Consider the following 377,178-nt stretch of genomic DNA (forward strand, 5'->3'; position numbering starts at 1 on the left):
ATGGTGGCGTGGCCTCTCAGGAAAACTGGCTGAACCTGCCGACCATCACGTTTACGGGCGTGGATGGTGATGGTGACGAAGTGAGCGTGGGCTTGGCTGCGCGCATCCAGGACGACGTGCCCGAAGTGGTCGTCAATGCGCCCACGGCACCCATCATTCCGGCCTTCTCGCTGACCTACCACGGTGGCGAGGCGGGCCACAACAACAGCATTGGCTTCTATGTGAAGAATGCCGACGGTACGCCGAAGGCAGGCGCCGTGCTGTTTGATGGCGTGCGTGACGCCACCTCCGCCGATGGCGCGGCAGGCACCTTGACGGTAGGGGGCATGGCATACACAGTGGCTTTGATCCCTGGCGGCAAGGGTTACACCGTTCGGTTGCCGGAGGGTGTTGCGCCTGATGACATTGGCTTCTTCTTGGTGCCCAACGGCGGGGCTGCCGACGCACGGTTTGATCTGACGCCTGTGTCCTTCGATAAGGTGGAAGGGGCCTGGGCGGCAAAGGTGGGCAACACGGTTCTCAATGGCGATCTCGATGGCGCCGGCGGCAGCCGCATCTACTTCTCTGACAACGCGCTCAACAACGACGGCCAGTCGCACGTTCAAAACACGCCTTCTGGTGTGTGGAGTGGTGTGGGCAACTTCAACTGGGAAGACCTGAAGATCACGTCCGGCTCGTCCGACAAGGACTACGAGGACGTCAACCTGACGCTGAACTGGTCTGGCGTGCCCTTGCTGGTATCTGACGCTGGCACGGCCGGTAATGCCAAGAGCATCGACAAAGACAACGATGATGATGAAACCAAGCTCAGCAGCCGTTTTAAAGTGAGTTACGGCGCCGACGGCGCTGCCACCACGAACCCGCTGACCTACGGCTTCAAGTTCACCTCGGGTGCTGTAACCATCTTGAAGGACACGGTCACCCAAGAAAACGTTCGCCTGATCGCCGGGCCAGATGGTTCCGTGCTCGGTGTGATTGGCTCGGTTAACGCCCCGACGCCGGTGTTCTCGTTGTCGGTTGACGGCAGTGGCGTTCTCACGCTCACGCAAGAGCGTGCCGTGCTGCACGGCAGCAACAACCCGCACGAAATCATCAACCTGGGCGCGGGCGTGCTCAGCTTGGTGGCCACCGCCACCGATGGTGATGCCGACAAGACCAGCAACAGCTTCGACATCGGCCGCCAGCTGAACTTCCAGGACAGTGGCCCGGTGGCTGCAAACGACTTTGTCACTGTGGTGGCCACCGCCGCGGCGCCGACCTTTAACGTGTTGACGGGTGTGGGCACCACCGGCGGGGCTGGCAAAGACACACACGAAGGCATGGAAGACGGTGCGCAAGCCCAAGTGGTGTGGGTGCGCCAGGGCGACGACCGCAGTGGCGCAGTCACCGATTTCTTTGCCAGCGCTGCCGATTCCAGCGTGGGTGCCGCCGGCAGCTTGGGCTCGCTGACGCTGGAGCGCGACGGCGACGCCACCTACACCGTGGACACCAACAAGGCCAAGGTGCTGGGTCGCAACGAGTCGTTCAACGACCAGTTCAACTACCAGATGAAGGACGCCGACGGTGACACCGACGTGGCCAACATCCAGGTCACCGTCCAAGGTGTGAACGATCGTCCTGAATTCTTGACGGGCAACGACCAAACCACGACATTGAGCTTTGATCGCAACGGTGACGGTGACACCAACGACGCGGGCGAAAAGTCCCACGAGGCCCCCGCAAATGCGGACGGTTTGAGCTTCCTCGTGCATGAGGACAAGTTGCAGCAGCCCAAAGGCAATGCCGAGTCTGATGCACAAAAGATCAAAGACATCGGCACATTCGGCGTGGCCGACCCTGACGCCACCGATGCGGTGACCGTTGCCTTCAACACAGCGGTCAAGCCATTGGGCATCACGTCTGGCGGCAAAGAGGTGGTGTGGGTGTTTGATGGCAACAAGGCCACCGGCTACCAAGCCAGCAGCCCGGGTGTGGCTGATACCAACAAGCCGGTTGTGGTGGTCACCGTCAGTGGCAGCTACGTCAATGGTGAACGCAGCTTCACTGCCGAAGTCGAACTCAAAGGCGTGCTTGACCACAACGTGCAGGGCGACGCGGATTTCAAAGATCTAGGCTTCCAGCTGACGGCGAGCGACGGTGGCGTGGGTGCGTTGACCGATGCGCTGAGTTTGTCGGTGCGGGTGGAGGACGACGCACCGAAGGTCACGATCACCCAAAACGACTTTGCACCGCTGGTTCAGTCGGACAAGACCTTGAGCGGCCCAGCGGACACCGAGTCTGCGAGCGCGAAATTCACCGTCCAGTACGGTGCCGATGGGGCCAAGGCCGTTGACGGCACGGTTTACAGCTTCAAGCTCGCCAGCAATGGCGCCGACAGCGGTTTGGTGGACATGGGCACGCGCCAAGCGGTCAAGTTGTACACCAGGCCAGACGGTGTGGTGGAAGGCCGTGCGGGCAGCGAAACTGGTGCGGTGGTGTTTGCGCTCACCGTCAACAAGGCCACCGGCGAAGTGTCTCTGGATCAGCAGCGTGCCATCAAGCACGATGAGTCTGGTGCTGGAGACGAAATCAAGGCACTGGCTGCGAACCAGCTCAGCGTGGTGGCCACCGCCACCGACGGTGACGGCGACATTGTGTCGAATGAGTCTGACCTGGGCGGCAAGCTGCAGTTTGGCGACGATGGCCCCACCGCCAGCAACATCATCACGGCCGTGGGTGTGGCCAACACGTTCTACGCCAACGTCATGATCAGCCTGGACGTGTCGGGCAGCATGGCTTGGGACTCAGGTGTTGATAAACCTGGGAGGGGAACCGGAAACTACACGCGTCTTGAAGCCGCCGTTAAGGCGATTGAGCAGATGCTGGATGCGTACCAGGCCAAAGTGACCGGCCCCGGCGGCGTGGGTGCAGGCAACGGCGAGGTCCGTGTCAGCCTCTCAACGTTTGCCACCGACAGCGTGCAAAAGACCGACGGCTGGGTGACTGTCGACCAAGCCAAGGCCGCGTTGGCCAACCTCACCGCCAACGGCGCCACCAACTACGACGACGCCTTGCAGGAACTGCTGGATTCGTTCAACAACAATGACACCACCGCCACACCCGGTGCCACTTATGGCCAACCGTTGAACACGGTGGGTGTGCGCAATGTGTCGTACTTCCTCAGCGATGGTGAGCCAACCATCTCTAACGCAGATGGATCGAACAGTAACCCTGGAGATGAAACGAATACCTCGCGAGGCGATGGCATTGCGGCTGGCAACGCCCCGGGATTTGCCGTCAATGGCACATCTGAAGTCGGTGAAGCCGACTGGACCAAATTCCTCGGAGATAACAAGGTGATTTCGTATGCAGTTGGCATCGGCACGGGCGTAAGTGAAACGTATCTGAAGCCCATTGCCTACAACGGTGAAACGAAGGTGAACGACGATGCAGGCCTCGTCAAGGTCATAAGCGACATCGACGATCTTGCGTCCACCTTGGTGGGCACGACAAATTTGCCGCTCGCCGTGAACGGGTCGCTTGTCAGCAACGGCAACAGCTTTGGAGCGGACGGTGGCTATGTCAAATCGGTCACGATCGATGGCAGGGAGTACACCTTCAATGGCACCACGGTTGCTGGCGCCTTGGGTACTGGCCAGCCGGGCAGCGTTGACGGAACGAAGTTGAGCGTCCAAACCACCGATGGTGTTTTCCAGTTCGACATGAAGACTGGCGACTACAGCTTCATACCTGTGGCGTCGGCGCCGAGCGCCTCCAAGACGGTGGACTTTGTCTTGGCAGACAACGACGGCGACACAGCCGCCGCCACCTTCAAGGTGGTTTTGAGCAGCAACGGCGTGCTGACAGGCACCGAGGGCAACGACATCATCATCGGCAGCAACGCCAATGAAACCCTGAATGGTTTGGGCGGGAACGATGTGCTGTTGGGCGGAGGTGGCAATGACACCCTGAACGGTGGTGCTGGAAACGACACCCTGGACGGTGGTGCTGGTAACGACATCTTGAACGGTGGTGCTGGTAACGACACCCTGAACGGTGGTGCTGGTAACGACACCCTGAACGGTGGTGCTGGTAACGACACCCTGAACGGTGGTGCTGGTAACGACACCCTGAACGGTGGCGCCGGTAACGACACCCTGACTGGAGGGGATGATGCTGACCGCTTTGTGTGGTTGGGTGATGATGAAGGAACAGTTGCTGTGCCGGCGGTGGACTATGTGATGGACATGGACACCACCGGTGGCGATGCGGACACCTTGGATGTGGCCGATCTGCTGGAAAACCCATCAGCCAGTTTGGCCGGCTACTTGACGTCGACAGCCGTGGATGCGCCGAACCCGCCCGATACCGACACTGAAACAGACGATGTGCGGATTCAACTGGACCCGACCAGCGCCGGACCGGGGAATACGGTTGCCTCGGAGCAAGACATTTTTGTCTTGAATGCCACGATAGCCAACGTGACTCCCCGAATCGATTCGACGGATTGATTCGGACTCCGAGTGAGTGGTCGACAAGTTGTTGACCATCCAGAAGCCAGTGCTTGCGCACTGGCTTTTTTGTTGACCAGTCGACCGAAGGCGGCGTGCAGAAAGGTCGAGCCATGGAGCTTCGAAATGGGCTTGCAATCGTTTTCAATTGACTGCACCGCCGGCCAATAGTCGCTGAGGCTGGCTCCGGCCATGCTCTCTCCCTGTCATCCAAAACATCAGGGAGAAACCATGGCTCAAGTCATGACGGTTGTGTCCGTGACGGGCACGGCTTTTATTGTGGGCGCCGACGGCGCCATGCGCGCTGCCAAGCCGGGCGCCAAACTGGCTTTGGGCGAGACGTTGGTCACCTCGGCCAATGCGCGGGTGGAACTGACCGCCGAAGACGGCGCCACGCTGCCCGTTGGCCCACAAGCGCAGTTGAAGGTGGACGAGCAGTTGTTTGTCACCGCCGCACCCGCGTCGCAGCAGGCCGCGCTGGCCAGCGGCACCATCGACCGGGTCATCGACACCCTGGCGGGCGGTGGGGACCTCACGGAAGATCTGGAAGCTCCTGCTGCAGGTGCCGGCGGCGGCGCTGGCGATGACGGCAATGGCTTTGTGCGCTTGCTGCGCATTGTGGAGCCCGTGGACCCGCTCGCGTTTGACTTCGAAACCAGCCTCTCCGACTTGCCGCCCGATTATCAGGGGCGGCCCGGTCTGATCGAAGAATTGCCGATCACCGAGCCACCCGTCAATCCGCCCGAGCCACCGGCGCCACCCGCCCCTGCGCCGGGCCCCGCTCCTACACCCGCTCCTACACCTGCCCCGGCACCCAGTCCGGCACCAACGCCCGCGCCAGAGCCCCCACCTGCACCGCCAGCACCCACTCCAGCCCCGCCACCTGCAGTGGACTCGGTGAATCGGGTGTACGAGGCGGGCATGCCTCAGGGCACCAAGTCTGAAACCGACGATGAGATCGCCACCGGCACCCTCGCGATGCCTGCTGGCTGGACACCTGTGCCCATCACGGGCAGCACGCCCTACGGCACATACAGCATCAACGCGGACGGCACCTACACCTACACACTCACCACAGCCACCACCGATGTGGGCGGCGTGCCGGAAACCGATCCCATCAGTTACCAGATGACGGACGGTCAGGGCAATTTCGTCACCAACACCCTGACGATCACCATCATTGACGATGTGCCCATCGCCAAGGACGATGGGGTGCAGACGGTGACCGAGGATGGCGACATGCAGTCGGTGAGCGGCAATGTGCTGGACAACGATGTGTACGGCGCGGACGGTCAACACGCCACCACCGCATTCGCCTGGGGCGACAACACCGCCGCCGCAGCGGTGTTGGCGCAGTACGGCACCCTCACGCTGGGGCCGGATGGTAGCTACGTTTTTGTGCTCAACAACGGCAGTGCCGCCGTGCAGGCGCTCACAGCGAACGACCGCGTTGAACAAACGCTTACCTACACCATCCGCGATGCAGACGGGGACATGAGCACGGCCCAGGTCACCATTCGCATCCAGGGCCAAGACGACACCATGGGCCTGCAAGCGCCAGGGGTGACGGTGCACGAGAGCGGTCTGCGCAGCGTCACCGACACCAACAACAGCGAAACGGCCCAAGGCAGCATCACCTTGGAAAGCAGCAGCCCGCTGCAAAAGGTGGCAATTGGTGGCAAGGTGTTCACCTTGGCGCAGTTGCAAGACCTGGCCAGCCTCAGCCCTGCGGAGCGCAGTGTGGTCACCGCCAAGGGCACGCTCACGTTGACCGGCTTTGTGCCCGATGCCACCGGCGGTGGCAGCTTGCAGTACAGCTACGTGCTGGCCACCGCACAAAATCACACGCCGGGCGTGCCTCTGTTGGACGAATTTGAGGTGACCCTCCAAAGCGCGGCGGGCAATGCACAAACCACGTTGACCGTGGAGATCTTGGACGACGCGCCGTTTGCTCGCGACGACGCTGATCAGGTCACTGCCGGTGCTACCGGCTTGCTTGCGCGCAGCACCAACGGCAACGTCATCGACGGTGTGGGCACCACCAGTGCTTCCACGGGGGTGGACGTGGCGGGTGCCGACGGCGCTCTGCGTGTGGTGTCCAGCAACGGCCAAGACGTGGTGGGTCCGACCCAGATTGTCGGCGTTTACGGCACCTTGACGCTGTTGCCCAACGGCTTCTACACCTACACCGTCACCAACCCGGCTGCGGTCGATGGCATGTCTGACGTGTTCGAATACACCGTGTCGGATGCCGACGGCAGCACCGCCACCGCCACGCTGACCGTGTTCCTGGGCCGCGATGCCCTTGTGCCCCAGGTCACGGGCGACAGCGCGCAGGTGAGCGAGGCCGGTTTGGCAGTCGGCTCCCAGCCCACCTCCAACGTGCACGTGGCGGAGGGGCAGTTCACCGTCAAGGACAACGGCCAGGGTTTTGCTCTCACCGTGGCGGGTGTGCCGGTGGTTCTGAGCAGCGGTTTGCCGCAAACCATCAACGGGGGCCTGGGCACGCTGGAGATCATCGGCTACACGGTCACGGGCAGCGGCGCCGGCACCGAATACCTGATTGACTACCGCTACACCCTCACGCAAGCCACCGCTAACAACACCGCCCCAGTGCAAGAAGTGTTTGCCATTTCGGTGATTGACGGCACGGGCGATCCGAGCAACGTGGGCCAGATTGTGATTGACGTGCTGGATGACGCGCCCGTGGCCCGCCACGACACCGACACCGTGCCGGCCGACCGTGGCTTGGTGGCGCGTGGCAACGTGATCACTGGCGAAGGCACTAGCGAAGGCTTGGGCGGTGTTGGCGCCGACAGCATCAGCGCCGACGGCACACGTGTCTCGGGTGTGGTGCGGGTGGAAAACGGTGCGAGCGCCGTGCCGGGTGCTACGCTGAGTGGCCGCTACGGTCAATTGGTGCTGCAGCCAGACGGCAGCTACACCTACACCGTCACCAGCAACCACGGTGGTGACGCGGTCGGCAAGAAGGAGGTGTTCGAATACACCTTGACCGATGGCGACGGCACCGCGCGAAAAGCGACGCTCACCATCGAAATCGGCCCTTCCGTCCTTGTGCCCCGTGTGGAAGCCACGGGTGGTGAGGTGCACGAGTCCGACCTCAACCCACGCGGCACCGATGCCGGCTTGGTGACCGGTTCCACGCCGGAGGGTACCCGTGAGATCACAGAAGGCACCTTCAGGGTGGACATGTCGGGTGAAAACGGCTGGCGCAGCGTCACCATCAACGGTACAGCCGTGGCGGTGGGTGCGGTGATCGAAACCGCCCACGGGCGGCTGACCATCACCCAGTGGCCCACCTCGGGCGAAATTCGCAACGGCCGCTACACCTACGAGTTGCTCAAGCCGGCCGACCACAGCGCGGGTGAGGTGACCGACAGCTTCACGCTGCGCGCGGTGGACTTTTCGGGCGATGTCGGCGAGAAGACCTTTGAGATCCGCATCGTCGACGACGCGCCGGTGACGCACCCTGACGCCAACCAGACCTTGGGTTACCCCAAGCTGATCAGCACTGGTAACGTCATCTCAGCCGCGGTGGGCGAGCCAGACCGAGCCGGTGCCGATGGCGCCCTGCACGTGGTGCGTGTGTCCACGGCGGTTGGCGCTGGCAGCAGCGCGGACGTGAGCGGCGGTGTGGCCACCCTGCAAGGGCAATACGGCATGCTCACGCTGCTGGCCAACGGGCAATACGTGTATGAGGTGCGGCAGATGGTCACCGGCACCAGCCCTGTCAACGACACCTTCACCTACACCGTGCGTGATCGCGATGGCACTGAGAGTTCTACGCAACTGGTCATCACCATCGACCCGCTGGGCGGTGGCAGCGGCGGCAGCGAACCCGTGATTCTGTTCAACCCTGTGGAGGTGGACGAAGAAGGCCTCGACCCCGGCGGGTCCAGCGCAGGCAATGGCACACAAACCGTCAGTTCCAACTTCATCTTGCTGGGGTTTGGTGTGGGCACACCTACGCTGCAAATCGCGGGTCAGCCGGTGGACTTGGCCAACCTGGGCAGTGGCGTGGCCGTGCCAACGGCCAACGGCCTCATGACGATCACCGGTTGGGATGCGGCAACCGGGGTGGTGAGTTACACCTACACGCTCACCTCGCCACTGGATCACACGGCGGCCTCCGTGGACAACGTGTCCATCGTCGCCTCCAGTGCCAGCGACCCCAGCGTCAGCCAAAACGCCAGTTTGCCGGTGACGGTGCTGGACGACACACCCGTGGCCCGAGACGATGTGGACTCGGTGCAGGTGGGCGCGGCCAACCCGGCCACGGGCAACCTGCTGACCGGAGTGGATGCAGCAGGTGGTGACAGCAACACCACCGATGGCGTGGCCGATGCACCGGGCGCGGATGGCGTGCTGCGCGTGACCCAGGTCAACGGCGTGGCGGTGGCCACTAGCGGCGACACCGTGGTGGTGGGGCTGTACGGCACGCTGACCATCGGCGCGGATGGCCGTTACAGCTACCAGCCCACGGCAGCCAACAACGCGGGCAAACAGGATGTTTTCAGCTATACCGTGGCAGACGGCGACGGCTCCACCAGCACGGCCAAGTTGACCCTCAATTTGTTGCCCAACAACACGGTGCCTGTGGTCACGGTCACGCCGGGGCCCGATGGTTTGGTTTTCCAGGAAAGCCATTTGCCCATCGGATCCAACCCTGGGGGCACCGGCGAAAAGCTCACCGGCTTCACCGTCACGGTGCAGACGGGTGGGGTGCCACTGACCTCCATCACCAACCCCTACACGAGCGCGACACACCAGTTGAGTGCCATCAGCGGTGCCAGCAGCAGCAACCCCATCAGTTTTGCCAACGCCAACTACCGCATCACCTACACCAGTTATACGGTCAGTGGCGACACGGTGTCCTTCACCTACGACGTGGAGCGTTTGAGTCGTGTCGCCAACGTCAATGACGCAGACGTCACCTCTGTCCTGACCTGGCGTGCCACCAACACCCTTGGTGCGGTCAGCGCCGACAACGCGGCGCCAGCCCAGGTGAGGCATCAGTTTGTCGACGACCACCACACCGCCGTGGACGACACCTTCTCGGCGGTAGAGGGGGCCGGTTTGTTGGCCACCGGTTCGCTCATCACCAACGACCTCAAAGGCGCGGACGGTGCCATCACCGTGGTGGGCGCCGGCTTGGGCCCTGCAACGGGTGCGCCCACAGTGGGCGGTGTGGGGCTGGTGCTCAACGGCAACTACGGCACCCTGGTGGTGGCGGCCAATGGCAGCTACACGTACACCGGCGTGGCGCAATCGGTGCCCGTTGGCGCCACCGAAACCTTCCACTACACCATTGCCGACGCCGACGGCTCGCGCAGCAGCGCCACTGTGACCATACAGATCGAGCAAGACACGCGGGTGCCAGTGGTCACCATCGCCTCGTTTGGCCCAGTGTACGAGGCTGGCCTCACGCTGGCCGATGTGCTCAGCGGCGACTTCATCGGCTCCCAGGCGGGTGAGCTCGCTGTGCCCACACGCACCAGCGGCAGTTTCGCCATCCAGGGCAACGGCGAGGTGGTGACCTTGAAAATCGATGGCGTGCCCGTGGCCTTGACGCCGGTCAGCGTGGGCAGCAGTTATGGCGGCGACCACGGTGTCTTGTACATCACGGCCATTGCCATCAACGCCGCAGGCGAAGTGGTGGTCAGCTTCGACTACCAACTCAAGGACAACCGCGTGGGCACAGGAGGCGACAGCTTCAGTCTGAGCGTGACCGACGCCACGGGCGACACGGTCGTCCAACCGCTGGTGATTGACATCGTGGACGATGCCCCTGTGGCCCGCGACGACACCGACAGTGGTCTTGCCATCGAGGGTGCGCTGGTGCAGGGCAACCTCATCACGGGCGAGGGCACCAACGAAGGCCTTTGGGGCGCAGGTGCAGACGCGAGCGGTGCCGATGGTGCCGTGGTGGCGGGCTTGGCCGCTGGCGATACCTTGCCCGGTGTTGCGCCTGCGGGCAGTTACACCGTTGCGGGCGCTTTTGGTCAGCTCACCGTCTGGCCCAATGGCAGCTACAGCTACGAGGTGTCTGCGGCCGGCGCGTCAGGGGGCACTGACGTTTTCACTTACCTGCTGCAGGACGCCGATGGCAGTACCTCAACCGCCAAACTCACCATCGAACTGAGTGGCTCCGCAGGCCGCGCGCTGGGCACCTTGTTGCCCGAGGGCAATGCGCTGACAGCGCTGGACGTTTTGGCGCCAGAAAGCGTGTTGCCTTTGGATGCTGGGGCGCCCCAGGGCCCCGCACCGGAAGTGACCGAGCCCACGGCTGACGCCGCCCCGGTCGCACCGCACAGTGCCGATGTGCTGCACCTCAGCTTGGATTGGGACTTGCTGGCGGCAGATCCGCTCAAGCCGGGCAGCGCCGGCCCGTCGGACGGTTGACGCCAGCTGCCGCACCCACTGCCTCAAGCGGTGGGTGCGCGCAGGAGTGTGTCACTTCACCCCCGGCCCCGTGGCCCCATCAAAGCCCAGCTTGGCCAACAGTGGCAGGTCGTCGCGGTTTTCCACACCGAGGGCGATGACCACGATGCCCAGCGCGTGCGCCATGTTGCACAGGCCTTGCAGGAACTCCTGGTTGCCGGTGTTCTCCGCGATGCCGCGCACGTAGCTGGGGTGCACCTTGATGTAGTCCAGGCCCAGGGTGGAAAGTTTGTCGCTCTCGGCAAAGCGCTGGCCAAAGTACTCGATGCCGACGCGGCAACCCAGCTCCTTGAGGGTGCGGGCCAGTTCCTTGAAGGCGTCGAACTGGCGGAACACGCCGTACTCAGGCACCTCGAACAGCAGGCGTTTGCAGATCTCGGGGTAGCCTTGCAGCAGTTCGGTGAGTTGGTTGCGGAACTGGAAGTCGGCGATGGTTTCGGCCGACAGGTTGACCGCGATGTCGCCGCTGCGGGTGCTCAGGTGTTCGATGGCGAGCTTGACCACGTTGAGGTCGATGGGGGCCGTGAGGTTGAGGTTGGCCGCCATGGGCATGAAGTCGCCTGCCGACAGCAACGTGCCCGAGGCATCGGTTTGCAGCCGGATCACGCTTTCCTGGTGCAGGGCTGCGCCTTCGCTGCCACGCACCACCGGGTAGAAGGCCAGGCTCAGTTGGCCACCACGCACCGCTTCGGTCAGCAGCGTGCGCCACTGTTCGGCTGGCACCGACATGCGTGACTTCCCGTCTTCCACCACAAACATGCTGTTGGAGCCCTTGGCCTGCGCCTGCGCTAGCGCCTCATCGGCCCGCGTCAGCAGGTCGGCCAAGCTCTGGTCGCGGTGGTAACGCACGGCGGCGAGGTGGAACAGGTCGGTGAATTCGTTCTGCCACTTGGGCAGCCACTCTTTCATGAGGCGGTCGTGGATGTCTTTGGCCGCTTCGGTGGGTGACTCGAACGTGGGGCAGACCACCGCAAACTCGCCACCCTTGAGGCGGCCCGCGCGTTGACCACCACGCCCGTTGCCGGCGTTGTAGAGCACCTGGCCCAGGTCTTTCAGCAGCTCATCGGCTCGGCGGTGGCCCAGCTTGGCGTTGAGTTCGTTGAGGTAGACCAGCCGCACCATCACCAAGCTGCCGACCGAGCCAAAGGTTTCACCCGCAATGATCTCGCGCAGGTGCGACAAGAAGTACTCCCGGCTGGACAGGCCGGTCACCGCGTCGCGGTTGACCTTTTTGCGCAGGGTTTCCAGGCGCGCGGCCTCTTCGGCGAACATGGCTTTGAGGCGGCCCACCATGTCGTTCATGGCGCGCGTCACCGCACGCAGTTCGGGTGTGCGAGGCTCCTCCACCGTGGTGAAGCGGCGCTCGGCAATCGCCTGTGCCTGCCCCACCACATCGTTCAGCGGGCGGGTGATGAAACGGATGGCCAGGGTGCCCAACAAACCCGTGGCAGCGCTGCCAAACACAAACCAGGCGAGCAGCTCCAGGGTGCCTTCCCACAGGCTTTTGTAGACATACTGGTCGTGGCTGGCCAGGCTGATGGTGGCGAACTGCTTCCAGCCGTCTTGCACCATGGCCTGCCCCGGCTCCGCATGGATGGGAATGAGCCGGGCAAACCAGCTGGGCGCGCCTTCCAGCTTGCCTTCGTACACCTTCTCCACCAGGGTGTCACCGTTGGGCGCGGTCAGGCGGATGAAGCGGTAGTGGCCGGCGTCAAACTGCGCGGCCACCTGCAACTCCATCGTCACCGGGTCTTTGTCCATCTGCGTGAGTGACAGCGCCAGCGCGGTGGCGTTGTCGATGTTCTTCACCTGCAGCTGCTGTTCCAGGTAGTGCCGCGCAGAGAGCACGCTGACCACCAGGCTGCCGCCAAAAGCCACCGTCATCACCAGCGCGATGGCAATCCAGAGTTGTTTGATCAGTGACATGGTGGGCTCTCGGTGCGGGTCGGGTTGGATGCTGGGTGGGATGCGGGTGTGGCCATCACAGGCCCTCTTGTTTCATGCGCTCAAGCAGGTCGCGCCAGCGCGACAGGCGTGCCGTGGGGTCGCCCGATGAGGCGGCTTGACCGGCCACCCACAGGCCCTGCCCGTTGAAACTGAAAACGGGTGACAGGTCGGTGCGCGAAGAGGCGGGCCGTATGCTGCCGATCAGGTTGTCCAGAATCAGGGGTTCGGCCGTGGGCGTCTCAAAATAACCCAACACCATGTGGGCTTCGCTGCGCCCGCCGATGTTGGCACGCACATAAATCATGCGGATTTTTTCGGCCGGTACACCCACCATGAGCAAGCTCATGTACTTGGCGATGGCGAAGTCTTCGCAATCACCGGCGCCTTGGCCAAAGAACTCCAGTGGCGTGGCCCAGTAGTCGTTCTGTCGCCAGACCACGATGTCGTTTTCAAACAACACGCGGCGGTTGAAAAACGTGTTGACGGTGCTGAGCTTTTCTTGCTCACCCAGTGCGCGGCTGTCGTCCATCATCTTGCGCCACGCCACCACCTGATCCACCGCTCGCTGACCGTAGCGCTCCATGGCGATCTGCTGCGTCTTGTCGAGCTGGGGCTGCGCCAGCGTCAGGCCGCCGATCAACGCACCGATGGCGCACACCACGGCCAGCGCGGCTTTGGGCGGGCGCTGGAGGCGGTGAACGGCTGACCAAAGGCGTGTGGGCTGCATCAAGTGGCGTGCTGGGGTCAAAACGGCAGCGGGCGGGCGCCGAAGTTGACATTTGCGACTGTATGCCAAGCGAAATGCCGCCACAACCGCTTACAAAGAGCTACATTTCCCAAATGCAAAGTCTCTGAAAAAAATTTTTACACAGATTCCGAAATCACTTATAACGTTTTTCTTTGCAGGAAACGCTGGCACGTTGGCGTGCCTTTACAACCTTGGAGGATTTTCATGAACAGAACAACACTGACCGCCGTGTGCGCCGCTGTGCTGGCCGCCACTGGCGTGGTGGCACACGCTCAAACCCTGCCGGCCCCGCTGGTGGAAGCGGCGCGCAAGGCCGTTGTCAGCAACCCCGAAGTCCAGGCACGTTGGCATGCCCTGCTGGGCTCGGAGGCCGAGCGCAACGTGGCCAAGTCGGCCTACCTGCCTCAAATCGACCTGGATGCGGGTGTGGGCCGCGAGTGGCAGAAGCGTCCCGGTTCGTCGCAGATCGATTTCACCCACACCCGTGCGGGTGTGCAGCTCAACCAGATCCTGTTTGACGGCTTTTTCGCCCGCAACGAAGTGGCACGCCTGGGGCATGCCAAGCTGGTGCGCTACTACGAGCTGATCGACGCCTCGGAAACCGCCGCGCTGGAAGCCTTGCGCGCTTACGCCGACGTGGCGCGTTACAGCGAACTGGTGGAGCAGGCCAAGCAGAACTACATCGAGCACAAGCTCACCGCGCAGCAGTTGACCGAGCGCACCGACGCCGGCGTGACCCGCCGTGTGGACCTGGAGCAGGCCAATGGCCGTCTGGCCCTGGCCGAATCCAACCTGCTGACCGAAATTTCCAACCTGCACGATGTCAGCGCCCGTTACCTGCGCATCGTGGGTGAAAAGCCGGCTGCCACGCTGCCGCCGATTGCCGCCTCCGCCAAACTCGGTGGCCTGCCCGCCAGCGCCAGCGACGCCATGAAAAACGGCCTGGCCAGCAACCCGGCCCTGAACGCTGCCTACGAAAACGTGCTGGCCGCCAAGCTGGGCGTGGAAACCCGCAAGGCCGCCTACATGCCGCGCGTGGACTTCCGTGTGCGCCAGTCCTGGGACCGCAACCTCGATGGCGTCCAGGGCGGCTCGCGCGACGCCGCAGTGGAACTGCTGCTGAACTACAACCTGTACCGGGGCGGCGCCGACAAAGCCCGCGAGGTGCAGGCAGCCGAGTACCAGAACGAAGCGCGCAACCTGCAGGAAAAGGCCTGCCGCGACGCCCGTCAGACCCTGGCCATCGCGTACAACGACGTGGTCCGTTTGACCGAACAACTGGGTTACCTGGACCAGCACCGCCTTTCCACGGAAAAAGCCCGTGAGGCCTACCGCCAGCAGTTCGACATTGGCCAGCGCACGCTGCTGGACTTGCTGGACACGCAAAACGAGTACTTCGAAGCGGGCCGTGCCTACACCAACGCCTACTACAACCACTTCGTGGCTCAGGCGCGCACGCTGTCGGGCATGGGCAAACTGGTGCCTGCCCTCAACGTGGCCCGCCCCGACATGCCGACACCCAAGGACGTCGGGCAGGATCGCGATGGCATGGACCCGTCGGAACTGTGCCCCTTCGACACGCCTGACGTGTTGATGATCGACAAGACCAAGGCCGTGGCCGATGCGCCCCAGCGCGCGCGTCCGGCCCCTGCTCCGGCGAAGGCAGCGCCGGCCGCTGCTGCGGCGCCTGCGGCCCGCACGACCTTTGCCGCCGATGCGTTGTTCGACTTTGCGAAGTCCGACCTCAAGCCCGAAGGCAAAACCGGCCTCGACGCGCTGATCACCAAGATCAAAGGCGTGAACCTGGACGTGGCCATTGCGGTCGGGCACACCGACTCGGTGGGCTCTGATGCCTACAACCAAGCCTTGTCTCTGGCTCGGGCGGAATCGGTGAAGGCGTACCTGGTCAGCCAGGGCATCCCGGCCGCGCGCATCAAGACCGAAGGCAAGGGCGAGAGCCAGCCGGTGGCCGACAACGCCACTGCCGAAGGCCGTGCCAAGAACCGCCGTGTCGAAATCGACGTGGTGGTGGCGCCTGCCAAGAAGTGATGCACGTCAGCCCATGAAAAAACCGCGCCACGGCGCGGTTTTTTCATGGGTGTTCGAAAGCCTCAGACGCCGGCCGCGTGGGCCTGCTGGTCGGCGTGGTAACTGGAGCGCACCATGGCGCCCACGGCCGCGTGCGAGAAGCCCATCTCATACGCCTTTTCCTCGAACATCTTGAAGGTGTCCGGGTGCACGTAGCGGCGCACCGGCAGGTGGTGGCCACTGGGTGCCAGGTACTGGCCGATGGTCAGCATTTCAATGTTGTGCTCGCGCATGTCGCGCATCACGGCCAGGATTTCCTCGTCGGTTTCGCCAAGGCCCACCATCAGGCCACTTTTGGTGGGCACGTGGGGGAACAGGGCCTTGAACTTCTTGAGCAGGTTGAGGCTGAACTGGTAGTCGGAGCCGGGGCGAGCTTCCTTGTACAGGCGTGGCACGGTTTCCAGGTTGTGGTTCATGACGTCGGGCGGCGCGGCTTTCAGTATCTCCAGCGCTCGGTCGTCGCGGCCACGGAAGTCGGGCACCAGCACCTCGATCTGCGTGGTCGGAGACAGCTCGCGCGTCTGACGGATGCACTCCACGAAGTGGCCAGCGCCGCCATCGCGCAGGTCGTCGCGGTCCACGCTGGTGATGACCACGTACTTGAGCTTGAGCGAGGCGATGGTTTTGGCCAGGTTGGCGGGTTCGTTCACGTCCAGCGGGTCGGGTCGGCCGTGGCCCACATCGCAGAAGGGACAGCGGCGGGTGCACTTGTCGCCCATGATCATGAAGGTGGCCGTGCCCTTGCCAAAACACTCGCCGATGTTGGGGCAACTGGCTTCCTCGCACACCGTCACCAGCTTGTTGGCGCGCAAGATGTCCTTGATCTCGTAGAAGCGGGTGGTGGGGCTGCCGGCCTTGACGCGGATCCAGTCGGGCTTTTTCAGCACCTCGCCGCGCTCGACCTTGATGGGGATGCGCGAGACCTTGTCGGCCGATTTCTGCTTGGCCGTGGGGTCGTAGGCGGGCGTGGTGGGTGCGTTCATGGGTGTTCAGGGCGCCAGCAGCGCCCGCAGGTTCTGGCCCAACACGCCGGCAGCCGTCTGCCAGTCGGTTGGGACCCCGATTGTAGAAAGGTCCACCGTTTTCAAGCCCGCGTAGCCGCAGGGGTTGATGCGGCCGAAGGGTTCCAGGTCCATGGCCACGTTCAGGGCCAGGCCGTGGTAGGTCTTGTGGCGGCTGACTTTGATGCCCAGGGCGCTGATCTTGCCCAGGCCTCGGAAGGGGTCATGCGCCGGCTGCGGGTCGCGCAAGGCTGAATGGTCGAACGGGTCGGCCAGGCGCACGTAAATGCCGGGCGCACCGGCCACGCGGTGGCCGGTCACGCCAAAGTGCGCCAGGGTGCGGATCACCGCTTCTTCGAGCCGGTAGACGTACTCTTTGACGAAGTAGCCCGCGCGTTGCAGGTCGATCAATGGGTATGCCATCACCTGCCCGGGCCCGTGGTAAGTGACCTGGCCGCCCCGGTTGGTTTGCACCACGGGGATGTTGCCTGGCATGAGCAGGTGGTCGGCCTTGCCGGCGAGCCCCTGGGTGAAGACCGGCGGGTGCTCGCACAGCCACAACTCGTCTTCGGTCGCCTCGGTGCGCTCGGCCGTGAAGGCCTGCATGGCATCGAAGGTGGGCAGGTAGTCCACCTGGCCGAGCTGGCGCGTGATCACGTCACAAGACCACTTTGACCATGGGGTGTGAGGACAAGGTGCGGTACAGCTCGTCGAGCTGCTCGCGGCTGGTCACGCGCACGGTGATGGTCAGGCCCAGGTAGTTGCCGCCTTTGCTGGGGCGCTTTTCCATGGTGGCCGGGTCGAAGCCGGGGTCGAAGCCTTGTGCCACGATGGCGATGGCTTCGGCAAAACCGTCCACGTATGCGCCCATCACCTTGATGGGGAAATCGCTCGGGTACTCGATCAGCGACTGCTCGGGCGGAATGTCTCTCATGGCCTCATATCCTGGGTCAAACCGATTGTTCCGCCTTGGCTTGCTGGTAGCCGGCCAGCAGGCGCGCGTACACCGGGCCGGGTTTGCCGTTGCCCACCGGCTGGCCGTCCAGTCGGGTGATGGGCAGCACCTCTTTGGTGGCCGAGGACAAGAGCAGCTCGTCGGCGGCCAGCACCTCGGCGCGCGTGATGGGGCGCAATTCGAAGGGGATGCCCTGCGCGGCGCAGATTTCTTCCAGCAGGCCAAAGCGGATGCCTTCGAGCACCAGCTGGTTCTTGGGTGGGCCCATCAGCACGCCGTTCTTGACCACCCAGACGTTGCTGGCCGCCGCTTCGCTCAGGAAGTCACCGCGGAACATCACGGTTTCCAGTGCGCCCTCGTCGGCGCTGATCTGACGCGCGAACACCGCGCCCAGCAGGCTGGTGCTCTTGATGTGGGCCTTCTGCCAGCGGAAGTCGTCGGCCGTCACGCAGGCCACGCCTTCGGTGCGTTGTGCTTCGGTGGGTGGCTTCATGGTGCTGCACATCACAAAAACGGTGGGTGCGACGCCTTCGACCATCACGTGGTCGCGCACGGCCACACCACGTGTGATCTGGATGTAGATGATCTGGTCCACCGCGCCGGTGCGCGCCGCGTGGTCGGTCAGCAGTTGGCGGGCGATGGCCAGCCATTGCTCACGCGACAGTGGGTTGCCCATGCGCAACTCGGCCAGCGAGCGGTCCAGGCGGGCCAGGTGCTGTTCCAGGCGGAAGATGCGACCGCCATAGGCCGGCAGCACCTCGTAGACGCCGTCGCCAAAAATGAAACCGCGGTCGAGGACGCTGATCTTGGCGTCTTGCAGCGAACTGAATTCGCCGTTGAGGTAGCACAGGTTGTCGGGCAAGGAGGCGGGGGATGCGTTGTTCATGAACCGAATTATCCCGCCGCCGGCCGATGCCGCTGAGGCGGTGGCGAGCGGCTTGACGAATCCATGGGGTTTCTACGTATAATCGGCGGCTTTGCTGGCCTGGCTCACTGCGGGGCCGCGCCCGTAACCTCGCTGTAATTCAAGATGGCAACAATTGAAGACCCAGCAACAAGGGGTGCTGGCAAGCTGCAAAAGCCCATGCCTTCAACGGCATTCGAAGAAGCAGATGAGGCCGAGCAAGACGATTTCAAGCCGCTGACGCGCGAAGAGGCGCAGCAGTGGCGGCAACGGCAGCCACACACTTCGGTGTGGGCTGTGTTGGGGTGGCAGGTGGTGTTGGCTGTGTTGGCGGCGTGTGTCGCGGCAGTGCTGACCCGCAGCCAGCCGGTGGTGGTCTCGTTGTTGTACGGGGCGGCTGCCGTGGTGGTGCCCACGGGCCTGATGGCCTGGGGCTTGACCAAAGGTGCGCTGTCAAAGCGCGCGGCCGGTGGGGCGCAGGCTTCGCTGGCGGGTTTTTTTGTGTGGGAAGGTGCCAAGCTGCTGCTGGCCATCGCCTTGCTGGCGTTGGCCCCCAGGCTGGTGGCCGACCTGAACTGGCTTGCCCTGGTGGCGGGCCTTGTGGTGGTTCTCAAGGCGTACTGGCTGGAGCTCTGGTTCCGGGCGCGACGCCTCAAACAAAACTGTGAATTGGGTTAACTGATATGGCAGCTGAAGGAATGACGGGGCCCACCCCAGGCGAGTACATCCGCCACCACTTGGTCCACCTGACCAACCAGAAGCAAGGTTTTATCGTTGACTTTTCGGTCATCAACCTGGATTCGGTGATCGTTAGTTCGGTGCTGGGTGCGCTGGTCTGTTTTGTTCTGTGGCGTGCTGCGCGCGCTGCCACGGCTGGTGTGCCGGGCCGTTTTCAGGCGGCCGTTGAAATGCTGGTCGAGATGGTGGACTCCCAAGCCAAGGGTGTGATCCACAACGCCGAGAGCCGCAAGCTGGTGGCTCCCATGGCGCTGACCGTGTTCTGCTGGATTTTTGCCATGAACTTCATGGACATGCTGCCGGTTGATGCGCTGCCTGCGCTGTGGCATGTGGCCGGCCCTGCCATGGGTTACCCCGACTACCTGCGCGTCGTGCCCACCGCTGACCTGTCCACCACGCTGGGTCTGTCGATCTCGGTGTTGCTGCTCTGCCTGTTCTACAACATCAAGATCAAGGGCTTTGGCGGCTGGACGCACGAGTTGGTGACCGCTCCGTTTGGTACCTCCAAGAATCCTGTTTGGGCACTGCTGCTGGGCGTGACCAACTTCCTGATGCAAATGATCGAGTTCGTGGCGAAGACGGTTTCGCACGGCATGCGGTTGTTTGGCAACATGTTCGCGGGTGAGCTGGTGTTCATGCTGATTGCGCTGCTGGGCGGTTTCGCCACGCTGTCGCTCACAGGTGGGCTCCTCTTCGTCGGACGCCTGATCGCTGGCACGGTGTGGACCTTGTTCCACATCCTGGTCATCACCTTGCAAGCGTTCATTTTCATGATGTTGGCCCTGATTTATCTGGGTCAGGCACATGATGCGCACTGAAGACGCGCTTCAACCTCGCGTACTGTGTTTCGTTCCGTTCTTGTTTTTGTTTCTTAACTTTTATCCATCCTAAGGAGTCATCATGGAAAACGTTCTGGGTCTCGTCGCTCTGGCTTGCGGTCTGATTGTTGGTCTGGGCGCCATCGGCGCTTCCATCGGCATCGCGCTGATGGGCGGCAAATTCCTCGAGTCCTCGGCCCGTCAGCCTGAGCTGATGAACGACCTGCAAACCAAGATGTTCATTCTGGCCGGTCTGATCGACGCCGCCTTCCTGATCGGTGTGGCCATCGCCCTGTTGTTCGCCTTCGCCAACCCCTTCCAGCTGGCTTAATGGGTTTGCTGCGCTGCGTGGCCGACCGTCGTCCCGCCTGAGCGGGTCACGTCGCCGCGCCGCAGCAATGGCGTCAACACTCTTGTCCATCGACAGAAAGGCGTTGCGATGAATATCAATGCAACCCTGTTTGCGCAAGCCATCGTTTTTGCGATCCTGGTGTGGTTCACGATGAAGTTCGTGTGGCCCCCCATCGCCAAAGCGCTGGACGAACGCGCGCAGAAGATTTCCGAAGGCTTGGCCGCTTCCGAGAAGGCCAAGTCCGAACTGGCTGTGGCCAACAAGCGTGTGGAAGAAGAGTTGAGCAAGTCGCGCAACGAATCCGCCACCCGTCTGGCCGATGCCGAGCGCCGTGCCCAGGCTGTCATTGAAGAAGCCAAGGCCCGTGCCACCGAAGAGGCCGCCAAGATTGTGGCCGCTGCCCGCCAGGAAGCCGACCAGCAAATCGTGAAAGCGCGTGAAGCGCTGCGCGAAGAGGTGGCAGGTCTGGCCGTCAAGGGTGCCGAGCAAATCCTCAAGCGCGAAGTCAACGCCGGCGTCCACGCCGAGTTGCTGGGCCGCCTGAAGACCGAGCTCTGATCCGCGCAACGCCAGGAAACACGACCATGGCCGAACTCGCCACCATTGCTCGCCCTTACGCCGAAGCGCTTTTTCAAGCCGCCAAGGCAGACACCGCCACCGCTGCGGGCTGGCTCGACGAGCTGGCCGCCATTGCCGCCAACGAACAGCTGCGCCAGTACGCCGACAACCCCAAGGTGACGGCCCAACAGGTGCTGGAGCTGTTTGTGGGTGTGGCCAAGCAGTCGCTGCCCGACATGGCACGCAATTTCTTGCAGACCGTCATCGACAACGGCCGGGTGGCCGTGCTGCCCGAAATCGCCAGCCAATTCCACGCCCTGAAGAACGCCCAGGCCGGCACCGCTGACGCGGTCGTCTACAGCGCCTTCGAGATCGACAGCGCTGCACTGGCCGATCTGGCCCAGGTGCTGGAAAAGCGCTTTGCCCGGCCGCTCAACCTGAGCGTGCAGCTGCAGCCCGATCTGATTGGCGGCATCCGCGTGGTGGTGGGTGACGAGGTGCTGGACACCTCCGTCAAAGCCCGTCTTGAACAAATGAAAGTGGCCTTGTCGGCCTGATGTCGGCTCCCGCCGCGAAGCGTCGCGCCTGAGCATCACAACCCTTACGAAAGAAGGAAAGAGCCATGCAACTCAATCCCGCTGAGATTTCTGAACTGATCAAGTCGCGCATCCAAGGTCTGGGCGCTGCGAGCGACGTGCGCAACCAGGGCACCGTGGTGTCCGTGACCGACGGCATCGTGCGCGTGCACGGCCTGTCGGACGTGATGCAGGGCGAGATGCTTGAATTCCCGGCCAACAAGGAGGGCGTGCCCTCGTTTGGTCTGGCGTTGAACCTGGAGCGTGACTCCGTGGGCGCCGTGATTCTGGGTGAATACGAGCACATCTCTGAAGGCGATACCGTCAAGTGCACGGGCCGCATCCTGGAAGTGCCCGTGGGTCCCGAGCTGGTCGGCCGCGTGGTGAACGCCTTGGGCCAGCCCATCGACGGCAAAGGCCCGGTCAACGCCAAGATGACCGACGTGATCGAGAAGGTTGCGCCCGGCGTGATCGCTCGCAAATCGGTCGACCAGCCTGTGCAGACCGGCCTGAAGTCCATCGACTCCATGGTGCCCGTGGGCCGTGGCCAGCGCGAACTGATCATTGGCGACCGCCAGACCGGCAAGACCGCTGTGGCCATCGACGCCATCATCAACCAGAAGGGTCAGAACATGACCTGCGTTTACGTCGCGATTGGCCAGAAGGCCTCGTCGATTAAGAACGTGGTGCGTGCCCTGGAGCAAGCTGGCGCGATGGAATACACCATCGTTGTGGCCGCGTCTGCCTCCGAATCTGCTGCCATGCAGTACCTGTCGGCCTACTCCGGCTGCACCATGGGCGAGTACTTCCGCGACCGCGGCGAAGACGCCCTGATCGTGTACGACGACCTGTCCAAGCAGGCTGTGGCTTACCGCCAAGTGTCGCTGCTGCTGCGCCGTCCGCCAGGCCGCGAAGCCTACCCTGGCGACGTGTTCTACCTGCACAGCCGCCTGCTGGAACGTGCCGCCCGCGTGAACGCCGACTATGTCGAAGCCTTCACCAAAGGCGCCGTCAAAGGCAAGACCGGCTCGCTGACGGCGCTGCCCATCATCGAAACGCAAGCTGGCGACGTGTCCGCTTTCGTGCCGACCAACGTGATCTCCATCACCGACGGCCAGATCTTCTTGGAAACCAGCCTGTTCAACGCCGGTATCCGCCCCGCCATCAACGCCGGTATTTCGGTGTCGCGTGTGGGTGGTGCGGCTCAGACCGACCTGATCAAGAAGCAGTCCGGTGGTATCCGTACCGACTTGGCCCAGTACCGTGAACTGGCCGCTTTTGCGCAGTTCGCTTCCGACCTGGACGAGGCCACCCGCAAGCAGCTGGACCGCGGTGCCCGCGTGACCGAACTGCTCAAGCAGGCCCAGTACAGCCCGTTGTCCATTCCGCTGATGGCTGCGACCCTGTTCGCCGTGAACAAGGGTTACCTCGATGACATCGACGTCAAGAAGGTGCTGCCTTTCGAAGCCGGTCTGCACGCTTTCCTGAAGGACAAGCACGCTGCCCTGCTGCAAAAGATGGAAGCTGGCAAGGCGCTGGACAAGGACAAAGAAGCCGAAGCCCAACTGGCAGCCGCCATCGCCGACTTCAAGAAAACCGGCACGTACTGAACCGGCCCATTGACCCTTTAAGGAGCAGCAATGGCAGCAGGCAAGGAAATACGCGGCAAGATCAAATCGGTGGAAAACACCAAGAAGATCACCAAGGCCATGGAAATGGTGGCCGCGTCCAAAATGCGCAAGGCGCAGGACCGCATGCGTGCGGCCCGGCCCTACGCGGAAAAAGTGCGCCAGATCGCCGGCAACCTCAGCCGTGCGAACCCGGAGTACGTCCACCCCTTCATGGTGAAGAACGACGCCAAGACCGTCGGCTACATCGTGGTGACCACGGACAAGGGCTTGTGTGGTGGCTTGAACACCAACATCCTGCGCGCCGTGACCGGTCAGCTCAAGGACCTGCAGTCGCAGGGCCAGAGCGCCGAGGTCGTGGCCATCGGCAACAAGGGCCTGGGCTTCATGAACCGTGTGGGCGCCAAGGTGGTGTCGCACGTGACCGGCCTGGGCGACACGCCGCATCTGGACAAGCTCATCGGCCCCGTCAAGGTGCTCTTGGACGCGTACACCGAGGGCCGCATCAGCGCGGTTCACGTGTGCTACACCAAGTTCATCAACACGATGAAGCAGGAGTCGGTGATCGAGCAGTTGCTGCCCCTCAGTGCCCAGAGCCTGCAGGACAACAGCAACAAGGGCCACGACTGGGACTACATCTACGAACCCGATGCCCCGGCCGTGATCGATGACCTGCTGCTGCGCTATGTCGAAGCACAGGTCTACCAGGCCGTTGCCGAGAACATGGCGTCCGAGCAGTCGGCACGCATGGTGGCCATGAAGGCCGCCACCGACAACGCAGGCAGCGTCATCAGCGAACTCAAGCTGGTTTACAACAAAACCCGTCAGGCAGCGATCACGAAAGAACTTTCGGAAATCGTGGCCGGTGCGGCGGCAGTTTAATTTTTTGGAGCAAAACATGGCTCAAGTACAAGGCAAGATTGTTCAGTGCATCGGCGCCGTGGTGGACGTGGAATTCCCGCGTGACCAGATGCCCCGCGTTTACGACGCGCTGAAGATGGAAGGTTCCGCCCTGACGCTGGAAGTCCAGCAACAGCTGGGCGACGGCGTGGTGCGCACCATCGCGCTGGGCTCCTCTGACGGCCTGCGCCGTGGCATGCTGGTGACCAACACCCACGCCAACATCACCGTGCCCGTGGGCAAGGCCACCCTGGGCCGCATCATGGACGTGTTGGGTTCGCCCATCGACGAACGTGGCCCAGTCGACCAGACCCTGACCGCTCCCATCCACCGCAAGGCTCCCGCTTACGACGAGCTGTCGCCTTCGCAGGAACTGCTGGAAACCGGCATCAAGGTGATCGACCTCGTGTGCCCCTTCGCCAAGGGCGGTAAGGTGGGCCTGTTCGGTGGCGCCGGTGTGGGCAAGACCGTGAACATGATGGAACTCATCAACAACATCGCCAAGGCCCACAGCGGTCTGTCGGTGTTTGCTGGTGTGGGCGAGCGCACCCGCGAGGGCAACGACTTCTACCACGAGATGGCCGACTCCGGCGTGGTGAACCTCGAAAACCTGAGCGAGTCCAAAGTGGCCATGGTCTACGGCCAGATGAACGAGCCGCCGGGCAACCGTCTGCGCGTGGCCTTGACCGGTCTGACCATCGCCGAGTCCTTCCGTGACGAAGGCAAGGACGTGCTGTTCTTCGTGGACAACATCTACCGCTACACCCTGGCCGGTACCGAAGTGTCCGCGCTGCTGGGCCGCATGCCTTCCGCCGTGGGCTACCAGCCCACCCTGGCCGAAGAAATGGGCCGCCTGCAAGAGCGCATCACCTCCACCAAGGTCGGCTCGATCACCTCCATCCAGGCCGTGTACGTGCCAGCGGATGACTTGACCGACCCGTCGCCTGCCACCACCTTCGCCCACTTGGATTCCACCGTGGTGCTGTCGCGTGACATCGCTTCGCTGGGTATCTACCCCGCTGTGGACCCGCTGGACTCCACCAGCCGCCAGCTGGATCCGCTGGTGGTGGGCCAGGAGCACTACGAAACCGCCCGTGCCGTGCAAGGCACGCTGCAGCGCTACAAAGAACTGCGCGACATCATTGCCATTCTGGGCATGGACGAACTGGCGCCTGAGGACAAGCTGGCCGTGGCCCGCGCCCGCAAGATCCAGCGTTTCCTGTCGCAGCCCTTCCATGTGGCGGAGGTTTTCACCGGCTCGCCTGGCAAGTACGTGCCGCTGTCGGAAACCATCCGTGGTTTCAAGATGATCACCGCTGGCGAGTGCGATCACCTGCCCGAGCAGGCGTTCTACATGGTCGGCACCATCGACGAAGCCTTCGAAAAGGCCAAAAAGGTGGCGTAAAGCGGCGCCCCGGGGCGTCTGGCATTGTTGCCCTGCTCGCCGTACCTCAGTGCGGCTGTGCGCGGCGCCTAGCCAGCCCCCCCGCTGCTTGCTTTCCACTCACCTTTTAAACTGGAGTAACTATGAGCACCATCCAAGTCGATGTGGTGAGCGCCGAAGCCTCGATCTTCAGCGGCCAGGCCAAGTTTGTGGCCCTGCCCGGTGAAGCAGGCGAACTGGGCATCCTGCCCGGCCACGTGCCGCTGATCACCCGCATCAAGCCCGGTGCCGTGCGCATCGAAAAGGCCGACGGCGATGAAGAGTTCGTGTTCGTCGCCGGTGGCATCCTTGAAGTGCAACCGCACCACATCACGGTGTTGAGCGACACGGCCATCCGTGGTCATGACCTCGACGAAGCCAAGGCCAACGAAGCGCGTAAATCTGCCGAAGAGGCGCTTAAGAACGCCAAGAGCGACATCGATCTGGCCAAAGCACAGTCGGAGTTGGCCGTCATGGCGGCTCAGATCGCCGCGCTGCGCAAGTTTCGTCAGAAGAAGTGAGCGTTTGACGCAGAACCGAAAAAACCGGCCATGAGCCGGTTTTTTTGTGGCCACAACGCCTCAGACCCGCACGATGGTGTTGCTGAGTTGGTTGGCGCCACGTCCACGCGCAGCAGCGTCGGTGGGCTCGGGGAAGTGGGTGGCCAGCAGTGATGTCACTTCGGCCATGGCGGTGCCCAGGCCTTGCTCGAAATCACCGGCTTTGAGTTGACCCGTCAGTTGCGCCACCAGCTTGTCCCAGTGCGAGGCGGGCACTTGGCGCGCCAGGCCGCGGTCGGCCACCACCTCGATGTGGCGCTCCGCCAGCAGCAGGTAGATCATCACGCCGTTGTTGTGTTCGGTGTCCCACACCCGCAGCCGGCCAAACCAGCTCATGGCGCGTTGCCGCATGGCCTGTTGCAGTGTCAAGTCGGGGGCCAGCCGCCAGAGGTAGCTCAGGGGCAAGGCCGCCTCCACCACCACGCGCACCTCGCCGGTATGCCGTGCCTCACTGAGCGCCACCTGTTGTTCAAGGCGAGCGGCCATATCGTCTGGGACCACCCGCAGCGTGTCGCGCTGGTCGCGCCAGCGGTGTTTGAGCATGAGAAGAAAACGGTTCATGCCGGGTTCCGAGTTGTGCACATCACCAGTCGCCCGAGGCGCCACCGCCGCCAAAGTCACCGCCACCGCCCGAGCTGAAACCACCGCCACCGCTGCCGCCGCCACCACCCCAACTGCCGCCACCTGACGGGCCTGCGTGCCAGCCGCCGTTGCGTCCACGGCCCGCGCCTGACGACGGCAGCGAAGGCAGCGAAGGCAGCAGTTGCAGGAACAGGGTTGCCACGGCCGCCACCATGCCAGCAGCCGCTGCCAACCACCACGCCTGGCTCAACCACCAGGCCAAGGCGCCGGCCCCCAGACCGGCCAGCAGCGCGCCCATGGGGGCGCCGAACACACGCCTCAACACAGATGCAGCGACCGGACCGCCGAAGAACAACAGCAACAGCCACTCTTCCAGGCCCAAGCCCAGGTCCGCACTGCTGTCCGCTGTTGGGTCGGGTGCGGGCAAGGCCTCACCGGCGATGACGGCAGACAGGCGGTCGATGCCAGCGTGCAGCCCAGCGGCGTAATCGCCTCGGTGGAAGGCGGGCGTCACCCCTTCGTCGATGATGCGTTTGGCCAGCAAATCGGGCAAGGCACCTTCCAGTGTCTTGGCCGGGGCGATGCGCAGGCGTCGGTCGTTTTTGGCGACAACAAACAAAATGCCGTCACCCACGCCGCGGCGCCCGAGTTTCCAGGCATCGCCCAGGCGCTGGGTGTAATCGGCGATGTCTTCGGGCGCGGTGGTGGGTACCAGCACCACCACCACTTGTGCGCCGCGTGTCTGCTCCAGCTGGGCCAGTTTGGCGGTCAAGGCGGCCTGTGTGGCGCCGTCCAGTGTGCCCGTCTGGTCGATGACACGACCGCTCAAGGGCGGCAGCGGCAAGCCCGCTTGCGCGCCGGCCAGCCCCAGGCTGCCCAGCCACAGCAGTGCGCCGGCCACCCAAGGCCACCACAGCCTCATGGCTTGTTGAAGTCCACCTTGGGCGGGGCCGAAATGGCGGCCTCGTCGGCCACCGTGAAGCCCGGTTTGACGCTGTAGCCGAACACCATGGCCGTGAGGTTGGTGGGGAAGCTGCGCGCGAGCACGTTGTATTCCTGCGTGGCGGCGATGAAGCGGTTGCGTGCCACGGTGATGCGGTTTTCCGTCCCTTCAAGCTGCACCCGCAAATCGGCAAAAGCGGCGTTGGCCTTGAGGCTCGGGTACTGCTCGGCCACCACCAGCAGGCGACTCAGCGCACTGCCCATGTTGGCCTGCGCGGCCTGGAAGTTCTTCATCGCCTCGGGGTTGTTCACCATCTCGGGTGTCATCTGGATGGCGGTGGCCTTGGCGCGGGCTTCGATGACCTTGGTCAGCGTCTCCTGCTCGAAGCTGGCCTCGCCCTTGACGGTGGCGACGATGTTGGGAATGAGGTCGGCGCGCCGCTGGTACTGGTTGAGGACCTCGGCCCAGGCCGATTTGGCGCTTTCATCCAGGCGCTGGAAATCGTTGTAGCCACAGCCCACGAGGCTGCTGGCGAGCAGCAGCGCGGCAAGATAGCGCCAGAGCGCACCCGTTGTAGAACGCATTCAATCCTCCTCAGACCGGTGTGGTTGCGCGACTATACCGCTGAGGTGCACGGCACAGCCTGCAAAATAGCCCCATGCGCAAACCCAAACTCCCACCCGGTACACCCGATGACATCGAGCAGGCCTTTTACGAGGCCTTGCAACTCGGCGACATCGACCGCCTGATGGCCTGCTGGGCCGACGAAGAAGACATTGTGTGTGTGCACCCGGGCGGCCCGCGTTTGGTGGGCAGCGCCGCCATCCGCGCCGCGTTTGAGGCCATGTTTTCAGGTGGCAGCATCCGTGCCTACCCCGAGCAGGTGCTGCGCCTCACGGCCCATGGCTGCAGCGTGCACAACGTGGTGGAGCGTGTCGAACTGCTCAGCGACGACGGTCTGCGTCGCGCCTACGTGATGGCCACCAACGTGTACGTCAAAACCGCCCAGGGGTGGCGTCTGGCCACCCACCACGCCAGCCCCGGCCAGTTGGACGCGCCCGCCGACGTGGGCAGCGGCCCGGCCGTGTTGCACTGACCCCATGAACGGGCCCCACAGCCACACCCTGGCTCACGCCCCTTGGCGCGCACCTCGTGCTCTGCCGCAGCCGCCGGGCGCAGCGCCCTGGTGGCTGCCCGGCGGGCACGCCCAGACCATCTGGGCTGCCCTGTTCGCGCGCCGGTTTGTGGGCAGCGCGCCGGTGTACCGGCGCGAGCGCTGGACGACCCCCGATGCCGACTTCGTGGACGTGGACCATGCCACCCATGTGGTGGCCGACTCAGCGCCCGTGTTGGTGTTGTTTCACGGCCTGGAGGGCTCGTCGCGCAGCCACTATGCGGAAGCCTTTGCCGATGTGGCACATGAACACGGCCTGGCTTACGTGGTGCCCCACTTCAGAGGCTGCTCGGGCGAGCTCAACCTGGCGCCACGCGCCTACCACTCGGGCGACCACGCAGAGATCGACTGGATGTTGCGCCGCTTGCGCGCGCAATACGTCGGCCGCCCTCTGCTTGCGGTGGGGGTGTCTCTGGGCGGCAATGCGTTGATGCGATGGGCGGCCGAGCATGGTGCGGCCGCTGGCGACGTGGCCGATGCGGTCGCCGCCGTGTGTTCGCCCATCGATCTGGCGGCCGGCGGTCATGCCATCGGGCGCGGGTTCAACCGGCAGGTGTACACCCGCATGTTTCTGCGCTCCATGGTGCCCAAGGCGCTGGCCAAGCTGGCCCAGCACCCGGGCCTGTTCGACCGCGACAAGCTGCTGGCGGCGCGCGACCTGTACGCCTTCGACAATGTGTTCACCGCACCGCTGCACGGTTTTCGCAACACCGAAGACTACTGGCGACGCGCCTCCGCGCAACCGCTGCTGCCGCAGGTGCGCGTGCCAGCGCTGGTGCTCAACGCCCGAAACGACCCCTTTGTGCCGGCCAGCTCCCTCCCCGCCGCCCAGGACGTGGGACCATGTGTGACGCTGTGGCAGCCGCCGCAGGGCGGGCATGTGGGCTTTCCTGCCTCGTTGCCCCCTTGGGGTGTTCCGGGTCACGTGCGTGCCATGCCCGAGGCGGTCACCCATTGGCTGCTGTCGCAGCTGTCAGGAGCTTCCCATGGATGAGATGGTCAAGGCCGCGCTGGCCAAATGGCCCAACGTGCCCGATTGCTATGGCTGGTTGGGCCTGGACAGCCGGGGCCAGTGGTTCATGCGCGACGACCGTGCTCAGGCCTGCGGGTCGTTTGCCGGCCTCGGGGCCAACGAGGCCAGCAAGGGCTCGCTGTTGCGGCACGACAAGCTGATCGACTTCATCGGCCGCAACTACGAGGCAGACACACACGGACGGTGGTTTTTCCAGAACGGCCCGCAGCGCGTTTACGTGGAGCTGGAACAGGCGCCTTGGGTCTGGCGCGTGGACGACGCGGGCACAGTCCAATCGCACACCGGGCGTGCGGCCGTCATCCAGGCGGTGTTTGTGGATGAAGCGGGGCATGTGCTGCTGGACACCGACCTGGGACTGGGGTTGGTGCACACGCAGGACGTCGGGCGGGTGGCCGAGCTGATCGAGCGTGGCCAATGGCCCGAGCCGACCGAACTGGCCTCGGCCACACTGCCCAGCCGCTTCGGTTTTGTGCTCAGTCCAGCTGAGGCCAAGCAGGCCACTTGAAACGAAAAAAAGCCGCTCGTGGAGAGCGGCTTTTTCAGTGCGCGTGGCGCGTGTTCACTTGACGCTGGCGAGCATGAATTCGACTGCGGCTTTGATGTCCGCGTCGGAGGCGCTGGAGCCACCGCGTGGGGGCATGGCATTTTTGCCTTTGATGACGGAGGCAGTCAGGCCGTCCACACCGGCACCCAGGCGTGCGGACCAGCCGGCCTTGTCGCCCAGTTTGGGGGCGCCCGCCACACCGGCTGCGTGGCAAACGGCGCAGGCTTGTTTGTAGAGCGCTTCGCCACCGGCGGCGGCCACGGGGGTCGCAGCGGCTGGTGCTGCTGCGGGCGCGGCGGGGCTTGCGGCAGCCACCGGGGCAGCAGCTGGGGCTTCGGCCGCAGGGGCAGCACCAGCGGCGGGCTGGGGCACGTCGAACTTGGCACCGCCCGCGTTGGCCATGTGCACCACGGCGCGGCCAATTTCCACGTCGTTGAAGTCGCCACCACCTTGTGCACCCATGGCGCCCTTGCCCTTGAGGGCCGAGGTCAGCAGGGCTTCGTAGCCGGTCTTGATGCGGGCACCCCACGCGGCCGCGTCGCCCAGCTTGGGGGCGCCAGCCAAACCAGCGTCGTGGCAAGCCGCGCACTGCGCCTTGTACACCTCTTCGCCGGCGCGCAGCGGGCGGTTGGCATCACGCAACTCCACCGAGCCCACGGGCTGGATGCGTTGTGCGGTGGCCAAGGCCTGGTCGCTGGCACCAGCGGCGGGCTTGTTGCCCGAGGTCACGTAGTACACAAGGCCGATGATGATGAACACCGGCAGCACAAATGAGAAGAAGGACGTCCACAGCAGTTGCTGGGGCGTCTTGATGGGGCCGGTGTGGGAATCGTGCGCGTTGTCGCTCATGGCGTCCTCAGTGGGGCTCAAGGGGAATGGGGGTCGCGTGGCCGAGGCCTGTTGCACCGCGGCCCAAGCGTGAGGGTGTCACGCGATGGAGGCGTGTCGGGACCGGCCGCGATTATAGCCAAGGGCCTTGCCCCCTTGAGCCACCGGGTGCGGCTTGCGTCAGACCCGGCCGCTGTGCTGTGAGAGAATACGGGCGCTTTACAGCACCGTGCGGCTGTAGCTCAGTGGATAGAGTATCGGCCTCCGAAGCCTGTCGTCATTGCAGCCGCGTGCGAGAATGTGAGTGTTGGTTCCAGTTGAAAATGTGCGGCTGTAGCTCAGTGGATAGAGTATCGGCCTCCGAAGCCGAGGGTCGTGGGTTCGATCCCCGCCAGCCGCACCAAACCTAGTGACGCACGAAAGTAGACGCTCACATACTGACTACTTGGCCTTGCGAGGCAATCGTCGTCGATGGGGTTGATCAGGGCACAACGACAAAACAGACCTGTCGTCACGCGATGTTCCCCGAAATCGGCCTGTGCCTTGTGTGTGCCCAGGCTGTGCCCCAGGGTCGAGGTGACAGTCCAAAACCACGAGCCAAACGACGACAAGTCCCTGTGCCAAACAAAAGGCATCGATTTGAAATCCAGTACTGAAAACAAGGCGACAGAGCGAATGCTGTCCCGCCTTCACGGGTGGCTGGATGGTTTCAGTGGCGAGCGGATCGTGGTATCCCTGCAACTGGCCGCAGTTTCAACACTGGGCTGAATCGGCACTTCAGCTTGCCAACTCCAAGACAGACGATTTCACGATGAACTCATTGACCAACGCCCTGAAGTCAGAAATCGCCCGCGTGGCCCGCAAAGAGCTCAAGGACGAACTGCTGGCGTTGAGGAAAACCACCACGGCGCAACGCGCCGAGATCGCAGCACTCAAGCGGGAATTCAAGGCCTTGCGTGCCCTGCTCAAGGCCAACGAAAAAGCGGTCAAGGCCGTCAAACCGACGGCCCTCACGCCAGCGCCCAAAGCCGCCACCACCGAGCGAAAAAAGCCCGGCCGAAAAGTCAGCTTCAGTGCCGAGGCCTTGGCAGCCCAACGTGCCCATTTGGGCCTCACACAGGCCCAAATGGCGCAGTTGCTGGAGGCCTCGGCCTTGTCGGTTTACAAGTGGGAGTCGGGCAAGGTGCAGCCACGGGCCGCACAGCTCGAACGCATCCTGGCGCTGCGCAAGCTGGGCAAACGCGAAGCGGCTGCGCGGCTGGCTCCGGTGTGAGCCTGAAAGACCGCCACCTGCCCAAATCTTGGGCAAACTGCCTACAAGGCCCAGGGCATGCGGGCTGCGGCCGAATGGCCATGGGTTATCCACACACTTCTTCCCCTGTTTGTGGGGATTCTTGATCACCGATTCACGGCCTGAAGAACAGAGAGCACATGCGCCATTCATTGACGACACAGCGCAGACACACCGAGCGGCCCAAACCGGCAGCAGCTCCAACGACGCCGTTGGGCGACAACCGGTTTCAGGAACTGATTCGGGGCGCCAGCGCGTTTTTTGCGCAGGCTGAGCGAGATGTGGTGGCCGAGAAGGCGGCCGCTATCGTGGAAATCCAGGACCTCATGGCCGAATACGGATTGACGGTGGCCGATCTCGAAGACTGAGCGATGGGTGCGGTGAGTCGCAAGGACTGAGCCAATGGATGGGTCGATTCTTTGAAGGCTCGGGCGTTGTCGGGCCCCAAAAACGCCCGTACGCCGAGGTGATCTCTCCTCGCCGTTTTGACTGGGCGAAGCCCAAAGCGCGATGGCCAACTGCGATGCGCTTGTCAGCGTGGTTGACATGATCACGAGATGCGGGACCTTGCTGGCATGTGGTGGATTAGACTGCCCCAGGCCCTTGTGCAAGTGTTTTGTCCATCTCGCCAATGAGCAACCAACAGACTGTTCTCGACCGAGAGCTTTTCATTCAGGCGCTGCGCCACATGAGTGAAGAAGACCTTCGCTATCTCAATCGCATGGTCGTGGAGCGCCTGAACCTGCTCGCGCAGGCCCGCAGCACGGTTGCGCTGGCGCAATTTGCAGAGGGCGATCGGGTGCATTTCATCACCAGCGATGGCAGTGTCAAACAAGGTTTTGTCGTTCGATTGAACAAGAAAACCGCCAGCTTGCGCACCGACGACGGCCAGCACTGGAAGGTGTCACCCGCCCTGTTGCGCAAGGGTCTGCAGGCACAGAAGGCCGGTGACCACTCGTGACGTCTTTGAGCCAGCAACGCACGCAGAACTACATCAGCGCCCGCCACAACCATCCTGCGTGGATGTTGCTGGCCTCGCGCCGTGCGCCGCTGATGCTCAGCGGCCTGGAGGCCTTGTTTGAACACAGCCGGGACGGTGTGCCCATGGATGTGGCGGTATTGGCGCTGGCGGACTTGTTGGCGGCACACGCCAACCAGCCGGACTATGACATCGATGTGCAGGACATTGGACGGCAAGCGCGTGGCGAGTTGCGCGAGTGGATACGGCGCGGCCTGGTGGTCGAGCGCGAAGGCCGTGTGTTCGAGACCGATGCGCTGAAGACCGCGTTGGGTTTTGTGGCCCAACTCGATGGCCGCATGATGACCTCCACCGCGTCGCGCTTGGCGATCGTGCAACGCGAGATCGACCGGTTGGCCGCCCAACTGGACCCGGACCCGCAGGCGCGGCAAGCCCACCTGCAGCGCCAGCTGGACGACTTGCAGCGCCAGATGCAGCAGGTGCAGGACGGACAGATCGAGGTCTTGTCTGAGGACCAGGCTGTCGAGGGTGTGCGCGAGGTCTATGCGTTGGCCATCAGCCTGCGGGCCGATTTTCGGCGCGTGGAGGACTCGTGGCGCGAGGCGGACCGCAGCTTGCGTCAGGCCATCATCGGCGAGCATTTGCACCGTGGGCAGGTGATGGACCGGCTGCTGGATGGGCACGCCCATTTGCTCAACACGCAAGAGGGGCGCGTGTTCGACAACTTTCACCAGCAGTTGAGCCGGCAGGACGAGCTGGACGCGATGCGCCAGCGCATCCAGCGGATTCTTTCGCATCCTGCGGCGACCAAGGCCTTGGACGATTTGCAGCACAGCGCCTTGCGGCTGCTGGTGATGCAGTTGATCAAGGAGGCCAAGGTCGTTCAAGCGGTGCGCGCGCGCAGCGAACGCGAGGTCAGCCAGTTCATGAAAAGCGGGCAGGCGGCAGAAAACCACCGCGTGGGCCAGCTCATCAACGACGTGTTGCAGCAGGCCGCCCTCATCGACTGGGATCGGCAGGCGGTGCGCCGCGCGCCTTCGCCGCTGCCGCCGCTGGGTGTGGCCCTGGGTGCCCAGGTGCCGCTGATCGAACGGTTGCGCATCAAGTCGCTGGACGAAGGCGCGCCAAGCGAGTTGCTGCTCACCGCGCAGCACACCAGCCTGGCCGATCTGGAGGCCGAATTCTGGCTCGCCTTCGACGGTCTGGACCGCGATGCACTGTTGTCGCAAACGCTGCGGTTGCTGCAAGAGGCGGACCATCCACTGACCCTGTCGGAGCTGGCGGCGCGGCTCCCGCCGGGCGCACACGATCTGGAAACACTGGCGTTGTGGCTGGGCATGGCACGCGAGGCTGGCGTGGCGCCACAGGGCGAGCCCGAGCACATCGACACCGAGGATGGGGAAGGGCGGCGCTGGCGTTTAACCGTGCCGCACCTGCCGCTGGACGGTGACGTGTTGGCCGACGTGGTTTGGGACGCATGATGGCCACACACAAACAACCGTTGACCGACATGCCCACACCACACCCACCACGCGACCTGTTCGACCGCCTGGCGGCCGAGGCCCAGGCCACACCCCCCTGGCCGCCAGCGCAGGCCGGGCCGCCGGCGGAGGGTGGATCGGCCCCGACCGATGATGCGTCGAGCAGGGCCGAACGCACACCGCTGGACCTGCGCCGCGCGGTGCAGGAACTGCTCAAACACGGCTGGCTGGAGCAGGCCAGCAAACCGCGCCTGTACCGCACCGTCAGCCACCAGACCGAACAGGTCAATCGGCTGCTGGAGCCACTCGACCTGGAGGTGGCGCTGGACGAGGTGCGTGGGCTGGCCTTTGTGCGGGTGGTGGCCGACTATTCGGCCGATGGCGACAGCAACAGCACCGACGAGGACGCCGACGGCTGGTCGCATCCGCTGGTGTTCCGGCAACGGCTCACGCTGGAGCAATCCTTGCTGGTGGCCATTTTGCGGCGCGAGTTCATCCAGCAGGAGCAAGAGGGTGGCTTGGGTGTGGCCGTGCGCTTGGCGGTGGACGATGTGTTGCCTCAGCTCGATGTGTTCATTGCCCGCAGCGGCAGCGATACCCAGGATCACAAACGTTTGATGCAACTGCTCGACAACCTGCGCAAACACGGCGTGGTGTCGGAGGTCGATGCGCAGGACCGTTTTTTGATCCGCCCGATGATTGTTCACCTGGCCAATCCCGAGAACCTGCAGGCCTTGCTGCTGCACCTGCGAGCACTGGCCCACCCGGCCAACGGCACGGACCAGGTTGCGGCAGACGCACACACCGACAACCCGACACCGACGGAGGCGGACTGACCCATGGACCGACTGGCCGATGGCATGCCTGGCGTGGGCGCCGCTGCCCACCCCAGCTATTGCTTGCAGGAACTGCACCTCTACAACTGGGGGGCGTTTCAGGGCTGGCACATGGCCAGCATCGACCCGCACAACACCGCCATCATTGGCCCCACCGGCAGTGGCAAAACCACGGTGATCGACGCCCTGATGACGCTGTTGTGTGCCAACCCCAAATACAACCTGGCGTCCACCGGCGGCCACGAAAGCGACCGCGACCTGGTGTCCTATGTGCGCGGCGTCAGTGGCCCCGGCACCGAAGGCAGCAGCGATCACATCAGCCGCAACGGCAAAACCGTGACCGGCCTGGCCGCCCGCATGGTGGGCGAGGCCGGGCAACAGGTCTGGCTGGGTGCGGTGCTCTGGTTTGACGGCAGCAGTTCGGCGGTGGCCGACCTCCAGCGGCGCTGGTTGTTTGCCGAGAACACCGACCAGTCGCTCAACGGCTGGCTGGAAGAGCACCACCGGGGCGGCGCACGCGCTTTGACCCAGCTGGGCAAAAACACCGAAGGCCTGAGCGTGCACACCAGCAAGTCGGCCTACTTGGCCAAGTTGCAAAGCCATTTTGAGGTCGGCGCCAACGCCTTCACGCTGCTCAACCGCGCGGCCGGGCTCAAGCAACTCAACAGCATCGACGAGATTTTTCGCGAACTGGTGCTCGACGACCACGCCGCGTTTGACCACGCCCTCCAGGTGGCCGATGGCTTTGAGGAGCTGACCAGCATCCACAACGACCTGGAGCTGGCGAACCGCCAGTTCGCCACCCTGTTGCCCCTGCGCGAACTGGATCACCGGCATAGGCAACAAAGCACCCAGTTGGCGGCCTTGGAAGGTGTGGCCACCGCCTTGCCGCAGTGGTTTGCCCAGCAGGGCGTGGCACTGTGGCAGGCGCGCGTCGAACAGGTGCGTGGCCGTTTGACCGAGCTGGACCACGAGGTGGACGCCGCCAACGCCGCCATCCAAGTGGCCGAGCAGGAGGAACAGACACGTCTGCAGGTGTACCTACAGGCCGGTGGCAGCGGCATCGAAGATTTGCAACGTCACATCGAAGACGTGGGGCGGGAAGTTGGGCGGCGACAACAGAACGAGCGCGACTACCGCGCGCTGCTGCACAACCTGGCGCTGACCCCGCCCGAGCGCTTGAGCGCGGCCAGCGTGCTTGCGCAGCAGGCGCAGGCCACACAGATGTGCGAGGACATTGCACGGCAAATGGCCGACCACCAAGCCGAACTGGAAGCCGCGATTGCCGATGCCCACAACGCGCAGCAAGACCACCAGCGTGTGATGGATGAACTGGCGCTGACCCGCAAGCGCCCGGGCTCCAACATCCCACCCGCGTTGCAGAAGTTTCGCGCCGACCTGGCCGAGCAACTGGGCCAAGCGGTCGAGGGCTTGCCCTTTGTGGCCGAGCTGGTGGAGGTGCAAAAACACCAGCAGCATTGGCGTGGTGCCATCGAGCGCGCGTTGGGCAGCCAGCGCCTGCGCGTGCTGGTGGCGCCTGAGCACATGCGCGACGCGCTGTGGTGGGTGAACCAGCGGCACAACCAGGTGCACGTGCGGCTGCTGGAGGCGCGCCCACCCGTGGCCACGCCCCGGTTCTGGGACGACGGTTTCTGCGCCAAGCTCAACATCAAAACCCATGCCCACGAGGGCGCGTTGCGCCAGTTGCTCGCCGATCTGGACCGCCACTGTGTCGACAGCCCCGAGGCCTTGCAACACACACCACACGCCATGACACAGCAGGGCCTGATGTCGGGCAAGGCCCAGCATTTCGACAAGCAGGACCAAAAGCGCCTGCAGGACGACTGGATGACCGGCTTCGACAACCGCGATCGCCTGGCCATGTTGGAGCGCGATTTGCAAGAAGCCGGCGAGCGTTTGAGCCGTTGCCAGGACCAGAAGGACACGGCGCTCAAGCGCCAGCGCGACTGGACGGCGGCCAGGCATCTGTGGCAACTCTTGGGGCAGGTGCAGTTCGAGGCCATCGACGTGGCCAGCGTGCAAGCGGAACACGCGGCCCTGCAGCAGCGCTTGCAGGCCTTGTTGAACCCGCAGTCCGACACCGCCCGTGCCCAGGCCGCGTGGGAGCTGGCCAGAACGCACACACATGAATGCCGCCAAACGCACGTCGCGTGGATGGGGCAACACGCGGTGGCCGTGGCCGATGAAAAACGTGCCCAGGCCCAGCAGCAGCGGTACGCCCAACGTCTGACACAAACGGACGCCCTGCCGCCATCGATGGAGGCCCATTTCGCGGTCCACCTGCCGCTTGCCTGTGACACCCTGGACGACAGCGAGCGCCCGGCCAGCCAGGCTTTGCAGCAGCGCTTGTTGGCCGACAAAGAGCGGTTGGCCGGTCTGACCACCACCATCACCAAACAAATGACCCGGGCCCGGCAGGACGACCGGGGCGCGCTGGCCGAGGTGGCCGACGAACTCGATGCCATGCCGGTGTTTCTGGCCCGGCTGCGTGTGTTGGAGGAAGAAGACCTGCCGGCAAAACGCCAGGCCTTCCAGGCCTATCTGAACGAATCGTCGGAGCAAGGTGTCAATGGCCTGTTCAGCGGCATCCACGCCCAGGTCATCGACATCCGCGAGCGCATCGACGCGCTCAACCGCACGCTGATGAAGGTGGACTTTCAGCCGGGCCGACACCTGCAGTTGCAGTCGCAGGACGTGGTTTACCCCGTGCTCAAAACCCTCAACGGCCTGCTGAGCGAATTGCGTTCCGCCCGCTTGCGCGAGGACGGCGGCGAGAGCCACTACCGGGTGCTCCGGGACATCGTGCAACTGCTGCGCGAGCACGCCACCAACCGCCGCACCAAACCCGCGCAGGCCTTGTTCGATCCCCGCTACCGCCTGCAATTTGCCGTGGCGGTGCACGACCGCGCCAGCGGGCAGGTGCTGGAGCGGCGCACCGGCTCCCAGGGTGGCAGCGGCGGCGAAAAAGAAATCATCGCCAGCTACGTGCTCACCGCCTCGCTCAGTTACGCGTTGTGTCCTGCCGGCCGCACACGCCCGGTGTTTGCCAGCGTCGTGCTCGACGAGGCCTTCTCCAAAAGTTCGCAGGCCGTGGCAGGCCGCATCATCGAAGCCCTGCGCGAATTTGGCCTGCATGCCTTGTTTGTGACGCCCAACAAAGAACTGCGCCTGCTGCGCAACCACACCCGTTCGGCCGTGGTGGTGCACCGCAAAGGCAGCCATGCCACCCTGACCTCGCTGGCCTGGGAGGAGTTGGACCGCGCCCGACAGACGTTTGTGCCGACACGTTTGCCACATGAAATCGCCTGAGCAACTGGCCGCCCACCTGACCCGCCAGTGGCACAACGCCCATTGGCGCGAGCAGCGTCTGCTGGGTGGCGACAACGCCTGGCCCGTGGTCTTGCCCATCGGGTTGCCACCACCGGCCCTGTTCACCGACTTCAGACCTGAGCTGCGCCAACACCTGGCCGCCTGGCAGGCTGTGGACACCCGGCGTGTGGGCGAGGTGGTGTGGGAAGAGAAAAAATACCGCAGCGGCGCCAGCCCGGTGCGTGTGCCCCGCCAGTGGGTGCTGCGCCAGCCGTCCGACTGGGTGGCGGCCGCAGGCGACGCCACCGTGCGCCGGGACTACCAGCGCTTGCTGGCCGTGTTGGCCGAGGTTGACCGCGTGTTCTGGCGCTTGTTGGTGCGCCGGTTGGCGCTCTGGCAGGCGTGGCCGCCTGAGCAGGTGGTCACCGTGGCCCAGGTGGCGATGCAACTGTCACCCGGCTGTGCCAGCGGGCAGCCCTTGCGCAGCTTGGCGTTGGCCGGCACCGACAGCAAGTTTTTCGAGCGCCACGAAACCTTGCTCAAAGCCCTGCTGGACGAACGTTTTGACGGCGAAGCCAGCCGCCAGGGCCTGGCCACTTTTCTGGATGCGCTGGACGAGCGCGACCATTGGCTGCTGGTGGCGCCGTTGGCGCCGGGGGTGTTGCCCTTTGCGCGCTTGCGCTTGGCGGCGGGCGACCTCCAGCACACGCCGCTGCCCGTGCCACACATTCTGGTGGTGGAAAACGAGCAGTCGCTGCACCAGTTGCCCCAACCTTTGCCAGACACCGTGGCCATCCTGGGTGCTGGTCTTGACCTTGAATGGCTGAGCGCCGACTGGTTGCGCGACAAGGACGTGGCCTACTGGGGCGACATGGACACCTGGGGCCTGGTCATGCTGGGGCGCGCCAGACGCCATCTGCCGCAGGTGCGGCGGTTGCTGATGGACCGCGCCACCTTCGACGCCCACGCGGGCCTGGCGGTGCTGGAGTCGGTAGGCGCGCCCGCTGCGCCCCACACCCTGCACGCAGACGAGATCGATTTCTACCGCTTCCTCAGCGCAACGCCCCGGGGCCGGCTGGAGCAGGAGTTTCTGCCGCCAGCCCTGGTTCGGCAGGCACTGGCGGATTGGCTGGGTGCGGCGCGGGTGCCCGCGCCGGCGCCTGCCACCCAAAAAACACCGGGTACACCTTCGCCACCACCGGCCCGTTGAAGTCCCAGGCCAGGCACTGGCCCAGGTGGGCGGGGGGGTGACCGTTGACGGCGGGGGCGAAGGACGCGGTCTGGGTCTGGAAGGCGGCGGTGGCGAGGTTGAACAACAGCTCGCGCAAGTGGGTGCAGCCCTGGATGCCACCGAGGTGGCGCTGGATGGTCTGGCGCCAGCCACGGCCGATGACCTCGCCCACCATGCGCTGCAAGGGCGCCATGGCCTGTGGGCAGGGACCGTGGGGGTAGGCGTCCATGGCCACGGCCACGTCGCGGATGACCATGCTTTCGTCGATGCTGACGCGCAGCAGCATGTGGTGCACGGGCTGGCCGGGCTCCCAGCGGCCTTCGCCTTCGATTTCAAAGCCGTGGGGTTTGCTGTCGTGCAATTCGCCTTCGATGTCCCACAGGCCATCGTCGCGGCGGAAGCCTCGGTATTCGACGCGGCGGGTGTGCATCAGGGTGCGGGGTTGGGGGGCGGGCAAAGGCAAGGCGCGAGCTCCATCGGTCAAAGGGGATGGCGCATTTTCCGGCATCGCGGGCGCTGGGGTGGCACACTGGACACATCCCGTCTGCCACGCGATGCCATGACACACGATCATCCCCATTCCCATGATCACGACACCTCACACACCCACCACCCGGCCTGGAAACACGATGGTGTGCGTGTGGTGCCCGGCAACCAGCTGGATGGCAATGTGCCGTCCACGCCGGGCATGGACCGCAAGGCGGCGATCAACTTTGCCCGTGTGGGCGCGCAGAAGCTGTGGGCCGGCACGGTCACCATCCACCCCGACGCCAAAACCGGTGCCCACCACCACGGCCCGCTGGAGAGTGTGATCTACGTGGTGCGTGGCCGCGCGCGCATGCGCTGGGGGGAGCACCTGGAGTTCACCGCCGAGGCCGGGCCGGGCGATTTCATCTACGTGCCGCCGTATGTGCCGCACCAGGAGATCAATGCCAGCGCCACCGAGGTGCTCGAATGTGTGCTGTGCCGCAGCGACGGCCAGGCCGTGGCGGTGAACCTGGACATCGAGCCGGTGGAAAAACCCGAGCAGGTGCTGTGGGTGGACCCCACGCACCCGACCGGCGGCGTGTGAGCAGCGGCGGCTGAGCGCCGCCCCCTCACGCGCGGCGTCTCAGACCGGCCGGCCTTGTTGCGCCAGCAACCAGACCGGCGCGTCCTGCAGGGCCACGGGGCGCAGGAAGCGGTCGATGGCGGCGTCGCCCACCGAGGTGGTCATGGGTTGCGTGCTGGAGGGCCAGGGGCCGCCGTGTTGTTGGGCCGCGGTCACGGCCACGCCCGTGGGCACGCCGGCAAACAGCACCCGACCGGCGATGGCCATGGCGCCGCGCACCAAGGCGCGGGTGTCGGTCGAGTCGGTCTCGGCGCCCCAGAGGGTGACGGTCAGGCTGCCGCCCACCGCATGCAGCACCTGCAGCACTTGCGCCACCGAGTCGGCCCAGACGATCACGCTGGACGGACCGAACACTTCCTCGCGCAGGGCGTCCTTGGCGATGAAATCGGCCGCCTCGACCTGGGCCAGGAAGGGGCGCGGCGCTTCGGCGTTGCCGGCTTCGCGCAGCAGGGGCTGTGCGCCCGCGTGCACCAGGTGCTCGACGCCGGCATCAAACGCTTGGCGCATGCCGGGCGTCAGCATGGCGTGGGGGTTTTGTGCGGCCAGCGCGGTGTGCAACTGGGCCACGAAGGCTTCGCTCTCAGCGCCCTTGATCAACACGATCACGCCGGGGCTGGTGCAAAACTGCCCACAACCCAGCGCGATGGAGCCGGCCAGCGTGGCCGCCAGTTCAGCACCCTTGGTCGCCAGCAAGGCCGGCAGGGCCACCACGGGGTTGATGGAGCCCAGCTCGCCGTAGAACGGGATGGGCCGGGGGCGGGCGCTGGCTTCTGCCTGCAGGGCCGCACCACCGCGCGTGGAGCCGGTGAAGGCGCCAGCCGCAATGGCGGGGTGGCGCACCAGGCGCACACCCACATCGGCGCCGCCACCCTGGATGAGGCCCACCAGGCCGGCGGGCAAACCCTGTGCGGCCAACACCTGCTGCACCAGCCCGAACACGCGGTTGGACAAATGCAGGTGGCCGCTGTGGGCCTTGACCACCACCGGGCAACCGGCGGCCAGGGCCGAGGCGGTGTCACCGCCCAGCACCGAAAAGGCGAAGGGGAAGTTGCTGGCCGAGAACATGGCCACCGGGCCCAGCGGCACGCACTGGCGCACCATGGCGGGGTGGCCCACGGGCGGCGCGCCGGGCACGGCCGGGTCGTCGGTGAAGGCAAAGGCCACGCCGCGTTCGGCCATGTCGGCAAAACGGCGCAGCTGGAAGGCGGTGCGGTCCAGTTCGCCGTTCAGGCGCACTGGGCCCAGGGCGGTTTCGTCGTCGGCCAAGGCCACCAGGCCTTCGCGGTCGGACTCCAGGGCGGCGGCCAGGCCGCGCAGCAGGGTGGCGCGTTGTTCGCCACTGCTGGCGGCCCAGGCGGCAAAGGCGTCGCCAGCGGCGGTGGCGGCGGCGTCCACCTGCTCGGGGGTGGTGGCGGGCAGCGGTGCGCCCAGGGCTTCGCCCGTGCGGGCGCGGAAGGATTGCAGTGTTTTCATGCGGGTAGGGGAAGGAGTGAAGGGGTCAGCCTTGCGCGACGGGGTGGTCAGCCAGTCGCTCGAAGGCTTGTACGAGGGCCGAGTGGTCCATGTCGGCCAGGCCCTGAGCGGCGCAGGCTTGCATCATTTGCGCGGCGTTGGCGGTTTGGGGCAGGGCCACGCCCAGTTCGCGTGCGCCTTGCAGGGCCAGGTTCAGGTCCTTCTGGTGCAGCTTGATGCGGAAGCCCGGGTTGAAGGTGCGCTTGATCATGCGTTCGCCATGCACCTCCAGGATGCGGCTGGCGGCAAACCCGCCCATCAGCGCCTGGCGCACCTTGGCCGGGTCGGCGCCGGCCTTGCTGGCGAACACCAGCGCTTCGCTGACGGCGGCGATGTTGAGCGCCACGATGATCTGGTTGGCCACCTTGGTGGTCTGGCCGTCGCCGTTGCCACCCACCAGGGTGATGTTTTTGCCCATCAGTTCCAGCAGGGGCTTCACCTGTTCGAAGGTGGCTTCGCTGCCGCCGACCATGATGGTCAGGCTGGCGGCCTTGGCCCCGACCTCGCCACCCGACACCGGGGCGTCGAGGTACTCGCAGCCCAGCGCGTTGATGCGTTTGGCGAAGCGCTGGGTTTCCATGGGTGAGATGGAGCTCATGTCCACCACCACCTTGCCGGCGCTGAGGCCGTGGGCCACGCCGGCTTCGCCGAACAACACGGTCTCCACATCGGGGGTGTCGGGCAGCATGAGGAACACGATGTCGGCCGCGCGCGCCACATCGGCGCTGGTGGCGCACACGGTGGCGCCCGACAAGGCGGCGGGCACCTGGCTGCGGGTGCGCACAAACAGGGTGTGGCCGGCGGCGAGCAGGTGGCCGGCCATGGGCGCACCCATGATGCCCAGGCCAATGAATCCGATCTTCATGAACAAACTCCTTGCAAAGAATGGGGTGAAAGGTGAGGTGTCGGCTCAGTAGCCGCTGCCCGAGGCCGTGGGCTGGGCGCCGCGCATGTCGCGCACCACCTGCTGGGCGCCGGCGGCCAGCAGCCGGGCATCGGAGCTGACGGTGACGAACTGGAAGCCCATGGCGATGCGCTTGAGTGCCGCAGCGGTGCTGCCGTTGTGTATGCCGGCCACCAGGCCATGTGCCTTGGCGCGCGCGAGGATGTGGGCAATGGCATCGGCGGCGGGAGGGTCCACGTCGTCGAAGGTGGGCGTGCAGCCCAAGGACAGCGACAGGTCGGAGGGGCCGATGTAGACCGCGTCCAGCCCGGGCACCGACAGGATGTCTTCCAGGTTGTTCAGCGCCTGCGCGGTTTCGATCATGGCGAAGGTGACGATGGTGTCGTTGGCGTGCTGCGCGTAGTCGGCGCCGCCGTAAAGGTTGGCGCGCACCGGGCCAAAGCTGCGCACCCCGCGCGGCGCGTAGTGGGTCCAGGCCACCAGCTTCTCGGCGTCTTCGCGGGTGTTGACCATGGGGCAGATGACGCCGTAGGCACCGGCGTCCAGCGCCTTCATGAGGACGCCCGGCGCCAGCCAGGGCACCCGCACCACCGGCACGGTGTTGGTGGTGGAGATGGCCTGCAACATGGGCAACAGCGCGCCTTCATCCACGAGGCCGTGCTGCATGTCGATGGTCAGCGTGTCCCAGCCCTGGTGGGCCATGGTTTCGGCCGAGAAGCTGTTCGGAATGGCCAGCCAGCCATTCACGGCCGCCCCTCCGGATTGCCACAACGAACGCAGGCGATTGGGTCTCATGGTCGGTGTCTCCCCGGGATGGGTGATGTGGTTAGTTATAAGACATCGTACCACTGTGTCCGAGGTGGGTGCAAGTTTTTGTCGCGTTCACCTACCCGCCACGCATGCAGCAGCCCAACCGGGGATGCCACCGATCTGGCTCTGCCAGTCGGCTGGCATCGCCCCCTGGGGGGTGACGCCGAAGGCGGCGCGGGGGGGCATCCGTCAATCCAGCTCGTACACCGACACCCGCGCACCAGCGGCCAACACATTGAGCTGGCAGATCTCGCGGGTGGTCTTGGCGCGGTTGAGGGCGCCGCCCCGGCCGGTGAGTCTGCGGAAAATGGCTTTGATCGTCATGGAAACCTCACTCGTGAAAACGTGGGTGGCCGCCTCAGCGGCCCATTTGCCGGAACATGCCCACCACCACGCCGACCACCTCCAGCGACTCGCGCGCCAGGATGTCGGGGTAGTCGGGATGGGCAGGTTTGAGCACCCAACCCCCTTGACCGGGCAAGGGGTGCAGGTACTTCACGGTCATTTCGTTGTCCACCAGCGCCACCACCATGTCGCCGGGTTTGGTGGGGCGGTTGCGTTCCACCACCACCATGTCGCCGTCCAGCAGGCCGGCGTCGCGCATCGATTCACCGCGCACGCGGCACAACACCGTGCGTTCCGGGTGGCGGATCAGGTAGTCCTCGATACCCACCATCTCCTGTCCAGCGCTCTGGTCCTCCATCTGGGGCAGGCCGGCGCGCACCTTGCCCAGCACCGGCAGCGCAAAAAAGTCGCGGGTGGGGGCGATGCGGCCTTCCACACGCTCCAGAAACCCGGCGTCCACCAGCCGCCCCACCACTTTGAACACCCCACCCGCCGAGGCCAGGCCCAGCACATCGGCAAGTTTGGCCATGGAGGGGAACGCCTTGTGCTCGCGCCAATACATGCGCAAGGCGTCGAGGTGTTTGTGGTCCGACATCGAGACAAGCAAGTGAATGAATGTTCACGATGGTAAACGAAGCATTCTGAGATTGTCAATAATCTCAACAATGTGGGGCTTCTCCGGTGGTAGGCTGTGTTTTTGCCCGGGAGAGGCCGTGGATGTTCGGTAAAACCACCATCAAATTTCAGCAGTGGATCGTGCTCTCAGCCAGCGCACTGGTGTTGCTGCTGGCTTTGGTGTTCTTGGGCACGGTGTTTGGCAAGTTCCGCGAAACCGCGCAGCGTGGCGCCACCGACCGTTTCGAGCTGATCACCCAAGGCATTGCCGAGCACCTGCAACTGAGTCTGGACGCACACGCCAGGCGCGCCAGCGCGCTGGCCGCGGCCGACGTGTCCGATGTGCTGGCCCGCCAAGCTGGGCCAGTGGCGTCCATGGTCGCGGTACTGAAAAAGTCGGTTCGCGAAAACCCCGGTGTCTACGGCGAATACCTGGGCCTGTCAAACGGCGACTTTCTGCAGGCCATCGGCGTGCGTGGGCACGCGGCCACGCTGCAGGCTTTGGACGCACCCGCTGGCACCGAGTTGGCGGTGCGGGTCATCCAGGCCGACGCCACGGGTACACGCCACGAGCACTGGTGGTTTCTCGACCGAGCGGACCAGACCCTGGGCGAGCGCCGGGTGGCGGCGCGCTACACCCCGCTGGACCGTCCCTGGTACCAGGGCGCCTTGCGCGCCTCCCAAGCCTCGGTGACCGCGCCCTACGTGTTTGCCTCCACCGAGCGCGAGGGGCTGACCATTTCGGCCGCCTTGCCACGTGGCCAGGGCGCCTATGGGGTGGACATCAGCCTCGACAGCCTCCCGGGTGTGTTGGCGGGCTATGCCATCAGCGACAACGCCTTTCTCGGCGTGGTGGACGAAGCGGGGCGGCTGCTGGCCGCGCACGCCAAGGGTTCTTCACGGCTGGCCCAAAACGACCTTCGGCTGCCGCCGTTGGCCGAAACCGGCAGCCCCAAAGCGGCGGCCGTGTCCGGCCTGATGGGCGATCTGCCACCCGACCGCGCGCAGTTCGTGGACCTCGCGGGCGAGCCCCACCTGATGGTGCTGCGCCGGTTGCAGGTGGCCGGCAGCAGCCGCTACCAGGTGGTGTCGTGGGCACCTGTGACCGACTACACCGCGCCGGTGGACCAGGCGCGGCGCGACGTGTTGCTGGTCACCAGCCTGCTGCTGCTGGTGCTGGTGCCCATCGCCCTGGTGGGCACCCGTGGCATCGCGCGTTCGCTCGGGCGCATGGCGCAGAACTCCGAACGACTGCGCGCCATGGACTTTTCGGCCGAACCGACCGAAGAGCACTCCTACCTGTACGAGATCAACGCGCTGGGCGAGGCACAGACCGTGATGCACCGCTCGGTCAAGGAGCGCACGGCGGCGCTGGAGCTGGCGCAGGCCAAGCTCTCGCGCATCGTGGAAACCGGCATTGAGCTGGGTCGCCAACAAGACCGTGCGGCCCTGTTGCACTCGGCGCTGTTCGGGGCGCGTGAAATTGCGCATTGCCAGGCCGCCACCCTGTTCCTCAAGACCGAACGCAACACCTTGCGGTTTGCGCTGCGCACCAGCGACGACGCGTTGCCCTCGACCGAGCTGGCGCTCTACGACATCAACGGCCACCCGGACCACCGCTACGTGGCCACCCACGTGGTGCTCACCGGCGAGACGGTGGTCATCGACGACATCTACAGCGAAACCCGCTTCGATGTCAGCGGCACCAAACGGTTCAGCGAGTCGTCCGGCATGCGGGTCGTCTCCACCCTCAGCGTGCCGCTCAAGGCGCGCGAAGGCCAGGTGCTGGGCTTGGTCCAGCTCATGAACGCGCTGGACCCCAAAACCGGCGAGGTCATCCCTTTCGAGCCGGACATCGTCAGCTTCGTCGAGGCCCTGGCGGCGCAGGCGGCGGTGGCACTCGAAAACCAGAACCTTTTTGGCGCCCAGAAAGCCCTGCTCGACGCCATGATCCAGATCCTGGCCGGCGCCATCGACACCAAAAGCCCTTACACCGGCGGGCATTGCGAGCGGGTGCCCCAGCTGGCCTTCATGCTGGCGCGCGAGGCCAGCGACATGAAAGAAGGCCCCCTGGCCGACTTCGCCTTCCACACCGAAGAGGAGTGGCGCGAGTTCCGCATCGGCGCGTGGCTGCACGACTGCGGCAAGGTCACCACACCCGAGTTTGTGGTGGACAAGGCCACCAAGCTGGAGACCATCTGCAACCGCATCCATGAGATACGCACGCGCTTCGAGGTGCTGCTGCGCGACGCCCGCATCGAATGCCTGGAGGCCACGCTGGCCGACCCCACGCAGGCCGACGCGGCCCAACGCGGGTTCGAGGCGCGGCAGGCCCAACTGCTGTCGGACTTTGCTTTTGTGGCCGAATGCAACCTGGGCAGCGAATTCATGGCCCCCGACAAGGTGGAGCGGCTGCGCACCATCGCCCAGGCCACCTGGATGCGCCACTTCGACGACCGCCTGGGCCTGGCCCACGACGAGCTGGCGCGCCACGAACGTGAACCGGCGCAAGCCCTGCCCGCACAAGAATTCTTGTTGGCCGACAAGGCACATCACCTGTTCGAGCGCCCACCCACGGCCGCACTCGACAGCCGCTACGGATTCACCCTCAAGGTGCCCGAACACCTCTACAACCACGGCGAGGTCTACAACCTGTCCATCGCGCGCGGCACGCTGACCGAAGAAGAGCGTTTCAAGATCAACGAGCACATCATCCAGACCATCGTGATGCTGGAGAACATGCCGTTGCCCTACAACCTCAAGCGCGTGCCCGAATACGCGGGCACCCACCACGAAACCTTGATTGGCACCGGCTACCCGCGCCGCCTGACCGAAAAAGAACTGTCGGTGCCCTCGCGCATCATGGCCATTGCCGACGTGTTCGAGGCCCTCACCGCGCGCGACCGGCCCTACAAAAAGGCCAAAACCCTGTCCGAGTCGGTGCGCATCCTCTACGGCTTCAAGCGCCGCCGCCACATCGATCCGGTGCTGTTCGACCTCTTCCTCACCTCCGGCATCTACCTGCGCTACGCCCAGCAGTACCTGCTGCCCGAGCAGATCGACCACGTGGACATCGCGCAGTACCTTGGGCCGGTGCCGGCGGCCTCTGCAGACAACGGGAGCGTGACATGAGCCCATTGACCTTGCGCGACATCCGCGCGCGCGCCGTCATCGTGCCGCTGGCGCGGCCCATACGCACCGCGTCCGGCGCCATCGAAGCCTCGCCCCTGGTGTTGCTGGACGTGTTGACCGAAGAAGGCGTCACCGGCCGCGCCTACCTGTTTGCCTACACGCCGCTCATGCTCAAGCCGCTCATGGCCCTGGTGGAACAGGTCACGCCTGTGCTCAAAGGCCAGCCGATGGTGCCGCTGGCCTTGCAGCAGCGGCTGGAGAAAACCTTCCGCCTGCTCGGTTTGCAAGGCCTGCTGGGCATGCTGGTGTCGTCGCTGGACATGGCCTTCTGGGATGCGCTGGGGCAGGCCGTCGGCCAGCCCGTGGTGCGCCTGCTGGGCGGCGAGCCACGGCCCGTGCGCGCCTACGACAGCTGGGGCTTGATCGACCCGGCGCGCGACGCCGCCGCGCTGGAAGCCTCGGTGGCCCAGGGTTTCACCGCCATCAAGTTCAAGCTCGGTGGCGGCAGCCTGGCGCACGACCTCGCCACCGTGCGTGCCGTGCGCACCATCGTGGGTGAAGGGGTGGCGCTGATGGTGGACTACAACCAGAGCCTGGAGCCGGTCGAAGCCGTGCGCCGCGTGCGGGCGCTGGAAGCCTTTGATCTGGCGTGGGTGGAAGAACCCGTGGCGGCCGAAGACCTGGCGGGCCACGCCCGCGTGCGCGCGGCCACCTCGCTGCCCATCCAGACCGGCGAGAACTGGTGGTTTCCGCGCGCCGCCGAACAGGCCCTGAGTGCCGGCGCTTGCGACCGCATGATGCCCGACCTCATGAAGATCGGCGGCATCACCGGCTGGCTCAGCGTCATCGGCCTGGCGCGCGCCGCGTCCATGCCGGTGTCCAGCCACTTGTTCATCGAGGCCAGCGCCCACGTGCTGGCCGTCACGCCCACCTGCGATTGGCTGGAGTTCATGGACTTCGGCGCACCCGTGTTGCAAGAACCCTGTGTGCCCGTGAACGGTGCGGTCACCGCACGCGGCCCGGGGCTGGGCATGGCCTGGAACGAGGACGTGGTGGCGCGTTGCCTGGTGGCGTGAAGCCCGATCAGGCCGCCAGCCGGCCGGCGCGGAAATCGCCCAAGGCCTGGTAGATCTCCTGCTGCGTGTTCATCACAAAAGGGCCGTACTGCACGATGGGCTCGTTCAGCGGGCGCCCTGCGATGAGCAACACACGGGCGGCTTCGGCCGCTTCGATCACCACCCCGTCGGCCTCCGGCGTGTTCGCCAAAATCGCCAAACGCTGTGTGGGCACGGTCTGGCCGCCGATGTCCACCGCCCCCCGGTACACGTACACAAACGCGTTGTGGCCGACCGGCAGCGCCTGTTCGAAGCGTGCGCCTGCCGGCAGGTGCAGGTCCAGGTACAGCGGCTGGGTGATGTCGCGTGTCACCGCGCCCGCCACGCCATGGCTGTCGCCGGCGATCACGGTCACGTCCACGCCCTGTTCCGCACGCAGTCGGGGCAGTTCGGCGGACTGGAAGTCGCGGTACCAGGGCGGGTTCATCTTCTCGCTGCTGTGTTGGTTGAGCCACAGCTGGAAGCCTTCCATCACGCCCGATTCCTGTTGCGGGATTTCGGAGTGAATCACGCCCCGGCCGGCCGTCATCCATTGCACGCCACCGTTTTGCAGCAGGCCTTCGTGGCCGGCACTGTCACGGTGCAGCATGCGCCCCGCGATCATGTAGGTGATGGTCTCGAAACCCCGGTGCGGGTGGTCGGGAAAGCCGGCGATGTAGTCGTCCGGCTGGTCGCTGCCAAAGGCGTCCAGCATCAGGAAAGGGTCGAGCCGGCGCTGCAGGTTCTGTGTCAACACGCGGTTGAGCTTGACGCCCGCGCCGTCCGAGGTGGCCTGGCCGGCCACCAGGCGCTCCACCGTGCGGGACTGGGTGATCTGCTTGTGTTCGGTGTGTGTGCTCACGTGAATCTCCTGACGAAGGCTGCAAAACCCAGGGCACCCGTGGGTCCGGCTTTGCCGGCCCACCGGGTGCGCCCCCTGGGGGGTGACGCGAAGCGGCGCAAGGGGGTACTTACGCCCGCCGTGCATCCATGCTCCAACCAGCAGCGCCGTGCGCGGCCAGCACCAGCAAGCCACCGGTCACCGCGATGTTCTTGAAGAACATCAGCTGCTGCACAAAAGCCTGATCTGCAGGCACGGCCCAGTAGGCGTGGAAGAAGAAGCTGGCCACCAGCGTGAAGCCGGCCAGGGCCAAGGCAGCCAAGCGGGTGCCAAAGCCGAACAGCAGCGCCAGGCCACCGCCGATTTCCACCACCGCCGCCAGCGCGGCCGCCACGCTGGGCAGGGGCAAGCCCACCGAACTGATGTAGCCCACGGTGCCGGCAAAGCCGGTGAGTTTGGCTATGCCGGCGGGCAGGAACAGCGCCACCAGCAGCAGGCGGCCGGCAAGGTCCAGGGCGTTGAGAGAGGTCTTGTTCATGATCGTTTCCTTCAAAGTGGGGTTGGGATGGGTGTACTTTAGGTTGGATCAATTGGCTTGGAAATGCCTTTGAATGGATATGATTGTTGCCATGATGGAACAATCAGGGCGTGATGCGCTCGACCCCAACGACCTGCTCATCTTTGCCAGCGTGGCCGATCTGGGCAGCTTCAGCCGCGCAGCCGAGCGCATGGGGCTGCCCAAGTCCACCGTTTCACGGCGGCTGGCGGCGCTGGAGCAGCGCCTGGGCGAGCGCCTGTTGCTGCGTACCACGCGGCGTCAAACCCTGACCGAGTTCGGCCGCGAACTGCTGGACCATGCGCGCCAGGTGGCGCTGGAGGTGGAGGCCGTGGCCGCTTTGAGCGAACGCCGCCAGGCCGCGCCCAGCGGTCGGCTGCGTGTGTCCATGCCCAGCGACTTCGCCAACCTCGTGCTGGCCGAGCCGTTGGCCGCATTTGTGGCGATGCACCCGGGCATCCAGCTTGAGCTGGACCTGTCGGCGCGCCGGGTGGATTTGTTGGGCGAGGGCTTCGATCTGGCCTTGCGCATCGGCGCCTTGTCGGACGATGGCCTGCTGGCCGCGCGCCGCTTGACGGTGTTGTCGTCCGGCCTGTACGCCTCACCCCAGTACCTGGCCGAGTTCGGCCAGCCGGCCGCGCCCGACGACCTGGCCCGGCACAGCGCCGTGCGCTTGCTGGCGGGCCATGGTGAGCCCTTGCCATGGACCTTGAGTTGTGGCGAACAACAGTGGCAAGGCCTGCCGCCGGGGCGCATCAACGCGAATGCACCCGAGCTGCTGATGCGGCTGGCGCGGGCCGGTGCCGGCATCGCGGCCGTGCCGGACCACATCGCCCAGCCCGACGTGCATCAGGGCCTGTTGCGGCGTGTGTTGCCTGAGTGGTGTTTGCCTCCGGTGACGGTGTCGGCGGTGTTCCCGGGGCGCAAGCTCATGCCCGCCAAAACGCGGGCTTTCATCGAGATGCTGCAGGCGGCACTGGGCGGCATGCCCAGCGCTGCCTGAGGCGCTTACAGCGGGTTGGCCAAGGCCTTGGAGATGGCTGCGATGTGCGCCGCCGTGGGCTTCATCGGCTTCATCTCGTCTTCTTCGGCGGTGGCGTTCTCGTGCGCCTGGATGGCGTTGACCATCTGGTACAGGTCGTCCCAGATGATGGTCTTGCCCGGTGGGCACATGTCGCGCAGCGTGCCAAACCAGTAGTATCCGTCGGTGCCACCAAACAGCTGGTCGATGCCGGCGGCGTCGCCACTTTTGAGGCCTTGGGCGGCGAGGAGCTGGTTGAGCTTGTGGTGCGAGACGGAGTAGTGCATGGGGGTTCAAGAAGCGTTGGGGCGGCGATTTTACCGGGCCGGGTGGCCTCTACAATCCAGCCCCTTTTGCCGTCCCCATTTGCCATGAACATCGTCGTCAGCGAAGAACTCAAGGCCTACATCGACCCCCTGACCCCCGAAGAACACGAAGCGCTGGAGCGCAGCCTGCTGGCCGAGGGCTGCCGCGACGCGCTGGTGTTGTGGGGCGACCTGCTGGTGGATGGGCACAACCGTTATGGCATCTGCCAGAAACACGGCCTGCCCTTCAACACCGTGCAGAACCCGCGCTTCCAGTCGATGGAGGACGTGCACCTGTGGATGATCGACCAGCACCTGGGCCGGCGCAGCGTGTCGGATTTTCAGCGCGGTGTGCTGGCGCTGCGCAAGCGCGAAATCGTGGCCGAGCGGCGGCGCCAGTTTCTGGCCGAGCCACCGACCGAGGCCGCGCTGGAAGCGGCGGCAGAGCGCACGCCGCAACCCGAGCCCGCACCCTTGAAAAGCCGCGAAGACATCGCACGCGCCGCGCGCCTGAGCAGCAGCCAGGTGGTGCAGATCGAAAAAATCCAGAAGCAGGCCGCGCCCGAGGTGGTGGAGGCGGTGAAGTCCGGCACCCTGTCTTTGAGCGCCGCAGCCGCCGTGGCCAGCCTGCCCGAGCCGGAGCAAAAGGCCGCCGCAGAAGGCGGCCCCGAGGCCTTGAAGCGGGCCGCCAAAACCGTGCGCGAGGCCAAACGCAAGCCACGCGACACCGCGCTCGGTGAAGCCGCCGAGACCGCTGAGGCACCTGCGGGCGCGCCGCCGGATATGGCGGCGCTGATGCAGCAAGTGCAGCAGCTCACCGCCGAGAACCAGGCGCTGCGCGCCGAGCGCGACGCCTTGCTGGCGCGTTTGGCTGCGACGGCCTGATTAGGGCCTGTTCACACTATTTTTCCGAGTGCGAACGGGGTGACAACAGCGCCAATCTAGACGCGCGACGACGGCCAGACTGGGCGTCTGGCCTAGGAGTGCAACGACGAGTGGCGCTGTTGTCACCCCGTTCCCTCCGGGTTGCGGCCAAAAAGGCCATGCGCGGCGTTGCGAAGCCTTGCCGGGGGCATACCCCGGCGGCGTTTCGCGCCTTGCGCATGGCCTTTTTGACTCGCAACGCATCTCGGAAAAATAGTGTGAACAGGCCCTAGCGCAACAAGGCCTTGGCCGCGTCGATGCGCAGTGCCAGCGCAACGGCCGGATCGCGCATCACGCCGAGCAGGAACTGGCGCACTTCATCGTCCGAGGCGCGCGGTGCCGGGGCGGTGGCAGCCACAGTTGCTGCGTGTACCACGGGCTCTGCCCTCAAAGCGCGCAGGTCTTGGGCAGGGATGGGCGAGAGCCGCCCCAGCAGCTCCGCCTGCGCGTCTTCACCGGGCGGCAGGTCCAGCCAGGGCGTGTCGGCGAACACCGCCGCGAGATCGGAGGTCACGAAGGCCGACCACGCATCGGCCGCCACCTGCCGGGGCGTGGGGGGCGGGTGGCCGGCGATCCGCCGCAGGCGCTCGGGGGCGATGTCGCCCAGGTAAAGTTGGCACAGGCGGCCCAGCAGGCTGTGCGCCTCGGCGAGCGGCAGGGGTTGGGCCAGCGAGAACCACAGCTGGTAGCCGTCCACCCCGTTGACCGCGATGGCCGGTGCGGGCCAGCCCAGGTCGGCCTGGACGCCCTGCCACACCTGCGCCAGGCGCGGCCAGTCAGCGGGGCGGGCCAGTTCCAGCACCACCGCGCGCACGGCGGTGTCGCCTTCACCGGGCGGCGTGCCGTACAGGCGTTCGATTTCGCTTTGCAGCCGGCTCATGGGTTCAGGCGGCGAAGGCTGGGCGCTGCGCCAGCAGGGCGCGCCAGCGTTGCACGTGTGGGTGGCGTTCGTCGGGTTTGATCTTCACCACGCGCGCGAAGTCCACCGCCACCGCGGCGGTGATGTCGGCGATGCTGAAGCGCTCGGTGGCCACGTACTCGCGCTGGGCCAGGCGGTCGTTGAGCACCACCAGAAACTGGGCCACGCGGGCCAGGCCACGCTGCGCCAGCTCGGGAATCTGAGGGTAGTTCACCGGCCCTGGCAGGGCACGGCCGGCCATTGCGGGCGAGCTGTTGCGCAAGGCCTCGGCAATGGCCATCAGCCCTTCAAATTCGGCCCGCCAGTGCCAACTGGCGATCTCGGCCTTTTCCAGCGGCGTGGTGCCCATCAGCGGTGGCTCGGGGAAACGCGCCTCCAGGTAAGCGGCAATGCCCGCGTTGTCGGTCAGCACCACACCTTCGTCGGTGCGCAGCGCTGGCACCGTGCACTGCGGGTTGACGGCGCGGTAGGCCTCGCTCATTTGCTCGCCTTGCCGCAGGTCGATCATCACGGTCTCATGTGGCACGTTTTTTTCGGCCAGCAGGAGGCGCGTGCGGCGGGGGCTGGGCGCGGTGACGCAGTCGTAGAAGGTGATCATGTGGGCGCCTGCAGTTTGTCTTGGGTGCGGGTGTCGAAGTCGCTGGCATCGTGGCGTTCGTGCAGCTGCGTGTTCAGCGGCCCGGTCACGCGGTTGACCATGCGGCCGCGCTTGGCCGCCGGGCGCTGCGCGATCTCGTTGGCCCAGCGCAGCACGTGGGTGTATGCGTGCACCTGCAAAAACTCGCCCGCTTCGTACAACTGGCCCTTGGCCAGTAGGCCGTACCAGGGCCAGGTGGCCATGTCGGCGATGCTGTAGTCGTCACCGGCCAGGTAGCGGTGCTCGGCCAGGTGGCGGTCGAGCACGTCCATCTGGCGTTTGACTTCCATGGCGTAGCGGTCGATGGCGTATTCGATCTTGATGGGGGCGTAGGCGTAGAAATGGCCAAAGCCGCCACCCAGAAATGGCGCACTGCCCATCTGCCAGAACAGCCACGACAGGCAGGCCGCGCGGGCCGGGCCGTCGGACGGGATGAAGGCGCCGAACTTCTCGGCCAGGTACATCAGGATGGCGCCCGACTCGAACACACGCTGCGGTGTGGGGCCGCTGTGGTCCACCAGCGCCGGGATCTTGGAGTTGGGGTTGGCGGCCACGAAGCCGCTGCCAAACTGCTCGCCATCGCGGATGCGGATCAGCCAGGCGTCGTACTCCGCGCCCTGGTGACCGGCCGCCAGCAATTCCTCCAGCATCACCGTCACCTTCACGCCGTTGGGGGTGCCCAGCGAGTACAGCTGCAGCGGGTGTTTGCCCACCGGCAGCTCTTTCTCAAACGTGGCGCCTGCGGTGGGGCGGTTGATGTTGGCAAACTGGCCGCCGCTGGCGGCAGGCGGCGTCCAGACGCGGGGTGGGGTGTAGGGGGTGCTGGTGCTCATGCGGTCATTGTTCAACACTTTGACCGTGCCCGCCTTCCCCGGCCCGCAATCCCCACCGCCCAGCGCTGGGCTTGGGCGGTGATTGCCTCAGCGGCTTGACGGAAAGCTGAACACCGCACCCTCGCGCACACCGGCCGAGGGCCAACGCTGCGTGATGGTCTTGCGCTTGGTGTAGAAGCGCACGGCGTCGGGGCCGTAGGCGTGCAGGTCGCCAAACAGGCTGCGCTTCCAGCCGCCAAACGAGTGGTAGGCCACGGGCACCGGCAGCGGCACGTTCACCCCCACCATGCCCACCTGGATGTGGTCGGTGAAGAAGCGCGCGGCCTCGCCGTCGCGGGTGAAGATGCAGGTGCCGTTGCCGTACTCGTGCGCGTCGATCAGGTCCATCGCTTCCTGCAGCGTCTGCACGCGCACCACGCCCAGCACGGGGCCAAAAATTTCTTCCTGGTAAATGCGCATGCCGGGCTTGACTTGGTCAAACAGGCAGGGGCCGAGGAAGTAACCGGCTTCATGGCCGGGCACCTTCAGCGTGCGGCCATCCACCACCAGCGTGGCGCCCTCATCCACGCCTTGGTCCACGTAGCCGCGCACCTTTTCGAAATGCGCTTGGGTCACCAGCGGGCCCATGTCGCAGCTGGCTTCGGTGCCGGGCCCCACCTTCATCTTGGCGATCTCGGCGGTCAGGCCGGCGATCACCGCGTCGGCCGTCGCGTCACCCACCGCCACCACCAGCGGGATGGCCATGCAGCGTTCGCCACACGAGCCGTAGGCCGCGCCCATCAGCGCGCTCACCGCGTTGCCGATGTCGGCATCGGGCATCACCACCGCGTGGTTTTTGGCGCCACCCAGGGCCTGCACACGTTTGCCGTGTTGGCAACCGGTGGCGTAGATGTACTCGGCAATCGGTGTGCTGCCGACAAAACTCACGGCCTTCACGCGCGGGTCGGTCAGCAGCACATCCACCGCTTCCTTGTCGCCGTTCACCACGTTGAGCACGCCCGGCGGCAGGCCGGCCTGCAGCGCCAGTTCGGCGATGTAGAGCGCGCTGCTGGGGTCGCGCTCGCTGGGCTTGAGCACAAAGGTGTTGCCACAGGCCACGGCCATGGGCCACATCCACAGCGGCACCATGGCCGGGAAGTTGAAGGGCGTGATGCCGGCGGTGACGCCCAGCGCCTGGTGTTCGCTCCACGAGTCGATGCCAGGGCCGACGTTGCGGCTGTGTTCGCCCTTGAGCAGTTCGGTCACGTAGCTGGCGTATTCCACGTTTTCGATGCCACGCTGCAGTTCGCCCAGGCTGTCGGCCAGCACCTTGCCGTGTTCGGCGGTGATGAGCGCGCAGATGGCGTCGGCGTGTTGTTCCAGCAGCACCTTGAACTGGCTCATCACGCGCGCACGCTTGAGCGGTGGCGTGTTGCGCCAGGCCGGAAATGCCGCCTGGGCCGAAGCGATGGCCGCATCGACGGTGAGCGCGTCGGCCAACTGCACCTGGCCGCTGACGGAGCCGGTGGCGGGGTTGTAGACGGGCTGGGTGCGGGTGCCGCCATCGGTGCGGCGGCCGTTGATCAAATGGGGAATGGGGTGGCTCATGTTCAGGGGATTCAGGCGGTCAGGTTCAGGGTGTCGCCCAGGGCGCTCACCAAACGGTCGATTTCAGCGGGCGTGCTGATGAAGGGCGGCGCGAGCTGGATGGTGTCGCCGCCGTAGCGCACGTAGAAACCTTTGGCGTACATGGCCATGGCGATGTCGTAAGGGCGCTTGGCGGGCTCGCCGGACAGTGGGCTGATGGTGATGCCGGCGGCCAGGCCGTAGTTGCGGATGTCCGCCACATGCTTTGCGCCGCGCAGGCCGTGCACCGCGTTCTCGAAGTAGGGCGCCAGTTCGCGCACGCGTTCGATGGCGTTGTCGCTGGCCAGCAGGTCCATGGACGCGACGCCAGCGGCGCAGGCCACCGGGTGGGCCGAGTAGGTGTAGCCGTGGGGGAACTCCAGCATGTAGTCGGGGCCGCCCTGTGCCATGAAGGTGTCGTAAATCTCTTGTTTGGCCACCACGCCACCCAGCGGCTGTGCGCCGTTGGTGACCTGCTTGGCGAAGTTGAGCAGGTCGGGCGTGACGCCGAAGGCTTCGGCGCCGGTCCACGCGCCCGAGCGCCCGAAGCCGCTGATGACCTCGTCAAAAATCAGCAGGATGTTGTGTGCGGTGCAGATTTCGCGCAGACGCTGCAGGTAGCCCACGGGCGGGATGACCACACCGGCCGAGCCCGAGAAGGGCTCGACGATGACGGCCGCGATGTTGGAGGCGTCGTGCAGGGCGATCAGGTCCAGCAGGTGGTCGGCCAGTTCCGCGCCGGTGGGGGGCATGCCCTTGTAAAAGCTGCCCAGGGGCGGTTGGGTGTGGGGCAGGTGGTCGGCTTCAACGCCTTGGCCGAACAGCTTGCGGTTGGCCACGATGCCGCCCACCGAGATGCCGCCGAAGTTGACGCCGTGGTAGCCCTTGACGCGGCCGATCAGGCGGGTTTTGCTGGCTTGACCCTTGGCGCGCCAGTAGGCGCGGGCCATCTTGAGCGAGGTGTCGGCCGACTCCGAACCCGAGCCGGTGAAGAACACGCGGTTGAGGCCAGCCGGCATGCGCTCCACAATTTTGTTGGCCAGCTCGAAGGACAGCGGGTGGCCGAACTGGAAGGCGGGGCAATAGTCCAGCGTGGCCACCTGCCGGCTCACCGCTTCGGTGATTTCTTTGCGGCCGTGACCCAGGCCACTGCACCACAGGCCCGACAGGCCGTCGAAGATCTGGCGGCCGTCGTGGCTGGTGAAGTAGGCACCTTGGGCGGCCACGATGAGGCGCGGATCGGCCTTGAACTGGCGGTTGCCGGTGTAGGGCATCCAGTGGGCGGCGAGCCACTCGGCATCGGTGCGCATGGCGGGGTTCAGGCGCTGGCTGTCGGTCATGTCCATGGAAGGCTCCGGTTGGGGGATGGTGCGATTCTGGGCACCCGTGTTAGTCTTGAAAATGACAACTTATCTCAGCTTGGTTGAAGTTTTATGCAAGTGAAAACCGTGGCGCCCAACGCGCACAAGTTGGGGCAACTCAGCGATGCCGACCTGCGCTTGCTGCGCGTCTTCAAGGCCGTGGTGGACTGCGGCGGCATGGCGTCGGCCGAGCTGGAGCTGAACCTGGCCATGTCGACCATCAGCCGACATGTGAAAGACCTGGAAACGCGCCTGGGCCTGGTCTTGTGTCGGCGTGGCCGCGCCGGGTTTGCGCTCACGCCCGAGGGCGAGCAGATCTACGCCGCCACCGAGCAGTTGTTGGCCGCGACAGACGCTTTCCGCAGCAGCCTGCACGACGTGCACCGGCGGCTGGGCGGCGACCTGCACGTGGCGGTGTTCGAAAAAACCGTCAGCAACCCGCAGGCCCACATCGCGCAGGCGGTGGCGGCGTTTCGCCAGCAGGCGCCGCAGGTCACGCTGCACATGCACGTGGGCACCATCGCCATGATCGAGCGCGGTGTCATCGACGGCCAGTACCACCTGGGCATCATTCCCGAACACCGGCGCTCGGACAGCCTGAGCTACGACCCGTTGTTTGACGAGACCATGTATTTGTACGCCGGCCAAGGGCACCCGTGGTTTGGTGACGCCACTGGCCGCCACGGCTGGGCCGATCTGCGCCGCCAGGACCTTGCCGCGCTGGGTTACCACTCGCCCAACATGGCGCTCACGCACGAGCGCCGGCTGGAGCGCGCCGCCACCGCCAGCGACCAGGAGGCCGTGGCCACGTTGGTGTTGTCAGGTGCTTACGTGGGCTTCTTGCCCGACCACTACGCGCAGGTCTTTGTGGCTGCGGGTCGCATGCGTGCCGTGGCACCGCGCACGCTGTTTTACCGCTGCAGCTTTGCCAGCATCTGCCGGCGGGCGCCTGCGCCCTTGCGGGTGGCCAACACCTTCCGGCAGGCCTTGTTGCAAGCCCACCGTTGAAGACCCTGTTTCACCAGCGCAGGGGGCTGGCCCAGCCCACAAAGGGCTTGGGCAGGGGCGGTGCGTAGTCGCCGTGTTTGCTGGTGCGCAGGCCCAGGCCCACCAGCGCCTCGGCAAATTTCGCCGCCACCGCCACCCCGTCGATCACCGGCACACCCAGGCGTTGGCTCAGCGTGGCGCACAGCGGCGCCATGCCGGCGCAGCCCAGCACGATGGCGCCGCTGCGGTCGCGTGCCAGCGCTTCTCGGGCGGCGTCTTCAATCTGCTGCAGCGTCTCAACGCCACAGCCCTCCAGGTCCAGCACCGGGATGTCGGTGCCGTGCACGCCCCGGCAGTGCTGGTCGGCGCCGTATCGCTGCAACAGGCGCTCGGCCATGATGCAGGTGCGCGTCATGGTGGTGATCACCGAAAAGCCAGTGGCCAACATGCCGGCCGCGTGAAAGGCCGGTTCCGCGATGCCCAACACAGGCGCGTCGGTGGCTTCGCGTGCAGCCTCCAGGCCGGGGTCGCCAAAACAGGCGATCACCACCGCGTCGGGCCGCCACGCTGCCGCCAGCCGCACCTGTTCCGCCACGCCGGCCGCGGCAAAGGCCTCGTCGTAATGCGACTCGATGGACACCGGCCCGAAACTGGGCTGCACCGCCACGATTTCGGTGCCGGGCGATGCCACCGCGCGCGCCGCTTCGGCGATGGCGTCGGTCATCGCCTGGGTGGTGTTGGGGTTGATCAGCAACAGCTTCATGGGGTGGGTTTTTTTCGAGTGGTGGTGGAGGGCAAGGGTTTTGCACGTGCCGTGCCAGCACTCTTTTTGGTGGCCACGGGCCGGCGGGTGGCTTCGGTGTCCAGAATCAGGCGACCCTGGATGCGGCCCTTCATGCGCTTGACGCTGGCCGCCGCATCGCGCATGTGCTCGCTCATCAGGCGGCGCACCTCGTCGGCGTCGCGCGCGCGGGCCGCGTTCAGGATGTCGCGGTGGAAGTCGGCGTTGACTTCGCCAAAGCGCCGGTGCTCCGACAAGGGCGTGCGGTTGCCGTAGACGATCAGCTCGCGAATCATCTCGTTGATGATCTCGCAGGTGAAGCGCAGAAAGGGGTTGGGGCTGGCGGCGGCCAGGATGTCGTGGAAATGCACGTCCTCGCGCCGCTGGCTCAGGAGGTCTTCCGCGCTTTGGGTGGGGTCGCAGCAGCTGATGCTGTGCTCCAGCGCGTGGAAGTGTTCTTCGGTCAGGTGGGGCACGGCACTCGCTGCCAGTTCCGGCTCCAGCATCTGGCGCACGGTGTAGATGTGGTCGATCGTCACGTCCTGGAAGAACAGGTAGTTCTGCATGAACTGCAGGGTGCGGTTGAGTGGCACCTCGGCGATGGTGCCGCCGCCACTGGGGCCGGTGGAAATCTTCACCAGCCCTTGCACCTCCAGCGACTTCAGCGCCTCGCGGATGGTGCCCTTGCTCACCTCGAACTGCTGCTGCAACTCGATTTCGCGCGGCAGCTTGTCGCCCGGGTTGAGGTTGCGCTCGGTGATCAGGCGTTTGATTTCCTCGGCCACCAGATCGGACCGCTTGAGTTGTTTGATGCCCCGCTGTTCGGGCATGGTCCTTGCCATGTACGCCTCGACTTTCTTGGTTCCTGTGCCGCCATTGTCAGCGCTTCACCGCCTTGGTGCGCTCCGCACCGCAACGGCGTGGCGCCTGCACCAAGCTAGGGTTTGCACTGAAAAGTTTAATCCTATTTATACGTATAAATGCAATAAATAGACCCGTTGAAAGTTGGCACGCTGTCTGCTTACGGGTTGGTGCCGAGTGTGTTTCGTGACCCGTTGCCTGCACACATGCAAGCGTTCTGCCCTCCCCACTTCAATGGAGTCTGTTCATGAGCAAGTTGTCCCCGTTGTCCCGTTTTGCCCCCAAGGCCTTGCCGCTTGCGCTGGGCGCTGGCGTGTTGTCGCTGGCCACCGCCCAAGGCGCGATGGCGCAGGAAAAGGTGCTGCGCATCGCCATGACGGCGGCCGACATCCCGCGCACCCTGGGTCAGCCTGACCAGGGTTTCGAGGGCAACCGTTTCACCGGTATCCCCATGTTTGATGCGTTGACCCACTTCGACCTGTCCAAGGCCGATGCGCCCAGCGTGCTGATCCAGGGCCTGGCCACCTCGTGGGCGGTGGACGCCAAGGACAAGACCAAGTGGGTGTTCAAGCTGCGCCCGGGGGTCAAGTTCCATGACGGGTCCGACTTCAACGCGGATGCCGTGGTGTGGAACGTGCAAAAGGTGTTGGACAAAGACGCGGTGCATTTCGACGCCAGCCAGGTGGGTGTGACCGCCTCGCGCATGCCCACGCTGCGCACCGCCCGCAAGATCGACAACCTCACGGTGGAGCTGACCACGAGCGAGCCCGATGCCTTCCTGCCGCTGAATCTGACCAACCTGTTCATGGCCTCGCCGGCACACTGGCAGAAGAAGTTCGAGGCCGCCGCCGGCGCCACCCCGGCCGACAAGGCCAAGGCCGCCTGGACCGCCTTTGCCGCCGATGCGTCTGGCACCGGCCCGTTCAAGATGGCGCGTTTTGTGCCGCGCGAACGCCTGGAGCTGGTGGCCAACAAAACCTACTGGGACCCCAAACGCACCACCAAGGTCGACCGCGTGGTGCTGGTGCCCATGCCTGAAGCCAATGCCCGCACGGCCGCGCTGCTGTCGGGCCAGGTGGACTGGATCGAGGCGCCCGCGCCCGATGCCATGCCACAAATCACCAGCCGCGGCTTCAAGATCTACAGCAACGCACAGCCCCATGTGTGGCCCTGGCAGCTGTCGTTTGCCGAGGGCTCGCCCTGGCTGGACAAACGTGTGCGCCACGCCGCCAACCTGTGTGTGGACCGCGAGGGCATGAAAACCATGTTGGGCGGCATGATGGCCGTGCCCAAGGGCACCGTGCCGCCGGGCCACCCGTGGTGGGGCAACCCCAAGTTCGACATCAAATACGACGTGAAGGCCGCGCAGGCCCTCATGACGCAGGCCGGCCACAGCGCGGCCAAGCCGCTCAAGGTCAAGGTGCAGATCTCGGCGTCCGGCTCGGGCCAGATGCAGCCGCTGCCCATGAACGAGTTTGTGCAGCAATCGCTCAAGCAGTGTTTCTTCGATGTCGAGTTCGACGTCATCGAGTGGAACACCCTGTTCACCAACTGGCGCCGTGGCGCCAAGGACCCGACCGCCAACGGTGCGCACGCCATCAACGTGAGCTACGCGGCCATGGACCCCTTCTTTGGGCTGGTGCGCTTCACCAGCACCAAGACCTTCCCGCCGGTGTCCAACAACTGGGGCCATTTCGGCAACGCCGAGTTCGACAAGCTGATCGCCGACGCGCGCAACAACTTCGACGACAAGGCGCGTGACGAGGCGCTGGCCAAGCTGCACGCCCGCATCGTGGAAGAGGCGCCGTTTGTGTGGATCGCGCACGACGTGGGGCCGCGTGCCATGAGCGCCAAGGTCAAGGGCGTGGTGCAGCCGCGCAGTTGGTTCATCGACCTCGCGCCGGTCTCCGTCGACTGACCCTGGCCTCGAACTGGCTTCTGTGCGGCGCCTCGGCAACGGGGCGCCGCCGGCCTGGTTTTTTTGTCTGAATCTGGAGCCGGTCCATGATTGGATTTCTGTTGCGCCGTCTGGTCTACACCCTGCCCATCATGCTGGGTGTGGCCTTGGTGTGTTTTGCCCTGGTGCACCTCTCGCCTGGCGATCCACTGGTGTCCATCCTGCCGCCCGATGCGTCGCAGGAGCTGCAGGAGCAGCTCATCGAGCTCTACGGTTTCAACCGCTCCTACCCCGAGCAGTTTGCAAGCTGGGTGTGGCGTGCCTTGCAGGGAGACCTGGGCACCTCCATCGCGTCCGGCCGTGCGGTGGCGGAGGAGGTGCTGCGCGCCGTGGGCAACACGCTGCGCCTGGCGGTGCTGGCCACACTCATCGGTTTTGTGATGGGGTGTCTGTTCGGTTTTGTGGCCGGCTATTTTCAGAACTCCTGGCTCGACAAAGCCGCGTCCCTCACCTCGGTGCTCGGCGTGAGCGTGCCGCACTACTGGCTGGGCATGGTGCTGGTCATCGTGTTCTCGTCCATCCTCATGTGGTTGCCCCCGGGCGGTGCCGGCCCCGGCGGCTCGGGTGACTGGGTGTGGGACTGGGAACATTTCAAACACATGATCCTGCCGGCGGTGACCATGAGCGTGATCCCCATGGGCATCATCGCGCGCACCGTGCGGGCCCTGGTGGCCGACATCCTGGCGCAGGAGTTCATCGTGGGCCTGCGCGCCAAGGGGCTCACCGATCTGGGCGTGTTCCAACACGTGGTCAAGAACGCCGCACCCACCGCGCTCGCGGTGATGGGCCTGCAGCTGGGCTACCTGCTGGGCGGCTCCATCCTGATCGAGACCGTGTTCTCTTGGCCGGGCACCGGCTTCCTGCTCAACGCCGCCATCTTTCAGCGCGACCTGCCGCTGTTGCAGGGGACCATCCTGGTGTTGGCCATGTTCTTCGTGGTGCTCAACCTGGTGGTGGACGTGATCCAGACCCTGCTGGACCCGCGCATCGCTCGCGCCTGATCCCTCATCTGGAAAGACAGACATGATGCAAATTGCCGTCGATGCCAGCAAGGTGCCGGCCGTCACGTTCGAGCGTTCGCCCGGCTACTGGCAGACCGTGGGCCGGCGTTTCCTCAAAGACAAGGTGGCCGTGGGCGCTGCCGTGGTCGTGTTGTTGCTGCTGTTGCTGGCGGTGTTCGGCTCGCTGCTCACGCCCAGCGACCCCTACGCCTCGTCCATGCTCAAGCGTCTCAAGCCCATTGGCTTCGAAGGCCATCCGCTGGGCACCGACGAACTCGGGCGCGACATGCTCTCGCGTCTGATGGTGGGCGCGCGCCTGTCGCTGTTCATGGGCATCACGCCCGTCATCTGCGCCTTTGTGCTGGGCTCGCTCATCGGCATCACCGCCGGCTACGCGGGGGGCCGCGTCAACAGCGTCATGATGCGCACCATCGACGTGTTCTACGCCTTTCCCTCGGTGCTGCTGGCCATTGCACTGTCGGGCGCGCTGGGCGCGGGCATCACCAACTCGCTGATCTCGTTGACCATCGTGTTCATCCCGCCCATCGCCCGGGTGGCCGAAAGCGTGACCACACAAATCCGTGGGCGCGATTTCGTGGACGCCGCGCGCGCCTCGGGCGCCAACGCCTTCACCATCGTGCGGGTGCACGTGCTGGGCAACGTGCTGGGGCCCATCTTCGTGTACGCCACCAGCCTGATTGCGGTCAGCATGATCCTGGCCTCGGGTCTGAGCTTTCTGGGCCTGGGCGTGAAACCGCCCGAGCCCGAATGGGGTCTGATGCTCAACACCCTGCGCACCGCCATCTACGTGCAGCCCTGGGTGGCCGCCTTGCCGGGCGCCATGATCTTCATCACCTCCATCACCTTCAACCTCCTGGCCGACGGTTTGCGCGCGGCCATGGAAATCAAACAGTGAGGGCCACCACCATGCCTTTGACCAACGTGGATGTGGGCGGCCCCAAACAGCCCTTGCTCAGCGTGCGCGGCCTGACCAAACACTTCCCGCTCAAGAAGGACGTGCTGGGCCGTGGCGGTGGTGTGGTGCGCGCCGTCGATGGCATCGATTTCGACGTGCTCAAGGGCGAAACCCTGGGCGTGGTGGGCGAGTCGGGTTGTGGCAAGTCCACCACCGCGCGCCTGCTCATGCAACTCATCGCGCCCGATCGCGGTGAGATCGTGTTCGATGGTCAGACCGTGGGCGGCGCGGCCCTGCCGCTCAAGCAGTTCCGGCGCCAGACACAAATGGTGTTCCAGGACAGCTACGCTTCGCTCAACCCGCGCCTGACCATGGAAGACTCCATCGCCTTTGCGCCCCAGGTGCACGGCGTGCCGCGCCGCGAGGCGGTGGAACGCGCCCGCGACCTGCTGGCCCGCGTGGGCCTGGAGCCACGCCGCTTTGCCGAGCGTTATCCGCACGAGTTGTCGGGCGGTCAGCGTCAGCGGGTCAACATCGCCCGCGCGCTGGCCTTGCAGTCGCGCCTCATCATCCTGGACGAAGCGGTGTCCGCGCTCGACAAATCGGTCGAGGCGCAGGTGCTCAACCTCTTGCTCGACCTCAAGGACGAGTTTGGCCTGACCTACGTTTTCATCAGCCACGACCTCAACGTGGTGCGCTACATGAGCGACCGCGTGATGGTGATGTACCTGGGCCAGGTGGCCGAGATTGGCGACAGCGAGACCCTGTTCGACCACCCGGCCCACCCCTACACCCAGGCGCTGCTGTCGTCCATCCCGTCCATGGACCCGGACCACCGCACCGAAACCCCGCCGCTGGCCGGCGACCCACCCAACCCCATCAACCCGCCCTCGGGTTGCCGCTTCCACACCCGCTGCGCCAGCGCCGAACCGATGTGCTCGCAGCGCATGCCCAGCTTGGCGCCGGCCGCGCATGGCCAGATCGTGTCGTGCTGGAAACACGTGGCGGGCAGCGGCCACACCGCCGCACCCGTTGGCGAAGCGCTGAAGGAGGCCGCATGAACACGCCCCAGGAACGTCCTTTTGTGGACGTGCGCAATCTGCGCATCACCTTCACCGGTGGCAAGAAGCCGGTCGAGGCCGTCAACGGCGTGGACCTGAAGGTCAAGCGCGGCGAGGTGGTGGCGCTGATCGGTGAGTCCGGTTCCGGCAAAAGTGTCACCCTGCGCAGCCTGCTGCGCCTGCACCCGGCCGCACGCACCCGCATCGAGGGTGAGATGCGCGTGGGCGATCAGGATGTGCTCCAGCTCAGCACCCGTGAGCTGGCCGACTACCGGGGCAAGGTCGCCTCCATGATCTTCCAGGAGCCACTGCTCGCGCTCGACCCGGTGTACTCGGTCGGCGCGCAGATTGTCGAGTCCATCCGCCGGCACGAGAAGGTGAGCGCCGCCGAGGCCCAGCAGCGCGCGCTGCAATTGTTCGAGCGCGTGCGCATTCCCAGCCCCGAGCGGCGCTTGCAGGCCTACCCACATGAGATGTCGGGCGGCATGCGCCAGCGCGCCATGATCGCGCTGGCCCTGGCCAACCGGCCCCAGCTGCTGCTGGCCGACGAGCCCACCACCGCGCTGGACGCGACGGTGCAGATCCAGATCCTGCTGCTGCTGCGCGAGCTGCAGCGCGAGCTGGGCCTGTCGGTCATCTTCGTCACCCACGACATCGGTGCCGCCGTGGAGGTGGCCGACCGCATCGCCGTGATGTACGCCGGGCGCATCGTTGAAGAGGGCCCGGCCGCCACCCTGTTGCGCGCGCCCCGCCATCCCTACACCCTGGCGCTGCTCAAGAGCCGCGCCGATGGTGCGCTGGCCAAGGGCACGCGCCTGGAAACCATTTCGGGCTCGCCGCCCGACCTCACCGCCTTGCCTCAGGGCTGTGCTTTTGCGGCGCGCTGCAAGATGGCGCAGCCCGCCTGCGAGGCCAGCCGCCCCGACGTCACCTGGCTGGAGGCCGGCCACAGCGTGCGTTGCCTGCGCGTGGCCGACACCCTGGTCCCGTCCCCGGTTTGAAAGACACCCCCGCCATGTTCGAAGCCCACACCGACGTCTTGCACGACCCCGCCCACGCCTTCATGCCTTACCCCAAGGCACCGGTGCCCCACGCAGGCACCGGACCCTTGGCGGGGCTGAGCTTTGGCGTCAAAGACCTGTTCCACGTGGTGGGTTACCCCACCAGCGGCGGGCAGCCCTTGCTGCTGGCCCTGTCGGGGATTCAGACCCGGACCGCGCCCACCGTGCAGCGCCTGCTCGATGCCGGCGCGCGTTTTGCCGGCAAGACGCTCACCGACGAGCTGGCGTTCTCCATGAATGGTCAGAACGCCCACTTCGGCTCGCCCATCAACGGCGCCGCGCCCGACCGCATCGCCGGGGGGTCTTCTTGTGGGTCGGCCTCGGCCGTGTCCAACGGGCTGTGCGACGTTGCGCTGGGCACCGACACCGGTGGCTCGGTGCGCGCGCCGGCCAGCCACTGCGGGCTGGTGGGCCTGCGCCCCACCCATGGCCGTGTGAGCCTGGAAGGCGCGCTCGACTTGGCGCCCAGCCAGGACACCTGCGGCTGGTTCACCCGCGACGTGCCCACCTTCGCACGCGTGGCCGACGTGCTGCTGGGCGAAGACGCCACGCCCCTGCCCGACGTGGTGCGGTTGCTGGCGCCCACCGACCTGTGGGCCTTGCCCACGCCTGCAGCGCTCAAAGCCTACAAGCCCGCACGTGCGCAGGTGGACGCGGCTTTGGGCAAGGCGCGTGCGGCCAAGGTGGTGCTGGATGACCTGGACGCCATGTACTGGAACTTCCGCTACATCCAGGGCTTCGAGTCGTGGAAGGTGGACGGTGCTTTCATCCGCCGCTTCGCGCCCCCGCTGGGGCCGGGCGTGTCGCAACGTTTTGCCTGGGCGCGTGAGGTGAGCGACCAGCAAGTGGCGCAGGCCCGCGCCTTCCGCGACCGCTTCCGCGCCCACTTGGCGCAGCTGCTGGGCCGCGACGGCGTGCTGGTGTTGCCCACCATGCCCGACATCGCGCCCTTGGTGAACGAGCCCGAAGCCGCGTTGGAGGACTACCGCAACCGCGCCATCCGCCTGTTGTGTGTGGCGGGGCTGTCGGGTTTTCCGCAGCTGTCGCTGCCGCTGGCCGGGCGCAGCGGTGCGCCGCTGGGCCTCTCCTTGTTGGGGCCCGCCGGCAGCGACCGCAGCCTGGTGCGCCTGGCCGAGCGCATCACCGCAGCGTGAGTCCGTCGCAGCGCAGCGTCACCGGGTCCGCCAGATGTTGCACCTCGCAGTCCACCGCAGCGCCTTGGCGTTCGAGCACCACAAAGTCGCCGTCGTCCAGCGCGATCAGCGGGTGGTGCCAGGTGTCGGCGTTCAAGGTGAAACCGTGGTGACCGGCCACCACAAAAGCGGCCAGTGTGGTCGGGTCGGGCGCGTGTTCGCCCAAAGCCACCAGCACGATGCACCGCGCCCCCTGCAGGGGCACAAAGCTTTGCGAACCCAGGCGGTGGCGTTCCAGCTCGTGCCACGGGCCTTGAGGCGCCTGCGCCTGCGCGCGAAACACCGCCAGCACCGGATGCCCTCCCTGGGCCTGCAAGTCCAACGCGCCGGGCACGTCCACCCGTTGGCTGCTGCCATGGTTGATGGGGCGGCGGGCGCCGTGTGCGCCCGAGATCACAAAGCCGTAGGGCGCAAAGGCCTCGGGGGTCAGGGGTTGAGGGTCAAGCGGCAACATCGTTTCATTCCTGCGCTGTCATGGCTTGCATTCTCCATGCCAGCGCGCCTGTTCAGTTGAAGGTTCACAAGGTTCAGCCATGGCACACACCACCGCCACCGTTTCCGATACCCAAGCCCTGCGCGTCAACGGCGAACGCCTGTGGCAATCGCTGATGGACTTGGCCCGCATCGGCGGCACCGAGAAGGGCGGCGTGTGCCGCCTCGCGCTCACCGACCTCGACCGCCAGGGCCGCGACCTGGTGGTGGGCTGGGCGCGCGCCGCCGGCATGTCCGTCACCGTGGACCAGATTGGCAACGTCTTCATGCGCCGCCCCGGGCGCAACCAGGCCTTGCCGCCCATCATGACCGGCAGCCACATCGACACCCAACCCACCGGCGGCAAGTTCGACGGCAACTACGGCGTGTTGGCCGGGCTGGAGGTGGTGCGCACCCTCAACGACCACGGCATCGAAACCGAAGCGCCCATCGAGGTGGCTTTCTGGACCAACGAGGAAGGTTCGCGTTTTGTGCCGGTGATGATGGGGTCGGGCGTGTTCGCAGGCGCCTTCAGCCTGGCGCACGCCTACGCCGCCACCGACAGCGAGGGCAAGACGGTGCGTGAGGAGTTGGCCCGCATCGGCTACATCGGCGACGAGGTGCCGGGGCAACACCCCATCGGCGCCTACTTCGAGGCCCACATCGAACAAGGCCCGGTGCTGGAAGACGCCGGCGTGACCATTGGCGTGGTGGAAGGTGTGCTGGGCATCCGCTGGTTCGATTGCACCGTGACCGGCATGGAGGCCCACGCCGGCCCCACACCCATGGCCTTGCGCAAGGACGCCATGCAGGTGGCCGCGCAACTCATGCAGGAGGTGGTGGCTTCGGCCCTGCGCCACGGCCCACACGGACGAGGCACCGTGGGCATGGTGCGCGTGTTTCCCAACAGCCGCAACGTCATCCCCGGACAGGTCACGTTCAGCATCGACGTGCGCAACGCCACCGATGCGCTGGTGGACCAGCAGGCCGACGAGGTCAAGGCGTTTGCTTCGCGGCTGAGCGCATCGACGGGCTTGCCCATCACCATCCAGCCGGTGTCCAGCTACCCGGCCCAGGTGTTCGATTCAGGCTGTGTGGCGGCCATCGGCGAGGCCGCGCGGCGGCTCGGCTATTCGCACATGCCAGCGGTGTCGGGCGCCGGGCACGACGCGGTGTACGCGGCGCGGCTGGCGCCCACCGGCATGATCTTCATCCCTTGCAAGGACGGTATCAGCCACAACGAAATCGAGGATGCCCAGCCGGCCCACATCACTGCCGGGGCCGATGTGCTGCTGCAGGTGATGCTGTTGCGCGCGCGGGCCACTGTCTGAGCGTTCAGTCCAGCGCGGCTTGCCGAACCGCGTGTTCCCAAGCGGCCATGCGTTCGGCGGCCCAGGCGCGGTCGCGCTGGGGTTCGAAGCGGCGTTCCACCTGCCAGCGTTGGGTCAGTTCGTCCGTGCCTTGGTACACCCCCGCGTGCAGTCCGGCCAGGTAGGCCGCACCCAGGGCGGTGGTCTCCACCACTTTGGGGCGCAGCACCGGGATGCCCAACACGTCGGCCTGGAACTGCATCAGCAGGTTGTTGACGCTGGCCCCGCCGTCCACCCGCAGCTCGCGCAGCGGCTGGGCGCCGGCGGCCTGGGCGTCGCGGTCCATGGCTTGCAGCAGCGCGGCACTCTGAAAGGCGATGCTTTCCAGCGATGCGCGCGCAATGTGCGCCAGCGTGCTGCCCCGCGTGAGCCCGGTGATGGCGCCGCGCGCATGGGGCTTCCAGTAGGGCGCACCCAGACCGGTGAAGGCGGGCACCACCACCACACCGTCGCTGTCGGGCACGCTCTCGGCCAGGGCCTGCACGGCGCCGCTGCTGTCGATGGCCTGCAGGCCGTCGCGCAGCCACTGCACCACCGCGCCGCCCACAAACACGCTGCCTTCGAGCGCGTAGGCCGGTGTGGTGTTGGTCTGCGCGGCGCTGGTGGTGAGCAGGCCGTTGGCCGAGCGCTGGAAACGGCTGCCGGTGTGCATCAGCAAGAAGCAGCCGGTGCCGTAGGTGTTTTTGGCCAGGCCCTCGCTGAAGCAGGCTTGGCCGAACAGCGCGCTTTGCTGGTCGCCCGCCACACCCCCAATCGGGATGGCGTGCCCCAGCCAGTCGGCATGCACCGCGCCGTAGTCGGCACTGGAAGCTTGGACCTGCGGCAACACCCCAGGCGGGATGTGGAGTGCGGCCAGCAGTTCGTCGTCCCACTGGTTGGTGTGCACATTGAACAGCAGGGTGCGCGACGCGTTGCTGACATCGGTGGCGTGTGTGGCGCCGCGTGTGAGCTGCCAGATCAGCCAGCTGTCGATGGTGCCAAAAGCCAGCTCGCCGGCTTCGGCCAGGGCGCGCGCGCCGGGCACGGTGTCGAGCAGCCAGCGCAGTTTGGTGCCCGAAAAATACGCGTCGATCACGAGGCCGGTTTTGGCCAACACGGCTTCGGCCAGGCCACGTTCGCGCAGCGCTGCACACAGGGGCTCGGTGCGCCGGTCTTGCCACACGATGGCGCGCGCCAGGGGCTGGCCGGTGCGGCGGTGCCACAGCACGGTGGTTTCGCGCTGGTTGGTGATGCCCACGGCGCGGATGTCGCGCGCGGTGATGCGGGCTTTTTGGAGTGCTTCGCGTGCGGTGGCCAGCTGGGTCTCCCAAATTTCCAGCGGGTCGTGTTCGACCCAACCGGGTTGGGGGAAGTGCTGGGTGAGTTCGCGCTGGGCCACGGCCACCACGCGGCCATCGGCGTCAAACACGATGCTGCGCGAACTGGAGGTGCCTTGATCGAGGGCAAGCAGGTAGGTCATGGGGTGTCTTGGGCGATGGTGCAGCGGATGCCTGCCGCTTCCAGCAGGCTGTCAAAAGGCGGGGCCGGCGGGGCGTCGGTGAAGAGGCGGTTGATCTGCGACAGGCGGGCCAGCTCCACCATGGCGGGGCGGCCAAATTTGCTGTGGTCTGCCGCGAGCCAGACCTCGCGCGCGTGGTCGATGATGGCCTGCGCCACCTTGACCTCGCGGTAGTCGTAGTCGCGCAGCGTGCCATCGGCTTCGATGCCGGAGATGCCGATGACGGCCAGGTCAACCTTGAACTGGCGGATGAAATCCACCGTGGCCTCGCCCACGATGCCCCGGTCGCGCGGGCGCACCACACCGCCGGTGACGATGACCTCGCACGAGGTGTTGCCGCTCAGAATGGCCGCCACGTTGAGGTTGTTGGTGATGACGCGCAGACCCTGGTGCTGCAAAAGCGCCTTGGCCACGGCCTCGGTGGTGGTGCCGATGTTGAGGATGAGCGAGCAGCCGTTGGGCACCTCGCGCGCGATGGCGGCGGCAATGCGCGCCTTGCCGGCCGCGTGCAGGTTTTCGCGCTGGGTGTGGGCGATGTTTTCGACGGTGGAGGTGGGCACGCGCACGCCGCCGTGAAAGCGCACGAGCAGCCCGGCATCGGCCAGGCCCTGCACATCGCGGCGCACGGTTTGTAACGTCACACCCAGCATCTCGGCCAGCGTTTCCACCGACAGGTCGCCGTGCTCACGCACCGCGTGCAGCAGCTTGATCTGGCGGGGGTTGGAGCGCATGCTGCGGTCTTTCATGGGGCTGTCATGGCGGCAGGCCAGTCTATATCGAAGCGAAACGCGGAAACATTCGGGTGAATACCGAGAATAACGAAAATAAACGAATCAATTAGAATATAAACGAAACACATCTATTGAGGCCACCATGTCGCCATCCGAACGCCCTGTGCCCACCGACCGCGCCGCGCTGCTGCAGCGCCTGAGCGAGGGCGGCCGCTTTGACGTGGCGGTGGTGGGCGGTGGCGCCACCGGCCTGGGTGTGGCGCTGGACGCGGCCTCGCGAGGCCTGCGTGTGGTGTTGCTGGAGGGGCAGGACTTTGCCAAGGGCACCTCGTCGCGCGCCACCAAGCTGCTGCACGGTGGCGTGCGCTACCTGGCGCAAGGCAATGTGGGCTTGGTGAAAGAGGCTTTGCACGAGCGCACCACCGTGCTGCGCAACGCGCCCCACCTGGCGCAGCCGTTGCCGTTTGTGATGCCTTCGTACAAGGCCTGGGAAACGCCGTTCTACGGCATTGGCCTCAAGATGTACGACGCGCTGGCGGGGCGTGCCGGCCTGGGCAGCACCGATTTTCTGGGCCGCGAAGCCACGCTGCGTGCCCTGCCCACCTTGCGCACTGAAGGCCTCAAGGGCGGTGTGCGTTATTGGGACGGCCAGTTCGACGATGCCCGCCTGGCCGTTGCGCTGGCCCGCACGGCGGCCACCTACGGCGCGCTGCTGGTCAACCACTGCCCGGTGACGGGCTTGTTGCACGAACAAGGCAAGCTGGCGGGTCTGCGCTGCGAGGACCGCGAGAGTGGCCGTGTGTTCGAGGTGCGTGCGCGCTGCGTGATCAACGCCACCGGCGTGTGGGTGGATGGCCTGCGCCAGCAAGACGGCGCCGCCCGCCAGGCGAATGTGCGCCCCATGGTGGCGCCGAGCCAGGGCGTGCACGTGGTGGTGGACCGCGATTTCCTGCCCAGCGACCACGCCCTCTTGGTGCCCAAAACGGCCGATGGTCGCGTGTTGTTTGCCGTGCCTTGGCTGGGCAAGCTGATCCTGGGCACCACCGACACACCGCGCACCGACCTGCCGCTGGAGCCCAACGCGTTTGCACACGAGGTCGATTTCATCCTGAACGAATCGGCGCGTTACCTGCGGCGCGCACCCACTGCCGCCGATGTGAAAAGCCATTGGGTGGGCCTGCGCCCGCTGGTCAAGCCCGACAGCAGCAGCGGCGAAAACACCCAGGGCATCAGCCGCGAACACACGGTGCTTGTGAGCGCCAGCGGCCTGGTCACCGTCACCGGCGGCAAATGGACGACGTACCGGGCGATGGCCGAGGACGTGCTCAAAAAGTGCCGCGATGCAGGCTTGCTGCCGGGCCTGGCCGATGGCCACACCGATCAGCTGGCCTTGGTGGGCGCAGCCGGCACCCCGGCCAACCAGCCGCCCGTGAGTGCACCGCCCGGTGCACACGGTTACGGCGGCGAACGCGACTTTGTGTGGTCCTTGCCGGGTGCCGATCACGATCTCGGCGGCGGGTTGACCGAAGCCATGGTGCGTTTTGCGGTGCGCTTCGAGTACGCGCGCACGGTGGAGGACGTGTTGGCGCGGCGTTCGCGGCTGTTGTTCCTTGACGCGGCTTTGGCGGCTTCGCTGGCCGATGAGGTGGGCGCCATCGTGGCGCAGGAGACGGGGCGCGATCCGCAGGTGGGGGCTTTTGTGGCGTTGGCTCGGCAGCATTTGGCTTTGCCTGGTTGATCTTCTCGCCCACGGGTGCGGGGTGCCTGGCTCCGCGACTGTCCTCCGCCGGCTGCGCCGGCTCCCCCTTTATGTCGCTGCGCCAGGCACCCCACACCCGTGGGCAACCCGTACGCAGGCGCGCCACCGTTGGCGCGCCAACATCGCTTCAGATCGGGGCGGTGGGGCGTTCTGCAGAGCGAGGTAAAGGAGGAGGGCGCGCAGCGCCCGGGGGACACGAGCGGCGCAGAGCGCCCTGCCGCCCCGATCCCGCCAATCAACCTGACGCAAGGTCGTCACGCCACCGCCGCCACAACCACACACACGCCCCCACCATCACCAGCGTGGCCACCACACGCAACAAGCCCGCCAGCCGCAGGTCAGACGCCAACAAGCCCCAGCGCGACAGGATTTCCGTCCAGTCGTGCTCGCCACCGCCCACCAGCGGCAACATCTGCGCCCGCGCGTCCGCCGCGTAACGCGCCACGTTGAGCAGGTTTTCGCCCAGCCACACCCACGCCACCGCCACACCCACCGCGTGCTCGCGGCGTTGGAAATGCCTGGCCAATGCCAGGGGAAACACGATTTGGAACAAGGTGCCGCCATAGACCATCAGCCGGTCGCTGAACAGGCCCACCAGCGGGTGGCCGGCTTCGTGCAAGGCCAGGTTGAAGCTGTCCAGCAGCGGCACCCAAGCTTGTTCGCTGAACGCGTGAAAACCCAGGCACACCGCCGCGAACGCGCAGACGCCCAACAGCGCGGCCCGCGAGACCGTGTGTGGCGTGGTGTCGGGATGGCGCCAAGAGGACATGGGCGCGACGATACCCGTTTGAGACCGACCCATCGCACAATTTCGGTTGTCCGCCTGGTCACTTGGAAGGTATTGCATGAAACCCCATGGTCTGCGCCGTCGCGCTCTGTTGCCTCTGCCTCTGCCTTTGCTGGGGCTGTGGTCTTGCGCCGGGGTTCCGGTGCCGCGCCGGGTGGATTTGCAAGGCCACCGGGGCGCGCGTGGCTTGGCGCCCGAGAACACGCTGGAAGGTCTCCAACTCGCGCTGGACCTGGGCGTGACCACCCTGGAGATCGACGTGCTGGCCAGCGCCGATGGGGTGCTGGTGCTCAGCCACGACCGCCAGCTCAACCCCGACATCACCCGCGACGCCAGCGGCCAATTTCTGCCGACGCGAGGTCCTGCCGTGAACAGCCTCACGGTCGCGCAATTGCACACCTACGACGTGGGGCGGCTGCGGCCGGGCTCGCGCTACGCCGCTGAGTTCGGCCAGCAGCGGCCACACGATGGTGCGCGCTTGCCCCGCTTGAGCGACGTGCTGGCCCTCGTCCGCGCGCACGGCGATGGGCGCGTGCGCCTCGCCATCGAGCTCAAGTCCAGCCCGCTGGCGCCCGCCCTTGCCCCCGCGCCCGAACCCTTTGCGGCCCAACTCTTGCAGGTGCTCGCCGACCACGGTCTGAGCGACCGCACCCAAATCCTGTCTTTCGACTGGCGCACGTTGCAAGCGGTCCAGCGCTTGCGCCCCGTCACGGACACGGTGTACCTCACGGCGCAGTTGCCGGGGCTGGACAACCTGCAGATTCGTTCCGGGCAGGACTCGCCCTGGACCGCCGGGTTCCAGCACCGCGCCCATGGCTCGGTGCCCCGCATGATCGCGGCCGCCGGTGGCAGCCACTGGTCGTGTTTCTGGCGCGACCTCGACGCGCCGCAGGTACACGAGGCCCAGGCCTTGGGCCTGCAGGTGCTGGCCTGGACCGTCAACCGCGCCGAGGACATGCGGCGTGTGCTCGATCTGGGCGTGGATGGTGTGGTGACCGACCGGCCCGACGTGGCCATGACCGTCTGGCGCGAGCGGGGGCTGGTGTGGTGAGTTGCGTTTTTGGAAATGGTTGCAAGCGCAACCAAATGCCGTTACAGTTCGCTTCGCCCAAGCGGCGCTGAACCGTCAGTGCCCTGTTCCAACACCCAAGGAGACCCCCATGCTGGTTCAACAAGTCCACCACGTGGCCTATCGCTGCAAAGACGCCAAGGAAACCGTCGAGTGGTATGAAAAGCACCTCGACATGAAGTTTGTGCTGGCCATCGCCGAAAACGAAGTGCCGTCCACCAAGGCGCCCGACCCGTACATGCACGTGTTCCTGGACGCCGGCAACGGCAACATCCTGGCCTTCTTCGAACTGCCCAGCCAGCCGCCCATGGACCGCGACCACAACACGCCGACGTGGGTTCAACACCTGGCGCTGAAGGTGGATTCGGTGGACACACTGCTGGCCACCAAGGCGCGCCTGGAGGCCGCCGGCATCGAGGTGGTGGGGCCAACCAACCACACCATCTTCAAGAGCATTTACTTCTTCGACCCCAACGGCCACCGCCTGGAGCTGGCCGCCGACACCGCCACCCCCGAGATGATGAGCGCGCTCGACAAGGTAAAGCGCGAGATGCTGGACGAGTGGAGTCGCACCAAGAAGGCGCCGGCCCATGCGGCCTGGATGCACGATGAATCGTTGGCGGTGCCACACTGAGGCGGGGGGATGAACTTGCTCAACGAAACCCACGATCCCGCGCTGCGCAGCTGGCTGGCCTCGGCCAACACATCCGGTTGCGATTTCCCCATCCAGAACCTGCCGTTTGCGGTGTTCCGTCGCCGTGGCAGCGCCGAGGCCTTTCGCGGCGGTGTGGCCATTGGTGACCAGATCGTCGATCTGGCCGCACTGGCGCAAACCGCCTTGCTTAGCGGCGACGCCCAACAAGCCGCCCAGGCCGGCAGCCAGCCCAAACTCAACGCGCTGATGGCTTTGGGCCCGACGGCCTGGAGCGCCCTGCGGCTGGCCCTGTCGCGCTTGTTGCGCGAAGGTGTTGCCCAGCAAGCCCAACTGCAAGCCTGCCTGGTGCCCCAGGCGGTGGCCGAACACGACGTGCCCGCGCAGATCGGCGATTACACCGACTTCTACACCTCGGTGCACCACGCGACCAACATCGGCAAACAGTTCCGTCCCGACAACCCGCTGCTGCCCAACTACAAATGGGTGCCCATCGGCTACCACGGCCGGGCGTCGAGCATCGGTGTGTCGGGCCAGGCCTTTGCCCGTCCGCGCGGTCAGGTCAAGGCGCCGGATGCCGACGTGCCCACGCTCAAGCCCAGCCAGCGCATGGACATCGAGCTGGAGCTGGGGGTGTTCATTGGCACCGGCAACGCCTTGGGCGATGCCGTGCCCATCACCGAGGCCGAGAGCCACGTGTTCGGCATCTGCCTGCTCAACGACTGGTCGGCGCGTGATCTGCAGGGGTGGGAGTACCAGCCGCTGGGCCCCTTCCTGGCCAAGAACTTCGCCTCCACCATCTCACCCTGGGTGGTGACGCTCGAAGCGCTGGCGCCGTACCGCGTGCCTTTCACCCGCCCGGCCGACGACCCGCAGCCGCTGCCCTACCTGGACAGCGAGGCCAACCGGGCCGGTGGTGCGTTCGACATCCAGTTGCAGGTGGGCCTACAAACCACCCGCATGCGCGAAGCCGGCGAGCAAGACGCGGCCATCAGCCGCACCAGTTACCGCCATGCCTACTGGACGTTGGCGCAGATGGTGACCCACCACACGGTCAACGGCTGCAACCTGCAGCCGGGCGATTTGTTGGGCACGGGCACTTTGTCCGGCCCCACGCTGGACCAGGCCGGTGCGCTCATCGAGCTGACCCAGGGTGGCAAAAACCCCGTGGCCTTGCCCAACGGCGAAACCCGCACCTTCTTGCAAGATGGCGACGCGGTGGTGCTGCGCGGCTGGTGCGAACAGCCCGGTGCCGCACGTGTGGGGTTTGGCGAGTGCTGGGGCACGGTGCTGCCGACGCGTTGAGCACAGGCTTCTCCGCATAATGGCGTGAAGGGCCCAGCATGGGCCCAGGGAACGCCAGATGAACGAACAACAGGCCAGGGCGGTGTTGCTGGTCAAGGCGGTGGAAACCGCCGCGACGGCCGACACCTGCCTGAGCCCGGTCCAGCGCGATGCCGCCACGGCCGCTGCGCTGGCGGCCGCGCCACAACCCGCCTCCGAAGCACGCCGCCTCGCGTGGACCGAGGCCTTCATCGTCCGTCGGGCCGAGCGCCTGCTGGCCGATGCGCTGGTGCGCCAGCCGCGCCTGAGCGCGCTGCAGGGCGATGCCTGGCTGATGACGCTGCTGCGCTGGGGCCTGCCACCGCTGGGCTTGCTGGTCGGGCTGGTGGCCGAGTTCTGGGTGTCGCCCCAGGCCATCGATTTGCTTTCGCCCGCGCTCAGCCTGTTTGTGGGTTGGAACCTGCTGGTGTTGGTGGGCCTGGCGGTGTGGGCGGTGCGCGGTCTGTTTGTTCACACCAACCCTGCCAACCGATGGGGCTTGGTGCTGGCCAAGCTGGCCTGGCCTCGCGCGTGGTCGCGCCCTTTGTGGGCCATGGCGCGCAGTTTCCAGCGCGACTGGATGCGCCTGGCCGGCCCGGCCACCAGCGCCCGCTTGGCGGGCACGTTGCACCTGTCGGCGGCGCTGTGTGCGGTGGGCATGGTGGCGGCCTTGTTGGCCAAGGGTTTGTTCACCGAATTCCGTGTGGGCTGGCAGAGCCAGTGGCTGAGCGCCGAACACATGCACTTGCTGTTTGCCACGGTGGGCCAGTGGCTGGGTGCGGCACCGATCTCGCTGGACGACATGGTGCGCCTGGAGCGTGGGGCGGGCGCTGTCAAGGCCGATGGCAGCATCTGGGCGGCGTGGTGGGGCCGCCTGTTGCTGCTGGGCGTGGCGGCGCCCCGGCTGGTGCTGGCGGGCCTGTCGTTCTGGCGCGCGCGCCGGGCGATGCAGCGTTTGCACCTCGATCTGTCCGACCCCTACTTCGTGCGCCTGTTGGCCGACCACGGTGGCCCCGCCACCACCGCCGTGGTGTTGCCCTACAGCCACCACCTCACGGCTTCGGGCGAGCGCGGTCTGGCGAAGGCGGTGCGCGAGCGTTTTGGCCCCTCGGCCACGCCCCAGTTGTTGCCTCCGGTGGCCTATGGCGATGCCGTGCCTGCCCTGCCACCCGCACCACGCGGGCAGCAGCGCCAGATCATCGTGCTGTTCGGCCTGGCCGCCACGCCGGAGCAGGAAACCCACGCTGGGTTGGTGCGCCAGGTGGCCGCCGCCGGTGCGGTGGAGGTGTGGCTGGACAGCAGCGCCTTCAGTGCCCACCTGGCACCGGGCGCGCGCGCCGCCCGCCTGGCCGAGCGCGAGGCCTTGTGGCGCGAGGTTTTGGGCACCGTGCCCGTGCGCGTTTGGTCGCTGGAGGCAGAACATGACCCTGCCTGAAATTCGCGTTGACGCGCGCATTGAAGCCGAGGCGGCAGCCTCACCGCAGGCCCACACCCTGGCCCTGTGCCTGGTGTCGCACACCAACGTGGGCAAGACCACGCTCACCCGCACCTTGTTGGGCGCCGACGTGGGCGAGGTGCGCGATGCCGCCCACGTGACCCAACACGCCGAAGCCCACACCCTGCTGCAGACCGAGGCCGGCGACCGCCTGGTGTGGTGGGACACGCCGGGGCTGGGCGATTCGGCGCGCCTGTACCGCCGCCTGAGCCAGTCGGGCAACCCGCTGGGCTGGTTTCTGTCGCAGGTGTGGGACCGTTGGACCGACCCGGCGTTTTTTCTGAGCCAACGCGCCATGCGCAGCGCACGCGATGACGCCGACGTGTTGCTCTACCTCGTCAACGCCAGCGAAGCGCCGCAGGACGCTGGTTACCTCGCGCACGAACTGAAGATCCTGGCCTGGATGGGCAAACCCGTGCTGGTGTTGCTGAACCAGCTCGGCCCGGCGGGCGATGCCGACCAGCAGGCCGCCGAGGTGGCGCGCTGGCAGCGGCACCTGGCCACGTTCGCGGTGGTGCGTGGTGTGTTGCCGCTGGACGCCTTCAGCCGATGCTGGGTGCAGGAGGAGGCGCTGTTCGAGGCCCTCGCGCCCTGCCTGCCCGACCATGTGCAAGCCAGCCACCAGCGGCTGCTGGACCGCTGGTGGCAAGCGCAGTTGCTGCGGTTTCAGGCGTCCATGGCCGCCATGGCGCCCGCCTTGCTGCGAGCCACCGAGGTGATGCGTGGCGCGCCCGACCAGGCCCAGGCGGCGTTGGCTCGGCATGTGGCCGGGTGCCAGCAAAGCTTCACGCGTGTGCTGCTCGACCAACACGGCCTGCATGGCGAGGCGGGGCGCCCCCACTGGCAGGCGCTGGCGCAGTCGCTGCTGCAGGTGCGGGTGCCCGTGAGCAAGGCACAGGCGGGTTGGCTGGGCGCCATTTCATCCGGCGCAGCCACCGGGCTGGGGGCCGACCTGATGGCGGGTGGCCTGTCCATGGGCGCGGGCGCCTTGATCGGTGCGCTCGCCGGGGCCGCTACCTTTGCGGGTGCCGCGCTGGCGGCCAACCGCCTGCGTGGGGTGGATGTGCCGGAGGCACGGTTGTCGGTGGAGGCTTGGCGCGAGCTGGTGGAGGTGGCCCTGTGCACCTACCTGGCCGTGGCGCACTTCGGGCGGGGTCGGGGTGCGTTTGTGGATGAGGGCGCGCCCGCGCTGTGGCAACAGGTGGTGGGCGGTCTGGTCGCCCAGCGTGCGGACGAACTGGCGGCGCTGTGGGCCGCGCCACAAGACCCGCAGGCATCACATCAACTGGCCGGCTTGCTGGAGGGTCTGGCGCTGCGCGCGCTCAAGCAGTTGTACCCGGCGATGGACCTGGGCCGGGCGCAGCGGGGGCTCGCGGCGTTGTCGCCGCCTGCATCGTGATGGCCTGAAACGGGCAGCGGGTCTCACACAGGCTGCAACCGGTGCAGCCCCCCACGTTGTGCAGCACCGAGGTCTTGGTGTGGTCCGGCATCGGCACCAGGCTCAGCACATGGGGCGGGCACACCGCGGCACACCAGCCACAACCGGTGCAGCGCGCCGGGTCGATGTGTGGCAAGGGCGGTGCCCGGCGTGGCTTCACGGCGTCACGGCGGTGGGGCCAGCCAGTCGAGCAGCCAAGCGTTGACGGCGGCGTGGGCTTCGAACTGCACCCAGTGCCCGGCGTCGGGCACCCAGTGCAGGTGCCGGAAGTGGGGTGCCAGCGCCAGGGCCTGGGCCACTTCCGCGTGTCGGTCCACAAAGAGCGCGTCGTTGGTCCCCCACAGGCCCCACAGCGGGCAGGCCAGGCGGGGCAGGGTGTGGCGCAGCACGTCGGTTTGCGAGAGCATGCGCCGCTTCATGCGGCGGTGTTCGCGTTTGAGGTTGTGGGCCTGCATGCGCAACACCAGGTCGGTGACGGACGCCGGGTGTTGCAGCATCAGCGCCAGCAGGTTGTGGCGCATCACGGCCTCGCGCGGCGCACCCTCGGGCAGGTGCGACCACATGCGCAGGTCCAGCGGCTGGGCGCGCTCGATGCCCAGCCCCGGTGCGCCCAGCAGCAGCAGGCGGCGCACGCGCGCTGGGTGCGCGGCGGCCCACAGGCTGGCCACCATGCCGCCGAACGAAAAGCCGATCAGGTCCACCGGCGTGGTGCCCAGCAGGGTGGCCAGGCCCTGTTCCAGCAGCGGCGGCATCACATCGGCGTCGTGGCCCTCGGGCGGCGGGCTGGAGTCGCCGAAGCCGGGCAGGTCGGGCACCCACACGCTGTGCCCGGCCTGGGCCAGGGCGTCGATGTTGCGCACCCAGTGGATCCAGCTGCCCGAGCCGCCGTGCAGCAAGACCACCGGTGCACCCTCGCCCCAGCGGTGCCAGACGAGCTGGCCGTCGCCGCAGGGGGTGTTCAGGCGCTGGGCGCGCTGTTGCTGGGCCAGCAGATCGGCCCAGGTGGTGGGGGTGGGTTCGGGCGGCAGCGTGACCATGCCGCCGATTCTAGAAACCCCCGGGCGGGCGGCTCAGGGGCGGCGCCCCTCAGCGTGCGGCGTTGGGAAAAAACAGCTGCTCACCGCCAATCTTGTAGCTGGCGATGGCGGCCTGGCCGGCGGGCGACACCACCCAGTCCACAAACTTCTTGCCGTCGGCGGTTTTCACGTGCGGGTGTTTGGCCGCACTGACCAGCATCACGCCGTACTGGTTGAACAGGCGCTTGTCGCCCTCGACCAACACGGTCAGGTCGGCGCGGTTCTTGAAGTTGAGCCAGGTGCCCCGGTCGGCCAGCACATAGGCGCCGGACGACGCGCCGATGTTGAGCGCCGGGCCCATGCCACAACCACATTCCTTGTAGCCGCTGCCCTTGGTGTTATCGGTGTCCGTCATTTTCCAGAAGCGCAACTCGGCTGCGTGGGTGCCGCTTTTGTCGCCGCGCGAGATGAAGGGCGCGTTGGCCGTGGCCACTTTTTTGAGGGCGGCCACGATGTCGCTGCCCTTGGTGGTGGCTGGGTCGGCCTTGGGGCCGATCAGCACAAAGTCGTTGTACATCACCTCAAAGCGGCGCTCGGCAAATCCGTCGGCCACAAACTTGTCTTCGGCTACCTTGTCGTGCACAAACAGCACGTCGGCGTCGCCACGGCGCGCCATGTCAATGGCTTGGCCGGTGCCCAGGGCCACCACCTTCACGTCGATGCCGCTGGCCTTCTTGAACTCGGGCAACAGGTGGCCGAACAGGCCGGATTGTTCGGTGGAGGTGGTGGACGCGACCACGATGGATTGCGCCTGCGCGGCCAGCGCCGCCAGGCCGAAACTGGCGGCAGCGAACAGGCGGGCGAGCGGGGCAAGGCGGGCAAAGGCGGGCATGGGGCAGGTCTCCGTTGGGGTGGCTCAAGGCCCGCGATGCTACCCATGGATGGCCCACCCCGCGCCTGGGGCTTGCGAGTTATGCAGCGTCCTGCATACCGTAGGCGATGGGCCGGTCCTCGAACTCGGTGTTGAGCACCACCGTGCTGGTGGTGCGCGCCACGCCCGGGATGGCCTTGATTTGGTAGAGCACGTCTTCGAGCGCGCGGGCGTGGGTGGTGCGAATTTTGGCCAAAAAGTCGTGTTCACCGGCCACGCTGTGCAGCTCCAGCACCTCGGGCATCTCGCGCAGGCGCGGCGCGATGTCGCGGCAGTGCACACCGCCGTCGTTGCGTATGGCCACGTAGGCGGTGAAGTGCTGGCCCACCTTGGCCGGGTCCACACGCAGGGCAAAGCGCTCGATCACGCCGCGCTCCAGCATCTTCTTCACCCGCTCGTGCACGGCGGCGGTGGACAGGCCCACCTCAGCGGCCACATCGGCGTAAGAACGTCGGCTGTCGGCGCTGAGCGCCGTAAGAATTCTGGCGTCCGTCGGGTCTATCTGTAAATTTGCTTGCATGGCCGCGCAATTTTGATCAAAATCCAGCCCATTGCCAGATTGCTGGAAATTATCCGGCCAAGAACGCCAAATGCCTATCGATTTCAAGATCGCTGCCCAAAACGGCCGCTTGCTGCCCCTGGTGGTGGCCCTGCTCATCGTCTACCTCGTCTGGGGCACCACCTACTACGCCTTGGGTGTGGCCATGGCGTCCATGCCGCCTTTGCTCATGAACGGCGCGCGCTTTGTGTCGGCGGGCGTGGTGATGCTGGCCATTGCCCGTGCCCAGGGCCTGCCCTGGCCCAGCGCTGCCCAGTGGCGGCACACCGCGCTGGTGGGCGGGCTGATGGCCTTTGGCGCCATGTCCATGGTGGTGCTGGCGCAAAAGCTGGGCATCGGCTCCGGGCTCATGGCCACCGTGGTCACCACCATGCCCATGTGGCTGGCGCTGTGGTCGCGCCTGGGGGGCGAACGTGTGCCGCTGACCAGCTGGCTGGGCCTGGCCTTGGGCGTGGCCGGGGCGGCGGTGCTGGCGCTGGAGGGCGATTTTTCGGCCACCTGGCTGGGCACCTTGTGTGCCTTTGGCGCGCCCCTGTGCTGGAGCCTGGGGTCCTACGCCTCGCGCAAGCTGTCGCAGCCGGCGCCGGCCATGGCCTCGGGCGCGCAGTGGTTGCTGGGTGGCCTGATGGGCCTGGCCGCCGCCTGGGCGCTGGAGCCGGCCACGGCCCGCTTCAGCCTCGATCAGGTCAGCACCGCGTCGTGGGCGGCGTGGTTGTACCTGGTGGTGATGGGCACGCTGGTCACACTGAACGCCTACCTGTGGCTGCTGCAAAACGCCACACCCGCTGTGGCGGGTAGCTACTCCTTCGTCAACCCGGCCGTGGCGCTGTGGGTGGGCGTGGCGCTGGGCGGCGAGGTGCTGACCGGCTGGGTCTACCTGGCCATGCCGCTGGTGCTGGCGGCGCTGGCCCTCATCTTGTACGGCGCGCCTTTGGTGGCCTGGGCATGGCGCATCGGATCGAGGGCAAAGGCCCTGGCGGTCTGAGCCCCGTCCCGCATCGCCTAGCATGTGGCGATGAACACCTCCTTTTTGTCCTGGGGCCGGCGCCTGGCGGGGGCTTGCCTTGTGCTGATGTTGGGGGCCTGCGCCAGCGCGCCCCAGGTCAGCCTGCCTTTGCGCTTCGCGTGGTTTGAAGGCCGGCAGATCGGCTACGTCAGCACCGATGCGTCGGACGCGGAGGCGGCCCGCGCCATGGGCATCAACCACGCACCGCGCCTAGCTGCCACGGTGCCGGCCGACAACACACCGCCGGGGTTTCGCCATGCGCTGGAGCGGGTCTATCACTTCACCGATGGTGCGCAGATCAACGTGTTTCCGTCGGTGCCCTCGCCGGTGGGGCCGGGCAGCACCGACCGCGCCTACAGCCCGCTGTGGCGCGTGGTGGAGGTGGCCTGGTTGCCAGGGTTCACGCGCCGCGCGCTCACGTCGGAGGAGGCGGTGCTGGACGCGGTGGAGCGTGGTGAGCTGAGCTTGCGCATGACGCGGGTCGTGGTCAATTGTGCGGTCGTGTCCGATGACAACGGTGGCCTGTTGCCGGGCGCGCGACTGATCCGCTGAGGCTCAGTCGTCCTCGTCGTGGCCAGGGTGGCGGTCGGTCCAGCCGCTGGCGGCCGGCCCGCTGAGGCCGATGGGCGCTTGTTGCCACTCCCACGCCCAATAGCCCAGCACCGCCACCAACAACAGGCCCGCCAGCCACACGTGGTTGCGTTTGGCGAAGTCGGGGCCGTTGCCTTCGATGCGGCCGGTCAGCATGGGCAGCGCCTGGTTCTTGCGGCGCAGCAGGCTCAGGCCCAGCAGCAGGGCCAGGTGGGCCAGCACGGTCCAGAGGAAGAACTCGCCCACGAACTCGTGCACTTCTTCCAGCCACTCGCCGCCCCATTCGTTGTAGGTGGCGTAGCCGCTCAGGGTGAGCGGCAGCACCAGGGCCATCAACAGCACCACGGCGCCGGCCATGGCCAGATTTTGCCCCTGCCGCCAGTTGACGTCCGCCAGCGGCGCCTGGCCTGCGGCGGGCTTGAACGAGCGCAGCCACTTGGGCAGGCCATTCACCTTGCGCCACAGCAGCGAGAGCCGCGCGTGTTGTGGCCCCACCAGCCCGTACAGCACCCGAAAGCCCAGCAGGCCGGCCAGCGTGTAGCCCAGGGTCACGTGCAGGAGCCGCCAGCGTTCGCCGTCGGCGGTGGCGTAGGCGCCCACAAAACACAGGGCAAACAGCCAGTGGAACATGCGGGTGGGGGCGTCGGTCACGCGGCGTGTGGCCAAAGGGGTGCTGCGTGTGGGTGCGGTGGAGGGGGCGGTGGTTTGCATGGTGTGGGCTCGCAAAAAATCAGTCGCGCCAGGCGCGCTGCTGTTGGGCGCTGAGACCGGCGGGCAAACGCAGCCGGTCGTCGTCGAAATCGCCTTGTTCGGCACCCGTGTGGCAGGCCGCGCACTGGGCGGGGCTTTTCACGCTGGGCAGCTTCCACACGGCGGGGTCCACCTGGCGGTGCTTGCGTTCAAACCACGGGGAGCGGGTGATGCGGTCTTCCGGCGGTTCGGTGCTGACACGCTTGTAGGTGCCGGCGTGGGTTTGCAGCCAGGTGCTCAGTTGCGTCACGGTGGCAGCGTCCAGGCTGGCGTCGGTGCCGTAGTGCTTGTCCAGACCGGTCATCACGCGGCGCCACGAAGCGGCGGGCAACATACCCGGCGGGTAGGCCACGTGGCAGGCCGCACATTCCTGGGTGTAGGCCTTGGGCACCTGGGCGGGCATGGCGCGGCCGCTGTCGGCGTGGGCGCTGAAGGTGGCCAGCAGCGCGGCTGCAAGGGCAAGGGTGTGTTTCATGGTTTCAGGCTCAAGAGGTAGGCCAACACGTCGGCTTTTTCGCCGGTGGTGCATTCGCGGCTCAGCACGTCCTTGCAGTTGCGGCGAAACCACTTGTCCACCTTGGCGGTGTCCGTGAAGGCCTCGCGGTTGAAGGCTGGCGCCAAAGGTGCGATGGGCTTGCCGGTGCTGGCGTGTTGGCCGCGCGTGGTGGGTGGGCTGTTGTGGCAGCTGCTGCACGACCACTCACCCCCGTGGCGGGTGTTGAACAGCTGCTGGCCGCGTGCGGCTTGGCCCGGTGTGCCGGCTTGGGCGCTCCAGCGTTCGAGCTGCTGGGTGGGGCTGGTGTCGCCAGCTTGCGCCGGGCTGGTGGTGCCCAGCACGCAGGCTGCGATGACGGCGCACAATGAAGCGATGGAATGTGTCATGGCCACGATGTTGCGACCCGCTCCCTGTACCTTTCCTGAAGCCGCTGTTCATGTGCGGTTCATCGTTGCAGGGCAACAATGCACGCTTCTCCTCTCTGTAGACCCGCGCGACGCGCCATGAAACACCTTGCTGTCTCGACGTTTGCCCTTGCCCTTTGGGTTTGCCTGTTTGCGGTGATGCCTGCCGCCGCGAGCGACCATGCCGACCACGACCGTGCCCGCGCGGCCCTGCAGGCCGGCGAAATCCTGCCCCTGACCACCGTGCTGCAGCGCGTGGCGGCTGAGCACCCCGGTCAGGTGCTGGAGGTGGAGCTGGAGCGCGACGCTGACCGCTGGACGTACGAGATCAAGCTGCTGCAGCCCAGCGGCGGCTTGCTCAAGCTGGAGGTGGACGCCGCCAATGCGCGTGTGCTCAAGGCGCGTTCGCGGCAACGGGAGGCGCGCTGATGCGGGTGCTGCTGGTTGAGGACGACGCCGCGCTGGCCACGCCGCTCAAGCAAACGCTGAGTGAAGCCGGCTATGCGGTGGACTGGGTGGACAACGGCCGCGATGCCTGGGCCCTGGGCGGCACGCAGCCCTTTGACGCGGTGGTGCTCGACCTGGGCCTGCCGCAGATGGACGGCCTGAGCGTGCTCAAGCGCTGGCGCAGCGAAGGCATGGCCGCACCCGTGCTCATCCTCACCGCACGCGACCAGTGGCACGAAAAGGTGGCCGGCATCGACGCCGGTGCCGACGATTACCTGACCAAACCTTTTCACACCGAGGAGTTGCTGGCCCGCGTGCGTGCGCTGATCCGCCGCGCCCAGGGGCTGGCCTCGCCCACGCTGGTGTGTGGTGCGTTGGCGCTGGACACGCGCAGCGGTCGCGTCACGCTGGAAGGCCACCCGATCAACCTCACCAGCCACGAGTACAAGGTGCTGGCCTACCTCATGCACCGGCCGGGCGCGGTGGTGTCGCGCGCCGAACTCACCGAACACATCTACGCCCAGGATTTCGACCGCGACTCCAACACCATCGAGGTGTTTGTGGGCCGCCTGCGCAAGAAGCTGCCGCCCGAGCTGATTGAAACCGTGCGCGGCCTGGGCTACCGGCTGGTGGCGCCAAGCGCATAGCCATGGCGCGCTGGCGGCTGCTCATGTCCTTGCGCTGGCGCCTGTTGGCGGGCACAGCCGTGGCGCTGGCCCTGGCCCTGGTGCTGGCCGGGCTGGCGCTCACCGCCCTGTTCCGGGCCGAGATCGACCGCCAGTTCGACGAGGGCCTGCGCCAGCAGCTCGACCAACTCACCGCCCTGGTGGAGTTCAACCCACAAGGGCAGATGGTGCTGGATGACACCGTCCTGGCCGACCCGCGCTGGCGCCGGCCCTATTCGGGCCTGTACTGGCAGGTGGACGGCGCGCAGGTGCGCGGCGTGCTGCGCTCGCGCTCGCTCTGGGACGCCACCCTGGACAACACCGCCGACGCGCTGCCCGATGGCAGCGTGCACCGGCATGACATCACCGGACCACAAGGCGCCGTGTTGCGCGTGGTGGAGCGCGCGGTCTACCCGGCCGGGCAGCCGGAGCAGGTGTGGCGGCTGCTGGTGGCCGCAGACCGCAGCGCCTCGGCCCAGGCCGTGACGCGTTTTGGCCGCGTGCTGGGCTTGTCGCTGGCTGTGTTGTGGGCCTTGCTGGTGGCGGCCGCCTGGGCGCAGGTGACGGTGGGCCTGGCGCCGCTGCGCGCCTTGCAGCAAGCGGTGTTGGCGCTGCGCGAAGGGCGCGCCGCGCGTATTGCCGCCGACACACCGACCGAGCTGCTGCCCCTGGTGCAGGGCTTCAACGCCGTGCTGGAGCGCATCGACGAGATGGTCGAACGCGCGCGCCAACAGGCGGGCAACCTGGCGCATGCGGTCAAGACCCCGCTGGCGGTGATGGCGCAGGCCGCGTCGCGCGATGGCACGCCGCTGGGCGCTGCGGTGCGCGAGCAGACCGAGGCCGCGCGCCGCCAGGTGGACTGGCACCTGGCGCGCGCCCGTGCCGCGGCCCACAAGGTGTTCGGCGCCGAGCAGGTGCCGTTGGCGCCGCTGGTGGCTGGGCTGTTGCGGGTGGTGCAGCGGGTCTACGCCGATCGTGGCCTGCGGGTGCGCGTTGAGGCCATCGACCCCGCCGCCCGTTGTGCCTGCGCCGAACCCGACCTGCAGGAAATGTTGGGCAACCTGCTGGAAAACGCATGCAAATGGGCCCGCGCTGAGGTGGTGGTGAGCGTGGTGTCGGCGCCGGGGGCTTGGTGCCTGCTGGTGGACGACGATGGACCCGGGGTGGCGCCGGCGCGACGCGATGTGGTGCTGGCCCGTGGCGTGCGGCTGGACGAAAGTGTGCCCGGCTCCGGCCTGGGCCTGCACATCGTGCAGGAGCTGGCCACGGCATACGGTGGTGCGCTGGCGCTGGCGCTGGATGAGGCCCCGTTGGGCGGTTTGCGTGTGCGCTTGACGCTGCCGGCCGCCGTGGCGCCGGCCTGAGTCGCTATGCTGTGGGCTCTACAACCATCACAGGGAAACACCATGGACTTGTTGAAATCGGTGCTCGGCGGCCTGGCGGCTGCGGCACAAGGCAATGCGGCTCAAACCCCGGCGGCAGGTGCCGGCCTGGACATGGGTCAACTGGCGGCATTGGCGCCGGTGCTCATGGAACTGCTGAGCGGCAAGGGCGGTGGTGCCGGTGGCCTGGGCGGTCTGGTCGCGCAGTTGAACCAGGCCGGTCTGGGTGACATCGTGCAGTCGTGGATCGGGCGCGGGCAAAACATGCCGGTGTCGGGCAACCAGCTCGAATCGGCCTTGGGCAGCGATGTGCTGGGGCAACTCGGCGGCCAACTGGGCATGAACGGCGGGCAACTCGGCGATCTGCTCGCGCAGGCGCTCCCGGGTCTGATCGACCGCATGACACCTGACGGCCAATTGCCGCAGGGCGGCGCGGGCCAAGGTCCCGATCTGGGCGCCTTGCTGGGCCAATTGCTGCGCTGAGCGCGTGGCCGCTCCGGCGGGGCCGTGGTTCCATCGGGCCACGGCCCCGCCGTCGCTTGCCTGTATGCTTTTCACCTTTGTTTGGACAGGCTGTTTCAGATGACCCCCACCCCCGTTCGCAAAGCTGTTTTCCCTGTGGCCGGCATGGGCACCCGCTTTTTGCCTGCCACCAAAGCCATGCCCAAAGAAATGCTGCCGGTGGTGGACAAGCCGCTGATCCAGTACGCGGTGGAAGAGGCCTACGCCGCCGGCATCCGCGAAATGATCTTCGTGACCGGCCGCCACAAGCGCGCCATCGACGACCACTTCGACATGGCCTACGAGCTGGAGCGCGAACTGGAGGACGCTGGCAAGGAGGCACTGCTGGAGCAGGTGCGTTCGGTCAAACCCGACGACATGGTGTGCATCGCCATCCGCCAGCCCAAGGCCCTGGGCCTGGGCCACGCGGTGTTGTGCGCGGAGCCGCTGGTGGCCGGCGAGCCCTTTGCCGTGCTGCTGGCCGACGACCTGATGGTGGGCACGCCGGCCGACGGCGCCGTGCTGAGCCAGATGGTGCGCCAGTTTGGCCAATTGGGCCGCTCCATCCTGGCGGTGCAGGAGGTGCCGCCCGAGCACACCCGCCGCTACGGCATCGTCGCCGGCGAGATGTTGGGCGAACGCCTGATGGACGTGCGCGAGATCGTTGAAAAACCCGCGCCCGAAGTCGCTCCGTCGCGCTGGGGCGTGGCCGGGCGCTACGTGCTCACGCCCGAGGTGTTCCAGCAGATCCGCGAACAGCCGCGTGGTGTGGGCGGCGAGATACAGCTCACCGATGGCATTGCCGGCCTGATGCGCAGCCAGAAGGTCTACGCCTTCCGCTACGAAGGCAAGCGCTACGACTGCGGCAGCAAGGAAGGTTTTCTGGAGGCCACGGTGGAGCTGGCCATGCAACGCCCCGAACTCGCGCCGGGCCTGCGCGAGACCATGCAGAAACTGCTGGCGACCTGATCAGGGCTGCCCGGCCGCCCACCCCACCAGGGCCTGCAGCGCGGGCCGCGCTGCGTGGGCGTTGGGGTGGTTGACGATGGCCACAAACACCAGCCGTTTGCCCTGTGTGCTGTGCACATAGCCGGCCAGCGCATTCACCTCGTTCAGGCTGCCTGTTTTCAGATGGGCCAGGCCCACCGCGTTCTGGCTGCGTCGCAGCGTGCCGTCGTGCCCGCTCAAGGGCAGGGATGCCATCAGTTCGGGCATGTGCCCGGTCGCATAGGCGGTGCGCAGCAAACGGCCCAGCGCCTGCGCCGTGGTGCGCGCCGTGCGGCTGAGGCCCGCGCCGTTGTCGATCTCGGGCACGGGCACAGCGGCGCCCACACGTTCGCGCCACCAGGTGGCCACACGCTGGCGGGCGCCATCGAAGGTGGCTGGGCCGTTGTTGGCGTTGTTGAGGGCCAGGCTCAGCAGCAGGTGTTGGGCCATCACGTTGTTGCTGAACTTGTTGACGTCGCGCACCACCTCGGGCAGCGGCACGGAGGGCCAGTTCAGTCGGGGCGCCAGGCCGGCGGGCACGGCGCCTTCGCGCACCTGGCCGTCCAGCTGGCCGTCCACGGCCAACCACATGCCCGCCACCGCGCGTTCGGCAAACCGCTCGGGCGCGGCGTAGGCCACGGGCCAACTGCGTTCGCCACAGGCGGCGGGGTAGGCGCCCGCCAGGCGGATGCGCAATGGGTCTGAGAAGTCGGCTTTGAGGCCGCCACGCCAGTCGCCACACCCCGCGCCGTTCGCGGCCAAAGGTACGCTGGTGGGCAGGGCCACGCCGCCCAGCGGGGGCTCCACCGCCACCTGCGCCACGCCGTTGGACGGGTCGGGTGTGAAGGTCATCACCACCGACTTGAAGTTGATCAGCAGCGCCTCGGGTGCGGCGTTGTAGGGGCGCAGCGGTTCGCCGTCGAAGGCGCCCGGGTCCACCGGGGGCAGCTGGAAGGCGCGTTTGTCCAGCACGATGTCGCCCGCGATGCGGCGAATGCCCAGCCCCTGTATGCGCCGCATCAGCAGCCACAGGCGTTCGGTCACCAGCTTGGGGTCACCGCCGCCCTGCAGGTACAGGTTGCCTTGCAGCACGCCGTCTTTCAACACCCCATCGGTGTAGACCGGGGTGGTCCAGGTGTGGCCGGGGCCCAGCAGGTCGAGCGCGGCGTAGGTGGTGACGAGTTTCATCACCGAGGCCGGGTTGACCGGCGCCTGCGCGCGGTGGGTGGCGTAGACCTGACCGCTGTCGCCGGCGTCCATGACCAGCACGGCCAGCGCCGAGGCGGGCACGCGGGCCTGGGCCAAAGCGGTGTTGACGGTGGCCGGCAAGGTTTCAGGCGCCAGGGGCACGGGTTGTGCCTGGGCCAAGAGCGCACCGCCCGCCAGCAGAACACACACAGAGAGTCGCCAACACAATGGGGAATAGCTTGCCATGGGCCCGATTATCCGAGCGCCACCGGGATAATCCCGCCCATGACGTTTTCCTTTCGCCGGCCCAGCCCGCGTGTGTTGGGCGTGGGCGCCGCGCTGGTCACGGTCCTGATGTGGACCGCCTTCATCGTGGTGGCCCGGGCCAGTGCCCACCGCTCCCTCACCCCGTTCGACATCGCTTTCATGCGTTTTGTGGGCGCGGGCGTGGTGCTGTTGCCTGTGGGGTGGTGTATGGTGCGGCGGGCGGCCGGGCGCGTGCCCTCGTGGCTGGGACTGTCGCCGCTGTCGGCGCGGCTCACGGTCACGGTCGGGCTGTTGGCCGGCATCGCTTACGCCTGCCTGGCCTACAGTGGTTTCTACTTTGCGCCGGCCACCCACGCCTCGGTGCTCATGCCCGGCACGCTGCCGCTGTTCACCACCCTGGTGGCCGCCTGGGTGCTGCGCGACCGCATCACACCCACGCGCGCCATTGGCCTGTTGCTGATCCTCAGTGGCGATCTGCTGGTGGGTGGTGCCAGCCTGTTGCAGGCTTTTGGCGGCGGCACGGTGTGGATGGGCGACCTGATGTTCATGGCCGCCGCGTTCTGCTGGGCCAATTACACCGTGGTGGCGCGCCGCCACGGCCTGGCGGCGGTGCCGGCCACGGTGGCCGTGTCGGTGTTTGCTTTGCTGGCGTTTGTGCCGGCGTACGCGTTGTTGGCGGCCACCGGTGTGGTGACCAGCCACCTGGCGCACGCGCCCTGGCAGGAGTTGGTGTTTCAGGGCCTGTTTCAGGGCGTGGGTTCGGTGGTGATTTCCGGCATCACCTTCACCCAGATGGTGCGGTACTTCGGGCCGGTGCGCTCCACGATGATCACCTCGCTGGTGCCGGGGTTGTCGGCCATGGGCGCCGTGTGGCTGCTGGGCGAGCCCCTGCACTGGAACCTGCTGGCGGGGCTGCTGCTGGTCACGGCGGGCATCGTGTTTGGCGTGCGGGCGGTGGCCACGCCGTTGGCCGGGGCCACGCGTGGCTGAAGCACAATTGGCCATGGCCAGCGTTTCCCGATTCCTAGTTTTTGACACCAGCACCGACAGCTTGTCGGTGGCCGTGGGCGCGGGCGGCCTTGACGCCGCGCCGCTGGCCCAATACAGCGGTGTGGGCGGTGCCCAAGCCTCGGCCACACTCATCCCCCAGATCCAGGCCTTGCTGGCCCACGCGGGGTGGCGCTTGGACGAACTGGACGCCATCGTGTTCGGGCGTGGCCCGGGGGCCTTCACTGGCGTGCGCACCGCGTGCGCCGTGGCCCAGGGCCTGGCTTTTGCCGCCCGCCCCGAGGGGGTGCCCGTGTTGCCGCTGGACACCCTGTGGGCTGTGGCCGAAGCCGCGCGTGCAGAGCTGGCCGCCACGGGACAGGCCATGCCCCACACCATCGCTGCGGTGCTCGACGCCCGCATGGACGAGGTCTATGTGGCCACCTACCGGCTGCAGGCCCAGGTGCTGACCGCGTGTGATGCCCCGCGCCTGTGCCGCCCCGAAGACCTGCACCTGGCCGTGCCGCCCACGGCGGGCACCGTGCTGGCGGGCAACGCGGCGGCGGCGTACGGCGAACGTTTTGACCCGACGCTGCGGGCCTTGCCTCACGTGTTTGCCTTGCCCTCGGCCATGGCTTTGCTGCGCCTGGCGCCCGAGGCGCTGGGCCGTGGCCTGGCCGTGACCGCCGCTGAGGCGCAACCCCTGTACGTGCGCGACAAGGTGGCCCAGACCACGGCCGAGCGCGAGGCCATCAAGCTGGCCCAGGCAGCGGGGGCTGCATGACGAGGCGCTTTGAATGGGTGCCTCTGAGCGCCGACGTTTTGCCCTTGGTGGTGGAGGTGGAAAAAACCGCCTACAGCCACCCCTGGACCGTCGGCCACTTCAAAGACACCCTGAACGTCGGCCACCACACCCAGGCGCTGTTGGGTGAAGCCTTGCCTGGTGATGTGGGCTTGCCCACGCTGGCCGACGGGCGTGTGTTGATCGGCTACCTGGTGGCCATGCAAATCCTGGACGAGGTGCACCTGCTCAACATCACCGTGGTGCCCGCCTTGCAGCGCCAGGGCTGGGGCCGCGTGCTGCTGGATGGCCTGGCCCTGTGGGCGCGAGCCCAGCAGGCCCAGTGGTTGTGGCTGGAGGTGCGCGCCAGCAATGCCCCCGCGCTGGCCGCCTACCGCCAGCGTGGGTTTGCCGAAGTGGGCCGCCGCCGCGACTACTACCCGCTGGACAAGCACCGGCGCGAAGACGCCATCGTGATGAGCCTTAACCTCAAGGTGACCGCATGAGCGAGACACCGCCCGTGTTGGCCCAAGGCCTGCAACTCGATGAGCGCCAGCGCGCCATGTTGGCCGAGATGGGCGTGCGCCTGTGGTGGCCCGAGCCTGAGGCGCCGGCCGCCCCCGCCCCCGTGCCTGCCCCTGCGCCCACCATCGCGCCACCCACGCCACGCCCCTCCGCTGCTGCACCCGCTGCCATTCCCACGGCCCCAGTGGTTCGCCCCACACCCGCACCCGTGGCGCCCAAACCCACTGTGCCCTTGGTGCCCTCCAGCCTGTCGCACCTGGACTGGCCCGCGCTGCAAGACAGCATGCGCGCCTGCACCGCCTGCCCCTTGAGCCAAGGCCGCTGCAACGTGGTGCCCGGTGTGGGCGATCACCAGCGCCCCGACTGGCTGGTGGTGGGCGAGGCCCCGGGCGAACAGGAAGACCGCCAGGGCGAGCCCTTCGTGGGTGCGGCCGGACAGCTGCTCGACAAGATGCTGTTTGCCATGGGCCTGGCACGTGGCGAGCGTGTCTACATCACCAACGTCATCAAGTGCCGTCCGCCGCACAACCGCAACCCCGAACCCGCCGAGGTGGCGCAGTGTTCGCCTTTCCTGCAGCGCCAGATCGAGCTGCTGCAACCACGCATCGTGCTGGCGGTGGGGCGCTTTGCGGCGCAAAGCGTGCTGGCGCTGGCCGGCGTGGACGAAGCGACCCGCAGCCAACCCCTGGGCAAGCTGCGTGGCCAGGTGTTCCGCCTGCCCACCGCGCAAGGCCCGGTGCCGGTGGTGGTGAGTTACCACCCCGCCTACCTGCTGCGCAGCCCGGCCGAAAAAGGCAAGGCCTGGGCCGACCTCTGCCTGGCGATGGCACAGCTGAAACCATCGACCTGAACGTCATTTCAGGCCCGTTTAAGCCGCGCCTCGTCCAATCGGTTTTGAGCAAGCCACCCGGCGTGCCAACTGACCGAAAGGACCTCTCATGCAACGTACCCTGATCGCCTCCGTCTTCATCGCTTTGGCCTCCACCGCCGCCCTTGCTGGCCCCGCTTGCAACGTGCCACAGACCCAGTGGATGAAGGAAGGTGACTTCAAGGCCAAGCTGGAACAGCAGGGCTACCAGATCAAGACCTTCAAGGTCAGCAAGGGCCAGTGTTACGAGATTTATGGTTTCGACAAAGCCGGCAAGAAGGTTGAGATCTACTTCGACCCGGCCACCGCCGCCGTGCTTGAACAGAAGTGAGCATGTCCACGCCGCTGGAGCGTCCCCGGGCCGTGACGGTGTGGGACCCGTTCGTGCGCCTGTTCCACTGGAGCCTGGTGGCCTGCGTGCTGCTCAACCAGTTCGTGCTGGAGGCGGGTGAAGCACCGCACCAGTGGGCGGGCTACATCGCCAGCGGGCTGGTGGTGGCGCGCATCCTGTGGGGGTTTGTGGGCACGCGCCATGCGCGCTTCACCGACTTCTTTCCCACGCCCACCCGGGTGCGGCGGCACCTGGCGGCTTTGCGCCAGGGGCAAGCCGGCGAGCACCTCGGCCACAACCCGCTGGGCGCGCTCATGATGCTGGCCTTGATGGCCCTGGTGCTGTCGCTGGGCGTCACCGGTTGGCTGCAGGGCACCGATGCCTTCTGGGGCGAAGAATGGCTGCAGGAAGTGCACGAGTGGCTGGCCAACGGCCTGCTGCTGGCGGCCGGTCTGCACGCGGCGGCGGCGGTGATGATGGGCCGCGTGGAGCGGGTGAACCTGGTGCGCGCCATGGTCACCGGCGTCAAGCGGTTTGAGTGAGGCGAACTTCCGTGGGGTCAATGCTCACCCAGCGAGACCCCGATTTCTCGCGCCGTGACCAGCAGCGGATCGTCCAGCGCGATGGTGCGCTGCTGGTTGGCCACCCGTGCCATGGGCACGCTGCGCAGATCGCCACCTTGCAAGGTCACCATCTCGCCAAAACGGCCTGCGGCCACCAGCTGCGCGGCGTGGTGGCCGTAGCGCGTGGCCAGCACCCGGTCAAAGGGGGTGGGCTGGCCGCCGCGCTGCACGTGGCCCAGCACGGTGGCGCGTACCTCGCTTTTGAGCAGGGATTGCAGTTGCTCGCGCAACACATGGGCCACCCCGCCCAGGCGCACCGGGTCAAAACTGCCTTCCACGCGGTGCTGCACCGTCAGGTCGGCTCCACGTGCCTTGGCGCCTTCACCGATGCAGATCACCGTGTAGCGTTGCTGGGCTTCGCGCTCCCGGCAGACGCGGGCCACGGCCTCGACCGTGTGGTCGATCTCGGGCAGCAGCACGATGTCGGCCGCCGCCGCCAGGCCGGCTTCGAGCGCGATCCAGCCGGCGTGCCGACCCATAGTCTCGACGATCATCACCCGGCTGTGGCTCATGGCAGTGGTCTCAATCCGCATGAGCCCATCGGTGGCCGTGGCCACGGCGGTGTCGAACCCGAAGCTGCGCTCGCAGCCCACGATGTCGTTGTCGATGGTCTTGGGCACACCCACGCTGCGCAGCCCCAGGTCCGCCAGGCCGTGCGCGATGGACATGGTGCCGTCGCCGCCAATCACCACGAGCCCGTCCAGCGCCAGGGCCCGCGCGTTGGCCAGCGTGCGCTCGGTGTCGGCCGGGCTGCGCAGCGGGTTGGCCTTGTTGCTCGTGCCCAGGATGGTGCCGCCCCGGTGCGCGATGCCGCTCACGCTGCGCCAGTCCAGCACGCGGGTGCGCGGGTTGGCGTCCATCAGACCCGAAAAGCCGTCTTCGATGCCGACAACTTCGGCCCCACATTGCCGGATGAGCGACTTGGTGACCGCCCGGATCACCGCATTGAGTCCGGGGCAGTCGCCGCCGCCGGTGAGCACGCCGATGCGCATCTTGTGTCTCCTATCGCGGCCACAAGGCCCACAGCTGCAGTGGCTGTTTCAAACCCGCCGCCTGCGCCAGCGCATCGTCGCCCCAGCCGGTGAAGTAGTCGGCGCGCACCGCGCCCACGATGGCGCTGCCGGTGTCTTGCGCCAGCACCAGCTTGTTGAAGCGTGCTGCCGGCCCTTGCGTGCTCATCCAGACCGGCGTGCCGTAGGGCACGCTACCCGGGTCCACCGCGATGGAGCGCCCGGGGGTGAGCGCCACGCCTTGTGCGCCACGCGGGCCGAACTGGGCATCGAGGTCGCTCAGCGCTTCCTCACGGAAGAACACATAGCGCGGGTTGCTCCACAGCAGCTCGTTCACGCGCTGCGGGTTGGCACGCACCCAGGCCTTGGTGGCGTCGGGCCAGGGTGTGATGGGCGCACCCTGCTGTTGCAGCCAGGTGTTGATGCTGCGGTAGGGCTGGCCGTTGGTGCCTGCAAAGGCCACACGCACGGTGCGCTCGGTGCGTCCGTCCTGCTGGATCAACAGCCGCCCCGAACCTTGGATGTGCAGCAACATCATGTCGATGGGGTCGGCCAGCCAGGCGATTTCCTGCCCGCGCAGGGCGGCCTGAGCCTGGGGCTGGGTGTCCATCTCCTGGCGGCTGAACCAGGCTTGGCCGTTGCGCATGCCGGCCGGCAGCTTGTGCAGTGGCCACGCGTATTCGGCGCTGGGCGTGCGGCTGGCCTTGAGCGTGGGTTCGTAGTAGCCGGTCAGCAGGCCGCTGGCGTTGCCGTCGCTGGCACTGATGCGGTAGGGCTGCAGCCGGCTTTCCATGAAAGCGCGCTGTTCCTCGGCGGTGGCAATCGACAGGCGCCGCACATCGGCACACAGCGCGCCCACCGTGGGTGCCGGGCGTTCGCAGCTGCGCAGCCAGGCGTTCCAGGCTTCGTGCAGGGCGTCGCTGCCCCAGCCCGGCAGCTCGCTCCAGCGCACCGGCACCCACTGGCTTTTGGCGCGGGTGATGGTGCCGGGCAAAGGCCCGTCGTCAACAGGCGCGCTGGGCGCGGGCGCTGGGGCCATGGGTGGGCTGGGCGGTCGTGGGGCTTCTGGTGGCAGGCGCGTGGCGCAGGCGCCCAGCGTTCCTACAATCGCCACCATCGCCCACCGAATCTGTGCCCAGGCACGCCCCGCTGTCATGACCTTGTTGTTGCTCGAAGCCTTGGGGGCTTTGCTGATTTTTGTGTTCATCGTCTGGTGGACCATGTTCTCGGGCCGCAAGAATGGCGAGCTGCCGCCCGAAGACGAGGACGAGCCCAAGCGCTGAGGTCAGTTCTCCACATCGCGCAGCATGTTGGCCAACTCGACGGCCGATTTCACGCCCATCTTGTCGAACACGCGTGAGCGGTGCACCTCCACCGTGCGCACGCTGATGCCCAGCTGATCGGCCACCAGCTTGTTGGGCAGGCCGGCCACCACACGTTGCATCACGTCGCGCTCGCGCTCGGTCAGGCTGGTCAGGCGGGCCTGGTGGTCGCGCCGCACCTGGCGCACGGCGATCGCGTCGGCCGAGACTTGCAGAGCCTGCTCGATGCGGTCCACCAGGGCGTTGTCGGAAAAGGGCTTCTCGCAAAAATCGAAGGCGCCGCGCTTGACCGCGTCCACCGCCGTGGGCACGTCGGCGTGGCCAGAGAGAAAAATCACGGGCAGGGTGCTGCGCCAGGGCTGGGTCAGCAGTTGCTCGAACAGCGTCAGGCCGCTCATGCCGGGCATGCGAACGTCGAGCAGCAGGCACACGGGGTCGGTGGGTTCGGTGTGCCAGCCCTGCGTTTCGGCCCAGAAGGCGTCGGCGCTGGCGTAGCACTCGCTGAGCAGGCGGCGGGTGCGCAGCAGCCAGGCCAGCGCGTCGCGCACGCTGGCATCGTCATCGACGATGAAGACTCGGGCGCGCAAGGGTGGGCTCATGGGGTTGCGATCATACGGCGGCCTTCACCGTCTGACATGGCCGCGCCGGTGGCGATGGGCAGCGTGAAGCGGAACACCGTGCCACGGGGTTCGGCCGGGCTGTGGTCCAGCGCACCGCCGTGTTGTTCGATCACGGTGCGGCACAGGCTCAGGCCCAGGCCCATGCCTTCGGGCTTGGTGGTGAAAAACGGGGTGAAAAGGCGGGCGGCGACCTCGCTGGACAGGCCTTCGCCGTGGTCGGTGACCCTGAACTCGACCCAGCGTTTGCCCGATGCGGTGGCCAGCGAAGCGCGCACCACTGACACGCTCAGGGTGAGGGTGCGCAGGCCGCTGCCAGTGGGCGGGTTGCCGGCAGGCATGGCCTGCATGCCGTTGCGCACGAGGTTGAGCAGCACCTGCTCGACCATGGTGCGGTCACACAACACCGGCGGGCAGTCGGGCTCCACCTGCTCGCTGATGCGGATGCCGGTTTTGCGCGCCTGCAGCTGGGCCAGTGGCAGGATGGCGTCGAGCAGCGCCTGGGGCGCCACCGGCTCGCGGACCTGCTCGCGTCGGCGCACCAGATCGGCCACACTTTTGACCACCCGGCCGGCGCGTTCGGCCTGTTCGACGATGCGCTGCATCGCCTGGCGCAGGTCGTCCGAGAGCTGGGGGTCGGGCGGCTGCGTGGGTTCGGCCGACATGAGGTTGAGCGCCCCCGTGGCGTAGCTCGACATGGCGGCCAGCGGCTGGTTGAGTTCGTGGCTCAGCAGCGATGCCATTTCGCCCACCATGGCCAGGCGGGCCGTGGCCTGCAGCCGCTCCTGGCTGGCGCGCGAGAGCTCTTCCACCCGGCGCTGTTCGCTCAAATCCAGCACCGCACTCATCCAGCCGGTTTGCTGGCTGAAGGCGTTGACCAGGGGGGCCTCGATGATGAGCACCGGGAAGCGGCTGCCGTCGGGGCGCATGAACACCGATTCGAAACCCTCGCGCGGGAAGGTCATCCCGGCCAGGCGCACCGCCTGCCGCTGGCGGTATTCGTCCACCAGTTCGGGGGGCCAGTAGGGGGCCGGCGCGCCGGTGCCCAGCAGTTGTTCTGCGCTCAAACCCACCATTTGGCAAAAAGCCGGGTTGACGTAGGTGATGCGCCCGTCCATGTCGCGTGCGCGCAGGCCGGTGACCAGGGAGTTTTCCATCGCGTTGCGGAACGCAAGCGCCTCGGCAAGTTCGCCTTCGGCGCGCATGCGGCGGCGCATGTCGCGCGCCAGCAGCAGCAGCACCGCCAGCAGCGCCATGGACAAGGCGCTGACCATGGCCGTGAGCACGTTGGGGAACAGCCGTGGCACATCGCGCGCGCTTTCCAGGCGCACCAGCATGGTCACGCCTGGGAGGTCGAGCAGGTGGTTGGCGTGCATGGTGCGTCGGCGTCCGGCCACGCTGCCGTACAGGCTCAGGCGCGTGCCGTCCACCTCGGTCAGTGCCACCGCCTTGCCGCGCAAGGTGTCTTTGCTGGTGAACTCGCTCAACATGCCTTGCAGCGCGTAGGTGGCCACAAAGTAGCCATCGGCCCGCGCCGCCACGAACAGCGGCACACACAACTCCATCAGTTCCAGCCCCAGGCCCTGCGGAATGGGCCAGAAGTAGCTTTGCGAGTACGAGGGTGTGTTGTTGCGCGCGGCGGCTGTGCAGGCCTGGCGCACATCGGCCAGGGACTGCTCGCGCGGCGCGATGTCAAACAGCGTGGGATGAAAACCGCTGTCGCGCGCGGCCAGCAGGCGCAGGTCGTTGCTGCGCCACTCCAGGCGCACCAGTTCGCGGTGTTGGGTCAGCAGCTCGGCGGCCATGGGCTCCCACGCGGCGGCGGTGGGGCGGGACGCGTGCAGCGACTGCAATGTCTGCAGGTTGCGGATCAGGCTGGTGCGGATGTCGCTGCCCAGGGTGGCGGCGTCCTGCTCCAGCGCTTCCAGACTGCGTGCTTCCTCGTATTCGCGCGCCAGGAACACGAGCGCGCCCAGCATCAGCGCCACCAGCAGGCACAACAAGGCCCACAGGCGCCAGCGCCGGGCCTGCCCAGGGCGCGGGTCGGGCGGTGGCTGACGCGGGTCCAGGCCGGGTTTCAAAGTTTGCGGTGTTCCAGGGCGGGCAGTTGCCGGCGCACCTGCTGCAGGCGCTCAAAGTCGAGCTCACACACCACCACGCCCGGCCCTTCGGCGTGTTGGCCCAGCACCTGGCCCCAAGGGTCGATCACCATGGTCTGTCCCCAGGTGCGGCGGCCGTTCTCATGCTGGCCTCCCTGGGCACTGGCGATCACGTAGGCCTGGTTCTCGATGGCGCGGGCGCGCAGCAGCAGCTCCCAGTGCGCCTGGCCGGTGGTGTGGGTGAAGGCGGAGGGCACCAGCAGGACGTCGGCTTGCAGCTGGCGGTACAGCTCGGGGAAGCGCAGGTCGTAGCAGACGCTCATGCCCACGCGCCAGTGTTGGCCGCTGCGGTCGGCCAGATCAAAGGTGGTGGGGGTGTCGCCCGCCTGCAGCACGGCCGCTTCGTCGTAGCGTTCGCGCCCGTTGTCGTAGCGAAACAAGTGGATCTTGTCGTAGCGCGCCACACACTGGCCCTTGGGGCTGAAGGCCAGCGAGCTGTTGGTGGCGTGTTGGGGGTCGTCGGTGGCCATGGGCAGGGTGCCGCCCACGATCCACAGGTTCAGTTCACGCGCGGTGTCCTGCAAAAAGGCCTGCACCGTGCCCAGGCCAGGCGTTTCGGCCAGCACCAGTTTGTCGCGGTCGCTGTGGCCCATGAAACAGAAGTATTCGGGCAACACGGCCAGCTCGGCACCCGCTTGTGCGGCCTGGTCCAGCAGGGCGTGTGCCTGTGCGAGGTTGTGGTCCAGGCTGATGCCCGAGACCATTTGAAGGGCGGCGGCTTTCATGGCGTGGTGTCTGGCGTGGTGGGCGTTTTATTGTGACGGAAGCGGCGGTCCGGCGGGTGGCTTGCGTTGCAGCCGCTCCACCTGCGGGTCGTCCCAGCGGCCGGTGATCTGAAATTCCTGTGTGGCCGCTTCCTGCAGCGGCTGGCGAAGCAGGAACTGCGCCAGAAAACTGCCCAGTCCCACCGCCGGGTTGATGGCAGTGGCCAGCAGCGATGCGGTGCCGGCGTTGAGCTCGGGCACCACCACCGCGTGGATGTCCTGCGTTTCGCGCGCGATGTCGGCCTGCCCTTCCAGCAACACGGCGGCGTTGATGCCTTTCATCTGCAGGTTGTTGGTGGTGGCCACGCCCTGGTCGATGCGGGCGTCGCCGCGCACGAAGTCGAAGGCAAAACCCTCGCTGAACACGTCCTTGAAGTCCAGCAGCAGCCGGCGCGGCAGCGCCTGCAGGCTGAGCACGCCCAGCAGCTTGGCCAAACCCGGCTCGGCCTTGAGGAACTGGCCGCGCTCGATGTCCAATTTCATCTGACCGGTCAGGCTGGGGTGGTCCAGCGTCAAGGGGGAGCCCAGCCAGCCCAGGGTGCCATCGAGCTGGCCTTTGCCGCCGCGCACCACACCCGACATGCCAAAGCGTTGCAACAGCTCGCCTGCATCGTTGACATCGAGCTTGAAGTTGAGCACGGTGCGCCGCTGCGCGCCCGTTGACGCTGCAGTGGCCACGCCGCCCACCGTGGCCCAGTTGCCGCTGCCTGTGAGCCGGGCTTCCGGCACGGCCAGCTCGATGCGGTTGAGTCGCCATTCGTTGCCACCATCGGTGTTGCGGTTGACCGCATCCAGCGCCAGCCGACCCAGTTCGCGCGAACCCAGCTCCAGCCGCTCCACCACCACGTCCAGCGCGGGCACGCTCTGGGGCTGTTGACGCAACAGCTCATCGACGTTTTGGGCCGTGCCGCGTTCGAGTTTGAGGTGTGACAGCCGCGCGAACACCTGCCCCCCGGCCTGGCCCTGCCCGGCGCGGTAGTCGATGCGTCCGGTCACCTCGTCAGCGGCCACCTGGGTGCGCCACAGGTTGCCTTCGCGCCGGGCTTGCGCACGCAGGGTGTGCAAGCTGCGTTGGGCCACGGTGAGGCGGTCCACCGACAAGACGATCTGGTTGGGCCAAAGGGTCTGGTCGGTGGTCCAAGCGGTGGTGCTGGTCGCGCTGGCGGGTGCCGAGCGCTCCAGCCAGCGGTCCCACGCGTCCACATCCAGCGACGGCAGGTTCACGTGTGCCACCACCCCGCTGGTGGGCAAGGGCACCGGGCCTGTGGCGCCCACCTGGATGGCGCCACGCAGCACGCGGCTGGCCGGGGCCGTCAGGTCGCGCTCCAGGCGCAGCGCCAGCAGGGGGGTGATGCTGCCGCCCAGCTCCAGCGCCACACGGTCTTGCGCGGCGCCGCCCGGGGCGTCGATGGGCGCGCTGGTGACACGCAAGGGCAGCGTGGTGGTGGCCGGTTTGTCCAGTGGCGCGGGCAAGGCCAGGGCCAGGCCCTGCAGGTTGCTGCTCAGGCTGAGGTCGGGCCGGCCCTGGCGGAACGCGAGTTGCACCTGGTAGGACGCGGTGCCGCTGGCCGAGGCGAGCACCGGTGCGAGGTCGACCAGTTCGCGCGCCTGGCGCAGGCCCTCGGCGCTGGCCACACCTTGCCCCTGGAAGCTGATGTCGGAACGCCCTTGCGGGCCGGGGCGCATGCCGCCGTCAAAACGCAGCTCGCCGCCGTACACGCGTGCCACCGCCTGCGGCACGCTGAAGCCTTTTTCGCTGAACTGCAACCGGCCCACGGTGCGTGCCAGCAGGGGGGTGCCAGGTGCGAACAACAGGTCGTTGCCGGGCAGGTTGAGCGTGCCCGCCACCTGGCTGGTGGCGATGGCGTTCAGGGGCAGCGCGAGTTGGAGCACCAGGTCTGCCTGACCCCCAAAGCGCGCTTGCGCCAGCGCCTGCCCCATGACATCGGACACCGGCGATTGGTTGACGTAGGCCAGCATGTCGGCCGCCGCGCCAGCCACCTGACCGTTCACGCTGACGGTGCCTAGGTGGGTGTAGTCGGCCAGTTCGGCCTGTGCGCCGTTCAGGCGCAGGCCAGGCAGCTGTGCAAAGCCACCTTTGACCTCACTCAGGCGCAGCCGGTGGCCCTCCATCTGGAAGCGGCCTTGCAGGCCGCGCAGGCCGGGCCAGATGGGGGCGCGTGTCCCGCTCACGAACGGGGGAACGTAGTCGAAATCGACCCCGGTGAGTTGGGCGCTGATGCGGAATTCGCCCTCGCTGGCACGCGCAAACGGAAAACGGTCCAGCGGCCCTTTGACCCGAAAGCGCACATCGTGGGCTTCGCCGCGTTGGATGGCCTCGCGCACGTAGCGGCGCGCGTCGGCCGAAATGCCGCGCGGCAGGTAGCGGTGCACCTGGGCGCCGTTGGCTCGGCTCAACTGGGCGTTCAGGTCCAGCACCCCGGGCAGCCGTGGCTGACGCGCCGTGCCGCGCCCGGTGTGCCAGTGCAGGTCCAGCTCGCCGGCGGCGTCGGCGTTGGCAAAGGTCAGCTGGGGAATGCGCAGGTCGAGCTGATCGCCGTCGAGGCGCCAGTTCAATTCGCCTTGCAGCTGGGCCAGGTCCACTCTGGGCTGATCGAACAGGCCGGGCCAGGTCAGGGCGCCCTGTTCGAGGGCCACCTTCAGTTGCCCCTGCTTGGGGCCGATGTCGAACGCCAGGTCACCGCCTGTGACGCCGGGGCGGGCCAGTTCGGTGGACGCATCGAAAGCCAGCGGGCCGGGCGCCACCGACAGCCCGGTGACCCGACCTTGTGCCCGCCATTCGGTGGGCACGGCGTCGCTGTGCAGCGGCCCTTGCCAGCGCAGGCGCAGTGGGCTCAGGTGCCCCTGCGGCTGGGCCTGTGCCAGTTCCTTGCGCCAGGCTTGGGGCAGCGGCAGGTGTTGTGCCACCTGGTGGATGGCGGCCAACTCCAGGCGATCGGCGTTGAATTCGCTTTCGGGCGGGCGGCCGCGGCTGGGCTGTGCATGGGTGAGCCGCACGTTGCCCACGGGCCAGGGGGTGCCGGACGGGGTCATGAGTTGCAGGTCGCGCGTGCCCACTTCCCATTGTTGGGGCTGCCAACTGGCGCTCACCCGCCCGCCCAAGGCAGGCAGGTCCAATGCGGGCAGCCGGGGGCCCAGTTGCAGGCGCACGCCGGTGAGCGCGGTGTCGGCCGTCAACGCGCTCAAGCGGCCGCGCTGGAGATCGGCCCACAGCCGCAGGGCGCCTGTGCCCTGGTGCACTTGCAGCAGCGGCGCTTCGGTCAGCACCACGTGGTCGCGCAGCCGTTGCAGGTCCACCCGCTCGAAGTCGGCGTAAACGGTGCCGCTCCAATGCTCCCAGTGGCGGCTCTGGGTCAGTGAGAAGGGTTGGCTGAAGTCGCCACGCAGGCTGAAGCGCTCGCCCCAGGCCGCGGGGGGCGTGGCGTCCACGCGCATCTGGTGGCGCCGGCCCGGGTTGCGCACCACCAAGTCCACGTCGGTCAGGTCCAAGGGGGGCAGGTCCAGGCGTTCGTCCTGCCAGCGGATCTGGCCACGCCGGATCACGAACTCGGTTTGCGAAAAAAACCAGTCGCCCAGGGCGTTGCTGTCTTGGGGGTTGGCGCTGGCGATGTCCAGGCCAGCCACGCGCCATTGGCCGTCGCGGGTGCGGCGCACGTCCAGGCTGGGGCTGTCGATCACCAGCTGCTCAAAACCCAGGCGCCACAGCGAACGCACGGACAGCGCCGTTTGCACCCGTGGCAGGTGCAGGGCTTCGCGGCCCTCGCGGTCGAACAGCCGCACGTCCACCAGTTCGATGGCGGGGATGGCGCCGCTGGCGGTGGCGCGGATGTCGCCCACGCGCACCGGCGTCCCCAAGGCCTGTGTGGCTGCGGCTTCCAGCTGAGGGCGCCATTCCCCGATTCGCGGCACAATCCAGCCGTGCAGGGCTCCCCAGCTCAGCGCAAACAGGCCCCAGCCCGCCAGCACCACCCACCACAGGGCGCGCGCGGTCCAGCTCAAGGCCTTCAGCGTGCGGGGGGGAGGAGGGGTCGAGTCATGTTTCATCACCAATTCAAATTATGACGGTCGGAGATCACGCCGGCGGCGCCCACGCCGCTTTCACCACGCCCGCGCGTGCCGATCATTCGCGTTTTGTGCAGCGCTTGCGCAGGCGCTATGCGGCCGAAGCGCATTTGCTGGACGCGGGCGCCCCCACCCGGGAGGCTCAGCTGGCCACGCTGGAGCGCTTGCTGGGCCGGGGGCTGGAACTGGGCGCTGCCTTGCGTGTGCTGCGCCAGCTGGTGATGGAGCGACTGGTGGTGCTGGACTGCGAGGAGGCGGTCGACCTGGCGGTGGTCACCCGCGCGGTGACCGACCTCGCCGAGATGGCGCTGGACCGCGCCTGCGCTCAGGCCGAGTCTGAACTGGACGGCCTCTACGGCGCGCCCATGCACCAGGCGCCGCCGGCCACGGCCGCTGCGCGTGCCCAGTTGTGGGTCATCGGCATGGGCAAGTTCGGCGCGCGCGAGCTCAACGTCTCCAGCGACATCGACCTCATCTACGTGTACGACCACGACGGCGAAACCGCCGGTAACGCACAGGGGCGTAACCGCATCAGCAACCACGAGTACTTTGGCAAAGCCGTCAAACGCATTTACCAACTGGTGGGCGATACGACGGAGCATGGCAACGTGTTCCGGGTCGATCTGGCTTTGCGACCCAACGGCAACTCTGGGCCGCCGGCGGTGTCGTTGGGTGCGTTGGAGGAATACTTCCTGGTGCAAGGCCGTGAGTGGGAGCGATTCGCCTGGCTCAAGAGCCGCGTGGTGGCGCCTCTGGCGGCCGTGCGCGACGGCTCGGCCAGCGCCTTGCGTGGTGTGGTGTTGCCGTTTGTGTTCAGGCGCTACCTCGACTACAGCGTGTTCGAGTCCCTGCGCACCCTGCACCGGCAGATCCGCGAACACGCGGCCAAACGCGCGGCCGGCAACCCGGGCCGCGCCAACGACGTCAAGCTCTCGCGCGGTGGCATCCGCGAAATCGAATTCACGGTGCAGTTGCTGCAAGTGGTGCGTGGCGGCCAGTTTCCCGAACTGCGCACCCGGCCCACACTGGACGCCATTGCCCGCCTGCAACGGGCCAGCCTCATGCCGGCCGAAACGGCGCAGGCGCTGACCGAGGCCTATGTGTTCCTGCGCCGGGTCGAGCACCGCATCCAGTACCTGGACGACCAGCAGACCCACCTGATGCCCGAGCGCGACGACGACCTCGCCTGGCTGGCACAGACGCTGGGTTTTCCCAACACCTGTGCCTTCTTGCACCAACTCGATGCGCACCGCGAGGCGGTGGCACAGGAGTTCGACACCCTGTTGGGCGGCCCCACCAAAAGCTGCAACGGCAAGGGCTGTGGTGCTGGGCGGGCCGAGGCGGGTGAGCTGCAGGCGGTGCTGCCCCAGCTGCCGCCCAAGCTGGCCGAACGGGTGGCCCAGTGGTGCGAACACCCGCGCGTGGCCGCGCTGCGCGAAGACACGCGGCAGCGTCTGGTGCGCCTGGTGCAGCGCACCGGCGCCTGGGTGGAAGAGGGCCGCGTGACCGAAGAAGCCGCCTTGCGACTGGTGGACTGGCTCGAAGCCCTGCTGCGCCGCGAGAGTTACCTGGCCTTGCTGCAGGAGCGCCCTTCTGTGCACGAGCGCCTGTTGCGCCTGCTGGGCGCGGCCAAATGGCCGGCGCGTTACCTGCAAAAACACCCCGGCGTGATCGACGAGCTGGCCAGCCGGCAACTGCTGAGCGACCGTTTCGACGGCGCCCAGTTCGAGGCCGAACTCGATGCGCGGCTGGACGCCTTGCGCAGCACAGGCGAAGACGACGAGGAGGCCTTGCTCAACCTGCTGCGCCGCGCCTGTCATGCCGAAGTCTTTCGGACCCTGGCGCGCGACGTGGAAGGTGTGCTCACGGTGGAAGACGTGGCCGACGACCTGAGCGCCCTGGCCGACGCCGTGTTGCGCACCACGGTGCGCTGGTGCTGGGCGCGGCTGAAAAACCGCCACCGCGACGCACCGCAGTTCGCCATCATTGCCTACGGCAAACTGGGTGGCAAAGAGTTGGGCTACGGCAGCGATCTGGACATTGTGTTTGTCTACGACGACGAACATGAGCGCGCGCCTGAGGTGTACGCCACCTTTGTGCGCAAACTCATCAACTGGCTCACCGTCAAGACCGGCGAGGGCGATTTGTACGAGATCGACACCGCGCTGCGCCCCAATGGCAATTCGGGTTTGTTGGTCACCAGCTTTGAGGCCTACGCCGACTACCAGCAGCAGCGCGGTAGCAACACCGCCTGGACCTGGGAGCACCAGGCCATCACCCGAGCAAGATGTGTGGTCGCCCCCACGCTCCCCGCTGCGCGTGGTTCGCTGCCCCCCGGTGGGGCTGCCCCGCCTTGGGGCGGCCCGGCGGCGGGGCGCATCGGTGGTGTGAATGAGCTGGCGGCGCGTTTCGACGCCGTTCGCGAAGCCGTCATCACCGCGCCGCGCGACGTGGCGGCGTTGGCCGACGAGATACGTGCGATGCGCGAGAAGGTGCGTGCCGCCCACCCGGTGCGCGGTGAGATGTTCGACGTCAAACACAGCCCGGGTGGCATGGTCGATGTCGAGTTTGTGGTGCAGTTTCTGGTGCTGGCCCATGCCGCGGCACACCCGGCCTTGCGGGCCAACCGAGGCAACATCGCCTTGTTGCTGATGGCCGAAGAGGCCGGCCTGTTGCCGGCTCGCATGGGCGAGACCGCTGCGGCGGCGTATCGGGTGTTGCGGCAGATGCAACACCGTGCCCGGCTGGACGAAGCGCCCACCCAGGTGGACCCTTCCGACGTCGCGGTGGAATCGACCGCTGTCCGTGCCTTGTGGCAACACGTGCTGGCCGGTCCATGACGCCGGGCCGCGACTGGCTGGTGCTGTGTGGCTTGCACGGCGTGGCCAGCATGCTGGGCTGGTGGGGACCGGAGCTGGTGTCGGGCCTGGTCTGGCGGGTGCAAGACTGGGACCAACGCCTGTGGACCATCTGGTCCACCGCCTGGGTGCATGTGAACACACCCCACCTCATTGCCAACCAGATGGCCCTCGGGCTGTTGACAGCGTTTTCATGGGTGGTGCGGCCCGACCGGGCCTGTGCCGTGGCCTGGTTTCTGGCGTGGCCCATCACCTACCTGGCCGTGGCCTGGTGGCCTCAGGTGGGCCACGTCACCGGTTTGGCCGGCCTGATGCACGCGGCGCTGGCGGTGGTGGCGGTGCACCTGTACCTGCAGCGCCTGCACGTGGCGCAGGCGCGGCGCTGGGGTTTGCTGCTGGGGGGGCTTTTGCTGGGCAAGCTGGCGCTGGAGCAGGCCTGGAGCCGGCCGGTGGTGTGGGACGGCGCCAACGACATGTCGGTGGTGCAGGCCGCGTGGTTCACGGGCACCGTGGCCGGCGCCGTTTTGGGTTTGTTGACGGCTTGGGGCGCGCGCGTGCTGGAACGCCAGCGCGCGCACTGAGTTTTTGTTCAGGCGGCGGGCGATCCGCCAGCCAAGGGCGCGCTGATTTCCTTGCGGAAGCGGTTGAGCTCCTGCACGCTTTTGAAGCTGCGGTCCATCAGCAGGCTCATGTTGTGCAGGATGCGGTCCACCACCTTGGTTTCCCACGCGGCGTCGAAGGCAATCTGCTTGTCCAGCCAATGTTCCAGCCACTCCGGGTTGGGCAACCGGCTCTGGATGGTGTCGCGCGGGAACAGGGTTTTGTTCACATGCAGGTTGGTCGGGTGCAGGGCTTGCGCGGTGCGCCGTGCGCTGGCCATGAGCACACCCACCTTGGCAAACGCGGCCCGTGCCTCGTTGCCGAATTTGCCAATGGCCCGTTTCATGTAGCGCAGGTAGGCGCCGCCGTGGCGGGCTTCGTCCTGGCTCAGCGTGGTGTAGATCTGCTTGATCACCGGCTCGGTGTGCCACTCGGCCGCACGGCGGTACCAGTGGTTCAGGCGAATTTCGCCGCAGAAGTGCAGCATCAGCGTTTCCAGCGCGGGCGCGGGGTCGAAGTCGAAACGGATTTCGTGCAGCTCTTCTTCGGTCGGGACCAGCTCCGGGCGGAAGCGGCGCAGGTACTCCATCAGCACCAGCGAGTGTTTTTGCTCTTCGAAAAACCAGATCGACATGAAGGCCGAGAAATCGGAGTCGTCGCGGTTGTCGCGCAGAAACATCTCGGTGGCCGGCAGCGCCGCCCACTCGGTGATGGCGTTCATCTTGATGGTCTGTGCCTGTTCGTCGCTCAGTTGACTGGCGTCGAATTGGTCCCAGGGAATGTCCTTGTCCATGTCCCAGCGGACGGATTCGAGTTGCTTGAAGAGTTCGGGGTACAGCATGAAGACCTCACATCGGTGCGGGCACCGGACAACCTGCGATTTTAGTGGCTGCACCCCAAAAACCCTTCAATAACCCGGTGCTGCCGGAAGGCCTTGCACGCGTGCCGATGTGTGCTGCCACCATCGGCCTTTTGTTGTGGGAGAACGCCATGTCCACTGTTTGTCCCCCTGTTTCCATGCGCCGAAGTCGGACCGTGCGGGCCTGGCTGCTGTTGGCTTGCTTGTTGGGCGGGGTCGCCCAGGCGCAGGCGCAAAACGCGCCACCGGCACAAGGTGCCGGCGTTTGCCCGCCTTTGTGGCAGCACACCGTGCCCCGTTTGCAGGACGAGAAGCCCCAAAACCTCTGCCAGTACGCCGGGCAGGTGGTGCTGGTGGTCAACACCGCGAGCTTCTGTGGCTTCACCGGTCAGTACGAAGGCCTGGAGGCGTTGTACCGCCGGTACCGTGCGCGGGGCCTGGTGGTGTTGGGTTTTCCGAGCAACGACTTTGGTCAGCAAGAGCCCGGCGCCAATGCCAGCATCGCCGACTTTTGCGAAAACACCTTTGGCGTGCAGTTCCCCATGTTCGTCAAGACCACGGTGGTGGGGCGTTCGGCGCATCCCCTGTACCGCGAACTGGCGCAGCGCACCGGCGAGTGGCCACGCTGGAATTTCCACAAGTACCTGGTGGCGCGCGACGGCGTGCAAGTCAAGGCCTACACCAGCGCGGTGGAGCCACATAACCCTTTATTTGTCAGGGATATTGAGCGAATGTTGTCGACAGCAAAGTGACCAAAAGGTCAGAATGTGACCAATCGGTAATTTTTTGCCTCAATGGTTCATTTTGAGGCGGTTGGTCACATTGGAGCGGCACATGGGCACACATCGCAGGAACTTCTGGGGCGCGAACGGGCTCAACCGCAACGAAACGGTTTTTGTACCGCGCAGTCGCCACCTCGGTGGCGCAATCCCGAGGCGCTTCTCCTCCTCCTCCATCCCTCCCTCCTTCGTTTCGGGGCGCTGCGCGGTACTTCTCTCTTCTGGCCAGGGGGTCTGAGCATGTACGCAGACCCCCGCCACCCCGCCACCCAGCCCACCGGCAAACAGCCCCGCGTTGCGGTGGTGGGCGCCGGCATCGCCGGCCTGGCGGCTGCGCACACCTTGCGGGGCCACGCGGCGGTCACGCTGTTTGAGGCCGGGGCCACCTTCGGCGGCCACGCGCACACGGTGGACATCACCCTGCCGACCGCTCACGGGCCTGTGACCCACGGTGTGGACACCGGCTTCCTGGTGCTCAACGAGCGCACCTACCCCAACTTGCTGAACCTGTTTGCCGAGCTGGGTGTGGACACCGCCTTGTCCGACATGTCGTTTTCGGTGCAGGCGCCGGGTTCGGGCGATCAGCCACCGCTGGAGTGGAGCGGCAGCAGCCTCGACACGGTGTTTGCGCAACGCGGCAACCTGCTCAAGCCGGCGTTTTTGCGCATGTTGGCCGACATCCTGCGCTTCAACCGCCTGTGCACCCGCCTGGCGGTCAGCCAGCAGGACCAAGCCCCCGATGGCCGCTTGTGGATGCCGCTGGCCGACTTCCTGAAGCGCGAGCGTTTCAGCGACGCTTTCTGTCACGACTACTTCTTGCCCATGATGGCCTGCATCTGGAGCTGCCCGGCCGAGCAGATGCTGCAATTCCCGGTGGCCACCATGGTGCGCTTCTGCCACAACCACGGCCTGCTGCAAGTCAGCGGCCGGCCGCAGTGGTTCACGGTGCGTGGCGGCTCGCGGGCGTACGTCAAGAAGATCATCGCCGGCCTGCCGGATGCCCGCCTGAACACCCCCGTGCGCGCCTTGCAGCGCGACGCCGAGGGTGTGCGTGTGGTTACCGACGGACGGGCCGAGCGCTTTGACCACCTGGTGTTGGCCTGCCACAGCGACCAGGCGCTGGCTTTGCTCGGCGAGGGCGCCACCCGCAACGAGCGCGCCTTGCTGGGCGCCATCCGCTACCAGCCCAACCGCGCCGTGTTGCACACCGACGCCTCGGTGCTGCCCACACGCCGCAAAGCCTGGGCGGCCTGGAACTACGAGCGTGCCGCCCGCCAACGCGACGAACACCCCCGCGTGTGCCTGCACTACCTGCTCAACAAGCTGCAGCCGCTGCCGTTTGAGCAGCCGGTGGTGGTGTCGCTCAACCCTTTGCGCGACATCGACCCCCAGCAGGTGCTGGGCGAATACGAATACGCGCACCCCGTGTTTGATCTGGCGGCGATGAAAGCCCAACAACGCATCGCCGAGCTGCAAGGCGTGTTGCACACCCACTTTGCCGGCGCCTGGTGTGGTTATGGCTTCCACGAAGACGGGCTCAAGGCCGGGCTGCAGGCGGCGGCGGGCATCCTGCGCGCCGTGGGCGCCACGCACAACACCAACGGGGTGCCCCGGTGAACCAGGCTTTGATCGGTTTTGGCCAGGTGCGCCACACCCGGTTGCGCCCGCGCCGCAACGCCTTCGCCTACCCCACCTACTTCCTCATGCTGCCGCTGCGCAGCCTACAGGCCAACGGCAGCGGGGCGCTGGCGCGCAATCGCCGGGCCGCCCTGGCTTTCCATGACGGCGACCATGGCGATGGCGGAACGGATTGCCTGGCTTGGTTTGACGCGACGCTGCGCGCCCACGGCATCGATGACGCCGATGGCGAGGTGTGGCTGCACACCTACCCGCGTGTGTTCGGCCACACGTTCAAGCCGGTGAGCTTTTGGTACGCCCACCGGGCCGACGGCAGCCTGCGCGCCGTGCTGGCCGAGGTCAACAACACCTTTGGCGAACGCCACTGCTACCTGCTGGACGCGCCCCGGTATGGCGTGCCGGTGACGGCCGACAAGGTCTTTCACGTGTCGCCGTTTTGCAGCGTGCAGGGCGAGTACCGCTTTGTGTTCATGCGCTGCAACCGCGAGGGCCGCGAGCACACGGTGGTGCGCATCGACCACAACGACCAGCCGCAGACCAGCCTGGGCCCGCTGATCCAGACCAGCGTGAGCGGCGAGCTGCTGCCGTTGGATGCACACACCACCCGCCGCGCGCTGTGGCGTCACCCCGCCATGACGCTGGGCGTGGTGGCCCGCATCCACTGGCAGGCGCTGCGCCTGTGGGCGCTCAAGCGCGCGCCGTTTTTCCGCAAACCCGAACCACCGCAGGCCTTGGTCACGCCAGGCCACGGTGCCGGTTGATCTTCGTTGCCTTCTCTTCCCGCCATGCCCATGCCCAACAGCACCACCGCCCCGTTTGCGCTGCCCGTCGGCGCGCCCGCCGCCGCCCGTGCCACCTTGCGTCTGCTGCAGCGCCTGCGCCACGGCCAACTCACGGTGCAATTGCCCGACGGCAGCTTCCAGCAGTTCGGCCAAGGCGGCGGCATCAGCGCCACGCTGCGCCTGCACAACTGGAAGGTGTGTGGCGCCGCGCTCAAGTCGGGCGACATCGGGTTTGCCGAGGGTTACATCGCCGGCGACTGGAGCACGCCGCAGCTGGCCGATCTCTTGCGCCTGTTCCTGCGCAACCGCAACGAGATCGAAGACGTGATCTACGGCACCTGGCTCGGCCGCCTGGCCTACCGCCTGCGCCACCTGCTCCACCGCAACACCAAAACCAACAGCAAGAAGAACATCCACGCCCACTACGACCTTGGCAATGCCTTTTACCGCCTGTGGCTGGACGAGACCATGAACTACTCGTCGGCCCTGTTTGAGCACTCGGGGCAGGACATGGTGAGCGCGCAATGGGCCAAGGTGCACCGCGCCTTGCGTTTGGCGCAGGTGAAACCGGGTGACCGGGTGCTGGAAATCGGGTGTGGCTGGGGGGCTTTGGCCGAAGCCGCCACCACCACCTTTGATGCGTCGGTGGTGGGGGTCACCTTGTCCACGGAACAGCTTGCCTGGGCCCAGGAACGCATGGCGCGGTTGGGCGCTGCGGCGCGCGCCGACCTGCGCTTGCAAGACTACCGCGACATCGATGACGGACCCTTCGACGCCATTTGCTCCATCGAGATGGTGGAGGCCGTGGGACGCGAGTACTGGCCCACTTACTTCCAGACCGTGGCCCGCCTGCTCAAACCGGGGGGTCGCGCCAACATCCAGAGCATCACCATCGCCGACGAACACTTCGATCGCTACATCCGCGGCACCGATTTCATCCAGCAGTACATCTTCCCGGGGGGCTGCCTGCCCAGCCCTTCGGCCTTCCGCGCTCAGGCCGAAGCTGCGGGTCTGGTGGTGGAAGACGCCTTTGCCTTTGGCCGCGACTACGCCGAAACCCTGCGCCAGTGGCGCGAGCGTTTCCTGCACGAAGAGCCGCGCGTGCGCGAGCTGGGTTTTGACGAACACTTCCTGCGTGTCTGGGAGTTCTACCTGGCCTACTGCGAGGCGGCCTTCGACGAAGGCAGCACCGACGTCATGCAGTTCACCCTCATCAAGCCGCACTGAGCCGCACCATGCTGCGCCGCCAACTCCTCATTGCTGTGCCTGCTGCTGTGTGCGTGGGCCTGGCGCGGGCCACCCATGCGGGTGCGCCCGGTCTGTTGCCCAGCGGCCGCCGTTTGGGCCAGGCGCGGCTGCGGTTTTTTGGCCTGTCGGTGTACGACGCGACCTTGTGGGCCGAGCCAGGTTTCGACGCCGTGCAGTTTGAGCGCCACCGTTTTGTGCTGGAGCTGCACTACCTGCGCACGCTGTACGGCAAGGCCATCGCCGAGCGTTCGCTGAAAGAAATGCGGGGCGTGGGCAGCGTGAGCGACGCGCAGGCCACGCGCTGGCTGGACGCCATGCTCAAACTCTTCCCCGACGTGAAAGACGGCGACCACATCGCCGGTTTGCATGTGCCCGGCGAGGGCGCGCGCTTCACCCTGAACGAGCGGCCGTTGGGCGACGTGTCGGACGCCGAGTTCGCGCGCCTGTTTTTTGGCATCTGGCTCTCGCCCGCCACGTCCGAGCCGCAGATGCGCACGCAGTTGCTGGCCCAGGCCGGCACCACGTCATGAACACGGCAGCCGCGAGCGGCGCCGCCTTGTTGGACCAACCCGGCGGCTGGACGCACGGTGTGCGCTATGGCCTGTTGGGATTGCCGCTGGCGTTTGCTGCCTTGCCGCTGTACGTGTTGTGGCCCAACCACTTTGCCCGCGAACACGGCGTGTCGCTCGCGGCCTTGGGTGCGGTGTTGCTGGGGGCGCGGCTGTTCGACGCCTTCATCGATCCGCTGATCGGTCGTTGGTGTGACGCGACTTTCCGGCGGTCCGTGGTCGGTGTGTTGTGGCTGGGCGCCCTGGCCAGTGCGGTGTTGGCACTGGGGTTTGTGGCGCTGTTTTTTCCGCCAGCGGCGCTGGGTGCCAGCGCTGCGTTGCTGGCCTGGGCGGTGGCCGGGCTGCTGCTCACCTACACCGCCTACAGCGTGGTGAGTGTGGCGCACCAGTCGTGGGGCGCCATGCTGGGCGGCACCGAAGCGCAGCGCGCCCGCGTGGTGGCTTGGCGCGAAGCGCTGGGTTTGGTGGGGGTGGTGTTGGCGGCGGTTTTGCCCAGCCTGGCCGGGCTGGGTGTTGCGGCCACCGTGTTTGCGCTGCTGCTGGCGGTGGGTTGCTGGGCCTGGAGCAGCGCACTGCGCCCCGTGCCCGACGCCGCTGCCCGCGCGGAACCGCTCGCCTCGGTGTGGGCGCCTTTGCGTCAACCCGCGTTTGCCCGGTTGCTGGGCGTGTTTTTGGTCAACGGCATCGCCAGTGCGGTGCCGGCCACGCTGGTGCTGTTTTTTGTGCAGGACCAGTTGCAGGCCCCTGCCGCAATGGAGCCGGCTTTTCTGGGCACCTATTTTTTGTGCGCCGCCGCGTCCATGCCCGTGTGGCTGCGGGTGGTGGCCCACATGGGCCTGGCGCGCGCCTGGCGTTTGGGCATGGGCCTGAGCGTGCTGGTGTTTGTGTGGGCGGCTTTTCTGGGGCCAGGCGATGCCTGGGCCTTTCTGGGCGTGTGTGCCCTGTCAGGTCTGGCGCTGGGCGCCGATCTGGCCGTGCCCGGCGCTCTGCTGGCCGGTTTGGTGGGCGACATGGGCGAACGCGGGCGTGGCGAAGGCCGCTACTTTGGCTGGTGGAATTTCGCCGCCAAACTCAACCTCGCGCTGGCGGCTGGCCTGGCGCTGCCGCTGCTGGGCTGGTGGGGCTATGCGCCCGGCCAGCGCGACGCGCAGGCGTTGACCGCCCTGACCTGGGCCTACTGCATCTTGCCCTGTGTGCTCAAGCTGGTCGCGGCCGCGGCCCTGCAGCACTTCATCATCCACAAGGAACCCCGATCATGAAACGACGTGTCGCCCTCAGCGCCGTGTTGCTGGCCGCCGCAGGCGGACTGGCCGCGTGTGCTGGCCCGCAGGTGAGCGATTACGCGGCTGACAAACCCGTGCTCGACCTGGCCACCTACTTCAACGGCACGCTCGACGCCTACGGCGTGTTCACCGACCGTTCGGGCAAGGTGGTGCGCCGCTTCACCGTGGTGATGGTGTGCACCTGGACCGGCAACGAAGGTGTGCTGGACGAAGACTTCACCTACTCGGACGGCGAAAAACAACGCCGCGTCTGGCGTTTGAAAAAGCGCCCCGACGGCCATTACACCGGCACCGCCGACGACGTGAAGGGCGAGGCCCAAGGCCAGGTGGCGGGCAACACCTTCCGCTGGGGCTACACCCTGAACCTGCCGGTGGACGGCAAGGTGTATGAGGTGCAGTTTGACGACTGGATGTACCTCATGGACGACCGCGTCATGCTCAACAAAGCGGTGATGAGCAAGTTCGGCTTCAAGCTCGGCGAGGTCACGCTGAGCTTCGTCAAGCGCGCGGGATGAGCGGCATGTGGCTGCGTCCCATCAACCCCCCGATGCGCGACTGGCATGGCAAGCGTGTGTGGGTGGTCGGCGCGTCTTCCGGCATCGGCGAGGCCACGGCGCGTGCGCTGCATGCGCGGGGCGCCCAAGTGGTGGTGTCGGCCCGCAACGTGCGGGCCCTGGATGCGTGGGTGGCCCAACATCCCGGCTCAGCCGCTGTGGCGCTGGACGTGACCGATGCGGCGGCTGTGGCCGATGCCGCGCGCACGTTGCTGCGCCAGGGCGGCATCGATCTCGTGATGTATTGCGCCGGCCACTACCGCGAAATGCGCGCCGACGCTTTTGATCTGGCCGAGATCCAGCGCCATTGGCGTGTGAATTTTGAAGGTGTGTTGTACGTGCTCGACGCCCTGCTGCCGGCGCTGCGCCGCCAAGGGCGAGGTCACATCAGCGTGGTCAGCAGCGTGGCCGGCTTCCGTGGCCTGCCCAAGTCGTTGGCCTATGGGCCGACCAAGGCCGCGCTCATCAACCTGGCCGAAACCCTGTACCTCGATCTGCGGCACGAAGGGGTGGGCGTGAGTGTGGTGAACCCGGGGTTTGTTGAAACGCCGCTGACCGCACACAACGACTTCCACATGCCGGGACTCATCACCCCCGACCAGGCGGCACATGCCATTGTGCGTGGCTGGGCGGCGGGGCATTTCGAGATCGACTTTCCCAAGCGCTTCACCTTCTGGATGCGCCTGCTGCGTCTGTTGCCCTCGCGCCCCTACTTTGCCGCCGTGGCGCGGTTCACCGGGCTATGAACCAGCCCTCCACCGACCCACGCCTGCAGCGCGTGGCCGATTTTTTCGAGACCTTGTCGCCCGACGTGCTCGACCAGTTGGGGCGGGTGTATGCGCCCACCGCCCGTTTCAAAGACCCGTTCAACGACGTGCAAGGCCTGCCCGAGATCCGCGCCATCTTCGAGCACATGTTTGTGTCGCTGCACGAGCCCCGTTTTGTCATCACCACCGGGATGGCGCAAGGCGATCAGGCCTTTGTGACTTGGGACTTCGTGTTCCGGTTCAAACGCTTCGACACCACCACGTTGCAAACCGTGCGGGGCGCCAGCCACCTGCGCTTCGCCCCCGACGGCCGCGTGGCCGAACACCGCGACTACTGGGACGCGGCCGAGGAGCTGTATGAAAAACTGCCCGTGGTGGGTGGTGTGATGCGCTGGCTCAAGCGCCGCGCGAACAGCTGACGCCGTTTTGCCGCCGGGCCACCCCGAGGCGGTTATTGCGGCGGCAGGGTATCGATGAAACTCTGGCGCTGGGCCAGCTTGTCGGCGAGCTTGGCCAGGTTGGGGTACGCCGCGCGCCAGCCCAGTTCGGGGAAGCGGAAGTCGAGGTAACCCAGGGCGCAGCCCACGGCGACGTCGGCCAGGCTCAGGTGGATGCCGTGGCAATAGGCTTTGTCGCCCAGGCCGTGGGCCATGGCCTTGAGCGCGCCGTGCACCTTTTGCATCTGGCGCTCGATCCACAGGCCGCTGCGCTGTTGCGCTTCGCGGTGCGGCCAGGTGGCTTCCAGGCGCGCCAGGATGGCGGCGTCCATCAGGCCGTCGGCCAGGGCTTCCCAGGTTTTGACTTCGGTGCGCTCGCGACCGGTGGTGGGGATGAGTTTGCCCACGGGCGAGAGGGTGTCGAGGTATTCAACGATGACACGCGAGTCGAAAATGGCCTCGGCGCCGTCCATCACCAGGCAGGGCACTTTGCCCAGCGGGTTGGCCTGGGCGATGGTGGTGTCGGCCGCCCACACGTCCTCCAGCACCAACTGGTAGTCCAGCTTCTTCTCCGCCATGACGACGCGCACTTTGCGCACGTAGGGGCTGGTGAGGGCGCCAATGAGTTTCATGTGAGGGGACAGGTGACGGTACGGGAAGGGCATTTTAGCCAGCGGCGCCTGCGCCATGCTGACGGTGTACCGATTCACCGGCTTCCCTACAATTCGGGGATGCAAGTTCCTTCCCAAACCGCCGCCGGCCTGTCGGCACTCACCGCCCTCTCCCCGCTCGACGGCCGTTACGCGCCCAAGCTGGCGGCCCTGCGCCCGTTCATGAGCGAGTTTGGCTACATGCACCGTCGGGTGCAGGTCGAGATCGCCTGGTTCATCGCGCTGTCTGACGCCGGCTTCAGCGAGTTCAAGCCGCTGTCGAGCGAGGCGCGTGCCCACCTGCTGGGCTTGGTGCAGCGCTTCGATGAGGCCGATGCGGCGGCGATCAAGGACATCGAAAAAACCACCAACCACGATGTGAAGGCGGTGGAGTACTGGATCAAGGCACGTTTTGCCGACGCCGCGCTGCCGGCTGCCCTCAAGGCCGAACTGGCGGCGGTGCAGGAGTTTGTGCACTTTGCCTGTACCAGCGAAGACATCAACAACACCAGCCACGCCTTGCAGCTCAAGGCCGGGCGCAACCAGGTGCTGCTGCCTGGCCTGGACGCGGTGATTGCCAAGCTGCGCGAGATGGCCCACGCCTTTGCCGACGTGCCCATGCTCAGCCGCACCCACGGCCAGACCGCCAGCCCCACCACCGTGGGCAAGGAGTTCGCCAACGTGGTGGTGCGGCTGAACAAGGTGCGTGCCGCCATCGCGGATGTGAAGCTGATGGGCAAGATGAACGGCGCCGTGGGCAACTACAACGCCCACCTGAGCGCCTGGCCCGAGTTCGACTGGGAAGCCTTCTCGCGCAATGTGGTGGAAACGCCCGAGCCGCAGGATGTGCCGGCCGGTGCTAGCTGGGGCCTGGGCCTGACCTTCCAGCCCTACAGCATCCAGATCGAGCCGCACGACTACATGGCCGAGCTGTTCGACGCCACCGCGCGCGCCAACACCATCCTGATCGACCTCTCGCGCGACATCTGGGGCTACGTGAGCCTGGGCTACTTCAAGCAAAAGCTCAAGGCCGGCGAGATTGGCTCCAGCACCATGCCACACAAGGTCAACCCCATCGACTTCGAGAACGCCGAAGGCAACCTGGGGCTGGCCAACGCGGTGCTCAAGCACCTGAGCGAAAAGCTCCCTATCAGCCGCTGGCAGCGCGACCTGACCGACTCCACCGTGCTGCGCAACATGGGTGTGGCGCTTGGGTACGCTGCGTTGGCCTACCAGTCGCTCATGACCGGTTTGAACAAGCTGGAGATCAACCTGGAAGCCTTGGCCGACGACCTCGATGCGTCATGGGAAGTGCTGGCCGAACCCATCCAGACCGTGATGCGCCGCTACGGCGTGCAGGGCGCCTACGAAAAGCTCAAGGAAGTCACGCGTGGCAAGACCGTGACCGCCGAGGCGCTGCACGGCCTCATCCGCAGCCTCGACATTCCAGAGGCCGAAAAACAACGCCTGCTGGCCATGACGCCAGGCAGTTACGTGGGCCAAGCCGCCGCGCTGGCCCGTCGGGTCTGAGGTCGGGCCGCATGCCGTTCCAAAAAGCCACCTTCCCAGGTGGCTTTTTTTGTATCTGTCACCCCATGCGGAATTGATAAATACATGACCTTGGGGTACAACCCAATGCAGGCAGCAAATCATCCTTTATGGCCGCCCACCTACCACCGACCACCGATGCGAACGACCAGGCCCTGACGGCGCGTCTGGTTCGGCACGCCGCGCAGGTCATGGTGGTGCTCGGTTTCCTGATCGCGCTGGTGCTGGGGCTGGAGAGCGGCACCAAAGCCGATCACGTCTGGCTGCACGTGCTGGTGGGCCTGGTGGGGTTGACCACACTGGCCCTGCTGCGTGGGGGCAGGCAGCGGGCCGCCGCCTACCTCATGGTGTGGGCGTTCTGGATTTTGGTGGCCCTGGTCACCGCGCGCAACGGCGGTGCGCGCGGTCCCAGCATGCTCAACTACCCCGTGCTGATTGTGTTTTCGGGGTGGATTCTGGGCTCGCTGGCGACCCGCTGGCTGGCGGTGGCCACGGGCGCCCTGTTTTTGGTGTTCGTCTGGGGCCATCCCAAGGGCTGGTTTCCTGATCCGTATTTTGGCAACCAGCTGTTGCACGCCACCTACCTGGGCGGCGTTTTGCTGGTCACCACAGCGGCCACCTTGTTGTCCCGCCGCGACTACCTCAAGCGCCTGGGCGAGGCACACCAGCTGGCCCGCGACCTGGAGGCGCGCGAAGTCGAACTGCGCAAGTTCTACCTCGCGGTCGAACAAAGTCCCATCTCCATCGCCATGGTCGATGCCGAACAGCGCCTGAACTACGTCAACGCCGCCTACGAACACATGGGTGGCTATCGGCGCGAGGCCTTGCTGGGTCAGCGCCCGCAGGCGCTGGGCATAGACAGCACGTTGGCCGATGAGGCGATACACACGGTGGTCAGGCGTGGCGACACCTGGGTGGGGGAGCGCATGTCGCGCCGGGCCGACGGCAGCGAATACCCGGCCTACACCATCGTCATGCCGATACGCCAGGCCGACGGGCGCATCAGCCACTACGCCACGCTGCGACAAGACCTGTCGGCCCAGAAAAGTGCGGAGCAGCGCATCCACCACCTGACCCATTTCGACAGCCTCACCGGCATGCCCAACCGCCGCCAGATGCTGGAGCGGTTGGCACTGGACTTTGCGCTCAACCTGCGCCACGGCCGCATGGCGGCGGTGATGGTGATCAACATCGACCGCTTTCAAAACGTCAACAACGCCCGCGGCCAGGAGGTGGGCGACCAGCTGTTGCGCGCCGTTGGACAACGCCTGCAAAGCCTGTTGCGCGCGGGGGACGGCATCGCCCACCTGTCTGCCGACGAGTTCGTGCTGCTGTTTCACGAACTGGGGGCCGATGCCGAGACCGCCAGCCGCCATGCCCTCACCGTGGCCGAAAAAATCCACTGCGCTTTCGCCAAGCCCTTTGTGTTGGCCGGCGAGGCCGATGCCGTGACCATCACCGCCAGCCTGGGCATCACCCTGTGTCCTCAAGGTCCGGAGGATGAGCCGGCGGAGGCCTTGCGTCGCGCCGACACCGCCCTGCGCCGGGCCAAAGCCGGGGGAGGGCGCCAGAGTGCCTTTTTCGACACCCAGATGGGCAGTGCCGTGCAACAGCGTTTCCAACTGGAGCGCGAGCTGCGGCATGCGGTGGTGGCGGATGAGTTGCGCCTGTTCCTGCAGTCGCAGGTCGATCTGGACGGGGAGGTGGTGGCCGCCGAGGCGTTGGTGCGCTGGCAGCACCCCACGCGTGGGCTGCTGCCGCCCGGGGTGTTCATTGCGCTGGCCGAAGAAAGCGACCTCATTGTGGCCCTGGGCGACTGGGTGCTGGGCCAGGCCTGCGTGTGCATGGCCGATGCCGTGCGGGAGGGCCGAGCGTTGCGCTTGTCCGTCAACGTCAGCCCACGCCAGTTCCGTGAAGCCGGTTTTGTGCCACGGGTGCAGCAGTTGTTGGCAGAACATGGCCTGCAAGCAGGTCTTCTGACGCTGGAGGTCACCGAGGGCTTGGTGGTGGACGATGTGGAGCTGGTGGCCGCCAAGATGCGCGCATTGGCCGATCTGGGGGTCCATTTTTCAGTGGACGACTTTGGCACGGGGTATTCCTCCCTGCGTTACCTCAAGCGCCTGCCCCTGCACGAACTCAAGATCGACAAAAGTTTTGTGCAGGACGCCCCACACAGCGCCGACGACGCCGCCCTGGTGGACACCATGCTGGCCGTGGCCGGCCACCTGGGCCTGAGCGTGGTGGCGGAGGGTGTGGAAACCCAGGCGCACGCCGATTTCCTGGCGTCACGCAACAGCCCGATGTTGCTGCAGGGCTACCTGCATGGCCGCCCCGAACCGGCTGCCGACTGGCTGGCCCGCTGGAAGGCCAGCCCATGACAGGTATGCTCGGCACATGGCTCTCAAGTCCACCATCTTCAAGGCGCATCTGCAGATCGCCGACATCGACCACGGCTACTACGCCGACCACGCGCTGACCCTGGCCCGCCACCCCAGCGAAACCGACGAACGCATGATGATTCGCCTGGCGGCGCTGGCGCTCAACGCCTGGCGCTTGCAGGCCGAGTGCAACGGCGACGGCACGCTGGCCTTCGGCGCCGGCTTGAGCGACCCGGACGATCCCGACATCTGGCTGCGCGACTTCACCGGCCGCACCCGCGTGTGGATCGAGGTGGGCCAGCCCGAAGACAAGCCCGTCCTCAAGGCCTGCAGCAAGGCCGACCGTGTGATCGTTTACGCCTTTGCCTCGTCGGCCGACATCTGGTGGCGCGGCATACAGACCAAACTCACTCGCACCGACAAGTTGGCGGTGTGGCGCGTGCCCACCGAGTCGTCGCAAGAGTTGGCGGGTTTGGCCGAGCGCAGCATGCAACTGCAAGCCACGGTGCTCGAAGGCGTGCTCACCCTGGGCAACGGCGAGCGCAGCGTGTCGCTGGAGTGTGTGCCCCTACTCGTCGGCGCCGACTGAGTTGGCTTCTGCCGCGCGTTCGGCGTAGGTGTTGAAGCGCCAGGCACTGGCTTCCAGCGTGATGCGGCGCCAGGTGGCGCGTTTTTCGCCGGGTGTCATGGCCGGCCAGTGCTGCACCTCGTCAAAGCTGCGGCCACAGCCCTTGCACACATCGTCACCCTGGCTGGTGGAGCAGATGGCGATGCAAGGTGTGTCGGGCGTGGTGTCGTACCAGGCTTTCCAGGCCGCATGCGCCTTGCGTGGCATGCTGTCCTCGTCGGCCTCGCTCTCGTGGTGGAACACCAGCAAGGCATAGACCTCGGCCAACGCCCGGATTTCGGGCGCCAGCGAAACACCGTCTGGCGAGGGCTTGCGCCCGCGCCAGAAGTTGATCGCTGCTTCGATGTCGGTGATGTGGATGCCGGCCATAGGGGGGCGGATGATAACCGGCTTGTCGGCCAGCGCCTTTAACGGGATGGGGCCGCCGCGCCGGGCCGCCCCAAGCAAGGCCCGCTCGCCCCTTGGGGGCCTGTTACCGGGCGTTCGGCGCGGTCTTCACGCTCCACAGCATGGTGATGGCCAGGATGCCGACCACCACACCCAGCGACACAGCCACTGGGATCTTGAAGACGTCGATCAGCATCATCTTGCTGCCGATGAAGACCAGGATGACGGCCAGGCCGTAGTTGAGCAGGTGGAACTTGCCGGCCACGGCCGCCAGCAGGAAGTACATGGCGCGCAGGCCCAGGATGGCGAACACGTTGCTGGTCAGCACGATGAACGGGTCTTGCGTGATGGCGAAGATGGCGGGGATGGAGTCGACCGCGAAGATCACGTCGGTGAGGGCCACCAGGGCAATCACCATCATCAGCGGGGTGGCGATTTTTTTGCCGTTTTCCACCGTCCAGAACTTCTCGCCGTCGTAGTGTTTGCTCACCGGCATCACGCGGCGCAAGAGGCGCAGAGCGGGGTTGTCGTCCAGCGTGCCTTCCTTGTCGGCGGCCCACCACATCTTGATGCCGGTGAGCACCAGAAAGCCACCGAAGACGTACAGGATCCAGTGGAACTGCGACAACAGCCAGCCGCCCACCAGGATCATGATGGTGCGCAACACGATGGCGCCGATGATGCCGATCATGAGCACCCGCTTCTGGAAGGCCGGCGGCACCGCGAAGTAGGTGAAGATCATCAGGAAGACAAAGATGTTGTCCACCGCGAGCGACTTCTCGATCAGGTAGCCGGTGAGAAATTCAAGCGACTTTTCGTTGGCCACCGCGACCGATCCGGTGGTGTCGCGCACGGCCCACCAGAACAGGCCGTTGAACACGAAACTCAGCGCCACCCAGAGGAGCGACCAGTTCAGCGCCTCTTTCATGCCCACCTCGTGGGCGCCCTGCTTTTTTAGGACGACAAAATCGACGAACAGGGAAGCGATGACGATCGCGACGAAAACAAGCCAAAGCCAGACCGGTGCTACGGTGCTCATAAAAAGACCTTCAATGGTTGAGTGTGGTGACACACCCAGAAGGTCTCGCGGGGGCTTCAGCGCAGCAATGTGGCTGTGTCCCTGGCGGATCCGGAGCGCGCCTTGCGGGCACGCACGTATTGACGGATGACGCCGCCTGCCGGCTCAGCCCAGGTTGGGCGGCTGCAGACTCGCTACTCCCCTTTCGGGTAGAGGCGATTCTGCCATGGCTCTGCTGTCAGGCACAAAGCCTGGTGATGCCGTGGGGTTTTTGTTGCGTTGCATCACGTCCGACGTCAACGACCGCCGCGTTGCTCGGCGGCGTCGCGTTCGATGTCGGTCTGCAGCCGCATGATCTCGCGCGTGCGCGCATCCAGGATGGACAGCTCGAAGTGGTCGGCCTGCGGTTGGCTGCGTGCCAGGTTTTGAGCGGACTTGAAGCGGTCAATGGCGCCGGGGTAGTCGAGCATGGCCACCTGGGCCTCGGCATCGGCGCGCACCGCGCGCAGGGCCTGGTTTTGTGCGCGGTACAACGTGGCCAGGGTTTGCCAGGCCAGCGCGTCGGTGGGGCGTTCGGTCACCCAGGTCAGCAGGCGTTCGCTGGCGCGGGCCATGGCGGCCGGTTGGCCACCAGCGCGTGCTGCCTGTGCCGCCATCAACAAGCCGGTGCGGGTGCCGCGTGTGGCCAGGCGGTCGGCCCAGGCGGGCAGCGGCTGGCCGCCGATGCGCTGGTCCGCCGGTGCTTGCAGCAGCACCTCCACCGCCAGTGCTTCTGCCACCGGCAGGGCGCTGGCGTCCAGGCCAGGTTGCTGGAGCAGGGCCTCGGTGGCGTTGATGGCGGTGTTCAGGTTGCGCTGCTTCAGGGCGGCCAGCGCGGTGGCGTAGTGGCGGGCAGCGCGTGTCGGGCCATCGCCGGTTGTTGCCGTGGCCTGGTGCTCGTCGGGCCGCACGCGCTGGCGGTCGGCGCCGGCCTCGGCCAGCACACGCGCACGGGCCGCCATGAGCGCGTGCATCCAGGCGTTGTGGGGCGAGGTGCTGTGGCCGTGGGGCTGGCCACGGTGGCTGGCGTGGTCGTGCATGGGCAGGCGGGCGCGCATGTCGGCCATGCGTTCGGTGGTCAGCGGGTGGCTGCGCAGGTAGGGAAAACCGCCGTCGTCGTTGAGCCGGGCCGACTGCTGCAGCCGCTCGAACATGGTCACAAAGCCCTGGCCCTCAAAACCGGCATCGCGCATGACACCAAAACCCACGCGGTCGGCTTCGCGCTCCATGTCGCGCGAAAAGTTGAGCTGGTTTTGCACCGCCAGCGCTTGCCCACCGGCAATGGCCGCGCCGCCGATATCGGCGTTGTTGGCCGCACTGGCCGCCAGAATGCCCAGCAGCATGCCGGCCAGCAACAGCGGGGCTTGCTGGGATTGTTTGTCGATGTTGCGGGCGATGTGGCGTTGTGTGACGTGGGTGAGTTCGTGCGCCAGCACCGAGGCCAGTTCGTCGGCGTTGGCCGTCATGGCGATCAGGCCCAGGTGCACGCCCAGGTTGCCGCCTGGCATGGCAAAGGCGTTCACCGTGTTGTCGCGCGAAATCATCAGGCGCCAGGCGAAGCGTTCGGCCATCTCGGGTGACAGTTCGCCGCGCCGTTGCGCCGCCTCGATCAGCGGGCGCCACAGCGAAGCCAGGTAGTCGCCCAGCACCGGGTCGTCGAGGTAGTCGGGGTCGCGGAAGATGGCGCGTGCCATGTGGTCGCCCAGCCGCCGTTCGGCACTCAGCGACATGGTTTGCCCGTCGCCCAGGTGGGGCAGGTTGGGCGTGTCGCGCGGCAGGCGGTTCACCTGTGCTTGCAGAGGGGCGATGGGCTGCAGGAGGAGCGCCGCAGCCAGGGGGATCAGGGCGGCGCGGCGCCGGCCTGCGAGGGACTTGAACATGCGCCGTATGATGCCGCGTTCCCGTAAAGGTTTCGTAAAAGCATGAGCCAGACTTCGTCACCCCTGACCCACTTCGATGCCCAGGGCCAAGCCCACATGGTGGACGTGGGCGCCAAAGCACACACCCGGCGCGTGGCTGTGGCGCAAGGCCGCATCACCATGCTGCCGGCCACGCTGGCGCTGGTGACCGCAGGCACCGCCAAGAAGGGCGACGTGCTGGGCATTGCGCGCATTGCCGGCATACAGGGCGCCAAACGCACCAGCGAACTCATTCCGCTGTGCCACCCGATTGCGCTCACCCGCGTGGCGGTGGACTTTGAGGTGCTGGCCGAACAGCACGCGGTGTTGTGCACCGCCACCGCCGAAACCGTGGGCCCCACCGGCGTGGAAATGGAGGCCCTCACCGCCGTGCAGGTGGCCCTGCTCACCATCTACGACATGTGCAAGGCGGCCGACAAGGGCATGGTGATGTCGGACGTGCGCTTGCTGGAGAAACACGGCGGCAAAAGCGGCAGTTTTGTGGCCACCTGAGGCCATAGGGTCCAGAATTCCTTCCAAAGGAGCGTCCCATGTTGCTTGACGAACTGCTTGCTCGCCGCCAGGAAATTCGGCAGCTGTGCCGCCGCCATGGCGTGCAGCGCGTGCGGGTGTTTGGTTCGGTGGCTCGGCGGGAGGAGCAGCTCGACAGCGATATCGATTTTCTGGTGGACTTGCCGCGTGGGTACGACTTGTTGTTGCAGCGTCTGCCGCTGGCCGATGGCCTGTCGGATTTGCTGGACCGTCGTGTGGAAGTGATTCCCGAACATGAACTCAGTCGACACATCCGCGCCCACGTAGAGCAAGAGGCGGTCGAGCTGTGAGCAAATCTTGGCAGCCCTACGCGCAACACATTCTTGATGCCGCCGATCGCATCCGAAACATCCAGCTGCGCGGCGATTTGACCACCGACCAGGTGCTGTACGACGCAAGCTTGCGCAACTTGCAGACCTTGTCGGAGGCCACGCAACAGTTGCCGATCGCAATGAAAGATCGGTATCCCGACATCCCATGGCGTTCGATCAGTGGGTTCAGGAACATTCTGGTGCACAACTACCTGGGCGACATCGATCCAGTGGCGGTCAAGCAAGTGATTGATCGTCACCTGCCATTGGTCGTGCAGGCTGTTCAGGCCATGTTGGGTCAGTTGCCTGATCACACCGATTGATGGCCCACCGCCGCCGCACGTGAACGAGAGTGTCCTATCTCCTTCGATGCTGGCCGTGCTGGCCACGGCCCTGGGCTGCGGCCTGCTGGTGGGCCTGGACCGCGAGCGGCGCAAGCTGCGTGGGCCGCGTCGGCCACTGGCGGGGCTGCGGACTTTTGCGCTGACCAGCGTCAGCGGTGCGGCGGCCATGTTGTCGGGGCAGCATGCGCTGGTGGCGGTGGGGGCGCTGTTGGTGGTGGGGCTGGCGGTGGTGGCCTACCTGCGCAACCGCACCGACGACCCCGGCGTCACCACCGAGGTGGCGCTGTTCCTTACCTACCTCATTGGCGTGTTGTGTGTGGTCAGCCTACCGCTGGCGGCTGGGCTGGCGGTGGTGCTCACGGCTCTGCTCACCGAGCGCGAGACCTTGCACCGCTTCGCCACCGAATGGCTGACGCCGGGTGAAATGCGCGACGGCATCATCTTGCTGACCGTGGTGCTGATCGGTCTGCCCTTGTTGCCCAACCGGCCACTTTGGGGGCCGGTGCTCAACCCTCAGGTGATTGGGCAGCTGCTGGCCCTGTTGCTGGCCCTGCAATCGCTGGCCCACCTGAGCCGGCGGCTGCTGGCGGCGCGGCAGGCGCTGGCGCTGTCGTCCTTGGCGTCGGGTTTTGTGTCCAGCACCGCCACCGTGGCCACGCTGGGCATGGCCGTGCGCGAAGGGCGTGGTCAGCCCGGGGCCATGGCCGGCGCCGCTTTGATCTCGTGTGTGGCCACCTTGTTGCAGCTGCTGCTGGTGACGGCCGCCGTGCAGGCGGCGTGGTTGCCGGTGTTGCTGTGGCCGTCGCTGGCCGGTGCCCTGGTGGCGCTGCTGTGGGGGGCTTGGTTGGTGCGCGGTGCCCAGCTGGCGCCTGCAGGCGATGCGCCAGCCGCTGGCGATGTGCGCATGTTCAGCCTGCGCGCCGCCGCACTGATTGCCGCGTTGCTGACCGGCATACAGGCGGCTGTCTACGGTCTGAGCCTGTGGCTGGGCCCCAAGGGCATGTTGGCTGGCACTTTGCTGGCGTCATTGGCCGAATTGCACAGCGCGGTGGCCGCTGTGATGGCGGCCACCTTGCCTGGCGATGGCCAGCACCCCGAAACCACCATTGCCCTGGCCCTGGTGGTGCACGCCGCCAGCAAATGTGTGAACGCCGGCCTGACCGGCGGTTGGCGCTACGCCCTGGCGCTGGCGCCGGGCATGCTGGTGCACACGGGGGTGGCGGTGGGGTGGCTGGTGTGGGGGCGGTGATCAGTAGCTGTACACCCCACGCCCCGTTTTGCGGCCCAGCCAGCCGGCTGCCACCATCTCTTTGAGCAGCGGCGCCGGGCGGTATTTGCTGTCGTTGTACTCGGCCATGTAAACGTTCATCACCGCCAGGCACACGTCCAGGCCAATCATGTCGGCCAGGGCCAGCGGGCCAATCGGCTGGTTGCAGCCCAGCTTCATGCCGGCATCAATGTCTTCCGGTGTGGCCAGGCCCTCGGCCAGCACAAAAAACGCCTCGTTGATCATGGGCACCAGGATGCGGTTGACCACAAAACCGGGTGCGTTTTTCACCGTGATCGGTGTTTTGCCCAGGGCTTCTGCCAGGGCCTTCACCGCATCGTGCGTGGCGTCGCTGGTTTGCAGGCCACGGATGATCTCCACCAGCGCCATCATGGGAACCGGGTTGAAAAAGTGCATGCCAATGAAGCGGTCGGCCCGCTGCGTGGTAGCGGCCAGCTTGGTGATGGAAATCGAGCTGGTGTTGGTGGCCACAATGGTGTTGGCCGGCAGCATGGTGTCGAGTTGCTGCAGGATCTTGACTTTCAGCGCTTCGTTTTCGGTGGCTGCCTCGATCACCAGTTGGGCACCTTTGAGGTCGTCGTAGCTGGTGCTGCCTTTGATGCGTGCCAGCGCCGCGTCCTTTTCGGCGGCGGTCAACTTGTCTTTCTTGATCAGTCGGTCCAGACTGCCCGACACGGTGGCAATGCCCTTTTGCACCGCCGCTTCGTTGATGTCGACCATCACGACGTGCAGGCCCGACGTGGCGCAAGCCTGCGCAATGCCGTTGCCCATGGTGCCGGCGCCGATGATGCCGATGGTTTGGATGGGTGTCACAGTGAGTTACCTTTACATAAAGGGGGGTGAATGACCAACAAAAATGGCCCCCAGTTTAGTGCGGCGCGTTGACTCAATTTTCTTCGAAGCGTGTGGATGGTTTCTGCCGGAGTTCGCGGCCCATCAGTAGCCCACCTCTTTCTGATGGCGCACCGCGAGGATGACGACCGCGTCCGGGCCAACGCGGTAGCGGGCCACATAGCCGCTGTCGCCGAAGTCGATGATCCACTCCCGGAATTCGTCCGGCATGTCCTCAATCGGGCGGCCAATGCCGGGCTGAAGTTCCAGCGCTTTGACGCCCTGGCGAATGGCCTTCACTGCCCTCTTGGCGGCGTCAGGGTTCTTGGGCGACCAAAAACGATAGAGGCGCTGCACATTGAGCAGCGCCAGAGGCGACCAGATCAGACGTGGCATGCAGGCGGTTCGGTGTCGTTGCCTTGTTCGAGTTGGGCAAGCCAGGCATCGGCCTCATCGGCGGTGACATGCAGCCCGGTGGTGCGGTACGCTTCCCAGGCCTTGAGCGTGTCCTGGCGGAACGCCTCCCGTTTTTCCTCGCGATCCACGTACTGGGTGATCGCCTCGCGCATCAGCCAATGCGGCGTGCGATGCCGCGCCTCGGCCAGGCGCTTCACGCGGGCCTTGGTTTCCTCGTCGATCTTGATCGCCACGGGGCGAACGGCAGCAGCGGTCATGGGGACTCCATGGGGGTATCTCGAAGTATCACCTTACCATGCTTGTGTCTGACCGGCAACGGCGGTGACGACCTACCCGAGGCCCACTTCGTACAAACACGAGTTTGCCCACCGGTGTGCCAGTTTTTCCCAGACACACATCCAGTTCAGTTTTCATGTTGCGGTGCCGTGCAACGATATCGACGGATGTCACGGGCCGGGCGCTGGCACGGCAGAGGCCGCGCGCTATAGTGCAGCATGGCCCAACTTGATGAAAGATTGTTAGACGTCAACCAGCATGGCGTCTTGCGCATACCGGCTGAAATCTGGTTGGCGCTGGTCTTTCTGGCCCGGCACTGGGTGTTGATGTTGCTGGTCACCGTCATCGCGCGACGCTCCAAAGAGGCCTATATTCTTTTTGGCTCGGATTTCAGCTGGATCGTCATTGCCATCGAAGTGCCCGCACTGCTCATGGCCGTGTTGTGTGTGCGCAGGGTGCCCCAAGCTGGCGGCTTGGTGCGCCGGCTCTGGCCACTGGCCCGCCACTTGGGTGCTGCCACCGCCGCCATGCACCTCATCTACGTGGCGTGGTACCTGTGGAATTCCAGCTACTGGCTGCCATGGCCTGAGTTGTTTCTGGCCAGTTGTGCGCTCATTGATCTGGTGATCATCACCAGCCTGTTTCGTTCGCCTCACCTCAAGCGGGTGTTTGCCGAATTCCCCGCGCCGCGCACCGAATCCCAAACGTCCACCCCCAGCGCAACATGATCCGCATCTTCATTGGCTACGACCCCCGCGAAACCGTTGCATGGCACGTGCTCACGCACAGCATCCTGGCGCGATCGAGCCAACCTGTGAGCTTTGTTCCGTTGGCGCTCAACAACTTGCAAGGGTTGATGTGGCGCGAGCGCAATCCGCTGCAAAGCACCGAGTTCTCTTTCTCGCGCTTTCTCACGCCATACCTCAGTGGCTATGAAGGCTGGTCGCTGTTCATGGATTGCGACATGCTCGTGCTGGACGACATCGCCAAGCTGTGGGCCCTGCGCGACGAGCGCTACGCCGTGATGTGCGTGCAGCACGACCACCAGCCCAACGAAACGGTCAAGTTCCTCAATCAGCCGCAAACTGCCTATGGCAAAAAGAACTGGAGCAGTGTGATGCTGTTCAACAACGCCCGTTGCAAGGCGCTAACGCCCGACTACGTCAACACCGCGAGCGGGTTGGAGTTGCACCAGTTCAAATGGCTGGACGATGACACCCTCATTGGCGAACTGCCCAAAGCCTGGAACCACTTGGTGGGCTACGAGCCGCACGCCGAAGGCATGAGCAATGTGCACTTCACGCTGGGGGGGCCGTACTTCAATGAGTTTGCAGAATGTGCCTACTCAACAGAGTGGGAGGAAGAGAAAGCGAGCACCCTGCGGGTGGATCAAAATTAATCCGTCCAGTCTCGTAGCGTTATATGGGCCCGGTGGTGTCAAGCAGCGATGCCATCAGGTCGGTCATTTTTTGTTTTTCAAAGGCCGCCGCCGCCGCCAGCCCGCATTCGCGCCAGCGGTCGTTAACCAAGGCCGCGTGCAGCCTCTCAAATAAATTATTTGATGTAATGATTTCTGTGTAATCTAAATAATTTGCCGGGTCGGTTTCGTTTTCTGAGAGAATGTGGCAGCTGTTGTTGGCCAGATAACAAATTCGAAATGAATTGACGTGGGTGTATCTGTCATCTTGTATGAGATTGAGCTGTACCTTGGCCCTGGCAATTCGATCATTTCTTAGAAAATAGGGGCAGCTGTGATCTGCAGTTCCACGAAGCCCGGCTTGAGTCAGACTGTCCAGTATGGTTTTTCTTCGCGGCGAGAGCATGCCAAAGAAATAGAAGTCCAGATCTTTGTTTGAGCGGTGCTCAATATCCCTTAGTTTTGGATGGTGGCCCCATCGAAGGAAGTGGGCTGAACATTCGTATTTTTCGTACTGGGGGATGTTGTCAAGAACCACATCCCATCTGGCAACGGCATCTTCCATAAATGGGAGATATGCGCCGAGGAAATCCACTTTTTGTGGATTGTAGTTCAACATGTCTTGATCAATAATTTCGGTGTTGATGTTGATGTAGCGGTAGCCGGAGCGCGCAATGGTTTGTAGGTTTTCCTTGGAAAGGAAGTAGGCGCCAATCACAAGGTTGACGCCATTTCGATCAAGTGCAGCAGGTGAAATATTCGCTTGGTGGCCCAAATCTTCCAGTGCGTATTTGAGGCATAGGATGAAATCCCTGCGCAGATGAAAGAGCCATTCTGGGCCCATGTAGCAAATGTTGAAGTTCATGGCCGATTGGTTGGGTTGGTCCGGATGGTGATTTGCGGTGGCTTGTGTGTACACCTGCCATTGCCACGGGTTTTGATCAAAACTGCCTAATGTCGCCGGGATTGAGTCGGGTGTTTTTGACTGGCGCCCTTCAGATGGTCCCGTTACTTGTTCAAGTGGACAACAATCGCCTCGGTGGCGAAGTCTGTGAATTTTTTGGTGTACCCGCGTTCTTTGAGCTCCCACTTCACATGGTTGGCCAGTTTTGCCTTCTTGATCCAACCCAGTTTATGGGTTGCTTGGAATTCAACCACCCGTTGGCACAGATCCTCCATGATGCGTGTGAGCCGACTGATAGATACCTGTTTTCCAGGGGTGTTGTCCAATTCCGGTGGGTACCGCTTGGCAAGATCATCGGCCAGTGAGCGCGCAACCGCTTTCAAGTCTGTAGCTTGGGCGGTTTTGAAGAATGAAAAAATTTTCATATAAAAAAGGGGGCGCAAGGCCCCCTGTTCAATGGCTCGGCACGTCGTTCAGCCGCGGCACGACGCGGGCATGTATTTCAACGGTGTGCCTGTGCACGACCAAACGGCGGTGGTGCCGTTCCACGAGGGAGTCATGACGACTGTCAATGCAGTCGTGCCAATTGCTGTTGTTCCTGCAATAGTAATTACTCCACTTGCAGAAACGGCTGCTGCTGCAACCAAATTGGTGAGCCCCATTTGAGCGGAGATTGCGTTCTGTGTATTCGCCGGAAGTGAGCAGTTATTCTGAAGTTGGCATGCCTCGGTAATGGCGGTTTTGGCTCCCGATGCCGCGAGTAGCAACTCGGTCGATCGGGCACGGATCGTGTAGTCTTGGTAGGCGGGCAGGGCCACGGCAGCCAAGATGCCGATGATGGCGACCACGATCATCAGTTCGATGAGCGTGAAACCTTGCTGGATGGATTTCATGGGTTTCCTTTGATCAAAGTTGAGGGCAAGTGCTGACGCTGTGCGCACAGCGCTCAGCGGATCAGTTTTTGCAAGAGTCATGCCACCCTAAAGCTCCGGCGTATACCCTCAAACGGGGACTTGATGCGGCGATTTTGACAAAATTTGTCACTTTACGTGACTAGAAGTGGGCGATATTCGTCCACCAAGCACAAGGCGGCTTGTGCCACCAGTGTTTCCCAGTCGTGGGGCTTGGGTTGCCGTAGCACTTGCACATGGGGGTACCAGGGCATGTTGCGGTTGGTCAAACCATAACGCCACTCAGGTACCGTGGGCGCCAGTACCCAGGTTTTTTGGCCAACAGCGCCAGCGTAATGAACGGTGGTGTTGCAGACCGTAAAAACGCCGTCCAGCGCAGCAATCAGCGCAGCAAACTCATCCAGATCGGCTATTGCGGACGACCAGTGAGTCAAAGTGATGCCTGCTTGTTGGGCCAGCGCCAGTTCTTCGCGCACATCACCGTATTGCAAGCTGACCCACTGAGAAGGCAGGGCGCAGGTCAACGGCTTCAAGAGCGATGGAGACAGTGTGCGTATCGCGCTACGGGTGGGTTCGGTGCCTCCGCGCCATGATGTGCCGAAATAAGGACCGGCCCCCAGGCGTTCGAGCCGACTCCGCCAGTGGCGCACCCGGGCGGAATCGGGTTTGAGGTAGGGCTGGCGAGGAAAGCTGTCTATGGTCCGTCGGAAATGCCTGGGGAGATCCCCAAGCGGCACGAAGCAGTCCACATTTTCAATGTCCCGCAACCATTCCAGTTTTGAATCTTGCCTCGATCCAATTACTTCGCATTCGGGAAAGGAGCGGGCCAGGGTCGGTGCTACGCGGCTGATTGCTTCCAGCACCACGCGAGCGGGCTTGCGTGCGAGCAGGTCGGGCAGGCACGAAGCGAACATCACTTGATCGCCTAGGCCTTGTTCAGCCAGCACGACAATGGTTTTGCCTTTCAAATCCTCGCCTTGCCATTCCGGCACGGGCAAAACACGGTAGTTGCTCAGCCCCAGCTGGCGGTGTCGATAGCCGTCCCACCCAGCGCCAAAATCCTCGGTCAACAAATGCATGGCTGCTTTCGCGAGTCGCAGTTGGCCTGTGTTACCGAGTAGGCCAATTTGCTCGTCAAAAATGGCTAGTGCTTCCTTTACCCGACCGGTGTACGACAGGCAAAGCGCATAGGCCGACTTGACACCCAGTCGCGACACCAAGTCTTTGGCTTCCAACTCATCGAAGCACGTAATAGCCTCCGCATAGTCGCAATTGTGGTTGTAGGCCAGGGCGAGCAGCGCCAAGTTGATGTCGGATGGCCACCGCGCCTGACATTCCTGCGCTATGGGAAGCGCTTCTGCAAATCGGCCCTGTTTCATCAAGGCGCTTCGCAAAGCCTGCAGTACATCCTGGTGGCGAGATCCCAACTCCAGCGCCCGCTTAAGGTGTCTCTCTGCACCAGGGTAGTCGGGACGTTCAAGCAGGGCGTTGCCCATGCCCTCGTGGGCCACGGCGCTGTCGGGATGGTGGATCAAAAATGCGTGCAGGACCGCCAGCCCGCTATCAGCGTCGCCTCTTCTGCGGTAGAGGCGATTAGCGAGTACCGCCAATTCGGCGTCATCAGCATGGTTCAACAGCAGGGTTTCTGTAGCTGAAATCACCTCGTCTGAACCGGGACCCCACGGGACAGAGGCGATGCGACGCCATTCGTCATGCCAGGGTTGTGGTGGCTGCGTGGGGTCGATCGCCAGGCCTTTGGGGCTCGTCCTGTCCTCTAGTGCGTCACCTGGGTCAGTGAGGCTGGGGTCGCCTGCTTGGACGGAGGGGGCGGTGTCGGTATTCAGTTGCGCCAGATTTTGCAGAGCCTGGTTGAACTCGGGGTCTAGCTTGAGCGCGTTGATAAAGCAGGCTCGGGCCTCAGTGTTGCGTCCTTTGGACAACAAGGCGATGCCCAGGTTGTTCCACGAGGCCTTGTCATTGGGTGCTTGGCGCAACGCGCGTTGCAGCGACTCTTCTGCCTGAGCAAAGTTGCCCAAGCAGATGTGACAGAGGCCAAGCTGGGCCAAGTATCGAGACTCCGTGGGTGCGGCGTTGCTGGCGAACAGCGCATGTTGAAACGCGCTTTCGTATTCGCCGCGCGAGTGCATCAGCAGCGACAGTCCATGATGTGCATCCGAGAAGCCTGGAGCCTGCTTCAGCACCTGGCTGTAGAACGCCTCAGCGGAGGCATCGTCATGGGTGCGAAAGGCGATTTCCGCCTTCAAACACATCTGCACTTGCTTGATGTCGGGCGTGTCGGGGTGCAGCGCCTCGCTCGCGTTTCGTGCTTTGTCGAAGTCACCCGCAGCGATCAAATCGCGGATTTCTGTTTCGGTCCAATGCCGAGGCGGCCGCGTGATGAGTTTGCCAAGCAGTTGCTTCAACATGGGGTGCACTTGGTTGTTGCGAGCGGAGCGTTCAAGTAGCGAAGGTCTGGCGCAGCGTTGTGAGTGGGGCCGTCCAGTCGCCTGGGCTTGTTTGGCGCAACAGCTTCAGTGAGGGATACCACGGCATACTCTCGCCCTCCGCGCCATAGCGCCAATTGGGGCTGAAGGGCGTCAACACCCAGCCGGGGCGCCCGATGGCGCCGGTGAGATGAGCTTGTGTGCTGCAAACGGTCACCACTGCATCCAGGGCGCAAGTGAGTGCGGCAACTTCGTCTTGATTTGCAAGCGTTTCTGGCCAGTGCGGCAGATCAATACCTTGTTGCGCGAGGTCTGCCACTTCTTGCGCGGCAGACTCGCCATACTGCAGGCTGAGCCATTGTGCTGGGCTGTTCCGCATGAGCGGTCCCAAACTGTCAAGTGACAAGGAGCGCTGCTCTCGGCCTGTCTGGGGCAAGCCCCCGCGCCATGCAACGCCGATCACCGGTCGGCGAAAGCGAGCAAGCCTCTCGCGCCATCGCGCAACGCGGGCACTGTCGGCCTGAAGGTAGCCGGCGTGTGGCACAAACTGGGTTGCATTTCGCCTGAAATACCGGGGCAGGCTCCCAATCGCGACCTGGCAATCGATGCGGGTGGCCAGTTGGTCTAGCCAATCCAAGTTGGCGGCCTGGGGGTCGCGGCCAACAACGGTGGCCTGCGGGAAAGAGCGCGCGAACAGTGGCGCCAGCCGTGTCGAGACCTCAATGACCACGTGGCCGGCGATTTGCAGTAAATCGGGCAGGCAATGGGCGAACATGATGGTGTCACCCAGCCCTTGTTCTGCGTGCACCAGCACTGTCCGGTCGGTGAGCTGCTCCCCTGTCCATTCGGGTTGTGGAAAGTGGCGCACTGGACTTTCGGCAATGTGTCTGCGGGCCTCGTGCAAGTCCCATCCTGTGTCAAAGCGTTTTTGCAACAGGTGCAGGTGCCCCATTTCAAGCCGGGCGTTGGGGTTCTCGCGCGTGAGTGCTAAGGCTGTTTTCAGTACGCCTTCTGCGTCGCTGAACTCGCGGCGGGCTGAGTACAGTGCGGCTTGAGTGACATAGATGTCAGGGTTCCCTGGATCGGTTTCGAGGGCTCGCTGGATGGCGTTCTGTGCTAGCTCAAGCGCCCCTGTATTCAGGTACAGCTCCGCGAGCAGCACCCAGTGGGCAGCATGGTGGCTGTGAAGTTCAGTTAACCTGATGGTGGCTTGAATGGATTGAGCCACGTTGCCTGTATGGCGACAAGCCAGCGCGAGGTTGTGGAGTGCCTCCGCGAAATCCGGCTTTATAGCCAGCGCCTTTTCAAAATGTTCAATTGCGTTCAACCAGGCGCCGCGATGGGTATCGACGAGCCCGAGGTTTAGCCAAGCGTGGGCGTTGTTCGCGTCCCGCTCTAGCGCCATCTGGAATCGGTTATGGGCTGCTTTGAGATTGCCGGAACCAAGCAGAGCCAGTCCCCAATGAACGAGGGTTTCGGTGCTGGCTCTATCGAGTTGATGGGCAATGCCGAGATGCTTGATTGCTTCGGCCCATCTGGTCGTTTGTATCAAGACCAGCCCGAGACCTTCGCGCGCCGGGGCGTGCTTGGGTGAAATGCCCAAGGCAGTGGCGAACGCTTTTTCAGCAGCGTAGGGCTGTTTGATGTGCAGGTAGGTATCCCCGAGCAGGGTCCATGCCTCTGCCGATTGTGGGTGTTGCTGGGCCCAGGCAGCAATTTCGATCAGCAACTTGATCAGTGTTTCGGGTGTTGATGTCTGGAGTTGCGCCCTCCATCCCGGAACTGGGTCTTCGGGGCGCGCTCGGTCTGACGCGACGCCAGGTAGGCTGAAATGCATCTTCGTCATGGACTCAGGCATATTGGTCGGGAGCAATCATCATATGAGGGCGCTCTTTGTTTTCGCGTCTTCAGTCCTCAAACAGCGAGAGCATAGGGTCGATGTCTGCGCTGTCGATCAGTAGATCGTTATGTAGCAGCATGTGCGAGCGGGGTCCTTGGCTGGGTGTTGAACGGCAGGCATAGAAACGCAGGCGGAGGTCGAGGCTTGCGCACATGTGTCTGAGCATCTGGCCGACGCCGCCATTGCCTTCGGCGTAATTGCGTGGCGCGATGCAAACGATTTGAGTGCCGGGCTCGCAAAAGGTCAGGTTGAACTTCGCCGAGCCGATGGGCATGAGGATTTTTGTGCAATTCCGGAAGAGTGACATGCTTTGATCGGGGCCGATCCGTTCTGGATGGACCACGTCAGCGAGCTTTCGACGGTGTAGCGCCTCCTGCAATGCGGCCTGCCCCAGTACCTTTCTCACCGTCACGTCTTCGCGGCCCACAAAAAGCACCTTGTTGGTCGGTTGGCGCTTCTGTGGCTGTTTGCTCAACTGTGCTCGCAACGCCAGCAGGCTGCCTACAGGCGCGGCGGGCTTTTGTGAGGTCAAGCTGTGCAGTCTCAGCTCCTTGAAACGGTAGAAGGCGTGTTTCTGCAGTGGCCAAACTTCAATCGGTTGGTCAATGTGTCCTGTGGCAGACAAGATGTGCATGGCTGGGTCGCATGGTCCCTTGCTGTCGGTCACCATCGGTATGTGAAGCTGGCCCGCCCGATTTGAGGCCAACATTCTGTCCAGGCAATCGGTGAAAAAGTGTCCCCAGTGTGAGCTGAAGCCCATCATCTGTGCAGACGGGAAAGGCGTATCAATGAACGGGCCGTTGGGAAGTTGGAGGCTGCCGCTCAAGTTGTTGCCGCCTCGCCCATCTTCGGCCCAAACGTGCTGATGACTAAAACCACCCGGAAGCATGTGGCCATCGAAGATGATGCCGAGGTTTGTGCCCCAGACAAGTGCTTGTGGAATCTTGAGTTGGAAGCTGGTGGTTGTGGAAAGCTTAAAACTAGGCAGGGTATGGGTGGCGCCTGTATGGTCTAGTACGTCGGCTGCTGGTATCTGGTGCGACTCTATGCAGGGTGGAGGTTCAGAGGGGATTGCCAGTAAACCAGCTTGCTTTGCAAACGAATAGAGTTGATCAGGGGGGATGACGCTAAGCTGCTGCATTCTGGCATTTTGCCCCCAAGGAGTTGTTGGCGTACGGCGCAAGCATCTTTCAGTAAGGTAATTGAATATATCTGGTATGGTCGTCAATTCCCGTTTTCCCTAGGTGCCTCGCCGGCTCCAACCGGCGCGCACCCATTGACAACCACCCGAGGAGTTGAGTTTCCATGGATCGTCGTTCCCTGATCAAGCACGCTGGCGTGGCCGGTGTGTTGTCCGCAGGCGTTGCCCCCGCCGTGCACGCCCAGGCCGCCGTGCGTTGGCGCATGGCGTCGAGTTTCCCCAAGTCGCTGCCCACCATTTTTGGTTCGGCCGAGAAGTTCTCCGAAACCGTCAAGGCCTTGTCGGGCGGTAAGTTCGAGGTGTCGGTGCACGCTGCGGGCGAGCTGGTGCCGGCCTTTGGCGTGGTGGACGCGGTGCAGAACGACACCCTGGAAATGGCGCAGACCGCACCCTATTACTTCACCGGTAAAGACCCGATTTTTGCCTTCGGATGCGCCGTGCCGTTTGGCCTGACCGCCCGCCACATGGACGCGTGGATGGAGCATGGCAACGGTCGCAAGCTCATGGACGAGTTCTACGCCAAGTTCAACATCATCTCGATGAGCGCGGGCAACACCGGCACGCAAATGGGCGGCTGGTACCGCAAGCAGATCAAGACCGTGGCCGACCTCAAGGGCCTGAAAATGCGCCTGGGCGGTGGCCTGTTCGGTGAAACCATGGCCAAGCTGGGCGTGGTGGCGCAAAACATGCCTGCCGGCGAGGTGTACCAGGCGCTGGAAAAAGGCACGCTGGACGCGACCGAGTTTGTGGGCCCCTTCGACGACGAGAAGTTGGGCTTCCACAAGGTGGCGCCTTTTTACTACTACCCCGGTTGGTGGGAAGGCGGTGCCGAGCTGGAGTTCTTCATCAGCAAGAAGGCATTTGCCGCGTTGTCGGCCGAGAACAAGGCCATCGTGCGTGCCGCTGGTGCCGTGGCCGCGCGCGACATGACCGCCAAGTACGACGCCGAAAACCCCTTGGCCCTCAAGCGCCTGGTGGGCGCCGGCACCAAGCTCATGCCTTTTGGCAAGGACGTGATGGAAGCCGGCTTCAAGGCCGCCAAGGAAGTGTTTGCCGCACACGAAGCCAAGTCGCCCGAGTTCAAGAAGATCCACCAGGATATGCGCGCCTTCCAGCGCGACCAGATCCTGTGGAGCCGCTTTTCCGAGTGGCGTTACGACAGCTTCATGACCACGGCCAAGGTCTGATGCTTGACTGGCTGGGCGCTTTGGGCGCTCAGCCGGCCTTTGTTTCAAGCTGTGCTGCGGTCGCCAGTGAGTGGCCGCATTTCAGCCTTCACCCGTTCGGCAAATTCGCCCTTCAGCTGCTGGGCTTCCACCAAATCCACCTTGAACGGCAGTTCGCTGGCCTCAAAGGCGTCGCTAAGTTGCGCCCGCTGATCCCAGGTCAGGTTGGGAGGCTCGGTCAGCAGGATGTCGAGGTCAGAGAACGGGCGCGCCCGTCCCGTGGCGCGCGAACCAAACACCCAGGCTTGTACCTGGGGCAGGTGACGGTGAAGGATGGCCTGGACCTCGGCCACTTGCGAGGCGGTGAGCTGCACCGCAGGTGTTGCTACGGTGGTCATGGCCTAGAGGCTGCTTCCAGGCTGCTGAGCAACGCATCGGCATCAGCGGCGAAATCGGCGCACGCCGACACCACCGCTTGTGCCTTGGTTTCGTCATAGGTGTGGCTGGTGCTGTTGCGCATTTCCCGCCAGCGGCGCCATGCCAGGGGGGCGCTCAACAGGCCGGCGTCAGCGCCCAGACGCAACAAATCGTTGAAGGGCAGATCGACAACCTGAGCTTCAGACAGCGCCCGTTCGATGAGCACGCGGCGCAGCGCCTTGATGGACAGCTCGTAGGTGAATTCGAACGATTGGATGACGGCACTCCGCAAGTGCGGCTTCAGGCCAGACTCGGCGGGCTCGGCGTTCCAATAGCGCAACGCATCGTGCAACAGCGCTAAGGCCTTGCGCAGCGGGGTCAGGTCGATGCGGATGGGTTCCATGCGGCCATTGTGCATGGCAAGGGTGCGTGGTGCCAAGGTGGGCGCATGCCGGGGCCCAATCCCCTAAAGTCGCTGTTTCACCCACAGGAACCCCCATGCCACGCACCATCCTCGACGAATCCGCCCTGCACCCCGCCATCCGCGCCAAGGTGGCTGGGCTTCATGCCGATCTGCTGGCCCAGGTGCAAACCGCCGTGGCCACACACCCGGTGGTGGTGCTGGGCATGGCGGGCAACCCGTTTGTGGGCAAGGCCCGCAAGCTCTTGCGCGATGCGGGCCTGGCGCACGAGTACATCGGCATCGGCAGCTACTTGTCGGAATGGCGGCGGCGCAATGCGCTCAAGATGTGGACCGGCTGGCCCACGTTTCCCATGGTGTTTGTGCGCGGCACGCTGGTGGGCGGTGCCGACGACCTCAAGCGCTTGATTGACTCGGGCGAACTACAAAAGCTGCTCGCCGCCTGAGGCCGTTTTTTGTGCGGCGGCGGCCCGCAGCTTGTCCTTCTTGCTGGGCCGTTTGCCCTTGATACCACCCCCGCCCGGCACGGGAGGCGGCGGCACTTCGGTGGGCTCGAAGCCGGGCAGCACCTCCAGCGGCAGGCTCAGGCCTTGGCGTTTTTCGATCAGCCGCCAGTGCGCCAACTGCGCGGCGGTGACGAAGCTGATGGCCAGCCCTTCGGCGCCAGCGCGCCCGGTGCGGCCAATGCGGTGCACGTGGTCTACCGCCGAGCGCGGCAGGTCGTAGTTCACCACCACGGGCATGTTTTCGATGTCGATGCCGCGCGCGGCCAGGTCGGTGGTCACCACCACGTCCCAGCGCTTTTCTTTGAACTCGCCCAGCACCTCTTGCCGCGCGCCTTGGCTCAGGCCGCCGTGGAAGGGCGTGGCGTACAGTTCGCCCCGGTTGAGCTTGCCCGCCACCACGGTGGCCGCGTGCTGCGTGGCCACAAACACCAGCACGCGTGGCCAGCCTTCGGTTTCAATGAGGTGGCGCAGCAGCTGCGTGCGGCGTGTGCTGTCCACCTGGATGGCGCGCTGTTGCACCATGGGGGCCTCGGCATCGTTGGCGGGCACGTCGATGCGCTGCGGCTGGTGCAGCAGGCCGTCGGCCAGCGCCTGCACACTGGTGGGGAAGGTGGCCGAAAAAAACAGGTTTTGTCGCCGTGCGGGCAGCAGGGCCAACACGCGTTGCAGCTCGTCGGCAAAGCCCAGGTCGAGCAGGCGGTCGGCTTCGTCCAGCACCAGGGTGCCCACATGGCCCAGGCGCAGGGCGTTGTGGGCCACCACATCCAGCAGGCGGCCGGGGGTGGCCACCACCACATCGGCGCCGCCGCGCAGCGCCATCAGTTGCGGGTTGATGGACACGCCGCCAAACAGCACCACCACCTTGGGGCGCCTGGGCAAATCCTGGGCCAGCGCGCGCAGCACCTCGCCCACCTGGGCGGCCAGCTCGCGTGTGGGCACCAACACCAGGGCGCGCACGCGGCGCGGCGAGGTGGGTGCTTGCTGCACAAAACCTTGGAGCAGCGGCAACACGTAGCTGGCGGTTTTGCCCGAGCCGGTCTGGGCGGTGGCCAACACGTCGGCACCGCTGAGCACCACCGGGATGGCCTGGGCCTGGATGGGCGTGGGGGCGGCAAAGCCCAGTCTTTCGGCGGCGCGGGCGAGGGCGGGCGCAAGGCCCAGGGCGAGAAATGGCATGGTGGCGGTGTGGGTGGGGGCGTGCAGTGTAGCGGCGCCCGGCCCAGGCAAGTCGTTTTGGGTCAGGCCGCCGTGCGGGCCGATACCTGCAGTGTGCCCCGGCGCACCCGCCAGTACAACCAGCCCGCAATGCTCAGGTTGAGCAGGTTCCAGGCGATGCCGTTGAGAAAAGCGGCGTGGTAGCTGCCGGTGAGGTCGAACACCCAGCCCGACATCCAGCCGCCCAGCGCCATGCCCACCAGCGTGGCCATGATGACGGCGCCCACGCGCGCGCCGGCTTCTTGCGGCGGAAAGTGTTCGCGCACGATGATGGCGTAGGAGGGCACGATGCCGCCCTGGAACAGCCCAAACAACCCAGAGATGACGTACAGCGGCACCAGTCCGTCAAACGGCAAAAACAGCAGCAGGGCCACGCCTTGCAAGGCCGAGCCCAAGAGCAGCGTGCGTATGCCACCAATGCGGTCGCAGATCAGGCCCGATACCAGCCGGCTGACGATGCCACAGGCCAGCATCAGCGACAACATCTCTGCGCCACGTGCCGCGCCGAACCCGAGGTCGGTGCAGTAGGCCACGATGTGCACCTGGGGCATGGACATGGCCACACAACAGGCCACGCCCGCCACACACAGCAGCGCCTGGGCGTGCGCCACCGGCAGGCCAAAGGGGCGGTCGGTGCTGATGGCGCGCAGGTCGCCACCGGCGGGCTGCACCACCACCAAAGGTGGGCGCTGACGCATGCGCCGTGCCAGCAGCAGCATGCCGCCGCCGCACAACAAGCCCATCAGCACGTAGGTGTGGCGCCAGCCAATCGTTTCGATGCCCCATTGCACCAACGGCGGCCACACGGTGCCGGCCAGGTAGTTGCCACTGGCGGCTACCGCCACCGCGATGCCGCGCCGCTTGTTCCACCACAGCGCGGTGTCGGCCAACAGCGGCGCAAAGGTGGACGAGCTGCCCAACATGCCCAGCAGCAGGCCGTGCGCCAGCCCAAAGGTCCAGATGCTGCCCGACAGTCCGGCCCACACAAAGCCGGCACACACCGCCACCGCCCCCACCTGCAGCACGGGGGTGATGCCGTGTTTGTCGGCCAGCTTGCCGGTCCACAGGCCGCCCAGGCCCAGGCAGATCATCATCAGGGTGTAGGGCAGGGCGGCGTCGCCCCGGCCCACGCCAAACTCCGCCTGCACCGCCGGCAGCACCACGGCCACCACGTACATGCCGCTGTTGCCCAGCGTCACCAGGCCCAGCACGGTGAGCAGGCGCAGCGCGGCCTGGCGCGAATCGATGAGGCTGGGGTCGGCGGGCTGGGTGCTGCTCATGGCGTCAGCTTAACGTGCTGCGCGGCTTTGCGCCGCAGCAGCACCTGCGCCAGCCAGGTGTGGCCGCTCACGCCCACAATGCCCAGCAGCACCAGGCCGGCGCCGGCCACAAAACGCGGCTCCAGCGGCTCGCCCAGCAGCCACACGCCAAAGCCGACGCCGAACAGCGGCGTCAAAAAGGAGAACACACCCAACTGCGCCGCCAGGTACTTTTTGAGCAGCCAGAACCACAGCAAAAAGCTGGCAAACGACACGATCACCGCCTGGAAGGCCAGGTTGCTCCAGGCCATGGCGGTGGGGCGTATGTCGGCCTGGCCCAGGGCGATGGCGGCGGGCAGCAGCAGCACGGCGGCCGCCACCAGTTGGTACAACAAGGTTTGTGTGGCCGGTGCCTGACCCAGCTTGCTGCTGCGCAGCACCACCGTGGTGGCGCCCCAGGCCATGCCGCCGAGCAGGCCCAGCGCGTCGCCCAGCAGCATGTTCGTGTTGACATGCTGCGTGCTCCCCGCATGACCGCTGAACGCCAGCACAAGGCCGCCAAACGCCACCGCAATGCCCAGCCACTGCAGCGGCCGCAGGCGTTCAGAAGGCAGTTTCCAGTGCAGGCCCAGGGCGGCAAACAGCGGCGCGGTGTAGAGGAACACCACCATGTGCGAGGCGCTGGTCAGCCGCATGCCCAAACCCACCAGCAGGTATTCCAGTGCAAACAGGCTGCCCACCACCACACCGGGCCAGAAGGTGCCGTCGCGCAGCGACATCCGTTCGCCCCGCCACACCATGACCGCGCCCACCAGCAGGGCCGCGATGCCCGAGCGCAGCGCCACCTGCATCAGCGGCGACATGTCGGGTGCGGTGGCCTTCATGGCCACCTGTTGCAGTCCCCACAACATGCAGAGCAGCAACATCAGGCCCATGGCCAGGGCATCAACGGGTTGGCGGGAGGTGGGCATGGCGCGATTGTGGGTTGTCCTTGCTGCGCGGAATAACGAGAATCGGACAAGCGATGGCGAACTTGCGCCATCGCGCACCCCATACGCCATGCCCGCCGCCCCTCGTCACCTGCGCCAGCCGCCCTTCAGCGACGCGTTGCCCGCGCCCATTTTTTTCCGCGCCACCTGGGTGCCGGCCGAAACGGCCTACCCGCAGCACCGCCACGCCTGGGGCGAATTCGTCTATTCCTTCAGCGGCGTGATGGAGGTGAAGCTGGCCGACCGCCACTACACCGCGCCACCGCCCTACGGCATCTGGTTGCCGCCGCAGGTGGAGCACACGGGCCTGAACCACCTGGAGGCCTGCCACTGCTCGCTCTACATCAGCGCCCCCTTGTGTGACCACATGCCACGCGATGCCTGTGTGCTGATCGCCAGCCCGCTGCTGCGTGCGCTGCTGGACCACCTGCGCCAGACGCCGTCCAACGGCCCACCCCCGCCGGAACACGAGCGCCTGCTGCAGGTGGTGGTGGACCAGTTGACCCAGGCGCCCCGCGCCGGCAGCTACCTGCCCAGCTCTGACGACCCCCTGCTGGCACCGGTGCTGTTGGCGCTGCAGGCCACCCCGGGCGACAACCGCAGCCTGGCCGAGTGGGCGCAGCTGGTGCACACCACCGAGCGCACTTTGGTGCGGCGCTGCCAGCGCGACCTGGGCATGGGCTTGCTGGAGTGGCGCCAGCGCCTGCGCATCGTCAAAGCCCTGCCCCGGCTGGAGGCGGGCGAGAAGATCGAGGCCATCGCGTTCGAACTCGGTTACGCCAGCGTGTCGGCCTTCATCGCCATGTTCCGCCGGCTCATGGGGGTCACGCCCGATGCGTTTCGCAAAGGCAGTGCCTTGGCCACGTCAGTCGCAACACACCCGGTTGCGGCCCTCTGACTTGGCGCGGTAGAGCGCTTTGTCGGCGCGGTGCACCGCTTCTTCCTCGTTTTTGTCGGTGCCCCGTGCTTCCGACACGCCCACGCTGACCGTGACCTCGCCCACCACCGGGAAGGCTTGTGTGGCCACGGCCTGGCGGATTTTTTCGCCCAGCGTGAGGGCGCCGGCCTGCGTGGTGTCGGGCAGCAGCACCAAAAATTCCTCGCCGCCGTAGCGTGCCACGAAGTCGGTGACGCGGGCGGCGCCTTGCAGCACACACGCCAGTTGGCGCAACACCTCGTCGCCCGTTTCGTGACCGTAGGTGTCGTTGATGCGTTTGAAGCGGTCGATGTCGATGAACAACACCGCATAGGGCTGGCCATGGCGTTTCATGCGCAGGAACTCCTGGCGCAGGCGCTCGTTGGTGGACAGCCGGTTGTTCAGCTGTGTCAACACGTCGGTGTGGCTCAGCCGCTGCAGCGCCTCGTTGGCGGTGGTCAGCGAGGCGGTGCGTGAGGCCACGGCCTCCTCAAGGTGGTGCACGTGTACCAGGCGCGCGTGCTCCAGCGCCAGCTCGGCTTCTTTGCGTGGTGTGATGTTGAGCACGCTGCCGCGCACCTCCACCAGCTGGCCCAGCGCATCGCGCACCGGTTCGCCTATGAGTTGCAGCCACAGCATGTGGCCGTCACTGCGCCGCGCGGGCACTTCCATCTCATAGGACGTGCTGCCGTTCAGCGCCGCCAGATGGGTTGCCTTGATGTCTGCCCAGGTGCTGGCGTCAAACACGGTGCCGCGCAGTTCCCGAAAGGCGCTCACGTCGCGGCCCAACATCTCGCGCACCGATGCGGACACCACCACGGTGGCAGACGCCGGCTGGTAGCGCCAGACGCCAAAACCGGCCAGGCGGTGGGTTTCATCCAGCTCGGCCGCACGTGCCGCCAATTGGCGGGCGGTCTGGTGCAACACGTCGCTCACCTCGGCGCTCTCATGCAGGTGCCCCGCGTGCTGGGGCCAGGCCGTGCCCTCGCGCAGGGCCAGCGCCTGTTGGCGCAGCGCCCGCAGCGAGTCGGCAATGCGGTTGGCCGCCATCCAGGCCAACAACAGCCCCAGCCCCAGCAGCGCCAGCATGACCAGGGCGAGGGCGCCCAGCTTGCGCTGCAGCGCGTGTTCCAGCGCGGCCTGGGTGATGCCGATGCCCACGCTCCAGCCGGTGGCCGCCGACCGGCTCCAAGCCGACACGGTGGGCACGCCTTCGCGCGTGGTGGTTTTCATCACCCCTTCGGGGCTGGCCAGGATGCGTGCGATGTACTCGGGTGTGCCCTTTTGCCCCACGTAGGTTTCCGCGCCGATGGTGCGTGCCGCGATGGTGCCGGTGGAATCGAAGATGGCCGCCAGCTGCTCGGTCGGAAACCGCTGTGCCGCCAGGATGCTGGCGAAGTCGGCCGGCAGCAGGCCCAGGCTCAGAATCTGGTGCACTTGGCCCTGGCGCCACACCGGCACGTCAATGCTGAGCACCGGTTTGCCGAGCACGCCGCCGGTGTACAGGGGCGAGATCGCTACCTTGCCGGTGGTCAATACCTGCTCGACCGATGACGGGTTGCCGTGGCGGGGCAAGGCCTCGCCCGGTGACTTCAGGGTGTTGAGCAATTGCTGCCCGTTCACGTCGCTGAGTACCACGTTCAGGCCCACCCCGGTGGCCGCCAGCACCTCGCGGGCGTGGGTGTGAAAGGCGGTCAGATCACCGGTCGCCAGGTGTTCGGAGGCGGCGAGCGACAGAGCGCTGGCGCGCGCTACAAGCAACTGGTTGTCCACCGCCCGCACCAGGGCGCGTGCGGTGGTGATCATGTCGTGCTCCAGTTGGGCCCGGCCTTCGCGGAGTTGCAGGGCAAACATCGCGCCCGTGCCCAGCATGCCGGGCACCAGGCAAGCCAACACCAGCCACAGCAGCACCGATCCAATGCGCCAACGGCGAACGGCCGCAGGTGCGGCCGTTGCAGGGGGTATGGGAGGTGTTGCGGGCATGGGGCCTACCGGTACGGGCCCCAGTATAGGCAAGGGCGCCCCGTTCGCCCTTGCTGCAGGTCAAGTGGCTGTCACTGCACCTGCTGGATACCAGCCAGCACCCAGCCGGCGTTGCCCTGGCGGGGCTTGGTCAGGTGCCAGACTTCGTCGAACGAGGTGGTCTGGGTGCTGTCCTCACGCAGCGTGCCGGTGAAGCGCACGCTCACCACGTAGCGCTGGTCGTCCTCGGCCACATCGGTCACGTCGGCTTCCACCGTCAGCACCTCGGTGGTCTGGGTGGCGCCAGCGCGCTCGCGCAGGTCCATCTGCAGTTCGGCAAACATTTCGGGCGTGGTGAAGCCGCGGATGTCGTCCAGGTTGCCGGCGTCGTTGGCGGCTTGCAGTCGGATGAACTGCACCTTGGCGTTGCGCACGAAGGCGGGCACGTCAAAGTCGGCCGGGATGCTGCGCGCGGGTTGTGCACCCAGGTTGGCACCGATCATGGAGCCGGTCGACGCCGAACCGCCCGCAGGCATGGCGGTGTCGAACGCGCGCGGGGCGGACGCACCGGGCTGGTTGCCCGCGCCCACGCCGGCGTAGGCCATGCCGTTCTGGCCACCCTGGGCGGCAGCGCGCTTGCGCATGATGAAGCCAATCACCGCGATGACGGCGAAGGCCAGCAGGCCCATCATCAGCATGGAGGCGAGTTCTTCGCCAAAGCCCAGGTGCGAAGCCAGGGCCGCAATGCCCAGACCCGCCGCGATGCCGGCCAGCGGGCCCATCCACGAACGCTTGGACGCGGCGGCGGCAGCGGTGGCGCCTGCGGCAGCACCCGCCGGGGCGGCAGCGGCAGCGGGCGTGCCCGGGGTTTGTGCCGGGGTGGCGGTGGGGGCCTTTTCGGTGGTGCCCTGGCGCTGCATGCCGGTGGACTTGCCGCCGCCAATGCGCTTGGCCTCGGCATCGCTCATGCCCACGGCCAGGCCCAGCGAGAGGACCAGGGCCAATGCGGAAAGGAATTTCATGGGGTCTCCTCAGATGGTGGTTGAAACAGGAGCAGGGTAGCGGAAGTGGGTTTGCGGAAAAACAAGATGATTACTGATCAATGTTCCTAAAAAACAGGATGAAATGGGGTTGAATCAAGTCGGGTAGGCTTGAGGGCACCATGACCCAACTTCCCGTGATCGACGCCTTGCTGCAGGCCCGCCGCAGCGCCACCCCCGCCGACGCCCTGCCGCTGGCGGCCAGTTTGTCCGAACCAGACCAGGCCTACGCCGTGCAGTTGGCCGTGATGGCACAACTCACCGGCCAGCCCGGCGTGCCCCGGCACTGGAAATCGGGCGGCCCCAGCCGCGACCTGCCCCTCACCCACGCCCCGCTGCCGCCCGATGGCGTGTGGACCAGCCCCGCCACGGCCGGCGACTGGCCCTTTCACCAGCGGGGCATTGAAATCGAAATCGCGCTGCGCCTTGGGGTGGCGGTGGACGCCGCGCAGGCGGCCAGCCTTCAGCCCGACGCGGTGGACCACCTGATCGACGCCATGGCCGTGTCCATCGAGGTGGTGGATTCGCGCTGGCAGCAGGCGTCGACCGCCGCGCCCTTGCTGCGGCTGGCCGATTTTCAATCGCACGGGGCGCTGGTGCTGGGCGACTGGGTGCCCTATGTTCGGCGCGACTGGGCGGCTCAGACCTGCAGGGTGACGGTGGGCACCCAGCCGCCATTGCAACGCCAGGGCAGCCATTCGCTGGGCGACCCGGCCTGGCTGTTGCCACAGTGGTTGCAACGTGCCTGCGCCCTCTATGGCGAGGTGCCGGCCGGTACCGTGGTCACCACCGGCACCTGGGTGGGCATCGTGCCGGCCCAGCGCGGCGACGCGGTGGTGGCGGTGTTTGATGGCATTGGCGAGGCCCGCGTGCGGCTCTGACGCCTGCAGCTGCGACGTGTCAGGCTGGCGTTTCCCAACGCCGCGTGACCGACCGCAACCCCCACAGCAGCGGCAGCACACCGGCGCCAACGGTCAGCGCGAGGCACAGGGTGGCCACATCGGGCAGGGCAAAGCCGAACAGCGTGCGCAATGCCGGCACGCCCAGCACCAGCGCCAGCATGGCCAGTGTGAGCAGCGCCGTCAGCAGCAAGGCGCGGTTGTGGCCACCGAAGGCGCCGCGCCAATGCGGCTGGCGCGTGCGGTTGGCCAGCACCAGGGCCAGGTTGGCCAACACCAGGGCCACAAACGCGGCGGCCCGGGCTTCGTCCACCGCCCAGGCGTGCCCGAGCAACACCCCATAGAAGCCGCCCACCCCCAGCAGCGCCACGCTGCCTTGCAGCAGGCTGGTGGCGATCAGCGCGGGCGCGAACAGCGGCGCGTCGGGCCGGCGCGGCGGTCGCAACATGAGGTCGTTTTCGGCTTCCTCGGCCTCGAACACGATGGAGCCCACCGGGTCGATCACGATTTCCAGGAAGGCGATGTGCATGGGCGTGAACAGCAGCGGCCAGCCCAGCACCAGGGGCACCAGTGTGAGGCCGGCGATGGGCACGTGCACGGCCAGCACAAAACGCATGGCCTTGCCCAGGTTGTCGAAAATGCGCCGGCCCAGGCGGATGGCCTGCACCAGTGTGCCGAAATTGTCGTCCAGCAGCACCAGCGAGGCCGATTCGCGCGCCACGTCGGTGCCGCGCCCGCCCATGGCAATGCCGATGTGGGCGGCGCGCAGCGAGGGCGCGTCGTTGACGCCATCGCCGGTCATGGCCACCACCTCGCCGTTGGCCTTGAGCGCCTCCACGATGCGCAGCTTGTGCTGTGGCGCCACCCGCGCAAACACCGCCGTCTGCGCCACCGCCTGGCGCAGGGCCGCGTCGTCCAGGGCCGCCACCTGGGCGCCCAGCAACAGGCCTTCGGTGCCGGTGATGCCCGCCTGCCGCGCAATGGCCTGGGCCGTGACCGGGTGGTCACCGGTGATCATCACCACGCGGATGCCGGCTTGTTGGCAGTCGCGCACCGCTTGGGGCACGTTGTCGCGCAGTGGGTCGGCCAGGGCCACCAGGCCCAGCGGCTGGAAGTCGAAGCCCTCGGGCGTGGCCGGCCAGTGGCCGGTGCCCCATTCGGCTCGTGCCACGCCCAGCACCCGCTGGCCTTGCGCCGCCAGCGCCTGCGCTTGAGCGAGCCAGAGGTCGGCTTGAGCGGGGGGCAGCCGGCACAACCGCGCCACGGTTTCGGGTGCGCCTTTGATGGCCACCGTGGTGTGGGGCGAACCCGGGGCTTGCCACACGTGGGTCATGGCCGGGCAGTCGGCGCTGAGGCCGTATTCGTGCACCAGCGTCCAGCCCTCGGGTGGGGCGGGCAGGTGCTGACTGCCCAGCGTGTGGAAGGCCCGCTCCATGGGGTCGAAGGGGTCGTTTTCGCTCGCCAGGATGCCGTGGCGCAGCAGGGCGTGGAAGGGCTCGGGCAGCGCGCCGTCGGTGGCGTCCCAGTGCTGAGGTCTGTCCTCGGACAGGCGCACGAGCCGTGCGATCGCCATGCGGTTGACGGTGAGCGTGCCGGTCTTGTCGGTGCACAACACCGTGGCCGAGCCCAGCGCCTCGATGGTGGAGGCGCGTCGCGTGAGCACGCGGTGGCTGGAGAGGCGGTACGCGCCCATGGCCATGAACACGGTCAGGATCAGCAGGAACTCCTGTGGCAGCATGGCCATGGCCATGGTGATGCCGGCCAGCGCCGCGCCCAACCAGTCGCCCAGGGCCCAGGCGTACAGCAAGCCCACCACCACACTCACCAACAGCCCCAACACCGAGAACCACCGCACCATGTGGCGTGTTTGCCGGTGCAGCGGCGTGGCCTCCACGGGCAGGGTGCCCAGCACCTTGCCGATGCGGCCGATGTCGCTGCGCACGCCGGTGGCGGTCACCTCGGCGCGGGCCTGGCCGGCCACCACCAGGGTGCCCGCGAACACCGTGCCGGCGGTGGCGCTGCCGGCCTGTTTGGCCACCGGCAGCGATTCGCCGCTGAGCAGGGATTCGTCCACCCGCAGGTCGTTGGACAGGATCAGCCGCGCGTCGGCGGGCACGCGGTCGCCCTCGGCCAGTTCGATGAGGTCGCCCACCACCAGCTCGGTGCCGGCCACGCGTTGCCGCTCGCCATCGCGCCACACCAGCGCGCGCGGGCTGGTCATGTCGTGCAAGGCCTCCAGCACGCGCTCGGTGCGGCGCTCCTGCACCAGCGTGATGCCAACGATGACCGCCAGGAACGCCAGCAACACCAGGGCCTCGGAGCGCTCGCCGAGCAGCAGGTAAATGCCCACGGCGGCGGCCAGCAACTGGAACATGGGTTCGCGCGCCACCTCCAGCGTGATGCGCCAGGTGGTGCGCTGCGGCGCGCGGGGCAGGGCGTTGGGGCCGTCGGTGCGCAGGCGTTCGGTGGCTTCGGTGCTGCTGAGGCCCGTGGGTGCCGGAGCCTGCGTTGGTGTGCTCGTGGGGTCGGTCATGTCTGCTTTGGTTGTGCCATGGCCTGGCAGGCGCGGCGGTAGGCCAGCAGCGTCTGTTCCGCGCGGCCCAGCACGCTGTCTGGTGGGTAGCTGCCGGCCTCGCGTGTGCCGCAGTCGGCGCCGGTCAGCAAGGCCAGGCCTTCGGCGGCCGTGTCGGCGGTGTGGATGTGGAAAGCGCCACGTGCCACGGCGACCACCACGCGTGCGTCCAGCATCAAGTGGCGGCGGTTGCGTGCCGGGATCAACACCCCTTGGTGCCCGGTCAGCCCAGCCCGTTCGCAGGCCTTGAACCAGCCCTCGATTTTTTCGTTGATACCGCCCACCGGCAGCACCTCGCCGTGTTGGTTGATGGCGCCCGTGATCGCGATGGCCTGGTCGATGGGCAGGTCCGAGAGGCTGGAGAGCAGCGCAAAAAACTCGGCACACGAGGCCGAGTCGCCCTCGACACCGCTGTACTCCTGCTCGAACACCACCGAGGCGTTGAGTGCCAGTGGGGCGATGTGCTCGAACAGCGATGCCAGGTGGCCATGCAGGATGAGCATGCCTTTGTCGTGGATGGGGCCGGAGAGCTTGACCTCGCGCTCGATGTTGACCAGGCCTTTGTCGCCAGCGTGGGTGCGGGCGCTCACCCGCACCGGGAAGCCAAAGGCGTGGTCACCCAGGTCGATCACCGTGAGGCCGTTGACCTGGCCCACAGTGTGGCCCTGCAGGCTCATGAGCCGGTCGCCGTCGGTGAGGGTGTCGAGCAGCCGTTCCTCCACCGCGTTGTGCCGGTGCACACGTGCCTGGCGGGCGGCGGCCACATCGCTGGCGTCCACCAGGTTGGCGCCGCGCTGGCGCGCCAGCATGGCGGCTTCCATGAGCAACACCTCGGTGTGGGCAAAGATGGCGCTCTGGCGGCGCTGGTCTTCGGCTTCGCGGTGGGCGTCTTCCAGCAGGGCCGCCACGGCTGCCGCGCTGAAGTGGGGCAAGCCCAGCCGGCGGCAGGTGTGGGCCACAAAAATGGCGGTGGCCTGGCGCGTGGCGGCTTCGGCGGCAAAGCTGTCGGCAAAGTCCACCTTGCAGCGGAAGCGGCGCGCGAATTCGGGGTCGCCTTCCTGCACCGCGTAGTAGTCCTCCACCGAGGCGATCAGCACCAGCTTGACGTCGGCGTCCACCGGCTCGGGCTCCAGCGACACGGTGGCCATGGGCGAAAAAATGGTGGTGGGCTCCTCGATCTGAAGCCGTCCGCTGCGCAAAAAGCGGCGCAGCTTCTCCCACACCGGTTCGTCGCTGAGCAGGTCGCGCAGGTGCAGCATCAAAAAGCCACCGTGGGCCTTGAGCAGGCTGCCGGCGCGGATGCGCGAAAAGTCGGTGCTCAGCACGTCTTCCTCGGCCTGGTACTCGATGCAGCCGAACAGCTGGCGGAACACCGGGTTGTCTTCCACCACCACCGGCGCGCCCTCACGGCCGTGGTTGTCCACCACCAGGTTGACGCGCAGGCGCGCCAGCACCTCGGCCAGTGCGGCCAGGCGCGTGGGCTCGTCATCTTCCATGGGCTGGAACAGCTCCAGGTTTTCCAGCACGTCGTGTTGCACCTGGTCGAGGTAGTGGCCCAGTTTCACGCTGTCCTTGATCTGCTTGCGCAGCTCGCTGCGCATGTCCTGCAGCTCGTGGTCCAGCATGGGCTTGATCATCTGGCGGCGCAGCGCGGCCAGGCCTTCGTTCATGACGCGCTCCATGGAGCGGTTGTTTTCCAGGAAGCGGCCAATGGCCTGCCGCAGTTCCTCTTCGGCGCGGTCGATTTCGCTGCGCTGCTCTTTGGGCAGCGCCAGGGCCTCGGCTTCGGTCAGCAAGGCGCCCTGGGCGTTGCGCAGCGAAAACACCATGTGGCCCTGATCGCGCATCAGACCAAAATGGCGCGCCTCGGCAAAGGCGCTGAGTTCGGCGTAGGCGTGCTCTTCCTGCGTTTTGTAGGCGCGCACCACACGCTCTTCCTCGGCCTTGAAGTCGGCCCCGGCCAGGCGCTTGGGGATGTCGGTCTGCAGTGTCTTGCTCAGGCGGGTCATGAGCTGGCGCAGCAGGCGCCCTTGCCCCGCGGGCATGCGCAAGGCGCGCGGGTGTTCGGGCGCGTCGAAGTTGTGCAGGTAGCACAGGTCGGGTGGCACCGGGCGCGTGGCCGCCACCGCCTCCATCATCTGTCGCATCAGGGTGGTGCGCCCGCTGCCCACATCGCCCAGCACAAACAGGTGGTAGTCGGGCAGGTCCATCTGCAGGCCAAAGCGGGCCGCCTGTTCGGCGCGCTCCTGGCCGATCCAGGGCAGGGGTTGATCGGCCAGGCCGCTGGTGTCGGCAAAACCCAGGGTCTCGGGCGCAATGCGCAGGCGCAGGTCGTTGGGGGCAAGTTGCTGCAGGCTCATGGGGCCATTGTGCGCCGCGCGGCGTCGAAGCCGTCGCTTGTCCGACAATGCCGCGATGACCCTGCGACTGCGCTGCAACGCTGCCTTTTTTGCTTTGTGCCTGTGCCTGGCTCCGGTGGCCTGGGCGGAATCGCCGCTGGCACCCATAGCCACGCTGGACGTGGCCCGCTACATGGGCACCTGGCACGAGGTGGCGCGTTACCCCAACGTGTTTCAGCGCCGCTGTGTGGCCGACACCAGCGCGCGTTACACCTTGCAAGCCAACGGCCGGGTGGAGGTGCTCAACCGTTGCCGCACGGCCGAGGGCGAGGTGATCGAGGCGCTGGGGGAAGCGCGCCAGTTGGGCGCTGCCGACTCGCCGCGGCTCAAGGTGCGTTTTGCGCCGGCCTGGTTGGGCTGGCTGCCGCTGGTGTGGGGCGATTACTGGGTCATCGACCTTGATGACGCGTACCAGCTCGTGGCGGTCAGCGAGCCGGGGCGCGATTACCTGTGGGTGCTCTCGCGCACGCCGCAGGTGGACGCTGCCGCCTACGAGGCGCTGTTGGGGCGCCTGGCCGCGCAGGGCTTTGATCTGAAGCGCCTGGAACGCTCGCCTTCCCGGTGAGTTCTGCCGCGCAGACGCCTAGCGGATGGCGGCGAAACGCTGTTCCATCTCGCGGCGCATGGTCTTGCGCAGTTCGGCGGCCGCGTGGCGGCGGCGCTCGTCGGGTGTGAAGGGCCGCAGCGGCGGCACGGCCTGGGGTTTGCCGCTGTCGTCCACCGCCACCATGGTGAAGAAGCAGCTGTTGACGTGCCGCGTTTCCTGCGTGCGGATGTTCTCGGCCAGCACCTTGATGCCAATTTCCATGGACGAGGTGCCGGTGTGGTTGACCGAGGCCAGGAAGGTGACGAGTTCGCCCACGTGGATAGGCTGGCGGAACACCACCTGGTCCACGCTGAGCGTGACCGAATAGGTGCCGGCGTAGCGGCTGGCGCAGGCGTAGGCCACCTGGTCGAGCAGCTTGAGCAGGCTGCCGCCGTGCACCTTGCCCGAAAAGTTGGCGGTGTCGGGGGTCATGAGCACCGTCATGCTCAGTTGGTGGGCGGGCAGTTCCATGGCGTGTGTCCTTCGCCGCCATTGTCGCCGTTGGCCGATGGGGCAGCGGGGTCGGAAACTACGGATGCAGGCTCCGTCAGGCCTCTTCGGCGGCCAACACACGCACCAGCATCTCGCGTTGTACCTGCACCGTGCGCAGGCCGGGCGTTTGCAGCACCCCTTCGCGCCGCAGGGCGCTGATCAGCCGGCTGGCGGTTTCCACCGACATGTCCAGCATGGCACCCATCTCATCGCGCGACGGCAGCCAGATCTCGCCCTGGGCGCTGGTGTAGTCGCACAGCTTGAGCAGCAGGCGCAACACGCGGCGGCGCGCCGGGCCGGTGGTCAGGTCCGTCACCCAGGTCTCGGCCGCGTCCAGCGCGTTTTGCCAGCGGCTCATGAGTTCGTGCAACAGGGCCGGTTCGCGCGCGCTCATCTCATGGAGCAAATGGCAGGGGATGCGGCACAGCTCGACCTCGGTGCAGGCCACCGCGTCGTCGCCGTGTGCCCGTTGCACCACGCTCTCCTGGCCAATCAGGTCGCCCGCGCCGGCCAGGCGCACGATGCGCCGGTCGCCACGTTCGGTGACGCGTTCGAAACGCACCACGCCGCTGCGCACGGTGTAGACCGCCGCGCCCTGTTCACCGCGCTGGTACACGGTGTCCCCAGGCGCCAGGGTCAGCGAGGCGATGTGGCTGTGGATCTGGTCCAGGCCGGCTTCGTCGAGGGCGCCGAACAAGGCCGAGCGCCGCACCTCGCACTGCGCACACACGCGGGCCTGCGGGTGGCTGTTGTCCTGCCGGTAAAGCGGGATGACCTGGGCGTGGGCGGGGCTCACTTCAGTGGCCCCTTGGCGGCGCCCGGCTTGACCATGGGCCAGCCACGCCGCGCCCATTCGCTCATGCCACCGTTGACGTACTGAACGTGGTGGTAGCCACGGTCTTTCAGCGCTTGCTGCACCGCACGCGAGCGGTTTTGGGTGTTGCAGATCAGCAGCACCGGGCGGCTGCTGTCTTTGGGGATTTCGTTCAGGCGCGCGGCCAGCTGACGCATGGGCAGCAGCTGCGCGCCGGCGGCCACGCCGGTGGCGTGTTCGTCGGGCTCGCGGATGTCGATCAGCGTCACCTTGCCGGCCTCAAAGGCAGCGCGGGCGGCCTCCAGCGACACAGCGGGCGCGCCCAGCGCCAGCGCCGGCCATGACACCGTCCACCCGCAGGTGGCCAGCCAAGTGAAAACGGAGCGGCGGGTGGGCATCATGGGCGGCTCAGGCGGAGGTGGGCACCATGGCCGCAGGCGTCGGCTCGGCCACCAGCAGGCTGCCGCGACGCAGGCCTTGCACCGTGCCCAGCACCAGGGCGGCGATGACGATGGAGGTGAGCGCCAGCACCACCACGCCGAGGTGGGCGAAGGCGGGGGCGGCGTTTTCCGACAGGCGCAGCGTGAGCGCCGTGAAGGCCGCCAGCGGAAAGGACAGACCCCAGAAGGCGATGGAGAAGGGCTGGGCCACCACCCGTTTGAACAGCGTGGCCGACCAGCACAGGAAAAACAGGCCCAGGCCCCACAAGGCCCAGCCCAGCAAGGGGGGCGCACCCAGCTGCAGCACGCCCAGGCCGATCACCGACGGCGGCGCGACGGTGATGAAGGTGGCCGCCAGCATGCGGTCGGGCCACAGGCCGATCTGCCCCAGGCGGACCGCCAGCAGCATGAGCGTGACCGGCCACAAGACCACGCCCACACCGAACTGGGCGGCCGACCATTCGGGTTGGCCCAGCGCCACACCGGCCAGGGGCGTGAGCACGTTGCCGACGATGGGGATGAACAGCACCGGCGTGATGCCGGCCCAGACAAAGCCGCCCTCGCGGTTGCCTTTGAGCCAGCGCGCCATCACCCACACGGTGACGGCAAACTGCGCCACCGCACCCAGCATCCACACCGCCAGCGCCAGCCGGGAGGGGCCGGTCAGGGTGGTGGCCACGGTGGCCAGCAGCACCACGGACGCGGGGATGGCCGCCACAAAGGCGTGTCGAATCGGATGGCGCAGGTCCTCCACCACCGCCTCGGGGTGGCGCTGCAGACGCAGCAGCGACAGGCCCCCCAGCACCACAAACACCGCCAGCGCGAGCGCACCCACCGCGAGCGCGATGGCGCCGGCCAGTTCGCCCAGGCTGGGCACCGCCCGCGACCAGGCCAGCGACAGACCACACAGCCCCATGGCGATGGCAAACCAGCCGGGCACGAGGAACTTGAGCGGGGTGGGCGAGGGGGTGGCGGTCATGGGCGAGGTTTCAGTGCGTTGAGAGGCTGGTGTCGTCGAGTGCGCCGGCCAGTTGCCGCAGGCGCAACTGGTCCAGCGCCACGGCGCTGCGCCATTGTGTCAGCGCCAGTTCGGCCGCGCTGGCGTCGCTTTCGGCGTTGAGCAGTTCCAGCGTGGTGCGGTGGCCCACCTGGCGGCCCAGGCGGGTGGCGTCCAGACGCGCCAGGCTGGCTTCGCGCGCCGCCAGCAGCGCGGCACCCCGAGCTTCTGCAGCTTGCAGGCGCAGCCACAAGGCGCGTGTCTGCTGGGCCACTTGCTGCTCGGCGCGGTCCAGCTCGGCCTGGGCTTGTTGCAGTTGACCGGCCAGCTCCAGGGCGCGGGCAGCGCGCTGCCCGCCGGTGTAGATCGGCACGTTGACTTGGATGCCCGCCATGTATTGCGTGCCACTCATGGCAGAACTGCCCAGCGCACCGGTGCCCGGCCCGCTGCCACTGAGGTGGTCGCGGCCGGCTTGGGCCACCAGGTCCACCGTGGTGCCCGCGCCGCGTTCGGCCTTGGCCAGTTCCTGCTGTGCATTGGCCACGGCCAGGGCCTGTTGGCGCAGTTGCGGGTTTTGCGCGCGGGCGCGTTCCAGCCAGGCCGCCAGGTCGCCGGCCAGCGTGGTTGCTGCGTTGGGCAGGGCCATGTCGGCCATCGCTGCGTCGTTCCAGCCGGTGCTGTCGGCCAGGGCGCGGCGCGCCACCTGTTGGTCGACTTCGGCGGCCAGCACCTGGGCACGCAGGGCTTCGGCGCGGGCGCGGGCTTCATGGCTGTCGGTGATGGGCTGGTCGCCGAGCTTGAAGCGGTCCTGTGCCTCCACCAGTGCCTTGTCCACCGACACCTGCTGCTGTTTGAGCAGTTGCAGGTGCGCCGCCGCCAGGGCGACGGCGTGGTAGCGCTCGGCGGTCTTGAGCATCAGTTGCTGCTCGGTGGCGGCCCATTGCAGATCACCGGCGTCGCCCGCGAGTGCGAGCTGGCGGGCTTGTGCCGTGCGCTCGGGGCTGTAGAGCGGCAGGCGTGCGCCCACGCTCCAGCGGTAGCCGGCGCCGGCGTCGACCGCGCTGCGGAAGGACGCGCCGTCCACCTGACCAAAGCCGGGCGCCGAGAAGCTGGCGCCACCCATGCGGTTGTCCGCGCCCATGAGGCCAGCGCTGGCGCTGGCACCCACGGTGGGGTTCCACAGCGCACGGGCTTGCTGGCGGCGTGCGTCGCCGGTCTGGCGCGCGGCCTGGGCCACGGCCATGTCGGGGTCGTGCTGGCGGGCGGCCTGCCAGGCGGCTTGCAGCGTGCCAGCGGTGGCCAGGCTGCCCCAGGCCATCAGCACCGCAGCGACAAGCGTTTTCATGCCCCGCGCTTCAGGCCGAGTTTGGCCAGGATGGACTCCATCAGGCACCACTTGGTGAGGCCGCTTTGCAGCAGGTTGACACCCACAAATGCGGTGAAGGCCAGGAACCACTGGTTCACGAAGATGGGGCTGCCGGGAATGCCCAGGGCCAGGGACAGCAGGATGAAGGCGCCTGCGACGACACGAACGGTTTGCCAGGTGGTCATGAGAGTGCTCCTAAAAAAGCGGTTGAAAAATCGAAGTCAGGCCAGGGCCGGTGCCGCGTGTTGCTTGCGGTAGGCCGCGTAGTACAGCGTGGGAATCACCACCAGGGTGAGCACGGTGGAGACGAAGATGCCGAAGATCAGCGAGATCGCCAGGCCGTTGAAAATCGGGTCGTCCAGGATGAAGAAGGCGCCGGCCATGGCGGCCAGGCCGGTCAGCATGATGGGCTGGGCGCGGGTGATGGCCGACTGCACGATGGCGGCCTTGAAGGGCACACCCTCGCGCACTTGCAGGTGGATGAAGTCCACGAGCAGGATGGAGTTGCGCACGATGATGCCGGCCAACGCGATCATCCCGATCATGCTGGTGGCGGTGTACTGCGCGCCCAGCAGCGCGTGGCCCGGCATCACGCCGATGATGGTCAGCGGGATGGGCGCCATGATGATCAGCGGCGTGAGGTAGCTGCCAAACTGCGCCACCACCAGCAGGTAGATCAGCACCAGGCCCACGGCGTAGGCGGCACCCATGTCGCGGAAGGTTTCATACGTCACCTGCCATTCGCCGTCCCACTTGAGGGCGTAGCCGCGCCAGGGGTCGGACGGCTGGCTGATGAAGAACTCCTCCAGCTGGCCGCCGTCGGGGGTCTGGATGGCGTTGATTTCGCTGCGCATCTGGAACATGCCGTACAGCGGGCTGTCGATCTGGCCGGCCATGTCGGCCACAACGAAGTTCACCGGCAGCAAGTCCTTGTGGTAGATCGGTTGCTCGCGTTCGCTGTCGCTCACGGTCACCAGTTCGCGGATGGGCACGGGCTGGCCCGAAGACGCGCGCACGCTCAGTTGCAGCAAGGCGTCGAGGTCGCCGTGGCGCTCGGGGGGCAACTGGATGTAGGCCGAGACGGGGTATTTGCTGCCCTCGTGCAGGTGGGTCACGGCTTCGCCGGTGAGGCCGGCGCGCAGCGTGCTCACGATGGCGGCCTGGGGCACGCCCAGCAAGCCGGCCTTGCGGCGGTCCACCACCAGCAGCTGGCGCGGCGCGCTGGCGATGCTGCTGTCGTCCACGTCCACCACGTTGGCGGTTTTTTCGAACACGGCGCGCACGGCTTTCGCCACCTCGCGTCGGCCGTCGGCCTCCGGGCCATAAATTTCGGCCACGATGGGCGAGAGCACGGGCGGGCCGGGCGGCACTTCCACCACCTTCACGTTGGCGCCAAAACGCGCACCGATTTTTTGCAGCGCAGGCCGCACGCGGGTGGCGATGGCGTGGCTCTGGTCTTTGCGCTGGGCCTTGTCCACCAAGTTGACCTGGATGTCGCCCACATGCCCACCGGCGCGCAGGTAGTACTGGCGCACCAGCCCGTTGAAGTTGATGGGCGCTGCGGTGCCGGCGTAGGTCTGGTAGTCGGTCACCTCGGGCTGCTGCGCCAGGTGGGCGCCCAGTTCGCGCAGCACGGCGGCGGTTTTTTCCACCGGTGTGCCCGCGGGCATGTCCACCACCACCTGGAACTCCGACTTGTTGTCGAAGGGCAGCATCTTGAGCAGCACCAGGCCGGAGGCGGGCAGCGCCACCGACAGGGCGATGAGCAAGGCCACACCCAGGCCCAGCAGCTTGCGGTTGCGGCCACCGCGCTGGTCGTCGAGCAGGGGCTGGAACACACGTTCGAACAGGGGCGCGAGCTTGGCGCTGATGCCGCTGTGGGTGGGGGGGCCATCCGCGTGTTCACCGCCCGGGTGGGCCTTCATCCACAGCCGCGCCAGCCAGGGCGTGACCACAAAGGCAATGGCCAGCGACAACAGCATGCCCATGCTGGCGTTGATGGGGATGGGGCTCATATAAGGGCCCATCAGGCCGCTCACGAAGGCCATGGGCAGCAGCGCGGCGATCACGGTCAGCGTGGCCAGGATGGTGGGGCCACCCACCTCGTCCACCGCGCCGGGGATGATCTCGGCCAGCGTTTTGCCGGGGAACAGCTGCTGGTGGCGGTGGATGTTTTCCACCACCACGATGGCGTCGTCCACCAGGATGCCGATGGAGAAGATGAGCGCAAACAGCGACACCCGGTTGAGCGTGAACCCCCAGGCCCAGGAGGCGAACAGCGTGACCGTGAGCGTGAGGATGACGGCCGCACCCACGATGGCGGCCTCGCGTTTGCCCAGGGCGATGAACACCAGCGCCACCACCGAGGCGGTGGCGAACAGCAGCTTCTTGATGAGTTGCTGCGCCTTGTCGTTGGCGGTGGCGCCGTAGTTGCGCGTTTCGGCCACCTGCACGTTGTCCGGGATGACGGTGTTGCGCAACGCGTCCACACGCTGCATCACCGCGTTGGCCACGTCGATGGCGTTTTCGCCCGGCTTTTTGGTGATGGCCAGCGTGACGGCCGTGTGTTCGGTGCCGCCTTGGGCTTGTGCCGTGCCGTGCCACACGTAGCTGCTGGCGGGCAGCGGGCCGTCGCTGACCTCGGCCACGTCTTTCAGGAACACCGGCTTGCCGCCGCGCACGCTCACCACCAGCTCGGCCACGTCACGCGCGTTGGCCAGGTAGGGGCCGGCTTCGATGGCCACGCTCTGGTTGGCGCCCAGCAGCTCGCCCACGGGCAGGCCCAGGTTGGCCGATTGCAGGGCCTGGCGCAACTCATGCACCGTCACACCCGTGCCGTTCATGCGCGCCGGGTCGATGGCCACCCGCACCACGCGGCCAGGGCCACCGATGGTCACCACCTCGCGGGTGCCGGGCACACGCTTGATCTCGGTCTCGATGCTGTGCGCCACACGTTCCAAGTCAAAGGCCGTGGTGTCGGCGTCCTGGCTGAAGAGCGTGAGGCTGACGATGGGCACGTCGTCGATGCCTTTGGGCTTGATGATGGGGTCGAGCACGCCCAGGTTGCGTGGCAGCCAATCGGCGTTGGCGCGTATGGTGTCGTGCAGGCGCACCAGGGCTTCGGTGCGCGGCACGCCCACCTCGAACTGCACCGTCAGCACCGCCAAACCGGGGTGCGACACCGACATGATGTGTTCCACGCCAGCGATCTGCGACAACACCTGTTCGCCCGGTGTGGCCACCATCGCCTCCACGTCGCGCACCGAAGCACCGGGGAAGGGCACGATGACGTTGGCCATGGTCACGTTGATTTGTGGCTCTTCTTCACGTGGCGTGACCAGCACCGCGAAGATGCCCAGCAGCAGTGCCACCAGCGCCAACAGCGGCGTGATCTGCGCGCTCTGGAACAGGCCGGCGATGCGGCCCGAGATGCCCATGCGTTCGGGGGTGTTCATGGTGTGTCCTCGGCTCAGCGGGCTGCTGCCGGCGTGGTGGCGCGGGCCGCGGCCTGCGCATCGGTGGCCACCGGTTCACCGGCGCTCACGCCGCTGAGCACTTCCACCTGTGTGCCGCTGGGTGCGCCCAGGCGCACCTGGCGCAGCCGTGCGGTGCCTTTGTCGTCCAGCACATAGACGCCGGTCATCTCGCCCCGGCGCACCAGGGCGCTGGCCGGCACCCACAGGCTGGGTTGGGGTGTGCCAACCCCTGGCTGCGCGGCCGGCAGCCACACCCGGGCGAACATGCCGGGCACGATGCCACGCAGGTTGTCGGGCAAAGACACCCGCAACTGGGCCGTGTGGGTGGCCGCATCCACCGTGGGCAGCAGTTGCACCTGGGTGGCCGCCTGCGGGCCGTTGAGCGTGGGCAGGCCGGGAATTTCGAAACGCACGCCCTGGGGGCTTTGGCCCAGGTCGTTCAGCAGGGTCTGGGGCACGGCGGCCGTCACGCGCAGCGCGCTGGGGTCGTGCAGGGTGATCAGCGGGCGGCCCGGCATGGCCATGTCGCCCAGCGTCACCGGCACCTCGCTCACCACGCCAGCGTAGGGCGCGTTGAGCACAAAAAAGCCCGACTGCGTTTGTGCCGCGCGAGTTTGTGCCTGCAGCGCGTTGACCTGCGCCTGGGCGGCGCGGTACTGGGCCTGTGCGCGGTCGAGCGCGCCCTGGCTGATGTAGTTCTTGGCAAACAGCTGCTGCTGGCGTTCGTATTCGGTGGCGGCCACGTTCAGCGAAGCCTGTGCGGCCTCGACCTGGGCGGCGCTGCCGGCCACGTTTTGCTGCGCTGCGCGGGCGTCGATGCGCAGCAATTCCTGCCCGGCCTTGACCGTGTCGCCCGCCTTGACGCGCAGCGTCACGATGGCCCCCGGCACCTGGGCCGACAACGTGGTCTGGCGCACCGCCTCGACCACGGCGTTGAGCGATACAGCGGCGCCAGCACCGCCCTGGGTGGTCACAGGGGTGGTGGCCAGGCCGTTGGACAGGACGGGGCCGGCGGCCAGCAGGCTGGCCAGGCCCAGCAGCAGCGACAGGGCGGTGGTGTGTGTGTACATGGGGTGCTCCGGGGACGGGTGGTCGCCAAAAAATCCGAACATCAATATTTAATTGATTGATTAATTGCGCAATGATACAATGAAACCCCAGCCGCTTGCAAGGCATTGAAAGCCACCCATGACCCCCACCCCCCCCACCCCCGAGTGCACGCCCGACATGGCGCACCTGCCGCCCGAGGCGATTGGTGAAGTGGCAACTTACTTTCAGGCCTTGTCAGAACCTACGCGCTTGCACATCCTCAACTGGTTGCGCCAGGGCGAACGCAACGTGGGCGAGCTGGCCCAGCTGTGTGGCTTCACCGCCGCCAACATCTCGCGCCACCTGGCGGTGCTGATGCAACAAGGCCTGGTGGCCCGCGAGGGGCGCGGCACCAGCGTGTACTACCGCATCGCCGACGAATCCGTCTATGCCTTGTGTGATCTGGTGTGTGGCAACATCGCGCGCCGCCTGGACCGCGCGGTGGCCAGCCGCAAGGCTTTCGGCGGCTGAGCGGGGCGCCGATCCCGCGCCACAATCGGGCCATGGCCCTCGACATCCACCTCACCGCCCTGGACGGCGCGCCGCTGCCGTCCGCCACCGTCATGTTGCTGCGCGATGCCCCGGCCGGGCTGGAGGTGCTGATGATGCGCCGCCACGGCGACTCGGCCGAGCTGGGCGGTGTCTACGTGTTCCCCGGTGGCAAGCTGGACCCGACCGATCTGGGCGCCGCCGCCCAGCACCTGGACCGCGAGGCCGAACACCTGCGGGCCGAGTTGGCCGAGCCCGACACACCCGTGGACACCGCTGTGGGCCTGTACCTCGCGGCGCTGCGCGAAACGCTGGAAGAGTGTGGCGTGTTGCCTGGGGCCCAGTTGGATGCGGCGGGTTTGGTCGCCATGCGCCACCGCCTGGCCGAAGGCCGATCGCTGATGGACGCCTTGGCCGCGCAGGGGCTGCGTGCCCCCACCGCCAGCCTGGTGCCCTGGTCGCGCTGGATCACACCGCGTCTGGCCTCGGTCACGCGCAAGCGTTTCGACACCCGTTTTTTTGTCGCCCGTGCGCCGGCCGATCAGGACGCACAACACGACGACCACGAGGCCACGGAGGCCGTCTGGCTGACGCCGCATGAGGCGCTGCAACGCTATTGGGACGGAGCGATTGACCTGGCGCCGCCGCAGATCATGAGCCTGTCGCAACTGGCCCGCCACACGCAGGTCGATGGCTTGCTGGAGGCCGCGCGTCAGGCGGGGCCAGCGCTGGTCCAGCCCGAACCCCACGACCACGAGGGTGTGCGCGTGATCTGTTACCCCGGCGACGTGCGCCACAGCGTGCGCGAGCCTGTATGGGACGGCCCCACACGGTTGCTGCATCGCAACGGGCGCTTTGAGCCCGAAGGTGGCCTGGCCGCCCTCTTGCCTTAGGCGCTGGCGGCGGCGGTTGTGCTGGCGCCCGCCGGTGGTTACATTGGGCGCAAGCTTTTCCCATGAGCAAACTGAAAAACGATCTGCGCGACGGCTCGGCCCTGGTGGTTGATGGCAACCCCGTGTCGCGTTCCATCCTGGTGTCGCAACTGCGTGACCTGGGGTTGCGCCAGGTCTTGCAGGCCTCGCGCATTGCCGATGCGCGTCGCCAGCTGGAATTTCGCAGCTTCGATGTGGTGATCTGCGAGCAGCATTTTCCCAACGACAACGTCACCGGCCAGGACCTGCTGGACGACCTGCGCCGCAGCGGCCTGCTCCCCTTTGCCACCATCTTCATCATGGCCACCGGCGAGGCCTCGTACGCCAAGGTGGCCGAGGCCGCCGAGTCGGCGCTGGATGCCTACCTGCTCAAACCCTACACCGCGGCCCAGCTGGATGCCCGCCTGCACCAGGCCCGGCGCCGCAAGGTGTCGCTGCAAGCCATCTTCGCGGCCGTCGAAAAACAGGCCTTCGAACAAGCGGCCGACCTGTGTCTGGAGCGTTTCGAGCAACGCGGCGAGTTCTGGCTCTACGCCGCGCGGGTGGGGGCGGAGCTGTTGTTGCGGTTGGAACGTTTTGCCGACGCCCAGAAGCTGTACGAGGCGGTGATCGCAGCCAAAACCCTGCCCTGGGCCCGCTTGGGGGTGGCGCGTGCGCAGATCGAAGCCGGCCAGGTGACACAGGCCGGCACCACGCTGGAGGGCCTGATCAACGCCGAGCCCGGCTACGCCGATGCCTACGATGTGATGGGCCGGGCGCAGATCGAGATGGGCCAATTCGAGAGCGCCATGGTGTCGTACAAGATGGCGGCCGACATGACGCCGGCGTCTATCGGGCGCTTGCAGCGCCTGGGGATGCTGGCCCACTACTGTGGCGACCCCAAGATGGCCGAGGAGATGCTCAGCCGTGCGGTGCGCCTGGGGCTGGACTCGAAGATGTTTGACGCGCAGTCGCTGGTGTTGCTGGCCTTCATGCGCCTGGCCAACAACGACAAAAAGGGCTTGCAACGTTGCCTGGACGACGCCCGCAACATGGCCGACCGCTTCGACAAGTCGGTGCGCCTGCGCCGGCTCACCCAAGTCATCGACATCCTGATGCAAATGCTGGAGCACCAGACCGCGCGGGTGCTGGAGTTGGTGCGCGCCATGATCGCCAGTGTGGGCGACGACAGCTTCGACTTCGAGGCCGCCTGCAACCTGCTCACCTTGCTGTCGCAGATGGCGCAGCGCGCCATCCAGCTCGACGAGGTGGACAGCGCGGTGCAACGCATCGGCCTGCGGTTTTGCACCTCCAAGGCGCTGACCGAACTGCTGGCCAAGGCGGCGGTGGCCCACCCGCCCTACGCCGAGCGGCTGGGCGACACCCTGACACAGGTGCTGCACATGATTGAAAAAGCCATGCGCCAGAGCCTGGCAGGCAACCCGCGTGCGGCGGTGCTGGAGTTGCGGGACGATGCCCTGAACACCCAGAACGCCAAGGTCATCGAGTCGGCCTGGGGTGTGCTCAAACGCTACGAGGCACGCATCGATGACGCGCCCGCGCTGGCCACCGAAATCCAGGCCTTGCGGGTGCGCTACGCCTCGTTTGCGTCGCGCCCGGTCATCGGTGACAAGAACCTGCGCCAGTCGGGCGGGGTGAGCCTGCGTGTGATGGACATCGCTGACAGCGAACCCGCGCCCGTGCCGTGACCCGACACGTCAGGTCGATTGACTACACTCGACCCGATCCCTCGTCCCCTCGTTTTGTCCATGCCCACATCGCCCGCACACGCCGATCTGCCCCCCGTGCACCAGGTCGCCATGACCCGTCCCCTGGCCTGGTTGGCGCTGGGCTGGCGCGACATGTGGCGTTGTGGTCCGCTCAGCCTGTTGCATGGCGTGGCGATGATGGGTTTTGGCGCCCTGATCGCGTGGTTCGCGCACGACCAGTTCTGGTGGCTGGCCGGTGCTTTCTCGGGTTTCATGGTGGTGGCGCCGGTGCTGGCCACCAGCCTGTACGGGCTGAGCCGTGCCATCGAACGGGGTGAACCGGCCGACCTGGCTTTGGTGCAGCGCACCTGGCTCAACTGGCAGCGCAGCCACCGCAACAAATGGGGCAACGATTACTGGTGTCTGGTGCAGTTTGGCAGCCTGCTAGGCGCATCTGCCACCGGCTGGGTGCTCACCTCGGCAGCGCTCATCACCTTGCTGGCGCCCGTGCCCATCCTCAGCCCGGTGGACTTTTTGCGCCACGTGGTGCTGGCCGATGGTGGCTGGCTGTTCGAGTTCTGGCTGGTGCTCGGCGGCGTCATGGCGGCGCCGATTTTTGCGTCCAGCGTGGTCGCCATCCCACTGTTGCTTGACCGCCGCGTGAGCCTGCGTGTGGCGGTATTGACGAGCTGGCGCTGTGTGACCGACAACCCGGTGTGCATGGCCGCCTGGGCCGCACTCATCATGTTGCTGGTGACGTTTGGCCTGGCCACGCTGCTGCTGGGCCTGGTGGTGGTGATGCCGGTGCTGGGCCACGCGAGCTGGCATGCCTACCGCGACCTGGTGGATGTGAGTGGCCTGCCCGAGCGCAACGCGCTCACCGACGTTGCGGAGGGCCGCTGATGTTCGGCTACACCGAAGCGGAGATCGCCGGGTTTGGCCTCACGTTCGGCGTGGGTGCCTTCATGCTCTACATGCTGTTCATCATCGGGCAGCTGGCATGGGAGTCCAAGGCGGGCAAGTTCGGCACCTTTGTGTTGTTCCTGGGCCTGGCCTTTGGCATGGTGGGTTTTGCCGCCAAGTTTGTCATCCAGTGGCTGCTGGAAAAATAACTCAAGCCTGCGGCAAGCCGTCCACAAACACCTTCAACTCGCCGGGTTCGAACGCGGCCCATTGTTCGTTGGTGGTCAGCGGCGTGGTCACCACCACGGCCGCCCGGTCGCCGGGTTGGTTGAGTTCGGCGAAGTTCACCGTCCAGTCGTGGTCCACCAGCGTGGCCTGTGCAAACGGGTGTTGGCGCACCAGGTAGTGCAGCTTGGTGGAGCAGTGGGCCCACAGCGCCTCGCCGTTGGACAACAAAAAATTGAAGGTGCCGAACTGGGCCACTTGGGGCACCAGCTCGCGCAGCGTGAGGGTGAGTTCGGCCACGCTGGGTGTGCCCGCGTGCGATTTGGCCAGCTCCTGCATCAGCCAGCAAAAAGCCCGTTCGCTGTCGGTGCTGCCCACGGGCAGGTAGTGGGTGTGCAGGCGCGGAAAGTAGTCCTTGAGGTCGCCGTTGTGGGCAAACACCCAGTGCCGGCCCCAGAGTTCACGCACAAAGGGGTGGGCGTTTTCCAGGCTCACCTCACCGACGGTGGCCTTGCGCACGTGGGCGATGATGTTTTTGCTCTTGAGCGGGTAGGTCTGCAGGAAGGCGGCCATGCGCGAGTTGGCCGCGCTTTCGTGGTCCACAAAGTGGCGCAGCCCACGCCCTTCAAAAAAGGCGATGCCCCAGCCGTCGGCGTGTTCGCCGGTGTTGCCGCCGCGCTGGCAGAAACCGGTGAAGCTGAAGCTGGCGTCGGTGGGGGTGGCGCAGTTGAGTCCGAGCAGTTGGCACATGGTTGTTATGTTGTCCCTGGGGTGTGTGGTGTGGTGGGGCGCAGTTTCCAGGCCGCCAGCATAGCGAGTGTGCACACACCCGCCAACATCAGGAACACCTCGTTGAAGGCGGCCAGCCGGTCGGCGCCGTGGGCGGTGTCGTGCAAGGCCACACCGTGGGCCGAGAGCCGCCATTGCAGCGCCACGCCACACAGGCTCACGCCCGCCGCGCCGCCCAGCATGCGCACAAAACTCACGGTGCTGGAGCCCTGCGAGATCGTGTCGTGGGGCATGCCACGCATGGCGCCCAGGTTGAGCGAAGGCAGGATGAAGCCCAGGCCAATGCGGCCGAGCACCGACCACGCGGTCATCCAGATCAGCGGGGTGTTTTCCTTGAGTGTCACCATCAGCGCGAAGGAGGCGGCCAGCAACAGCAACCCGCCGCTGACCAGCCGGTGCGCGGGCTGGTGGTCGGCCAGGTGGCCCACGGCGGGGATGGTCAGCGCCAACACGATGCCGGCCGGCAGCAGGATGGTGCCCACCAGCGCGGGGGCCAACTGGTGCCCCACCTGCATGTAGACCGGCAACAGGTAGGTGGAGCCGAACAGGGCCGCGCCGTAGGTGAGCGACACCAGGCAGCCCATGGCGAACTGGCGGTGCTGGAACAGCTTCAGGTCCATCAGCGGGCGCACGGCGCCCACGGTGTGGTTCCGCCCCAGCCGGCGCTGCCAGGCCAGGAAACCCAGCACCAGCGCGGCGGCTGCGCCCAGCAGCGGCAGGCTCTGGTGGCCACCCTTGTCGTTCAGCGCCACCAGCCCATTGAGCAGGCACACCGTGCCCAGCGTGGCCAGCAGCAGGCCCAGCCAGTCCAGGCGGGTGTTGTCCTGGCCGGCCGCCACACCGCCCGGCGCGCCCGTGGGCACATAGCGGCGGGCCAGCCACAGCGAGGCCAGGCAGAAGGGCACGACCATGAAGAAGATGGAACGCCAGCCAAAAAAGTCCACCAACAGGCCGCCCACGCTGGGGCCCAGCGCCGGTGCCAGCACCACCCCAGTGCCAAACAGCCCGCTGGCGCGGCCTTGCTCGTGGGGTGCGAAGGCGCGCAGGATGATGATGGCCGCGATGGGCTGCACCACGCCGGCGGCCAGGCCTTCGGCCACCCGCGCGATGAGAACCCAGGTGTAGTCGTTGGACAGGCCGCCCAGCAGGCCACCCGCCATCAACAGCCACATGCAGCCGGCGTACACGGCGCGGTAGCCAAAACGCGAGAGCAGCCAGGGCGTGGTCAGCATGGAAGCCGTCATGGCCGCCATGAAGCCAGAGGTGACCCATTGCGCGCGGTCTTGCCCGAGGGTGAAGTGGCGGCTCATGTCGGGGATGGCGACGTTCACGATGGTGGACGACATCACCGAGGCGATGGTGCCCACCATCACCGCCATCAATAGCAGCCAGCGGTAGCGCGGGCCGTGCTGGGCCTGCAAGGCGGCCAGCGAGCCGGGGTCGGCGGGCCCGCTCATCGGGGCGGCATGCCCGGACGCCAGTCCTGGGTGAGGCGGTCCACCCGGCGCTCTTGGTCGTGCAGGTCGTTGCGCAGGCGCTCGCGGCGGCGGTCCAGCTCGCGGATGGTCTGGCGCAGCCGCTGGCGTTCGCGGTCGTCGATGTCGCGTTGGCGCAGGCGGCGCTCGTGCTGGTCGATCTCATTGTTCACGCTGTCCATGGCCGAGCGGATGCGCGAGACCTCGTAGGCGGCCGCGTGCCATTGGCGGAAGTGGGCGTCGATGGCGGGTGGGCACACGCCCTGGTAGCCCTGGCCGGCGCGGCCAACGCGCAGGGCGTTGTCCAGCCTGCAGTAGTGTTGCAGGCCTTCGGAACGGCCCAGCCAGTAGCGGTCGGCGTTGGGGGTGATGCCGTGTTCGGCACAGGCCTTGCGGTGCTCGTCCAGCCGGCCCGTGCCATACCCGCGCTCGCCGTCGCTGCGGCCGATCTGCCGCCAGTCGGCGGCTTTGCATTCGTCGGCGTCCAGTGTGGCGCAGCTGGCCAGCAGCAGGCCACTTGCCAGCAGCGCGCACGCCACGCGCAGGGAGGGTGTGTTCAGAGCCATGTTCATTGCCTTTCAGCCGCCCGGCTGGGCCACAACACCGACGCGATGGACACCACCATCAGCGCCACGGCGGCCCAGTCCTGCCAGTGCAGCACCTCATTCAACCACCACGCGCCGCTGAACACGCCCAGCACGGGGATCAGCATCACGCTCAAGGTGGACGCCACCGGGGGCAGGCTGCGCGCCAGGTAAAACCAGGTGGCATGGGCAAAACCAAAAATCAGCACCGCGTTGTACACCACGGCCCAGGCGGTGGCGGTGGGGATGTGGCGCAGGTCGGCGTCTTCCAGGGCCCAAGCCAGCACCGAGACCACCACGGCGGTGAGTGCCGTCATCCAGAAAGACAGGGTCAAGGTGTTCACTTGGAGGGTGGTTTGTCGCAGCTGCTGCGTGCCCAATGCCCAGGTGGCGGCGGCAAACAGCGCCAGGCCCACACCCAGCGGGTTGCCGCTGAGGGTGGTGACCTCGTGCCACAAGAGCAACAGCACACCCAAGGCGGCTGCGCCCACGCCCAGCCAGCCGCGCCGGTTGACCACGTTGCCGAACAGCCAGGCGCCGATGAGGGCCGAGAAGATGGGCATGGTGTAGCCCAGGATGGCGGCCCGCCCGCTGGACAACATGCCCAGCGCGATGATCATGCAGGCGTGCCAGACGAACATGTTGGTGGTGGCCAGCTTGGCCAGTTCACGCCAGTGCGCGCCGCCCGGGCCTCGCGGCAGTGAAAACGGCACTTTGAGGCACACCAGCCCCAGGCCCAACACCGGCAGGCCCAGCCAGAGCGAGAGTGCGCGGAACGTCAGCGGTGGGAAGTCGGCGATGCCGCTTTTCATGACCGGCCAGTTCAGGCCCCAGCACACGGTCAGCAGCACCAGCAGGATGAGTTGTCGGGAGGAGAGTCGCGCCATCCAGCGACCTTAACAAATTCGGGCTCACGGGGCCGGCTACCTACAATACCGGGATGAACTTTACCGACATGCTGCGCGCCGCCGGGGCGCAAAACCAGTCGATGCTGTGTGTCGGGCTGGACCCGGAACCCAGCCGTTTTCCTGGGGCCTGGCGCGGAGACGCCCAGCGCATCTACGAATTCTGTGCTGCCATCGTGGACGCCACCGCCGACCTGGTGGTGGCCTTCAAGCCGCAGATCGCCTACTTTGCCGCCCACCGCGCCGAAGACCAGCTGGAACAGCTGATGGCCCACATGCGGGTGCGCGCACCCCAGGTGCCCATCATCCTGGACGCGAAGCGAGGTGACATCGGCAGCACTGCCGAACAGTACGCGCGCGAGGCTTTCGAGCGTTACGGCGCCGACGCCGTGACCCTGTCGCCCTTCATGGGTTGGGATTCGGTCAAGCCCTATCTGGAATACCCTGGCAAGGGCGCCTTCTTGTTGTGCCGCACCTCCAACCCTGGCGGCGACGACCTGCAGAACCAGCGCCTGGCCAGCGTGGACGGCCAGCCCCTGTTGTACGAACACGTGGCGCAGCTGGCGCAGGGCCCTTGGAACCTCAACGGCCAGTTGGGCCTGGTCGTGGGCGCCACCTACCCGGCCGAGATCGAACGCGTGCGCGCCATCGCGCCCACCGTGCCGCTGCTGATTCCCGGTGTGGGCGCCCAGGGTGGCGATGCGCTGGCCACGGTGCGTGCTGGCTGGCGGCCCGATGGCCCCATCATCGTGAACTCCTCGCGCGCCATCCTGTACGCGTCTTCGGGCGATGACTTTGCCGAGGCGGCGCGGCGCGAGGCCATGAAAACACGCGACGTTCTGCAGGCCGCTCGGCCCTGAGCCTCCCAGAGGGTGCCTTGTTTTCAGCGCCGGGCCGCCCCAAGCTGAAAACGCGCCCCCTTGGGGGGCAGCGACCCGCGCAGCGGCGGAGTGTGGGGGCATCAGGTCATTTGATGCAAACCGACCGCACCTGTTTCAGGTCGGTCAGGCCCATCAGCACCTTTTCCATGCCATCCATCTTGAGGGTGTGCATGCCGGTGGCCAGGGCGGCCGTCAGCAACTCGGCCACGCGGGCGCGCTCCTGCACCAGGCGCTTGACGGTGTCGTCGGCGATCAGCAGCTCGTGCAGGCCCACGCGGCCCTTGTAACCGCTGCCGTTGCAGCGCTCGCAGCCCACGGCGCGGTACATCTGCAGGCCTTGGGTCGGGGTGCCGTAGTCGGTCCGCCAGCGTTCCAGCAGGTGCCGTTCGGCGGTGGCCGGGTCGTCCCGCCACTCGGGCGTGTGGCGCAAATCCAGTGAAAACTCCCGCACGAAGTCGCGCAGCTCGGCCTCGTCCGGCACATAGGCCTGTTTGCACGAGCACAGGCGTTTGGCCAGGCGCTGCGCGAGGATGCCCAGCAGCGCATCGGCGAAGTTGAAGGGGTCCATGCCCATGTCCAGCAGGCGCACGATGGACTCTGGCGCTGAGTTGGTGTGCAGGGTGGAGAACACCAGGTGGCCGGTGAGCGAGGCCTCGATGCCCATGGACACGGTTTCCAGATCGCGCGATTCACCCACCATGATGATGTCGGGGTCGGCGCGCAGGAAGGCGCGCATCACCATCGCAAAGTCGATGCCGGCCTTTTTGTTGACCTGCACCTGGCGCAGGCCTTTCTGCGTGATTTCCACCGGGTCTTCGGCGGTCCAGATTTTGGTGGCGGGCGTGTTGAGGTGTTTGAGGATGGAGTGCAGCGTGGTGGTTTTGCCCGAGCCGGTGGGGCCACACACGTAGAACAGGCCGTAGGGCTTTTCAATGGTGGGGATCAGGCGCTCGCGGTTGTGGCGGGTCAGGCCCAACTGGTCCAGCGGGATGGGTTCACCCGCGCTGAGGATGCGCATGACCACATCCTCCACGCCGCCGGCCGAGGGCAGGGTGGCCACGCGCAGCTCGATGTCCAGCGGGCCAAAACGTTTGAACTTGATCTTGCCGTCCTGCGGCTTGCGGCGCTCGGAGATGTCGAGGTCGCACATGATTTTCAGGCGCGTGACCATGGCCGCACGGTACTGAGCGGGCACCTCGGTGTAGGGCATCAGCGTGCCGTCGATGCGGAAGCGGATGCCCGTCTTGGCCTTGCCGGGCAGGGGCTCGATGTGGATGTCCGAGGCGCCCTGGCGGTAGGCGTCCACGATGATTTTGTTGACGAACTTGACCAACTCGTTGTCGGCCGCTGCCGACACCGCGCTGTCGTCTTCTTCTGCCTCACCTTCGCCCACCGGCAGCATGTCGGCCAGCAGGTCGTCGATGGAGCCGCTGTTGTCGGCGCCGTAGATCTGGTCCAGCGTCTGCAGAAATTCGGTCTGTGTGGTGACCAGGTACTGGATGCGGCTGGCCTTGGGGAAAATCTGCGGCACCATGCGCGCGCTGCGTGTGGCCTCCGGGTCCAGGCACATCACGGCCAGGCCGTCGGGCCCGTCCTCCAGCGGCAGCCAGCGCTGGCCGATGACAAACTCGCGTTTGAGTGGCCCATGCAGGGCCTCCACACGCAAGCGGTTGGGCTGAAAACCCACGTAGGGCACACCAAAAAAACGCGACAAGGCCTGGCCCACATCGGCGCAGGCGATGCCGTGGGTCTGCTGCAGCACCTGCTCCACACTCTGACCGTGCTCGCGGGCGTGGCGCACCGCTTCACCCAGTTCGTCGGCCGTGATGCGCTCCATTTGCACCAAGTGGTCGTAACGCGTGGCCACAGGGTGGGCTTTGGACGTGTCGGTTGCCGCCAGCTCGCCAGAGGGCGGCGGTGCCGGGGTCGCTGGCGGCGCGTCGGCGGTGGGCCACACACGGCATTTGCGAAACGCGATGGCCAGGGTCTCGCAGAGTTGCTGGGCGCCCTCGACGTCCATGTTGCCAAAAGGCCGGTCGTCGCGGTTGTTGATGAGTTGCAGCACGCCGTGCAGTTCGCCATCGTCCTCGATGGGCAGCACCAGCATTTGTTTGCTGCGGTAGCCCGTGCGTTTGTCGACCGCGTGCAGGAAGTTCAGCTCGGGCGAAATGGCCTTGAGCTCGTCCGCGTCGTTGACGTCGGCGATGTTGAGTTTTTGCCGGTAGTGGGCCACAAAGCCGGCGATGCTGCGGGTGTTGATGGGTAGCTTGAGGTCGCTGCTGGTGTTCAACCCGGTCTTGACCCGCGACACGATGGATTGCCCGTCGGGGCTGACCGCGTACAGCGTGAGCCGGTCGGCATTGAACAGGCGGCAGATGTCCACGCTGGCGTCGATCATGATCTGTTCGAGCCGGTCGGCGTTGTGGATGCGGTTGCTGACCTGCTGCAGGTGGCGCAGGAACAGGGATTCCAGCGTGTGGGGTCGGGCGGTGCGGGCCATGTGTGTCTACAGCCGGAAAACCTGCCCGGCGGCCAGCCAGTGCAGCTCGTGGCGGTGGAGCAGATCCAGCGCCTCCACCTCTGCAAAGATGGCTTCGGTTTCCGCCGGTTTGGTGTGTGTGATGTAGATCGGGTAGCGCGCACCCGGTGGGTAGACGATGTGTTCCAGCTCTTGCGCCAGGCTGTGAGGCGCCAGGTGCAGGGCGCGTTTGGCCAGCTGCGCTTCGCGGTCGCTGAAGGCGGTTTCGATCACCAGCATGGCCACCGTCAGCTGGTTCACCCGCTGCCAGAAGGCGGGGTTGCGTTCGGTGTCGCCGCTGAACACCCAGTGCCCCCGTGTGCCTGCCACGGCGTAGCCCACGGCCGGCACGGTGTGCACGGCGGGCAGCACCTCCACCGCCTTGCCGCCCACGGTCAGCTGCTGGCCCACGTCCAGCGGCTCGAAGCGCACAAACGGCGCTTCGGGGCTGGGGATGACGGTGAAGTCCGGCCAGATGGTGTTGTTGAACACGTGGGCCTTGAGCGCCGCCAGTGTGGCGGGCAGGGCGTGCACCGTGAGCGCCTGCGAGCGCAGGCCGGCCACCGAGTCCAGCATCAGGGGCAGCGCGGCGATGTGGTCCAGGTGCGCGTGCGTCAGCAGCACATGGTCGATGCGGCGCAGCTCGTCCAGCGTCAAATCGCCCACACCGGTGCCGGCGTCCACCAGCACGTTGTCGTCGAGCAGGAAGGAGGTGGTGCGGCAATCTTTGCCAATGGCACCAGAGCAGCCCAGTACGCGTATGTGCATCAGGGGCAGACTTGTTAAAGGGTGGGTCGGGGCGGCGGCGTTCAGGGCTGCCGAAAGCACATGCGCGTGCCCGCCAGCTCAATCACATCGCCATCTTTGAGCATCACAGGCTCGTCGCCCACCGGGTGGCCGTTGAGCGTGGGGGCCACCTGGCCTTCGACCAAGGCCAGCGCGTGGCCGTGGTGGCGGCGCGTGATGGAGGCGACGGCCACCCCGGGTTTGCCCAAGGTGGTCACCACCTTGACCACGGGCACGGTGCGCCCGGCGGCCGGGCCGCTGAGCACCTCGATGGAGGCACTGGGCGGATCGCCCACCGGTGCGGGGCTGGCCGCAGGCGTTGCGGTGGGTGCCGCGATGGGTGCGGCCCCCGACAGTTCTTGTCCCTCGCCCACAAACCGGATTTTGTATTTGCCAATTTCCACCAGATCGCCATGGGCCAGGGCCTGGCGGCGGATGGCCTTGCCGTTGACGTAGGTGCCGTTGGTGCTGTTGAGGTCTTCGACCAGTGCCGTGTTGCCCTCCAGCACAAAGGCCGCGTGCTCGCCGCTGACGGCCAGGTTGTCGATCACCAGGTCGTTGTAGGGCCGGCGGCCCAGGGTCGTGCGCTCCTTGGTGAGCTGGACCTCCTTGATCACGACACCGTCAATCGAGACGATCATTTTCGGCATAAAGGCTCCAAGGGACTGACGTGGGCCCCGTGGCGGCCCATGCGCCTCAGCGCGTCCACCAGCGAGGCAACAGGCGTCTGGTGGGTGGACCGCCTGTCGCACGCACCAGAATGACCGAGATATTATCTCTGCCCCCCGCCGCGTTGGCCGCATCCACCAGTGTCTGGGCCAATTCCTCTTCGGGGCCGCCGTTTTTCAGCAACTGCGCCAGCGCGTCGTCGGGCAACATGTCGGACAGGCCGTCGGAGCACAACAGGTACAGGTCGCCGGGGGACACCACGTGTTCGCCCACGTCCAGCGCCACCTGGTCTTCGACCCCCAGCGCGCGTGTGACCAGGTTGCGGTACGGCACGTGTTGCGCGGCCTGTGGGGTCAGCAGGCCGGCGTCGAGCTGTTCTTGCAACAGCGAATGGTCGCGGGTGAGCTGACTGAGTTGTTCGTTGCGCCAGCGGTAGCAGCGCGAATCGCCCACATGCCCCACCAGCACCCGCGCGCCTGAGAACACGGCCACCACCAGTGTGGTGCCCATGCCGGTGAATTCGCTGTTGTCCAGCGATGCCTGGTGGATCGCCTGGTTGGCCCGCTCCACGCTCAAACGCATGGCGATGGCGGTCTCGCGTGCGCTGGCCTTCTCCTGGTGCGTGAGCAGCCACGTGCCCAGGGCGGTGGAGACCGTGCCGGTGGCCATGGCACTGGCCACCTCCCCGGCGTTGTAGCCGCCCATGCCGTCGGCCAGGACCGCCAGACCCAGCGACGCCTCGCAGGCCACGGCGTCTTCGTTGTTGGTGCGAAGTCGCCCCGTGTCCGATCGGCTGCTGAACTGGTACAGCATCATGGGCGGCGTGGCCGCGGGTTTCGCGCCAGCCGACGCATCAGTGCCCGTCGGTGTTGGCGGGCTTCTTTTTGCGCATCAGCATGCCGGCGGCCAAGACCAACAAGGCCCCCAGGATGCCTGCGCCGTAGTTCAGGCTGGACACCACGGTGGGCAGCGCACCCTCACGAACCGCAGCCACCAGGTAGTCGGCCGGCAGGTGCGGCAGCACAGCCGGGTCGGTCACGGCCATGGTGCCGGCGATCCAGCCCAGCAGCATGCCACCCAGCACGATGATCATGGGGAAACGCTCCATCAGCTTGATCACCAGCTGGCTGCCCCAGACGATGATGGGGATGGAGACCAGCAGGCCAAACACCACCAGCGGGATCTTGTGGTCGCCGCCAGCACTTTCGGCGGCGCCAGCGATGGCGATCACGTTGTCCACGCTCATCACCAGATCGGCCACGATCACGGTCTTGACGGCGGCCCAAAGCTTGTCGCTGGACTCGATGTTGCCGTGTTCGTCTTCATCGTCGGGCACCAGCAGTTTGATGCCAATCCACAGCAGCAGCACCGCACCCACCAGCTTGAGGTAGGGCACGGTCAGCAGCGCCAGCGCGAACACGATCAGGATCACACGCAAGCCGATGGCCCCCGCCGTGCCCCAGAGAATGCCCAGGCGGCGCTGCGCGGGCGGCAGCTTTCGGCAGGCCAGCGCGATCACCACCGCGTTGTCGCCACCCAGCAAGATGTCGATCATGATGATCTGGCCCACAGCGAGCCAGAACGTTGCTGTCATAAATTCTTCCATGCGCTGTCCTGCTGGTTGTCTGAGGCCGCCATCCCGGCCACGAAAAAAATCAAAAGCCGGATTGTCGCGCAGACAACCCGGCTTGGTCATTGTGGTTTCCCGCAGTCGCCCGACGGCGACCGCAGTGCCCCGGCACGCTGATTACAGCTGGGCCTTGAGCAGCTTGCCCAGTTCGGACGGGTTGCGGGTGATCACAAAGCCGCACTCTTCCATGATGGCCAGCTTGGCGTCGGCCGTGTCGGCACCACCGGAAATCAGCGCGCCAGCGTGGCCCATGCGCTTGCCCGGAGGGGCGGTCACACCAGCGATGAAGCCGACGATGGGCTTCTTCATGTTGGCCTTGCACCACATGGCGGCTTCGGCTTCGTCGGGACCACCGATCTCGCCGATCATGATGACGGCGTCGGTGTCCGGATCGTCGTTGAAGGCCTTCATCACGTCGATGTGCTTCAGACCGTTGATCGGGTCGCCACCGATGCCCACAGCGCTGGACTGGCCCAGGCCAACTTCGGTCAGCATGGCCACGGCTTCATACGTCAGCGTGCCCGAACGGGACACCACGCCGATGCGGCCCTTGCGGTGGATGTGGCCGGGCATGATGCCGATCTTGATCTCGTCGGGCGTGATCAGGCCGGGGCAGTTGGGGCCCAGCAGCAAGGTCTTCTTGCCACCGGCCGCTTCCTTGGCCTTCATCTTGTTGCGCACTTCCAGCATGTCCTTGACGGGAATGCCTTCGGTGATGCAAACGGCCAGGTCCAGGTCGGCTTCAACGGCTTCCCAGATGGCGGCGGCAGCGCCGGCGGGCGGCACGTAGATCACCGACACGGTGGCGCCGGTCTGCTGCGCGGCTTCCTTGACGGTCGAGTAGATGGGGATGTTGAAGATGGACTCGCCGGCTTTCTTCGGGTTCACGCCAGCCACAAAGCAGTTTTTGCCGTTGGCGTATTCCTGGCACTTCTCGGTGTGGAACTGGCCGGTTTTGCCCGTGATGCCCTGGGTGATGACCTTGGTGTCTTTGTTGATGTAGATCGACATGGTGTTTCTGCTCCGGGCTTATTTGACGGCGGCGACGATCTTGGTCGCGGCTTCGGCCATGGTGTCGGCCGCGATGATGGGCAGGCCGGATTCGGCCAGCATCTTCTTGCCCAGTTCTTCGTTGGTGCCCTTCATGCGAACGACCAGCGGCACGTTCAGGTTCACGGCCTTGCAGGCGGTGATGACGCCGGTGGCGATGGTGTCGCACTTCATGATGCCGCCGAAGATGTTGACCAGGATGCCCTCGACCTTGGGGTTCTTGAGCATGATCTTGAAGGCTTCGGTGACCTTCTCGGGGGTGGCGCCGCCGCCCACATCCAGGAAGTTGGCCGGCTCGCCGCCGAACAGCTTGATGGTGTCCATGGTGGCCATGGCCAGGCCGGCACCATTGACCAGGCAGCCGATGTTGCCGTCCAGGCTGATGTAGGCCAAGTCGAACTTGGAGGCTTCGATTTCAGCGGGGTCTTCTTCATCCAGATCGCGGAAGGCCACGATTTCGGGGTGGCGGAACAGCGCGTTGGCGTCGAAGTTGAACTTCGCGTCCAGGGCCATCAGGTTGCCCTTGGAGTCGCAGTTCAGGGGGTTGATTTCCACCAACGACGCGTCGGTGTCCATGTAGCACTTGTAGATCTTGGCGAAGATGTCCACCGCCTGGTCCACGGAAGCGCCGGTCAGGCCGATGGCGGCCGCGACCTTGCGCGACTGCGCTTCGGTGATGCCGGTCAGCGGGTCGATCATCTCGGTGACGATCTTCTCGGGCGTGGAATGGGCCACTTCCTCGATGTCCATGCCACCTTCGCTGGAAGCGATCAGGGCGACCTTCTGGGTGGCACGGTCGGTGACCAGCGACACGTACAGCTCGTTCTTGATGTCGGCACCGTCTTCGATGTAGAGGCGGCGGACCTTCTGGCCTTCGGGGCCGGTCTGGTGCGTGACCAGCTGCATGCCCAGAATGTCGCTGGCGCGGGCCTTGACATCATCGATCGACTTGGCCACCTTCACGCCACCACCCTTGCCACGGCCACCGGCGTGGATCTGGGCCTTGACCACCCACACGGGGCCGCCCAGTTTTTGTGCGGCTTCAATGGCTTCTTGCACCGTGAACGCCGGGATGCCGCGGGGCACAGGCACGCCGAATTGACGCAAGATTTCCTTGCCTTGGTACTCGTGAATCTTCATGAGGTCTCTTTCAGGAGAGGGGCTTCTGACCCGGCTGATGGATAGTCGGCCGGAAGCCCGGCCTTGGCGATCGCAACCGCGAACTGTATCATGGTGCAATGCATCAAAACGGGGCGTTCGTCGGCTCGTAATGCATAATTATTTAGATCATTCCTGAAACAGAACTGACGCCTTTGCCGGTGTCCAAGCGAGCCCCACATGCCTTCCGTGTTCATCGACGGCGAAGCCGGTACCACCGGTCTGCAAATCCGCGAACGTCTGGCGCACATGCCCCAGGTGCGCTTGCTGAGCATCGCCCCCGAGCGCCGCAAGGACCCCGAGGCCAAGCGCGCACTGATGGCCGAGGCCAACCTGGTCATCCTGTGCCTGCACGACGATGCGGCGCGCGAGTCGGTGGCCATGATCGATGCCCTGCCGGGCGCCAAGCCCAAAATCATCGACGCCTCCACCGCCCACCGTGTGGCGCCGGGCTGGGTGTACGGTTTTCCCGAACTCACGCGGGGGCACGCGCAGGCCGTGGCCCAGGCGGAGCGTGTGGCCAACCCCGGTTGTTACGCCACCGGCGCCATCGCGCTGATCCGCCCGCTGATCGACGCCGGCCTGATCGCCCCCGACACCCCCCTCAGCCTGCCTTCCGTGAGCGGCTACTCGGGCGGTGGCCGCACCATGATCGAGGCGTATGAAAAGGGCGAAGCGCCGGCCTACGAGGCTTACGCGCTCACGCTCAACCACAAGCACATTCCCGAAATCATGGCCTGCACCGGCCTTCAGCGCCGGCCGCTGTTCGTCCCTGCGGTGGGCAACTTCCCACAGGGCATGCTGGTGCAGATGCCGCTGCACCTGGACACCCTGCCTGGATCGCCCACGGCGGCCCAACTGTTTGATGCCCTGGCCGCGCACTACGCCGGCAGCGAGTGGGTGACGGTGGCGCCTGCCACCGAGTCGGGCAAGCTCGACGCGGTGGCCTTGAAGGACACCAACAAGATGGAGCTGCGTGTGTTCGGCAACGCCGCCCACGGCCACGCGGTGCTGATTGCCCGCCTGGACAACCTGGGCAAAGGTGCCAGCGGCGCGGCGGTGCAGAACCTCAAGCTGATGTTGGGCGTTTGACGCCCCCTTGCGTCCCGAACCCCACGGGTTCGGCCCGGGGCTCTGCCGCTTCGCGGGTCGCTGCCCCCCAAGGGGACTGACCTGCCTTGGGGCGGCCCGGCGGCAGGTCTGATCAGGCGTTTACCAGCCAGCCGTCCTCCCGCTGGGCGGCACCACTTTTCACCAGCTCGTCCACCATGGGCAGCAGCCAGTCGTCAAAGCTGGCCTGGCCCATGCGCTGCTGCAGGTTCACCAGGTAGGGTGTGCCCCGGGCCCAGGCTTCAAAGTCGCTCAACGGCAGGCGCTGCCATTCCAGCAGCTTGAACTTGATCAGCACCTTGGCCGCATGGCGAAGGTGTTTGTCGGGTGAGGTGGTGAATTGCTCCAGGCGTGTACGCGCCCGCGCCAGGGCGCCGGCCACGTCGGTGAACACCCGCCCATGGCCGGGGATCACGGTCAGCGGCGCCAGGCCCTCGATCAGGTCCAGTGTGGCGCCCACCTCGTGGAAGGCGTCTTCGCCTTCCAGCTCCGGAAACACCACACCGAAGCCGTTTTCCCACAGCGCGTCGGCCGAGATCAGCAGGCGGTGATCGGGCTGGAACAGCACCACCGAGTGCGGGTCGTGGCCGGGCGCCGCATGCACCTGCCAGGTCAGGTTGGCGAGCGTCAGCGTGGTGTCGGGCAGCAGCACCCCTTCGATGCGAAAACGCGGGCAGGTCTGGCCGGTCAGCACGTAGGTCAGGTGGTCGTCGTCCCAGGCGCGCACGGCGTGCGCCTGGCCCGGCGGGATCAGCGTTTGCAGGGCCGGGTAGGCGGCCTGCAGCGCGGCGTTGCCGCCACAGTGGTCGCTGTGCAGGTGGGTGTTGAGCAGGTGCGTCAATGGCTGGCTGCCCAGCGCGGCGCGCACCAGGGCCACGGTCTGGTCGGCGTGGGTGGCGTAGCCCGAGTCGATCAGGGCGTTGCCTTCCGGGCCTTGGAAGAGGATGTTGTTGGCCGACAGCCAGCCGCGTTCGAAGACGGTGACACCAGGGGGCAGGGCGATGGTCATGCGGTGTTTGTACCTGAAGCGGTGGATCGCCGCTGACGCTCAGGTGATCCGGGTGTCGCCCAACAGCGGTGCAAGCTGGCGTGCGGCCTGCGGGTCATCGAACAGCACGTCCATCCAGTGGGATTCGCGCTGTTCCACCGCCGCGAGAAAGCCGCTTGCGTCGCCCATGTGGCTGAAGGCCTCGAATCCGCGTTCCAGAAACGCGTGCAGGGCACCGAGGCCGCCAGCCTGTGCCGGGCCACGCATCATGCGCAGGGCCAGCCGCAGGCTTTTCATGCGGGTCAGGCGTTGCAACTCGTGCCCCATTTGCAGCACCACCCGCAATTGCTGCGTGCGCTGGGCACGTGTGCCGGTTTGGCGCCAGGCACCCACGTAGCGCGGCGCCGGACTCAGCTGCGGCGAAGCCTGCCAGTGCGCGCCCAAGGTCGCGTCGAGCTGTTCGGTCACGGCGTGCAGTTCGGCCATGTCCACCGCGAGTTGCGCCACCGCTTCGGGGAACAGGCGTTCGATGGCGCCCGCGATGCGGCCAAACTGCGCATCGCGTTGTGCAAAGTCGTGGTCGCCGTAGAGTTCGTTGAGAAAAAAGCGCGTGGCCGGACGGTGGCGTGGGTCCTGCAGCAGGTCGGCGTAGGTGGCTTCAAAGCGGCGGGCCTGCAGGACCTTGATTTCACGCACCGCCTGGGCGGTGGCGTCGTTGGTGCACGATGCGCGAAGGTGCGCCACCTGGTCCAGGTGCTGGCGAATGCGGTCGGCCGGTGAGTTCATACAAACCACGAGTCTATCTAGACAGCCCCACCTAAGGCCACGCCGGGTGGGCGTGTCATATTGCGGACCATGCAACGCAGAACATGGTTGAAGCTCGGGCTGGTGTCGACCGCCGGTCTGGCGCTGGTGGGTGGCGGGCTGGCACTGCGCGCCCCTGCCTGGACGCCCGAGGGCTTGAGTGCGTCGGGACGCGCGGTTTTTGGCGCGGTCGCGTCCACCGTGCTGGACGGCAGCCTGCCCGAAGATGCCGCGGCCCGGCAGGTGGCCGTGGACGCCTGGTTCAAGCGCCTCGATGACAGCATCGCTGCCCTGCCGCCCCACACCCAGGCTGAGCTGGCCCAATTGCTCAGCGTGTTGGCCAGTGCGCCCGGCCGCTGGGCTGTGGCTGGCTTGGGCACCGACTGGCCACACGCCAGCGTGGCGCAGGTGCGCGCGGCGTTGCAGGAGATGCGACACAGCCGCCTGGCCCTGCGCCAGCAGGCCTACCTGGCGCTGCGCGAGCTCACTTGTGCGGCGTATTTTGCCGACCCCGGCACCTGGATGGCGCTGGGCTATTCCGGCCCTTTGGACATTTGAACGTGGTGGGACGATGAGCCGACAACCCGATCTGTTTCGCGATGGCCTGGCCGCCGGCTGGAAGGTGCTTGGCGGCGAACTGGGCCCGGTGCCCGAGCAATTGCGGTGTGACGTTGTGATCGTGGGCAGCGGGGCGGGCGGGGGCATCAGCGCCGAATTGCTGGCACGCGCCGGTTTTGATGTCATCGTGCTCGAAGACGGACCGCTCAAGACCAGCCGCGATTTCCATCAGCGCGAAAGCGAGGCCTACCCCACGCTGTACCAAGAGGCCACTGCCCGCAAAACCGCCGACAAAGGCATCGGCATTCTGCAAGGCCGTTGTGTGGGCGGCTCCACCACGGTCAACTGGACCAGCTCCTTCCGCACGCCCGACGAGACCCTGGCCTTCTGGCGCGAGCACTACGGCCTGGCCGAGATGACGCCAGACGCCATGGCACCGTACTTTGAGCAGGCCGAGCGCCGCCTGAACATCGCCAACTGGCATGTGGCGCCCAACGAAAACAACGAGCTGTTGCGCCGGGGCGCCATCAAGCTGGGCGTGTCGTCCGGCGTGATCCGCCGCAACGTCAAAGGCTGCTGGAACCTGGGCTCCTGCGGCCTGGGCTGCCCGACCAACGCCAAACAGTCCATGCTGGTGACCACCTTGCCGGCGGCCTTGCAGCGTGGCGCACGTTTGCTGGTGCAGACCCGCGCCGAGCGCTTCGAGTGGCGCGATGGGCAGGTGGCGGCCCTGCACGCGCTGGCCTGGGGCAACAGCGCCAACGGCCAGGCGGCGGCGCGGCCGGTGCGCGTCATCGCCAAACACCACATCGTGGCAGGCGGTGGCATCAACTCGCCGGCCTTGCTGCTGCGCTCGCAGGCGCCCGATCCCCACGGTCTGCTGGGCAAGCGCACCTTTTTGCACCCGGTGGTGATGACGGCGGCGGTGATGCCCGAGATGGTGCAGGGCTGGAGCGGCGCTCCCCAGACCGTCTACTCCGACCACTTTTTGCACACCCAGGCCATCGACGGTCCCATGGGCTACAAGCTGGAGGTGCCGCCCATCCACCCGGTCATCATTGCCGCGTCCATGCCGGGTTTTGGCCCCGAGCTGGCGGACATGCTGCGCAAGCTGCCCCACACCCACGTGCAGCTCGCCTTGCTGCGCGACGGTTTTGCCGCCCAATCGCCCGGGGGCAACGTGCGGCTGCGCGCCGACGGCAGCCCCGAGGTGGACTACCCACTGAACGACTTTGTCATGGAGGGCGCGCGCCGCGCCCTGCTGAGCATGGCCGAGTTGCAGTTTGCGGCGGGTGCGTTGGAGGTGCTGCCGGTGCACGAGCTGGGCGGCCGCTACACCACCTGGGCGCAGGCGCGTGAGGCCTTGAAACAACTGCCGCTGGCGGCGCTGAGCACCCGTGTGGTGAGCGCCCACGTGATGGGCGGTTGCGCTTTTGCCGCAGACCCACAACGTGGCGTGGTGCGGCCCGATGGCCAGCATTGGCAAGTCGCCAACCTGTCGGTGCACGATGGCTCGCTGTTCCCCACCAGCATCGGTGCCAACCCGCAACTGTCCATCTACGGCCTGGTCAACCGCCTCACGCAAGGGCTGATTGCGCGCCTGGGTGGTCGGCCCGAGGCCCTCGCATGACGCAACAACATTCCGCCCTGGCCCGCTTGCAGCGCACCGGGATGCTGGCGGCCTGGGCGCTCGCGCTGCTGTGCCTGTGGTGGTGGCGCGAGCGCCCGCTCTTGGCCCTGGCTGTTGTGCTGGCGCTGATGTCGGTGCACGCTTGGGTGCTGGCGCTGGAATTTGTGCTGATGGCGTGGCAGAACCGCTGCGACCCGGCGCCCCGCGCAGGTTGGCGTGCCGTGCTGGGCGCGTGGTGGGTGGAGAGCCACATCGCCGTCTGGGTGTTTGCTTGGTTTCAGCCCTTTGCCTGGCGCCGCTGGCCCGACACGGCCTTCCCCAGCGCAGCCACCTCGGGCCAACGTGCGGTGGTGCTGGTGCATGGTTTTGTTTGCAACCGGGGCTTGTGGACGCCCTGGCTGCGCGAGTTGCGCCGGCGCGAGGTGCCTTACGCCACGGTGAACCTGGAGCCGGTGTTTGGCAGCATCGACGACTACGCGGTGCTGATTGAAGACGCCGTGGCACGCGCCACCGCCGCCACCGGCCAGCCGCCGCTGTTGGTGGGCCACAGCATGGGCGGGCTGGCGATCCGGGCTTGGCTGCGCGCCGCAGGTGCCGGCGCCGCGCAGCGCGTGCACCACATCGTCACCCTGGGCACGCCCCACCATGGCACCTGGTTGGCGCGTTTCAGCCACCTCACCAACGGCCGGCAGATGCAACCGGGCGGGCCGTGGCTGCGACAGTTGTTGACCGATGAAGCGGCGTCAGCCTACCCACAGTTCACCTGCTGGTATTCCAATGCCGACAACATCGTTTTTCCCGCCAGCACCGCCACCTTGCCTGGTGCCGACAACCGCCACATAGCGGGTGTGCCGCATGTGGCGATGGCGTTTCACCCCAAGGTGATGGCGGACACGCTCAAGTTGCTTTGAACGTCAGGCCTGGAGTACACCTCGGCGGACTTGGTCGAGCTCAATCGTCTCGAACAAGGCCTTGAAGTTGCCCTCGCCAAAACCTTCGTTGCCCTTGCGCTGGATGAACTCGAAGAAAATGGGGCCGAGTTGGTTTTCGCTGAAGATCTGCAGCAGCAGCTCGCCCGGCGCGCCGTCCACCAGGATGTTGCGCGCCTTGAGCGCTTCCAGGTCTTCGCCGTGGTTGGGGATGCGCTTGGGCAGCAACTCGTAGTAGGTCTCGCTGGTGTCCAGCAGCTTCACGCCGGCCATCTGCAGCGCGTCCACCGAGTCGTACAGGTTGCTGGAACTCAGCGCGATGTGCTGGATGCCTTCGCCGTGGTAGCGGTCCAGGTACTCCTGCACCTGGCCGGCTTTCTCCGTGCCTTCCTCGTTGATGGGGATGCGGATCTTGCCGCAGGGGCTGGTCATGGCCTTGCTCTTGATGCCGGTCTGCTGGCCTTCAAAGTCGAAGTAGCGCACCTCACGGAAGTTGAACAGGCGCTCGTAGAAGCCGGCCCATTCGGCCATGCGGCCCCGGTGCACGTTGTGCGTCAGGTGGTCGATCAACTGCAGGCCATGGCCCACGGGGTTGAGCGCGTCGGCCGCCGGCACGCCGGGCAGGGGGTAGAAGTCCACGTCGTAGAAACCGATGTTGCCGATGTCGCCAGGCTGGGCGCCGTTTTTGCCGCGCCAGCGGTCCACAAAGTAGATCAGCGAATCGCCAATGCCTTTGATGGCGGGGATGTTCAGTTCGCCCGGGCCAGCGTGGCCGGCGTAGCCCCAGGCGCCCAGGGACAGCGCGCGCTCGTAGGCGGCCTTGGCGTCTTGCACGCGGAAAGCGATGGCGCAGATGCTGGGGCCGTGCTGGCGCGCAAAACGCTGGGCAAAGCTGTCGGGTTCGGCGTTGAGGATGAAGTTGATCTCGCCCTGGCGGTACAGCGTCACGTTCTTGTGGCGGTGGCGGGCCACGGCGGTGAAACCCATGCGCTCGAACAGCGCACCCATGGCGACGGGATCGGGGGCGGCGTATTCGATGAATTCAAAACCGTCGGTGCCCATGGGGTTGTCCCAGGGGGCGTTGGATGCTTGAGCGCTCATGTCGGTCTCCGGTGGAATCGGTGAAATCAGAGGGGAGGGGGCAAAGACGCCACTGTAGGATCGCGTGCCTTCAGTTTTCCTGCGTTGTGTTGCGCACATTTTCTGAAAATTGCAGGAAAATTGCGTCACCATGGAAAACACCGCACTCGACAAGCTCGACCGGCTGATTTTGCGCAGCCTACAGGCCGATGGCCGGGCCACCTACGACCAGATCGGCGAAGCGGTCAACCTCTCGCCCAGCGCGGTGCTGCGCCGCGTCAAGCGATTGGAAGATAGCGGCGTGATTGACCGCTACGTCGCCCTGGTCAAGCCGGCCAAGGTGGGCCTGGGCCTGACGGCCTACCTCAATGTTCGGCTGGAAAAAAACACCGAAAGCCACAAGCGCAACCCCATGGACCTGTTCCGCGCCAGTGTGATGACCTGGCCCGAGGTGGTGGAATGTGCGGCCCTGACCGGCGAGATGGACTACCTGCTGCGCCTGGTGGTGGCCGACATGGCGCACTACAGCCGCTTCATCATGGACACCTTGCTCAAACACCCCAGCGTGCAAGACTGCAAGAGCAGTTTTGTGCTCGATCATGTGAAGGCGACGACGGCGGTGCCGGTGTAAAACCTTGCCGCCGGTCGGGTGACCCAAGGTGTTTGGGTTGATGTGTAAGGGAAAACCCTTACATTCGTGCCATGTTGGATCCATCTGCACTCATCAAGGCGTCTCTCGAGGCGGGGCGGGACCTGTTCCGTGCCACCACCCCCGACGAAGCCGCCGCAGCGCCCGCTGCTTCGCCAGCGCGCCGCACGGGGAGTGTGCCCATCCGCTCGCTGGGCCCCAGCCACCGCGAGCGCATCACCGAGCACCTGCTGGCGCTGGACGAGCGCGACCGCTACCTGCGCTTCGGGTACGCCGCCAACGACGCCCAGATCCGCCGCTACGCCGAGGGCCTGAGCTTCGACCGCGACGACATCTTCGGCATCTACAACCGCAAGCTCGAACTGCTGGCCATGGCCCACCTGGCGTTTTCGGTGGATCCGCAATTCAACACCTGTGCCGAATTTGGCGTGAGCGTGGCCAAAAAAGCGCGCGGTCGCGGCTACGGTGGGCGCCTGTTCGAGCGCGCCGTGGTGCACGCCCGCAACGAAGGCGTGTCGCAGCTGTTCATCCATGCTTTGAGCGAGAACACCGCCATGCTCAAGATCGCTCGCAAGGCCGGTGCGGTCATCGAGCGCGACGGCAGCGAAAGTGAGGCCCACCTGCGCTTGCCGGCGGCCGATTTCGAGTCGCGTGTGAGCGAGCTGGTGGACGAACAGCTGGCGCGCACCGACTACCACGTCAAGGCACAGGCGCGCCAGTTCTGGCAGTTTCTGGGCACCTTGCAAGACATCCGGCGGGGCGTGCAGCAAGCGCGCGAAAAAGCCGGCCCCTGAGGCGCTCCCGCAGCGCCGCCCGGCGGTGGTGGGCGCCTTGTCAGCTGCCTTGTCATGGGCTTGGGTTATTCTTGGCCCCATCACAACTACGCCGTCACACAGTGTCCGACCCCTATCCCAGTCCGGCGCCTCACCGCAGCGTGAGGCATGAAGACAAACGCGGATTTCTCCAGAAGCTGGCCGAGTTCATCCACCCGGGGCCCGACTCCAAGGATGAATTGATCGAAACCCTGGCCGACGCCGAGGACAACAACATCATCAACGCCGAGTCGCGCGTCATGCTCGAAGGCGTGATCCGCATGGCCGACATGACGGCCGGCGATGTGATGGTGGCGGCACCGCGCATGGATGTGCTGGACATCAACGCCGCTTTCGACGACCTGCTGCATGTGGTCATCGACACCGCGCACTCGCGCTTTCCTGTGTACGAGGGTGAGCGTGAAAACATCATCGGCATCCTGCTGGCCAAGGACCTGCTCAAACTGCAGCGCGCGCCCGAGCTCAACCTGCGCGCGCTCTTGCGCCCGGCCACTTTTGTGCCCGAAACCAAAGGTCTCAACGACCTGCTGCGCGAGTTTCGGGGCAACCGCAACCACCTGGCCATCGTCATCGACGAATTCGGCCGCGTGGCCGGCCTCATCACCATTGAGGACGTGCTGGAAGAAATCGTCGGCGAGATCGAAGACGAATTCGACATTGCCGCCGATGACGGCGACATCTTTGCCCTGGCCGACCGCACCTGGCGCGTCAGTGGCGACACCCCCATCGAACGCATGAACGAGTCGTTCGGGCTGCAGTTGCCCGAAGAAGACTTTGACACCATCGGCGGCATGATCGCCCACGCCATGGGCCACGTGCCCAAGCGCGGCGAGGTGCATGTGATGGCCGGCCTGCGTTTTGTGGTCATGCACACCAAAGGCGGCGCCGTGAAGTGGTTCAAGGTGGTGACCGAGACCGCTGAAGCCTGATGCGCGCGCGCGCGCCTCGTCCTCTCGTGTGGTGGGCACTGTGTGTGCTGGCGGGCCTGGCGCAGGCCGCGTCACTCGCCTGGCCGTGGCCCCCGCTGGACAGCCTCGGACTGCAAACCGGCCAACCCGCGGGCTGGTTGCAGGTGCTGGGCGTGGGTGCGTTGGTGCTCGCCTTGCGCAGCGCCCCGTCGGCGCGCGCGGCGTTTGGGCGTGCCTGGCTGGGCTCCACCGCCTGGTTGTGCGCCACCTTCTGGTGGCTGTTCATTTCCATGCACACCTATGGCGGCCTGGCCGCACCGCTGGCCGCGCTGGCGGTGCTGGCTTTGGCGGCGGCCCTGGCTTTGTACTACGCCTTGGCCGGCGGGCTGTGGTGGGGCTGGCGTCACGCGGGTGTGCTGGTGCAAGCCCTGGCTTTTGCGTCCTTGTGGACCTTGGCCGAGCTTGCCCGCGGGGTGCTGTTCACCGGTTTCCCCTGGGGGGCTGGCGGCTATGCCCACGTGGACACCCTGGCTGCCCTGGCGCCCTGGGTGGGGGTGTACGGCATGGGCGCGCTCGCGGCGGCCACCGCAGTGCTGTTGGTCAGCGCGCGTTGGCCGTGGTGGTTGCTGGTGGGCATTGTGGTGGCCGTGGTGTTGCCCCGGGTGCCACGCGACTGGGGCGAGCCGGCTGGCACGCTGCGGGTGCGGCTGCTGCAGGGCAACATCGCACAGGACGAAAAGTTCGCAGGCGACAGCGGTGTGCCCGAGGCACTTGCGTGGTACGGCGCCGAAATCCGCCGCGCCCTGACCGACCCCACGCCGCGCCTGGTGGTGGCGCCTGAAACCGCATGGCCGGTGTTGCCCCAACAGTTACCGGCCACCTACTGGCGCGACCTGTGGGCGCCCGGCGCGGCAAGTGCGTCGGCCGCATTGGCGGGCGTGCCGCTGGGCAGTTTTGAACTCGGCTACACCAACTCGGCCTGGGGCTGGACGCCTGAACATGCGGCCAAGGCCCTGGCAGCCGTGGGTACCGAGTCCGGCGAGGCGGGGGTTCCGCTGACGGCCCAGCAGGCCCTGTACCGCTACGACAAACACCACCTCGTGCCTTTTGGTGAGTTCATCCCGCCGCTGTTCCGCTGGTTCGTCGATCTGATGCACATCCCGCTGGGCGACTTCAACCGGGGTGGCCTGGCCCAGCTCACGCTGGACTGGGCCGGCCAACGCCTGGCGCCCAACATCTGCTACGAGGATTTGTTCGGCGAAGAGATCGCGGCCGGTTTTGCCGACCCGGCGCGCGCGCCCACCGTGCTGGTCAACCTCAGCAACATCGCCTGGTTCGGCGACAGCATCGCCATCGACCAGCACCTGCAGATCTCGCGCTTGCGCGCCCTGGAGCTGGCCCGGCCCATGCTGCGCGCCACCAACACCGGTGCCACCGCGGTCATCGACCACCAAGGCCGCGTGACCCACCAGTTGCCCCGCCTGACGCGGGGCGCGCTGGACGCCGAGGTGGCCGGGCGCGAGGGCCTCACGCCGTTTGCCCGCTGGGCGTCGCGCTGGGGTTTGTGGCCGGTGCTGTGGATCGCGGTGGCGCTGCCCCTGCTGCTGTGGCGACGGCGCAAGCTGGTCCCCAAACACGGCCGGTAAAATCAGCCGGTTTGCGCGGCTTGGCCGCGCTTGTCGGTTTCTGGCCCTTGTTTGGCTCACCCCCATGCTGACCTTCCAACAAATCATCCTCAAACTGCAGGCCTACTGGGACGCCCAGGGCTGCGCGCTGCTGCAACCCTACGACATGGAAGTGGGCGCCGGCACCAGCCACACCGCCACCTTCCTGCGCGCGCTCGGCCCCGAGCCCTGGAAGGCCGCCTACGTGCAGCCCAGCCGCCGCCCCAAGGACGGTCGCTACGGTGAGAACCCCAACCGCCTGCAGCACTACTACCAGTACCAGGTCGTGTTGAAGCCCGCGCCGGCCAACATCCTGGAGCTCTACCTCGGTTCGCTGGAAGCTCTGGGGTTCGACCTCAAGAAAAACGACATCCGCTTTGTGGAAGACGATTGGGAGAACCCCACGCTGGGCGCCTGGGGCCTGGGCTGGGAGGTCTGGCTCAACGGCATGGAAGTGACACAGTTCACCTACTTCCAGCAGGTGGGCGGCATCGACTGCAAGCCCATCACCGGCGAAATCACCTACGGCCTGGAGCGGCTGGCCATGTACCTGCAGGGCGTGGACAACGTCTACAACCTCAAGTGGACCGACACACTGAGCTACGGCGACGTGTACCACCAGAACGAGGTTGAGCAGTCCACCTACAACTTCGAGCACGCCGACGCCGACTTCCTGTTCACCGCCTTTGGCGCCCACGAGAAGCAGGCCAAACACCTGATGGAGCAGCAGCTTGCCTTGCCTGCTTACGAGCAGGTGCTCAAGTGCGCGCACAGCTTCAACCTGCTGGACGCGCGTGGCGCGATCAGCGTGACCGAACGCGCCGCCTACATTGGCCGCATCCGCAACCTCGCGCGCAGCGTGGCGCAAAGCTATTACGAGAGCCGCGAGCGCCTGGGCTTCCCCATGGCGCCGCGCGAGTGGGTCGAGTCGATGACGAAGAAGGCCGCCTGAAAGAAGCACAACCATGACGACCGAAAACCTTCTCGTTGAACTGTTTGTCGAAGAGCTGCCGCCCAAGGCGCTCAAGAAGCTGGGTGACGCCTTTGCCCATCAGCTGTTCGAGCAACTCAAAGCACAGGGCCTGACCAGTGCCGCGTCGGTGCTGACGGCGTTTGCTTCCCCGCGCCGCCTGGCCGCGCATGTGACAGCGGTGGCGACCCATGCGGCTGACAAGGCCGTGTCGCAAAAACTCATGCCCGTGGCCGTGGGCCTGGACGCGGCTGGCAACGCCACACCGGCCCTGCTCAAGAAGTTGGCCGCGCTGGGCGCCGACGCGTCGGCCGTGGCCGGCCTCAAGCGCGCGCCGGACGGCAAGGCCGAGGCCTTGTTCTACGACAGCACCGTCAAGGGGGCCACCTTGGCCGAAGGCTTGCAGAAGGCGCTGGACGAAGCCCTGGCCAAGCTGCCCATCCCCAAGGTCATGACCTACCAACTGGCCGATGGCTGGACCGATGTGAAGTTTGTGCGCCCGGCGCACAAGTTGGTGGCGCTGCACGGCGCCACGGTGGTGCCCGTGGCCACGCTGGGCCTGACGGCTGGCAATGCCACACACGGTCACCGTTTTGAAGCGGCGGTGGACCCGGTGGTCATCGGGCACGCCGACGCGTATGCCGAGACCCTGCGACGCGACGGCGCGGTCATTGCCTCCTTTGCCGAGCGCCGCGCCGAGATCGTGCGCCAACTCGCCGCTGCGGCGGCCCAGGTGGGCGGCGGCTGCCGGCCCATCGACGACGACGCGCTGCTGGACGAGGTGACTGCACTGGTCGAGCGCCCTAACGTGCTGACCTGCCAGTTTGAAACCGAATTCCTCGATGTGCCGCAGGAGTGCCTCATCCTCACGATGAAGGCCAACCAGAAGTACTTCCCGCTGCTCGATGCGCAGGGCAAGCTGACCAACCAGTTCCTGGTCGTCAGCAACATCAGCCCCACCGACGCCAGTGCGGTCATCCAGGGCAACGAACGTGTGGTGCGCCCGCGCCTGGCAGACGCCAAGTTCTTCTTCGACCAGGACCGCAAGAAGACGCTTGAATCGCGCGTGCCTGGCCTCGCCAAAGTGGTCTACCACAACAAGCTCGGCACCCAGGGCGAGCGCATGGAGCGCGTGTGCGCCATCGCCGAGACCATCGGCGTGCAGCTGGGGGGGCCGGATTTGGCCGCCAAGGCCTTGCTGGCCGCGCGCCTGGCCAAGGCCGATCTGCTGACCGACATGGTGGGCGAGTTCCCCGAGTTGCAGGGCATCATGGGCGGTTACTACGCGCGCCACGATGGTCTGGGCGACGAGGTGGCCACCGCCATCGAAGACCACTACAAGCCGCGTTTTGCCGGCGACGAACTGCCGCGCAACGCCGTGGGCGTGGTGGTGGCCCTGGCCGACAAGCTCGAAACCCTGGTAGGCATGTTCGGCATCGGCAACCTGCCCACCGGCGACAAGGATCCGTTTGCGCTGCGCCGCCACGCGCTGGGCGTGATCCGGATGCTGGTCGAGAAAAACCTGCCCTTGCAGCTCGACGCCTTGCTGCGCGGCGCCGCGCCGGCCTTTGGCGACAAGATCACCGACGCCTCCGCTGCGCTCGGCGACTTCATTTACGACCGCCTGGCCGGCGGCCTGCGCGAGCAGGGTGCGAGTGCGCAAGAGGTCGATGCCGTGTTGGCCCTGCGCCCGCAGCGCCTGGCCGATGTGGCCCAGCGCCTGGCGGCCGTGAAGGCGTTTGCCGCCTTGCCCGAAGCACCCGCGCTGGCTGCCGCCAACAAGCGGGTCGGCAACATCCTCAAGAAGGCCGAAGGCGAGGTCAGGGCGCAAGTCAACGATGCGCTGCTGGTGGAGGCGGCCGAAAAAGCCCTCAACGACACCCTCAAAACCGTCGTGCCCCAGGCCAATGCGGCTTTTGATGCGGGCGACCTGACCGCCAGCCTGCAGGCCTTGGCCGCGCTCAAGGCGCCGGTCGATGCGTTCTTCGACAGCGTGATGGTCAATGCCGACGACCCCGCCCTCAAGGCCAACCGCCTGGGCCTGCTGGCCACCTTGCACGCGGCCATGAACCGCGTCGCCGACCTCTCGCGCCTGGCCGCCTGAGCAAGACCATGGGCGGCACCGTCAAGCTCATCGTGCTGGACCGCGACGGATCGTTGGGCCAGATCAGTGAAGACTTTGTGCGCGCACCCGAGGACTGGGTGCCCCAGTCCGGCGCGCTCGAAGCGGTGGCCCGCCTCAACCAAGCGGGTTGGCGGGTGGTGGTGGCGTCCAACCAGTCGGGCCTGGGCAGGGGCTTGTTCGACATGGCCACACTCAACGCGGTGCACGCGCGCATGCACAAGCTGCTGGCCGGCGCGGGTGCGCGGGTCGATGCGGTGTTCGTGTGCCCCCATGCGCCCGAAGATGGCTGCAACTGCCGCAAACCCGAACCCGGTTTGTTGCAACAGATCGGTCAGCGTTACGGCGTGGCCCTGGCGGACATCCGTGCCGTGGGCGATTCGCTCAACGACGTGCGCGCCGCTGCGGCCGCCGGTTGCCAGCCCCACCTGCTGCTGTGTGGGCTGTTGAGCGCACACACCGGCCCCGACGCGCTGCCTTTGCCGCCGCTGCCCGATGGCACGGTGGTGCACGCCGACCTCGCGGCTTTTGCCGACTTTCTTTTGGCCACCGACAAGGTCTGACCCATGCCCTTTCTGCGTTCCGTGCTCCACATGCTGTGGATGGTCCTCACCGTGATTCCCTGGGGGCTGGCGGTGGTGGTGGCAGCGCCTTTTCTCAGCAGCACCCAGGTCTACTGGATGTGCGCTGGTTGGCTCAAGGTGGCGGTGCGTGGCGGCAACGTGATCCTGGGCATTCGCAACCAGGTGATCGGCTACGAGAACCTGCCGGTGGGCAGCACCGCGCCCGCCGTGTTGCTGCTCAAGCACCAGTCGACGTGGGAGACGTTTTGTATGCCCACGCTGATGCCCCACCCGCTGGCCTATGTGTTCAAGAAGGAGCTGCTGTACGTGCCCTTCTTTGGCTGGGCCATGGCCAAGATGGACATGATCCACATCGACCGCTCCAAACGCGCCCAGGCCTTCAACAAGGTGGTGGAGCAGGGCAAACGGCTGCTGGCGCAGGGCACCTGGGTCATCATGTTCCCCGAGGGCACGCGCATCGACCGTGGGCAGAAAGGGCAGTACAAAAGCGGCGGCACGCGCCTGGCCATCGAGACCGGCGCGCCCGTCATTCCCATCGCCGTCACCTCGGCCAAGTGCTGGCCGCGCAAGGCCTTCATCAAACGCCCTGGTGTGGTGGAGTTTTCCATCGGCAAACCCATTCCCAGCGAAGGGCGCAAACCCGATGAGCTGATGCGCGAGGTGGAGGACTGGATCGAAGCCGAAATGCGCCGCCTCGACCCCGAGGCCTACCGCTGAACAGCCGTTTGTTGTGAAACACGTCGAACAACTCAGCCTAGACCTGTTCGATGAGGCGCCTGTTGCCAAGGCGGCTTCCGCCACCCACTGGCAACACCCGCGTGCCAGTCGCCAACTGCAACTCGGTGCTTGCCTGGTGGCCTACGAATTCAAGCGCGGCAAACGCCGCACCATTGGCCTGAGCGTGGGGCCCGATGGCCTCAGCGTGAGCGCGCCGCGCTGGACGCCGTTGGCCGAGGTGGAGGCGCTGTTGCGCGACAAGACCCGTTGGGTGCTGGACAAGCTTCAGGCCGTGCGCGAGCGCCAGGCCCAGGCCGAACAGGCGCGCATCGAATGGCGCGACGGCGCGCGTTTCCCCTACCTGGGCGAGGACGTGGTCCTGTGCCTCGATCCCACCCAGGGTTTGCGCAGCGCTGGCGCCATGTTGGAGCACACACCCGAGGGCGCCCGGTTGCGCCTGGGCCTGCCCAAACAGGCCAGCGCCGACCAGATGCGTGACATGACACAGGCCTGGCTGATGCGCGAGGCACGGGCCCTGTTCACGCAGCGTCTGGACCACTTTGCCCCCAGCTTGGGGGTGCGCTGGACCAAGCTGCGCCTGTCCAGCGCCGGCACGCGCTGGGGCAGCGCCAGCGCCGACGGCAGCATCCGCCTGAACTGGCGGCTGATCCATTTCGGGCCGGCCGTCATCGACTACGTGGTGGCCCACGAGCTGAGCCACCTGCGGGAGATGAACCACAGCCCGCAGTTCTGGGACACCGTGGCCAGCGTGATGCCCGACTTTGAGGCCCGCCGCCAGGCCTTGCACAAGCTGCCGGTGCCCAAGTGGTGAGCCAAGTGGCGTGCTTGCGGGCTTTACGATAGCCCCATGCGATTGATCAAAGATATCAGCCTGTCCTCGGCGACAGCGGGTTTTGTGGCGGTGCTGGTGGGCTTCACCAGTTCCGTTGCCATCGTCTTCCAGGCCGCGCAGGCCTTTGGTGCCACGCCGGCACAAATCACCTCGTGGATGTGGGCGCTGGGTCTGGGCATGGGCCTCAGTTCGGCCGTGCCTTCGCTCATCCTGCGCCAGCCGGTGATGGTGGCCTGGAGCACGCCGGGCGCGGCGGTGCTGGCCACGGCCGGCCTGGCCGGGGGCTTTGCCATGGCCGAGGCCATTGGCGCCTTCATGGTGTGTGCCGCGCTCATCATTTTGGTGGGCGCCACCGGCTGGTTCGAACGGGTGATGAACCGCATTCCCATGGCGATTGCCGCTGCGCTGCTGGCTGGCGTGTTGGCGCGTTTTGGTTTGCAGGCGTTTGGGGCGGCACAAACGGCGCTTTCGCTGGTGGTGTTGATGCTGCTGGCCTACCTGGTCGGGCGGCGCCTGCTGCCGCGTTACGCGGTGGTCATCACCTTGGCCGTGGGCGTGCTGCACGCGGCCTTGAGCGGTGGCTTGCAGACCAGCGGGCTCACACTGGAGCTGGCGCGCCCGGTGTTCACCGCACCCGTGTTCAGCCTGCAGGCCATGGTCAGCCTCGCGCTGCCGCTGTTTGTCGTCACCATGGCCTCGCAGAATCTGCCCGGTGTGGCGGCCATACGCGCGGCCGGTTACACCATGCCCATTTCGCGCATCATCACCCTCACCGGGGTGGTCACCCTGGTGCTGGCCCCGTTTGGCGCCTTTGCGCTGAACCTGAGCGCCATCACCGCCGCCATCTGCATGGGCGAAGAGGCCCACCCCGACAAGGCCAAACGCTACACCGCCGCCGTGGCGTGCGGGCTGATCTACATCGGCATTGGCATCTTCGGTGCCACCTTCACCGCGCTGCTGTTGGCGTTTCCCAAAGAGCTGGTGATGGCGATTGCCGGCATTGCCTTGCTGGGCAGCATAGGCGGTGGCCTGCACACCGCGCTGGCCGACGACCGCCACCGCGAGGCCGCGCTCATCACCTTCCTGGTCACGCTCAGTGGCGTGGTGGTGGCGGGTATTGGGTCGGCCTTCTGGGGTGTGGTGGCCGGTGGGGTTGCTCTGTTTGTGCAACAGTACGGCACCCGGAAAGAATCACCATGAACATCCTCATCGTTGCCGACCCGCTTGAGTCCTTCAAGATCCACAAAGACACCACCTTCGTCATGATGCGCGAGCTGCAACGGCGTGGCCACGCCTTGGCCGCCTGCGAGCCGCAGCACATCCACTGGCGCAGCGGCGGTGTGGTCACCGCCAGCGTGCGGGCCGTGCGCCTGACCGGCGAGGCCAACGCCTGGTTCGAGGTCCAGTCCGAGCAGGCGTTGGCGCTCAAGGACTTCGACGCCATTCTGATGCGCAAGGACCCGCCCTTCGACAGCGAGTTCTTCTACGCCACCCATTTGCTGGAGCAGGCCGAGCGCGAAGGCGCGCGCGTGTTCAACAAGCCGCGGGCCTTGCGCGACCACCCCGAGAAGCTGGCGCTGATGGAATTCCCCGACTTCGCGCCGCCCACCCTGGTCACGCGCCGCGACGCCGACATCCGCGCCTTTCACGCCGAGCATGGCGACATCATCCTGAAGCCGCTGGATGGCATGGGTGGCACGGGCATCTTCCGCGTTAAGGCCGACGGCATGAACCTGGGCGCCATCATCGAAACCTTGAACCAGGGCGGCGCCACGAGCGTGATGGTGCAGCGCTACCTGCCCGAGATCGTGGACGGCGACAAGCGCCTGCTGGTCATCGGCGGCAAGCCCGTGCCCTACTGCCTGGCCCGCATCCCGCAGGGCAACGAGGTGCGTGGCAACCTGGCGGCTGGCGGCAAGGGCGTGGCGCGGCCCCTCACCGAACGCGACCGCGCCATCGGCGAGGCCTTGGGGCCCATCCTCGCCGCGCGTGGCCTGCTGTTGGTGGGCGTGGACGTGATTGGCGACAAAGTGACAGAAATCAACGTCACCAGCCCCACCTGTTTTCAGGAGATCCAGCAGCAGACCGGCTGCGACGTGGCGGCGCTGTTTGTGGACGCCTTGGAAGCCGCGCTCATGTAAGCGGCAAACGTCCCGGACGGTGCTAGACTGGTTTCGAAATATTTGTAACAGTCTTTGGCACCGTGAAAATCGATTCGCTGCACCTCGACCATGCCCAGGCCTTGCTGGCCCGGGCCGGTCAGCCGCTTGACGGGCCACAAGGCGGTGAAGACCCGGCTTACCTGCAGCGCCTGATCGACGCCTTGTGCGAGCTGTCGCTGCGCGATCCGTTGACGGGTTTGTCCAACCGCCGCCACTTTCTGGCGGCGCTTGATCAGGAGATCGACCGTGTCACCCGTGCCGGCGACATGGCCTTGCTGTTGTTGGTGGACATTGACCACTTCAAGCGCGTCAACGACACCCACGGGCACCCGGCGGGCGACCAGGTCATCCGGGCCGTGGCCCAGTGCCTGTCCGCCTGTGTGCGGCCCATGGACACGGTCTCGCGCTACGGCGGTGAGGAATTTGCCATCATCCTGCCCAGCTGCCAGTCGGTGTTTGGTGCCCAGGTGGCCGAGCGCATCCGCGAACGTGTGGCCGCCACCCCGTTGGTGCTTGAAGGCGGCGACACCCTGCATTTCACGGTGAGCATTGGCGGTGCTTACGCGCCGCAGTGGCTGCGCTTCACCGCTGCCGCCTGGATTGAGCGCGCCGATGAGCAGCTTTACCGCGCCAAGGCCGAAGGCCGCAACCGCGTCTGCCTGGAGCCACAAGCCGACAGCGTGGTCAGTGCCGAAGAAAAAAGTCTGCTGTTTGGCCTGTCGCCGGTGGACGAGACGACCGATAACGAAGGTGTGCCTTCCCTGGGGGCCGATTGAGGCCCGACAATGAGCCATTCCACATGACCAGCACACCCATCCAGACGCCCCACGCTGCCGCACACGCCGGCCTGCCCGCCTATTCCGGCAAGGGCTTGGTCATGGCCGTCACCAGCGGCAAAGGGGGCGTCGGCAAAACCTTTTTCTCGGCCAACCTGGCCGCTGCACTCACCCGCCGGGGCCACAAGGTGCTCGTGCTCGACGCCGACCTGGGGCTGGCCAACCTCGACGTGGTGCTCAACCTCTACCCCAAGATCACGTTGCACGACGTGTTCACCGGCAAAGCCACGCTGGACGACGCCATCCTGAAGGCGCCCGGCGGGTTTTCGGTGCTGCTGGCGGGCTCGGGCATGGTCGAGTACTCGCGGCTTACGCCCGAGGTGCGTGAGGACTTCATGAAGGTCATGCAGACCATCGTGCCCCGGTTTGACGTGGTGCTGCTCGACACCGGCGCCGGCATTTCCGACGTGGTGCTGTTTGCGGTGTCGCTGGCCTCCGAGGTGCTGATGGTGGCCACGCCCGAGCCGACCTCACTGACCGACGCCTACGCCACCATCAAGGTGCTGGCCATGCAGCAAGGGCGCCAGCAGGTGCGCCTGGTGGTCAACCAGGCCACGCGCCCGGGCGACGGCCGCAACATCACCGGCCAGTTGCAGCAGGTGCTCAACCGTTTCCTGTCCACGCAGAACGGCGCGGGCATGAAGCTGGTGCACATGGGTGATGTGCCTGCCGACCAGTCGGTCAAGGACGCCATCATGCGCCGACAACTGCTGCTGGTGCACGCGCCCGGCTGCCCGGCCGCCCTGGCGGTGGGCCAGATTGCCGGACGCCTGGAAGACGCTGTGCTCGGCCACACCTTGTCCTGACGGCCATGCAACCGACCAGCGACCCCACTGCCCCCGCTGCGGCGGCGGGGCTGGGCGACGAACAGGACAACGCGCAGCCGCTGGAAGGCGCCGGCACCCTGGCCGGGTTGTTGCGGCGCATGCGGCATCAGACCGACTTCCCGGCGATGTCGGAGTCCGTGGTGCGGGTGCAGGCGCTGGCCGGGTCGGAAACCGAAAGCCTCAACAGCCTGACCAACGAAATCCTCAAAGATGTTGCGCTGACACAGAAGCTGTTGCGCCTGGTCAACTCGGCCCAGTTTGCCCACACGGGTGGCGGCATCAGCACGGTCTCGCGCGCGGTCAGCCTGATCGGTTTTGCCGGCATCCGCAACCTGGCCATGAGCCTGCTGTTGCTCGAACACATGCAGGACAAGGCCCACGCGCAGCAACTGCGCACCGAGTTCCTGCGGTCTTTGCTGGCGGCATCGCTGGCCAGCGATTTGTGCCCCGTGGTGCGCGAAGGTGAAGAGGCCTTCATTGGCGCCCTGTTCCAGAACCTGGGGCGCATGTTGGCGGGGTTTTACCTGCCGGACGAAGCACGCCGGGTGCGCGAGGCCGTGGCGGCGGGCGAGTCCGAGGTGGCGGCAGCGCTCAAGGTGCTTCGCCTGGACTACGAGGCGCTGGGCCTGGGCGTGGCCCGCGCCTGGGGCTTGCCCGGGCCCATTCAACGCCTGATGAGCCGCCCGGCAGGCCGACCGCCGCTGCGCCTGCTGGCCGACAACGCCGACCGGCTGCGCTGGCTGGTGTTGGCGGCCAACGAAGCCGCCGATGTGGTGCTGGCACACGATGAAATCGCCTTGCCGCCCAAGCTGCAACGGCTGGCGCAGCAGTACGCCGCCAGCCTCGGGCTGGAGGCCGACCACGTGGTGCAAAGTGTGCACCTGGCCCGCGACCGCCTGGCACAGACAGCCGAGGCGCTGGGCATTGCCGTGTTGCCCCAATCGCCCGCCGCGCGTTTGGCCCGGCGCCTGCCGCCACCCCCCAGCGCGGTGACCGAGCCAGGGGCTGAGCCCCTGCACGGCGAAGACGCGCCCGACACCTTGAGCGGGCTGGCGCTCACGGCGTCGCCGCCAGCGCCCCAGGCCAGCACGGCCACGGCCGACGCCGTTGCGGTTGGGCTGCTGAGCACCGGCATACAGGAGGTGACGCAGGCGCTGGCCGATGGTGCCGCCCTCAACGATGTGCTGCGCATGGTGCTCGAAACCCTGTTCCGCGCGCTGGGCTGCCGGCGTGTGCTGTTGTGCCTGCGCGATGCCTCGGGCCAGCAGTTGCTGGGGCGCATGGGACTGGGTGAGGAGGCGACCGAGGTGGCTCGCCGCTTCAAGTTGCCGCTGCAGGGGGCGAACGACCTGTTTTCCTTGGTGTGCAACAAGGGCGTGGACACCCTGATCAGCGATGCCAGTGCGCCCAACGTGGCCCAGCGCCTGCCTGCGTGGTACCACGAGCAAATCGGGGCGCCGTGTTTTTTGTTGCTGCCCATGCAATTCAAGGGCGCGCCGCTCGGGCTGATTTACGCCGACACCAACACGGCCGGCGCCATCGTGTTGGGCGAACAGGCCTTGGCGCTGGTGAAAACCTTGCGCAACCAGGCCGTGATGGCGTTTCGGCAAACGCGCGTGGGCGGCTGAATCAGGGCCTGTCGCTGGCCTGCGGCCGCTGCTGGTGGCGTTTGACCTTGCCCAGCAGGCGGTGCAGTTGCTCCACCTCTCGCGGTTGCAGGCTTTCGAAGGCCTGCACGATCCAGGCCTCGTGTTGCTGGGCCATGGCCGAAAACATGCTGTGGCCCCGGGGCGTGAGGCGCACCCGCCAGGCGCGCCGGTCGCCCTCCACCTCCAGGCGCTCCACCAGGCCCTCGGTCACCAACTGGTCGGTGATGCCGGTGATGTTGCCACCCGTGACCATCAGCCGGCGCGACAACTCCTTCATCTTCAGGCCCTCGGGGTGGCGCTCCAGTTGCGCCATGAGATCGAAACGGGGCAGTGTGGTGTCGAAGCCTTCACGCAGACCGGTGCGCACCTGCTTCTCGATCAGTTGCGCGCAGGTCAACAGCCGCAGCCACAGCCGCAGTGCTTCCGGGTGTTCGCTGTGTGCGCGCGCTTCGAGGTCCAGGGTGTCTTCCATGGCGTGGCCGGGCCAGTCGTTCGTTGGGATGCCGATAGTTTAGGTTTGAAAAATTGTCGGTGATTGTGTTTGTGAATGTGTTGGGGTTTTCCCGCTGAAATCAGCGGGTGCCACAATGCTCGCATCACAGGCTTTGCAGGAGATTGTCATGCTCTACCGATTCAAGTCCCGGGCCACCAGCGATTTGGTGATGCTGGAGGCGTCGGGGCGGCGGGTGCTTGAAATTCTGGGCAAAGACCCCGCTGGGCCAGGCGTCATCACCGCCGCGCAGTTGGCCGCCGCGGTGGTGGCCCTGCAGGACGCGGTGCGTGCCGACGAGGCAGAGCGCGAACGCCTGGCGCGTGAAGCGCAGGCGCGCGATGAGGCCGTGCCCGAGCCGGCCGAACAGGTGACCCTGCGCATGCGCACGGCCCCGTTCATCGACATGCTGCAGCACGCGATGAACGAGGATGTGGACGTGGTCTGGGGTGTCTGACCGGCCGGTACGTCAATCCACCTTGGCGCCGGAGGCCTTGACCACACCGGCCCACTTGGTGATCTCGCTGTCGATCAGCCGCGCAAACTCCTGGGGCGTGTTGCCGCTCGGGATGGCGCCCTGCGACAGCAGGCGTTCCTTCACCGCTGGCAGGTTCAGCGCCTTGGCCACTTCCTGCTGCACACGGTTGACGATGTCCGGCGGTGTGCCGGCCGGTGCCAACAGGCCAAACCACGAGCTGGCTTCAAAGCCGTTCAGCTTGCCTGCTTCGGCCACGGTGGGCACGTCGGGCAGGGCGGCCGATCGCTGGCCGCTGGTGACGGCAAACGCTGTCAGTTTGCCCGCCTTGATGTGCGGCATGGCCGAGGGCAGGTTGTCGAACATCACGTCCATGGTGCCGGCCAACATGTCGCTGAGCGCCGGGCCCGAACCCCGGTAGGGGATGTGGGTCATGAAGATGCCGGTCTGGTTCTTGAACAGCTCACCCGCCAGGTGGATGGAGGTGCCGTTGCCGCTGCTGGCCATGTTCAGGCGGCCCGGGTTGGCCTTGGCGTGGCGGATGAAATCCGCCACGTTCTGGATGTTCAGCGCACGTGCCTTGTCGCTGTTCATCACCATCACGTTGGGCACACCGGCCACCAGCGTCACCGGCGCAAAGTCTTTTTGTGGGTCGTAGGGCAGCGATTTGTACAGCGCCCTGTTGATGCCGTGCGTGCCCACCGTGCCCATCAGAAAGGTGTAGCCATCTTTTTCTGCCTTGGCCACCAGCTCGGCGCCGATGTTGCCGCCTGCGCCGGCCCGGTTGTCCACCGTGAAGGGCTGGCCAAAGGCGCGGCTGAGTTCAGGCGCCAACGCGCGCGCCAGCAGATCGGTGGTGCCGCCGGGGGCAAACGGCACAACGATGCGCACCGGGCGTGTGGGCCAGTTGCTCTGGGCCCAGGCCTGAGGCAGGGCGCCCGCCAGGCCCAGCGCGGCGGCACCGGCCAGCAACTGGCGACGAGAAGGATGGATGGGGTTCATGTGCGTGTCTCCTGTTGTTGTGAGCAAAAAAGAAGCCACCCGGAGGTGGCTTGGTCCGGGAGACACCGCCGGGCCGGCTTTGCCGGACGGCTGGTGTCGCCCCTTGAGGGGGATGCGGCCACGCGCAGCGGGCAAGCGACGGGGTGGGGCCCGTTCAATCCGCGAATTGGCCGGCCGCGTCAATCACCGCCTTGAGCTTGGTGATCTCGGCGCCCACAAAGGCCTTGTGGCCTTCGGGGGTGACTCGTTTGTCGTTCACGACGATGGCGCCCAGGCCTTCCTGCTTCTTGATGAATTCGGGGTCCTTCAGGGCCACCTTGAGCGCATCGTTGAGCTTCTTGGCCACGTCGGCCGGCAAGCCCTTGGGGCCGTTGAGGCCGTGCCAGATGGTCAGGTTAAAGCCCTTCAAGCCCATCTCGGCCAGGCTGGGGTAGTCCTTGAGCAGCTTGTGGCCGCTCAGCGGCTTTTCGGTGGTGACGGCAAAGGCCTTGACACGCCCGCCTTCGATCTGGGCGGTGGTGTTGGTGGTCTGGTCGCACATCACATCCACCTGGCCGCCGACCAGGTTGGTCATGGCGGGTGCGGTGCCGCTGAACGGGATGGTGGTCATGGCCGTGTTCAGCTTGATGGCCGACTGCCACATCAGGCCACACAGGTGCGAGGCCGAGCCCAGGCCGGCGTGGGCCAGGTTGATCTTGCCCGAGTTGGCGCGGATGTAGTTTTCGAAGTCGCGGTAGGTGTTGGCCGGCAGTTTGGGGCTGCCAATCAGGGTCATGGGCACGTCGTTGATCATGCCCAGGTAGTCGAAGTCGTTCAGCGCGTTGAACTGCAGCTTGCGGTACAGGCCAGCGGTGGAGGCCATGCCGATGTGCCAGACCAGCAGGGTGTGGCCGTCGGGTTTGGCGCGGGCCACCTTCATGGCGCCGATGGTGCCACCGGCGCCGGCGGCGTTTTCCACCACCACGTTGCCGCCCAGGGGCTTGCGCAGGGCTTCGGCCAGGTCGCGGGCCACGCGGTCGGTGGGGCCGCCAGCCGCGAAAGGCACCACCAGCGTGACGGGTTTGTCGCCAGGAAAGGCTTGGGCCAGCGCGGCCGTGCTGGCCAGGGCAAGCACACTCAGGGTGAACAGGGATTTCATGGCGGTCTCCTAGGGGGTCGAAGTAAATGACAGCGGCCGATGCTACCCGCGTCTCAAGGGTGAGCCATCGCGGAAAGTACCTAGCCACTTTACCGTACTAACCCGACGTTGCAGCGGGGTCGGCATTGCCTCAGTTGTAGGTGCGCGCATCCTCAATGACCTTGCCGTCGTTGGGCAGGCTGCCGGGGGCGGCCAGCACAATGTCGCCACGCAGTTTGGTCACGTCGCGCAAGGCTTGGGCCAGACCATTGTGCAGTTCCTCGCTCAGTGAGGCCGCCTCCACCTGGAGGCACATCTGGTCGTTGGCCATTTCGCCGCTGACCACGAGCCGTGCTTTTTTCACCTCGGGGAAACGGCGGACCACCTCGGCCACCTGACCCGGGTGCACAAACATGCCCCGCACCTTGGTGGTCTGGTCGGCTCGGCCCATCCAGCCCTTGATGCGGGTGCCCGTGCGCCCGGTTGGGCAGGTGCCGGGCAAGATGGCCGAGAGGTCGCCGGTGCCGAATCGGATCAACGGGTAGCCCGGGTTGAGTGTGGTCACCACCAGCTCGCCCACCTCGCCTTCGGGCACCGGGTCGCCGGTGCCGGGGCGCACGATTTCGACGATCACGCCTTCTTCGAGCACCAGGCCCTCGCGCGCGGCGGTCTCATAGGCCACCAGGCCCAGATCGGCCGTGGCGTAGGTCTGGTAGACATCCACCCCTTGTGCCTTGAACCAGGCGGTCAGGCTGGGCGGGCAGGCCTCGCCACCGACCGAGGCCTTGGTGATGCTGAGTGTCTGGCCCGCCTCGGCGGCTTTTTCCAGCAGGATGCGCAGAAAACTCGGCGTGCCGGTGTAGGCGGTGGGCTTCAGCTCCTGGATGGCTTCGAGCTGCTGCTCGGTCTGCCCGGTGCCGGCCGGAAACACGGTGCAACCCAGGGCCAGCGCGCCGGCTTCCAGAATGAAGGCGCCAGGCGTCATGTGGTAGCTGAAGCTGTTGTGCACCAGCTCGCCCGAGCGGAAACCCGCCGCATACAGCGCGCGCGCGGTGCGCCAGTAGTCCTTGTTCGCGCCTTCAGGCTCGTAGATCGGGCCGGGGCTGGCGAAGATGCGGGTCATGGCCGGGCCACGCACCAGGGCGGAGAAGCCGCCGAACGCATCGCCCCCTGCGGCACGGGCCGCCTTCTGCCGCTCCAGCAATTCGTACTTGCGCGTGACTGGCAACCGGGCCAATGCCGCGCGGCTGTTCACATCCGCTGCGCTCACACCCGCGAGGATGCTGGCGAAGGCGGCGGTGTGTTGCTGCGCGTGGGCGATTTGCCGTGGCAATGCAGCCATCAGATCGGCTTCGCGGGCGGCCGGGTCACGGGTTTCAAGCGCGTCGTGGAAGTTGCTCATGGAAGAAACCAATTCGGGTTGAGTGGAGGGCATGGGGCAAGCGGCACCGTGGGTCCGGCTCTGCCGGCCCACCGGAGCCGCCCCCTTGAGGGGGGATGCGGCCACGCGCAGCGGGCAAGCGACGGGGGTGGGTCAAGCCAACCAGCGCTTGCGCCGCTTGTAGCTCTTGACGTCCTTGAAACTCTTGCGCTCGCCACCGCCCATGCCGAGGTAGAACTCTTTCACGTCCTCGTTGTTGCGCAGGTCGTCGGCCGCGCCGTCCATCACGATGCGCCCGCTTTCCATGATGTAGCCGTAGTCGGCATAACGCAGCGCCATGTTGGTGTTCTGCTCGGCGATCAGGAAGGTGACCTTTTCCTTCTGGTTGAGGTCCTTCACGATCTCGAACACCTCTTCCACGATCTGCGGCGCCAGGCCCATGGAGGGCTCATCGAGCAGCACCACACTGGGGTTGGCCATGATCGCGCGGCCAATCGCACACATCTGTTGTTCGCCACCCGAGGTGTAGGCAGCTTGGCTCGTGCGACGCGTCTTCAGGCGCGGGAAGTAGTTGTAGACCTTGTCCAGGTTGGCCGCGATCTCGCCCTTGTCCTTGCGGGTGTAGCTGCCGGTCAGCAGGTTTTCCTCGATGGTGAGGTGGGCAAAACAGTGCCGGCCTTCCATCACCTGCACCACACCGCGGTTGACCAGGTCGGCAGGTGTCAGGTTTTCAATGCGTTCACCGCGCAGCTCGATGCTGCCCTTGGTGACCTCGCCACGTTCGCCCTTGAGCAGGTTGGAGATCGCACGCAGCGTGGTGGTTTTGCCCGCGCCGTTGCCACCCAAGATGGCCGCGATTTTTCCTTCCGGCACATTCAAGGACACGCCCTTGAGCACCAGGATGACGTGGTTGTAGATGACCTCGATGCCGTTGACGTTGAGAACGATGTTCGGTGCGCTCATGTGAGAACCTTTTGCGTGTCGGTGACCAATCGAAAGCGCCGCCTCGACGCTTTCGGTTGGCGGCCCGCGAGGGCCACCTTTTTTACGTTCTCCCTCCCGCTGGGCGGGAGGGAGGGAGGGTGCACAACGGAGGGCAGGCACTGCCAGCCTGATCCGTCTGCGACGGATCAGGACTGGCAGTCGGCGGCCGCGCGGCGTGCCAGCTTCTTCTCGCCGGCGTATTTGTCGGCCGATGCCTTCACCATCGGGCGGATGATTTGTTCGTCCGCCTGCAGCCAGTCGGACGCCCAGACAAACTTGCTGCCATCCCAGGTGTGCACACGCGCCCAAGCCGACCCCATGTGGTCTTGGCAACTGGTGGACACCGGGCGCATCACGCCTTTGAAGCCCAGCGCATCGAGCTTGGCTTGCGTCAGGTTTAGGTTTTCATAGCCCCAGCGGGCCTGTTCGCCGGTGATGACCTTGCCTTTGCCAAAACGCTCCTGCGCCGCGCGGACACCCTCGACCGCCAACATGGCGCCAACAACACCACGCATGTACAGCACCGATCCGACTTCCTCCTTCGGTCCGGTGCCCTGGCCCTTGGCATGCACCTTCTCCAGGATTTCCTTGACCACCGGCGAGTTGAACTCGGCACCGTGCTGCATCATGACCGCGCTGTAGCCCTTGGCGCCTGCACCCACATCCTTCAGATCAGGTTCGGCGCCCGACCACCAGGTGCCAAACATCTTCTCGCGTGGGTAGCCGGTGGCCACCGCTTCCTTGATGGCCGTGGGCGTCATCACGCCCCAGGTCTGCAGGACGACGAAGTCCGGACGCTGCTGGCGCACCTGCAGCCAGATGGATTTTTGTTCCACGCCGGGCGCGGGGATGGGCAGCAGCTGCAGCGAGAAGCCATGCATCGCGGCGCGCTCCTGCATGATGGGCAGCAGTTCCTTGCCAAACGGACTGTCGTGGTAGCCGACGGCAATTTTTTTGCCCTTGAGCTTGTCCCAGCCGCCTTCTTTGTTGGCGATGTGCTGGAGCACGGTGTCCCCCGCCACCCAGTAGTGGCCGATCAGCGGGAAGTTCCATTTGAAGATACCGCCGTCCGCCGAATCGCTGCGGCCGTAGCCGGAGGTGATCATGGGGATCTTGTCGGTGGGGATTTTTTCTGTCAGCGCGAAAGTGATGCCGGTGGACAGGGGCTGGAACACCGTGGCGCCACCATGTTTGCCTTTCAGGCGTTCGTAGCACTCCACGCCGCGGTCGGTGGCGTAAGCTGTTTCGCACTCCTCAACCAGCGTCTTGACGCCGTTGATGCCCCCGCGCACGTTGACCAGCTTCATGTAGTCGTTGTGCCCGTTGGCCCAGGGCGTGGCGTTGGGCGCCACCGGGCCGGTGCGGCCCGACAGCACCGGGAAGAACTGGACCTTGTCTTGCGCCAGGGCGGCAGGGGCCAGCAGCGCGCCGGTCAGGCCCGCACAGACGATGGAGGCAGAGAGGGCAAGGGAGGAAAGTTTCATTTCATTTGTCTCCAAATAAGAACCAACACACGAGAATTTCAACAGGCCTTCAGCCGGGTGCTGTCGCGCAGCGGCAGCCGAGACATCAGTGCGGGAAGGGCCACAACCGCAACTTCTGTTTGCCAATGCTCCAGAGCTTGGCCAGGCCATGGGGTTCGACAATCAGGAACCACACGATCAGTGCGCCAAAGATCATGAATTCGGTGTGCGACACCGCCGCCGTGGAAATTTCGAGACCAACCAGAGAGCCGGCCCAGGGCATGAACTGGTTCAGAAAAATGGGCAGCACCACAATGAAGGCGGCACCAAAAAGGCTGCCCATGATGGAACCCATGCCGCCGATGATCACCATGAACAGCAACTGGAAGGAGCGGTCGATGGAGAAGGCTGCGGGCTCCCATGAACCCAGGTGCACAAACGCCCACAGACCGCCAGCGACGCCCACAATGAAAGAGCTGACCGCAAACGCGCTGAGCTTGGCGTACATGGGGCGGATGCCGATGACGGAGGCGGCCACGTCCATGTCGCGAATTGCCATCCACTCGCGGCCGATGGCCGAGCGCACCAGGTTTTTGGCCAGCAAGGCAAATACCACCAGGAAGCTCAGGCAGAAGAGGTACTTCTGCACGGGGGTCTGGATCGGCAGACCAAAAACCTCCAGCCCCGACACCGCCACGGAGCCCGATGTGCTGTTGTTGGTGAACCAGTTGATGCGGCTGAACGCCCAGTCACAGAAGAACTGTGCTGCCAGCGTGGCCACCGCCAGGTACAAACCTTTCACACGCAGGCTGGGGATGCCAAAAAAGATGCCCACCAGCGTGGCAAAGAAGCCGCCCGACAGCAGGGCCACGATCAGCGGCATGCCATCGATGCGGACGAAGGTGTTGTAGGCCATGTAGGCGCCCACCGCCATGAAGGCGCCCGAGCCCAACGAGATCTGCCCGCAGAAACCCACCAGGATGTTCACCCCTACGGCCGCCAGCGCCAGGATGAGGAAGGGGATGAAGATGGCGCGGAACAGGTACTCGTCGGCCAGCAGCGGCACACCGATGGCGGCGATGGCAATCAGGCCGAGGATGGCCCAGCGGTCCTGGGCGATCGGAAAAATCTGCTGATCGGCCGAGTAGGAGGTCTTGAACTGACCGTTTTCTCTGTAGAACATGTCTCAATTCCTCAAACAAACTTTTAGCTACGACACGCTTTGCTTAACTTTGCTGCGCAAAGTTAGTCTTCGCTGAAAGATCATTGATGTGGGTGTTTCACACCCGATCAATGATCTTTTCGCCAAACAAACCCTGGGGCCGGAACAGCAGGAAGACCAGTGCCAGCATGTAGGCAAACCAGATTTCGATGCCACCACCCACCAGCGGGCCGAGGTAGACCTCGGAGAGCTTTTCACCGACGCCGATGATCAGGCCGCCGATGATGGCGCCGGGCACCGAGGTGAGGCCGCCCAAAATGATCACGGGCAGGGCGCGCAGGGCCACGGTGGTGAGCGAGAACTGCACACCCAACTTGGAGCCCCAGATGATCCCGGCCACCAGGGCGGTGATGCCCGCCACACACCAGACAATGACCCAGATGCGGTTGAGGGGGATGCCGATGGACTGCGCTGCTTGGTGGTCGTCGGCCACCGCGCGCAGGGCGCGTCCGGTGCTGGTCTTCTGAAAGAACAGGGCCAGGACCGCCACCAAACAGGCTGCGACCAGTGCTGCGATGATGTCTTCCTGGCTGATGAGGATGCCGCCCTCGAAGGTGTTTTGCAGGAGAAAGACGGGCTCTTTGGGCATTCCCACGTTGATCTGATAGATCTCGCTGCCAAAGATGGTCTGGCCCAGGCCATCGAGAAAGTAGGTGATGCCAAGGGTGGCCATCAGCAGGGTCACACCCTCTTGATTGACCAGGTGGCGCAGCACCAGGCGTTCGATCGCCCAAGCCACCACAAACATGCAGGCGGCGGCCACGATGAAGGCCAACACGTTGGCCAGCAGCAAGCTCTCGAAGCCGAGCCACTGTGGAATCCATTCTGAGAAGCGGGCCATCGCCAGCGCCGCGAACAGCACCATGGCGCCTTGCGCAAAGTTGAACACGCCCGAGGCCTTGAAGATGAGCACAAAGCCCAGCGCCACCAGCGAATACAGCATGCCGGCCATCAGGCCGCCAAAGAGGGTTTCAAGAAAAAATGCCATGGCCGTTCTTTCAGTGTGAAGTGCCGAGGTAGGCGCTGATCACGTCCTCGTTGTTGCGCACCTCGTCGGGGGTGCCGTCGCCGATCTTCTTGCCGTAGTCCAGCACCACCACGCGGTCGCTGATGTCCATCACCACGCCCATGTCGTGTTCGATCAACACCACGGTGGTGCCGAATTCGTCGTTCACATCGAGCACAAAACGGCTCATGTCCTGCTTCTCTTCCACGTTCATGCCGGCCATGGGTTCGTCCAGCAGCAGCACCTGCGGCTCCATGGCCAGGGCGCGGCCCAGGTCCACCCGCTTTTGCAGGCCGTAGGGCAGTTGGCCCACAGGCGTTTTGCGGTAGGCCTGGATTTCGAGGAAGTCGATGATGTGTTCGACAAACTCGCGGTGTTTGACCTCTTCTTTTTCCGCGCCGCCGATGCCAAAGGGGTTGCGAAAAGCCTGGCTGAACAGGTTGCTTTTGATGCGCAGGTTGCGCCCGGTCATGATGTTGTCGATCACGCTCATGCCCTTGAACAGCGCCAGGTTCTGGAAGGTGCGCGCGATGCCCATCTCCGCCACCTGGCGGCTGTTCATGTGCTTGAAGGTCTGGCCCCGAAAGGTGATGGCACCTTGTTGTGGCTGGTACACGCCGTTGATGCAGTTGAGCATCGAGCTTTTACCGGCACCGTTGGGGCCGATGATGGCGCGGATCTCGTGCTCGCGCACGTTGAAGCTGATGTTGGTCAGCGCCTTGACGCCGCCAAAACTCAGGGAGATGTTGCTGACGTCGAGGATGACGTCGCCGATCTTTTTACTGCTCATGCTGCGGCCTTCACGGGGGCAAACGTTTTGGCATCGGAAATCTTCAGCGTGGCGCTGACCTTGCCGCTGCGGCCGTCTTCAAATTTGACGGCGGTTTCGATGTATTGCTCGGTCTTGTCGCCGTAGAGGGCGTCGACCAGCACGCCGTACTTGTCGCCGATGAAGCCTCGGCGGACTTTGTTGGTGCGGGTCAGTTCGCCATCGTCGGCGTCCAGCTCTTTGTGCAGCACGAGGAAGCGGCTGATCTGGCTGCCGGCCAGCAATTCGTCGCGGCTCAGGTCGGCGTTGACCTTTTCCACGCACTCGCGGATCAGTTCGTACACCTCGGGCTTCTGTGCCAGATCGGTGTAGCCGGCGTAGGGCAGGTTGCGGCGTTCGGCCCAGTTGCCCACGGCGTCGAAGTCGATGTTGATCATCACGCACACCTTCTCGCGTTTGTCGCCAAAGGCCACCACTTCTTTGATGTGCGAGAAGAACTTGAGCTTGTTCTCCACGTACTTGGGCGCAAACATGGCGCCGTCGTTGGGGCCGCCCATGATGCGACCCACGTCTTTCACGCGGTCGATGATCTTGAGGTGGCCCTCGGCGTCGATGAAGCCGGCGTCGCTGGTGTGGTACCAGCCGTCGGCGGTCAGCACCTCGGCCGTGGCCTCGGGGTTTTTGTAGTAGCCCTTGAGCAGGCCGGGCGACTTGACCAGGATTTCGCCGGTGTCGGAGAGTTTGATTTCCACGCCGTCGCAGGGCACGCCCACCGTGTCGGCGCGTGCCTGGTGGTCGGGCTGCAGGCACACAAACACGGCGGTTTCGGTGGAGCCGTAGAGCTGCTTGATGTTGATGCCGATGGAGCGGTAGAAGGTGAAGAGGTCGGGGCCGATGGCCTCGCCCGCCGTGTAGGCCACCCGCACCCGCGAAAAGCCCAGGGTGTTGCGCAGTGGGCCGTACACCAGCACATTGCCCAGGCTGTACAGCAAGCGGTCGGTGCCCGAGACGGGTTTGCCGTCCATCAGCGCCGGCCCCACTTTGCGCGCCACGTCCATGAAGTAGTGGAACATCTTGCGCTTGATGGTGCCCGCGTCTTCCATGCGGATCATCACGCTGGTGAGCAGGCCCTCAAACACCCGCGGTGGCGCGAAGTAGTAGGTGGGGCCCACTTCCTTGAGGTCGATGGTCACGGTGCCCGACGATTCGGGGCAGTTCACCACATAACCAGCAGCCAGCCACTGGGCGTAGCTGAAGATGTTCTGGCCGATCCAGGCTGGCGGCAGGTAGGCCAGCACCTCGTCGGTTTCGCTCAGCTTGTCGAACTGGGCGCCCACGTGCGCGCGGTTGAGCAGCGAGTCGTGGGTGTGCACCACCCCCTTGGGGTTGCCGGTGGTGCCGGAGGTGAAGAACATGGCGGCCACGTCCTCGGGCCGGGCCTTGTCCACCTCTTCCTGGAAGAAGCCCGGGTGCTGCTGTGCAAACACCTCGCCAGCGGCCACCAGTTCGGCGAGGCTGCCCAGGCCGTCTTCGACGTAATTGCGCAGGCCGCGCGGGTCGTCGTAGTAAATGTGGGCGAGCTGCGGGCAGCGGTCGCGGATTTCCAGCATCTTGTCGACCTGTTCCTGGTCTTCCACCACCGCAAAACGCACTTCGGCGTTGTTGATGGGGAACACACACTCGGCGCCCACGGCGTCCTGGTACAGCGGCACGGGAATGGCCCCCAGCGACTGTGCCGCCAGCATGGTGGCGTAGAGGCGCGGGCGGTTGGCGCCGATGACGACGAGGTGTTCGCCCCGGTGCAGGCCGGCCTGGTGCAGACCGCAGGCGATGTGCTTGACCAGTGCCACCATGTGCGACCAGCTCGTGGTCTGCCAGATGCCGTATTCCTTCTCGCGCATGGCCGGCGCGTCGGGCCGACGCGCCGCATGGGCCAGCAGCAGTTGGGGGAAGGTGCTCCGCATGTTGTCTCCTGTGGGGCGCGCGGTCAAACTCACAATGTCTGACGTTGGCGTGCCGCGAATGGTAGGCAAGCATTTGACGTTATGTTGTCAATGCGACGACAATTGAGGGTCTGCCCGCCTAGGACTTTCCCCTAGGGTGTGTGTCAGCTTCTGGACAGGAAAAGCCGATGAGCACGTCCGTTTCTCCCCTGCGTCAGCGCGCCCGATCGGCCACCCCGGACGAACTGGCCGAGATCCCCTGGCTGCGTCAGCTGGAGTCTGCTGAGCGCGCGCGTGCCGAGAGCGACATCGTGGTCTCGGAGGCCGTGCCGGGCGACTACATCTGCCGCGTGGGGCGCCCGGTCACCTACTGGTTTGGCCTCATCGATGGCCTGCTCAAGATGAGCAATGACGACTCGCAAGGGCCGGTCATCACCTTCACCGGTGTGGCACCCGGCGGCTGGTTTGGCGAGGGCACGGCGCTCAAGCGCGAGAAGTACCGCTACAACATCCAGGCCTTGCGCAAGAGCGTGGTCGCGGGTCTGCCGGTGGACAGCTTCCACTGGTTGCTGGACAACTCCATCGGCTTCAACCGCTTTGTCATGCGCCAGCTCAACGAGCGCCTGGGCCAGTTCATTGCGGCACGCGAGATCGACCGCATCAGCAACCCCGACGTGCGGGTGGCGCGCAGCCTGGCCGCGCTGTTCAACCCCGAGCTCTACCCCGGTGTGGGCCACATGCTGCGCATCACCCAGCAGGAGTTGGCGTATCTGGTGGGACTGTCGCGTCAGCGGGTCAACGAAGCCTTGTCCACCTTGCAGTCGCGCGGGGCCATACGCATCGAGTACGGCGGGGTGCGGGTGCTGGATTTGCCCGCTTTGCGTTCGGTGTTCAGTGCCCAAGAACAGGGCGTGCGTTGAGGCGTGTATTGCCGCCTGCGTCGGCCGCCATTGCGTGTACAGTTTCTTGACATTTCCACCAAGGAGTCGCCATGTTGTTGTTTGCACCTTCGCTGCCCCCGCATGCCCGACGCCTTTTGCCGGTGGTCGCGCTGGCCCTGAGCGCTTGTGGGTCCGTGTCGCTGGCGCCCTACGGCGCGGCCGACGAGCCCATGGGTGTGGCGGCCAAAGAGCTGGTCTGGGCGGTCACGGCCGAGCATGAACTGATCAAGTTCAACGCCGGCCAGCCGCAGCGTGTGCTGGAGCGCCGCCCCGTGACGGGCCTGGCGGCCGGCGATGCGCTCGTGGGCATCGACTTCCGCGTCGCGCGCGGTGTGTTGTACGCCTTGTCGGCCGGTGGCCGGCTCTACACCCTCAACACCGCCACCGGCGCGCTGTCGCCGGTGGGAACCGCGCCGGCCGCCGTGGCGCTGGCCGGTGGGCAGTGGGGGGTGGACTTCAACCCCGCCGCCGACCGCATCCGCGTGGTCAGCGCCAGCGGCCAGAACCTGCGCTTGCACCCCGACACGGGCGCTGTGGTGGACTTCGATCCCAACGCCGCCGGACTGCAAACCGATCCGGCCCTGGCCTACGCGGCCGGCGACACCCACGTGGGCAAATCCCCGCAGGTGACGGGTGCGGCCTACACCTACAACAAACGCGACGAGAAGCTGACCACCAACTACGCCATCGACCGTGCGCTGGGCGTGCTGGTCACCCAGGGCACCCGAGAGGGCGTGGCGCCTGCGGTCTCGCCCAACACGGGGCGGCTGTTCACCGTGGGCGCGCTGGGCCTGGGGGCATTGACCGACGTGGCCTTCGACATCGCCGACCTGAACAACAAGGCGCTGGCAGCGGTGCGCACGTCCCGCGATGCGCGCACCCGCTTGTACGAGGTGGACCTGTCCAGCGGCCGGGCCCGGCTGGTGGGTACCGTGGGGGCAGGCATGGCCCTGCGCGGTTTGGCGATCGAGCCGTGAGCGCGGGCACCTGGCGCCGCTGGTGCGCAGGGGCCTTGTTGGGCATGTGCGCCTGGGTGGGTGGGGTGTGGTCTGCCACCCTGCAGGTGACGGTGACCGACGACAAAGGCCGGCCCGTGCCCCAGGCGGTGGTGTTTCTGGAGTCGCCCGACGCGGCCCGGGCGACCAAGCCGATGTCCGGTGTGGAGATGGCGCAGAAAGACAAAAGTTTTGTGCCCGAGACCATGGTGGTCACACGGGGCACGGCGGTGCAGTTTCCCAACCGCGACACGGTGCGCCACCACGTGTATTCGTTTTCGCCTGCCAAACGGTTTGAACTCAAGCTTTACATCGGCACGCCGGCCAGCCCCGTGGTGTTCGACCAGGCCGGCGTGGTGGTGCTCGGGTGCAACATCCACGATGAAATGATTGGCTGGATGGCGGTGGTGGACACCCCCTATTTCGGCAGCACCGGCGCCAACGGGCGCGTGCAACTGAACGATGTGCCCGAAGGCAGCTACCGGCTGCGCGTGTGGCACAGCGGCCTGCCGGTGGGGGCGCCCGCACTTGACATGCCGCAACGCCTGGGCGCAGCGGCCGCGTCCGCCAGTGTCACCCTCAAGGGGCTGACACCATGAGGGATGCGGTCACATGACGCGTTGGCGCGCCTGGTTGCGCGACGCGCCCCTGTCCACCCGCACGGTGGCGGTCATGTTGGTGTTGTTGCTTTTGGTGCAGGCCGTGGCTTTCGGCATCGTGCGTGCCACCGTCAACGCGCAGGTGCGCAACGAGATGAGCGCCGACCTCCTGGTGGGCGAACGCGTGTGGCTGCGCCTGTTGGAGCAGAACGCCGAACGGCTGCGGCAGGCGTCTTCGGTGCTGGCGGCCGACTTCGGCTTTCGCGCGGCGGTGGGCACGGGCGATCAGCCCACCATACGCTCAGCCCTGGACAACAGCGGCGAACGCATCGGTGCGGCCGTCACCGTGCTGTTGGACCCCGGCTTGCAGTTGGTGGTGACGAGCGAGGCCGCCGAGGGGGGCATGGCCGCCAGCGCCTTGCAGCAGGTGGCTGCCGAACTCTCGCGCGACAGCCGGGGCAGCCGCATCGCCCGCGTCAACCGCGTGCCCTACCAGTTTGTGATGGTGCCCGTGCGGGCGCCCACCCTCATTGGCTGGGTGCTCATGGGCTTTCAGATCAACCAGGCCCTGGCCGACGATTTGTACCGTGTGTCGGGTGTGCACCTGGCGGTGTTCTCGGGCACCGACGACGCCCACCTCAGCCTGGTGGTGACCACGCTGGCGGGCCACGAGCCGGTGCTGACCGAGCTCGCGCTCACGCAGGCGGCAGACATCGGCATCGGCGGTGAAACCTTTGTGGCGCGGCACGCCACGCTGCCAACGCCCCGTGGCGTGGTGCGCAGCGTGTTGTTGCGCTCGGTGGCCGACGCGGTGGCGCCCTACACCCGTTTGCAGCTCATGCTGGCGCTGGTGACCGTGGCTGGGGTGGGCCTGTTTGCGGTGGGCAGCGGGCTGGCCATGCGCCGCGTCACCCAGCCACTGGCCGCACTGACGGCCGCCACCGCCGCGCTGGAGCGCGGCGACTACGCCGCCGACCTGGGCGACATGGCGCGTGGCGACGAAGTGGGGCAGCTCGCGCGCGGTTTTGCCCGCATGCGCGACAGCCTGGCCGAGCAGCGGCGCGAAATTTTGCAACTGGCCTACTGGGACCGCCTGACCGGCCTGCCCAACCGCGAACGGTTTCGGCAACAGTTGGTGCAGGCCATTGCCGACAGCCGCACCACCGCCAAACCCATGGCGGTCATCACGCTCAACGTGGACCGGTTCAAGCACGTCAATGACGTGTTGGGTTACGCCTTTGGCGACGAACTGCTCAAGGCCGTGGCCGAGCGCCTGAAGCAGCAGGTGTTCCGCGAGGGCGACATGGTGGCGCGCCTGGGCGGCGACGAGTTCGCCATCCTGCTCTCGCGCACCGACGCCGAGGGCGCGGTGCGGTTGACCGAGCGCATCACCAAGGCCTTCGAGGTGCCGTTGGCCTTTGACGAGCAGACCGTGGACCTGAGTGCCAGCATGGGCGTGGCCTGCTGGCCCGCCGACGCCGACGACCCCGACCTGTTGATGAGCCGCTCCGAAATCGCCATGCACGCCGCCAAAAGCAAGACCGCCGGCGTGTTGCTGTATTCGCCGTCGCTGGATTCGTCGAGCACCCAGACCCTGTCGCTGTTGACCGACTTGCGCCACGCCCTGCAGCACGGCGAGCTGCGGCTGTTCCTGCAGCCCAAGCTGGACGCCACCAGCCAGCAGGTGGTGGCCGCCGAGGCCCTGGTGCGCTGGCAGCATCCGCAGCGCGGGCTGGTGCCGCCCCTGCAGTTCATCCCCTTTGCCGAGCAGACCGGCTTTGTGCGCCAGCTCACCTTGTGGATGTTTGAGGAGGCGGCGCGCCAGTGGGCCTCGCTTCAGCTGCCAGGTCAACCGGTGCGGGTGGCCATCAACCTGTCCACCCGCGACCTGCTGGACCAGGATTTTCCGCAGCGCCTCGCGGGCATCCTCAAACAGCATGGGCTGGCCTCCAGCGGCTTTTGCCTGGAGATCACCGAAAGCGCCATCATGGACGACCCGCAGCGCGCCGAGGCCACGCTCAACCGCCTCGCGGCACAGGGCTTCAAGCTGTCCATCGACGACTTCGGCACCGGCTACTCCAGTCTGGCCTACCTCAAGCGCTTGCCGGTGAGCGAGCTCAAGATCGACAAATCCTTCGTGATGGGCATGGCAACCGATGAGAGCGACGCCAAGATCGTGCGCTCCACCATCGACCTGGCGCACAACCTGGGCCTGAGTGTGGTGGCCGAAGGGGTGGAGACCGCCGCCATCCTGGCGCAACTGCGCGCGCTGGGTTGTGACGAGGCCCAGGGCTACTTCATCAGCAAGCCGCTGCCGGCGGTGGAGTTCAATGCCTGGCGCACCCGCTGGGATACGCGGGCCCCCGGCGCATAATTCGCCGCCATGTCCGAACCCAAGCCCCCCAGCCCGCCCGAACGCAAGCGCCTGTCGCTGTCCAAACCCGCCGCCAAGGCGGCGCCACCCGCGCGGCGTGGCGGGGCAGCCGGGCGCCCATCGGACCGCCCCCCTGCTGGCCTGTACCCCGCACCTGCGCCCCGGCCCACCGGGGGCATCCGTTCCACCCTGCAGAGCCAGGCCCAGCAGCGGGCGCCTGCGCCGGTGTCCGCCACCCGCGAGGCCGGGCTGATCCGCCTCAACAAACGCATGGCCGACCTGGGCCTGTGTTCGCGCCGCGAGGCCGACGAATGGATCGCGCGCGGCTGGGTCAAGGTCAACGGCCAGCCCGCCGACATGGGCCAGCCTGTGGCGCCCGATTGCCAGGTCGAGGTGCTGCCGCAGGCGCAACATCAGCAGGAGGCGCGCGTCACCATCCTGCTGCACAAGCCCGTGGGCTATGTGAGCGGCTTGCCCGAAGACGGCCACGAGTCGGCCGCCGTGCTGATTTCGCCACGCAGCCACTGGGCGGACGACCGCAGCCCACGCCGCTTCGAGGCCTGGCACACACGTGGCCTGGCGCCGGCCGGCCGGCTCGACATCGACTCCACCGGTCTGTTGGTGATGACGCAGGACGGCCGCGTGGCGCGCACCCTCATTGGCGAGGACTCCGGTATCGAGAAGGAGTACCTGGTGCGGGTGCACTACATCGGTGACGGCCCCGACGCCCATCCCAACGCGCCCCTGGTGACGCAAAACGTGCAAGCCGCCTTGCCGCCAGCCCAGCTGGCGCGCCTGCGTCACGGCCTGAGCCTGGACGGCCAGCCGCTCAAACCCGCGCAGGTGGACTGGCAAAACCCCGAGCAGCTGCGGTTTGTGCTGACCGAGGGCAAGAAGCGCCAGATCCGGCGCATGTGTGAGCAAGTGGGCTTGCATGTGGTGGGTTTGAAGCGCATACGCATCGGCAAGGTGGTGCTGGGCAACCTGCCGGTGGGTCAGTGGCGCTATCTGGGGGCCACCGAACGTTTCTGAGTGTGTCTGAGCGCCGTACACTTTTCCCATGCCACACCCCGACGCCCCACCCCTGCCCGAGAACGAGGCCCAGCGCCTGCAGGCGCTGCGGCGTTACGACATCCTGGACACGCCCCCCGAGCAGGCCTTTGACGACCTGAGCATGTTGGCGCGCCTGGTGTGTGACACGCCCACGGCCCTGATCAACCTGATCGACGACGAGCGGCAATGGACCAAGTCGGCGGTGGGCGCGGAGGTGTCCGAACTGCCCCGCTCGTTGTCTTTGTGTGCCCACGCCATCCTCCAACCCGACGTGCTGATGGAAGTGCCCGACGCCCTGGCCGACCCCCGTTTTGCCCACAACCCCATGGTCACGCGCGAAGGGGGGCTGCGCTTTTACGCGGGCGTGCCCCTGGTCACCGCCGAAGGCCATGCGCTGGGTTCGCTGTGTGTGATCGACGTGCGCCCACGCCGCCTGGACGACGCGCAGCGCGAGGCCTTGCGCGCTCTGGGGCGCCAGGTGGTCACCCAGTTGGAGCTGCGCCGGCTGGCGCGCTGGTTCCAGACCCAGAGCACGGTGGATGAGCTGACCCAGGTGTGGAACCGGCGTGCCTTTGACCAGCGCCTGGCCGACGAATGGGCGCGCCATGGCCGCCGCACCGAGCCCCTGGGTCTGCTCATGATCGACGTGGACCACTTCAAGCGCTACAACGACGAGCTCGGGCACCCGGCCGGCGATCGGGTGCTGAGTGAGGTGGCCAGCGTGGTGGGCGATGCGCTGCGGGGCACCGACCACCTGTCGCGCTACGGGGGCGAGGAGTTTGTTGCCATCCTGCCGACCACCGGTGTCAACGGCGCCATGCCGGTGGCCCAGCGTGTGCGCCAGGCGGTGGAGCGCCATGCCTGGCAGCCCCGGGGCGTGACGGTGAGCGTGGGCCTGGCCAGCCTGGTGCCAGCCAAGGACGTGCCGGCCCAGCAACTGCTGGAACGCGCCGACCACGCCTTGCTGCTGGCCAAACGGCGCGGCCGCAACCGCGTCGAGGCCTTTGCCGGCTGGCAGCCGCTGTAGGCCCATTTTCCTGGGCGTTACAACCGGAAGCGCCCAGCTCGCCAGAGGAAAAATCAAAAAATTTCAAAACATCCGCTGTGTCTTTCCGACCTCTCCCCGGACGTTTTTTGTGATGGTAGAGTTCCTCGGCCCTGGGCCGGTCTGCGCCCAGACGACCGCATCCCCAGAGAGGGATGGCATGTATTCAATCAGGGAGAAAAAATGAAAACCAAATCGCGTTGGCCTGCACCACGCTGTGCAAGCTCTGTCGCCGTAAGCGCCGTGTTGTTGGCGCTGTTGGTGGGATGTGGAGGAGGAAGCGGCGGTGGTGAAGCGGGCGAGGGGGGCGGCGTCACGCCAAATCCCTCGACCGGACATGTGGTGGATGTGTCGCCCGAATCGGTCGATGCTTACTGGGGGCACACCTCGGCACTGCAGGCACAAGTGAAGCAGGCAGATGGCCAACTGCTGACTGGCGCCGGGGTCACGTGGTCAAGCACCAACGAGGCGGTGGCAACCGTCTCCCCGGCTGGTGTTGTGCAGCACAACACCCCTGGGGATGCGATGATCGCGGCCAAGTTCTCCGACGCAACGGGGACGGCGCTGATTCGCACGCTTGGTTTTGACGTGCAATCACTTCGCATCAGCGATCAGAGCAATTGCGCCTTGAGTCAGGACAAGAAAGATATCTGGTGTTGGGGCAATAGCCATCCTCTTTTCGACAACAGGCCAGAGCTGCAGGCTCTCAGCTACCCCAGTCCGACCAAAGTCAATAAAGGGGCCATTCCTGCCAATACCACCATTCTTCAGGTGGCGCCGGGATTTCGATTCAGTTGTGCTTTGAGCGATGCGGGTGTTTATTGCTGGGGCGACCCCGACCAATCCGAATGGGAACTGAGGTCTATGGGGACGGGATTGAAGGCACCTTTCCATTTGCCTCAAAAAGTGTTGGCGGGCGAACTGCCCTCCAATGCCCAAATTGCCTCCATCAAAGTAGGGGCTGGGCACCGGGCGTGTGCTTTGACAGCAAGTGGCCAGCTTTACTGCTGGGGCGACTCGGGTGCTTTGATGCGTCCGGAAAACCAGCAGCAAGAGCGGTATGGACCGCCCTGGCTTGTGAACAAAGGTGCTGCGGGCGCTTCAGCTATCTCAGACTTCGCCTTGGGCGTGAACAGAAGCTGCATCGTTGCAAATGGCCAAGTGTTTTGTACCGCCAACAGGCCTTCAGAAACCTTCAAAGCGGTGGATGCCAGCGAGGCACCTGCCAATGTGCGGTTCACCAAGATCAAATCCGAGAAAAACAATGGGGATTTCATGGGGGTGCTTGGAAGCGATGGCTGGTTGTATCAAAAGGGCAGCGGGTCTGGTCGTCGGTATGGTCGCGGGAGCGCGGAGTTTATTTCCGATGAAAACAGGCTGCTTCCTTTGTTTCGAGGGCAAATTCCCGCAGATGCCAAAATTGTTGACTTTGCGGTGGGCGGCGTTGCCGCAAGCAGTTGCGTGATCGCAGACAACGGCAAAGCGTACTGCTGGGGAAGCGGCCACCACGGCTCCCTGGGAGATGGCAACCTTGATGCGCATGAGTCGTTGACTCCAACCGAAGTCTTGCAAGGCGATGTGCCGAACGGTGTGAAGTTGATCGCCATTGAATGCGGAACCTATCACTGCACCGCCATGGGAAGCAATGGACTCCCCTATGCGTGGGGCTATGCAGAGAACGCCGCAACAGGGCGAACCACCAGTTCGGCCGTGCCGCGTTTGGTATCCAAGGTCGACCTTCGTTGACGCCGTGTATGGAAAGCGGGCATGCCCGCTTTCCTGCTCGCGGGGTAGGGGCCTTGAAAATGACGCATCGCCCCCCAACTGTCAGGCGCAAAAATTGCCCAGTTTCCGCAGCACCGGCCGGCGCTGCGGCAAGACAGACAGACACGTTACCTACCATGAGCAAACACACCCATTCCTTCCAGGCCGAAGTGGCCCAGCTGCTGCACCTCGTCACGCACTCGCTGTACTCCAACAAGGAAATTTTCCTGCGGGAGCTGGTGTCCAACGCCTCCGATGCCTGCGACAAGCTGCGCTTTGAAGCCCTGAACAACAGCAGCCTGTTTGAAGATGCGCCCAACCTGGAGGTGCGCGTTGCCTTCGACAAGGACGCCAAGACGCTGACCATCACCGACAACGGCATCGGCATGAGCGAGGGTGAGGCCATCGACCACCTGGGCACCATCGCCAAGAGCGGCACCAAGGACTTCATGAGCCGGTTGAGCGGCGACCAGAAGAAGGACGCGCAGCTGATCGGCCAGTTCGGCGTGGGCTTCTACTCCGGCTTCATCGTGGCCGACAAGATCACCGTCGAGTCGCGCCGCGCGGGCCTCAAGCCCGAAGAAGGTGTGCGCTGGGTCAGCGGCGGCACCGGCGACTTCGAAACCGAAACCATCACCCGCGCCGCGCGCGGCACCAGCGTCATCCTGCACCTGCGCGAGGATGCCACCGAATACCTGAGCCACTGGAAGCTCAAGCAGATCATTGGCAAGTACTCCGACCACATCAGCCTGCCCATCCTCATGCAGAAAGAGGAGTGGGACAAGGACAAGGGCGAGTACATCCAGAAAGACGAGTGGGAGGCGGTCAACTCCGCCAGCGCGCTCTGGACCCGCTCCAAGAAAGACATCAGCGACGAGCAGTACGCCGAGTTCTACAAGAACCTCAGCTACGACCAGGACGCCCCGCTGGCCTGGAGCCACAACCGCGTGGAAGGCAGCAGCGAATACACGCAGCTGCTCTACATCCCCGCCAAAGCGCCGCACGACCTGTGGAACCGCGACCGCAAGGCCGGCATCAAGCTTTATGTCAAGCGCGTGTTCATCATGGACGAGGCGGAGGCGCTGATGCCGGCTTACCTGCGCTGGGTCAAGGGCGTGGTGGACTCGGCCGACCTGCCGCTCAACGTGAGCCGCGAGCTGCTGCAGGAAAGCCGCGACGTGCGCGCCATCCGCGACGGCAACACCCGCCGCGTGTTGGCCATGCTGGAAGACCTGGCCAAGAAGGACAAACCGGCCGAGGCTGCCGAAGGCGCCGACGGCGTGACCGACGTGGTGTCGGAAGAGGACAAGGCGCAGGCTGGCAAGTACAGCCAGTTCTACGCCGAGTTCGGCTCGGTGCTCAAGGAAGGCCTGGGCGAGGACTTTGCCAACCGCGACAAGATCGCCAAGCTGCTGCGTTTTGCCAGCACCTCGTCGGATGCGGTGGCCGTGTCGCTGGCCGACTACAAGGCCCGCATGAAAGAAGGCCAGGCCGCCATTTACTACATCACCGCCGACAACCTGGCCGCGGCAAAACACAGCCCGCAGCTGGAGGTGTTCCGCAAGAAGGGCATCGAGGTGCTGCTGATGACCGACCGCGTGGACGAATGGGCGCTGTCGCACCTGCACGAGTTCGACGGCACGCCGCTGCAAAGCGTGGCCAAGGGTGCTGTTGATCTGGGCTCGCTGCTGGACGAGGAAGAAAAGAAGGCCGCCGAGGCCGCCGCCGAAACCTTCAAGCCGCTGCTCGACAAGCTCAAGGAGAGCCTCAAGGACAAGGCCAAGGACGTTCGCGTGACCACCCGCCTGGTGGACTCACCGGCTTGCCTGGTGGTGGAAGACGGCGACGTGTCCAACCAGCTCGCGCGCATGCTCAAGGCGGCCGGCCAGCAGGCGCCGCTGTCCAAGCCCATCCTGGAAGTGAACGCCGAACACGCGCTGGTGAAGAAGCTGGATGGCTCGGCCCACTTCGACGACCTGGCCCACATCCTGTTCGATCAGGCCCTGCTGGCCGAAGGCGGGCTGCCCGAAGACCCGGCTGCTTACGTCAAGCGCGTCAACGCGCTGCTGGTGTGACGGCGGGGCGGTAGAAGAACACCGCGTACTCAAACGGCACCTGGCGCGGAAAGCGCCAGCCCTGGCGGGCCACCCGCAGGGTGACGGGGTCGCTGGCCTGGCCTTGCTGTGTCAACCAAGCGCGCATGTCCGCCAGGCACGCCTCGGGGTCTTTGCTGTAACGGGTGGAGGGCACCATGGCGGTGCCCGCTTTGTCTTCGTCTTTGAGGGCTGGGCGCGGGGCTTGCAGGCGCCCCAGCGGGCACAACAACACGCCGCCCTGTGTGGCCCAGTCGGCATGGGGCGCCAGTGTGGCGGGCGACACATCGGGCAGGCCCGGCAGGGCGCGGATCTGGCGATCTGCATAGAAGGCAAGCAAGGCGTTGTCGGCCCAGGCGCCACCGCTCCAACCCAGCGGCACACCCGGCACCTCGCGCGCCCACAAAGCCAACACATCCTGCGCAGCCTGTTCGGACGGGCGGTAGTGGTCCGGGTGACCTTGTTGTGCGCGCTGCCAGCCGTGCGCCAGGCCCACGGCGACCACCAGCGCCAGCACAGGCCATGCGGCGCGATGCAGCCGCCGTTGCGCGTTCTTGCTGCCATCGGGCCCCGCGTCTTGTGACAGGTTGCGCAGCCACAGCAGACTGAAGGCGTAGCCGATGGGGATGGACCAGGGTGTGGACAGCTCCACCGCGCCCGCCAGCCCAAACAACAAGGTGATGCCGCCGGGCAGGACCGCCAGCCAGAACACGGCGTCGTCCCAGCCCGTGGGGCGCCAACTGACCCACAAGCCCCGCGCCAAGCCGCCCAGCCAGCGGCGCTGGGTGCGGGCCGGTTGCACGCTGGCAAACACCGCCACACAGGCCAGCCAGGCCAGGCCCCAGTACACCAACGGCGTCAGGCCAAACTTGAGCAAAGCCTCCCACGCGGTGTCGCCGTTGCCCTGGTCCATGGCATAGCCCAGGGTGGCAAAGTCGCTGGAGCGCAGCCACGCCAGGTGGGGCAGCAGGGCGATGGCAAACACGGCCAGCGCCAGCCACGGCCACGGGCTCAGCAGCCAGCGGCGGCCCTCTGCGCGGGTGAGCGCCACCACCAGAAAACCCACCAGAAACACGCCGCTGTAGTACTTGCTCAGAAAACAGGCCGCCGCCAGCAGGCCCAACGCGATGTGCCAAGCCCACCCCCGTGCGCCCCGGCTGTCCATGGCGGTGAGCAGGGCCACCGCCGTCCACGGCCACAGCGACAGCAGTTGGCTGTTGGCGTTGAACTTGGCCGCCAGCGTGGTGTAGGGCAGGGCCCAGAGCAGCAGCAGCAGCGCCGTGGGGGCCAGGTGTGCCAGTTGCAGGCGCCGCGCGAGCACCGCCACGCCCCACAGGCCCACCGCCACGTTGGTGTAGGCCAGCAGGCGGTAGGCCCAGTCGGCGGTGGGGAAGACCGCAAACCACACGCCCACCACCCAGGCAAAAAACGGTGGGTGCTTGAACGTGCCCCATTCAAAGGTTTGCGCCCAGGCAAAGTTCTCCAGCATGTCGTGGTAGCTGTCGAGGTTGCCTTGGGCCAGCGACTGCAGCAGCGTCCACACCAGCGCGTGCACCAACACCAGTCCCACGGTGTGAACCCGGGCGGAATGTTGTGTGGGTGCCCGGGCGTGCGGCGGGTGCAGGGGGGTGGCGGGCGTCATGTCTGGCGCGGATTTTAGGTTTTCTGGCAATTGACCGCGCCCATGCGTGGTTTCACCCCTTCGCGACAACACTCGGTGACAATCCCGTTTCCCCACAGGCGCTGGAACTTTGTCAAACGCCTGTTCTCAGACCGTGTGCCCATGACCGCCCGAACCCCCCGTTTCTTTGCCTTGGCCAGTGTCTTCTGCGCCGCTTCCGTGTTGGCTCAGCCTGGCCAGGCCGTGGTCCGCACCGACCAGGTGCGCGCCGAGTTGCTGGCCCACGCGCCCGAGGGCGTGGCGCCGGGCAAACCGCTGTGGCTGGGCCTGCAAATCCAGCACGCCAAAGACTGGCACACCTACTGGAAAAACCCCGGCGACTCCGGCCTGCCCACCACGGTGGAGTGGAAGCTGCCCGCTGGCGTGACGGCCGGCGACATTGCCTGGCCCACGCCCAAAAAATTCCCCATCGGCCACCTGGCCAACTACGGCTACGAGGGCACGGTGCTGCTGCCGGTGCCGCTCACGGTGTCGCCCGATTTCAAGGGCACTGAACTGAGCGTGCAGCTCGATGCCGCCTGGCTGGTGTGTCGCAAAGAGTGCATTCCGGAAGAGGGCAGCTTCACCCTGCGCCTGCCCGCAGGCGCGGCCACCGCGGCCCACGCCCGCGCGTTTGACGACGCCGCCAGCCGCGTGCCCCGTGCCCAGCCGGCCGGCGACAGCCACGTGGCGCCCAGCGACAAGGCCTTGGCGGTGCAGGTGGCTGGCCTGCCGCCCGACTGGGTCGGCCAGACGCTCGAGTTTTTCCCCGAAACCGCCGCCGTCATCGAACCCGGCGCGAAGTGGACCCAGCGCTGGGACGGCAACACCTGGCGGGCCGAGATCCCGCTGTCCAGCCAACGCGCCGAAAGCCCCGCCGTGATGCCCGTGGTGCTGGCCCGCACCGGCGACATGGCGCCCGGTGAAAACACCCTGGGCGGCCTGCGCCTGGAACTGCCCGCGCGTGGCACCTGGCCTGCGCTGGCGGCCTTGCCCGGCGACGGTGGTGTGTCGCCTGCGCTGCAAGCCGCACTCGACGCCAATGCCGCGCGGGCTGCGGCCGCGCCAGGCAGCGGCGGCGCCACGCTGAGCCTGGGGCTGGCCCTGCTGGGCGCACTGGTGGGTGGGCTGCTGCTCAACCTCATGCCCTGCGTGTTCCCGGTGCTGGCCATCAAGGTGCTGGCCTTTGCCCAGCACGCGGACGACCGGCGCGGCCACCGGTTGGCCGGTCTGGCCTACACGGCGGGTGTGGTGCTGTCCTTCGTGGCGCTGGGCGCCTTGCTGGTGGCGCTGCGCGCGGCGGGTGAACAGATCGGCTGGGGCTTTCAGTTGCAAAACCCGGCAGTGGTGGCGGTGCTGGCGCTGCTGTTCACCGTGATCGGCCTCAACTTGGCCGGGCTGTTCGAGTTCAAACAACTGGCGCCCGGCCCGCTGGCCGCGCTGCAACTGCGCCACCCGGCGGCCGACGCCTTCTTGACCGGTGTGCTGGCCGTGGCCGTGGCCTCGCCGTGCACCGCGCCCTTCATGGGCGCCTCGCTGGGCCTGGCCGTGGGCCTGCCCACCGCACAGGCGCTGGCCGTGTTTGCCGCCATGGGCCTGGGGCTGGCGCTGCCCTACCTCGCCGCCAGCCTTTGGCCGGCGGTGGCGCGTGCGCTGCCGCGCCCCGGCGCCTGGATGAACACCTTGCGCCAGTTCCTGGCCTTCCCCATGTTGGCCACGGTGGTGTGGCTGCTGTGGGTGCTGGGGCAACAAAGTGGCATCGACGGCGTGGCCGCCTTGCTGGCGGTGATGGTGATGTTGGCGCTGGTGTTGTGGGCCTGGGGGCGCCAGGGCCGCACCCGGCAGGTGCTGGGCGGCCTGTCGCTGGCCGGCCTGGCGGCGCTGAGCTGGGCGGTGGCGCCGCAGGTCACGCGCATCGCGCCGGCCGACAACCTCAGCGTTGAGGCGACGGGCGATTGGCAACCCTGGTCGCCCGCGCGCATGGCGCAGTGGCAGGCCGAAGGCAAACCGGTGTTTGTGGACTACACCGCCGCCTGGTGCGTGACCTGCCAGTTCAACAAAAAAACCGTGCTGGCCGACGCCGCCCTGCTCGACGACATGCGCGCACGTGGCCTGGTGTTGGCTCGCGCCGACTGGACCCGCCGCGACCCCGCCGTGACCCAGGCCCTCAGCGCCCTGGGCCGCAACGGCGTGCCGGTGTACGCCATTTACCGCCAGGGCGCCGCGCCGGTGGTGATGTCCGAGCTGTTGAGCGCGGCCGAAGTGCGCGCCGCGCTGGCCCGTTTGTGATTGCCAGTAACCCGCGTGGAAATAGACAGTCGTGGTATCCGCAGAACCACCAGCAGCAAAGAAATCAAAGGTCTGCCGATCACCAACGCCGTAGTGCAAATCCGCCGTTCAGCTCGCTACTCAAGACGCTCGCGCCTGACCTGTCACATAGTCGTATTCGGCTTCCTTCATTCCGCGCGGATATTGAAGTCTTTCACGATCTTTCCATATCGCTCATAGTCAGATGCAATGCGTTGGCTGAGCACGGAAGACTCTCCACCTGTGGGCTTCATTGCCAGCGTTTCCATGCGAGCTACGACGTCCGGCATTTTAAGGATTTCATTGGTATGCTGATTCAGTAGTTTCACGAGCTCAGTGGGCATGCCTTTGGGGCCGAGCAACGCTTGCCATCCCGCCACTTCTGCTCCTTTGTACCCCGACTCTGCCAAGGTAGGGACTTGTGGCAAAAACGGAGACCGTTGAGCATCCGCCACGGCCAGAGGGACCACCTGACCGGATTTGATGAAGTTCCTTATTGGGCCTAGGGTGGAGTACATCAGGGGAATATGGCCTCCCACCATGTCCGCGACAGCAGGCATACTGCCCTTGTAAGCAACTTGCTCGATCTTTATGTCGGCAGATTTGTCAAATAGCTCGGCCAAAATGTGCATTGGTGACCCGTACCCGGGACTGGCATACGCCTTTATCTTCCCCGCTTTCACCGCATTCACTACATCTTGGGCGTTGGTGACACCCGCAGAAGCGGACGCCACCATGAAGAGAGAAACAGGCCCGATGCCAATGATGGGAGTCAAATCCTGAACGGGGTCGTACTGGGTACTTGGCCCGGCTTTCATCACCAAAGGACTGATGACGAAGGTATCAGGGGCCAACAGCAAGGTGTGTCCATCGGGCGCGGCTTTGGCGACGTAAGCGGTGCCAATCATGCCGGCGGCACCAGTGCGATTTTCCACCACCACAGGGCGCCCCAAGCGGGTGGTGAGCTTGTCCGCAATCAGGCGCGCGATCACATCGGTGTCACCGCCGGCGGGATACGCAACAACGAGCGTGATGACTTTGCTCGGGTAGGCGGCCTGAGAATAGGCTGGAGAGAAGCTGGCTACTGCCGCGACGGATGTTGCACCCACAAGAAGCTTGCGGCGCGTTATGAGAGAATTTTTCATAGCGTTTTTGAGTCCTGGATGATTGAAATGTGTCGAAATTTGACACATCAGAAGACGTGGCGAAGTCCCACGTTGAATGCTTTGTTGCCACTCCCCTGCTCGGTACCATTGCCAACTCGATACCCACTGAGCCCGATTATCTTTGCAAACGACAGATACACATCCGTCCGCTTTGACAAGAAGTAGTTGTACCCCAGTGCAAACTGATTGGCACTTGCGTTAGCGGTGGGCTTGCCGTGCTTGTTGATATACGAAACCATTACCTTGCCACTTCCTAGCGGTGCCGAAGCCCCCCAAAAAAACGTCACGTGGATTTTCGTTGAGCTAACCAAACACACGAGATCCTTTGTTGAAAGCGAAATGTCACGCGTGATCCGCTGGCAATGCCAGGGGCTCTTCTCGACTGAGCCAGATCCGACTTTTTCATTTTCAAGAGGTGGAAACGTTGAATGGATGCCGAGACAAGAGTTGAGCGGGGCATGAGTTACTTGGCGGCAGCCACCTTTTCGTCTGTAATCAAGTGTTGTGTGATGTGAAAAAGACGACCGTGGAACAACGGCATGATTTCCGCAAATTTGGCCTTCAGTTCTTTTCGGATCGGAAAGGTGAACGCATGATTCATGGCGTCCACAGACTCGTAGACTGACTCGAACGTCATGTAAAGCAAAGGACCGTTGTCCTCGATGGACTGAGCGCGCATGATCCGTACCGACTTGATACCCGGAAACTGGGTGGTCAGCGGAACGATCTCGGTTTCAACAAACGCATCGAAGCGAGCTCGGTCCTCAGGTTTGACTTCGCCCTCCAAAATGGCGGTTCTAACGATCATGATGATTTCCTTTCGGTTGGGATAAATTTCTGGACTGAAATGGACACGAGTGCGGGTCGTGGGGTGCCTTTCAGAGGCCTAGACCGCCCAGGGATTTGCCACCGTCCACAAACAGCGTCTGTCCCGTGATGAAGCTGGTGCGTGGAGACGCGAAGAACGCAATGGAGTTGGCGATTTCTTCCGGTGCAGCGGGCCTACCTGCGGGCTCCAAGGCACTCGCCGCCGCATGCTGATCGGGCGACATAGCACGCGTCAGTCCCGTGTCGGTAAAACCTGGAGCAATCGAATTGACCGCGATCTTTTTTTGACGCAGTTCCATTGCCATGGCACGTGTCAGTCCAATCACGCCCGCTTTCGATGCAACATAGTGCGCAAATCCAGTCCCACCCAAAGCCGCGCGAGACGATACAGTGATCACGCGGCCACCCGGCTTCATGCGTCTCACGGCTTCCTGTGCGGGGATGAAAACGCCCAGCAAGTTCACTTCCAACACGGAGCGGAATTCGTCGTCCGTGATCTCATCAAATGGGTGGGATGGCCCGATACCTGCGGCACAGACCATCACGTCCACACGCGACTCGGAGTCCAAGATTGCCGAGATGGCTTTGCGATCGCACACGTCCGTAACGCAGCCCACCACACGCCCATCGAAAGCTGCTGCATCTTTCACGAGCTGCTCGACCGCCGCCGTGTTGCGGTCCATCGCGATGACACGGAAACCGTCTTCCGCAAGCCGCAGAACCGTGGCGCGCCCTATGCCAGATGCGCCCCCTGTGACAAAGGCAGTCTGTTGAATGTTCATGGAAACTCCTTGTTGAATTGCATTCGAATCGGCGTCAAACGGACGGACCCACCGTTACATCAAGACGACCAAGGGACTCGATCTCCGCTTCGATCCTGTCGCCAGGTTTCAAGAAAGTTTTGCTTGCCATGCCGACGCCGGCAGGCGTGCCCGTGAGTACCACGTCACCAGGCTCCAAAGTCATGATGTTGGACAGCGTCACCAGCTGCTCACGGATATCGAAAACCATGCCCGATGTGCTTGCGTGCTGCTTCACCTCGCCGTTGACGCTGAGCTTCATGGTCAGGCTTTGAGGGTCCTTGACAAATGTCGCGGGTACGATGCCTGGCCCGATAGGGCAGCATGTGTCTTGTGCTTTACCCGCCACCCAATCAAATTTGTAGAAAGCTTCCGGCGCCCGATTGAAGTCCCGCGCAGAGAGATCAATTGCGATGGTGTATGCCGCAATGGACTCCAGCGCGTTGTCCATCGTCAGGCGGTGGCTGCGCTTGCCGATCACGAGCGCCAACTCGATTTCCCAATCGAACATCTGGCTACCCAGCGGGTATTGAACCGACGCCCCAGGCCCGACGATGGTTGTCCGCGGTGGCTTCATGAAAAAGAACAGACGCTGCGACTCTTTGCGCGGGGTGGGATCGCCCATTTCAACAAGATGGTCGTAGTAGTTCGCACCCGCGCAGAGCACTTTGTCGGGATACAGGAGCGGCGCGATGACCTTGGCTTCTTCACTGGAAATGCCACCTGAAGGCTTGTTGCCGCACACATCGGCAAAGCGCTGCAGGGCGTCCAGATGCCCCCCCCAATTCCGGAGCAACGCCATCAGATCGCCAGGGAGACCGAAAGATGAATCGGCAGACTCCAGCGGAAAAAAGCGGTCGCCAATCTCGACGCAACCCAGCGCCTTACCGGCGCGTTCAATGGTGGCTAGTGTGTATTTCATCTAAAGATTCCTTGGTGGATTTTCGTTAATGAGATGAATTTTATAAAAATCATGAGAAAAAATAAATAGGGTAAACCCGCATATATGTGTGTTAAAATCATTTTCATGAATGCAAAGTTCACAGAGACGGTAAAAAAATCTGAAGCACGGAGCGACAAAACCGTCGCCGAGTCTGCGTACAAGTTGCTTCGCGCAGATCTATTGCGTGGGCAGTTCGAGCCAGCTACACGCCTTCGTTTGAACGAGTTGCAAGCTCGCTATGGACTGGGTTTGAGTCCAATCCGCGAGGCTTTACTTCTTTTGACGTCAGAAGGGCTTGTTGCCGCCGAAGGCCAACGCGGCTTCTCTGTTGCTCCGGTGTCACTAGCTGATCTCATAGACCTCACACGCATGCGCAGGCTTGTTGAGACCGTTGCACTTACAGAGTCCATTGAGCGGGGTGACGATGAATGGGAGGTCGGCGTCATGTCGGCGTTCCACAGGCTTTCGCGCACTCCGATGCCCAGCAGTGCGAACGACGTGGACGCCGTGATGAAATGGGAGGAGAAGCACCGTGCCTTTCACAACTCGCTCATTGCCGCGTGTGGTTCGCCGTGGTTGTTGCGTTTTCATACGCAGCTTGTGGATCACACCGAGCGCTATCGTCAGGCTAGGCTGTTTAGCCCTACAAGGAAACTGCTTGGCTCAGAAAACGAGCATCAGGCCATCATGACAGCAGTGCTAGCGCGTAACAAAGGAGAAGCTTGCCGCTTGGCGGAAGATCATATCCAGCGCACAGCAGACGCGGTCGGACAGTGGCTCGCGTCGGAGTCAATCGAATGATTTGCTAAGGAAGGTCTGCACAACACCCGCTAAAACGAGTCACCGGGCGTGACTTTTTAAATGCTGGCCTCGAAGTCAAAGCCGGCCAGGGCGCGGTGCAGTGGGAAGCGGGCGACCTTCATCTGGTGCGCGTCCGCGATCAGAGGCGGTGCGCTGGGTATGTTTCGACTGACGGGCTCAGGTGGCGGCCTGTTCCGCCGCCGCGAGTCCCAACACCTTTTTCACCGCGCGGCCGGTTTCCCGGTAGTGCCGCGCCAGCAGGCCGGCGGCCAGTCCCGCGTCGCGCGCCACGGCCGCGTCGAGCAACTGGCGGTGTTCCAGGGTCACGTCACGTTCCAGTTTCCAGGACCGTCGGTCGCGCAAACTGGGCTGGCGGTAGCGCTCGGTTTGCGCGTAGAGCTGGTCGGAGAGGTCGAGCAACCAGCGCGAGCCGCAGGCGGCGATCAGGCTGCGGTGGAACTGGTGGTGGTGCATTTCTAAATGCGCGTCGTCGGCCTGCACGTGGTCCAAGGCGTTCGCACCTCGGTCGTTGGGTGTCTGCGTCAGCGTCTTGAAAGCCGCGACCAGCCGGGCCTCCCAGACGTCATCCCCCTTGGCCAGCGAGCGGCGCAGTGCCTCGCAGTCGATGACGATGCGGGTTTCGATGGTGTCCCACATCTCCTCCTCGGAGAAGGGCGCGACCCGGAAGCCCCGCGAGGGGGTGGATGTCACCAGTTTTTCGCTGTGCAGGCGGTTCAGGGCCTCGCGCAGCGGCGAATAGCTCAGGCCGTAGCGTTCCTTGAGGTATTCGAGGCGCAGCGCCTGGCCGGAGGGAATGGCTCCCGAGATGATGTCGCGCCGCAGCAGGCGGTGAGCCTGCTCGGCCAGCGTGATGGCTTCGTAGAGCTCACTGCTGGCTTCCGCCGGGGACGCGGCCGCCTTGGCGACCTTGATGCGGGGCTTCATCGCGGTAACCGGGTATGGGTAAGGGGGAGTAAATCACGCCAGCACATGGCTTGAATCATAGAGGCAAGCTTCTCGGCGCGGTCGCCCCCGGCCATCAGTGCTTACCGCTGAGCAACGCGCCGAAGCCTGGCACGGTGGTGTCCAGACCCAGGCGCTTGAGCATGAGGTAGGTGGTGGCGACCGAGGAGGAGACGACGGGTAGGCCGGTGCGGTCCTCGATAGCCTGGATCGAGGGCAGCGAGGGCATCTGCACGCAGGCCGAGGCGACGATGGCGTCCACGCCGGCGGTCTTGAGTTTCTTGGTGATTTCGATGGGCGCGCGCGGGTCTTGGCGGCCGACCTCCAGGTTGTCAGGGATTTCCAGCGACAGGCTGTCCACCACCTCGATGCCTTCGTGCTCGATGTAGTCGATCACCAGGCGGGTCAGCGGCTTCATGTAGGGCGCGAGGAGGGAGACTTTCTTGGCGCCGATGGCGTGCAGCCCGTCCACCAGCGCGCCGGCGCTGGTGACCACGGGTGCGGGGCCGCCGTTGTCCACGGTGCGCTGGTGCAGGCGCTGTTCGGAGATGCGGTGGTAGCCCAGGCCCATGCTCATGATGGCCACCAGGCAGGCGTAGCCCAGGACGTCCACGCGGGCGTCGGAGAGTTCGAGCGCGCAGCGGTCGCTGTCGGCGTCCATGGCCGACAGTTCCTCCTTGGTCACCTTCTTCATGCGCATGCGGCTGGAGTGAAAGGTGAAGCGCTCGGGCGCGGTCAATTCGCGCGCGTGCAGGATGGCCGGAATTTCGGTTTCCATCGTGGTGTTGGAGGACGGCACGATCTGGCCGATGCGGCAGTGGCGCGGGGTGCTCATGCTTGGGGTTCCTGTGTGGGCTCGGGGGCGGCGTCGGTGTCGGGCAGGTCGTCGAAGCGCGCCGCTTGCAGCGGGCGTCGGTTGACGCGCAGATCGAACACGTCGAAGCGGTTGTAGTGGCCGGTGATGTCGTGCATCTGGCGCGGCTGTATGCAGCGCGAGAGGTCGATGTCGGCGTAGACGATGCCTTCCTCGTCGATCAGCGGCTGGCCGATCACGCGGCCGTCGGGGCCGAGGGCGCCGGAGAAGGCGCTGTTGCGCCGAGTGAGCAGCTCGCGCGCCCGGGGAAAGTCGGCCTCCAGCGCCTGGATGATCTCCTCGGACACGGTGGAGCACGAGACCAGGGTGAACAACTTGCCCTCGAAGCTGTGCGCGGCGGCGCGCACCTTGATGGCCTCGGCCATGTCGTAGTCGGGTGGCGCCACAGGCAGCGAGATGTAGCTCGCCACGTGGACCAGCTCGCCCTGGGCAAGCAGGGCGAAGCGTGCCAGGGTGTTGGTGTTCTCGCCGCAGGCCAGCGCGCCCAACGGGCCGATGGAGGTTTCGTGCACGCGCAGTGCCGAGGCGTCGCCCGGCGCCCAGGTCAGTTTCTCGGCCCAGGTGGGCACGAGCTTGCGGTGGCGACCCAGGATGCGACCGTCGTCGCCGATGGTGACCACGGTGTTGTAGACCGTGCCGATGCCGTGGCGGCTGCGCTCGTTGACGCCGACGACCACGTTGACGCGGTGGCGGGCGGCAGCAGCGGCGATCTTGCCGATCTCGGGGCCGGGCAGCTCGATCGCCGAGCGCACCAGTTTCTCGAACCAGGGGCTGCCTTCGATGGGGTTGCCTATCCAGCTCCAGTAGGGGTAGCCGGCCACGAACACCTCGGGGAAGGCGACCAGGCGCGCGCCGTTGCCGGCGGCCTCGCCGATCAGGCGCACCACCTTGTCCACGGTGGCATCGGTGTCGAGGAACACGGGGGCCGTCTGCACGGCCGCCGCCTTGAAGCGGGGAAGGTTTAGCATGCGATGGGTTCCTTTCTATGTATGTCTTGTCTCGACAGGTGCCGTGGCGGCGATGGCCTGCAGCACCGCCTCCACCAGCGCGCCTTGCGGCTGTGACAGGCTGCGGGCTATGTCGAAGTGGTTGTAGTCCGGCATGTGGACGGTCTGCAGGGCGTGGCCCGCGCGCTGCCAGCGCTGCGCGTAGTCGGCCGTCTGGCGTTGGAATTCCTCGGTCTCCAGCCCGCCGACCGAGGCGATCAGCCGCGTGTCGCTGCGGGTTGGGATCAGGCGCTCGGGCGAGTTCTCGGCGATCTCTTGCGGCGTGAAGCGCATCCACCCATTGATGTGGGTGTGCTGCAGAGGCTCTAGGTCGTACAGACCGCTGAGCGCCAGCGCGGCGCCGACCGGGTTGCCGGCCAGCCCCGCCGCCTGCGGCCAGCCCTCGGCCAGCAGCATGCCCACCAGGTGGCCACCGGCCGAGGAGCCGCCGACGTGGATGCGCTCGGCGCGCAGTCCGCGCGTGGCGCCGTGGCGAACCAGCCAGGCGGTGGCGGAGCGCACCTGGCGCACGATCTCACCGATCGCCACCTGAGGCGCCAGCGTGTAGTCCATCACGGCCACGGCGACGCCGCGCGCCACCAGGCCGCCGGCGGCGAAGGCGTTGTCGTGCCGCGAGCCGCCGCGCCAGTAGCCGCCGTGGACCCACAGGAACACGGGCCGGCCGGGGGCAGCGCCATAGAGGTCGAGCCGTTCGCCGCTGGGTTCGTCGTAGACCACGGTCTCGGGCGCGTGCAGCGCGCGCTGCACGCGCTCGCTCTCCTGCACGCTGGCCTGGTACTCGGCCTCGAAGGAGGGCACGCTGGCGCGGGCGTTGTACTGCCGGTCCAGCGTGGCTGGGTCCATGCCGCGGTAGCGCGGCGTTGATGGGGTGGTGGTGTCCATGGGGTTCGGGGTGGTCAGATGCCCAGGTAGCGGTGGGCGAGGTCCGACCGCGCGCGCAGTTCATCGGGCGTACCGGACCACACTACCCGACCCTTTTCGACGATGTGATGGCGGTCGAGCAGCGAGGCCATCTCGGTGAGGTTCTTGTCGATCACGATGATGGTCAGACCCTCTTGTTTGAGGCTGCGCAGGCAGTCCCAGATTTCGTGGCGTATCAGCGGCGCCAGCCCCTCGGTGGCCTCGTCGAGCACCAGCAGCAAAGGGTTGGTCATGAGCGCCCGCCCGATGGCCAGCATCTGCTGCTCGCCGCCCGAGAGCGTGCGCGCCGACTGCCGGCGGCGCTCACGCAGGCGCGGAAACAGCGTCAGCACGCGATCGAACGTCCAGCCCTTGGCGCTGCTGGGCCTGCGCGCCGTGGCCAGCAGGTTTTCCTCTACCGACAGCGAGCCGAACACGCGCCGGCCCTCGGGCACCAGGCCCACGCCCAGGCGTGCCACCGCGTGCGGCGCCAGCGTGGTCAGCAGGGTTCCTTGCAGCACGATGCGCCCGCCACGCGCCGGCAGCATGCCCATCAGCGTGCGTACCGTGGTGGTCTTGCCCATGCCATTGCGCCCGATCAGGGACACAGCCTGCCCTGCGCCGGCCTCGAAGTCCATGCCGAACAGCACCTGGCTGCCGCCATAGCCACCGGTGAGTGCTTCCACGGTCAGCATGCTTCTTCTCCCAGGTAGGCGGCACGCACCTCAGGGTGGCTGCGCACCTCGTCCGGTGTGCCGGTGAATATGGTCTTGCCGTAGACCAGCACCGTGATGCGATCGGCCAGCGCGAACACCGCGTCCATGTCGTGCTCCACCAGCAAGATGGTGTAGCGGCGCTTGAGGCCGTTGAGTAGCGCAGTCATGCGCGCCGACTCCTCGGCGCCCATGCCGGCCATGGGCTCGTCCAGCAGAAGCAGCCGGGGCGAGCGCGCCAGGGCGACGGCCAGCTCCAGTTGCCGCTTCTCGCCGTGGGCCAGATCACGCACGTGGATGCCGGCGCGATCGTCCAGGCCGACCTCACCGAGCCAGCGCGCGGCCGATGCCGTCAGGGTGGGGTCGTGGCGCGGGTTGGACCAGGCCTGGAAGGCGCGGCCGGTTGTCAGCAGCAGCGACAGGACCACGTTCTCCAGCACGGTGTAGTCGGGGCACAGCTCGGTGATCTGGAAAGAACGCGAGAGGCCCTTGCGTGCTCGCGCGAAGGCCGCCAGCGCTGTCACGTCTTCGCCGCCCAGGACGATGCTGCCGGCGTCGGGCTGCAGCTCGCCGCACAGTTGCGCGATCAACGTCGATTTGCCGGCACCGTTCGGGCCGATCAGGGCGTGAATCTCGCCTTTCTGTAGCGCCAGATCAACGCCATCGGTGGCCCGCACCGCGCCGAACGCCTTGCGCAGGCCGCGCACCTGCAGCAGGGGGGCTGCCGTGCTGCTCGCACTGTTCGTCTCATTGGCCATGTGAGCCTCCCAGCCAGTGGCCGAACAGGCCGTTGCGCCCGGCCAGTACCACCAGAACCAGTACCGGTCCCATCACCAGCATCCAGTGCTCGGTCCAGGCGGTGAGCGCCTGCTCCAGCCCCAGGAACACGGCGGCGCCGGCGATGGGGCCCAGCAAGGTGCCCGCGCCGCCGAGGATGACCATGGCCATCATCTCGCCGGACTTCGTCCAGGCAGCCATGTCGGGCGTGACCAGGCCCGCGTAGTTGGCCCACAGCACGCCGGCCAGTCCGGTACCCATGGCCGACAGCACGAAGGCCGACAGCCGGTAGGGCGTGGGAGCGGCGCCCAAGTTGATGGCGCGCCGCTCGCTTTGCCGCAGCGCTTGCAGCACCATGCCGAAGCGTGAGGCAACGATGCGCGAGCACAGCAGCGTCCAGATCGCCAGCAGCGCCAGGCAGACGTAGTAGAAGGTGATCGGCTGGTCCAGGTCGAGGCCGGGCAGCGCGTTGCGCTGGGACATCAGCAAGCCGTCGTCGCCGCCGTAGACCTGCAGCGACATCAACACGAAATACACCAGTTGGGCAAAGGCCAGCGTGATCATGATGAACTGCACACCACGCGTGCGCAGCGCCAGGTAGCCGACGGCGGCGCCGAGCATGCCGCAGCATGCCAGCGCTATGGGCCATACCACCAGCCCCTGCATGGAGCCGCCCCAGCCCAGCAGCGGCCCGGCTTCGAGCGCGTGGTGCGCGACGATGGCCACCACGTAGCCGCCGAGGCCGAAGAACATGGCGTGGCCGAAACTGACCATGGCGCCGTAGCCAAGGATCAGGTCCAGCGAAACGGCGGCTATGCCGTAAATCAGAAAGCGCGTGGCTAGGTTGACCGCGTAGGGCGTGTCCGCCAGGCCGGCGCCCAGGGGCAGCAGCGCCAGCAGGAGCAGGCCGCCCAGGCCGACCCAGGTGCGAAAGGATGTGTTGCGGGGCATGGGAAGCATGGGGGTTCAGGGTCGAGCTGGGAAAAGCCCTTGCGGCCGGACGATCAGGATCACCGCCATGAGCGCGTAGATGGAGGCCGAGGCCAGGCCGGCGGCCAGGGGCGTGGCGATCTGAGGGGCCAACATCCGGTCCAGCAGCGAGGGCAGGAAGGCCCGCCCCAGGCTGTCCACCATGCCCACCAGCAGCGCGCCGGCCATGGCGCCGCGCACCGAGCCGACGCCGCCGATGACGATCACCACGAAGGTGGTGATGAGCACGCGCTCGCCCATGCCGATTTCCACCGCCAGCAGCGGCGCGGCCATCACGCCGGCCAGGCCGCACAGCAGCGCGCCCAGGCCGAACACCAGCGTGTACAGCCGCCGGATGTCCACACCCAGGGCATCGACCATTTCGCGGTCGTCAGCGCCGGCGCGCACCAGCATGCCCACGCGCGTTCGGTTGACCAGGAACCACAGCCCCAGTGCGACCAGCGCGCCGATGCCGATGAAGGCCAGTCGCATCACCGGGTATTGCAGGCCCGGCGCCAGCGTCACCGCGCCCGACAGGATAGCCGGCGTGTCCACCAGCGGCGGGCGGCGGCCGAACAGCAGGCTGACGGCCTCGTTGGTGAACAGGATCAGGCCGAAGGTGGCCAGCACCTGGTAGAGGTGGTCGCGCTGGTACAGGTGCCGGATCACGGTGAACTCCACCAGCAGGCCGTAGCCGCCGGCACCCAGCAGTGCGGCCACGGTGGCGGCGGCAAAGGAGTTGGTTTTGCCCAGCGCGAAGGCCGCGCAGTAGGCGCCGACCATGTAGAACGAGCCGTGGGTCAGGTTGACGACGCCCATGATGCCGAAGATGAGCGTGAGGCCTGAGGCCAGCATAAACAGCATGGCCCCGAACTGCAGCCCGTTCAGGACCTGTTCGAGCAGCAGTGTCATGATGGCATCTTGCAGGCTTCGGCGTAGCTGTCGCGGTCGTCGCTGACGATCTTGCGCACGACCTTGGGCGCGAGTTCACCGCCAGCGGCCTTCTCGATACGCATCAGGTACAGGTCCTGGATCGGGTGCTGGTTGGTGTTGAGTGCGAACTTGCCGCGCAGCGAGCTGAAGTCGGCCTTGCGCAAAGCGGCGCGGAAGGCGGCGTTCTTGGTCAGGTCGCCATCGACGGCCTTGAGCCCCGAGGCGATCCACTGCGCGGTGTCGTAAGCCTGCATCGCGTAGTCGGTCGGGATGCGGTTGTAGGTGGTCTTGAAGTCCTGCACGAACTTCCTGGTGCCCGGGTTGTCCATGGCCACCGACCAGATGCCGGTGGTGTAGAAGCCCTCAGACGCTGTGCCGGTGGCGGTCAGCATGCGCGCGTCCATCGAGAAGCCCGGCATCAGCATGGGGATGGTCTTGCCCAGGCCGGCGTTGCCGTACTGCTTGGCGAAGTTGATGCCGGCGCCGCCGGGGTGGAATTGGTAGATCGCGTCCGGCGCAAGCGAGCGGATGCGCGCGATCTCGACCGAAAAGTCGGACTGATCGAGCTTGGTGTAGACCTCGGCCAGCACCTCACCCTTGAAGGTGCGCTTGAAGCCGGCCAGCGCATCGCGCCCTGCCTGGTAGTTAGGCGCCAGGATGGCCACGCGTTTGAAGCCCAGTTCGTTGGCTGCGATACCGCCGGCGGTGTGGTAGGCATCGTTCTGGTAGGAGGCGACGAAGTAGTTGGGGTCGCACTTCTCCCCGGCGAACACCGAGGGGCCGGGGTTGGTGCTGATGTAGGTGTAGCCCGCCTTGGTCACGCCGGGCACCACGGCGGCCAGTACGTTGGAGAAGTTCACGCCGGTGTACAGCCGTATGCCCGACTGCACCATGCGGTCGGCCGCCTGCTTGGCGCTGGCGGGCTTGAGGCCGTCGTCTTCGACCACGAGCTCGACCGGCACGCCGCCGAGCTTTCCACCGCCTTGCTTGACCGCCAGGTTGAAGCCGTCACGCAGGTCCTCGCCGATGTAGCCGGCGGGGGTGGACAGGGTGGTGATAAAACCGATCTTGACGGGGTCGGCGGCTGCGGCTGCGGCTGCGGCTGCGGCTGCCAGGGATGCCGTCGATGCGGCGACGCACAGTTTCCTGAACATGAAGTCTCCTCTTTGGTGAAATGGGGTGGGGAAGCGGCATGTCGCGCGGCCATGCCGGGGGAGGGCGCCGTCAGACGGCGACGACGGGATTGCGCAGCGTGCCGATGTGCTCGACCCAGGCCTCGACGACGTCGCCGGGCCATAGCCATTCCTGCGGCGTGCGGCCGGCGCCCACGCCCGATGGCGTGCCGGTGGCAATGACGTCGCCCGGCTCCAGCGTGATGCCGGCGCTGATGTCGGCGATCAGCGCCGGGATCTTGAACAGCAGGTGGCGGGTGTTGGAGTTCTGCTTCTCGACGCCATTGACTTTCAGGCCCAGGTTCAAGTCGTGCGGGTCGGCGATTTCGTCGGCGGTGACGATGACCGGGCCCATGGGTGCGTAGGTGTCCTGCCCCTTGGAGTAGATCCACTGGCCGGCGCGGCGGTTATCGCGCGCGCTGATGTCGTTGACCACGGTGTAGCCGAACACGTGCTCCATGGCCTGGGCCTCGCCCACGCGCCTGGCGCGCCGGCCCATGACCACCGCCAGCTCCACCTCCCAGTCCAGTTGCTGGGTGATGGCGCCGTTGTGCTCGATCGCGTCGCCGGGGCCGATCACCGTGGTCGGCGGCTTGGAGAAGATCACGGGCTGCTTGGGCAGGTCGCTGGAGGTGTCCAGCGTGCGGCTGGATTCCGCGACGTGCTCGACGTAGTTCAGGCCGATGCCGAAGAGGTTCTTGCGCGGGCGCGGGATGGGCGCGAGCAGCCTGACGTTGGCCAGCGGCAGACTGGTGTCCAGCGGCCAGCCGCCCTTGTGCTTGGCCAGTAGCGCGGTGGTGGTGGCCACCGCGTGTGGGCCCAGGTCGATGAAGGCCAGGATGTCGTCGGGAATCGCCTGGCCGGCGTGTGCGCCCAGGCGCTGCAGGTCGACCACGAGGTCGTCCACGATGGCGCCCAGACGGGCGGCGGTGCTCACGTTGGCGCGGTAGGTGACGAGGCGCATATCTGGTGGGTCTCCGGAAAAGGTGGATGAGTGGGGAAGGGGATTGGGGGGCTCAGGCCGGCGGCAGCACCGGCTGGTGCCCGCCGTTGTCGATCAGTGCCTCCTCGCGGTACAGGCCCAGTTTTTCCATCACCGGCAGGTCGTTGAAGCAGAACAGGCAGGCGTCCTCGGTCTGGGAAGCGTTGGCGTGCTCGTGCCAGGCCCAGGAGGGCACGCAGAAGATGTCGCGCTCCTGCCAGTCAAAGCGCAGGCCGTTGATGACAGAGTGGCCGCTGCCCTTGGCGACTTGGTAGAGGAAGCTGCCGGTGTGGCGGTGAGCCTTGCCGGCGAAGCCCGGGCGCAGCAGTTGCATGCTGGCGCCCGTGGTGGCCATGACGTGGCCGCCGCTGGCCGGGTTGGTGTAGTGCATCAGCGCGCCGTCGAAGGGGTTGTCCTCCCGCGCCTTGGACAGGCGCAGCAGGGCCTCGTAGGTCGGCGCCCACTGGTACTTGAACAGCGGCGAATAGGGCTTGTTCCAGTTCACGTTCTGCGGCCGCAAGCCGGCCGCGCCCCAGATGTCGGCGGCGTCATCGACAGGGTAGCCCACGGCCTGCTGCAGGTCCGGGTGTACGGCGTAGAAGCCCGCCTCCAGCGCGTTTACCAGCGGGATGTCCAGGCCGTCCTGCCAGATGCAGGGCAGGCCGTCGGCCTCCACGCCGTGTTCGTGCCAGGTGCCGTTGGGCGTGAGCACGAAGTCGTTGGTGCCCAGCGTCATCTTGTGGCCGTCCACGATGGTGTAGGCGCCGCGACCCTCCATGATGAAGCGCAGCGCCGAGGACGAGTGTGCGTGCGCCGAGGCCCGCTCGCCTGGGTGCATGACCTGCAGGCCCGAATACAGCCAGCCCACAGCCGCCGCCATCTCGCGCCGCCCGGGGTTGTCCAGGTAGATCACGCGCCGCCCGGCCTTCTCCGGAGTGACGAGCGCCACCGAGCGCAGCACATGCTCGCGCAGTTCGCGGTAGCGCCACAGCACGGGCACCGAGTCGGAGCGCGGCTGCCATGGTTCGATCTTGTTGGCCACGGTCCACAGCGCCCCGGTCTGCAGCCGTTCCAGCGCCTGGTAGTAGGCCACCAGCTCGGGGGTGTCCGCCACGTCGGCGCGGCCCGCCACGTGTTCCCGGTGGGTGTCGTAGGTTTTCTGTGTCATGGACAGTCCGGAGGTTGATGAATCGATTTTATTTTATAAAAGATTGAAATCGGGAATATAGGGAAAACTCTTATAAATCAGAGAAAAAATCAGAAATCGTCGGGTTTCGTTGTTGAGCATTTTATAAAATATAGCTTAATGCAGCACCAAAATGGACTTAGAAATGGGGCGCCCGCAGGTGCGGGACATATCCACCACCCATGAACGCGCCCTCCAAACCCCGCTTTCACCGGCTGCCCTTTTGTGCGCAAACACTACCAGGGCAACCTGCAGGCGCTGCAAAAAGAGTTCACCGCCAAGGGCGTGGTGTGGCTGGCCATCAACTCCACCGAAGACGCCAGCGCCGATTACAAAACCCCGCCCCAACTGGCGCGCTGGATGGCCGAGCAGAAGGCCGCACCCACCGCCGTGCTCATGGACGAAGAAGGCACCGTGGGCAAGGCCTACAACGCCCGCGTCACGCCGCACATGTACATCGTCAACGCGCAAGGCCGACTGGCCTATGCGGGCGCCATCGACAGCATCTCCTCGGCCCGCGTGAGCGACATCGACAAGGCCACCAACTTCGTGCGCCAGGGCTTGAACGAATTGTTGGCGGGCAAGCCCATCAGCGTGGCACAAAACCAGGCCTACGGCTGCAGCATCAAGTACAAGTCGGCAGTGGGTTGAGGGGGCTGTGGTGGCTGCGTACACTGCAGCCATGAGCGACATCCAGACCCTTCGCACCGTGCTGGCCGAGTGCCCCACCATCGCCGTGGTGGGGCTGTCACCGCAGTGGCACCGGCCCAGTTTCTTTGCGGCCAAGTACATGCAAAGCCACGGCTATCACATCGTGCCGGTCAACCCCGTGGTGGCGCGTGAGACCGGCGAGATTTTGGGTGAGCGCTGTTTTGCGAGTGTCACGGAAGCCGCTGCCGCGTTGGCCGCACAAGGCCGAAAAATCGACATGGTGGACTGCTTCCGCAAAAGCGAGGACATCCCACCCCTTGCCGACGAGGCCATCGCCATCGGCACCAAGTGCCTTTGGTTGCAGCTCGGCATCTTCAACGAAACGGCGGCGCAAAAGGCGCGCCACGCCGGCCTCACCGTCATCGAAGACCGCTGCGTCAAGATCGAACACGCCCGCCTGTTCGGCGGCCTGAATTGGGCCGGCGTCAACACCCGCGTCATCTCGGCCAAACGGCCCCACGTCCTTCCTTACTGACCCCATGGCCCAAGATCACAACCGCGACCGTGATTACGGTTTTGGCACCCGTGCCATCCACGCCGGTGCCATCCCCGACCCCGTCACCGGCGCGCGCGCCACACCCATCCACCAGACCACCAGCTTCGTGTTCGACAACGCCGAACACGCGTCCAGCCTGTTCAACCTGCAGACCTTTGGCAACGTCTACAGTCGCATCAGCAACCCCACGGTGGCGGTGCTGGAAGAGCGCGTGGCCAGCCTAGAAGGTGGGCGCGCCGCCCTGGCCTGCGCCAGCGGCATGGCCGCGCAAATGACGGCGCTGTTGGCCATCCTCAAGGCGGGCGACCACATCGTGGCCGCGTCCACCCTGTACGGCGGCAGCGTGGGTCAGCTGGGCCTGGGCTTTGAGCGGCTGGGCATACACACCACCTTTGTGGACCCGGCCGACCCCGACAACTTCCGCCGCGCCATGCGGCCCAATACCCGTGCGGTGTATGGCGAAACGCTGGGCAACCCGCTGGTCAACGTGTTCGACATCGAGGCCGTGGCCGCGGTGGCGCACGAACACGGCGTGCCGCTGGTGATCGACAACACCGTGGCCTCGCCCTACCTGTGCAACCCCTTTGCCTTCGGCGCCGACATCGTGGTCCACAGCGCCACCAAATACCTGGGCGGCCACGGCACCACCATGGCCGGTGTGGTGGTGGAGTCGGGCAAGTTCAACTGGGCCAACGGCAACTTTCCCGACCTGATCGAGCCCAGCCGCGCCTACCACGGCGTCAAGTTCTACGAGACCTTTGGCGACTTCGGCTACACCATGAAGGCGCGGCTGGAGGTCAACCGCACCTTCGGCGCCGTGCTCTCGCCGCTCAATGCTTGGCTCATCCTGCAAGGCATCGAGACGCTGCACCTGCGCATGTTGGCGCATTGCCGCAACGCGGTGCGCGTGGCCGAGTTCCTGCGCGAGCACCCGCTGGTGGCCTGGGTCAACTACCCCGGCCTGAGCGATTCACCGCACCACGCGCTGGCGAAAAAACAGTTCCGCGCCATCGACGGGGCGCCCGGCTGCTCGGGCATCCTCACCTTCGGCATCAAGGCCGACGACCCGGCCCGCGCGGGCGAACGTTTCATCGACGCCTGCGAGTTTCTGAGCCACCTGGCCAACATCGGCGACGCCAAAACCCTGGTCATACACCCCGCCTCCACCACCCACCGGCAGTTGAGCGAAGAGGAGTTGAAGAAGGCCGGCGTCGGGCCCGACATGGTGCGCCTGAGCGTGGGCATCGAGGACGTGGAGGACATCCTCTGGGACATCGATCAGGCACTGCGCAAAGCGGTGTGAGAGACCTGCTCAGTCGTGTTTGTCGAACACCTGGCGCAGGTAGGCCAGAAAGGTGTCGTCTTCGCAGAGGGTTTTGCCGGGGCTGTCGGCCAGTTTGGCCACGGGCTGGTCGTTGCAGCGCACCAGTTTCATGACGATGTGCAGCGGCTCGGGTCCCACGTCGTTGGTGAGGTTGGTGCCAATGCCAAAGCCGGTCTGCACGCGGTCGCCGAAGTGCTGGTACAGCGCAATGGCCTTGGGCATGTCCAGGCTGTCGGAGAAGGTCAGGCGTTTGCTGTGGGCGTCGATGCGCAGCTTGGCGTAGTGCGCCAACGCCTTTTCGCCCCAGACGAAGGGGTCGCCCGAATCGTGGCGCAGGCCGTCGAACAGCTTGGCGAAGTAGAGGTCGAAGTCGGCCAGGAAAGCGTCCATGCCCACCACATCGGTGAGGGCAATGCCGAGGTCGCCCCGGTACTCCTGCACCCAGGCCTCGAACGCGGCCTTCTGGAATTGCTTGAGCTGCACACCCACCGATTGGAAGGTTTGCAGGTACTCGTGCGCCATGGTGCCGATGGGCGCGAGGCCATGCTTTTGGGCCAGGTGCACGTTGGAGGTGCCACCGAAGTGTTCGGGCAGTTCGGCTTTGAGCGTGGCCACCACCTCGTCGTGCCACTCGCCACTGAAGCGCCGACGCAGGCCGAAGTCCGCCAGTGAGAAAGCGTGCCGTCGGGGGCTCTGTGCCAGCGCGTCGCGCAACAGCTGGATTTTGTCCTTCAGGCGCTGGCGGCCCACGCCCATGTCGGGCACCGCCATGCGGCGGAAGTACAGCTCGTTGACGATGGCCAGCACATAAATTTCAAACGGCAGCACATGGACCTGCGGGCCCTTGGCGGTGATGACCAGGTGTTCGCCTTCGGCACACGCCTCGATGAAGGGTCGGTGCAGCTGGAAGATGCGCAGAAACTGGACAAAGTCGGGTTTGATGTAGCGCAGCTGCGCCAGGTAGCTCAGCTCATCCGGGGCAAATCGCAGGCTGCACAACCAGTCCAACTGCTGGTTGACCTCGTCGGCCAGGGTGGCCAGCGCAAAGGTCGGCGGGTTGCGGCAGACAAAGCGGTACTCGGACTGGTTGGTGGGGAAACGGTGCAGCAGCGCCTGCCACATCGTGAACTTGTAGAGGTCGGTCTCCAGCAGGCTGTGGATGACGGGCTGGAAGGACGTGCTCATGGGTGTGCCCAAAAGAAAATGTGTCAACGCCCGTTGGACAACCTGAACACGGCCGTGCTGGCCCGCAAATTGGGCAGGACGCGCACCTCCTGCCCTTCGTGCAGGCCGAAGCTGTCTTCGATCTGCAGGCCGTTGCGCCGGGCCAGGACTTCAAAGTCGGCGTGCGTGCCGACGCGGATGTTGGGCGTGTCGTACCACTGGTAGGGCAGGCGCTTGGTCACGGGCATGCGGCCGCTGAGCACGCTCAGCCGGTTGGGCCAGTGGGCGAAGTTGGGGAAGGCGACGATGCCAATGCGGCCCACGCGCGCGGTTTCGCGCAGCATCACTTCGGCGTTGCGCAGGTGCTGCAGGGTGTCGATCTGCAGCACCACGTCGAAGCTGTTGTCGCCAAACATGGCCAGGCCTTCGTCGAGGTTGAACTGCAGCACGTTCACGCCGCGCTGCACACAGGCCAGCAGTTTGGTGTCGTCGATCTCTACACCGTAGCCGGTGCAGCCGCGTGTGGCCTGTAGGTGGGCCAGCAGGGCGCCGTCGCCACAGCCGAGGTCGAGCACACGCGAGCCGGGGGGCACCAGGCGGGCGATGGATGTCATGACGTTTTTGTCGCTCATAGGGCTGCCTCCCCCCACGCTCCGCCGCTTTGCGGGTCGCTGCCCCCCAAGGGGGCTGCCCCGCCTTGGGGCGGCCCGGCGGCGGGGCTCACCTCCGCGCCAATGCGGTCAAAGTAGGCCCGCACGGTGTTCAGGTAGCGCGGGTCGTCGAGCAAGAAGGCGTCGTGGCCGTGGGGCGCGTCGATTTCGGCGTAGCTCACGTCGCGCCGGTTGTCGAGCAAGGCTTTCACGATCTCGCGGCTGCGTGCGGGTGAAAAGCGCCAGTCGGTGGTGAAGCTCACCAGCAGGAAGCTGGCCGTGGCGCGTGCCAGCGCGGCGCTGAGCTGGCCGCCGTGCTCGCGCGCCGGATCGAAGTAGTCGAGCGCGCGGGTGATGAGCAAGTAGGTGTTGGCGTCGAAGTAGGTGCTGAACTTGTCGCCCTGGTGGCGCAGGTAACTTTCGATCTGGAACTCGATGTCTTGTGTGGTGTAGCGGTAGGCGGTGCGCTCTTCGGCGTCGGTGTCGTCATTGCCAGCAGCGTCCACGAGCGAACGCAATTTCCTCCCGAACTTCTCGTTCATCACGTCATCGCTGAGGTAGGTGATGTGCCCGATCATGCGAGCGATGCGCAGGCCACGCCGGGGCAGGGTGCCCTCGCGCAGGTAGTGGCCGCCGTGGAAGTCGGGGTCGGTCACGATGGCGCGGCGCGCCACTTCGTTGAAGGCGATGTTCTCGGCCGTGAGGTTGGGCGCGCTGGCCACCACCACCGCATGGCGCACGCGCTCGGGGTACTGCAGCGTCCAGCTCAAGGTTTGCATGCCGCCCAGGCTGCCCCCCATCACGGCGGCCAGTTGTTGGATGCCCAGTGCATCCAGCAAGCGGGCCTGGGCGTTGACCCAGTCTTCCACCGTGACGACCGGAAAATCTGCGCCCCAGGCCTGGCCGGTGGCAGGGTTGATGTGGGTGGGGCCGGTGCTGCCAAAACACGATCCCAGGTTGTTCACGCCGATGACGAAGAAGCGGTGGGTGTCCACCGGTTTGCCGGGGCCAATCATGTTGTCCCACCAGCCTTCGCTGCGCGCTTGGGGCTGGCCGTGTTCGTCCAGGTACACACCGGCCACGTGGTGGCTGGCGTTGAGCGCGTGGCAGATGAGGACGGCATTGGATTTGTCGGCATTCAGCGTGCCGTAGGTCTCGAACATCAGTTCGTAGGCCGGCAGCACCGCGCCGCTGCGCAGCGGCAGTGGCTGCTCAAAGCGCAGCGTCTGGGGCGTGGCAATCAGGCTCAAGCTCAATTCACCTTCGGGCGCAGGGCCCAAAACAAAAAACCCGGTGCCGCAAAGTGCGAGACCGGGGTCCCCTCTTTAGCGGCATTTTTAACGCGCCCGCAATTTGGAAGAAATCGGCGCAAGGCGGCTAGTATAAAAGAAGCACACACATTCAGGAGCATGTGGCCCATGGCTGAAATTTACGGTTTGGACGCTTACGCCCCGGCCGAGGTGGCGCGCCGGGTGCAGAGTGTGGGCGTCACCAAGGCCCGCCTGCCGGTGCACCAGACGCTGATGTTGGGCGTGCTGGCGGGCGCCTTCATTGGTCTGGGGTCGGTGTTTTTCACCCTGGTCAAGTCCGACGCCACGCTGGGTTTTGCCACTGCCCAGGTGCTGGGCGGTGTGGTGTTTGCGTTGGGCCTGCTGCTGGTGGTGGTGGCCGGGGCCGAGCTGTTCACCGGCAACAACCTGCTGGCCATGGCCTGGGCGGCGGGGCAGATCAGCACCCGCGAGGTGCTTCGCAACTGGGTGCTGGTGTGTCTGGCCAACTTCGTGGGGGCCGCCGGGCTGGCGGTGCTTGTCTACCTCAGTGGCCATTGGCAGATGAACGGGGGTGCCATTGGGCGCCAGGTGGTGGCCATCGCCCTGGCCAAGCAGGACTTGTCGCCCTGGACGGCGTTTTTCAGGGGCGTCTTGTGCAACGTGCTGGTGTGCCTGGCCGTGTGGATGGCCATGGCCGGGCGCAGCGTGGTGGACAAGGCGGTGGCCATCGTGCCGCCGGTGGCCGCGTTTGTGGCCGCTGGTTTCGAGCACAGCATCGCCAACATGTACTGGTTTCCGCTGGCCATGTTGTTGCAGGCAAGCGCCGATCCGGCGCCTGGTCAGGCTGCGGTCACGGTGTGGGGCATGTTGGCCAATTTGGGCCCCGTGATCGCGGGCAACCTCATGGGCGGCAGCGTGTTGGTGGCCCTGACCTACCAGGTGGTGTACCGCCGCACGTCGGCTGGCTGACGGCCCGTCGTTGCGGTTTCACAACGCAAAAAACCGGGTCTTCCCGGGGCAAACCCGAGTCGCAGCGACCCTCTGGGGCCGATCGTCTAAAAAAAAGGCCCAATTTCCTGGGCAACGCGCATAATTGTTAAGCACAGGTTTACCTGTGTGATCAGTGATCGGACAGTTTCGCGTGCTACAGCGTTTTATCGTGGGTGTGCTTTCGGGACTCCATCGCTTTTTTTCTCTTTGTGTTTCTTGAGGAGTCCCTTGATGGGCAACAAACTGTACGTTGGCAACCTGCCATACACCGTGCGCGACGAAGACCTGCAACAGGCATTCGGCGCTTTTGGCAATGTCAACAGCGCCAAGGTCATGATGGAGCGCGACACCGGCCGTTCCAAAGGCTTTGGTTTCGTGGAAATGGGCTCTGACGCTGAAGCGCAAAGCGCCATCAGCGGCATGAACGGCCAATCGCTGGGCGGTCGCAGCCTGGTGGTGAACGAAGCCCGTCCCATGGAAGCCCGTCCTCCCCGCACTGGCGGCGGCGGCTTCGGCGGCGGTCGCCGTGAAGGCGGTGGCGGCGGCTACGGTGGTGGTGGTGGCGGCGAAGGCGGCTTCCGCAGCCCCTACGGCGGCGGTGGCCGTCGTGAAGGTGGTGGCGGTGGTGGCTACGGCGGCGGCCGCGGCGGCTACTGAGCCCTCTGAACGGTGAAGCGCATACCGCTTCACCCACAAAAAACCCCGAAACCTGTTTGAGGTTGTCGGGGTTTTTTGTTGCCCGCTCGCTGCGGACGCCCGTCAACCGGGCGGCAATTCGCTGCGCCGCTTTTTTCGCCCGCGCCCGCTGAGCAAGCGGTCAAACAGCGGGTTCGGCAAAACCCGCAGCAGCTTGGCGGCCACCCCCATTTGCCACGGAATGACGCGGTAGCTCGTCTGCGCGGCGATGGCGGCAAAGGCGCGCTCGGCAAAGGCCTCGGGCGTCATCAGGAAGGGCATGGTGTAGGTGTTGTGTGCGGTCAAAGGTGTGGCCACGTAGCCCGGCACGATGGTGACCACCGCGACGCCGCTGCCGCGCAGCTCGCCGCGCAGACTTTCGCAATACGCCACCACCCCGGCTTTGCTGGCGCAGTAGGCGCCGTGGCCCGGCAGGCCTCGAATGGCCGCCACACTGGCCACGCCCACCAGGGTGCCACTGCCGCGTTGTTTCATGCCCGCCAAAAACGGGTGGAACGCGGCGGCCGTGCCCACGTTGTTGAGCGCCAGGGTGTGGGCCATCACGTCGAGGTCTTCGCGTTCGGTGGTGTCCATGCCAATGCTCTGGCCGGCGCTGGCCACCACCACGTCGGGCACGCCCATGTCGTTCAGGCAACGCCGGCCTGCGGCCACAGCGCTGTCGATGTTCGCCATGTCGGCCTCAAAGACGCGGCAGCGGTCGGGGCCCAGCCCTTGCGCGTTGGCCCAGTCCTGCATGGCATCAACCCGCCGTGCCACCAGGGCCAGGCGGTAGCCGGCCTGGGCGTAGCGCGCGGCCAGGGCCTGGCCGATGCCGCTGGAGGCGCCGGTGATGTAGAGCAGTGGGGCTGCCGCGTTCATGGCCGGGCCTGCAGTGTGGCCTGCACCCGGCCCTGCAACAACGCCACGCCGGTGGCCTCGCGGAAATCGAGTGTGTTGGCCCGGATCTGATCGCGGCCGCGCAACAGCACCACCGGTTGCTCGGACGTCACACGGCGCTCGCCGGTCAGCACCCGCAGATGCTCGCCGTTGAATTCCAGCCGCGGGCGGTTGGCGCCAGCAGCTTCACGCACCACCACGGCGTTGCCGCGCAGCACGTACTCGGTTTGGTCGGCGTTGCTGGTCACGCGGTCGGCGCGTGCGGTGGTCAGCGTGCTGCCGGGCGGCTGGGTGCGTATGCGGGCCTGGTCGATTTCGGTGCTGTCGGTGTCGGGGTAGTGGCGCGCCTCCGTACCCTTCACCTCCGACCGCAAACCGCCGTCGGGCGCGAAGCTGCGCACGGCAAAGCCGCGCATGAAGTAGTCGGGCTCGTGTTGGGGGGGCCGTTCGATGCTGGTCAACTCGGGTTCGGGTGTGGCGCGCAGCAGCCAGTACGAGCCCAGGGCCAGCAGGCCCATGAGCACCACCGGCAGATAGATGCTCAGGCGGTCCCAGCCACGGCGCAACTGGCGGCCCCAGGGCGCAGCGGCAACCGTGTTCATTGGGCCGCCTCGCCCAGCAGGCGGGCGTATTGGCCGCTGGCCACCAGCAGCAGGTCGCAGCACTCGCGCACCGCGCCTTGGCCGCCCGCAGCGCGGGTGATGTGGTGGGCCACGGCCAGCACTTCGGCCTGGGCGCCAGGGGGCACACAGGCCAAGGCACAGCGGCGCAGCATGGGCAGATCGGGCCAGTCGTCGCCCATGGCGGCCGCCTGGGTCCAGTCCAGTCCCAGTTCGGCCAGCAGGGCTTCGGCGGCGGGACGTTTGTCCTCCGTGCCAAAGCGCGCGTGCGTCACGCCCAGGGCTTTGAGGCGCAGGCGCAGGGCGGGCGAGTCGCGTCCGGTGATGACGGCCGGTGTGATGCCGACGCGTTGCAGCAGCTTGATGCCGTGGCCATCCAGCGTGTGGAAGCGCTTCATGGTTTCACCGTGTTCGGTGAAATACAGGCCACCATCGGTGAGCACGCCATCGACATCGAAAAACACCACTTTGACCGGCTGGGCGCGCAGCAGCAGTTCGGGCGGGAAGGTCAGATTGGGGGGCATCAGATCACCTTGGCGCGCATCAGGTCGTGGCTGTTGAGTGCGCCGCACAGTTTGCCGGCGGCATCCACCACCAGCACGCTGTTGATGCGGTGCTGCTCCATCAACTCGGCGGCGCTGGCGGCCAGGGCCTCGTCGCGCACGGTGCGCGGGTTCGCGTGCATCACCTCACGTGCCATGGCGCTGCGCAGGTCCACACCTTTTTCAATCAGACGGCGCAGGTCGCCGTCGGTAAAGATGCCCACGGGCACACCCGCTTCGTCCACCACGGCACCAGCGCCCAGGCCCTTGGCGCTGATTTCACGCATCAGGTCCATCAGGGTGGCGCTCAGGGGCACGCGCGGCACGGCGTCGCCGCTGCGCATCACGTCGCGCACGTGGGTCAGGAGTTTGCGCCCCAGCGCCCCGCCGGGGTGGGAGCGCGCAAAGTCGTTGGGGCGAAAACCCCGTGCGTCCAACAACGCCATGGCCAGTGCATCGCCCAGGGCCAGTTGGGCGGTGGTGCTGGCGGTGGGGGCCAGGTTGTGGGGGCAGGCTTCGCGGTCCACGCCGCTGTCGAGCACCACGTCGGCGTGGCGGCCCAGGCTGGAGCCGGGTTTACCCGTCATGGCCAGCAGCGGCACACCCATGCGTTTGATCAGGGGCAGCAGCACGGTGAGTTCTTCGCTTTCGCCACTGTTGCTGATGGCCAGCACCACGTCGCCGGGGGTCACCATGCCCAGGTCGCCGTGGCTGGCTTCGGCTGGGTGCACAAACATGGCGGGGGTGCCGGTGGAGGCCAGGGTGGCCGCGATCTTGCGGCCCACGTGGCCACTTTTGCCCATGCCCATCACCACCACCCGGCCCTGGCTGCCCAGCACCGTGGTGACCGCCAGCACAAAACCGTCGCCCAGGCGCTGACCCAGGGCCTGCACCGCCTGTGCCTCGATGTCCAATGCCTCGCGGGCCATGCTCAGCGCACGTTCAGGGTTGAAGCTTGAAGTGGGGCTTGTCATGGCGCCGATTATCGGCCAAGGGTCTCCGGGGCGGGGTGCGCCAGCCGTTACCATTCTTGCCATGACTGCCCTGGACCTGACGCTGCTGTACCTGCTTGCCGCTGTGGTGGGGGTGGTGCTGTGTCGTCAGCTCAAGTTGCCGCCTATCCTGGGTTACCTCGTGGTGGGGGTGGTCATCGGCCCCAATGCGCTCGCGCTGGCGCAGAACTCCAGCGGCATCCGCTACCTGGCCGAGTTCGGGGTGGTGTTCCTGATGTTCGTCATCGGCCTGGAGTTCAGCCTGCCCAAGTTGCGGGCCATGAAGCGGCATGTGTTTGGCCTGGGCTTGTCGCAGGTGGCGTTGACCTTGCTGCTGACCTCGGCGGGTTCGCTGGCCCTGGCCTGGCTGTTGCCACAGTGGTGGCAGATGGAGTGGCGCACCGCGTTGGCCCTGGGTGGTGTGATGGCCATGAGCAGCACCGCCATCGTCATCAAGCTGGTGGCCGAACGGCTGGAGCTCGAAAGCGAGCATGGCAAGCGGGTGGTGGGCATTCTGCTGTTCCAGGATCTGGCCGTGGTGCCCTTGCTGGTGCTCATTCCGGCGCTGGGTGCCGAACCCGAGCAGCTGTTTGCCTCGCTGGGGTGGGCCGTGCTCAAGGCGACCGCGTTGCTGGGGCTGTTGCTCACCGGCGGGCAAAAAATCATGCGCTGGTGGCTCACCTTGGTGGCGCGGCGCAAGAGCGAAGAGCTGTTCATGCTCAACCTCTTGCTCATCACCCTGGGGCTGGCCTGGCTGACGGAACACGCAGGCCTGTCGCTGGCGCTGGGCGCCTTCGTCGCGGGCATGCTCATCTCGGAAACCGAATACAAGCACCAGGTGGAGACCGACATCCGGCCATTTCACGATGTGCTGCTGGGCCTGTTTTTCATCACCATCGGCATGATGCTGGACTGGCGCATTCTGGTCGAGCGCTGGCCACTGGTGCTGCTCCTGCTGTCCTTGTCCATCGGCTTCAAGCTGGTGATGATCACCGGACTGGCGCGGCTGTTCGGCGCCTCGAACGGGGTGGCCTTGCGGGTCGGCCTGTACCTGGCGCAGGCGGGCGAGTTCGGGCTGGTGCTGCTGGCGCTGGCGGGCCAGCACAACCTGGTGCCGCCCGAGCTGTTCAACCCCATCCTGGCGTCCATGGTCTTGTCCATGTTGTTCACGCCTTTTGTCATCATGTACGCCAATCCCATCGTTACCCGGCTGGTGGGCAGCGACTGGCTGATGCAGTCGGTGCAGATGACCAGCATCGCGCGCAAGTCCATCAGCGCCGACAAACACGTCATCATCTGCGGCTATGGCCGTTGCGGGCAGAACCTGGCGCGTTTGCTGGAAGGCGAAGGCATTCCCTACATGGCGCTGGACCTCGACCCCGACCGCGTGCGCCAGGCCGCCGCTGCCGGCCAGAGTGTGGTGTTTGGTGACGCCTCCCGCCTGCAGGCCCTGATGGCTGCCGGCCTGCACCGCGCCAGCGCGGTGGTGGTGACCTACCTGGACACCCCCAGCGCCGTCAAAGTGTTGGCAAGTGCCCGAGAGCATGCGCCGCAGGTGCCGGTGGTGGTGCGCACGGTCGATGACCGCGATCTGGCCAAGCTGCAACAAGCCGGTGCCACCGAGGTGGTGCCCGAGGCCATCGAGGCCAGCCTGATGCTGGCCAGCCACGCCCTCGCCCTGGTGGGCGTGCCCATGCGGCGGGTGATCCGGGTGGTGCAGGAACAGCGCGACGCCCGTTATGGCCTGCTGCGTGGCTACTTTCACGGCGCCGACGACAGCGACAGCGACGATGTGGATCAGGAGCGCCTGACCACCGTGGCCTTGCCCCTGGCGGGCCGGATGCACGGCAAGTTGCTCAGTGCGCTGGCGCTGCACGCCACGGGCGTTCAGGTCATCAGCGTGCGACGCGCCAATGGCAAGCCGGCGGCTGTTGACGACACGCTGTTGCTGCAGGGCGGCGACACCCTGGTGCTGTCGGGCAAACCCACGGCGCTGGCGCTGGCCGAGTCGCAGTTGCTGGCCGGCTGACGGACGGATGCAAAAACCTGACCCACGGGTCAACTATTGAACTGGTTCGTTCAGTTCAGGGGCTGGGGCCGTTAATCTTCAAGCCGTTCGCCCCCCAACCCTTTGCTTCTGGAGACTTTCGACCATGGACAGACGACATTTTCTGGGCGCCGGCATCGCCGGTGCGACCGGGCTGACTTTCTCCTCCGTTTGGTCGCAGGCTGCGCCCAATTTTGGGGCGCCTACGCTGCCTGCCACTGGCTACAAGCGTTTGAAGGTGGGGGCCATGGAAGTCATCGCCCTCAACGACGGTGCCTTGCGCCGGCCGCTGGGCGAAGAGTTTGTGCGCAACGCGCCACTGGAACAGGTCAAGGCCATGCTGGCCTCGCAAAACCTGCCCACCGACTACGTGGACATTCCCTTCACGCCCTACCTCATCGTCAGCGGCAACACCAAGTTCCTCATCGACACGGGTTTCGCCGACAACGGCCCGCCCACCACCGGCCGCTTGACCGTCAACCTGGCGGCGGCCGGCTACAAACCCGAGGACATCGACCACGTCATCATCAGCCACTACCACGGTGATCACATCAACGGCCTGCGCAAGAAGGATGGTTCGGCCATGTTCCCCAAGGCCAAACTGCACGTGCCGGCGCCCGAACACGCTTTCTGGTTCGACGACACCAAGATGAATGCTGCGCCGCCAGCGGCCAAAGGCGCGTTTGAAAACGCTCGCCGGGTGATGGGCAGTTTTGCCGCCGACCAGATCGTGCGCTTCGAGCCTGGCGCCGAGCTGGCCCCCGGCATCCGTGCCGAGGCCGCGTTTGGCCACACGCCGGGCATGTGTGTGTTCCGCGTCAGCTCGCAGGACCAGCATTTTGTGTATGTGGCCGACGTGACCAACATCCCCTCGCTGTTTGCCCGCAGCCCCGACTGGGCCGTCGCCTTCGACATGGACGCCGAGATGGCGCGCCAGACGCGCCGTCGCGTGTTTGACATGTTGGTCAAAGACAAGACCACCATGGGCGGCTTCCACTTCCCCGCGCCCGCCATGGGCACCCTGGAAGCGGCGGGCAGTGGTTACCAATTCAAGCCGCTGGCCTGAAAAAACCCTTGCCTGCTTGAGCCCGGCCCGGTTTTGGTGCCGGGCTTTTTGTTGGCCGTCGGCCGCAGCGCGGCGCCGATAATGCCGCCATGGACACCTCCGCCTACCTCCGCTCCCACATCCGCACCGTGCCCGACTGGCCGGCCCCCGGCGTGCAGTTCCGCGACATCACGCCGCTGCTGCAGGACCCCAAGGTGTTCCGGGTGTTGATCGACACCTTTGTGCACCGCTACATGGATCCGGCCCTGCGCCCCGACGTGGTGGCGGGTCTGGACGCGCGCGGTTTCATCATCGGCTCGGTGCTGGCCTACGAGCTGGGCGTGGGCTTCGTGCCCATCCGAAAGAAAGGCAAGCTGCCGTTCACCACGGTGGAAGAAACCTACGAACTGGAATACGGCAGCGCCACGGTGGAACTGCACACCGACGCGGTAAAAGCCGGCGACCGCGTGTTGCTGATCGATGACCTGATCGCCACCGGTGGCACCATGATGGCGGGGCGCAAGCTGCTTGAAAAGTTGGGCGCCCAGGTCGTTGAGGGGGCTGCCATTGTCGACCTGCCCGAGCTGGGCGGCTCCCAGCGCCTGACGGACAGCGGCCTGTCGCTGTTCACCCTGGTGGACTTCGCCGGCCACTGAGGGCCAGGGCTTGAGCCTCAGTTCAGCTTGCCGTACTGCGTTTCGCTGAGGGCGCCAAACTCGGTCCCGGCGTGCCCCTCGGTGTTGATGGTGGGCTCGAAGTCCGGGGTGTCCGGCAAGGGCGCCAGGGCGGCGGGGCGTGTGGCACGTGAGGGGGGCGTTGGCGGCGTGCTGGCGCCCGCCTGACGCAAAGCGGCCTGCAAGGCCATCAGTTCGTCGTCAGACACCTGCTCCTCGTGGTGTGTCGCCTGGGCGTCCTTTGGTGCGGCGGCTGGGGTGGGCACAGAGGCGGGGTTGGGGCGCGCGGTGCGGGGGGGCGACAGGGCGGCGGCGGTCACGCCCGCCTCAACGTGGCCGCGCCAGTACACCGCCTTCACCTTGAAGCCTTGCTTGCGCTCCGTCAGCAGGAGCTGCAGCCCAGCCTCGAACTGTTTTTCGAACACCGGGTCGGCCCCCAGCGCTCCGGGTTGCCAGTCCACCATGACGATGAACTGCTCGCCCGCTGGGTCCAGCGTCAGCACCTTGAACTTGTAGTGGCTGCTGAGCACCCCCATGCGGATCATGTTCTCGCGCACCAGCGCGAACAGCTGCTCACGCCGGCCCGCCCGTTGCTGGCGCAAGCCACTGGCATGGGGGCCGGCGTTGCCAGTGCCTACCGCTTGGGGGCCGGCCGTGTTGGGCGGGGTACCGCCGGAAATCCAGCGCCGCAGGCGGTCGAGGGCAGAAGGGGATGACATCGGCCAAGTATCACAAAAGGGCAAGCCGGACGCCAGCGCCATTCGCCGGACGTGCTGGGCAGGCGGGGGCGGGCCGTTGCCGATATATGCTCGGGCCAGCATGTTGACCCCAACCTCTCCGCCTGCGACCTGGGCTGCCCGCGTGTTCGGCGCCTGGGTGTTGCAACTCTCCCCCGCCGCCCTGCGCGCCGATGTGCTGGCGGGGCTGCTGGGCACCGTGTTGGCGTTGCCTCAGGGCATTGCCTTTGCGACGCTCGCCGGCCTGCCCATCGAAATGGGCATTTATTCGGCCATCGTGCCCACCATCGTGGCGGCGTTGTTTGGCTCCAGCTGGCATGTGGTGTCTGGGCCCACCAACGCCTTGTCGCTGGCGCTGCTGAGCATGCTGGCGCCCCTGGCCCTGACCGGCAGCGCCGCCTTTGTGCAACTGGCATTGGCCGTGACCCTGCTGGTGGGGCTCATGCAGTGGCTGATCGGCGCGCTGCGCCTGGGTGCGCTGGCCAATTTCATTTCGCCCACGGCCTTGTTTGGCTTCACGGCCGGCGCGGCGCTGTTGATCGCGGTCTACGCGCTGGTCGATGCCCTGGGCCTGGACGCCGCCGGCGTGCGTGGTGCGCCAGCGGTGTTGTCGTTTGTGTTGACGCACCTGGGCGATGTGGGCTGGGCGGCGCCCACCGTGGCGGTGTGCACACTGGCATTGGCCTGGGGCTTGCGGTGGCGCTGGCCTCGTTCGCCCAGCATGTTGCTGGCGCTGGTGGCGGGCACGGTGCTGGCGGTGCTGCTGTCGCAGCAGACCACGCCGGGTGCGGCGGTGCTCAAGCAAGTGGGCGCCATGCCCTCCCCGTGGCCGCAGCCCAGCCTGCCCCAGCTCGACTGGGCGCGCCTGCCTGAACTGCTGAGCCTGGCGCTGGCCATGACCATCGTGGCGCTGGGGCAGACCATCTCCATTGCCAAGGCGGTGGCCGCGCGCAGCGGCCAGCGCATCGACGCCAACCGCGAGTTCATGGGCCAGGGCCTGGCCAACGTGGTGGGTTCGTTCTTCTCTTGTTATGTGTCGTGTGGCTCGCTCAACCGCTCGGTGCCCAACCTGCAGGCCGGCGCCCGCACGCCGCTGGCGGCGGTGTTTGCCGGGGTGTTCATGCTGGTGCTGGTCGGCGCGGTTTCAGGCTGGCTGGCGCGCATCCCCATGGCAGCCATCGCCGCCTTGCTGATGCTGGTGGCCTGGAGCTTGTTCGATGTGGCGCGTTGGCGCGAGTTGTGGCGCGTGAGCCGGCGCGATTTCTGGATTGCCGGCGCCACGCTGGTGGCCACCGTCACGCTGCGGCTGGAAATGGCCATTGTGCTGGGCACGCTGTTGTCGCTGATGGTGTTTTTGTACCGCACCTCCAAGCCGGCCATGCGCAGCATGGGGTTCGACACCTCCCCCGAACTGCCGACCGCGCAGCGGCCGTTTGTGGTGGTGGACAGCACCCCCGGCGCTTTGCCCGAGTGCCCGCAACTCAAGCTGTTGCGCATGGAAGGGGAGGTGTATTTTGGTGCGCTGCAGCACGTGGCCGACACCTTGCACGCGTTGCGGCAAGCCCCGGGCGCACCCCGTCACCTGCTGGTGATGTCCAAAAGCATGAACTTCATCGATCTGGCCGGGGCAGAGCTGTGGGCAGAAGAACTGAAGGCGCGCCGTGCCATGGGCGGTGATGTGTACTTCCACCGGCCACGGCCCGAGGTCATCGCCATCTGGCGGCGCACCGGGTTTGACCAGGCCTTGGGCGCAGACCACCTGTTTCCCGACAAGGGGGCCGCCATCGCGGCCATCGTGCCCCGGTTGGATGGTGATATTTGTGCGAAATGCGGCGCAAGAATTTTCAAAGAATGCAAAAGTCGCCCCAAGCTGGCCCACAATGGTGCCCTGTCTTGACAGAAACAAGGGCTTGCGAGAGGCTCAAGGCCTGAGTTTGGGGTCGAAGACGGTCGACTGACATTCACACCACGAGACGAGGAGTTCGCATGAACACACAAACACAGGGAATGGGCATGGCAGGCGCGCGTGGTCGGGCCAGCGCAGACGACGCGGGTGGCCACAAAGTCACTTCGGAGTACCTGACGTTCCGGCTGGGTGCCGAGGAGTACGGCATCGACATCCTGCGTGTGCAGGAAATCCGTTCCTACGAAGAGCCCACCCGCATCGCCAATTCGCCTCATTTCATCAAAGGCGTGGTCAACCTGCGCGGCGTTATCGTGCCGGTGGTGGATTTGCGCATCAAGCTCGGTTGTGAATCGGTCGAATACAACGGCTTCACCGTGGTCATCGTGCTCAACGTCAAAGGCCGGGTGGTCGGTGCGGTGGTCGATTCGGTGTCGGACGTGCTGGAGTTGGCCAAGGACCAGATCAACCAGGCGCCCGAGATGAGCACCACGGTGGACACCACCTTCATCACCGGCATTGCCAGCGTGGGCGAACGTATGCTCATCCTGATGGACATCGAGTCCCTGATGAGCAGCGCCGACATGGGGCTGATCGACAGCGCCATCGCCTGACGCCAGCGCATCTTGGCGCCGGTGACCGTGCGCCCGGTGCCACCACAAGCCGGCGCGGGTTGGGGCGTTCTTGCCTGCCCGCCTCTGAGGGAGACGACACATGGGTTTGATGACTTTGATGCGGCGATTTTCGATTCGCCTTCGCATGATTTCCGCCATTGGGGTGGTGCTGTGCCTGCTGCTGATGGTGGGGGGCGCCGGCGTGTGGGGCATGCAGCGCCTGCAGGACTTGAACCACGAGTTTTCCGAACATGTGTTCGCGGAAACCGTGGCGCTGACACAAATCCATGTCGCGTTGGGGCAGTTGCGTCGCTACGAGCGCGACATGATCGTCAACTACGAGAAGCCGGCGAACATCCAGAAAGCCAAAGCCGAGTGGGACACCGCGCGCCAGAAGCTGGACACACAGATCAAAGCCATGCTGGTGGGTGAAGAAGACGAGGACAACGCCAAGCTGCGCAAGATGTCCGAATTGCTGGCGGTGTATTACAAGGCCGTGGAGCCGGTGTCCAAAGCCCTGGCCAATGGCGACTACGACTCGGCCACCGTGGCCAACACCGTGCTGCGGGCCGCGCATTCCTCGTTCGAGCAGGTGGACGCGGTGATGGTGGAGCTGGAGGCCGTGCTCAACGACGAGGCCAAAGAGGTGGCGGAACACGGTGTGTCGGCCAGCACCCAGACCCTGCTGGTGTTTGGTGTGGCACTGGCGGTGGCCGCCTTGGTGGTCGTGCCCACCACCTTGGCCAACATGCACAGCATTTGTGCCCCCCTGGAGCAGGCACAGCGTTTTGCCCAGTCGGTGGCGGCCGGCGACCTGACCCAGCAGGCCGACCGCTCGGGGCAGGATGAGCTGACCGATTTGTTGGGCGCACTGGGCGACATGCAGGCGTCTATTGCCCGCATCGTGGGCGAAGTGCGCAGCGCCACCGACAGCCTGGGCACCGCCAGTGCCGAAATTGCCAGCGGCAACCTGGACCTGAGCCACCGCACCGAGCAGGCGGCGAGCAACCTGGAGGAAACCGCGTCCAGCATGGAAGAGCTCACCTCCAGCGTCGCGCAGTCGGCCGAGGCCGCGCGCCAGGCCAGCGACATGGCGACCGGCAACGCCACCGTGGCCGAGCAGGGCGGCCAGATGGTGGCACAGGTGGTCAGCACCATGGAAGAAATCCACACCAGCAGCCGCAAGATCAACGACATCATCGGGGTCATCGACGGCATCGCCTTCCAGACCAACATCCTGGCCTTGAACGCGGCGGTGGAAGCGGCACGCGCGGGTGAACAAGGCCGTGGTTTTGCGGTGGTGGCCGGCGAGGTGCGCACCCTGGCCCAACGCAGCGCCCAGGCCGCGCGCGAAATCAAGACCCTCATTGGCAACAGCGTGGACAAGGTCGAGGTGGGCACCGCCCAGGTGCACCAGGCCGGCACCACCATTGGCGACATCGTGGCCAACGCGCAGAAGATCTCCAGTTTCATCGGTGCGGTCACGGCATCGGCCAACGAGCAGTCCGAAGGCATCGCGCAGATCAACGCCGCCATCGCCCAGTTGGACCAGGGCACCCAGCAGAACGCCGCGCTGGTGGAGCAGAGTGCGGCCGCCGCCGACAGCCTGCGCGAGCAGGCACAGCGCCTGAGTGAGGTGGTGGCGGTGTTCCGCCTCAGGGCCTGAGAACTCCCAAGCCCCGCAAGGTGGGGCGCAACCAAAACGACACGAGACAAACGAGGGCACACCATGAAACTCGACAACATGAAAATTGCCGCCCGGCTGGGCCTGGGTTTTGGCATGGTGATGCTGCTGGCAGTACTGCTGGCCGGCATTGGCATTTACAGCATCCAGAGCACGCAGGCCAACCTGCAGCAGGCCAAACAACGAGCCCAGTTGGTGGGGGTGGCGCAGGAGTGGGTGGCCAGCACGCGCCTGAACATCAACCGCGCGCTGGCGCTGGCCAAGTCGCGTAACGATCCGGCGGTGGATGCGCACTTCTCCCCGCTGATCACCCAGACCACCCAACGCATCAACGAACTGCAGAAGACGTTGGAGGCGGCCCTGCCCCAAGGCGAAGGCAAGGCCTTGCTGGAAACCATTGGCAAGCGGCGCAGCGAATACGTGTCGCTGCGCGGTGGCTATTTCACTGCCCTCAAGAACGGCGACCCCAACGCCGACGCCATGCTCACCGAGAAGGTGTTGCCGGCCTCCGAAAGTTACCTGGCCGCCATGATGGAGCTGCTCAAATTCGGTGAGCGTGTGACCACCGCCTCTGACACGCAGTTGGCCGCAGGCCTCAAAAACGCCATGATTCTGCTGGCGACGATGGCCGCGCTGGCGGTGGTGTCGGGGCTGCTGTTCGCCTACCTGATCACCCGCAGCGTGACCCAGCCTGTCACGCGCGCCGTGGCGGTGACGCGCCAGATTGCGGGGGGTGACCTCACCGCGAGTGTGAGCACCGACCGCCGCGACGAGCTGGGGGACATGCTGCGCGCGCTGGGCGAGATGCGCGAGGCCTTGGTGCGTTCGGTGTCGCAGATTCGCCAAAGCGCCGACAGCATAGGCACGGCCAGCGCCGAAATTGCCAGTGGCAACCAGGACCTGAGCGGCCGCACCGAACAGGCCGCGAGCAACCTGGAGGAAACCGCCAGCAGCATGGAAGAGCTGACCGCCACCGTGCGCCAGAGCGCCGACGCCGCGCGCCAGGCCAACCAGTTGGCCAGCACCGCTGCCCAGGTGGCGCAAAAAGGCGGCGCCGTGGTGGGGCAGGTGGTCACCACCATGGACGACATCAGCCACAGCAGCAAAAAGATCGCCGACATCATTGGTGTCATCGACGGCATCGCCTTCCAGACCAATATCCTGGCGCTCAACGCGGCGGTGGAAGCGGCCCGCGCGGGCGAACAAGGCCGGGGTTTTGCGGTGGTGGCCGGCGAGGTGCGCAACCTGGCCCAGCGCAGCGCGCAGGCGGCCAAGGAAATCAAGGACCTGATCGGCACCAGCGTGCAAAAAGTGGGCGAAGGCAGCGCGCTGGTGCAGACGGCCGGCAGCACCATGCAGGAGATCGTGCAAAGCGTGCAGCGGGTCAGCGACATCATTGGCGAGATCACGGCCGCGTCCAGCGAGCAGAGCGATGGCATCGGCCAGATCAACGTGGCCGTCAACCAGCTCGATCAGATGACCCAGCAGAACGCGGCCTTGGTGGAGCAAAGCTCCGCCGCAGCCGAGAGCCTGCGCGAACAGGCCGCACGCCTGACCGAGGTGGTGACCAGCTTCAAGCTCAACGAAGGCGCGGCGCCCATGCTGGCCGCAGCGCGTGCGCCCGCACCCCGTGCGCCCAGCCCGCGCGCGCCAGCGCCTCGGCCGCCTGCCGCACCCAGCAAGCTGTCGCCACCCAAGGCGGCGGCACCGGCCAAGGGCATTGCGGCCCGCCCGGCCGCTGCTGCGGCACCGGCAGCAGCGCCTGCGGCGCCACTGCTGACCCGTCAAGCGCCGGTGCGCGCGGCCAAGCCGGCCTCGGGCGACGAGGGCGATTGGGAAACCTTCTGACCCAGCCGGTGACCAGGCTCCACCGGTCCGTACCACCGACATGAGGCCGCCGCCACCCGGACACCCCAGCGCATTGCCTTCGGAGGGCGCGCCGGTGTCGGGTGCTGCCCAGAGCGCTTTGGGCAATTTGCCCAGACGTTTCATGTACGGGTTGGGCAGGGGGCTGGATCAGATCAGCGAGATGGTGATGGTCACCGAATCGGGGCCTCACGAAGGTGGCGAAAGCCGCATTGTTTTTGTCAACCAGGCCTTTGTCCGCCACACCGGCTTCGCCATCGATGAGCTGGTGGGGCATTCGCCCAGGGTTTTGCACGGCGCGCGCACCGACCCCGACGCGGTGGCCCGCATCCGACGCGCCTTGGCGCAGCGCCAGGCGGTCCGGGTGGACATCACCTACCACACCCGCACGGGGCAGCCGTATTGTGTCGATGTCGAAGTGGTGCCCATCGCCGATGCGCGTGGGCAGGTGACCCACTTCCTCTCCTTGCACCGCGACATCACCGACCGGGTGGAAATCGACGCCGCGCTGCGCGACAGCGAAGAGCGTTTTCGTGGCCTGACCGAACTGTCGTCCGACTGGTACTGGGAAAGCGACGAAAACTTTCGTTTCACACGGTTCGACGGCAACCTGCCAGAGCGGTTTGTGCACGCCCGCAGCCTGGGCCGACGGCCTTGGGAACTGCCCGCTCTGAACATGGACGCTGCCGCTTGGGCGACGCACCGCGCCGATCTGGAAGCGCACCGGCCGTTTCGCAACCTGGAGGTGCAGCGGGTGCACGCCGACGGTGGCGGCGAGTGGGTGGCCATCAGCGGCGAGCCCATGTTCGACACCGAGGGGCACTTTCGCGGCTACCGAGGTGTGGGCTCGTACATCGGCGCGCGCAAACATGCGGAGGACGCGCTGCAAAAGGCCAACGAGTTGCTCCGCGTGGCGTTGGAAAACGTGCCGCTCGGGGTGGTCAAGGTGGACGCCGATGGCACGGTGAGCTTCTACAACCGCCGTTTTCTGGAGCTGTTGAAACTGCCCGAAGCCTTGATGCAGGCGCGGCCCACGGCGCTGCAGGTGCGGGCCTACCAGCAGCAGCGGGGCGACGTGACACCGCTGGAGCTCAGCGATGACCGCGTCATGCGCGAGTTGTGCGACCAGGGCCACAGCGCCACACGCGAGCATGTGTTTGTGCGCAAAACGCCCGACGGGCAAATCCTGCAGATCCACACCCGCATGCTGGACGGTGGCGGTTGGGTGCGCACCTACGCCGACCTCACCGAACACCTGAGTGCGCAGGAGGCCTTGCGTGAAAGCGAGGCCCGCTTTCGCAGCCTCACCCAGCTCTCCACCGACTGGTACTGGGAGCAGGACGAACAGTACCGCTACACCCGCATCGAAGGCCGTTCGGTTCAGCAGTGGTACCCCGAGGCCTACGAAGGCAAGACATTGTGGGAGCTGCCCAACCACAACCTGAGCGAAGCCGAGTGGGCAGCGTTTCGCGCCCTGCTGGAGCGGCGCGAGGAGTTTCGGCGTTTTGAGGTGTTGCGCCGCTGGCCGGACGGGCGCGACTACTGGATTGCCGTCAGTGGGGCGCCCATTTTTGACGCCAACGGGGTGTTCCGTGGCTACCGGGGCGTGGGGCGCGACATCACGAAACGCAAGGCCGCCGAACGCGACACGCTGGACCGCCTGGCTTTCAGCCAGCGGCTCACCCACAACGTGCCGGGCATGGTCTACCAGATGCGCATGGGGGCCGACGGCGGGTTCAGTTTCCCCTTCATCAGCGACGGCGCGCTGGAGGTGTTTGAACTCAGCTCGCGCCAGATTCAGGGCAATGCCAACGTGTTGTATGCCCGCATTCACCCGGACGACCGCGCCGTGGTGCGGGCCTCGGCACTGGCCTCCGCCGACGCACTCAGTGCGTGGGAGGTGGAGTACCGCGTGCTGCTGCCGGTGGCCGGCGAACGCTGGCACACCACACGGGGCCGCCCCGAACGCCAGACCGACGGGGCGGTGCTGTGGTATGGCTTCACCAACGACATCACCGAGCAGCGCCGCAGCCGCGATGCGATGAACCAGCTGCTGGCGCAGCAACAGGCCATTCTGCAGGCCATTCCCGACATCCTGATCGAGATGGACCGCGAGGGCCGCTACCTGTCCATCCATGCGCCGGACGAAAGCATGCTGGTGATGCCCGTGGCCGAGCAACTGAACCGCCATGTGAGCGAGGTGTTGCCGCCCGATGCCGCCCGGGTGGTGCTCGATGCACTCGCACAGGCCGCTGCGCACGAGGTGGTGGCTGCGCGCGAGTACGCGCTGGACATTCCCGGGCGAGGCCAGCATTGGTTCGAGCTGTCGGTCTCGCTCAAGGGCGGCCACGGGGCGCAAAGCAGCCCGGACGAGCGCTTCATCCTGCTGGCGCGCAACATCACCGAGCGGGTCACGACCGCGCGCCAACTGCGCGAAGCCAATGCGTTGCTGACTGGTCGCACCGACTTGCTGGAAGTCACGCTGTCCAGCCTGAGCCAAGGCGTGGTCATGTACGAGGCCAACGGGCGGGCGGTGTTCTACAACGAGCGCTTCTTGCAGATGATGGACTTGCCCGCGTCGCTCATGTCGCGGCAGCCCACGCTGGACGAGATCGTCGATTACCAGTTCGCCCAAGGGGCCTTCCCGGCGGGCATGAGCCGCAAGGATGTGTCCAGCGCTTACGGTTACACGGTGGGTGGGCGCTACCTGGTCACGCCGGGCCAGTACCTGCGTGAGGCGCCTGGCAACCGCGTGCTGGAGGTCAAGACCAGCACGCTGCCCTCGGGCGGCTGGGTGCGCACCTACGCCGACGTGACCGATTACGTGGCCACCCAACGGGCACTCAAGCAAAGCGAGGAGCGGCTCAACCTGGTGCTGCAAGGTTCAAACGACGGCGCCTGGGACTGGAACTTGGTGACCCGCGAGGTGTACTTCTCGCAGCGCTGGTGGGCCATGCTCGGCTACGAGACCGATGAGCTGCCGGCCACACCCAAACTCTGGCTGACCCTCACCCACCCGCTGGACAGCCTGCGCGTGAGCGCCGAGTTCGACGCCGTGCTGGCCGACAGCAGCACCAGCTTCGAGCTGGAGTTCCGCATGCTGCACAAGCAAGGCCACGAGATCACGGTGCTGGACCGTGGCTACGTGTCGCGCGACGAACAGGGCCGGGCCGTGCGCCTGGCCGGCACCCTGACCGACATCACCGCACGCAAGCAGCTTGAACTGCGGTTGGAGCGCAGCGAAGCCCGGCTGAGCGCCTTCTTCGAGGCCATTCCCGACAGCGTCTGGCTCAAGGACGCGGAAGGCCGCTACGTGCTGGCCAACCCGGTCAAGGCGCGCATGTACGGCCGCGCCGTTGACCAGATGCTGGGCAAGACGGAAGCGGAGCTGGTGCCGCCGGCGCAGGCCCAGGGTTACCGCGAAAGCGACGAGCGCGCGCTGCGCACGGGCGAATCGCTGGTGTACGAGGAGGAGGCGCTGATGGACGGTCAGCGCCGCGTGCTCGAAGTGGTCAAGCGCGCGGTGCACGACCACGGCGGGCAGGCGTTTGGTGTGCTGGGCGTGGCCCGTGACATCACCGAACGCAAGCTGGCCGAGGCCCAGATCGAGCGGCTGGCCTTCTACGATCCCCTCACCCACCTGTGCAACCGCCGCCTGTTTCAGGACCGGCTGGAGCAGGCCCAGGCGGCCAGCGTGCGCAACGGGCAATGGGCGGCGGTGTGTTTCATCGACCTCGACAACTTCAAGGACCTCAACGACACCCTGGGCCACGACACGGGTGACCAACTGTTGCAGCAGGTGGGGCAGCGCTTGCAGCAGGTGGTGCGCGAGGAAGACACCGTGGCGCGCCTGGGGGGCGACGAGTTTGTGGTGTTGTTTGAACAGCTGGGCACCGAAGCCGATGTGGCCGCGCTGTACGCCAACAACGTGGGTCAGAAAATCCTGAGCGCGCTCAACGAGCCCTACCGCCTTTCGGGCGCTTTGCACCACAACACGCCCAGCATCGGCCTGACGCTGTTTCGCGACCACGACGAACGTGTCGAAGACATCCTCAAGCGCGCCGATCTGGCGATGTACCAGTCCAAGTCGGCCGGGCGCAACACGGTGCGGTTTTTTGACCCCAACATGCAGGCCGTGGTGATGGCGCGCTCGGCCCTGGAGCGCGACCTGCGACAGGCGCTGGCCGAGGAGGCGCTGGCGCTGTTCTACCAGCCGGTGGTCAACACCGAGCGGCGGGTGACGGGCTATGAGGCGTTGGTGCGCTGGAAACACCCACAACGTGGCATGGTGTCCCCGGCCGAATTCATCCCGGTGGCCGAGCAGACCGGTTTGATCCTGCCCATCGGTGGCTGGGTGTTGCGCACCGCGTGCGAGCAACTCGCAGCCTGGTCACACGACCCGGACAAGCAGGGCCTCACACTGGCCGTCAACCTCAGCGCACGCCAACTGCGCCACGCCGAATTCGTGCCCGAGGTGCTGGGGCTGCTGGCGTCCACCGGGGCGCCGCCGCAGCGGCTCAAGCTCGAACTCACCGAAAGCCTGCTGCTGCACGACATCGAGGAAACCATCCTCAAAATGCAGCAGTTGGCCGAGCGCGGCATCTGTTTTGCGCTGGATGACTTCGGCACCGGCTATTCGTCACTGAGCTACCTCAAGCGCCTGCCGCTGTCACAGCTCAAGATCGATCAGAGTTTTGTGCGCGACCTGCTCACCGACCCGAACGACGCGGCCATCGCCCGCACCATTCTGCAACTGGCACAAAGCCTGGACCTGGACGTGGTGGCCGAAGGTGTGGAGACCGAGGGGCAGCGCCAGTTCCTGCAGCTCATGGGTTGCAAGGCCTTCCAAGGCTACCTGTTCGGACGGCCCGGGCCTTTGGAATAATGTCTTTTTGCGCCCTGTGCGCCCCGCCCTTTTTGGAGACCGCCATGAACGCACGTGTGCCCCTGTCCAGCGCCGACACCGATGCCTTGTTGTCCCACGTCAGCGACAGCTGGACGCAGCGCATCGTGCCCGAGCTCAAGTCCTACATCGAGATTCCGGCGAAGTCGCCGTCGTTTGATGCCGACTGGGCGGCCAACGGCCACCTCGAGCGTGTGTTGCAGCGCGCCGCCGACTGGGTGCGCGAGCAAAAGGTCGAAGGCTTGACGCTGGAGATCGTGCGGCTGAAAAACGCGCACGGCCAGGACCGCACGCCGGTGATGTTTTTCGAGTTGCCCGCCAGCGCCGGCAAGGATGGCACACCTGCTCCCACATCGGGCCAGTCGGTGCTGATGTACGGCCACCTGGATAAACAGCCCGAATTCAACGGCTGGCGCAGCGACCTGGGCCCCTGGACACCCAAGATCGATGACGGCAAGTTGTACGGCCGCGGCGGTGCCGACGACGGTTACGCGGTCTACGCCAGCATTGCCGCGGTGCAGGCCTTGAAGGCCCAGGGCGTGGCCCACCCGCGCATCGTGGGGCTGATTGAGACCTGTGAGGAAAGTGGTTCGCACGACCTGCTGCCTTACGTGGACGCGTTGCGCCCGCGCCTGGGTGACGTGGGCCTGGTGATCTGCCTGGACAGCGGCGCCGGCAACTACGACCAGCTGTGGCTCACCACCAGCCTGCGTGGCATGGCCAGCGGCGTGCTCAAGGTGCAGGTGCTGACCGAAGGCATCCACTCGGGTGATGCCTCGGGCCTGGTGCCGTCGAGCTTTCGCATCATGCGCCAGGTGCTGGACCGCCTGGAAGACAGCGCCACTGGCCGCCTGCTGCCCGACATTTTCCATTGCGAGGTGCCGGCCGAACGTGTGGAACAGGCCCGCGCCACCGCCGCCATCTTGGGCGAAGAGGTCTACAAACGGTTCCCCTGGGCGCACCACGACTGCGGCGGCTCCAGCGTGTTCGCCCTGCCCACCACCACCGATCCGGTGGAGGCGCTGCTCAACCGCACCTGGCGGCCCACGTTGTCGGTCACGGGGGCCGATGGCTTCCCCGAACTGAAAAACGCCGGCAATGTGCTGCGCCCCTACACCGCCTTCAAGCTCAGCCTGCGCCTGCCGCCGCTGGTGGATGCGCCCACGGCCGTGCAGCAGCTCAAGGCCTTGCTGGAAGACAACGCGCCCTACCAAGCGAAGGTGACCTTCGAGACCGAAGGTGGTGCCACCGGATGGAATGCCCCGGCCATCACGCCCTGGTTCGACCAGGCCTTGCGCGACGCCTCGCAGGCCGCCTATGGTGCCGGTTACGGCACCATCGGTCAGGGCGGAACCATTCCGCTGATGAACATGCTGAGCCAAGGTTTCCCCACTGCGCAGATGATGGTGTGTGGTGTGCTCGGCCCCAAGAGCAACGCCCACGGACCCAACGAGTTTTTGCACCTCGACTACGCGCGCCGCCTCACCGCCGCCGTGGCGCAGGTGATTGCCCGCATGCCCTGAGCGCCGGATGGTGTCCACCACCCAGGCCCCGTTTACCCTGCGGGACGGCGAAAACCTCGCGGTCTACGACTGGCCGCTGCACCCGGCCCAGCGGCCGCGCGCGGTGGTGCTCATCGTGCATGGCCTGGGAGAACACGCCTGGCGCTACGACCACGTGGCCCGGCGCCTCAATGCCTGGGGATTTCAGGTGCGGGCCTACGATCAGCGCGGTCACGGTGAATCGGGTGGCGCGCGGGGCGTGTTGCCCGCCGATCACGCGCTGTTGGCCGACCTGGCCGAGGTGGTGGACGACACGCGTGAGAACCTCTGCAACCCTTGGGCCTGCCCCATGGTGCTGCTGGGCCACAGCATGGGCGGGCTGGTGGCGGCGCGGTTTGTGGCCGAACGCCTGCGGCCGGTGGAAGGCCTGGTGTTGTCGTCTCCCGCGCTTGACCCGGGCCTCTCGGGTTGGCAAAAGGCGTTGATTGCGGTGCTGTACCGGCTGGCGCCCAACCTGGCGGTGGGCAATGGGCTGGATGCGACCCAGCTGTCCCACGATCCGGCGGTGGCACCGGCCTACCTGGCGGACCCGCGCAACCACGACCGCATCAGCGCCCGGCTGGCGCGCTTCATTGAGCGCGAAAGTGCGTTCACCGTGGCTGCCGCGCCGCGCTGGACCTTGCCCACGCTCCTGATGTACGCGGGCGCCGATGCCCTGGTGCATCCGCGTGGCAGCCGCCAATTTGCAGCGGCGGCGCCCCCCGAGGTGGTGCACAGCCGTTGCTTCGATGGGCTGTACCACGAGCTCTTCAACGAGCGCGATGCCGACCCGGTTTTCGAGACCCTTGAACACTGGCTGGACCAGGGTTTTTGAGCCGTGCACAATGGGTTCATGGTGTCCTCCAAGTTGCGGCTGTTGCATGCCTGTTTCGCGCTGGTTTGTGCCGGCGTGACCGGCCTGGCTGGCGCCGCGCCCGTCCTGGGCACGCAAGATCAGCCGCTGCGTCTGCTCTACCAGGAGCGCCCCCCTTACACCACCCTCAAGCCCGACACAACGGTGGAGGGCCTGGTGGCCACGCCGGTCCAGCAGGCGCTGGCGCGGGCGGGGATTGTGGCGCGCTGGGAGTTGACGCCCAGCCAGCGGCAGTTGCTGCTGGTGCAGTCCGGGCAGGAGCCCGTGTGTGCGCTGGGCTGGTTCCGGAATCCGGAACGCGAAAAACTCGGGCTGTTCAGCCGCCCGCTGTACCGCGATCTGCCCATGGGTGGGCTGGTGCGCACCGATGCGACCTTGGCCGATGGCCAGTCCTTGCAGGCCACGCTGGCCTCGCCGCAGTTCACCGTTTTGACGAAAGAGGGGTATTCGTACGGCGCTGACATCGACCGCTGGTTGACCCAGCTGCCTGGCAGGCGGGCCAGCACGGGCAGCGAGCCCTTGCAGCTGGTGCGCATGTTGTTGGCCAGGCGTGCCGACCTGTTGCTGGTGGCGCCCGAGGAAGGGCAGTTGCTGATTGGCCTCGCCGCATCCGACCAGCTGCGCCTGGTGCGTTTTTCCGACATTGGCCCCGGGCTGGATCGCCATCTGTACTGCAACTTCAGTGTGGGCACCGATCTGCTGCGCCGCATCGACCGTGAGCTGGAGCGCCTGGCGCCGCGCTGAGCCATGTCCGCGCCTGTGCCGCCACCAGACGATTCACCTGCCGCACCGCAGACGCCCGCTCCCTGGGGACGTCTTCAACAGTGGTGGGCCGGCCTGAGCCTGCGCGCCAGCCTGCTGTGGGTGCTGGGTGTGACCCTGGTCACCCCGGCCCTGTTGCTGCTGGTGGTGGGCCAGCGCATTGCCCAAACCCAGCAGCAGACCTTGTTGGCCGAGGCCATGCAGTCCGTCATGGTGGTCGGGTCGGCCTCGCTGGGCGACCCGATGTGGGCCATCGACACCCCCGCCATCGAGGCCGCCATGCGCCGCCTGCTCGACAACCCGGCGGTGGTGGGGGTCCGGGTGCGCGAGGAGCGGCCCGATGCACAGGCCATCGAGATGGGTTCGCCTACCATGTTGGCGCGCTTGCAGCGTGGTGAGGCGGTGGACGGTGTGGTGGTGCGGCGCGAGGAGATCTTCCGCGAGGGCCTGCTGCTCGGCTCGCTGCAGGTGTGGTTCGACACCCGCCTCCAGTCCCCGGCGGTGCGGCAGGGGCAATGGCAACTGGTGGCCCTGGTGCTGCTGCAAATGTGTGCTTCGTTGCTGGTGCTCAGCGTGTTCCTGACCCGCCGTGTGGCGCGGCCGGTCGAACGCCTCAAAGCGTTGGCCAGTGCCATGGTTGCACATGGCGCCGAACCTTCAGCCAGGACGGAGCGGCGCCGTCTGGACGAACTGGGGCAACTCGGTCGCCTCATGTTTGAGGTGCAGCAGCAGTTGCAGGACAGTTTTGGCGCGCTCGAAGAGAAAAATCGTCAGCTGCAGCACATGGCCTTGTACGACGCCCTCACCGGTCTGCCCAACCGCAACCTCTTCCGTGAGTTGGTGGAACATGACATCGGCCAGGCGCAGCGGGCTGGCGGGCGCTTTGGCTTGCTGTTCGTGGACCTGGACCGTTTCAAGACCATCAACGATGCGCTGGGACACGCCATGGGCGACCAGCTCTTGATCGAAGTGGCGCACCGCCTGCGCAGCACCTTGCGCGAGGCCGACGTGGCCTGCCGCCAGAGTGGCGACGAGTTCATGGTGCTGGCCCGTCAGGTGGTTGATTGGCAGGAGTTGGCCACACTGAGCGAACGCCTGCTGCAAGCATTGGCTCGGCCGGTGTTGTTGGGCAACACGCCGGCGCGGGTGTCGGGCAGCATAGGCATTGCCATGTTTCCGGACGACGCCAGCGACTTCGAAACCCTGGTCAAACACGCCGATGTGGCCATGTACCAGGCCAAGTCCCTGGGCCGAGCGCGCTACAGCTTTTTCCTGCCCGAATTCAACACCCGCCGCCAGGCCAGCGTGGCGCTGGAGCAGCAGCTCAGCGAGGCCATAGAGCGGCGCGAGTTTGTGTTGCACTACCAGCCGCAGGTGCACGCGCAGCACGGCCACATGGTCGGCTGCGAAGCCTTGCTGCGCTGGCGCCATCCCGCGCGGGGGTTGCTCGCGCCGGGTGAGTTCATCACCATGGCGGAAGAGTCGGGGTTGATCGCCGAGATGGGCCTGTGGGTGCGCGATGAAGCTTGCGCCCAGTTGGCGCGCTGGAAAGCCGAGGGCCTGCGTCCGGGCGTGATGGCCATCAACGTGTCGGCGCTGGAGTTTCGCGACCACCGCTTGGTGGACAGCCTGCGCGACGCCATGATGCGTCACGACATCGCGCCGCAGGAGGTGGAGGTGGAGCTGACCGAAAGCGCGCTCATGGCCGACAGCGACACCTCGCTGCGCATCATCGACCGGCTGGTGGAGCTGGGCGTGCGCCTGGCCATCGATGACTTTGGTACCGGTTACTCCAGCCTGGCCTACCTCAAGCGTTTGCGGCCGCATCAGCTCAAGATCGACCGCTCGTTTGTGCGCGACATCGCCACCGATGCCGACGACCGTGCGATCGTGAAAGGCGTGATCGGGCTGGCGAGCACCCTGGGCATGGATGTGACGGCTGAGGGTGTGGAAGACGAAGGCCAGCGCAGCTTTCTGTGCCAGGAGGGATGCACCTACCTGCAGGGCTATGGCATCGCGCGGCCCATGCCGGCGGAGGACGTGGCGCGGTGGATGCGGGAGCGGGTGGTTTCTCCGGTTTGAGTTGCGTTTGTGTTGGATCGGGGCGGTGGGGCGCTCTGCGACGCTCGTGTCCCCCGCCGGCTGCGCCGGCTGCTCCTTTACCTCGCTCTGCAGAACGCCCCACCACCCCGATCTGCAACGATGTGGTTGCGCCCACGTTGGTCTGCCAACACGGTGGTTGCCTGAGGGCATGGGGTGCCTGGCGCAGCGGCATAAAGGGGGAAAACCGGCGAAGCCGGTTTGGAGGACAGCCGCGGAGCCTGGTGCCCCATGTCCTCAGGCGTGAGCAGCAAGTGAAGCGCGAGCAGCCGATCAAACCGCCGCCCGCACCTCTCGCCGCCGCACCGAAGCCAGCCACAACAAGGCCACGCCCGTGAGTGCCACCGGCACCAGCGAGCCCAGGTTCAGCCACTGCCAGCCTTGTGTGGTGACCAGCGCCCCCGACGCAAACGAAGTGAAGGCCATGGTGGCGAACACGCAGAAATTGATGGCCGCTTGCGCACGGTCTTTTTCCTCCGGTCGGTAGGCGGTCATGGCCAGGGTGGTGCTGCCGGTGAACAGGAAATTCCAACCTACGCCCAGCAGAAACAGCGCGATCAGGAACTGGTGCAGGTCCACGCCCGACAACGCAATCGCAATACACAGCGCATTGAGCAGCACACCCACACCCATGATGGGCAGCGTGCCAAACCGTTTGATCAGGTGGCCGGTGAAAAAACCCGGCGCAAACATGCCGATCACATGCCACTCCAGCACCAGCGCCGCGTCTTTGAAGGCGTAGCCACACACCTGCATGGCCAAGGGCGTGGCCGCCATCAGCAGGTTCATCACGCCGTAGCCTAGGGCCGCGCCCACGGCGGCCACGATGAACACCGGCTGGCGCATGATCTCGCCCAGGGGGCGGCCCTGGTCTGCGCCGGCCACCTTGGGCGGCACGGGAGGGAATTCGATGACGGCCATCAGCCCCATTGACACGATGGCCACCACCGCCAGCGATAGGTAGGCGCCGGCAAACGGCACCGCCGTCAGGTCTTGGGTGCGACTGGCCAGGTTGGGGCCCACCACGGCGCCAATCAGGCCGCCGGCCATCACCAGCGACACCGCCTTTTCGCGAAAGCTGGCGCTGGCCAGCTCGGCGGCGGCAAAACGGTACAGCTGCCCATTGGCGCTGTAGTAGCCCGCGAACATGGTGCTGGCCACCAGCAGCCAGAATTGCGTGTGTGTGACGGCCCAGGCGCACAACAACGCAGAGGTGAAGGCCACCACCAGCCCGAGCTGGAACGACACCTTGCGTCCCCACTTCGCCTGCGTCTTGGCCACCAGCCCGGTGGAGATGGCGCCGCCCACCACATAGCCCATCACCGGCAGTGTGGCCATCCAGCCCAGAGGCGCCAGCGCCAGGCCCACCAGGCCGTTGATGGCGATGAAGACCACGTTGTTGGTCAGGAACAGGCCTTGGGCGGCGGCCAGCAGCCAGAGATTTTTATTCATAAGCTGTTGTTTATATCCGAGTCGCTGCGGCGACGCCGGTCGCCCTTGCGATGGGCGCTTTCGCCCCCATGTGCTGCGGCTTCTAGAATTGTCAAACCCTCCCCCTCAGAAGGCCACCCATGGTCCCCCACCTCGTCACCGCACTCACTGGCCCCATCAATGAGCTGGAGCAGCGCATCCTCGAATCCACGCCGGTGATCGAACGCTGGTTCCGCCTGGAGTGGATGGAGCACACGCCGCCGTTTTATTCGGCGGTGGACGTGCGCAACGCGGGCTTCAAGTTGGCGCCGGTGGACACCAACCTCTACCCCGGCGGCTGGAACCACCTCACGCCCGAGATGCTGCCACTGGCGGTGCAGGCCGCCATGGCCGCCATCGAAAAGATCTGTCCCGAGGCCAAAAACCTGCTGCTGGTGCCCGAGAACCGCCGCGATATCTCCTACCTGAGCAACCTCGCGCAACTGCAGCGGCTGTTCTACATGGCCGGCCTCAACGTGCGCCTGGGCTCGCTGTCCAACGACATCAAGGACCCCACCACCATCGAACTGCCGGGTGGCGACAAGGTGACGCTGGAGCCGTTGATCCGCAGCAAGCGCCGCCTGGGCCTGAAAAACTTCGACCCCTGCACCATCCTGCTCAACAACGACTTGCGCGCCGGCGTGCCGGGCATTCTGGAAGACCTGCACGAGCAGTACCTGCTGCCGCCGCTGCACGCGGGCTGGGCCACACGGCGCAAAAGCCAGCACTTCAAGGCCTACGAAGAGGTGTCCAAGCGCTTCGGCAAGCTGCTGGGCATGGACCCCTGGCTGATCAACCCGCTCTACAACCAGTGTGGCGAGGTGGATTTTGCACAAGGCACCGGCCTGGAGTGCCTGCGCAGCAACGTGGACGCGCTGCTGACCAAGGTGCGTCGCAAGTACAAGGAATACGGCATCAACGAGAAGCCGTTTGTGGTGGTCAAGGCCGATGACAGCCACCCCGGTTTTGGCCTGCTGTCGGTGCGCGACGTGAAAGACCTCGACGTGTTGGTGGCCAAGACCCAGAAGGCCATGGTGGCTGCCGGTGGGGCGACCGTGGCACCCGATGTGATCATCCAGGAAGGGGTGTTGACCCACGAGCGCATCAACGACGCGGTGGCCGAGCCGGTGGTCTACATGATGGACCGCTATGTGGTGGGCGGCTTCTACCGTGTGCACGCCGAGCGCGGCGAAGAGGAAAGCCTGAGCGCGCCGGGCGCCCGATTTGTGCCCCTGGCTTTCGAGAAAAGCGCCATCATGCCCCAGCCCGGTCAGAAGCCCGGCGCCAGCGCGCCCAACCGCTTCTACATGTACGGTGTGATCGGTCGCCTGGCCATGCTGGCGGCCAGCTACGAACTCGAAGCCACCGACCCGGACGCCGAGACCTACGACTGAAAGTTGTTGCAGCGCAACATGCGCGGTCACGCGGGTGTGGTTTAGACGCCATACCCGGTTGGCAGGGTGGGGCCGCAGGCGCAGAATCGGCCACCTTGCAACAGCGCGGCAGCGGCATTGAGCCGGCGCCGGTTTTTTGTGGCTGCATCCAAATCCTCACTCGCGGCGCTCACCCTGGGCGCCATCGGCGTGGTCTATGGCGACATCGGCACCAGCGTGCTGTACGCCGTCAAGGAGGTCTTCGGCTCGGGGCATGTGCCCTTCACCCACGACAACGTGTACGGGGTGTTGTCCATTGTGTTCTGGACGCTGACCGTCATCGTCTCGCTCAAGTACGTGGTGCTGGTGCTGCGGGCCGACAACGCGGGCGAGGGCGGCCTGATCGCCATGCTGGCGCTGGCCTCACAGGCCGTCAAAGACAAACCCGAACTTCGCCGCGTGCTGTTGGTCATCGGCATTTTCGGCACCTCGCTGTTTTATGGCGATGGTGTCATCACCCCCGCCATTTCGGTGCTGTCGGCGGTGGAGGGCCTGGAGGTCGTGTCGCCCGCCTTCCGGCAATACGTCGTGCCCATCACCCTGGTGGTGCTGTTTGTGCTGTTTGCGGTGCAAAAACGCGGCACCGGCGGCATCGGCAAATTTTTTGGCCCCATCACCCTGGTGTGGTTCTTCACCATCGCCGCGCTGGGGGTCTCGCACATCATCGGCCACCCCGAAATCCTGGGGGCGCTCAGCCCGCACCATGCCCTGCGTTTCATGTGGCAGCAGCCGGGCACCACGTTCATCATCCTGGGCGCGGTGGTGTTGTGTGTGACGGGTGGCGAGGCGCTGTACGCCGACATGGGGCACTTCGGCAAAAAGCCCATTCGGCTGGCTTGGTTTTCCGTGGTCATGCCCTGCCTGACGCTCAACTACTTTGGCCAGGGCGCCTTGTTGCTGGAAGACCCCGAGGCGGTCAAGAACCCCTTCTTCAACATGGCACCCGACTGGTTGTTGCTGCCCCTGGTGGGCCTGGCCACCATGGCCACCGTCATCGCGTCGCAGGCCCTGATTTCGGGGGCCTTCAGCGTCACCAAACAAGCCATTCAGATGGGCTACTTGCCGCGCCTGGGCATACAACACACCAGCGTGCGTGACACGGGTCAGATCTACATCCCCTTCGTCAACTGGGGACTGTTTGCCGCCATCGTGCTGGCCGTGGTCATGTTCAAGTCGTCCAGCAACTTGGCGGCGGCCTACGGCATCGCGGTCACGCTGGACATGCTGATCACCACCGTGCTGACCTTCTTTGTCATCCGCTACGGCTGGAAGTACCCGCTCTGGTTGTGCCTGGCCGCCACCGGCTGGTTTTTTGTGGTGGACATCCTGTTCTTCTCGTCCAACCTGCTCAAGCTGTTTGCCGGCGGCTGGTTCCCGCTTTTGATTGGCGGTGTGGTGTTCGCCCTGATGATGACCTGGAAACAAGGCCGCGCCTTGTTGACCGAGGCCCACATGGCCGAAGCCATCGACCTGTCGAGTTTCCTGGAGGCGGTGTTCGTGAGCCCGCCGCTGCGGGTGGCGGGCACGGCGGTGTTCTTGACCGCCGAGAAGGGGGCGGTGCCCAACGCTTTGCTGCACAACCTCAAGCACAACAAGGTGCTGCACGAGCAAAACCTGTTCGTGACCGTGCGCAACCACGAGGTGCCCTGGATTGGCCTGGACAAGCGGCTGGAGGTGGAGCCGCTGGGCCACGACTGCTGGCAGGTGGTGATCCACTACGGTTTCAAGAACGACCCCGACGTGCCCAAGGCCTTGCAGTTGCTGCGTGGCCGTGGCTGTGAGCTGGAGGCCATGACGACCAGCTACTTCCTGTCGCGCGACACGGTCATCCCCTCGCTGGGCAGTGGCATGGCGCCCTGGCGCGAAAAGCTGTTCGCGCAGATGCACCACAACGCGGGCGCGGCTGCCGACTTTTTGAATCTGCCCAGCAACGCCGTCATCGAGCTCGGCTCCAAAATCGAAATCTGACCTTCAGGCCTACGGTGGGGCATGGCGTTAAGATGCGCCACTTGACGTTAACGTAAACGTCAAAGTAAAACCCACCCATGGCCACGAACCCGACCTACACCATCAGCGACCTGGCGCGGGAGTTCGACCTCACGACCCGCGCGATTCGTTTCTACGAAGACATGGGCCTGCTGCAGCCGCAGCGCGGAGGCCCCGGCGGGCGCAACCGGGTGTATTCGTCGCGTGACCGCACCCGCCTCAAACTCACACTGCGCGCCAAGCGTCTGGGTTTTTCGCTCACCGAGGCCAAGGACATCATCGAGATGTACGACAGCCCGCGCGACACGGGGCCGCAGTTGCGCAAGTTTTTGCAGGTGTTGGCCGCGCACCGCCAGCAGATCGAAGACCAGCTGGCCGACTTGCAGGCCAACCTCGACGAAGTCAAGGTGCACGAAAAGGAGGCGCGTAGCCTCCTGGCCAAGGTTGAAAAGACGGAAAAAACCGAAAAGGCTTGAGCCGGGTGGTCAGCCCAGCAGGCCTTCGGCGCGCATCGCGGCCTGCACACCGGGGCGTGCGGCGACCCGGGCCGAGAAGGCCTGTATGTTCGTGTGGGCCGACAAATCCACACCCACACGCGGCGCCCAGGAACACACCACAAACAGGTAGCCGTCGGCCACGGTGAACTGTTCACCCATCAAAAACGACTTGTCTTCGAGTTGGCTGTTGACCCACTTCAAGCGGCCTTGCAGGCGTTCGGTGGTGGCGGCCTTCACCTCGGCGGGCGTGGCGGGGTTGAACAAGGGGCTGAAGCCACCCTTGTGCACTTCGGTGGCAATCAGGTTGAGCCAAGCCTGCAGCTGGTAGCGCGCCACGGTGCCGTTGGTGGGCGCCAGCTGTTTGGCGGGGGCCTGGTCGGCGATGAACTGCATGATGGCCGGACCTTCGGTCAGCTTGGTGCCGTCGTCCAGTTGCAGCAGCGGCACATAGCCCAGCGGGTTGATGGTGTAGTAATCGGTGCCGTCGGGCAGCTGGTGCGTTTTGGTGGGTGCCGGAATGCCTTCATAGGCCAAGCCGGCTTCTTCGATGGCGATGTGGCTGGCCAGGGAGCAGGCGCCGGGCGAGTAATAGAGCTTCATGTGCGAACGGTTCAAAGGTGAAAGTGACAGAACCGGCATCGTAGCCGGGCGGGCGTAACCCCGTGCGCCGACGGGCTTGTGGCAAACCCCAGTTGGCAGCCTGGGTTGGGCTGGGTCATAATTGACGTTTACGTAAACGTCAATTGCCAGTGCTTGCATGACCCAGCCCACCTTTGTGCCCGCCGTGCCCGAATTTGCCGACCGCGTCCGGGGCAGTTTTGCCCGCCAGGGCGCTATGGACACCCTGGGTGCGCGGCTGGAGGAAGTGGCGCCAGGGCGGGTGGTCATCGCCTTCGACTGGGCGCAAGGGCTGACACAGCAGCACGGCTTCATCCACGCCGGCCTGGTGTCCACCGCGCTCGATTCCGCTTGTGGCTACGCTGGCTTCAGCCTCATGCCGGCTGACGCGGCGGTGCTCACCATCGAGTTCAAGATCAACCTGCTGGCACCCGCCAAGGGTCAACATTTCCGTGCCGTCGGCACGGTGGTCAAACCAGGGCGCACCATCACCGTGTGCGAGGGGCACTTTTTCGCCATCGATGGCGGCCGTGAAAAACTGGCCGCCACCATGGGCTGCACCTTGATGGCCGTGACCGGCCGCGAGAACATCCAATCCTGATTGTCTGGAGACACAAACATGAACCTGCCTGGCCTGAATTTCCAACTCGGTGAAGACATCGATGCCTTGCGCGACGCGGTGCGCGACTTTGCCCAAGCCGAGATCGCCCCGCGCGCGGCCGAGATCGACCGCAACGACCAATTCCCCATGGACCTGTGGCCCAAGATGGGCGAGCTGGGTGTGCTGGGCATCACCGTGCCCGAGCAGTACGGCGGCGCCAACATGGGCTACCTGGCGCACATGATCGCCATGGAGGAAATCTCGCGCGCCTCGGCCAGCGTGGGCCTGAGCTATGGCGCGCACTCCAACCTGTGTGTCAACCAGATCAAGCGCAACGGCAACGACGCGCAAAAGCAGAAGTACCTGCCCAAGCTCATCAGCGGCGAACACGTGGGCGCGCTGGCCATGAGCGAGCCGGGCGCCGGCTCCGATGTCATCAGCATGAAGCTCAAGGCCGAAGACAAAGGCGGCTACTACCTGCTCAACGGCAGCAAGATGTGGATCACCAACGGCCCCGATGCCGACACCATGGTGGTCTATGCCAAGACAGAGCCCGAGATGGGCGCACGCGGCGTGACGGCCTTCATCGTCGAGAAGGGCATGAAGGGCTTTTTCACCGCCCAGAAGCTGGACAAGCTGGGCATGCGCGGCAGCCACACCGGCGAGATGGTGTTCCAGAACGTAGAGGTGCCGGCCGAAAACATCCTGGGCGGTCTCAACATGGGCGCCAAGGTGCTGATGAGTGGCCTGGACTACGAGCGCGCCGTGCTGGCCGCCGGTCCCATCGGCATCATGCAGGCCGTCATGGACAACGTGGTGCCCTACATCCATGACCGCAAGCAGTTCGGCCAGAGCATCGGTGAGTTCCAACTGGTGCAGGGCAAGGTCGCCGACATGTACACCGTGCTGCAGGCCGGTCGCGCCTTCTGCTACCAGATCGGCAAGAACCTGGACAGCCTGGGCGCTGAACACGTGCGCCAGGTGCGCAAGGACTGCGCCTCGGTCATCCTGTGGTGCGCCGAAGAGGCCACCAAGATGGCCGGCAACGGCATCCAGCTGTTCGGCGGCAACGGCTACATCAACGAATACCCGCTGGGCCGCCTGTGGCGCGATGCCAAGCTGTACGAGATCGGTGCGGGAACGAGCGAAATCCGCCGCATGCTGATCGGCCGCGAGCTGTTTGCCGAAACGATGTGATGTCTTCGAAACCCCCACGCTCCACCGCTGCGCGGGTCGCTGCCCCACCAAGGGGTTGTCCCGCCTTGGGACGGCCCGGCGGCGGAACGCGCCTCGGTAACATCGGCGCATGACCTCCTCCATCCAGACCCTCATCGACAACAACCGCCGCTGGGCGGCCGAGACCGAGCGCACCCGCCCGGGCTATTTCACCCAGCTCGCGCAGCAGCAAAGCCCCAAGTACCTGTGGATCGGTTGCTCCGACAGCCGCGTGCCGGCCAACCAGATCACCGGGCTGGAGCCGGGCGAGGTGTTCGTGCACCGCAACGTGGCCAATGTGGTGGTGCACTCCGACCTCAACGCGCTGTCGGTCATCCAGTTCGCGGTGGAGTACCTCAAGGTCGAACACATCCTGGTGGTGGGCCACTACGGCTGTGGCGGCGTGTTGGCCACGTTGCGTGGCATGCGCGTTGGCCTGGCGGACAACTGGTTGCGCCACGTCTACGACGTGAAAATGCGCCACCGCAAACGCCTGGACCACCTGCCCGAAGCGGTGCAGGAGGACGTGTTGTGCGAGATGAACGTCATCGAGCAGGTGGGCAATGTGGCCTGGACCAACGTGTTGCAGGACGCCTGGGCGCGTGGCCAGAATGTCACCGTGCACGGCTGGTGTTATGGCCTCAAAGACGGGCTGGTGAAAGACCTGGGTGTGAGCATGAGCCGCCCCGGCGAGGTGATGTCCACCTTCCGCAACGCCCTCAAACGTTACCCCAGGCAAGACGCCTGAGGGCGGTCCCGGCGATGTTCCCCCAGCGGCTGGACTCCACCGTCGCCTATGGCATCGCCCGGGCCATGATGGACGGGTTCAACCGCCATTACCGCCTGTTCCGCGCCGAATCCGCGCGTGCCAAACACCGCTTCGAAACCGCCGACTGGCACGCCCAGCAACGCGGCCAGCGCGAGCGCATCGAGTTCTACGACCTGCGCGTGAAGGAATGTGTGATGCGGCTGGAGAAGGAGTTCCAGGCCAGCCAGCAACCCATGGACGTGTGGCAGCAGGTCAAGCTGCATTACATCGGCCTGCTGGTCAACCACCTGCAGCCCGAGCTGGCCGAAACCTTCTTCAATTCGGTCACCACCAAAATCCTGCACCGCACCTACTTTCAGAACGATTTCATCTTCGTTCGGCCCGCGGTCAGCACCGAATACATCGAAGACGAGGCCGTCGGCACGCGGCCGACCTACCGCAGCTACTACCCCCGGCGCGACACCCTGGCGACCGAGCTGCAGCGCGTGGTGACCGACTTCGACTTGCACGTGCCCTTTGTGGACCTGGAGCGCGACATCGAGCGCGTCCACCAAGCCATGCTGCGCCACTTCGACCACGTCAAGCTGCGTTCCAACTTCCAGTTGCAGGTGCTGGCCAGCCTGTTCTTTCGCAACAAGGGCGCCTACGTGGTCGGCAAAATCATCAACGGCTTCCAGGAAGTGCCGTTTGCCTTGCCCATCGTGCACCAGCGCCGCGCCCAGCTGGTCATCGACGCCGCCTTGTTCGGTGAGGACGACCTGCAACTCCTGTTCAGTTTTGCGCGTGCCTATTTCATGGTGGACATGGCCGTGCCCAGCGCCTACGTGCAGTTCCTGCGCAGCCTCATGCCACGCAAACCGCGTGCCGAGTTCTACAACGCACTCGGCTTGGCCAAGCAGGGCAAGACGCTGTTCTACCGCGACTTCCTGCACCACATGCGCCACAGCTCCGACCGCCTGCGCATCGCGCCCGGCATCAAGGGCATGGTCATGCTGGTGTTCGATCTGCCCAGCTTTCCGTTTGTGTTCAAGGTCATCAAAGACCACTTCCCGCACCAGAAGGACACCACCCGCGAACAGGTGCGCGCCAAGTACCAGCTCGTCAAACAGCACGACCGCGTGGGCCGCATGGCCGACACGCTGGAGTTCTCGCTGGTGGCGTTTCCGCGTGATCGCTTCGAGGACGAACTGATCGAAGAGCTGCAGAGATTCGCGCCCAGCCAAGTCGAAATCTCCGACCGCGACGGCGACGGCCAGCTGGAGGTCATCCTCAAGCACTGCTACATCGAGCGGCGCATGATCCCGCTCAACCTCTACCTGCAAGAGGCTTTTGACACCGGGCTGGACAACCCGCGCGCGCACCAGCAAATGGCGCATGCCGTGATCGAGTATGGCAACGCCATCCGCGACCTGGTGTCGGCCAACATCTTCCCGGGCGACATGTTGTGGAAAAACTTTGGCATCACCCGCCAGGGCAAGGTGGTGTTTTACGACTACGACGAAATCGAATACCTGACCGACTGCAACTTCCGCCGCGTGCCACCGCCGCGCAATGAGGAGGACGAGCTGTCGGGCGAGGTCTGGTACGCGGTGGCGAAGAACGACGTGTTCCCCGAAACCTTCGCCCCCTTTTTGTTGGGCCACCCGGCGGTGCGCGAGGTGTTTTTGCAGCACCACGCCGAGCTGTTGGACGTGGTCTTCTGGCAGGCGCACAAAGACCACATCCTCGCTGGCCACATGCACGACGTGTTCCCTTACGAACAGGCCCGGCGCTTCCAGGCGCCCGTGCCCGCTGAATCGATTTGATCCTTCCCTTTGCTTCGTTTTTTCACAGGAGTTTTGCCATGTCCACAACCGATCCCATCGTCATCGTTGGCGCTGCCCGCACCCCCATGGGTGCTTTCCAGAGCGACTTCGCCTCGCTGGCCGCTCACGACCTCGGGGGTGTTGCCATCCGTGCCGCCGTGGAGCGTTCCGGCGTGGACAAGGCCTTGGTGGACGAGGTGCTGTTTGGCAACTGCTTGATGGCCGGCCAGGGCCAAGCGCCCGCGCGCCAGGCGCTGCTCAAGGGCGGGTTGCCGCTGTCGGCCGGCGCCGTTACCCTGTCCAAAATGTGTGGCTCGGGCATGAAGGCCACCATGTTGGCGCACGACATGCTACTGGCCGGCAGCGCCACCGTGATGGTGGCCGGCGGCATGGAGAGCATGACCAACGCGCCCTACCTGCTGCAAAAAGGCCGGGGTGGCTACCGCATGGGCCACGACAAAATTTTCGACCACATGATGCTCGACGGCCTGGAAGACGCCTACGAACCCGGCCGCAGCATGGGCACCTTCGGTGAGGACTGCGCTGCCAAGTACAGCTTCACCCGCGAACAGCAGGACGCCTTCGCCATTGCCTCGGTGACCCGTGCCAAGGCCGCCACCGAGAGTGGCGCTTTCGCCAAGGAAATCGCTTCCGTCACCGTGAAAGACCGCAGCGGCGAGCGCGTGGTGTCGGTCGACGAAGGCCCGGGCAAGGTCAAGCTCGACAAGATCCCATCGCTCAAGCCCGCCTTCAAGAAAGACGGCACCATCACCGCCGCCAGCAGCTCGTCCATCAACGACGGCGCCGCCGCCCTGGTGCTGATGCGCCAGAGCACGGCGCAGGCGCAAGGCCTCAAGCCGCTGGCCCGTATCGTGGCCCACACCACCCACGCGCAAGAGCCCAACTGGTTTGCCACCGCACCCGTGGGAGCCACCCAAAAGCTGCTGGCCAAAACCGGCTGGAGCGTGGCCGATGTGGACCTGTGGGAAATCAACGAAGCCTTTGCCGTGGTGCCCATGGCGCTGATGGCGGAGCTGAGCATTCCGCACGACAAGGTGAACGTGAACGGCGGCGCCTGCGCCCTGGGCCACCCCATCGGCGCCAGTGGCGCGCGCATCCTGGTCACGCTGCTGCACGCCTTGCAGGCACGTGGTGGCAAAAAAGGCGTGGCCACGTTGTGCATCGGCGGCGGCGAGGCCACGGCCATGGCGATCGAGCTGGTCTGATCTGAGCGAGGCTGGGCTGGCGTCTTGAGTGGAAATTGACTAAAATTCGTCGAAATTTCGTCTAATCAAATCCTATGGACCCCATCCTCTCCAACACCAGTGTGGGCATATCCGAGCTGCGCGAGGCGCCCGCGCGCGTGTTCGAGCGCGCGGGCGACGAAGCGCTGGTGGTGCTCAACCACAACAAGCCGGCCGGCTACATCGTCTCCACCGCCTGGATGCAGCGTGTGCTGGATCAGCTGGCCGACCGGGTGGTGAGCGACAAGGCCGTTGCGCGGCTGGGCGAACTCGATCGCGCCCGCCTGATCGACCCGTCCGACCTGTGAAATGCCGTACCAGTTGGCTATCCATCCCGACGCCGAGCGGGAGTGGGCGAAGTTGGACGAAAGCATCAAAACCCGTTTCCGCAAGAAGTTGTTGGGTGAGCGCCTGATTCGGCCACGCGTGACCAAGGATGCCTTGCATGGCGCGCCTGATCTGTACCGCATCAAGATCAGCACGCCTCAATACCGACTGGCCTACCACGTGAACGACACCGACCACATCGTCACTGTCCTCGCCATCAGCACCCGCAACGACGTCTACGCCTTGCTGCAAGGGCGCCTTTGAACAGCTGACCTTTCCCATGAACACTGTGCTTGTCATTGGCGCCTCGCGCGGCATCGGCCTGGAGCTGGTGCGTCAGTACCGCGAGGCAGGCGACCGCGTGATTGCCACTGCACGCGACGACGCGGGGCTGGCCACCTTGCGCAACCTGGGCGCCCAGGCGCTCAGGGTGGATGTGGCCGACCCGGCGAGTGTGAGCGGTTTTTCGTGGTTGCTGGATGGCGAGAAGTTGGACGTCGCTTGGTATGTGGCGGGCGTGGGTGATCGGGCCACCACAGCCTCGCCGCCCACGCGCGAAAAGTTCGACCAACTCATGCACACCAACGCCATGGGGCCGATGATGGTTCTGCCTCAAATCGCGCCCATGCTGGCTGAGCGTGCGGGCGTCTTTGCGGCCATCAGCAGTCACTTCGGCAGTTTCGCTCTCACCGAAACAGGCATGGCCGCTCTGTATCGCATGTCTAAAACTGCGCTCAACATGTACATCCGTTGCGCGCAGCACGACTTTCCAGAGGTCACCTGCCTGGCCCTGCATCCCGGGTGGGTGCAGACTGAGATGGGCGGGCCACAGGCGCCCACGTCGGTGGCGCAAAGCGTTGCCAGCCTGCGCAGCACCGTGACGCGTGCGCCCAGTACTCCCGCGTGGCGAGGCGCTTTCCTCAACCACGATGGCACCCCGTTGCCTTGGTAAACACATTCATTGAGACTCACACCATGTTGCTGACCCCCGACCAAGAAGCCATCCGCGACGCCGTGCGCGCCTTTGCACAAGCCGAGCTGTGGCCCCACGCCGCCAAGTGGGACAAGGAGCGCCACTTTCCCAAAGACGTGCACCAGGGCCTGGCCGAGTTGGGTGCCTACGGCATTTGCGTGCCCGAGGCGCTGGGCGGCGCCGGCTTGGACTACCTGACGCTGGCCCTGGTGCTGGAAGAAATTGCCGCCGGTGATGGCGGCACCAGCACGGCAATTTCCGTGACCAACTGCCCCGTCAACGCCATCCTCATGCGCTACGGCAATGCCGCGCAGCAAGCGCAATGGTTGCGCCCGCTGGCCGCCGGCCAGATGCTGGGCGCCTTCTGTCTGACTGAGCCCCACGTCGGATCGGACGCTTCGGCGCTGCGCACCACGGCCGTCAAACAGGGGGACGAATACGTCATCAACGGCGTCAAACAGTTCATCACCAGCGGCAAAAACGGCCACGTGGCGGTGGTGATTGCCGTGACCGACAAGGCCGCCGGCAAGAAGGGCATGAGTGCCTTCCTTGTGCCCACCAGCGCGCCGGGTTATGTGGTGGCGCGCCTGGAAGACAAGCTGGGCCAGCACAGCAGCGACACCGCGCAGATCAACTTCGACAACTGCCGCATCCCGGCCGAGAACCTGATCGGCGCCGAGGGCGAGGGCTACAAGATTGCCCTCTCCGCGCTCGAAGGCGGGCGCATCGGCATCGCCGCGCAGAGCGTGGGCATGGCCCGCAGCGCGCTGGAGGTGGCCATCGACTACGCCAAGCAGCGCGAGAGCTTCGGCCAGCCCATCTTCAACCACCAGGCCGTGGGTTTCCGCCTGGCCGATTGCGCCACGCAGCTCGAAGCCGCGCGCCAGTTGATCTGGCACGCCGCCGCCTTGCGTGACGCCGGCCGGCCCTGCCTGAAAGAGGCCGCCATGGCCAAACTGTTTGCCAGCGAAACCGCCGAACGTGTGTGTTCGGTGGCCATCCAGACCCTGGGTGGCTACGGCGTGGTGAACGACTTCCCGGTCGAGCGCATCTACCGCGATGTGCGCGTGTGCCAGATTTATGAGGGCACCAGCGACGTGCAAAAGATCATCATCCAGCGCGCGCTGTAAACGCTTCGCCGCTGGCGGGGCGGTAACATCCAGGCCATGAACATCATCATCCTGGGAGCCGGCAGGGTAGGGGAGAGCGTGGCCGAGAGCCTGGTGTCGGAGCAGAACGACATCACCGTGATCGACCACGACCCGGAGCGGCTGCGCCTGCTCGAAGAACGGCTGGACCTGCGCGGTGTGGTGGGCAACGGCATCCAGCCCTCGGTGCTGCGCGATGCGGGCGCCCAGGACGCCGACATGCTGATCGCTTGCGCGGCCGCCGATGAATCCAACCTGGTGGTCTGCAAGGTGGCACACGACGTGTTCAATGTGCCGACCACCATCGCCCGCCTGCGTTCGCCCGAGTTCGCCGAAGGCGACGAGCTGATGTCCAAGACCGGCTTTGCGGTGGACCACGTGATCTGCCCCGAAGAGTCGGTCACGCGTTACATCCACCAGCTCATCGACTACCCCGAGGCCTTGCAGGTGCTGGAGTTTGCCGACGGCCGCGCCTGCCTGATCGCAGTGCGTGCGGTGCACGGTGGCGCGCTGGTGGGCCACACCCTGGCCGACATCCGCGAACGCCTGCCCAACGTGGACATGCGGGTGGTGGCTATCTACCGCCAGGACGCCGAGGTGGACCCTGGCCCACAGACGCGCATCTTGGCCGGTGACGAGGTGTTTGTGCTGGCCGACAAGACCAAGATCCGCCAGGTGTTGGCCGCCATTCACCGCGCCGACCAGTCCGTGCGTCGCGTCATGATTGCCGGCGGCGGCAAGGTCGGTCTGCGGCTGGCGCGCAGCCTGGTGGGGCAGTGCCAGGTCAAGCTGATCGAGCGCGATCGCAAACGCTGCGACTACCTCGCCGGCCAGTTGCCCTCCAGCATGTTGGTGTTGCACGGCGACGGCACCGACGAAGACCTGCTGCAGGACGAACAGGTGGGCGAGATGGACCTGTTCCTGGCGCTGTCCAGCGACGACGAAGACAACATCCTGGCCGCCATGCTGGCCAAACGCCTGGGCGCCAACCGGGTGATCTCGCTGATCAACCGCCGCGCCTACGCCGACATGATGCAGGGCAGCACCATCGACATCGCCATCTCGCCGTCGCACACCGTCATCGGCGAGTTGCTCGCGCATTTGCGCCGGGGCGACGTGGCCCAGGTGCACAGCCTGCGCCGCGGGGCGGCCGAAGCGCTGGAGGGCATCGCACGCGGCGACGTCAAGACATCCAAGCTGGTGGGGCGCCGGGTGGAGGAAATCAAACTGCCTCAGGGCGCGCGCATCGGCTGCATCGTGCGTGGCGAGGGCAGCGATTCGCAGGTGCTGATGCCCCACCACGACACCCTGATCGAGGCCGATGACCACATCGTCATCTTCATCCCGCACAAACGCATGGTGCGCGAGGTGGAACGCCTGTTCCAGGTCAGTGCCACCTTCTTCTGAGCGGCGTTTCACCCATGTTTTTGCCCGTACTTGCCGTGATGGCGCGTGTCCAGGTCGCGTTTTCGGCGGCCTTTTTGGTGCCATTGGGCTGGGCCCGTTTCCATGACAGCGTGGCGGTGCAGTGGGTGTGGCTGGGCAGCTTTCTGCTGTCGCTTTTGTCGGGCCTGGTGCTATGGCAAGCCACGCGCCACCACCGGCGCGAGCTGATGGCACGCGATGGCTTTTTGCTGGTCAACCTGGTTTGGGTCGTGTTGCCCGCGTTTGCCGCCGTGCCGCTGATGTTCACTGTGCCCGACATCACCTGGACCAAGGCCTACTTTGAGGCCATGAGCGGACTGACCGCCACAGGGGCCACTGCGCTGGCCGGGCTGGACCAGTTGCCCGTGGCGGTCAACATCTGGCGCTGTTTTCTGCAGTTGATCGGTGGCCTGGGCATCATGCTGCTGGTGGTGGCGGTGTTGCCTTTGCTGGGCCTGGGTGGCGTGCAGCTCTACAAGGCCGAAACGCCCGGCCCCATGAAAGACACCAAGTTCACCCCCCGCATTGCCGAAACCGCGCGTGGGCTGTGGGGTGTGTACTTCGTGTTGTCCGGTCTGTGCATGCTGGCCTACCGCTGGGCCGGCATGAGCTGGCCCGACGCCTTCATGCACATGTGCACCACCATGGGGTTGGGCGGTTCCTCGTCACACGATGCCAGCTTTGGTCATTGGGATTCGCCGCTCATCGAAGCGGTGGCGGTGGTGTTCATGACCCTGGCGGGTATCAGCTTTTTGCGCTACTTCATGGTGTTGCGCACGCGCTCGTTGCGCCCCATCCTGGGCGACCGCGAGATCCGCACCTACCTTTTGGTGCTGCTGGCTTCCATCGCGTTGCTGACCCTGCTGCTCATGGCGCGCGGCGTGTACACCGACTTCCTGGCCGCCCTGCGGGCCAGCGCGTTCCATGTGGTGTCGGTGGCCACCACCACCGGCTACGCATCCACCGACTACGCGCAATGGCCGGCCTTCGCGCCCATCTGGCTGATTTTTCTGGGCTGTTTTGTGTCCTGTGCCGGCTCCACCGGCGGTGGCATCAAAATGGTTCGCATGGTGCTGCTGGTCAAACAGGCCCGGCGCGAGCTGGTGCGCATCATCCACCCCCGCGTGGTCAACCCCGTCACGCTCGGGCGCGGCGTGGTGCCGCCCACCGTGATGACCGCGGTGCTGGGCTTCATGCTCATTTACGGCGCCTGCACCATGGGCCTGACCATGCTGTTGCTGTTCTCAGGCCTGGACATCGTGACCGCCTTTTCCGCCGTGGTGGCCACGCTCAACAACATCGGCCCCGGTCTGGGCGACGTGGGACCTGCGGGTAACTTCAGTGGCCTGACCGCGTTTCAAACGTGGATTTGCACTTTCGCCATGCTCTTGGGCCGGTTGGAACTTTTGAGTGTGCTGGTGCTGTTCACCGGCCATTTCTGGAGAAAGTGAAGGAAACCCCCATGCCCATCACCAAAGGATTCCGCGCGCTGGTGGACGAAGCCACGGCGCAGATCACCACCTACACCGTGGCCGAGGTGGCCGAGCGGCTGACAAGCGGCGACGCCCGCCTGCAACTGGTGGACATCCGCGACGTGCGCGAACTGGAGCGCGAGGGCACGGCCCCCAGTGCCCTGCACGCGCCGCGTGGCATGCTCGAATTCTGGGTCGATCCCGATTCGCCGTATTTCAAGCCCGCGTTCGGCGATGAGAGCAAGGAGTTCGTGCTGTTTTGCGGTGCGGGTTGGCGCAGCGCCCTGGCCACCAAGGCCTTGCGCGACATGGGCATGACCAACGTGGCGCACATCGATGGGGGCTTTGGCGCCTGGGTCAAGGCCGGTGCACCGACCGAAACGCTGGAGCAGCACAAGGCGCGCACGGCCAGCCGCAAGACCGCCTCCTCGTGACGACCGTGGCCGATGCATGCCCTTGTGGCCGCCTGGATGCGCGCGGCCGACCGCTGCCCTACGCCGCCTGCTGTCAGCCCTGCCATGACGGCCAGCCCGCGCCCGATGCAGAAGCCCTGATGCGCTCACGTTACAGCGCCTTTGTGCGCCAGAACGCGGCCTACCTGCTCGCCACCTGGCACCCGACCACACGGCCTGCCACCTTGGATTTTGAGCCGGCACAACGTTGGTTGGGACTCGATGTTCGCGCACATCGGCGCACGGACGGGACCCACGCCGAGGTCGAATTCGTGGCGCGCTCGCGGGTGGCGGGCCGCGGCCAGCGCCTGCACGAACGCAGCCGCTTTGTGTGCGAGGCCGGACACTGGTTCTACGTGGACGGAGACATGTTGTGACCGCACCGCGTTTTGAGGCCGTGTTGTTCGACTGTGATGGCGTGCTGGTGGACAGCGAACCCATCGTCAACCGCGTGCTGTTGGGCATGTTGCAGGAGCTGGACTGGGTGGACACCCCGCTCACCCGCGAGGCCATCGACCACCACTTCACCGGCTGCACCATCCGCGACGTGATGACCGCCTGGGCGGCCGAGCGTGGCCACGCACTGCCGGCCGACTGGATGGAGCGCTTCCTGGAGCGCCGCAACGCGGCGCTTGCGGCCGAGTTGCTGGCGGTGGACGGCATACACGACACCGTGGCGGCATTGCATGCGGGACATCAGGGGCGCATCGCCTGTGCGTCGGGTGCCGACCGCTTCAAAGTGGAAATGCAGCTGCGACAGGTCGGCCTCCTGCGCTGGTTCGAAGGCCGCGTCTTCAGCGGCCACGAGATGCCGGCCTCCAAACCCGAACCCCACGTTTATCTGGCCGCCGCCGCGCATTTGGGGGTGGCGCCCGAACGTTGCCTGGTGATCGAAGACAGCGCCGTGGGCGCGCGCGCCGGCCTAGCCGCTGGGGCGACGGTGTGGGGCTACTGCCCGCAGGGGCACGGGCGGGCGTTTGCCGGGTTGCCGGTGCAGCAGGTGTTTTCACACATGGGCGCGTTGCCGGGCTTGCTCAAGGCTTGAGTGATTGGCGAAATTCGGCCGGTCCCAGGCCGGTCCAGGATCGGAAGGCGCGCGAAAAACTTTTTTCGTTGCGAAAGCCGGCCGCTTGCGCGACCTGTTTGATCGGGCGGTCGGTGCGCAGCAGCGCTTCGGTGGCCACCGTGCGGCGCACCTCGTCTTTCAGCGCCTGCAACGTGGCGCCTTCCTCTTTGAGCTGGCGGTGCAAGGTGCGCGCCGAAACGTGCAACAACTCGGCCAGGGCCTCGGCGCTGTGGCTGTGCTGCGGCTGGTGCTGCAGCGCCTGGCGCACACGCTCCACCAGCAAGCGGTCGCGGTGGTATTGGCGCACCGTCAAGGGCAGCGCGCGTTTAAGCATCTGGTTCATGGCCGCTTCGTCTCGGCGCAGGGCTTGTGCCAGGTAGCGGGCGTCAAAACACAGGCGGGCCGGACCGTCGTTGAAATGTGTCTCTCCACCAGGGAACAGCACGCGATAGACCTCGCCGTGGGCCGGCCGCGCAAACGGGAAGTGGGCCGACAACAGGGGCAGGCGCGAAGCGATGAACCAGCAGGCCAGGCCGTGGGCGTTGCGCAGCACCGACACCAGGCAGAACTCGCGCAGCGCGCCCAGGTCGCGCCGCTCTTCCAGCGCCAGGGTGGCCACGCCATCGGCTTCGGTCAGCGTCAGGGCGATGTCGTCGGTGAGCAGGCTGTGGTGGCGGCACCAGCGTTTCATGGCCCGGCCCAGGTTGGGTGCGCCCAGCGAGGCGCGCGCGAGCATGCCGTAGCTGCCCCAGGGCAGGCGGCGCGAGAACCAGCCCAGGGCCTCGTCGTCCAGCTCGCGCATCGCCGCCTCGGACAACCATTCCATCTGGCCGGCGGTGATGTGGGCGCCGTCTTGTTGCACCAGCGTTGGCGCAATCTGTGCTCGCGCCAACGCGCCGTCAGGCGACATTCCCCGCCGGTTGTAGGCCAGGCAAATGGCACGCACAAAGGCGATCGGTGTAGCGGCGGTTCCTTGGGAAAGTGGGTGGTCAGGTGATGGCACGATTTGCAACCTCCCTGTCCAGTGTAAACCCGGCTTTGTGCCTAAGCTGTGTGCCACTACATTGAGTGTCCGTGCGCCCGATCCCGGGCGCGGGCCGCTACCCATCGAGAGACTTTCCATGCCCCAGCTCGACACCCAACTCAACGTCCGTTCGGCCGAGTTCCAGGCCAATGCCCTGGCCATGCGCGCCGTGGTGGATGACCTCAAGGCTCAGGTGGCGCGCGTGGCGGCCGGTGGCGGCGAGGCCGCACGTGCCAAACACACGGCGCGCGGCAAGCTGCTGCCGCGCGACCGCGTGCAAATGCTGCTCGATCCCGGCACGCCCTTTCTGGAGCTGGCGCCGCTCGCCGCCCTGGGCATGTACAACGACGACGCGCCCTGCGCCGGCATCGTGGCCGGCATTGGCCGCGTGAGCGGCACCGACTGCCTGATCGTCTGCAACGACGCCACCGTCAAGGGCGGCACCTACTACCCCATGACGGTGAAAAAGCACCTGCGGGCGCAGGAGATCGCGCGTGAAAACCGCCTGCCCTGCATTTACCTGGTGGACTCGGGCGGCGCCAACCTGCCCAACCAGGACGAGGTCTTTCCCGACCGCGAGCACTTTGGCCGCATCTTCTACAACCAGGCCAACATGAGCGCGCAGGGCATCGCGCAGATCGCGGTGGTCATGGGCAGTTGCACCGCCGGTGGCGCCTACGTGCCCGCCATGAGCGACGAGACCATCATCGTCAAGAACCAGGGCACCATCTTCCTGGGCGGCCCGCCGCTGGTGAAGGCCGCCACTGGCGAGGTGGTGAGCGCCGAAGACCTGGGCGGCGGCGACGTGCACACCCGCCTGAGCGGTGTGGCCGACCACCTGGCACAGAACGACATGCACGCGCTGGCGCTGGCCCGCCAGATCGTGAAGAACCTCAACGTGGCCAAACGTCCCAACATCGCCATCCACGCGCCGGTGCCGCCGCGTTTCGCGGCCGAGGAGTTGTACGGTGTCATTCCCACCGACACCCGCAAGCCGTTTGATGTGCGCGAGATCATCGCCCGCATCGTGGACGACAGCGACTTCGACGAATTCAAGGCCCGTTTCGGCAGCACGCTGGTGTGCGGCTTCGCCCGCATCGAAGGCATTCCCGTGGGCATCATTGCCAACAACGGCATCCTGTTTTCCGAGTCGGCGCTCAAGGGTGCCCACTTCATCGAGCTGTGCTGCCAGCGCAAGATCCCGCTGGTCTTCTTGCAGAACATCACCGGCTTCATGGTCGGGCGCAAGTACGAAAACGAGGGCATTGCCCGCAACGGCGCCAAGCTGGTCACCGCCGTGGCCACGGCCGCTGTCCCGAAGTTCACCGTCATCATCGGCGGCAGCTTTGGCGCCGGCAACTACGGCATGTGTGGCCGCGCGTACAGCCCGCGTTTCCTGTGGATGTGGCCCAACGCGCGCATCTCGGTCATGGGTGGCGAGCAGGCCGCCAGCGTGCTGGCCACGGTCAAGCGCGATGGCATCGAGGCCAAGGGCGGGCAGTGGAGCATGGAAGAGGAAGAGGCCTTCAAGGCACCCATCCGCCGCCAGTACGAAGACCAGGGCCACCCCTACTACGCCACGGCCCGCCTGTGGGACGACGGCGTCATCGACCCGGCCGACACCCGCCGCGTGCTGGCGCTGGGCCTGAGCGCTTCGCTCAACGCGCCCATCCCCGACACCAAGTTCGGCCTCTTCCGCATGTGAGGTCGGTGTGAACCCGCACACCCATTTTCTGCAACTGGCCCGCTACAACGTGTGGGCCACACGCCGCCTGCTCGACGCGGTGACCCAGGTGCCCGAGGCCGACTACCGGCGCGACGTCGGTCTGTTTTTCAAGAGCATCCATGGCACGCTCAACCACCTGCTGGTGGGTGAGCATTTCCTGTGGTTCTCGCGTTTCGCCAAGGGTGCATCGCCCACCGTGGCGCTGGACAGCGAGGTGGAGCCCGACCGTGAGCGCCTTGCTCAGGCACTCAAAGGCGGTGCAGCCAACTGGCTGCCGCTGATCGAAAGCTGGCCGGCCGAGCGTTTTGATGGCGTGCTCAGCTACACCACCATGCGCGGTCAGCCGGCCACCTTGCCGTTTGCTGCCACGCTGGCCCACGTGTTCAACCACGGCACCCACCACCGGGGGCAGATCACGGCCGCGTTGACCGCGTTGGGTCGGTCTTGCCCCGAACTCGACCTGGTGTACTGCCTGCAAGAGGAGGCCCGCGCATGAATTCACCGACAAAGGCCCTGACCCTGGACGTGCAGACAGGCGTGGCCCGCATCACGTTGAGTCGCCCCGAGGTGCGCAACGCTTTCAACGACGAAGTGATCGCCGAGCTCACGCAGGTGTTCACGGAAGTGGGCCAGCGCGACGACGTGCGGGCGGTGGTGCTGGCGGCACAAGGCCCGGCCTTTTGTGCCGGTGCCGACCTGAACTGGATGCGCCGCATGGCCGACTACACGCGCGAAGAAAACCTGGCGGACGCCGGCGCGCTGGCGGCCATGCTGCGTGCGATTTACGAATGCCCCCAACCCACCATCGCCCGCGTGCAGGGCGATGTGTACGCCGGTGGCATGGGCCTGGTAGCCGCGTGCGACATGGCGGTGGCGGTGCACACGGCGGGCTTTTGCCTGAGCGAGGTCAAGCTGGGCCTGATCCCGGCCACCATCAGCCCTTACGTCATCCGCGCCATGGGCGCGCGGGCCGCGCACCGTTACTTTTTGACGGCCGAGCGTTTCGGCGCCGTCGAGGCCCACCGCATAGGTTTTGTCCACGAGGTGGTGGCGGCTGGTGAACTAGATGCGCGTGTGGACGCACTGGCGCAGGCGCTGGTAAATGCGGGCCCCGCTGCGGTGAAGGCCTGCAAACGTCTGGTGCGCGATGTGGCCGAGCGCGAAATCCACGACACGCTGATCGCGACCACCGTGGACGGCATCGCCGACATCCGCGCCAGCGCCGAAGGGCGCGAAGGTGTGTCGTCCTTTCTGCAAAAACGCAAGCCCAATTGGTTGCTGCCATGATGTGCCAAACATCAGGGAGCCCACATGGATCACACACTTCACACCGTCTGGCAACAACTCACGCTGTGGTGGCAGGCCGCGTTCGGCCCGGTCGCCGGCACGCTGGGCAGCGCCACCGCGCACCTCGACATGACCAGCCTGCTGGCGCTGGCGGCGGCCCTCGGTTGGGCCAGCGGGCTGCGGCTGTACCTGGTGGTGTTTGTGGTGGGCTTGAGTGGTGCGCTGGGGCTGTGGGCCTTGCCCGGCGGCTTGCAGGTGTTGCAGCACCCGGCGCTGCTGGTGGTCAGCGGCGGGCTGCTGTTCGTGGAGTTTTTTGCCGACAAGATTCCCGGCCTCGATTCGCTGTGGGACCTGCTCAACAGCGTGTTGCGGGTGCCTGCGGGTGCGGCCTTGGCGGCTGGGGTGTTTGGTGCCGACAGCGCCACCATGGCCCTGGTGGCCGCCTTGCTGGGCGGCACGCTGGCGGCCAGCAGCCAGGTGGCCAAGACCACCACCCGCGCGGCCATCAACACCTCGCCCGAACCGTTTTCCAACGTGCTCGCCAGTCTGGTCGAGGACGGGTTGGTGCTGGGCGCCCTGTGGCTGGCCACGAACCACCCGCTGGTCTTTGCGGGCGTGTTGACGGTGGTGGTGGTCCTCGCCGCGTGGATCACCTGGGTGTTGCTGAGTTTTCTGCGGGCCGCATGGCACCGCTTGTCCCGACTGTTTTCCGCTTCTGAAAAGGTGGCTTAGATGTTCTCCAAGATTTTGATTGCCAACCGCGGCGAGATCGCCTGCCGCGTGGCCGCCACCGCACGCCGCCTGGGCGTGCGCACCGTGGCCGTGTGCTCCGACGTCGATGCCCACGCCAAACACGTGGCCCTGTGCGACGAGGTGGTCAACCTCGGCGGCGCCGCGCCCAAGGACAGCTACCTCAAGTGGCAAGCCATCATCGACGCCGCCCGCGCCACCGGCGCGCAGGCCGTGCACCCCGGCTACGGCTTTCTGAGCGAGAACGAGGCGTTTGCCGACGCCTGCACCCAGGCCGGCCTGGTCTTCATCGGCCCGCCCTCATCGGCCATCCTGGCCATGGGCCTCAAGGCCGAGTCCAAGCAGCTGATGGAGAAGGCCGGTGTGCCCCTGGTGCCGGGTTACCACGGCAGCAACCAGGACCCGGTCCTGCTCAAGGCCGAGGCCGAGCGCATCGGTTACCCCGTGCTCATCAAGGCCAGTGCGGGTGGCGGCGGCAAGGGCATGCGCGCGGTGGACAAGGCCGAAGACTTCGAGGCCGCGCTGGCATCGTGCAAACGCGAAGCCATCAACAGCTTTGGCAGCGACGCGGTGCTGATCGAAAAATACGTGCAGCGCCCGCGCCACATCGAGATCCAGGTGTTTTGCGACACCCACGGCAACGGTGTGTACCTGTTCGAGCGCGACTGCTCGGTGCAGCGCCGCCACCAGAAGGTGCTGGAAGAAGCACCCGCGCCTGGCCTCTCGCCCGAGATGCGCCAGCAGATGGGCCTGGCGGCCGTGGCCGCCGCGCGTGCGGTGAACTACGTGGGCGCCGGCACGGTGGAGTTCATCGTGGAGCAGCGCGATGATCCGAGCGCTGCGCCGGGCCGCCCCAAGCAAGCGAGCACCCCCTCGGGGGGCAGCGAACCACACGAAGTGGGAAGCGTGGGGGGCAACAAGCCCGTCATGAACTTCTTCTTCATGGAGATGAACACCCGCCTGCAGGTGGAGCACCCCGTGACCGAGGCCATCACCGGCCTCGATCTGGTGGAGTGGCAGCTGCGCGTGGCCTCGGGCGAGCCGCTGCCGCTCAAGCAGGACGAGCTGCGCATGCACGGCCACGCCATCGAAGCGCGCATCTGCGCCGAGAACCCCGACAAGCAGTTTCTGCCCGCCACCGGCACCTTGCGTGTGTACCGCAAACCCGACGCCAGCGCCTTCACCCATGGGGCCGTGCGTGTGGACGATGGCGTGCGCCCCGGCGACACCATCAGCCCCTACTACGACAGCATGATCGCCAAGCTCATCGTGCACGGCGACACCCGCGAACAGGCCCTGGCCCGGCTTGATGTGGCCCTGGCCCAGACCCACATCGTGGGCGTGGCCAACAACGTGCAGTTCCTGCGCCATGTGGTGCGCAGCCCGTCGTTTGCACAAGCCCAACTGGACACCGCGCTCATCCCGCGCGAGGCCGCCGTGTTGTTCAAGCAGGAGCCGCTGGGCCTGGCGCTGGCGGCGGCGGCGGCCGTGTCGCAAACCTTGCACGATGAGGCGCAACAGGCCGGCAGCGACCCGTTCAGCCGCCGCGACGGCTGGCGCTCACACGGCGAGTTCGTGCGCCGTTTCGCTTTTGTGTTTGGTGGCGAAACGGTGCAGGCCCAACTGCGCTACGCCCACGATGGCGCCCTGGCCCTGACGGTCGGCGAGGGCGAAACCGCCGTGACCGGCCCGCTGGTATGGCGTGTGACCGGTGCTGGCCTTGAAGTCGCCTTCAACGGCCAGCGCACCGAACTGCGGGTGGACTGGCAGGGCGAAACCGCCCATGTGTTTGCGGCGCAGGGCGCCACCCAGATTGTCGAGATCGATCTGCTGGCCCACGCGGGCGAGGCGGCCAGCGAGGGCGGGCGCCTTACCGCGCCCATGCCGGGCAAGGTGGTGTCGTTTGCGGTGAAAGCGGGTGACAGCGTCAAGAAGGGCCAGGCCCTGGCGGTGCTGGAGGCCATGAAGATGGAACACACCATCGCCGCCCCCGGTGATGGGCAGGTGGCCGAACTGCTGTACGCCCCCGGCGATCAGGTGGCCGAAGGGGCCGAGCTGATCAAGTTGACCCCGGCATGACCGGGGCATGGCGACGGTGTGTGGGGCGTGCCCAGCGCAGCGGCCGATAATCGCGGATCGATCATCCCGCGTTGCCGATAGCCCCCATGGACGTCACCTACATCAGTTTCTGTTGCACCGACACCAAACCCGAGCCCTGGCTCAGTGGCTTGCGCGCGGCCATCCCGCGCGCGCTGGTGGACGTGTGGCAGCCCGGTGCGCCCCGCGCCGATTACGCGGTGGTGTGGTCGCCACCCCAGCAGTTCATCGACGAGCAGATCCGCCTCAAGGCCATGTTCAACATCGGTGCGGGGGTGGATGGTCTGCTCAAACTGAAGTTGCCGAGCGAGCTGGCGGTGGTGCGCTTGGACGACGCCGGCATGTCGGTGCAAATGGCCGAGTACGTGTGCCATGCGCTCATCCGCCACTTCCGCGAATTCGACGGCTACGAGGCCGATGTGGCCGAGGGCAAATGGTCGTACCGCAAACCCCGCAGCCGCGCCGATTTTCCCGTGGGCATTTTGGGCCTGGGCGTGTTGGGCCAGCGCGTGGCCCAGGCCGTGGCCCAGTTTGATTTTCCGGTGCGTGGCTGGAGCCGCACGCCGCACAAGATGCCGGGTGTCACCACCTTCAGTGGCGAAGCCGAGTTCAATGAGTTCCTGGCCGGCACACGGGTGCTGGTCAACCTGTTGCCGCTCACGCCGCAGACCGAAAACATCCTGCGCCGCGACACCCTGCAGCGCCTGCTGCCCGGGGCTTACCTCATCAACGTGGCGCGCGGCGCCCACCTGGTGGACGACGACCTGCTGGCCTTGCTCGACATGGGGCACCTGGCCGGTGCCACGCTCGACGTGTTCCGCACCGAGCCCTTGCCGGCAGGCCACCCTTTCTGGAAACACCGCCGCATCACCGTCACACCCCACACTTCGGCGCGCACCCTGCGCGACGAATCCATTGCCCAGATTGCCGCCAAGATCGAGCGACTGCGCGCCGGCGAAGCGCCCAGCGTGCTGCCGGGGTTTGTGGACCCGGCGCGCGGGTATTGACAACGTGTGGCTCAGCGGAACTCAGTCCACCCTTGCTGGTTTGGTGCTCGCGGTTCCCAAGGTCGACATCGCTGAAGCATTGCCATGAGTTACCCCAAACCCTGGCTCACTTTGGAGCAGCAGCTGGAAAAGCTGCGGTCGCGAGGCATGCACGTCTCCGATCCGGCCAAGGCCTTGACCTATTTGCACCGCATTGGCTATTACCGCCTTAGCGGGTATTGGTTTGCCTTTCGCGAGCGCTCGATGCCTTGCTGTGTGTGGGATCCGCGGAACGACAGACGGCAAGGCAAGGTGGAGACGTTGGCGCTGGACGGTTTCAAACCCGGCACGACGTTTCAGAACGCGGTCGATCTGTATGTGTTCGACAAGGAATTGCGCCTGCTCGTGTTGGACGCGCTGGAGCGTGTGGAGATTGCGCTGCGGGTGGACGTGTCCCACATGCTGGGCCAACTGGATGCTTTTGCGTATCTGCGTCCCGCTCTCTTTCACCACACATTCAGCCAGGAGCTGAACCGAGACACCGGCGTGACCCGGCATCACGAGTGGCTGACCAAACATGCGCAGCTGATCCAGCGGTCGAAAGAAGAGTTTGTGACCCACAACCGCGCCAAATACGGCTTGCCGCTGGCCATGTGGGTGGCTTGTGAGGTGTGGGACTTCGGCACACTTTCCACCTTGTTCGGGGGCATGCGCGAGGCGGAGCAGGATGCGATTGCGGCGAAATATGGGGTGCGCAACGGGCGGGTGTTTGCCACCTGGCTGCGAAGCTTGAACTATTTGCGCAATGTCTGCGCCCACCACAGCCGTCTGTGGAACCGCAACATCGTTGACCAACCCAGACTGCCGTCGGAGGCGGAGATGCCTTGGGTTGCTGGCTTTGAGGGCAACCCTCATGCGTTGGCCAGGTGTTTCCTGCTGCTGCGGATACTCCGGCAGTTGTTGGGGGTGATCAATCCCACGTCGTCATGGCCGGACCGCATGCGCGAACATCTGGCGTCGTTTCCAGAGCTTGGGCACTTGGGGCTCAACGTGGCTGGCATGGGAGCGCCCATGGATTGGCCGGCCACTTGGGCGTGACGTAAACAAACGATCGGCAATAAAAAACCCCCAAGCAACTTGGCTGCCGAGGCAGTTGCGTTGAAGGGGGCCGTGTTGCACGAATATTAGCAGAAAGAGGCAAAGCAGTGACCACCAACAACATCCCCACCCGCGTCAAACTCATCGACGTCGGCCCCCGCGACGGGCTGCAGAACGAAAAACAGCCGGTGCCGGCGGCGGTCAAGATCGAGCTGGTGCACCGCTTGCAGGCCGCTGGCCTGAAAGAGATAGAGGTCACGTCCTACGTGAGCCCGAAGTGGGTGCCGCAGATGGCCGACAACCACGAAGTCATGGCCGGCATGACGCGCCAGCCCGGTGTGCGCTACAGCGTACTCACGCCCAACATGAAGGGATTCGAGGCCGCGCTGCTGGACCAGCCCGACGAGGTTGTCGTCTTTGGCGCCGCCAGCGAGGCCTTCAGCCAGAAGAACATCAACTGCAGCATCGCCGAAAGCATCGAGCGTTTTGCCCCCGTGGTGCAAGCCGCGCTGGCGGCCGGTATTGCGGTGCGCGGCGCCATGAGCTGCACCGTGGGTTGCCCTTACGAAGGCGAGGTGGCGCCCGAGCGTGTGACCATGCTGGCGCGGCTCATGAAAGGCATTGGCGTGCAGCGTGTGGACGTGGCCGACACCATCGGTGTGGGCACGCCGCTGAAGGTGCAGCGCGCCATCGAGGCGACGCTGCCGCATTTCGACATCGACCACATCTGCGGTCATTTCCACGACACCTACGGTCAGGCCTTGTCCAACACCTACGCCGCTTTGCAGATGGGCGTGTGGAATTTCCAGTCCTCCGTGGCCGGGCTGGGCGGTTGTCCTTACGCCAAGGGTGCCACCGGCAACGTGTCCACCGAAGATGTGGTCTACCTGCTGCAAGGTCTGGACATTGACACCGGCATTGACCTCGATGCCCTGGTCGATGCCGGTGCGTTTATCAGCAGCGCGCTTGGCCGCAAACCCAACTCGCGTGTGGCCACGGCCCTTCTCAACAAACGGGTAGGCTGATAAAATCCTTACAAAATTAGTTTTTGTAAGGGATTCCGCCGTGCACAACGCCACCGTCACCAGCAAAGGCCAGACCACCATCCCCAAAGAAGTGCGGGATGGACTGGGCCTGCAGCCGCAAGACAAGCTCAACTTCACGCTCTTGCCCGACGGCACGGTGATCATGCGGGCCAAGAAGCGGCAATTGGCCGATCTGCAAGGCATAGCGGGCTACACAGGGCCGGCCATTCCCGTGGAAGAGATGAAAGCCTGGAAGTGACCGAACGCTTGGGGCTGGACACCAATGTGGTGGCGCGGCTGGTGCTGGCCGACGACCCGACCCAAACCGACCAGGCGGCGGCGTTGATCCGTGGCGCGCGCAGCGCTGGCCGGCAACTGGTGTTGGGCCTGCCCACGGTGCTGGAGCTGGAATGGGTGCTGCGCAGCCGCGCACGCCTGGACAAGGCGGCGGTGCTGCGGGTGGTCAAGGGTTTGCTGGAATCGCAAGACTTGGAAATCGACAACGAACACACGCTGGAGCAGGCGGTTTACCACTACGAGAATGGCAGCGCCGATTTTGCCGACTGCCTGTTTGCGGCACACTACCGCGCCCTCGGGTGCACCGCCATGTTGACCTTCGACCGCCAAGCGGGCCATCTGCCCGGTGCCCAGTGGCTGGGCCCGGCATCACCGGAAACACATTGAACGCCATGGAATTACAAACCTGGATCGCCTATTTCGTGGCCTCTTGGGCCATAGCTTTGTCGCCCGGCTCGGGGGCGGTGTTGTCCATGAGCCATGGCCTCGCCTATGGCGTGAAAAAGACCACGGCCACCATCTTTGGGCTCCAACTGGGGCTGTCCGTCATCCTGCTGGTGGCCGGCATGGGCGTGGGGGCCTTGCTGCTGGCGTCGGCCACGGCCTTTCTGGTGGTCAAGGTGCTGGGCGCGGGCTACCTGATCTGGCTGGGCTGGTCGCAGTGGCGCGCGCCGGTGGCCGCCCAGACCGATGCGACGCTGCTGCCCAATGCCGACCTCAGCGTGCGTCAACGGGTCACGCGCGGTTTCATCACCAACGTCACCAACCCGAAAGGCATTGTGTTCATGGTGGCGGTGCTGCCGCAGTTCATCGACCCCCAACGCCCCATGGGCTTGCAGCTGCTGATCTTGCTGGTCACCACCGTGGCGGTTGATCTGGTGGTGATGCACGGCTACGCCTGGCTGGCCTCCAGCCTGCAGGCCTGGATGCGTGGTGCCCGTGCGCGGCTGCTGCAGAACCGTGTGTTCGGCGGTGTGTTGATGGCCATGGGCGCCAGTTTGTTGATGGTGCGCCGGGGCGCCAGCGCCGCCGCTTGAAGAGACGTTTCCCATGAGTGAAAAAAACCTGCCTGAGGGTGTGTTGCGCGTGACCGCCGAGTTGGCGCGTCTGGGCCACCCGCACGCGCCCGTGATGCTGGACGACGCGGCACGCACCGCCCAACAGGCCGCTGACGCCCTGGGGGTGGGCCTGGGCCAGATCGCCAAGAGCATCGTGTTCAAACGCAAACCCGATGGCGCGGCGGTGCTGGTGGTCACCTCGGGCGACAAACGCGTGGACGAAAAAAAGGTGCAGGCGCTGGTGTGTGCCGAAGGTCAGAAGCTGGGCCGCGCCGATGCCGACTTCGTCAAGACCAGCACCGGGTTCTCCATCGGCGGGGTGTCGCCCGTGGCCCATGCCCAGGCGCCCGTGCTGCTGGTGGACCGCGAGCTGTTCCGGTTCGAAGTCATCTGGGCGGCAGCGGGCCACCCGCACGGCGTGTTCCGCCTGGCACCGCAGGACCTGGGGGTTTTGACCGGTGCGCCGGTGGCCGATGTCGCTCTCGACTAAGCTGCCAACGTGATCCACCCGACAACACCCCTGACCCTGGCCCGTGCGCGCAAAACCGCGGCCGTGCCTTCGCCTTGTGTGGGCGTGTGCCGCATGGTGCCTGCCACCGGTTTGTGCGAAGGCTGCTGGCGCAACATCGACGAGATAGTTGCCTGGGGCCGCGCCAGCGACACCGAACGGCTGCGCATTTGGGGCTTGATCGAGGCCCGTCAGGCCGAGGCCGTTTCGGGCTCGTAAAACGCGAATCCGCTGTGCGCCTGTTTGGCGCGGTACATGGCGGCGTCGGCATGGCGCAGCAGTTCGGTCAGCGTCCGCCCGTGTTCCGGGCACCGCGCGATGCCGATGCTGGCGTCCACGCTGATGAGATGCCCGGCGTGCAGCAAAGGCTGTTGCACCGCCTCGCACAGGCGTTGGGCCATGGCCGCGAGTTGTGCCGGTGTCTGACGTCCACCCAGCAGCACCACGAACTCGTCGCCACCGAGCCGCGCCACCAGGTCGCCCTCGCGCATTTGGCTTTGCAGGCGCCGCGCCACCTCGATCAGCAGGCGGTCGCCCACTTCGTGGCCGTAGGTGTCGTTCACGGGCTTGAAGCGGTCCAAGTCGAGCAACATCACCGCGTGGGCTTGTTGGTCGGCGTCCAGCTGTTCGGCGCGTTGGCTCAGGCCCACACGGTTGGCCAAACCCGTCAACGCGTCGGTGGCCACGGCCTCGGCCAGGTGGTCGGCCTCGCGGCGCAGCTCGGTCTGGCGTTGGCGCAGCAGGCGCACACGCGCACTGAGGGCGTAGGCAAACACCAGCATCTCGGCCACCACACCGATCTGCAGGCCGTTGGCCAACAAAAATGGCGCGTTGATGATGCCCCAGTTGACGCCGACCACCACCAACACAGAGAGGAACAACAGGGCTTGCCCACACAGGTACCAGGCGGCGGGCGCAAAGCCTTGGCGCCACACGCGAACCGCCGCCCAGGCGGCGAGCAAGGTGCCCGCAGCGGCACAGAATTCCACCATTTGTTGCGCCCAGGCGGTGTGGCCTGCCAGCGCCAGCAACGCAGCCATGACCGCTGCGGCGATCACCCCCCACACCAGGCGGTTGGCCCAGAGCAACCGTCTGGGCAGTTCCAGAAAGCCCCGGCACAGCAGTGCGCCAAACAGAATCCACAGTGCCGAACCCAGCGTGTTGCTGCGCTGCTGTCCCCAGGGCCAATCGCCCAGCAGGTAGTGGGCCACGTGGCCATTGAAGCTGGCCAAGGTGAAGAGGGCGGCGGCGCAAGTGAGCACGTACAACCCGTAGCTGTCGTGCCGGAACACATAGGCCAGCACCAGGTTGTAGACCAGCAGCGCAAACAGGATGCCATAGACGATGCCATCGAACAGGCGTTTGTGCTGGCGCGATTGCAGGTAGGTCACGGTGTCCCAGGCCGACACCTCCAGTGTCTGTGATGAGCGTGATTGCAGCCGCATGAACACCACGTAGCGGCCCGCCTGCTCCAGTTGCAGCCGCATGGCCGGTCTTTCGTTCGCCACCGGCCGGGTGGCGTAGGCCTGCACCAGGCCGGTCAGCACGGGGGGTGCCAGCGCCTGGCCGCGCGCGTCAAAGGGGCCAAAAAAGCGCACGTCGTCGATGGCGGTGGTGTGCAGGGCCAGCACCCAGTCGCCGTGGTGGCGGGCCTGTTCCACTTCCATGCGCAACCAATGAACCTGTTCATCCTGCCCGCTGCGTGTGCCGGGCACCATGGGCTCAAAACGGCCCGCCGCATGGGCGGCTTGTGCGCCAGCCAGATCGGCGTCGCCCGAGGTGTCCACCCAGTGCAGCGCCTGGGCGCCCACGGGCTGACCACGGCCTTCGGCGCGATCCAGCAGCACGGCGGCAGGCGCCAGCGTTTGCCAGCACAACAGGCAGAGGCACAACGCTGCCCGCCACAGCCCGCGCCAGGCGCAGGGTAGGGGGGTCATTGTTTTTGTTTCAGAATGGCCATGGCTCAACTGTACCCATGACGCGGTGTCCTGGGCGGGGCCTCCACCTTTGTTGCCGTGAAGACCATCACTTTTTTCTACGACGTGATTTCGCCTTATGCCCACCTGGCCTTTAAGGCCTGGCCGCAGGCCATGGCGGGCGTGGGCCATCGGGTGCGCCATGTGCCGGTGTTGTTTGCGGGTGTGCTGGCCCACCACGGCCAGTTGGGCCCGGCCGAGATCGCGCCCAAGCGCGACTGGACCTACCGCCAGGTGGCCTGGCTGGCGCACCGCGCCGGTGTGCGCCTGGACATGCCGGTGCACCACCCCTTCAACCCGCTGGCGTTGTTGCGCCTGGCGGCTGCGTGCGCCCTGTCGCCTGCTGCCCAGGGTGGCACCAACCGCTTCGTGACAGAGGCCTTGTTTCACCACGTGTGGCACGGTGGTGGCGATCCCAACGACCCGGTCCGGCTGGCTGGCTTGCAGCAGCGTCTGGCCGAGCACATGGCCGAGTGTGGTCACCCCATGTCCGAGCCCGACAGCCCCGAGGTGAAACAGCGCCTGCGCGCCAACACCGAGGCGGCCATCGCGGCGGGGGTGTTCGGTGTGCCCACGTTCGAGGTCGACGGGCGCCTGTTCTGGGGGCAGGACGCCTTGCCCATGCTGCGCGCGTATCTGGAGGGCGATGCGTGGTTCAGCAGCGGGGCATGGGAGGCGGCCGCCCAGGTGGGGGCCGGGGTGGCGCGGGCGCGTTGAGGCGGGCGGCTCAGTCCGGAAAGGCGTCGCTCAAGGCCAGGGCCGTGCCCGTGCCACTGGCGTCGTAGCCACTCAGGGCCGCCACGCGGGCGCGGAAGGCCGGGGACTGCAACACGGACAGGACCGGCGGCAGCTCACCTTGCGCGAGCGGGTTGGTGGCCAGCGCAAAGAAGTAGCGTTCGCGTTGCAAAGGGATGAAATGCAGGCCGAAGCGCTGGGCCGCCGTCTGCACGCCCAGGCCCACGTCGGCCATGCCACTGGCCACAAAGGCGGCCACGGCCGCGTGGGTCAGTTCGGTCGTGTTGTAGCCGGTGATGGCTGCGGGCGCGATGCCGTGGCGGCGCAGCAGCAGCTCGGTCAGCATGCGGGTGCCCGAACCCTCGGGGCGGTTGACGAAGCGCACGCCCGCCCGGGTCAGGTCGGCCAGGCCGCGCACGCCCAGCGGGTTGCCCGGCGCCAGAAACAGCCCCTGGGTGCGCACCGCCAGCAGCACCAGGCGGTGCCGCTCGGGCTTGAGCCATTGCAGGTAGCGCTGCGCGGCTTCGTGCTGCAGTTCGCCCAGCGGCACGTGAAAGCCCGCCAGATCACATTCGCCACGCGCCAACGCCGCCACCGCTTCCAGGCTGTTGCGGTAGCGCAGATCGATGGGCACGCGCCGCGCGGTCAGCAGCTCGTGCAGGGCCGCCACCGCAAAGCCGTGGCTGGCGTGAAGACGGCACACGGGCCTTTGCCGGCGTTGGGCGCCCGCCAGTTCGCCACCCATCTCGGAACCCATCGAGGCCAGCAAGGGTTGCAGGCGTGCGGCAATCCGCGCATCGGCCCAAACCATCCGCTGGGCGGCATCGCTCAGGTGGGAGCCCCGTCCTCGTTCGCGGCTCACCAGGGATTGCCCCAACAGCCGTTCTCCCTCACACACCAGCCCCCAGGCCTTGCGATAAGACAAGCCAATGTCGCGGCCCGCCTGCGCGATGCTGCCACTGTCCTGCACCGCCGCGAGCAGGGTCAGCAACGTGCTCACATCCAGCGTGTCGCCGGCCTCGCGCTCGAGGTGCCATTGGGGTTGGAGGGTGAAACGCAGCATCGTTCAATTATGCAATGGTGTGCATATTAAAACGCGGAGGCGGTGCTACGCTGCCTGGATGAACGAGACAACCACACCATCCAACGGGCGCCTGACTGGCGTGCAAGCGGTGCCCCTGCGCCGCATGGATTTGCCGGGCAAAGGCCGGCTGCGAAACACCCCCAAGGGCCGGCAGGTGGCCCCCGCCGACCGCGCCCGCGTGGCGGCTTTGTGTGACGGCCTGGCGCCGCGCGCCGATCTGCTGATCGAACACCTGCACCGCCTCAACGACACCGAAGGTGCCCTGCGCAAAGGCCAACTGGCCGCGCTGGCCGAGCACCTGCGGCTGAGCCAGGTCGAGGTGTTCGAGGTCGCCAGCTTCTACCACCACTTCCAGATCGTGGACGACGACGCGGCGGTGCCGCGCACCACGGTGCGGGTGTGCACCAGCCTGTCGTGTTCCATGGCCGGGGCTTCATCGCTGCTGCATGGGTTGCAGGCCAAGCTGGCGGGCGATGCGTCGGTGCAGGTGATCGAAGCACCTTGCATTGGGCAGTGCCACCAGGCGCCCGCCGCCTGCGTGGGCCAGCACCAGGTGCCGCAGGCCAGCGTGGCCTGTGTGACCGACCTGCTGGCGCGGGGCGAGACCGCGCCGCGTGTGCTGGTGCCGTCTGACGCCGACAGCGACTACACCCAGCTGCGCCGCCTGCTGGGCGGCGCACTCACGCCCGACCAGGTGCTGGCCGAACTCAAGGCATCTCAGCTGCGTGGCCTGGGCGGGGCGGGTTTTCCGTCCTGGCGCAAGTGGGAAACGGTGCGTGCCCAGCCCGGCCGCAAGGCCATGGTGGTCAACATCGATGAGGGCGAGGTCGGCACCTTCAAGGACTGGCAGGTGCTCACCACCACGCCACACCGGGTGCTGGAGGGCCTGTTGATCGCTGCGCTCACCGTGGGCGCCGAGGATGTGTGGCTCTACCTGCGCGACGAATACCACGACGGCCGCGTGATCCTGACCCAGGCGATCGAAGCCTTGAAGCAGCGCCTGCCCGCCTGGCAGCACAAGTACCCCGGCTGGACCTGGCCGGCCATCGAGCTGCGGCGCGGCGCTGGCGCTTACGTGTGCGGCGAGGAATCGGCCCTGATCGAATCGGTGGAAGGCAAACGCGGCATGCCACGCCTCAAGCCGCCCATCGTCGCGGTCAACGGGGTGTTTGGCCGGCCCACGCTGGCCCACAACCTGGAGACGCTGTGGTGGCTGCCCGAAATTCTTGACAAAGGCGGTGCCTGGCTGGCCGGCCAGGGCCGGCGCGGGCGCAGCGGGCTGCGGCGCTTCAGCGTGTCGGGCCGGGTCAACCGGCCAGGTGTTTATCTGGCGCCAGCCGGCATCACGCTCAACGAACTGGTGGCGGAATACGCGGGCGGCCTGCCCGCCGGCCACACCCTCAAGGCCTACTTGCCGGGCGGCGCGTCGGGCGGCATCCTGCCGGCGGCGCTGGCCGACGTGCCCTTGGACTTCGACACCCTGGCCGAACACGGCGCCTTTGTCGGCTCCATGGCGGTGGTGGTGCTGAGTCAGCACGACAGCGTGCGCGACGCGGCACTGAACCTCATGCGCTTCTTCGAGCACGAGTCCTGCGGGCAGTGCACACCTTGCCGTGCCGGCACGGTGCAGTCGGTGCAACTGATGACCGAACCCACCTGGGACACGGAACGCCTGGCCGAGCTGTCGCAGGTCATGCGCGACGCGTCCATTTGTGGCCTGGGCCAGGCCGCGCCCAACCCCTTCGATTCGGTGTTGCGATTTTTCCCTGAGGAGGTGCAATGATGAGCGCCAACGATTTGCCCAAAACCGATTTCACGCTCAACGGCCAAGCCGTGCAGGCCCTGCCCGGTGAGTCCATCTGGCAGGTGGCCCAGCGTGTGGGCGTGGACATCCCGCACCTGTGCCACAAACCCGGCCTGCCCAGCGCGGGCAACTGCCGCGCCTGTGTGGTGGAGGTGGCTGGTGAGCGGGTGCTGGCGGCCTCGTGCTGCCGCGCGCCGCAGGCCGGCATGGTGGTGCGCTCCGACAGCGAACGCGCGCAGCGCTCGCAAAAAACCGTGCTGGAACTGCTGCTGGCCGATGCCGGCGACAACACCTCCGCGCTCAAACAGAACAGCGAACTGGCGCGCTGGGGCGAGGCCGTGGGCGCCGATGCACAACGCTACCAGCGCCGCGCGCCAGCCTGCAGCGACGCCAGCCACCCGGCCATGCACGTCAACCTCGACGCCTGCATCCAGTGCACCCGCTGCATCCGCGCCTGCCGCGACATCCAGGGCAACGACGTGCTGGGCCTCGCCTTCCGGGGCGGCCACGCGCAAATCATCTTTGACCAGGCCGACCCCATGGGCCACAGCACCTGCGTGGCTTGTGGCGAATGTGTGCAGGCTTGCCCCACCGGCGCCATCGCACCGGCCAACGGCAGCTACGCCCGCGTGGCCGACAAAACGGTCGATTCGGTCTGCCCCTACTGCGGCGTGGGCTGCCAACTGACCTACCACGTCAAGGACGGCAAGATAGACCACGTGGAAGGCAAACAAGGCCCGGCCAACGAAGGTCGGTTGTGTGTGAAAGGCCGCTTTGGCTTCGACTACGCCCACAGCCCGGACCGCCTCACGCGGCCGCTGATCCGCCGCGCCGACGCGCCCAAGGACGCGACCAACGTGATGCGCCGTGATTGGAAAGAGCTTTTCCGCGAAGCCACCTGGGACGAGGCGCTCGACGCCGCTGCCGCCGGCTTTCAAAAGGCACTGGCCAGCACGCCGGAGCGTGGTCGCGCGAGCCCGGTGTCGGGCTTCGGTTCGGCAAAGGGCACGAACGAAGAGGCCTACCTGTTCCAGAAGCTCATCCGCACCGCATTTGCCACTCACAACGTCGACCACTGCACCCGCTTGTGCCACGCCTCCAGCGTGGCCGCGCTGATGGAAGGTGTGGGCTCGGGTGTGGTGAGTAACCCGCTGCGCGACGTGGAACATGCCGAGCTGATCTTCGTCATCGGCGCCAACCCGGCCCAAAACCACCCGGTGGGCGCGAGCTGGATGAAAAACGCCGTAAAGCGCGGCGCCAAGCTGGTGCTGGCCGACCCGCGACGCACCGAGCTGGCCCGCCATGCCTGGAAGTTCCTGGGCTTCACGCCGGGCAGCGACGTGGCCTTGCTCAACGGCATGCTGCACGTCATCGTCACCGAGGGGCTGACCGACGCCGCTTTTGTGCGCGACCGCACGCTGGACTTTGAACAGCTCAAGGCCCACGTGGCCGACTTTGCGCCCGAGGTGGTGGCGCCCGTGTGTGGCATTGATGCCAACACCATCCGCGAGGTGGCGCGCGCGTTTGCCACGTCCAAGGCCAGCATCATTTTGTGGGGCATGGGTGTGAGCCAGCACAGCCACGGCACCGACAACGCGCGTTGCCTGATCGCACTGTCCATGGTCACCGGCCAGATCGGCCGCCCGGGCACCGGCCTGCACCCCCTGCGCGGGCAGAACAACGTGCAGGGCGCCAGCGACGCCGGCCTTATCCCCATGGTCTTCCCTGACTACCGGTCGGTGAGCGACGCCGCGGCCCGCGCCCACGCCGAAGAAGTGTGGCGCCTCTCCCCAGGCACGCTGGGCGCGCAGCCCGGCCTCACGGTGGTGGAAATCATCAACGCCGCCTACGACCGTCAGATCCGCGCCATGCTCATCCAGGGCGAAAACCCGGCCATGAGCGACCCCGACGCCGGCCACGCCCGCGAGGCCCTGGCCCGGCTGGACCACCTGGTGGTGCAGGACATCTTCCTGACCGAAACCGCCAGCCTGGCCGACGTGGTGTTGCCCGCCACCGCCTGGCCCGAAAAAACCGGCAGCGTGACCAACACCGACCGCTGCGTGCAGATCGGCCACAAGGCGCTGAACGCGCCGGGCGAAGCCCGCGCCGACGCTTGGATCACCGAGCAGATCGCACGCCGGCTGGGGCAGGACTGGCGCTACGACATCCACGCCGACGGTACCGCCAGCGACAACCCGGCGCAGGGCATTGGTGCGGTGTTCGAGGAAATGCGCGCCCTCATGCCCAGCATCGCCGGCCTGTCGTGGCCGCGCCTGTGGCGCGAGCAGGCGGTGGTCTACCCCGTGCACGACCTGGGCGACCCCGGCCAGGCGGTGGTGTTCACCGACCACTTTCCCACCCCCACCGGCCGCGCCCGCTTGGTACCCGCCACGCCCACGCCACCGGCCGAAGTGCCCGATGCCGACTACCCCCTGGTGCTCATCACCGGCCGCCAGCTGGAGCACTGGCACACCGGCAGCATGACGCGCCGCGCCAGCGTGCTCGACGCGTTGGAACCCTTGCCCAGCGTGAGCCTGCACCCCACCACCGCTGCCAAGCTGGGGCTGCTGGCGGGTGGGCAGGCGCGGGTGCGTTCGCGGCGGGGTGTTGTCACGCTCAGCGTGCGGGTGGACGATGGCATGCCGCTGGACACCGCCTTCATCCCCTTCGCCTACGCCGAAGCCGCGGCCAACCTGCTGACCAACCCGGCACTCGACCCGGCGGCCAAAATCGCCGAGGTCAAGTACTGTGCGGTGGCCATCGAGGCGGTGGAGGGGGCGGCGGTGGCCGAGGCTTGATCTGACGCAAGGGACGCGGTTCACAATTGACCGATACTGACGTTTTCTGAAAAAGGAGACCCCTCATGTTCAAGAAAGTCCTCGTGCCCTCCGACGGTTCCGACCTGGCCCACAAGGCCGCCGAGTTCGCCGCCGACCTGGCCAAGGTGCACGGCGCCGAAGTGATTGGCGTGTACGTGATCGACCCCTTCCCCTACATCGGCATCGGCGACGCCTCGGCCGTGGGCTTGCAGGCCTACCTGAGCGAGGCCAAGCAGGCCGCCAACCGCTCGCTCGAAGTGCTGGCCGACAGCTGCAAGCAGCGCGGCGTGGCCTTCGCGGGCGACACCATCGAACGCTCGGTGGTCTATGAGGGCATCACCGAAACCGCCAAGGCCGAAGGCTGCGATCTGATCGTCATGGGCTCGCACGGCCGCAAGGGCATGGAAGCGCTGTTCCTGGGCAGCGTGGCCCAGAAGGTGCTGACCCACGCCAAGGTGCCGGTGCTGATCGTCAAGTGACACCCGTCACGCCCCGCGTGCGGCAAAGCCCCGCAACCCCGCTGCGGGGCGGATCGCCTCCTAGAATGTTCGCCTCCCACCAGGCGAACCCATGTCATCACCCGAATCCCCCCGCGGCCTGATCCGCCTTCACGGCGCCCGCCAGCACAACCTCAAGAACCTCGACGTCGATTTCCGCACGGGTGAGCTGACGGTGGTCACCGGCCCCAGCGGGTCGGGCAAGTCCAGCCTGGTGTTCGACACGTTGTACGCCGAGGGCCAGCGCCGCTACGTCGAGACCTTCAGCGCCTACGCGCGCCAGTTTCTGGACCGCATGGACAAGCCGGCGGTGGACAAGGTGGAAGGCGTGCCGCCGGCCATTGCCATCGACCAGACCAACCCGGTGCGCAGTTCGCGCTCCACGGTCGGCACGATGACGGAGCTGAACGACCACCTGAAGCTGTTGTTTGCGCGTGCCGGCCATTTGTTCGATCGCCAGACCGCCTTGCCAGTGCGGCACGATTCCACCGAGTCTGTTTATGCGGAATTGCAGCGCCGCTGTGCGGAGGCGGACGACCCGCGCATCGTGCTGACCTTTCCGGTGGAACTGCCGGCGGGCACATCGGCGGAAGAAGTGGCGCAGTGGCTGTCGGCCAGCGGTTTCACCAAGGTGCAAGCCGAACGCGAGGTGGCCACCGTCACCGGGCCGCGTAAGCTGCTGGACGTGGTGGCGGATCGCTTTCGCATGGGCAACGCGGAAAAGGCGCGTGTCGTCGAAGCCATCGAGGTGGGTCTCAAGCGGGGCAGTGGACGCCTCACCGTCTACAAGCTCAACGACGAGGCCGAGCCCGAGCTGTGGAAGTTCTCCACCGGCCTGCACTGCCCGGAAAGCGACATCCGCTACGCCGAGCCGCTGCCCTCCATGTTCTCGTTCAACTCGGCGGTGGGTGCGTGCGAGGCTTGCCGGGGTTTTGGCCGTGTGATTGGGGTGGACTATGGGCTGGTCATTCCCGACGCCAAGCTCACCCTGCGCGCGGGCGCCATCAAGCCCTTCCAGACGCCAGCCTGGTCGGAGTGCCAGGACGACCTGATGCGCCACGCCGAGGCCCACGGCATCCCGCGCGACACGGCCTGGAACAAGCTCTCACCCGAGCAGCAGCACTGGGTTATCCACGGCGAGGCCGGCTACAAGGACGGGCAGTGGGGCAAACGCTGGTACGGCGTGAAACGTTTCTTTGAGTACCTGGAGAGCAAGTCCTACAAGATGCACATCCGCGTGCTCTTGTCCAAGTACCGCAGCTATACGCCTTGTGAAACCTGCGGCGGCGCGCGCCTCAAGCTCGAAAGCCTGCTGTGGCGCATCGGCTCCAAGGTGGCGGCCGACGATGTGCTGCCCACCGATCGGCGCTTCTTGCCACGCGGCGTGGGCTGGAGCCGCGCGCAGCTCGAAGCCCTGCCGGGCCTGAGCCTGCACGACCTGATGCTGATGCCGATCGCGCGTCTGCGGCGCTTTTTTGACCTCATCAGTGCCGACGTGCTGGGCGGTGCGCGCGACGCCGAATCGCAGGCCCAGCGTCTGCTGTTTGAGGAAATCACCACCCGCCTCAAGTACCTGTGCGACGTGGGCATTGGCTACCTCACGCTGGACCGGCAGAGCCGCACCCTCAGCGGTGGCGAGGTGCAGCGCATCAACCTCACCACCGCCCTGGGCACCTCGCTGGTGAACACGCTGTTCGTGCTGGACGAACCCAGCATCGGCCTGCACCCGCGCGACATGGACCGCATCAACCAGGCCATGCTGCGCCTGCGCGACGCTGGCAACACCTTGGTGGTGGTGGAGCACGACCCGGCGGTGATGATGGCCGCCGACCGCGTGATCGACATGGGCCCCGGCCCCGGCGAGCGCGGCGGGCAGATCGTCTTCGACGGCCCGGTGGCCGCGCTGCGTCAGGCCGACACGTTGACCGGTGCCTACCTGGGCGGGCGCAAGCAAATCGGCATGGGCTTCAAGCGCATGGTGACCGACAACACGCCGCGCCTCATTCTTGAAGGGGCTCGCGAGCACAACCTGCAGAATGTGTCGGTGGACATCCCGCTGCAGCGCCTGGTGGTGGTGACGGGTGTGAGCGGCTCCGGCAAGTCCACGCTGATACAGGACGTGCTGGCGCCGGCGCTGATGCGCCACTTTGGCCGCGCCACCGAATCGCCTGGCGCACACGACCGCTTGTTGGGCGCCGATTTGCTGGCCGACGTGGTCTACGTGGACCAGTCGCCCATCGGGAAAACGGCGCGCTCCAACCCGGTCAGTTACGTGGGCGCCTGGGACGCGATCCGCAGCCTCTTTGCCGATGCGCCGGTGTCGCGCCAGCGCGGCTACACGCCGGCCAAGTTCAGCTTCAACAGCGGCGACGGGCGCTGCCCCACCTGCGGTGGCTCGGGTTTCGAGCACGTGGAAATGCAGTTCTTGAGCGACGTGTACCTGCGTTGCCCCGACTGCGACGGCAAGCGCTACCGGCCCGAGATTCTGGAGATCAAGATCGAGCGTGGCGGGCGTTTCATCAACGTGGCCGACGTGCTGGAGCTGACGGTGAGCGAGGCGGCCAGCGTGTTCCACCACGACCGCGAGGTGATCCGCGCGCTGCAGCCCATCGTGGACGTGGGCCTGGAATACGTGCGCCTGGGTCAGCCCGTGCCCACGCTGTCGGGCGGCGAGGCGCAGCGCCTCAAGCTTGCCGGTTTCCTGGCCGAGGCCGCCAAGACCGCGTCCAAGAGCCGCCAGCCGGTGGCGAAGAAGGGCACGCTGTTCCTGTTCGACGAGCCCACCACCGGCCTGCACTTCGACGACATCGCCAAGCTCATGCGCGCGCTGCGCAAGCTGCTGGACGCTGGCCATTCGCTGGTGGTGATCGAGCACAACCTGGACGTGATGCGCGCGGCCGACTGGTTGATCGACCTCGGCCCTGAGGGCGGCGACGGCGGCGGCCTCATCGTGGCCGAGGGCACACCCGAAGACGTGCGCGAACACGCCGACACCCACACCGCGCGCGCGCTGCGTGAGTACGCGGCGGCCATGACGCCGGTGGTGGCGGTGGCCGAGCAGGCGGCGGTGTACGCCGCCCCACGCGCGCCCACGGGCCCCGACAGCATTCAGATCGTCAATGCCCGTGAGCACAACCTCAAGGGTCTGAGCGTGGACATCCCGCGTGGCAAGTTCAACGTCATCACCGGCGTCAGCGGCTCGGGCAAAAGCACACTGGCCTTCGACATCCTGTTCAACGAAGGCCAGCGCCGCTACCTCGAATCGCTCAACGCCTACGCGCGCAGCATCGTGCAGCCGGCCGGCCGGCCCGAGGTGGACGCGGTCTACGGCATACCGCCCACCGTGGCCATCGAACAGCGGCTGTCACGCGGCGGGCGCAAGTCCACCGTCGGCACCACCACCGAGGTCTGGCACTTCCTGCGCCTGCTTTACGTGAAGCTGGGCACACAGCACTGTGTGCACGATGGCGCGGCGGTGCAGCCGCAGACGGCCGACCGCATTGCCGCCCAGTTGCTCACCCAGTACCGGGGGCAGCACATCGGCCTGTTGTCGCCGCTGGTGGTCAACCGCAAGGGCGTCTACACCGAGCTGGCCGACTGGGCCCGCCCGCGCGGCTACACGCATTTGCGCGTGGACGGCGAGTTCCTGCCCACCACCGGTTTTCCGCGCATCGACCGCTTCAAGGAACACAGCATCGAGCTGCCTGTGGCCAGCCTGGACGTGAGCCCCGAAAATGAGGATTTGCTGCGCGAGAAACTGGCGCTGACGCTGGAACATGGCAAGGGTGTTCTGACGGTGCTCAGCGGCATCACCACACTGGCCGACGCCATGCGCGGTGGCCATTCCACGGCGGGCATTGGCCACACCGAAACCTTCTCCACGCTGCGGGCCTGCCCGGTGTGTGCCACCTCGTATGCCGAACTGGACCCGCGTCTGTTCTCCTACAACAGCAAACACGGCTGGTGCCCCGATTGCGTGGGCACCGGTGTGAAGCTGAGCAAGGAGCAGCGCAAGGCCATGGACGACTCGGTGCGCGACGACAAGGAAAAAGGCCGCGAACAGACCTTTGCCGAGCCTGAGCTGGAAGACGTGGCCGACGTGGCCTGCCCCAGCTGCGAAGGCACGCGCCTGAACACCACCGCGCGCGCGGTGAAGTTTGCGGGCGTCGGTATCACCGACATCGCGCGGCTGTCGGTGCTGGACGTGCGGCGGTGGGTGGAGTCTCTGTCGCTCGAAGGTGCGATGAGCGACCGCGAAATCGGCATCGCGCGCGATCTGATTCCCGAGATCAAGGGGCGGCTGGAGTTCCTCGAAGAGGTGGGCCTGGGCTACCTCACGCTGGACCGGGGCGCGCCCACGCTCAGCGGCGGCGAGGCGCAGCGCATCCGCCTGGCCGCGCAACTGGGCAGCAACCTGCAGGGCGTGTGTTACGTGCTGGACGAGCCCACCATTGGCCTGCACGCGCGCGACAACCAGATCCTGCTGGGCGCCCTGCACAAGCTGGGCGACATGGGCAACACCCTGGTGGTGGTGGAGCACGACGAAGACACCATACGCCGCGCCGACCACATCATCGACATCGGGCCCAGCGCCGGCAAGCGTGGTGGGCGGGTGGTGGCGCAGGGATCGGCGCAAGACCTGTCGGATGCCGCCGAATCGGTGACCGGGCGCTACCTGCTCAACGCCATCCGCCACCCGCTGCATCCCAGGCGCGAGGTGAATCCCGCGCAAGGCCCGTGGCTGGCGGTCCACGGCGCACAGCTGCACAACCTGCAGCGGGTGGACGCGGCGGTGCCGCTCAAGCGCCTGGTGGCCGTGACCGGCGTCAGCGGCTCCGGCAAATCCACGCTGGCACGTGATGTGTTGCTGGCCAACGTGTCGGCCGCCGTGTCACAGGCGTCCACCAAGGCCGGGCGCGACGCGCTTGCCGCCGGCAAGGTCCAGCTGTGGACGGGTTGCGCATCGGTCGAGGGATGGGGCTTTGTGGACCGCGTGCTCGAAGTCGACCAAACCCCCATTGGCAAAACACCGCGCAGCTGCCCCGCCACCTACATCGGCTTTTGGGACACGGTGCGCAAGCTGTTTGCCGACACGCTGGAGGCCAAGGCGCGTGGCTATGGTCCGGGCCGCTTCAGCTTCAACACCGGCGAAGGCCGCTGCCCCAGCTGCGAAGGCCAGGGCGTGCGCACCATCGAGATGAGTTTCCTGCCCGACGTGAAGGTGCCCTGCGAGGCCTGCCACGGCGCCCGCTTCAACCCCGAGACCCTGGCCGTCACCTGGCGCGGCAAAAGCATTGGCGACGTGCTGCAGATGGAGGTGGACGAAGCGGTGGACTTCTTCGCAGCCATGCCCGCCATCGCCCACCCGTTGCAACTGCTCAAAGACGTGGGCCTGGGCTACCTCACCCTGGGCCAACCCAGCCCCACGCTCAGCGGTGGCGAGGCGCAGCGCATCAAGCTGGTGACCGAACTCAGCAAGGTGCGCGACGAGGTGGGGCGGCGCGGCCAGAAGGCGCCACACACGCTGTACGTGCTCGACGAACCCACCGTGGGCCTGCACATGGCCGACGTCGAAAAACTCATCCACGTGCTGCACCGCCTGGTCAACGGCGGCCACAGCGTGGTGGTGATCGAACACGACCTGGATGTGATTGCCGAAGCCGACTGGGTGCTGGACCTGGGTCCGGAAGGCGGCTCGGCCGGCGGTCAGATTGTGGCGGCCGGCACGCCGGAGCATCTGGTGGCGCTGGGCACACACACGGGGTTGGCGCTGGCGCCGGTGTTGGCGCGGGGGCGTTGATGCCGTTCAGCGTTTGAACAACAGGTGGTCCACCGACCACCTGCCACCGCCGTGTGCCAGCAAGTACAGCAGTGGTGCGGCCCAGCTCAGGTGGGTGGGCCAGGCGCTGGGGTAGACGAAGACCTGGATCACCGCCGTCATGCCGAGCAGGCCCAGGGCGCCCAGGCGCGTGCCCAGACCCAGGAACAACATCAGCGGCAGCAGGTGTTCGGCGTAGGTGGCCAGGTGGGCGGCCCACACCGGCGAAATCAGCGGCAGAGCGTAGTCCTGTTCGAACAGCAGCAGGGCGGTGTCGCTCACGTTCAGCCCACCGTCCACCTTGGTGCGGCCCGAAAGGAAAAAGATGCTGCCGACACCAAAGCGGCTGGCCAGGGCGATGAGGTCGTCGGGCACGGCGCGGGACAGCAGGGTGTTCAGGCGTGGGCGCCAGCCGGCGGCGGTGGGCAGGGTCTGGGTGGTCATGTGGGGTCCTCTGTAACTTCGGTGTGGGTGAATGCGCCTTGTGTCAGCAGCAGGGCCAGCGTGGCGGCCAGGTCCATCTCGGGTTCACGTGTCAGTGCGGTATGCACTGCGTCGGCGATGGTGTGGCCGGCCGCGCAGGCATCGAGCAGCGCACACCCGCCGGCCGACAGCGGCGCCCACAGCACCTGGTCGTGTGGGCGGGTCAACAGCGCCCCTTCGCCCACCCAGGCGGCGGGGTTGGGGTCGTCGTGTTGTTCGCGGGCGGCACGCCACAGGCTGAACAACGGCAGCTCGTCATGCCAGTGCCAGCGGGTGGCGGGGTGCAGGCGCAGTGTCGTGGTGTGCAAGGTGTTGGCGTCCCATGTGGCCATGGCATGGGGCGGCAGTGGCGCGGCGTCGGCGGCCACATGGGCCTGCGTCCACAGCCAGTCGAGCTGTGCCACACCCGCCAGGTAGGGCAGGCCAGCCGCAGGTGCGAAGGTCTGCAGAAAGGGTGGGAAGCCCGCGCCGTAGCGCAACAGGCGGCCATCTTGTGGCGGCTGGGCGCGCACGTGTTCGGTGGCGGCAGCCCGGAACCAGTCGTTGCCCACCAGCCGCAGCACGCTGGGGAATTGCGCGGCCAGCGCGTCCACACAGCCTTTGGTACACGTGTTGCGGTAGACGGCAAAGCCTGGCTGGTTCAGCCACTCGGCCCGTGGGGCATCGTGGGGAGCCAGCAGTGCCTGCCAGAAGGCGGGCATGAGCGCGAGGTTGGCGTCGGCGGTCATGCGGTCACCTCGTGTTCGGCCAGCAGCCGGTGGGCGCGGTTGCGCTCCCGCATCAAGGTGGCGAAGTCGGGCAACTGTTCGTCGCGCTCGATCAGCGTCGGGCGCGGGCCGATGTCGGTGATCAGGTCGGCGTAGAGCTGCCACACGGCCTCGCTCACGGGTGTGTCGTGTCCGTCGATCAACAGCTGGGCGCCCAGTTGGGGGTCGGTATGGTGGCCGGCCAGGTGGATTTCCATCACGGCATCTGCATCGTAGGCGCGCAGCATGCGTGCGGCGTCAAAACCCAGGTTGTGCGCCGACACGTACACGTTGTTCACGTCCAGCAGCAGGCCACAGCCGGTGCGGCGCACCAGCTCGTTCATGAAGTCGGGCTCGCGCCAGGTGTGGCCGGGCAGGGTGATGTAGTGCGAGGGGTTTTCGATGGCGATGCGCCTGCCCAGGGCTTGCTGCGCTTCATCGATGTGGGTGGCGGTGCGGGCCAGGGCCGCGTCGTCGCGCACAAACGGCAGCAGGTCGGGCAGCACCTGCCCCCCCCATGTGCACCAGGCCAGGTGTTCGGACACCAGGGCCGGGTTCAGTTGTTGCACCAGAGCGCTCAGGCGCAACAGGTGGCTGCGGTCGGGCCGGTCGAGGCCGGCCAGCGACATGGACACACCGTGCAGCGACAGCGGATGCCGTTCGCCCACGGCCTGCAACCACGCCAGGCGCGGACCGCCGTCCACGAGGTGGTTTTCGGGGTGCACCTCCAACCACAGGCCGGCCGACGTGTCGGCCAGGGCCTCGGCAAAGTGGGCGGGCTTGAGGCCCAGGCCGGCGGTCAGCATGACGCTGCTCTCCAGGCGTCAGGACTTGATGGGCATCAGCGAACCCATGCCGGTGGGCGTCTTCATGCTGGTGCAGGTGCCGGCGGGCACGTACTTCCAGGCATTGCCCTGGTAGTCCGTTTTGGATGTGCCGGCGCAGGTGGTGCCGGGGCCGGCGGCGCAGTCGTTCTTGCCAGCCATCGAGACGCCGTAGCAACGCTCCTTGGCGCCGGCTTTGGCGTCGGGCATGTTGGACTGGGCGAGGGCGGCGCCGGCGGTCAGGGCGGCGAGGGTGACCAGGGTCAGGCTCAGGGGACGGGTGTTCATGTTGGCTCCAGTGGGGACAAGGTTGAGGTGATGAACCGTAGGGTTCGGTGGTGAGTTCGTGGCGCCCGAGCGATTGGTTACAGCACAAGCGCACAATCTGCGAAATCTTTTTTTGCCCCAAGCTGTAACCTTTTCCACCCATGACGCGAACTGAACAGGCAAGCGCCATGGAACAAGAACTCAGAGGGCTATTGCTGGCGGGTCTGGACGGTGACGCGTCGGCCTATCGGGTGTTTCTGCAACGTCTGAGCACGTTGCTGCGGGGCTATTTCCGGCGCCGCTTGCAACGCCTGCCCGACGAGGTGGAAGACCTGGTGCAGGACACGCTGATGGCGGTGCACACGCAGCGTCACACCTATCGGCCGAGTGAACCGCTGACGGCCTGGGTGCATGCGCTGGCCCGCTACAAGCTGGTCGATTTGTGGCGAAGGCGCGCGCGCCACGAGGCCCTGAACGACCCGCTGGACGACCCCGACAACGATGCCGCCGACTGGCTGGTGGCGCCGGTGGACGAGGAAGCCGATTCGAAACGCGACATCGGCCGCTTGCTGGAGGCCTTGCCCGACCACCAGCGGCTGCCGATCCACCACACCAAGATCGAGGGCCTGTCGGTGGCCGAGACCGCGCGGCTGACCGGCATGTCGGAGTCGGCGGTGAAAGTGGGCGTGCACCGAGGTATCAAGGCGCTGGCGCGCTTGTGGAAGGAAGCAACGTGAAAACCGATGAATTGATTGGCCTGCTGGCCACTGACACGGCGCCCGTGCCGCGTCAGGTGGGTGAGCGCCGCCTGGTGGTGGCGCTCGGCGCGGGTGTGCTGCTGGGCGTGGCCTGGGTGTTGGCGCAGTTCGGGCTGCGGGGCGATCTGGCCCAGGTGGCGGGCACCGCGCCGTTTGCGCTCAAGGTGGCCATGCCGCTGGCGGTGGCCGCGTTGGGCGCGGCGGCGGTGTTCCGATTGGGCCATCCGGGCATGCGCCTGGGCGCGCTGGGTGTTGGGTTGGGCCTGCCGGTGTTGCTGTTGTGGTTGTGGGCCGTGTGGGTGTGGGCCGGCGCCGACCCCACACAGCGCGACAGCTTGCTGTGGGGCAGCACCTGGCGTGTGTGTTCGTCCAACGTGGCCATCACCGCGCTGCCCATGTTGGCCCTGGCCCTGTGGTACCTGCGGGGCCTGGCCCCCACACGCCCCGGCTGGGCCGGTGCGGCCGCTGGCTGGCTGGCTGGCGGCGTGGGGGCGGCCGCTTATGCGCTGCATTGCCCCGAGATGGATGCGCCCTTCCTGGCCGTCTGGTACGTGCTCGGTATGTTGGTGCCCACTGCGCTGGGGGCATTGATCGGCTCTCGGGTGTTGCGGTGGTGAATCTCGCCCATCGGGTGGTGATGATCCACCCCGACGCCCCGCCAAAACCCGCCTTGGGCGCGCCCTGCAACGGCTGCGGTGTGTGTTGCCTGAGTGAGCCTTGCCCGCTGGGCATGGTCTTGTCGGGCCGGCGCCGGGGCGCGTGTGCCGCGCTGCGCTGGAGCGATGTGACCGGCCGCTACCAGTGTGGTGCCCTGACCGAACCCGAGGCGGTGCTGCGCCCAGGCTGGCGCTGGGCCGCGCCCCTGATGCGCTGCCTAGCGCCACGTTGGATCGCGGCGGGTGTGGGTTGCGACGCTCACCTGGAGACGACGCCACATCCTTGATCGCGGTCAACACAGCGGCTTGCCAAAGTCTTAATATCAGCAATCAACGATATTTGAATTGAGGCAAGCCATGGATTGGACGGCGTGGATTGAGCGCTTCGGCGAACCGGCGGTGTTGGCCGTGTGTGGTGCGCTGGTGGGCGCCGGCTTTGGTTTTTTTGGTCAGCGCTCCAAATTCTGTCTGCGCGCGGCTGTCATCGAGTTCTGGCACCACAAGTTTGGCGACAAGCTGGCCGTGTGGCTGCTGGCGTTCTCCACCGCCGTGGTGGGTGTGCAATTGATGGTGTTGCTGGGTGGGCTGGATCTGAGCAGCGCGCGCCAGTTGTCGGCACGTGGCAGTTTGTCGGGTGCGCTGATCGGTGGGTTGATCTTTGGTGTGGGCATGGTCATGACACGCGGTTGCGCCAGCCGGCTGCTGGTGTTGTCGGCCAATGGCAACCTGCGCGCGTTGCTGTCGGGCCTGGTGTTTGCGGTGACAGCGCAGGCCGCGTTGGGCGGCATTCTGGCGCCGTGGCGCGAAGCCCTGTCGGCTCTGTGGACGGTGGAGGGGGGCGACAGCCGCAACCTGCTGGCGCTCACCGGTGTGGGGCCGTGGGGTGGCCTGGCTTTTGGTCTGGTGTGGCTGGCGGCGGCCTTGTTTTTTGCGGTGCGCAGCGGCTGGGGCTTCTGGAAATGGTTTGGTGGCCTGGGCACCGGTTTGATGGTGGCGCTGGCCTGGGCCGGCACCTACCAGGTCATGTCGCACTCTTTCGAGGTGGTGCAGATCCAGGGTTTGACCTTCAGCGGCCCATCGGCCGAATGGCTGATGCGGGTGCTGGGCGAGCCCAACGCGCCCTGGACGTTTGGGCTGGGTCTGATGCCCGGCGTGTTTGCCGGCTCGCTGATTGGTGCGTTGGTGGGCCGCGAATGGAAGCTCGAAGGTTTTGGTGGTGGCTACACCATGCCGCGCTACATCGGCGGTGCCGTGCTCATGGGCTTTGGCTCCATGCTGGCGGGCGGTTGTGCTGTGGGGGCGGGCATGACCGGTGGCGCCATCTTTGCCGTCACCGCCTGGCTCGCCTTGCTGGGCATGTGGGTGGGCGGTGGCCTGGCCGACCGCCTGCTGGACGCGCCGCACCACCACGCCACAGCAGCCAGTCCCGCCAACACCACGGGTGCGGTGGTGCCTTGAGCGGGAGGTGTGTGGCTTATCGCCGGAGCAACGCGTAACCCGCGCCCGCCACGATCAGCAACAAAGCCGGAAACCCCACCGTGGGCGACCATTGCAGCGCCGCCGCTCCCAGTGCGGGCGCCAACACCCCGCCCAGCGTGTAGCTCATCACCAGCACGGCCGTGCTGTTGACCAGGGTGTTGCCTGTTTCGCGCGAGCCGATGTCGATCATCACCAGCGTGTACAGGCTGCCACCGGCACCACCCCACACAAACGCCACGGGTGCGGCCAACCAGGGCGTGCCGGCCACAAAGGGAATCACCAGCGTGGCGGCCAGCGTCAGGCCGGCGCCGGCCCGCATCAGCCGGCGCCGGCTGTTTGCCGCGTCGCCCCAGCGTTGCTGCGGGTGGCGGGCCATGCGGTCGGCCAGTTCGCCGGCGGGCAACATCACCAGCGCGCTGCCCAGGCCACTGGCCGATACCAGCAGCGCCGCCGCCGTGGCGCCCAGGCCCAGCGCCAGGCCGTACAGCGGCAGCATGGCGGTGAGGCCACTTTCAAAAAAGCCACCAATGAAGCCGATGGCCATGACCATGGGGTGGGTGACCAGCGCGTGCCAGACGCCGCGCAGGCCAACATGGACATCGCCTTCGTCGTGGGCTGCCGGCATGGCAGGCACCGTCAGGCTGCCCAGCAGCCCCAGCGCCAGAAAACCGACCGCCCACCACACGGCCTGCGCATTCTGTGGGCCCACCCAGGCCAGCACGGCTGGGCCGATCACGAAGGTCGTGCCCACCATGGTCTCGAACAGGCCCACGTTGCGCCCGCGCAGGTGGCTGGGTGAAAACTCGGCCACGATGGCTTCGGCCAGCACCCAGCGCAGGCCGCCCGCCATGCCGGCCAGCAGGTACAGCACAAACCACAACGCCGGCTGATCGGTGAGGGCAAAGCCCAGGCCGGTCAGCACCGGCACCGCCGCCGACAGCCACAGCGCCGGCCGTCGCCCGATGCGCTGCGTGAGAGCCGAGGCCATGGGCGCCATACACAGGATGCCCACCCACACCGTGGCGGCAAACAGGCCGGCCACGGCGGTGGACATGCCGGCATCGGTGAGGCGCAGCAGCAGCAGGGGCGAGAGCATGAACACACCCACCAGTTCGCAAAACGTGGCGCCAAAAATCGCCACCAGCCCACGGCCTGCGTGGGCGGCCGGCGCTCCCGCTGCGCCGTGGGCGGGCAGAGGGTGTTCGCTCACGCGCGGACCTCCAGCACGGCCTGTGCCACCTGCGCAAAACCCTGCCCACGCTCGCCCGGTGTCACGTAACGGGGCAGGTGCTTGAGTTGCGGGACAAAACGCGCGATGTTGGCCACGCCCACACTGTGGGTGAAGTGGGCAAACATCACTTGGTCGTTGGTCGAATCGCCCACGTAGACCCAGCGGTCCAGCTCGGCGTCGAGGGCACGGCCCGCGTGGGCTTGCAGGATCCAGCGCGCGCCCACCAGCTTGTTGTGTTCACCCACCCAGCCGTTGATGTGGATGCTGCTGACCGTGGCGTTCAGACCTTCGGCGCGCATCAATGCCACCACCTGCTCGATGGCCGCTTCAGGCAGGTGGGTGAACTCGCTGTGGTCGATGGCGATGTCGGTCTCGCGCCCAGGGCTGTCGGTGGCACGCCGCGCGCCGGGCACCTCGCGCTCAATGCGTGCCAGCACTTGTTGCAGGTGGGCGAAGTTGGCGGCGCGGGTGGCGGCGTCCTGCAGGTACAGGCGACCACCGCCGGGCAGCAGGGCCACAGCGCCGTTTTCGGCCACGATGGCGTCCACCGGCCAGGGGGTGGCGCCATGCACAAATGGCAGGCTCCAGCCCACCGGCCGGCCGGTGATGGCGTAGACCACCAAGCCCGCACGCTTCAGCTCGGCAAGGGCTTGCAGCGCTTCGCGGGCGATGGCGCCATCGCAGGTGAGCGTGTCGTCGATGTCGGTGAACACGCCGTGGACAGGGGCGCGCGCGGCGGCGGGCCATTCAGACAAGGGCAGCATGGGCCGGGAGCATAGCCGAGGGCATTTTGCAATTTGTCACAAACTGATTTTTTCACTATGCTGCGGGTCCGTTCATCCACCGGAGCGCGACCTTATGAACCCACAGGCAATGGCATGGCTCAAGGCGGCCGCCGTGTATTTCGTGATCGGTGTTGGCATGGGCATTTACATGGGCGCCAGCCATGACCACACGCTCAAGCCCGTGCATGCCCACGTGAATTTGTTGGGTTGGGCGTCGATGGCGCTGATCGGCTTTTATGTGCTGCATTTTGGCGACCGCATGAGCCGCCGGCTGGAGCGCATCCAGTTCTGGCTGCACCAGGTGGGGGCGGTGATCTTGCTGGTGTCGCTGTCGCTGCTGGTGTTGGGCAACACCGCGGTGGAGCCGGTGGTGGGCGTCACGTCCATCGTCGTGGGGGCTTCTGTCCTGCTGTTTGCGGTGAACGTTTTCCGCAGCCTGCGGTAGAATTCGCGCTCTCCCGAGGAGCGTTGCAGCGTGGCCCAGTTGGCGCCGCGTGAGGCTCGGGGTTCAGATTCGCAACGACGCTCATCCACTTATCGTGTGGTGAGCGCTTTTCTCCCCCCGGCAAGTGGTTCTCAAACTTCGTTTTGGAGCACACCACATGAACGCACGCGTCCACGCCGTCAACACCGACTGCGTCATCACCGACATCACCCTGGCCGACTGGGGCCGCAAAGAAATCAAGATCGCCGAGACCGAGATGCCTGGCCTGATGGCCATCCGCGAAGAGTTCGCGGCCAAGCAGCCCTTGAAGGGCGCGCGCATCACCGGCTCGCTGCACATGACCATCCAGACGGCCGTGCTGATCGAAACCCTGCAGGCGCTGGGCGCACAGGTGCGCTGGGCCTCGTGCAACATCTTCAGCACGCAAGACCACGCCGCTGCGGCCATCGCCGCAGCCGGCACGCCGGTGTTCGCCGTCAAGGGTGAAACCCTGGTGGACTACTGGGACTACACCCACCGCATCTTCGACTTTGGCCCCAAGGGCACCGAGGGCGAAGGCCCCAACATGATCCTGGACGACGGGGGCGACGCCACACTGCTGATGCACCTGGGCAAGCTGGCTGAGAAGGATCAGGGCGTGCTGGCCAACCCGGGCAGCGACGAAGAAAAAATCCTGTTTGCCGCCATCAAGGCCAAGCTGGCCGAGGACAACACCTGGTACAGCCGCAAGAGCGCGCAGATCATTGGCGTGACCGAAGAGACCACCACCGGCGTGCACCGCCTGAAAGAAATGTCGGCCAAGGGCACGCTGATGTTCCGCGCCATCAACGTCAACGACTCGGTGACCAAGAGCAAGTTCGACAACCTCTATGGTTGCCGCGAATCGCTGGTGGACGGCATCAAGCGCGCCACCGACGTGATGATCGCCGGCAAGGTGGCGGTGGTGGCCGGTTACGGCGACGTGGGCAAAGGTTCGGCCCAGGCCTTGCGTGCGCTGAGCGCCCAGGTGTGGGTCACTGAAATCGACCCCATCAACGCCCTGCAGGCCGCCATGGAAGGCTACAAGGTCGTGACCATGGAGTGGGCCGCCGACAAGGCCGACATCTTCGTTACCACCACCGGCAACCGCGATGTCATCACCTTCGAGCACATGCAGGCCATGAAGGACCAGGCCATCGTCTGCAACATCGGTCACTTCGACAACGAGATCCAGGTGGCCAAGCTGGAAGCGAACTGCCAGTGGGAAGAGATCAAGCCCCAGGTAGACCACGTGATTTTCCCGGACGGCAAGAAGATCATCCTGCTGGCCAAGGGGCGGCTGGTGAACCTGGGTTGTGGCACCGGCCACCCCAGCTTTGTGATGTCGTCGAGCTTTGCCAACCAGACGATTGCGCAGATCGAATTGTTCAGCCACAGCGACGCCTACGACGTGGGCAAGGTGTATGTGCTGCCCAAGCACCTGGACGAAAAGGTGGCGCGCCTGCACCTCAAGAAGGTCGGCGCCATGCTGACCGAGCTGAGCGACGAGCAGGCCGCCTACATCGGCGTGCCCAAGCAGGGTCCGTACAAGCCCGATACCTACCGCTATTGAGCAGCCATGCGCGCTGACCAGTTGCTCGTCGAGCGCGGGTTGGCGGCTTCGCGCTCGCAAGCCCAGCGGCTGATCGCCGCGGGCGTTCGCTGGCGTCTGGGTGCAGGCGACTGGAAGCCCGTGGCCAAGAACGGCGACGAGTTGCGCGAGACGGTGGAGCTGCAACTGGTGGACAACGCCGAGTCGCGTTATGTGTCGCGTGGCGGTCTCAAGCTCGAAGGCGCGTTGCGCGAGGCCGGCTTGGGGGTCAGTGGTTGGCGCTGCCTTGACGTGGGCCAGAGCACCGGCGGCTTCACTGACTGCCTGTTGCAACACGGCGCGGCGCAGGTCACGGGCGTGGATGTGGGCCATGGCCAGTTGCATCCGGCGCTGCGCGTCGATGCAAGGGTGCGCTGCATCGAAAAATCCAACGCGCGCGAACTCACGGCCGAAGCGGTGGGCGCGGACTTTGACCTCGTGGTGGGCGATCTGTCCTTCATCTCGCTCACGCTGGTCTTGCCGGCGCTGGCGCCGTTGCTGCGCCCGGGTGGCCACCTGCTGATGCTGGTCAAGCCACAGTTCGAGTTGCAGCCGCAGCAGATCGGCAAAGGCGGCATCGTGCGCGATGTGGCCTGGTACGCGGTGGTCGAACAACGGCTCCGAGAGGCCTGTGCGGCCTTGCGCTTGCCGGTGCGCGGCTGGTTCGACAGCCCCATTGCCGGGGGTGACGGCAACCGCGAATTTTTTGTTTTTTGTTCCAAGGAATGACCATGGGCCTGCCCATCAGTCTCGAATTTTTCCCGCCCAAAACGCCCGAAGGCGCCGACAAGCTGCGTGCCGTGCGCCAGCAGTTGTACGCCCTCAAGCCCGAGTTCTGCTCGGTCACTTACGGCGCGGGCGGCTCCACCCAGGACGGCACCTTCAACACCGTGCGTGAGATCCTGGCCGAAGGGGTGGACGCGGCCTCGCACTTCTCGTGTATCGGTGCCACGCGCGAGAGCGTGCGCGCCCAGCTCGCGCAACTCAAGGCCATGGGTGTCAAGCGCATCGTCGCCTTGCGCGGCGATCTGCCCAGCGGCTATGGGTTGGGTGGCGAGTTTCATTACGCCAGCGACCTGGTGGCCTTCATGCGCGCCGAGACCGGCGACGATTTCCACATCGAGGTGGCGGCCTACCCCGAGGTGCACCCGCAGGCCAAATCGCCCGAGGCCGATTTGCGCGCGTTTGTCGCCAAGGCCCAGGCGGGCGCCAATTCGGCCATCACCCAGTATTTCTACAACAGCGACGCCTACTTCCGCTTCGTGGACGATGCGCACAAACTGGGCGTCGACATCCCGGTGGTGCCGGGCATCATGCCCATCACCAGTTCCACGCAGTTGATGCGCTTTTCCGATGCCTGTGGTGCCGAAATTCCGCGCTGGATACGCCTGCGCCTGCAAGCCTTTGGTGACGACACCGCGTCCATCAAGGCTTTTGGTCTGGACGTGGTGAGCGACCTGTGTGAGCAGCTCATCAACGGCGGCGTGCCCGCCATCCACTTCTACACCATGAACCAGAGCGCAGCCACGCTGGAAATCGTGCGCCGGCTGCCGCGCTGAACCGTTTTTTTCCACCCCAACGAGGAGACCCCGTGAAGCTTGAAACCCTGGCCGTGCATGCCGGCTACAGCCCCGACCCGACCACCAAAGCCGTGGCCGTGCCGATTTACCAGACGGTGGCCTACGCGTTTGACGACACCCAGCACGGTGCCGACCTGTTCGACCTGAAGGTCGCGGGCAACATCTACAGCCGCATCATGAACCCCACCAACGGTGTGCTCGAAGCCCGCCTGGCCGCGCTCGAAGGTGGCATTGGCGCGCTGGCCATGGCCTCCGGCATGGCGGCTATCACGGCGGCCATCCAGACCATTGCCGAAAGCGGCGACAACATCGTTTCGGCCTCCACCCTGTACGGCGGCACCTACAACCTGTTTGCCCACACCTTCCCGCAGCAAGGCATCACGGTGCGGTTTGCCGACCCGCGCGACCCGGCCGCCTTTGCCGCGCTGATCGACGAACGCACCAAGGCCATCTACTGCGAGTCCATCGGCAACCCGCTGGGCAACGTGACCGACATCGGCGCACTCGCCGCCGTGGCCCATGCAGCCGGTGTGCCCCTGATCGTCGACAACACCGTGACCAGCCCCTACCTGTGCCGCCCGTTCGAACACGGCGCCGACATCGTGGTGCACTCGCTCACCAAATACCTCGGTGGCCACGGCACCAGCATTGGTGGCGCCATCGTGGACAGTGGCAAGTTCCCGTGGGGCCAACACAAGACCCGCTTCAAGCGCCTGAACGAACCCGACGTGAGCTACCACGGCGTGGTCTACACCGAGGCTCTGGGCGCGGCGGCCTACATTGGCCGTGTGCGTGTGGTGCCGTTGCGCAACATGGGTGCTGCGCTCTCGCCCATGAACGCGTTCCAAATCCTCCAGGGCATCGAAACCCTGGCGCTGCGCATGGACCGCATCTGCGAAAACGCTGTCAAGGTGGCCACGCACCTGCAGAAGCACCCCAAGGTGGCCTGGGTCAACTACGCCGGGCTGCCCGACCACAAGGACCACGCGCTGGTGCAGCGGTACATGGGTGGGCGGGCCTCGGGCATCATCAGCTTTGGCTTGAATTCGGCCGACGCCATCGCTGCCGGCACGCGTTTTCAGGATGCGCTGCAGCTCTTCACCCGCCTGGTCAACATCGGCGACGCCAAGTCGCTGGCCTGCCACCCGGCCACCACCACCCACCGCCAGCTCAACGCCGAGGAGATGAAGAAGGCCGGTGTGAGTCCGGACATGGTCCGCCTGTCGATTGGCATCGAACACATCGACGATCTGATCGCCGATCTGGACCAGGCGCTGTCTAAGGTCTGAGCCGCAGCGCCGGCACGGCAGGGCGGTGTTTCTTCAGCCGCCGTGCTCCACCATCCAGCCCGCGCCCACCTTGCCCTTGAGGTGCGTCAGCACCACAGGCAAGGCCTCGCGCAGTTGGGCTGCCAGGGTAAACGGCGGGTTGATGATGTGCATGCCGCTGGCGCGCATTTGGGTGGCCGGGCGGGCGCCGGTCTTGACCGGTGTGCCATCGGGTGTGTGGCCCACGGCCAGTTCGGCCTGCACCCACGGGCGCTGGTGCTGGGTGCTCAGGGTCTTGAGTTTTTTGGCCATGGCGTGCGCCTCCGGCCGTGCGATCACCGGGTACCAGATGGCGAAGGTGCCGGTGGGGAAGCGCTTGAGCGCATCCAGCACACAGGCCACCACCGCCTCGTAGTCGGTCTTGAGTTCGTAGCTCGGGTCCATCAGCACCAGGCCACGTCGGCTGGGCGGTGGCAGCAGCGCTTTCAGGCTGTCAAAGCTGTTTTTGCGCAGCACCTCCACCTGTTTGCCCGCCCCCAGGCCTTCCACGTTGCGGGTCAGCAGCCGGCCATCGGTGGGGTGCACTTCGAACAGCTTGAGCTTGTCCTGCGGGCGCATCAGTGCGTGGGCAATCCAGGGTGATCCGGGGTAGTGCTTGAAGGGGCCGCCGTCGTTGAAGCTCGCCACCATCTCCAGGTAGTCGCGCAGGGCTTCGGGCAGGGTGGCGGGGTCGGTGCCGGCCAGGGCCGCGCGCAATTTGAGCACGCCGCCCGAGGCCTCGCCCGAGGTTTGTGCCTGGTCCTGGTCGAGCCGGTACAGACCGGCGCCGGCGTGGGTGTCCACCACGGTCAGTGCGGTGTCTTTCTGGCCCAGGTACTTCAGCGTGGCGACCAGCACCATGTGTTTGAGCACATCGGCGTGGTTGCCGGCGTGGAAGGCGTGTCGGTAACTGAACATGGGGCGATGGTAACCGCCACGGTCCGCCAGCGGAATTTGCGGCCCAGGCCAGGATTTCATATAATGGCAGGCTTCGCAGCGATTTTTGGGTCCCGCGGCGAAGTCAGAACGCAGGTTCTGTCTCCCACCTAAGAGGTTTCCTTCAGAGAAACACCGACCGTGGAAAAGGGCCCGCCAAACCTCACTCTGTAGCAACATGACCAAAACGTTCAGCGCCAAACCCGCTGACGTGGTGCACGAGTGGTTTGTGATTGACGCCACCGATAAGGTGCTCGGTCGGGTCGCCAGCGAAGTGGCCCTCCGTCTGCGCGGCAAACACAAAGCCATTTACACGCCCCACGTCGATACCGGTGATTTCATCGTCATCGTCAACGCCGCCAAGATCAAAGTCACGGGCACCAAGTCCCTGGACAAGATGTACTACCGTCACTCGGGCTTCCCCGGCGGTATCTACGGCACCAACTTCCGCGACATGCAAGCCAAGCACCCTGGCCGTGCGCTGGAAAAAGCCGTCAAGGGCATGCTGCCCAAGGGCCCGCTGGGCTACGCCATGATCAAGAAACTCAAGGTGTACGGTGGTGCAGAGCATCCCCACACCGCCCAGCAGCCCAAGCCGCTGGAAATCTAAAGGAGCCTTGAGATGATTGGTGAATGGAACAATGGCACCGGCCGTCGCAAATCCAGCGTCGCCCGCGTGTTTCTGAAAAAAGGCTCCGGCAAGATCACGGTCAACGGCAAGGACATCGAAGCGTTCTTCGGTCGCCAAACCTCGATCATGATCGCCAAGCAGCCCCTGCTGCTGACCAACCACGCCGAAACCTTCGACGTGCAGGTCAACGTGCACGGTGGTGGCGAATCCGGCCAGGCCGGTGCGGTGCGTCACGGCATCACCCGCGCGCTGATCGACTACGACGCGGCCCTCAAGCCCGCGCTGTCGCAAGCCGGCTTCGTGACCCGCGATGCCCGCGAAGTTGAACGTAAAAAGGTTGGTCTGCGTTCCGCACGCCGCGCCAAGCAGTTCAGCAAGCGTTAATCGCTTCCGGCTCACGCCCTCAACCGCCCGCAAGCAGCTTGCTTCGGGCGGTTTTGTTTTTCTGGCTCGGTCACAGGCATCTGACGCACAATCGGCGACCTTATGCGTTTTCGACTCCTCCGCCGCCGCCTCACCATCAGTGCCCCCCGCATGGCCGTGCGCAGCACGCTGCCCTGGCCGCTGCGCTGGCTGCTGGCCGCCGTGGTGCTGGGCTTTTCGGGCGCGCTGGCCTTGTGGGCCTTTGAGTTCGGCAAGGAAATTGCAGGTGTGGAGCACGACACGCGTGGCCAGTTGCAGCGTTTGCGTGTGGAACACCAGCAGGTGCTGGCGGAGCTGGCCGATTTGAAATCGGTGGCCAACACGGCCGACAGCCTGTTGCTGGCCGAACGCTCGGCGTTGGAGCAACTCAAGCAACAACTGCGCGGCTTGGAAGACGAGAACCGGCGCCTCGGTGCCGACCTCGCCTTTTTCGAGCAGCTCATTCCCAGCACGGGTTCGGGCACGGTCCGCGTGCGTGGCCTGCGCGTGCAGCGCGTGTCAGACGAGCGCGTGGCCTGGCAGTTGCTGGTGATGCAGTCGGAGCGGCAGCCACCCGAGTTCAGCGGGCAGTTGTTCATCACGCTCACGGGCACGCTGGATGGGCGCCCCTGGCGCCAGGAGGTGCCGCCGCAGCCGCTGAGCCTGCGCCAGCACCTGCGGCTGGAGGGGCAGCTCGACCTGCCACCCACCGCCGTGCTAAAAAGCGCCACCGTCCGCTTGATGCAGGGAGGCGCCGAGAAGGCGTCTTACACACACAAGCTGTGATCCACCCGTGCCCTCGCGGCCAGGAGAAGCGATGTTTGGCAAGAAGAAGCAGCCCCCGATCAAGAGCCTGATCGCGATCGGCACCGAAATCCGTGGCGACGTTCTGTTCACCGATGGTTTGCGGGTGGATGGTCAGATCACCGGCAACCTCCACGCCCAGCCGGAGGTGCCATCGCTGCTGGTCATCAGCGAAGCGGCCACGGTGCGCGGCGAGGTGCGGGCCGGGCACGTCATCATCAACGGGCAGGTGTTGGGGCCGGTGTGGGCCACCGAGCTGCTCGAATTGCAGCCCAAGGCACGCATCACGGGTGACGTGACCTACCGGGCGCTGGAAATGCACCAGGGTGCCACCATTTCCGGGCAGCTCTTGCCACTCGCCGAAGGTGTCAATGACAAACCCACACTCAAGCTGGCGGCAATCGCCAGTTGAGCGGCATATCCGAGCGATTTGGTTTACCATTCGCGCCCTGAACCACTCCCGCCGAGGACCCTTCCCATGAGCGCTGTTGCCGACAACATCCAGACCGACATGCCCGCCCCGCTGATCTTCACCGACAGCGCTGCCGCCAAGGTGGCCGACCTCGTGGCCGAGGAGGGCAACCCGGATCTGAAGTTGCGTGTGTTTGTGCAGGGCGGTGGTTGCTCAGGCTTCCAGTACGGGTTCACCTTCGATGAAATCGTTAACGAAGACGACACCACCATGACCAAAAACGGCGTCACCCTGCTGATCGACGCCATGAGCTACCAGTACCTCACCGGCGCCGAGATCGACTACAAGGAAGACCTCGAAGGCGCCCAGTTCGTGATCAAGAACCCCAACGCCACCACCACCTGCGGCTGTGGGTCGAGTTTCAGCGTCTGACGAGGTCAACAGCACCAACAACAAAGGGGCCGTCAGGCCCCTTTGTTGTTGGTGGGCAAAAAGCCCAAGAACTCACTGTGCGCTGGCTTGCGTGAGGGTGGCGGCCGAGGCCAGTTGGGCGCGCATGGTGTGCACCACTTGGTCAAACTGAGCACGCGCTGCAGCGGACACCGGGATGCTTTCACCGTTGCGCGCAATGGTCAGCGGATCGATGTGTTTGCCCTTGTCGCGGAACTCGAAATGCAGGTGTGGGCCGGTGGAGGCGCCGGTGGAGCCCACCGCGCCGATGAACTCGCCCTGCTCGATTTTTTGCCCTTTGCGCACGTCAATGCGGCTCAAGTGGGCGTAAGCGGTGGTTTGGTTGTTGGCGTGTTGCACCACCACAATGTTGCCGTAGCCGCCCTGCCAGCCGGCAAACTGCACCACGCCGTCGCCCACGGTGCGCACCGGCGTGCCGGTGGGTGCTGCAAAGTCCACCCCCAGATGGGCGCGTTGGCCACCGTGGATGGGATGGAAACGCATGCCGTAGCCGCTGCTCACGCGAGAGAACTCCAGCGGCGAGGTCAGGTAGGTGGAGCGCTGGCTCTTGCCATCAAAACCGTAGTAGCCGCCTTTGTGGCCGGGCTCCTGGAACCACAGCGTCTGCAACTGTTTGCCGTCGTTGACGAACTCGGCGCTCAGAATGCGGCCGGCGCGCAGCACCTCGCCATCGGCCTCCAGCGATTCGTAGACGATGCTGAAGCGGTCGCCTTTGCGCAGGTCGCGGCGGAAGTCGATGTCGCTGGAGAAGATGTCGGCCAGCTGGCTGGCCACGCTGTCGGGCAGGCGCACGGCATCGGTGGCGGCAAACAGCGAACTCTGAATGGTGCCACTGGCCAACTGGGCCGACGCTGTCAGGTCGGCCGTTTCATGTTTGGCCAAAAAACCGTCGTTTTGGCGTTCCAGCGTCAGCCGCTGAAACTGGCGGTCGTCCGGCTTGGACAACCAGCGTGCGCTCAGGCGGATGATTTCGTTGCGGTCGGTGGTTTCGACCGTCACCAGTTTGCCCGTGCGGCCACTGAACAGACCGCGTGCGACGGGGTCGTTGCGCAAAAAGGCGACGGCAGCGCTGTCGCTCACGCCCAGGCGCTGCAGCAGGCTCTGGGCGTTGTCGTCGCGGCGGGTCACATCGCTGCGAAACAACACAAAAGGAACGGTGGCTTCGCCGCCGCCTTGAACCAGGCGCAAGGCGGGTTCAATGGCTTCGCTGACGGAGCGCACCGGCAGATCGGCCGCGTCGGGTGCCAGCGGGGCCACGCCAAAGGCGGTGACACCCGTGCCCAACAGCAGCGCGCCGAGACTGCCCATCACCCGCTTGGGGTGGCGGCGCAACACGTCGGCGACGGTGTGCAGAAAAACAAGGTTCAAAACGAGGGTCCTGGTGTACAGAGCAGCCGGGGCGGTCGGGTCATGCCGGGGTTGGCGAATGGGGGCCAACTAAAATCACGGCAAACAAGCCCAAAAGTATAGCCCGTTCACCTTCATTTGCGATCCGTAATATCACCATGAGCGACACGCCCAACACGCCTGATTCTGATAAAAATATTCAAGCGCAGGCGGCCTACCCGGTGACGGACCGCGTGCGCGAGGCGATGGCGGTCAGTTTGCGTGGCTGCGATGAGCTGATTCCCGAGGCCGACTGGCTGAAAAAGCTGGCCAAGTCCGAGGCCACCGGCGTGCCGTTGCGCATCAAGCTGGGCCTGGACCCGACCGCACCCGACATCCACATCGGCCACACCGTGGTGCTCAACAAAATGCGCCAACTGCAGGACCTGGGCCACCAGGTCATCTTTCTGATTGGCGATTTCACCAGCCTGATTGGCGACCCCTCGGGTCGCAACAGCACCCGCCCGCCGCTCACGCCCGAGCAGATCAAGGCCAACGCCGAGACCTACTACAAACAGGCCAGCCTGGTGCTGGACCCGGCCAAAACCGAGATTCGCTACAACAGCGAATGGAGCCTGCCGCTGGGCAGCATGGGCTTGATCCAGCTGGCCGCCAAGTACACCGTGGCGCGCATGATGGAGCGCAATGACTTCCACCAGCGCTTCACGGCCGGCACGCCCATCAGCGTGCACGAGTTCCTGTACCCGCTGATGCAGGGTTACGACTCGGTGGCCCTGAAAAGCGACCTGGAGCTGGGTGGCACCGACCAGAAGTTCAACCTGCTCATGGGCCGCCACCTGCAGGCCGAGTACGGCCAGGAGCCGCAGTGCATCCTGACCATGCCGCTGCTGGAGGGGCTGGACGGCGTCGAGAAGATGTCCAAGAGCAAGAACAACTACATCGGCATCGCTGAAGACGCCAACACGATGTTCGCCAAGGTGTTGTCGATCTCCGATGTGCTGATGTGGCGCTGGTTCACCCTGCTGTCTTTCAAGTCCATGGCCGAGATCGAGGCTTTGAAGAAAGAAGTGGAAGGCGGGCGCAACCCCAAGGACGCCAAGGTGATGCTGGCCAAGGAAATCACCGCGCGCTTCCACAGCGCCGCCGCTGCCGATGCCGCCGAGCAGGACTTCATCAACCGCAGCAAGGGCGGCGTGCCGGACGACATCCCCGAGGTGTTGTTGTCGGGCGCGCCGTTGGGCATTGCCACTTTGCTGAAGTCCGCAGGCTTGGCCCCCTCGACCAGCGAAGCGAACCGGTTGATTGACGGGGGCGGTGTGCGTGTGAATTCGAGTGTGGTCAGCGACAAGGGTTTGAAGCTGGCTGCCGGGACCTATGTGGTGCAGGTGGGGAAGCGGAAGTTTGCCAAGGTCACGCTTGGGTGATGTTTCTGTCTGATGCCTCGCGGGATCGCGGCGACGCGGTGCCCTGCTCCGCGGCTGTCCCCCGGCCTTCGGCCTCCGCTTTTATGCCGCTGCGCAGGGCACCCCATCACCCCGATCTGAGGAAAAGTTGGCACACCACCGGTTGCGTGCCTGCATGGTGGTTGCCTTCGGGGGTGGGGTGGATGACGCAGTGAGGTAGAGGAGGAGGGCGCGCAGCGCCCGGGGGACACGAACGGAGTCGTCCGCCCCACCACCGAGGGCGAAGAAGTTGGTGTTCAGGACGCTGCAGCTCAGCGCGCTCCCGCTTTCTCCAACAAAGTCACCATCGCTCCATACCCCCGCGATCGTGCCAAAGCCAACGGCGTCTGCCCATGCCGATCAGCGAGTTGCAGGTTGGCCTTGGCGTCGATCAAGGCCTTCAACGTGGCCTGATGCCGCGCTTCGCCATCGCCGAGCACGATGGACTCGATCACCGCCGTCCAGTGCAGGTTGTTCACGTGGTCCAGCGGGGCCCCGGCGGCGATGAGTTGTTTCACCACACCGTCGTGTCCCAGGTGGGCAGCGGCGATCAGGGCGGTGCCGTCGTAGCGGCTGGTCACTTGTTTGGCGCTGGCGCCCAGCGACAGCAGCAGGCGCAACGTGTCCTCGTCATCGGCCACCGAGGCAATGGTGACGGTGTCGTAGCGGTCACGCTCCAGCAGGTTGAGGTCGGCGCCCGCCGCCGCCAGCAGTTGGATGGCCTCGCGCTGGCGCGCGAAGGTGGCCACGTGCAACGGCGTGCGGCCGTAGAGGTCGCGGGCGTTGGGGTCCGCCTTGGCGGCGATGAGCTGGCGCAGCGCCGCCAGGTCGCCCTTGTGCGCCGCCGCGTGCAAGCCCTGGTAGGCCGCCGCCTCCGCAGCGCTGGGCGCCACCTGGGCCTGGGCCGGCAGCGCGGCGCTCAAGACGAGCGCGGTGGCGACCAGCAGCTTTTTCATTTCAGCAGATCCGCCACTTTGGCGATGCCGGCGTTGGCGCACTGCTCGTCCAGGTGGCCACCGGGCGCGCCACCCACGCCCACGGCGCCGATGACTTCGTTGCCCACGCGCACTGGCACGCCGCCGCCCAACACCAGGAAGCCGGGGATGTCGACCAGGGTCTGAGCGCCGGGGTTTTTCTGCACGTTTTCCAGCATGGCGCTGGTGTTGGCGCGGGCCGATGCCGAGGTGAAGGCCTTGCCTTGTGCAGCGCCCACGGTGTGCGGGCCGGCGTTGTCGGCGCGTTGCAGGGCACGCAGCGTGCCTGCGCGGTCCACCACGGCGGCGGTGACGTTGTGGTTGTTGGCGGCGCAGGCGGCCACGGTGGCGGCGGCAATCTGATTGGCCAGTTCCAGCGACATGTTTTTCTCGGTGCGGACGGCTTGCGCGCTGGCGGCGGTGGCGATCAGGCTCAGGGCAAGGGCGGCCATTTTGGCGGTGGTTTTCATGGGTTCTCCTGTGGGGTGGTTGCGGTGTCGATCACCGTGGGAGAACTGTAGAAATTTGGCGCCCATCCGCCCATTCGTGCGCTTACGCGCGCGGCTCCGTAGTTTTACGGAGTGCCTTCTTCCACCAGGGCGGCGTAGCGGCGGATCAGTTGGGCCAGCGACTCGGCTTCGAGCTTGGCAAACAGGTTGGCGCGGTGGGTTTCCACGGTGCGTGGCGACAGCGTGAGGGCGCGTCCGATTTCCTTGTTGGTCAGGCCTTCGATGATCAGCCCCAGCACCTCGCGCTCGCGCTCCGACAGTTGCGCGTAGCGCTCGCGCGCCGTGCGGTCGGCCTGGTGGCGCTGGCGCGACTTGACGTGCTGGCGCACTGCGTTCTGCAAGGTTTCGATGAGCAACTCGTCGTTCACCGGCTTTTCCAGGAACTCGGCCGCCCCAGCCTTGAAGGCGCGCCGGCACATCTCCACCGTGCCGTGGCCGGTGAGCAAAACGATGGGTTGGTCCACGCCCTGCGCGCGCAGGGTGTCGAGCACACTCAGGCCGCTGATGCCGGGCATGCGCACGTCCAGCACGATGGCACCAATGCCCTGGCGGTCGAATTGGTCGACAAAGGCCAACGGATCGGCCCAGGTCTGCACACGCAGTCCCACCGTGCCAATCAGCAGGGCCAGGCTGGCGCGCACGGCCTCGTCGTCGTCGATCAGGTGGATGAGGGGGGAGAGGGGGGAGAGGGGGGAGGTCACTGGGCGAGGGGCAGGCGCAGGGTGAATTCGGCCCCTAAAGGGGGGGCATTGCGGGCGCTCAGGCTGCCGCCCATGCCCACAGCCAGGGTTTCGCACAGGCTCAGGCCCAGGCCCAGGCCACCGGCACGGGTGCTGAAAAAGGGTTGGAACAGGCGGGGCAACACGTCGGGTGGGATGCCTGGGCCGCTGTCGCTGACCTGCAGCAGGCCTTCTGCTGCCTCCTGACCCAAGGTCAAGCGGATCTGGCGCTGCTCGGGCGCTACCTGTTCCAGCGCCTGCAGTGCGTTCATGAGCAGGTTGTGCACGATCTGCTCCAGCGCCACCGGGTCGGCCAGCACGGTGGGGGCGGCTTCGGCCGCCAGCGCCACGCTGGCCTGGCGGCGTTTGAACTCGGGCTCCAGCAAGTGCAAGGCGCTGCGCGCGGCCTGCTCCAGCGGCGTGGGTGCCGTGGCGCCTTGGGTATCGGGGCGCTCCACCACCCGGCGCAGGCGGCCCACCACCTCGGCCGCCCGCCGGGCCTGCTCAGCGGCCTGGGTCATGGCGGTTTGGGCCAAGAGCAGGTCGGGGGACTCGTCATCCAGCAGGCGCTGAGCGGCCTGGGTGTTGGCCAGCACAGCGGTCAGTGGCTGGTTGAGCTCATGCGCCACGCCGGCGGCCAGCTCACCCAGGGTGTTCAGGCGGGCCACCTGGCCCAGGCGCAGCAGTTCCTCGGCACGGCGGCGCTCGGTGGTCTGGCGGCGCCAGGCCTGCCAGGCGTACGCGGCCGCCAGCACCAGTGTGGCCCAACTCAGCATGCGCCACCAAGGCAAGGCCGACCAGCCCAGCGTCACATCTGCCTGAACGTCAAACGGCTGGCTGTCGCTGGCCAACACTTTGCTGAAGCCGAAGGTCCAGCCCGGGCTGGGCGCGTGCTCGCGGCCGGGTTGAATGGTGAAGTGTGTGTCGCCCAGCACCAGGCGCACGCGCACCGGGCTGCTGGCCGGTGTCATCGGCCACTCGTCCCAGGGCACGGTTTGCTTGAGGTCGATCAGCAGGGCGTAGGCGCCGGTGCCGGCGGCGGTGACCAGTTCGTAGCGGCCTTGCGCCAGGTCCACCGCACCGAGCGCTGCGCGGCGCCGCGCGCGCGACGTGGTTTCGGCCTGGGTCAGCGAGGCCTGGGGCCAGGCCTCGCTCTCACTGCGTCGCCGCGCGTGCAGCACCTGCGGGAACACGGCCGGCAGCCGTTGTTCGGCGTGTTCACCATCGCGCACGGGTTGCAGCAGGGCCAGCGTGGCCAGCACCGCGTCGTGCTGCACCACGCGCTGGCTCAGCAGACGGTGCACGATGCGGGCGTCGGTGTCGAAGGCTTCGCGCTGGCGCTGCAGTTCGGCGCGCACCAGCAGGCCCGCACCCAGGGCGGCCAGCAGGGCGGCGCCGAGCCAGAGCAAGGTATGGAAGGGTGTGGGGCGCAACACAGTGGCCGATTGTGCACGGTGGGACAATGTCTGTATGCCAACACCGCTCCTGCAACAACTTACACCGCGCCGCTTGTTGATGGCCTCGGTGGTGGTGGCCCTGATCACCATCGCGCTCAAAACCCTGGCCTGGTACGTCACCGGTTCGGTGGGCTTGTTGTCCGACGCGCTGGAGTCGCTGGTCAACCTCGCCAGCGCGATCTTTGGCCTGGTGATGGTCACCATCGCCGCCCGCCCGGCCGACGACGACCACCCCTACGGTCACCACAAGGCCGAGTATTTTTCTTCGGGCTTCGAGGGCATCCTCATCATCGCGGCCGCGCTCGGCATCGTCTGGACGGCGGGGCACCGCCTGTTTGACCCACAACCGCTGGAGCAGGTGGGCTGGGGCCTGGCGCTGTCGGTGGCCAGTTCGGCACTCAACGGCCTCTTGGCCTGGGTCATGTTTGGTGCGGCGCGCGCCCACCGCTCCATCGCGCTGGAGGCGGATGCCAAACACCTGGTCACCGATGTGTGGACCTCGGCCGGCGTGGTCATCGGCATCGCGCTGGTGCAGGTCACGGGCTGGCTGTGGCTGGACGCGCTGGTGGCCATGGGCGTGGCGCTCAACATCATGAAAGAGGGCGTGCACCTCATCTGGCGCTCGTCGCAAGGCCTGATGGACGAGGCCGTGGAGCCGGAGGTGCTTGCCACCATCCAGGCCACGCTGGCCGGTTTTGCCTCGTCCAGCGGCGAGACCCAGATCATCCGCTTCGACCACCTCAACACCCGCAAGGCCGGCCAGCGCCGCTTTGTGGACATGCACATGCACATGCCCGCGCAGTGGTCGCTGGGACGTGCGGCCGCGGTGCGCGCCAGCGTGGAGCAGGCTTTGATGAGTGCGGTGCCCGGCCTGCGCGCCACCATACAGCTGCTGCCCAGCGATGTGGAGGCGCATTTTGACGACGAAAAGGATTTGAAGTGATAGCGGTATTGCAACGGGTCAGCGAAGCCCGGGTGGTGGTGGACGGTGTGGTGGTGGGTGAGGTCGGCCCCGGTCTGCTGGTGCTGGTGTGCGCCGAACCCGCCGACACCGAGGCCGTGGCCGACAAGCTGCTGGCCAAAATCCTCAAGCTGCGCATCTTCAGCGACGAGGCCGTCGCCGGGCCGCCCCAAGACGGCCTGGCCCCCTTGGGGGGCAGCGAACCTCGCGCAGCGGGGAGCGTGGGGGCCAAATCCACCGGCAAGATGAACAAAAGTGTGGTGGATGTGGCCGGTGGGCTGCTGATCGTGAGCCAGTTCACCCTGGCCGCCGATACCACCGGTGGCAACCGCCCCAGCTTCACCGCCGCCGCGCCCCCCGCCTTGGGCGAACGCCTTTATGACCATTTTGTGGCACAAGCGCGCGCCGCACATCCGGTGGTGCAAACCGGGCGTTTTGCGGCCGACATGAAGGTGCACCTGGTCAACGACGGGCCCATCACCATCCCGCTGCGCATGAGCGCCAACTGACACCCACCATGTGCTTGCAATTTCTTTCTTCTCCCGCTCCCTTTGCCCCCGAAACGCCCCACATGCTTGGTGCCGGTCTGCTGGGGCTTCAGCCACCCGCAGTGGCCGCCGGTTGGCCGCTGCAGCATCTCCGAGCGCCGGTGCTCGGCTCGAACCAACCGGCCTGGCACGAGGCCTGGCAGGTGGCCGAAGCGCCGCTGGACGGCCACACCGAGGGCATCCGTTGGCGGCGTGCCGGCGACCTGCTGTTTGGGGTGATCGAGTTGGCCGAAACCCCGGGCGGGGCCGACCTGCGCACCCTCAGCACTCAGGCCTACGCCCGCATCTTCCGCTTGCTGGAGGCGCAGGCCTTGCCCCACCTGTGGCGGCTATGGAACTACATGGCCGACATCAACGGCACAGCCGCCGGCCTGGAGCGCTACCGCCAGTTCAACCTGGGGCGCGCCGAAGCGTTTGAGCAAGGCGCCCGCAGCGTGGTGGGGCGGGTGCCGGCGGCGTGTGCGCTGGGTGTGGCCGGCGGGCCGCTGTCGGTGGCCTTCCTGGCCGGGCCCACTGCGGCCGAGCCCCTGGAGAACCCGCGTCAGGTCAGCGCCTACCACTACCCGGCGCAATACGGCCCGCGCAGCCCCACCTTTTCGCGTGCGGCGCTGGTGTACCCGCCGGGTCAGGAGCTGCTGTTCATCTCTGGCACGGCCAGCATCGTGGGCCACGAGAGCGTGCACCCGGGTGACGTGGTGGCGCAGACGCGGGAGTCCATGGACAACGTGGCGGTGGTGCTGGAGCAGGCGCGGCGCCACAGCCGCAGCGGTGGCCACGCCCTGAGCGAGCTGAGCTACCGCGCGTACGTGCGGCATGCCGCCGACGCGCCCCTTGTGCAGGCTGTGATGGCCGAGCGGGTGGGCGCTGCGCCGCTGGTGTGTGTGCTGGCCGACGTGTGCCGTGCCGAGCTGCTGGTGGAGATCGAGGCCCACGGCTTGCGACCGCTCTGAGCGCACGGTAGTGGATGGCCCTCAGCCGTAGGCGGGATTCAACCCCAGTGCCAGGAGAATGGCGTTTTCGCGCGCTTCCATTTCTTCCGCATCGGCTTCGCTGGTCTCGTGGTCCCAGCCCTGGGCGTGCAGGGTGCCGTGCACCAGCAGGTGGGCGTAGTGTTCGGCCAGGGGCTTACCCAGTTCGGTGGCCTCGCGGGCGATGACCGGCGCGCACAGCACCAGGTCGGCCATGACCACCGGTTCGGTGGCGTAGTCGAAGGTCAGCACGTTGGTGGCGTAGTCTTTCTTGCGGTAATCGCGGTTGAGGGCCTGGCCTTCCTCGGCATCGACGATGCGCACGGTGATTTCGGCGTCGGCATCCAGCGCGTGGCGAATCCAGCGCGCCACCTTGTGGCGGGGCAAGGCAGCGCGGTGTTCGTCCGCCCCTTCAAAACGCGCGAATTGCAGGGAGAGGGACAGCTGGGGCAGGCTCATGGTCGGGGCTTTTTCTTGGGTTGGGGGCGGGCCTGGGCGGCCAGCGCGGTCTGCCAGGCCAGTTGCGCCCAGTCGCTCATCAGAGCGGGCGATTCCATGGCTGCTTCTGGGGCGGCGTGGTAGTGCAAGGCCATGTCACGGCCCTTGGCCTGGTAGACAAAACGCAGGCAGCCTTCGGCCAGAAAGCGGGCGGCGGTCAGATCGTCGGTCTTGAGCCACAGGCGTTCGCCGCTGCCCAGGTCGGCAATGATGGCGAAGGTGATGCCGTCCACGCTGATGCCCCAGCCGCCGAACATGCGCTTGGCCTGGCAGGGGCCGACGCTGGCCAGCAGGTCCAGGCAATGGGCGGTGAACTCGGGCAGCGGCCGGAGGGGGCTCATGGTTGTGCGCGGCAGCCGGTGTGCAGCATCTGTTCGGTGGCCGTGTGGTCGGGCGCCAGCAGGGCCAGAAAGCCTTCGTCGCCCTTGCTGTGCCAACGCAAGCCGCGTTGCTCGTCCACGTCCACATACCGTGCGCCCGATGCGGCGGGAAGGTTGCGCAGCACGGCTTGTGTGCCTGCCAGGGTGATCACCGCGATGGCCACGCCTCGCTGCGGGTTAAGGTAGGCCACGGCCAATGGGGTGCCATCGGCGCAACGGTAGGTGCGCGTCAGGCCGCTCCAGCCATCGACCTCGAACTGGTGCACAGTGGGCGCTGGCAGCCCGCTGGCGCAGCCGGCCAAGGTCAGTGCCATCACGGGGGTGCAGAGGTGCCGCACGTGCAATGGCCTCAGGTGGCGCGGCGTTTGCGCGCGGGCGGCGCCTCGGCGTCCAGCGATGGCGTGCGGGCCTCGTAGGCGTCCACGATGCGGGCCACCAGCGGGTGGCGCACCACGTCGGCGCTGGTCAGGCGGTTGATGGCAATGCCTTGCACGCGCTTGAGCACACGCTCGGCGTCGATCAGGCCGCTGAGCTGGGTGCGCGGCAGGTCGATCTGGCTCACGTCGCCTGTCACCACGGCCTTGCTGCCGAAGCCGATGCGGGTGAGGAACATCTTCATCTGCTCCACCGTGGTGTTCTGCGCTTCGTCGAGGATGACAAAGGCGTGGTTGAGCGTGCGCCCGCGCATGAAGGCCAGCGGCGCGATCTCGATCTGCTGGCGCTCGAAGGCTTTTTGCACCTTGTCGTAGCCCATCAGGTCGTAGAGCGCGTCGTACAGCGGGCGCAGGTAGGGGTCCACTTTCTGGGTCAGGTCGCCGGGCAGAAAGCCCAGGCGCTCGCCGGCCTCCACCGCCGGGCGCGTGAGCACGATGCGCTGCACCGCGCTGCGTTCCAGCGCGTCCACCGCGCAGGCCACGGCCAGGTAGGTTTTGCCGGTGCCGGCCGGGCCAATGCCGAAGGTGATGTCGTGTGTGGCCATGTTCTCCAGGTAGCGCGCCTGGTTGGGCGTGCGGCCCTTGACCTCGCCGCGCCGCGTTTGCATGGCCAGCGCCTCATCGCCCACTGCGGGCAATGCGGTGTCACCGCTGAGCATGAGCTGCACTTGCTCGGCCGGAATCGGGCGGCGCGCCATCTCGTACAAGGCCTGCAAGGCCTCCAGCGCCTGCTGCGCCTTGGCCTTGGGGCCTTCGATGCGAAACTGCTCGAAGCGGTGCGCGATCTTCACCTGGCAGGCCGCCTCGATGGTGCGGATGTGGGCGTCCATCGGCCCGCACAGGTGGCCCATGCGGGTGTTGTCGGGCGGCGAGAAGGTGTGTCTGAGAATCAAACCGATAATCCGCTGAAAAAGGAAGTTCCCAATGATAGGCAAGTTGACCGGCACCCTGCTGGAGAAGAACCCGCCCCAGATCCTGATCGACTGCCACGGCGTCGGTTACGAGGTGGACGTGCCCATGAGCACCTTCTACAACCTGCCCGCCGTGGGCGAGAAGGTCGCCTTGCTGACGCACTTCGTGGTGCGTGAAGACGCGCAGATTCTTTACGGCTTTGGTGCCGCGCCCGAGCGCGAAGCCTTCCGCCAGCTCATCAAAATCAGCGGCGTGGGCCCGCGCACTGCCCTGAGCGTGCTCAGCGGCATGGGCGTGAGCGACCTGGCGCAGGCCATCACCGCGCAGGAAGCGGGTCGCCTGATCAAGGTGCCGGGCATTGGCAAAAAAACCGCTGAGCGCCTGCTGCTCGAACTCAAGGGCAAACTGGGCGCCGACATCGGCGTGCCCACCGGCGGGGTGGTGCGCGGCGAGTCGCACGGCGACATCCTGCAGGCCTTGGTGGCCCTGGGCTACAGCGACAAGGAAGCGGCGCTGGCGCTCAAGGCCCTGCCCGAGGATGTGGGTGTGAGCGAGGGGATCAAGCTGGCATTGAAATCGCTCGCGAAGTGAGCTTGCTCGCTATACTTGTATAGCAAAGGAGGCTGACATGCTTGCCATTCGCCTGACGCCGGACATCGAGGCCCGGTTGAACCGCCTGACCCAGGAAACCGGGCGCACCAAGACCGCGTTGGCGCGCGAGGCCATTCTCGAGCACCTGGACGATCTGGAGGACTACTACCTGGCCGAGGCGCGGGCGCGCAAGAACCGCAAGACCATTGCGCTGACGGATGTGGAGCGCGAACTTGGCCTGGCTGATTGAGTTCGATCCCGACGCGCTGAAGGAACTCAAACAGCTGGACCGCCCGGTTCAAGTGCGCTTGGTGGCGTTTCTGCGCGACCGCCTGGCGCCGCTGGACGATCCGCGCAGCATCGGTGAAGCCCTGTCGGGTGCCCGGCTGGGCAGCTACTGGAAATACCGCGTGGGTGACTGGCGCATCGTGTGCGACATCCAGGACCAGCGCATCGTGGTGCGGGTGCTGCGCATTGGCAACCGGCGTGAGGTGTACCGCTGAGCACTTGCGCGCAGTGGCCTTGAACCGAACAAAGACACAATAGCTGCATGGCCATCCAAACCGACGACTTTGCCCCCGCGCCGCGTGTGGTGTCCGCCGCGCCCGCCTCGCCCAAAGAGGAGGCGATCGAGCGTGCCCTGCGGCCCAAGCTGCTCGACGAATACGTGGGCCAGATGAAGGTGCGCGAGCAGCTGGAAATTTTCATTGGTGCCGCCAAGAAACGCGCCGAGGCGCTGGACCACGTGCTGCTGTTTGGCCCGCCCGGGCTGGGCAAAACCACGCTGAGTCACATCATTGCGCAGGAGCTGGGCGTGAACCTGCGCCAGACCAGCGGCCCGGTGCTGGAAAAGCCCAAGGACCTGGCGGCGCTGCTGACCAACCTGGAGGCCAACGACGTCCTGTTCATCGACGAGATCCACCGCCTCAGCCCAGTGGTGGAGGAAATCCTCTACCCCGCGCTGGAGGACTACCAGATCGACATCATGATCGGCGAAGGCCCGGCCGCGCGCAGCATCAAGCTGGACCTGCAGCCCTTCACCCTGGTGGGCGCCACCACCCGCGCCGGTATGTTGACCAACCCGCTGCGCGACCGTTTCGGCATCGTCGCCCGGCTGGAGTTCTACACGCCCGAAGAGCTGGCGCGCATCGTCAAGCGCAGCGCCGGCCTGCTGGGCGCGCCCATCGAGGCAGAAGGCGGTTTCGAGATCGCGCGCCGTTCGCGTGGCACACCCCGCATCGCCAACCGCTTGCTGCGCCGCGTGCGCGACTACGCCGAAGTCAAGGGCAGCGGCACCATCACGAAGACCATGGCCGACAAGGCCCTGGCCATGCTGGACGTGGACCCGCAGGGCTTCGACCTGATGGACCGCAAGCTCCTCGAAGCCGTGGTGCACCGCTTCGATGGCGGCCCGGTGGGGCTGGACAACATCGCCGCCAGCATCGGCGAGGAGCGCGACACCATCGAAGACGTGATCGAACCCTACCTGATCCAGCAGGGTTTTTTGCAGCGCACACCGCGCGGGCGCGTGGCCACGCTGGCCGCCTACCGCCACCTCGGGGTGACGCCGCCGACCACCGAGGGTGGCCTGTTTGGTGCCGATGCCTGACCTGCCGTGAGCACCCCGCCGCGCGAGTCCCCCACACACATGCTCTACCGCGCGGCCTTGGGGCCTGTGCAGAGCGAACACCACCTCCGGGCCTTCGAACGCTTTGACGCCCGGGGCGTGAGCGGGCCGAGCTGGAACACGCTGGCCGCGCTGCTCACCTTCAACTGGCTGGTGTACCGGCGCTTGTGGCGCATCGCCGCCGTGTACCTGTTGCTGGTGGGTGCTGCGGCCGGTGCATTGTGGTGGGGCCGGGGCCATTTGCCGGATGGCGTGACGTTGGGCCTGGCCGGCGCGGTTGTGCTGGTGGCCACTGCCCTGCCTGGGTTGTTTGCCAACGCGTGGCTGCATGGCCAATTGCGGCTGGCGCTGGTGGACGTGGTCCGGCAGTCGCCCTCCATGGCCGACGCGGCCGACGTGTTGCGCCAGCGGGCGCCGTCGCTGCAGCGGCTGCTGGTGATGTGCCTGTTGAACCTGTTGATGGTGGCGCTGGTGGGCTGGCAGGTGTGGGGCAGCGCCGCGGCGCAAGACCCCGTGGCCAAGTCGGTGGTCGAGCCCTTGGCCACCCAGTCGGTGGTGGTGGCTGAGCCTGCTCCGTTGCCTTCTCCCACACAATCCCCCGCACCTTCGCCCGCCACGGCTGAGTCGCCAACACCCGCACCCACCGCCGTGGACACCGTGGCCGACGTTGCGCCGCCCGCGCCGCCCACCCCGTCGACCGTGCACGACCCCGAACCCGTCGCCCAGTCGGTGTCCGAACCCATTGCCGTGGCGGCTGCGCGGGGTTACGGCATCAACGTGGGCTTGTTCGCCGACCCGGCCAATGCGCGGCGCGCATTGGTGCGCATCCGACAGGCCGGTGTGCCGGCCCGCAGCGACACGCTGCAACTGGAGCGCGGCCAGCGCACCCGTGTGCGCGCCGGCCCCTTTGCCAACCGCGCCCAGGCCGAACAGGCCGCCGCACGCATCAAGGCCCTGGGGCTGGATGCCCAGGTGTTCAAGCAGGGCGCGAACGAATGAGGCCGCCCACCATCAGGCATTGCGCCAGGTAGTAGGTGGCCAGCACGCCCAGCTGCGCCATGGGCAGGGGCGTGACGAAGCGGTTGAGCGCGAGCAGGGTGTCGCTGAGCATGAAAAAGCAGGCGCCCACCGCCACCAGCACCGACGCCTGATCGCGCCGCACGCTTGCGCGACCCAGGGCTTGCGCCGCCATCAAAGCGATCACCACCACATAGGCGGCCACCGGCCCGCGCAGGCCCGCAGGCAGACCACCGAGCCACAGCACCGTGTACATCAATGCACCCACCCCCAGCGTGAGTGCCAGCGCCCGGCGGCTGGCAAACCAGGGCGCGTCCTGCCGCAGCCGCACGATGTAGGCGATGTGCGCGAGCAGAAAGGCCACCAGCCCCGGGATGAACAGACCGGGCAGCATCAGGAACACGTCGCCCGCGAGCGAACCGAACAGCGCCAGGCGCAGCCACAGCGCACGCGGCACGCCCCAGGTGAGCGCCAGCGCGATCACCATGGCCAGAGGTTTGAAGACCAGGTGCAACTCGCGCAGGCCCAGGGCCGAGCTGGCGGTGGCCAGGGCACAGGCTTCGATCAGCCACAGCTCGGTGGCGCTGATGCGACCTTGTAACAGCGCGCCCACGCCCCACAGGCTCACGGTGAGCGCCAGCAACCAGACGCAGGCCGTGGCCAGTGGCCAGCCGTCCACCTGCCACAAAAACGCCGCCACGCCGCCCAGCAGCGCCACGAACTGCAAACCCGCAAGCCAGGCGGTGGCCGGTGCCAGGGGCGGGTCGAAGCGTTGCAGCGCGGCCGCGTCAAACGGTGGTTTGGGGAAACGCGCCGCCACGTCGGCTGGGCGCCAGCCGGGGGGCTTGAACCACACGCGCAGCTTGTCGGGCCAGCGGCGGGTGTGCCAGCTGTCCTTCAGCAAGGCCCAATACACCTCGCCATTGGCCCACAGCGGGTCCCAGCTGCGCAGAGGGCTGCGGGTGCCGTAGACACATGTCTCGTCTTCTTCCTTGAAGCTGCCAAACAGCCGGTCCCACACGATGAGGATGCCGCCGTAGTTCTTGTCCAGGTAGCGGTCGTTGACGGCATGGTGCACCCGGTGGTTGGAGGGCGATGCGAACACGCGGTCGAACCAGCCGAGTTGGGGCACGTGTTCGGTGTGGATCCAGAACTGGTAGAGCAGATCGATCAGGCCCACCACCGCGAACACAATGGGTGGCACGCCCGCCACCGCCATGGGCACGTAAAACAGCCAGCCGAGCAAGGCGCCGCTGCTGGTTTGGCGCAGCGCGGTGGAGAGGTTGTAGTCCTCGCTCTGGTGGTGCACCACGTGGGCGGCCCATAGCACCGCCACCTCGTGCCCGCCACGGTGCAGCCAGTAGTAACAAAAGTCGTAGAACACCAGGGCCAGCAGCCAGCCGTACCAACTGGTCCAGAACTCCGGGCCCGGGCCCATGGCGGCGGCGTGGTACACGGCGGTGTAAATGCCCACGCGCAGCAGGAGCGTCAACACCTTGGTCACTTCGCTGAGCATGCCCAGCGAGATGCTGTTGACGGCGTCGTTGAGCCTGTAGGTGTTGCGCCCCTTGGCGCGGCCGTAGGCGTATTCGGCGGCAATGAGGAGCAGGAAGACCGGGGTGGCCAGAACAATGACTTGGCTGGGGCTGAGATTCATGCCGGCGATTGTGGCGGCACTCAGGTCAGCGCGCCCCTCGCATCAACCCGGATCAGCCGCTCGACAAAACCTTGCTGCAACCCGCCACGCACCCCCACCAGCCAGTCGTGCAGGTTGACCGTGGGGTCGCAGTGGCCGGGGATGAGCCACACGGTGTCGCCGATGGCGGGCAGCGGCGTCGCGGGCGTGGCTGCGCGCAGCACACCGTGTTCGTCGCCACCGTTGGCGAACGTCAGGCCGGCGGGTGCCCACACGGTGGGCAGGCCGCTGTCGATGGCGTGGCTTTTGTGGCCGGCATCACACACGGCGCGGTCACCCTGGCGGCTCACCACCTGGGCCTTGACGAACAGCGCGTGTTCGAAGGCCGGCGGATCGGCCGTGTGCTGGTTGCTCGCGTAGTCGGCGTCCATGAACAGGTAGGAGCCGGTCTGCAGTTCGCCCCACAGCCCGCTGGCGGTTTCCAGCGCGTAGGTGCCGGTGCCCGCGCCTGTCACCAGCAGGGGCCCGAAGCCGTGGCGGATCAGCAGGTCGCGTGTCTCGCGCACCATCTGGGCCGAGCGCGCCAGCGTGGCTTGGCGGGTGCCGCTGTCACGCTGGTGTTGGGCGGCGCCGTGGTAGGCGTGTAGGCCCACCAGGCGCAGGGTGCGGTGGGGTGCGATGGCGCGGGCCAGCGCCAAGGCCGGATCGCCTGGGGGCACGCCACAGCGGCCGTGGCCAATGTCCACGTCGATGAACACATCGATGTGGGCGCCGTGGGCGTGGTGCATGGCGTCGGCCAGTGCGGCAATGCCGTGTTCGCTGTCCACCGCGATGGCCAGCTGGCCACCGTCGTGTTGCAGCCGCAGCGCCAGCGCGGCCACGCGGGCCAGTTTGGCCGGTGCAATCACCTCGTTGCTGATGTAGATGTTGTTCACGCCACCGGCGGCCAGCGCCTCGGCCTCGGCGGTCTTCTGCACGCACACGCCCACCGCGCCGTGGGCCATCTGCAGGCGCGCCAGTTCGGCGCTTTTGTGCATCTTGGCGTGGGGGCGCAGGCGCACACGGTGGTTGCGTGCAAAGGTGGCCATGCGGGCGAGGTTGCGCTCCATGGCGTCGAGGTCGATGACCAGGGCGGGGGTGTCGACGGCGGCGATGTTGTCGCCGAGGCGTGCGGGCGGCGTCATGTCGTGGACTCGTCCAGCGGTGCGTCGGCATCGTCCTGCAGGTGGCCGATGTCGGCCCAGCCCACCAGGCTCAGGCCTTCCGGCGTCCAGAGCAGGCGGTTGATGCCGGCGTTGTCCAGCGTCCAGGTGCGGGGTGCCTGGATGTCCTGGCCGGTGGCCAGGCGGTACAACACATCGAGCACGCCGCCGTGGGCCACCATCACCACCTGCTCGCCCGGGTGGCGCGCGGCCAGTTCGTGCACGGTGTTGGCAATGCGCTCGCGCAGGGTCAGCAGGTTCTCGCCGCCTTCGGGCGCAAAGTCGGGCACCCGCTTGCGCCAGGCCAGGGCTTCATCGGGCCAGCCGGTTTCGATTTCGTTCCAGGTCTTGCCTTCGAACCTGCCGAAGTGGCGTTCACGCAGGCCGGCATGGGTGTGCACGGGCAGGCCACGCGCTGCGGCAATGGCCTGCGCCGTGGTGTGGGCGCGGGCCAGGTCGCTGCTGTAGACGGCGGCAATGGGTTCGTCGCGCAGGGCTTCGGCGGCGCGCCGGGCCTGCCACAGGCCACGTTCGTTGAGCGGGATGTCGATGTGGCCCTGGATGCGGGTGTCGCGGTTCCAGGCGGTTTCGCCGTGGCGTATGGCAAGGATGCGGGTCAGTTGCACGGTGTGGTGTCCTGGGGCGGCGTGGGCCGCCACAAAAAGAGTTTGTGGGAGTGCGCGAGGCTCTCTAGAATGAATCGTCAACCATTCTTAAAGGGCGGGGGTTTCGATGAGCAGCGTACAACAAGAAATCGACGAGCGGACCAAGCTCACCAGTTCCAACAAATTCGAGATGTTGCTGTTTCGGCTTGGCAGCGACGCCAATGGCGAACGCTCCGAGTTGTTTGGCATCAACGTGTTCAAGATCCGCGAGATTGTGGCCATGCCACCGGTCACGGCCATGGCCGGTGCACCGCAGCACGTGATGGGGGTGGTCAACCTGCGCGGCCAGATCATCCCGGTGATCGACCTCTCGGCCGTCACCGGCAACATTCCCAAAACCGGCCACAACATCATGCTGGTGACCGAATACGCGCGCACCACGCAGGCGTTTGCGGTGGAGGGGGTGGAAGAGATCGTGCGACTGGACTGGAAACAGGTGCTCAGCGCCGAGAACAGCGCCGCCGGCGGCATGGTCACCAGCATCGCACGGCTGGACGACGACGTGAACGGCCAGCGCCTGGTGCAGGTGCTGGACGTGGAGTCCATCCTGCGCCGCGTCATGCCCACCAGCGACGGCGAGATGACACCCGAGAACGTGGGCCCGCAGGTCAAGCTCAAGGAAGGCACGATGATCGTGGCCGCCGACGACTCCTTTGTGGCACGCGCCTTGATCGAGCAGGGTCTGCAGGCCATGAACCTGCCTTACGTGATGTGCAAGACCGGACAGGAAGCGTGGGAAAAGCTGCAGGCCATCAGCGCCGAGTGTGCGGCCCAGGGCCGCGAAATCCACGACAAGGTGGCCCTGGTGCTGACCGACTTGGAAATGCCCGAGATGGACGGCTTCACCCTCACGCGCATGATCAAACAAGACCCCAAGATGCGCGCCCTGCCGGTGGTCATCCACTCCTCGCTGTCGGGTGCCACCAACGAGGACCACGTGCGCAGCGTGGGCGCAGATGCCTACGTGCCCAAGTTTGTGGCCGAAGATTTGGCCGGCACGTTGCGCCGGGTGTTGGCCGAGTACGGGCAGGTGGTCTGAAGCGTTTGGGACCGCTTGACGGGGGTCAACGCGGAATTTCGATGTTGACTTGCCGGGCGCCCGCAGGCGGCTGGGGAAAATCCCGCAAGGCGGCCGACACCATGGCGCCCCACAGCGCGGGGCTGTCGGGCCAGCGGCCGTCGTGTTTGGCACGCGTTTCGTACACCACGCGCCCGGTGGCCGCTTCGCGCACCACCACCGTGATCTCGCGCAGGTAGTACGGGTTGTCCGCGATCATCAGCGGAAAGCCCAGCGTGATGCCGCCGTGGCGCCCGCCGATGCCCCCCGAAATGCTCCAGTTGGGGCGCTCCCAGGGGTTCTCCCAGGGCGCGCGTGGCAGGCGCTGGCCACCGGCGTTCACCTGCACCAGCCAGCGCACGCTGTCGTTGCCGGTGGGCAGCTTCAGGCCCCACGCCGTCAAGGCGTCGCGCACCGCCAGCTCCAGGCCATCCTGCAGCGCGTTCGGCGCCGTGCTGCGTTGTGAGGGCAGGCGGTCAAACGCAAAACGCTCGCCTTTCTGAGGGGCGCCTGCCGGCCACTGCGGAAAACTCTGCACCTGGTTGTCCACCAGCATCACGCTGGCGCAGCCACCCAGCAGGGCGCTGATGGTCAGCAGCAGGGGCAGCATCAGGCGGCGCATGGTGTCAGGCCTCCTGCACCAGCGAGATGACTTGCTTTTCGGGCAGGCTGGGCGCGGTGGGCAGCGGCTCGTCGTCGAAGGCCTTGTCGCCGTCTTCGTCGGGCACACCCGTGGCCTTGAGGCCGGCAAAGTCGTGCAGCCCCCGGTCCATGAGGTGGCTGGGCACCACGTTCTGCAGCGCGGTGGCCATGTTCTCCACGCGGCCCGGAAACTTCTTTTCCCACTCGCGCAGCATGTTGCCCACCTGCTTGCGTTGCAGGTTTTCCTGGCTGCCGCAGAGCGTGCAGGGGATGATGGGGAATTCGCGCACCTGGGCCCAGCGCGTGAGGTCTTTTTCGGCCACGTAGGCCAGGGGGCGGATCACCACGTGCTCACCGTTGTCGCTGACCAGCTTGGGGGGCATGCCCTTGAGCTTGGCGCCGAAGAACATGTTGAGCAGCAGGGTCTGCAGCATGTCGTCGCGGTGGTGACCGAGGGCGATTTTGGTGGCGCCCAGCTCGCCCGCCACGCGGTACAGGATGCCCCGGCGCAACCGGCTGCACAGGCTGCACATGGTCTTGCCCTCGGGGATGACCTTTTTGACGATGGAGTAGGTGTCCTGCGTCTCGATGTGGAAGGGCACGCCCAGCTGGCCCAGGTACTCGGGCAGGATGTGGTCGGGAAAGCCCGGCTGCTTCTGGTCCAGGTTGACCGCGATCAGCTCGAACTTGATGGGCGCGCGCGCCTGCAGTTTGAGCAGGATGTCCAGCATGGCGTAGCTGTCCTTGCCGCCCGACACACAGACCATGACCTTGTCGCCTTCCTCGATCATGTTGTAGTCGACGATGGCGCGGCCCACCTCTCGGCACAGGCGCTTTTCGAGCTTGTGGTCTTCGCGTTCGATCTTCAGCGCCTTCGGGGGGGCTGTGTCAGGCGCTTCGGTCGCGGGCGTGGTCCAGGTGGGGGTCGTCGTCATGGGGTGGCTCAATGCAGGTCGGCAGCCCCGTATTGTCTCAGCCCAGCGCAGCCTGCGCCAATCGGGTGTAGAGCGGTATGCCCAACAGGATGTTGAGCGGGAAGGTCACGCCCAGCGAGAGGCCCACGTAAAGCGAGGGGTTGGCCTCGGGGATGGCGTGCCGCACCACCGCCGGCACGGCGATGTAGGAGGCACTGGCGGCCAGCACCATGAGCAGGGCGGCGTCACCCGCCGGCAAGCCGGCCAGTGCGGCCAGCCCCAAGGCCAGCAGGCCGTGCACCAAGGGTGCGATCAGCGCGTACGCCAGCAGCCACGGCGATTGGCCCCGCAGCCCGGGCAATTGGCGCGCTGTGTTGAGGCCCATGTCGAGCAGGAAGAAGGCCAGCATGCCTTTGAACAAATCACCCGAGAAGGGCTGCATGGCTTCGCGGCCACTTTCACCGCTGAGCCAGCCCACCGCCATGGCGCCCAGCAACAGCAACTGCGCGCCGTCGGTGAAGGATTCGTGCAACACCTTGGGCCAGCCCACCCCCTCGGCCGGCGGTCCGCCCAAGGCCAGCGTGCCGCCGCTCACGGTGTGGGCGGCGCTGGCCTGGCGTCGCAACACGTTGGCCAGCAAGACCGCCAGGATGATGGCTGGCGACTCCATCAGCGCCATGGCTGCGGCCATGTGGCCACCGTGGGCGATGCCTTGGCCGTCCAGGTGGGCATTGGCGGTGATGAAGGTCACCGCACTCACCGAGCCGTAGGTGGCGGCCACGGCCGCCGCGTCAAACGGCCCCACCACACGGCGCAACAAGCCGTAGCCCAGCAACGGCACCACCACCGCCAGCAGCACCGCCAGCCCCAGGCCCGTGAGCACCTGGGTGGTCAGCCCGGTTTGTGCCAGGGCAAAACCGCCCTTGAGGCCCAGCGCCATCAGCAGGTACAGCGACAGGAAACGTGAGATGGCGGGCGGGATTTCGAGGTTGGATTTCAGCAGGCCGGCAAAAACGCCGAAGACAAAAAACAGCAGCGCGGGGTCGGTGAAGATGTGCATGGGAGCGCACTGTAGACACATCTGGACATTGAGTAAAATCGATTCTTGGAAACGGATATATAGATAAATATCTATGAATGTGACCTTCCGCCAACTGCGACTGTTCTTGGCATTGGCCGACACCGGCAGCGTGAGCGCGGCAGCACGGGCCATGCACGTGACCCAACCCACCGCGTCCATGCAGTTGCGTGAGGTCAGCGAGGCGGTGGGCTTGCCGCTGTATGAGGTGATCGGCCGCCAGGTGCACCTGACCGAAGCCGGTCACCAACTCGCGGCCACCGCACGTGGCATCGTCTATCGGTGGGAAGATTTCGAGCAGACCGTGGCCGGCCTGCAGGGGCTCACGCGCGGCCGCCTGCGGGTGGCGGTGGTGAGCACCGCGCAGTACTTCATTCCCGGACTGCTGGGCGATTTCTGTACCCGCCACCCGCAAATCGATTTGTCGCTGGAGGTGCTCAACCGCGACGGTGTGGTGCAGCGCCTGCGTGACAACGCCGACGACCTCTACGTCATGTCCATGCCGCCGGCCGACATGGAGCTGGAAGACCGGGTGTTCCTGTCCAACCCGCTGGTGCTGATCGCGTCGGCGGGTCACCCACTGGCCACCCGCAAGCGCCTGACGCTCAACGCGCTCGCGGGCGAACGTTTTCTTTTGCGCGAGGCCGGTTCGGGCACGCGCCTGGCCACCGATCGCTTCCTCGCCGCCCAAGGTTTTGAACCCCGGCTGCGGCTGGCGTTGGGCAGCAACGAGGCCATCAAAGAGGCCGTAGCGGCCCGCCTGGGTGTGGCGGTGATTTCGCTGCATGCACTGCGTGCCGACAGCGCCCGGCGTGACCTCTGCGTGTTGCCCGTGCAAGGTCTGCCCATTCCTTCGCAATGGCACCTGGTGCATCCCAAGGCCAAGCGCCTGTCGCCCATCGCCCGGGTGTTTCATGCGCACTTGTTGGCCGAGGCCGGCAAATGGGCTGCGCGGCAGGCCTGAAAGTTGTTCTGCCAGAGCGGGACCAAAGCTGTGGAAAACTGCGAGGACAAGTCGCGCAGGCCGCATGGCCAAAGGCTTGGCGGGCGGTGCCCGTTATTTGGGCAGTCGGCTCACCACTGCCCACTTTCCATGCGGATGGCCACCTCGCAGTCGGCAAAAATTTCCAGCTTGGCGATGCGCACGCGCACGCCCAGCACGCCGGGCAGGCCCATGAGGCGTTGGGTCAGTTTGCCGATCAGGCTTTCCAGCAGGTTGACGTGTTCGGCCGTGCACTCGTCGATGATGATCTGGCGCACCTTGCGGTAGTCGAGGACGTGGCTGATGTCGTCGTCGTGGGGCAGCAAGGGCTGTGGGCCCTGGTTGAGTTCGGCGTCCACCTGGATGGGCTGGGGGCTGGTTTTTTCAAAGTCCAGGATGCCCAGGTTGGCATCGAAGCGCAGGCCGGTCAGCGTGAGGATCTGCTGGCCGGTGCGGGTGGGGGTCTGGGCGTTGGGTGTGGACGTGTTCATGGTGCGGGCTCCGGCTCGGGCTTGATGCGCACGATCTCTACCCCCACGGCCTGGGTGTCGGGGTAGACGTCGGGTTTGCAGGTGGACAGGCGCAACGCGCGCACGCCTGGGTGGGCCAGCAGACGCTCGGCCAAGTCGTCGCACAGGGTTTCCTGCAATTCCACGTGGCCCTGAGCGATGCGCTCGGCCACCACTGCGCGCACGTAGTCGTAGTCCACCACCTCATGCAGGCGGTCTTGTGTGGGCGTGGAGTGCGCGTAGGGCACATACAGCTCCACGTCGATCCACAGGCGCTGCTGCACACCTTTTTCAAAGTCGTGGGCGCCGATGTGGGCCAGCACTTCCAGCCGGCGCAGAAAGAGCTTGCGACAACTCAGCGACAGATCGTCCAGATGGGGGCTTGTCATTGCGGGGCTTTCATCAGTTCATCGACCACAAACATCACGTCGCGCTCCAGCGGCACGAGGTGCTGTCCGTTGTCCACGCTCACGGTGCTGCCGGTGATGGCCGGTGTCTGCGCCAGGAACAGGCAGGTGCGGGCCACGTCGGCTGGGTCAATCGGGCGGCGCAGCAGGTTGACGCGGCTGGCGCGCTCGAAATTCTCCGGGGCTTGTGGGCCGCTCAGGAACATCAGGCCGGGCGCCACACCACACACGCGCACGTGGGGCGCCAGCGCCTGCGCTTGCAAGGCCACGGCGCGTTCCAGCGCGAGCTTGCTGATCGAATACGAAAAGTAGTCGGGGTTGAGGTTGAAGACTTTCTGGTCCAGCACGTGGATCACGCAGGCGTCTTCCGGCGCCGGCTGGGCGGCCATCTGCCGGGCCAGGTCGCGGGCCAGGGTCAGGGGCGCGATCAGGTTCACCTCCAGCTGCGAGCGCGCCAGCGCCGGCTCGAAATCCAGGCCGGTGTCGGGCTCGAACAGCGAGGCGTTGTTGACCACGCAGTGCAACGGTCCGGCGCCTTCCGCGATGTCCTTCACCAGGCGGCCGCGTTCGGCCTCGATGGACAGGTCGGCGGCGATGGTGTGCACCTGCAGGCCTTGGGCGTTGAGCTGGTCGCGCAACGCATGGGCCGCGTCGGCCGAACGGGCGTGGTGGCACCACACCTCCCAGCCGGCCTGGGCAAACTGGGTGCAGATCAGGGCGCCCAGCCGGTGGGCGCCGCCCGTCACGAGGACACGTCGGGTCATCTTTGCTTGTGCTTGGCTGGTGTTGAGAACGCGCGCAGCGGCGCCAGGGCGTGATTGTCGCGTGTCCTGTTTGGCCCCTGATAATCCAGGGCATGCCAACGACCCCCACCGTGTCCGATCCGCTGCAGGCGGCCCTGCAACGCGCCTTGGCCGAGGCCAGCGGCTGGCTGCCGTTCGACCGCTTCATGGCCCTGGCCCTGTACGCGCCTGAAGGCGGCTACTACGCCGGTGGCCTGCCCAAGTTCGGCGCCATGCCGGCCTCAGGCAGCGATTTCGTGACCGCGCCAGAGTTGTCGCCCTTGTTCGGCCGCGCGCTGGCGGTGCAGGTGGCGCAGGCGCTGACCGCGACCGACACGCTGGATGTGTGGGAGTTCGGCGCAGGCACCGGCGCACTGGCGCGCCAGGTGCTGGATGCGCTGACGGCCGACGAGCGTTTCGAGTCGGTGCGCTACCACATCGTCGAGTTGTCGGGCAGTTTGCGCGAGCGCCAGCGCGAGACGCTGCAGGTCCATGCCGGGCGCGTGACCTGGGCCGACACGTGGCCTGCGCGTTTGGACGGTGTGGTGTTGGGCAACGAGGTACTGGACGCCATGCCGGTGCAACTGCTGCACCGCGTGGGTGGCGTGTGGTTCGAGCGCGGGGTGGCGGCCGAAGGCGATGCCTGGGCCTGGTCCGACCGCCCGACCACCTTGCGCCCGCCGGTGGAACCCGAGGGCCCGCACGACTACCTCACCGAAATCCACCCGCAGGCCGAGGCCTTCGTCAAGAGCCTGGCCGCGCGCCTGGCGCGCGGCGCGGCCTTTTTCATCGACTACGGTTTCCCTGAGCGTGAGTACTACCACCCCCAGCGCCACATGGGCACGCTGATGTGCCACCAGGGCCACCGCGCCGACGGCAACCCGCTGGCGGACGTGGGTGCCAAGGACATCACCGCCCACGTCAATTTCACCGGCATTGCGCTGGCCGCGCAGAACGCCGGCCAACAGGTGCTGGGCTACGCCACCCAGGCGCGCTTCCTCATCAACTGTGGCCTGGTGGACCTGGCCTCGGCCGCGTCGGTGGCCGAACGCGCCCAGGCCATGAAACTGTTGCACGAACACGAGATGGGCGAGCTGTTCAAGGTGCTCGCCTTTGCCCCCGAGGCCAGCGCCGGGGGTTGGGAGCCCTTGGGTTTTGCCCACGGCGACCGCACCCACACGCTCTGATGATCCGCTGGCTCATCGTCATCTTCCTGGCCTTGTTGCTGGTCAACGGGTTGTCTCGCTGGCTGGAGCGTTTTGGCCTGGGGCGCCTGCCGGGCGATTTCCGCTTCAAGCTGTTCGGGCGCGAGATGTTTTTGCCCATCGCCAGCACCGTGTTGCTGAGCATGGTGGCGGCCCTGATCGCCAAGTTCGTCTGACCCCGTCTTGAAAGCTGGGGTGCTGCCCCCAAGTGCTCGCCAGCTACCCCCTAGGAGTACCTTTTCATGAGCGCCCCCGACACCCAGCACATCGTGTGCCCCCATTGCCACACCACCAACCGTGTGAGCGCGGCGCAGCGCGCGCAAGCGCCTGATTGCGGCAAATGCCACCAACCGCTGTTCACCGGCCAGCCTGTGGCCTTGGATGAAGCGGGTTTTGCCAAACACGTCTCGCGCAGCGAGGTGCCCGTGTTGGTGGACTTCTGGGCGCCCTGGTGTGGCCCATGCCGCATGATGGCGCCGCAGTTCGAGGCCGCCGCGCGCGAGCTCGAACCCCACTTCCGCCTTGTGAAGGTCAACACCGAAGAGGCGCAGCAACTGGCCGCGCAACTGCAGATCCGCAGCATCCCCACCCTGGCCTTGTTCAAAGGCGGGCGCGAGGTGGCGCGCCAACCGGGCGCCATGGGCGCGGCGGACATCGTGCGCTGGGCGTGCAGCCAGGCTTGAAGCTCGGTTAACCGTCAGGCGGGTTGCCGGCGGCGCAGCAGCCGGTCGCCAAACAGGTTGAGCAGCAGCCCGCCCATCAACAGGGCGCCACCCACAAAGTGAACCGGTCGAAGCGCCTCGTCAAAAACGATCCAACCGGTGCTCAGGCCCACCAGCGGCACCAGCAGCGAAAAGGGCGCCACGCGGTTGGCCGGGTGGCGCGAGAGCAACCAGGTCCAGACGCCGTAACCGAACAAGGTGGCGGCCCAGGCCAGGTAGAGCACCGATGCCACCGAGGTGGCGCTCAGATGGGTCAAGGCGGTTGTGATGGCAGAGGGCCCCTCCAGCCACCACGACAGCGCCAGGAACGGACCAATGGGCACCAGCGAAGACCACACCACAAAAGCCAGTTGGTTGATGGGGCCGTGCCGCGCCACCGCGCGCGAGACGATGTTGCCACCCGCCCAAGCGGCCGCCGCACCCACCGTCAGCGCAAAACCCAGCAGTGGCATGGCCTGGCCGTGGCTGCTGCCGATCAGGGCCAGGCCGGCGCCGGCCAGCGCCAGGCCCGCCAACTGGTTGGCTTTCCAGTGTTCACCCAGAAACAGCGCCGCAAACACCAGGGTGAAAAAGGCCTGCGCCTGCAGCACCAGCGAGGCCAGGCCGGTGGGCATGCCAACGTGGATGGCGGTGAACAGCAGCGCAAACTGCCCCACCGAAATCAGCAGACCGTAGGCCAGGTACAGGCGCAGCGGCACGCGCGGCGCACGAAAGAAAAAAATGGCCGGCAACACGGCAAACACAAAACGCAACGCCGCCAGCAGCATGGGCGGCACACCGACCACGCCCAGTTTGATGACGGCGAAATTGAGGCCCCAGGCGACGATGGTCAGCAGGGCGAGCGAGAGGTCTTTGAGTGGCATGAGGGGGCTTGTTCAGAGGGCCATTCCGATGGCGTGTTCGCGGGCCTGCGCCACCACACCCGCGATCTGGGGGCCTTTGAGGCCACGTTCGGCGGCATCTTGGGCGAGCGTGGTGGTGTCCACCGCCAGGGCCGCCTGCAACGCATGCCGCAGCCGGGGGGCCGGGGGGTAGGGGCCCGCATCGAGGCCCAGGCGGCCGCGCGCGTCGCATTCGCAGGCCAGCAGCACCTCGCTGAACCGATCGGGGCGGCGGATGGCGTCGCAGCGCTCCAGCAGGCGCAGCACGGCGGCGGCGTTGAAATCGGCGCTGCGGTGGATGTTGCCGTGTTCGCGCGCCACCACCTCGGCCAGTTCCCTGCAGTCGCGCGGCACGCGCCAGCGCTCGCACACGGCGCGCAGCAAGGCCACGCTGCGTTGTTCGTGGCCGATGTGGCGGGGCAGCACATCGGCCGGGGTGGTGCCTTTGCCCAGGTCGTGGCACAGGCAGGCGAAACGCACCGCAAGGGGCGCTTGCAGGTGCGCACACATGTCCATCACCAGGGCCATGTGGGCGCCGGTGTCCACCTCGGGGTGGTGGTCGGCGCGCTGCGGCACACCCCACAGGCGGTCCAGTTCGGGCAGCAACACCCGCAGGGCGCCGCAGTCGCGCAACACATCCAGCATGCGGCTGGGCCGCTGCTCCATCAGGCCACGCGATAGCTCCTGCCAAACCCGTTCGGCCACCAGGTGGTCCACCTCGCCATCGGCCACCATGTGGCGCATCAGCGCCTGCGTTTCGGGCGCCACCGTGAAGCTGGGGAAACGGGCCGCAAAACGCGCCAGGCGCAGGATGCGCACGGGGTCTTCCGCAAAGGCCTCGGTCACATGGCGCAGCACACGGGTTTGCAGGTCGGCGCGGCCGCCAAAGGGGTCGATGATCTGGTCGGTGTCGAAGCCGCCGGTGTCGTCGAGTGCGGTGGCCGGCACCGCCATGGCATTGATGGTGAGGTCGCGCCGCGACAGGTCTTGCGCCAGCGTCACGGTTTCGTCGGCCTGAAAAGCGAAGCCGTGGTAGCCACGTGCGGTTTTGCGTTCGGTGCGCGCCAGGGCGTGTTCCTCGCGCGTGCGTGGGTGCAAGAAGACCGGGAAGTCGCGGCCTACAGGCAGGTAGCCCTGATCGGCCAGAGCGGCGGGCGTGGCGCCCACCACCACCCAGTCGCGGTCGCTGTGCGACACCTGGGGGTGGGTGCCAGAGGCGGTCAGCAAGGCGTCGCGCACGGCGCCGCCCACGAGATAGATGTCCATCCCCCGAGTGTAGGGAGGCTGTCAGCGCTTCAAGCGGTAGGGCTCCTCAAAGTCGAGAAAGTCCTGTTCAGCCAACGCATCTTGCACCCATGCCGCCACGCCGGGCAGGTTGGCCACGCGGTCCACATAGGCGCGCACCGCGCTGGACAACGGCAGACCGTAGCTGCGCAGCCGCATGCAGACGGGTGCGAAGTAGGCGTCGGCGATGGAGAAGTCGCCGAACAGCATCGGGCCACCATGGGCTTGCAGCAGGCCGCCCCACATCGTTTCGAGTCGGGCCACATCGGCGCGAACGCCAGGTTTGTCGCGCCAGGCCAGGGCGCCCACCTCGGGCAACGAAGCTTCGATGTTCATGGGGCAGGCACCGCGCAGCGCGGTGAAGCCGGCGTGCATCTCGGCGCAGACGCTGCGCGCGCGCGCCCGCGCCTGGGGGTTGGCAGGCCAGAGGGCCTTGTCAGGGAAACGCTCGGCCAGGTACTCGGCAATCGCCAGGGTGTCCCACACGGCAAGGTCGCCGTCCACCAGCACGGGCACTTTGCCCACGGGGTTGACGTCTTTGAGCGCGCGCTTGAAGTCGGAGTCGGCGTCGAATGAGTCGAAGCGCACCATCACTTCGTCGAAAGCGATGCCTGCCTGGCGCATCAGCACCCAGGGGCGCATGGACCAGGACGAATAGTTTTTGTTGCCGATGTAGAGCTTGAGCATGGAGGCCTCCGTGAATGAGGCGCCATGTTAGCCGCCGTCTGCGGGCGGATTGATGCCAAACGGTGCGGTGATTGATTCAGGCGTAGCGCTCCAGGATGGCGGTGGCGCGCTCCACTTCGCCTTCCACCGACGAATCGCCGGGCGGCGCTGTGACCGCTTCCATCATGGTGCAGGCCATCATGCGGAAAAAGGTCTTGTCCATGGCCTTGCGTGCCGCCGCCATCTGCTGCGCGACGTCTTCGCAGGGCCGGCCGCTCTCGATCATGAGAATCAGACCGCGCACCTGACCTTCAATGCGCTTGAGCCGGTCCACCACGTCGCGTTGGTGCGTGTGGCGGTAGTCGGACGAGGCACCTGCGGGCGCTGCCGTGGGCAAGGCGGCGGCGGGGGCGGGCGAGGCGGGTTTGCGTGGCATGGTCGGTTCCTGCGGCGGGCGTCAGTGGAGCGTCAGCCGGGCAGTGTGCCAAAAATTCCGAGCCTCTCAGCAAAAAGCCGTGTCATTCACAGCGATTTTTTCGTATTTACCCTACCCCCTAGGGTAGTCACCAATGACGATATAAGCATGGACCGTTAACTTGTGTGCCGGGCGATGTCATGAATTGACCTTTGCAATGGGCAAAGGCGAACCAACAGCGAAAGGCAAGCGATGCTGACGATCAAACGGTGGATGGGGGTGATACTGGTGGGGGTGGCGGTGCTGGGCCTGGGGGGCTGTGGCACGGTCAACACCATCAGCAAGCTGGAGGACGGCGCGGGCGGCGAAGCCATGCGCATGTGGGACCGGTGGGTGGAGGGCGGCGGCGACATCGCGATTGCCACCACCTGGGAGCGCAAGGTCAAAGACGGCGTGAGCGCCAAGGATGTGGAGGAAATCCTCAAGCTGGTGGCGGTGGAGCGCAACATGCGCGACGTCGGTGTGCTGCCTTTGTCCAAAGAGCTGGAGGCGCGTTCGGGCAAGAAGGAAAAGCTGCTGACGGTGTACTCCTACTGCAGCCCTGCCACCGCGCGCAAGATGGTGGATTTCAGTCCCCACATGGCGGCGTACCTGCCTTGCCGCGTGAGCGTGGTGGAGAAGGACGATGGCCTGTGGCTCTACACGCTGAACATGGACATGATGGTCAAGATGGGTCGCAAGCTGCCCTCGCCGCTGAAGGAAGAAGCGCAGGCGGTGCGTGACACGATTTTTGAAATGATGGAACGCGCCTCCAAGGGCGAGTTCTGAGCGCGCCACCACAGACACGGCGCACCAACAAACCACAACGAGGAGACAAACCCATGAACGTCAGATTGTTTGCCTGGCGCGGCTTGGCCGTGGCCGCCTGCCTGGCGGCCCTGCCCGCCGCCCACGCCACGAACGGCTACTTCCCCCATGGCTTCGGCCTCAAGGCCAAAGGCATGGGCGGGGCGTCCCAGGCCCTCACCCACGACGCTTTTGCTGGGGTCAACAACCCGGCGCAGGCCGCCTGGGTGGGCAACCGTTTTGAGGTGGGCGCCGAAATCTTCAATCCCAAACGCAGTGCGACGCTGGCAACCCCCATGGGTTCGATGACCGTGGAGAGCGACAAGAACGCTTTTCTGATCCCCGAGATGGGCTACAACGTCGGCCTGTCCAACCGCTTGGGTGTGGGCATCACGGTGTACGGCAACGGCGGCATGAACACCGAGTACCCAGCCGTGTTCCCGGGCGACACCAACTTCTTTTGCAGCAGCGCGACGGTGTGTGGCCAGGGCAAACTGGGGGTGGATCTGATGCAGCTGATCGTGGCGCCCACCGTGGCCTACAAGCTCACCGATCGGCATTCGGTGGGTGTCTCGCCACTGCTCGTTTACCAGAGCTTCAAGGCCTATGGGCTGCAAGCGTTTGGTCTGCCCAACCAGGGGCGCGACAGCAGCACCGGCATGGGCGTGCGGTTGGGCTACCTGGGCCAGTTGAGCGACAGCGTCAGCGTGGGGGCGTCTTTCTCACCCAAGATCGACATGTCGCGCTTCAAAAAATACGGCGGCCTGTTTGCTGAAAACGGCGACTTCGACATCCCTGAAAACTTCTCCTTTGGTGTGGCGTTCAAGCTCACGCCAGCGGTGCAGTTGGCTTTGGACTATCAGCGCATCAACTACAGCGGTGTGCGCGCCATCGGCAACGCCAGCATGGCCAACTTTGCCAACGGATTTGGTGCCGCCAATGGCCCGGGTTTTGGCTGGCAGGACGTGAAGGTGGCCAAGATCGGCGTGCAATGGCAGGTCAACCCGGCGTGGACACTGCGCGCGGGCTACAACATCGGCAGCAACCCGGTCCGTTCTGAAGACGTCTACCTCAACATCCTTGCGCCCGGCGTGGTGCGCAGCCACCTCACCGTGGGTGCCACCTACGCTTGGTCGGCCAAGGAGGAGCTGACCGTGGCCACGTGGCACGCCCGCCGCCACAACGTGGAAGGCACCATGCCTGCCCCCACCCGCATTGGCATGAGTCAGAACGGCTTTGGTGTGCAGTACAGCCGCAAGTTCTGACCTGACCTGTTCGCGTTTTTCCTCGCGTTGAAAGCGTTGCGGCGCGCCTTAAAAGGTGCGCCGCTTTTTTTTTACAGCGGGCGTTGGCCGTGGGCGCGGTGTGCATCCAGCGCGCTGCGTGGGCCGCGTGTGCCCAGGTAGGCGGGCGCCACCGCTTGAACGGATGCGGCTTGTATGCCCAGTGACGCCAGGCCGGGCAGGGCGCCGCTGGCCACGTTGTCCACCCGCATCGAATCCACATTGTCGCGGCTCATCATGGGTTCACCGGGCGCCAGCTCCATAAGGGCCGCCTGCAGGCGCCCGAGCGCCAGGGGCAGCGGCAGGACAGCGCGCTCACGGCTGCCGAAGCGGCCCGCCAGGCGCACCAGCTCCGCCAGCGTGAGCACGTCGGGGCCAGCGCATTCGATGGTCTGGCCTACGGTGTGGGGTTGCTGCAGACAAGCCACCACAGCACGCGCCACGTCCTCCACCCACACCGGCTGAAAGCGCGTGTGCGCACCCGCCAAGGGCATGAGCGGAAACACCGACTGCAGGCGAGCGAACAGGTTAAGAAAGCGGTCCTGAGCGCCAAAGATCACACTCGGCCGCAGCACCGTGAGGTCCAGGCCGGCGCCTTGCAGCACACGTTCTCCGGCGGCCTTGCTGCGCTGGTACATCGACGGACCTCGTGCGTCGGCGCCCAGCGCGCTGATGTGGACCAGGCGGCGCACGCCCGCCGCCAAACCAGCCAACGCGAGTTGGCGTGGCAAGGCCACGTGGACACGTTCAAAGGCCGCCTCGTTGCCATGCAGGATGGCCACCATATTGACCACGGCATCGTGGCCGGGCAACAGGCGGGCAAGCACCGCAGCGTCGTGCACGTTGGCGGGCAACACGTCCAGCCCAGGCAGGTGTTGAACCGCCCGTGCGTTGGCAACACGCCGGGTGGGCACGGTCACGCGCCAGCCGGCGCGAACGAGCTGTTCACACACCGAGCGGCCGACGAACCCGGTGCCGCCCAGCACCAGCACACGCCGCGTCACGGCAGATCCCGGTTGACGGTTTGTGCCGTGGCCGCGCGTGGCCCCACCCAGCCCAGGCGCGCCTTGAGCGATTGCCCCTGGCCGGTCAGCAGTGCGGCGTAGCTGGTGGTGTTGGCGAGCACTTTTTTCACGTAGTCGCGGGTTTCGTCGAAGGGAATGGACTCGGCCCAGGCCGCCGCCTCCAGCAGGGGCCCGTTGCGCCAGTTGCGCGGCCGGCCCGGGCCGGCGTTGTAGGCGGCGGCGGCCATGGGCATCGAGCCTTCAAAGTCGTCCAGAGCGAACTTGAGGTAGGCGGTGCCGATGGCAATGTTGGTCTCTTTGTCGTTGATGTGGTGGGGCTGGAAGCCGTCGAGGCCGATCTTGCGGGCCGTCCACCGGGCGGTGGCGGGCATCACCTGCATCAGCCCCGAGGCACCGACGTGCGAACGCGCGTCCATCACAAAACGGCTTTCCTGGCGGATCAGGCCGTACACATAGGCTGGGTCCAGCCCGATGTCGGCGCTGCGGCGAAGCACCGCTTCGCGAAAGGGTGTGGGGTAGCGTTGGCTGAAATCGGCCACGGTGCGGGTGCGCTCGCTGGTGTTGATGCAGCGGTCCCAGATGGCGCGGTCGCAGGCCAACTGGGCTGCGGCCAGCAGCTCGCGCTCGGGCATGCCACCGGGGATGTGCAGGTTGGTGCTGTAGTTCCACTCGCGCACGCCTTCACTGCGCAAGCCGACGCGCAGGGCGTGCAGGGCGCGCAGCAGGCCGGGGTGGCCGAGGGCAGCGGCCCGTTCTTCGGCCGTGAGGGGCGCGGGCGGTGGCGGCGCAGTGATCTTCTGCCCCAGTTCCTCAATCGCCAGTTGTTCGTAGAAGCCGCTGTGGCTGGCGATGCGTTCGTACAGCGCGCGGGCCTGCGCGCTGGCCTGTGGGTTGTTGCCAGGTGCCTGTATCGCGCGGGCCAGCCAGTACGTCCACGCGGGTTCGTCGCGTTGTTCGGCGCGCATGCCCTCGATGGTCTGGCGCACCAGGCCCCAGTGGCCGGCGCGCAGGGCAGCGCGCACCTTCCAGGCACGTTGCTCGTCGCTGAGGTGCTCGTCGCGGGCCTGGGCGAAGTGGTCCAGCGCCTCGTCGGACAGTTTTTGTGCGCTGCGCTTGCCGATCACGCCCCACACCCAGCTGCGCTCTTCGGCCGTGAGCTGGGCGCGCCAGCGGGCTTTGCCCAGTTCAGCGATGGCATCCTCCACGTCGGTGGCGGCCAGGCGCACCAGGGCCAGCGTGACCAGCTCTTTGGTGCGCGGGCGGATGGCGGTCAACTTGTCGTCGAGGTAGCGCGCCGGGTTGGCATAGATCTCGTTGGCGGTGGCCACCCACTCGGGGTTGAGTTGTCCCACGGCCTGGGCCACCACCCGCTGGCGGCCGCGCTCCATGCCCTGGCGGGCGCGGTGCCAGGTGGCCAGCGCGGGCAACTTGCCAGCGCCGGTCAGTTCGCGGGCCGCGCGGCTGCAGCCTTCGTCGGCCTCTTTTTGTGCCATCCAGCGGTCACGCACGGCCTCGGCCACGTCGGCACCGGTGTTTTGGTGCTGCACCAGCAGGCCATAACACTGCACTTCGCGGTCGTCGTTCATGCGAAAGCGTGGCAGCTCGGTGGCAAAGGTGGCCCAGTCGCCCCGGCGGCCCAGCAGCAGCAGCCAGTCGTTGCGCAGCCGGTCTTCGTAGTAACTGCCGGCATACCGCTCGGTGAAGGCGCGCACGTCGTCGGCGCTGGCCCATTCCAGGCGCAGTTTCATGTCCCAGTAGGCGGCCAGCGGCTGCAGCGGGTGGCCGTCAAGCTGTGGCAGTTTCTGGCCCAGCGTGCGCGTGTCGCCTTTGCGGAAGGCCTCGCGCAGCTCCAGCACCAGCTTGTCGCCGGGCAGGGCGGTGTCGATTTGTGCCCTTGCGGCGGGCAGGGCGCTCAGGAGCAGGCCGGCGAAGATGCCGGCCATCCAGGTGGTGTGTCGGGAGGGCGTTCGGCTCATGCCCCCATTATCAAGCGCGGTCGATCAGGATGGCGCGAAAGTCATTGACGTTGGTCAGGGTTGGGCCGGTCACCACACTGTCGCCCAGGGCCTCAAAAAAGCCGTGGCCGTTGTTGTCCATCAGGTGGTCCAGGGGGCGCAGGCCTTGTGCCCAGGCGCGTTGCAGCGAATCGGGTGTCCAGACGGCGCCGGCGATCTCCTCCAGGCCATCGACGCCATCGGTGTCGGCACACAAGGCGTGGATGCCCGGCGCCTCGCCCAGGCTCAAGCCCAGGGACAGCAGGCATTCCACGTTGCGCCCTCCGCGCCCCTGGCCCCGCACCGTGACCGTGGTTTCGCCGCCGGACAGCAGCACACACGGCGTGGTGATCGGGCCGCCATGGCGAGCCTGTTGTTGCGCCAGCGCGGCCAGCACCTTGCCCACGTCGCGGGCCTCGCCCTCGATGCCGTCGCCCAGCACCCAGGGCGTCACGCCGGCTTCCCGGGCCAGCTGGGCGGCGGCTTGCAGCGCCATCTGGGGGGTGGCGATCAGGCGGGTCTCGCAGCGGGCCAGGCGCGGGTCGCCGGGCTTGACCGACTCGCCCGCGCCACTGGCCAACACGTGCTGCACTTCGGCGGGCAGGTCGAGGGCGTAGCGCCGGGTGATGGCTAGCGCGTCCGCGCAGGTGCTGGGGTCGGCCACGGTGGGGCCAGAGGCGATGTCCACCGGGTTGTCGCCTGGCACGTCCGAAATCAGCAGCGTGAGCACGCGCGCGGGGTGGCAGGCCGCCGCCAGCCGCCCGCCTTTGATGGCCGAAAGGTGGCGGCGCACGCAGTTCATCTCGCCGATGTTGGCGCCCGAGCGCAGCAGCGCCTGGTGCACGGCTTGCTTGTGCGCCAGCGTGAGGCCGGGCAAGGGCAGGGGCAGCAGCGACGAGCCACCGCCGGAAATCAGGCACAGCACGAGGTCGTTTGGGGTGAGGCCCTGCACCATGTGCAGCATGCGCTGCGCGGCGGCATGGCCGGCTTCGTCGGGCACGGGGTGGGCGGCCTCCACGATCTCGACATGTTCACAAGCCACCGCGTGGCCATAGCGGGTGACCACCAGGCCTTCCAGTGGCACGCCCCGCCCGGCCCAGTGCCGCTCCACCGCACGCGCCATCGCGGCCGACGCCTTGCCGGCACCGATCACGATGACGCGGCCCTGTCCGGGCGCCGGTGGCTCGGGCAGGTGCGGCGGCACACACAGCTCGGGCTGTGCCGACGCCACGGCCGCGTCGAACAGGCTTTTCAGCAACTCGCGCGGATGGGTGTATTTTTCAGGGAACGCCGTCGGGCCGGCTTTGCCGGACGAGTGGCGTTGCCCCCCGTGGGGGGTGACGCGAAGCGGCGCGGGGGGCATTCAAGGCTCTCCAATCTCAAACGAGGAGAGCCGTTCCAGCGCACGCACCATGCCGGAGTGGTCCCAGGCCGCACCGCCTTGCGCCACGCAGGCGCTGAACAGTTGTTGGGCCTGTGCCGTGCCGGGCAGGGCGAGGTTCAGGCTCTTGGCGGTGCCCAGGGCGAGGTTCAGGTCTTTTTGGTGCAGGGCGATGCGGAAGCCCGGTTCCACCGTGCGGCGGATCATGCGGTCGCCCAGCACGTCGAGGATGCGCGAGGTGGCCAGGCCACCCAGCAGGGCTTCGCGCACCTTGGCGGCGTCGGCCCCCGCGCGAGCAGCAAACAGCAGGCCTTCCGACACCGCCTGGATGGTCAGCGCCACCACAATCTGGTTGGCCACCTTACAGGTCTGTCCATCCCCCGTGCCGCCGACCAGGGTGATGTTTTTGCCCATGGCTTCAAACGCAGGCTTGACGCGCTCGAACACCTCGGGCTTGCCACCCACCATGATGGACAGCGTGGCGTTGCGCGCGCCCACGTCGCCCCCCGACACCGGGGCGTCGAGGTAGTCGCAGCCCAGGGCTTCGATGCGCTGCGCGAACTGTTTGGTCTCTACCGGCGAGATGGACGACATGTCCACCACCACCTTGCCCGGCGTGAGGCCACTGGCCACGCCGTTGTCGCCAAACAGCGCATCGGCCACGTCAGGTGTGTCCGGCACCATGGTGATGACGATGTCGGCACGTTCGGCCACGCCGCGCGCGTTCAGGCATTGCGTGGCGCTGCTGTTGGCGATGTCCTCCGGCAGCTTGCCGCGGGTGTAGACAAAGAGCTGGTGGCCGGCGCGAATGAGGTGGCCCGCCATGGGTCCGCCCATGATGCCCAGGCCGATGAAACCGATCTTGAGAGGTTGTGTGGTCATGGTTTTTGTGTGAAATCGGGTTGAAAAAACTCAGGCGCTCAGCTGCTGGCGCCAGCCCAGACCAGCTTCGGTGGTGGTGGCCGGCTTGTATTCGCAGCCCACCCAGCCGCTGTAGCCGATGCGGTCGAGGTGCGCGAACAGGAAGGGGTAGTGGATTTCGCCCGTGCCCGGCTCGTTGCGGCCCGGGTTGTCGGCCAGCTGCACGTGGCCAATGCGAGCAATGTGTTTTTGCAGCGTGGCCGCCAGCTCGCCTTCCATGCGTTGTGCGTGGTAGATGTCGTACTGCACGAAGGCGTTGTCGGCGCCCACTTCGTCCAGGATGGCCAGGGCCTGGGCCGTGCGGTTGACGTAAAAGCCCGGGATGTCGAAGGTGTTGATGGGTTCCACCAGCAGCCGCAGGCCGGCCGCTTTCAACGCGGTGGCGGCAAAGCGCAGGTTGGCCACCAGGGTCTCGCGCAGTGCGGCGTCGGGCACGCCGGCCGGTGTTTTGCCGGCCAGGCAGTTGAGTTGGCCCACACCCAGGGCCTGGGCGTAGGTGATGGCGCGCGCCACGCCGGCACGGAACTCGTCCACGCGGTCTGGGTGGCAGGCGATGCCACGTTCGCCGCCCTCCCAGTCGCCGGCCGGCAGGTTGTGCAGCACGAGCTTGAGGTTGTTGGCATCGAGCCGGCGGCGGATGTCCTGCGCCTCGAAGGCGTAGGGGAAGAGGAACTCCACGGCTTCAAAGCCGGCGCGGGCGGCGGCCTCGAAGCGGTCGAGGAAGGGCAGCTCGGTGAAGAGCATGCTGAGGTTTGCAGCAAAGCGGGGCATGTTCAGTTCCTGGTCAATCAAGGAGGGCAACGGCGGTGGGCACATCGGCTTTGCCGCCTGCCACTTCCTCGAACTCGGTCACGTTGTCGATTTCGGTGCCCATGGCGATGTTGGTCACGCGCTCCAGGATCACCTCGATGACCACCGGCACCTGGAACTCGGCCATCCAGGCTTCGGCCTGGCGGATGGCGGGCGCCACCTCGTCGGGGCGGTGCACACGGATGGCCTTGCAGCCCAGGCCTTCGACCACCTTCACGTGGTCCACGCCGTAGCCTTGGGCGGTCACCTCGTCGGCCGGGCTGTTGATGTTGTCGAAGCCCAGTTGCACGCAGTAATCCATACTGAAGCCGCGCTGCGACTGGCGGATCAGGCCCAGGTAGCTGTTGTTGACGACCATGTGGATGTAGGGCAGCTTGAACTGCGCGCCCACGGCCAGCTCCTCGATCATGAACTGGAAGTCGTAGTCGCCTGACAGCGCGACGATGCGCCGCGACGGATCGGCCGCGCGCACGCCCAGGGCGGCCGGCACCGTCCAGCCCAGCGGGCCAGCCTGGCCGCAGTTGATCCAGTGGCGCGGGTGGTAGACGTGCAGAAACTGCGCACCGGCGATCTGGCTCAGGCCGATGGTGGAGACGTAGGTGGTGTCCTCACCAAACGCGTTGTTCATGCACTGGTAGACGCGTTGTGGCTTCATGGGCACCTGTTCGAAGTTGGTCTTGCGCAGGTAGTCCACCGAGGCCTTGCGGCCCTGGCATTCGGCGGCCCAGTCCTGGCGGTTCCGCAGGCGGCCGGCAGCGCGCAGCTCCAGTGCCGCGTCCACGAACAGCTGCAGCGCGGCTTTGGCGTCCGACACGATGCCCAGATCGGGTGCGAACACGCGGCCAATCTGTGTCGGTTCAATGTCCACGTGCACGAACTTGCGGCCTTTGCAGTAGACGTCGGTGCTGCCGGTGTGGCGGTTGGCCCAGCGGTTGCCGATGCCGAGCACAAAGTCGCTGGCGAGCATGTTGGCGTTGCCGTAGCGGTGGCTGGTCTGCAGGCCACACATGCCGGCCATGAGCGGGTGGTTGTCGGGGATGCTGCCCCAGCCCATCAGCGTGGGGATGACGGGGATGCCCGTGATCTCGGCGAACTGCACCAGCAAGTCGCTGGCATCGGCGTTGATGATGCCGCCGCCGGCCACGATCAGCGGGCGCTCGGCTTCGTTCAACATGGCCAGGGCCTTGTCGATTTGTTTGCGCGAAGCCGCCGGCTTGTACGCGGGCAGCGGCTCGTAGGTGTCGATGTCGAACTCGATCTCGGCCTGCATCACGTCGAAGGGCAGGTCGATGAGCACCGGGCCGGGGCGGCCCGAGCGCATGAGGTGGAAGGCCTGCTGGAACACCTGCGGCACCTGGGCTGGCTCCAGCACGGTGGTGGCCCATTTGGTGACCGGCTTGGCGATGCTGGCGATGTCCACCGCCTGAAAGTCCTCCTTGTGCAGGCGCGCGCGCGGCGCCTGGCCGGTGATGCAGAGGATGGGGATGGAGTCGGCCTGGGCCGAGTACAGGCCGGTGATCATGTCGGTGCCGGCGGGCCCCGAGGTGCCAATGCACACGCCGATGTTGCCGGCCACTGCGCGGGTGTAGCCCTCGGCCATGTGCGAGGCGCCCTCCACGTGGCGGGCCAGGATGTGGCCGATGGTGCCGCGTTCGCGCAGCTGGGCGTACAGCGGGTTGATGGCCGCACCGGGCACACCAAAGGCTTGGGTGATGCCTTCCTTTTCCATCACCAGCACGGCGGCGAGCGCGGCTTTGATCTTGGGCATGAAACGTCTCCTGAGGGGTTGTGGGTTGAGGCGAATCGTCGCCACAAGCGGCCCGGTTCGGAAGGCGTGCGCCGCGCATTTGGTTTATTCCGTGGTGGAATACCAGGCGCGCACTGTCAGCGTTTAACCTGTGTCTC

At 66.1% G+C, this 377,178-nt stretch carries 358 protein-coding genes, 2 tRNA genes, 4 pseudogenes and 1 riboswitch; of the genes and pseudogenes, 200 read left to right on the top strand and 164 right to left on the bottom strand.

The window, feature by feature from the left end:
• Positions 1 to 8 precede the first annotated feature (8 nt).
• Both ACFQPB_RS00560 and ACFQPB_RS00565 read left to right on the top strand, forming a co-directional pair.
• Entirely contained in the window at positions 9 to 4,490 is a 4,482-nt protein-coding gene (locus ACFQPB_RS00560) for a DUF5801 repeats-in-toxin domain-containing protein (RefSeq protein ID WP_382218921.1), read from the top strand.
• A gap of 231 nt (positions 4,491 to 4,721) precedes the next feature.
• Entirely contained in the window at positions 4,722 to 10,913 is a 6,192-nt protein-coding gene (locus ACFQPB_RS00565) for a retention module-containing protein (RefSeq protein WP_382218923.1), read from the top strand.
• Between the two features lie 51 nt (positions 10,914 to 10,964).
• Here the strand turns inward: ACFQPB_RS00565 and ACFQPB_RS00570 are convergent, their stop codons facing one another.
• Entirely contained in the window at positions 10,965 to 12,878 is a 1,914-nt protein-coding gene (locus tag ACFQPB_RS00570) for a bifunctional diguanylate cyclase/phosphodiesterase (RefSeq protein WP_382218925.1), read from the bottom strand.
• 55 nt (positions 12,879 to 12,933) lie between these two features.
• Complete coding sequence (locus tag ACFQPB_RS00575) at positions 12,934 to 13,626, bottom strand: transglutaminase-like cysteine peptidase (RefSeq protein WP_382218927.1); 693 nt, start codon at positions 13,624 to 13,626, stop codon at positions 12,934 to 12,936.
• A 225-nt stretch (positions 13,627 to 13,851) separates the two neighbouring features.
• Here ACFQPB_RS00575 and ACFQPB_RS00580 point away from each other — a divergent pair.
• A pseudogene (locus ACFQPB_RS00580) lies at positions 13,852 to 15,126 on the top strand (TolC family outer membrane protein); the annotation flags it as partial.
• A 78-nt stretch (positions 15,127 to 15,204) separates the two neighbouring features.
• A pseudogene (locus tag ACFQPB_RS00585) lies at positions 15,205 to 15,696 on the top strand (OmpA family protein); the annotation flags it as partial.
• Positions 15,697 to 15,758: 62 nt separating this feature from the next.
• Here ACFQPB_RS00585 and lipA read toward each other — a convergent pair.
• Genes lipA through ACFQPB_RS00605 form a run of 4 tightly spaced genes read right to left on the bottom strand, consistent with a single transcriptional unit; the run spans position 15,759 to position 18,577 of the window.
• Complete coding sequence (gene lipA, locus ACFQPB_RS00590) at positions 15,759 to 16,718, bottom strand: lipoyl synthase (RefSeq protein ID WP_382200732.1); 960 nt, start codon at positions 16,716 to 16,718, stop codon at positions 15,759 to 15,761.
• 6 nt (positions 16,719 to 16,724) lie between these two features.
• A complete protein-coding gene (gene lipB / locus ACFQPB_RS00595; RefSeq protein WP_382218929.1) occupies positions 16,725 to 17,393 on the bottom strand; it encodes a lipoyl(octanoyl) transferase LipB in 669 nt (222 codons plus the stop codon).
• 1 nt (position 17,394) lies between these two features.
• Positions 17,395 to 17,670, bottom strand: a complete 276-nt coding sequence (locus tag ACFQPB_RS00600; protein ID WP_382200728.1) for a DUF493 family protein — start codon at positions 17,668 to 17,670, stop codon at positions 17,395 to 17,397.
• 16 nt (positions 17,671 to 17,686) lie between these two features.
• Positions 17,687 to 18,577 carry a D-amino acid aminotransferase gene (locus ACFQPB_RS00605; protein WP_382218931.1) on the bottom strand — a complete coding sequence of 297 codons (891 nt, stop codon included), beginning with the start codon at positions 18,575 to 18,577 and terminating at the stop codon, positions 17,687 to 17,689.
• 198 nt (positions 18,578 to 18,775) lie between these two features.
• Between ACFQPB_RS00605 and ACFQPB_RS00610 the strand changes: the two genes are divergently transcribed.
• From ACFQPB_RS00610 to ACFQPB_RS00650, 9 genes are all read left to right on the top strand, one after another.
• Positions 18,776 to 19,273, top strand: coding sequence for an ATP synthase subunit I (locus ACFQPB_RS00610; protein WP_382218933.1), 498 nt, complete (start codon positions 18,776 to 18,778; stop codon positions 19,271 to 19,273).
• Between the two features lie 5 nt (positions 19,274 to 19,278).
• Positions 19,279 to 20,151: a F0F1 ATP synthase subunit A gene (atpB, locus tag ACFQPB_RS00615; RefSeq protein WP_382218935.1), complete on the top strand. Its 873-nt coding sequence runs from the start codon at positions 19,279 to 19,281 to the stop codon at positions 20,149 to 20,151.
• An 82-nt stretch (positions 20,152 to 20,233) separates the two neighbouring features.
• On the top strand, positions 20,234 to 20,482 hold the full coding sequence (gene atpE, locus ACFQPB_RS00620) for a F0F1 ATP synthase subunit C (RefSeq protein WP_066261906.1): 249 nt from the start codon (positions 20,234 to 20,236) through the stop codon (positions 20,480 to 20,482).
• A gap of 108 nt (positions 20,483 to 20,590) precedes the next feature.
• Positions 20,591 to 21,061, top strand: a complete 471-nt coding sequence (locus tag ACFQPB_RS00625; RefSeq protein WP_382200719.1) for a F0F1 ATP synthase subunit B — start codon at positions 20,591 to 20,593, stop codon at positions 21,059 to 21,061.
• 26 nt (positions 21,062 to 21,087) lie between these two features.
• Positions 21,088 to 21,618: a F0F1 ATP synthase subunit delta gene (locus ACFQPB_RS00630; protein WP_382218937.1), complete on the top strand. Its 531-nt coding sequence runs from the start codon at positions 21,088 to 21,090 to the stop codon at positions 21,616 to 21,618.
• A 65-nt stretch (positions 21,619 to 21,683) separates the two neighbouring features.
• Positions 21,684 to 23,246: a F0F1 ATP synthase subunit alpha gene (gene atpA / locus ACFQPB_RS00635; RefSeq protein ID WP_382200716.1), complete on the top strand. Its 1,563-nt coding sequence runs from the start codon at positions 21,684 to 21,686 to the stop codon at positions 23,244 to 23,246.
• 30 nt (positions 23,247 to 23,276) lie between these two features.
• On the top strand, positions 23,277 to 24,146 hold the full coding sequence (gene atpG, locus ACFQPB_RS00640; protein WP_382200714.1) for a F0F1 ATP synthase subunit gamma: 870 nt from the start codon (positions 23,277 to 23,279) through the stop codon (positions 24,144 to 24,146).
• A gap of 16 nt (positions 24,147 to 24,162) precedes the next feature.
• Positions 24,163 to 25,569, top strand: coding sequence for a F0F1 ATP synthase subunit beta (gene atpD / locus ACFQPB_RS00645; RefSeq protein WP_382200712.1), 1,407 nt, complete (start codon positions 24,163 to 24,165; stop codon positions 25,567 to 25,569).
• A gap of 122 nt (positions 25,570 to 25,691) precedes the next feature.
• A complete protein-coding gene (locus tag ACFQPB_RS00650) occupies positions 25,692 to 26,108 on the top strand; it encodes a F0F1 ATP synthase subunit epsilon (protein ID WP_382200710.1) in 417 nt (138 codons plus the stop codon).
• 60 nt (positions 26,109 to 26,168) lie between these two features.
• Here the strand turns inward: ACFQPB_RS00650 and ACFQPB_RS00655 are convergent, their stop codons facing one another.
• From ACFQPB_RS00655 to ACFQPB_RS00665, 3 genes are read right to left on the bottom strand one after another with little or no spacing between them, the layout of a single operon-like run.
• Positions 26,169 to 26,708, bottom strand: coding sequence for a TPM domain-containing protein (locus ACFQPB_RS00655; protein ID WP_382218939.1), 540 nt, complete (start codon positions 26,706 to 26,708; stop codon positions 26,169 to 26,171).
• Between the two features lie 22 nt (positions 26,709 to 26,730).
• Positions 26,731 to 27,651 (bottom strand): TPM domain-containing protein, encoded by a 921-nt coding sequence (locus ACFQPB_RS00660; RefSeq protein WP_382218941.1) that lies wholly within the window; start codon positions 27,649 to 27,651, stop codon positions 26,731 to 26,733.
• Complete coding sequence (locus tag ACFQPB_RS00665) at positions 27,648 to 28,256, bottom strand: LemA family protein (RefSeq protein ID WP_382218943.1); 609 nt, start codon at positions 28,254 to 28,256, stop codon at positions 27,648 to 27,650. Before ACFQPB_RS00665 ends, ACFQPB_RS00660 begins: the two co-directional genes overlap by 4 nt.
• Positions 28,257 to 28,330: 74 nt before the next feature.
• On the opposite strand from ACFQPB_RS00665, the gene ACFQPB_RS00670 reads away from it, so the two are divergent.
• Genes ACFQPB_RS00670 through ACFQPB_RS00680 form a run of 3 tightly spaced genes read left to right on the top strand, consistent with a single transcriptional unit; the run spans position 28,331 to position 30,384 of the window.
• Positions 28,331 to 28,768 carry a YybH family protein gene (locus ACFQPB_RS00670; RefSeq protein WP_382218945.1) on the top strand — a complete coding sequence of 146 codons (438 nt, stop codon included), beginning with the start codon at positions 28,331 to 28,333 and terminating at the stop codon, positions 28,766 to 28,768.
• 4 nt (positions 28,769 to 28,772) lie between these two features.
• A complete protein-coding gene (locus tag ACFQPB_RS00675) occupies positions 28,773 to 29,840 on the top strand; it encodes a YheT family hydrolase (RefSeq protein ID WP_382218947.1) in 1,068 nt (355 codons plus the stop codon).
• Positions 29,833 to 30,384, top strand: a complete 552-nt coding sequence (locus ACFQPB_RS00680) for a DUF2946 family protein (protein WP_382218949.1) — start codon at positions 29,833 to 29,835, stop codon at positions 30,382 to 30,384. The genes ACFQPB_RS00675 and ACFQPB_RS00680 overlap by 8 nt, the downstream gene beginning before the upstream one ends.
• Positions 30,385 to 30,438: 54 nt before the next feature.
• Here the strand turns inward: ACFQPB_RS00680 and ACFQPB_RS00685 are convergent, their stop codons facing one another.
• A complete protein-coding gene (locus ACFQPB_RS00685) occupies positions 30,439 to 31,272 on the bottom strand; it encodes a c-type cytochrome (RefSeq protein ID WP_382218951.1) in 834 nt (277 codons plus the stop codon).
• A 210-nt stretch (positions 31,273 to 31,482) separates the two neighbouring features.
• Between ACFQPB_RS00685 and ACFQPB_RS00690 the strand changes: the two genes are divergently transcribed.
• The 9 genes and pseudogenes from ACFQPB_RS00690 to ACFQPB_RS00730 form a co-directional block, all read left to right on the top strand.
• Positions 31,483 to 31,542 (top strand) — tRNA-Arg (locus tag ACFQPB_RS00690).
• 36 nt (positions 31,543 to 31,578) lie between these two features.
• Positions 31,579 to 31,654: transfer RNA gene (locus ACFQPB_RS00695), tRNA-Arg, on the top strand.
• 408 nt (positions 31,655 to 32,062) lie between these two features.
• Complete coding sequence (locus ACFQPB_RS00700) at positions 32,063 to 32,524, top strand: helix-turn-helix domain-containing protein (RefSeq protein WP_382218953.1); 462 nt, start codon at positions 32,063 to 32,065, stop codon at positions 32,522 to 32,524.
• A gap of 158 nt (positions 32,525 to 32,682) precedes the next feature.
• Positions 32,683 to 32,910 carry a hypothetical protein gene (locus ACFQPB_RS00705; RefSeq protein WP_382218955.1) on the top strand — a complete coding sequence of 76 codons (228 nt, stop codon included), beginning with the start codon at positions 32,683 to 32,685 and terminating at the stop codon, positions 32,908 to 32,910.
• Between the two features lie 320 nt (positions 32,911 to 33,230).
• Complete coding sequence (locus ACFQPB_RS00710) at positions 33,231 to 33,503, top strand: hypothetical protein (RefSeq protein ID WP_382218957.1); 273 nt, start codon at positions 33,231 to 33,233, stop codon at positions 33,501 to 33,503.
• Positions 33,500 to 35,002 carry a DUF3375 family protein gene (locus ACFQPB_RS00715; RefSeq protein WP_382218959.1) on the top strand — a complete coding sequence of 501 codons (1,503 nt, stop codon included), beginning with the start codon at positions 33,500 to 33,502 and terminating at the stop codon, positions 35,000 to 35,002. Before ACFQPB_RS00710 ends, ACFQPB_RS00715 begins: the two co-directional genes overlap by 4 nt.
• Positions 35,002 to 35,838 (top strand): DUF4194 domain-containing protein, encoded by an 837-nt coding sequence (locus ACFQPB_RS00720; protein WP_382218961.1) that lies wholly within the window; start codon positions 35,002 to 35,004, stop codon positions 35,836 to 35,838. The genes ACFQPB_RS00715 and ACFQPB_RS00720 overlap by 1 nt, the downstream gene beginning before the upstream one ends.
• A 3-nt stretch (positions 35,839 to 35,841) precedes the next feature.
• Complete coding sequence (locus ACFQPB_RS00725) at positions 35,842 to 39,168, top strand: ATP-binding protein (protein WP_382218963.1); 3,327 nt, start codon at positions 35,842 to 35,844, stop codon at positions 39,166 to 39,168.
• A pseudogene (locus ACFQPB_RS00730) lies at positions 39,155 to 40,225 on the top strand (DUF3322 domain-containing protein); the annotation flags it as partial. The gene ACFQPB_RS00725 and the pseudogene ACFQPB_RS00730, both read left to right, overlap by 14 nt.
• Here ACFQPB_RS00730 and ACFQPB_RS00735 read toward each other — a convergent pair.
• Positions 40,221 to 40,862, bottom strand: coding sequence for a DUF2889 domain-containing protein (locus ACFQPB_RS00735; protein ID WP_382218965.1), 642 nt, complete (start codon positions 40,860 to 40,862; stop codon positions 40,221 to 40,223). The pseudogene ACFQPB_RS00730 and the gene ACFQPB_RS00735 sit on opposite strands and share 5 nt — an antisense overlap.
• Before the next feature lie 96 nt (positions 40,863 to 40,958).
• Between ACFQPB_RS00735 and ACFQPB_RS00740 the strand changes: the two genes are divergently transcribed.
• Complete coding sequence (locus ACFQPB_RS00740) at positions 40,959 to 41,471, top strand: cupin domain-containing protein (protein WP_382218967.1); 513 nt, start codon at positions 40,959 to 40,961, stop codon at positions 41,469 to 41,471.
• A gap of 39 nt (positions 41,472 to 41,510) precedes the next feature.
• On the opposite strand, the gene ACFQPB_RS00745 is transcribed toward ACFQPB_RS00740, so the two are convergent.
• The 5 genes from ACFQPB_RS00745 to ACFQPB_RS00765 form a co-directional block, all read right to left on the bottom strand.
• Entirely contained in the window at positions 41,511 to 42,983 is a 1,473-nt protein-coding gene (locus ACFQPB_RS00745; protein ID WP_382218969.1) for an aldehyde dehydrogenase (NADP(+)), read from the bottom strand.
• A 25-nt stretch (positions 42,984 to 43,008) separates the two neighbouring features.
• The gene (locus ACFQPB_RS00750; protein WP_382218971.1) at positions 43,009 to 43,887 is read right to left on the bottom strand and encodes a 2-hydroxy-3-oxopropionate reductase; all 879 of its coding nucleotides are present in this window, start codon (positions 43,885 to 43,887) and stop codon (positions 43,009 to 43,011) included.
• 45 nt (positions 43,888 to 43,932) lie between these two features.
• Positions 43,933 to 44,721 (bottom strand): HpcH/HpaI aldolase family protein, encoded by a 789-nt coding sequence (locus ACFQPB_RS00755; protein WP_382218973.1) that lies wholly within the window; start codon positions 44,719 to 44,721, stop codon positions 43,933 to 43,935.
• Between the two features lie 204 nt (positions 44,722 to 44,925).
• Positions 44,926 to 45,060 carry a hypothetical protein gene (locus tag ACFQPB_RS00760; RefSeq protein WP_382200680.1) on the bottom strand — a complete coding sequence of 45 codons (135 nt, stop codon included), beginning with the start codon at positions 45,058 to 45,060 and terminating at the stop codon, positions 44,926 to 44,928.
• Positions 45,061 to 45,094: 34 nt separating this feature from the next.
• Entirely contained in the window at positions 45,095 to 45,676 is a 582-nt protein-coding gene (locus ACFQPB_RS00765) for a LexA family protein (RefSeq protein WP_382200678.1), read from the bottom strand.
• Between the two features lie 122 nt (positions 45,677 to 45,798).
• On the opposite strand from ACFQPB_RS00765, the gene ACFQPB_RS00770 reads away from it, so the two are divergent.
• Both ACFQPB_RS00770 and ACFQPB_RS00775 read left to right on the top strand, forming a co-directional pair.
• Positions 45,799 to 48,828 carry an HD domain-containing phosphohydrolase gene (locus ACFQPB_RS00770; protein WP_382218975.1) on the top strand — a complete coding sequence of 1,010 codons (3,030 nt, stop codon included), beginning with the start codon at positions 45,799 to 45,801 and terminating at the stop codon, positions 48,826 to 48,828.
• Entirely contained in the window at positions 48,825 to 49,904 is a 1,080-nt protein-coding gene (locus ACFQPB_RS00775; protein WP_382218977.1) for an enolase C-terminal domain-like protein, read from the top strand. Before ACFQPB_RS00770 ends, ACFQPB_RS00775 begins: the two co-directional genes overlap by 4 nt.
• Positions 49,905 to 49,911: 7 nt before the next feature.
• Here ACFQPB_RS00775 and ACFQPB_RS00780 read toward each other — a convergent pair whose 3' ends face one another.
• Both ACFQPB_RS00780 and ACFQPB_RS00785 read right to left on the bottom strand, forming a co-directional pair.
• Complete coding sequence (locus tag ACFQPB_RS00780; protein WP_382218979.1) at positions 49,912 to 50,784, bottom strand: pirin family protein; 873 nt, start codon at positions 50,782 to 50,784, stop codon at positions 49,912 to 49,914.
• Positions 50,785 to 50,893: 109 nt separating this feature from the next.
• Positions 50,894 to 51,301 carry a DoxX family protein gene (locus ACFQPB_RS00785; protein WP_382218981.1) on the bottom strand — a complete coding sequence of 136 codons (408 nt, stop codon included), beginning with the start codon at positions 51,299 to 51,301 and terminating at the stop codon, positions 50,894 to 50,896.
• A gap of 73 nt (positions 51,302 to 51,374) precedes the next feature.
• Between ACFQPB_RS00785 and ACFQPB_RS00790 the strand changes: the two genes are divergently transcribed.
• Positions 51,375 to 52,322 carry a LysR family transcriptional regulator gene (locus ACFQPB_RS00790; protein WP_382218983.1) on the top strand — a complete coding sequence of 316 codons (948 nt, stop codon included), beginning with the start codon at positions 51,375 to 51,377 and terminating at the stop codon, positions 52,320 to 52,322.
• Between the two features lie 5 nt (positions 52,323 to 52,327).
• On the opposite strand, the gene ACFQPB_RS00795 is transcribed toward ACFQPB_RS00790, so the two are convergent.
• A complete protein-coding gene (locus ACFQPB_RS00795) occupies positions 52,328 to 52,627 on the bottom strand; it encodes a hypothetical protein (protein ID WP_382200666.1) in 300 nt (99 codons plus the stop codon).
• 84 nt (positions 52,628 to 52,711) lie between these two features.
• On the opposite strand from ACFQPB_RS00795, the gene ACFQPB_RS00800 reads away from it, so the two are divergent.
• Positions 52,712 to 53,530 carry a ParB N-terminal domain-containing protein gene (locus ACFQPB_RS00800; RefSeq protein ID WP_382218985.1) on the top strand — a complete coding sequence of 273 codons (819 nt, stop codon included), beginning with the start codon at positions 52,712 to 52,714 and terminating at the stop codon, positions 53,528 to 53,530.
• Between the two features lie 268 nt (positions 53,531 to 53,798).
• Here the strand turns inward: ACFQPB_RS00800 and ACFQPB_RS00805 are convergent, their stop codons facing one another.
• The 5 genes from ACFQPB_RS00805 to aptA form a co-directional block, all read right to left on the bottom strand.
• Positions 53,799 to 54,449 (bottom strand): hypothetical protein, encoded by a 651-nt coding sequence (locus tag ACFQPB_RS00805; protein WP_382218987.1) that lies wholly within the window; start codon positions 54,447 to 54,449, stop codon positions 53,799 to 53,801.
• A 4-nt stretch (positions 54,450 to 54,453) separates the two neighbouring features.
• The gene (locus tag ACFQPB_RS00810; RefSeq protein WP_382218988.1) at positions 54,454 to 55,086 is read right to left on the bottom strand and encodes a glutathione S-transferase family protein; all 633 of its coding nucleotides are present in this window, start codon (positions 55,084 to 55,086) and stop codon (positions 54,454 to 54,456) included.
• Positions 55,083 to 55,958 carry a glutathione-dependent disulfide-bond oxidoreductase gene (gene yghU, locus ACFQPB_RS00815; protein ID WP_382218990.1) on the bottom strand — a complete coding sequence of 292 codons (876 nt, stop codon included), beginning with the start codon at positions 55,956 to 55,958 and terminating at the stop codon, positions 55,083 to 55,085. The genes ACFQPB_RS00810 and yghU overlap by 4 nt, the downstream gene beginning before the upstream one ends.
• Positions 55,959 to 56,045: 87 nt before the next feature.
• Complete coding sequence (locus ACFQPB_RS00820; protein ID WP_382218992.1) at positions 56,046 to 57,545, bottom strand: CoA-acylating methylmalonate-semialdehyde dehydrogenase; 1,500 nt, start codon at positions 57,543 to 57,545, stop codon at positions 56,046 to 56,048.
• A gap of 11 nt (positions 57,546 to 57,556) precedes the next feature.
• Positions 57,557 to 58,909 (bottom strand): omega-aminotransferase AptA, encoded by a 1,353-nt coding sequence (gene aptA, locus ACFQPB_RS00825; RefSeq protein ID WP_382218994.1) that lies wholly within the window; start codon positions 58,907 to 58,909, stop codon positions 57,557 to 57,559.
• Between the two features lie 87 nt (positions 58,910 to 58,996).
• On the opposite strand from aptA, the gene ACFQPB_RS00830 reads away from it, so the two are divergent.
• Positions 58,997 to 59,932, top strand: coding sequence for a LysR family transcriptional regulator (locus tag ACFQPB_RS00830; protein WP_382218996.1), 936 nt, complete (start codon positions 58,997 to 58,999; stop codon positions 59,930 to 59,932).
• 10 nt (positions 59,933 to 59,942) lie between these two features.
• On the opposite strand, the gene ACFQPB_RS00835 is transcribed toward ACFQPB_RS00830, so the two are convergent.
• Together ACFQPB_RS00835 and ACFQPB_RS00840 are read right to left on the bottom strand one after the other, a co-directional pair.
• Positions 59,943 to 60,674, bottom strand: a complete 732-nt coding sequence (locus ACFQPB_RS00835; RefSeq protein WP_382218998.1) for an aspartate/glutamate racemase family protein — start codon at positions 60,672 to 60,674, stop codon at positions 59,943 to 59,945.
• Positions 60,671 to 61,534 carry a FadR/GntR family transcriptional regulator gene (locus ACFQPB_RS00840; RefSeq protein ID WP_382219000.1) on the bottom strand — a complete coding sequence of 288 codons (864 nt, stop codon included), beginning with the start codon at positions 61,532 to 61,534 and terminating at the stop codon, positions 60,671 to 60,673. Before ACFQPB_RS00840 ends, ACFQPB_RS00835 begins: the two co-directional genes overlap by 4 nt.
• Positions 61,535 to 61,800: 266 nt before the next feature.
• Here ACFQPB_RS00840 and ACFQPB_RS00845 point away from each other — a divergent pair, with 266 nt between their 5' ends.
• The 6 genes from ACFQPB_RS00845 to ACFQPB_RS00870 all read left to right on the top strand — a co-directional run bounded on the left by ACFQPB_RS00845 (position 61,801) and on the right by ACFQPB_RS00870 (position 68,703).
• On the top strand, positions 61,801 to 63,471 hold the full coding sequence (locus tag ACFQPB_RS00845) for an ABC transporter substrate-binding protein (RefSeq protein ID WP_382219002.1): 1,671 nt from the start codon (positions 61,801 to 61,803) through the stop codon (positions 63,469 to 63,471).
• Positions 63,472 to 63,557: 86 nt separating this feature from the next.
• Positions 63,558 to 64,511 (top strand): ABC transporter permease, encoded by a 954-nt coding sequence (locus ACFQPB_RS00850; protein WP_382219004.1) that lies wholly within the window; start codon positions 63,558 to 63,560, stop codon positions 64,509 to 64,511.
• Positions 64,512 to 64,536: 25 nt separating this feature from the next.
• On the top strand, positions 64,537 to 65,427 hold the full coding sequence (locus ACFQPB_RS00855) for an ABC transporter permease (protein WP_382219486.1): 891 nt from the start codon (positions 64,537 to 64,539) through the stop codon (positions 65,425 to 65,427).
• A gap of 11 nt (positions 65,428 to 65,438) precedes the next feature.
• Positions 65,439 to 66,488 (top strand): ABC transporter ATP-binding protein, encoded by a 1,050-nt coding sequence (locus ACFQPB_RS00860; protein ID WP_382219006.1) that lies wholly within the window; start codon positions 65,439 to 65,441, stop codon positions 66,486 to 66,488.
• A complete protein-coding gene (locus ACFQPB_RS00865) occupies positions 66,485 to 67,489 on the top strand; it encodes an ABC transporter ATP-binding protein (protein WP_382219008.1) in 1,005 nt (334 codons plus the stop codon). Before ACFQPB_RS00860 ends, ACFQPB_RS00865 begins: the two co-directional genes overlap by 4 nt.
• A gap of 14 nt (positions 67,490 to 67,503) precedes the next feature.
• Positions 67,504 to 68,703, top strand: a complete 1,200-nt coding sequence (locus tag ACFQPB_RS00870) for an amidase (RefSeq protein ID WP_382219010.1) — start codon at positions 67,504 to 67,506, stop codon at positions 68,701 to 68,703.
• Here ACFQPB_RS00870 and ACFQPB_RS00875 read toward each other — a convergent pair.
• On the bottom strand, positions 68,690 to 69,196 hold the full coding sequence (locus ACFQPB_RS00875; protein WP_382219012.1) for an ureidoglycolate lyase: 507 nt from the start codon (positions 69,194 to 69,196) through the stop codon (positions 68,690 to 68,692). The genes ACFQPB_RS00870 and ACFQPB_RS00875 overlap by 14 nt on opposite strands.
• 79 nt (positions 69,197 to 69,275) lie before the next feature.
• On the opposite strand from ACFQPB_RS00875, the gene ACFQPB_RS00880 reads away from it, so the two are divergent.
• Positions 69,276 to 70,544 carry a Zn-dependent hydrolase gene (locus ACFQPB_RS00880; RefSeq protein WP_382219014.1) on the top strand — a complete coding sequence of 423 codons (1,269 nt, stop codon included), beginning with the start codon at positions 69,276 to 69,278 and terminating at the stop codon, positions 70,542 to 70,544.
• 4 nt (positions 70,545 to 70,548) lie between these two features.
• On the opposite strand, the gene glpK is transcribed toward ACFQPB_RS00880, so the two are convergent.
• On the bottom strand, positions 70,549 to 72,042 hold the full coding sequence (glpK, locus tag ACFQPB_RS00885) for a glycerol kinase GlpK (protein WP_382219016.1): 1,494 nt from the start codon (positions 72,040 to 72,042) through the stop codon (positions 70,549 to 70,551).
• Positions 72,039 to 72,812: a DeoR/GlpR family DNA-binding transcription regulator gene (locus ACFQPB_RS00890; protein WP_382219488.1), complete on the bottom strand. Its 774-nt coding sequence runs from the start codon at positions 72,810 to 72,812 to the stop codon at positions 72,039 to 72,041. The genes glpK and ACFQPB_RS00890 overlap by 4 nt, the downstream gene beginning before the upstream one ends.
• Before the next feature lie 142 nt (positions 72,813 to 72,954).
• On the opposite strand from ACFQPB_RS00890, the gene ACFQPB_RS00895 reads away from it, so the two are divergent.
• Entirely contained in the window at positions 72,955 to 74,550 is a 1,596-nt protein-coding gene (locus ACFQPB_RS00895) for a glycerol-3-phosphate dehydrogenase/oxidase (protein WP_382219018.1), read from the top strand.
• A gap of 256 nt (positions 74,551 to 74,806) precedes the next feature.
• Here ACFQPB_RS00895 and ACFQPB_RS00900 read toward each other — a convergent pair whose 3' ends face one another.
• The gene (locus ACFQPB_RS00900; protein WP_382219020.1) at positions 74,807 to 75,340 is read right to left on the bottom strand and encodes a hypothetical protein; all 534 of its coding nucleotides are present in this window, start codon (positions 75,338 to 75,340) and stop codon (positions 74,807 to 74,809) included.
• Between the two features lie 76 nt (positions 75,341 to 75,416).
• Here ACFQPB_RS00900 and ACFQPB_RS00905 point away from each other — a divergent pair, with 76 nt between their 5' ends.
• The 5 genes from ACFQPB_RS00905 to ACFQPB_RS00925 all read left to right on the top strand — a co-directional run bounded on the left by ACFQPB_RS00905 (position 75,417) and on the right by ACFQPB_RS00925 (position 81,296).
• The gene (locus tag ACFQPB_RS00905) at positions 75,417 to 76,409 is read left to right on the top strand and encodes a glycerophosphodiester phosphodiesterase (RefSeq protein ID WP_382219021.1); all 993 of its coding nucleotides are present in this window, start codon (positions 75,417 to 75,419) and stop codon (positions 76,407 to 76,409) included.
• A 109-nt stretch (positions 76,410 to 76,518) separates the two neighbouring features.
• Positions 76,519 to 77,061 (top strand): VOC family protein, encoded by a 543-nt coding sequence (locus ACFQPB_RS00910; protein ID WP_382219023.1) that lies wholly within the window; start codon positions 76,519 to 76,521, stop codon positions 77,059 to 77,061.
• Positions 77,062 to 77,070: 9 nt separating this feature from the next.
• Entirely contained in the window at positions 77,071 to 78,384 is a 1,314-nt protein-coding gene (gene fahA, locus ACFQPB_RS00915; protein WP_382219025.1) for a fumarylacetoacetase, read from the top strand.
• A gap of 58 nt (positions 78,385 to 78,442) precedes the next feature.
• Positions 78,443 to 79,837, top strand: coding sequence for a DUF2868 domain-containing protein (locus ACFQPB_RS00920; protein ID WP_382219027.1), 1,395 nt, complete (start codon positions 78,443 to 78,445; stop codon positions 79,835 to 79,837).
• Complete coding sequence (locus ACFQPB_RS00925) at positions 79,824 to 81,296, top strand: GTPase domain-containing protein (RefSeq protein ID WP_382219029.1); 1,473 nt, start codon at positions 79,824 to 79,826, stop codon at positions 81,294 to 81,296. The genes ACFQPB_RS00920 and ACFQPB_RS00925 overlap by 14 nt, the downstream gene beginning before the upstream one ends.
• On the opposite strand, the gene ACFQPB_RS00930 is transcribed toward ACFQPB_RS00925, so the two are convergent.
• From ACFQPB_RS00930 to ACFQPB_RS00945, 4 genes are all read right to left on the bottom strand, one after another.
• The gene (locus ACFQPB_RS00930) at positions 81,220 to 81,495 is read right to left on the bottom strand and encodes an ATP-binding protein (RefSeq protein ID WP_382219031.1); all 276 of its coding nucleotides are present in this window, start codon (positions 81,493 to 81,495) and stop codon (positions 81,220 to 81,222) included. The two genes, ACFQPB_RS00925 and ACFQPB_RS00930, sit on opposite strands and share 77 nt — an antisense overlap.
• A 4-nt stretch (positions 81,496 to 81,499) precedes the next feature.
• Complete coding sequence (locus tag ACFQPB_RS00935) at positions 81,500 to 82,372, bottom strand: alpha/beta fold hydrolase (RefSeq protein WP_382219033.1); 873 nt, start codon at positions 82,370 to 82,372, stop codon at positions 81,500 to 81,502.
• A gap of 49 nt (positions 82,373 to 82,421) precedes the next feature.
• Positions 82,422 to 83,243, bottom strand: a complete 822-nt coding sequence (locus tag ACFQPB_RS00940) for an ABC transporter substrate-binding protein (protein ID WP_382219035.1) — start codon at positions 83,241 to 83,243, stop codon at positions 82,422 to 82,424.
• Between the two features lie 79 nt (positions 83,244 to 83,322).
• Positions 83,323 to 83,802 carry an Lrp/AsnC family transcriptional regulator gene (locus ACFQPB_RS00945; protein ID WP_382219037.1) on the bottom strand — a complete coding sequence of 160 codons (480 nt, stop codon included), beginning with the start codon at positions 83,800 to 83,802 and terminating at the stop codon, positions 83,323 to 83,325.
• Positions 83,803 to 83,872: 70 nt separating this feature from the next.
• Here ACFQPB_RS00945 and ACFQPB_RS00950 point away from each other — a divergent pair, with 70 nt between their 5' ends.
• The gene (locus tag ACFQPB_RS00950; RefSeq protein WP_382219039.1) at positions 83,873 to 84,826 is read left to right on the top strand and encodes an EamA family transporter; all 954 of its coding nucleotides are present in this window, start codon (positions 83,873 to 83,875) and stop codon (positions 84,824 to 84,826) included.
• A gap of 30 nt (positions 84,827 to 84,856) precedes the next feature.
• Positions 84,857 to 85,399, top strand: coding sequence for a DUF7482 domain-containing protein (locus tag ACFQPB_RS00955; RefSeq protein WP_382200581.1), 543 nt, complete (start codon positions 84,857 to 84,859; stop codon positions 85,397 to 85,399).
• Between the two features lie 3 nt (positions 85,400 to 85,402).
• On the opposite strand, the gene ACFQPB_RS00960 is transcribed toward ACFQPB_RS00955, so the two are convergent.
• Genes ACFQPB_RS00960 through ACFQPB_RS00970 form a run of 3 tightly spaced genes read right to left on the bottom strand, consistent with a single transcriptional unit; the run spans position 85,403 to position 87,070 of the window.
• Positions 85,403 to 86,149, bottom strand: a complete 747-nt coding sequence (locus ACFQPB_RS00960) for a cytochrome b/b6 domain-containing protein (RefSeq protein ID WP_382219040.1) — start codon at positions 86,147 to 86,149, stop codon at positions 85,403 to 85,405.
• A 19-nt stretch (positions 86,150 to 86,168) separates the two neighbouring features.
• Positions 86,169 to 86,663 (bottom strand): diheme cytochrome c, encoded by a 495-nt coding sequence (locus tag ACFQPB_RS00965; protein WP_382219042.1) that lies wholly within the window; start codon positions 86,661 to 86,663, stop codon positions 86,169 to 86,171.
• Entirely contained in the window at positions 86,660 to 87,070 is a 411-nt protein-coding gene (locus tag ACFQPB_RS00970) for a DUF1924 domain-containing protein (RefSeq protein ID WP_382219044.1), read from the bottom strand. The genes ACFQPB_RS00965 and ACFQPB_RS00970 overlap by 4 nt, the downstream gene beginning before the upstream one ends.
• A 117-nt stretch (positions 87,071 to 87,187) precedes the next feature.
• Between ACFQPB_RS00970 and ACFQPB_RS00975 the strand changes: the two genes are divergently transcribed.
• The 5 genes from ACFQPB_RS00975 (at position 87,188) to galU (ending at position 91,052) form a co-directional block, all read left to right on the top strand.
• Positions 87,188 to 87,517: a PepSY domain-containing protein gene (locus ACFQPB_RS00975; protein ID WP_382219046.1), complete on the top strand. Its 330-nt coding sequence runs from the start codon at positions 87,188 to 87,190 to the stop codon at positions 87,515 to 87,517.
• The gene (locus ACFQPB_RS00980; RefSeq protein WP_382219047.1) at positions 87,517 to 88,182 is read left to right on the top strand and encodes a response regulator transcription factor; all 666 of its coding nucleotides are present in this window, start codon (positions 87,517 to 87,519) and stop codon (positions 88,180 to 88,182) included. The genes ACFQPB_RS00975 and ACFQPB_RS00980 overlap by 1 nt, the downstream gene beginning before the upstream one ends.
• Before the next feature lie 2 nt (positions 88,183 to 88,184).
• Positions 88,185 to 89,564, top strand: coding sequence for a sensor histidine kinase (locus ACFQPB_RS00985; RefSeq protein ID WP_382219049.1), 1,380 nt, complete (start codon positions 88,185 to 88,187; stop codon positions 89,562 to 89,564).
• Between the two features lie 42 nt (positions 89,565 to 89,606).
• Positions 89,607 to 90,065, top strand: a complete 459-nt coding sequence (locus tag ACFQPB_RS00990) for a YidB family protein (protein WP_382219051.1) — start codon at positions 89,607 to 89,609, stop codon at positions 90,063 to 90,065.
• A 99-nt stretch (positions 90,066 to 90,164) separates the two neighbouring features.
• Positions 90,165 to 91,052: a UTP--glucose-1-phosphate uridylyltransferase GalU gene (gene galU / locus ACFQPB_RS00995; protein ID WP_382219053.1), complete on the top strand. Its 888-nt coding sequence runs from the start codon at positions 90,165 to 90,167 to the stop codon at positions 91,050 to 91,052.
• Here galU and dacB read toward each other — a convergent pair whose 3' ends face one another.
• Complete coding sequence (gene dacB, locus ACFQPB_RS01000) at positions 91,053 to 92,504, bottom strand: D-alanyl-D-alanine carboxypeptidase/D-alanyl-D-alanine endopeptidase (protein ID WP_382219054.1); 1,452 nt, start codon at positions 92,502 to 92,504, stop codon at positions 91,053 to 91,055.
• A gap of 39 nt (positions 92,505 to 92,543) precedes the next feature.
• Between dacB and ACFQPB_RS01005 the strand changes: the two genes are divergently transcribed.
• The 6 genes from ACFQPB_RS01005 (at position 92,544) to ACFQPB_RS01030 (ending at position 96,559) form a co-directional block, all read left to right on the top strand.
• Positions 92,544 to 93,515 carry a DMT family transporter gene (locus ACFQPB_RS01005; protein ID WP_382219055.1) on the top strand — a complete coding sequence of 324 codons (972 nt, stop codon included), beginning with the start codon at positions 92,544 to 92,546 and terminating at the stop codon, positions 93,513 to 93,515.
• Between the two features lie 13 nt (positions 93,516 to 93,528).
• On the top strand, positions 93,529 to 94,296 hold the full coding sequence (gene tsaB, locus ACFQPB_RS01010; RefSeq protein ID WP_382219057.1) for a tRNA (adenosine(37)-N6)-threonylcarbamoyltransferase complex dimerization subunit type 1 TsaB: 768 nt from the start codon (positions 93,529 to 93,531) through the stop codon (positions 94,294 to 94,296).
• Entirely contained in the window at positions 94,293 to 94,799 is a 507-nt protein-coding gene (gene rimI / locus ACFQPB_RS01015; protein ID WP_382219059.1) for a ribosomal protein S18-alanine N-acetyltransferase, read from the top strand. The genes tsaB and rimI overlap by 4 nt, the downstream gene beginning before the upstream one ends.
• Positions 94,796 to 95,668, top strand: coding sequence for a uracil-DNA glycosylase (locus ACFQPB_RS01020; protein ID WP_382219061.1), 873 nt, complete (start codon positions 94,796 to 94,798; stop codon positions 95,666 to 95,668). Before rimI ends, ACFQPB_RS01020 begins: the two co-directional genes overlap by 4 nt.
• 88 nt (positions 95,669 to 95,756) lie before the next feature.
• Positions 95,757 to 96,017 (top strand): PepSY domain-containing protein, encoded by a 261-nt coding sequence (locus ACFQPB_RS01025; RefSeq protein WP_382219063.1) that lies wholly within the window; start codon positions 95,757 to 95,759, stop codon positions 96,015 to 96,017.
• Positions 96,018 to 96,019: 2 nt separating this feature from the next.
• On the top strand, positions 96,020 to 96,559 hold the full coding sequence (locus ACFQPB_RS01030) for a cytochrome b/b6 domain-containing protein (RefSeq protein ID WP_382219065.1): 540 nt from the start codon (positions 96,020 to 96,022) through the stop codon (positions 96,557 to 96,559).
• A gap of 17 nt (positions 96,560 to 96,576) precedes the next feature.
• On the opposite strand, the gene ACFQPB_RS01035 is transcribed toward ACFQPB_RS01030, so the two are convergent.
• On the bottom strand, positions 96,577 to 97,632 hold the full coding sequence (locus tag ACFQPB_RS01035; RefSeq protein WP_382219067.1) for a 6-phosphofructokinase: 1,056 nt from the start codon (positions 97,630 to 97,632) through the stop codon (positions 96,577 to 96,579).
• Positions 97,633 to 97,642: 10 nt separating this feature from the next.
• Positions 97,643 to 98,689 carry a murein transglycosylase A gene (gene mltA / locus ACFQPB_RS01040; RefSeq protein ID WP_382219069.1) on the bottom strand — a complete coding sequence of 349 codons (1,047 nt, stop codon included), beginning with the start codon at positions 98,687 to 98,689 and terminating at the stop codon, positions 97,643 to 97,645.
• Positions 98,690 to 98,804: 115 nt separating this feature from the next.
• Here mltA and ACFQPB_RS01045 point away from each other — a divergent pair, with 115 nt between their 5' ends.
• On the top strand, positions 98,805 to 98,933 hold the full coding sequence (locus tag ACFQPB_RS01045) for a hypothetical protein (RefSeq protein ID WP_382219070.1): 129 nt from the start codon (positions 98,805 to 98,807) through the stop codon (positions 98,931 to 98,933).
• A 2-nt stretch (positions 98,934 to 98,935) separates the two neighbouring features.
• On the opposite strand, the gene ACFQPB_RS01050 is transcribed toward ACFQPB_RS01045, so the two are convergent.
• The 4 genes from ACFQPB_RS01050 to ACFQPB_RS01065 are packed head-to-tail and all read right to left on the bottom strand — an operon-like array spanning position 98,936 to position 106,577.
• A complete protein-coding gene (locus tag ACFQPB_RS01050) occupies positions 98,936 to 99,571 on the bottom strand; it encodes a response regulator transcription factor (RefSeq protein ID WP_382200545.1) in 636 nt (211 codons plus the stop codon).
• Complete coding sequence (locus ACFQPB_RS01055) at positions 99,568 to 101,670, bottom strand: two-component system sensor histidine kinase NtrB (RefSeq protein ID WP_382200544.1); 2,103 nt, start codon at positions 101,668 to 101,670, stop codon at positions 99,568 to 99,570. Before ACFQPB_RS01055 ends, ACFQPB_RS01050 begins: the two co-directional genes overlap by 4 nt.
• Positions 101,667 to 102,473, bottom strand: a complete 807-nt coding sequence (locus tag ACFQPB_RS01060; protein ID WP_382200543.1) for a carbon-nitrogen hydrolase family protein — start codon at positions 102,471 to 102,473, stop codon at positions 101,667 to 101,669. The genes ACFQPB_RS01055 and ACFQPB_RS01060 overlap by 4 nt, the downstream gene beginning before the upstream one ends.
• Positions 102,474 to 102,500: 27 nt before the next feature.
• Entirely contained in the window at positions 102,501 to 106,577 is a 4,077-nt protein-coding gene (locus ACFQPB_RS01065; protein ID WP_382219072.1) for a YhdP family protein, read from the bottom strand.
• 14 nt (positions 106,578 to 106,591) lie between these two features.
• Here ACFQPB_RS01065 and glnE point away from each other — a divergent pair, with 14 nt between their 5' ends.
• Positions 106,592 to 109,435 (top strand): bifunctional [glutamate--ammonia ligase]-adenylyl-L-tyrosine phosphorylase/[glutamate--ammonia-ligase] adenylyltransferase, encoded by a 2,844-nt coding sequence (gene glnE, locus ACFQPB_RS01070; protein ID WP_382219074.1) that lies wholly within the window; start codon positions 106,592 to 106,594, stop codon positions 109,433 to 109,435.
• Complete coding sequence (locus ACFQPB_RS01075; RefSeq protein WP_382219075.1) at positions 109,432 to 110,034, top strand: hypothetical protein; 603 nt, start codon at positions 109,432 to 109,434, stop codon at positions 110,032 to 110,034. The genes glnE and ACFQPB_RS01075 overlap by 4 nt, the downstream gene beginning before the upstream one ends.
• Before the next feature lie 8 nt (positions 110,035 to 110,042).
• Here ACFQPB_RS01075 and ACFQPB_RS01080 read toward each other — a convergent pair whose 3' ends face one another.
• Positions 110,043 to 110,894 (bottom strand): ferritin family protein, encoded by an 852-nt coding sequence (locus ACFQPB_RS01080; protein WP_382219077.1) that lies wholly within the window; start codon positions 110,892 to 110,894, stop codon positions 110,043 to 110,045.
• 176 nt (positions 110,895 to 111,070) lie between these two features.
• On the opposite strand from ACFQPB_RS01080, the gene ACFQPB_RS01085 reads away from it, so the two are divergent.
• The 9 genes from ACFQPB_RS01085 to ACFQPB_RS01125 all read left to right on the top strand — a co-directional run bounded on the left by ACFQPB_RS01085 (position 111,071) and on the right by ACFQPB_RS01125 (position 118,951).
• The gene (locus ACFQPB_RS01085; RefSeq protein WP_382219079.1) at positions 111,071 to 111,664 is read left to right on the top strand and encodes a glutathione peroxidase; all 594 of its coding nucleotides are present in this window, start codon (positions 111,071 to 111,073) and stop codon (positions 111,662 to 111,664) included.
• A 267-nt stretch (positions 111,665 to 111,931) separates the two neighbouring features.
• Positions 111,932 to 113,308: an NAD(P)/FAD-dependent oxidoreductase gene (locus ACFQPB_RS01090; protein ID WP_382219081.1), complete on the top strand. Its 1,377-nt coding sequence runs from the start codon at positions 111,932 to 111,934 to the stop codon at positions 113,306 to 113,308.
• Positions 113,305 to 114,090 carry a DUF1365 domain-containing protein gene (locus tag ACFQPB_RS01095; protein WP_382219083.1) on the top strand — a complete coding sequence of 262 codons (786 nt, stop codon included), beginning with the start codon at positions 113,305 to 113,307 and terminating at the stop codon, positions 114,088 to 114,090. Before ACFQPB_RS01090 ends, ACFQPB_RS01095 begins: the two co-directional genes overlap by 4 nt.
• 30 nt (positions 114,091 to 114,120) lie before the next feature.
• Positions 114,121 to 115,338: a class I SAM-dependent methyltransferase gene (locus ACFQPB_RS01100; protein WP_382219490.1), complete on the top strand. Its 1,218-nt coding sequence runs from the start codon at positions 114,121 to 114,123 to the stop codon at positions 115,336 to 115,338.
• 8 nt (positions 115,339 to 115,346) lie between these two features.
• Positions 115,347 to 115,889, top strand: coding sequence for a chalcone isomerase family protein (locus ACFQPB_RS01105; RefSeq protein WP_382200527.1), 543 nt, complete (start codon positions 115,347 to 115,349; stop codon positions 115,887 to 115,889).
• Entirely contained in the window at positions 115,886 to 117,187 is a 1,302-nt protein-coding gene (locus tag ACFQPB_RS01110; protein ID WP_382219085.1) for an MFS transporter, read from the top strand. The genes ACFQPB_RS01105 and ACFQPB_RS01110 overlap by 4 nt, the downstream gene beginning before the upstream one ends.
• Positions 117,184 to 117,726 (top strand): DUF3833 domain-containing protein, encoded by a 543-nt coding sequence (locus ACFQPB_RS01115; protein ID WP_382219087.1) that lies wholly within the window; start codon positions 117,184 to 117,186, stop codon positions 117,724 to 117,726. The genes ACFQPB_RS01110 and ACFQPB_RS01115 overlap by 4 nt, the downstream gene beginning before the upstream one ends.
• Positions 117,723 to 118,511, top strand: coding sequence for an SDR family NAD(P)-dependent oxidoreductase (locus ACFQPB_RS01120; RefSeq protein WP_382219089.1), 789 nt, complete (start codon positions 117,723 to 117,725; stop codon positions 118,509 to 118,511). Before ACFQPB_RS01115 ends, ACFQPB_RS01120 begins: the two co-directional genes overlap by 4 nt.
• Entirely contained in the window at positions 118,508 to 118,951 is a 444-nt protein-coding gene (locus ACFQPB_RS01125; protein WP_382219091.1) for a nuclear transport factor 2 family protein, read from the top strand. The genes ACFQPB_RS01120 and ACFQPB_RS01125 overlap by 4 nt, the downstream gene beginning before the upstream one ends.
• A gap of 32 nt (positions 118,952 to 118,983) precedes the next feature.
• Here the strand turns inward: ACFQPB_RS01125 and ACFQPB_RS01130 are convergent, their stop codons facing one another.
• Entirely contained in the window at positions 118,984 to 119,601 is a 618-nt protein-coding gene (locus ACFQPB_RS01130; protein ID WP_382200517.1) for a glutathione S-transferase N-terminal domain-containing protein, read from the bottom strand.
• 99 nt (positions 119,602 to 119,700) lie between these two features.
• Between ACFQPB_RS01130 and purB the strand changes: the two genes are divergently transcribed.
• The 3 genes from purB (at position 119,701) to ACFQPB_RS01145 (ending at position 124,134) form a co-directional block, all read left to right on the top strand.
• Positions 119,701 to 121,149 carry an adenylosuccinate lyase gene (gene purB, locus ACFQPB_RS01135; protein WP_382219093.1) on the top strand — a complete coding sequence of 483 codons (1,449 nt, stop codon included), beginning with the start codon at positions 119,701 to 119,703 and terminating at the stop codon, positions 121,147 to 121,149.
• A 128-nt stretch (positions 121,150 to 121,277) separates the two neighbouring features.
• Entirely contained in the window at positions 121,278 to 123,545 is a 2,268-nt protein-coding gene (locus ACFQPB_RS01140; RefSeq protein WP_382219095.1) for a putative bifunctional diguanylate cyclase/phosphodiesterase, read from the top strand.
• A 16-nt stretch (positions 123,546 to 123,561) separates the two neighbouring features.
• A complete protein-coding gene (locus ACFQPB_RS01145; RefSeq protein WP_382219097.1) occupies positions 123,562 to 124,134 on the top strand; it encodes a YaeQ family protein in 573 nt (190 codons plus the stop codon).
• On the opposite strand, the gene ACFQPB_RS01150 is transcribed toward ACFQPB_RS01145, so the two are convergent.
• The 3 genes from ACFQPB_RS01150 to ACFQPB_RS01160 all read right to left on the bottom strand — a co-directional run bounded on the left by ACFQPB_RS01150 (position 124,114) and on the right by ACFQPB_RS01160 (position 127,497).
• Entirely contained in the window at positions 124,114 to 124,542 is a 429-nt protein-coding gene (locus ACFQPB_RS01150) for a DUF3717 domain-containing protein (RefSeq protein WP_382219099.1), read from the bottom strand. The genes ACFQPB_RS01145 and ACFQPB_RS01150 overlap by 21 nt on opposite strands.
• A gap of 103 nt (positions 124,543 to 124,645) precedes the next feature.
• Positions 124,646 to 125,599: a TerC family protein gene (locus ACFQPB_RS01155; protein ID WP_382200503.1), complete on the bottom strand. Its 954-nt coding sequence runs from the start codon at positions 125,597 to 125,599 to the stop codon at positions 124,646 to 124,648.
• 275 nt (positions 125,600 to 125,874) lie between these two features.
• Complete coding sequence (locus ACFQPB_RS01160; RefSeq protein ID WP_382219101.1) at positions 125,875 to 127,497, bottom strand: M48 family metalloprotease; 1,623 nt, start codon at positions 127,495 to 127,497, stop codon at positions 125,875 to 125,877.
• A 42-nt stretch (positions 127,498 to 127,539) separates the two neighbouring features.
• Between ACFQPB_RS01160 and moaC the strand changes: the two genes are divergently transcribed.
• From moaC to ACFQPB_RS01180, 4 genes are read left to right on the top strand one after another with little or no spacing between them, the layout of a single operon-like run.
• Positions 127,540 to 128,028, top strand: coding sequence for a cyclic pyranopterin monophosphate synthase MoaC (gene moaC, locus ACFQPB_RS01165; RefSeq protein WP_382219103.1), 489 nt, complete (start codon positions 127,540 to 127,542; stop codon positions 128,026 to 128,028).
• Positions 128,029 to 128,066: 38 nt separating this feature from the next.
• Complete coding sequence (locus tag ACFQPB_RS01170) at positions 128,067 to 128,357, top strand: nucleotidyltransferase family protein (RefSeq protein WP_382219104.1); 291 nt, start codon at positions 128,067 to 128,069, stop codon at positions 128,355 to 128,357.
• A complete protein-coding gene (locus tag ACFQPB_RS01175; protein ID WP_382219106.1) occupies positions 128,354 to 128,701 on the top strand; it encodes a HepT-like ribonuclease domain-containing protein in 348 nt (115 codons plus the stop codon). The genes ACFQPB_RS01170 and ACFQPB_RS01175 overlap by 4 nt, the downstream gene beginning before the upstream one ends.
• 19 nt (positions 128,702 to 128,720) lie before the next feature.
• Positions 128,721 to 129,971, top strand: a complete 1,251-nt coding sequence (locus ACFQPB_RS01180; RefSeq protein ID WP_382219107.1) for an MgtC/SapB family protein — start codon at positions 128,721 to 128,723, stop codon at positions 129,969 to 129,971.
• On the opposite strand, the gene ACFQPB_RS01185 is transcribed toward ACFQPB_RS01180, so the two are convergent.
• The 3 genes from ACFQPB_RS01185 to ACFQPB_RS01195 form a co-directional block, all read right to left on the bottom strand.
• Positions 129,972 to 130,823, bottom strand: coding sequence for a 3-hydroxybutyryl-CoA dehydrogenase (locus ACFQPB_RS01185; RefSeq protein ID WP_382219109.1), 852 nt, complete (start codon positions 130,821 to 130,823; stop codon positions 129,972 to 129,974).
• A gap of 123 nt (positions 130,824 to 130,946) precedes the next feature.
• The gene (locus tag ACFQPB_RS01190) at positions 130,947 to 131,237 is read right to left on the bottom strand and encodes a type II toxin-antitoxin system RelE/ParE family toxin (RefSeq protein ID WP_382219111.1); all 291 of its coding nucleotides are present in this window, start codon (positions 131,235 to 131,237) and stop codon (positions 130,947 to 130,949) included.
• Positions 131,225 to 131,515 carry a CopG family ribbon-helix-helix protein gene (locus ACFQPB_RS01195; RefSeq protein ID WP_382219113.1) on the bottom strand — a complete coding sequence of 97 codons (291 nt, stop codon included), beginning with the start codon at positions 131,513 to 131,515 and terminating at the stop codon, positions 131,225 to 131,227. The genes ACFQPB_RS01190 and ACFQPB_RS01195 overlap by 13 nt, the downstream gene beginning before the upstream one ends.
• Before the next feature lie 237 nt (positions 131,516 to 131,752).
• On the opposite strand from ACFQPB_RS01195, the gene ACFQPB_RS01200 reads away from it, so the two are divergent.
• Positions 131,753 to 132,262 carry a DUF2919 family protein gene (locus ACFQPB_RS01200; protein WP_382219114.1) on the top strand — a complete coding sequence of 170 codons (510 nt, stop codon included), beginning with the start codon at positions 131,753 to 131,755 and terminating at the stop codon, positions 132,260 to 132,262.
• Positions 132,259 to 132,933: a glycosyltransferase gene (locus ACFQPB_RS01205; RefSeq protein ID WP_382219116.1), complete on the top strand. Its 675-nt coding sequence runs from the start codon at positions 132,259 to 132,261 to the stop codon at positions 132,931 to 132,933. The genes ACFQPB_RS01200 and ACFQPB_RS01205 overlap by 4 nt, the downstream gene beginning before the upstream one ends.
• A gap of 19 nt (positions 132,934 to 132,952) precedes the next feature.
• Here ACFQPB_RS01205 and ACFQPB_RS01210 read toward each other — a convergent pair whose 3' ends face one another.
• The 6 genes from ACFQPB_RS01210 to ACFQPB_RS01235 form a co-directional block, all read right to left on the bottom strand.
• Positions 132,953 to 133,816 carry a hypothetical protein gene (locus tag ACFQPB_RS01210; protein ID WP_382219117.1) on the bottom strand — a complete coding sequence of 288 codons (864 nt, stop codon included), beginning with the start codon at positions 133,814 to 133,816 and terminating at the stop codon, positions 132,953 to 132,955.
• A 143-nt stretch (positions 133,817 to 133,959) separates the two neighbouring features.
• Positions 133,960 to 134,280, bottom strand: coding sequence for a hypothetical protein (locus tag ACFQPB_RS01215; RefSeq protein ID WP_382219119.1), 321 nt, complete (start codon positions 134,278 to 134,280; stop codon positions 133,960 to 133,962).
• A gap of 48 nt (positions 134,281 to 134,328) precedes the next feature.
• Positions 134,329 to 134,748, bottom strand: coding sequence for a pilin (locus ACFQPB_RS01220; RefSeq protein WP_382219121.1), 420 nt, complete (start codon positions 134,746 to 134,748; stop codon positions 134,329 to 134,331).
• A gap of 152 nt (positions 134,749 to 134,900) precedes the next feature.
• Complete coding sequence (locus ACFQPB_RS01225; protein WP_382219122.1) at positions 134,901 to 137,192, bottom strand: tetratricopeptide repeat protein; 2,292 nt, start codon at positions 137,190 to 137,192, stop codon at positions 134,901 to 134,903.
• Between the two features lie 31 nt (positions 137,193 to 137,223).
• Positions 137,224 to 138,939 (bottom strand): tetratricopeptide repeat protein, encoded by a 1,716-nt coding sequence (locus tag ACFQPB_RS01230; RefSeq protein ID WP_382219124.1) that lies wholly within the window; start codon positions 138,937 to 138,939, stop codon positions 137,224 to 137,226.
• Between the two features lie 178 nt (positions 138,940 to 139,117).
• Entirely contained in the window at positions 139,118 to 140,251 is a 1,134-nt protein-coding gene (locus ACFQPB_RS01235) for a glycosyltransferase family 61 protein (protein WP_382219126.1), read from the bottom strand.
• A gap of 164 nt (positions 140,252 to 140,415) precedes the next feature.
• Here ACFQPB_RS01235 and ACFQPB_RS01240 point away from each other — a divergent pair, with 164 nt between their 5' ends.
• Positions 140,416 to 141,498, top strand: a complete 1,083-nt coding sequence (locus ACFQPB_RS01240; protein WP_382219128.1) for a TRAP transporter substrate-binding protein — start codon at positions 140,416 to 140,418, stop codon at positions 141,496 to 141,498.
• Between the two features lie 44 nt (positions 141,499 to 141,542).
• On the opposite strand, the gene ACFQPB_RS01245 is transcribed toward ACFQPB_RS01240, so the two are convergent.
• Together ACFQPB_RS01245 and ACFQPB_RS01250 are read right to left on the bottom strand one after the other, a co-directional pair.
• Positions 141,543 to 141,875 carry a nucleotidyltransferase family protein gene (locus tag ACFQPB_RS01245; protein WP_382219130.1) on the bottom strand — a complete coding sequence of 111 codons (333 nt, stop codon included), beginning with the start codon at positions 141,873 to 141,875 and terminating at the stop codon, positions 141,543 to 141,545.
• Positions 141,872 to 142,297 (bottom strand): HI0074 family nucleotidyltransferase substrate-binding subunit, encoded by a 426-nt coding sequence (locus ACFQPB_RS01250; RefSeq protein WP_382219131.1) that lies wholly within the window; start codon positions 142,295 to 142,297, stop codon positions 141,872 to 141,874. The genes ACFQPB_RS01245 and ACFQPB_RS01250 overlap by 4 nt, the downstream gene beginning before the upstream one ends.
• Before the next feature lie 95 nt (positions 142,298 to 142,392).
• Between ACFQPB_RS01250 and ACFQPB_RS01255 the strand changes: the two genes are divergently transcribed.
• Positions 142,393 to 142,761 carry a glutaredoxin domain-containing protein gene (locus ACFQPB_RS01255; protein ID WP_382219133.1) on the top strand — a complete coding sequence of 123 codons (369 nt, stop codon included), beginning with the start codon at positions 142,393 to 142,395 and terminating at the stop codon, positions 142,759 to 142,761.
• On the opposite strand, the gene ACFQPB_RS01260 is transcribed toward ACFQPB_RS01255, so the two are convergent.
• From ACFQPB_RS01260 to ACFQPB_RS01270, 3 genes are all read right to left on the bottom strand, one after another.
• A complete protein-coding gene (locus ACFQPB_RS01260) occupies positions 142,738 to 143,997 on the bottom strand; it encodes a DEAD/DEAH box helicase (protein ID WP_382219135.1) in 1,260 nt (419 codons plus the stop codon). The genes ACFQPB_RS01255 and ACFQPB_RS01260 overlap by 24 nt on opposite strands.
• 62 nt (positions 143,998 to 144,059) lie before the next feature.
• Positions 144,060 to 145,316 (bottom strand): MFS transporter, encoded by a 1,257-nt coding sequence (locus tag ACFQPB_RS01265; RefSeq protein WP_382219137.1) that lies wholly within the window; start codon positions 145,314 to 145,316, stop codon positions 144,060 to 144,062.
• On the bottom strand, positions 145,313 to 146,266 hold the full coding sequence (locus tag ACFQPB_RS01270; RefSeq protein ID WP_382219138.1) for a DMT family transporter: 954 nt from the start codon (positions 146,264 to 146,266) through the stop codon (positions 145,313 to 145,315). Before ACFQPB_RS01270 ends, ACFQPB_RS01265 begins: the two co-directional genes overlap by 4 nt.
• Before the next feature lie 88 nt (positions 146,267 to 146,354).
• Between ACFQPB_RS01270 and ACFQPB_RS01275 the strand changes: the two genes are divergently transcribed.
• On the top strand, positions 146,355 to 147,182 hold the full coding sequence (locus tag ACFQPB_RS01275; protein WP_382219140.1) for an AraC family transcriptional regulator: 828 nt from the start codon (positions 146,355 to 146,357) through the stop codon (positions 147,180 to 147,182).
• Here ACFQPB_RS01275 and ACFQPB_RS01280 read toward each other — a convergent pair.
• Positions 147,150 to 149,183, bottom strand: a complete 2,034-nt coding sequence (locus ACFQPB_RS01280) for a diguanylate cyclase (RefSeq protein ID WP_382219142.1) — start codon at positions 149,181 to 149,183, stop codon at positions 147,150 to 147,152. The genes ACFQPB_RS01275 and ACFQPB_RS01280 overlap by 33 nt on opposite strands.
• Positions 149,184 to 149,254: 71 nt before the next feature.
• Entirely contained in the window at positions 149,255 to 150,184 is a 930-nt protein-coding gene (locus ACFQPB_RS01285; protein WP_382219143.1) for a Tim44 domain-containing protein, read from the bottom strand.
• Positions 150,185 to 150,324: 140 nt separating this feature from the next.
• Between ACFQPB_RS01285 and ACFQPB_RS01290 the strand changes: the two genes are divergently transcribed.
• On the top strand, positions 150,325 to 151,083 hold the full coding sequence (locus ACFQPB_RS01290; RefSeq protein ID WP_382219144.1) for a fumarylacetoacetate hydrolase family protein: 759 nt from the start codon (positions 150,325 to 150,327) through the stop codon (positions 151,081 to 151,083).
• 19 nt (positions 151,084 to 151,102) lie between these two features.
• Here the strand turns inward: ACFQPB_RS01290 and ACFQPB_RS01295 are convergent, their stop codons facing one another.
• Positions 151,103 to 153,634 (bottom strand): cation-translocating P-type ATPase, encoded by a 2,532-nt coding sequence (locus ACFQPB_RS01295; protein WP_382219146.1) that lies wholly within the window; start codon positions 153,632 to 153,634, stop codon positions 151,103 to 151,105.
• The gene (locus ACFQPB_RS01300; RefSeq protein WP_382219148.1) at positions 153,631 to 156,033 is read right to left on the bottom strand and encodes a Lon protease family protein; all 2,403 of its coding nucleotides are present in this window, start codon (positions 156,031 to 156,033) and stop codon (positions 153,631 to 153,633) included. The genes ACFQPB_RS01295 and ACFQPB_RS01300 overlap by 4 nt, the downstream gene beginning before the upstream one ends.
• A 55-nt stretch (positions 156,034 to 156,088) precedes the next feature.
• Here ACFQPB_RS01300 and ACFQPB_RS01305 point away from each other — a divergent pair, with 55 nt between their 5' ends.
• Entirely contained in the window at positions 156,089 to 156,637 is a 549-nt protein-coding gene (locus tag ACFQPB_RS01305) for a lipocalin family protein (RefSeq protein ID WP_382202298.1), read from the top strand.
• An 18-nt stretch (positions 156,638 to 156,655) separates the two neighbouring features.
• Here ACFQPB_RS01305 and ACFQPB_RS01310 read toward each other — a convergent pair whose 3' ends face one another.
• The 8 genes from ACFQPB_RS01310 to ACFQPB_RS01345 form a co-directional block, all read right to left on the bottom strand.
• Positions 156,656 to 157,129, bottom strand: coding sequence for an acyl-CoA thioesterase (locus ACFQPB_RS01310; RefSeq protein WP_382219150.1), 474 nt, complete (start codon positions 157,127 to 157,129; stop codon positions 156,656 to 156,658).
• 76 nt (positions 157,130 to 157,205) lie between these two features.
• A complete protein-coding gene (locus ACFQPB_RS01315; protein ID WP_382219152.1) occupies positions 157,206 to 157,946 on the bottom strand; it encodes a Crp/Fnr family transcriptional regulator in 741 nt (246 codons plus the stop codon).
• On the bottom strand, positions 157,943 to 158,365 hold the full coding sequence (locus ACFQPB_RS01320) for a rhodanese-like domain-containing protein (RefSeq protein WP_382219153.1): 423 nt from the start codon (positions 158,363 to 158,365) through the stop codon (positions 157,943 to 157,945). The genes ACFQPB_RS01315 and ACFQPB_RS01320 overlap by 4 nt, the downstream gene beginning before the upstream one ends.
• Before the next feature lie 7 nt (positions 158,366 to 158,372).
• The gene (locus ACFQPB_RS01325; RefSeq protein ID WP_382219155.1) at positions 158,373 to 159,383 is read right to left on the bottom strand and encodes an SLAC1 anion channel family protein; all 1,011 of its coding nucleotides are present in this window, start codon (positions 159,381 to 159,383) and stop codon (positions 158,373 to 158,375) included.
• A gap of 10 nt (positions 159,384 to 159,393) precedes the next feature.
• Positions 159,394 to 160,746: a TolC family protein gene (locus ACFQPB_RS01330; RefSeq protein ID WP_382219157.1), complete on the bottom strand. Its 1,353-nt coding sequence runs from the start codon at positions 160,744 to 160,746 to the stop codon at positions 159,394 to 159,396.
• Entirely contained in the window at positions 160,743 to 160,952 is a 210-nt protein-coding gene (locus ACFQPB_RS01335; protein WP_382219159.1) for a YgaP family membrane protein, read from the bottom strand. The genes ACFQPB_RS01330 and ACFQPB_RS01335 overlap by 4 nt, the downstream gene beginning before the upstream one ends.
• Positions 160,953 to 160,988: 36 nt before the next feature.
• Positions 160,989 to 164,222: an efflux RND transporter permease subunit gene (locus ACFQPB_RS01340; protein ID WP_382219161.1), complete on the bottom strand. Its 3,234-nt coding sequence runs from the start codon at positions 164,220 to 164,222 to the stop codon at positions 160,989 to 160,991.
• 14 nt (positions 164,223 to 164,236) lie between these two features.
• Complete coding sequence (locus ACFQPB_RS01345; RefSeq protein ID WP_382219163.1) at positions 164,237 to 165,313, bottom strand: efflux RND transporter periplasmic adaptor subunit; 1,077 nt, start codon at positions 165,311 to 165,313, stop codon at positions 164,237 to 164,239.
• Positions 165,314 to 165,470: 157 nt separating this feature from the next.
• Here ACFQPB_RS01345 and ACFQPB_RS01350 point away from each other — a divergent pair, with 157 nt between their 5' ends.
• The 5 genes from ACFQPB_RS01350 (at position 165,471) to ACFQPB_RS01370 (ending at position 169,553) form a co-directional block, all read left to right on the top strand.
• Complete coding sequence (locus tag ACFQPB_RS01350) at positions 165,471 to 165,803, top strand: ArsR/SmtB family transcription factor (protein WP_382202322.1); 333 nt, start codon at positions 165,471 to 165,473, stop codon at positions 165,801 to 165,803.
• A 32-nt stretch (positions 165,804 to 165,835) separates the two neighbouring features.
• Positions 165,836 to 166,714: an NUDIX hydrolase gene (locus ACFQPB_RS01355; protein ID WP_382219165.1), complete on the top strand. Its 879-nt coding sequence runs from the start codon at positions 165,836 to 165,838 to the stop codon at positions 166,712 to 166,714.
• 62 nt (positions 166,715 to 166,776) lie between these two features.
• On the top strand, positions 166,777 to 168,441 hold the full coding sequence (locus ACFQPB_RS01360) for a response regulator (protein ID WP_382219166.1): 1,665 nt from the start codon (positions 166,777 to 166,779) through the stop codon (positions 168,439 to 168,441).
• Positions 168,442 to 168,501: 60 nt separating this feature from the next.
• A complete protein-coding gene (locus tag ACFQPB_RS01365) occupies positions 168,502 to 169,344 on the top strand; it encodes a DUF2189 domain-containing protein (protein WP_382219168.1) in 843 nt (280 codons plus the stop codon).
• Entirely contained in the window at positions 169,344 to 169,553 is a 210-nt protein-coding gene (locus ACFQPB_RS01370) for a DUF2788 domain-containing protein (RefSeq protein WP_382219170.1), read from the top strand. Before ACFQPB_RS01365 ends, ACFQPB_RS01370 begins: the two co-directional genes overlap by 1 nt.
• Position 169,554: 1 nt before the next feature.
• Here the strand turns inward: ACFQPB_RS01370 and ACFQPB_RS01375 are convergent, their stop codons facing one another.
• Genes ACFQPB_RS01375 through ACFQPB_RS01390 form a run of 4 tightly spaced genes read right to left on the bottom strand, consistent with a single transcriptional unit; the run spans position 169,555 to position 173,304 of the window.
• On the bottom strand, positions 169,555 to 170,319 hold the full coding sequence (locus tag ACFQPB_RS01375; RefSeq protein WP_382219172.1) for a class II glutamine amidotransferase: 765 nt from the start codon (positions 170,317 to 170,319) through the stop codon (positions 169,555 to 169,557).
• 5 nt (positions 170,320 to 170,324) lie between these two features.
• Complete coding sequence (locus ACFQPB_RS01380; RefSeq protein ID WP_382219174.1) at positions 170,325 to 171,815, bottom strand: DHA2 family efflux MFS transporter permease subunit; 1,491 nt, start codon at positions 171,813 to 171,815, stop codon at positions 170,325 to 170,327.
• Positions 171,812 to 172,399 (bottom strand): DUF2799 domain-containing protein, encoded by a 588-nt coding sequence (locus ACFQPB_RS01385; RefSeq protein ID WP_382219176.1) that lies wholly within the window; start codon positions 172,397 to 172,399, stop codon positions 171,812 to 171,814. Before ACFQPB_RS01385 ends, ACFQPB_RS01380 begins: the two co-directional genes overlap by 4 nt.
• Before the next feature lie 2 nt (positions 172,400 to 172,401).
• On the bottom strand, positions 172,402 to 173,304 hold the full coding sequence (locus tag ACFQPB_RS01390) for a DMT family transporter (protein WP_382219178.1): 903 nt from the start codon (positions 173,302 to 173,304) through the stop codon (positions 172,402 to 172,404).
• 53 nt (positions 173,305 to 173,357) lie between these two features.
• Between ACFQPB_RS01390 and pyrF the strand changes: the two genes are divergently transcribed.
• Entirely contained in the window at positions 173,358 to 174,182 is an 825-nt protein-coding gene (pyrF, locus tag ACFQPB_RS01395) for an orotidine-5'-phosphate decarboxylase (protein ID WP_382219180.1), read from the top strand.
• A gap of 106 nt (positions 174,183 to 174,288) precedes the next feature.
• On the opposite strand, the gene ACFQPB_RS01400 is transcribed toward pyrF, so the two are convergent.
• From ACFQPB_RS01400 to sucC, 7 genes are all read right to left on the bottom strand, one after another.
• Complete coding sequence (locus ACFQPB_RS01400; protein WP_382219182.1) at positions 174,289 to 176,703, bottom strand: GspE/PulE family protein; 2,415 nt, start codon at positions 176,701 to 176,703, stop codon at positions 174,289 to 174,291.
• 6 nt (positions 176,704 to 176,709) lie between these two features.
• Complete coding sequence (locus tag ACFQPB_RS01405) at positions 176,710 to 177,489, bottom strand: MBL fold metallo-hydrolase (RefSeq protein WP_382202262.1); 780 nt, start codon at positions 177,487 to 177,489, stop codon at positions 176,710 to 176,712.
• A 41-nt stretch (positions 177,490 to 177,530) separates the two neighbouring features.
• Entirely contained in the window at positions 177,531 to 178,157 is a 627-nt protein-coding gene (locus ACFQPB_RS01410; protein ID WP_382202260.1) for an FHA domain-containing protein, read from the bottom strand.
• A gap of 46 nt (positions 178,158 to 178,203) precedes the next feature.
• Entirely contained in the window at positions 178,204 to 178,992 is a 789-nt protein-coding gene (locus tag ACFQPB_RS01415; protein ID WP_382219184.1) for a Stp1/IreP family PP2C-type Ser/Thr phosphatase, read from the bottom strand.
• A gap of 37 nt (positions 178,993 to 179,029) precedes the next feature.
• Positions 179,030 to 179,782, bottom strand: coding sequence for a TerC family protein (locus tag ACFQPB_RS01420; RefSeq protein WP_382219186.1), 753 nt, complete (start codon positions 179,780 to 179,782; stop codon positions 179,030 to 179,032).
• A 141-nt stretch (positions 179,783 to 179,923) separates the two neighbouring features.
• Entirely contained in the window at positions 179,924 to 180,817 is an 894-nt protein-coding gene (gene sucD / locus ACFQPB_RS01425; protein ID WP_382202254.1) for a succinate--CoA ligase subunit alpha, read from the bottom strand.
• An 18-nt stretch (positions 180,818 to 180,835) separates the two neighbouring features.
• Positions 180,836 to 181,996 carry an ADP-forming succinate--CoA ligase subunit beta gene (gene sucC / locus ACFQPB_RS01430; RefSeq protein ID WP_382202252.1) on the bottom strand — a complete coding sequence of 387 codons (1,161 nt, stop codon included), beginning with the start codon at positions 181,994 to 181,996 and terminating at the stop codon, positions 180,836 to 180,838.
• A 198-nt stretch (positions 181,997 to 182,194) separates the two neighbouring features.
• Between sucC and argC the strand changes: the two genes are divergently transcribed.
• Entirely contained in the window at positions 182,195 to 183,106 is a 912-nt protein-coding gene (argC, locus tag ACFQPB_RS01435) for an N-acetyl-gamma-glutamyl-phosphate reductase (RefSeq protein ID WP_382219187.1), read from the top strand.
• Between the two features lie 112 nt (positions 183,107 to 183,218).
• Here the strand turns inward: argC and ACFQPB_RS01440 are convergent, their stop codons facing one another.
• Both ACFQPB_RS01440 and ACFQPB_RS01445 read right to left on the bottom strand, forming a co-directional pair.
• Positions 183,219 to 184,133 (bottom strand): MBL fold metallo-hydrolase, encoded by a 915-nt coding sequence (locus ACFQPB_RS01440; RefSeq protein WP_382219189.1) that lies wholly within the window; start codon positions 184,131 to 184,133, stop codon positions 183,219 to 183,221.
• 39 nt (positions 184,134 to 184,172) lie between these two features.
• Positions 184,173 to 184,898: an FFLEELY motif protein gene (locus ACFQPB_RS01445; RefSeq protein WP_382219191.1), complete on the bottom strand. Its 726-nt coding sequence runs from the start codon at positions 184,896 to 184,898 to the stop codon at positions 184,173 to 184,175.
• Between the two features lie 69 nt (positions 184,899 to 184,967).
• Between ACFQPB_RS01445 and ACFQPB_RS01450 the strand changes: the two genes are divergently transcribed.
• The 3 genes from ACFQPB_RS01450 to ACFQPB_RS01460 are packed head-to-tail and all read left to right on the top strand — an operon-like array spanning position 184,968 to position 188,015.
• Complete coding sequence (locus ACFQPB_RS01450; protein WP_382219193.1) at positions 184,968 to 185,474, top strand: hypothetical protein; 507 nt, start codon at positions 184,968 to 184,970, stop codon at positions 185,472 to 185,474.
• A 13-nt stretch (positions 185,475 to 185,487) separates the two neighbouring features.
• Positions 185,488 to 187,104, top strand: coding sequence for a GMC family oxidoreductase N-terminal domain-containing protein (locus ACFQPB_RS01455; protein ID WP_382219195.1), 1,617 nt, complete (start codon positions 185,488 to 185,490; stop codon positions 187,102 to 187,104).
• A complete protein-coding gene (locus ACFQPB_RS01460) occupies positions 187,101 to 188,015 on the top strand; it encodes an esterase/lipase family protein (RefSeq protein ID WP_382219196.1) in 915 nt (304 codons plus the stop codon). The genes ACFQPB_RS01455 and ACFQPB_RS01460 overlap by 4 nt, the downstream gene beginning before the upstream one ends.
• 3 nt (positions 188,016 to 188,018) lie before the next feature.
• Here the strand turns inward: ACFQPB_RS01460 and hppD are convergent, their stop codons facing one another.
• Positions 188,019 to 189,134, bottom strand: coding sequence for a 4-hydroxyphenylpyruvate dioxygenase (hppD, locus tag ACFQPB_RS01465; RefSeq protein ID WP_382219198.1), 1,116 nt, complete (start codon positions 189,132 to 189,134; stop codon positions 188,019 to 188,021).
• Between the two features lie 130 nt (positions 189,135 to 189,264).
• Here hppD and ACFQPB_RS01470 point away from each other — a divergent pair, with 130 nt between their 5' ends.
• The 14 genes from ACFQPB_RS01470 to ACFQPB_RS01535 all read left to right on the top strand — a co-directional run bounded on the left by ACFQPB_RS01470 (position 189,265) and on the right by ACFQPB_RS01535 (position 203,866).
• Positions 189,265 to 189,744, top strand: a complete 480-nt coding sequence (locus ACFQPB_RS01470; RefSeq protein WP_382202237.1) for an Lrp/AsnC family transcriptional regulator — start codon at positions 189,265 to 189,267, stop codon at positions 189,742 to 189,744.
• A 71-nt stretch (positions 189,745 to 189,815) separates the two neighbouring features.
• Complete coding sequence (locus ACFQPB_RS01475) at positions 189,816 to 190,556, top strand: GNAT family N-acetyltransferase (protein WP_382219200.1); 741 nt, start codon at positions 189,816 to 189,818, stop codon at positions 190,554 to 190,556.
• Positions 190,557 to 190,657: 101 nt separating this feature from the next.
• Positions 190,658 to 191,524, top strand: coding sequence for an HlyC/CorC family transporter (locus tag ACFQPB_RS01480; RefSeq protein ID WP_382202234.1), 867 nt, complete (start codon positions 190,658 to 190,660; stop codon positions 191,522 to 191,524).
• Positions 191,524 to 193,149: an apolipoprotein N-acyltransferase gene (lnt, locus tag ACFQPB_RS01485; protein ID WP_382219202.1), complete on the top strand. Its 1,626-nt coding sequence runs from the start codon at positions 191,524 to 191,526 to the stop codon at positions 193,147 to 193,149. The genes ACFQPB_RS01480 and lnt overlap by 1 nt, the downstream gene beginning before the upstream one ends.
• Before the next feature lie 64 nt (positions 193,150 to 193,213).
• Positions 193,214 to 194,119 (top strand): glycine--tRNA ligase subunit alpha, encoded by a 906-nt coding sequence (gene glyQ, locus ACFQPB_RS01490; RefSeq protein WP_382202230.1) that lies wholly within the window; start codon positions 193,214 to 193,216, stop codon positions 194,117 to 194,119.
• 13 nt (positions 194,120 to 194,132) lie between these two features.
• On the top strand, positions 194,133 to 196,241 hold the full coding sequence (gene glyS, locus ACFQPB_RS01495; RefSeq protein WP_382219204.1) for a glycine--tRNA ligase subunit beta: 2,109 nt from the start codon (positions 194,133 to 194,135) through the stop codon (positions 196,239 to 196,241).
• Between the two features lie 8 nt (positions 196,242 to 196,249).
• Complete coding sequence (gmhB, locus tag ACFQPB_RS01500) at positions 196,250 to 196,822, top strand: D-glycero-beta-D-manno-heptose 1,7-bisphosphate 7-phosphatase (RefSeq protein ID WP_382219206.1); 573 nt, start codon at positions 196,250 to 196,252, stop codon at positions 196,820 to 196,822.
• A gap of 3 nt (positions 196,823 to 196,825) precedes the next feature.
• A complete protein-coding gene (locus ACFQPB_RS01505) occupies positions 196,826 to 197,560 on the top strand; it encodes a lysophospholipid acyltransferase family protein (protein ID WP_382219208.1) in 735 nt (244 codons plus the stop codon).
• Positions 197,561 to 197,573: 13 nt separating this feature from the next.
• A complete protein-coding gene (locus tag ACFQPB_RS01510; protein WP_382219210.1) occupies positions 197,574 to 198,392 on the top strand; it encodes a M48 family metallopeptidase in 819 nt (272 codons plus the stop codon).
• Between the two features lie 36 nt (positions 198,393 to 198,428).
• Positions 198,429 to 199,613, top strand: a complete 1,185-nt coding sequence (locus tag ACFQPB_RS01515; protein WP_382219212.1) for a benzoate/H(+) symporter BenE family transporter — start codon at positions 198,429 to 198,431, stop codon at positions 199,611 to 199,613.
• Positions 199,610 to 200,554, top strand: a complete 945-nt coding sequence (gene gshB / locus ACFQPB_RS01520; RefSeq protein ID WP_382219214.1) for a glutathione synthase — start codon at positions 199,610 to 199,612, stop codon at positions 200,552 to 200,554. The genes ACFQPB_RS01515 and gshB overlap by 4 nt, the downstream gene beginning before the upstream one ends.
• Before the next feature lie 62 nt (positions 200,555 to 200,616).
• Complete coding sequence (locus ACFQPB_RS01525; protein ID WP_382202217.1) at positions 200,617 to 201,351, top strand: GGDEF domain-containing protein; 735 nt, start codon at positions 200,617 to 200,619, stop codon at positions 201,349 to 201,351.
• A 23-nt stretch (positions 201,352 to 201,374) separates the two neighbouring features.
• The gene (locus ACFQPB_RS01530) at positions 201,375 to 202,217 is read left to right on the top strand and encodes a MinD/ParA family protein (protein WP_382219216.1); all 843 of its coding nucleotides are present in this window, start codon (positions 201,375 to 201,377) and stop codon (positions 202,215 to 202,217) included.
• Between the two features lie 5 nt (positions 202,218 to 202,222).
• Positions 202,223 to 203,866, top strand: a complete 1,644-nt coding sequence (locus ACFQPB_RS01535) for an HDOD domain-containing protein (RefSeq protein ID WP_382219218.1) — start codon at positions 202,223 to 202,225, stop codon at positions 203,864 to 203,866.
• Between the two features lies 1 nt (position 203,867).
• Here the strand turns inward: ACFQPB_RS01535 and ACFQPB_RS01540 are convergent, their stop codons facing one another.
• Entirely contained in the window at positions 203,868 to 204,347 is a 480-nt protein-coding gene (locus ACFQPB_RS01540) for a MarR family winged helix-turn-helix transcriptional regulator (RefSeq protein WP_382219491.1), read from the bottom strand.
• Between the two features lie 160 nt (positions 204,348 to 204,507).
• Between ACFQPB_RS01540 and ACFQPB_RS01545 the strand changes: the two genes are divergently transcribed.
• Complete coding sequence (locus ACFQPB_RS01545) at positions 204,508 to 204,834, top strand: DUF1840 family protein (protein WP_382202211.1); 327 nt, start codon at positions 204,508 to 204,510, stop codon at positions 204,832 to 204,834.
• A gap of 12 nt (positions 204,835 to 204,846) precedes the next feature.
• On the opposite strand, the gene ACFQPB_RS01550 is transcribed toward ACFQPB_RS01545, so the two are convergent.
• From ACFQPB_RS01550 to ACFQPB_RS01590, 9 genes are all read right to left on the bottom strand, one after another.
• A complete protein-coding gene (locus ACFQPB_RS01550) occupies positions 204,847 to 205,854 on the bottom strand; it encodes a Bug family tripartite tricarboxylate transporter substrate binding protein (protein ID WP_382219220.1) in 1,008 nt (335 codons plus the stop codon).
• Between the two features lie 154 nt (positions 205,855 to 206,008).
• A complete protein-coding gene (locus tag ACFQPB_RS01555; protein ID WP_382219222.1) occupies positions 206,009 to 206,992 on the bottom strand; it encodes a tripartite tricarboxylate transporter substrate-binding protein in 984 nt (327 codons plus the stop codon).
• A gap of 130 nt (positions 206,993 to 207,122) precedes the next feature.
• Positions 207,123 to 208,373, bottom strand: coding sequence for a phenylacetate--CoA ligase family protein (locus tag ACFQPB_RS01560; protein WP_382219224.1), 1,251 nt, complete (start codon positions 208,371 to 208,373; stop codon positions 207,123 to 207,125).
• A gap of 132 nt (positions 208,374 to 208,505) precedes the next feature.
• Positions 208,506 to 209,315 carry an ABC transporter ATP-binding protein gene (locus tag ACFQPB_RS01565; RefSeq protein ID WP_382202204.1) on the bottom strand — a complete coding sequence of 270 codons (810 nt, stop codon included), beginning with the start codon at positions 209,313 to 209,315 and terminating at the stop codon, positions 208,506 to 208,508.
• Between the two features lie 167 nt (positions 209,316 to 209,482).
• On the bottom strand, positions 209,483 to 210,820 hold the full coding sequence (locus tag ACFQPB_RS01570) for an ABC transporter substrate-binding protein (RefSeq protein ID WP_382219226.1): 1,338 nt from the start codon (positions 210,818 to 210,820) through the stop codon (positions 209,483 to 209,485).
• 85 nt (positions 210,821 to 210,905) lie between these two features.
• A complete protein-coding gene (locus ACFQPB_RS01575; RefSeq protein ID WP_382202200.1) occupies positions 210,906 to 211,982 on the bottom strand; it encodes a branched-chain amino acid ABC transporter permease in 1,077 nt (358 codons plus the stop codon).
• A gap of 97 nt (positions 211,983 to 212,079) precedes the next feature.
• Entirely contained in the window at positions 212,080 to 213,009 is a 930-nt protein-coding gene (locus tag ACFQPB_RS01580; RefSeq protein ID WP_382219228.1) for a branched-chain amino acid ABC transporter permease, read from the bottom strand.
• 10 nt (positions 213,010 to 213,019) lie between these two features.
• The gene (locus ACFQPB_RS01585) at positions 213,020 to 213,817 is read right to left on the bottom strand and encodes an ABC transporter ATP-binding protein (RefSeq protein ID WP_382202196.1); all 798 of its coding nucleotides are present in this window, start codon (positions 213,815 to 213,817) and stop codon (positions 213,020 to 213,022) included.
• On the bottom strand, positions 213,814 to 215,760 hold the full coding sequence (locus tag ACFQPB_RS01590; protein ID WP_382219230.1) for an AMP-dependent synthetase/ligase: 1,947 nt from the start codon (positions 215,758 to 215,760) through the stop codon (positions 213,814 to 213,816). The genes ACFQPB_RS01585 and ACFQPB_RS01590 overlap by 4 nt, the downstream gene beginning before the upstream one ends.
• Before the next feature lie 167 nt (positions 215,761 to 215,927).
• Between ACFQPB_RS01590 and ACFQPB_RS01595 the strand changes: the two genes are divergently transcribed.
• The 8 genes from ACFQPB_RS01595 to htpG all read left to right on the top strand — a co-directional run bounded on the left by ACFQPB_RS01595 (position 215,928) and on the right by htpG (position 226,585).
• Positions 215,928 to 216,659, top strand: coding sequence for a Crp/Fnr family transcriptional regulator (locus tag ACFQPB_RS01595; RefSeq protein WP_382202193.1), 732 nt, complete (start codon positions 215,928 to 215,930; stop codon positions 216,657 to 216,659).
• A gap of 71 nt (positions 216,660 to 216,730) precedes the next feature.
• Positions 216,731 to 217,657: a DUF4394 domain-containing protein gene (locus ACFQPB_RS01600; protein ID WP_382219232.1), complete on the top strand. Its 927-nt coding sequence runs from the start codon at positions 216,731 to 216,733 to the stop codon at positions 217,655 to 217,657.
• Entirely contained in the window at positions 217,654 to 218,274 is a 621-nt protein-coding gene (locus tag ACFQPB_RS01605; protein WP_382219233.1) for a methylamine utilization protein, read from the top strand. Before ACFQPB_RS01600 ends, ACFQPB_RS01605 begins: the two co-directional genes overlap by 4 nt.
• 13 nt (positions 218,275 to 218,287) lie before the next feature.
• On the top strand, positions 218,288 to 220,648 hold the full coding sequence (locus ACFQPB_RS01610; RefSeq protein WP_382219235.1) for a putative bifunctional diguanylate cyclase/phosphodiesterase: 2,361 nt from the start codon (positions 218,288 to 218,290) through the stop codon (positions 220,646 to 220,648).
• 9 nt (positions 220,649 to 220,657) lie between these two features.
• Positions 220,658 to 221,680 carry a pseudouridine synthase gene (locus ACFQPB_RS01615; protein WP_382219236.1) on the top strand — a complete coding sequence of 341 codons (1,023 nt, stop codon included), beginning with the start codon at positions 220,658 to 220,660 and terminating at the stop codon, positions 221,678 to 221,680.
• 28 nt (positions 221,681 to 221,708) lie between these two features.
• Positions 221,709 to 222,728, top strand: a complete 1,020-nt coding sequence (locus ACFQPB_RS01620; RefSeq protein WP_382219238.1) for a GGDEF domain-containing protein — start codon at positions 221,709 to 221,711, stop codon at positions 222,726 to 222,728.
• 201 nt (positions 222,729 to 222,929) lie between these two features.
• Positions 222,930 to 224,492, top strand: coding sequence for an Ig-like domain-containing protein (locus tag ACFQPB_RS01625; RefSeq protein WP_382219240.1), 1,563 nt, complete (start codon positions 222,930 to 222,932; stop codon positions 224,490 to 224,492).
• Between the two features lie 155 nt (positions 224,493 to 224,647).
• Complete coding sequence (gene htpG / locus ACFQPB_RS01630; RefSeq protein ID WP_382219242.1) at positions 224,648 to 226,585, top strand: molecular chaperone HtpG; 1,938 nt, start codon at positions 224,648 to 224,650, stop codon at positions 226,583 to 226,585.
• On the opposite strand, the gene ACFQPB_RS01635 is transcribed toward htpG, so the two are convergent.
• A complete protein-coding gene (locus ACFQPB_RS01635) occupies positions 226,566 to 228,245 on the bottom strand; it encodes a glycosyltransferase family 39 protein (protein ID WP_382219244.1) in 1,680 nt (559 codons plus the stop codon). The two genes, htpG and ACFQPB_RS01635, sit on opposite strands and share 20 nt — an antisense overlap.
• Positions 228,246 to 228,386: 141 nt before the next feature.
• Here ACFQPB_RS01635 and ACFQPB_RS01640 point away from each other — a divergent pair, with 141 nt between their 5' ends.
• The gene (locus ACFQPB_RS01640; protein WP_382219246.1) at positions 228,387 to 230,552 is read left to right on the top strand and encodes a protein-disulfide reductase DsbD family protein; all 2,166 of its coding nucleotides are present in this window, start codon (positions 228,387 to 228,389) and stop codon (positions 230,550 to 230,552) included.
• Positions 230,553 to 230,719: 167 nt separating this feature from the next.
• Here ACFQPB_RS01640 and ACFQPB_RS01645 read toward each other — a convergent pair whose 3' ends face one another.
• From ACFQPB_RS01645 to ACFQPB_RS01665, 5 genes are all read right to left on the bottom strand, one after another.
• Positions 230,720 to 231,715, bottom strand: coding sequence for a Bug family tripartite tricarboxylate transporter substrate binding protein (locus ACFQPB_RS01645; protein ID WP_382219248.1), 996 nt, complete (start codon positions 231,713 to 231,715; stop codon positions 230,720 to 230,722).
• Between the two features lie 47 nt (positions 231,716 to 231,762).
• Positions 231,763 to 232,053 carry a porin gene (locus ACFQPB_RS01650; protein ID WP_382219250.1) on the bottom strand — a complete coding sequence of 97 codons (291 nt, stop codon included), beginning with the start codon at positions 232,051 to 232,053 and terminating at the stop codon, positions 231,763 to 231,765.
• A 146-nt stretch (positions 232,054 to 232,199) separates the two neighbouring features.
• Positions 232,200 to 232,544, bottom strand: a complete 345-nt coding sequence (locus ACFQPB_RS01655) for an EthD family reductase (RefSeq protein WP_382219252.1) — start codon at positions 232,542 to 232,544, stop codon at positions 232,200 to 232,202.
• A 70-nt stretch (positions 232,545 to 232,614) separates the two neighbouring features.
• On the bottom strand, positions 232,615 to 233,346 hold the full coding sequence (locus ACFQPB_RS01660) for an SDR family NAD(P)-dependent oxidoreductase (protein WP_382219254.1): 732 nt from the start codon (positions 233,344 to 233,346) through the stop codon (positions 232,615 to 232,617).
• 34 nt (positions 233,347 to 233,380) lie between these two features.
• Entirely contained in the window at positions 233,381 to 234,286 is a 906-nt protein-coding gene (locus ACFQPB_RS01665) for a fumarylacetoacetate hydrolase family protein (RefSeq protein WP_382219256.1), read from the bottom strand.
• A gap of 105 nt (positions 234,287 to 234,391) precedes the next feature.
• Between ACFQPB_RS01665 and ACFQPB_RS01670 the strand changes: the two genes are divergently transcribed.
• On the top strand, positions 234,392 to 235,108 hold the full coding sequence (locus tag ACFQPB_RS01670) for a GntR family transcriptional regulator (protein ID WP_382219258.1): 717 nt from the start codon (positions 234,392 to 234,394) through the stop codon (positions 235,106 to 235,108).
• A 177-nt stretch (positions 235,109 to 235,285) separates the two neighbouring features.
• On the opposite strand, the gene ACFQPB_RS01675 is transcribed toward ACFQPB_RS01670, so the two are convergent.
• From ACFQPB_RS01675 to ACFQPB_RS01725, 11 genes are all read right to left on the bottom strand, one after another.
• The gene (locus tag ACFQPB_RS01675; RefSeq protein WP_382219260.1) at positions 235,286 to 236,053 is read right to left on the bottom strand and encodes a GntR family transcriptional regulator; all 768 of its coding nucleotides are present in this window, start codon (positions 236,051 to 236,053) and stop codon (positions 235,286 to 235,288) included.
• Between the two features lie 94 nt (positions 236,054 to 236,147).
• Positions 236,148 to 236,906, bottom strand: a complete 759-nt coding sequence (locus tag ACFQPB_RS01680; RefSeq protein WP_382219261.1) for a maleate cis-trans isomerase family protein — start codon at positions 236,904 to 236,906, stop codon at positions 236,148 to 236,150.
• The gene (locus ACFQPB_RS01685) at positions 236,903 to 237,913 is read right to left on the bottom strand and encodes a carbon-nitrogen hydrolase family protein (RefSeq protein WP_382219263.1); all 1,011 of its coding nucleotides are present in this window, start codon (positions 237,911 to 237,913) and stop codon (positions 236,903 to 236,905) included. Before ACFQPB_RS01685 ends, ACFQPB_RS01680 begins: the two co-directional genes overlap by 4 nt.
• Before the next feature lie 15 nt (positions 237,914 to 237,928).
• On the bottom strand, positions 237,929 to 238,834 hold the full coding sequence (locus ACFQPB_RS01690) for an alpha/beta hydrolase (protein ID WP_382219265.1): 906 nt from the start codon (positions 238,832 to 238,834) through the stop codon (positions 237,929 to 237,931).
• Between the two features lie 14 nt (positions 238,835 to 238,848).
• Entirely contained in the window at positions 238,849 to 239,547 is a 699-nt protein-coding gene (locus tag ACFQPB_RS01695; protein ID WP_382219267.1) for an ABC transporter ATP-binding protein, read from the bottom strand.
• Entirely contained in the window at positions 239,541 to 240,323 is a 783-nt protein-coding gene (locus ACFQPB_RS01700) for an ABC transporter ATP-binding protein (protein ID WP_382219269.1), read from the bottom strand. Before ACFQPB_RS01700 ends, ACFQPB_RS01695 begins: the two co-directional genes overlap by 7 nt.
• A complete protein-coding gene (locus ACFQPB_RS01705; protein ID WP_382219271.1) occupies positions 240,313 to 241,302 on the bottom strand; it encodes a branched-chain amino acid ABC transporter permease in 990 nt (329 codons plus the stop codon). The genes ACFQPB_RS01700 and ACFQPB_RS01705 overlap by 11 nt, the downstream gene beginning before the upstream one ends.
• A 6-nt stretch (positions 241,303 to 241,308) precedes the next feature.
• Complete coding sequence (locus ACFQPB_RS01710) at positions 241,309 to 242,223, bottom strand: branched-chain amino acid ABC transporter permease (protein ID WP_382219273.1); 915 nt, start codon at positions 242,221 to 242,223, stop codon at positions 241,309 to 241,311.
• A complete protein-coding gene (locus ACFQPB_RS01715) occupies positions 242,220 to 243,398 on the bottom strand; it encodes an ABC transporter substrate-binding protein (RefSeq protein WP_382219275.1) in 1,179 nt (392 codons plus the stop codon). The genes ACFQPB_RS01710 and ACFQPB_RS01715 overlap by 4 nt, the downstream gene beginning before the upstream one ends.
• Before the next feature lie 70 nt (positions 243,399 to 243,468).
• Positions 243,469 to 244,380 carry a fumarylacetoacetate hydrolase family protein gene (locus tag ACFQPB_RS01720; protein ID WP_382219277.1) on the bottom strand — a complete coding sequence of 304 codons (912 nt, stop codon included), beginning with the start codon at positions 244,378 to 244,380 and terminating at the stop codon, positions 243,469 to 243,471.
• A 52-nt stretch (positions 244,381 to 244,432) separates the two neighbouring features.
• The gene (locus ACFQPB_RS01725; protein ID WP_382219279.1) at positions 244,433 to 245,566 is read right to left on the bottom strand and encodes a cupin domain-containing protein; all 1,134 of its coding nucleotides are present in this window, start codon (positions 245,564 to 245,566) and stop codon (positions 244,433 to 244,435) included.
• A gap of 231 nt (positions 245,567 to 245,797) precedes the next feature.
• Here ACFQPB_RS01725 and ACFQPB_RS01730 point away from each other — a divergent pair.
• From ACFQPB_RS01730 to ACFQPB_RS01740, 3 genes and pseudogenes are all read left to right on the top strand, one after another.
• Positions 245,798 to 246,235: pseudogene (locus ACFQPB_RS01730) on the top strand (redoxin domain-containing protein); the annotation flags it as partial.
• Between the two features lie 31 nt (positions 246,236 to 246,266).
• The gene (locus tag ACFQPB_RS01735) at positions 246,267 to 246,770 is read left to right on the top strand and encodes a CoA-binding protein (protein WP_382219281.1); all 504 of its coding nucleotides are present in this window, start codon (positions 246,267 to 246,269) and stop codon (positions 246,768 to 246,770) included.
• A gap of 4 nt (positions 246,771 to 246,774) precedes the next feature.
• Positions 246,775 to 248,094: an O-acetylhomoserine aminocarboxypropyltransferase/cysteine synthase family protein gene (locus tag ACFQPB_RS01740; protein WP_382219283.1), complete on the top strand. Its 1,320-nt coding sequence runs from the start codon at positions 246,775 to 246,777 to the stop codon at positions 248,092 to 248,094.
• Between the two features lie 9 nt (positions 248,095 to 248,103).
• Here ACFQPB_RS01740 and pncB read toward each other — a convergent pair whose 3' ends face one another.
• The 3 genes from pncB to metX are packed head-to-tail and all read right to left on the bottom strand — an operon-like array spanning position 248,104 to position 251,179.
• Positions 248,104 to 249,300, bottom strand: a complete 1,197-nt coding sequence (gene pncB, locus ACFQPB_RS01745; protein WP_382219285.1) for a nicotinate phosphoribosyltransferase — start codon at positions 249,298 to 249,300, stop codon at positions 248,104 to 248,106.
• Positions 249,301 to 249,323: 23 nt separating this feature from the next.
• Complete coding sequence (gene metW / locus ACFQPB_RS01750; RefSeq protein WP_382219287.1) at positions 249,324 to 249,911, bottom strand: methionine biosynthesis protein MetW; 588 nt, start codon at positions 249,909 to 249,911, stop codon at positions 249,324 to 249,326.
• Positions 249,908 to 251,179, bottom strand: a complete 1,272-nt coding sequence (gene metX, locus ACFQPB_RS01755) for a homoserine O-succinyltransferase MetX (RefSeq protein WP_382219289.1) — start codon at positions 251,177 to 251,179, stop codon at positions 249,908 to 249,910. The genes metW and metX overlap by 4 nt, the downstream gene beginning before the upstream one ends.
• A 168-nt stretch (positions 251,180 to 251,347) precedes the next feature.
• On the opposite strand from metX, the gene ACFQPB_RS01760 reads away from it, so the two are divergent.
• Positions 251,348 to 252,169: a formate/nitrite transporter family protein gene (locus ACFQPB_RS01760; RefSeq protein ID WP_382219291.1), complete on the top strand. Its 822-nt coding sequence runs from the start codon at positions 251,348 to 251,350 to the stop codon at positions 252,167 to 252,169.
• A gap of 252 nt (positions 252,170 to 252,421) precedes the next feature.
• Complete coding sequence (locus ACFQPB_RS01765; protein WP_382202164.1) at positions 252,422 to 252,847, top strand: RNA recognition motif domain-containing protein; 426 nt, start codon at positions 252,422 to 252,424, stop codon at positions 252,845 to 252,847.
• A 102-nt stretch (positions 252,848 to 252,949) separates the two neighbouring features.
• Here ACFQPB_RS01765 and ACFQPB_RS01770 read toward each other — a convergent pair whose 3' ends face one another.
• The 4 genes from ACFQPB_RS01770 to ACFQPB_RS01785 are packed head-to-tail and all read right to left on the bottom strand — an operon-like array spanning position 252,950 to position 255,898.
• The gene (locus tag ACFQPB_RS01770; RefSeq protein ID WP_382219293.1) at positions 252,950 to 253,744 is read right to left on the bottom strand and encodes an SDR family oxidoreductase; all 795 of its coding nucleotides are present in this window, start codon (positions 253,742 to 253,744) and stop codon (positions 252,950 to 252,952) included.
• Entirely contained in the window at positions 253,741 to 254,364 is a 624-nt protein-coding gene (gene lptC / locus ACFQPB_RS01775) for an LPS export ABC transporter periplasmic protein LptC (RefSeq protein ID WP_382219295.1), read from the bottom strand. Before lptC ends, ACFQPB_RS01770 begins: the two co-directional genes overlap by 4 nt.
• Positions 254,361 to 254,906, bottom strand: coding sequence for a KdsC family phosphatase (locus ACFQPB_RS01780; protein WP_382219297.1), 546 nt, complete (start codon positions 254,904 to 254,906; stop codon positions 254,361 to 254,363). Before ACFQPB_RS01780 ends, lptC begins: the two co-directional genes overlap by 4 nt.
• Positions 254,906 to 255,898: a KpsF/GutQ family sugar-phosphate isomerase gene (locus tag ACFQPB_RS01785; protein ID WP_382219298.1), complete on the bottom strand. Its 993-nt coding sequence runs from the start codon at positions 255,896 to 255,898 to the stop codon at positions 254,906 to 254,908. The genes ACFQPB_RS01780 and ACFQPB_RS01785 overlap by 1 nt, the downstream gene beginning before the upstream one ends.
• 61 nt (positions 255,899 to 255,959) lie before the next feature.
• On the opposite strand from ACFQPB_RS01785, the gene ACFQPB_RS01790 reads away from it, so the two are divergent.
• The 3 genes from ACFQPB_RS01790 (at position 255,960) to ACFQPB_RS01800 (ending at position 259,664) form a co-directional block, all read left to right on the top strand.
• Positions 255,960 to 257,945, top strand: a complete 1,986-nt coding sequence (locus ACFQPB_RS01790; RefSeq protein WP_382219300.1) for a monovalent cation:proton antiporter family protein — start codon at positions 255,960 to 255,962, stop codon at positions 257,943 to 257,945.
• A gap of 124 nt (positions 257,946 to 258,069) precedes the next feature.
• Positions 258,070 to 259,029 (top strand): MBL fold metallo-hydrolase, encoded by a 960-nt coding sequence (locus tag ACFQPB_RS01795; RefSeq protein WP_382219302.1) that lies wholly within the window; start codon positions 258,070 to 258,072, stop codon positions 259,027 to 259,029.
• Between the two features lie 89 nt (positions 259,030 to 259,118).
• Complete coding sequence (locus ACFQPB_RS01800) at positions 259,119 to 259,664, top strand: adenine phosphoribosyltransferase (protein ID WP_382219304.1); 546 nt, start codon at positions 259,119 to 259,121, stop codon at positions 259,662 to 259,664.
• 17 nt (positions 259,665 to 259,681) lie between these two features.
• Here ACFQPB_RS01800 and ACFQPB_RS01805 read toward each other — a convergent pair whose 3' ends face one another.
• Positions 259,682 to 260,401: a hypothetical protein gene (locus ACFQPB_RS01805; RefSeq protein ID WP_382219306.1), complete on the bottom strand. Its 720-nt coding sequence runs from the start codon at positions 260,399 to 260,401 to the stop codon at positions 259,682 to 259,684.
• 100 nt (positions 260,402 to 260,501) lie between these two features.
• Here ACFQPB_RS01805 and ACFQPB_RS01810 point away from each other — a divergent pair, with 100 nt between their 5' ends.
• From ACFQPB_RS01810 to ACFQPB_RS01850, 9 genes are all read left to right on the top strand, one after another.
• A complete protein-coding gene (locus tag ACFQPB_RS01810) occupies positions 260,502 to 262,316 on the top strand; it encodes a SulP family inorganic anion transporter (RefSeq protein WP_382219308.1) in 1,815 nt (604 codons plus the stop codon).
• A 116-nt stretch (positions 262,317 to 262,432) separates the two neighbouring features.
• Entirely contained in the window at positions 262,433 to 262,936 is a 504-nt protein-coding gene (locus ACFQPB_RS01815; protein ID WP_382202316.1) for a chemotaxis protein CheW, read from the top strand.
• A gap of 100 nt (positions 262,937 to 263,036) precedes the next feature.
• Complete coding sequence (locus tag ACFQPB_RS01820; protein WP_382219310.1) at positions 263,037 to 264,602, top strand: methyl-accepting chemotaxis protein; 1,566 nt, start codon at positions 263,037 to 263,039, stop codon at positions 264,600 to 264,602.
• Between the two features lie 63 nt (positions 264,603 to 264,665).
• On the top strand, positions 264,666 to 266,468 hold the full coding sequence (locus ACFQPB_RS01825; RefSeq protein ID WP_382219312.1) for a methyl-accepting chemotaxis protein: 1,803 nt from the start codon (positions 264,666 to 264,668) through the stop codon (positions 266,466 to 266,468).
• Positions 266,469 to 266,508: 40 nt separating this feature from the next.
• Positions 266,509 to 271,371 carry an EAL domain-containing protein gene (locus ACFQPB_RS01830; RefSeq protein ID WP_382219314.1) on the top strand — a complete coding sequence of 1,621 codons (4,863 nt, stop codon included), beginning with the start codon at positions 266,509 to 266,511 and terminating at the stop codon, positions 271,369 to 271,371.
• A gap of 44 nt (positions 271,372 to 271,415) precedes the next feature.
• Positions 271,416 to 272,912: a M20 family metallopeptidase gene (locus ACFQPB_RS01835; RefSeq protein ID WP_382219316.1), complete on the top strand. Its 1,497-nt coding sequence runs from the start codon at positions 271,416 to 271,418 to the stop codon at positions 272,910 to 272,912.
• A gap of 7 nt (positions 272,913 to 272,919) precedes the next feature.
• The gene (locus ACFQPB_RS01840) at positions 272,920 to 273,765 is read left to right on the top strand and encodes an alpha/beta hydrolase (protein ID WP_382219318.1); all 846 of its coding nucleotides are present in this window, start codon (positions 272,920 to 272,922) and stop codon (positions 273,763 to 273,765) included.
• Between the two features lie 18 nt (positions 273,766 to 273,783).
• Complete coding sequence (locus ACFQPB_RS01845; RefSeq protein ID WP_382219320.1) at positions 273,784 to 274,548, top strand: transporter substrate-binding domain-containing protein; 765 nt, start codon at positions 273,784 to 273,786, stop codon at positions 274,546 to 274,548.
• 3 nt (positions 274,549 to 274,551) lie between these two features.
• On the top strand, positions 274,552 to 276,648 hold the full coding sequence (locus ACFQPB_RS01850) for a putative bifunctional diguanylate cyclase/phosphodiesterase (protein ID WP_382219322.1): 2,097 nt from the start codon (positions 274,552 to 274,554) through the stop codon (positions 276,646 to 276,648).
• 291 nt (positions 276,649 to 276,939) lie between these two features.
• Here the strand turns inward: ACFQPB_RS01850 and ACFQPB_RS01855 are convergent, their stop codons facing one another.
• Positions 276,940 to 278,118: an MFS transporter gene (locus ACFQPB_RS01855; RefSeq protein ID WP_382219324.1), complete on the bottom strand. Its 1,179-nt coding sequence runs from the start codon at positions 278,116 to 278,118 to the stop codon at positions 276,940 to 276,942.
• Positions 278,119 to 278,237: 119 nt separating this feature from the next.
• Between ACFQPB_RS01855 and gshA the strand changes: the two genes are divergently transcribed.
• From gshA to ACFQPB_RS01870, 3 genes are all read left to right on the top strand, one after another.
• Positions 278,238 to 279,530, top strand: a complete 1,293-nt coding sequence (gshA, locus tag ACFQPB_RS01860) for a glutamate--cysteine ligase (protein ID WP_382219326.1) — start codon at positions 278,238 to 278,240, stop codon at positions 279,528 to 279,530.
• A 138-nt stretch (positions 279,531 to 279,668) separates the two neighbouring features.
• Positions 279,669 to 281,537: a potassium transporter Kup gene (locus ACFQPB_RS01865; protein WP_382219328.1), complete on the top strand. Its 1,869-nt coding sequence runs from the start codon at positions 279,669 to 279,671 to the stop codon at positions 281,535 to 281,537.
• Positions 281,538 to 281,614: 77 nt separating this feature from the next.
• Entirely contained in the window at positions 281,615 to 282,031 is a 417-nt protein-coding gene (locus tag ACFQPB_RS01870) for a MerR family transcriptional regulator (protein ID WP_382219330.1), read from the top strand.
• Between the two features lie 9 nt (positions 282,032 to 282,040).
• On the opposite strand, the gene gstA is transcribed toward ACFQPB_RS01870, so the two are convergent.
• Positions 282,041 to 282,652 carry a glutathione transferase GstA gene (gstA, locus tag ACFQPB_RS01875; protein WP_382219331.1) on the bottom strand — a complete coding sequence of 204 codons (612 nt, stop codon included), beginning with the start codon at positions 282,650 to 282,652 and terminating at the stop codon, positions 282,041 to 282,043.
• A 157-nt stretch (positions 282,653 to 282,809) separates the two neighbouring features.
• Between gstA and ACFQPB_RS01880 the strand changes: the two genes are divergently transcribed.
• From ACFQPB_RS01880 to ACFQPB_RS01945, 14 genes are all read left to right on the top strand, one after another.
• Complete coding sequence (locus ACFQPB_RS01880; protein ID WP_382219333.1) at positions 282,810 to 283,271, top strand: PaaI family thioesterase; 462 nt, start codon at positions 282,810 to 282,812, stop codon at positions 283,269 to 283,271.
• An 18-nt stretch (positions 283,272 to 283,289) separates the two neighbouring features.
• A complete protein-coding gene (locus tag ACFQPB_RS01885; protein WP_382219334.1) occupies positions 283,290 to 284,468 on the top strand; it encodes an isovaleryl-CoA dehydrogenase in 1,179 nt (392 codons plus the stop codon).
• 109 nt (positions 284,469 to 284,577) lie between these two features.
• Entirely contained in the window at positions 284,578 to 285,234 is a 657-nt protein-coding gene (gene can / locus ACFQPB_RS01890) for a carbonate dehydratase (RefSeq protein WP_382202120.1), read from the top strand.
• A 14-nt stretch (positions 285,235 to 285,248) separates the two neighbouring features.
• Positions 285,249 to 287,060 (top strand): bifunctional isocitrate dehydrogenase kinase/phosphatase, encoded by a 1,812-nt coding sequence (gene aceK / locus ACFQPB_RS01895; RefSeq protein ID WP_382219336.1) that lies wholly within the window; start codon positions 285,249 to 285,251, stop codon positions 287,058 to 287,060.
• Between the two features lie 38 nt (positions 287,061 to 287,098).
• Positions 287,099 to 288,286 carry an acetyl-CoA C-acyltransferase gene (locus ACFQPB_RS01900; RefSeq protein WP_382219338.1) on the top strand — a complete coding sequence of 396 codons (1,188 nt, stop codon included), beginning with the start codon at positions 287,099 to 287,101 and terminating at the stop codon, positions 288,284 to 288,286.
• Positions 288,287 to 288,360: 74 nt separating this feature from the next.
• Positions 288,361 to 288,612, top strand: a complete 252-nt coding sequence (locus tag ACFQPB_RS01905) for a type II toxin-antitoxin system Phd/YefM family antitoxin (protein WP_382219340.1) — start codon at positions 288,361 to 288,363, stop codon at positions 288,610 to 288,612.
• A 1-nt stretch (position 288,613) separates the two neighbouring features.
• Positions 288,614 to 288,895: a type II toxin-antitoxin system RelE family toxin gene (locus tag ACFQPB_RS01910; RefSeq protein ID WP_382219342.1), complete on the top strand. Its 282-nt coding sequence runs from the start codon at positions 288,614 to 288,616 to the stop codon at positions 288,893 to 288,895.
• 16 nt (positions 288,896 to 288,911) lie between these two features.
• Entirely contained in the window at positions 288,912 to 289,583 is a 672-nt protein-coding gene (locus ACFQPB_RS01915) for an SDR family oxidoreductase (RefSeq protein WP_382219344.1), read from the top strand.
• Between the two features lie 23 nt (positions 289,584 to 289,606).
• Positions 289,607 to 290,734, top strand: coding sequence for an acyl-CoA dehydrogenase family protein (locus ACFQPB_RS01920; protein ID WP_382219346.1), 1,128 nt, complete (start codon positions 289,607 to 289,609; stop codon positions 290,732 to 290,734).
• Positions 290,735 to 290,770: 36 nt separating this feature from the next.
• Positions 290,771 to 292,159, top strand: a complete 1,389-nt coding sequence (trkA, locus tag ACFQPB_RS01925; RefSeq protein WP_382219347.1) for a Trk system potassium transporter TrkA — start codon at positions 290,771 to 290,773, stop codon at positions 292,157 to 292,159.
• Positions 292,160 to 292,173: 14 nt separating this feature from the next.
• The gene (locus tag ACFQPB_RS01930) at positions 292,174 to 293,628 is read left to right on the top strand and encodes a TrkH family potassium uptake protein (protein ID WP_382219349.1); all 1,455 of its coding nucleotides are present in this window, start codon (positions 292,174 to 292,176) and stop codon (positions 293,626 to 293,628) included.
• Positions 293,629 to 293,639: 11 nt separating this feature from the next.
• A complete protein-coding gene (locus ACFQPB_RS01935; RefSeq protein WP_382202104.1) occupies positions 293,640 to 294,083 on the top strand; it encodes a rhodanese-like domain-containing protein in 444 nt (147 codons plus the stop codon).
• A 5-nt stretch (positions 294,084 to 294,088) separates the two neighbouring features.
• Positions 294,089 to 294,478 (top strand): YchJ family protein, encoded by a 390-nt coding sequence (locus ACFQPB_RS01940; protein ID WP_382219351.1) that lies wholly within the window; start codon positions 294,089 to 294,091, stop codon positions 294,476 to 294,478.
• Positions 294,475 to 295,146: an HAD family hydrolase gene (locus ACFQPB_RS01945; protein ID WP_382219353.1), complete on the top strand. Its 672-nt coding sequence runs from the start codon at positions 294,475 to 294,477 to the stop codon at positions 295,144 to 295,146. Before ACFQPB_RS01940 ends, ACFQPB_RS01945 begins: the two co-directional genes overlap by 4 nt.
• On the opposite strand, the gene ACFQPB_RS01950 is transcribed toward ACFQPB_RS01945, so the two are convergent.
• The gene (locus ACFQPB_RS01950; protein WP_382219354.1) at positions 295,136 to 296,170 is read right to left on the bottom strand and encodes an AraC family transcriptional regulator; all 1,035 of its coding nucleotides are present in this window, start codon (positions 296,168 to 296,170) and stop codon (positions 295,136 to 295,138) included. The genes ACFQPB_RS01945 and ACFQPB_RS01950 overlap by 11 nt on opposite strands.
• Before the next feature lie 118 nt (positions 296,171 to 296,288).
• On the opposite strand from ACFQPB_RS01950, the gene ACFQPB_RS01955 reads away from it, so the two are divergent.
• The 13 genes from ACFQPB_RS01955 (at position 296,289) to ACFQPB_RS02015 (ending at position 307,242) form a co-directional block, all read left to right on the top strand.
• On the top strand, positions 296,289 to 297,896 hold the full coding sequence (locus tag ACFQPB_RS01955) for a carboxyl transferase domain-containing protein (protein ID WP_382219356.1): 1,608 nt from the start codon (positions 296,289 to 296,291) through the stop codon (positions 297,894 to 297,896).
• Positions 297,897 to 297,903: 7 nt separating this feature from the next.
• Positions 297,904 to 298,413, top strand: coding sequence for a DinB family protein (locus ACFQPB_RS01960; protein ID WP_382219358.1), 510 nt, complete (start codon positions 297,904 to 297,906; stop codon positions 298,411 to 298,413).
• Positions 298,410 to 299,204, top strand: a complete 795-nt coding sequence (locus tag ACFQPB_RS01965; protein ID WP_382219359.1) for an enoyl-CoA hydratase/isomerase family protein — start codon at positions 298,410 to 298,412, stop codon at positions 299,202 to 299,204. Before ACFQPB_RS01960 ends, ACFQPB_RS01965 begins: the two co-directional genes overlap by 4 nt.
• Positions 299,205 to 299,228: 24 nt before the next feature.
• Entirely contained in the window at positions 299,229 to 299,936 is a 708-nt protein-coding gene (locus tag ACFQPB_RS01970) for a DUF4126 domain-containing protein (RefSeq protein WP_382219361.1), read from the top strand.
• Positions 299,937 to 302,033 carry an ATP-binding protein gene (locus ACFQPB_RS01975; protein WP_382219363.1) on the top strand — a complete coding sequence of 699 codons (2,097 nt, stop codon included), beginning with the start codon at positions 299,937 to 299,939 and terminating at the stop codon, positions 302,031 to 302,033.
• 86 nt (positions 302,034 to 302,119) lie between these two features.
• On the top strand, positions 302,120 to 303,058 hold the full coding sequence (locus ACFQPB_RS01980) for a 2-hydroxyacid dehydrogenase (RefSeq protein WP_382219365.1): 939 nt from the start codon (positions 302,120 to 302,122) through the stop codon (positions 303,056 to 303,058).
• Positions 303,059 to 303,169: 111 nt separating this feature from the next.
• Positions 303,170 to 304,135 (top strand): Abi family protein, encoded by a 966-nt coding sequence (locus ACFQPB_RS01985; protein WP_382219366.1) that lies wholly within the window; start codon positions 303,170 to 303,172, stop codon positions 304,133 to 304,135.
• Positions 304,136 to 304,242: 107 nt separating this feature from the next.
• Positions 304,243 to 305,160 (top strand): hydroxymethylglutaryl-CoA lyase, encoded by a 918-nt coding sequence (locus tag ACFQPB_RS01990; RefSeq protein ID WP_382219368.1) that lies wholly within the window; start codon positions 304,243 to 304,245, stop codon positions 305,158 to 305,160.
• A gap of 40 nt (positions 305,161 to 305,200) precedes the next feature.
• A complete protein-coding gene (locus ACFQPB_RS01995; protein WP_382219370.1) occupies positions 305,201 to 305,419 on the top strand; it encodes an AbrB/MazE/SpoVT family DNA-binding domain-containing protein in 219 nt (72 codons plus the stop codon).
• On the top strand, positions 305,416 to 305,844 hold the full coding sequence (locus ACFQPB_RS02000) for a PIN domain-containing protein (protein ID WP_382219372.1): 429 nt from the start codon (positions 305,416 to 305,418) through the stop codon (positions 305,842 to 305,844). The genes ACFQPB_RS01995 and ACFQPB_RS02000 overlap by 4 nt, the downstream gene beginning before the upstream one ends.
• A gap of 5 nt (positions 305,845 to 305,849) precedes the next feature.
• Positions 305,850 to 306,494: a LysE family transporter gene (locus ACFQPB_RS02005; protein WP_382219374.1), complete on the top strand. Its 645-nt coding sequence runs from the start codon at positions 305,850 to 305,852 to the stop codon at positions 306,492 to 306,494.
• A 13-nt stretch (positions 306,495 to 306,507) separates the two neighbouring features.
• Positions 306,508 to 307,005: a YbaK/EbsC family protein gene (locus ACFQPB_RS02010; protein WP_382219375.1), complete on the top strand. Its 498-nt coding sequence runs from the start codon at positions 306,508 to 306,510 to the stop codon at positions 307,003 to 307,005.
• A gap of 9 nt (positions 307,006 to 307,014) precedes the next feature.
• On the top strand, positions 307,015 to 307,242 hold the full coding sequence (locus ACFQPB_RS02015) for a DUF1289 domain-containing protein (protein WP_382219377.1): 228 nt from the start codon (positions 307,015 to 307,017) through the stop codon (positions 307,240 to 307,242).
• Here the strand turns inward: ACFQPB_RS02015 and ACFQPB_RS02020 are convergent.
• Positions 307,215 to 308,960, bottom strand: coding sequence for a diguanylate cyclase domain-containing protein (locus ACFQPB_RS02020; protein ID WP_382219379.1), 1,746 nt, complete (start codon positions 308,958 to 308,960; stop codon positions 307,215 to 307,217). The genes ACFQPB_RS02015 and ACFQPB_RS02020 overlap by 28 nt on opposite strands.
• A gap of 78 nt (positions 308,961 to 309,038) precedes the next feature.
• Here ACFQPB_RS02020 and ACFQPB_RS02025 point away from each other — a divergent pair, with 78 nt between their 5' ends.
• Positions 309,039 to 309,716: a 2-hydroxychromene-2-carboxylate isomerase gene (locus tag ACFQPB_RS02025; RefSeq protein ID WP_382219381.1), complete on the top strand. Its 678-nt coding sequence runs from the start codon at positions 309,039 to 309,041 to the stop codon at positions 309,714 to 309,716.
• A gap of 10 nt (positions 309,717 to 309,726) precedes the next feature.
• On the opposite strand, the gene ACFQPB_RS02030 is transcribed toward ACFQPB_RS02025, so the two are convergent.
• Positions 309,727 to 310,797 (bottom strand): substrate-binding domain-containing protein, encoded by a 1,071-nt coding sequence (locus ACFQPB_RS02030; protein ID WP_382219383.1) that lies wholly within the window; start codon positions 310,795 to 310,797, stop codon positions 309,727 to 309,729.
• Between the two features lie 58 nt (positions 310,798 to 310,855).
• Here ACFQPB_RS02030 and ACFQPB_RS02035 point away from each other — a divergent pair, with 58 nt between their 5' ends.
• The 4 genes from ACFQPB_RS02035 (at position 310,856) to uvrA (ending at position 321,738) form a co-directional block, all read left to right on the top strand.
• Positions 310,856 to 312,601, top strand: coding sequence for an NADH-ubiquinone oxidoreductase-F iron-sulfur binding region domain-containing protein (locus ACFQPB_RS02035; RefSeq protein ID WP_382219385.1), 1,746 nt, complete (start codon positions 310,856 to 310,858; stop codon positions 312,599 to 312,601).
• Positions 312,601 to 315,420, top strand: coding sequence for a formate dehydrogenase subunit alpha (gene fdhF, locus ACFQPB_RS02040; RefSeq protein WP_382219387.1), 2,820 nt, complete (start codon positions 312,601 to 312,603; stop codon positions 315,418 to 315,420). The genes ACFQPB_RS02035 and fdhF overlap by 1 nt, the downstream gene beginning before the upstream one ends.
• 65 nt (positions 315,421 to 315,485) lie before the next feature.
• On the top strand, positions 315,486 to 315,920 hold the full coding sequence (locus ACFQPB_RS02045) for a universal stress protein (protein ID WP_382219389.1): 435 nt from the start codon (positions 315,486 to 315,488) through the stop codon (positions 315,918 to 315,920).
• A gap of 91 nt (positions 315,921 to 316,011) precedes the next feature.
• Entirely contained in the window at positions 316,012 to 321,738 is a 5,727-nt protein-coding gene (gene uvrA / locus ACFQPB_RS02050) for an excinuclease ABC subunit UvrA (RefSeq protein ID WP_382219390.1), read from the top strand.
• 6 nt (positions 321,739 to 321,744) lie between these two features.
• On the opposite strand, the gene ACFQPB_RS02055 is transcribed toward uvrA, so the two are convergent.
• The 4 genes from ACFQPB_RS02055 to ACFQPB_RS02070 are packed head-to-tail and all read right to left on the bottom strand — an operon-like array spanning position 321,745 to position 324,097.
• Positions 321,745 to 322,200, bottom strand: coding sequence for a DoxX family protein (locus ACFQPB_RS02055; RefSeq protein ID WP_382202066.1), 456 nt, complete (start codon positions 322,198 to 322,200; stop codon positions 321,745 to 321,747).
• Positions 322,197 to 322,967, bottom strand: a complete 771-nt coding sequence (locus ACFQPB_RS02060; RefSeq protein ID WP_382219392.1) for an HvfC/BufC family peptide modification chaperone — start codon at positions 322,965 to 322,967, stop codon at positions 322,197 to 322,199. The genes ACFQPB_RS02055 and ACFQPB_RS02060 overlap by 4 nt, the downstream gene beginning before the upstream one ends.
• Positions 322,964 to 323,791: an MNIO family bufferin maturase gene (gene bufB, locus ACFQPB_RS02065; protein ID WP_382219394.1), complete on the bottom strand. Its 828-nt coding sequence runs from the start codon at positions 323,789 to 323,791 to the stop codon at positions 322,964 to 322,966. The genes ACFQPB_RS02060 and bufB overlap by 4 nt, the downstream gene beginning before the upstream one ends.
• Before the next feature lie 18 nt (positions 323,792 to 323,809).
• Positions 323,810 to 324,097, bottom strand: a complete 288-nt coding sequence (locus ACFQPB_RS02070) for a BufA1 family periplasmic bufferin-type metallophore (protein WP_382202060.1) — start codon at positions 324,095 to 324,097, stop codon at positions 323,810 to 323,812.
• Between the two features lie 140 nt (positions 324,098 to 324,237).
• On the opposite strand from ACFQPB_RS02070, the gene ACFQPB_RS02075 reads away from it, so the two are divergent.
• The 4 genes from ACFQPB_RS02075 (at position 324,238) to ACFQPB_RS02090 (ending at position 326,948) form a co-directional block, all read left to right on the top strand.
• Complete coding sequence (locus tag ACFQPB_RS02075) at positions 324,238 to 324,813, top strand: sigma-70 family RNA polymerase sigma factor (protein WP_382202058.1); 576 nt, start codon at positions 324,238 to 324,240, stop codon at positions 324,811 to 324,813.
• A complete protein-coding gene (locus tag ACFQPB_RS02080; protein WP_382219396.1) occupies positions 324,810 to 325,451 on the top strand; it encodes an NrsF family protein in 642 nt (213 codons plus the stop codon). Before ACFQPB_RS02075 ends, ACFQPB_RS02080 begins: the two co-directional genes overlap by 4 nt.
• 20 nt (positions 325,452 to 325,471) lie before the next feature.
• A complete protein-coding gene (locus ACFQPB_RS02085; protein ID WP_382219493.1) occupies positions 325,472 to 325,777 on the top strand; it encodes a hypothetical protein in 306 nt (101 codons plus the stop codon).
• A 70-nt stretch (positions 325,778 to 325,847) separates the two neighbouring features.
• Positions 325,848 to 326,948: a YeeE/YedE family protein gene (locus ACFQPB_RS02090; RefSeq protein WP_382219398.1), complete on the top strand. Its 1,101-nt coding sequence runs from the start codon at positions 325,848 to 325,850 to the stop codon at positions 326,946 to 326,948.
• A 16-nt stretch (positions 326,949 to 326,964) separates the two neighbouring features.
• Here the strand turns inward: ACFQPB_RS02090 and ACFQPB_RS02095 are convergent, their stop codons facing one another.
• The gene (locus ACFQPB_RS02095) at positions 326,965 to 328,179 is read right to left on the bottom strand and encodes an MFS transporter (RefSeq protein WP_382219400.1); all 1,215 of its coding nucleotides are present in this window, start codon (positions 328,177 to 328,179) and stop codon (positions 326,965 to 326,967) included.
• The gene (locus ACFQPB_RS02100; RefSeq protein WP_382219402.1) at positions 328,176 to 328,964 is read right to left on the bottom strand and encodes an HAD family hydrolase; all 789 of its coding nucleotides are present in this window, start codon (positions 328,962 to 328,964) and stop codon (positions 328,176 to 328,178) included. The genes ACFQPB_RS02095 and ACFQPB_RS02100 overlap by 4 nt, the downstream gene beginning before the upstream one ends.
• Positions 328,965 to 329,058: 94 nt before the next feature.
• Here ACFQPB_RS02100 and ACFQPB_RS02105 point away from each other — a divergent pair, with 94 nt between their 5' ends.
• The 5 genes from ACFQPB_RS02105 (at position 329,059) to ACFQPB_RS02125 (ending at position 333,908) form a co-directional block, all read left to right on the top strand.
• Positions 329,059 to 329,430: a hypothetical protein gene (locus ACFQPB_RS02105; RefSeq protein WP_382219404.1), complete on the top strand. Its 372-nt coding sequence runs from the start codon at positions 329,059 to 329,061 to the stop codon at positions 329,428 to 329,430.
• Between the two features lie 9 nt (positions 329,431 to 329,439).
• A riboswitch (S-adenosyl-L-homocysteine riboswitch) is annotated at positions 329,440 to 329,520 on the top strand.
• Between the two features lie 67 nt (positions 329,521 to 329,587).
• Positions 329,588 to 331,021 carry an adenosylhomocysteinase gene (gene ahcY / locus ACFQPB_RS02110; RefSeq protein WP_382202046.1) on the top strand — a complete coding sequence of 478 codons (1,434 nt, stop codon included), beginning with the start codon at positions 329,588 to 329,590 and terminating at the stop codon, positions 331,019 to 331,021.
• A gap of 6 nt (positions 331,022 to 331,027) precedes the next feature.
• Positions 331,028 to 331,768 carry a TlyA family RNA methyltransferase gene (locus tag ACFQPB_RS02115; RefSeq protein ID WP_382219406.1) on the top strand — a complete coding sequence of 247 codons (741 nt, stop codon included), beginning with the start codon at positions 331,028 to 331,030 and terminating at the stop codon, positions 331,766 to 331,768.
• A gap of 2 nt (positions 331,769 to 331,770) precedes the next feature.
• A complete protein-coding gene (metF, locus tag ACFQPB_RS02120) occupies positions 331,771 to 332,598 on the top strand; it encodes a methylenetetrahydrofolate reductase [NAD(P)H] (protein ID WP_382219408.1) in 828 nt (275 codons plus the stop codon).
• A 32-nt stretch (positions 332,599 to 332,630) separates the two neighbouring features.
• Positions 332,631 to 333,908: an O-acetylhomoserine aminocarboxypropyltransferase/cysteine synthase family protein gene (locus tag ACFQPB_RS02125; RefSeq protein WP_382219410.1), complete on the top strand. Its 1,278-nt coding sequence runs from the start codon at positions 332,631 to 332,633 to the stop codon at positions 333,906 to 333,908.
• Positions 333,909 to 333,941: 33 nt separating this feature from the next.
• On the opposite strand, the gene ACFQPB_RS02130 is transcribed toward ACFQPB_RS02125, so the two are convergent.
• Complete coding sequence (locus ACFQPB_RS02130) at positions 333,942 to 334,844, bottom strand: 23S rRNA (adenine(2030)-N(6))-methyltransferase RlmJ (RefSeq protein ID WP_382219412.1); 903 nt, start codon at positions 334,842 to 334,844, stop codon at positions 333,942 to 333,944.
• A gap of 196 nt (positions 334,845 to 335,040) precedes the next feature.
• Between ACFQPB_RS02130 and rplM the strand changes: the two genes are divergently transcribed.
• The 5 genes from rplM (at position 335,041) to erpA (ending at position 337,543) form a co-directional block, all read left to right on the top strand.
• Positions 335,041 to 335,472 carry a 50S ribosomal protein L13 gene (gene rplM, locus ACFQPB_RS02135; RefSeq protein WP_382202035.1) on the top strand — a complete coding sequence of 144 codons (432 nt, stop codon included), beginning with the start codon at positions 335,041 to 335,043 and terminating at the stop codon, positions 335,470 to 335,472.
• 12 nt (positions 335,473 to 335,484) lie between these two features.
• The gene (gene rpsI, locus ACFQPB_RS02140) at positions 335,485 to 335,877 is read left to right on the top strand and encodes a 30S ribosomal protein S9 (protein WP_382202033.1); all 393 of its coding nucleotides are present in this window, start codon (positions 335,485 to 335,487) and stop codon (positions 335,875 to 335,877) included.
• 102 nt (positions 335,878 to 335,979) lie between these two features.
• Positions 335,980 to 336,681: a DUF6776 family protein gene (locus ACFQPB_RS02145; protein ID WP_382219414.1), complete on the top strand. Its 702-nt coding sequence runs from the start codon at positions 335,980 to 335,982 to the stop codon at positions 336,679 to 336,681.
• A 31-nt stretch (positions 336,682 to 336,712) separates the two neighbouring features.
• Positions 336,713 to 337,111, top strand: a complete 399-nt coding sequence (locus ACFQPB_RS02150) for a bactofilin family protein (protein ID WP_382202030.1) — start codon at positions 336,713 to 336,715, stop codon at positions 337,109 to 337,111.
• A gap of 66 nt (positions 337,112 to 337,177) precedes the next feature.
• Positions 337,178 to 337,543: an iron-sulfur cluster insertion protein ErpA gene (gene erpA / locus ACFQPB_RS02155; RefSeq protein WP_382202028.1), complete on the top strand. Its 366-nt coding sequence runs from the start codon at positions 337,178 to 337,180 to the stop codon at positions 337,541 to 337,543.
• A gap of 72 nt (positions 337,544 to 337,615) precedes the next feature.
• Here the strand turns inward: erpA and ACFQPB_RS02160 are convergent, their stop codons facing one another.
• Positions 337,616 to 338,890 carry a M23 family metallopeptidase gene (locus tag ACFQPB_RS02160; RefSeq protein WP_382219494.1) on the bottom strand — a complete coding sequence of 425 codons (1,275 nt, stop codon included), beginning with the start codon at positions 338,888 to 338,890 and terminating at the stop codon, positions 337,616 to 337,618.
• A 197-nt stretch (positions 338,891 to 339,087) separates the two neighbouring features.
• On the opposite strand from ACFQPB_RS02160, the gene tyrS reads away from it, so the two are divergent.
• A complete protein-coding gene (gene tyrS / locus ACFQPB_RS02165) occupies positions 339,088 to 340,353 on the top strand; it encodes a tyrosine--tRNA ligase (RefSeq protein ID WP_382219416.1) in 1,266 nt (421 codons plus the stop codon).
• A 290-nt stretch (positions 340,354 to 340,643) separates the two neighbouring features.
• On the opposite strand, the gene ACFQPB_RS02170 is transcribed toward tyrS, so the two are convergent.
• From ACFQPB_RS02170 to ACFQPB_RS02185, 4 genes are all read right to left on the bottom strand, one after another.
• The gene (locus ACFQPB_RS02170) at positions 340,644 to 341,327 is read right to left on the bottom strand and encodes an ankyrin repeat domain-containing protein (protein ID WP_382219418.1); all 684 of its coding nucleotides are present in this window, start codon (positions 341,325 to 341,327) and stop codon (positions 340,644 to 340,646) included.
• On the bottom strand, positions 341,324 to 341,815 hold the full coding sequence (locus tag ACFQPB_RS02175) for a GlcG/HbpS family heme-binding protein (RefSeq protein WP_382219419.1): 492 nt from the start codon (positions 341,813 to 341,815) through the stop codon (positions 341,324 to 341,326). The genes ACFQPB_RS02170 and ACFQPB_RS02175 overlap by 4 nt, the downstream gene beginning before the upstream one ends.
• Before the next feature lie 104 nt (positions 341,816 to 341,919).
• Positions 341,920 to 342,555 (bottom strand): response regulator transcription factor, encoded by a 636-nt coding sequence (locus tag ACFQPB_RS02180; protein WP_382219421.1) that lies wholly within the window; start codon positions 342,553 to 342,555, stop codon positions 341,920 to 341,922.
• The gene (locus tag ACFQPB_RS02185) at positions 342,552 to 344,009 is read right to left on the bottom strand and encodes a sensor histidine kinase (RefSeq protein ID WP_382219423.1); all 1,458 of its coding nucleotides are present in this window, start codon (positions 344,007 to 344,009) and stop codon (positions 342,552 to 342,554) included. Before ACFQPB_RS02185 ends, ACFQPB_RS02180 begins: the two co-directional genes overlap by 4 nt.
• A gap of 34 nt (positions 344,010 to 344,043) precedes the next feature.
• On the opposite strand from ACFQPB_RS02185, the gene ACFQPB_RS02190 reads away from it, so the two are divergent.
• The 3 genes from ACFQPB_RS02190 to ACFQPB_RS02200 all read left to right on the top strand — a co-directional run bounded on the left by ACFQPB_RS02190 (position 344,044) and on the right by ACFQPB_RS02200 (position 346,489).
• Positions 344,044 to 344,973 carry a cation diffusion facilitator family transporter gene (locus ACFQPB_RS02190; RefSeq protein WP_382202015.1) on the top strand — a complete coding sequence of 310 codons (930 nt, stop codon included), beginning with the start codon at positions 344,044 to 344,046 and terminating at the stop codon, positions 344,971 to 344,973.
• On the top strand, positions 344,970 to 345,500 hold the full coding sequence (locus tag ACFQPB_RS02195; protein ID WP_382219425.1) for a D-aminoacyl-tRNA deacylase: 531 nt from the start codon (positions 344,970 to 344,972) through the stop codon (positions 345,498 to 345,500). The genes ACFQPB_RS02190 and ACFQPB_RS02195 overlap by 4 nt, the downstream gene beginning before the upstream one ends.
• 62 nt (positions 345,501 to 345,562) lie before the next feature.
• A complete protein-coding gene (locus ACFQPB_RS02200; protein ID WP_382219427.1) occupies positions 345,563 to 346,489 on the top strand; it encodes a chorismate transformation FkbO/Hyg5 family protein in 927 nt (308 codons plus the stop codon).
• A 21-nt stretch (positions 346,490 to 346,510) separates the two neighbouring features.
• Here ACFQPB_RS02200 and ybeY read toward each other — a convergent pair whose 3' ends face one another.
• Genes ybeY through ACFQPB_RS02220 form a run of 4 tightly spaced genes read right to left on the bottom strand, consistent with a single transcriptional unit; the run spans position 346,511 to position 348,712 of the window.
• On the bottom strand, positions 346,511 to 346,966 hold the full coding sequence (gene ybeY, locus ACFQPB_RS02205; protein WP_382219429.1) for an rRNA maturation RNase YbeY: 456 nt from the start codon (positions 346,964 to 346,966) through the stop codon (positions 346,511 to 346,513).
• Positions 346,963 to 347,346, bottom strand: coding sequence for a TfoX/Sxy family protein (locus tag ACFQPB_RS02210; RefSeq protein ID WP_382202010.1), 384 nt, complete (start codon positions 347,344 to 347,346; stop codon positions 346,963 to 346,965). Before ACFQPB_RS02210 ends, ybeY begins: the two co-directional genes overlap by 4 nt.
• Positions 347,343 to 347,699 (bottom strand): MliC family protein, encoded by a 357-nt coding sequence (locus ACFQPB_RS02215; RefSeq protein ID WP_382219431.1) that lies wholly within the window; start codon positions 347,697 to 347,699, stop codon positions 347,343 to 347,345. The genes ACFQPB_RS02210 and ACFQPB_RS02215 overlap by 4 nt, the downstream gene beginning before the upstream one ends.
• A gap of 35 nt (positions 347,700 to 347,734) precedes the next feature.
• Positions 347,735 to 348,712, bottom strand: a complete 978-nt coding sequence (locus ACFQPB_RS02220) for a PhoH family protein (RefSeq protein ID WP_382219433.1) — start codon at positions 348,710 to 348,712, stop codon at positions 347,735 to 347,737.
• A gap of 31 nt (positions 348,713 to 348,743) precedes the next feature.
• On the opposite strand from ACFQPB_RS02220, the gene ruvA reads away from it, so the two are divergent.
• Genes ruvA through ACFQPB_RS02245 form a run of 5 tightly spaced genes read left to right on the top strand, consistent with a single transcriptional unit; the run spans position 348,744 to position 351,948 of the window.
• Complete coding sequence (gene ruvA, locus ACFQPB_RS02225; protein WP_382202004.1) at positions 348,744 to 349,322, top strand: Holliday junction branch migration protein RuvA; 579 nt, start codon at positions 348,744 to 348,746, stop codon at positions 349,320 to 349,322.
• Between the two features lie 37 nt (positions 349,323 to 349,359).
• Positions 349,360 to 349,572, top strand: a complete 213-nt coding sequence (gene relB, locus ACFQPB_RS02230; protein WP_382202002.1) for a type II toxin-antitoxin system RelB family antitoxin — start codon at positions 349,360 to 349,362, stop codon at positions 349,570 to 349,572.
• Positions 349,556 to 349,825, top strand: a complete 270-nt coding sequence (locus ACFQPB_RS02235) for a type II toxin-antitoxin system RelE family toxin (RefSeq protein ID WP_382219434.1) — start codon at positions 349,556 to 349,558, stop codon at positions 349,823 to 349,825. The genes relB and ACFQPB_RS02235 overlap by 17 nt, the downstream gene beginning before the upstream one ends.
• 47 nt (positions 349,826 to 349,872) lie before the next feature.
• Positions 349,873 to 350,931: a Holliday junction branch migration DNA helicase RuvB gene (gene ruvB, locus ACFQPB_RS02240; RefSeq protein WP_382219436.1), complete on the top strand. Its 1,059-nt coding sequence runs from the start codon at positions 349,873 to 349,875 to the stop codon at positions 350,929 to 350,931.
• A gap of 6 nt (positions 350,932 to 350,937) precedes the next feature.
• The gene (locus ACFQPB_RS02245) at positions 350,938 to 351,948 is read left to right on the top strand and encodes an SPOR domain-containing protein (RefSeq protein WP_382219438.1); all 1,011 of its coding nucleotides are present in this window, start codon (positions 350,938 to 350,940) and stop codon (positions 351,946 to 351,948) included.
• Here the strand turns inward: ACFQPB_RS02245 and ACFQPB_RS02250 are convergent.
• Genes ACFQPB_RS02250 through ACFQPB_RS02260 form a run of 3 tightly spaced genes read right to left on the bottom strand, consistent with a single transcriptional unit; the run spans position 351,926 to position 355,430 of the window.
• Positions 351,926 to 353,623, bottom strand: a complete 1,698-nt coding sequence (locus ACFQPB_RS02250) for a lysoplasmalogenase family protein (RefSeq protein WP_382219440.1) — start codon at positions 353,621 to 353,623, stop codon at positions 351,926 to 351,928. The two genes, ACFQPB_RS02245 and ACFQPB_RS02250, sit on opposite strands and share 23 nt — an antisense overlap.
• Before the next feature lie 20 nt (positions 353,624 to 353,643).
• A complete protein-coding gene (locus ACFQPB_RS02255) occupies positions 353,644 to 354,786 on the bottom strand; it encodes a DSD1 family PLP-dependent enzyme (protein ID WP_382219441.1) in 1,143 nt (380 codons plus the stop codon).
• On the bottom strand, positions 354,783 to 355,430 hold the full coding sequence (locus tag ACFQPB_RS02260) for a histidine phosphatase family protein (RefSeq protein WP_382219443.1): 648 nt from the start codon (positions 355,428 to 355,430) through the stop codon (positions 354,783 to 354,785). Before ACFQPB_RS02260 ends, ACFQPB_RS02255 begins: the two co-directional genes overlap by 4 nt.
• A 106-nt stretch (positions 355,431 to 355,536) precedes the next feature.
• Between ACFQPB_RS02260 and ACFQPB_RS02265 the strand changes: the two genes are divergently transcribed.
• Positions 355,537 to 356,508: a chemotaxis protein gene (locus tag ACFQPB_RS02265; protein WP_382219445.1), complete on the top strand. Its 972-nt coding sequence runs from the start codon at positions 355,537 to 355,539 to the stop codon at positions 356,506 to 356,508.
• 25 nt (positions 356,509 to 356,533) lie between these two features.
• Here the strand turns inward: ACFQPB_RS02265 and ACFQPB_RS02270 are convergent, their stop codons facing one another.
• From ACFQPB_RS02270 to ACFQPB_RS02280, 3 genes are read right to left on the bottom strand one after another with little or no spacing between them, the layout of a single operon-like run.
• Complete coding sequence (locus ACFQPB_RS02270) at positions 356,534 to 357,148, bottom strand: DUF4136 domain-containing protein (RefSeq protein WP_382219447.1); 615 nt, start codon at positions 357,146 to 357,148, stop codon at positions 356,534 to 356,536.
• 4 nt (positions 357,149 to 357,152) lie between these two features.
• Positions 357,153 to 358,103 (bottom strand): tRNA 2-thiocytidine(32) synthetase TtcA, encoded by a 951-nt coding sequence (gene ttcA, locus ACFQPB_RS02275; RefSeq protein ID WP_382219449.1) that lies wholly within the window; start codon positions 358,101 to 358,103, stop codon positions 357,153 to 357,155.
• Positions 358,104 to 358,140: 37 nt separating this feature from the next.
• On the bottom strand, positions 358,141 to 359,142 hold the full coding sequence (locus ACFQPB_RS02280) for a sodium-dependent bicarbonate transport family permease (RefSeq protein WP_382219451.1): 1,002 nt from the start codon (positions 359,140 to 359,142) through the stop codon (positions 358,141 to 358,143).
• Positions 359,143 to 359,215: 73 nt separating this feature from the next.
• Between ACFQPB_RS02280 and ACFQPB_RS02285 the strand changes: the two genes are divergently transcribed.
• On the top strand, positions 359,216 to 360,124 hold the full coding sequence (locus tag ACFQPB_RS02285; RefSeq protein WP_382219452.1) for a LysR family transcriptional regulator: 909 nt from the start codon (positions 359,216 to 359,218) through the stop codon (positions 360,122 to 360,124).
• Between the two features lie 110 nt (positions 360,125 to 360,234).
• Here the strand turns inward: ACFQPB_RS02285 and ACFQPB_RS02290 are convergent, their stop codons facing one another.
• Genes ACFQPB_RS02290 through ACFQPB_RS02300 form a run of 3 tightly spaced genes read right to left on the bottom strand, consistent with a single transcriptional unit; the run spans position 360,235 to position 361,822 of the window.
• Positions 360,235 to 360,633, bottom strand: a complete 399-nt coding sequence (locus ACFQPB_RS02290; protein ID WP_382219454.1) for a dihydroneopterin aldolase — start codon at positions 360,631 to 360,633, stop codon at positions 360,235 to 360,237.
• Positions 360,630 to 361,040: a dihydroneopterin aldolase gene (locus ACFQPB_RS02295; protein WP_382219456.1), complete on the bottom strand. Its 411-nt coding sequence runs from the start codon at positions 361,038 to 361,040 to the stop codon at positions 360,630 to 360,632. The genes ACFQPB_RS02290 and ACFQPB_RS02295 overlap by 4 nt, the downstream gene beginning before the upstream one ends.
• Positions 361,037 to 361,822, bottom strand: a complete 786-nt coding sequence (locus ACFQPB_RS02300) for an SDR family NAD(P)-dependent oxidoreductase (protein ID WP_382219457.1) — start codon at positions 361,820 to 361,822, stop codon at positions 361,037 to 361,039. The genes ACFQPB_RS02295 and ACFQPB_RS02300 overlap by 4 nt, the downstream gene beginning before the upstream one ends.
• A 92-nt stretch (positions 361,823 to 361,914) precedes the next feature.
• Between ACFQPB_RS02300 and ACFQPB_RS02305 the strand changes: the two genes are divergently transcribed.
• The 3 genes from ACFQPB_RS02305 to trxC all read left to right on the top strand — a co-directional run bounded on the left by ACFQPB_RS02305 (position 361,915) and on the right by trxC (position 363,728).
• Positions 361,915 to 363,027: a class I SAM-dependent methyltransferase gene (locus tag ACFQPB_RS02305; RefSeq protein WP_382219459.1), complete on the top strand. Its 1,113-nt coding sequence runs from the start codon at positions 361,915 to 361,917 to the stop codon at positions 363,025 to 363,027.
• The gene (locus ACFQPB_RS02310; RefSeq protein ID WP_382219461.1) at positions 363,027 to 363,221 is read left to right on the top strand and encodes a DUF2905 domain-containing protein; all 195 of its coding nucleotides are present in this window, start codon (positions 363,027 to 363,029) and stop codon (positions 363,219 to 363,221) included. Before ACFQPB_RS02305 ends, ACFQPB_RS02310 begins: the two co-directional genes overlap by 1 nt.
• 66 nt (positions 363,222 to 363,287) lie before the next feature.
• Positions 363,288 to 363,728, top strand: a complete 441-nt coding sequence (gene trxC, locus ACFQPB_RS02315) for a thioredoxin TrxC (RefSeq protein ID WP_382219462.1) — start codon at positions 363,288 to 363,290, stop codon at positions 363,726 to 363,728.
• Positions 363,729 to 363,742: 14 nt separating this feature from the next.
• On the opposite strand, the gene ACFQPB_RS02320 is transcribed toward trxC, so the two are convergent.
• From ACFQPB_RS02320 to ACFQPB_RS02335, 4 genes are all read right to left on the bottom strand, one after another.
• Positions 363,743 to 364,630: an EamA family transporter gene (locus tag ACFQPB_RS02320; RefSeq protein WP_382219464.1), complete on the bottom strand. Its 888-nt coding sequence runs from the start codon at positions 364,628 to 364,630 to the stop codon at positions 363,743 to 363,745.
• 12 nt (positions 364,631 to 364,642) lie between these two features.
• Complete coding sequence (locus ACFQPB_RS02325; RefSeq protein ID WP_382219466.1) at positions 364,643 to 365,914, bottom strand: multifunctional CCA addition/repair protein; 1,272 nt, start codon at positions 365,912 to 365,914, stop codon at positions 364,643 to 364,645.
• A gap of 21 nt (positions 365,915 to 365,935) precedes the next feature.
• Positions 365,936 to 366,619: a glutathione S-transferase family protein gene (locus ACFQPB_RS02330; protein WP_382219468.1), complete on the bottom strand. Its 684-nt coding sequence runs from the start codon at positions 366,617 to 366,619 to the stop codon at positions 365,936 to 365,938.
• Positions 366,620 to 366,695: 76 nt separating this feature from the next.
• Complete coding sequence (locus ACFQPB_RS02335; protein WP_382201964.1) at positions 366,696 to 367,034, bottom strand: metal-sensitive transcriptional regulator; 339 nt, start codon at positions 367,032 to 367,034, stop codon at positions 366,696 to 366,698.
• Positions 367,035 to 367,265: 231 nt separating this feature from the next.
• On the opposite strand from ACFQPB_RS02335, the gene ACFQPB_RS02340 reads away from it, so the two are divergent.
• A complete protein-coding gene (locus ACFQPB_RS02340; RefSeq protein WP_382219470.1) occupies positions 367,266 to 367,841 on the top strand; it encodes a DUF302 domain-containing protein in 576 nt (191 codons plus the stop codon).
• A gap of 53 nt (positions 367,842 to 367,894) precedes the next feature.
• Positions 367,895 to 369,124, top strand: coding sequence for an OmpP1/FadL family transporter (locus ACFQPB_RS02345; RefSeq protein WP_382219472.1), 1,230 nt, complete (start codon positions 367,895 to 367,897; stop codon positions 369,122 to 369,124).
• Positions 369,125 to 369,195: 71 nt separating this feature from the next.
• Here the strand turns inward: ACFQPB_RS02345 and ACFQPB_RS02350 are convergent, their stop codons facing one another.
• From ACFQPB_RS02350 to gcl, 6 genes are read right to left on the bottom strand one after another with little or no spacing between them, the layout of a single operon-like run.
• Entirely contained in the window at positions 369,196 to 370,146 is a 951-nt protein-coding gene (locus ACFQPB_RS02350; protein ID WP_382219474.1) for a complex I NDUFA9 subunit family protein, read from the bottom strand.
• Positions 370,143 to 372,143, bottom strand: coding sequence for a lytic transglycosylase domain-containing protein (locus tag ACFQPB_RS02355; protein ID WP_382219475.1), 2,001 nt, complete (start codon positions 372,141 to 372,143; stop codon positions 370,143 to 370,145). The genes ACFQPB_RS02350 and ACFQPB_RS02355 overlap by 4 nt, the downstream gene beginning before the upstream one ends.
• Positions 372,144 to 372,153: 10 nt before the next feature.
• The gene (locus ACFQPB_RS02360) at positions 372,154 to 373,524 is read right to left on the bottom strand and encodes a glycerate kinase type-2 family protein (protein WP_382219476.1); all 1,371 of its coding nucleotides are present in this window, start codon (positions 373,522 to 373,524) and stop codon (positions 372,154 to 372,156) included.
• The gene (locus ACFQPB_RS02365; protein ID WP_382219478.1) at positions 373,525 to 374,424 is read right to left on the bottom strand and encodes a 2-hydroxy-3-oxopropionate reductase; all 900 of its coding nucleotides are present in this window, start codon (positions 374,422 to 374,424) and stop codon (positions 373,525 to 373,527) included. It abuts the gene before it with no gap.
• A 30-nt stretch (positions 374,425 to 374,454) separates the two neighbouring features.
• Entirely contained in the window at positions 374,455 to 375,234 is a 780-nt protein-coding gene (gene hyi, locus ACFQPB_RS02370; protein WP_382219480.1) for a hydroxypyruvate isomerase, read from the bottom strand.
• Between the two features lie 13 nt (positions 375,235 to 375,247).
• Entirely contained in the window at positions 375,248 to 377,041 is a 1,794-nt protein-coding gene (gcl, locus tag ACFQPB_RS02375) for a glyoxylate carboligase (protein WP_382219482.1), read from the bottom strand.
• Positions 377,042 to 377,178: the final 137 nt, after the last annotated feature.

This window comes from Hydrogenophaga atypica, assembly GCF_042665215.1.
GTDB lineage: Bacteria > Pseudomonadota > Gammaproteobacteria > Burkholderiales > Burkholderiaceae_C > Hydrogenophaga > Hydrogenophaga defluvii_A.

Excerpts from the sequence above, each read along its gene's own strand:
- ACFQPB_RS00805 (WP_382218987.1), bottom strand. The coding sequence starts at position 54,449 with ATGAGCCGGCTGCAAAGCGAAATCGAACGCCTGTACGGCACGCCGCCC.
- ACFQPB_RS00745 (WP_382218969.1), bottom strand. The coding sequence starts at position 42,983 with ATGAAAACACTGCAATCCTTCCGCGCCCGCACGGGCGAAGCCCTGGGC.
- gcl (WP_382219482.1), bottom strand. The coding sequence starts at position 377,041 with ATGCCCAAGATCAAAGCCGCGCTCGCCGCCGTGCTGGTGATGGAAAAG.
- atpD (WP_382200712.1), top strand. The coding sequence starts at position 24,163 with ATGGCTCAAGTACAAGGCAAGATTGTTCAGTGCATCGGCGCCGTGGTG.
- ACFQPB_RS01585 (WP_382202196.1), bottom strand. The coding sequence starts at position 213,817 with ATGAGCAGTAAAAAGATCGGCGACGTCATCCTCGACGTCAGCAACATC.
- atpA (WP_382200716.1), top strand. The coding sequence starts at position 21,684 with ATGCAACTCAATCCCGCTGAGATTTCTGAACTGATCAAGTCGCGCATC.
- ACFQPB_RS01690 (WP_382219265.1), bottom strand. The coding sequence starts at position 238,834 with ATGGACACCACCACCCCATCAACGCCGCGCTACCGCGGCATGGACCCA.
- ACFQPB_RS02090 (WP_382219398.1), top strand. The coding sequence starts at position 325,848 with ATGGATTGGACGGCGTGGATTGAGCGCTTCGGCGAACCGGCGGTGTTG.
- ACFQPB_RS01790 (WP_382219300.1), top strand. The coding sequence starts at position 255,960 with ATGACTGCCCTGGACCTGACGCTGCTGTACCTGCTTGCCGCTGTGGTG.
- sucD (WP_382202254.1), bottom strand. The coding sequence starts at position 180,817 with ATGTCGATCTACATCAACAAAGACACCAAGGTCATCACCCAGGGCATC.
- rpsI (WP_382202033.1), top strand. The coding sequence starts at position 335,485 with ATGATTGGTGAATGGAACAATGGCACCGGCCGTCGCAAATCCAGCGTC.
- ACFQPB_RS01415 (WP_382219184.1), bottom strand. The coding sequence starts at position 178,992 with ATGATGCTGTACCAGTTCAGCAGCCGATCGGACACGGGGCGACTTCGC.
- ACFQPB_RS00845 (WP_382219002.1), top strand. The coding sequence starts at position 61,801 with ATGAGCAAGTTGTCCCCGTTGTCCCGTTTTGCCCCCAAGGCCTTGCCG.
- ACFQPB_RS01220 (WP_382219121.1), bottom strand. The coding sequence starts at position 134,748 with ATGAAATCCATCCAGCAAGGTTTCACGCTCATCGAACTGATGATCGTG.
- ACFQPB_RS00890 (WP_382219488.1), bottom strand. The coding sequence starts at position 72,812 with ATGCGCTCCAACCCCCGCCAGATCAAGCTGCTGCACGCGGTGCGTGAG.
- ACFQPB_RS01265 (WP_382219137.1), bottom strand. The coding sequence starts at position 145,316 with ATGAGCAGCACCCAGCCCGCCGACCCCAGCCTCATCGATTCGCGCCAG.
- hppD (WP_382219198.1), bottom strand. The coding sequence starts at position 189,134 with ATGAGCGCTCAAGCATCCAACGCCCCCTGGGACAACCCCATGGGCACC.
- mltA (WP_382219069.1), bottom strand. The coding sequence starts at position 98,689 with ATGGCCCCAGCGCCCGCGCCCAGCGCGCCTGTTGACGACGGGCCTTTG.
- ACFQPB_RS02320 (WP_382219464.1), bottom strand. The coding sequence starts at position 364,630 with ATGCCACTCAAAGACCTCTCGCTCGCCCTGCTGACCATCGTCGCCTGG.
- rimI (WP_382219059.1), top strand. The coding sequence starts at position 94,293 with ATGACGAGGCGCTTTGAATGGGTGCCTCTGAGCGCCGACGTTTTGCCC.
- purB (WP_382219093.1), top strand. The coding sequence starts at position 119,701 with ATGCAAGTTCCTTCCCAAACCGCCGCCGGCCTGTCGGCACTCACCGCC.
- ACFQPB_RS00570 (WP_382218925.1), bottom strand. The coding sequence starts at position 12,878 with ATGTCACTGATCAAACAACTCTGGATTGCCATCGCGCTGGTGATGACG.
- hyi (WP_382219480.1), bottom strand. The coding sequence starts at position 375,234 with ATGCCCCGCTTTGCTGCAAACCTCAGCATGCTCTTCACCGAGCTGCCC.
- ACFQPB_RS01980 (WP_382219365.1), top strand. The coding sequence starts at position 302,120 with ATGGACGTCACCTACATCAGTTTCTGTTGCACCGACACCAAACCCGAG.
- gmhB (WP_382219206.1), top strand. The coding sequence starts at position 196,250 with ATGGGCGGCACCGTCAAGCTCATCGTGCTGGACCGCGACGGATCGTTG.
- ACFQPB_RS00910 (WP_382219023.1), top strand. The coding sequence starts at position 76,519 with ATGCTGGTTCAACAAGTCCACCACGTGGCCTATCGCTGCAAAGACGCC.
- ACFQPB_RS01840 (WP_382219318.1), top strand. The coding sequence starts at position 272,920 with ATGGTGTCCACCACCCAGGCCCCGTTTACCCTGCGGGACGGCGAAAAC.
- ACFQPB_RS02200 (WP_382219427.1), top strand. The coding sequence starts at position 345,563 with ATGCTTGGTGCCGGTCTGCTGGGGCTTCAGCCACCCGCAGTGGCCGCC.
- ACFQPB_RS01455 (WP_382219195.1), top strand. The coding sequence starts at position 185,488 with ATGAGCCGACAACCCGATCTGTTTCGCGATGGCCTGGCCGCCGGCTGG.
- ACFQPB_RS02310 (WP_382219461.1), top strand. The coding sequence starts at position 363,027 with ATGATCCGCTGGCTCATCGTCATCTTCCTGGCCTTGTTGCTGGTCAAC.
- ACFQPB_RS01800 (WP_382219304.1), top strand. The coding sequence starts at position 259,119 with ATGGACACCTCCGCCTACCTCCGCTCCCACATCCGCACCGTGCCCGAC.
- ACFQPB_RS01375 (WP_382219172.1), bottom strand. The coding sequence starts at position 170,319 with ATGTGCCAACTGCTCGGACTCAACTGCGCCACCCCCACCGACGCCAGC.
- ACFQPB_RS01200 (WP_382219114.1), top strand. The coding sequence starts at position 131,753 with ATGGCCCAACTTGATGAAAGATTGTTAGACGTCAACCAGCATGGCGTC.
- ACFQPB_RS01170 (WP_382219104.1), top strand. The coding sequence starts at position 128,067 with ATGTTGCTTGACGAACTGCTTGCTCGCCGCCAGGAAATTCGGCAGCTG.
- ACFQPB_RS00600 (WP_382200728.1), bottom strand. The coding sequence starts at position 17,670 with ATGAGAGACATTCCGCCCGAGCAGTCGCTGATCGAGTACCCGAGCGAT.
- ACFQPB_RS01350 (WP_382202322.1), top strand. The coding sequence starts at position 165,471 with ATGGCGCACCTGCCGCCCGAGGCGATTGGTGAAGTGGCAACTTACTTT.
- glyS (WP_382219204.1), top strand. The coding sequence starts at position 194,133 with ATGACGACCGAAAACCTTCTCGTTGAACTGTTTGTCGAAGAGCTGCCG.
- atpE (WP_066261906.1), top strand. The coding sequence starts at position 20,234 with ATGGAAAACGTTCTGGGTCTCGTCGCTCTGGCTTGCGGTCTGATTGTT.
- glyQ (WP_382202230.1), top strand. The coding sequence starts at position 193,214 with ATGCTGACCTTCCAACAAATCATCCTCAAACTGCAGGCCTACTGGGAC.
- ACFQPB_RS01460 (WP_382219196.1), top strand. The coding sequence starts at position 187,101 with ATGACGCAACAACATTCCGCCCTGGCCCGCTTGCAGCGCACCGGGATG.
- ACFQPB_RS01335 (WP_382219159.1), bottom strand. The coding sequence starts at position 160,952 with ATGACCACCTGGCAAACCGTTCGTGTCGTCGCAGGCGCCTTCATCCTG.
- ACFQPB_RS02115 (WP_382219406.1), top strand. The coding sequence starts at position 331,028 with ATGCGCGCTGACCAGTTGCTCGTCGAGCGCGGGTTGGCGGCTTCGCGC.
- relB (WP_382202002.1), top strand. The coding sequence starts at position 349,360 with ATGCTTGCCATTCGCCTGACGCCGGACATCGAGGCCCGGTTGAACCGC.
- ACFQPB_RS01660 (WP_382219254.1), bottom strand. The coding sequence starts at position 233,346 with ATGAACATTCAACAGACTGCCTTTGTCACAGGGGGCGCATCTGGCATA.
- ACFQPB_RS02255 (WP_382219441.1), bottom strand. The coding sequence starts at position 354,786 with ATGACGCCGCCCGCACGCCTCGGCGACAACATCGCCGCCGTCGACACC.
- ACFQPB_RS01685 (WP_382219263.1), bottom strand. The coding sequence starts at position 237,913 with ATGCTAAACCTTCCCCGCTTCAAGGCGGCGGCCGTGCAGACGGCCCCC.
- ACFQPB_RS00625 (WP_382200719.1), top strand. The coding sequence starts at position 20,591 with ATGAATATCAATGCAACCCTGTTTGCGCAAGCCATCGTTTTTGCGATC.
- ACFQPB_RS02215 (WP_382219431.1), bottom strand. The coding sequence starts at position 347,699 with ATGGCACTGACCTTGGCCGGCTGCGCCAGCGGGCTGCCAGCGCCCACT.
- ACFQPB_RS02210 (WP_382202010.1), bottom strand. The coding sequence starts at position 347,346 with ATGAGCCCCCTCCGGCCGCTGCCCGAGTTCACCGCCCATTGCCTGGAC.
- ACFQPB_RS01655 (WP_382219252.1), bottom strand. The coding sequence starts at position 232,544 with ATGATCGTTAGAACCGCCATTTTGGAGGGCGAAGTCAAACCTGAGGAC.
- ACFQPB_RS00925 (WP_382219029.1), top strand. The coding sequence starts at position 79,824 with ATGACCCTGCCTGAAATTCGCGTTGACGCGCGCATTGAAGCCGAGGCG.
- ACFQPB_RS01105 (WP_382200527.1), top strand. The coding sequence starts at position 115,347 with ATGCTGCGCCGCCAACTCCTCATTGCTGTGCCTGCTGCTGTGTGCGTG.
- ACFQPB_RS00750 (WP_382218971.1), bottom strand. The coding sequence starts at position 43,887 with ATGAAGATCGGATTCATTGGCCTGGGCATCATGGGTGCGCCCATGGCC.
- ACFQPB_RS00785 (WP_382218981.1), bottom strand. The coding sequence starts at position 51,301 with ATGAACAAGACCTCTCTCAACGCCCTGGACCTTGCCGGCCGCCTGCTG.
- ACFQPB_RS01330 (WP_382219157.1), bottom strand. The coding sequence starts at position 160,746 with ATGAAAACGCTTGTCGCTGCGGTGCTGATGGCCTGGGGCAGCCTGGCC.
- ACFQPB_RS01560 (WP_382219224.1), bottom strand. The coding sequence starts at position 208,373 with ATGAGCAACTTCCACGACGCGCTTGAAACCCGTGACCCGGCCGCCCGC.
- ACFQPB_RS01670 (WP_382219258.1), top strand. The coding sequence starts at position 234,392 with ATGAATGCAAAGTTCACAGAGACGGTAAAAAAATCTGAAGCACGGAGC.
- ACFQPB_RS01580 (WP_382219228.1), bottom strand. The coding sequence starts at position 213,009 with ATGGCATTTTTTCTTGAAACCCTCTTTGGCGGCCTGATGGCCGGCATG.
- ACFQPB_RS01360 (WP_382219166.1), top strand. The coding sequence starts at position 166,777 with ATGAGCAAACTGAAAAACGATCTGCGCGACGGCTCGGCCCTGGTGGTT.
- lptC (WP_382219295.1), bottom strand. The coding sequence starts at position 254,364 with ATGAACACGGTTGCCGCTGCGCCCTGGGGCCGCCAGTTGCGCCGTGGC.
- ACFQPB_RS02295 (WP_382219456.1), bottom strand. The coding sequence starts at position 361,040 with ATGACAAGCCCCCATCTGGACGATCTGTCGCTGAGTTGTCGCAAGCTC.
- ACFQPB_RS01615 (WP_382219236.1), top strand. The coding sequence starts at position 220,658 with ATGTCCGAACCCAAGCCCCCCAGCCCGCCCGAACGCAAGCGCCTGTCG.
- ACFQPB_RS01870 (WP_382219330.1), top strand. The coding sequence starts at position 281,615 with ATGGCCACGAACCCGACCTACACCATCAGCGACCTGGCGCGGGAGTTC.
- atpG (WP_382200714.1), top strand. The coding sequence starts at position 23,277 with ATGGCAGCAGGCAAGGAAATACGCGGCAAGATCAAATCGGTGGAAAAC.
- trkA (WP_382219347.1), top strand. The coding sequence starts at position 290,771 with ATGAACATCATCATCCTGGGAGCCGGCAGGGTAGGGGAGAGCGTGGCC.
- ACFQPB_RS01830 (WP_382219314.1), top strand. The coding sequence starts at position 266,509 with ATGAGGCCGCCGCCACCCGGACACCCCAGCGCATTGCCTTCGGAGGGC.
- ACFQPB_RS00675 (WP_382218947.1), top strand. The coding sequence starts at position 28,773 with ATGAACGGGCCCCACAGCCACACCCTGGCTCACGCCCCTTGGCGCGCA.
- ACFQPB_RS01400 (WP_382219182.1), bottom strand. The coding sequence starts at position 176,703 with ATGGCCCGCACCGCCCGACCCCACACGCTGGAATCCCTGTTCCTGCGC.
- erpA (WP_382202028.1), top strand. The coding sequence starts at position 337,178 with ATGAGCGCTGTTGCCGACAACATCCAGACCGACATGCCCGCCCCGCTG.
- ACFQPB_RS00990 (WP_382219051.1), top strand. The coding sequence starts at position 89,607 with ATGGACTTGTTGAAATCGGTGCTCGGCGGCCTGGCGGCTGCGGCACAA.
- ACFQPB_RS00835 (WP_382218998.1), bottom strand. The coding sequence starts at position 60,674 with ATGAAGCTGTTGCTGATCAACCCCAACACCACCCAGGCGATGACCGAC.
- moaC (WP_382219103.1), top strand. The coding sequence starts at position 127,540 with ATGAGCCAGACTTCGTCACCCCTGACCCACTTCGATGCCCAGGGCCAA.
- ACFQPB_RS00610 (WP_382218933.1), top strand. The coding sequence starts at position 18,776 with ATGCCTTCAACGGCATTCGAAGAAGCAGATGAGGCCGAGCAAGACGAT.
- ACFQPB_RS01885 (WP_382219334.1), top strand. The coding sequence starts at position 283,290 with ATGAACCTGCCTGGCCTGAATTTCCAACTCGGTGAAGACATCGATGCC.
- ACFQPB_RS00810 (WP_382218988.1), bottom strand. The coding sequence starts at position 55,086 with ATGATCACCTTCTACGACTGCGTCACCGCGCCCAGCCCCCGCCGCACG.
- ACFQPB_RS01225 (WP_382219122.1), bottom strand. The coding sequence starts at position 137,192 with ATGTTGAAGCAACTGCTTGGCAAACTCATCACGCGGCCGCCTCGGCAT.
- ACFQPB_RS01365 (WP_382219168.1), top strand. The coding sequence starts at position 168,502 with ATGCCCACATCGCCCGCACACGCCGATCTGCCCCCCGTGCACCAGGTC.
- ACFQPB_RS00765 (WP_382200678.1), bottom strand. The coding sequence starts at position 45,676 with ATGTCGGACCACAAACACCTCGACGCCTTGCGCATGTATTGGCGCGAG.
- fahA (WP_382219025.1), top strand. The coding sequence starts at position 77,071 with ATGAACTTGCTCAACGAAACCCACGATCCCGCGCTGCGCAGCTGGCTG.
- ACFQPB_RS01930 (WP_382219349.1), top strand. The coding sequence starts at position 292,174 with ATGTTTTTGCCCGTACTTGCCGTGATGGCGCGTGTCCAGGTCGCGTTT.
- ACFQPB_RS02145 (WP_382219414.1), top strand. The coding sequence starts at position 335,980 with ATGCGTTTTCGACTCCTCCGCCGCCGCCTCACCATCAGTGCCCCCCGC.
- ACFQPB_RS00705 (WP_382218955.1), top strand. The coding sequence starts at position 32,683 with ATGCGCCATTCATTGACGACACAGCGCAGACACACCGAGCGGCCCAAA.
- ACFQPB_RS01845 (WP_382219320.1), top strand. The coding sequence starts at position 273,784 with ATGGTGTCCTCCAAGTTGCGGCTGTTGCATGCCTGTTTCGCGCTGGTT.
- rplM (WP_382202035.1), top strand. The coding sequence starts at position 335,041 with ATGACCAAAACGTTCAGCGCCAAACCCGCTGACGTGGTGCACGAGTGG.
- ACFQPB_RS01810 (WP_382219308.1), top strand. The coding sequence starts at position 260,502 with ATGTTGACCCCAACCTCTCCGCCTGCGACCTGGGCTGCCCGCGTGTTC.
- ACFQPB_RS01310 (WP_382219150.1), bottom strand. The coding sequence starts at position 157,129 with ATGGAACTGCCCGCCCACCAACTGAGCATGACGGTGCTCATGACCCCC.
- ACFQPB_RS01715 (WP_382219275.1), bottom strand. The coding sequence starts at position 243,398 with ATGTTCAGGAAACTGTGCGTCGCCGCATCGACGGCATCCCTGGCAGCC.
- ACFQPB_RS01155 (WP_382200503.1), bottom strand. The coding sequence starts at position 125,599 with ATGAGCACCGTAGCACCGGTCTGGCTTTGGCTTGTTTTCGTCGCGATC.
- ACFQPB_RS00965 (WP_382219042.1), bottom strand. The coding sequence starts at position 86,663 with ATGAAACACACCCTTGCCCTTGCAGCCGCGCTGCTGGCCACCTTCAGC.
- ACFQPB_RS01255 (WP_382219133.1), top strand. The coding sequence starts at position 142,393 with ATGCCACGCACCATCCTCGACGAATCCGCCCTGCACCCCGCCATCCGC.
- htpG (WP_382219242.1), top strand. The coding sequence starts at position 224,648 with ATGAGCAAACACACCCATTCCTTCCAGGCCGAAGTGGCCCAGCTGCTG.
- ACFQPB_RS01205 (WP_382219116.1), top strand. The coding sequence starts at position 132,259 with ATGATCCGCATCTTCATTGGCTACGACCCCCGCGAAACCGTTGCATGG.
- ACFQPB_RS00935 (WP_382219033.1), bottom strand. The coding sequence starts at position 82,372 with ATGGTCACGCTGCCGCCCGAACCCACCCCCACCACCTGGGCCGATCTG.
- ACFQPB_RS00865 (WP_382219008.1), top strand. The coding sequence starts at position 66,485 with ATGAACACGCCCCAGGAACGTCCTTTTGTGGACGTGCGCAATCTGCGC.
- ACFQPB_RS01795 (WP_382219302.1), top strand. The coding sequence starts at position 258,070 with ATGGACAGACGACATTTTCTGGGCGCCGGCATCGCCGGTGCGACCGGG.
- ACFQPB_RS01160 (WP_382219101.1), bottom strand. The coding sequence starts at position 127,497 with ATGTTCAAGTCCCTCGCAGGCCGGCGCCGCGCCGCCCTGATCCCCCTG.
- ACFQPB_RS01680 (WP_382219261.1), bottom strand. The coding sequence starts at position 236,906 with ATGAGCACCCCGCGCCACTGCCGCATCGGCCAGATCGTGCCGTCCTCC.
- ACFQPB_RS02300 (WP_382219457.1), bottom strand. The coding sequence starts at position 361,822 with ATGACCCGACGTGTCCTCGTGACGGGCGGCGCCCACCGGCTGGGCGCC.
- ACFQPB_RS01600 (WP_382219232.1), top strand. The coding sequence starts at position 216,731 with ATGTTGTTGTTTGCACCTTCGCTGCCCCCGCATGCCCGACGCCTTTTG.
- ruvA (WP_382202004.1), top strand. The coding sequence starts at position 348,744 with ATGATAGGCAAGTTGACCGGCACCCTGCTGGAGAAGAACCCGCCCCAG.
- ACFQPB_RS02160 (WP_382219494.1), bottom strand. The coding sequence starts at position 338,890 with ATGGGCAGTCTCGGCGCGCTGCTGTTGGGCACGGGTGTCACCGCCTTT.
- ACFQPB_RS01710 (WP_382219273.1), bottom strand. The coding sequence starts at position 242,223 with ATGACACTGCTGCTCGAACAGGTCCTGAACGGGCTGCAGTTCGGGGCC.
- ACFQPB_RS00920 (WP_382219027.1), top strand. The coding sequence starts at position 78,443 with ATGAACGAACAACAGGCCAGGGCGGTGTTGCTGGTCAAGGCGGTGGAA.
- ACFQPB_RS02070 (WP_382202060.1), bottom strand. The coding sequence starts at position 324,097 with ATGAACACCCGTCCCCTGAGCCTGACCCTGGTCACCCTCGCCGCCCTG.
- ACFQPB_RS01035 (WP_382219067.1), bottom strand. The coding sequence starts at position 97,632 with ATGCGCATCGGCGTGCTCACCGGCGGCGGCGACTGCCCCGGACTCAAT.
- ACFQPB_RS01085 (WP_382219079.1), top strand. The coding sequence starts at position 111,071 with ATGCGCCGAAGTCGGACCGTGCGGGCCTGGCTGCTGTTGGCTTGCTTG.
- ACFQPB_RS01190 (WP_382219111.1), bottom strand. The coding sequence starts at position 131,237 with ATGCCACGTCTGATCTGGTCGCCTCTGGCGCTGCTCAATGTGCAGCGC.
- ACFQPB_RS00950 (WP_382219039.1), top strand. The coding sequence starts at position 83,873 with ATGCCTATCGATTTCAAGATCGCTGCCCAAAACGGCCGCTTGCTGCCC.
- ACFQPB_RS01290 (WP_382219144.1), top strand. The coding sequence starts at position 150,325 with ATGACCCAACTTCCCGTGATCGACGCCTTGCTGCAGGCCCGCCGCAGC.
- ACFQPB_RS01150 (WP_382219099.1), bottom strand. The coding sequence starts at position 124,542 with ATGGCCGGCATCCACATCACCGACATCGAAGCAGCGATCAACTTCTGG.
- ACFQPB_RS01780 (WP_382219297.1), bottom strand. The coding sequence starts at position 254,906 with ATGCCCCCCAATCTGACCTTCCCGCCCGAACTGCTGCTGCGCGCCCAG.
- ACFQPB_RS01240 (WP_382219128.1), top strand. The coding sequence starts at position 140,416 with ATGGATCGTCGTTCCCTGATCAAGCACGCTGGCGTGGCCGGTGTGTTG.
- ACFQPB_RS01030 (WP_382219065.1), top strand. The coding sequence starts at position 96,020 with ATGTCCACGCCGCTGGAGCGTCCCCGGGCCGTGACGGTGTGGGACCCG.
- ACFQPB_RS01590 (WP_382219230.1), bottom strand. The coding sequence starts at position 215,760 with ATGCGGAGCACCTTCCCCCAACTGCTGCTGGCCCATGCGGCGCGTCGG.
- ACFQPB_RS02170 (WP_382219418.1), bottom strand. The coding sequence starts at position 341,327 with ATGAAAAAGCTGCTGGTCGCCACCGCGCTCGTCTTGAGCGCCGCGCTG.
- ACFQPB_RS01125 (WP_382219091.1), top strand. The coding sequence starts at position 118,508 with ATGAACCAGCCCTCCACCGACCCACGCCTGCAGCGCGTGGCCGATTTT.
- ACFQPB_RS01805 (WP_382219306.1), bottom strand. The coding sequence starts at position 260,401 with ATGTCATCCCCTTCTGCCCTCGACCGCCTGCGGCGCTGGATTTCCGGC.
- ACFQPB_RS01975 (WP_382219363.1), top strand. The coding sequence starts at position 299,937 with ATGTTCTCCAAGATTTTGATTGCCAACCGCGGCGAGATCGCCTGCCGC.
- ACFQPB_RS00565 (WP_382218923.1), top strand. The coding sequence starts at position 4,722 with ATGGCTCAAGTCATGACGGTTGTGTCCGTGACGGGCACGGCTTTTATT.
- ACFQPB_RS01820 (WP_382219310.1), top strand. The coding sequence starts at position 263,037 with ATGGGTTTGATGACTTTGATGCGGCGATTTTCGATTCGCCTTCGCATG.
- ACFQPB_RS02005 (WP_382219374.1), top strand. The coding sequence starts at position 305,850 with ATGGAATTACAAACCTGGATCGCCTATTTCGTGGCCTCTTGGGCCATA.
- ACFQPB_RS01720 (WP_382219277.1), bottom strand. The coding sequence starts at position 244,380 with ATGCGCCTCGTCACCTACCGCGCCAACGTGAGCACCGCCGCCCGTCTG.
- ACFQPB_RS02020 (WP_382219379.1), bottom strand. The coding sequence starts at position 308,960 with ATGACCCCCCTACCCTGCGCCTGGCGCGGGCTGTGGCGGGCAGCGTTG.
- ACFQPB_RS02060 (WP_382219392.1), bottom strand. The coding sequence starts at position 322,967 with ATGACCGCCGACGCCAACCTCGCGCTCATGCCCGCCTTCTGGCAGGCA.
- ACFQPB_RS01635 (WP_382219244.1), bottom strand. The coding sequence starts at position 228,245 with ATGACGCCCGCCACCCCCCTGCACCCGCCGCACGCCCGGGCACCCACA.
- gshB (WP_382219214.1), top strand. The coding sequence starts at position 199,610 with ATGAACATCCTCATCGTTGCCGACCCGCTTGAGTCCTTCAAGATCCAC.
- ACFQPB_RS00650 (WP_382200710.1), top strand. The coding sequence starts at position 25,692 with ATGAGCACCATCCAAGTCGATGTGGTGAGCGCCGAAGCCTCGATCTTC.
- ACFQPB_RS01625 (WP_382219240.1), top strand. The coding sequence starts at position 222,930 with ATGAAAACCAAATCGCGTTGGCCTGCACCACGCTGTGCAAGCTCTGTC.
- ACFQPB_RS00790 (WP_382218983.1), top strand. The coding sequence starts at position 51,375 with ATGGATATGATTGTTGCCATGATGGAACAATCAGGGCGTGATGCGCTC.
- ACFQPB_RS01665 (WP_382219256.1), bottom strand. The coding sequence starts at position 234,286 with ATGAAATACACACTAGCCACCATTGAACGCGCCGGTAAGGCGCTGGGT.
- ACFQPB_RS00670 (WP_382218945.1), top strand. The coding sequence starts at position 28,331 with ATGCGCAAACCCAAACTCCCACCCGGTACACCCGATGACATCGAGCAG.
- ACFQPB_RS00875 (WP_382219012.1), bottom strand. The coding sequence starts at position 69,196 with ATGTTGCCGCTTGACCCTCAACCCCTGACCCCCGAGGCCTTTGCGCCC.
- galU (WP_382219053.1), top strand. The coding sequence starts at position 90,165 with ATGACCCCCACCCCCGTTCGCAAAGCTGTTTTCCCTGTGGCCGGCATG.
- ACFQPB_RS01075 (WP_382219075.1), top strand. The coding sequence starts at position 109,432 with ATGACGCCGGGCCGCGACTGGCTGGTGCTGTGTGGCTTGCACGGCGTG.
- ACFQPB_RS01725 (WP_382219279.1), bottom strand. The coding sequence starts at position 245,566 with ATGACACAGAAAACCTACGACACCCACCGGGAACACGTGGCGGGCCGC.
- ACFQPB_RS01090 (WP_382219081.1), top strand. The coding sequence starts at position 111,932 with ATGTACGCAGACCCCCGCCACCCCGCCACCCAGCCCACCGGCAAACAG.
- ACFQPB_RS02030 (WP_382219383.1), bottom strand. The coding sequence starts at position 310,797 with ATGCTGCGTTTCACCCTCCAACCCCAATGGCACCTCGAGCGCGAGGCC.
- ACFQPB_RS02190 (WP_382202015.1), top strand. The coding sequence starts at position 344,044 with ATGCCAACACCGCTCCTGCAACAACTTACACCGCGCCGCTTGTTGATG.
- ACFQPB_RS01965 (WP_382219359.1), top strand. The coding sequence starts at position 298,410 with ATGAATTCACCGACAAAGGCCCTGACCCTGGACGTGCAGACAGGCGTG.
- ACFQPB_RS01695 (WP_382219267.1), bottom strand. The coding sequence starts at position 239,547 with ATGCTGACCGTGGAAGCACTCACCGGTGGCTATGGCGGCAGCCAGGTG.
- ACFQPB_RS00755 (WP_382218973.1), bottom strand. The coding sequence starts at position 44,721 with ATGAGACCCAATCGCCTGCGTTCGTTGTGGCAATCCGGAGGGGCGGCC.
- ACFQPB_RS01470 (WP_382202237.1), top strand. The coding sequence starts at position 189,265 with ATGGAAAACACCGCACTCGACAAGCTCGACCGGCTGATTTTGCGCAGC.
- ACFQPB_RS00605 (WP_382218931.1), bottom strand. The coding sequence starts at position 18,577 with ATGAACAACGCATCCCCCGCCTCCTTGCCCGACAACCTGTGCTACCTC.
- ACFQPB_RS01445 (WP_382219191.1), bottom strand. The coding sequence starts at position 184,898 with ATGAACTCACCGGCCGACCGCATTCGCCAGCACCTGGACCAGGTGGCG.
- ACFQPB_RS01325 (WP_382219155.1), bottom strand. The coding sequence starts at position 159,383 with ATGACCGCCACCCCCTCGCCCACCCCGCTCAAGTTCCTCGTGCCCGGC.
- ACFQPB_RS00880 (WP_382219014.1), top strand. The coding sequence starts at position 69,276 with ATGGCACACACCACCGCCACCGTTTCCGATACCCAAGCCCTGCGCGTC.
- ACFQPB_RS00980 (WP_382219047.1), top strand. The coding sequence starts at position 87,517 with ATGCGGGTGCTGCTGGTTGAGGACGACGCCGCGCTGGCCACGCCGCTC.
- ACFQPB_RS01530 (WP_382219216.1), top strand. The coding sequence starts at position 201,375 with ATGACCAGCACACCCATCCAGACGCCCCACGCTGCCGCACACGCCGGC.
- ACFQPB_RS01760 (WP_382219291.1), top strand. The coding sequence starts at position 251,348 with ATGGCTGAAATTTACGGTTTGGACGCTTACGCCCCGGCCGAGGTGGCG.
- ACFQPB_RS01060 (WP_382200543.1), bottom strand. The coding sequence starts at position 102,473 with ATGAAAGCCGCCGCCCTTCAAATGGTCTCGGGCATCAGCCTGGACCAC.
- tyrS (WP_382219416.1), top strand. The coding sequence starts at position 339,088 with ATGAGCGACACGCCCAACACGCCTGATTCTGATAAAAATATTCAAGCG.
- ACFQPB_RS02175 (WP_382219419.1), bottom strand. The coding sequence starts at position 341,815 with ATGAAAACCACCGCCAAAATGGCCGCCCTTGCCCTGAGCCTGATCGCC.
- ACFQPB_RS02355 (WP_382219475.1), bottom strand. The coding sequence starts at position 372,143 with ATGAGCCGAACGCCCTCCCGACACACCACCTGGATGGCCGGCATCTTC.
- ACFQPB_RS02335 (WP_382201964.1), bottom strand. The coding sequence starts at position 367,034 with ATGCCACGCAAACCCGCCTCGCCCGCCCCCGCCGCCGCCTTGCCCACG.
- ACFQPB_RS01555 (WP_382219222.1), bottom strand. The coding sequence starts at position 206,992 with ATGAAATCCCTGTTCACCCTGAGTGTGCTTGCCCTGGCCAGCACGGCC.
- ACFQPB_RS01025 (WP_382219063.1), top strand. The coding sequence starts at position 95,757 with ATGCAACGTACCCTGATCGCCTCCGTCTTCATCGCTTTGGCCTCCACC.
- ahcY (WP_382202046.1), top strand. The coding sequence starts at position 329,588 with ATGAACGCACGCGTCCACGCCGTCAACACCGACTGCGTCATCACCGAC.
- ACFQPB_RS01505 (WP_382219208.1), top strand. The coding sequence starts at position 196,826 with ATGCCCTTTCTGCGTTCCGTGCTCCACATGCTGTGGATGGTCCTCACC.
- ACFQPB_RS02055 (WP_382202066.1), bottom strand. The coding sequence starts at position 322,200 with ATGACCACCCAGACCCTGCCCACCGCCGCCGGCTGGCGCCCACGCCTG.
- ACFQPB_RS01835 (WP_382219316.1), top strand. The coding sequence starts at position 271,416 with ATGAACGCACGTGTGCCCCTGTCCAGCGCCGACACCGATGCCTTGTTG.
- ACFQPB_RS01080 (WP_382219077.1), bottom strand. The coding sequence starts at position 110,894 with ATGCTGTACCCCGAACTCTTCAAGCAACTCGAATCCGTCCGCTGGGAC.
- ACFQPB_RS02100 (WP_382219402.1), bottom strand. The coding sequence starts at position 328,964 with ATGCTGCCCTTGTCTGAATGGCCCGCCGCCGCGCGCGCCCCTGTCCAC.
- ACFQPB_RS01825 (WP_382219312.1), top strand. The coding sequence starts at position 264,666 with ATGAAACTCGACAACATGAAAATTGCCGCCCGGCTGGGCCTGGGTTTT.
- ACFQPB_RS02360 (WP_382219476.1), bottom strand. The coding sequence starts at position 373,524 with ATGCCCCCCGCGCCGCTTCGCGTCACCCCCCACGGGGGGCAACGCCAC.
- argC (WP_382219187.1), top strand. The coding sequence starts at position 182,195 with ATGCCTTCCGTGTTCATCGACGGCGAAGCCGGTACCACCGGTCTGCAA.
- ACFQPB_RS00840 (WP_382219000.1), bottom strand. The coding sequence starts at position 61,534 with ATGGCAAGGACCATGCCCGAACAGCGGGGCATCAAACAACTCAAGCGG.
- ACFQPB_RS01850 (WP_382219322.1), top strand. The coding sequence starts at position 274,552 with ATGTCCGCGCCTGTGCCGCCACCAGACGATTCACCTGCCGCACCGCAG.
- ACFQPB_RS00630 (WP_382218937.1), top strand. The coding sequence starts at position 21,088 with ATGGCCGAACTCGCCACCATTGCTCGCCCTTACGCCGAAGCGCTTTTT.
- atpB (WP_382218935.1), top strand. The coding sequence starts at position 19,279 with ATGGCAGCTGAAGGAATGACGGGGCCCACCCCAGGCGAGTACATCCGC.
- ACFQPB_RS01735 (WP_382219281.1), top strand. The coding sequence starts at position 246,267 with ATGAGCGACATCCAGACCCTTCGCACCGTGCTGGCCGAGTGCCCCACC.
- ACFQPB_RS02330 (WP_382219468.1), bottom strand. The coding sequence starts at position 366,619 with ATGCTCAAGCTCTACATCGGCAACAAAAACTATTCGTCCTGGTCCATG.
- ACFQPB_RS02270 (WP_382219447.1), bottom strand. The coding sequence starts at position 357,148 with ATGCGCCGCCTGATGCTGCCCCTGCTGCTGACCATCAGCGCCCTGCTG.
- ruvB (WP_382219436.1), top strand. The coding sequence starts at position 349,873 with ATGGCCATCCAAACCGACGACTTTGCCCCCGCGCCGCGTGTGGTGTCC.
- ACFQPB_RS01260 (WP_382219135.1), bottom strand. The coding sequence starts at position 143,997 with ATGCCATTTCTCGCCCTGGGCCTTGCGCCCGCCCTCGCCCGCGCCGCC.
- ACFQPB_RS01235 (WP_382219126.1), bottom strand. The coding sequence starts at position 140,251 with ATGCAGCAGCTTAGCGTCATCCCCCCTGATCAACTCTATTCGTTTGCA.
- ACFQPB_RS02010 (WP_382219375.1), top strand. The coding sequence starts at position 306,508 with ATGAGTGAAAAAAACCTGCCTGAGGGTGTGTTGCGCGTGACCGCCGAG.
- ACFQPB_RS01130 (WP_382200517.1), bottom strand. The coding sequence starts at position 119,601 with ATGAAACTCATTGGCGCCCTCACCAGCCCCTACGTGCGCAAAGTGCGC.
- bufB (WP_382219394.1), bottom strand. The coding sequence starts at position 323,791 with ATGCTGACCGCCGGCCTGGGCCTCAAGCCCGCCCACTTTGCCGAGGCC.
- ACFQPB_RS00710 (WP_382218957.1), top strand. The coding sequence starts at position 33,231 with ATGAGTGAAGAAGACCTTCGCTATCTCAATCGCATGGTCGTGGAGCGC.
- aptA (WP_382218994.1), bottom strand. The coding sequence starts at position 58,909 with ATGGACATGACCGACAGCCAGCGCCTGAACCCCGCCATGCGCACCGAT.
- ACFQPB_RS01610 (WP_382219235.1), top strand. The coding sequence starts at position 218,288 with ATGACGCGTTGGCGCGCCTGGTTGCGCGACGCGCCCCTGTCCACCCGC.
- ACFQPB_RS01245 (WP_382219130.1), bottom strand. The coding sequence starts at position 141,875 with ATGACCACCGTAGCAACACCTGCGGTGCAGCTCACCGCCTCGCAAGTG.
- glnE (WP_382219074.1), top strand. The coding sequence starts at position 106,592 with ATGACGGTCGGAGATCACGCCGGCGGCGCCCACGCCGCTTTCACCACG.
- ACFQPB_RS00760 (WP_382200680.1), bottom strand. The coding sequence starts at position 45,060 with ATGACGATCAAAGCCATTTTCCGCAGACTCACCGGCCGGGGCGGCGCC.
- ACFQPB_RS00700 (WP_382218953.1), top strand. The coding sequence starts at position 32,063 with ATGAACTCATTGACCAACGCCCTGAAGTCAGAAATCGCCCGCGTGGCC.
- ACFQPB_RS00960 (WP_382219040.1), bottom strand. The coding sequence starts at position 86,149 with ATGCAAACCACCGCCCCCTCCACCGCACCCACACGCAGCACCCCTTTG.
- ACFQPB_RS01145 (WP_382219097.1), top strand. The coding sequence starts at position 123,562 with ATGGCTCTCAAGTCCACCATCTTCAAGGCGCATCTGCAGATCGCCGAC.
- ACFQPB_RS01285 (WP_382219143.1), bottom strand. The coding sequence starts at position 150,184 with ATGAAATTCCTTTCCGCATTGGCCCTGGTCCTCTCGCTGGGCCTGGCC.
- ACFQPB_RS01905 (WP_382219340.1), top strand. The coding sequence starts at position 288,361 with ATGGACCCCATCCTCTCCAACACCAGTGTGGGCATATCCGAGCTGCGC.
- ACFQPB_RS01645 (WP_382219248.1), bottom strand. The coding sequence starts at position 231,715 with ATGAAAAATTCTCTCATAACGCGCCGCAAGCTTCTTGTGGGTGCAACA.
- pncB (WP_382219285.1), bottom strand. The coding sequence starts at position 249,300 with ATGAGCACGTCCTTCCAGCCCGTCATCCACAGCCTGCTGGAGACCGAC.
- ACFQPB_RS01305 (WP_382202298.1), top strand. The coding sequence starts at position 156,089 with ATGACCCTGCGACTGCGCTGCAACGCTGCCTTTTTTGCTTTGTGCCTG.
- ACFQPB_RS02280 (WP_382219451.1), bottom strand. The coding sequence starts at position 359,142 with ATGCACATCTTCACCGACCCCGCGCTGCTGTTTTTTGTCTTCGGCGTT.
- ACFQPB_RS01770 (WP_382219293.1), bottom strand. The coding sequence starts at position 253,744 with ATGAACGCGGCAGCCCCACTGCTCTACATCACCGGCGCCTCCAGCGGC.
- ACFQPB_RS01955 (WP_382219356.1), top strand. The coding sequence starts at position 296,289 with ATGCCCCAGCTCGACACCCAACTCAACGTCCGTTCGGCCGAGTTCCAG.
- ACFQPB_RS01740 (WP_382219283.1), top strand. The coding sequence starts at position 246,775 with ATGGCCCAAGATCACAACCGCGACCGTGATTACGGTTTTGGCACCCGT.
- ACFQPB_RS00660 (WP_382218941.1), bottom strand. The coding sequence starts at position 27,651 with ATGAGGCTGTGGTGGCCTTGGGTGGCCGGCGCACTGCTGTGGCTGGGC.
- ACFQPB_RS00740 (WP_382218967.1), top strand. The coding sequence starts at position 40,959 with ATGACACACGATCATCCCCATTCCCATGATCACGACACCTCACACACC.
- ACFQPB_RS01970 (WP_382219361.1), top strand. The coding sequence starts at position 299,229 with ATGGATCACACACTTCACACCGTCTGGCAACAACTCACGCTGTGGTGG.
- ACFQPB_RS01450 (WP_382219193.1), top strand. The coding sequence starts at position 184,968 with ATGCAACGCAGAACATGGTTGAAGCTCGGGCTGGTGTCGACCGCCGGT.
- ACFQPB_RS02150 (WP_382202030.1), top strand. The coding sequence starts at position 336,713 with ATGTTTGGCAAGAAGAAGCAGCCCCCGATCAAGAGCCTGATCGCGATC.
- ACFQPB_RS00945 (WP_382219037.1), bottom strand. The coding sequence starts at position 83,802 with ATGCAAGCAAATTTACAGATAGACCCGACGGACGCCAGAATTCTTACG.
- trxC (WP_382219462.1), top strand. The coding sequence starts at position 363,288 with ATGAGCGCCCCCGACACCCAGCACATCGTGTGCCCCCATTGCCACACC.
- ACFQPB_RS02045 (WP_382219389.1), top strand. The coding sequence starts at position 315,486 with ATGTTCAAGAAAGTCCTCGTGCCCTCCGACGGTTCCGACCTGGCCCAC.
- ACFQPB_RS00685 (WP_382218951.1), bottom strand. The coding sequence starts at position 31,272 with ATGAGCGACAACGCGCACGATTCCCACACCGGCCCCATCAAGACGCCC.
- ACFQPB_RS02130 (WP_382219412.1), bottom strand. The coding sequence starts at position 334,844 with ATGTTCAGTTACCGACACGCCTTCCACGCCGGCAACCACGCCGATGTG.
- ACFQPB_RS01005 (WP_382219055.1), top strand. The coding sequence starts at position 92,544 with ATGACGTTTTCCTTTCGCCGGCCCAGCCCGCGTGTGTTGGGCGTGGGC.
- ACFQPB_RS01705 (WP_382219271.1), bottom strand. The coding sequence starts at position 241,302 with ATGCTTCCCATGCCCCGCAACACATCCTTTCGCACCTGGGTCGGCCTG.
- ACFQPB_RS01390 (WP_382219178.1), bottom strand. The coding sequence starts at position 173,304 with ATGGCGCGACTCTCCTCCCGACAACTCATCCTGCTGGTGCTGCTGACC.
- metW (WP_382219287.1), bottom strand. The coding sequence starts at position 249,911 with ATGAGCGACAAAAACGTCATGACATCCATCGCCCGCCTGGTGCCCCCC.
- ACFQPB_RS01535 (WP_382219218.1), top strand. The coding sequence starts at position 202,223 with ATGCAACCGACCAGCGACCCCACTGCCCCCGCTGCGGCGGCGGGGCTG.
- ACFQPB_RS01275 (WP_382219140.1), top strand. The coding sequence starts at position 146,355 with ATGCCCGCCGCCCCTCGTCACCTGCGCCAGCCGCCCTTCAGCGACGCG.
- ACFQPB_RS00655 (WP_382218939.1), bottom strand. The coding sequence starts at position 26,708 with ATGAACCGTTTTCTTCTCATGCTCAAACACCGCTGGCGCGACCAGCGC.
- ACFQPB_RS01675 (WP_382219260.1), bottom strand. The coding sequence starts at position 236,053 with ATGAAGCCCCGCATCAAGGTCGCCAAGGCGGCCGCGTCCCCGGCGGAA.
- ACFQPB_RS00795 (WP_382200666.1), bottom strand. The coding sequence starts at position 52,627 with ATGCACTACTCCGTCTCGCACCACAAGCTCAACCAGCTCCTCGCCGCC.
- ACFQPB_RS01815 (WP_382202316.1), top strand. The coding sequence starts at position 262,433 with ATGGCAGGCGCGCGTGGTCGGGCCAGCGCAGACGACGCGGGTGGCCAC.
- ACFQPB_RS01215 (WP_382219119.1), bottom strand. The coding sequence starts at position 134,280 with ATGAAAATTTTTTCATTCTTCAAAACCGCCCAAGCTACAGACTTGAAA.
- ACFQPB_RS00900 (WP_382219020.1), bottom strand. The coding sequence starts at position 75,340 with ATGTCCTCTTGGCGCCATCCCGACACCACGCCACACACGGTCTCGCGG.
- ACFQPB_RS02365 (WP_382219478.1), bottom strand. The coding sequence starts at position 374,424 with ATGACCACACAACCTCTCAAGATCGGTTTCATCGGCCTGGGCATCATG.
- sucC (WP_382202252.1), bottom strand. The coding sequence starts at position 181,996 with ATGAAGATTCACGAGTACCAAGGCAAGGAAATCTTGCGTCAATTCGGC.
- ybeY (WP_382219429.1), bottom strand. The coding sequence starts at position 346,966 with ATGAGCCTGCCCCAGCTGTCCCTCTCCCTGCAATTCGCGCGTTTTGAA.
- ACFQPB_RS01765 (WP_382202164.1), top strand. The coding sequence starts at position 252,422 with ATGGGCAACAAACTGTACGTTGGCAACCTGCCATACACCGTGCGCGAC.
- ACFQPB_RS00775 (WP_382218977.1), top strand. The coding sequence starts at position 48,825 with ATGAGCCCATTGACCTTGCGCGACATCCGCGCGCGCGCCGTCATCGTG.
- ACFQPB_RS01345 (WP_382219163.1), bottom strand. The coding sequence starts at position 165,313 with ATGTACACACACACCACCGCCCTGTCGCTGCTGCTGGGCCTGGCCAGC.
- ACFQPB_RS01405 (WP_382202262.1), bottom strand. The coding sequence starts at position 177,489 with ATGCACATACGCGTACTGGGCTGCTCTGGTGCCATTGGCAAAGATTGC.
- lipA (WP_382200732.1), bottom strand. The coding sequence starts at position 16,718 with ATGAACGCACCCACCACGCCCGCCTACGACCCCACGGCCAAGCAGAAA.
- ACFQPB_RS01420 (WP_382219186.1), bottom strand. The coding sequence starts at position 179,782 with ATGGAAGAATTTATGACAGCAACGTTCTGGCTCGCTGTGGGCCAGATC.
- ACFQPB_RS02075 (WP_382202058.1), top strand. The coding sequence starts at position 324,238 with ATGACGCGAACTGAACAGGCAAGCGCCATGGAACAAGAACTCAGAGGG.
- ACFQPB_RS00985 (WP_382219049.1), top strand. The coding sequence starts at position 88,185 with ATGGCGCGCTGGCGGCTGCTCATGTCCTTGCGCTGGCGCCTGTTGGCG.
- gstA (WP_382219331.1), bottom strand. The coding sequence starts at position 282,652 with ATGAAGCTCTATTACTCGCCCGGCGCCTGCTCCCTGGCCAGCCACATC.
- ACFQPB_RS01700 (WP_382219269.1), bottom strand. The coding sequence starts at position 240,323 with ATGGCCAATGAGACGAACAGTGCGAGCAGCACGGCAGCCCCCCTGCTG.
- ACFQPB_RS00895 (WP_382219018.1), top strand. The coding sequence starts at position 72,955 with ATGTCGCCATCCGAACGCCCTGTGCCCACCGACCGCGCCGCGCTGCTG.
- ACFQPB_RS01295 (WP_382219146.1), bottom strand. The coding sequence starts at position 153,634 with ATGACCGACCCCACGAGCACACCAACGCAGGCTCCGGCACCCACGGGC.
- aceK (WP_382219336.1), top strand. The coding sequence starts at position 285,249 with ATGTTCCCCCAGCGGCTGGACTCCACCGTCGCCTATGGCATCGCCCGG.
- ACFQPB_RS00940 (WP_382219035.1), bottom strand. The coding sequence starts at position 83,243 with ATGCCCGCCTTTGCCCGCCTTGCCCCGCTCGCCCGCCTGTTCGCTGCC.
- ACFQPB_RS00770 (WP_382218975.1), top strand. The coding sequence starts at position 45,799 with ATGTTCGGTAAAACCACCATCAAATTTCAGCAGTGGATCGTGCTCTCA.
- ACFQPB_RS01320 (WP_382219153.1), bottom strand. The coding sequence starts at position 158,365 with ATGATGCCCACCCGCCGCTCCGTTTTCACTTGGCTGGCCACCTGCGGG.
- ACFQPB_RS02105 (WP_382219404.1), top strand. The coding sequence starts at position 329,059 with ATGAACCCACAGGCAATGGCATGGCTCAAGGCGGCCGCCGTGTATTTC.
- ACFQPB_RS01120 (WP_382219089.1), top strand. The coding sequence starts at position 117,723 with ATGAGCGGCATGTGGCTGCGTCCCATCAACCCCCCGATGCGCGACTGG.
- ACFQPB_RS01915 (WP_382219344.1), top strand. The coding sequence starts at position 288,912 with ATGAACACTGTGCTTGTCATTGGCGCCTCGCGCGGCATCGGCCTGGAG.
- ttcA (WP_382219449.1), bottom strand. The coding sequence starts at position 358,103 with ATGACGACGACCCCCACCTGGACCACGCCCGCGACCGAAGCGCCTGAC.
- glpK (WP_382219016.1), bottom strand. The coding sequence starts at position 72,042 with ATGACCTACCTGCTTGCCCTCGATCAAGGCACCTCCAGTTCGCGCAGC.
- ACFQPB_RS02085 (WP_382219493.1), top strand. The coding sequence starts at position 325,472 with ATGATCCACCCCGACGCCCCGCCAAAACCCGCCTTGGGCGCGCCCTGC.
- yghU (WP_382218990.1), bottom strand. The coding sequence starts at position 55,958 with ATGAGCACCAGCACCCCCTACACCCCACCCCGCGTCTGGACGCCGCCT.
- ACFQPB_RS00905 (WP_382219021.1), top strand. The coding sequence starts at position 75,417 with ATGAAACCCCATGGTCTGCGCCGTCGCGCTCTGTTGCCTCTGCCTCTG.
- ACFQPB_RS01100 (WP_382219490.1), top strand. The coding sequence starts at position 114,121 with ATGCCCAACAGCACCACCGCCCCGTTTGCGCTGCCCGTCGGCGCGCCC.
- ACFQPB_RS00855 (WP_382219486.1), top strand. The coding sequence starts at position 64,537 with ATGCAAATTGCCGTCGATGCCAGCAAGGTGCCGGCCGTCACGTTCGAG.
- ACFQPB_RS01250 (WP_382219131.1), bottom strand. The coding sequence starts at position 142,297 with ATGGAACCCATCCGCATCGACCTGACCCCGCTGCGCAAGGCCTTAGCG.
- ACFQPB_RS01440 (WP_382219189.1), bottom strand. The coding sequence starts at position 184,133 with ATGACCATCGCCCTGCCCCCTGGTGTCACCGTCTTCGAACGCGGCTGG.
- fdhF (WP_382219387.1), top strand. The coding sequence starts at position 312,601 with ATGAGCGCCAACGATTTGCCCAAAACCGATTTCACGCTCAACGGCCAA.
- ACFQPB_RS00725 (WP_382218963.1), top strand. The coding sequence starts at position 35,842 with ATGGACCGACTGGCCGATGGCATGCCTGGCGTGGGCGCCGCTGCCCAC.
- ACFQPB_RS01575 (WP_382202200.1), bottom strand. The coding sequence starts at position 211,982 with ATGTTCTACAGAGAAAACGGTCAGTTCAAGACCTCCTACTCGGCCGAT.
- ACFQPB_RS00955 (WP_382200581.1), top strand. The coding sequence starts at position 84,857 with ATGAACACCTCCTTTTTGTCCTGGGGCCGGCGCCTGGCGGGGGCTTGC.
- ACFQPB_RS01515 (WP_382219212.1), top strand. The coding sequence starts at position 198,429 with ATGCGATTGATCAAAGATATCAGCCTGTCCTCGGCGACAGCGGGTTTT.
- ACFQPB_RS01355 (WP_382219165.1), top strand. The coding sequence starts at position 165,836 with ATGGCCCTCGACATCCACCTCACCGCCCTGGACGGCGCGCCGCTGCCG.
- ACFQPB_RS01045 (WP_382219070.1), top strand. The coding sequence starts at position 98,805 with ATGACCTTGTTGTTGCTCGAAGCCTTGGGGGCTTTGCTGATTTTTGTG.
- ACFQPB_RS02250 (WP_382219440.1), bottom strand. The coding sequence starts at position 353,623 with ATGAATCTCAGCCCCAGCCAAGTCATTGTTCTGGCCACCCCGGTCTTC.
- ACFQPB_RS00575 (WP_382218927.1), bottom strand. The coding sequence starts at position 13,626 with ATGCAGCCCACACGCCTTTGGTCAGCCGTTCACCGCCTCCAGCGCCCG.
- ACFQPB_RS00870 (WP_382219010.1), top strand. The coding sequence starts at position 67,504 with ATGTTCGAAGCCCACACCGACGTCTTGCACGACCCCGCCCACGCCTTC.
- ACFQPB_RS01210 (WP_382219117.1), bottom strand. The coding sequence starts at position 133,816 with ATGAACTTCAACATTTGCTACATGGGCCCAGAATGGCTCTTTCATCTG.
- ACFQPB_RS00665 (WP_382218943.1), bottom strand. The coding sequence starts at position 28,256 with ATGCGTTCTACAACGGGTGCGCTCTGGCGCTATCTTGCCGCGCTGCTG.
- ACFQPB_RS00975 (WP_382219046.1), top strand. The coding sequence starts at position 87,188 with ATGAAACACCTTGCTGTCTCGACGTTTGCCCTTGCCCTTTGGGTTTGC.
- ACFQPB_RS00800 (WP_382218985.1), top strand. The coding sequence starts at position 52,712 with ATGAACATCGTCGTCAGCGAAGAACTCAAGGCCTACATCGACCCCCTG.
- ACFQPB_RS01065 (WP_382219072.1), bottom strand. The coding sequence starts at position 106,577 with ATGAAACATGACTCGACCCCTCCTCCCCCCCGCACGCTGAAGGCCTTG.
- ACFQPB_RS00860 (WP_382219006.1), top strand. The coding sequence starts at position 65,439 with ATGCCTTTGACCAACGTGGATGTGGGCGGCCCCAAACAGCCCTTGCTC.
- ACFQPB_RS02290 (WP_382219454.1), bottom strand. The coding sequence starts at position 360,633 with ATGAACACGTCCACACCCAACGCCCAGACCCCCACCCGCACCGGCCAG.
- ACFQPB_RS01620 (WP_382219238.1), top strand. The coding sequence starts at position 221,709 with ATGCCACACCCCGACGCCCCACCCCTGCCCGAGAACGAGGCCCAGCGC.
- ACFQPB_RS01855 (WP_382219324.1), bottom strand. The coding sequence starts at position 278,118 with ATGAATAAAAATCTCTGGCTGCTGGCCGCCGCCCAAGGCCTGTTCCTG.
- ACFQPB_RS01595 (WP_382202193.1), top strand. The coding sequence starts at position 215,928 with ATGAGCACGTCCGTTTCTCCCCTGCGTCAGCGCGCCCGATCGGCCACC.
- ACFQPB_RS01020 (WP_382219061.1), top strand. The coding sequence starts at position 94,796 with ATGAGCGAGACACCGCCCGTGTTGGCCCAAGGCCTGCAACTCGATGAG.
- ACFQPB_RS01300 (WP_382219148.1), bottom strand. The coding sequence starts at position 156,033 with ATGAGCCTGCAGCAACTTGCCCCCAACGACCTGCGCCTGCGCATTGCG.
- ACFQPB_RS00720 (WP_382218961.1), top strand. The coding sequence starts at position 35,002 with ATGGCCACACACAAACAACCGTTGACCGACATGCCCACACCACACCCA.
- ACFQPB_RS01900 (WP_382219338.1), top strand. The coding sequence starts at position 287,099 with ATGTCCACAACCGATCCCATCGTCATCGTTGGCGCTGCCCGCACCCCC.
- ACFQPB_RS01140 (WP_382219095.1), top strand. The coding sequence starts at position 121,278 with ATGGCCGCCCACCTACCACCGACCACCGATGCGAACGACCAGGCCCTG.
- ACFQPB_RS01545 (WP_382202211.1), top strand. The coding sequence starts at position 204,508 with ATGCTCTACCGATTCAAGTCCCGGGCCACCAGCGATTTGGTGATGCTG.
- ACFQPB_RS01920 (WP_382219346.1), top strand. The coding sequence starts at position 289,607 with ATGTTGCTGACCCCCGACCAAGAAGCCATCCGCGACGCCGTGCGCGCC.
- ACFQPB_RS02325 (WP_382219466.1), bottom strand. The coding sequence starts at position 365,914 with ATGGACATCTATCTCGTGGGCGGCGCCGTGCGCGACGCCTTGCTGACC.
- ACFQPB_RS00970 (WP_382219044.1), bottom strand. The coding sequence starts at position 87,070 with ATGACACATTCCATCGCTTCATTGTGCGCCGTCATCGCAGCCTGCGTG.
- ACFQPB_RS01270 (WP_382219138.1), bottom strand. The coding sequence starts at position 146,266 with ATGCCCACCTCCCGCCAACCCGTTGATGCCCTGGCCATGGGCCTGATG.
- ACFQPB_RS02035 (WP_382219385.1), top strand. The coding sequence starts at position 310,856 with ATGAACGAGACAACCACACCATCCAACGGGCGCCTGACTGGCGTGCAA.
- gshA (WP_382219326.1), top strand. The coding sequence starts at position 278,238 with ATGGTCCCCCACCTCGTCACCGCACTCACTGGCCCCATCAATGAGCTG.
- can (WP_382202120.1), top strand. The coding sequence starts at position 284,578 with ATGACCTCCTCCATCCAGACCCTCATCGACAACAACCGCCGCTGGGCG.
- ACFQPB_RS00820 (WP_382218992.1), bottom strand. The coding sequence starts at position 57,545 with ATGAGCCACCCCATTCCCCATTTGATCAACGGCCGCCGCACCGATGGC.
- tsaB (WP_382219057.1), top strand. The coding sequence starts at position 93,529 with ATGGCCAGCGTTTCCCGATTCCTAGTTTTTGACACCAGCACCGACAGC.
- ACFQPB_RS02285 (WP_382219452.1), top strand. The coding sequence starts at position 359,216 with ATGAATGTGACCTTCCGCCAACTGCGACTGTTCTTGGCATTGGCCGAC.
- ACFQPB_RS01370 (WP_382219170.1), top strand. The coding sequence starts at position 169,344 with ATGTTCGGCTACACCGAAGCGGAGATCGCCGGGTTTGGCCTCACGTTC.
- ACFQPB_RS02340 (WP_382219470.1), top strand. The coding sequence starts at position 367,266 with ATGCTGACGATCAAACGGTGGATGGGGGTGATACTGGTGGGGGTGGCG.
- metF (WP_382219408.1), top strand. The coding sequence starts at position 331,771 with ATGGGCCTGCCCATCAGTCTCGAATTTTTCCCGCCCAAAACGCCCGAA.
- ACFQPB_RS01115 (WP_382219087.1), top strand. The coding sequence starts at position 117,184 with ATGAAACGACGTGTCGCCCTCAGCGCCGTGTTGCTGGCCGCCGCAGGC.
- ACFQPB_RS01640 (WP_382219246.1), top strand. The coding sequence starts at position 228,387 with ATGACCGCCCGAACCCCCCGTTTCTTTGCCTTGGCCAGTGTCTTCTGC.
- ACFQPB_RS00680 (WP_382218949.1), top strand. The coding sequence starts at position 29,833 with ATGGATGAGATGGTCAAGGCCGCGCTGGCCAAATGGCCCAACGTGCCC.
- ACFQPB_RS01385 (WP_382219176.1), bottom strand. The coding sequence starts at position 172,399 with ATGGCTCTGAACACACCCTCCCTGCGCGTGGCGTGCGCGCTGCTGGCA.
- ACFQPB_RS01935 (WP_382202104.1), top strand. The coding sequence starts at position 293,640 with ATGCCCATCACCAAAGGATTCCGCGCGCTGGTGGACGAAGCCACGGCG.
- uvrA (WP_382219390.1), top strand. The coding sequence starts at position 316,012 with ATGTCATCACCCGAATCCCCCCGCGGCCTGATCCGCCTTCACGGCGCC.
- ACFQPB_RS01880 (WP_382219333.1), top strand. The coding sequence starts at position 282,810 with ATGACCCAGCCCACCTTTGTGCCCGCCGTGCCCGAATTTGCCGACCGC.
- ACFQPB_RS02345 (WP_382219472.1), top strand. The coding sequence starts at position 367,895 with ATGAACGTCAGATTGTTTGCCTGGCGCGGCTTGGCCGTGGCCGCCTGC.
- ACFQPB_RS01570 (WP_382219226.1), bottom strand. The coding sequence starts at position 210,820 with ATGAAACTTTCCTCCCTTGCCCTCTCTGCCTCCATCGTCTGTGCGGGC.
- ACFQPB_RS01475 (WP_382219200.1), top strand. The coding sequence starts at position 189,816 with ATGTTGGATCCATCTGCACTCATCAAGGCGTCTCTCGAGGCGGGGCGG.
- ACFQPB_RS01280 (WP_382219142.1), bottom strand. The coding sequence starts at position 149,183 with ATGCCCGCAACACCTCCCATACCCCCTGCAACGGCCGCACCTGCGGCC.
- ACFQPB_RS01785 (WP_382219298.1), bottom strand. The coding sequence starts at position 255,898 with ATGACAAGCCCCACTTCAAGCTTCAACCCTGAACGTGCGCTGAGCATG.
- ACFQPB_RS01340 (WP_382219161.1), bottom strand. The coding sequence starts at position 164,222 with ATGAACACCCCCGAACGCATGGGCATCTCGGGCCGCATCGCCGGCCTG.
- dacB (WP_382219054.1), bottom strand. The coding sequence starts at position 92,504 with ATGGCAAGCTATTCCCCATTGTGTTGGCGACTCTCTGTGTGTGTTCTG.
- ACFQPB_RS01550 (WP_382219220.1), bottom strand. The coding sequence starts at position 205,854 with ATGAACCCCATCCATCCTTCTCGTCGCCAGTTGCTGGCCGGTGCCGCC.
- ACFQPB_RS01910 (WP_382219342.1), top strand. The coding sequence starts at position 288,614 with ATGCCGTACCAGTTGGCTATCCATCCCGACGCCGAGCGGGAGTGGGCG.
- pyrF (WP_382219180.1), top strand. The coding sequence starts at position 173,358 with ATGAACTTTACCGACATGCTGCGCGCCGCCGGGGCGCAAAACCAGTCG.
- ACFQPB_RS01410 (WP_382202260.1), bottom strand. The coding sequence starts at position 178,157 with ATGCCGAAAATGATCGTCTCGATTGACGGTGTCGTGATCAAGGAGGTC.
- ACFQPB_RS02305 (WP_382219459.1), top strand. The coding sequence starts at position 361,915 with ATGCCAACGACCCCCACCGTGTCCGATCCGCTGCAGGCGGCCCTGCAA.
- ACFQPB_RS00850 (WP_382219004.1), top strand. The coding sequence starts at position 63,558 with ATGATTGGATTTCTGTTGCGCCGTCTGGTCTACACCCTGCCCATCATG.
- ACFQPB_RS00830 (WP_382218996.1), top strand. The coding sequence starts at position 58,997 with ATGCAAGTGAAAACCGTGGCGCCCAACGCGCACAAGTTGGGGCAACTC.
- ACFQPB_RS01195 (WP_382219113.1), bottom strand. The coding sequence starts at position 131,515 with ATGACCGCTGCTGCCGTTCGCCCCGTGGCGATCAAGATCGACGAGGAA.
- lnt (WP_382219202.1), top strand. The coding sequence starts at position 191,524 with ATGCGCGCGCGCGCGCCTCGTCCTCTCGTGTGGTGGGCACTGTGTGTG.
- ACFQPB_RS01380 (WP_382219174.1), bottom strand. The coding sequence starts at position 171,815 with ATGAGCGGGCCCGCCGACCCCGGCTCGCTGGCCGCCTTGCAGGCCCAG.
- ACFQPB_RS01110 (WP_382219085.1), top strand. The coding sequence starts at position 115,886 with ATGAACACGGCAGCCGCGAGCGGCGCCGCCTTGTTGGACCAACCCGGC.
- ACFQPB_RS02265 (WP_382219445.1), top strand. The coding sequence starts at position 355,537 with ATGAGCAGCGTACAACAAGAAATCGACGAGCGGACCAAGCTCACCAGT.
- ACFQPB_RS01565 (WP_382202204.1), bottom strand. The coding sequence starts at position 209,315 with ATGAGCGCACCGAACATCGTTCTCAACGTCAACGGCATCGAGGTCATC.
- ACFQPB_RS01050 (WP_382200545.1), bottom strand. The coding sequence starts at position 99,571 with ATGAGCCCACCCTTGCGCGCCCGAGTCTTCATCGTCGATGACGATGCC.